The sequence below is a fragment of the Pleurocapsa sp. PCC 7319 genome, assembly GCF_000332195.1.
GTDB lineage: Bacteria > Cyanobacteriota > Cyanobacteriia > Cyanobacteriales > Xenococcaceae > Waterburya.
In genome coordinates this window covers 6,044,190-6,388,442 of sequence record NZ_KB235922.1, presented here as the reverse complement: position 1 = coordinate 6,388,442, position 344,253 = coordinate 6,044,190, and the positions used below count along the sequence as shown (strand labels likewise).

Here is a 344,253-nt window from a genome sequence, read left to right as displayed (position 1 = left end):
TGAATGCGGATACGTTCAGAACAGGGATGTGGCAGCAGCAGAAGTAGTGAGAAATAGAGGTTTAGAAAATATCGCGGTAGGAACTACCGTAATTAAACAGCCCAGTGATGGCGTTCTGGCGGGTGCTTCGGCATAGTCGTGAGTCTATATGGGAATCCCTCGCGTCCCGCGATGGGAGGTTCAACTATCAGCCATCGGCTATTAGCTATCAGCCTTTTATGATTAGTCCGTACGTCAGACAAAATACTTCAATTAGCTAGATAGCTCTTTAAAAAGTGGATATACTCCACTACATTTATATATGTTTTCAATACCTCTAAGTTTTGATCAAAAATATTCTCCGCATTACAAATTCACACTAGGTGTAATTAATATTTTTGGGTAGAGATTTCGGTATATTATTATGAGTCACTGTTGTGGGTGTAATTACCACTAATGGTATAGTCCTAGATTGATCCCTTACTCCTAAAAATTGCCAATTATCCTGAATGAGTACTTCTTCGATCCAAGAACAACTAAAAGAATTAAATACCGCCGCCGTCAGTGCGATCGCAGCAACAGATAACCTAGATGAATTAGAACAGCTAAGAGTTAAGTATCTGGGCAAAAAAGGTCAACTATCCCAAATTTTGAGGGGGATGGGGAAATTAACCCCTGAAGAGCGACCGGCGGTTGGTTCCCAAGCTAATGTGGTCAAAGAGGAAGTTCAAACAAGTCTAGAACAGCGTAAACAAGCCTTGCAAACAGCCCAAATTGAGGCGCAAATTAAAGCGGAAACTTTAGATGTAACTATGCCTGGGGTATATCGTCCCTTGGGTCGAGTACATCCTCTAAATGGAGTAATTGATCGTGCATTAAATATTTTTGTTGGTTTGGGTTATACCGTCGCTACTGGTCCTCAAATAGAAACAGACTATTATAACTTTGAGGCACTGAACACTCCTCCAGATCATCCCGCTAGAGATATGCAGGATACTTTTTATTTGCCAGGGGGAAAATTACTACGTACTCACACTTCCCCAGTACAAATTCGCTATATGGAAAGCCATGAACCACCGATTAGAATTATTGCTCCTGGTCGAAATTACCGTCGGGATACCGTAGATGCTACACACTCAGCAGTGTTTCATCAAATAGAAATATTAGCTGTTGATAAAGGCATAAAATTTACTGACCTCAAAGGCACAATCAAAGAATTCTTACAGCGGATGTTTGGCGATGAACTTCCCGTCCAATTTCGCACTAGTTACTTTCCCTTCACCGAGCCTTCTGCCGAAGTAGATGTTCAATGGAAAGGTAAATGGTTAGAGGTCATGGGTTGTGGCATGGTCGATCCCAATGTTCTGAAAGCCGTTGGTTACGATCCTGAGATCTATACGGGTTTTGCAGCTGGTTTTGGGGTAGAAAGATTTGCTATGGTATTACACCAAATTGATGATATTCGCCGTTTATACAATAGCGATCTACGCTTTTTAAATCAGTTTTAGGCAGGGGCATTTCACGAAATGCCCTTACGAAAATCACCCTACTTGATTTGAAATGACTGCATTAATTATGTTGTATAAACAAGCACAGGTACTCGCTTAAAAGCTGGAGTTCCACAACGGGACTCCACAGGAGCATTAAATATCACATTGACTTCTGGATAAAACATTAATGCAGCCCCTGGACGTACTTCTCCATAAATAATCTCAATGTTGTCTAAATGGCTGGCATTTCCTTTGACAGTTACAAGTTGATGTTCCTGTAAGCCTGCACGTTCGGCATCGAAACGATTCATTAATATACATTGGCGATGAGACAGTCCACGGTATTTATCTTCAGTCCGATATACAACTGTGTTGTGTTGAGCATAACCACGCCCCGTCATTAGTGCCAAGACTATACCGTGAGTATAGTCAACATCAAAGTCTTGGGGTTCAGGAAGTATTAACCGAGGTAATGGAGTAATAAACATGGTTGCCTTACCAGAAGGTGTAGGGAAATGGGGCTGATTAAAAATCCGTCCGCCAATGGTAAACTCTTCTTTTGTTTCATCAATCTCGCCAATCTTTTCGTAGCCAGGAATAGTCTGGGAGATTAACTGTCTAACATACTTAGTATCTTGAAGTTTACGCCAGTTAACAGGATGTTCTCCATGAAGGCGATCGGCAAGTTCAGTCAGGAAATCTACTTCAGCAATCAAGTCGGCATTTTTGAGATGAGTATGACCTTCGTCGTTGAGACGCACAAAATTATTACCAGACTCGGTAGTTGTTTTATGAGGATTTTCAAAACGATTGAGAACAGGAATAATAATTGTTTGATGTTGTGCTAAACCATGAAAATGTCCTAAATTAGGCTTTGTTGCTAGATAAATGATCGTTTTAATTTTGCCTAAAGCTCGCTTAACTTTGTGGGAGTTAGGATTTGCTCCATATAAGTTGCCACCGAGACAAATAAGCGTGTCTACTTTTTTTGCATCTGCTGCTTCGATTAAGGCTTGGGTATCGTATCCTGGTATCCGACTGAGGGAGCGACCTAAAAGTTTTTCTAGAGACTGTTGAATTTCTTTTTTGAGTCTAACGGTAACTCCCATCGAACCAAAACCTTGAACATTGGAATGTCCTCGTACAGGCATTAACCCAGTGCCAAAGCGACCAACATTTCCAGTGATCAAAGCAGTATTGCTAATACTGCTCACATTATCCACGCCATTTTGTTGTTGGGTAATACCCATCGCCCAAGCAAAAACAACTTTAGGAGATGATCCAATTATCTGAGCCGCAGCTTCAATTTCTGCTTGGGAAACACCACAAGTTTCTGTAATTGTTGACCAAGAAGTAGAGCGAGCATGAGAAATTACTTCCGACCAATTTTCGGTATGAGCTTGCAAAAAATCTAGATCAATTTTGTCCTGCTCGATTAAAGACTTTTGAATACCGATAAAAAGAGCAACATCACTACCAGGAATCGGCTGAAGATAAATAGAAGCAATATCGGAGCCAGTCAGCAGAGATTTGACAAAAGCGGGAGAAGCAAATTTAACCAACCCTCTTTCTTTAAATGGATTGATCACAATTACTTTGCCACCGCGATCGCGCAGCTTAATCAACTCATTCATTAGACGAGGATGATTATAAGAAGCATTGGAACCCGCTAGCACGACACAATCAGTTTCTTTTAAACTTTGTAAACTGACCATTGATGTGCCAGTGCCAAATGTCCGTTTGAGTCCAAAAGTTGAAGGGGCATGACAGAGGTCGGAACAATCGGCAAGATTATTAGAGTCCAAAGCCCGCATCATTAATTGCAACAAAAAAGCCGCTTCATTAGAAGAACGCCCCGAACTATAAGAGGCTACTCGTTCTGGAGTTGTCTTAAAAGCCGTTTCTGCAAGTTGATAAATCTCATCCCAACTAATTCTTTGATAGTGGCTACTTCCTTCGGCTAAAATCACAGGGAAACTCCACCTGCCTAATCTATCTGCTTCTTGGGATGTAAGTTGCTGAAGTTGCTGGATGCTTTGCTGCTCAAAAAAATTAGTCTTAATTGCTGGTTGAATTTCCGCCGAGATCGCCTCAACACTTTTCATACAGCGTTGCAGCTTTTCTCCCTCCTCATTGGTAAATCCTCCTAACTGCCCTCCAGTTCCCCAAGAACAGGATAAACAAGCACTTTTATGGAATAGGGTTTTCCAAAGTTTGAAGCCTTGGGGAGAGAGGGTATTTTCCGCCCAGTATTGCAGTACTGGCAAGCCTCCTCCTGCCTTTGGGATATCTTCTTGCTCGTAATCGAATGCTGAAGTGGGTTGAATCTGCTTCTCATCCACATTGCTACCTCTCTTTACTAGTTAAAGTGAGCCCGACAAAAATTTCTATTCGCTTACATTAAGTTTAACTAGACTTCTTGCACAAACAATAAATAATAATGCATTTTCAAAGTCTTACTAAACGGCGATCGCCATGCTTATAGTCAGATTGTGAAGCAGTTTCAAGATTTGGCAATGGCTTATGCTTACTCGATACTTTTGATTAAAAAAGTTATTCAGTTTTTTGGGTGTTGTCTAATTGTTCTGTTGGTTCTGTTGGTTCTGCTGGCTGACTAGCTTGTTGCTGTTTAATTATTTGTAAAATGCCAGCGTATTCTTTTTGTTCTGGATAATATTCAACTAGTTTTTCTAGGGTGGGTATGGCTTTTTCCGGATTACCTGTTTGGAGATATATTTCAGCTAATCCTTGAAGAGCAGTGATATTTTTCGGTTCCCTTTCTAATACTTTCTGATATCCGTTAACCTGCATCTGAATTTGTTCTTCTGCTGAAGGACCATCACTAGAGTTTTCAGCATTGGTTGCACTATAGTTGTTGCGACTAAAAACACTGCTTAAAGCGATCGCCAGCGTGGAACCAGCAAATCCCAATCCCATAACTAAAGTTGCGATACGCAGTAAAGTTTTATTTTTCTTTCCTTTCTTTTTGGCCATATTTTTTGAATATCATAGATATTGATACTATAATTTGGATTTTTTAAAGTCCCCAATTATAAAAAGCTAGTGTACCTCCTGTAAATCCTAACCAACAGAAGAGCATTAAAATTAGAGAACAAAGCCAACGATTACAACCAACTAATTGCAAGTCCAATTTAACTAATAAAGCAGCCGCAGCTAAAACGAGAAATCGGACAAAATAATCTACTCTTTGTACAATTATCGTAAATGTAAAAGCTCCAATAAAAATTGATAGAAAAGCTCTACCGTCAGATTTTAGCCAACCATCAAGACTAATGGCAATTAGGGAAATAGGAGCAGTAAAAATAATTACAAAAAATAAAATAATGGCAACGGCAATGCCGTACAAAATACTGAAACGAGTTAGTTCAGTAAGCTGGGAAAATATTTCTTCTTGTTCTAATAACCTAGTTGCCCAAGAACCATATATCCACCCTTCAACACCATAGGTTAATAACAATATTATAAGAGAAAGCCCAGGAATTTTTTTTAGCCAAGCCATGAAAATAATTATAGGTAAGTGACAATCGATAAACAGCAGATAACTATTTTATAGCGATCGCTTGAATACCAATTATCAATTACCTATTTGAAGTCAGTTAATATTGGGTTTGAATAATCCAACTACGCCATAGTTTGGATAATATAGTCAAAGTATAGACCCGCCTCTTTAGCATCTTCTTTGCCCAGGAGGTCAACTGCTGCATTCTTCAAACAACGTATGGCATCAATCATTCCAGGCACAGGAACTTCGAGGGAATTATACATTTCTTTGACCCCAATCAAACCCGACTGTTCGATTGGTCCTTTGTCTCCTGCCATCACACCATAGGTAACTAGGCGGAGATACCAGCCAAAATCTCGTATACATTGATTGTACTGTTTTTGTCCATAGGCATTACCACCCTGAGAACGATACTCAGGATGTAGTTTAAAAAGTTCTTTGCCAGCTTGATCGACAATTTTCTTTTCGTTGTCTGCTAGGGTTTCAGCGATGCGGACACGCCTTTCCCCTGTAGTTAAAAAGTTTTTAATGCCTTGTAGTTCACCGCTACTAGGGTAGCGTAGTTCGTCATCTGCTTTGAGGATGACTTGACTAACTATGCTCATAATATCTGGATAGGTTTAATTAGCTTTAATATGACTAGTATCTCAGTAAAGAGAATTCACTGGCAATATATTGCCATTCCTCAGTAGATAAAGGTTGTTCTACTATATCAATCTTAAAAGTTGCTCTGGCAGCTTGAGTTAAGTTTTGTATTATTTTTGACCAATTATAATCAGATTGACTACTAAATTGACCACAATCGCGATCCCAACTAATTGTTGTTGATAAATTTTCTTTTAAAGAAGTGTTAAAAACTTGTCTGTAAAGCTTTTGATCTGTGTTGACGATCATTGAGCCGTGCTGTAAAATTGCTTTCCCACGTCGCAACTGCGCACTACCAATAACTTTATTGCCTGCTTCTGTTACCAAATCCGAACCCGTGGCAGTAGCAAAACAATTATGATATTTGATATATTCTTTAGTTGCTCTTCCGTAGTCTAAGTTGACACCTAGCGATCGCCAGCCAGAAATTAAAAATTGACAAATTTGTTTATATGCTTCTAAACGTTTTCCTGGAATAAGAGAAGTTACTACCATATAAGTTAAATCCCCTTGGTGTAGCACAGCTCTACCTCCTGTAGGACGGTACACAATATCTATATGTTGTCCTTGGAAACTTAAATTGTTCCAATCAGAAGGGTATTCTTGTTGGTGATAACCTAAGGAAATAGCAGGGGGATTCCAAGTATAAAATCTGATTGTAGGGGGATGTTTTCCTTGACGGAGTTGTTCAAGTAAATAGTGGTCGATCGCCATCTGCATGGCTCCCGATGTCTCAAGAGGTGGGATAAAACGCCAACAAGGATTCATTAAATGAATTAAGTTAGATATGAAGTTTAAAGACTAAGCAATAGGGTGTGAATTATACTCATTGCCTAGCCTCAAAATTGAGATTTTGGTAGAAAATTAGGCGAAGATTATGAACCACCAAATTCTTCTATTAAAAGTTCATCATTATCATCAGCAATATTAGCTACTAGAGTAACTAGTCGAGAAATTTCTCCTGGGTACATATCAGCAACCGTACGTTGTGAGGAAATCATGACTTTACCATCATGAATACTAAAGCAAGTTTCAAAAGTACCTGTCCAATTCATTTCTAACAAGCGACGCATCAACCCAGATTCATCACGGGCGGGTAACTGGAGCAAGCTAGACCACACTGTTAAAAGATCTTCATCACTTTCTCCCGTAAGCTGGACAAAAACTTCCACACTGCCGTACTGAAATTTCCAAAGACTTCCCTCATCGGAATGACTCACCATCGCCGTATTGTCTTGGTCGAGGCTGGAAATCACAGTTTCAATAACTTCTTGATGACTGGAACTTTCTTCAACAAACTCTTCAACAGCCTGTGCAGTATCTGCTTCTGAACTGGAAAATTGGCTAGTCATAATAGCATTCCTTATAGTTGAATTAATGTTGACACAGTGAATTTAGCATCAAGTAATGATAACTGTTAACCTTAGATCTACTAATTTTAACTTTTGACTTTATCTGATAACCAACAGCTATAGCCGTACAAAGTTGTGTTAGGACAATCAAAGTTACTGGTTCGTAAGTAGCAAGTAGCAAGTAACAAGTAGCAAGTATTAGTTTCAAAAAGTGTTCTAACCTAAATACGTAATGCTATAACAGCTAACTATCGTTTCAAACATATTTATTTAATTGCACTATAGGGACTTATATGGCTAAGATTCTTTTAGCTTTAATCATAATTTTGTGTGGATGTTGGATGAGTAGCGAATCTCAAATACCACAATCACAACCGATCTCAGCTACCACCGAGAATAGTAAACTTGCCCAAGTCCTTAAAGTTGAAACAACTGGAGAACCAAATAATTATACTTTTTCTGTTACCGTGAGTAGTCCTGATACTGGTTGCGATCGCTATGCTGACTGGTGGGAAGTAATTAGCCCCGAAGGAGAACTGTTGTATCGACGAGTTCTCTTGCATAGTCATGTAGAAGAACAACCCTTCCAACGTACAGGAGGCATTGTAGCAATTAACCCCCATCAGACGGTCATTGTCAGGGTTCATATGTCTTCTAATGGTTATAGTCCAATGGCTCAACAGGGAACAGTTAGAGATGGTTTTTCTCCAGTTAATTTACCCGAACATTTCGCAGCTATTTTGGCTTCTGTCGAACCACTGCCGAAGAATTGTGCTTTTTAAATTATGAGGATTAACCAATGACTGATGACACTCCCGAAAGCTGTTATTTACGAGATATCCTGCAGGAAATTGCTACTCTAAAACGCCAATGCACCATTACATACCGAAATAAATCAAATAAGTTTACCGAAGTTAGAGGACAGATTGTAGATATATATGCTGCAGAAGGTGTTGACTGGTGTAAATTAGACAATGGTCCGGTAATCCGTCTCGATAAAATTGAAGAATTTCAGTAAGCTCATTTTCACTAAATTAAACATCGAAGTTAATTTATTACATGTGTTTTGAAGTTTGATTTCTCTGCTAATTTTTCCATTAGCCATTAGCCATTAGCCATTAGCCATTAGCCATTAGCCATTAGCCATTAGCCATTAGCCATTAGCCATTAGCCATTAGCCATTAGCCATTAGCCATTAGCCATTAGCAAGTGACTCATCGCTTTGTAATAAACCATTGCATTATTAAGAAATATCGCTTTATTTAAATGATTTTTCGCGATCGGGGCAATAATAAGGTACAAAATGGATAGTTTTATAGAAAGGAAACAATAAAGTCCTTATTCTTAACATTACTGCCAGGGAGTATCTAAAATGTATGTTGTTACCAACAGAAATTTACAACCGTCTCAATCTCCTGAAAAACGTTTTGGTAAAAGATTTAATGAAGTCGATCCCAGCGAGCTAAGATTAGCAGAAGTAAACAAAGTAGACGGTTCATGGCGAGTAGAAATATTGCCAGATCGAGATATCTACGAGGGAGAAGAAATGGTGGCTAGTGAAGCCGCATTTCTCAAAACCCAAAAGCGAATGTGCGATCGCTCAACTAATTGTCTTGTCTTTTGTCATGGTTTTAATACCAATTTTGAAGGAGCTTTAGAGATAGCTTTTAGAATACAAGAGATTTACCAAGATTTAGAAGTAGTGCTGTTTACTTGGCCATCAGATGGTGATGGTCCAACAAGTTATCGGAGCGATAAACGAGAAGCTTCCCAGTCAGTTTATGCCCTTGATCGCTTTTTTGAGAAACTTGCCGACTATCTCAAAAAATATAGAGACAGAGACTGTGGGCAAAAAATTAGCTTTGCTATGCACAGTATGGGAGCTTATTTACTGGAGCATTTACTAGAATCCCCTATTTATGAAGGAGAAACATTATTATTCGATAACATCGTCATGATCGCTGCGGATGTCAACAATCCAGATCATGTAACCTGGGTAGATCGAATCAAGTTTCGCAATCGTCTGTTCATCACTATCAATGAAGATGATTTTGCCTTAGCTTTTTCAGAGTTGAAAGGAGGCGATGAACAAGAGTCCCGATTGGGAAACAGCGTACGCAATCTTAATTCCAGAAATGCTACTTATCTAGATTTCACAGACGCGAAATCTATTCGCAATGCTCATAATTATTTCACCAAAGATGAACCTCTAGAGAATGCTAAGGTGAAGGAAATTTTTCAAACTGCTTTCAGTGGTGGGAGAGCCGAGCAAGGATTGAGTTTTGATATAGGGACTGGTGCATATCGGGTAACATGACTTTTTTGAACTCCGAATTCCGAATTCCAATTAACCTATAATTCCGAACTCCGAACTCCGAACTCCGAACTCCGAACTCCGAACTCCGAACTCCGAACTCCGAACTCCGAACTCCGAACTCCGAATTCCAAACTCCGAACTCCAAATTCCGAACTCAAATAGATTGCCAACTTGGGCATCGTTATTTTTTACTATTCGGAATATCTTTAATCGTGCTGCCAATTCCTTGAATAATACCTTTCCCAATTAAACCCAAACTTTTGCCAATTACCTGAGTCAAAACAAATACCACTGCATTACCAGCGAGGGCGACAAACCTCCGTACCAGTGGTGCGATCGCATCTCGAATTTCAATCACAATCGTGACCAACCAAGATATCCCTGTTAACTGCTCTAATTCTTCTTTACGAGGCGCATAAATAAACATTGTTCTAATTTTGCCATCATTGAAGACAAACAGACGATGACGACTTTCGAAAATGTCTTGGGGATGGGTGAAATATATTTCTTGACGATATCTCCAGGACAATTGATTACGAAAGCGAGCTAACTCACGATCGCTTTTATAGTTAGATCGATAAAGTTGATATTTAAAAATTTCCCAATCATAAAAATTATTTAAAATTACCTGCATGACAGCATTGGCAAGGTGAATAATAAAATTATGTAACAAAAATTCAATACGGGCGATCGCCTCTGGAGCATCAGATTGATAAATAACATTATCGACCTTCAAACCTGGTTTTCCTGACAAGTAGGCAAATAACTCCGGAATACCATAGATATAGTTGAAAATCTGACTTTTAACTGGGTTCAATTCTTGTTCTACTAAAGTGATTAATTTTTGTTCTTCTTCTACAGTTAGTTGACCATAATATTGACTTAAAAAAGAACCAGTACTCCATTGCCAAAGAGTAGTTAAGTAATCATGATAATTATCCTCTAAGTTATTGGAAAGTGGAGCGTTGTTAACAGTATCACTCAGGCGTTTCAAAATTAGATAGCATAAGTCTTTCTGTACTTGTGGCTGAAGAATATCAATTTCCAAAGGTACTTTAGTTTTATTAAATAAACCCAATTGAATATTCATAACTGCCTGCTCAAAGATGGTTTTATTGACAGAATCTTCAAAAACTGGAAGTGGGGCTAATTCCGTAGGAGTGACAGGAGCCAACTCTCCTGCATCAGATGGATTATCAACTGGTGATGAGTTCTCAATTAAGTCGATTTCTGCGGTAACAAAACGATTAGATATCCAACGGGCAGCCAATAATTCACGCTTACGACCCACTAAGAATACTTTTTCCCAATCGGATAAATCGGGATTATTTAATTGCGTCTCAATTTCTCTAAGACTCTCTTCAATCTGCAATCTACCAGGCTTACTAATCCGAGCTAAAACATTTTGCCAGAGCTGAGGACGCAAATTTTCCACCTGCCAATAAGTATCGCCGTAGGCAACGGAATATAAGCCTTCAATAATCGTTGTAATACTAGAATTACGCTCACAATAACCTCGCACACCCCAAGATTGAATCTTGGTCAGTTTTCTCAGAGAAAAATTAGGCGTTAGGAGAAATAACGGCAGCTGAGGATATAACAGTCTTAATTGCTGACAAAATTTAAGACTGGAAATTTCTGAGGCAGATGTATGAGAACTAACACCAAGAACCAAAACATTGAGAATCAAACCTTGAGTAAGTTCTCGCAAAGTGTCATTACTAATGTTTCCTTCACCGACAATTTCAAAATCGGCATATTGTGCGATCGCCGTACACAAACCCAGACGAAAGATGGAATCGCGATCAACAATGAACAGTTTAATCTTGTCTTTGGTCATTTCTAGCCGATAACCTGGCAATAACAATCAATTATATTGCTCAACTGATTATCAAACTAAAAGTACAAGGTATAATAATTTTTTCCTGCTTCAATGTTAATTAAAGTAATTACCTAATTCTGAAAGTTGAAATCCATTACAGTCGTTTGCCTTTAACCTGTTGCTAACTTGCCCTATGTTAAAGAATAGGGTACTCATCCCAGTGCAAACTGCTATCTTGTTGCTCACTCATAAAAGATAAACATTGTGTCTCAATCTTTAAGCGATCGCTATTTTGCCATCATCGACCAAATTGTTGAGCTGACTCTCCAAGGAAAAATTAGTTCCTTTGAGCGAGTCTATAGAATGCTGGTAGAACAAGTAGAGGCTGGCACCGGAGAAATATTTGAACGCTGTCTGAATCAACGGATCGAGACAACTAAAATGCAGTTGGATACGAAATTAAAAGCGACTCGAGTGCTTAGAGCCTTACAAACTATTGAAAAACAATGGTTACGTTGGCAGGAAGAAAACCAAGTTAATGCTGATATTGATAGAGTTGCCGAAGATATTTTAGCTGTCGCTCCTAAAGACTATTTCCTAGCGATAGTCAAAGTAATTGATCCTAATCAAGATAATTTTCTCAGCATCGATCAGTTGGGTAAATTGGCTGAGAGTTTAAAAACTGCCGCCGATAGTCAAACAGATCCTAATCTAGCTCAAGATTGGCAACAATTAGCTGCCGGTATTACTGAAGGCGTAAAATCCTGCACTGCTTTAGAAGGTGATTTGGTTAGCTGGATGTACTCTTCAGAGAGTAATTTTTCGGGTTTTGGCGCTGAAAAACCTAATCCCTGGCGTATTTGGGGGCAGAAAGTATCTAGCACTTTGCCCAAACAGTTATTTCAAACTTTAGCTCAACAACAATCAGCGATCGCTTTTGCCAGAATTGCCAATAATCTCGAATTAAGAGCTTGGGTAGAATTGGCTATTTTGCTGCACTATCTTCAACAAGGTTTAGTTACCTGGTACGATCAACAGCCATATAATTCTAAGTTTGGCAAAGAACTTTCTTATAGCACTTTGCTTACCTTTGCCTTTATTTGGTCTGAGCTATGGCAAGCATTTGCTAACAGTAAGCCAGAATTAGCTGATGGTTGTTTTTTAATGATGCTGCAAATTTTGCGGACTTTTGCTCAACGGGAAGACTTTCCTCTCTATAGCGGTGTCTTTGCCTCCTTTTCGGGGGAATATTTACAGGATACTCTCGATTATCTGAATGAACCTCTTAAGCAAGTGGAAGGAACAGAAGAAAAAGCTCGTATCTTGACTTTATTAGGCTATTCTCAACGGACAATTGGAGCCTATGACAAAGCTGTCATCTTTCATCAAGAAGCCTTAGAAATCGCTATACAAGCCGATGATTACCCTTGCGAAATTGCCAACCTTAACCACCTCAGCCGTACCAAAGTTAACCTAAAAAACTACAGCGAGGCAATTAACTATAGCCAAAGGGCTTTAATTGCAGCCCGCCAGGTAGGAGACAAATTAGGCGAAGCTAACGCTTTAGTTAACTTAGGTTATGCTCAGGTCTTGGGCGCACTTCAGCGAGAAAGTATGGCAGCTGAGAATTATAGTGAGGCAATTCGTTACTTGGAACAAGGAGTAGCATTAGCTCAGAAACAAGGAGACTTACAAAGTCAATCTTTTGGTCAGAGTAGTTTGGGAATCGCCTATGTCACCTTAGGGCAACCCACTGCTGCGATCGCCTCTTTAACGAGAGGGGCAGAATTAGCTCAGAATTCGAGGGATGTATATCTCCAAGGATTAAGCTTTTCCTATCTTGCTGAAGCCTACTATAGTATCGAAGATCGAGAAGCAGCAATCACCTATGGCAGTTTGGGTATGTATCTCCTTAATCAAATTAACTCTGTAGAGTGGCGACAAATAGCAGGATTATTGTCAATTTTGCAAGGGCAAGTCGGACCAGAAGAGTTTTCACAAGTCTTGAGTCAAAGGCGATCGCAAATTATTACTCTGATTGGCGTAGATGGCTACGATTATGTCCCAAAATTGCTAGAAGAATACAAACAAAATTAATCTGGGGCTAAATGAGGCTGTGAAACTCAATAATTTCAATTAGTTCTAAGCTCTAAGCTCTAGGCTTTAAGCGATATTTAGTAATTAGTAAAATAAGTGGTGATCCTAAATCCGCTTGGTGAAATTAGTGTTTAGTTTCTCTAACAAAGTTGTTTCTACTCAAACTCATTATTAGCGCATTGTCACAAACTCTTCGGCTGAACTGGGATGGATACCGACGGTGGCATCAAAATCAGCTTTAGTTGCACCCATCTTAACTGCGATCGCTACTCCCTGTATGATTTCGGCTGCACTATCTCCTACCATGTGCGCACCAACTACCTTATTGGTACTAGTATCTACAATTAACTTCATCAGAGTTTTTTCCTGTTTATCGGGCAGAGTATAGTACATGGGACGGAACTTACTGCGGTAGACTTTGACTGCATCACCATATTTTTCTCGAGCTTCGGCTTCAGTTAAACCTACTGTAGCTGCTTCGGGCGTTGAAAATACAGCAGTGGGAATATTTTCATAGCTCATCTGTCGAGATTGTCCGCCAAAATGAGTATCGGCAAAGGCTCGACCTTCGTTAATTGCTACAGGAGTTAAATTGATTTTATCGGTACAGTCTCCTACCGCATAAATATGCTCTTCAGCAGTTTGATTATATTCATCTACCGCTACTGCACCATTAACTACTTCGACTTTGGTATTCTCTAAACCTAGATTAGCTAAGTTAGGCTCTCTTCCTGTGGCAGCAAGACTGGCAGCATCGGCAACAATAATTTCTTCTCGACCATCGTTTCCTGGTATGGTTATCTCTAAACCATGATCCTTCTTGGCAATAGATATTTTAGGTTTGCAGGTAATAATCCGAATACCATGCTTTTCCATAGCTTCTTGAATTTCGCTACGTAGATCGTCGTCAAAACCATTCAAGATTTTATCTCGACGAATTACCATAGTTACTTCAGTTCCCAACCCATTAAGAATACAGGCAAACTCCACGCCAATGTAACCACCGCCAATGATTACAATCCGTTTGGGTTGTTCTTTGACATGAAAAATTTCTCTGGAGGTAATAGCATGTTCCACACCAGGAATCTCATCAGGTTTTACTGGTTTGCCACCTACTGCAATTAGGATTTTTTCTGCGGTAACTTTCTGATCACCAATCTCAATGGTATGGGAGTCGACGAACTTCCCGTGACCCCGATAAAGCTTTACTTCAGAGTTATCTAACATCCTTCCATAGATGCCATTGAGACGATCGACTTCATTATTGACGGCAACGATCATCTTCTCCCAATCAAAGCTGCTTTCACCTACAGTCCAGCCGTAGCCCGCAGATTCTTCAAAGGCAGCAGGAAAATGAGAGGCATAGACCATTAACTTTTTGGGTACACAACCTCGATTGACACAAGTTCCTCCTAGGCGATCGCTCTCAACAATTCCTACTTTGGCACCGTACTGGGCAGCACGTCTAGCAGTAGCGATTCCCCCTGAACCCGCACCAATCACAAATAGATCGAAATCATAACTCATTTTGAAATATGCTCCTTGTTAAATAGCTTTAAGCTCTAAGCTTTGGCTTTTAGATGATTTTTCCCCCTGACTTAGAGAGGGGGGATTTAATCTTTTATTTACCGCCGTAATAAAAAGCGATTTCTTTATCTTTCAAAGGAGGAAACTCCGCATCTAATAACATTTGATTGAGTTCGGCTTGAGCCAAATGTTTTGCACCAATCCTAACAATACGAGAGCGCATCGTATTGGTAACACCACTTCTTTGTCTTCCTGCTTCAAACCCCATAACCTTGTTATATAGTTCTAACTTGTTTGCTGGAATGGGAGAACCATCTAAATCTAGACCTTGAGCGATCGCCTTATCTACCGCGTCTGCACCTTTGGTGTCAGTCATGATATTCTCTTTTAGTTTAATAAAATAAATAAATGCTTGCCTTACAGATTCTAAGCAGATTGCAAATCATAGGTTTGATGCATATCCGCTTGGTACTGAAGGTAAGCCATAATGCAACCCAATAGCTAATAGAAAGTCATTACTTAAGAATAAGCAACGATGTCTAGATTACTTAACTAAATGAGCTTCTAAGAACCAAAGACGCATATCAATTGTACGAGAGATTTCAGTATAGAGATCTGCCGTATCAGCATCACCAAGTTCCTCAGTTGTGTCGATCGCCTCACGGACATGTTTAGCATAAGTACCAAAGCGATCTGCTAAAGCAGTTACGTGTTCTTCTCCAGTCACTGCATCTAGGTTATATTCAGACAAAATAGACTCAGCAGCAGCGATACGGGCTGTTCCCATTGCCACACCACCTAAAGCTGTAACACGTTCAGCAACCATATCAACATATCCTTCTAGTTCGGTTGCTATTTCATCAAACAGTTCATGTAACTGATAAAAATCCATTCCCTTAACATTCCAATGTGCCTGTTTAGCCTGAGTTTTTAGATCTAGGGTGGCTGCTAGGGTTTGATTTAAAATCTCAATTGCTTTAACTCTGATATTTTCTGCTAAGTCGTTACGGGTTGCGTAAATCTTGTTTTTAGAAACGGTAGAAACCATAGTTTAATTCTCCTTAGTATCTATTAAGTTTAAAAGATTCTAGATTTAATTAGCCAAAGGCAATATCCAAAAACATCATGGCAACAAATCCAGTCATAATTCCCAAAGTTCCTTCTTGGGCAGTACTTTCTCGGTCGATTTCAGGAATAATTTCGTCCACAATCACAAATAACATCGAGCCTGCTGCGATCGCCATTCCCCAAGGTAAGAAAGATTGACCAAAATTAACAATACTCGCGCCCAAAAAACCACCAATCGGTTCGACTAAGCCAGTTAGTAAGGAAATCCCCAAAGCATATTTAATGGAATAGTCTAACTCTCTTAATGCTAATGCCACTATTAAACCTTCAGGCATATTCTGTAAACCAATACCCAAAGCTAAGGGCAATCCATGACTAATGTTGCCATCGCCAAAACCGACACCCACTGCTAAACCTTCGGGAAAATTATGAATCGTGATCGCAATGACAAATAACCAGATTCGTTGAAAGTTTTCAGTAATTTTACCTTCTTTACCTTGATGAAAATGCTCATGAGGAAAATAATTGTGCATCAACCACAGTAAACTTGCACCCAAAATCACGCCGATACTGACAACTAAAGCTGAATTCGTTTGGGAATAACCTAAATCTACTGCAGCCTCTTTGCCTGGAATAATTAAGGAAAATGCTGTGGCTGCTAACATTACTCCACCACCCAAACCCAGAAGAATACCTTGCCATTTTTTATCTAAATTAGCAGTAAACAAAATTGGTAATGCACCTACTGCTGTGGCTAAACCAGCTCCTAAACTAGCTATAGTCCCAAGATAAATTGTTCCCATGATTTTTTCTGGGTAGGAACATTTTTTATAATGCTCCTACATAATGAAGTGTTTATTTGGCTTCTTTGAGATATGCCAACATGGTATCGGCATCGGATACTTCAAAAGGATCGGTAGGACAGTTATCACCAAAATCTGGTTCGACAAACATTTTTTCGATCTTCATGTCGTTGACAAACATCGAATAACGCCAGGAACGCATCCCAAATCCTAAATTATTTTTGTCTACTAACATTCCCATCTTGCGCGTAAATTCACCATTACCATCAGGAAGCAAGAATACGTTTTCGACTCCTTGCTGCTTACCCCACTGGAACATGACAAAAGCATCGTTAACTGATAAACAAACAATTTCATCTACACCTAGAGACTTAAATTCTTCGTAGTGTTTCTCATATCCGGGTAAATGAGTGGAAGAACAAGTAGGAGTGAATGCACCAGGAAGAGAAAATAAGACTACTTTTTTACCTTTAAAAATATCTTCTGTAGTCATATCCTGCCAACGAAAAGGATTGGGTCCTTCAACAGATTCGTCACGCACTCTGGTTTTGAATACTACGCTTGGTACTGTATCAATCATTTTTGAGCTTACTCCTTACTTAATTTTTTCGTACTCATCATGAGCCGTATTAGATAAATCATACTCATAACGACTATGAGTTGTCAAGCAGCAAAAAAAAGTTGTATTGAGGATATTTCATTCTTTCAATATGCAACATTTATCATTACATCTTTAGTATTACTCATGAATTAACGGACAGAACCACTAGTCCCCAATCAACTTAAAATATGCGTTAAAGCAATTATTAATAGAGATTGAGTATAAAAAGTAGTTTATAAAGCTTCTAGAAAGATGGAAAAAGTTATTGTAATTACAGGTGCGAGTCGTGGCATTGGTGCCGCTACTGCTTATCTTGCCGCCGACAAAGGTTATGCTGTTTGTGTCAATTATCTTCGTAATCAAGAGGCTGCCAAGAAAGTTGTTGATGGGATCAAAAAATTGGGAAACAAAGCGATCGCTCTTTCTGCTGATGTTGCTTCTGAGACTGATGTAATCGCTCTTTTTAATTCAGTAGACAGACAACTAGGAACGGTAACAGCACTAGTCAACAATGCCGGAATCTTAGAGCAGCAAATGCGGGTTGAAAATATGGATGCTAACCGTCTGCAACGAATCTTGGCTACCAATATTATTGGCAGCTTTCTATGTGCCAGAGAAGCTGTAAAACGTATGTCTACCAAACACGGTGGTACAGGAGGAGCTATTGTTAATGTTTCATCCGGTGCTTCTCGCCTTGGTTCTCCTGGTGAATATGTAGATTATGCTGCTTCAAAAGGAGCGATCGACACCATGACGATTGGCTTGGCAAAAGAAGTTGCTGAAGAAGGGATTCGTGTCAATGCTGTGCGCCCTGGTTTTATTGACACTGAAATTCATGCTAGTGGTGGTGAACCAGATCGTATTGAGAGAGTCAAAGAATTTATCCCTATGAAAAGAGGTGGTCAAGCAATTGAAGTGGCAACAGCAATTTTGTGGTTATTATCTGCTGAAGCTTCATACACTACAGGTTCTTTTATAGATATCACGGGAGGGAAGTAGCAGTCTAGGTTAACTTGTTGATAGCTAGTAGTAGTTGCTGTTGGCAATCCCTGTCGAGTAGTTAAAACAATTGATACATTACTTCCGCCTAGGTAATTTATATCCGTGTTAGTTTTATGGATAAAATTAGACAATAGTCAGAAATTATATCGCCAAAGTTTAATCGTCTGATCCGCACTACCACTTATTAGAGTTTGATTATCAGAGGCGATTGGCTTTGCCAGTGCGCTCCGCGCAATCGCCATAGCATGAATTTTATTAGTATGTCCGGTAACACTAGCTATTTTTTTTCCTGTTACTAGATTCCATAACTTGATGGTTTTATCCCAACTACCACTGATGAGAGTTTTGCCATCACTACTGAAGTTGACTGCTGATACACGATCTGAATGTCCTTGAAGAGTATAAATTTCTTTTCCTGTAGTTATATCCCACAATTTAAGACAACGATTGAAACCTCCTGTAGCGAGCAAATTGCCGTCGGGACTAAAAGCTAAAGATAGTACGCCACCGTCATTATTAATTGAACGAATTACCTGCCCATTTTTAATTTCTCTAATTCTCAATTGTGGCTCCAAACCACCACTACAAAATATTTGACCATTAGGAGAAAATGCAATGCAAGTCATGGCAGCAGAAAAAGAAATGTTGTGAGTTTCTCTACCTCTATTTACATCCCAAATCTTGAGGGATTTATCGGCACTACAACTTAGTAAAGTTTGATTATCGGGGCTAATAGCAAGAGCCACTATTGTATTTAGATGACCATTAAAATATCCTCCTAAAGTGCGAATTATTTTTTTTTCTTTTAGATCCCAAAATCGAATAGTTTTATCTTGGCTACCACTAACTAAAGTTTGACCACTATTACTCATTGTTAAACAGGTGACTGCATCTGTATGCCCACGAAGAGTAGTAATTCTCTGCCCATTATTTAACTGCCAAAGTTTTATTTCTGGGTCATTATTGGCACTGGCGAAAGCTTGGCTATTTTTGCCGATAGCTATACATCTAATAGCTTGATTCGCTGCTAAAATAGTGTGATAGCATTTTAATTGGTTATTACTTTGAGTATTTTTTGTAGCCTTAGTTGAATATTGCTGATAAGTATAAGCTTGAGATTGATATTGATTAGCAGGAGTATATTTGCTCTTATTTTTTACTTTAATACGGTGTGCTTTTTTAAATTCGGCATCGGCTCGATATTCATAACCTAACTTAGATAAAATATAACCTCGATACTGATATGCTTCTAGATAATCAGGATTTAGTTTAATAGCTTGAGTAAAATTAGTTAAAGCATCTTCATAATTTTTTGCTTCAGCATATTCAACTCCTTGCTGATAGTAAAATTCTGGAGTATTTTTAGTTTTGACAACTTTTGAAGTAGATTTATAATTATTTTTTTGTGTAACAGTTTTTTTGATATTTAAATTGTGGCTATTTTCTGTTTGATAAGCCTTGATTACTGCGTAGGCTTGATTGATTTTTTTGATTTCTATTTCAGCCTTTTCTTTAAGTAAGGGATTATTAAGATAACGATCTGGATGCCAGATTTTAGCTAAATTTCGATAAGCTTTTTTTGTTGCCTCTGGAGAGGCTGTATGTTTAATTCCCAGAATGGCATAATATTGGGCAATATCGTTCATATTTGATGATTAATATAATATTTTTATGAGTAATTATATTGATTATTAATATCTAGACTGAGGATAGTGGACATCTCTCAATCTGACTGCGATCGCAGTCAGATCATGTTCAATCTATGTAGTATACTCGAAAAATTTCAAATATAATTAATTTGATTTTCTAAAGATTAGATCGTACATCTCAATAGACTTGAAACGCCAAATATTTGCTAACAATCAGTTATCAACACTTGACAATATAACTTCAATCAAACTCTTGAAAATATATGACCTGTCTTTGAGATCTATTTTTCTTAATTACTGCTTAGTCATTTATTTTTAGTTATTTATCAAGATTTTCTTGCCTTTTCATCTTATTTTTTCAGAAACAATAAATAGATTTAACTCAATTGCTAGCCTTGAATTACTATTTTGAGTTATTTTAGCTGGATATTTATATGGAATGGTAATTTTAAAAAGCCATTGATGCTCTTTCTTTAAAAAGCTAATTTTTATGATTACATCAGAAAGTTATCAAAAATAATTTGCTATAATGTGATCAAATAAAACTAATACTTGATACATAAGTGTTACTAAAGATACCTATATTTTCTAGTAACAAACTTACAAGTTTTCTATTAGCTCAGAAGACAACTTTGAACTCTCTAGAACAACATCGAACACCTATCTACTAATAGTGATGAGCACTTACTCAGAGAAACTTGTATCAATGAATGGCTAGCAATGGCTGTGTTCTTACGAAATTTATCTAGTTGAAAATCTTTAGCTGGTTGAGTTTTTTGAATAATTAATGTTTTTTTGATTACTCAGCCGATTCTGCTTCCAGATTTTACTCCTTGATCGTCTGAAACAGTCATTGAATAGAAGCGAAACAATCTTGGACTAAATTTAAGGAGTCGAATCATGGATAACAAAGATAAGAACAACAACAAAAATAACAACACAATTGGACAACTCAGCTTGGAGCAACAATTTCAGTTGCAAGTTTTAGAAAGAGAAATTGAGCACCTAACTTTGGATCAGGCTAAAGAATATTTGCGGGAAGCATTTCGACAGATCATGGTTAAAGAAAATGTCTGCAAAGAAATGTTTAAGGAATGCTACTTGTAAAATTCAGCATTAGTAAATGCTATACGAACAAGAGTAGCTAGGATGATTGCAAAGCTTACGCCAATATAACTTAGTTTGGAGTAACTACAAAAGCGTAGACCTATGAAGGGCGGCTTCTCGTCAAAGTTCAGCAAGCTATGAAGTTGTGATTATGACACCTGTATGCTGGGTGTTTGTATTAAGCAAAAAGAAGATAGAAAGTTAATATTTTCTGTCTTTCTTCTTGCTGTGAAAATATATCTTCTGGATTACACCGTTTAAATGAGCAGCTGCTAGCCAAAATCCTGAAAGGATAGCCACTGAAAAAAATAGAGGCAATTATGGTTACTGTAACTTCTTTAAAACAACCACTAAAAATTAGTGCGACCCAACTCTTAATTAATAATGAATGGGTTGATAGTATTTCTGGTCAAAAGTTTGCCACAGTTAACCCTGCTAACGAGGAGGTAATCTGTGAGGTGGCTTTGGCAGGTGCTGCTGATTTGGAATTGGCAGTGCAGGCAGCAAGAAAAGCTTTTTCCGAAGGAGAATGGTCAAGAGTATCAGGAAGCGATCGCGCAGTTTTACTTTATAAGTTAGCCAATTTAATTGAAGAACATCAAGCAGAATTAGCACAATTAGAAACTCTAGATAATGGTAAGCCACTGAGGGAATCAAGCAAGATTGATCTTCCGTTAGCAATTCAATGCTATCGTTACTTTGCAGGGTGGGCTGATAAGATTCAAGGTAAAACCATACCCTTGGCCAAAGATTTTCTTTGCTACACCAGACACGAACCGATTGGCGTTATTGGTCAGATTATTCCCTGGAACTTCCCTTTATTAATGCAAGCGTGGAAGTTAGCCCCAGCATTGGCAACGGGCAATACAGTAGTGTTGAAACCTTCGAGCTACACGCCCTTAACTGCTCTTAAAGTTGGAGAATTAATTATCGAAGCAGGCTTTCCCCCAGGAGTAGTGAACATTCTCCCTGGTTTTGGCAATACACTAGGAATAGCGATCGCTCGTCATCAAGACATCGATAAATTAGCCTTTACTGGTTCAACAGATGTAGGTCATCTAATCATGACTGCTGCTGCTCAAAGTAACCTCAAACAAGTAACTTTAGAATTAGGTAGTAAGAATCCCAATATCGTTTTTGCCGATACCGACCTAGATGCAGCTATCGAAGGAGCGCATTTGGGCTTATTCCTTAATCAAGGACAATGTTGTACTGCTGGTTCGAGGATATTTGTGGAAGAAAAATGCTACCCAGAGTTCGTTGCTCGCAGTATTGAACGAGCTAAAAAGAGAATTGTCGGCGATCCCTTGGATCCCAGGACAGAACAAGGGCCCCAAATCAGTCAGATTCAGTTTGACCGTGTCATGCACTATATCGAAGCAGGCATGAGGGAAGGAGCTAATTTGCAATTTGGTGGAAGTAGAGTGGGCAATCGGGGTTTCTTTATTGAACCTACGGTCTTCACTGAAGTACAAGACCAGATGACAATTGCTCAAGAGGAAATTTTTGGTCCTGTAATGAGTATTACCAAGTTTCGAGATATTGACGAGGTAATTCGTCGAGCCAATAATACCAAATATGGTTTAGCTGCTGCCATCTGGACGCAAGATATTACAAAGGCCCATAAAATTGCCCATCATCTGCGCGTGGGTACAGTGTGGATTAATTGTTACGATGTATTCAACTCCGCTGCTCCATTTGGTGGCTTTAAGCAATCTGGTATTGGTCGTGAACTAGGAGAATACGGTTTGCGTGAATATACACAAGTCAAAACAGTAACGGTCAAAATTAATCAATAATTATCCACTGTTAACAACTACCAGCCACTAAGGTCAAGAGGGAGTTCACTAACAGACCATTGCTCTGCTCCTACGTGTAATTGAGCAGCGGCTTGTTCACCAGGCTCTTCTAAATTTAATGTCAAAGCAGCTCCAGCCTGAAAACGAAAGTCTATGCCATCCTCCTCTGACTGCGAGACTTGGAACTCAAAATCAATCCTCAATGGGTCAGCCGTGTTGACCACATCTGCCTCCTCTAGCTGAACTGTCTGCACATCTATAGCCGCTTGATCCGAAACAATTGAGCCCACATAGCGACTTCCTAACTCACCTCCTGTCATTCGCAAATGCCAGAAGTCCTGCTCATCCAACCACAAAAATATTCCTTTGTCTTCCGCTGGGTTGTATTCTGGTCGACCGTAAGGGGTTGCTAAGGGAAGTTGATAGCTGTTTGGTAATCCTAACAGATCGTCCTCCAAAGGATTAACTAGATCGGGTTGGAATAAACCGTCTTGCTCATAAGTCACTCCAATTTTGGTTGGTTGTGTTGTAGTAATGTTCAGACCATCATGTCCTGTACCGACTTGCCCCTCAATTTCAATTCCATTAGTAAAGTTGGTGATTTTATCATTTGGTCCCAGTAAGACGGGTGAGAAGCTAGAAGTTTGATCTGCCGTCAGAACTGAAAGCTTTGTATCATGGACATCTCCATCACCACTCCAACGAAACTCTAACAGGTTGTCACTCGCACCTTTTCCCCAGAATAATCCTAAGTCATTCCCCGAACTGAATTCTGGTCGATCTGGAAGATCGTCTGTGGAAACAATCCAACCAGCGGGGGATAGTCTAGCTCCTTGCTGACCAACGTTGACTTGTTGGGGATTAGCAACCCCATCTTGAGTGACCGAAAAGATTGCTTCTGCACCGAGACGAAGGTGAAAATCAACTCCATCCTGCCACTTACCGAGCCTGGAAGTTAAAGAAAAGCTGGATTCGTTTATCTCCAAGTCATCTTTAGTTTCCAGTGCAACTGGAGTCACGTCCAGAAGGTTATCGTTGGCAATTAAATTAACTTCAAATTGGGTTGGGTCGCCAGCACCAACCGTACGCAGGTGATAGGGACCATCGAACGAGTCTTTCCACAGAAAGACTCCTGCTTCGTCACTGTTGCTAAAGTTAGACTGGTTAGGGAGAGTATAATCTGGCTTACCTGGTAAGAAGGAATCCTTTAAGACCCAGCGACCAATTTCACCCGAAAATAGGTTCGAGAAATAAAGATTTGAATCTGGACCCGCAGAGATTTGAGTCACAGCAGGTTCCTCTGTGAAAGGCGTAGCTGAATCTACATTCCCTTGATCATCGAAAAGCAACGCATTAACCTCAGCACTATTACCAAAATCACTGAAGAATAATGCTCCTTGATAGACTTCAGGATAGGTTGTGCCAGTATAAAAATCACCCAGAGTAATCGATCTGGCACCATCGCTATGGTTACGAGCATAGATTGGAGCCGTCACGTCTGATGTACTAGCATAAAGCTCTTGAAATTCGGGTTCGTCAGCAAGAGCTGTAGTTCTTAGATTTACACTATTTCCTCCTTCATACAGCGGCCAACCGAAATTTACTCCCCGACCTTTATTAATTTCTTCCCAATTTGTCCAGCCTACATCGCCAATGAAGGGTTCCCCAGTATCTGGATGAATGGTATACCGCCAGGGATTGCGCAAACCATAGTTGTATACCTTAGATTGAATGCTAGTGGGATCTCCGTCGTAAAAAGGATTGTCTGGGTAGCCTTCCCCAGTAATTGGATCGAGGCGAAACAGTTTGCCAAAAGGATAATCAATACTTTGAAGTAATTCGGTCTCTTCAGGAGTAGGAGAATCACTAACCTGAGAACCATCTCCATGGCTGAAAAAAAGCGAACCATCATTGCCGAAGTGAATGGCACCAGCAGCATGGAAGTTATTGACCGGGGGTGTTTCTAGCAGGATAACTTCACTTCCAGGCACAGCCGTTGTGTAGTTAGAATTGGGGTCGGCTTCAACGCGAATTAACCGAGTTACACGTCCAACCTTGTCTAGATCTGGCTCTTCTTCAGGGGGATCGTAAGAGAAAGCGAGGTAAACATAAGGATTTTCGGGAAATTCTGGATGTACGGCTAAACCAAGCAGCCCCCGCTGACCACCGGTATTCACTTGTTCCGAAATATCAATAAATGGCTGTTCCAACAGTTCACCATCGTCGGAGACCCTTACAATGCCATCTAGTTTGGCGATTAACATTTTGCCATCTGGAGTCCAATCAAAAGCAGTTGGTCCAGATAATCTTTTGGTATCTCTATTTCCTTCTGCTAATCCGGAAACAACTACCTCCCGTTCGAAAACGAAGGGAGATTCGTCATTATCTTCGACAATCAATCTAGCAGTATTCTGTACACCCAGATCGATTCCCACTGGATTACTCAGGGTCAAGTTCAGAGATTCATTTAACTCTGGTAGGTTGTCATCCAGAAGTGGAACGATAAAAGTCTTGCTCGTCTCACCGGAGCCAAAGGTCAGCGTACCCGAAACAGTTGTGTAATCAGTCCCAGATCGTGCGTAATCATCTTCAGTAGTATAGTCCACTGAAACTGTCTGGTTAGTGTCGCCAGTTCGGGTTAGCGAAATACTCGCTTCACCTTGTTCTTCTCCGAAGTTATATTCTCCTTGACTGAAAGAAATGGTATCTAGATCGGTCTCATCATTATCTTCAATAGTTATGATCGCAGTTCTAATTCCTCCCAGTTCTGCTCCTACAGAATTTCCGATCGCAATATTAAAAGTCTCATCTGTTTCAGGGATTGTATCATTCAGAATGGGAACTACTATTTCCTTACTTGTCTCTCCAGGCGCAAAGGTTAGAGTTTCAGAAGTGGCTGCAAAGTCATTCTCTCCTGTAGCGGTGCCATCATTGATTGAATAATCTACTAGGACTGTTCCATCACTACCTTCGGTTCGGATAATAGGGATAATAGCTTCTTGTGCTGCCTCATTAATGCGTAATGCTTCTAAATCTATGGAAATAATCCCAGGATTGACCATTGGTTTTCTCTCTCTGACCATTTTGCCGCCTCAAGAGTAACCTTCAAAATTAGAATGTGTCGAGTAAAAGCCTACTCGTTATAAGATTAGCGATCGCCATAACTCAGCAAATTATTAGGGAATTGCTCCATAAAGCGATCGTTCGCCAATAATCACGATATTTTATTTCTCTAAAGTAATATGTAAATTTAAGCAGGTTGAAGGGATTGAGCTAAATTAGAGAAAATAGTTAGCTGAGTTGTTAACAAAGCGAGTAATTATAGATCCACGTTAAGCTATGGGTAGGATAAGTTTCTTACTGTAAAGATTCTTATAATAGAAATCTTATATAGTATAAGCTCACTAAGTTTAATAGCTCAAATGGATATGGGGTTCTCGATGCTGCGAATAATTGATCGGCAAACTGAGGCACAAATTGAATTAAAGCGGATCGGCGATCGCAATAATGGTGATGATATTCTACCCATGGAAGCCATGGTCAGAAAAATTGTCACTAATGTCAAGCAAAATGGCGATCGCGCTTTACTGGAATATACAGAAAAATTTGATCGGCAAGTATTTACCGCCGAGCAATTGCTAGTTAGCGGTTCAGAACTGGATGCTGCTTATCAGCAGATATCGAAAGACCTACTGCGTGCTATCCAAGCAGCCTGCCACAAAATAGAAGCCTTTCATCGTCAGCGAGTTCCCAAGTCTTGGGTTCAGTTTGAAGAAGATGATGTCGTCTTGGGTAAACGTTACACTCCTGTGGATCGAGCAGGTTTGTATATTCCTGGGGGGCGAGCTGCTTATCCCAGTACCGTATTGATGAATGCTATCCCCGCCAAAGTAGCCGATGTACCACGAATCGTGATGGTTACTCCCCCTGATCAAGATGGCAAAATTAATCCGGCAGTGTTAGTAGCAGCACAAGAAGCTGGTATTGAAGAGATTTATCGAGTTGGAGGAGCCCAAGCCATAGGATCACTGGCTTATGGTACCGAAACTATTCCTAAAGTGGATGTAATTACAGGCCCTGGTAATATTTACGTCACCTTAGCCAAAAAGATAGTTTACGGTACAGTGGGTATTGATTCCCTAGCTGGTCCTTCAGAAGTATTAATCATTGCTGACGAACAAGCTAATCCCATTTACGTTGCCGCAGATTTACTGGCACAGGCAGAGCACGATCCAATGGCGGCAGCGATCCTGTTAACTACTGATGCCAATTTAGCACAGCAGGTCCAGCAGGAAGTTAGCAGACAGCTGGCAAACCATCCCCGTAAAACTCTTACAGAAAAAGCGATCGCTCACTACGGTTTGATTGTGGTGGTAGATTCGTTGGAGGATGCAGCAGAACTTTCCAATTTATTTGCACCAGAACATCTAGAGTTAGAAATAGCAGACCCTTGGGATTTAATTGCACAAATTCGTCACGCTGGGGCTATTTTTATTGGTAATTCTACACCAGAGGCTACAGGAGACTATCTAGCAGGACCTAATCATACTTTACCGACGTCAGGAGCTGCTCGCTATGCTTCTGCATTAGGAGTAGAAACCTTTATGAAACACTCAAGCCTAATTCAGTACTCGGCAACAGCCCTGAAAAAGATGTCTAGCACTATTCAAATTTTGGCTCAAGCTGAAGGTTTACCTTCTCACGCTGATTCTGTGAAATTTAGAACCGAATAGTTGGTAGTAGTTGACTGTCAATAGTTAATATTTGATTGATACACAAAAATAATGTCTTTAATTATTTTTACTAATCTTGATATACTACTACCGCCACTGGAAGAGCAAAATTATGAGTCAGTTATCTCAGTGATTCAAGAATTGAAGCACAAAAATATTCCTTTAATTCTTATAACTGATAACACTCGTGCAGAAATAACCAGCTTATCGCAGAAAATTGGTTTAAATGACCCTTTAATAGTAGAGCAAGGTAGCGGTATTTTTATTCCTCAAGATAACCATCTTCTTATAACTTCAGAAACTACTAAAGTAGATGATTATCATCTTTATCAGCTGGGATGCACCTATACTGAAGCCAGGGCAGCTTTGAAAGCTGTACAGGAAGAAATAGGCAAAATCTTGCGTGGTTTTGGCGATCTGGATGAAGAGGATATTCAACCATTAATTGGCTCATCATTAGCTATGGCCCGTCGAGCTAAAGCTAGAGAATTTAGTGAGTATTTTTTAACCCCCAATCGAATTGCAATTCAAGAACTACGACAAGTAGCCACTGAATATGGTTTCAAAATAATATTTGGCGACAGATTATCCTTAATCATGGGTCAAGGGGCAGACCCCAAAAAAGCAGTACAGTGGTTAATCCAGAATTATCAAACCGTCTCCCAGGATAAACTCACTCCCGTTGGTTTAGGTCAGATAGATGGAAATGTAGCAGAGGCTTTAGATACGCTAACTTTAGTCGATGTTCCGAAAAACCAAGACTGGCAAACTGATTTTATTTCAGCTTGGGTCAAATCAATCAGACAAATTTGTCAAGACTATCATGATTAAACGAGTAAAGCTCGCAGCTGTTTGCGGATTTAATCAAAAATTATCTCCCCAGCCCAAATAAATCTGTTATAATGCTAAATCGGTAAGCCTAAGGAGAGGTGGCTGAGCGGTTGAAAGCGGCTCCCTGCTAAGGAGTTATGGGGTGTAAACTTCATCGGGGGTTCGAATCCCCCCCTCTCCGTGTTAATACAAGATACATATTTTCTTAAGCTTATAGAGCTGATACTTTACAAGATATCGAGTACAATTCCAGTCTATTAAACGAGCAATTAGTCATTAGTCATTAGCTATTAGCCATCACAAAAAAGAATTCAAACCTTTCTCGTTGTAGAAGCTAAGAGCTAGAAGCTAAAAGCTAAAAGCTATTATTAAAACTAGATTGATGTCTTAAATATGAAATATCTTAAAAGCGATCGCCCCTTGCTCAATAATAAAGCTAATCGTCTTTCTTCTAGCATTATATTGACCATAGCTTGTTTAAGTACAAGTTTATTTCTAGTAGCTTGTCAAGGTGGAGATCCTTCAGGAGAGCAAACTGGAGGTAATGAACAATCAAATGCAGGTTCAGGAAAAGGACTTAAATTAGGTACTTTAGCTCCAACCACAGGTGATCTTTCTTCAATTGGTCAAAATTGGCCTGCCGCTGTTAAGCTTGCCGTAGATACGATTAATGAATGTGGTGGCGTTAATGAAGCTCCTGTCAGCCTGATTAGCGAAGATAGCCAGACTGAACCCAGTGCAGGTAGTAGTGCGATGACTAAACTAGCAGAAGTGGATCGAGTTGCAGGGGTAGTAGGAGCTTTTGCCAGTAGTGTTTCTGGGGCTGCCGTAGACGTAGCAGTACGTAACAAAGTGATGATGGTGTCTCCTGGTAGCACTAGCCCAGTATTTACCGAACGAGCGCAAAATGATGAATTTAATGGTTATTGGGCGCGTACTGCGCCACCAGATACCTATCAATCTCAGGCATTAGCAACCCTGGCAAAAAAGCAAGGATTTAACAAAGTCTCTACTGTAGCGATCAACAACGATTATGGGGTGGGATTTGAAAAACAGTTCGTAACAGCATTTAAAGATCAAGGGGGAAATATTGTTGGTAAACCAGTCCGTCACGATCCCAAAGCAGCAACTCTAGATAGTGAGGCTAAAGCAGCTTTTGGTAGTAAGCCCGATGCAGTGGCAGCGGTTTTATATGCGGAGACTGGTAGTGTTCTGTTAAAATCTGCCTTTGAGCAAGGACTAACCGATAACGTGACCGTTTTATTAACGGACGGCGTTTACTCCGATGATTTTGTGAGACAAGTAGGCAAAACTGCTGATGGTAAATCAATTATTGCCGGAGCCTTGGGGACTGTTCCTGGAGCAAACGGAAAGGCATTAGCAGATTTTACGGCTCTGTGGAACGAAAAGGTTAAGAAGGAATTAACTGCCTATGTTCCTCACAATTGGGATGCCACAGTATTAATGATGTTGGCGGCAGAAGCTAGCGATGCCAATACAGGAGAAGGGATTAAAAGTAAAATTTTAGAAGTAGCAAATGCTCCAGGTACAGAAGTCACTGACGCTTGTCAGGCAATGGAGCTAGTCCGTAAGGGAGAGGATATTAATTTTCAGGGAGCGAGTGGGAATGTAGATATTGATGAAAATGGCGATGTTGTCGGTAGTTATGATGTATGGCAAGTAGGCGAAGATGGTACTTTAAGCGTGATTGATAACGTCAGTCCTACAGGTGCAAATTAAGCTTCAATAATAATCAAGACTATTTGAGCTAGCTGTTGCTTTGTCTCATTAGCTGTACTTCAATATCCAAAGCTGACAAAATGATTACTTTGAGGGAAACAAAAGCTCAAAAGTTCTATTGGTTGCAAACTGACCATAAATCAAACTAAGCTAAACAAAGATCGGGAATCTAAGGATAGAGAATAGTGATATATAATCACGTTCTATCAATAATTTGCCTACATCTTGTGTGCATTTTGCGACCCCAATCTAAAACTTAATCTAAAATTATTGCTGTTTTTAGTAACTCTCATCTTGTTTTAATTTCCCCATATCCCCTTGGAGTTAAGCATTCTAGAAAACGAAAACCATAAATTATGATGCTGAAACAAATTATTACCCAGATCAAAAATTTCTTTCCTGCACCAAAAGTTCATGCACATTGTGATGGTCCTTGCGGTGTTTACGATCCCTCTTCGGCTCGTATTGCTGCTGAAGCTGTAGTTTCGATGACTAAAAAGATTCTTGAACTAGAGCATCCAGACATTGGCAACAAGTCAGCGATGATTGGATATCATAATACTTTATCTCGCTTTGTCGCTATTAAAGAAGAGCAAGCGCAAATCACTAAAGATGAGCTTTTAATTCTATGGACAGACTATTTTAAACCTGTCCATCTTGAACAATATCCCGATCTTCACGATACTTTTTGGAAAGCGGCTAAACTTTGTTCTGCCTGTAAAGTAGAAGTTAGTTCTCAACACGCAAATGAATTAATGGATGCAGTACAAAAAATTCATGAAATGTTCTGGGCAACTAAAGGACGTGATGTTAACTGGTACAAAGCTAGCTAACTGAAAAAAATTTAACGCCAATGATTTTTAAGGTGAGTTGGTTGAGGTTAGCTCACCTTTTTTTATTGGTCAATTGAAAAAATATTAAAAATTATGGGAATTTATAATTAATTGATGCAACAAGTTTCAATTACTTTACTACATTTTATAAATTGAAACTTTTGTACCAATCGATTTTTAGCAATGTCAAAATAGCAAAAGATTCATAGGATAATAGTAATCTATATATTGGTGTGAGTGAGGATTGTGAATAATGCCCAAAATTTTGGGGAAATTCAAGCAAATAATGCCTGTATTTGCTATACATTTCTGTTTAATGTCAAGCTTAGAAGCGATCGCATTACCAGCAGTCAAGACCCATAATTTTAATCGGCAAGATAAATCCCCACCATATGTTTTGCAGAGACAAGAAATTTTTGGTAACAGTTTTCTGCTTCAAACAACGCCCATAAAATATTTTTTGTCTCAGATAAATAGTGTTCAAGAATTGCAAGACGTAAAGCCAACCGATTGGTCTTATGACGCATTACAAGTTTTGATTGAACGTTATGGTTGCATTAGTGGGTTTCCCGATCAATCTTTTCGCGGGGAACAAACAATTTCTCGCGCAGAATTTGTTGCCGGTTTAAATGCTTGTCTCAATACAATTGAAGCTATTATTGCCAATTCCGATCGTATTCCGCAAACAGATATTGATACTATTATACGATTATCGCAGGAGTTTCAGTCAGATTTGGCTATACTCCAAGGGAGAACAGATGGCTCGCAAGCACGATTAGAAGACTTAGAAGCAACTCAATTTTCTACTACCAGCAAGCTTCAAGGGGAAGTTATCTTTGGTTTAGGCAGTGTTTTATCTAGTAAGTCAGAAAGTAACACTGTTTTGGGCAGCAGATTAAGACTGGAGCTGGAAACGAGCTTTAGTGGTCAAGATTTACTATTTACCAGGTTATCTCGCTCTGATTTTTCAGGTTTTTCCGAAGAGCTAGGAACTTTACAGGGTAATTTGGCGTTTGCAGAACCGGAAAACAACGATCTGCAGCTAGAAGTGTTGCAGTATATTTTTAATGTGGGCAGTAAGGTCGATTTCATTGTCGGGGCAACAGGAACAACTGCTGATGATATTGCTGAAACCATAAGCGTTCTGGATGGAGAAGGAGGCTCAGGATCTATTTCACTTTTTGGTACCCGTAACCCGATTTACTATCCTCCAGGGGATGCAGGGTTAGGAATTATCCATCGTCCCGTAGACCAAATTAAGATTAGTGCTGGTTATTTGGCTTCTAATGCTAATGAATCAAGTTTGGGAAGTGGTCTATTTGATGGTCCTTACAGTGCGTTAGGGCAAATTACGATTAGTCCCAGAGAAAACTTTAGTTTGGCTGCTACCTATATTCATAGTTACAATCAAAGCGATCTCGAAACCGGAACTAATCGCGCAAATTTACAGTCGCTAACCGCCGAGTTATTTGATGAAGAGGTATCTACCGTTAGTAATTCCTATGGCTTGGAAATGTCTTGGGCAATCAGCGATCGCATCGTACTAGGCGGTTGGGGTGGATTAAGTAAGGTCAGTAATTTGTCTACTCTCAATCAGCAGATTGATCGTGGTACCCAAGATATCTGGAATTGGGCAGCAACCTTAGCACTACCTGATTTAGGCAAAGAAGGAAGCCTAGGAGGAATAGTTGTGGGCATGGAACCCACTGTGACTAATTCCACGATCAATACAGAGAATCTAGATGAAGACAGCGATCGCTCTTTACATCTAGAGGCATTTTATCAATATCAAGTCAATGACAATATTGCCGTTACTCCTGGGGTAGTTTGGATTACGAAACCTGATAGTGATCCGCAAAATTCTGATGATCTAGTGATCGGTACTATTCGCACTACTTTTAGTTTTTAGTGGTAAATTTATATTTAATTTATATTTATTGTTTATGGTTATAGGTTTTTGCTGATTGCACCAGGGATACTTTTGTTTGAGTTGGACTCGGTGACTTGGGCTTTAGCTGTAGCAAAAGCCAATTAATAACTCCCGATAACATGGGTAGAATAAAACAAATAATTACAGCGATCGCTGCCCAGCGAAATATAGCAGGTCTTTTTCTTCCTTGAGTAGGATAGCCACAGCTAAGACAAATTTCGGTTTCCGCCGCGTTAAGAGTTCCGCAAACTTTACAAGGTTCTAAGGACATATGATTGAATTAGTCTTGAACACAAACATGGATTAAGTTAGTCAGCGATATCATAAATATTGTTCAGAGAAATAATTTTCGATCTTAAACTGTTTATTGTCATTTTGCTTATTTACTGATAATATCTGCGATTCAGGAAATTAATCATGTTGCAATTCTACTATTCTCGTCTTTCGATTAATGCGCGTCGTGTGTGGGTAACTCTTTTAGAAAAAAAATTAGAGTTTGAGCCAATCCTGCTAAAACTTAATGGCGATCAATTTCAACCAGATTTTTTAAAGTTAAACCCTTTTCATCATATTCCTGTCTTAGTAGACGAAGACTTTAAAATCTTTGAATCCTTGGCGATTCTCGATTACCTTGAGGCTAAATATCCCAGTCCTTCTTTTATGCCTACCGCTGCTCAAGATATTGCCAAAGTTCGCATGATTGAATTAGTAACCGTAAATGAATTTCCCCCTGCTTCTATTGTGCTGATGAAAGAGATGCTAGATGTAACCGTTGAAGATAAAAAGATTGAGCAAGCCAAGCAAACTATGGCAACAGTATTAAAATATTTTGATAATAACTTAACTGAGAATAGTCTCTATTTTCTGGGCGAACAATTAACCTATGCTGATATTGTTGCTGGAACAGCGGTTGATGCCCTTCCTAACCTGGGAATCAGCCTAGAACCATATCCCCAAGTGACTAAATGGGTCGAAAATCTCAGACAACGTCCTAGTTGGCAACAAACTGTACCTTCTCCAGAAGAGATTGAAAAATCTAAAGCCGTTATGAAAGCAATTTTACAAAAGCGGTAAGTTATAGACAATCGATCTTCAATTAATCAAGCCGAAGTAGATAGCTAGGGGAAGAACAATAAAACCAACTGCAATCAAAATGCCTAAGATAAGAGCGATCGCATATACTAAGGGACTAATTTTAGAATTAAGTAGTCCAATTGATTGCCAGGCACTCCAGATACCGTGACGCAGATGAAACCCCAGCATAATCATTACTCCTGCATAACCAAAAGCATAGATTGGATGCTGAAATTTTTCGATAACTAATTTGGATAGATCTCGCATCTCTACCCCATTAATTACGGTGGAATAATATATGCCAAATTTAAAAGTTGCCAGATGCCAGACTAAAAACCCTAGCAATACCAATCCTGTAAAAATCATCGTGCGGGAACTAATCGATTGCTTGCTAGGTTCCCCAACACTTTTGATTTGACTGTAGTTGATCGGTCTAGCTTGCATAGTATTAAGTTTAATCGAGATGCCGATCGCCGCATGAAACATAACCAATATTAATAGAGTCAACTCCACCGCATAGAGTAAAATGCCCCAACTATTAATAGAATGCGCTAGCTGATTGTATGCTGTGGAACCAGCAAATAAGGTCAAGTTATCAATCATGTGGACTAAGACAAATAAAGATAAGCCCAATCCTGTAACACCTGAAATTATTTTTTTACCGATAGGAGAGGTATAAAAGCTAATTAGTTTCGGGCGATCGCTACTTATCGTCATGACAACAAAATAATCCGTATGATTTATCTTTTTTGTGAGAGAAGACTCTCGCTTTCAACGATGGGACGGGGCTGTGGGCGCAATACGATTACGACCACAGCCCCTCATGAATCGAAACGGACGGCTTAAATTTCTGAAGAAGCTTCAGAAATCGCGTCCTCCTCAACAAAGAAGGATTGAGAGTTAACACTTTAGACATACAATTTTCATGTACCAATACTTTCAGCCGTTGTATAATTGTCTTAAGAACGAAAACAAAGTTCTTAATCAGTACCTCGACAAGTGAATATATAAGGTTCTGCTCACAAGAGTTTGAGCAGGTAAAATATTCAAACCACGAAGTTAAGTTGCGCGAAAGTGCGGTCTTGGCGGTTCCCGTTGAGGAGCAACTTTCGTAAGATGATTTCGATCTAATGGCGTACCGAGGGACAATCGGGAACGGACTACCTGTAACGGTAGTAAAAAGCTTGAGGATCAAGCTCTGACGGAGATGTGTCTGCACCACTGGTGTTCTCATCTAGTTAACTTGGGATGATACAAGAATCCCTCGCTTTTAGCGATGGGAGTGTCAATGTATCCAATTACGCGATCACCCTACCTTCCAATCATAAGGAGTTTTTTGGTAACTGCCACAAGTCACGTAATATTATTTTAATTTTTGGGGAAGACAGATTATTTGTAAGGACGAACAGCTGTTCTCCCTTACGAAATATTTATTCTCCTTTTCCCTTTAACCTTTACCCCTTTCCCTATTAGCACAGATATATTACGTAGTAGATGCAAGCTCTAAGTTATACCGCTACAGTTTCGTGCTTCAGGTCTTTAAATTTATCTAAAAGACGATCTGCCCAATACTTGACATCATAGGTAGTTACGGTTTTGTACATTTTCGACATCCGTTCTTTTTGTTCCTCTGGAGACATCACTAAAGCTCTTTCAATGGCTCGATCCATACCATCAAGAGAATAAGGATTAGTTAAAATTGCCTCGGGTAATTCCACGGCAGCACCGACAAATTCAGACAAGACTAAAACACCGTCTTCTCCACCGTGAGCCACAATATATTCCTTGGCTACTAGGTTTAGACCATCCCTTAGGGGAGTTGTCCAACAGATATCAGCAGCTTTGTAGTAAGCAATCAAATGAGGTATTGGTATGGGCTGAGTAAAAAGACGAATTGGCATCCAGTCTAATTTACCGTAACGTCCGTTAATTTGACCAACTAGCTGTTCGATTGTACTTTGAGCCGTTTTATAAACTCGCATTCCTGGAGCAGATTGCACACAAGTCATCACAAAGCTAACTTTGCCGTGTAAGTCGGGACGACGTTCCAACAAACGACCATAAGCAGCTAATTTTTCTTCATTGCCTTTAACATAATCGACTCGACCTGCGGCAATAATTAGTTTTTTGCCTCCGAGTTCTTCTTTAATCTGATAAAGTCGATTCTTAGTTTCTGTCTTTTCTAAAACTGATTCAATATGCTGAGGATTTGTCCCTACAGGGAAAGCATCAATGTTAACTATTTGTCCCTTATAGCTTAACTGGGTTGTCATTTCAGGTTCTGCCAAAGCCATACCTACAGGAGTCATGTGTCCATCTACAGCCTCCTGCTTTGTTACTTGCACTGGCTTCAAGCTGCGGGCAACGTTAACAAAGTTTTCTGAATAGCGAGGGACATGAAAACCAACGATATCACAGCAGAGGAGACTTTCAACGATCTCATTACGCCAAGGCAAAATGTTGAATACATCCACTGAAGGGAAAGGAGTGTGATGGAAAAAAGCAATTCGAGCATCAGGTTTTAGTTCCCGAATATATTGTGGTGCCAGCCACAGATTATAGTCATGAATCCAAATTAGAGCGTCTTCGGCAGCTTCTTCACAAGCAGCCTCGGCAAATAGACGATTAATATTCTTAAAATTTTCCCATTCTGCAGTTTCCGAGGTGAAATGATAGGGAAAAGAATGAAGAATTGGCCAAAAAGCTTCTTTTGAAGTGATGTGATAAAACTGCTTAACTTGTTCGTCATCTAGAGGAATACGTCGCACATTATAGTTAGCTTCTCCCTCAATGTTAACTCTTTCTTCAAAGCTATCTTTCTGCTCTGGGCTCACTTGTTTCCAAGCAATCCACGTACCTTGATTAACGTCAGCAAAGAAACTTTTGAGGGTAGGAACAATTCCATTGGGACTTTTTTTCGGTACATAATGAATCTTGCCATCTTTGATTATTTCGTCGTGAGGTTCGCGATGATAGAGGATAACTAAAGATGATTTCATAATTTTTGTTATTGATTAACTATTAAATAAAGGAATCTTCAAGCACTAATGGAGTAATACCAATCAAATGAAATTTGCTTCTAGAGATAAAATAGCTATGGTTTAATTGACTAATCGATTTTTTCGTGAAATGTCAAACTAAAAAAAATTAAAGGTTTTTGGGTTATTCTTGGAGCTTTCTGGTCTCTATACTAGAAGATACAGTTGTTATTTACCGTATAATAAAATTTTTGTTCATTTTTCTGCTTTTTCTACAATATTATTTGTTTTAACTAAACTTTTATGATTGACAAACGCTGTAAAATTAGTATCAATTGTTTGACTACTATCATTGCTGGTTATAACTTGTGTAAACTAGCTATTTTTATTTTACCTAACTAAAATTTCATCTCTAACTTTGGTTGTGACTACCTAACTGAGTCAAAAAATGACAACAATTTCTAAATATACATTGGGCATTAGGCTGCTAACTTAAAATTTTTTTCAGCTAACAAAAAACAGTCCAATATATTTGAATCCTACACTAATTGCTGTACTGAACCCAAATCTAGAATTGTTTAGATTGCTTAAATCCCATAATTAGCTTGTATTTGAACAACTCTAGTTTAAAGAACTTTAAAAACTTAAAGTAAAGAGTTGCCGTGTTGTCTTTCATACATCAGAATGAGTTAAGGGAATAATTCAAACTATCCATAGACCAGAGAAAATTGCGTGAAAGTAGAAGTAAATACATCAATTAGGTTAGTTCCCGAGGCTACAGGAAAATTGTTGGCTTGGGCATCAGGATTAGAAAGTTCGACCAATACTTACTTAGAACAGACTAAGGCTTTAGCCCGTAAATTAGGTGCTTATTACCGACCTGATGGACTGACAGAAATTGGTTTCTGGGTACCAGGACTAATTAGAGATGTGTTGCATGAGAGGGAAATTTATTTAGAAGTTTTTACTCCTGTCGAACCAATTGACTGGCAAGAAAAAGAACAAACTATTAAATTTAGACGTGATCGCGTCCATCTAGAGCAGCAAGGTGAGTATATCTGGGGTGTAGTAGCAGGAATGCAGCCAGGAAATCGTCTCCAAGCAGGTTCTTTTTACTGGTTACGCTACATCGACCGTGCCGAAAAACTGCGGACAATTCGCGACTTAGTACCCCATTCTCTTCCCTACGGTATTTTCGCTCCCGCAGAACTATACGATATAGATAGCCTCCAGGCTAACAGGGCAGATTTAAAATATTTTCGGCGTACAGCCAAATCTCTTGACCCCAAAGTTAAAATTCCCCGCGTGGGCAATCCCAAAAATATTTTGCAGATTCATGTGGGTACTGCTTCTCCTGAAGGAACCATTGAAGGCTTAACTCGTATATACCAAGATATTGCCGCCAAGATCATCGCCAGACAACCCTTAACCCCCAGCGAACAGAACTATAGTGGTTATGATGCGATCGAACTGCTGCCTACTGAACCAACAATTGAATATCGCGATGAGTATAGTCCAGAAAGCGAATTTTTTGCTTTTGTTAGTGAGGAAGAAGATCTGGTCGAGGTTGAATTATTCAAACCTAATACCCAAGATTGGGGTTATGATGTACCAATTTTAGGTTCTAGCACTACTAACCCTGCCTTACTTAGTACTTTACGACCCGATGAAGTAATAGACTTTATTGCGACACTGCATAACTTTCCTACCCATCCCATCCAACTAATCTATGACTTAGTTTACGGACACGCTGATAACCAAAGCGAATTATTGATTGCCCGCGAATTTCTTAAAGGACCGAATATGTATGGTCAGGATCTTAACCACCAGTTACCAATGGTGAGGTCAATTCTCTTAGAAATGCAACGGCGTAAAATTAATACGGGAGCTGATGGAATCCGAATTGATGGCGGTCAGGATTTTCGTTTTTTCAATCCTCTTTCTGGCAGAGTAGAGCAAGATGACGCTTATCTTTTGGAGATGAGCAATATTGTCCAAGAAGTTAACGAACATAAGCGACTTTTATTTACCATTTTTGAGGATGGTCGTCCGTGGCCTGAAGAAGGCTGGGAGGAAAAGTCTACTTATCGTGAATTAATCGAACTTAAACCAGAGTCATATCAATGGGGTTCTTTGATTTTTGCTCATAATACCCCCAGTGTTAAAGGGTTTTGGGAGAAGAAATGGTCGCGAGTTATGGAAGTTATGACCATGGGCGATCATTGGATTACTGGCTGCGGGAACCACGATACGGTCAGACGGGGGAATCAGATTAATCCTCAGGAACAAATCAATTGGAATCTGGGCAAGACGCTTCCCGAAGTAATACGAAATGCTTACGATAATCCTGGAGTTACTCTTTGGGTAAATTGCTTTAGTCCTGGTTTGCCAATGGATTTTATTAATGCCACCATGCACGCTCCTTGGTTATTCTTTAGGAACACGGATGAACAGTATGGAGTCAAGGTGGTTTCTGAAGAGGTGGGGTTTTTGGACTGGCAAATTAGTCCTAATTTATATCGTCGGTCTCATTGTTTTCCTCGTCTCAAGTCTCTGGGATTTAAGCAACTCAAACAATTAAAGCAGTTTGGTAAAGCATTACACCATGCTATGATCCAGCAGGATTATAACCTGGCTGAAGTAGTAGAAGTCTTACGCGCTTGTACCGCTCCTGATACCCACTGCATTGAGGAATTGTCTCCTCTGGTGGAATTAATGCGGGGAGGTATGGTTCGTTTTCTGAAAAAATTAGACGAAGATCGTTTAAAAAGCTTTGCTCTAATGTTTATGGAAGATTGCTATCAAGTTTGCAATATTTCCAATTATGAATCGCAGGTTGATCCTCTACGAGTTAAATTTAATTTGACTACCAGAGAGTTTCGCCATCTCAACCCTTGGTTAGCTCACAACATCCTAGAAAAAGATACTTTTGATAAAATTAACGAGGAAGCAAGAACTGTGATCTATGGCATACGCCATAATCTTGATTGTGAACAGGCAGTAGCGATTATTGCTAATTTTGAAGGAGAACCGATTAAGCTAAATGTCGCCGAGATCTTGAAACTTGATTTAGCAGAATGGCAAGTTGCGATCGCGACTCCCGATCTTAATGTTGAAGATTTAGAAGATCTGACTGAGCTTACCCTGAGTAATAGTCAAGGTATATTATTAACAAGGTCTTCAAAGCCTAGCAGCAGTAATGAGTAATAATTGGGAACCGTCGCGGGTTGAAAGCAAAATTGGCATCAATTTTAAACACGACCAAACCCTTCGCCTAGCATTAATCCATCCTTCCTATGCGAAACAAATTCACGAACCAGAAATAGATAATCAGCGTTTAGAATTTCTCGGGAAAGCAATACTTGAATTGGTAGTAGTTGATTATCTATTTAAGCATTTTTCTCACTTTCAAATTGGCAAGCTTAAAGCATTGCGAGACAAAATAACCGAGACGGATAGACTAACTAAGCTTTGGTACGATCTTCAACTAGGAGAAGCTTATCCTTTTCTCGGCTTGAAAGAAGAGCGACATCGCCTCCGAGTCAAGCCCAGCAATCCTTTTGAGAAAGCATTTAAGGCTTTAGTTGGTGCAATTTATCTCGATCGGGGTTTTTCCCAGACACGTAACTGGTTGGACAAACATTTGATTGTGCCCTTGCTCAAACGCTATTTAAAACCTGATTTAGAACATTCAGCCTCAGATAAACAGCTACAATTCTTAGGGGAGAATTTATTAGATGGAATAGTAGCAGATTATTTATATCGTCAGATTCTGCAAGCAAATCCCAGCAAATTAAAACCTTTAGTCAGAAAGTTAACTGCTAAGGATAGCCAAAGTAAGTATTTAAAACAGTTATCAAAAGAAAAATGTCTGGAAATTGCTGACCTAGAAAGTAAGCCGAAATCTTTTACCATTCTGTTGGCACAAGTATATCTCCAGTTTGATCGCGACAATAGTAAGAGTAGTTTTCGCCAAACCAGCAGCTTTTTTGCCGAACAATTTATTGATGATGATGCGATTATGCAACAGGCGATCGCTTTATTACTCAAAGACGGTAAACCCCAAAAATGGATCATCCACAAGGTTATGGGTTATCCAAGCAATAAATACAATCAAGGACGAGAAAAATACTATGAGCTGATGGGGAAACCAGAATAGACTTTGGCACAGTAAATTGTTGACAATTAGTCACAGCTACAAAAATCAACAATTGATGATGCCGATCTTACTATCTAATTTGGGTAACTTAAGGTTATTAATATTTCCTATTCACACATTACTACATCTACTCCATTGATCTACAGCATTGTATTCTGTGGTCAATAGTCAATTATGCCCCGGCATTCAAATCAATTATTACCCTCTGATAGATGAATTAGTAAACAAGTGAATCATTTTAAAATATAAAAATAGACATGATGTCTCAAATAAAGAATAGTTCTGACTCTGATGATAATATTCAAGCAGCAATGTTTGCCGATTGTCTTGCCAATAGCAAAGAAATTTTTCAGTTAATTGATGCAGTTTTTCCTTTAGATTTATGTCATCAATACCAAGTGTTACCATTAAAGTTGTCAGGGAATGATTTGACCCTGGGTTTGATAGATCCAAATAACCAAGAATCTTTAAAGTTGATCGACTCGATCGCCAAAGCATTTAAATACAATGTAGAGCTCAAATTAATTGATACTCAAACGCATCAAATAATACTTGCTAGTTATCCTCAGAATAAGCAGCAGCCTAATCGACAAAAAGGAGATTATGACAAAACTATATACGATAAGACTATAATTGATGATAGTTTGAATCCTGATGCATCATTAACTCCTAAAAATTCTCAAACAAGAAACCTGGCAGATTCCGCCCCAACAATTATTTCCCAACCAGAGTCACCATCCCTTCAAGCTCAACTCAATAGCTTGGAAGTATTACAAGATTTACCTTCAGATTTAGACTTGTTCCAAGATTGGGATTTGAGAGAGCAACCTCAACCCCGTCAAAATAAACCAACAGATAGTTTAGCAACTCTTTCTGAAAATTCTGCTGCATTGAGGGAAAAACAGCAGTCAAATAATCCAGATGATCGGCTAACGATTATTGATCATACTGACTTATCCGAGCTTTCAGCCCCAGAACAATCTTTTCCAGAACCGCAAATCTCGAACTTAGTCGCCGAAACTCCGGTTAATTCTCAGGAAATTCTAGAAGTATCTACAGCAGCAGTAGTTAATTTTTTGGCGGAGTTACAGCCTCAGTTGTCATGGCACAAGTTATTAGAACAAGCTCTTAAACATCGAATTGATCGACTTAATTTAATTCAATATAGCGATTATGGAAGTATTATTGCGAGCCAAAATGATGTAATTCAATCTGCTCTCGATCAAGTGCCTTTAACAGTTTTCTGTTCTGTGATTGATGAAATTAAAGGTATGGCAAGACTTCCTCGCGATTCTAAGACCCATCCCAGAAAAGTAGTATTTGAAAAACTATATGACCATGAGCGAATCTTGCTCCGTTTGGAGTTTATGCTTCAAGACACAATAGAAGATATAGAACAGAAGGACATGATAATAGTTCAAATCTTAAGAGATGAGGCTGTTAAGATCTATGAACAAAGACAAATGGATAAAATCAGTGAACAGGCTTTGAGCTTGGCGCAGGAACTAGAAAAAACTCTGAGAAAAATCCAGACTTGTTTTGATTCTGCTGATTTTACTAACCTGAATGAATTACAAACTGTTCAAAGTAGAATTAACCATCAAATAGAAATACTATCCCAATAAAAATCCCCAGAATTTAGCTCCTGGGGATTTTTAGAATTGAGCCAACAAGATTAACTTAGCTCACAAGTTTTTAGTTATCTTTACCAACAACCTGGGTTTTGAGGGATTCAAACTCCTGAACTAATTCTTGACGAGAAGATTTAGTTAGTAGATAACGATAGACAAACCAGCCAGTATAACCTAAGCCTACCAGCTCAAACATAGGTGCGAGTAGAGGGATATCGTTGATTGCTGCAATAATCGCCAACGTAAGTTTGACTGCAACTATAGCCAAGAAAAATAGCAGCAAATTAACTAGGAGTTTTTGATTATCGTCAACAAATTCTTTGATATAGTCAAAGATTTTAGATAGGAAGTTTGTACCAATATTCAAATATTCTTGAACTTGGTTATCTGCTGGTGATGATTTGGGTGCTGTTATCTGACCAGGATAATCGCTACTTAAACCTGTAGTGGTTGCTTGGGTTTCGGTTACTTCTGGAGTGTTAGATTCCATATTTTATGCTCTCCTATGGTTTAAATGAGTATTAGTCTGCTATTACTCTGATTTACTATGATGACTATACTTTTGCTCATAGTACCAAACACTTTCTGGTGTTGATCTAATTACTACAGCAACTTTTAACAGTCCTGAATATCCTCTCACAGTATAATGCCCCATATAAGACAAATTGTCAGCATTATTGCAGTATATTCCTGCTTTTAACCAGAATTTGCCCATTATTTGCCTTTAATTGACTTAGGCAGCTCTGTTAATCTTAATTTTCGCTTTATATTAAACTTATAATTACTTAGCCATTACCATTTTTTGGGACTTCACTAAAATAGGATACTTTACTGATGAAAAGCAAAACATCCTATCAACTTGGCGATTAAATTAGTCATAAAAGCAGATTTAGAAGATTTTCAACAAAACTACGCCATACTGTTACTGAGAAATCGCCGCAGGCTCTTGTAATGTAGCTTTTTGATTAGCCGATTGAGTGGAACGGCAATTGATTTCGCAGGAGTTGTTAGGACTTTCGATTAATTTTACTTTGTCTAGTTCTCCACCTAATTCTCTAATTGGCGATCGCAATAAATCAGCTATCCGAACCGCAATATTCTCGGCAGTGGGAACAACCTCAGCAAAATAAGCAATATCTTTATTCAAAAATGTATGATCGAAAGGTTCAACGACATATTCGTCAATCACATTTTGCAGTGCGCCTAGATCTACCAACATACCTGTACGCTTATCTATAGTTCCCGCCACCGTAACTTCTAGATGATAATTGTGTCCGTGACCATTAGGGCGAGCGCATTTACCGTAAATTTCTTGATTTTTCTCAAAACTCAGACTAGGAATGGCTAAGCGATGAGCCGCACTAAAGTGAGTTTTGACAGTTAGAGTTGCTTCCATGTTATTTCCTTGATAATCTGCCCAAAGTTCGGGATGTTCAAATAATTTAATGTTAACCAAGGGTAAATGAGGTGCTAGTTTATCCCAAATTACCCTAGCAATATTTTCTGTAGTAGGTAGAGTCTGCTGAAATTCTGACCAAGTATCGTTGAGATGAGAATAGTTTAGTTGGCTAGTGACTTGTTGTTTGATTACTTGTTTGACTACAGACAAGTTTTCTACCATTCCATATTGATCTAAATCGCCTTCTAGAGATACATACAAGACATAATTATGTCCGTGTCCAGGGAAACGACTACAAGCGCCAAAAAGGCGTTGGTTTTCTGCTGCGTCTAATTCTGGCAACCAGTAGCGATGACTCGCGGAAAACTGAGCGCGACGATTAATAGTGCATTTCATATATTGGGCTTATTTAAGTTGATACTTTGGATATGTAAAGTTAAGTAAACTACTTTCTTTTACTAGGATAAACTAATTTTGAAAGCAATTTGAGAAAAACTTGAGAATCTAAAGAACAAAGGCAACTTTTTCTTGAGCTTGATCGTGTAACTTGGTCGCAATTCTAAATATTTCTTGCCCAGTATGGAGATAGTGATCGTTGTAGTTCAGAGTAAACCACTCCAATTCTTTGATCCCATCCCCGATGTGATTTAGACAATAATAAAGATTGACTGCAACCCCGGCTAATTGAGCTGGATTAGGCTGAGATGATAGTTTTTGTTGTGCATTTTGCCAGTATTCGTTACAGGTATCCAAATAATCCTGAAAATTTTCCATTAAACTATCATCAAAAGGATCTGCCGCTAAGCGATCAATTTCTGTCTCTATAGGATCAATGATTTTAGCAATCAAAGAATCAATTGGCAGATAAACTTCCTGTAGCCACTTAAGATAATTAATTTCGGAGCAGGCAGCCTCTCGTTGTTGCTTGTAATGTCTCTGGGCAGCTGAGTTTCTTGCTTGTCTGCAAGCATAAAAATCGTTACTATAACCTAGTTGTTCTCGGTCATATAAGCGTCTGCTGTGGCTATTTTTTAACACCTCATAAGCGGCATTAAGAGCAATAATCTGGCTACAGCCTTGAGCTTCTGTTTGGCTATCTGGATGAAATTGCTTAGCTAATCGCCGATAGGCCTGTTTGATCTCTTTTTGGGTAGCTTTAGGATTGACTTGGAGAGTTTGATAGTGATTCACGGCTCTTGATGATCATGGGTAGGTTTTGCTAGAGAAAGTTAAGCGGTTAAGGAAGTAAGGAGAATGTAGCTAAGAGTTAATAGCTAATAACTAATAACTAATAACTAATAGCTAAGAATTAATAGCTCAATTAAATACAGGCTGTTCTAAATCAGCGAACAAAGGTGTGCTCAGATAGCGCTCACCAAAGCTAGGCTGAATCATGACAATTAGCTTGTCTTTATTTTCTGCCTTTTTTGCCAGCTTTATTGCTGCTGCTAGGGCAGCGCCAGTAGAAATACCGGACAACAGACCTTCTTCGCGAGCTAAACGGCGACCAAAATCGATCGCTTCCTCGTCAGTCACAGTAACAACCTCGTCAATCAAATCTACCTTTAATACTTCTGGGATAAAACCTGCTCCAATTCCTTGAATTTTGTGCGATCCTGGTGTTCCCCCTGAAAGTACTGGGCTACCTGTTGGCTCAACGGCGATCGCTTTTAATTCTGGTTTATATCTTTTTAAGACTTCAGCCGTCCCTGTAATGGTTCCTCCGGTACCAACTCCTGCCACAATCATATCTACCTTACCTTCTGTATCTGCCCAAATTTCTTCAGCAGTAGTACTTTTATGGACTTCGGGATTGGCAGGATTATTAAATTGTTGCAACATATAGGCATTAGGAATATTCTCAGTTATTTCCTGAGCTTTTCTGATGCAGCCTCCCATCCCTTCGCTACCAGGAGTTAGTTCTAATTGAGCGCCATAAGCTTTTAACATTGCCCGCCGTTCTTTACTCATAGTTTCAGGCATGGTTAAAATCAACTTATAACCTTTTGCTGCTGCTGCCATTGCTAAAGCAATTCCTGTGTTTCCTGATGTTGGCTCAACGAGGAGCGTTTTGCCAGGTGTAATTGTACCTGCCGCTTCAGCAGCATTAATCATATTGACCCCAATACGATCTTTTACTGATGCAGCTGGGTTCATTCCTTCTAGTTTGACAACTATTTGAGCAACACATCCTTCTTGTTGGGGGATACGATTAAGCTCCACAAGGGGAGTCTTTCCGACCAGTTCCGTAACGTTTTTGGCAATTTTCATAAGATACAACAGGTTAATAACTAGTTCTTTAATTTTGCTTGTTTATTAACTACTCTATCTATCTATATTTTCAATAGTTTATATTTCTCAGCTTTAATTCCGTTTGTAGAGTTTAAGGAAAGAGCAATCTTGTCTGTTTTGGTCTAAAAACTATCCGCCCCCACGAGTAGACAGCATCCAACAACGGCTATTGTTGCTGTAGCTATTACTCATGGGGGCGGTCTAGAGGGTCTCTAAGTTGAAACCTAACTGCTGGAAGGAACTCCAACAATGTCTACCTAGCTACTTCCGAAGAAGATTTGAGATGACTGTTTAGAGAACAGCCCCAGCACACAGCTGGCTATCATCAACTAGGAGACCCATCATAGTACTGTGTTCTGTCATGGGCATCACCTCCTATATCCCTAAATGGTTATTTAATAATTTTCTATCTGAAGTTAATATAGCTAAATTTGATAATTTCGGCAATGTCGGATAAATCTTTGGGCTAAAAATTGCGATGCTCCCCAATGAAGATGTAAATAAGAAGCGTGTAATTTGGCGATTCGCCATCCCTCTGTTAATGGAGAACTAAATTGATGAAAACCCTGTAATTGCCACTGTGGAGTGGAGGGAAGGGCAGTGAGTTGGGAGCGGTGAAATTCGTGTCCCCTGACAGTTTGCCGGGCTTGAATAAGTGGACTATCTTGGAGAGCCTCAGCCTGTCTATAACCCAAGGTTAATTTAGTTTGCATAGTGACAGTGCTAGGAATCACCCCCACCATTGACCAAGTTTTTTGCTCAAGATCCGTTAGCTGTTTACATAAATACATTAGACCACCGCATTCGGCATAGGTAGGGATGCCAGTTTGAATTAGTTGCTTGAGCTGTTGCCGTACCGATTTATTTACTGCGAGTTGTTCGGCAAAAATCTCGGGGAAACCACCACCGAAATATAATCCCTGAATATCTTTAGGAATATTCTGAGCTGTAAGCGGACTCCAAAAAACTAATTCAGCCCCATGTTTTTCCAGAATATCGAAATTATCTTGATAGTAGAAATTGAAAGCTAAATCTTGAGCGATCGCAATTCTAATTGGAGACTGAGGATTGGAGACTTGGGAATTAGGGACTTGGGGATTGGGGACTGGGGATTGAGAATGCCGAAGAAGGGGGAAGAGTTTGTCCCAGTTAAATGATATTTTTGCCAGATGGGCTAGTTGCTGAAAAATACTATTAATCTGAGTCAGTTCTGCTGAGGGAATCAATCCTAAGTGGCGATCGGGAATAGTTACTGTAGCATTACGTTTTAAAACTCCCAATATAGGCATCCCAATTGTATTTAATGCTGTTTCTAATAATTCTAAATGGCGATCGCTGGCTACTTTATTCAAAATTACGCCAGCGATTTTGACTTGAGGATCGAGGTTGGCATAACCAAAAGCGATCGCGGCGATGGAGCTAGACAAGCTAGAACAGTCTAAAACCAAGGCTACAGGTAAGTCTAATAATCTGGCAATGTGGGCAGTACTACCATAGTCATTCAAAGATTGTTGGTCATCGACATTTAGATTACGAATACCGTCAAATAGTCCCATCACTCCTTCTACTACTACCCAGTCAGCATATTGAGCATGATACCGAAAACAAGATTGAACATAACTGGCAGAAGTTAAAACTGGATCTAAATTACGACAGGGTCTATCTGTCACTGCCCCATGGAACATCGGATCGATATAATCCGGTCCTACTTTGAATGACTGTACTTTATTACTTTGCTTCGAGAGGTAGGCAAGTATGGCAAGGGTGATAGTTGTTTTGCCTACTCCAGAGCGATCGCCCGCAATGATTAAAGCCATGTAAAATTTCTGGTTGAGGAATGCAAATAATTTAAACATGAATTTCCAGGCTATTTCTGGGAACTATAGATATATCGAAAGTTAAAGAGTTAAATTCTTAGGTCCACAGCATTTCTCAGCAATATCATGAACAACAGTCTTCAGAATCCTTCCCAGGTTCTCAAAGCCAAATCTCAAGAAGCTTGGTCTGGTTGTATAGAATTTTCAGAGCCTCAAGATGCCTCTATCAGTTGGCATGTATATTTGCTGCAGGGAAAAATACAGTACGTTAGCACTACGGTTGGTCAACAAATACGATTAAACTATCTCTGGCAGCGGTTTAAGTTAGGTTCTGGTTGTCCTGAGTTAGAAAAGCAAAAAATTTCAGAATATACGCAATTATGTCAAAGTCTATCTAATAAGCAGCTAACAGATAAAGAAATCAAAAAGCATTTGTTTAGCTTTATTAAAGAGGGTTTAACTCATGTCTTAAGTATTCAAAAAACTAGCATCAAGTTAATTCCGACAAAAAGAATCACCAAATCAATTATTAGTTTTAAACTAGAACAACTAGAGTTACAAGAGCAAATACATGCTTGGAAGCAGATCAGAAGCTATTTTGGTTCTCCTTTTAGTCGTTTATATTTAGAACAAAAAAATGCTTTGCAATTTTATAAAATCTGGAAAAATCTTTACACTTATCCCGAATTAGCTTCCTTGGCAAATGAGCAAAGACTATCTTCATTTGTCAGCTTATTTGTTGCTAAAAGCTCTTTGTATGAGTTAGCCATAAAAGCCAGAGTAAATACATATCTTTTGGCAAAAAATCTTAAACAATCGATAGAAGAAAATGTTGTCGATCTCTTACCATATAACGAAGAAATAGCAAGTAAACTAGATAAAAGTATTACTAGTCAAGTCAATAACCAAAATAAAAACACAAGTAATACTTATAGTAAGCTACCATCAAAACCAGCATCTAAATCTGTTGATGGTACCCAAACTTTGATTGTTTGTATTGATGATAGTAAGACAGTACAAAAACAAGTAAAAATGACTTTAGAAGCTGCTGGATACCAAGTCATGAGTATTACTGAACCCACTACCGCTTTAAAGCAATTGTCAAGGCAAAAACCAGCAGTAATTCTGATGGATATTAATATGCCCAATATTAATGGTTATGAATTATGTGGTGTTCTCAGGAAATCAATAAAATTCAAAGAAGTTCCGATTGTCATGCTAACTGGCAGGGACGGTATGATTGATCGAGTTAGAGCTAAATTGGCTGGTGCAACTGACTATTTAACTAAACCTTGCGATCCCAATAAGTTAATTGCATTAACCAAATCATTAGAAACATTGGTCGTAAATGCCCATTAGTATCGATGGTTTCTAATAAATTAATGATACTTAGACTAAATTTTTGGGAATTATAGTATTAACCAAAATTATTTGCTTTTAAGATACATCACCAAAAGAAGTAATTAATTATTATGAAAACAATATTGATTGTTGAAGATACTCATGCTGAAAGGCAAATGAGTTCTGCTTTACTGTCTCATGCTGGTTTTAATGTTGCTGTCACTGAAAATGCAGAATCGGCTTGGGAGTGGCTTAACACCAATCCAACACCTAATTTAATTTTGTTAGATATTGTTATGCCAGGGGAAAGTGGTTTAGATCTTTGTCGTAAGATTCGTGAGCATAGCTCCTGGAAAGATATTCCCATTTTATTCTGTAGTTCCAAAGCTGAAGAATTTGATCGTTTTTGGGCCATGCGTCAGGGGGGTAATGCATACATTACCAAACCTTATGCACCCCAAAATTTAGTAGATAAGGTTATTCAATTTGCTAACTAAATAAAAGTTCAATAATTAGAGACTAGAAATTAAAAGGCTATTTATCTTATGTCTTTCTTCTCAATTAGTAAATTCAAATTTACTTTATTTTTATGGTTTCAGAATATTTTAGCGTTGAACTATCGCCAGAAATAAACTTGGGAATACCTCTATCGGATATGGGAACAGTAGTTCAATTTGAAACTAATCATATCTGCACGGTTCCAGGAGTAGCTGATTTCTGGTACGGGGTAGTTAACTATAAAGGTTCTCTGCTCTGGGTTTTAGATAGCGATCGCTTCTTTAATCTGGTACACAAGCGCTCGCCCCTGAGCAAAAAGCTGACTGCCGTAATCTTAAAACATCAGCTAGGGGAAAGCCAAAGACAGATAGGATTAGTGACGCCAAAACTGGTGGGAATTATATCTCCAGAAACTAATCATCTGCAACAGCTAACGGATACCGCGCCGTCTGGGTTACGAGATTGTTGTACTGCCTTTGTCGAAATAGAAACTAGAAGTACTTATATTTTAAACTCTGCTAATTTACTACAGCTACTACATCAGAAATCAACTCTGGTATCTGTCTAAATTAAATTGCCTATATTGAATTATTAGGAAAAATTTTATGTCTGATAACACAGGTGATATCGTCAATAAAATCGTCCAGGCAAACGCCTTAGAAAGCGCTGGAGAAGTTGAACAAGCGATCGCTCTTTACCAAGAAATTATCCAAGTAGATCCAGATGGTAATTACGGTAATGTCGCCAAAGAAGCTCTTGCCAATTTAAATCAATCTGAGCCTACTCCCATCTCTGCCCCCCCTCAGATCACCGAACCTAAACCTATTTCTCAGGGTTTATTGGTGGAGCATCCTAGTCTAAAATTTAAAGTCACTCTTATAGCGATCGCCTTAACTATTATTCCCATTACAATAGTTGGCTCAACAACATATTATGTTGCCAACAAGGCACTCACCCAGGAAATATTAGAGGTAAAAAAATCCCAGGTACAACAAAAATTAGTGTTAACTTTAGCTCTAGTTAGTGCTGTGTCAACAATTTTAGTCGCGGGAATTGTTTCTATATTAGTAGACAAGTTAATTCAACCAATTGTGCAAGCTACTGGCGCTATCAAAAGATTAGGAAGTGGAAAGTTCGACATTCATATACCCATTTTAGGACAAGATGAATTAGCCGATTTGGGTTCTAGCATCAACAACATGGCAGAACAAATTCAAGGCCTACTCCTGACTCAAGAGGCAGAAGCTCAACGTCAACAAAAAGAAAAAGAGACCTTACAACAAGGTGTAATGAACCTACTCTTAGACGTTGAAGATGCTAAACAAGGAGACTTAACTGTTAGAGCTGCGATGACTGATGGTGCGGTGGGCTCAATTGCCGATGCCTTTAACGCCACTATGAATAAATTACAGGGATTATTACAGGAGGTACAAGTTGTTTCTACTGAAGTAGGTCAACTGTCTTTCGCAGGAGAAAATTCGGTAAGTCAACTTTCGGAATCGGCTTTAAGTCAGGCGGAAGAAATTAATCAGACCTTAAGCAATATTGATGACATTAATAAGTCCATAGCAACGGTTGCTAACTACGCTCAAGAAGCTGCCCAAATTGCCCGCCAAGGTTCAATTCAAGCCAAAGAAGGTGATTTGGCTATGGAAGAGACGGTTAACAGCATGGAAAAAATTCGGACTACTGTTGCTAGCACATCCAAAAAAGTCAAACAATTAGCGGAATCTTCGCAAGAAATTGCTCAAATTGTGGAAATTATTTCCGGTATCTCTGAAAAAACCAACCTATTGGCGTTTAACGCTTCTGTAGAGGCTGCTCGTGCAGGAGAACATGGGGAAGGTTTTAGAATCGTTGCCGAAGAGGTTCGTCGTCTGGCGGATCGGATTACAGAAGCAACGAAAGACATTCAACAGTTAGTAACAAAAATTCGCCAAGATACCACCTCGGTATTACAAGGAATGGAAATCAGTACAGCTGATGTAGTTAATGGTAGTGAACTGGTACGCATGACCAAAATTAACCTGCGGAGTTTAGCCGAAACCAGTAAACAGATTGATGAATATCTGAAATATATCTCCGAAAATACCAGCGATCAAACAAATACTTCTAAAGAAGTAAACGAAAAAATCAATGGGATTGCGACCATTGCTAAAACCAACTCCACTGAAGCACAAAACGTAGTCCAATCTCTACGTACTCTGGTAAGTGAAGCCGAAAACCTCCAGTCATCAGTATCACAATTTAAACTTCAGCAATAGTTTAAGAACTTTAACTGAATGATCGGTAAGATCTATGATTTATTTTTTTCTCCTTGAACTACTAGCTAACTAACTATTACCAAGACACAGTCTTATCCAAAATGAGTTCCCAGTTAGATCCTGAAATTCTCGCTGCTATTACCGCTGAAGCACGTCAATGCTTTTTAGACGAAGATGCCCCAGAGTATCTTCAAATGCTAGAAGAGGGCATCAAAGATCCTGACAGTCCTGATTTTACAGCCTTATTGCGAGCAGCCCATTCTCTTAAGGGTGGGGCAGGTTTAGCATCTCTAACTAGTCTGCAACATCTGGCTCATCGGCTTGAAGATGTGCTGGTGGGTATTCAGGGAGAACAAATTGCTGAACGAGAATTAGCCTGGGCTTTGATTGAAAAAGGAATTGATGAAGTAGGATTTGTTTTAAGTCAGGCTCGTACTGTGGATGATGCGATCGCCAATCCAGAATTAATTACTGCTTTAGAAGCTTTGGTTGGAACTAGTTCAGAAACTGAAGAGTGTTCTACAACCGATGATGATGGCGGCACTAGCCAAAACAATCATTTAGTCTGGAACACTCTAACAGTAGAGCTAGAAAATAGCTTTATTGTCATTGAAGAATTAGAGTTAGATGCCCCAGATGAGGTAATTCAACCTTTGTTAGCGGATTTTGCCGATGAATGTATTTTTATGGCAGAAACTCTCGATTTACCTTGGTTAGGTGAAGCTATGGAGCCTATTACTGAGGCTTTAGAAAATTCTGAGACAGTAGAGGTATTACTATTAACTAAGGAAATTATTCATCATCTCCGTGATGAGATTCAAAACTATCTCAGTCACCTAGCCTCGGATGAATCCGAAGAAGAACAGGAAGGTCAACCGGAAGGAATTAATGTTTTAGTTGTTAATACTTTAAACGAAGATTTAGAGGCTATTTTGCAGGCGATCGCTGATTTGGCTTTAGACACCCCAGAAGAAGTGATCACTGAAGCTTTAACTGGCTTTGCCGATGAATGTACTTTTATGGGTGAAACCTTGGAGTTACCCTGGCTAGCAGAAGCAGTAGCTCCAATTGAAACTATTTTAACTGAAGCCGATCCTATAGAAGCTTTGTTAGTAAGTCAGGAATTAGTTCAGGAAATTCGTCAGCGCCGCAACCTTTATTTGGAAAATCTCCAATCAGAGAATATCAATTTAGAAGATACTAATTTAGAAGATGCTTCAGATTCTGAGGCTTTTGCTATCAGTGAGCTAGATAACGAGTATGAGGAATTAGGGGAAGTAGAAGATGTCGAAGGATTTTTCGATTTTCCTGATGATGATGAGGGAGAAGAGCTATCAACAGTTATGTTTGCTCCTCCTGTGGTATCCAAATCGGAATCTAAAATAATAGCTACAGTAGCCGAAAAATCCAAAAAACCAGCTGTTAATCAGTTAAAAATTCCTCTCAAAAGACTAGAGGAAATGACTAATAATGTAGAAGAGCTAATCTTAAGTCAATCTCGTATAAGTCGCCAACAACAAATATTAAATCAAGCTAATCATCGTCTACGTTCTTTAACTCGCCAATTTGAACCTATTCGCGAGCAGATCCAAAATTTATACGATCAACTAGCTGTCCGGTCTACAGATATGTCTCAACCAGGAGATACAGCAGCTAATACCACTGGTGATGATCGTGTCTTATCTAACGATAGTTTTGATACTTTGGAAATGGATCGTTACACCGACTTGCATACCAGTCTGCAATCTTTCCAAGAATTGATGTTACAAATTCAAGAAACCCGCACCGACATAGATTTTGTTGAGCGAGAGTTAGTCGATGATCTAGAACTAAATCAAAAAAATCTCGATACCTTATATTCTAAGATTACTGACTCCCGATTAGTTACTTTTGATACGTTAGCTAAACGATTTGTCCCCCAAATTAAAGGTTTAAGCCAGCGTTTTGATAAACCAGTCAACTTAGAGATTGAGGGCAAAAATACCCTAGTCGATCAAATATTACTCGAACAACTCCAAACTCCTCTAACTCATCTACTTAATAATGCTTTCGATCATGGAATCGAAGCGAAATATGACCGGATTGCGGCTGGTAAATCGGAAACAGCGACTATTTTGTTAACTGCAAAACTCCAAAACAATCAGCTAGTTATTACGATTCAAGATGATGGTTCGGGGATAAACATTGAAAAAGTTTACAATCGAGCAGTGCAAAGAGGAATTTGCCCTGCTAACAAATCAATTAAGGATTTTAAGCCCGAGACAATTCTCAACTGGATTTTTGAGCCTGATTTTTCTACCGCAGCCCAAGTTAGTGACATCTCAGGTCGAGGAATGGGACTAGATATTGTTCTCAACTTAATTAGACAATTAAAAGGACAACTACGGGTACAAACTGATGCTGGTCTTGGTTCAATCTTTACGATCAACCTACCTTTAAACCTCAGTTTACAATCATTGTTATTGGTTCAGTTGCACGATCGCCTGGTGGCTTTTCCTCACACTAGCATCCTGGAAATGTTACCTGAACGAGAATTAGATTTTACCGATAAACACAAACAGCATCTTAATTGGCAGGGTCAGGTAATTGCCCTTGCTTCCGTATCCAGTTTATTTCCTTGTCCGAGAAAAACTCTTAAATTGAGTCAAGGTAAAGTTGCTATGGTGCTGAAAACTGCTTTTGAACCTTTAGTAATTTTAGTTGATGACATAGTAAAAGAAGAAAAGTTAATTATTAAGCCATTTGATGAAACTATTCCCGTTCCACCTTATATAGCAGGCTGTACTGTCTTGGGTACAGGGGAGGTAATTCCTGTAATTCTTCCTCAAGGTCTAGAACAGGATGCTGTTGCAGAAGTATCAGCTAAAGATTCTGCCGTTACTATTGTTAGCGGCACTTCTACCGTTCTCATCGCTGAAGATTCTGTTGCCACCAGAAGAATGCTCGAAAAAATCCTAATTGCTTCAGGCTATCAGGTTATTGTTTGTCGTGATGGACAAGAAGCTTTAGAGCAGATCGATCAATATAAGGGTAGAATCGATCTCATTGTTTCTGATATTGAAATGCCTAGACTTAATGGTTTTGAGCTGCTAGAGCAAGTTAGAGTCAAACCTGCATTTAAAAATACACCCATAGTTATGGCAACTTCTCGCACAGGCGATCGCCATAAACAAGAAGCTAAACGATTAGGAGCTACAGACTATCTCGGTAAACCAGTTCAACCACAAGAATTAGTTGATGTTGTCGCAGCTTTATTAGCTAAAAAATAATGTTGATTATAATTAAAATTATCCTCTAAAGCTGATAGCTAGGAGCAAAGCTCCTTTATAATAAATTACGAGCTTTTAGTTGCAGATAGCGATCAACTAATTCTTCGCTAATGCGATCGCAGGGAGCATCCAGTACTAAAACACCTCGTTGTCTTAATTGGGCAAAGGCTACCTGACGTTGGGCGAGTAAATCTAATGCCACTGCACGAGAATAAGTATCTCTGGTATTATCCGTCGGGGAATGGGCAATCCGATCTACCAGAGGATCGCGCAGGGTGACGCAGAAGGGAAGATAACGTGGTGTTAGACGGATCATCGCACCTAGTAACTCACTAGAGGCAGTCGCGTCTACGATATCTGTGATTACCATTACTAAAGCGCGACGAGTTTGTTGCGTAATTACTTTGGTTACTGCTCCGAGGTAGTCTGGTTCTAATAATATGGGCTGGATTGGTGTTAGGCGATCAACTAATTTTGATAGGTGATGATTGCCTCTTTCTGGAGATATCCAGGTGGTAACATCGCGATCGAATACTGCTACGCCAACTTTATCTCCACGACTCAATCCCGCCAATGCCAGAGATAAAGTGGCGTTTAAACCCCAATCAAATCGTTTTAACCCACTAACTCTTGCCGTCATCAAACGTCCTCGGTCTAGCAAGATCAACAAAGTTTGTTCCTGTTCTGGTTCCAATACCCTGACAACAGGGCGATCGCGGCGAGCCGTAGCTTTCCAATCAATCAAACGGATATCTTCTCCTGTTCGATATTCTCGCAATTCAGCAAATTCTGTACCGTTACCTAATCTTCTCGCCTGACGCATGGCACCAGCATTTTCCAGGGTTAAACGAATCGAAAGTTCCTTTAAGCTAATCAAATCGGGATAGATTGTTACTTTTTGGCTAGCTGGGATTTTCCAATCTCGCCAAGCCAAACCAAACTTACCTAACTGACGTACTTGGATATCACCCCATTGATATTCTCCACGACTATCAGGATTTATCGTGTAAGTTAATTCTTTAGAGCTGTTAGGAGGTAAATTCACTTCTAAGGAATCGATATTAACTGCAAACTGCTGAGGAAAAGAATCACGAATAAGAGCGATCGCCCTTGCCTTACCTGATTTAATCTTTAATTCAATCAGGTTCTCCCGACCTACGGAGATGCGTTCTATTTTCTGGCGTGTTACTTCAATAGCACTTTCTTTAACCTGAGATGCATCCACAATAGTTCCAACTAACAGGGTAAAATCATAAATTCGCAAAAAATTGAGACTTACCTGACGATCAATCAGGATATCTAAAAGCGCAGCACCCAAACCACCTATGGCTAAAAGAACGTAACATCTTCGGGATGGAATCATGATGTAGAAAGATAAGGGATAATGGAAAGGATGGAAAAAATATAGCGATACTGACTTATATTAGAAAACTGATTACTGATTACTGATTACTGATTACTGATTACTTTCGAGCAGTTAATTAAAGTTGTCCTAACCAATAACGTACTGCGATATTAACCAGTGGCAATAGCACGATAGATAGTAACTGAAACTGCGCCATTGTCACGCTCAGGAATGCTCCGAAACCAGTTCAAGCCAGCGTTAAGCCTTTGAGGATCTTTGCCCAATCTGGCGATCGCCAAATTGATCGTTGGTGCTAACCAAGAGTCTACATATTCAATAAAGTCTTGTAATTCTTGGCTATTTAAACTGTTAGCATAATGGAAAGAAATTGGTTGATTACTTATCTCATTAAACCCAGTCTGATTCAGCAACGTTCCCAAAGATTGCCCGATATAGGGGTTTCCCTGAGCTTGTAGTAATAATTCACAGAGAGTATCCATAAGATAGCGATAATCGGCAGATTCTGGTGAAATCAAGATTGTACGGTAATCAGTTTCCGTTAGAGTAATTGTTCCTCCTGGTCGAAGAACTCTTTTTGCCTCTGCTAATACTTGCTGAGGATTATTGAGATGTTCCATAAACCAAATTGCATAAACGTAATTAAACTGGTTGTCTTGCCAAGGTAAATTTGCGGCATCACCTATTCGTAGATCGACATTTGCGAAATTGAGAGTTTTTAAATGGTTAGTCGCATATTCTATTTGCTTCTCTTCTAAATCAATGCCCGCCAGCTTTAAACTAGGAAAAGCTTGTCCTAAAATGCCTAATACCGCTCCCGCCCCACAGCCAATCTCTAATAAACTTTCTCCTGCTTGGTAATCAAGATCCTTCAAGATTAACTTTTCTCTCAAGTATTCCGCCTGTTGAAGTAATCTTTCTTGTTCTTGATGGGAATAACCGTGAATATAATCCATAACTTTTAAAGGATATTGGAGCTAATAGCTAGTAGCTAATAACTAATAACTAATAACTAACAGGCAAAGCCCTTTATCTGGGAACTGATATCTGCTTCAGCAATGACTCAATCACTTCGTCTATTTTGACATTATCAAGTTGTGCCTCAGGTTTAAGTATTAGTCGATGACGTAATAGAGGTTTAGCTATTTCTTTAACATCATCGGGGGTGACAAAATCTCTCCCTGACAAACAAGCATTTGCTTTAGTGGCATTTAGCCAAGCTACAGCAGCTCGTGGTGATGCTCCTAAAAACAAATCGGGATGCTGGCGGGTACGTTCAACTAAATTAAGTACATAATCCAGAATGTTATCTGCTACCTGAATAGTTTGCGCCTGTTGTCTCAATGCCAAAATATCATCTACAGTGGCGATCGCTTTAATCAAATCTAGATCTAGTTTTTTCGCCTTGAATCCTGACTGGGCATTGAGCAGCATTTTCTTTTCGGCATCCTTGGTTGGATAATCTACTAATAGCTGAAACAAAAAGCGATCGAGTTGTGCTTCAGGTAGGGGATATGTACCTTCAAACTCTAGAGAGTTCTGGGTAGCAACGACCCAAAACAAAGGAGGTAAAAGCATAGTTTCCCCGTCGAGGGTGATCTGTTGTTCCTCCATAGATTCGAGTAACGCTGCTTGAGTTTTAGGGGGGGTGCGATTAATTTCGTCAGCTAGCAGGATTTCTGTAAAAACAGGTCCTTTTTTAAGGATAAATTCACGACTGTTGAGGTCAAAAATATTGGTTCCTAAGATATCTGAGGGAAGGATATCGGGGGTTAACTGTATACGGCGAAAATCCGCTGAGATCAGCCGAGATAAAACCTTCACTAATAAAGTTTTTCCTGTTCCTGGTACCCCCTGAATAATGACATGACCACCAGTGAGCAATGCTACTAATAGCTGTTTTACCAGATCTGACTGACCAATAACGATTTCATCTATCTTCTGACTAAGATTATCAAGCAAAGAATTATTCTGCATTGGGTATTGCAATTACCACTTAACTTATTTGATTTTGACGATTTAACAACAAAGTGAGTTCGACAAAGCTAAAAACTCAGAAATTGAGTAGAATTTATCAGTTTTTAGACATCTGAATTTCTGATTATTTTCCTAAAAAAATAACTCCAAACTTCGTTGGGTAGCTTCTCGCGCTCACTCGACGTTTCCGAAGAAAATAGCGAGTATTTTTAACTCCAAACTTAAGTATTACAATAGTGGTTTTAACTCTTTCCCAGGATGATGTAAAGCGACATTAGAACGACTTAATGGTTAATTGAAATTATTGATTACCCTGAGTTGATTCTTCGGAGTTTGCCGACGATGCCTCTTTGTTCGGTGGTATTCCTTCGATATTAATAATTCCTTGAATCACTGAGCCGACTATTGGTGCGGCAACAGTAGAGCCATAGGTATGCATTCCTTGGGGTTCATCTACTACTGCTAACACAGCATAACGAGGTGCTTCGACAGGGAACAAGCCGACAAAACTAGTAATCTTAGCTGTTTCATCGTACCCTCCTTTATTGATCGCTTTTTGTGAAGTTCCTGTTTTTCCCGCGATCCTGTAACCAGGAATTTTGGCTGCATAACCGCTCCCATCTTCCACCACTTTTTCCATCATTTTGAGAACAGTACGGGCAGTTTCAGGCGAGAAAACTTGCTTACTAGTGGGTGGCAGAGAGTAGTGTAAATAGCCTTCATAGTCTGATAAACCCCTAACTACATGGGGGGTGATTAACTTACCTTCGTTAGCCAATGCTGCATGAATTTGAATTAATTTTAAAGGAGTTAGAGAAAAACCCTGACCAAAAGCGGTGGTAGCGGGTTCAATTTCTCTAACAGTAAATTCTACCTCATTCTTTAATCTTCCAGTAGTGTATCCAGGAATATCAAATTCCACTTCGTCCTCAATTCCCAATTCCTGTAAATCTTGATAGTAATCAATCGGTTTCATCCGTTGCATCACCTTGATCATGCCCACATTACTGGAATACTGAAGAATTTCTGGCAGGGTTACTTTGCCTCGCGCACCTTTTTTATCGTAGTCGTGGTTGCGTATTAGAGCGTCCTTGATTTGAATTTTTCCCGTATCGTCAAAAGTATCTTGGGGAGAAATAACCCCAGCGTCTAGGGCAAGAGCAATATTTATTGGTTTAAAGGTCGAGCCTGGTTCATAGAGATCGGTAATTGCCCAGTTTTTAAATAGTCCAATGTCGTATTTATAGTAGGCGTTGGGATCGTAAGTTGGTTCGGATACCAATGCTGAAATGGCACCATCTCTCACATCCATGACAATTACTGTACCCCGTTTTGCCTTGTATTTCTTCATCTGCTGGTTTAAGGCATTGCGGGCTATTTGTTGCAAACGGAGATCGATGGTTAACTGTAGTCGCAGATCGTCGAAATTAAACATCTGTTGCGATCGCTCTAAATCTCCTGGATGAAATATAGCTTCGTTGTTGCTAAAGCTACGTCTCATTTTCCAGCTAATCGGCTGACGTTCTAATAATTTGTTTTGAGTATACTCCACACCAGCTTGGGGAGCACGGCTGCTATCTTGATTAACATAACCTGTAACTTCGGCTGCCATTTCCTGATGAGGATAAAAACGAGAATAGTTTTGTCTTAAATCTAAACCATCAATTTGTAGAGCGAGAATTTTTTCCTTGACAGATTCTGGTAAATTTCCCGCTAAACGAATTCCCCAATCTTGCTGATTAAAAATCGCTAGTAATTCATCAGGAGTTTTGTCGCCTAGAATCTCTGCTAAGCTTTCGGCAATTTCTTCTGCCGGTACTGATTGTGAATTTCTCTTAAATAAGTAGGGATGGACATAAAGGGTATAGATTATGTGATCGGTTGCCAGAACATTTTGTTGACGGTCTACAATTTGACGACGAGGAATATAAAAACGCAGTTGTGTAGTTTGCTGATCTTGGGCGATCTGAGTCAATCTTTTCCCCTTGGGTGCTTGTTCATATTTAATAACAGGATCGACAATCTGTAGATGGTAAAGTCTGGCTGTTAAACCAATTGACCCTGTGATCAATACTCCCCACACTAGAAACAATCGCAATACATATTGATTGGATGAATATAACCTATTTTGATTTGATGCTTGAGAATGAATTCGAGAGAATGAATGGTTAGTTTTTTGTCTGACTTGAGAATTGGAATTTTTGGATAATCTTAGAGGCAGTTTAAACTTAGATTTAGTCATAATCAAGCAATTAATGTAGTCGGGCAATAAAATGAATTTATCAATAATTGAGTATAAAAACCAATAATTCTTGATTGCCAACTACTATTTTGATTATTAATTATATAAAAAAACTTTTACCTAGATTGCCAATAATTTTATGCAGTAACTATACTCGATTTTTCAATCACTTTTTCCAGAATTTTTTTAGATAAATTAAGATTAATATCCTAAATTATTATATTTTAGCTCAACTCTTTTTTGCTGATTTCTGGTTTGCTCAGGCATAGTTTTAATACTTACTTGGGCTGGAGAAATAAATAAAGCTGACTCTGGTGTAGATACTGTCAAGTTACTATTTTTTCCAGCTTCTTGGGCAATCTGATATTTAATAGTTTCGTTAATTGCTATTAATTGTCGCTCTTGACGTTGAAGGTTTTCAAGATTTTGATATTCTTGACTCCAAAGTTTGGGAATTTGAACAGTCGATATATAGAGACTAATACTTGTAGCCATTGAAACTAAGGCTAACCCAAAAGAACCTTTTTGTAGTAATGACAAAACTTGTAGGTGACGAGGAAGATTATTTGTCTGGGGAAAAGTAGTAGAATGTAATGTTTTAGACGACCTTGGAGAGGAATTTACAACTACTGCTTGCTTTAGATTGCTTGCCTTCTTAATGGAGTGACTTAAGGCATAGTATTCATTAGGAAAATCAGGTTGACGAAGGGCAGACATTGAGTAAACTCCGATATTTTTGAGAAGTCGTTGGGCGAATTTTAACTCAATTTTTAGAATTTGATAAGAGGAGCAGAAAAAATATTAATATTAAATTACAAAAATAACCGAATTAGAAGCTAATTGAGTTTAACTGATTCAGTAATAATTAAACGAAATATCTAAACTAATTTAGATCCACTTATTCGATCAGGACAAATAAAACTAGGCTGCTAAAATTGACTGGAGTTAGGACAAAATTTCCCCTAAGCTGAAAGCATTAAAACTGGCGACATATCAAATCAGTTGACCAAAGAGGCGACTCCCAACTTCAGAAACACTCTATTCGTAGAGATGTTTTGGCTGAAAATCAGAACAATCAATAGCTTGTTCTGAGTTAGCAATATTTGGATTCACCGTACATTTGAGACGGTAATCTCCAGTAAAAAAACGACATTTTGTACAAGGTATTTGATGCATTTTTTTCCCTCGTGCTACTGCATCTATAGCAAAACTAGCCAAACTCCAACCGCAAAGAACTAACAGGGAACAGGCACCAACAAAACGCAGTTGAAGTAAAACGGGTTTAAATACACCGACTGCATCAATCGCAAATTGAAACACAGCTAATTAATGATTAACGCACTTAAGTTTATAAGTATTTATTATGACATATATTAATCGACTTAATCTCAATACAGATGATGAAATGTTAACTATATACGGCTTTTAATAATCTGGAATATCTGAGAAATTTGTTGTTTGTTAAAAGTCTTAATCAGGGCTAATGCTGCTCCTTGAGGATCAGTGGGTATAGTCACAGTAGCACTAATAGCACCTGAAGTTTCGACCGCAGTTGCCGCAAGTTGCTGTAGATTTCTACTGGGAACCAGCTTATCTATTTGTCCAGAATTTAAATAATCACCAGCTTGTTTGATCTCTTGAATAACTACTTTGGCAATAGTTCCATAGGGATATTTTTTGTTAGTGATTGCCTTTTGGGTAGTAGTTACTAATTGTTGCCAATTGGTTTCTTCTGGAGCTATCTCACTGAGATGTTGACAGGAAATATGCAATTTTTGACGACTTTCTGGACTGTCAGGCTGCTTAAATAATTGCAGCATTTGTTTCAGGATTGTTGTTACTTGCTGGCTAATACTGACGCTATCTGAGCCCCCCCCTGACAATAGCTGCTGTAGATATTGATCTAATAGAGCAAAGTTAGATTCTGCTTGCTGTAGGATTTCTACAGCATCATTATCACTAAAATCGGCAGAACTTTCTAAGCGTTCAATTAAATCTTGGAGGTGATCGTATCCGTTGAGAAACAGTGTCTCTAATTTGTGATCGACATCAACTGGATTATCCTTAAGAATCTTAAATGAATCTTCCAAACGGTGAGCAGTTTTTTGGATGCTAGTGTAACCTAACATTGCTGCCCCACCCTTGACCGAATGAGCCGCTCGGAACATTTCATTGACAGTTTCTGCATCACGAACAGCTGTAGATAGCTGCAAGATACCTTGCTCAAGAGTTTGGAGATGCTCTTTCGCTTCTTCTATAAAATATCCCAGTATTCTTTGCTGATTAGCTGTATCCAAAGCCCGTATCCCCCCATTTTTTAGTTTGTAAAAGTATATCTATAAAGCAATATATAAACACAAGTTTATCCCAGACTACTTAAATTGGGTAGCTGATTTTCGTTCTTCCGTGAAGATAAAGAACGGTTTAACCAAAATGCTCTAATCCCCACGTTTTTTGCTCCTTGATAATCTTCAATAAGACTGTCTCCAATATGCCATGCTTGTTGAGGAATTAACTGATGTTTTTTTAAAGCAATATTAAAAATTTTTTGGTCAGGTTTAGCAAATCCCTCCATCGAAGAAATTGTAATAGTAGTAAAGAAATGTTCTAAATTTAAGACTGTTAGTACCTCATGTAAGCGGCTATCAAAGTTAGAAATAACTCCTAATTGAACTTTTTGATATTTCCATTTTTGAAGCATAGGAAATACATCAGGAAAAACATACCACGGGTCTTCTGTAGCAAAATAAGTATAAATTTCCCTAAAAAAATCAGTAAAATCACTGAATTGTTTTAGAAGACCAAGTTGGAAAAAAGTTGTTTGAACAACATTTTTCCACCAGTCAAACTCTTGCTCTTCGATTGGCTTTTGTTTAGTTGCAGTAAATGCTAGTTTCGGAGCAGATTTAAAGCTATTGATAAAAGCATTATTAAGTAATTGAGCATCTGCTTTTACACCATATTTAAGCGCATATTGTTGATATATTTCGCCAACACTGCTTTTAAGATCAAATAACGTACCCATAGCATCTAAAAAAATAACTTTGGGTAAAGTATTAGCTGATGATTGAGGTGTCATTATTAATGGTATGTATTATTGTCAATTAAAGAGACTTGAACTTCCTGTTGTAGGGCTTGAGTAATAGTATCAATTATCGGTCTTTGATCAAGTTGCTGAACGCAATTGCGATTATCCTGATGGTTGGCAAAGCGATTGGACTCCGTCCAGGCTCCGCGATTGGGCTCCGCCCACCGCCAGAGGCTATCGCTTTGATAGTCTGACCAATATTCTTTGAGATTAATGGGCGTACCTATTTTGACTACGACTCTTCGTTGCCCTTTAAATTTGGGTCGATCAATTTGAAATACTTCTCGCTCCAGTCTATCTAAAGTAGCAAAAAACCTTTCTGGCGTTGGTTTAGCAGCAACGTAACCATCATAAATGGCATCAAAATTAAGTAGGCGAACCGTAGTTTGATAAATATGCTCATAATCTATTTCTCCTTGTTTAGCTGATTCTGGAATGGCAGCTAAAACTGATTGAATTTTGTAGACTCTTTCTCGATCTGGATATTCGGTAACAGGAACTATTTGTAGTTTTTCTTCGCAATAATTCAACAGGTGCTTTCTCAGAAAACGAATTCGCTGATTCCAGTCTGCTTCTACCACGGGAGTTAGATGATATTCAGTTTCGATATTGGTTAATACCCTAGCTGATATGGCTCGCAACCGTAAATATAAATCATCTTCCGTAGTCTTCAGTGCCAAAGCAACTTCTAAACGACTTAGAGCCCGATCTATTTGATCATCTGTGGCATCAGGGTATTGGTATTTTAAGCTGACAGGGACTAGATAAAAATCGGGGATCTTACTTTCATGTTGGTATAGTTTCTTGAGCGCTTTAAAAGATAGCTCTACCGCTCCTGACCTAAAAGGCATCACTGTATCATTTTGATAGGAACAACCTCCTTCGGGAAAAATGACCAGCTTACATTGGGGTTGTTGAAGTATTTTTAAGGTTTGCATAATGCTTTGGCGATCGCCAACTCCTCGCCGAATTGAGTAGGCTCCTACCGTTTGCATTAATTTTCCAACTAAACCCTGAAAAGCTTCGTAAGCTACAACATAATGAAAGAGTTGACCTAGACGTGCTGACAAGAGAAATACCACTAGTCCATCATCCAACGTGGAATGATTAGGCAGATAAACTACTCGCTGATCGGCGATCGCCTTTAACTTGGCAACATCGCGATCATCAACGACGATCCTAATTCGATAAACAAAGTATACGACTATATAGAAAATACTTTGAATCAAACGAGTAAGCAAAGGATTTTGCTGTGGTGGTAAAAATTTGGCATCAGACTGATAAACGTGGGACATAAAATATCTGTGCAAATTTAATGTATTTTTGAGATTAAGGATTAGAGAGGTAAAACACTATTCCCGTCAACAAAGTATACTACTAATCGAAGTAATTGTAATATAAAATACTTTTATTTCTGTCTTAGTCAACTCAAAGACTCCACCTAAGACGACAACAACTCAACTATGGGTTGTGTAATCCAGTTTAGTCCTACCGTGAGCTGATGTTTCAAAGTTGGCAGACGATAGAGATAAATTAATCGACGAGCGACATAGGCGAAGGGTCCATCTAATTTGAGACCTAAACCATTAATAGTGGCATTGTCTATTCCCAAAGTCATCATTTCTCCCAAAGGCTGATAACGAAAGGATAATAAAGGGCGATTAGTCGCATCTGCCCAGAGGTTCCAGGCACAATAGTCAGACTGCTGAAAAGCTACTTGTGCCGTAGCGGGAAGTAATTTTCCGTCAGTATCGTAACAGTCTGCCACATCTCCAAGGGCATAGATATCCTCCCGACCTTTTACTTGTAGGGTAGGCTCAATTTCGAGTAATCCCCGGTCATTCTGCTCTAGAGGAAGCTTTGTGATCAACTCTGGTACTTGATTACCCACTGTCCACAACACCAAATCAACAGGGATTGTATCGGTTTGTCCTTTGTAGACGAGGGAAATACTATCAGCATCAACTTGGGCGACTTCTGTTTCTAAATCCTGCCAAATGTGATTTTTCTCTAAAGCTTTGATCGCGGTTTCCCGATTAAAATCCGAACTATCTTTCAGAATTTGATCGCCACGGTCTATAATTCGAATTCTGCCCTTTTCACCCAAACGATCTGCTAGTTTGCAGGCTAACTCTACTCCACTATAGCCCCCACCAACTACTGCCACCCTAATCTTATCTGGGTTTGCCTCTTCTAGTAGTCTTAATTCCTCCTGAAGACGATAGGCATCATCAAGAGAACGAAAAGGAATAGCATATTCTTTGGCTCCAGTCACAATGTCTACAGGAGTTTTACCTCCCGTTGAGAGAACTAATTTATCGTACTCAATTATTCCCTTGTCCTTTACGGTGACTTGTTTGGCTTCAATATTAATATCAGTAACGCAGCCTTGATGAAAAATAATACCTGTATTTGTCAATAGTTCAGCAAACGGGGGAGCGATTTCCCAACTTTGCATCTCTTCGGTAACTAGTTCATATAGCAAGGGCGAAAACAAAAAGCGATCGCTTTTATCAATTAAAGTTATTTCTGGTTTTTGTTCGCTTTCCCAAGGAAATTCGCTAAGACGCAAAGCAGTATACAACCCACCAAAGCCTCCGCCAATGATACAAATACGGGATTTTTCGCTCATAAGAATGTAGAGCTCGCACCAACGAGCCGACTATTTTGATTAACTTATGTTAATTCTAGCTAAGTCTGAATTTTAAAACCGCTTCGCGGTCAGCTATTAGCTAAGAGCTAACGGCTAATAGCTAATAGCTAGTTAAAGGTGAGACAAAAAAAGGATTAAAGCCGAGCTTGAATATACTCAGTCTTTAACCCTCAAATTATTTTTCGTTTGATTATTGCCCTACCAAACGGTTTCGCAAATTCTAGAAAGTAAATGTAGTTCTCAAAGCACCGATAAAGATATCATCATTGTTGCTATCTTGGTTGGGAGTAGCAAGCCAAATAAGACCAGGAGTGATCGAAATGTTATCGTTTAGCTGATACTTATATAAAGCTTCAAGGTGAATAGGAACATCATTAGTAATAGTTTCATCGTTACCATCACCATCAGCATCAATTGATGTTAAATAGGGTTCAGCACCAACAATTAAGGCTGCCATACTACCTTCTTTGATCAGGTCTGATACTACCAATGCACCAGCGTAGTTCCAAATATCGGCATCGCCATTATCATCATTACCACCGCTATTGATAATGTTGGCATCAGTAAAGCCACCCCAGCCACGAACACTAATTGTTGGGGTAATATCAAACTGGAATTGCGCACCAAAAGAGTTTGTTGCTATCGGTTCATTCGTAACACCTACGCCTCGGAAATTGGCAAAGTTAGTACCAGTAGCACCCCATAAGAAAGAACCGCGAAATCCAGCAGGATCTCCGGCATCATCCAGTCCCGCTTGCTCGTTATCATAACCTCGAACATAGGTAAAACCAATTTTCAGAGGTTCAATGGGAGTAACAGCGATTTGACCCAGAGCAGAGAAACTACCGTTAAAAAGACCGTTAGCATCATTAGGATCGGATGCAGTAGGAGAGATGTATCCCCCAGAAACTTCTACAAAGTCTCCAAAGGAATAAGTCGCACCAATACCAGCGGATGAATTGGCAATTCCCTGACGATATATAGGGTTACGCTCACCAAAACGAGTTAACGCACCATTAGCACCACCACCAACGTCTAAACCGGAGTTGAAGGTTTCAGCATAGAAGTGATGAGCAGCCAAGCCTGCCATGGCAGTGACCTTCAGATTGTCATTAAGTAATGGAAAATTGTAGTGGAGACGGTCAATAGTAATACTATTATCGCCAGGACCATCAAAGGCAAAGCGACCTTCCCGCGTACCTGTTTCATCCTGGAAAGAATTGCCAATATTTCCGGTAGTTAAACGAGTAAATAGCTTATCTTTACCTGTAAAACTACTAACTAGCTGGAGACGGACTCTTTCGCTGAAAGTTGTTTCTGAGTCTATGTCATCCCCAAAAGCTTCTGCCAAGTTGAACACCACTTCTCCTTGAAGTTGGGTAGTTGTCGAAAACTGATTATCTTCGAGAAAAGCTGTTCGGCTTTCCAGCTCGTCAACTTTCCCCCCTAGAGTAGCTAATTCTGCCTCAAATTCCTGAGTCAATCGTTGTATAGCATCTAAATCTTCCTGACTCACAGATTCGCTGGAGGCTATCAGACGCTCGATTTGATTCAAACAGCTATTCAAACCTGCTGCAAATTCATATCGTGTTAGGGCTTGACTACCTCGATAGGTTTGGTTGGGAAAACCAGCAATACAGCCATAACGATCTACTAAACTCCTTAAAGCCTCATAAGCCCAATCTGTGGGAGCAACATCTCGTAATTGATTTACGTTAGTAACCTGACCCAGAGAATTGTCAGCTGAACTCTCGACATTGGCATCACTCTGTAGGGGATCGGCTAAATCTGCATAATTGGCGATCGCATCTGGATTAGATAGATCAACCTCTTGAGCCGAGACGGTAGAATTACCAGAAAACAAAACTGTGTGCAATAATGCTACGGTACCGATCAAAGCGGGGTGCTTGATCTTAATCATGTTAAATTTTCCTCACACCTAAAATAAAACTCAAATACAGATTAAATTAGCTCTGTAGTCAAATTATTCTTGTACTTAAGGAAAATTTTTTTTGTCAATTTAAATACCAAGTCAACGGTTACTATGCAGTTTAAGAATTTATTAAATGCTTAAACTGCAATTAAATTTATACACTTAAGAAATTGAGATAGCAGGGGAATCAATTTTTTGCTGCTCTTCTAATGAATGCCAAATTTGACCATCTAATGCCATTTGCTCAACTAAGCTGGCCAAACGCAGTGCCTTGAGGGCTTGTTCTCCACCAACAGAAGGGCGTTCCCCACCACTAATACAGCTCACAAAATGCTCAATTTCAGCATATATTGGTTCGACATTGCTGGTATAAACCTTTTCTGTAATACCATCTTGTCTATATAGCATTGGCTTTTGTTCCGGCTGCAAGTTTTGCTGTTGATGACGATGAATTAAAATTTCATTTTTGAGAAAATCAGTCTCAATTAAGGAATTTTGGCAATGTGCCGCCAGACAACGAATCTTACGATGAGTAACTTTGGAAGCAGTGAGAGTTGCTACTACTCCGCTGGCAAAACCCAGAGTAGCAGTCACATAATCCAAATTGCCCGAATCACTGGACGTACTACCACTAGCAGTTAGCTTAACTACTGGTGAAGCAGACAACTCCAACAACAAATCGATGTCGTGAATCATTAAATCTAAGACGACTGAAACATCATTAGCTCGATTAGAGTAGGGACTTTGACGACGTGCTTCCAGGGCGAGGATATTTTCGGTCTGGATAACTTTGCTTAATTCCTGAAATGCAGGATTAAATCTTTCAATATGACCTACCTGCAAAATACAACCAGTTTCGGCAGCTAAATTGACCAATGATTCTGCTTCAGCAATGGAAGCAGCTATCGGTTTTTCAATTAAAGTATGAACGCCAGCTTTAAGGCAATCAACTCCTACCTGATGATGAATTTTTGTGGGAACAGCAATACAGACTGCATCTATATGAGGTAATAATTCTTGGTAATTTTCATAGAAATGAGTTTGATATTGGCTGGCGATTTCGATACCTCTTGCCAAATTGGCATCAGATACTCCTACCAACTCAATATCTTTAAGCAAACTGAGAATACGAGCATGATGTTGTCCCATATTCCCTACCCCAATCACCCCAATCTTCAGAGGTTTAGAAAGGTTCCTAGCTCCGCCATTTTGCTGTTGCTGAGAAAAATTTGATTGCACTATACTAGATAAACTCCTCCACCAATAAAATTGATACAGTAGGTCTGAATTTTTACATTCCTGCTGAATCACCCAGATACTATCACAGAGATATCGATTGTAAATAAATTTAAAATTGGGCTACCAATTATTCAATATTCCTGATAAACATCTATACTCTGGTATATTAATATATCTTCACATTTTGCCGGAGAAATTAGCCAAAAAAAATACTATTGTGGCAATTTTTAACCTGTCATCAATTTTTTTTGAGATCACCATAATTTATGGCTGTTTTTTTCATTACAAAACTTTGCAAGTCTTGTAATGCTAATGGTTCTTGTCTTAATCTGACTGTTATTACCTAATTGCAATAATAAATTTTTTTTATATATGACTGTTTCTTCCCACAAGAAAGCTAAGGCATTAAAAGCTGGCAGCCGTCGCCCGGCTAAAGAATTGTGCAGTGAATGTGGACTTTGCGACACTTACTATATTCACTATGTCAAAGAGGCTTGCGCTTTTCTCAATCAACAAATAGCTGAATTAGAAACAGTCGCTCATGGTCGTAGCCGTAACTTAGACAATGAAGATGATTGGTATTTTGGTGTCAGTCAAGAAATGATGGCTGCCCGTAAGAAAAAGCCGATTGAAGGTGCGCAGTGGACCGGAATTGTCAGTACGATCGCCTGTGAAATGCTAGAACAAGGTTTGGTAGAAGGAGTAGTATGCGTCCAAAACACGGCTGAAGATCGTTTTCAGCCTATGCCAGTAATTGCTAGAACACCCGAAGAAGTATTGGCTGCGAAGGTGAATAAACCTACTCTTTCTCCTAACTTAAATGTCTTAGAACAGATTGAACAGTCGGGGATGAAACGCCTGTTAGTAATTGGTGTGGGCTGCCAAATACAAGCATTGCGAGCTGTAGAACAGGAATTAGGCTTAGAAAAGCTCTATGTATTGGGTACACCCTGCGTCGATAACGTTAGTCGTGAAGGGTTACAGAAGTTTCTGGAAACTACTAGTAGATCTCCTGAAACTGTGGTGCATTACGAATTTATGCAGGACTTTCGGATTCACTTTAAACATGAAGATGGCTCTATCGAAAAAGTTCCTTTCTTTGGCTTAAAAACCAATCAGTTAAAAGATGTGTTTGCTCCTTCCTGTATGAGTTGCTTTGATTACGTTAATTCTCTCGCTGATTTAGTAGTTGGCTACATGGGTGCACCTTTTGGTTGGCAGTGGATTGTAGTCCGCAACGAAACTGGTAAAGAAATGCTGGATTTGGTAAGAGACCAATTAAACACTCAACCAGTAGCGTCTCAAGGCGATCGCCAACAGGCAGTACAGCAGAGTATTCCTGCTTACGACAAGGGCGTGACCTTACCCATGTGGGCAGCCAAAATGATGGGAGTAGTCATCGAGCGTATTGGTCCCAAAGGATTAGAATATGCACGTTTTTCTATTGATTCTCACTTTACCCGCAACTATCTTTACTTAAAACGTAACTATCCCCAGAAGCTAGAGCAGCACGTACCTGAATATGCTCAAAAAATTGTCGGACAATATAAACTACCTGAATAGCTCTAGTTGAATGAGTCAAAAAACCACACTAGCAAAACAAGTAATTTTAATTACAGGTGCTTCTAGTGGCATCGGCGCAGCCTTAGCCGAAACTTTAGCGATTCAATATACTGGTATTCGCCTCATTTTAGCTTCTCGTAATCAATCGCAATTGGAGGCAGTGGCAACTAAATGCCTTAAACATGATGCTGATGTTTTAGTAATCCCCACCGACTTAGCTCAAGTGGAACAGGTAAAATCTTTAGCCGAGAAAAGCATCGCCCATTATGGACGAGTTGATGTTTTGGTTAACAATGCCGGTTATGGGCTAATGGGACCCGTTGAACTTATTCCTTCCGCAGCAGCCAAAGAACAGCTAGCCGTTAACTTTCATGCTCCTTTCGTTTTAACTCAAGCTCTAATTCCTGTAATGCGATCGCAGGGTGGCGGTAAAATTATTAACGTTAGTTCTTTGGCGGGCAGAATGCCCTTCCCCGCAGCAGGGATGTATAGCTGTTCTAAATGTGCTTTAGAAGCTCTTAGCGATGTACTGCGGATGGAACTCAAAGCTTTTAAGATTCAGGTTAGTATTATCGAGCCAGGACCAGTTATTACAGACTTTTTTCGCGTAGCTTGGCAAAAAGTACAAGAAACTATCCCTAACTACGACCAAACTCCTTATGCTCCGATATTTAAAAATATTGAAGCCATTGATGCTCAACTCGATTTACTAGGCTGGAGTGCAGCAAAAACAGCTAAAGCGATCGCTAAAGTAATTTCTAAACCTCACCCCAAACCTCGCTATATTTTAGCCACAGGAGGCAACATTTTAGTCTTCCTCATGAACAAAGTTCTCCCAACTTGGATAAGAGACGAATTCTGGAAACGGTTCTATGGTGTTCACAAGATTAAGTGGTCAGGAACAGAATCTAACTCTGAAAAACAGTAGATAATTTTAGTTCGGAGTTCAAAGTTCGGAGTTCGGAGTTACATGATCACTTCTGCCTTAGATAAAGTCTATTGAGTCATCATTTGGGCTTAAATTCAACTCGTCTTGAGCAATAAGAATATCAGCTTGTTCTAAAGGACTACTATCAATTTCAGAGAATTCAAGATTAGGGATTGTTGCTGAAATATCATTGCCACTTAACTCTGTGTCAACAGCTTCAAAATCACTACCAACAACCGCACTAGTTGCAATGGCAGGTTCTAGATTTACTATATTTTCCGCAGCGAGAAATTCTAATGTTGCTGGGTCATTAAGTGCTGAGTATACATAGACCGATCCATAACCTGATAAGGCAGAAATAATAACCTCAGTATCTATAAATTGACTAGCAACTCCCACGACAACAGGAGTTCCCAAATCCGAGGCAACAAGCAACGGACCGCCACTATCACCTTGACCAGTTCCTCCTTCTAAAGGAATGGGAATTGGTGAAGAATCGGGGACGGGTATCAATTCTGGCGTAGAGCCATCCAAATTAGGATGATTTATTCCCGTATCCAAATCTTGTTGATACTCATAAGGACTATCATAATCAAAGCGAATTAATCCGTTTTCAACACTATCAATAATGTTCTCCGCAGCACGGCGCGAACCGTCACCAGCAGAATTTGCCGAGGTACTGCCAAATTTTCCATAGCCAACAATAGTTCCTTTTTTTCCTAATAAAGAAGCACTATCTGCTAGTTCAACTATATTTGGCGCAATAGGAATAGGGGGAACATCAGTAACATTAGTTTCTAAAGTCAATACAGCTAAATCGTATTGAGAATTAATAACCTCTTTGCCATCGATTTCCTGAACTCTATTAGTTTCCGAGGCAACCCAAGATGGATGTAAACTAACCTGAGAAATTTGCAGATTCTGTTCAGCACCTTCTCCAAAATCGTCTAAATCGTCACCTAGCAAAAATGAATATTCTGAGGGATCTTCAACATCAATCTGACCATCTAAATCGGGATCTATTATATGAGCCGCAGTAAGAATTTTATTGGGGCTGACTAAAGTAGCCGTACCAGTGTTATATCTAACAAAAAAAGCTGATCGAGAAGTTACTATATCTAGCCTGCCAACTGCATCTATTGGTTCTGCTAATTCAAGGGAAATTGACTCCTCAACATCATTATTTATCGCTACCATGGTGTTTACCACTCCATAAAATATGGCTTAAAAATTTAGTTTTGATACCTCTCAGCTCTCAGAATTCAAGTTATATAATGATTTTATGTATAAGAATTGATGTAATAACTGTACAATAAAGCGTTTAACTTAAGAAGTTATTTAGTTAACATCATTGATCACAAGTTAAGGCTGTGTATTGTTTGTCAATCGGTTTTTAGCTAATAGCTTTTAGCTTTTGGGACATTTTCAAGTTAACCTTCTTTATTTAAAGCGATCGCTAAATAAATGTGCTTGGTAAAAAAAGTACTACTCGTAGGGCACAGAGGTTAAAGTTAAATTTTTGGACAATCACAATTTTCTCAAATAAAGTCTGTTGAGCTATCGTGATTTGGACTTAAATTCAACTCGTCTTGAGAAATAAGAAGATCAGCTTGTTCTAAAGGACTACTATCAATTTCAGAGAATTCAAGATTAGGGATTGTTGCTGAAATATCATTGCCACTTAACTCTGTGTCAACAGCTTCAAAATCACTACCAACAACCGCACTAGTCGCAATGGCGGGTTCTGGATTTACTATATTTTCCGCAGCGAGAAATTCTAATGTTGCTGGGTCATTAAGTGCTGAGTATACATAGACCGATCCATAACCTGAAGAAGCAAAACCACCTATAGCTTCCGTATCAATAAATTGACTGGCAACCCCTACGACAACAGGATTCCCCAAATCTGACTCAACGAGCAATGGACCACCACTGTCACCTTGACCAACTCCTCCTTCCAAAGGAATCGGAATCGGCGAAGAATCTGGTACGGATATCAATTCTGGTGAAGAGCCATCCAAATTAGGATGATTTATTCCCGTATTTTCCTGTTGTTGAAACTCAAAAGTACTGTCGTAGTCAAACCGAATTAATCCATTATCAATACTATCAATAATATTTTCGGCTGCACGGCGCAAACCATCACCATTAGTAGTTGCGGAGGGACTACCAAATTGTCCATAGCCAATTAAGGTCCCTTTTTGCCCTAACAAAGATGCACTATCTGTTAATTCAGCAATATTAGGCGAGACAGGGATCGGAGCAATATTCTCAACGTTGCTCTCTAAAGTCAATACAGCTAAATCATATCGAGAATTAAAGCTAACTCCATTATTAACATCATTGATTCTATTAGCTTCCGAAGCAACCCAAGATGGATGCAAATTAACCTGAGAAATTTTTAGTTCTTGCTCAGAGCCTGTTTCTAGATTGTCACCTAGCAAAAATGAATATTCTGAGAGGTCTGTAATATCGATTTGACCATCTAAATCAGGATCAACTACATGGGCCGCTGTAAGAATTTTGTTGGGGCTAACTAAAGTGGCTGTACCAAAGTTAAATTGAATTGAAAGAGCTGTTCTAGAAGTTACAATATCCAGTCTGCCTACTGGATCTATTGGTTCTGCCAGTTCAATGGACAACGACTCCTCAGTATTATTATTAATCGCTACCATTTTGTCTCACTCCCCTGACATGGATTGAATATTTAGTTCATTGGTAAATATTCAAGTTAGGAGTAACCTACCATATCTCCTAATGCCTTATGGTTAAAGGCTGAGAGAATTTACACGCTTCTTTACATTCACAAGCCAGGAGAATTTCAGCCCAAAAAACTAGATAGATTGTTAAGGCAGATTTTCCAGGTCAGTGCATAACTTATTCCCACTCAATCGTTCCCGGAGGCTTAGAAGTAACGTCATAAACTACACGATTGACTCCCTTAACCTCATTTACAATTCGGTTAGAAATAATTTCCAATAAATCGTAGGGAACTCTTGCCCAATCTGCCGTCATGCCGTCTTCACTGGTGATAAAGCGCAGCACAATTGGATGAGCATAAGTGCGCTTGTCTCCCATTACTCCAACACTCCGAATTGGCAACAATACGGCAAAAGCTTGCCAATAGTCGTGGTATAATCCTTGCTTGCTAATTTCATCACGAACTATAAAATCAGCATCTCGCAAAATATTCAATCTTTCTGCAGTAACTTCCCCGACAATACGAATAGCTAAACCAGGACCAGGAAAGGGATGGCGACGGACAATTTCTTCGGGTAAACCAATGGCGCGAGCAACGTTACGCACCTCGTCTTTGAATAATTTCCGTAGAGGTTCAACCAATTTAAAACGCAGATCTTTGGGTAAACCACCCACGTTATGATGGCTTTTAATTTTGACGGCAACTCTTTCTCCAGTTTTGGGGTCAACATTGCTGTCCGCAGACTCAATCACATCTGGATATAGAGTTCCTTGTGCCAGGTAATCAAACGGTCCTAGCTTCTTAGATTCTTCTTCAAAGACTTTAATAAATTCGTGTCCAATACGACGACGTTTAAGTTCAGGATCGGTCACTCCTTCTACTTGTTTCAAGAAGCGATCGCGAGCCATAACATATTCTACTGGAATATGAAATTGATGCTTAAAAATTTCTACCAGTCTTTCTGGTTCACCCTTGCGCATGAATCCTTGATCGATAAACATACAAGTTAGCTGTTCGCCAATTGCCCGATGTAAAAGAAAAGCTAAAGTAGAAGAGTCTACTCCCCCAGAAAGAGCCAATAATACTCGTTTATTACCAACTTTTGCTTTAATTTCTCGAATCGATTCCTCGACAAAAGCTTCAGTTGTCCATGTTGGCTCACATTCACAGACATGGTAAACAAAGTTACGAATGAGAGCAATACCTCCCTCAGAATGAACTACTTCAGGGTGAAACTGTACCCCAAATAATTTTTTCTCGGGGTTGGAAATTGCGGCACAGGGAGTATTTTTGGTGTAGGCTAAAACTGAAAATCCCTCAGGTAAATTAATACAGGAGTCGCCATGACTCATCCACATGGTCGATCCATGTTCGACGTTGGTGAGTAAGTCTGTCGGGTCTTCAATAAATAGTTGCGCTTTACCGTATTCCCCCAACTTAACTTTTTCTACTGTTCCCCCCAACTGCTTGACCATGAGCTGCATACCGTAACACACACCCAAGACGGGAATACCTAAACTCCAAATTTCTGGATCGCATTTAGGCGCGTTGTCATCATATACAGAATTTGGTCCCCCAGAGAGAATAATACCTTGGGGATTAAGTTTACGCAGCTCTTCAACACTAGTTCGGTAAGATAAAACTTCTGAGTACACTTGCGTTTCTCGAATTCTACGAGCAATTAACTCGGAGTATTGAGAACCAAAATCGATGATAATAATTTTTTGGCGGTTAATGCTATCTATTAAAGACTTGGAGGATAAAGTCTGTTTACTGGGAGAGATTGATTCAGTCTGAATAGTCACTATCTTCTAGAAAGTCTGTGTAAGTAATTAAGTAACAAAATGTGAAGAAGCTTGAGCTTTTGTACCAACTTTGTAGCTAACAGGTTATGATTCTGATGGAATTCTTGCTCTACAATGGGTATCTTATAAATATTCTTAATACATTAACATAATTCAGATAGTAAAAGAGTCGCATTGCTGCTTTTTTTGATGATTCTTCGACTACGATCAAATAATACTGACCCGACACAAATTTTTTCTTCAGTATATTTGCTGATATATTCCTGTGATTTGAGGTCGATCGCTTCAGCAATTTGTCCATAGACCAGCTCTACCCAGCTTAAATTACCCTTATTATTAATATCTAGCTCACGCAACAGGTTGAGAGCAGATTCTGTAGTAGAACAGTTAAAAATTTTCTCAACTTCAGTTCTGGGGAAACCTAGCTTGGCACAGTAGGCAGTCAATATTTCCAGTCTGCCATCGGCAAGGTGATTGTGAGTATGAAAAATACCCCCTGCCAGTTTAATCAGTTTGCCGTGATAGCCAAATAGCAAAATTGATTTGACTTGGGCTAATCCCGCCGTTACTAACATAGAGCCTAACCAGTTAGCTGTTTTGACAATTCTTGAGGGGTCGATACCTGATTTTTGTGCCAGGTCGATACCGTTTTCGCCAATGCAAAATACTAAAGTGTCAAACAACTTGGCTTTGGCTTTAATCTGGGCTTGGTATGCTTCTAATTGACTGGGTGCGATTAGGGGTTGGACAATTCCGGTTGTTCCTAATAAAGAAAGTCCTTCAACTACGCCAAAAGCTTCGTTAGAGGTACGTTTGGCTAGTCTGATTCCTTCAGGCAAAATAATAGTTACGACAATGCTTTCATGAGGATACAATAGGGGCTGCAGATTTTCTCTGATTACTTCCTGAGCATAGCTATAGATAGCTGCTTGATTTTCTTCCTTGACTTGCCGACCAATTCCTTCACCACCCTCAATAGAAATTTGGTTACTTGAGCGGGAATTAGTAAGACTTACCTTTGCCCAAACGGGAGTATTGCGAGTTAGATCGAGATGGTCTCCAGGATCGCTACGGGTAATGGCGATCGCCGAAAATTCATCTATTTTAGCTACTTGTTCTACTGTGATGTCTGCTTGCTGATTGGGGTTGATTAGATTGACCGTTACCGTGTTTTGGGTTAAATCTTGATGTAAATGACGTAAGGCAGCGATCGCACTGGCGCAAGCAAAAATAGGTAAAGTATATCCAGCGTTCAGGCTCAAATTATTCTGACTCAACTAACGATATTTGAGTAGTTTTCGGATTCAGATTCAGATTTAGGCTTAGCGAAGATCATTCTCCCCGCCGAGGTTTGTAGAGAAGAGGTAACAACTACTTGTATCTCTCCCCCAACGCGATCGCTTCCTTCCTCTACTACAACCATGGTACCGTCCTCTAGATAGCCAATACCTTGTTCTGGTTCCTTACCTTGTTTGAGGATTTTAAGCTCAAGATGATCTCCAGGGAGGTAGATAGGACGTAATGACCTGGCAAGATCATTAATATTGAGAATTTGTACCTTTTGCAAGTTTGCTACTTTACTTAGGTTGTAATCATTAGTCAGTAAGGTTGCGCTGATTTCTTGCGCCAGACGGACTAATTTGGCATCAACAGTTTCAATATCTTCATAGTCAGCTTTATTAATCACAATGCGGTCAGGAAAATTTTCCTGCATTTGATTGAGAATATCCAAACCTCTTCTACCACGAATCCGTTTTTGGGAATTACTGGCATCAGCTAGGTTTTGTAATTCTTGGAGTACAAATTTAGGAATCAAGATCTGACCTTCCAAAAATCCAGTTTTGAGTAGCTCTTCAACCCGACCATCAATAATACAGCTAGTATCGATGATCTTAGTAGACATAGCTTCTAGAGTTCCTTCTGCCACCAGCATAGATTCAATACTATTGGGATTAATTAGCCGCAGAAAGGTACGTCCATGAGTATCTGCTAAACCAATACCCAAATAAGAAAACATTACGCTACCCAATACCGCTAAGGCAGGTTTTATAAAGCTTAACTCTGTAGGTATGGGTAGCAGAAACATCGGTGCCAGCATGAGATTAGCGACTAATAAGCCCATAACCAATCCGATCGCCCTAGTGATGATAATCTCAATTTTAGTTTGGCGTATTTGCTGTTCTAAGCGACGATAAGTGGTTTGTACAGCAACCCCAATTCCCAGACCAATAATAGTCGCAAACCCAGCAATCACGAAGCGCAAAGCTGAGATATTAGATACTCCTTCCAAGATGTCGGGAGGAAGCAACTGTAATCCATCAAATCCGATGTTTACGGCTGCGATAATGCAAATGATAATTATGATGGCATCAACCATTTTTTTTAGTTGAATAAAATAATAATGGATATATTCACTCTTTACTGTAATAAATTCTTGGCAAGAGTGTAGTCAAAAAGAGGGAGTTCTTAATATTGCTCCGAAATATTAATTTTAAAATAAAATCTGTCTCATAAATCTAGAATTACTATTATAGATACATTTGCGCTATAGATTAGCTCCTAAAAATATCGTTGAAAAATCATACTCAACACAATTATTCAGGTGTTGAAATATTTAGTAATGACCAACAATATATCTTCAACTAAAACTAATCATTATTCTAAATTAGTAGCTGAATCTTCTATCAAGGTAATTCCCACTGCTGCTTACATTCATATTCCTTTTTGTCGTCGTCGTTGTTATTATTGTGATTTTCCCATCTCTGTGGTGGGAGATAAAGGGGTCAATTCTGCTAAAAGTATGGTTGAAGATTATATTGCTGCCCTGATTAAAGATATTCAGCTAACAACATCAACTATACATCCTCTAAAAACCGTGTTTTTTGGTGGTGGTACCCCTTCTTTATTATCTTCTCAACAATTAGGCAAAATTCTCCAAGCGATCGCCTTACATTTTGGTCTTGCTACCGATGCTGAAATCTCGATGGAAATCGATCCTGGTACTTTTGATCGCGACAAGCTACTTGGATACATAGATATAGGAATTAATCGCTTTAGCCTGGGGGTGCAAACCTTTGACGAAGAATTGCTTCAAGTTTGTGGACGTTCCCATACTCTGGCAGATGTCATGGAAGCAGTTTCGATTATCAAACAACTTAATGTTGAAAATTTTAGCTTAGATTTAATTTCTGGCTTACCCCATCAAACCATCGAACATTGTCGATCATCTTTAGCTCAGGCGATCGCGATCGCTCCTAAGCATCTCTCTTGCTACGACCTAGTCCTTGAACCAGTCACTGCCTTTGGTAAACAATATCAGCCAGGAGAAACTCCCCTTCCTAACGATGATGATACTGCTGAAATGTATCGACTGACCCAAAAAACCTTAACTGCTGCTGGATATGAACATTATGAAATATCTAATTACGCTCAACCAGGTTATCAATGTCTTCATAACCGAGTGTATTGGGAGAACAAACCCTATTACGGCTTTGGCATGGGTGCAGCTAGTTACGTAAACGGAAAAAGATTTATTTGTCCTCGCACTCGTCGAGAATATTATGCCTGGCTAGAAGCTGGTGCAATTGTAGATGCACCTCAAGTATCATCTACTGACTATTTGTTGGAAACGTTGATGTTGGGTTTACGGCTAACAGAAGGAATAGATTTGGCTCAATTTAATCTAGACACCAAAGAGAAAATTTGGTCTTGTTTACAACCCTATTATCGTCAGGGTTGGGTAGAAGTAATTAGCCAAGATGGAAAACTCTTTCATCTAACAGAACGAGAGGAACCATTAAAATCAATAGCAAGATTACGTCTTCAAGACCCAGAGGGTTTTCTCTTTTCTAACACTATATTATCTAGGTTATTTCAGGCATTTGAGTAAATAAATTTTTATTGTGCTATTTGGGAGCATTTAACCTAGTCTCAAAATTAACTAAGATGCTTTACAATTCCCGCTTATTATCTGTTGAAGGAAGAATAATGACTACATTAGATGAACGAATAAGTTCTCTTGATACCACTCTTTTTGCTGCCATACCATCCCAAACTTCAGAGGAGGACAGAAAGTCTTTACTCTTGCTTCAGGACTGTATCAGAGAGCGTAATGAATATGTATATTTAGAGATAGGTTCTCACCTAGGTGGCACTATTCAGCCTTACTTTGTAGATCACCATTGCAAGCTAATCTATTCCATTGATAAACGTCCCGAATTGCAACCTGATGAGCGAGGCAAATTGTATCGCTATGACAATAACTCCACCGAAAGGATGTTAAGCAATTTAGCTCAAGCTTTCCCCTCAATTGCCCAGCAGAAGATTACTAATTTTGACAGTGATGCCAGGGATTTAAGTCCCAGTGAGATAGTCGAGAAGCCAAACCTTTGCTTTATTGACGGAGAGCATACCAATACAGCGGTAATTTCCGACTTCATGTTTTGTCTTAAGGTTAGTCATCCCAACGCAATTATAGCTTTTCACGACTCTGGTTTCGTTTTCCAGGGGATCAACAAGATAAAGCAATACTTATCCCAAAATTCAGTTCAATTTCAAAGCATCAAGCTTGGCGGAAGTGTTTATGCCATTTTACTTAACGAAGCTATTAGTTTTTATGCTGAAAAGCTCAAAACTTTATCTATAGACGAAAGTGAGTATTTTAGAACAGCGAGCAAAAAGCTTTGGATAACAAGATGGAAAAATAGAATCAAAAAATATCCAAAATTTCATCAATTTCTGTTAAATAGTAAGAAATTTCTCAAGGTTTAAATTTACATATCATCACTTAATAACCCCATAGACATAAGCAATATCCTTTCTAAAGTCACAGGGAGCAATATATCCAATATCGATGGTTTAATTAGTGCTAATGGCAGTGCTAATTTATTTTGTTAGTTAACCCCGCAGGAATTCTTTTTGGCAACAATGCCAGGTTAGATATTGGGGGGTCTTTTTTCGATACTACTGCTGGCAGTATTTTGTTTGAAGATAGAGCATGACGGTCAATGTTCGTGATAACGTTGAGATTCAGGGTTTTGAGGCTCCAAAAGTCAACCCTCTCCTAAGAAACTCAACTTTTTAAGTTCATATATATCAATAATCTGGCGAGTTTCTTGAAAGAAGGATATATCTATAAAATTGGCAAATCTATTTGGGTTTACAAGGTAATATTTTCCGAGTTTTGTAAAGGATAATTATATGAAGAGAAATACAGATGTTCCCTATAAATTAATTGCTTATGCTGGTTTAGGTTTCTTACTATTTATGACGCTGGGTATTCTCAAACCTTTCACTATCGTTAAAGCAGGCGAAAGAGGAGTTGTGATGCGTTTTGGTAAGGTACAGGATACTATTCTGGACGAAGGATTACATGCCATTATTCCAGTGGTTACTTCAGTAAAAACCCTTAGTGTCAGAGTGCAAAAGAATGACATCAGTTCGGAGGCATCTTCTAAAGATTTACAAGATATCAAAACTGAGGTTGCTCTTAATTGGCACATCGATCCAGAAAAAGTAAATAATATCTATCAGCGCATTGGTGATGAAGAACAAATCATTTTTCGGATCATTACCCCCGCAGTTTCCGAAATTGTCAAAGCAGCGACCGCTCAAAAGAATGCGGAAGAAATTATTACTAAGCGTACAGAGGTCAAAAAACAGATTGATGTTGAGCTCAAGGAAAGACTGAGCAACTATGGAATTTTAGTTGACGATGTTTCTTTGGTTAACGTTTCTTTCTCCCCAGAATTTGCCAAGGCGATCGAAGCTAAACAAATTGCCGAACAACAAGCTAAACAAGCAGATTTTGAGGCTTTAAAAGCTGAAAAAACCGCTCAAGCAGAAATTAATCGGGCTAAGGGACAAGCAGAAGCTCAAAGATTACAAAAGCTGACTTTAACCCCTGCACTGTTGCAGAAAGAAGCGATTAATAAATGGGATGGCAAATTTCCTACGGTCATGGGTGGCGATGGTGCATTACCCTTTATTAACATCGATCCGCAAAAAATTAATCAGTAAGTTGAACAAAAATTTCAATCTATTTTGAAATTTGGTCATGACGTTCTCAGTATTTCTGGCTATATTGTGGATGATAATTATTACATGAACAATTAGATGGCTACTAAAATCTCAAATACGTGGTGGGAAAGTTATCGTGAAGTTGTACAAGTTAGTAAGCGTTATCGTCAATTGGTCAGGCTGGTAGATAACTGCGAAGAAGTTGCTCAAAGTATGATCAACTTGGAAAAAAACAAAAATCCAGGCAAAGCTGAAAGCTGGTATTTAAATAAAATAATTGATGAGCTTAAGCAGCAAAGTTTGGTTAGCACCTTGTATTAGTTTTAATACCAACTAAAACAGGTTCAGAATATTATTGAGAGGTATTGTCCCAGGTGTCATCACCTGGGTTTTGATTTATGCCTACATTAGCAGTTATTAATAATAATATTTCGAGAATTTCCCCAAAAATAAAATATTAAGTCATTAGTACTATCTATGAATCCTCAAATTGAAGCTATTTCTGCCATGCCAAATAACGGCAAGCCAACCTATTTACTAGTTGTACTCCATGGCTGGGGAGCTAACTACCAAGATTTTGTTCCTTTTGCCAAAGTCCTGAACTTTCCTGGTTTTGGTTATATATTTCCTAATGCCCCTTTTGAACACTTTCAAGTACCCGGAGGTAGGGCCTGGTATGCTCTAGAAACTAATGAATTTGATGGTTTATCCACCAGCAGACAAATATTGCTTGATTGGCTAGTCTCCTTAGAATCTTCTACAGGTGTACCTCTCAACAAAACTGTTCTGGCAGGTTTTTCTCAGGGTGGGGCAATGACCCTGGATGTGGGGTTGACTTTACCCTTCGCTGCTTTGTGTAGCTTAAGCGGCTATCTTCATTACCAACCACAATTTCAAGAAGATAAAATCTATCCACCAACTATAATTATTCATGGTAGACAAGATCCAGTTGTTCCTCTAAAAGCTGCTATCAAAGCCAGGGACGAGTTAAGCAAAGTTGGTGTTTCAGTTAAGTATCAAGAATTTGATATGGGACACGAAGTTCAAGAACCAGCGATCGCCTTATTTAAACAATTTATCACCGAAAATATTTTAGAGTAAATTTTTTATTACTCGTACAAAATTTGTTCAAAACAAACTTGTCCCACCTCAACTAAAGCAGTCTCTGCCTGTTCATCTGTAGCGGAAGCTGCCGTTAACTGTTTGAATTCTGACAAACTATATTGTTGTTGAAATTCATTAATGGTGCAGTCACATAATTTCTGAGCTTCTGCTTCATCTAACCCCTCTCCCATAGAAGTTTGGATACATTCCTGGGCATAGTCCTGCATAAATTCCGCAGGGTATTGGTTATTCTTTTTGGTGCTAATTGAACTTTCTGCAACTGCCATACTGCTCGTAGCTAATAAAGTTAAAGTTAATAAACCAAAGTAAATATATTTCATAGTAATCAAGATATGATTTGGTTAAGCTGCGATTAAAAGGGCAAAGCCCTGAGCTATAAGCTGTTCAATTTTTTAACAGCTAATTGTAGAGTTCTAGATGTTTCTTGCTTACAGTATGTTCCTCATCCTTCAACTTTGAATATGCTTTTAAATAGCTCTCAAGTTAAAGCGGCGGCGATGGACATCGGCTTTCATTTAGTGGGTATTGCAGGGATAGATAACCACCAAGATCGCGCCGTAGATCATCTAAAAAACTGGCTGGCTTCGGGATATCAAGCTGAAATGAACTGGATGGCAAGCCCCAAAAGAGAAGATATCCGTACCTGTATGCCAGAAGTGCGATCGCTGATTTCTGTAGCCCTTAATTACTATACTCCCCATCAACATTCCGATGACCCCGAGATAGCCAAAATTTCTCGTTATGGTTGGGGCAGAGACTACCACAAAGTTATGGGCAAGAAACTTAAACAGCTCAGTAATTGGTTGCGATCGCAAGATGAAGGGATTCTGACTCGTTACTATGTAGATACTGCTCCTGTGCAGGATAAGGTCTGGGCAGAAAGGGCGGGAATTGGCTGGATTGCTAAAAATGGTAACGTAATTACCAGAAAATACGGTAGTTGGGTATTTATTGGTGAGATTTTAACAAATTTAACCTTGACTCCAGATGCCCCCCATACTAGCCATTGTGGAACTTGTACTCGTTGTTTAGAAGCTTGCCCAACCGATGCTATTGTTAAACCTTATGTAGTTGATGCTAATCGATGTATTGCCTATCATACGATTGAAAATCGCAGCCCAAAATTACCTGAAGCAATTGCCAATCAATTATCAGGTTGGGTAGCAGGATGTGATATTTGTCAGGATGTTTGTCCCTGGAATCAACGTTTTGCTCAAGAAACCGATGTCAGTGATTTTCAACCCTATCCTGTCAATATTCAGCCTCAACTAGAAGAGCTAGCCAGTATTTCTCAAGCAGAATGGGATCGAAGATTTCGAGCCTCTGCACTAAGAAGAATCAAGCCCAGTATGTGGCAACGTAATGCCCATGCTAATCTAAACAGAGAGAAGTAATTGTTTTTCCCCGGCAGATATTAAAGTTTTTGCTGACTATAATTGCTTTATTAATCACCTAATATAATATATCGAGAATTTGATGACTGCTAGGGTAATTTTATTTGACTTTGATGGCACGATTGCTGATACTTATCAAGCGATCGCTAACATCACTAATCAATTATCTGATGAATTTGGTTACAAGGCTTTAACTCAAGATGAGTTATTATTTTTAAAAAATTTAAGTTCTCGTGAAATAGTTAAACGTTCGGAAATATCTATATTTAAATTGCCTTTTTTGGTTCGAAGAGTTCGAGCTGAATTGAGTAAAGAGATTGCTGAATTACCACCCATAAACGATCTACACCAGGTATTATTTGAATTAAAAAATAGAGGCTATATTTTAGGGATTGTCACCTCAAATATCAAAAAAAATGTCGAAATATTTTTGGCTAATAATTGCCTAAGTTCTTTATTCAGTTTTATTTACTCTAGTACAGCTATCTTTGGTAAGCATCGCGTAATTAATCAAGTAATCAAAGAAAACAATTTACATAAATCCTATGTGACTTATATCGGCGATGAAACTAGAGATATCAGATCGGCTAGGAAAAGTAAAATAGGGGTTATTGCCGTAAGTTGGGGATTTAATTCAGCGGATATCTTACAGAAATATCAACCAGATTTGTTGGTAAATCAACCCCAAGAATTGTTGCAGGCGATCGCTCTTTTACAACCTCAGCGAGCAAAAACTACTGCTAATTAGCTTATTATTTGAAGTTTGTCTTATAAATAAGCTACAACTGGAGTGTTGAGTATAATTTCCCTGATTTTCATGGCAGTAGATGATAATGATCCCAAATTCTTATTATTTGCTCAGCATGGCTGGGCAGATACGGCTAGTGATATCAGTAAATTGGCGAAAGCTGCTGCCGATCCTCAGACGGTAATCACTGCCCCTAATTTGGGGTTAATCAATACTTTCATCAGAATTGAACCTCTAGTTCAGCGATTAGAACAGATTGCGACTCAGGTAATTAATAGCTATCCCGATACCCCAATCAAAATTATGGGACATTCTATGGGTGGTTTAATCTGCTTAGAACTGCTTAATCGCAATCCTCAATGGTGGCAGAAAGTACACTCATTAATCTTATTAGGTTCTCCAGTTGGTGGTTCCAACATCGCTCGGATCATCGATCCTTTGGGTATCGGTATCGGTATGGCTAGGGATTTAGGCAAAAATCGCCGTGGCATAGCAGAGAAGATTGCTCAAAAGATTCCAACTCTCTCAGTTGCTAGTGATATCAATCTGGGTAGTGATGGTTTGGTAACTGTCGAAAATACAAAGTTTGCTCATGCTAACTGGACTCTGATATCAGGCATCCCCCATGCAGCGATGAAATGCCATCCTGAAATGATTCCTCTAATTCAAAATTTTTGGTCACATCCTCAACTAGGAGCGTCTCCCCAAGAAGACTCTGCTAGTGAAGTTATTGGTCGATTACGTTCAGTACCTGGAATGACTGATGCAGATCGTCGTCATCTGGAGCGATCGCAAATTGTCGTCAGTTTAGCTGATGGAACCACGATCAATACTTGGAATAGCCCTCTGGGGATAAATCATGTTTATGTCTTAAGCAGAGACAAGATGCAGTGTCTTTATTCGGGATACGTGGGTTTAATACACACTTCGGGGTTACGTAAAGCGCTCCAAGAAATTCGGCAATATGCCTCTTAGAGATTAAGCAGAATTTTTTTTACGAAAATTGCTTGACAAACTGAGGTAAAAACTTGCTATGATGTCTATGTCGAAAATCAATGGGGTGTCGCCAAGCGGTAAGGCAGCGGTTTTTGGTATCGCCATTCCTAGGTTCGAATCCTAGCACCCCAGTTAAAAATTAAAGCCTGTCTTAACTTCTCAACCTTAAGGTCGCTTCGCTTTAGTTCGGAGTTTTTAGTTCAATATCTTGTTTGTGTAATTTATAGCAATACGAACTTTTATTAGGATACTCATTACTCGTTACTCGTTACTCACCCTTCGGGAGGTGCCCTAAAGGACTTCCTTCGGTCGCGCATTCCCTTGCCCAGATAACGCTCCTGGGTAAACGCCTTACGTCGACGCGGTGAAGCAGTGCGGTCTTGGGGGTTTCCCCCATGAGCAACTGCTGAATCCTTTAGGGGGTCGCACCTTCACTTACGAGCAATCAAATAAACTTGTCCTAACGTAACTTTGTACGGCTATACTTTTCCGAACTCTACTAGTCATCAGCAATAATATTTGAACCAAATAATTAAATCTACTTAAAAATGATTGTCAACAAGTTATAATCACGCTATATCTATTTAAGAACAACTAAATAAAAATTAGTATCAATAAAATTTTGAATGCTCATGACCCATGCCATAGATCTCAAGCACAAACAATCAAAAGGGATTAAACAGTTTCAAGAATTTATCTTTATTGGTACTAGTTCTACAAAATCATCAGCGGATTTAGTAGAACAGTTGCATTTACCTCCCAATAGTAAGCTTTTGAGTCAAACCCCTACAGGAAATTTTCTGATGATTACTCAGATTCTTACTGCCAAGAGCATCACTCGCCAGCTACAAAATTTACACCTAAAGCCAGGAAGAAAAGTGCAATTAGTCAGTAGAACTAGTAATGGCTCGGTAGTAGTTCGCTGGGAAGAAAAGTTGATTGGTATGGGAGCGGAAATTGCTCAAAAAATCATCGTAACTTTGGCTAGTTAATAGAGATAATGAAAATAACAACCAGTATTCGAGAACTATCTTTAGGTTCCGTAGCAATTGTTGCTGGCTATAGCCTAGTTTATGGCGGTTATGTAGGAAGATTAATGTCGAAAGGGCTGATACCTGGTACTCCCTTTATCCTGCTGAATTTATCTTTGGCTGAGGGGGCAGTACAAATTATGCTGCAAGAAAAAATTATTACCCTATCTAAGCCAGAGGCTAATGCTCTATGTATCGAAGACTTAGCTGAAGATGATTAATCAGTCAATTTTTCCTCGCTCCATTTTTCTGCTAGCAAATCTTAATTTAGCCGATCGCGATCGCGGATTTTCTCGTTGCTCGTCTCTTTGAGCAGTAATTGGTTTCTTGGTAATGACTTCTAATAACTCATTGTCGCGGAAACGATGTTTAACAATGCGATCTTCCAAGCTATGAAAACTTATAATACCAATTTTGCCCCCGGGTTTAAGCCAAGTGGGAGCATTAGCAATAAATTTTTCTAAAGAAATTAATTCCTGATTAACTTCGATGCGTAAGGCCTGAAAAGTGCGAGTAGCAGGATGAATTCTACCGTGACGATATTTTCCTGGTACGGCGGAGGCGATCGCATTTGCTAAATCTATCGTGGTGAGGAAAGGACGTTGTTGGACAATTTTTTTAGCAATACGCCGAGAAAATCTTTCTTCTCCATATTCATAGATCAAATCAGCTAAGGAAACTTCTTTCCAGTGGTTGACAATCTCTGCTGCTGTAATTCCTTTAGAGCGATCCATTCGCATATCTAGAGGAGCAGTATGACGAAAACTAAAGCCTCGTTCGGGAATGTCTAGTTGCGGAGAACTAACCCCCAGATCGGCAATAATGCCGTCAAATAACAAATCGCCTGGTTGATAGTCAGCAAAGTTACCTTGCCAAAAATCTATTTGCTGGGGATAGTAATCGGCTAATCTACTTTTAGCTGCGGCGATCGCAATTTGATCTCGATCTATTGCCAGTAACTTAATATTTTTCCCTTGATTTAAAATCAATTCACTATGCCCGCCACCGCCAACAGTAGCATCAAGATATTGTCCTTCTGCCAAGATCTCCAACCCGACAATCAATTCTCGACTTAGCACAGAATAATGATTAAATGATGTTGCTTCCTGTGCTTTCAATAATTTACTCCTTCCCCAAAATCTTAATTAAGATTTTATAACCTAAGTTAGATAAGATACCAATTTAATGGGATGTTGTAGTTACAATTGTAATGTAGTTAGAAAAAGAAAGTTATAATATTGGCTTTATTTCTCTAATTGCACCGTCTGTTGATCGAGATAAAGCTGAATTTATCATATCCATATATGGAAGTTAGCAAACACCCAGGAAAAGCAGAAGACTCTCCTGGTCATAGGTGGGCAGGAATTTTAGGAACAGGAGTTGCGGTAGTAACCTTGATTCTTCCTCTAATAATGATTGCTTCATACACACCATTTAGTAGCAATGCACAATCAGTGCCAGAAACAATTTATCAGCTTCAAGAAACTGAACTAAACCCAATGAAATAAATTAGTATCTCGTTACAGGTTTAATTAAAGCGTTGGGCAGTATCTGCTTAAGACTTATTTTAGGCTGTCAGCTTTTCGATAAACGAGCAAAACTCGTGGCTATAAGCCATAAGCCAGTTAGAAGCATTGTTGACAAGTTAAGGGTCTACGTCGTTTGTCAAATTGTTTTTGAGTAACGAGTAATGAGTAACAAGTAACAAGTACTGTTATTACTTTTTTTGCTCAAGAGTTAAATATCAAACCGCCGTGCGCACTAAATATCTAAATCCATATATTGTGTATTTGTTTTAATTAAACACCATATATGGTGGTTGACACTCAATCTTTTTTCTTAACTTGTCACAGTTGAGTTAGAAGCGGACGCATGCGGTCTTGAGCGGGGCTTACAAGCTTGTGGATAATAAGCTGTTTCTCTATTCCCTGTTCCCTATTTCCTTGCCCTAGGCATTTTATATTTAATTACACCCACCTACTATTCTGTCTATTAAAAAATTATTACTCATTACTCATTACTTCCGAACCAACCACTTTTAATGTCCTAACATAATTTTGTACGACCATACTGCATTATTAAAGATAATTGATATTAGAAGATGACGTTCTGACGATCTTTATTTAAGATTGAATAATAATCTTAAAAATATGATTAATAGATGTTTTGAAAAATAAATTAAGTACTGAAGCTCTTATAATTACTAGCTTTTGTTATATTTTTAACTCCAGTTACTTATACCACTATCACAATTTACCTTTATCTATAAGATTACCAAGAAAAAGAAAAAATGCTGAATTATAGTATGGTCATTCAATGGTCTCATAAAGATAACTGCTTTGTAGTTACTCTTCCAGAGTGGGGAGAGTTATGTCATACTTACGGAGATACCTACGAAGAAGCCCTACAAAATGCTAAAGAAGTTTTACAGTTAATGGTTAGTTCCTCTATTGCTGAAGGCTCTTCTTTACCAGAAGCAAATACTTTTACGGGATTATTACAAAAAGCATGATTCTTATGTTTATGTAATTACTAATAAATTGTCACCTCAAAAGTAGCTCAAGCGTTTAGTTAGTATAATTCTCTTAAGCAAAATATCAATAAGCTATAAGCAACGATTCCGCTTAAATTGATTAGTTTAAGTGGCTGGCAAATGTATATTAACATAAGTTCATTAACTAAAATTTTTGAACAGCTTGAAAATTAGTACTTCTTTCTTTTGGCTTTTTACTTGCGTGAAGGGGTACTAGATGGAATCAAATAAAAATGTTGCCTAAGATGGCAACAAAATCAGGCCTAGAAATAATAGCTAATTACTATGCTTATAGTTTGAATCACTCTTTAATTAAGATGAATTTTAGTAATTGTAGCTCGTTTAAATACAAAATCTAGTTTTATCATTGCGGTCATACAATCTGTTTTTCAAGAATATTAGTCTCTTTTTAAGCTCACTAAAGCTAGATTTGATTTAGCAATTGCTTGAGGTCCCAAAATCAATTATTTGGCGAAGAAAGCAACATCTAGAAACGTTAATAGAAGCTTGAAATCAGGGCTTTACTATATTTTATTTGTTATTAGCTAAAATAAGGCTTGTCCATAAAATTCAATAGTAATAAAGCCTACTAATAGACTTCATAATTCAAATTGTACTAATGAAAAAAATTGTTTTGTTGACTTTGTTGACCGGATTATTTTTGTCAGCTTGTCAACCTAAATCTCTTGAAACTAAATCTCAAGAGATTCAATCTGCTGAACCTAGTCAAACTAAGCCGAATATCAGAACTTCTGTAGGGAAAGAGTTCATGATCTCATCAGAAGGCATTGGCCGAGCTAAATTAGGAATGACACTGGGTAAGCTTAAACAAATATCCGATCACAAAACTGAGTTCAAACTAATATCACCTTTTATGGTTGATGTGAATGCGATCGCTGTTAGTCAGGGTAGTATTGTCCAGTATTATATTCTTTATCCCGCGGGAACCACGTCTCATCCTGATCGAGTAACTCCCACCGACGAAGATCTCATTACCACCTTAATGACGGATAATTTTAATTATCAAACCAAAGAAGGCGTTAAAGTCGGCACTAGAATTGAAGAAGCTGAGAAAATTTATGGGAACGCTACTTTATCTTATAATGTCGAAAATGAATCGAGAGAATACATCACCTTTAGTAACTATATGCCGCCAAATATGCGCTTTAGAGCGTCATATTTTAAATCAAGTTCCAATGGATTGAGCTTTTCCGGTATTTATCCAGAATATCCTCAAGTATCCTATAAAACTGATAAATATCGTGAAGATGCTGTGATTGCAGCTATTGAGGTTTCTTGTCCCTCAGATAATTGTGTCCCCAGATAATTTTGGTCATCAGAAGTTGATTGCAGGATAGCCTTTCTGGTTACTTAAATTTTTGGCGGAGGTACAAGACCGGGTTTGTACAAGAAAGCATCAATATATTTTAATGTTTTTAAGTCAGCATCAGGAAAGCGAGCGATATTTTTAGCATTCGGTTCTAAAAAGGTGAATGCTTGACGAAATTCTTGGGGAGTAGCGTGGATTGGAGCATCGAAATGACAAGGAATAATACGATTGAAGTTCCAACGAGTAATCGTATCTGCCCATTGTAAAGTCTCTTGGGGAGCGCGATTGAGAATTAAAGTCTGGAGAATTGGTGCCACTAATAAACGACCATCACTGCGTAACGTATCAAAGCACTCTTCCCAGTTGATTTTCCATTCAAAAGGATACAAGCCCCAGTAAGCTTTTGCTGACTTGTTCGGCGATCGCCAGGCATCGATTATAGTCTTTCTAATACTAGGTGTTTCTAAGACACTGGCTTTAAAATATAGGGCAAATAAACAGATTCTTTGCCATCCTCGGATGCGATTGCCTTGAGTATCGACGATCGCTTCTGTAGCACTATCTCTAGCATGAAACAGCAAAGGATAAAGATCTTGCTCAATAATCTCAGGCGGTTTAGTGGGAATCGAGATAATTGAATCAGTGACCAGTAATGTTTGCGATCGCTTGTGTAAGAAAGCTACTTCCTCAAATTGACCTAACCTGAGATTGATATCTCCTAAAATAGCGTAATCAAATTCATCGGCAAAAGGAGTTTGAGTGCTATCGGCGGGCAAAACTTGAGTTCGTTTGGCAGGAAAACCCAGCCAACTCAAAGGTAAATTAACGGGGAAACTCCATTGTTTAGGAGCAACGAATACAATAGCCTGGGGAAACTTGCGTGCAAAAGGACCAACACAATGTTTATGCTCTAACCCGGAAATTGTGGGCAAAATGATATACTTAACATCCCCATGTTGGTCAACTAATTCTTTAACTAGATGGATACATTGCTTAGTAGGAGCAACAGGAGCGTACACCAGCAATCCACCAGATTCTAACCTAATTACAGTCATCCGAATTGGTACAACCACATAAAAAATCCCCTGTAGTTGATCGAAAGTCCAAATTGTATCTTTCAGTACCTCTTTGCGGATCGTGCGCCGCTTGCTATAGGGATAAATGGGTACCGTTGGCCAAAATCGCCAATGATAATCTTGAGAATCTATCTGATTATTATTTAGCTCTTTTGTTTCTGGTTGGCTCACTCGAAATCTTCTCCCCTCAACATGGCGATCGGCTTAATCTGTTCACATATTGTCTCTAAAAGTTGGTTTTAAGTAAATTATTGGCTGGAAAACTATCTGTGTCATTTCCTAATTGTTGGCGATATATAGCAATACGAACTTTTATTAGGAGACTCATTACTCGTTACTCGTTACTCATTACTCATTACTTACGAGCAATCAAATAAACTTGTCCTAACGTAACTTTGTACGGCTATATATGGGCAAATACAGGAAAGTTGCTATATTGTTAACTTTAAAATCAACTTAGATTAATCGAATCTTAATGAGAAGGAAGCTATTGACTTGGATTAAGAGTAACTCGACTAAGCGGGTACTATTCACTACGCTGTTCTTAAATAGTCTTTGTGTTACGTTGGCAGTCGTCGGAGCAGTTACTGTTGATCGATCTCCAGATTTTCATTTCCAAGAAGGAAGATTTATTACTATCGTATCTTGCATACAATTATTGATTGCTGCTAGCTTATCTTGGAAAATTTATCAGCTAGCTAAAGGTTCTCAGTTAGAAAAACTCAGCCAAAGTAGCTTATTTTGGCTGATTGTTAGCTGGGGATTATTTTTTTTGACTTTGGATGATGCGATCGGTATCCACGAACAAATAGATTTTTGGTTACATGACTTATTTCGTATTGAGGAGACAGACATTACCGATTTAGCCGATGATTTAATTGTCGGGGGCTATTTACTGCTGTTCTTAATTTATATCGTCATCAAATGGCAGATAATTCAAATTTATAAACGCTCATTTATCTTTTTTAAGATTGGTTTTCTCCTATCTTTGATGATGGTTGTGTTAGACATAGTAACGAATAACGAATATTTTATATCTATGATGATTGATAATGAAATCCAAGCTCGAATGCTCAGGAAATGGCTGAGTGCGTTAGAAGATTCAGTTAAAATATTTGCCGAAGGGATATTTATTGTAGGAATTTATCAATGTTGGCAAATAGCACAGTCGCTCTATTCTAGTAAAGACCAAAATCTATTGAAATCTACACATGAAAAGTAATAATTAATTGCTACGGAGCCTATTTGTCAACGCGATGGGAGAATGTCAAGATCTGCCGAGAGAACTCAAGTTAAAATGGGCGATACAGTTATTTTTTTGTTTAATTTTGGATAGTTATTTATCATGAATCCTGTTCTATCTCAATTTGGTTCTCAGATGTCGCAACTAACTGGAGTTAGAGCAATTATGAAAGACATTATTGAAACCTTGAACAATAGTGCAGGAAAAGAGTTTATCAATCTCAGTGCGGGAAATCCTGTCATTTTGCCAGAGGTTGAGCAGTTGTGGCGAGATTGTACTCAAAAGTTGTTAGACAGCAACGAATACGGTGAAGTTGTTTGTCGTTATGGTTCTTCTCAAGGTTATACTCCTCTGATTGAAGCCATAATTAATGACTTTAATACTCGTTATAATTTGAATTTGAGCGATCGCCATGTTCTGATCACAGGTGGTTCTCAGGCATTGTATCTTTATGCTGCGAATGCCTTTGGTGGCTACACTGAGTCTGGAGACCTGAGACAAATTGTCTTGCCTCTTAGTCCGGACTACACAGGCTATGGCGGTGTTAGCCTTACTCCAGAAGCTTTAGTAGCATATAAACCAACTTTAGAAATCGACCAAAAACAACATCGTTTCAAATATCGTCCTGATTTTAGTCAACTGCAAATTAATCAGCAAACTGGTTGTGTAATTTTTTCTCGTCCTTGTAACCCTACAGGAAATGTTTTGACCGATGATGAAGTAATTAAGATAGCGGCTTTAGCTGCTAATTATGATGTTCCTGTATTAATTGATTCTGCCTATGCTCCCCCCTATCCGTCGTTGAACTTTACAGAGATGACCCCGCAGTTTGGTAATAATATCATTCACTGCATGAGTTTATCGAAAGCAGGATTACCAGGAGAGAGAATTGGCATTGCTATCGGCGAGCCGGAATTGATTCAGGTATTAGAATCTTTTCAAACTAACGCTTGTATTCATTCTTCCCGCTATGGACAGGCGATTGCAGCAAAGGCGATCTCCTCAGGTAAACTAGCAGATATTGCAACTAATATTATTCGTCCCCATTACCAACGTAAAATTGAGATTTTAGAAAGCACTCTCGATCAATCTATGCCCGATGATATTCCCTGGTTTCTCCATCAAGGTGAAGGCGCAATCTTTGCTTGGCTATGGCTCAAGGATTTACCAATGACAGACTGGGAATTTTATCAGGAATTAAAACAAGTTGGGGTAATTGCTGTACCTGGAAGTACTTTTTTTCCCGGGTTGCGAGAAAATTGGCAGCACAAACAACAATGTTTACGGATTAGTCTAACTGCTACCGAAACTGAAATAGCAGAAGCAATGCAGCGCTTAGCTCAAGTAGCTAAAAAAGTTTATCAAGCTGTAGCAGTTTAGTTGGAATTAATAATCAATAATTTGACCTTCAACAATGAATGATGAACAATCGACTTCTAAGCAACAAATAGAATGGTTAGAAGTAGGAAAAATCACTTCTCCTCAGGGTTTAAAAGGTGAATTAAGGGTGTATCCTGACTCTGATTTTCCTGAAAGGTTTACCCAAGCAGGGACTCGTTGGCTACAGCACCCTCATACTTCAGCTATTACAGAAGTGCAGTTGTTGAGTGGAAGATATCTGACGGGCAAAAATTTGTATGTAATTAAACTAGAAGGAATCGAAGATCGCAATCAAGCTGAGGAATTACGTGATTATAAATTACTCGTTAGTAAAAGCGATCGCCCTAAACTTCAAGAAGATGAGTATCATGTTTCAGATCTAGTCGGCTTAGAAGTTTACGATCAAGAAACGGGGGAAAATATTGGAGTAGTTATAGATTTATACTCTGCGGGCAACGATTTACTAGAGATTAAACTGCACCAACAACCAGAAACAACAACTAAAAGCGATCGCGCAGCGGAGGCAAAGTCTCATCGCGATCTTTCTCAAATAAGCCGTCGCAGTAAACGCAAAAAATATCGCCCCCAAAAAAATAAGCCACTGACGATATTTGTTCCTTTTGTCAAAGAAATTGTTCCCATAGTGGATATTGCTAATCATCGATTAGAGGTATCACCTCCTGACGGATTAATCAATATCCATGAATAGAAAGGCGATTGGCGATCGCCGATACCGTTTTAGAGGTTAACTTTCAAGGGGAGAGAATTCTAGCAATTCACTAACTAAAGCTACTTTTCCATATCGAGAATCTATTGTTAAAGCCCTTATTTCCATAACGCGATCGCTATCGGGGATAAGGTAAGTAACCGTTTCATCCGGATGAAGATGCAAACATTGAGCGAAAATCTCTTGTCGATATTTCCGGGGAATAAATTGTTCTTCTCCCATCTCCAGCACAATTTGATTAAAAAAAGAAAGTTCTCCAGTGTTAGTAATAATGCCTGCGGGCGTTGAAAGATTATCACACCATCTTAATGTCAAAAACCATTTAGCGTCACTTAATCTATTGTAAATTTTATCTTCTTTGGGATGGGGGAAAACCTTATACCCAGACTCTACAGCAATAATCGTTCCACCTAAAAAACCACATATCATCCCGAGCCGATCGCTCATCCAGTCTTGCTCCTAGAAAACACTTATCATTAACTATAAACGTTTGATGTGAAATGGCTTCGTTCAGATTAAACTGTTTTTAGCTATTAGCTTTTAGCCTTGGTTTAACTGCTAAAAGCGTTATTGGGTATAAGACCCCATTGCCTATGCAATGTCTACTGCCCAGGTATGGTTTAAGACCATATTTGATTGAAGCTAATAGCTAATGGCTAATAGTTATTAAGTAAGTAGGCATAATAATTTATAAAACCCAGGTAGTTAATCTTTTCCCTATCACCTATCCCCTAACCCCTAACCCCGGCAAAAACCGTTTTATATTTAATTTCACCCACCTACTTAGCTGGGGCGTAGCCCCTTTATTGACGATCGTGACTAGACAAAAATCATGCTACTTTTAGCGGGCAAAGTAATTTCTAGTTTTCGTGATTCTGTGGTGTCGTGCCACTCTAATCTTCCGGAGCCGTATACTAGCTTCTGGGGTTGGGACTCTAATTCTGTAACCGAGAAATTAGCATTAGCTTGTTGGCTATCAGTATTAACCGCAATTACTAGCTCCTCATCATTCAATATCCTGGCAAAGACATAGATATTCTGCTCAGCATACAAAGTTTTGTAAGTTCCTGTGCGTAAACTAGGATATTGGTGACGTAAAGCAATTAATTCTTTATGAGCTTTTAATAGTTCTACATTCCAGTTTTCGGGTTGTGGGAAAGTGCGACGACAATCAGGATCTTTGCCTCCAGGTAAACCCACTTCATCGCCATAAAAAATACTGGGCGCACCAGGAAAAGTCATTAATAAAACTGTAGCTAACAAAAAGCTGTTGTAATCCTCACCTACGGTAGTCAACATTCTGGGGGTATCGTGACTATCTAAAAGGTTGAGTTGAGTTAGCTGTATTTCCCAATCGTATTGTTCTAGTAGGGCTTTAATTCTGACAGCATATTCGACTCCAGAAATTGGTGGATAAGGTTGCAGTTCATGTTGACAGTATTCGGGAAGATAATTTTCTCCCCCAGCAAAGGCAATAGTTGCCTCAGTAAAGCGGTAATTCATTACGCCATCAAACTGAGTACCGTCTAGCCAGGGACTGGCATCCCCCCAGATTTCACCAACAATATAAGCTTCAGGGTTTACGGCTTTAACGCGATCGCGAAATTCTTGCCAAAACCCAGGGGTATCAACTTCATTGGGTACATCTAATCGCCAGCCATCTATCCCTTTATGCAGCCAATATTCAGCAATTTGCATAATATATTCTTTAACCTGAGGATTGTCGTGGTTGAATTCAGGCAAAGCACGATTCCCTACCCAGCCTTCGTAGTTAGCAGGCTTATCCCCGTCATAGGCAGATAATGGCCAATCCTTAATTTTAAACCAGTCTAACCACGGGGAATGAGGACCGTTTTCTAAAATATCGTTAAAGAAGAAGAACCCGCGACTGGCATGATTAAATACTCCATCCAGCACTACCTTCATATCTTTGCTATGGGCTGCTTTAATTAAGGCATCAAAAGCGACATTTCCTCCCAAAATAGGATCTACCTCATAGTAATCATGAGTATGGTAGCGATGATTAGAAGCAGACTGGAATATAGGTGTAAAGTAGATCGCATTAATTCCCAAGTCTTGGAGATAGTCTAGCTTATCTATTACTCCCCAAAGATTTCCACCTTTATAACCTTGCATTGTGGGAGTCGCATCCCAACCTTCATAAGTAGAAGCTTGCCACTGTCCCTTAATTGTGGCGGGGCTTTTGGCAAAGCGATCAGGGAATATTTGATAGAAAACAGCGTTTTTGACCCAATCTGGCGTTTTAATCATGGTTAAAAGTTAATGGTTAATGGTTAATAGTGCAAACTCGGTGATTTTTATTACACCAGACAATTTCAGCTTTTTTCTTTTGTTTCTACTAACTATTATTTAGGAATATTGCTCGTCCATCATCAACTGTAAAAAGATGGATTTTGTTAATGTCTACAGCTAACCAAAGAGAGTCACCGACCCCAACTGGTTTATCTGGAGGTAAAGATACCGTCATTGTGTTGTTGGCATCTGCTGTTAAATGGGCAGAAATAAAAGTTTCACTTCCTAATGCCTCTACTAAATCTACCGTAACTTGAATACTTGATTTGCTGGCTGAGTCGAGGACTAAATGTTGAGGACGAATACCTAGAATCAGAGATTTTGCTTGACTTTCTTGTAGTGGTTTTGCCCAAGTTTCTGGTAAATCAAGCTCAAAGCATTTATGTACTAATTTGACAGGTAAAACGAGAGCTACAGATAAAAAGTTCATCGGTGGCGAACCAATGAACTCTGCTACAAAGCGGTTAGCAGGTTGCTCGTATATTTCTAAAGGTGGCGCAATTTGTTGAATTTGTCCGTTGTTCATTACCGCAATGCGATCGCCCATAGTCATTGCTTCAGTTTGATCATGAGTAACATAGATCGTAGTAGTATCTAGCTGTCGTTGCAATTTAACAATTTGGGCGCGGGTTTGAGTTCGTAGTTTAGCATCCAAATTAGATAGTGGTTCATCCATCAAAAATACCTGGGGGTTACGAGCGATCGCTCTACCTAAAGCGACCCGTTGTTTTTGCCCTCCCGAAAGTTCTTTCGGCAATCTGCCAAGTAAGGATTCTATTTGCAACAAGCTGGCTACGTACCTCACCCTATCCCTGACAAGTTTTTCTTTTGTCGATACATAACGCAAACTTCGGGGTAAATGACGAGTTACGGCTGTCAATATATCTTCTAGTAAATTAGGGTCAACTGGATCTTTTCTATCAGTCTCACTGTCTCCTAGTCTTCCAGTCTCCGGATTGCGTCGTAAGCCGAAAGCCAGATTGTCGTAAATATTTAGATGGGGATAAAGAGCATAATTTTGAAATACCATGGCAATGTCTCGAACTTTGGGAGGTAAATCATTGACCAGGCGATCGCCAATTTTGATATTCCCCCCCGTCAATTCTTCTAATCCTGCTAGCAGTCGTAATAAAGTACTTTTACCACAACCAGAGGGTCCAACTAAAACTAAAAATTCTCCATCTTCAACGGTAAAATTTATATCCCGCAAAACATTTACTTGTTTAGATTTAGTTTTGGTGGAAGAAAGAGCTGTTTCGTACCTCGCTTCTGATTCGGATAAATTACTATTGTCCGCCTTGACGCGAGAGTAGCTTTTATAGACGTTTTCGACTACGACTTTTGCCACTATTAAACCTAATTAAGTTGATATTTTGAGCTTTGCTTAGTAATACTATCATTTAGTATTAGGTGATGGCTTTTGGGTGTTGGCGATGAGACATAACAAAGTCACTTGAATCTAAAAGAGGTCAGAAGTCAAAATGTAGGTGGTATTAGAAAATCTGATACTTCATCAAATAATTCAAGTAGCAGAGTTATCTAAAAGAATAATCTAAATTGCCTTTAAAAAACTTATTAGTAATCTTTTATACTTAATTTTTGTCAACTTTAAAGTAACAAGGAAAAAAAAATTGAGTAATTTGGGAGAAATTACTCTTCGATCAGAAAGTTATAAAAGAATAGCTCTTAGAGCATATTAGAGTGTGATTTATTAGATGGAGATAACCATGAAAATAATGCATAAAAAAGGTTGTAAGCCTATGGTTGTCAATAATTTATTGCTTATCGCTTCATTTAAACTATATACTTAGTATTTCTTTTATATTAAGCAAATAATTTCTTTTTTAAAGTGTCTTTGTCAAGTAAAATTAGTATTAAATTCAAAATAAGCTTGGCTGTAAATTGTATTTTGAGTCTAATGTGAATAGAAAAGCCAGAGATAATTGTAGAAGCAACTGGTTAGATGTTAGCTATTTTTAGTTGCAGAGTAATAGTTTGACCTGTTGTTACTTCCAATAACTATTTGAGTCAGGATTTTACACTCTTCTGTTAGCTAACTTGGTCAAAAAAGTTGAATCAGTGAAGCAGACATTAAAACTATTTACATTAGGCACAATTTGATCCTTATTTTTAATTTTAGAGAAGTATAATTATGTCATTTTGGAACAGTTTACGCTTTAGAATGCCTGCGATAGTTTTGTTTGGAGTCATTCCACCAATGCTGGGGGCTATTTTTTACGCTAGTTATTGTGCTGATGTGCGATTTCGCGAGGATGCTAAAGAGAATATTGCTTCTCAAGCAGAATTGTTGGCAAACACCATCTTTTGGTGGAATCAATCAAATGTTTTGAATTTACAGCAATTGAGTCAGCAACCCGATATAGTTCGTATGGATGCCAAGCGACAAAAGCTAATACTAGATAATGTAGTCGCCACAAATCCTAATATCTATTTGGCTAGCACAGTTAATCTTGATGGGTGGAATATAGCCCGCAGTGATAGTAGCAAACCCCTTTATTATGGAGATCGACCCTGGTTTCTAAGAGCTAAAGCAGGTCAGGAAATAAGTTACCAAACTTTGATCGGTCGTACTATTTTGAAGCCAGCGATCTGTATGGGGAAAGCAATCCGTCAAGAACCATCGGAAATTGAGGGAGTGGTGATGCTTTGCAGTGAACTCTCAGATTTAGCCGAGCAAATCGGTCAACTTCAATTTGGCGAAACTGGTTATGTTATTTTGGTAGATCAAACTGGTAAGGTACTGGCTCATCCCAACTCAGCCTTAATCTCTGGTACTCAATTACACAATTTAAATCGATATCCCCCTGTTAAAAATATTTTGGAAGGTCGCGATGGTTTCTTTTCTTTCGTTGACTATAAAGATATTAGGTGGATTTCCTACGGTACTAATCTAGATAATGGCTGGAAAATTACTATTGTCCAACGAGAAGCTGAATTTTTTAAAAATGAACAAGAATTTAACAGATTAGCATATCTAGTGGGTTTGGTTGCTGTGATAACTGTCTGTATTCTGACTTGGTTATTGGCAAATTATCTAATTCAACCAATTGGCAAGCTAACTAAAGCTGCAACAGAACTTTCTAAAGGTAAGTTAGACGGAGAAGTAGAAATAAATCGTCAAGATGAGCTGGGAATTCTGGCTGGGGCTTTTAATCTGATGGCGAGCCGTTTGAAAACTTCATTTAAGGAGCTAGAACATCGAGTTAGACAAAGAACTGCCGAACTTAACAAAGCTAAAAAAGCAGCTGAAAAAGCAAATCAAACTAAAGATAGATTTTTAGCTCGAATAAGTCATGAATTACGCTCTCCACTGAACACCATAATTAGCTATGCAGATATATTGCAGAAAAATCCTAGTTCGAACGGTTATTACCCGTCAAGTAAGCTTGAGGATCAGGTTAAAAGCACTCAGGAATTAAAAGTTATCCGCGAAAGTGGAATTTATCTCTTAAATTTAATTGAAGATATTTTAGATTTTTCCAAAGCTAAGGCCAATAAAATTGAACTTAATCCTACATATTTGAAATGGCATTCTTTCTTAGATGCGACATTAGCTATGGTTCAGTTAGGCGCGCAAGAAAAGCAAATTCTCTTGGAATATGAAACTGTAGATAACTTAACTACAGGTGCTTGGGTAGATCAAAAAAGGCTACAACAGGTGCTGATTAATTTGCTCAACAATGCGATTAAATTTACCGATCAAGGGCAAGTAACTCTCAAAGTCAGTGTTCTCCAGACAACAGAAGTGTTGGATGTCAACGACTCGCGTCCTCAACAGAAACTTCGCTTTGAAGTTATTGATACTGGGGTGGGAATCAGTTCAAAACATTTGGAGAAAATTTTTCAGCCTTTTGAACAAGTTAGTACTCCTGAACAGCAAATAAATGGAACAGGGCTTGGTTTATCGATCAGCAAGCAAATAGTGGAACTGATGGGTGGTCAACTAAATGTCAAGAGTCAATTGGGTGTAGGGTCAATTTTTTGGTTTGACATCAGCTTACCTGTGGTAGGCAATAGCTTAAGAACTTTAGACAAAGAAAAAGTTGTGGATATTATTGCAGAAACTGAGCACAATGGATCTTCAAAAGCATTGCCTGCTAATCTTTGGAAATCAAAGATTTTGATTATCGATGACAAAGAAGAAAATTATTTTTTTGTATCTAGCATACTTACCCCTTTAGGCGTTGAAGTGTTCTCTGCCATTAATGGAAAACAAGGACTAGATATGGCAGCTATGGTTAAACCAGACTTAATCTTACTCGATTTATTCATGCCGGTTAAAACTGGATTTACATTAATTCGAGACCTACAAAAAACACCACAATTCAAGACTATTCCTGTTATTCTCATTTCATCCTGTAATTATGAATCATTGAAAAAAGCTAGTAAAACTTATGATTGTCAAGGTTTCCTGACTAAACCCATTGATGAGAAAAAGCTACTAGTTTTATTAGAAAAGCATGGAATATTTTCTAAGCATGAGATGGTATCTAAAAATTGACACACTCTCATCAAAATCTAGAACATACTTTTAAAATTCTGTTTTGCCGAAAATCAGCAAAATGTAAAGAAAAATAAGCTAATTTCGGTTAACTTTATCAGACTTTGCCACACTATAAATTAGTCTACTGGGTGCGCAACTGAATTTCTTGGGTTTGACGAAATGAAACTAGCAGCAAGAGTAAATCAAGTATCGACCTCTCTTACCTTGGCAATTTCCGCTAAAGCTAAAGCAATGAAAGCTGAGGGAATTGATGTCTGTAGCTTTAGTGCCGGAGAACCAGATTTTCCCACCCCTAAGCATATCTGTGAAGCTGCCAAAACCGCCTTGGATGAGGGCAAGACCCGTTATGGTGCTGCAGTAGGAGAGCTGAAGCTGAGACAGGCGATCGCCAACAAGCTAAAAACTGATAATAATCTCAACTACCAAGCAGAAAATATCATTGTGACCAATGGTGGCAAGTTTTCTCTGTTTAACCTGATGCAAGCCTTGATTGAACCAGGAGATGAAGTCATTATTCCCGCTCCCTATTGGTTAAGCTATCCAGAAATGGTTAAGCTGGCTAGCGGTACTCCTGTAATTGTGAATACCCTGGCAGAGAATGACTATAAAATTACCCCAGAACAATTAGAACAAGCTATTACACCCAATAGCAAACTTTTTGTTTTTAATTCCCCTTCTAACCCAACGGGAACTGTTTATAGTCCTGATGAAGTTCGTGCACTAGCCAAGATCATTGTGGAACGAGATATTTTAGTGGTTTCTGACGAAATCTACGAAAAGATTCTCTACGATGATGCTCAGCATCTCAGTATTGGCTCGATAAATGATGAAATTTTGGCTCGTACTATTGTCAGTAGTGGTTTTGCCAAAAGTCACTCCATGACTGGTTGGCGGGTAGGCTATGCTGCTGCTCCCTTAGAACTTTTGCAGGCAATGGCGAAAATCCAAAGTCACAGTACCTCGAATGTTTGTACTTTTGCTCAGTATGGCGCGATCGCTGCTTTAGAATCTTCTCAGGAATGTGTGCAAGAAATGGTTCAGGCTTTTGCTCAACGCAGAATTTATATGTATGAAGCAATCAATGCCATTCCCAAATTAAGCTGTCCTAAACCCTACGGCGCTTTTTATCTCTTTGTGGATATTTCCCAGACAGGAAAGAAATCTCTTGACTTCTGTAATGAGTTACTAGAATCTAAACAAGTTGCTGCCATTCCAGGTATTGCTTTTGGCATGGATGACTGTGTTCGTTTTTCTTACGCAACCGATTTAAACACTATTAAAGAGGGTCTTAAACGATTAACGGAATTTGTGGAGCAATGATAATAATAATCTAACTCGATGCTAAATTTCACCTACTCTAGTTTAATTAATGCTTCTGTAGAGACAGTATGGCAGTTTCATGAGCGACCAGATATTCTTGATCTCTTGACTCCTCCCTGGCAACCCGTCACGGTAATTCGCCGCGAAGGAGGTTTAGGAGTTGGGGCAATTAGTGAATTTCGCTTGTCCCTAGCTGGAATTCCAGTACGCTGGATTGCCACACACATTGAGTGTCAGCCCAACCGTCTTTTTGTCGACGAACAAACCACAGGACCAATGAAGTCTTGGATCCATCGTCATGAATTTATTGACGAAAATGGTCGGACTAGATTAACCGATGCGATCGCCTACGAAATTCCTGGTGGTTGGTTGGCAGAATTTTTCTTAGGCTGGTGGGTAGATGCTCGGCTCAAAGATATGTTTCGTTATCGTCATGATGTAACTAAAACTGAATGTGAAAAATTTTAGTACAGATATATCGTAAGCGAACATTTGTTCGCCCCTACAAAAGATGACTTGTAATGTCTTTAATTTAAATTGACATAACACTTTTGTTAAAACAATAAGAATAAGTGGAAATATCTCCGCCCAAAAGAATAGACTAAAAAGTAACGATCAAATAGTTTGTTAGCAAGTTACTATGCCTACAGTAGATGTTCGCGGGGTAAATCATCATTATGAGTGGATTCGTCACTCAGAAACTAAATCCCATAAGCCAGTGATGGTATTTCTTCATGGTTGGGGAGGCTCGGCAAGATATTGGCGTAGTACTGCCGAAGCTTTAGCTAATGATTTTGATTGCCTACTCTACGATATGCGTGGCTTTGGTCGTTCTAAATTACTCCATGATTCTGGTAACTTGGGTTACGAAATGGAAGATTACGCAGAGGATCTAGCGGGATTATTAGATGCTTTAAATCTGACTCAAGTTTATCTTAATGCTCATTCCATGGGAGCATCGATCGCCACTTTATTTCTTAATCGTTATGGCGAGAGGGTGCAGCAAGCAATTCTAACCTGTAATGGCATTTTTGAGTACGATGCTAAAGCATTTGCTGCTTTTCATAAATTTGGTGAGTATGTTGTTAGATTTCGCTATAACTGGTTTTTAAAAGTTCCCTTCGCCGACAGAATGTTTATGGCAAGATTTCTGCATCGCCCAATTAGCAAAAGCGATCGCCTGGCATTTTTAGAAGATTTTTTGATGGCTGACTATAATGCGGCAGCAGAAACAATCTATACTTCTGTTAGCAAAAAAGCTGTAGAAACTATGCCTCAGGAGTTTTCTAAACTTACTGTGCCAACTCTAATGGTATCTGGTGAAAAAGATATCATTATTCCAGCAGCAATGGGCAAACAAGCCGCAGCCTTAAATAATAAGATTCACTATGTAGAACTACCCCAAACCTCTCATTTTCCGATGCTTGAAGATCCAACTGCTTATTTGAATGCAGTCAGAGAATTTTTGCAAGTTGGTAGTGCGGTTGTTTAAATATTGTCCAACACTATCAGGATTTGTTTTCCTGCAAGTAATTTTGCACCATAGTCTTTAGGCGATTGCGCTCCGCGCACTGGCAAAGCCAATTGCCCTCAAAAATATAGTTATCAATTAAATCTCGCATTATAAACATCAATTGAACTTATTTACCCTAATTTAACTCTATTCACAACTTCCTCAAATTTTTGCCTTATATATTTAGAAGTGGTTATAAAAAGATGCCGTGGTAAATATTAACTCTTTATCTTACCAAAATCTTCTAGATGAAACTCTTACTATTTCCCAGCAAGTATTAGATAACTACAACCCTCAGTTACAGATTGAAGAAGTGGGAACTGTAACTTATTTGGGTGGCGGGATTGCCCGTGCTGTTGGTTTGCCCGGAGTACAAGCAGAAGAATTAGTAAGGTTTCCCGGAAATCGCTTTGGGATAGCTTACAATCTCGATCGCAATGAAGTAGGAATTATTCTCTTAGATAATAGTGAAGATTTAAAAGCGGGTTGTGAGGTATTGCGAACGGGAAGAGTCTTAGATGCACCTGTAGGAGAAGAACTATTAGGGAGAGTGATTGATGCGACTGGCCGTCCATTAGATAATAAAGGTGCAATCTCGACAGCTAATAGGCTACCGGTAGAAAGAGAAGCACCAGGGATAATGCAACGCGCACCGGTTACTGTACCGCTTCAAACGGGGATCAAAGTTATCGATGCCTTAATTCCCATTGGTAAGGGACAGAGGGAATTAATTTTAGGCGATCGCACTACGGGCAAAACAGCGATCGCGTTGGATACGATTGTTAATCAAAAAGACAAAAATGTTATCTGCATTTACTGTGCGATCGGACAAAGAAGTTCTGCGGTAGCCAAATTAATTGCTGAGTTAAGACAAAGAAAAGCAATGGAATACTGCATAGTTGTAGTCGCAGGAGGAGAAAAATCCCCAGGGTTACAATACATTACCCCCTATGCAGCAACGACTATGGCAGAATATTTTATGGAACGAGGTCAGGATGTTCTGATAGTTTATGATGACCTAATTCAACACGCTAGAGCATATCGAGCATTATCTCTGCTGTTGCGTCGTCCCCCTGGAAGAGAAGCCTTTCCTGGAGATATCTTTTACATTCATTCTCGTTTGTTAGAACGTGCTACCCATCTGTGTCCAGAATTTGGAGGAGGTTCGTTAACAGCTTTACCCATAGTAGAAACCGAAGCTCAAAACATTTCAGCATACATCCCCACTAATCTAGTTTCCATTACTGACGGTCAAATTTATCTCACTCCAGACTTATTTCATAAAGGCATTTTACCTGCCGTTGATGTGGGAAAATCGGTATCTCGTGTTGGGGGAAAAACTCAGTTACCCTCGTATCGATCTGTAGCTGGAGATTTACGCTTATCTTATTCTCAATTTGAAGAATTAGAGGCATTTTCTCGTTTTGGGACACAACTGGATGACGCCACCCGAAAAAGTATCGAACGGGGTCAGAGAGTGCGAGAAGTTCTCAAACAAACTCAATATCAATCGATTCCCGTCGCGGAACAAATCGCCGTTTTATTGGCTGTTACTCAAGGAATTTTCGATATTGTGCCATTGGATAAGATTAGCTTAGTAGAAAAGTCTTTACGTCAGGCTGTTAGAGAACAAGCAACTGATACCTGTCAGACAATTGAATCTGGAGCAAAATTAAGTAATAACTCTCTCATGACTTTGTTAAATATTGCCAAAAATACTGTTAAGTATTCAATAACCTAAACTGTCGGGCAAAATTCACGCCACTTCTAAAGAACATCATTAAAGGTTTAACAATTATGACTAAGAGAACCGTTGCAACCTTAGATGCCAATAAAGCCGTAGCTAGAGTGGCTTATAAGCTAAACGAAGCGATCGCGATCTATCCCATAACCCCCGCTTCACCGATGGGAGAATGGGCAGATGCTTGGTCATCCCAAGGAATGACTAATCTTTGGGGGACAGTACCGAGTGTAGTTGAAATGCAATCAGAAGGTGGAGCAGCAGGAGCAATACACGGGGCATTACAAGCTGGCGCGATAACTACTACTTTTACTGCTTCTCAGGGCTTACTGTTGATGATTCCTAATTTGTATAAAATTGCGGGAGAACTTACCAGTGCAGTAATTCATGTTGCTGCTCGCTCTTTAGCAGCCCAAGCACTCTCGATTTTTGGCGATCACAGTGATGTGATGGCAGCCCGCGCCACAGGCTTTGCCTTCCTTTGTTCGGCTTCAGTTCAAGAAGCCCATGACTTTGCTTTAATTGCCCAAGCAGCTACCTTGCGATCGCGAGTCCCCTTTATTCACTTTTTTGATGGCTTTCGGACTTCCCATGAAATTCAAAAGATCGAATTACTAGAAGAGAGCGATTTGCGATCGCTGATTGACGACGAGTTAGTTTTGGCTCATCGTGCTAGAGGACTAACTCCAGATCGTCCTGTTTTAAGGGGAACAGCCCAAAATCCAGATGTTTACTTCCAAGCCCGTGAGAGCGTTAATCCTTACTATGATGCCTGTCCCGCAATTGTTCAACAGTTAATGGATAAATTTGGCAAACTGACAGGAAGACACTATCGCTTATATGAATATCACGGTGCGGCAGATGCCGAAAGGATAATTGTGCTCATGGGTTCGGGATGCGAAGCTGTTCACGAAACTGTAGATTATCTCAATCGACAAGGCGAGAAAGTCGGTGTACTGAAAGTCCGTTTATACAGACCCTTAGATGCTCAAAGTTTGGTTGCTAGCCTACCGAAAACTGTTAAGAAAATTGCGGTACTGGATCGTACTAAAGAACCAGGCTCTAGTGGCGAACCCTTGTATCTAGATGTGGTAACAGCAATTTGTGAATGCTGGCAAGCAGAAGTAGGGGCGCAGGGCTTGCGCCCAGCAGAGGAAGCTTTCCCAAAAATAGTAGGTGGACGCTACGGTCTTTCCTCGAAAGAATTTAATCCTGCCATGATTAAGGGGATTTTTGAGAATTTAAAGCAAGATAAGCCCAAAAACCATTTTACTGTGGGAATTAATGACGACCTGAGCCAAACTTCTCTAGCTTACGATCCTGAATTTTCCACCGAACCCGATAGCGTAGTCAGAGCCATGTTTTATGGTTTGGGTTCTGATGGTACGGTAGGGGCAAATAAAAACTCAATTAAGATTATTGGCGAAGAAACTGAAAATTACGCTCAAGGCTACTTCGTTTACGACTCCAAAAAATCTGGTGCCGTTACCGTTTCCCATCTAAGGTTTGGGGATCGACCCATTCGTTCTTCCTATCTCATAGATCGGGCTAATTTTATCGGTTGTCATCAGTGGAATTTCTTAGAAAAACTCGATGTCCTGAAAGCTGCCGTACCTGGAGCTACTTTTCTCCTTAATTGTCCTTACAGTGTCGATGAAGTTTGGTCGAAGTTACCAGTAGAAATTCAGGAGCAAATTATTGCTAAAGAATTGAAATTTTATGTCATCAATGCCAATAAAGTTGCCCGAGAAAGCGGTATGGGTGGCAGAATTAATACAGTGATGCAGACTTGCTTCTTTGCTCTAGCCGGAGTATTACCCCAAGAACAGGCGATCGCCCAAATCAAGCAAGCAATTAAAAAAACATATGGCAAAAAAGGAGCAAAAATTGTCCAGATGAATCTACAAGCGGTGGATAATACTTTGGATAATCTCTTTGAAGTTCCAGTTCCCACCCAAGTTACCAGTCAGATTCATCAGCGATCGCCTATTCCCGACACTGCCCCCGAATTCGTGCGACAAGTACTGGGCAAGATGGTCGCTAGAGAAGGAGATGATCTTCCCGTCAGTGCTTTGCCTTGTGATGGCAGCTATCCTACTGGTACGTCTAAATGGGAAAAACGAAATGTTGCTCAATTTATCCCAGTTTGGGATCCAGATGTATGCGTTCAGTGTGGCAAGTGTGTCATGGTATGTCCTCACGGGGTGATTCGAGGTAAATCCTACGATCCTGCTCAATTAGCTAATGCCCCTAACAGCTTTAAATCTACTGAAGTGAGAGATAAAGATTTTGCTGGTCAAAAATTTACGATTCAAGTCGCACCTGAAGACTGCACTGGTTGTGGCATTTGTGTAGATGTATGTCCTGCTAAAAACAAATCTCAGCCTTCTCTTAAAGCAATTAATATGGAAGCCCAACCACCCCTACGGGAGCAAGAGCGAGCTAATTGGGATTTCTTCCTCAATTTGCCCAATCCCGATCGCCGTCAGCTAAAACTGAATCAGATTCGGCAACAGCAATTGCAAGAACCTTTATTTGAATTCTCAGGTGCTTGTGCTGGTTGCGGGGAAACCCCTTACATTAAATTAATGACCCAACTATTTGGCGATCGCGCTGTCGTTGCTAACGCTACAGGTTGTTCCTCGATCTACGGTGGTAACTTACCGACCACTCCCTGGGCACAAAATGCTGAAGGCAGAGGACCAGCCTGGTCTAATAGTTTGTTTGAAGATAATGCCGAATTTGGCTTGGGTTTTCGAATTGCGATCGATAAACACGCTCAGTTTGCTGCTGAGTTACTCAGATCTTTAGCAAGTGAGGTAGGAGAAGAATTAGCTAGCAGTATCTTAACTGCCGAACAAAAAGACGAAGCCGATATCTACGAACAGCGCGATCTCGTAACACAATTAAAAAACAAACTCCAAACCCTTGTACGGGCGAACGGCGGTTCGCCCCCAACAACCCAAATAAAACAACTTTTGAGTCTTGCCGACTATCTCGTGAAAAAAAGCGTCTGGATTGTTGGTGGTGATGGTTGGGCTTACGATATTGGTTTTGGGGGGCTAGACCACGTAATTGCTAGTGGTCGCAACGTCAACATTTTAGTAATGGATACGGAGGTATATTCCAACACTGGGGGGCAATCTTCTAAAGCAACTCCTAGGGCTGCGGTAGCTAAATTTGCTGCGGGAGGCAAACCAGCACCTAAAAAAGACTTGGGTTTAATTGCTATGACTTATGGCAACGTTTATGTAGGTAGTGTGGCTATGGGGGCGCGAGACGAGCATACCTTAAGAACGTTTATCGAAGCCGAAGCATACGAAGGTCCTTCTTTAATCATTGCCTACAGTCACTGTATCGCTCATGGTATTAACATGACCACCGCTATGAGCCATCAAAAAGAGCTGGTTGATAGCGGACGTTGGCTACTCTATCGTTACAATCCCAATCTGAAACAAGAAGGGAAAAATCCACTCCAGTTAGATATGCGATCGCCTAAGAAGCCCGTCAGCCAGTCTATGTACGCCGAAAATCGCTTTAAAATGCTGACCAAGAGTAAACCTGCTGATGCCAAACGGCTGCTCCAAAAGGCACAACAAGATGTCAATACTCGCTGGCAGATGTATCAATACCTCGCTGCACAGCAAATGAACTCAGATTCTTAATTAATATCACGACAAATTCCGAATTCTGAACTCCGAACTCCGAACTTATTATGAACCTTTCCACTACCTATCTAGGATTACAATTGCGATCGCCTTTAGTCGTTGGAGCTGCTGCCCCACTGACAGAAGATCTTGACAATATTAAACGCATCGAAGATGCAGGAGCGGCAGCTGTCGTCTTACACTCTTTGTTTGAAGAGCAGCTAACCCAAGAGCAGTACGAACTACACCATCATACAACTGCCTACAATGAAAGCTTTGCCGAAGCTTTGACTTACTTTCCAGAGCCAGAAGTCTTTCACGTGGGACCAGAAGAATATCTTAACCATATTCGTCAAGCCAAAGAAGTGGTAAATATTCCTATTATTGCTAGTCTCAATGGTTCGACTTTGGGCGGTTGGACTGATTACGCTCGGCAAATCGAACAGGCGGGAGCAGATGCGCTGGAATTAAATATATATTATGTACCAACCGATTTTGACCTGACAGCAAGCCAAATCGAGTCCAATTATCTCAATATTCTCCGCTCAGTTAAATCAGCAGTAAATATTCCTGTAGCGATTAAGCTCAGTCCTTTCTTTAATAACATGGCAAATATGTCAAAACAGTTAACCGAAGCTGGAGCAGATGGACTAGTGCTATTCAATCGTTTTTACCAGCCTGATATCAATATCGAAGCTTTGGAAGTACAACCCAATGTACTGTTAAGTACACCCCAAGCAATGCGTTTGCCAATGCGTTGGATTGCAATTCTCTATGGGCGGCTAAAGGTTGACTTAGCAGCAACTAGCGGTATCCATAAACCTGAAGATGTCCTCAAAATGTTAATGGCTGGGGCAAATGTCACTATGTTGGTAAGCGTATTATTGCGTCATGGCATCGAACATATCCGGGTCATTGAAGAGGAAATGCATCAATGGATGGAAGAATACGAATACGAGTCAGTTAAGCAAATGCAGGGTAGCATGAGTCAAATTAATTGTCCTGACGAAAGTGCTTTTGAAAGAGTGCAGTACATGAAAGCAATCCAATCTTATCGACCAGAGCAAATGCAAGTATAGTAATTTAAGTTGAATATTGACAACTTTTTCAGGACAGCGATTTTGACAATTAACAGAGGAAATTTAAATGCAACTTTATGTCCTACTTGGTTGCGTGTCTGTTCTTTTTGATCTGGGGATTATATTGGGGTGAATTATCAGAATTCAGCCAGGTTAGTCTTTGGGGTAAATTAATAATGCCAGCTCTTTGTAATTCACTGCCTATTTATTTGTATAACTACTAAAGTTATGGTGCAATTTTCTCTTCAAGCTTGGAAGAATATTGAAACTATCTATCAGGCTATTCTCAAGATGTCTTTTGTTAAAGAACTTGAATTGGGTTCTCTAGACAGACAAATATTTCAACACTACATAATTCAAGATAGTATTTATCTTGGTGAATTTGCTCGCGTTTTGGCTATTATCTCGGCTAAAGCACCACAACCAGATATACAGTTACAGTTTGCTAATAGTGTCAAAGAAGCTATTGTCGTCGAACGTGGTTTGCACGAAAATTTTTTCGCCGAATTTGGAATCACACCCGAAGAGGCTCTAGCAACAGAACCTTCTCCCACTTGTTTAAACTACACTAATTTTTTGATTGCTACTGCCTATCAATATAATTTTGCTGTGATAGTGGCTGCGGTTTTACCCTGTTTTTGGATTTATTTGGAAGTAGGAAAACATATTTACAAACAAGCAAGCACTATAGCCAATCCCTATCAAAAATGGATTGACACCTACATTGATGCAGATTTTGAGGCTTCAGTGAATTATGTTATTCAAATAGCAGATAAAGCTTCAGTTGAAGAACTAGAATTGATGAATAAAGTTTTTTATCGTGCGTCACAATTTGAATGGATGTTTTGGGATAGCGCGTATCGGCTAGAGAAATGGGAAATCTAATTTAATAGTACTTTGATAATACTTGTAAGATTATTTTTAATGGCGATCGCAGTTCAAAGATCGACAATAGACAATTGATAAAAAAATGTGCATTTTAATTAACATAAAACCCACGATTTTAAACAATTCCAAGACCAATCCATATTTTTCTGATAGAAACGCAATTCCCAACTTACATCTGCTTTAAGATCAATTATTTCTGTAGCTAAATTTTGTAATTTATTGCTATCTTCAGGATCAAAATCGTAAGCTAAACTGAGATGCAACCAATCTTTTAACCTTAATTGTTCCAGTCGATTTGAATAGTTTGTTAATAAAGTAAAATTACGAATTAATTGTTTTAGACCATTAGCTTGTAATTCTAAACCGTGCCATTTCTCATTAAAAGTCAGTTTGATAATTTCTATATCCAATGATAAATTCTGATATTTTGCTTCTATGTATGTCTGATTCAAAGCTTCAATATAGAGAGTAACTGATTGAAAGTCAGCGTTAAAAAATCCTGTTAAAGTACAGTGAGGCATATACTTATGTGCCGTATTTTCTCCACACAATTGACAACTTTTTGCCAAGTAAGTTTCTAGGAAACGATTCAACTTACCTACTGGACAAGCATAAATAATAAATTTTCTAGTATCACTTGGATATCTACTTATCATCATTAATTATTAATTACTAATTCACTTAAGCGACTCTGATACCATTTTTTAAGACTTCTAAAATTCTGGGAACTACACCATCATCATGGACAGTTATAAAGTCTGCTTTTTTTCCTATTTCTAAACTGCCAATTTCACTATCTAAATTAATTGCCTTAGCAGAATTAAGGGTAATTAATTTAATTGCTTCATATAGTGCTTTGTGGGTTTGTTGACTGATGACAAACACAGACTGGAGTAAACTTCTGGGGACATAATCGGAAGAAATAATATCAACTACATCCTGTTCAATTAGTTCCATAGCCGAAACATTACCAGAATGAGAACCACCTAAAACTAGATTGGGCGCACCCATTAGTACCTGTAAACCATTGCTGTGTGCTTCTTGGGCAGCATCAACGGTAGTTGGAAATTCTGCTAAGACAACTCCTTCAGCGATCGCTTCTTGGACATGGTCTACCGTAGCATCATCATGACTAGCAAGAGAGATTCCTTTTTCTTGAGTTATTTTGACTAATGCTTGACGATTTTTAACCGCATGTTGTCGTTGACTTTCGAGGCGCATATTAATAAACTCTTCCATCTTGGCTTCTGGAACGCCATGTTTGCCGATATAGTATTGCTTATACTTATCAATATTGACGAATTGACGCTGACCAGGAGTGTGATCCATCAAGGAGATTAGAGCCAACAAGGGATGCTGTGAGTATGGTTCAACAATATCGTAGAGATGTTCATAACCAAGTTCACAACGCAAATGTAGCCAGTGATCGACATTAAACCTTCCTGCTGTTTTGCCCTCAGCAATGACATCTATCATCGGTGCATAATGATGATTACGTAATGAATCTTCTCTGGGGGTAACATCCCCAATCGCGATCGCATCACAGACTGTAGTGATCCCAGAACTAATCAAATCGCGATCGTGATTAACTGCTGCTGCATCTAAGTTCCACCTTACCCCTGGTCGAGGAGAAATACATTTTTCGAGGTTATCCGTATGGAGTTCAATTAATCCAGGTAATAGATAATTGCCATGACCATTTTGTCCTTGGTCAACTATTCCTGGTTGAATATCGGCAATAAGGCGATCTCGAATTACTAAAGTTCCTAATACTTCTTCAGTGGGTAAGAGCAAGCGATAATTAGTATAGATTTGTTCCTGCATCTTGTGTGGATCTGTTTATATTACTTCGCAGTTTAGGGCATCTATCAGAGAATATAAATTAAGGAAAGTTTAGCAAAGGGTTAATGATTTAGTAAAATATCGATTTTCCTAATAATGAACTACTACCTGCTACTTCGTTGAGCAGGTAGTTTCTAGCTTCGCTGGGTGCTGCACTACCTTGGTCTTGCGACCCCGATCTTGTCTTACGCTCCCTCCACTAGCAGAGACGGCTGCACCATCCGCCTGTAGTATTCTGATTCCTTCTGCCCTAATGTTTTTGCTTGCTGCTTCATCTCTATCGTGATGAGCATTGCACGCACTGTTGATACAAATCCATTCTCTAACAGATAAATCCATCTTTGGCTGTTGAGTTAGGCATTCAGGGCAGATATGAGAACTGGGAAAAAATCTATCAATCTCAACGAGCTTTTTATCTTCTCTACGAAGTTTATAACTGAGGAAGTTTACAAACATTCCCCAGCCTACATCAGATATTGCTTTAGCGAGCTTTAGGTTACGCACTAATCCCCTCACATTGAGGTTTTCTACCACAATGACTTGGCTATCGTTTGTCAGTTTTCTACTCAGTTTGTGCAGAAAATCTTGACGGGAATTGCTAATACGTGTGTGAACCTTAGCTACTAATTTCTTGGCTTTTTGTCTGGTTCTACTCCCTAGTTGCTTACGAGCTAGCTTCTTTTGTTTTCTAGCTAGGTTTTTCTCATGCTTTTTAATGTGTCTTGGATTGGCATATTTACTGGTTTTAGTTCCATCGTGGACTATGGCAAAATCTTTAATTCCAAGGTCGATTCCTAAAATTTTGTCACTATTACCAGATCTAAAACAAGCCTCAACTTCATAGATAATAGAAGCAAAATATCTATCATCACTATCAAGCGTGACAGTAACAGTCTTTATCTTACCTACATACCTACGGTCAAATATAGCTTTTACTAACTTGATTTTTGGCAGATAAATATAGTCGCCCTCTATTCTGACTGATTGAGGAAAACCTACAGACTGCTTTTTGTGTTTTGATTTGAATTTAGGATACTTAGCTCTTTTCTCAAAAAAGTTGATAAAAGCACGAGATAGATTGAGAGTTGTTTGCTGCAAAGATTGAGAATAAACATCGGTTTTTAGCCATTCGTACTCTTTCTTTAGCTTAGGCAACAAAGCATTTAAGCCACTACGAGATATTCCTTTGCCAGTCTCTTTATAAGTTTGATTACAAACATTTAGAGCATAATTCCACCACCACCGACAACAGCCCATAGCTTTTGCTAATTGTTGCTGTTGCCCAAAAGTTGGGTAAATTCGTATCTTTTGGGCTACTCTAATCATGTCTATCATCATATAGAAAAGACTAATGTTCGTGCTGCCTCTGTGCTGGGAATTGTTGGTGCAGGGGGAATTGGTGTTTCACTTTATCTTAAAGCTTTTAGCCTTTAGCCTTTAGCTTTTAGCCTTGGTTTGACTGCTAAAAGCGTAATTGAGTTTAAGACTCCGACCTCTTAGGTCGTCGACAATCAGGTAGAGTTTAAGACTCTATTTGATTGAAGCTAAGAGCTAAGAGCTAATAGCTAATAGCTAGGGCGTAGCCGTTTCTTTATCAAAGCTTTCAATCTTTCGACTATGGTAAAGTTTGCGCTATCTTGATTATTTTAATTTTAGCCACCAGTATCATTGATACGATTTCATCTAAGTTAAGAAACTGGCTAATTTAATAGCAGTTGAGTTTGTTTGAGCTTTACCCTTGAAGGCAGAGAGCAGAGAGAGCAAATTGTTTTTTCCTTTTGCTCCCTGTCTTTTTTTCTAGGAGTAATACCTGGATTTATGAAAGAAATTCCTGATTATGCAAAATCAGATATATTCAAGGAAGTAACATCTTTTAAGTTGATTGCCATATCTGCTACTCCTTGGGTTGAGGAATCTACATACAAGACAGATTCGGATGCAGAAAATGCAACTTGAATAGATGAACCGTCAAAATAGGCATTGGCTTCGTTGATGTTGTAGACTGAACCTATTGCTGTAGGTGCAAAAGAATCAAAATCTAACAATAGTTTATCGGAGCCAACAGTAAAATCGGTAATTATATCTGGCTGCTCAACTGATGAATCATCAGCCGAAGTGTAAGCAAAAACATCGTTACCGAAGCCACTTTCTAGGGTATCTTTCCCTCTCCCCCCAGAGAGTAGGTTATCACCTCCTTCGCCCCGGACTAAATCATTGCCGTTCCCGCCGTAAGCAGTATCATTGCCTATTCCCCCATAGATGGAGTCATCGCCAGCACCTCCATCCAAAACGTCATTATCCCAGCCACCAAAGAGACGATCGCTATCCTCATTGCCTTCGAGAGTATCTCTCCCTCTCCCACCGGCGAGCAAGTCGTCACCCTCTTCTCCTTTAATCAAATCATTGCCATTACCACCCGCAGCAGTATCATTACCTATTCCACTAAAAAGGCGATCGTTATCCTGGTTGCCTTCGAGGGTATCTTTCCCTCTCCCACCGGAGAGCAAGTCGTCACCCTCTTCTCCTTTAATCAAATCATTGCCATTACCACCCGCAGCAGTATCATTGCCTATTCCACCAACAAGGTGATCGCTATCTTGGTTACCGTCTAGGGCATCATCCCCTGCTCCACCAGAGAGCAAGTCATCACCTCCTTCGCCCCGGACTAAATCATTACCATTACCACCCGCAGCAGTATCATTACCCTTACCCATGGTGATTTCGTCATGTCCTCCCTCTCCGAATGCTAGCTGAGGATCGTCATAGAATGTGATAGAGTCATCCCTAGGGCGAACGCATCTAAATCTGGAGAAAAAAGGAGTTACGATGAAATTATTAAAATCAACTTATCAGATAAGTTGAAACAAGCCAAAATAACCTTGATATAAAAGAAACAAAGGTATATAAAGCAAATTTTGGCAGCTCAAAATTCTGTTTGATTCTCGTTACTCAGAGAACAAACATTTCCAAGAAAGAGTGAGAGCTGATTGTAGGTTATTGAAGACCTAAAACTTTAGCCAGATATTGATTATCCCAAGCAGCTTTGAGTCGTTTATTAGCTACACCAACCTTGGCGGTCTTCTCGCTTGATAAAAGATTCAAAGATATCTTTCTCAATTGAGCTAGATTCTCAGGAGCATGGTCGGAGTGAACGGGACAATCATCTTCTTTAAATGCCACATCCAAAATCCAATGAACATTATTTTCCACTTCCCAATGCTTGCGTACAGCATTAGCTAGTACTTGAGCATTACTTCTAAAACTGTTGAGATAATAACGTTTATTAGTGGTTGTTTCGCCGTCGATTTTTCTGACAGATTCCACTAAGCCAATACTTTGAAGCCCCGCCCATTTCGACTCATCAAAGAACAATCTCCTCACTGCCATCGTCCAATGACGACGTATTTCCGTTCTACCATGACCCTTATTAATAGTGCGATGGAAATCATGTTCTACTTCCGACCAATCAATCTCTTCTGCTTGGTCAAATAGATTAACTACCTGTTGGAAAAGATTCGGCTGATTTTCTTTCAATGCTAGACAATAATCAGCACCGTTATCTTGAATTAACTGAGCTATCTTCGTCTGAGTCCCGATCGCATCTATGGTTACTAAACACCCAGATAGTTCCAAAACTTTGATTAATTCTGGGATTGCTGTAATCTCATTTGATTTGTTCTTGACCTTGACTTGACCCAAAACTAATCTTTGCTCTGTTGCCCAAGCATTTACGATATGAATCGCTTTTTTTCCTTTGCTCTTGGAGCCAGAATGTTTAGCCGTTTTGCCATCAATGCTAATTATCTCCCCAGGAATTAGTTCCGATATTGTTTTTACCCAGTCTCGAAAACATTGTTCAAATTCTTTTGGGTCTATCCTGGCAAACACCCTAGAAATGGTGTCATGAGATGGTATGCCATTAGGTAGTTCTAAGAACTGCTGTAACCATTCTTGTTTGGCGTTCCCGTACTGTTCCATAGCTACCCAATTATCGGCACCGCACAGCATTCCACAGATCGCAATGGCTATAATATCTATGAGTTTATGATCTTTGGTTCTGTCTATTCTAGGGTCGGTCAAATTGCTAAAATGATCTAACAGAGTAACCTTCGGCTTCAGCTTCATTTTCTCTCAGTTATGCCTTAGTTTTGCTACCAAATTAATCTATCATTTTCACTCAATTTAAGATGCGTTCGCCCTACCTAATACTATCGAGAGGATATAAATCAAAAAACCTTTGCGGAACAACCCACTCTGTGTGGGGTTTTATCAAACCCACTGACATGAATAATGGGTTATTGGGATCTGAAGTATAGTTTTGTAAAAAATCTACAACAAAATCTGCTCGAATTTCATCTGCTAGAGGCTCTGTACCATTATAGACACCGACTGGCTTACCATCTAAATTAACTCTTGTGTTGTCCCCCCCTCCAAAAAAATAGCTATCGAACATCATATTCTGAGCCGGAGAAAACCTATGTCCATGGAGAAGCTTTCCTGTACCTACGCTCTGATAACCATTAGCTTTCATTACACCAAAAAGGGTTTCTGATGGATCGACCGTTTTTTCCCAATCTTCTCCGTTTGAAAAAACTTGTGTTTGTAGGGGACTTTTACCGGACAGAATTGAAATACGAGAAGGATTACAAAGTGCGACTTGAGAATATGCGTTATTAAATGTGACACCAGAGGCCATCAACGCATCCAAATTTGGTGTGTGAACTACTCCTGAGTAACCACCTAAATCATTTGTCCAATCGTTGAGATCGTCTATGGAGATAAATAAAAAGTTTCGCATATCAAAATGATGTTAGGTTTTCAGAATAATTGAAAAACTGTAAAATTGAATAAATATGAAATCAATTATTTTCTATTAATAACTATTACTTTTTATTTACTTTAAAAATTAGAATTAAATTTCTATAATTGCTTTTATTACTAGAATTTTAAAAAATAATAGATGTTTTTGAGGATTGGTTTTAAAAAATACAACTATCTACTGTATTCAAATTTCATTAAATTACTTCAAGTGAATTGCTTAAAACACCATTTTATTGACAGAAGAATTCCATGAGCAGTAATCGCCGGGAATATCTAACAGAAACAGTTTTGTTTCTTGAAAGGTTAACTATATATACCGGATACCATCCTATGAAACTAAAACATTGTTCGTCTACTGTGGAAAACACTGTTTTTTTTGATACTTACTTATGTAAATTTCTGTAGGTATGACTTGTTTAAGAAGTGTATCAACTAGGAAACATAGCTATATATTTTTTGCCATATTATTTATTTAAAGATTTTATAGACATAATAATTCTGTACTTTTCTAATTTTTTAGATAGTAATTTAAAATAGAAATTAGACAATTTTCTTCTACTGTAATCAACATTAATAACTCTAGGAGTAGTACTAAAGATGTAATGAAACTTGTAGTAATGAACAAAATATCAGATAGCAACTATATGATTTTCTAAGGATTTGGAGAAAGGTATAGTTTTAAGTACTAAACGAGATATTCTTGGTCTCAATGTATTTTTTAATAGACCTATCTGGAAAATAGACAAATAAGTAGAGTTGAAAAACTCAGGAAATGGGAGTCATTACGACGTTAAAATTAGGTGTGGTTATAAGAGGAAACAGATTACACCAGAAGAAGAAAAAAAGCTAACAGAACACCTTGAGGCGATTGCGCAAAGCGCACCAGCGAAGCTGATCGCCAAAATCCTCTATAGAACCCATTTGGGTTCTTTTTAAGCAGTAGCGAGTCTTGTGAACTTGATTTAATTTTTTTTTCAATTGCGATCGCATAATTGGTTGACAGTTTCTCGCCAAGAAACACCGATTTGTTCTGCTTGCTTAATCATTATGTTGCAGACTTACTACTTAAGTAATCTGACTAAAAGCTTGATAGCAAGTAAAGCATTAACTAAACGGGTAGTTAAGGTTGGAAATGGTTGAGTTGAGGTAGCTTTCATGACCAACTGTTCTCAAGTTTAAAAATGATAAAAATATCATAATCTAGAGATACATCTACAAAAATAATTGATTGTATTTTGTTTTCGCTCTTGGTACCACCTTCTGTTCATTGTTTAATTTGAGAAGTTTATGACATTGCCTAATGGTCCGAAGACTCCAGGAATTCTCGAAATTTTTCGGCGGTTTAAGCTAATTTTTCGTCCCTTAGAATACTTGGAAGATTATGCTCAAAAGTATGGAGATATTTTTAAAATAGGAGGGGAAAAGTCACCTCCATTTGTTTATATCGGCAATCCAGAAGGGATTAAACAAATTTTAACTGCCGATCCAGAATTATTTGAAGTAGGTAGAGGAAGTAGAATTATCAGATTTTTGTTGGGGGACAACTCCCTAATTTTAAAGGACGGGGATACCCATCAAAGGCAACGAAAACTGATTATGCCTCCGTTTCATGGAGAGCTTCTCCGTAACTATAGCCAGTTAATCTGGGATATTACTGATAAAGTAACCGATCAATGGGAAATGGGTAAGCCGTTTCCCATTCGTTGCACAACACAAGAGATTACCCTGCGAGTCATTTTGCAAGTAGTGTTTGGGATAGAGCAAAAAGAGCGATCGCAACAATTGAGGCAACTAATTACTGCTCTACTCGATTCCTTTGACACTCCCCTTAGTTCCAGTTTAATCTTTTTTCCCTTTCTCCAGAAAGATTGGGGCGCACGGAGTCCGTGGGGACGCTTTTTACGCCTCAAGCAGCAAATCAAACAACTCATTCATGCAGAAATTCGCGAAAGGCGTGCCAAGATGGAAAATGAGGAGTCTTTTTCATCAGATTATACGGATATCTTTAGTTTGTTGCTGTTGGCAAAAGATGAAGATGGTCAGGGAATGACCGATGAAGAGTTACACGATAATCTAATGAGTTTACTCCTTGCTGGTCACGAAACTACTGCTTCAGCTTTAGTATGGGCGTTATATTGGGTGACTCATCTCACAGAAGTACGCACCAAGTTGCTTGACGAACTCGATCGCCTGGGGGAAAATTCTCATCCCCTTGACATTGCTAAACTTCCCTATCTTAGTGCTGTGTGTGATGAAACTCTACGTATTTATCCAGTTCTTCCTGCTGCTTTTCTGAGAATGCCCAAATCATCAATAGAAATAATGGGATATCAGTTTCCAGAGGGTTCCGCATTGGCTCTTTCTATTTATTTACTCCATCAGCGAGAAGATTTATATCCTCAACCAAAACAATTTAAACCAGAGCGTTTTATCGAGAGGCAATATTCTCCCTACGAGTACTTGCCCTTTGGTGGTAGCAATCGTCGCTGTATTGGCTCAGCATTAGCATTATTAGAGATGAAACTGGTACTGGCTAATATTATTTCCCGTTTTGAGCTGAAATTGCTCAATAATCGTCCTGTTAAACCCATACGTCGCGGTTTGACTTTTGCACCACCAGCAAAGATGCAGATGGTTGCTAATACTTCACATCATAATTAATTATGTTGTTTGTGTATGGGACATATCTTTATTGCAGATTAGATAATGGCTCCCTTTCCTTGTAAAGGATCGCCTTCTATCTCCTTATTCCTATTATTCTGACAATTACAAAAATATTTTAGTAGGTAGGCATAATAATTTATAAAACCCAAGTAATTAATCTTTTCCCTATCACCCATCCCCTAACCCCTAACCCCGGCAAAAACCGTTTTATATTTAATTTCACCCACCTACTTTTAAGCAGGGCTATTTCATTCTAAAAAGAGAAGCAATCTGTTTTAAACTGAATTGGCATTTACGTTGTGCCTGAGCCATATTGTCAAATCCAGAATCTCGATATAAATTGAGAGCTAAGTTACGTGCGATCGCTAAAATCTGAGGTAATGGTAAGGTACGAATTCTAGATTTGTCTTCTCCTTGAGTAACATCGCGAACATAGTGAACTTTATTTTCTACACCCCAATAACCACGAATTCTTTGATAAAACTCGAAGGCTGATTCGGTCAAATCAGAGATATAGTATCTGGTACTAAACTCCGTTTTATACTTGAGTTGGCGTTCTGATTCTACTTTAATGAGCGTTTTAATACTCGACCATTTAGGCAACTTCAAATCTAAGTAAGCAGTACTAACTCTGCGTTTTTCGATTCTTCCGTGACCTTTAAAAATATTGTAAAAACTGTCATGTTCGACAAATTTCGTTTTTACAGCTTGATCTAGTTTGGGTTGATTTCCTTTGACAGCAGCAAGATAGTGATTTCCGCTATTGATAATTGTTTCAATAGTTTTTTTGTGTATTGATTGCATCAAATGCAAAAACTACCCCTTCAACGGCTAAAGCCTCAATAAATTTGGGTATTGCGGTAATTTCATTACTCTTGTTTTTAACTTTTTCTGGTCTTAGGATTAGTCCTCTTTCAACTAGGTAAGCCGTAACTAATGTGATTGCCTTGTGTGGCTCACAATGAGGGTTGTCTGACGAAAGTAAGTATGAGCCTTTTAACACTTTTCCGTCCAATGCCAAAGTCTCACCTGCTAACGGTTTGATTTCAAAAAAACTTGCTAATCTAGCTGAATACTCCTCGTAATCCAAATTTAATAATGCTCTCCTAATTGTGCTGTAAGAAGGGATTCTTCTGACTTCAAATAACTCTTTTAATTCTTCACTGTACGATTTTAGCCAATCTCCGAGCGCAAGAAAGCCTTGGTTGCCTGCTGTCACCCCCAGTGTAAACAGAGCCAAACATAATTGTAATGAATGCCTTGTTCCCTGTTTTCTTCTACGATCTGGCATTCGAGAGAATGCTTCTATTATCGCTATTTCACTCACTTTTCTAGTTTATTTACACTACCACAATTACAATATCACCTAGAATGAAATAGCCCTGACTTTTAAGCCTTGTAAAACTCAACCCTTCTGCCAGCTAAATCTGCAACTTTATCAATTAAATCTTGACGCTGTTGTTCATCCATAGCTACAAAAGAATGAGCCAGATCGATTTTCTCCTGCATCTGTTGGGGGTTGTCAAACCCTGTAATCAAGACACTCACAGGCATAGACCAAGCGAAATTTATCGCTTCAGCAACAGTAACTCGATCCGGTACAATTTTTGGATTGTTTCCATGTCTTCCATGAGAAGAACCACCAAAAAAGCCACCATTGGCTAAAGACTTCATAGCTAACACACCAATATTTCGCTCAACTAATTTAGGTAGTACTTGTTGAATAAAACTGGAATAACTAGGATCGGCAATATTAATTGGTAGTTGGCAAGTATCAAAAATATCTGACTTTTCCAATACTTGCAGATGCGCTTCTGGTTGACGATGACCAGTAAAGCCTATATGACGAACTTTACCTGATGCTTTTGCTTCCGCCATCACCTCAAACACCCCATTAGCAATGCGTTCATCGACATTTTGGGGACTCTCTACTGTATGAACTTGCCACAAGTCAAGATAGTCGGTATTCAATCTACGTAGAGATTCTTCTAAATCACGACGGGCACCTTTGGCATCATGAGCAACCGTTTTGGTCATCAGATAAATAACATCCCGATATTTAGGAGTTAATAATTTGCCCATCCGAGTTTCGCTACCCCCGGACTGGTACATCTTAGCCGTATCGAAAAAACGCACCCCTCCCTGTAAGGCAATTTCAATAGTTTCTTGCGCATCTCTTTCGCTCAATCCTCCTAAATGCCAACCTCCTACACCCAGCATGGTTACTGCTTCACCGGTTCTACCTAAAGTTCTTAATGGCAATAATTTACCTAAGCGATCTCTTCCGCCACGGGAAGAATCACTTGGTTGATTTTTATTTTGGGCATTAGTTTTAGCCGAAAGTATAATACCTGCGGTAAAGCCTGCTAGCCATTTGAGTAAAGAGCGACGTTCCATAATATTTTGAAGACCTCAAAATTTTCCAACTATCTCTAAAATAACTATTTGAGTTAATTTTTAACTCCGAACTCCGAACTTCTAACTCCTGACTCACCTTGAGAAAGATATTTTTTAGCTATCTGAGGTCGTCCCCAGATGACCGTCTCCTTTTTATAGATTGCCATTCCAGGTTTAGCACCTTTGGGTTTGTAGACATTTTTCGGTTTGGTGTAAACTACTGGCACCTGTTCACTTTCGCGAGCTTGACTATAGAAAGCTGCCAGATCGGCTGCAAATTGAAGGTCTTGCTCCTGTGGGACAGCTCCAGGATCTAAACGTAGCAAAACATGGCTACCGGGTATCTCTTGGGTATGAAACCAAAGATCGTATTCAACAGCAGTACGAAAAGTCAACAAATCGTTTTGACGGTTATTGCGACCGATCCAGAGTTCAAATCCCGATGGTACTTGATAGCGATAAGGTTGAGATTCCTGAGCTGGTTTTCCTTTATTACCCTCACGTTCCGCAGCAAAATATTTTTGCTGAATTAATTCCTCTCTAATTTCTTCTAGGGCTTGTAAATCCTCTGAATTGCCTTGAGTATTAGACTCATCTTTTAACTGATTAAGAGAGGTTTGGACTTGGGATAGATAATTAATTTCGGCATTTACCTCTGCTAATAAAGGCGCAACCGCCTTTTTCGCTCGTTTGAGTTTTTGGCTATTTTTATACAACGACTGGGCATTCTGAACGGCGTTTTTTTCAGGATTAAGTTTGATTTTGACTGCTTTACCTGTTTCAAAATCTGACAAGCTGATGGATGTCATCCCTGGTTGCCATTGGTGGAGATTAGCCATCAATAAATCTGCCTTTTGGCGATCGCTATCAGCATTATCTGACTGTTGTAAGCGTTGCCTAAAGGTATTGGCTTTGATATTGAGTTTTTTGAGGAGATTGGTTAGCTTTTGGTTTAATTGATGATGCAGTTGTTTAAACTGTTGCCGATTGACTTGATCGGTATAGTAACGATTAAGTAAAGCTTGTACTTGCTCTACAGATTGAGTTTTGTTCCAGCCCAAAACAGTATAGCCATTACTTAACCAACCAGGGTCAAATTGATGATCTTCTAGGACTTTTAACCACTTTTGCCAATAATGAAATAATTCCTGCCAGTGTTCGGGTCGTAAGGAATCGGTATTCTGTTGAGGAGATAAATTGGCAGCAAGAATAATTTCTGCTGCTACTCTAGGACTTAAACCTCGATAGGATTTAAGTAACTGACGTTGAAGATTTCCGGGAATTAAACTCACTCTTTCCTGCCACCGCTCAAATGATTCCTCTAGTTTGGGGATAGTACCAGCAAGGGCAGGGGGGGGTTCATAAGATTGACCAGTTTGGATGGGGCGAACACTCGATTGGGTAGGACTAATTTGACGAGCTGGGGTAACAATCTGTTGTTCAGCATCAGTGAGAATAACGTTACTATATTTGCCCATAATCTCTACGAATAAATGCCATAGCGGTTTTTCTCCTGGACGTTGAGCAAATTGTAAATCTAATACTCTTTCCCAAGGAGCGATCGCCTTAATGTTAATCAAAGCCAAACCATTAAGTTGGTGACGTAGTTGATCGCTAAAGGTAAAAGTATCCTTGATCCGGGGTGGTGGATCGCCGAGATTAATTCGGGCGGCTTCAGGATGCCAACAAATAGTTAACCAGGGTCTAGCATTGAAAGTTCGTAGAGCTAGAGAAATAGTAAAGCGATCGCGCTGATATACCTGTTCTATTTTTGAAGGGATCCAATCGCGATTTAATTCGGCACAACTTGCCATCAAGGTAGTGTAATCAACAGCCTGCATAGTAGTAAAACAGAATAAAAGTTTAAATTAGTAATTGAATCAATGTAATCTGGAATACAAATTTTTTAGATTGTCAGCAATTATCGATGGTAAAACCTAAAATTTCTTAAAATAACGTCATCTATATCTCTTTTTCCTTGTTAATCGGAATTTTTAACTATAGTATTAGAATTAGATTTTCTAACTTGGCGATAAATTACCGTAACATTGGCAATTAACAACACAATATGGATATTCAATTAATTAACATTGGTTTTGGTAATATTGTTTCAGCTAATCGCATTATTGCTATAGTTAGTCCTGAATCTGCACCTATCAAAAGAATTATCACTGAAGCAAGAGAAAAAAGCCTACTTATAGATGCAACCTATGGTCGTCGTACCCGTGCCGTGATTATTACAGATTCTTCTCATGTAGTATTGTCCGCAATACAACCTGAAACTGTAGCCCATCGCTTTGTGGTTAACAAAGACTCTTAGCTTAATCAGATTATCATTAAATGCCAGCCGAACAGCCAGGTAAACTCATTGTTATTACAGGACCCAGTGGCGTAGGGAAAGGGACGATTGTTAGTTTACTATTGCAACGTTACCCTCAACTGCGCGTTTCTGTTTCCGCTACCACCAGGCAACCCCGACCTGGTGAAATAGAGGGAGTAGATTATTACTTTCTCAGTAAAAAAGATTTTGAGACAGCAATTCTGAATCAAGAACTTTTGGAGTGGGCAGAATACGCAGGCAACTATTATGGTACACCTAAAGCTCAAGTTGTTAAGCAGATAGAAGATGGTAACTACATTATTTTAGAAATAGAGTTGGCGGGAGCTAGAGCGATCGCCAATATTTTTCCCGAGGCACGGCGTATTTTTATTTTGCCTCCCTCCATCGAGGAATTAGAGCAAAGGATTAGAATCAGGGGCAAGAATTCGGAAGAATCGATTGCTCAACGCTTAGAAATTGCTAAGCAAGAAATTGCTGCTAGTGATGAATTTGATTTCCAAATTGTTAACGATGATTTAGAGTCAGCGATCGCGCAGCTAGAGACTGCTATTTTTTCCCTTATTGATACTTCTTAGTTGACCAGTGCCATCTGAAGAATTGATTTAGCAACTGCTTCATCTGTAATTAATCCATTAATTAGCTTGCCTCTTAGCGCAGCGAACAAAGCTTCTTTTTTGTGTAAACCCCCTGCAACTCCAATCGTCAGTCGCTGAACTGGCTGTTCAAGGGGAACGCCCGCGATTCTGGTGTTTGTACCCTTTTTCAATAAAGTACCATGCTGATCGTATGCCCATCCTGCCACTTCTCCCACAGCACCTAATTCCATGAGTTCAGTAATTTCTTGATCGTTGATAAAGCCACTTTCATGAAGTGGGGCATTCCAGCCGATATCACCAATGCCGACAAAGGTAACTTTTGCCTGATTTACTAAAGATTTGATGGTGATAAAAGATTGTTGTGTTTGCAGTAGTTTACGTTCTTTAATACTACTAGCTATTACTGGAGTTGGTACTGGATAAGCTTCAGCACCCGTACGTTCGCTTAGGTGGATGACTACTTCATGGCGACCTGCCCGACCATAGTGAGCCATATTGCCGATTATCGAAACAATTTTATGCTGAGGCTGATTCATAGAGGGAATTTGCTCGACCATCGCTCGCAATGTTTTACCAGAGGAAAATGCGACAATAGTAGGCGTTTTTGCCAAAAGATATGTCTCTAAGTGAGCAGCAGCAGAAACAGCTATACCATTACGCGAGCCGTCCGCACTGCTCGGCACTACTTCACAAGTAGATAGTTCAAACTTATCCCGTAGGGCTTCAGCTAAAGCAATACAATCGCTAAGGGGGTGGTCTAGTCGAAATTTGATCAGCTTTTCACTGACTGCCAAAGCAACTAATCGCTGAGCTGCCTGCCGCGATACATCTAGTTTGGTAGCAATTTCTTCTTGGGTATTGTCGGCGATGTAATAGAGCCAAGCTGCGCGGGCTGCCAAATCGAGTTTACTACTGCGCTGCTTGGAACGAGTTGTTGCCATATTTTCTGCTATTCAATACCTATATATTGTATGCGATCTCGTCTCTATCTGAATATATGCTCAACAAAGTAAGTTGTGCTCGATTTGAGAAAGAAATTTGGTTAAAGCGATCTCGCTTTGGAAAGTACTGGTGTTGTTCTTGACCGAGATTTGACTGGTTATATGGTGGAAATGCTGACAACTTCACTTATCTTAGCTTCGTTAATATTTAGCAACATTATTCCCCCTCCATTCTCAGCAAAACGATGAGCTGTGGCTTTGCCAATGTCTCCCGCACCACCTGTAATAAGAATGGTTTTGCTCTGAAAACTATAACTGGCAATCGCTGACATGGATTTATCTCAAAATTACTAATTGTTTCAAATAGTAACGTTATTCTCATAATTTTTAAGAAAAAAAGTATAATTTCAATTATAAAAAGAGCATTTGAACAAGTCATGAGCAAAAGCTCAAAATATTTTTTAATTTATTCAAAATAATAGAAGTAAAACAGTACATATGTTTTTTTCTTCATAACTTGCTCATATTCTTTTTTTAATCTCGATCGTTAACTAGGTTTCAACGCCTTAGGAGACAAATTAATATGAACAAAATAACGACATTCTTCTGTAGCGTCATGCTGATACCGTTATTGTCAGCCTGTGGAGGTCAATCGGAGGCAAAGGAGAAAACGCGATTGACCATTGCCACAGTCAATAACGGTGACATGGTGGTCATGCAGGATTTATCGCGCCAGTTTGAAGACGAGAATCCCGATATCGAGCTGCGCTGGGTAGTTTTAGAAGAAAATATTTTACGTCAACGCACTACCACCGATGTTGCCAGTCAGGGCGGTCAATTTGATGTTTTAACGATTGGTTCTTATGAAACACCGATTTGGGCAAAACGTGGTTGGTTAAAGCCCCTCGACGATCTACCTGCTGAATATGAGGTTGAGGATCTGCTCGATCCCGTCCGCACTGGTCTTTCCCATGAAGGTTCACTTTATGCTTTACCTTTCTATGCGGAGAGTTCGATGCTGTACTACCGTCAAGATCTGTTTGAGAAAGCAGGTATCACGATGGCAAAAAATCCCACTTACGATCAGGTAGAAGAATGGGCGAGTAAAGTACACGATCCAGCCAATGGTGTTTACGGTATGTGCCTACGGGGTAAGCCTGGTTGGGGTGAAAACATGGCGTTTTTAACCACGCTGGTCAATACTAATGGCGGACGCTGGTTCGATATGGACTGGCAGCCTCAACTCGACACCCCAGAATGGAAAAGTGCCGTCGGTTTTTATGTAGATGTGTTGAACGAATATGGTCCACCTGGAGCTAGTTCTAATGGCTTTAATGAGAATCTAGCATTATTCTCAACGGGTAAATGCGGGATGTGGATTGATGCCACGGTTGCAGCAGGGCTGTTATCTAATCCTGAAGGTTCGCAAGTTGCCGACAAAGTTGGTTTTGCCCCTGCACCAGTCGCGTCTTATCCCAATGGTTCAAACTGGTTGTGGGCTTGGGCTTTAGCAATTCCTGAAACATCGCGATCGCCCGAAGAAGCACAGCGATTTATTACTTGGGCAACCTCTAAAGAATACATCAAACTGGTGGCGGACGAATCGGGTTGGGTTGGAGTACCACCAGGTACACGCACCTCGACTTACGAAAATTCTAACTATCAAGAAGTTGCTCCCTTTGCCAAAACCGTACTGAATTCAATTGAGTCTGCCGATATCGAGCAGCCTTCTCCCTTACCCACACCTTATAAGGGAATTCAATATGTAGACATTCCCGAATTTCAGGCGATCGGAACTCAGGTAGGTCAGCGTATGGCAGAAGCTTTGGCGGATAAGGTTTCGGTCGAAAAGGCGATTTCTCAATCGCAAAATGTAGCCGAACGGTTTATGCGTCACACGGGCTATATCGAAGAAAGCCAGAACAACGAGCAAGCTAAGACAGAGGTAAATCGATGACTTCAGTAGCAACAAGACCGCAAAAACCACCTTCTAAACCTGTAAAGCGATCGTCAGGAAAGATTCCTACTTTAGGGTTGGTCGCTCCCTCAGTAATCGTGCTGATTCTCTGGATGGTAGTGCCGTTGGCAATGGCAATTTGGTTTGCTTTCCAACGATATAACCTCTTAATTCCCGATAACCGCGAGTTTATTGGTTTAGGAAACTTTATCTTTATTCTGACCGATCCTGCATTGTGGATCTCGATTGGTACTACCTTGATTCTAGTCGCGTCCGTACTGCTGATTACAATTGGCTTAGGCACTCTCTTGGCAGTACTGTTTAACCAGGAATTTCCAGGTCAGGGTATTGCCCGCGTCCTAGCAATTTCACCGTTTTTCGTTATGCCAACGGTGAGTGCCTTGATTTGGAAAAATATGTTGATGCACCCAGTTAACGGGCTGTTTGCTCAAATTACTCAGGGTCTGGGTTTAGGTGTGATCGACTGGTTTACCGATTTTCCCCTGTTGTCAATTATCATCATTGTTTCTTGGGAATGGCTGCCCTTTGCCTTACTTATTTTATTAACGGCGATTCAGTCCCTTAGTACCGACCAGCTTGAAGCTGCGCGCATGGATGGGGCTAAACCCTTTGCACTGTTTCGATTTGTAGTGCTGCCTCATTTAAGTCGGGCGATCGCAGTAGTAGCAATGATCGAGACGATCTTCTTTCTAGCTATCTTTGGCGAAATTTTCGTTACCACTGGTGGTGGACCAGGACTGGCAACCACTAACTTAGCTTACTACATCTATCTAAAAGCATTACTAGAGTTTGACGTTGGTGGAGCTTCTGCTGGCGGTTTGATTGCTGTAGTGCTAGCTAATATCGTCGCGATTTTCTTAGTCCGTAGCGTTGCGAGTAATTTAGATACTTAAAAAGTCTAGCCTTTAGCCTTTAGCTTTTAGCTTCTGAAAAAATTCGTAAATTTGAATTTATCAGTTAGACAAAGAAAATTTTATCTCCATAAAACGTATTCAAAGGATTTCAAAATTTCTTAATTCACATTAGACGTACTTAAAATAAAATGACTACCAATAAATCTAAATCTAATAAGTGGCTCATCGGCTTGCTAGGTTGGCTAGTCGCCTGTATTCTGTTCTTCCCGATCTTCTGGATGTTTATCACCAGCTTTAAAACCGAAGTAGTCGCAGTAGCAACACCACCTCAGCTATTCTTTACCCCAACCATAGAAAACTATGTTGCCGTTCAAGAACGGGCTGCTTATTTTAACTTCGCCTGGAACAGTATCATTATCTCCGTCGGTGCAACCATCTTGGCACTACTCTTAGCAGTTCCCGCAGCCTACGCTATGTCTTTCTTCCCGACCAAACGCACTAAAAGCACTTTGCTGTGGATGCTTTCAACCAAAATGCTGCCCTCAGTTGGTGTATTAGTACCAATTTATATACTCGGTCGCGAAACAGGATTGTTAGATACTCGTATCGGTTTGATTATCATCTATACCCTGATTAACTTGCCGATTGTGGTCTGGATGATCTATAGCTTTTTCAAAGAAGTGCCAAAAGAAATTCTCGAAGCCGATCGCATGGATGGCGCAACCACCTATCAAGAAGTGGCATATGTACTGCTACCTCTAGCCCTGCCTGGAATTGCCTCCACCGCACTGCTTTCAATTATCCTCTCCTGGAATGAAGCCTTTTGGAGTCTCAATCTAACTACCTTCGATGCAGCCCCCTTAACCGCGTTTATCGCCTCTTTCTCCAGTCCCCAAGGACTATTTTGGGCAAAACTATCAGCAGCTTCCACAATGGCGATCGCGCCAATTCTAATCTTTGGTTGGATTAGTCAAAAGCAACTGGTTCGAGGTCTTACATTTGGAGCAGTCAAGTAAGCTTTGCTTCCAGCCATTAGCTGTAAGCCATTAGCCATTAGCTTGATTTAATTTCAAGTTGTTTATGTAAATAACAATCAGAGTATTTGTTTAAAGCCATTAGCTATTAGCCATTAGCTTTATCTTTAAAGAGTTTAGCATCCTTGATACTTCATCAACCTTTACTTCTAGAAAATCTGATTGTGTTGCTGAAATAAAGTTTAAGTCTCTAGCAATTAATATCTGGCTTTTAACTTCAACAACGTGATTAGATTTGCGCCGTAAAACGACGCATCTCTCACGTTCAAAACAGCTACCCATTGCCATAGATATAAATCTGCCAAAATCTTTGTCGCTGCCTCTACCTCTTCCCTCAGCTATGTTTGACTCAATACTAACTGCTGCTCTTCTTAATTGGCTAGTTAAACCAAATTTTTCTTCGCTAGGAAAGTTAGCTGTAGCTTTGTAGATTAGCAGGGTGAATTCATGAGCTCTTTGCCAGACTTTGAGATCGGTAAAGCTTTGCATCTAAACAATAGTAATTATTAATACCCATATTGTACTACAAGCAGCTAAAAGCTAAAAGCTAAAGGCTAAAGGCTAAAAGCTAAAGGCTAAAGGCTAAAGGCTAAAGGCTAAAGGCTAAGAGCTAAAGGCTAAAGGCTAAAGGCTAAAGGCTAAGAGCTAAAGGCTAAAGGCTAAAGGCTAAAAGCTAAAAGCTAAAAGCCAAAACCATTCATAGTTCATTAAAAAAATTAAAATCATGTCAACTGTAACTTTAAGAAACATCCGCAAAACCTACACCGATACAGAGATTATTAAAGGCATAGATCTAGATATTGAAGACCGCGAATTTGTAGTCTTCGTCGGACCCTCTGGCTGCGGTAAATCTACCCTCCTCAGAATGATCGCGGGACTAGAGGAAATTACCTCTGGAGATCTATTAATCGATGGCGAACGGATGAACCACGTTCCCCCAGACCAACGAGGGCTGGCAATGGTGTTTCAAACCTATGCCCTCTATCCTCACATGACGGTAGCCGAAAATATGTCCTTTAGTTTGCGACTAGCAGGGATGTCCAAAGCCAAACGACTCGCCAGGGCAAAAGAAGTCGCTGGGGTTTTACAGCTAGAACCACTGTTACAACGTAAGCCTGGTGCGCTTTCTGGGGGACAGCGACAGAGGGTAGCTATCGGTCGTGCATTAGTCCGAAATCCTAAAGTATTTTTGTTTGATGAGCCATTATCTAACCTGGATGCAGCTTTGCGGGGACAGATGCGATTAGAGCTTGCCAGTCTGCATAACAGCTTAGAGTCTACGATGATCTATGTCACCCACGATCAGATTGAAGCAATGACCTTAGCTACCAAAATTGTGGTTCTCCAAGGTGGCATTATCGAACAAATCGGTACGCCGATGGAACTATACCATCATCCCCGCAATCGCTTTGTCGCGGGATTTATTGGTTCTCCGAAGATGAATTTCCTATCGGTCATGACTACTAGCGTTCAAGATTCAGGCACTACCTTAAGACTGCCTGGTGATGGGACTGTAACCGTGCCAGTACAGCCAAAAACTTTAATAGTAGGCGATCGCTCTACTCTGGGCATCCGCCCCGAACATCTACGCATCGATGCCAATAATCCTACTCTAATGGGTGAAGTCCTTGTAGTGGAACGTCTTGGTGATGCTACTTCTCTCTATGTTAGAGCGCCAGGTGGCGATACCCTGATCGTCCAAGCCGAAGGTGATATCAGAGCGACAGTTGGCGATCGCGTACCTATTTATATCGACGGCAACCTATGCCACATATTCGACTCCAACGATCTAGCTATTCCTAAAGCCCAACAACATAACTTTACAGCAGAACAATCCCATGAGCAGCTTCGCCCCATCCAACCATTCCCCAACTCAATCGAACAAACAATCGACAAAGACCGCTATTCCTCTTAATCAGAGCAATCTCTCGCAACTGTCTGAGCAGGCTCGCATCCCTCAGTACGATCGTAATGCGGTGACAAATGGCATTGTTCATATCGGCGTAGGCGGTTTTCATCGCGCCCACCAAGCTCTCTATTTAGACGAATATATCGAACACGAGCAACGAGGGAACGACAACCAGGGAAGCACCTGGGGTATCTGTGGTGTTGGTTTGTCAAACGATAAGAACAAGCGAGATATTTTGCAGACTCAAGACTGTCTGTACACTTTGATCGAACGTTCTCCAGAGCAAGACACTGCCCGAATTATCGGCTCGATTACCCGATATTTAATGGCACCAGAAAACCCCCAGGCTGTGATAGATGTCCTAGCAGGGGAGGAGTGCAAAATTGTTACTCTAACTATTACCGAAGGAGGTTACTTTGTAATTGAAGGTACTGGCGAGTTCGATGCCCAACATCCCACTATCCAGCATGACTTACAGCATCCCGATCGCCCGAAAGGGGTGTATGGCTTCCTAACCGCTGCCCTGAAACAACGACGACAAAATGGCTTGCCGCCTTTCACCGTCTTATCCTGCGATAATGTCCAGGGCAACGGCAGGGTTCTCGGTAAAATGCTGACCGCCTTTGCCAAGCTGCAAAATCCAGATTTGGGAGAGTGGATCGAGCGTAACGTGGCATTTCCTAACAGCATGGTCGATCGCATTACCCCTGCCACTACTCCCGCCGAGATCCAATTGGTGCGCGATCGCTTTGGCATTGACGATGCTTGGCCCGTGGTAGCCGAACCCTTTAATCAGTGGGTGATTGAGGATAAATTCTGTGCGGGACGACCCAACTGGGAAGCTGTCGGCATACAAATGACCGATGATGTTCATCCCTACGAACTGGCGAAGCTGCGATTGCTCAATGCGGGTCATTCGTTATTAGGCTATTTAGGTTCGCTGCTGGGCTATACCTATACCTCAGAAGCCATGAACTACGAACCGATCCGACGGGCTATTGCAGGCTTAATGGATGAGGTAACACCCACTCTCTCACCCCTGCCAGGTGTGGACATTAAGGAATACAAACAAACCCTAATCGAGCGATTTGCCAATCCTAAAGTTAGCGATCGCCTATCCCGTCTTTGTCTCAATAGCTCTGACAAACTGCCTAAGTTTATCTTTGGTAGCCTACGCGATCAGCTAGAACAAGATGGTTCGATAGATTACTTAAGCTTTACCATCGCCCTTTGGTTTCGCTGCCTAAAAGGTACTGATGAGCAAGGTCAGCCTCTAACTATCGAAGATTCTAGAGCAGATCTTCTTACAGAACGCGCTCGTGTAGCTGGCTCAAATCCCCAACCCTTACTGGATATAGAGGAAGTGTTTGGCGACCTCACTCAATCCCCGCGTTTTGTTCGGGCTGTAACCGAATACAGGAGCGAAATCGATCGCTTGGGAACAAACGTAGCCCTATTGCAATTCTTAGAAAAGTCCCTCAAATTATCAATATTGGAGGATAAATAAATGAAATAATGCGATCGAGACTAAAGCTCTGACAATTTCACGAGCGATTGCACAGATGTCCGAAATCTGATATGAACTTCGCCTACAGCTAAAAGCTAAAAGTAAGGGCGACCCCGCGTTATGCGAAGCGGTATCCTTGTTTGACGGCGTAAGACGCAAGGGAACGCGCCCGCTCCCGAAGGGCTAAAAGCTAACGGCTACCGCGAAGCGGTCAACAAATGGAAATTACTCTTAGCGAAACCTGGAAACTTTGGTTATCCGATAACCTACCTGCCGATGCAATACTTTGGGGCATAAGTATCTTTTGGTGGGAGAGAATTGGCAAGGTGATGCAGTTTTTAGGAGCAACTACTATCGTTGCCGATATTATTGGACCCGAGAAAATTCGCAAATTTGGTACATCTCTACAAAGCACAAATTCGCCCAAGACCCTGATTCAGTTTCTCAAACGCTGTTTTGCTTGGTACGTCGTAATCTTTCGTCAAACAATTATGAAAGACTATACGAGAGATTCTACCAATAAAGAATCGAAAAATAAATTTTTTCAATTGAATATTCTCAATTATGCGATCTGTTTTTTGTTAACTGTATTTACTGTATTCTTAGCAGAATTACATATTTTTAATTGGTTCTTCTTAGTTGAAGCTATATTTATCTTTGGATGTTTATTAGTATCTATCGCTCCTTTATTTACCGTTTTAGCAATTGTCACAGTAGCTTTGCTAGGTCTTACAATTAATTCTATTTTGCTTCGACCCCTGGCACATCTCCTCGAACATCCTTCTCTTGATCGCTTATTAAAGATAGCTAGTTTATTGCTTTTATTACTGGGATTCTTTGGAGAGTTACTAGGTTCTTAAAAAAGCCTTTAGCTATTAGCTGTTAGCCATTAGCTAATAAACCCGTAAATTTTGAGGGCGGAAGAGCGGGGGCTTGTTTCAAATGTTGACCGCCCGAACTACTAATTAATTGAGACTCTTTATTACTACGTAATAGAAGAGAGGACACGAAATCCAAAGCTAAAGGCTAAAGGCTAAAGGCTAAGAAAAAACTCAAGTTTATTTAGCAAATGTTTAATCAATTTGCTTCTATTTTCTATTGCAAATAAATAACAAAATCTATCTATTTTTGGAGAATAAAATCATGACTATTTATCAAGAACATCAGTCACGCCATTCAAATAATTTAATCTTGAAAAGTCTGTTATCCAGTTCTTTTATGGTTCTATTACTTCCCTCAGTAGCCTTGGCAGCACCATCGGAAGATTCTTTTCTACTAAAAGATAAAGATAGTTCTTTAGGGCAAGTTCCCTCCGTCAGACAGCTATCGGACGTAAAGCCGACTGACTGGGCTTATGAAGCATTACAATCGCTGGTGCAGCGTTATGGTTGCATATCAGGTTATCCCGATAATACCTTTCGTGGCGATCGCCCTTTGACTCGTTACGAGTTTGCTGCCAGTTTGAATGCCTGTCTGAATCAAATTAGTCAATTGGTTGCTGACAATATCAATCGGATCGACCCAGAAGACTTGAGCATGTTACAAAGATTGGAGGCAGACTTTAGCACCGAGCTAGCTACTTTACAAGGACGAGTAGATAACATAGAGGCACGTACTGCAGTCTTGGAAGACAATCAGTTTTCGACTACGACCAGACTTGTGGCTGAGGTTATCACTGCCGTTACCGATAGCTTTGGTAATGGAGTTGGTGGTGACGAAGATCCAACCGAAACCTTCTTCGCCTATCGTGGTCGTCTTAATTTTGAAAGCAGCTTTACAGGAGAAGACTTACTGCGAGTACGCATGCAATTTGGTAACTTTTTTGATGAAGATAACAATAGTAAAATTGGTTTAGCCACGGGTACGGGAATGACCCGTCTCAATTTCGATGATAATAAAGTTAATGAGCTTAGTGTTCCCCATATCCGTTACTATTTTCCCGTCAGTGATTCCCTATCCTTTGCTGTAGGTCCAGTTGGTATCGGCTATACCGATATTACAACTACTGTGACTCCTGCCGTAATTGCCGATGACGGCAACGGTGTTCCTTCGTTGTTTGGTGCTTACGATCCGATTTTCCGCCGAGGTGGTGGTGGTGTAGGTGCTAATTGGAAGTTTTCTGATGAGTTGACCTTAACCATTGGTTATTTGGCAGACAACCCCGATTCTCCCTTACAGGAAAACGGTTTATTCAACGGCGGTTACAATGCCCTGGCACATTTAGTATATTTAGGCGATCGCGCAGGCGCGGGTTTGGCATATTCTCATGGTTATACTCCTGACGGGGGAGTCAATCTTACTGGGGGAACGGGTAGCGCTCTATCAGCATCTCCCTTCGGAAATAGTATTGCCACTTCCAACAATATCGTCGCTGGGCAGGGATTCTATCGCTTCTCTGATAATTTCCAAATCCACGGCTGGGGTGGCTATATCTGGGCAAATGCGAAGGACTCTGGCTTAAGTGACATTTCTGATGGTTTGGGTGGAACAGACGCTCTTTTAGTTAACGCGGGTGATAGTGCTAATGCTTGGTATGGAGCGGTCGGTCTTTCTTTCCCCGATCTTGGAGGCGAGGGCAATCTACCAGGAATCATCTTCGGCGTGCCACCCCACGTTACCTCCAGCGACGTTCGTGAAGAGAATGACAATGCCTACCACGTTGAAGCATTTTATCGCTTGCGAGTTAACGACAATATCTCAGTAACTCCAGGTGTTTGGGCAATTTTTAATCCAGAGAATAATAGTGATAACGATACGCAGTATGTGGGAGTATTGCGTACCACCTTTAATTTCTAATTTAAATACTCGTAGTAAAACGGAACTAAGATTTATGATGGCAACAGCAAATCGCCCGATAAAAGTTATTTGTCTTGGGGAAATATTGTTCGATTGTCTTGCTGACCAAGCTGGCAAAACAATATCGGAAGTTACATCTTGGACTGATTATCCAGGAGGCGCACCAGCAAATGTTGCTTGTGCCTTAGCAAAGTTGGGAACTCCTTCAGCGTTTATTGGTCGTGTGGGCAAAGACCCGCAGGGAGAACAATTGGTTCAACTCCTAGAATCAATTGGAGTAGATATTTCGGGTATTCAATATGACGAACAAGCACCTACCAGAAAAGTATACGTTACCCGTTCTAAGCAAGGCGATCGCACTTTTGCTGGTTTCGGCGAGCGACAAGCCGATCGATTTGCTGATGCTTATTTAAACAAAGATTTGTTACCGACTGAACTATTTCAAGAAGCGGAATATTTGGTTTTAGGGACTCTAGAGTTAGCCTATCATCAAGCTAAAGCTGCAATATTTCGTGCCTTAGAGTTAGCTGTAGAAAACAATTTAAAGATTGTTTTAGACGTTAACTGGCGACCAATGTTTTGGCTCGATCCAGATCGAGCTTTACCATTGATTCAAGAGCTTTGGCAGTATGTTGATTTTCTCAAGCTAGCGCAAGAAGAAGCTCGGTGGTTGTTTAATACTGCCGATGCTGGAGAGATTTGCGATCGTCTTGCTTCAATTGAAGGTGTTTTAGTCAGCAACGGTGATGCTCAGGTTAGTTATTGTTTGAGAAAGAATGAAGGAGTAGTCGAGCCAATTAAAGTTATTGTCAAAGATACTACTGGTGCAGGAGACGCTTTTCTGGCAGGCTTTATTCATCAGTTGTGTTGCTATGGCATCGAGCAACTGTCAAATTCTCAAACAGCAGAAGATATCGTTAAATACGCCTGTACTGTAGGTAGTTTAACTACGACTAAATTGGGAGCGATCGCTGCTCAACCCGATCCAGATGAAATTAATGCTTTATACTAAATTGAATAGCTTTGACTACACATTGATCGTAAGGGCGCATTGCCATGCGCCCCTACACAAACGATCTGTTGTCTTTTAAATTTAAAACGGTATTGCTTAACTGAAGGGCACTGGTCAATTAAGCTAACTATCGATAGCTGATAACTGATGACTTGACATTGGTGATTTCCCCCCTTGTTTCAGCCCTCATCAGAACTCCTTGATCCTTTAAAATAGCTACAATCAGATAAACATAAATAAGGCATAGCTGCATGATTCCTACAGTTATTGAAAGTTCAGGTCGCGGCGATCGCGCCTTTGATATCTATTCCCGTTTATTGCGAGAAAGAATTGTCTTCCTAGGACAACAAGTCACCGATGAAATTGCTAACTTAGTTGTTGCTCAACTACTATTTCTAGAAGCAGAAGACCCAGAAAAAGATATTTATCTTTATATCAACTCCCCTGGTGGTTCAGTATCCGCAGGCATGGGTATGTTTGATACCATGAATCAAATTCGCCCTGATGTCTGTACAATCTGTATCGGGTTGGCAGCTAGTATGGGAGCTTTCTTGCTCAGTGCTGGGGAAAAAGGCAAGCGCATGAGTCTTCCTAACTCGCGTATCATGATTCACCAACCTCTAGGTGGAGCACAGGGACAAGCAACAGATATCGAAATTCAAGCCAAAGAAATTCTCTATCTCAAACAAAAACTCAATCAACATTTAGCCGATCATACGGGACAACCCCTATCTAAAATTGAGGAAGATACCGAAAGAGATTTCTTTATGTCTGCGGAAGAATCCAAAGAATATGGCTTGATAGATCAGGTGATTGCCCGTCGTCCTTCTGCCAGTAACCCTCCCCAACCCGTTAGTTAATATTTATCTAGCAATTCAAGATCAAGTAAACTGATTTATTGTGTAACATCCAAGTAAAGCATAATGTAATTAACGTCAGTTGATACCCGAAAGGTAATGATACCTCGGGTATTTTACTTATTAGACTTGCGACCAAGAATTAATATAAAAGCAAAAGCAAGATTAGGAAATTGAGCTTGATATTTGGAGATGATTCAAGATTTACACGATCGCGATTTTAACTTATGGCTTGAGCAACAGGCGATCGCCCTTAAAAACAAAGACACTGAGACTTTAGATTGGGCAAATTTGCTAGAAGAAATCGAAGATATGGGCAGAAGCGACAAAAGGGCATTAAGAAGTAACTTAGGAAGGCTTCTAGAGCATCTGCTTAAATTGCGTTATTGGGAAACGGAAAAAGAAAGATGTGCCAATGGGTGGAAAATCGAGATTCGTGCTTTCCGTAAGAAAATACGAGAGTTGTTAGAAGAAAGCCCTAGCCTTAAGAATTATTTAGCTTCAATTTTTGAGAAGGAATTGGTTGATGCTAAAGAAACAGTCAGTGGATACTTTTTACTTCCAGAAGATGCGATTATTACTTTAGAACAGGCTTTAAATCGAGAATATTTTGGTTAATTATGCTGCTCTCTAAGCTATTACCCAGTAAACAAAAGCATAATATTCAAGTTAAATTTTGCTGGATTAGATACCCTAATCAATAACCGTAAATTGCAATTATCTAATTAATTTATGTCTCACTTATATTTTGATGTCGAGGAAAGCGATCGCAAATCTTTTGAACTTCCAGGGGCGAAACCTCACTACAATCCAGACCGCCCGGGACAAGTCAATCATATTTTGCTCGATTTAATATTAGATATCTCTAATCAAAGTTTTAAAGGGACTTGTACTACTACTCTTACTCCTGTACGTTCTGGCATCCAGCAACTAACTATGGATGCCGTAGATCTAGCTATTGAGTCAGTATTAGTTGATGGCATAAGTCAACCCTTTGATTATGATGGGGAACAAATAAAGATTTATCTACAGCAACCCACCACTTCAGCAGTGCTCAAAGTAGCGATCGCCTATTCGGTAGATCATCCTCAAAGAGGACTTTACTTTATTGGTCCGAATGAAGATTATCCTGACAAACCCACTCAGGTTTGGACTCAAGGAGAAGATGAAGATTCCCGTTTTTGGTTTCCCTGTTTTGACTATCCTGGTCAATTGGCTACCTCAGAAATTAGAGTACAAGTATCAGCAGGAATGCGGGCAATTTCTAATGGAGAGTTAATTAATAAAGAGGAAATAGACGGAGGCGTAATTTACCATTGGTCACAAAAGCAGGTTCATCCTACCTACTTGATGACTTTAGCAGTAGGAGATTTTGCTGAAATTGCCGATCAGTGGCAAGGTATTCCCGTAACGTATTACGTGGAAAAAGGACGGGAAGCCGATGGCAAACGCAGTATGGGTAAAACCCCTCGCATGGTGGAGTATCTTTCAGCCAAATATGGTTATGCTTATCCCTATCCTAAATATGCTCAGGTATGTGTAGATGATTTTATCTTTGGTGGGATGGAAAATACTTCCACTACCCTGTTAACAGATCGATGTTTGTTAGATGAACGGGCAGCGATCGACAATATGCGTACAGAGAGTTTAGTACTGCATGAATTAGCTCATCAGTGGTTTGGTGATTTAGTAGTTATTAAGCACTGGTCCCACGCTTGGATCAAAGAGGGGATGGCTTCCTATGCCGAAGTCTTGTGGACAGAAGAAGAATATGGTCGGGATGATGCTGCCTATTATCTCCTTAACGAAGCTCGTAGCTATATCAGCGAAGATAGTTCCCGCTATCGCCGTCCCATTGTTACTAATGTTTATCGTGAAGCGATCGAGCTTTATGACCGACACCTCTATGAAAAAGGAGCTTGTGTTTATCACATGATTCGGGCAATTTTGGGAGATGAGTTATTTGATCGCGCAATTCAGACCTTTGTTCAGGACAATGCCCATAAAACAGTAGAAACGATTGATTTGTTAAGAGCGATCGATAAAGCTACTGGTTATAATTTGATGTTTTTGTTCGATCAGTATGTTTTTCGTGGTGGTCATCCCGATTATCAAGTGGCTTATTCCTGGGATGGGGATAGTAATCTGGCGAAATTAACTGTTACTCAAAAACAAGCAAAAAAAGATAGTGACAGCAAAGATTTGTTTGATTTGAAACTACCTGTAGCCTTTGGCTATATCTCTAAAGATAATTCTGATACCAAACTCAAAACATTTCCTCTACGTATTCATCAAGCAGAACAAAGCTTTTACTTCCCTCTAGAAAACAAACCTGATTTTGTTAGTTTTGATGTTGGTAATAGTTTTCTGAAAACCGTTACTCTTAAGTATTCTGTGGCTGAGTTAAAAAATCAGCTCAAATACGACCCCGATCCCATTTCTCGGATTTATGCGGCGGCGGCGTTGTCCAAGAAAGGCGGATTAGAAGCAGTCAAAGCCCTATCTGAATCTTTAGTCAATGATTCATTCTGGGGAGTTCGGGTAGAAGTAGCCAAAAAACTGGGCAAAATCAAACTTAACCAAGCTGTGGATGCTTTAAAAAAAGGTTTAAAAGATCAAGATGCCAGAGTACGCCGAGCTGTGATTGATGCCTTAAGCAACTTTAAAACTGCTGTCAGTTTTGACATAATTGCAGACTGTCTAAATCAGGGAGATCCTAGTTACTACGCCGAAGCTACTGCTGCTCGGAGTTTAGGAGGAATGGTTGCAGGAAATCTAAAAGCGAAACAACCAGAGGCGATCGCTTTACTCAAAACTATTTTGGAACAACGGGCTGGCTGGAATGAAGTAGTCCGCAGTGGTGCGATCGCAGGGTTGAGTAAAATGAAAACCTCTCCTGATGCAGTTGATATGATCCTCGAATATACTAAGCCCGGTATTCCTCAGGCTTTAAGGCTAGCAGCTATAAGGTGTTTAGGAACTGTTTCCACTGGTCAAACTCCCGAAAAATTAGGAGAAATTTTAGAACAATTAGAAGCGATCGCTGGGGAGTCTTTTTTCTTAACCCAAGTAGCAGTAGTTGGAGCATTAGGACAGATGCAAACTGCCCAGGCTATTAGCATTCTCAATGATTTGGCAGCACAAACTCCCGACGGTAGAGTACGTCGCCGTGCAGAGGAAGCTGTAACTAAAGTCCAAAAAAACTTGGGATCGGATAAAGCCGTCAAAGAGTTGCGACAAGAACTTGATCGCCTTAAGCAAGCTAACCAAGACCTTACCAGTCGGCTAGCTAAGTTAGAGGCGAAAAGCAATGATTGAAAAGCGATTTGTTATTAACTGAAGTGGTTGTTAGACCAGAAGTATAAAGTCAATAGCTAACAATTTAAAGATACCAACAAGATCGCTTGGAACTATTGCAACTACTATAGTAATTCTAGTTAGAATGGTTGAAAGCTCCAAGCTGGGCAAGCCAAACTGAATGGCAAGGGCGCGAAGGAAATCGGTTGGAGCAACTAACTGATTTAATTAACAAAATAATCATGCCCACACACAAAAACCGAGAAATCCTCGTCTTAGGTACAACCTTTGTAGTTACAGGTTCTCTTCTCCTCGGAGGAGCATGGCTTGCCCATAAATTAGGAATTCTTGACAATCAAACAACTTTAGGCGATCGCACATCTACAACCAATCCCCAATCTAAAACAACTTTAAACACTTTAGGTGATACATTTAGCGGTTATTCAACTTTACGAAGTAGTGCTTTTCAGGGTTCTCTACTAGAACGAGGAATTGAACTAAAGTATGCTGATGAATTCGATCAAAAAGCACGAACATCAGCTCTTAATCAAGGAAAAGCCGATCTAATTGTTACCTCCTTAGATCAATATTTAATCCATCAACCTAAGGGGACAATTGTTGCCCTACTTGATCGCACTGTCGGTGCTGATGCTGTAGTTCTCAATAGTCAATATTACCCGCAACTAAAGTCTCTAATCGATTTAGAAAAGTTAATCCAAGAACAAGCTGGCAAAGGAAAAAGGCTAAAAATAGTCTATGCTGGCGATACTCCCAGTGAATTTTTAGCAACCGTTTTAGATACCAAATTTGATAACTTTAATCTTGCTGATTTAGACATTGTTAAAGTCGAAGATGCCAGTGTTGCTTGGTCACAAATGCAGAAGGATAAAGAGATCGCCTTAGCGGTATTATGGGAACCCTATGTCACAGAAGCTAAACAACAAGGAAATACCGTAGTAATTAGCAGCAGTGACGCTCCTAAAACAATTGTTGACGTAGCAGTTGCGCGCGATCGCATACTACAAACTCATCCAGAGGTAGTTAAACATTTTGTCGAAGCATATTATCGGCGACTGGATAGCTCCTTACAAGATAAAGGACTGCTAGTAAGGCAAATTGCTACTGATGGCAATTTAAACATCTCCGAAGCTCAAACCATTAAAGATGGCATTAAGTTTTTTACCTCAGTCGAAGCTCAAGACTGGATGAATAATGGAACCCTTGAAAAGAGAATTAAGGCGATCTCCGGAATTCTTACCCTATCGGGACGTATTAACAACATCCCTGATAATCCCCAAGCTTTATATGATTCTCAGTATCTTGCCCCCATAGCTGAACAAACAGCAACTATCATTGATTCAATTGCAGCAGATAACCCCGAACTAGCCTCCCTGCTCAAGGGAAAATCAGATAGTTCCACAAAACAAATTTCTTCTTCCCAAGTTCAACAAGCCGCCCCAATCGGTAATCTAAAAGTTCGTGGAGAGGTTCAATTCCAAACTGGTTCAGCACAGTTGACTGCTTCAGGCAAACAGACCCTAGATCAATTGGTTGCTGAAATTGATGAATTTAGTGCTGCCAATATTGCTGTTAAAGTTCAAGGTCATACCAGCCGTACTGGTAGTGCTGCCCTAAATAAAACCCTTTCCCAGCAAAGAGCTCAAGTGGTTCAGAATTATCTAAAAAGTAAAAGCCTTCCCCATAATTTTGTCTCTGAAGGATTGGGTTCTTCCCAACCTTTACCAGGAGTCAGCCCTGAATCTTCTCTCAATCAACGGACTGTAATTCGCTTGGTTCGCATTCGTTCGTAGTTTGATGAGGAATAGCATTGGCAGGAAAAGCAATATGGCGATTGCCCTTCGGGCAGTGGCAAAGCCAATCGCTTTTAATTTTGCTACACCCCATTTAAGTAGTTTTACTCTGGGGTATATATACTCAAACAGATAAAATCAAGGCAATGATTATAAACCGTTATTTAAGCCTCTAATATAAATGTCTTTAACTGTTAGTCGATCCCGCCAACTTATATGGCTTATCGAGCATCCTTCTGAAAGCCTTTGGCTACTTCAATTGCTCCTAGAAAATTGGGGTCATGAAGTTGTTAGATTTAACTATGTTGAAGCTTTAGCATTTGAAATTCACTGTCAGATCGTCAAGCCTCAGTTAGTAATCTTAAGTATCGCCCCAAGTGTAAAAAACTCTTTAGAAATTATTCAAGGCTTTCGTCAAGACTCAGTTCTATATGATGTTCCGTTGATCTGTTTGTGTATTTCCCACAATATTTCTAAGTTTCAAATTTTGGTAGCAGGTGCCAATGATGTACTCGATCAACCTTTTGAATTTGAAGAATTATACTGTAAGCTACAACGATTGTTAGAGCCAGAAATAAACTATCAACAGTCAAAATTGACTGGGGGAATGACGATATTAGTTTCTAAAACTGAATCAAGTTCTCTAATGCAACAACAACAATACTGGTTAAAAATTACTCAACAACACCCTCAGCCAAGTGTTTGGAAAATGCTTGCGGAGGCAGGCGATGAAGTGAAAGCATCGCGAAATGGATAAAGGAGCAAAGTTTCTCGCTGTTAGTTAATATCTTTCACGAGTAATGAGTAAAAAGTAATGAGTAATGAGTAGCACTTTTACTGATTACTTCCTACTTCCGTGGAGAGGATCTAGTTAATTAGATTTTTGGCATAACAATAAACCAAACCATTGTTGAGGGTCGGTATAGGATTGAATTAGCTTTAAATGGCGATCGCCTAAATATGACCCCATTTGCTCCAGATTAAATTTACGAGAAATCTCAGTTAAAATAGCCTCTCCTTCAGCTAAATCGATAGTTAAATTAAGTTTTTCTAAGGTCACAGATTGAGTTTGCTGACTGATCAAATACATTTCAATTTGATTGTCAATTTGGTTATAAATAGCCTGATGTTTAAATAATGACAAATCAAAGTTTCCTTGAAAACGATGATTAAGATGTTGCAACATATTAAGATTAAAAGCAGCAGTCACCCCTTGGGCATCGTTATAAGCTGCATTTAGTATTTCCAAAGGTTTTTGGAGATCAATACCTAGTAGAAAATAATCTCCAGGATTTAAAGCTGCGGTAACTTGCTCAATCAGGCGATCGCATTCTGAGTTATCAAAATTACCAATACTACTACCTAAAAAAATAATCATTCTTGTGCCAAGAAACGAATTCTGCAACTGTTGCAGTGCTTGACTATAAGTAGCAACTTTTCCATCTATTTTTAAATTTTCATAATCAGCTAGTAAATTGTAAGCACTTGCTTTTAAAATACTGTCACTAACATCAACAGGAGTATAATATAAAATCCTATTTAAACGTTGGTAGGCATCTAACAAAATGCGGGTTTTACTTGAACTTCCACTGCCCAATTCAATCAGTTCTTCTGCCTTAGTCTGATTTACAATTTCGACAGCATATTGTTCTAAAATACCAGCCTCAGTACGAGTAGGATAATATTCTGGCAACTGACAAATTTGCTCAAATAGCTGGGAACCTTTACTATCATAAAAATAACGTGCAGGAAGTGTTTTTGGTATTCGCTGTAAACCGTTAATTACTTCTTGCCTATCCTCTATTTCTATCGTTTTATTATCTAATAAATAATCAATTTGTAATCTTGCTTCAAGATTATTGGCGTTATTCTTAGGTGACTGGGAAAAAGTTGACATCAGTTTATTGTAATTAGATAATTTCAACGATTTTGCCGGAAATTCGGCAACTAAAATAAATTATTACTTACTATTTATTTACACGCTGCAAAGTTTAGGAAAAACTCGCAATACTGACTCGATCTCTAATAAGCTAAAATTTCCTTAACTATAGTTAACAAGTTGAGTAGCAAATGGGCATGGATGTTAAAGCAGCAGTAGCTTTTGGCTCAGGTAAACCTCTTAGTATCGAAACAGTGCAATTAGAAGCACCGAACAAAGGGGAAGTTTTAGTAGAAATCAAAGCTACAGGAGTTTGCCATACTGATGCTTACACTCTTTCAGGTGCGGACCCCGAGGGTTTATTTCCTACTATTCTAGGACACGAGGGAGCAGGAATTGTTACCGAGGTAGGAGAAGGAGTTACTAGTGTTAAACCAGGAGATAAAGTTATTCCTCTCTATACCCCTGAATGTAGGCAATGTAAGTACTGTTTAAGCCAAAAAACTAATCTCTGTCAGGCAATTCGAGCTACCCAAGGAAAAGGACTGATGCCCAATGGTACAAGTCGTTTCTCCCTCAATGGAGAGCAGCTTTATCACTATATGGGAACATCCACTTTCGCCAACTATACGGTATTACCAGAAATTGCTGTAGCCAAGATTCGTGATGATGCTCCTTTAGATAAAGTATGTTTGATTGGATGCGGGGTAACTACCGGCTTAGGTGCGGTAATTAATACAGCTAAGGTTGAGCCAGGAGCCAATGTAGTCGTATTTGGTTTGGGTGGTATCGGCTTGAACGTGATCCAAGGAGCAAAAATGGTTGGTGCTAGTAAAATTGTCGGTGTAGATATTAACCCCGATAAACGTCAACTAGCAGAGCATTATGGGATGACGGATTTCGTCAACCCAAAAGAGATTGATGGAGATTTAGTTGCCTATTTAGTGGAATTAACTGATGGTGGTGCTGACTATAGCTTTGAATGTATTGGAAATGTGCAGGTGATGCGACAAGCTCTAGAATGTTGTCACAAAGGTTGGGGTGTAAGTACAGTAATCGGGGTCGCTGGCGCAGGAGAAGAAATTAGTACTCGTCCATTTCAACTAGTTACAGGAAGAGTCTGGCAAGGGAGTGCTTTTGGTGGTGCCAGAGGTCGTACAGATGTACCTAAAATTGTTGATTGGTATATGGAAGGAAAAATTAATATTGATGATTTAGTTACCCATACAATGCCCTTAGAGCAAATTAATGATGCTTTTGATTTAATGCATAAAGGCGAGTCTATTAGGAGTGTAGTGACCTTTTAGAAGGTTCTGAAGCATACACAATAGAATATTAAAGCTAGTTGCTAGTTAATAAAAATTAGTAGTTGTTTTATTGGGCTAGTAATATCTAAATATTGATAAAGTACTTACTTGGTTCTTCGATTTAACAGCATCAAAATACTTTAGTCCGATAATACCAAAGCAAATAAAAACAAAGATGGCTGAAAAAATAGCGGCTCGCTCAAACATCGTATAAATAAGTTAAAAGTACAACTCAATTTTGAGCTAGAGTTTAAAGTTTGCCATTAGTTTTTTTACAGAAATATTTGCATCTGGAAGTTCTTATTTGTCAGTGTTTATATGGATTTAATGGTTATTTGTTCGTAGTTAAATCAAGCATATTAATACTATTGATTGAGAAAAATATAGATATCCCCATAGATATTCATAGCTCTTAACTTCGGATATAGGGAATGAAACCTGATTTATTAACGCAATTAAAAAAATCTACTCAAAGAAACTGGTTAGAAAACTATGACGAACAAGTAGATAAGAGCAATCTACTGATTCAAAATAATAGTAGTCAAGAGTTATATAAGCTAACTCAAACTAGATTAAAGCAGATACAATCATTAACGACTAAGCATCAAAGAAAGTTAAAAGTTGTAATTGTTGAATCACATCCAATTAAATTTTTAGCGACTTTTTTAGCAGCAGTAATAGCGGATATAGATTTATTTCTCTGCGATCGCCATTGGCAACAGCAGGAATGGCAACAAGTATTAAGTTTAGTCTCACCTGATTTAGTATTTGCTGATCGAGTAACCAAAGATTTAATTATCAAAACAAAAGCATCAGTTAATAGTTTAGCCAGCCAAAAATATGATTTACCCGAGCAATCTTGTATTATGATTCCCACTGGAGGAACTTCAGGTAAAATTCGATTTACCATGCATACTTGGTCAACTTTAACTGCCTCTGTAACTGGGTTTCAGAATTATTTTGGTTGTCACACAATTAATTCTTGCTGCATCTTACCTCTCTATCATGTCAGTGGTTTAATGCAGTTTATGCGTTCATTTTCAACTCAAGGCAATTTAATTATCTGCCCCTATAAAGTGATTAAAACTGAACCAATTACTTTACATAAACAAGAATATTTTATTTCTTTAGTTCCTACTCAACTGCAATTTCTACTGAAAACTATCCCTGAATGGCTAAAGCAATTTAAAACAGTTTTGCTGGGTGGCGCGCCAGCATCGCGATCGCTATTAGAACTCGCTAGAAGATCTCAAATTCCTCTCGCGCCGACTTATGGAATGACGGAAACTGCTTCTGGGGTAGTGACACTTAAACCCAACGAATTTTTAGCAGGTAATAACAGTAGTGGTCAAATTTTACCTCACGCCCGAGTTGAAATTCAGTCTGGAACCAACTCCTTTCCAGATAACAAGACAGGTTTAATTAGAATTAGTTCGACCTCTCTTTGCCTGGGATATTATCCCCGGCTATTAAATCAATCTCAATCTTTGGTGACTGATGATTTGGGTTATTTAGACGAAAATGGCTATTTATATCTGGTAGGTAGAGATAGCCAGAAAATTATTACAGGAGGCGAAAATGTTTTTCCCACAGAAGTCGAAGCTGCTATTTGGTCAACCCAACTAATTAGAGATGTTTGTGTAATTGGTTTACCCGATCGACAATGGGGACAGGTAGTTACAGCTATCTATGTTCCACTGAACTCAGAGCATGATTTAGATCTAATCAAGCAAAAAATACAGTTGCAATTAGCTAAATATAAGCAACCCAAAAAATGGATTAAGGTAAACAGTCTACCACGCAATGATCGAGGCAAAATAAATTACCAACTAGTTAAAGCGATCGCAGTAATCAGCCCCGTCAAGCGCGATAAGCCCTAAGGCATAGCTTCAGGGCAGGGCAAACACATCTCAAATTGAGCGAAAATAATAAATTAATTTGGGAGTAAAAGAAAAACCAAACAAGGGAGAATAAAGTTAACTAAAAATTAAAGGTGGTACGCAATATTCCTACATACTACGTATCATTATCACTATTATTCTCTGGATTAAATCCGAGTTGACGCAGCACGGTGCATTCCGCACTCTCTTTTTTGTGCCTTTGTTCTTAGTAAATCATCAAACTTTTTGCACCATCTATCGAAACAGGGAGGCATAGCTGTGGGAGTAGTTTCTTTCATCGCCGGCGATCAGCTTTGCTGGTGCGCGGAGCGCAATCGCTATATAGAGTAATGCTCAACTTACTTAGTAAAAGCATTTTATCTTATTTTGACTGTCAAAATTGTTCACCCCTCTTTTGTCACTCTCCGAAAACTTTTGTCATTTCTAAATTCTGTAACCCTTGTCTGTTCAACGATCGCTTAGTTATTTCTTAGTACAAATTTGTTCGGGCGACCAAATGACGAAAATGTAATTACAAACGGCTCAACGAATTGATATCGTTGCTTTTGAGAATTTTTTATTAATAGGAAATCTCGGAAAGTGACAAAAGAGGGATAGCTTTCAAATATTTCAGACGGGAGAGCGATCGCTGAGTTTTGGGAAAGATTTAGACTTCATTCCCTAATATGTCAGATTGTTTTATTCGCTTGTCATTTTCCTATGTTTAGCTTACGCTGCGACCTGTATAGATTAACCTCAAGTAAGATAAAAAGCGTAAGCGTAGCTTAAATGAGCGAACATAAATTTCTTAGCCAAATTACAGATATTAGTAAAGTAATAACACCTATAGACAGTACAATTCGATTTCCAGAAGTTCTTCAAGTGTTAACAGACAAATATGGTAATGCTATAGATATTTTTTGTACTCTAATAAAGGATTCTCAATCAAGCGCAGAAGTTCTTGAGCGTATTCGCTCTTCAAAGCGTCCAGCTCAAGAGAGAATGGCTCTTTTGAAGATGTATCGACGCTGTGTTTCTCCAGTGTTAGATACTGAGACAACGAAGAAAATAAAGAAGATTAAGACCGAGACGCTAATTGAGACCTATGGAAATACTTTTAAACCGATCGCGAAACTAAAAAATCAATTCTCTGACTTACCAATGGAATATAAGTATGCTTTAGCTGCTTTAGTAGGAGAATACGACACAAGGGGACAACTAGGATATCAACTTACTGAATCTTTCTTCGACTGGTTTGAGGAGCATTTTCGTGATCGCTATAGCATCGAAGGACCACGAGGGGCAGGGCGCGATATCGAACTTTCTGAGCTTTATCCAGATTTTAAACAATCATATCCTTGCGACTTTGTTATTAAGCGCATTACGGATGAAGAAATTTTAGCAGTCGGATTTGCTCGATATGATTCTACTCGTGGAGGTGCTCAGTCAGATGATCGAACTGGAGGTAATGCAAACAAGGTTGAAAAAGCTAAACAATTTGACGGCTTTACTTCGACACAACTGAAACTTGTCTTTCTTTCAGATGGTCCAGGTCTCATGCATTCCGATACCTGGAAAGAAGCTTGTGATTTAGACGGACAATGGAATGGACGTGTCCGTGTAGTTACTCTCAAGCTTGCAGAGAAGCGTATAACATCCCAATGGCTAGAGTCCTATAAGTAGCTAGGCGGAATTAAATATAAAACGTTCCAAGTGATAATTACCTCTTTCACTTCGTTTTTTCATTCCTTGTATAATTGTCATGGCGAGAACGTAATTTTTTCAATTTCATTTTGATATTCTTCCCAAAGTTTACTATCAACTATAAAAAGACATTCTTCATTATTGTGATTAGAATACTCAAGAGGTAACTGCGTAGCCTTAGATTTTTTCTTTTTATTTACATAGTCTCCCATAGGTTTAAGACCATACCTCATACGATGTAAGGTGGCTTTTGCAGCACTAAATGAAGCATCAATTCCAATATACTTTCGTCCAAGTTCCCTAGCTGCGTGTATTGTTGTACCTGAACCACAGAAAGGATCGATAACTAAATCTCCTGGATCGGAACTAGCACTAACTATCATTTTGAGCATTTCAAAATTTTTTTCTGTTGGATAACCTGTAATTTTAATACTCTGATGATGTGCATCACGGTATTGCTCCCAATAGTCAGTTAGGGGTCTTTTTTTGTCAGAATTCCAGTACACTTTACGTCGAGGATTTCCATTACGAGACCAATGAATATCTCCTTCTCGATCTAATTCATCTAGTTTAGATGGTGTATATTGCCAATGTTTTCCTGGGGGGGGCAGCTTTCCACGCCATGCTTTACCAGTTTCACCATTGCGAGTTCCTGGTGCATGTACTGGCACAAGCTTAAACCTTCTTCCAAATTCATCTTTTTTTGGATATTCTTTTTCAATCCATTCTTTTTCTGGCACTACTCCTGGCTGATTCCACACATAGGAACTCGTTTTTGTATAGAAAAGAATATAGTCATTGAGATTTGCATACTGATTACGAGTAAAGTTTTTACTACTACACTTTCTTCTTGTGATTAGATTACGGAAATTATTACCTCCAAATATTTCATCCATCACGACTTTTAAATGAGCTAGCATTTGATGACCAATGTGGACATATATTGAGCCATTGTCTTTCAAACATTCGCGCATAAGAATTAAACGTCGTCGCATGAATTCAAGATATTCAGCTTGCCCCATATTATCTTTGTATGCGTGCTTTAACTTTCTACATTGGAAATCATGACCAGTTCCATATGGAGGATCGAGATAGAAAAGCGTAGTTTTTTTATTAAGTCTTATTAGCTCATTAAGAACAAAAATATTATCATCTAAAACAAACGAATTTGTGGGAATAGTCTCAAGCTTTGTATTTAAGGACGATTCAATTCTTAAAAATTTACGTGGAACATCACAAAAAATCTCATCTAAAGAAGATTTTCCTGAATAGGTTAGTGTAGCTATTTCGTTTTTTTTCGGAAGTGGAATTGGCTCCTCATAAAAATCTGATGCTGAGATCGCATCTTCTGAAAGCTGCTCATGTTTTGTAATGCCTGTAGCCATTTTCTTGTTTTTGGTAACCAGATTGCTATATTATAGTTTAATAATTGTCGTTTTATAGCCAGATTAGAACTAAAGCTATTATTATATATATAAAAATACGCTTTGGTAAACGTAACATAAACGGTAACCAAAAGCTACCCACGCATTTAATAATGCGGAACTTTTGCCGAAGCACATCCCGATGCCTATAACGAAACCAAAGAACTTAAAGGCTTTTACGCTCCTCGAAACAGAGAAATAAGGAAAAAAAATCAGGTTGGCGATCGCCAATAATCCTATATACAGATCTAAATATTCTAAAGCAATTAGCTTTTGATGCCGAACCAGGTGTAAAATAAGCAGTAGCTTTGCGCCACGATTTGCCAATGGAATTAATCAAAGAAATGGCAAAAGACCGCCAAATAGCTCGCAAAGGCTTTCTCATTCGCTCGATAGTGATGTACTAGATACGCTAGCTCAAGATTCGATTCTCATCCGAAGATACAGCAGTTAGCAGCACTTCATCCAATAGTTCTGAGAAAATCCTTGTCAGATTGGCTAAAAACCCTGCGATCGCTAGTTTGGTGTTGCAAAACCCTAACTTAACAGCAGAAATATTCGAGCAATTGGCATCTATTGATAATCCAAAACTATATCTTGCTGTGGCAGAATCCATCTTTCAGATGGTCTAGATGGCGTTGCTACGAGATAATCAGTAATTCCTTTAAAATAAAAGACACTGTCCATTACTGACTTTACAGCCTCTTTTATGCATATATGGCAAGCTGATTTTTATCATCTTCCCTCTCAATCAGAAGACCAACAGAGACAATGGGAATTGATTATTTGTGAGTCTCCTACCTTGGCATCAGACAATCACCCAGAAAAACTAGTTTATACAGCACAATGTTCTTCAGCAAATGCCAATCCCCAATGGTTAGAACAACAAATATTGTCAGTAGCAAAAGGACAATTACCCGACAAAATTCAAATTTTTCGTCCTCAATCACTGGGCTTATTAACTGTTGTCGCCGAAAAGTTAGGTATTGAAGTTGAAGCTACCAGAAATACCGAAGTTTTAAAACAAGTATTAACTGAGAAATATAACCAACAGTTTCCTAACCATAATCCCCTCGCCTTAGATCAGCCACCACCACAGGCTTTACCTGAGAATATTTGGGGAGATCAATGGCAAATTGCCAATATAGCTGCGGGACAAATTGTTGATTTGTTTCGCGATCGCCCGATTCCTATTTGTCATTTACCTGAATCATTTTTGCCCCTTAATTTAGGTATCGCTCATAATATTATGATTCCGGGCATAGTAGTTTATGGTGGTCGTAAAACAATGCAGATTGCTCGTTGGATTGAGCAAGAGAACCCGGCATATATTAACTATATTCCTACTGAAGTCGGAAAATCTGGAGGCTTTATTTTAGAAACTGGCTTAGTAGATCGTTGGGTATTTAATACCTTTGAATCAGAACAAGCTACTAGAGTAGCTCAAGATTATGAACAGAAAAAACAAGTAGCCAAGGGATTACATTTTTTGTTAATTCAACCAGATGATTCTGGAATGACCTACACAGCTTTTTGGTTATTAAAAGCTTAAAAGTGTTTCGCCCTTTCTAACTAATTTTATCTAGCTAAGTAGCTCCACCTAATAAAACGTCTAATAGAACAGTAAAGCGGCAAAGCCGCAGCTATAAGCTATAAGCTATAAGCTATAAGCTATAAGCTATAAGCTATAAGCTATAAGCCAATTAGAAGGGGCTTTAACCCCTCCTAATTGAAGACCACCAAACTTTGTTTGCTGGGGGCATTAAACCCAATAGCTATAAGCCCTTCGGGTTCGACAGTTTCTTTAAGCGGGACAAAGGCCAGGCGTATGGCCGCATCGTACCCCCTAAAGGGTTCAGCAGTGGCTTCAAGCGGGGGAACCCCGCCAACGCCCTGCTTCACCGCCAACGAACTGTCTCACTGTTAGCCGTTTACAAAGCGTAAACTTTAGAGCTTAGAGCTATTGGCTTAGAGCTTAGAGCTTTTTGGTAAAAAAATTGAAGATGATTCTCCCTAATCCCTAACCCCTATCACCTAACCCCGATCTTAACCATTCCATGTTTAATAAAGTGGATCTACTTATTTCACATCAAGCGTCTATTAGGAGAGGGATTGCTGATCGGTCTTATTGTTGGGATTGGAGTTAATAACAAATTCGGGAACTAAATCAGGCATGATATTTGCTTCAATTAAGGCACCTGAGCTATGAAGTGGAGCTTCGGCAGGAGCCAACTCGTTGACTGCTTCCTCTTGGGGATCTCCTGCGGGCAACCAGCCTAAAAAGGGTAAGGGAAGCAGAGTAGAAAGATTGGTAATAGTTACCAATAACCACAGCTTATCAAAATTATTTTCAGTAACCCCCAGCCAAGAAGTGAGTAATGCTCCCAATTCATGAGATAGCAAGCCTGATAAATTCCAAATAGACATCAATAAAGCAAACAACGTCGCTTCAACTCCCTTGGGGCAAAGTCGAGCCGATAATACCAACACAGGCATCCAAGTAATTTGTCCTACAACGGTGAGGATCAGACTATCTCCTAAACTAAACCAATGATCGTCAATACCTAAAGCTCTATTGGTATGAGTAACCAATAGTAGAGTTGTCATTCCTAGAGCCGCCGCAATTACCGTACTCCAGCCTAAAATTTGCCGAAACGGAACAGTTTTTAAATAACGTTGAAACAGGTAAATACCAATTAAAGACGCCAAGCTAGTAACCAGTCTGACTCTACCGAGAAATTCGGGTTCAAACCCTAGTTCATTGGTGCTAAAGAAGAAAAATGCTGAATCGGCTGTGGGAGTAGCTTGCCAGGTAAACAAAAAAGCGATCGGTAGCCACACTTGTTTCTGCTTGACTGCCGCCCACAATTGTTTGATTTGTCCTTTAACAGAAGAGCTTTGAGACTTAGAGTCATTAGAGTCACAGATTACCCCGCCGTGAGACGACGGGGCCTGCTGTGACCGTTGGTCAGTAGTAGTAATTTTTTCTTCGGTAATTAGCCAAGCTACTGCTGAAACAATTAATGGAAAAGTAGCAGTGATTTCAAATACTTGATTGCTGCTTAAATGCTCTAATAATAAACCACTAAAATAAGCAGTTATCAATCCGCCTAAAGCAGAAAATCCCCAAGACAAAGACTGTAATGAACCTGCTTGAGCCAGGGACTCCTCTCTAGCTCTCTCCACAATTAAAGAATCGACAATTACGTCACTAATGGCAACAGAAAGAGAAGTTATCAGAATTACTAGCGTGGCTGTCCAGGCACTATTAACCAAAGTAGCCAGTGCCAGCCAAGATACACTACCCAGTAATCCCGACAAGATTAGATATGGTCGTCGTCGATAGCCCAAAATAGGCAATCCATCGGACATAAAGCCAAATAATGGTTTAATGATCCAAGGTAGGGAAGAAATACCAGTCAAAGCCGCTACTTCGGCTGGAGTTAAACCGAGACTATCTTTGAGGAAAAAGCTGACTGCCAAGCGAGCTAAACCCAAGATTCCCTGAACGAAATATACAGTAAGGATGGCAAATAATTCGGGGGTTGGTTGATTACCAAAGAGAATTTTGTCTTGTATGAATTTTTTTAAGCCTTTAAACTCAAAAGAATGAGCAATCATGTATTTTGTTTAAGTTTTATAACTATATTAAATAATAAGCAATCTTTATTACAAAAATCTTCTGCTTTGAGACTGAACTTTGATATGAATCTGAAAATTAATCGAAAATATCTAATTGGCGCATCACTTTCCATAATGGCGATCGCCCTAATCTGCATCAACTTTACTTATACTCCTGTTGTCCTAGCCCAAGATAACCTAAAACCCTATTACCGTGAAAAAGCGATTCATAACCCCGACGGTATTGGTAAGTACTATATGAATCGAGAAATTGCCCAGGTAATGGGACATCAGGCAATGATGTGGCTCGAAAGACCAAGTAGAGAAACCGAAGAACAACCAGCTACAACAGTAGAGAAGTTAGACTTAAAACCCGATGATGTGGTGGCAGATATTGGCGCGGGGACTGGCTATTTTAGTTTTCGGATGGCTACCAAAGTACCTGAGGGCAAAGTTTATGCTGTCGATATTCAACCAGAAATGTTAGATGCGATCGCTTTCCTAAAAGAAGACAATAACATCCCTAATGTTGAAACTGTTTTAGGCGAGAAAGATAATCCCAACTTACCCGCAGATAGTATCGATTTAGCTTTTATGGCAGATGCCTATCATGAATTTGCTTATCCCAGAGAAATGATGGAGGGGATCTTCCAAGCTCTCAAACCTGGAGGAAGAGTAGTTTTGTTGGAATATCGTAAGGAAAACCCCATGATTATGATCAAACCTCTTCATAAAATGACGCAAAAGCAAGTCAAAAAAGAGCTAAAAGCAGTGGGGTTAAAGTGGCAAGAAACTAAAGAATTTTTACCAGAACAACATTTTTTAGTGTTTAGAAAATAGGGCGTGTCATCTTCTGCCATCTTCAGAGGGAATACTAGATTTAAGACCTCTAATTTCTCATATTTTTATGACTCTGCAAACGCTATTTCTCTTTTTGCTTAAACACCGAGCAATAGTCGTGGGACTGATAGTGATAGCTCCTTGGCTTAGTTGGCTTATTTGTGTGGCTGTTCCTGGACGAAGGGAAGAACCTTTTGTGCTCAATTTCAATTTGGGATTAGCTTTAGTAAGCTTGCTGGGAGAAATCGGATATCTATTGTATGCGACTAATACGGGTGGTTGGTCGCAAGTGGTTCAGGAAGGTGACATTTTATTATTGTTAGCTCCTCTATATTATGTGGGAGTATCTTTATGGCTTGCTCGACAAAGGTTGCCTTTAAGTCAACTACCTGTTTATCGAGTTGCTCAGGGATTAGGAATGATAGCAGTTGCTTACCTCCTCTTATCAGGAATTTTGAGCAAAATACGCTTAATTTTCTTTTCTTTCCTGCCATTTGGGTATTTTATTATCTTGATCGCCAGTGTATTTGGTTTGGCTTATCTCGGCTACTTGCGGATTATTGGTCGTGAAACTTCATCCGATAAATCTGGACTTAAGACAACTCAGTCAACCACCAAAAATAAGCAACTTCATAATAATGAGGTTGAAGACGAATTGGAGAGACTTCGGCGAAAAACGCGAAGAAGAAAAAAACCCTAAATCAAAGATCAAAGAGGAATTGCCGTAACGCGATCGCGTCCCTGATCCTTTGACTGATAAAGTGCTTGATCCGCTTTAGCAATTAAGGTTTCAGCTAACTTTTTCTGAGCGGGTATGCAGTTACTTACTCCCAAGCTCAAGGTAACAAACTCGCAGACAACAGAGGACTGATGAGGAATTTTGAGCTGTTTAACTTCTTGTCGAATGTTTTCTGCCACATGAATCGCTCCTTCTAGATTAGTACGAGGCAAAACAATCGCAAACTCTTCGCCACCATATCGAGCGACAAGATCTGAAGGTCGATTGACGGCAGAATCTATGGCTTTTGCTACTTGTTTCAGACAATGGTCTCCTGCTTGATGACCGTAGGTATCATTATAAAATTTAAAATAATCAATATCACAGAGAATCAGCGATAGTGATTGCTGATCTCGGCTTAACTGGTTCCAAGTAAATTTGAGGTATTCATCTAGGTGTCGGCGATTAGCAACTTGTGTGAGGTCATCAATCCTGACAAAATGCTCTAATTCCTGATTAGCCTGTTCGAGTTCTTTGGTTCGATCTGCTACTCGCTGTTCTAACTCAGCATTAGTTTGAGCAAGATTGTTAAAAGAAAGCTCTAAATGCTGAGCCATATGATTAAATGCCTGGGCTAATACTCCTAATTCTCTAATACTTTGGTTTTCTCCTTCTTGCACCAGTTTACTGTCGACAAGTCCTGCTATTGCTGCTTGTTTGGCTAAAGATTCAGAGGCTTGGCTCAGGCTAAGTATTGGTTGTGCGATCCACTGTGCTGTCGCAATTCCAAATGTAGCAGCTACTGCTAGAGCAATTAAGCACAACAGCATCGTCGTGTAGTTATTAGCCTGAAGATGTTCTGCATAATCGGCTTCAGGAATCACTACAACCATCAGCCAATCAATACCTGGCTCAATGTTAAAAGGAACTACTTGAATAAAATTACGCTGACCTTCGCTCTTAAAAGCAAACTGCTTGTTAGTATCAATCTGCTCGAAACTACCAAATTTTGCCAGTAAATTTTGGGCGGTCTCTCTAATTAAAGCTTCACTACTTTGGATCGCAGCCAGTCTCTCTTCTCCTGACTCAGTCTGGCGATATGGTAGTTCTTCCGCGGAACTAGCAACAATTTCCCCAGAGCGTTCCATAATAAAGACATGACCAGAGTCACTAACTTTTATTTGTCGCAGAAAATCACTAATGTTAGCCAGAGTTAAATCTGCTCCTAGCACTCCCAACAGGGATTTTGATTGATCGTAAATCGGAATAACTCGGGTAATACCAAGAGATTCAGGCAAGGCAAATACGTAAATAGAAGACCAAGTAGGTTTACCTGCTTTAATTGCAGTTTTGTACCAAGGTCGCTGCCGTGTTCGAAACACTTTATTACTAATTAATTTAATTGGTTCTCCTTGATCATCAAGCTTATAAATTGCTCGTTTAGGCGCATTAAGTCGATTTCTAATTCTTAAGGTAGTCCGATTTTCGCTCTCTTTCCAAACACCGACAAAGTCCCCTTGTTCATTGCCGAAGTATATATAAGGCATAGCATCGGAAATTTTTGTCTGTTCCCAAAAGTACCTAGCCATTTTCTTGTGGTCTGAAAGTTCAATATTCTTAGCCTTAATCGCTGCTTCGTTAATTTTGAGAAAAAGTGATGGTGTATTGGTGTACTTGCGAACATGTTTTTCGATATGAGCTGTGACTTCCTGACTCAAGCGGATGGCTAGAGATTCGACAGTTTTTTGACCATTACGCCAGGAAAAATAACCTGTTAATCCTACGGCAGCAGCAATCTGAAGCAGAAAGGGAACAATCAGAACAAAGCGTAGTGACAATTGGTGGGATTTGGAGGGGCGTTTGGGCATTGCCAATCGCCGAAAATTTTTGACTCTCAAAATAGATTTGAGGTTGCGCTTATTGGAACTGTCCTCTTTCATTAAAGTTAGGGCTGCAAAATAGCATTTTCCATGGGGCAATAATAAAAGTATGCCCAATCAATTTTTAAAAATTGACATTAGCTTTTTACAGTCGTTTAAGCATATGTTTTCCAGAAATCCTTTAGCTGAGACACAAAATAAATAAATTAAAAGCAATTAAAACAAGATTAAATTAATTAAATTAGCTGCCAAGTACATCAAAATTTGTGATGTTTTTACTTCAAATAAACCCGGTAATTTAGCTTCTATTCAGTCTTAAAATCAAGACCGAAATCGGGACATCTGGTTTTGGCAAATATATTTGTTCGATAGAAGATAAATCCAAGGTTATATTGTCCAACACATTATGTTTCTTCTAAAATAAGATTTTCCCAATACTATTCTCCATATTTAGCAAGAAAAATACGGTGCATTTGGGCGATCGCCAAATATAGTTATATAGTTATACGGACTATTTAGAGATACACACCCTATTAACTATGAGCCATTAACAATTAATAACAAAGATATTAACCGTACCTTATTTAAGCAGCGCTATATTAGTCAATTTCAGTTAGAAGTAATTGTATCTGGTTATTTGTTAATAGTGATTACCTTTATTATACCTACAGATGCTATCGCTTTTAAGCCTAAAAAAAATAATGTGCAACACAAAAAAGTGTCATCTTTCAAGAAAATGCTTGATGCTTTTTATAAGAATATATAAGCAATAAATATTCTTATAAATTTGTATGATAATGCGTATTCTGACTGCAATTATTGTTTTGCTAATTTGGCTAAAACCTTCAGCAGCGTTGGCAGTGCAGCCAAGTTATTTAAGTTTAGAAAAAGTACAGGTAGAAAAAATACAACAAATAAATTGTATCTGGAAAACAACTGAAGAATTATTATCTAAAAATTTAATTTCAGATGCGGAAGGTTCAAAAATCAAGGCGAGTTATGCTACTAAATTAAGTACTATTATTCCCGAGCTAGATATTTCTAATTTAGACTTGTCAGAATTAATAGAACATCAGAATAATACTAATAATTTTGAGCAACGTTTGGAGGGGTTATTTTCCTTTACTAATATTGTGGCAACTGTTTCCAGCTTTATCTTAGCGATCGCCATTGGTTGGTTAATGAGACTATATTTTCTGCCTTTACTACAACTTATTCCTCCGATCGTATATGAATCGGCATTATATGCTTTTATTGTTGGTGTGACCGCCCCAGGATACTGGCTATACCCAGAAGAGATTTATCAGTATGTCTTGCTATCGGGATGTTTGAGTTTGGTGGGGATGTTAAGTTTTTCTTACTGGCAACATAAAACTAGTTGGCGGAAATTTTGTCAAAAAATTAGTTTAGACCCTTTTTCCCTTTGTGCATTAATTTTGTTTTTCATTTGGTCAGCAGTAGCTATTGCCGATCAAAATATAGCGATCGCTTTTTTAGCGGTAATTGCTCTTGAGGCATTTTGGGGATTTACTGTTGCTGTGATGCCTTTAACTTATATGATTGGGTTTCGTCATCGTGCAGTAATTCCTAGAACGATGATATTTTCGTTATTTTTATTAATTATTTACGTTATAGCCGAAATTACCAATATTAAACTTTCATTATTAGATGTTTTTACTCCAGGAATTAAGTATATGACCAGTTTTGTGTATTTTCTGGGATTACTAATTGTGTCCAGCAAATGGTATTTTCGAAAAAATCATAATCTGTATTGGTCAATGCAAGGATTAACTATTATTTCTGGAGTAACCGCTCTATATGTTAGTTCTATATGGCAAATTTCCATCTTAAAAGGAGTTAGTGGTACTCTTTTCATATTCTACTTGGTCGAAAAATATTTGGAGTTACCGTGGACTCGCAAAACTTGGGCGTGGTCCATGTTAGGGTTATCGCTGATCCTATACGTTTGTGTAGGGCTAATTCGTACTTATCCAGCATTTTTCTTGATTGGTTAACTAATAATAACTGCCCTACCTACTAACTATAAGACTTCAAAGATAGCAAATCTCAGGATTGAAGATGAAAAAATACTTATCAGTCTCAATAGCATTGGCGATCGCCCAATTAGTTGCTTTTGCTGCTCAGGGTTCAGAAGTGAAGATTACACCACTTGGAAGTCACGATAGTGAGTTTTGTCGATTTGACCGCGCAATGATATTTGAAGATCCTAATGGAACTCGTCTGATTTACGATGTCGGACGAACCGTTGCTGGTGGAGAAGATGAACGTTTAGGTGATATTGACGTGGTTTTGCTAAGTCACGTTCACGGAGATCATTTAGGCGATCGCCGCATATCTCAAGTAAATGAAGGAGAATGTGGTGAACCAGAAGTGAATAATAATGTTACGCCCAAGTCCAATACCATTGACATCGCGTTGGCTAAAGAAGCAAAAATTGTGGTTGGCAGTGAGATGAACAGTTTCCTGGCAAACAAGATAGAAGCAAATGGTGGCAACCCTGAATTAGTAGAGCTAGTGCGCTTCGGGGCATCGGTTAATGTTGGTGGTGTCAAGATTACAACTGTACCAGCAGTTCACTCTAATGGATTGAGTGGTGATTTTATCGAAGGTGAATTGGGAGAACATCTAGAAACTGCTGGTCTTACTGCTTATGTTGGTCCTCCCACTGGTTACATTCTCACTTTCACTAATGGATTAGTAGTATATTTGTCAGGCGATACTGGTGTAACCGCAGAGCAAGAAACCATAGTGGGTGATCAATATGATGCTCAATTAGTAGTAATTAACATCGGAGATACTTTCACAACGGGACCACAAGAAGCAGCATATGTGGTCAACGAATTAATTCAACCCAAATCGGTAATAGCCTCACACGCTAATGAAGAAGCTACAAAAGAGGGGAAAGTTATTCTGGGCACTAAGACAGATCAATTTATTAAAGCAACTAATATGCCAGTGCATATTCCTTTAAGCGGGCAAACAATGGAGTTCGATAGTTTAGGACAATGTGTTGATGGCTGTTAGGATTTAGGGATTAAGTAAAAAATTTAGGAAGCATCTAATACTTTGCAACTGGCAGATATAGATTTAGCTTCGATAAAAATATTTTTTACCTCTGCATGTTGTTTACGAATGGAAGTTTCCAGGCGTTCCACAGCGATCGCCAATTTTCCTGTTTCTAAATCTTCTTTAAACTCTATTTCCAAATTAAGTAATACTTCTTGAGGACCAAAATGTAGAGTTAAAACCTTAACCACCTCAGCTACGGCAGGATCTTCACTGGTAATTTTTCTGATGCTTGCTACCGTTTCAGCATTAGCACCTTCGCCAATTAATAACCCCTTGCTTTCAGCAGCCAATAAAAGTGCCACTCCACAGAGAATAATGCCAATAATAATCGATGCTACCCCATCTAAATAAACATTACCCAGTAAATGTCCGCTAAACACACCAATAAAAGCGACGATTAAACCGACTAAGGCTGCTGTATCTTCAAATAAAATCGTAAAGATTGTGGGATCTTTACTAGCACGGATCGCCTCCCAAAAGCTGTCTTCATTTTTGCTAGCCAAAAATTCTTGCAAAGCCACATTCCAAGAATAGCCTTCAAAAATTACTGCTAATCCCAAGACTACGTAATTCCAAAAAGGATCGGTCAATGGTTCAGGATGTCGAACATGATTGATTCCCTCATAAATAGACATACCGCCACCAATGGCAAAAATAAATAGAGCGACAATTAGCGTCCAAAAATAAAGCTCCTGTCCATAACCAAAAGGATGGCTATCGTCGGCAGGCTTTTTACTGAGGCGTATTCCCAATAGCAATAGCAATTCATTCCCCGTGTCCACTACAGAATGAATACCTTCTGAAAGCATCGCTGAACTTCCCGTAATCGAGGCGGCGATAAATTTAATAATGGCGATCGCAAAATTGGCAGCCATCGCGGCATAGATAGTTTTTTTAGCAGAACCAGACATAGGATTAGTTTAAATACTTAGATAATAAGACATAGAGCTTGCAACTATATTAAGCCGACCTATGAGATAAACGCAAAATATGACTTCTGCTTTAAATCACCAACGTCATTAAATTGTTATGTTTCGTAAGAATTTATAGCTAAGGAGGTTTGATAAACTTGACTATGAAGTTTAATGGCTAATTTTTTACATAGCCAAAAACCGACAACTAAGAAAGCTACCTCTGGTATTTTCTTAATCAAATCAAAATAAAATTTATTTTCAGGAGATTAATCAATCATGGTTCAACGAGGTTCTAAAGTCAGAATTCTTCGTCCAGAATCCTATTGGTATAATGAAGTTGGGTCAGTCGCATCGGTAGATACAAGTGGTATTCGTTACCCTGTAGTCGTGCGCTTCAACAAAGTTAACTATGCTGGCGTGAATACTAACAACTTTGCCGAATCTGAGGTAAAGGAAGTAAAGTAAGTTCTTTCAAATAAGCTGCTAAAACTAGAGGGAGTCAACCAAAGGATGAGGGATAATTTATAATTCATCCCTTAAAGGCGAAAGCCCTGGTAATTCCCCTCTTGAATCGCAATATTAGAAAATAGGTAGACTTCTGGGAATATTTTTTCCCGAAGTTAACCTTAATTTAATTAAGCGTAGTTTTTATATGCTTTAGTAATCTAGACCCTCAGAATTTGACTAACCCTGAGGGATTTTTTGGCTCAAGATTCCGAACTCATATTTACCAAGTTGGATCGTCGTAGATATTTACGGTTAATTCTGGTTGGTCTCCCGGTATAGAACTAATACAAGCGCAAATAGTTTCCTCATTATCTAGTTCTACTTCGCAAGCATGACAAGAACCCATTAAACATCCTGTGGCAATAAATACACCCGCACGTTCTGCAACTTGCAATATTGGTTCTCCTGGTTCTGCTTCAATAGTTACATTGTCTGGCAGAAAACAAACCTTGATACTCATAAACTCCTTTCAATTAACAACAATCAATAATGTTTATTGGACAGAATAACGCTCAAATCTAAATTTTTCTCCACAATATCTGCCAGAATATTTAAGGTGGTTTCTCTTTGATCTCGATAATTAGAAATACCAGTTGCCAAAGAAGACATTCCTCTCTGTTTGCGCAATTGATTAATCCATGAACGCCGCCAAGCACCATTGTCAAACAAACCATGGACATAGCAACCCCAAATAGATTGACTCTTATCTACTAATCCTAGTCCTGGATCGTCAAAAATAGGCTGATAGTCGTTTTCGTCCTCCCTATGACGGCGGTTGATACGGCTTCGCCCTTGATGAATTTCATAACCATCTACAGGAAGACCTGCCTGAGGGAATAGGGAAATAACTTGTCTTTGTCGCGCAATTTTATTGGCGGAGAGAATTGTGCTAATGGGCAGTAAATTAAGCGCCGTGAATTCTCCGGGCTCTCCTTCAAATCCTTCTGGATCGATAATGCGTTGTCCTAAAATTTGAAATCCTCCACAGATACCTAATACTGTTCCCCCCGCAGCGGCATATTTTCTGATTTGTTCTGCCATACCGCTCTTTTCGAGCGCCAAGAGATCGGAAATAGTAGTTTTGGTGCCAGGAATGATTACTGCATCGGGATGCCCTAAAGAGTCGTGAATATCTATATAATTTACCGACACAGACGTTTCTGCTTCTAGGGGATCAAAATCGGTAAAGTTGGCAATTCTAGGTAATCTAATTACATGAATATTAATGTCTTTACTGCTTTGACGACGATTTCTTTCTAATAGATTGAGGGAATCTTCTGAGGGGAACATATGATGACTCCAGGGAATAACCCCTAAAACAGGTATTTTAGTTTTTTCTTCTAGCCATTCAATACCTGAATCCAATAATTTTTTCTCCCCTCGAAATTTATTAATGACGACTCCTTTAATCAGCGATCGCTCTTGAGGATCTAATAATTCCAAAGTACCAACAACATGGGCAAAAGCACCTCCACGTTCGATATCGACCACTAAAATAGTTGGCGCATTTAAATGTTTTGCTACTCGCATATTCGTCAAGTCACGGTGTTTGAGGTTGATTTCTGCAGGACTTCCCGCCCCTTCACAGACAACGAGATCAAATTCTAGAGACAAACGATATAGCGATTCTTGAATTACTTCCCAACCCAAATCAAAAAACTTTTCGTAATATTCAGTGGCTCTGACCGTACCCGCTGCTTTTCCCTTAATTATGATCTGAGAAGTCATATTTCCCTGAGGTTTCAGCAAGATCGGATTCATTTCCACTCTAGGAGCAACTCCCGCTGCCCAGGCTTGAACTGCTTGAGCATGACCTATTTCTCCACCTGTAGATGTTACATAGGCATTTAATGCCATGTTCTGACCTTTAAAAGGGGCAACTCGCCAACCATGTCTAGCTAAAATACGGCATAAAGCAGCAGTCAGGAAAGATTTTCCTGCATGAGATGTTGTCCCAACTACCATAATCGCTTTCATCGATCGCTCCTCTGCTGGAATATATACACAGTTATAACAGCAGATCACTAATTTAGAGCTATCATTATAGCCAATGATTGAGCCGATTATAAATTCTATCGATTAGAGAAGCAGGAGGGATTTCCTCTCTTTCCTGTTCCCACTCAGCGACAATATTTCTGCCTAAAGGAGTTAGACGAAAACTATCAGTTAAGCCTTGTCCATCTACTTCTCGACGTAGTAAACCGACATTAATTAACCAAACTAATTTATCTTCCGTTTTTGGTTCACTTAAAGCTAAGGTAGCATAACCTAATTTCAGACCTGTTGCCCCCGCAATTTGCTGAATAGGTACACTTTGATTCCGCATTTCCTGGAACAGTTTTAAACAAAACGGAGAACAAGATAATGCTCTTTTTGCTCTCTTAATTGTGCGTGGATCATACTCAATGGCTTGATTACTGAAATTAGTGGTCATTCTAACTTTGGATATTTCTTTGGATATTTAACTGATAGTTGATGCCTTCTGTTTGCTAAACTAATAAACAAAAATTTCATTTCAAGAAAACTTGATGCAAGTTTCTGACTCGCAAGACACTACTATTATTATGGCAGGGTTTCACGCCCTCTCTGACTCGTTGCGTCTCCAGATTATTCAACTATTACAGGAGCAAGAATTATGTGTCTGTGATTTATGCGATCACCTTAATGTTAATCAATCTAAGCTTTCTTTTCATCTTAAAACCCTCAAAGAAGCGGGTTTAATTCGCCCCCGCCAGTCGGGACGCTGGATTTATTACAGTCTGAGCTTATCTCAGTTCGCTCTATTTGAACAGTATTTAACTGATATACGTCGAAGTGCGGTGATTGCTCCTCGTCAGAATTGCGATTAAAAAAATCCCTCTGATGACAATATTAGTAATCGCTAAATATTGTTACTGTTAACCTTTTCTTAATCGTCATATCAACTTTTTTTGATATGTTAACTCTCAGGGGGTGACAACAGTGCTGAACTTTAGATGGGGTGTTGGGTGTCGGGTGTCCTAAAGGATACCGCTTCGCATATCGGGTGTTGGGGAAAATTTATCTAAGGAATTCGAGTAGCACAGCCATTATGGAACAAAAAACTCAATATTATCGTTCTAATTGCTCCTGTTCGACCCCGACATCTTCCCTAGCCCCTACCCCCTAAAACCCAACCCCTACAACACTTTCAATTAGCTTGTCACCCCGTGAGATGTTAACTATAAGGATTTTTTCAAATGCTGTAATTGGAGCAATAAGAAGATGAAAGCAGGAAAAATCGGCTTTCAACCTCACTATCGGTGAACTATTACGTAAACAAGCAACATTTTAAACAAGTTATTTTAGTTAATGAGTAATTCTCCAATTAATTCCCAAGCGGTAAAAGCAGGAAGTCAGCTTAATTATTTTGAAAAATATCTGACTCTTTGGGTTCTGGCTTGCATTATGGGAGGGATCATTTTGGGAAAACTGTTTCCTGGAATCGCCCAAACTTTAGATTCTATGAGCATTTATAATGTTTCTCTCCCTATTGCTGTCTGTCTTTTTTTCATGATGTATCCCATCATGGTTAAGATCGACTTTTCTCAGGCAATACAGGCAGCAAAAACCCCCAAGCCAGTCGTTCTCACCTTGGTGATTAATTGGTTGATCAAACCCTTTACGATGGTAGTATTTGCTCAGTTTTTTCTCGGTTGGTTATTTCGTCCGTTGCTAAGTGCCACGGAAATAATCAGAGGTACTGAGATCGCTTTAGCGGATTCCTATATTGCTGGAGCAATTTTACTAGGCATTGCTCCCTGTACGGCAATGGTGTTGATGTGGGGTTATCTTTCTTATAGCAATCAAGGACATACTTTGGTAATGGTGGCAGTTAACTCGCTGGCAATGCTGATTTTGTATGCACCCTTGGGCAAATGGCTACTTTCGGCAAATAACTTAACTGTTCCCTGGCAAACTATTGTATTGTCAGTTCTAATTTATGTGGGATTACCTTTATTAGCGGGAGTATTGAGCCGCCATCTAATTTTTAAATACAAGGGAAAAAATTGGTTTGAACAAGAGTTTTTACACTATCTTTCTCCTGTGGCGATCGCCGCTATGTTAATTACCTTAGTACTGCTCTTCGCTTTTAAAGGAGACTTGATTTCGAGTAATCCTCTACATATTCTGTTAATTGCTATTCCTCTATTTTTGCAGACTAACTTTATCTTTTTCATTACTTATATTGCCGGACTAAAACTGGGATTGGATTACGAAGATGCTGCCCCTGCGGCTTTGATAGGTGCCAGTAATCATTTTGAAGTAGCGATCGCCACTGCTGTAATTTTATTTGGTTTAAATTCTGGTGCCGCTTTAGCTACCGTTGTGGGAGTTTTGATCGAAGTGCCAGTAATGTTGATGTTGGTGGAGTTTTGTAAACATACTGCTTCTTGGTTTCCTCGGCATCCAGAGAAGGCTACTTTATTAGATCCTCGTTGTTGCAAATAATCGCGATCGCGTCATTGATGTAATGGAAGAACTCAATAAATTTACTCTCTTGTTACGAGACAAGGTTGATTATCTTACAGATCGCTACAGCGAATGCAAAGCCAAAATTACTAACAACGCTTGATCTAGATTAATAATGCTTAATTATGAACTATTTTTTTGGTAATTTATCCTTCAAAACTAGATTTATTTCTGGGGGAACTTTCCCCCAGACCCCCAGTTGGGGAAGTGACGGCTTCCCCAAGCCCCTTCGTAACTGAAGTTTAGTCAGGATATTTATTTTGCTAGCTAATTTTTACTTGAAATTGTGAGTTTGATTCACATAAGACGTACTAACAACAAATCGTTAACAAAAAAATGAAAAAAGTAATGTTTGTCTGTCGCCGAAATTCCTGTAGATCGCAAATGGCAGAAGGATTTGCTAGAAAATTAGGTGCGGGAAAAATAGAAGTTAGTTCTTCAGGTCTAGAAGCTAGTCGGGTTCATCCCACAGCGATCAGAGTAATGTCCGAAGTTGGTATTGATCTTAATAATCAAACTTCTGATGCTTTAAGTGATTTCCAGGCTGATGATTATGATGCGGTGATTTCTATGTGTGGCTGTGGCACAACTTTACCAACTGAATGGTTAACACAAGAAGTTTTTGAAGATTGGGATTTAGACGATCCTGATGGACAACCGATCGCTACTTTTCACCACGTTAGAGATGAAATAAAGCAACGAGTATCAAAACTAATTGATTCGCTAGGATAAATATTTTCAGTCCTCAAATAAATTGAGCAAATTAAGGGAAAATAAAATAGCCTAATTTAGGAAATAAATTTTTTAGGTAAGTTAAACAATTTGTTCTACCTTCAAATTTGTTCTAAATGTAAATTAAATAGAGATAGGAGAAGGATCATGAATATTTTTACTGTTGACAACACCAACGATAGTGGTTCAGGTTCTCTCAGACAAGCAATTGAAGACGCAAATACAACTCATGGAGTCGATAGAATTGAATTTGCTCCAGAATTAAGTGGTCAACAAATCACTCTTACTGGTGGCGAACTACAAATTAGTGACAGTGTCAAGATTGATGGATTGCTGAGTGCTGACGACATTACCATTAGTGGGAATAATAACTCTCGCATCTTTTTGATTGATGATCTTGATGAAACTAATCAAATAGAAGTAGTACTAGATAAATTAACCTTAACTGAAGGTAGCTCTGATCAAGGTGGTGGCGCGATCGCCAATGCCGAAAACCTTACAATTTCTCAAAGCCAAATTGTCGACAATACCAATACCAGTTTAGAGCCAACTGATGGTGGTGGAGCAATTAGAAATAGTGATACTGGAGTTTTAAACATAGACCAGACCTTTATTGCCGAAAATCAATCAACTGCTTTTGGGGGCGGTATCACTAACTTTGGTGAGTTGGATATTAACTCTAGCGTTATTTCTGATAATGAGGTAACAGGCGGTGGCGGAGCTGGGATCGATAATCGTGGCAGTAGAGCTGATATCACAGGTAGTTATATAGCCAATAATGTTAATACAGCGGGACCTGCTGGTGGTTTCGGCAATGGTACTCCTGACACCACAACTGTGGTTAGAAATACTGCCATTGTTAATAATCAAGCTTTGAATGGTGCTGGATTTTTTGTCAATGCGGGTCATGTCGAAATTATCGATAGCTTTGTCGGTAATAATCAAGCACAAAATGATGGTGGGGGTGCTGGGATAGCTGCCGATGGCAATCTAACTGTCCGCAAGAGTCTCTTTGCTGAAAATAGTGCGGGTTTAAATGGTGGTGGTATTGCTAATTTAGGCGGTAGCGCAACCTTGAATAGAAGTAATGTTTTCGATAATGAAGCGATCGCCGGAGATGGAGGCGGAATTTTCAATCAAGGCGGTCTGCTGGACTTAAATGCTAGTTCTGTTATTGCCAATACTCCTAATGACGTGATTGAAGTTTAATATTCTTGCCACAGTCGCTTCGCTCTAGTTCGGAATTCGGAATTCGTAGTTAGGTTACAAGCCTCCTTCCAAACAATTTCAACTTCGAACTCCGAACTTTGAACTCCGAACTCTACTCGTCAATTTCGTTATTGTTCTTAAAGATTTGATCGCCGATATTGGTAATTGAAGTATGGTTAAAGTAAATGGTTAAAGTAAAACTAATTTTGCTTTTACACGGACGTAATGAAGACCGAGATTTTGGTTTTAGCATCTAATCCCCAAGGAACAGTAAAACTAGAACTTGAGAGAGAAATTCGCGCCATTGAAGATGCTCTAGATCGAGGCAAAAAAAGAGAGTATTTTGGTTTACGCTCTAAAGTCGCAGTTCGGATTCAAGATTTACAAACAACGATTCTGGAAGAAAAACCCAGGATCGTTCATTTCTCTGGACACGGGATGGGTAGCCCAGGATTAGTTTTAGAAACTGAATTTGGACAAAAGCGGCAAGTAAATACTCAAGCGATCGCCGATTTATGCAAATTATTTGCTACTCAGATAGAGGTCGTGGTGTTGAGTGCTTGTTATTCAGAGATTCAAGCATCTGAAATTAACCAGCATATAAATTATGTGATTGGCACCAAGAAGGAAATTAGAGACGATGCAGCGATCGCTTTTACTAAAGGCTTTTATCTGGCATTATTTAACGGCGAGTCAATCGATTTTGCTTTTGAATTAGGCTGCAACCGCATTCAACTAGAAATTTACAAAAATGAAAATCCTGAGCGAAAATTAGTTCCCGTATATTCAGAAGAAGAGAATAAAGCGATCGCACTTTCCCAGCATGAAGTTCTGGCGTTACTAAAAAAAGATCCCCTTAATAAAATTATTACCAGCGATCGGGTTTCATCTGTAGTTAACAATCTCCCTAATCCCTTCAATCATTTGGCAGGAAGAATTGAAGACTCTAGCTTAGTATTTGGTCGAGAAACAGAAATTAAGCGCATCTTTGAGTTATTAAATGATAACAATAGCGTGGCGATTATTGGTGAACCAGAAATCGGCAAGTCTTCTTTGCTGAAAGTGATTGAAGAACAATCAGCTACCAAGTTACAACATCGTAAGCCAATTTATCTTAATTTAGGTGATGTTTACGATGAGGAAGATTTTTATTTTGCCTTATGCGAACTCATTGGTATTCCTGAGCTAAAAGGTTTTAAATTATCTCGCGAACTTAAAAAACACAAACTATTGCTAATTTTAGATAACGTAGAAAAAATGGCTTGGGATGGGTTTACTAATCAAATTAGAAGTCAAATTCGTGCTTTAGCTGAAGGAGTCAATGCACCACTACGTTTAGTAATTGCAGCAAATAAGCCTTTAAACTGTTTGTTTCCTGATAGTGGTATGGTATCGCCCTTTGAAAATGTTTGTTTAGAGGAACCAATCAATAAATGGTGTGAACAAACTGTTGGTAATTTTATTGCTAGTCGTTTAAAAGCCACTCCTATTAGTTTTACGCAACCAGAAATTGCCAGAATTATCCAGGATAGTCATGGTCATCCCAAGGTTGTCATGCGGTTGTGTTATGACATCTATCAGCTATACCGAGAAAAGATGCTATGAGGAAAGATAACCCTGTCCCAAAATTAGATTTAGCACCCAAGCTCAAACGCCCTTTATCTTTATGGAATCCTTCTGATTATTTACGTTTGCTGTATTGGGTGTTTTATTTTCCTCAAGCATTGCGTTGGTATGTCGATACTTTTGGCGGTGGATATATTCCGCCTACTATTCTGAATTTAGGCAAGAGGTGGAAGTTACGTCTTCAGAATCCTGTCCAAAGAAAATTATTAATACAAGAATTATTATTAATAGTACTTATTCCCTTATTTATAGTATCTATTCTCTGGATTTTTAATGGATTATTTATCAATAGATTCTTTAATGGAAGTTTTACTGCAAGTGCCATCTTTGTAATTCTGGGAAGTATTATATTTGGTTTATTGTTAACTACTGTCTGGGACATCGGATTAGGGATCGCGGGAAGCGTGGCATATGGCGTGGCATATGGCGTGGCATCAGGCGTGGCATTAGGCGTGGCATTTAGCATGGCATTAGGCGTGGCATTTAGCATGGCATATGGCGTGGCATTAGGCGTGGCATTAGGCGTGGCAGATGGCGTGGTATTAGGCGTGGCATTTGGCGTGGCATTTGGCGTGGCATATGGCGTGGCAGATGGCGTGGCAGATGGCGTGGCATTTGGCGTGGCAGAGGGCGTGGCAGATGGCGTGGCAGATGGCGTGGCAGAGGGCGTGGTATTTGGCGTGGCATTAGGCGTGGTATTTGGCGTGGCATTAGGCGTGGCAGAGGGCGTGGCAAGAGTGAGATGGCGAGGAATAACAAATGGAATATTATTTAGTGCGACATTAGGCGTGGCATATGGCGTGGCATTAGGCGTGGTATTAGGCGTGGCATATGGCGTGGCATATGGCGTGGCATATGGCGTGGCATATGGCGTAGTGTTTTGCATCATATCTTTTCGTCCAGATAATTGGTTATTCAGCTTGACTTTCAAGTCAACAAAACATAAATACGATGCATTGCAATTTCCTCATGTCACCTTACTGAAGAATTATGATCTTATTTCCCAACTACAAAAATCTCTACAACAGGATTGGGTAATAGGACTGCATAATGTCAATCAAATTCTTAAATTTACCCTTCAATTGACTCATGTATTACCACCAATCAAGAAAGTATTGCTAAAATTGCCTGATGAGCAAGTTATTTATCGTGTCAATCAGTTAGTCGATCATACAAATAACTGGAATTTAGTTCGTTCATTAGTAAAATTTCGTTCCCAAATCCCCTGTTTTGCTACTACCAATGGATTTTGGTATCTCCACAAAAAACAACCAGATAAGGCAACTGAAGAATTTACTCTAGTTCGCTCTTTACTCTATGGAGAGGAAATATTTACCTTGGCACAAACTCTGGCAATGTTCCAACAAACACAAGAAATAAACAACATTGCCAGTTTAGAAATTCCCAGTATCTCTACAGAAAAACTCTTACGCCCGAATACTTGGCAAACAATGAATAGTCTAAGAAGAGTAGTAGAAGATATTAAATTAATTCAGCACAGTGCTTCTCGCAACACAAAATCTTTTGCTTATAGTCGCGCTATCGGAGAATTAACAGAAGTTATCGATAATCAAGCCAATATTCCCGAAGCAGAAAGAGAATTAATCGTCGATATTGCCCAAACTTGGAAACAATCTCTAGAAAGAATTGGTAAGGATATTGGCAACGTTACTATTACTCAACCAGTTCGCAATCCCTATGTGATTGGCAATCCTGTAACAGGAAGTTTATTCGTTGGCAGAGAAGATATTCTACGACAGTTAGAAGAATTGTGGATTACAGGCAATCAACTGCAATCGGTGGTGTTGTTTGGACATCGGCGCATGGGTAAAAGTTCGATTTTGATTAATGCTTCTAATTCTACAGGAGCGGAAATTAAAGTTATTTATGTTAATTTGCAGCGTTTAGGTGTAGTCTCCCAAGGTGTAGCGGAAGTGCTGATGGCAATTAGCGATGAGATTGCCACTGCTTTTCAGATCGATCCACCTGATGATGATGCTTTTCTCAAGCTACCTCAACGTACTTTTGAACGTTATCTAAAGCAAGTATTAGCGAGTATGGAATATCGGGGTTTAATTATTGCCCTAGATGAATTTGAAACCATCGAAGAATTAATTCAAAAAGGACAAATCGATCCTGATTTTATGGGCTTCCTGCGAGGTTTAGTGCAAATGAATCCAGAAAAAATCGCTTTTGCTTTCGCTGGATTGCACACTTTAGAAGAAATGACAGCAGATTACTTTCAACCCTTCTTTGCCAGCGTCATTCCCATTCGTGTTAGTTTTCTCAAACCTGGGTCTACCAAAACTATTCTTGCCAACCCCACTTCAAACATTCCCCCTTTTCTAAGGGGGGCTAGGGGGGATCGAACTCCTTTTCTAAGGGGGGATAGGGGGGATCGAACTCCTTTTCTAAGGGGGGATAGGGGGGATCAAACTCCCATTAATGACGAAGCAGCCCATGAATTCCTCCTCGACTATACAGGCGAAGCACTAGACTTAATCTACTCTCTTACTTCAGGACAACCTTATCTAGTCCAACTAATCGGCTTTCAATTAGTCCGCAACTACAATGATCAAGTATTTGAACAAGGAAGTTCTCGCGATAACACTTTTACAGTAGAAGATATAGAAGCAGTAATTAATCAAAAATTCTTCCAACAAGGACGTTACTATTTTGAGGGAGTCTGGGGGCAAGCAGAGCAAGACGCAGCGGGACAACAGGAGATAATTACAGCTTTAGCACCTCATCCTCAGGGATTAAATTCAGACGCTCTTGTCACTGCTACAAATTTGCGCAATCGCACTTTACCAGAAGCATTAGAAACTTTAATCCGTCATGATGTCATCGAGAAAAAAGATTCTAACTATCGCATTATTGTCGAACTATTCCGCCAGTGGGTTCTCACTATAAATAGAATGGAGTCTCATTTCTAATTGCTTTCTTAGCTTGACACTTCTACAGCTAGAAGCAGGGGGAGTGTTAAAATCGGGAATTTCCAGTATGCCAATCCTCTCGCTCTAAGCAATAAACAAAGCAGTCATCATTACCAAATCTTCGCTGTTCAATAAATTGAAAGCCAAGACGTTCATAAAAGTTATGGGCACGGATATTATTAGCGAGTGGGTCGACTAGTACAGCCTTAACCTGCGAGTCAGTAAAACATCGGGAAAGGGCTAGCTGCATCATTTTGGTTCCATAACCTTTGCCCAAATCAGTTTCTTCCCCAATCCAGATATCAATAGCACGAAGATTCTCTGGGACATTTCCCCAATAATGGCTTTCTTCCTTTGCTGGATCGATAATCTGTATAAATCCGATAGGACGACCATCAATTTCAGCAATTAATTGCTCGCGACCTTCGGGGTCACGCTCAAGTTCTATTTCCCAAGCCCAGTCATCATTAGGATCGGAGGCAATTACATGAGGTTGTTTATCCCAGTGTTGCAGCAGAGTCAAATCAGCTGAGGTAGCGGAGCGTAAATTGAGCGTGACTTCTGGAATGTCTGACATTAACTAATAATTGATTTGAGCTTAACCTATCTTTTGTTGGCAAAGGTAATAGTAACCTATCAAGGATATCTACAAGGAGCGATCGCTTTTGTTGATCGTCAAGGAAAGTGGCTGCAATATTATTTTTTTCGCTTTGGAGATATGATACTACATTTAGATTTACCAATTTATTCTCTATGGAAAAAGCAGAAAGACTTGAGTTCCGAGTTCCTATCCTCCTGCTTTATCGATAAAGTAACTCCAAAAAGGATTAGCAAAAATCAAAATCAAAGTAATCACAAAGCAATAAATAGCAGTTGATTCCACTAAAGCCATTCCGACAAACAAGGTGCGAGTAATATTTTTAGCTTCATCTGGTTGTTGAGCGATCGCATTTAAGGCTTGTGCCAGGGCTTTCCCTTCTCCTAATGCTGGGGCAATTGAACCGAGAGCAATTGTCAATCCTGCGGTTACGATTGATGCCATACCGATTAATGCGAGATTATCCATAATTTTAGTTAGTCCTGTCAAACGGGATCGAGATGGTTAGTGGTTAGTAGCAGAGGCAAACAGCCGTTCGCTCTCACAGATGCTAGTTGCTTGTAGTGGCTGCGGCGATAAAAACCATGGCTAAGATGGCAAAAATGTAAGCTTGAATCAATCCGGTTAATAATCCCATCGCTTGCATAATGATGGGGAAAAATAACGGTGCGATCGATAGTAAAATAGCGACAATCATAGTGCCACTCATGACATTGCCAAATAGACGCACTGATAAGGAAATTGTGTTCGAGAATCTACCAATGATATTAAAAGGCAGCATAAAAGGAGTGGGCTGGAGATAGTACTTCTTAAAATAGCCGACAAATCCTTGCTTTTTAATGCCATACAGAGGAACAGCAAAAAAGACACATATTGCTAATGCAGCAGTCGTAGAAAGGGAGCCTGTAGGCGGCTGATAGCCAGGAATAATACTGAGAAGATTGGAAACAGCAATAAAAATAAATAGAGTTCCAATAAAAGGAATATAAGGTTCTGGTTCTTGTTGGCTAACTTCTTCAATTTGATTGCCAATTCCCTGTACCAAAACTTCTAACAGATTTTGTCCTGGTGAAATATTAGTAGATGCAGATAATTTACGAGTAATCAGCCAAGAACTAATAACAAGTAAAACCATTACTAACCAAGTAAAGATTAAGGTTGCATTGAGTGTAATTATTCCTCTCTGCCAGAAAATTATTTGATCTGGAGTTAAATTCATAAATTGTCAACCAATCACTAACTGTTGATTTTTGATAAATCTTCTCAGGAAGTTCCGTTACGCTATGGTATTGCTTTGCTACGGGACTGAATAAACAAGATCATAATTGTTCTAACCGCTAAAAATCCCAAACAACAGGTCAACAAGGGAATTACATTATATATGTTGTTACCACTGAGGATGAGAGACAAAATAAACAGAGTAATTCCGAGCCTAAATATAAAACTGAAGAAGATTAATCTGTAAGGATGCTTAGTAACTGGTAGTTGTTGCACCGTTAACCACAAACCACCGAAATAAAATAATCCCAAAGCAGAACCAATGATCAAAGCAATTATTGGCATCAATGTTTTATCCCATTCTTAATTACTTATAAATTATCCTAAAAACGAAATTTGAGAAACTTGTGATGATGAACTACTCATTCTGAGTCCCAAGACTCAGAATGAGTTTCTGTCGTTTCCTTGCCCCAAATTGCCTCATGCTTCCGCAGTTGATTAGCTTCCACATCACCATTTAAAACGGGTATCATCGCAAAAAATAAAGACATTAAGGCGATCGCCGCAATATCATCCATTTCGGCAATGTCTATTAATAGTTCGCCATTATCAGTATTTAAAGCCTGAGCTTCCTGCCAAACATTAACTGAGATACCAACACTAGTAGCCATCAAAGCAATACTGATGAAAAGACTGGGAATAAGGTCCAGTTGAAGCAGTTTTGAGGCAGCAAAAAATCCTAATATGCCACTAAAAGAAAGGTTCCCCAGTAAAATAAAACAAGCGTGAGGTAATTGGCGAATTAATCCTGCTAAATTACTTTCTAAACCAACTCTAAACAACAGAGAAATAATGCCTAACTCAGCAAGAAAAGCATATACTTCTCTAACTGATGGTGATAAAAAATATATTTGATTATTGATAAATCCTACAGTTACACCCAAGAGTAAATAGCCTACCAAAGCTGGAATACCAATTCTTTCCAAACCAGCCTTGATTAAAATACTAAGAATAATCGTGATTCCCACCAGTAAAACCAAAAATAAGAGTAAAGTTTCCCCTTCAATCACTTTGACTCTCCTTGCTGATCCAATACCAGGCATTGAAACAACCCAAGGCTACGCCGATTACTAAAAACATTAGAGTCCAAGAATATTTACTCTGAATATGAGTGTCGATCCATACCCCTAAGCCAATACCTAACAAGGAGGGAATGGCGACTGACCATCCCACCATGCCAAACATCCCTAAACCAAACCAAATATTTTTAGCTTCTTTTTTAGCTTTAATTTTGCGATCGCTTTTGGTTCCGATCTGACGTTGAAAATTTCGCCATCTCGACTTATTTTTATCCATGACCTAACTCCTTAAAATGACGCATCATACTTGCTTCAAACTGGGCTAAAGCCGAACGGGTTAACTTTTCTTTTTCATCTAACATTTGAAACTGTTCAGCGACAGTTTGTTTCAGAGTTTCTAAATTATTGCCTTCAATAGCATTAAGGGTAGATACTAGAACTTCTTGACCACATTTAACTAAAATTCCTTCATCTACAGCAACAAATATTTCTGAGCCTTTATCGCTTGTAAAACTAAGTATTCCAGGGACTAATGCTGTAACAAAATCAATGTGATTTGGTAAAAGGCAAAAATGACCGTTTTCTGCTTCAGCGATGACTTTGGTAACTTGGCGATCAATTAATACTTCTGTGGGGATTAAAACTTTCAACTTCATAGTTGCAATCTCGCCAAATCAAAGGAAGGAGTAACGCGAACTGAGAAAATTCGTCTGAATACATTTAGGCTATAAGATTTTCCTAATTATTAGATATTTTTTCAGCAATTTGTGAGTAGAATGTGATGCTTAAAATCTTTGTTCTACAATAGCCTGATAAATTCTTCTACAGTCATTTCTGCATCTCGCAGTATTTTACGCAACAAACCTTTACCAATAGTTTTTCCTTTATGAATAGGAACAGTCACAACACGACTATCTTTGTGCTTCATCCTTACATGACTTCCTTTTTGCCTTACGACTTGAAAACCAATTTCCTCTAAAGCCTTAATAACTTCGCTTGCTGTAACTACTGGAAGTTTTGGCATTAAATGACAATTTTTTGGATTCCGACAAATTCCGAGCTTGATTCTTCGCTTGATTCTTCTATGCAAAGTTCGATTACTTCTTTCATATTCTCTATTAATTCATCAATTGTTTCTCCTTGACTGTAACAAGCTTTTAGCTGGGGTACTTCTCCAACGTAGTATCCGTCTTCATCCCGTTCGATCAGAACGTAAAACTCTTTTTTGGTTATGGTCATAAAATACTTGTGAAAAATTATATTTGGTATTATTTTGACACATGGCTTTGGTAAGAGTAGAAATTAAAGATGCAATAGAATCAATATGCGATCACGCCAGAAACAGAATTTCTGATTAATTTAAGCGTGTATCGGTTGCCTTTTAATTGCAAAGCAGCCAATCAGATGTGGATGGAGGAAAAAGTAAAGCCAATAGTGATTCAGAAAAAGCTTCAGAAATTATGCAATCGTTCTTTATTAGTCAAAACTGACGATAATAAGTTTCAGTTATCAGAAGCTAAAACAGCTTATGAAAATGCTAGAAAACTCTATCAAGCAATGGGATTAGATAAAGATGTAGAGGATTGCGATAAAGCGATTCAAGATTTAGAAAATGATGATATGGATTCAGACTAAAAAACTATCTTTAACTCACTGCATATTCAGTATATTTTCGCAAACGCTGAGGATGAAAAGCTAACACAATAAATGAAATGGATACTTTAACCCTCGACTTCCAATCAATCGAACTAACTGACGAACAATTCTATCAGCTGTGTATCAATAACCGCGATTTACGTATTGAAAGAAATGCTAATGGAGATCTGATAATTATGCCCCCAACTGGAGGAGCAACAGGAAATCGTAACGGTAGATTAATACAACAATTATTCAATTGGTCAGATCGCTATAGTACTGGTATTGCTTTTGATTCCTCGACTGGGTTTATCTTACCCAACGGTGCAAATAGATCTCCCGATGCTTCTTGGATACCTATTGCTAAATGGAATGCACTGACTGATGAACAAAAACAAAGATTTTTGCCTTTATGTCCCGATTTTGCCATTGAATTACTTTCTCCGAGCGATAATTTAGCTAAAACTCAAGCAAAGATGCAAGAATATCTGGATAATGGCATGGTTTTAGGCTGGTTAATTAATCCTTCGCAACAGCAGGTAGAAATCTATCGTCAGGGAAAACAGATTGAAGTTGTAGATGCACCCATTAGTTTATCGGGAGAAGATGTTTTATCTGGGTTTGTTCTCGATCTACAACCTATTTGGTAAGATCGAGTCTCTCGAAGATAAAATTATTGTTATAAAAGTTGTTTAGATTATTTGATCTCACCTACACTACCAATCATATATAAAGACTGTTCGGGACGATCGGAAAACTCATCATTCAAAATACGATCGCATCCATCTAAAGCATCTTCTAAATTAACCATCTTCCCTTCCAATCCTGTAAACTGTTCGGTGGTAAAAAATGGTTGAGTCAGGAATCTTTCTAATCTGCGAGCACGATATACTATTTGGCGTTCGCTTTGGGCTAATTCTTCTAAACCCAACATAGCAATGATATCTTTTAAATCTTCGTAGTTGGCTAGGGTTTGCCTTACTGCTTGAGCAATTTTGTAATGGCGATCGCCTACTATTTGAGATGAGAGCATCTTAGAATCTGACTGTAGGGGATCGATCGCGGGATATAATCCTTCACTAACCCGTTTACGAGATAAAACAATCGAAGCAGAAAGATGAGAGAAAGTATGAACCGCAGCAGGATCGGTAAAGTCGTCAGCGGGGACGTATACGGCTTGAATCGAGGTGATCGATCCCGATGTAGTATTGCAAATTCGTTCTTCTAATTCCGCCAACTCCGAGGCTAGGGTTGGCTGATAACCAACTCGTGAAGGCAACTGTCCCATTAAACCCGATACTTCTGACCCCGCTTGAATGAAACGAAAAATGTTATCAATGGTTAACAGGACATCTTTATGTAACTCATCGCGGAAATATTCTGCCATAGTCAAAGCAGCGTGTCCGACACGGAAACGTACTCCAGGCGATTCGTTCATCTGTCCGAATACCATTACAGTATTATTTAACACTCCCGCATCTTTCATCTCACGATATAGTTCTTCCCCTTCTCGCGATCGCTCGCCAATACCGCAGAAGATGCTAACTCCCTCATAGCGACTCACAACATTATTAATCAGTTCGGTAATTAAAACCGTTTTACCCACCCCCGCACCTCCAAACAATCCAGCTTTACCCCCTTTTTCCAAAGGTGCGAGAATATCTATCGCTTTGATTCCTGTTAGAAAAATATCTGTAGTCGTAGTACGATCACATAGAGGAATAGGGGCGGCATGAAGCGATCGCCATTGACTTGCTGTTAGTTGTTTTTGACCGTCGATTGTTTTACCAAAGACATTAAACATCCTGCCTAATAAAGCTTCTCCCACAGGAACTTGCAGGGGACGATCTGTATCGTTAACCGTTGAGCCTCTGGCTAGTCCTTGAGTTGGAGTAAGAGCGATCGTTCTGACTATTTCCGAACTAAGATATGTCATTACTTCTAAGGCTAATCGATTACTTGCTCCTGCTATTAATAAACTATGAGGTTTGGGTAATGAATCAGGAAATAAAACATCAACTACACTACCTCTGATTGCAATGACTTTACCTTGATTTACTACCATACTTAGTCTTCCCCGACTCTTACTTTTTTAACAAATTCACTTTCTTTTTTAAATTAGAATTATGTAATAACTGAGTAAATTTGCCATAGATTCGACAGAAGCTTTTTGCTAATCTGATGCCATGAATTTTGCCCTAATTAGTTTCTCTTCAATCAAATTCAAATCATAGTTATAGATGTTGAAGAACCTGTGAAGAATTTGAAAAACATATTAAATAGTTTTTTGGTTAAGATAAATGGCAACTATTGAAGAACTCAAGCATAAAATTGCTACAGCAAAAGATTTAAATTCAGTAGTCAAAACAATGAAAGCAGTTGCGGCTGTGAGTATCCGACAGTACGAAAAAGCAGTGGAATCTTTAACAGAATACGATCGCACGCTAGAAATAGGATTACAGATTCTACTTCGTAATCAACCAGAAATACTATTAAAACAATCATCTACAGTGGATGGTCGTATTGGAATAATAGTTTTTGGTTCTGATTGGGGAATGTGCGGTCAATTCAATGAACGAGTTGTTGAGTATATTCAAGAAAACCAAGAAAATTGGTCTATTAATGCTGATGATTGTTTTATTTTAGCCCTTGGCTCGAGAGTCTGCGATCGCTTAGAAGCAACAGGGCATAAATGCGAAGCTTGCTTTACCTTACCTAGTTCTATTGGGAAGATTACATCAACCATTCAGGAAATGGTTTTAATATTGGAAACATGGCGGCAACAAAATCAGGTAAATCGAATTATAGTTATTTATAACCGTATTTTAAATGGTGCTACTTATAATTCAACTGGCTTACAAATTTTTCCTCTTAATTTCCAGTGGCTCAAAAAATTACATCAACAGCAATGGAGATCTAACAGTTTGCCAACTTTTACGATGAATAAAGATAAGTTGGCAGCAGCTTTATTCCGTCAGTATTTCTTTGTCTCTCTTTATCGTGCTTGTGCTGAATCTTTAAAGAGTGAACATAGTAGTCGTCTTGCTGCGATGCAGATGGCAGAAAAAAATATTGCCGAACGTCTAACCAAACTAAATATGGAGTTCAATCATCAACGTCAAACTATTATTACTGAAGAATTATTTGATATTGTTTCTGGTTTTGAAGCCTTGACCGATTGACACCCCCAAATCAGGTCCGATCTTACCCTTGATACTAGATCTTTTTCACTCCTCAAAACAAACTTGATGAGCTACTAGTCTAAACTTTCTTGCCTATCGGTAGGGGACAAAGAGAGTGGATTTTAGGCGATCTCACTACAGAAAACAGCGCTCGCATGATTGCAGTAGGCTCTGCCTAATTACCATCGTTCTGGGTTTAAAGCCTCTTTCTTCTAGGAAGACTTCTTTTAGTAATTAGTAATTAGTAATTAGTAGTCAATTTGAACTAAAAACTAAAAACTAAAAACCAGAATCACCGACTCTTTAGGGCGGTGAGGAGTCAATCTCGATATGATTATTAATCCAATACTTCTTGGGGGGCAAAACCAGTTAAAACTTAAGTGATATCAACTTCAGTTACTCACAAATTCCTCAAAAGAATTTACTAATCTGAAAAGTAAGTCAGAGAGGTAAACAAATGGTTGATTTATCTACCACATATTTGGGGTTGGAATTGCGATCGCCTTTGGTCGTTGGAGCAGCTGCCCCCCTAACCGAAAACATAGATAATATTAAACGCATTGAAGATGCAGGAGCATCAGCAGTAGTCCTCCACTCTCTATTTGAAGAGCAACTATTAGAAGAACGCCACGCCTTATATCATCATATTACACACGGTAAGGAAAGCAACTCCAAAGCAACTCCCTACTTCCCCAAACAGGAAATTTTCCATGTTGGTTCCGAAGCGTACCTGAATCAGATTCGCTATGCCAAAGAAACTGTCGGTATTCCCATTATTGCTAGTCTCAATAGCTCTACTATCGGTGGATGGAGTGATTACGCTAACAAGTTAGAACAAGCTGGTGCAGATGCCCTAGAACTAAACATTTATTATGTTCCTACAGATATAGAAATAACTGGAGAACAAGTAGAACAAACCTATGTTGATATAGTTCGTACCGTCACCTCAGCAGTAAACTTACCCGTAGCAGTGAAACTGAGTCCTTTTTTTAGTAGCATGGCAAATATGGCAAAACGACTGAGCAACGCAGGGGCAAGAGGCTTAGTATTATTTAATCGTTTTTATCAACCAGATATTGATTTAATGACTTTAGAAGCAGAACCCAACTTACTTCTCAGTACATCTAGAGAAATACGTTTACCCATGCGTTGGATTGCGATTTTATATCGAACTCTCCCTCTTGATTTCGCAGCCACCAGTGGTATTAGTACCGCCCATGATGTCGTCAAAATGATCATGGTCGGGGCAAATGTCACTATGTTAGTCAGCGTTCTATTGAGTCATGGCATCCAACAGCTACATAAGATCGAAAAAGATTTAATTGAGTGGCTAGATATCAAAGAATACGATTCAATCACTCAGTTAAGGGGTTGCATGAGCCAAATAAATTGTCCCGATCCTAGTATTTTTGAACGAGTGCAATATCTTAGAGCAGTACAAACCTATCAGCCTCATCAAGGATTGGTTCATCGTCAATAATTATCAATTAAGCTAACTATGAATAAGAGAATCGGAATTCTTACTAGTGGTGGAGACTGTCCTGGATTAAACGCAATTATACGCGCTGTAGTCAAATGTTCGAGCCAGAAAGGATGGGAAGTATATGGCATTCCCTACGGTACAGATGGTTTTCTGCGGCTAGAACAACACAAGTGCCACTCAAATGATTTGAAACTAAAAGAGCATGGTTACGATATTCCTGGGTTGCTACACGGCATAGATATCCTACAATTTCTGAGCGGTAGTATTTTAGGCTCCTTGAGTAAAGGTAATACGGAAGATCAAGCGATCGCCAAAACTATTATTCAAGGTTATCAGGATCTTGAACTCGATGCTTTGATAGCGGTAGGAGGAGACGGCAGTTTAGATATCATTTACGACTTAGCACAACAGGGACAGTGGAATTTGGTCGCAATTCCTAAGACAATAGATAATGATGTTCCATTTACCGAAAGATCTGTCGGATTCGATACGGCGGTAGACAAAGTAACTTCTGCTCTCTACGATCTTACCTTTACTGCTGCTAGTCACGACCGTACTATGATTGTTCAGGTTATGGGACGTAATGCTGGTCATTTGGCACTTTCTTCTGGTATTGCTGGTGGTGCGGATATTATATTAATTCCTGAATTAACACCGAAAATAGATCTAGATTTAGTAACTAATATTTGTATTCACATTGCTAAGTTGAGGTCTTTAGGCAGAAAATTTGCTTTAATTACTATTGCCGAAGGGGTCAAAAATATTCAAGGAGAAAAAGAGAAATATATAGGTGACTATTTAGCGCAACAAATCGACAACATAAGTCACCAACTCTGTCTGACTGATAAGGCTGAATTTTGTGATTTAGATACTATTGAAACTAGAGCTACAGTTTTGGGTCATATTCAACGTAGCGGTACACCATCTTCTTATGATCGTTTGTTAGCCGCTGCTTTTGCTAAGAAAGCTATAGACTTGATTGCGGAAGAGAAATATAACCAGCTTGTAGTTTGGCAAAATGGCGAAGTACAAATTCAGCCTTTAGATAAGGTTGTCAGTCACATTAAACAACGTCATCAATTAGGTATTTGCCCTAGTCCAGTTAATGCCGATGGTTTTCTGGTTCAAACAGCGCGATCGCTCGGAATCTATTTGGGATAATACTGAGTTGACGCTCCTCCTACTTTAGATGGAAGAGCGTTCAGTTAAGCAATTAGTTTCAGCAAAACTTCGCCCATTTCCTGGCAACCGACTGCTTTCATTCCCAGAGACATAATATCCCCGGTGCGGTAGCCCTGGTCTAATACCTGATTAACTGCGGTTTCAATCTCGGTGGCAGCAGTAGGCTGATTTAACCCGTAACGCAACATCATAGCGGCACTCAGTACTTGTGCCAAAGGGTTGGCTTTATCTTGACCAGCAATATCTGGTGCAGAACCATGTACAGGCTCAAATACTCCAGGTGTACCAGCAACTCCCAAACTTGCAGAGGGTAACATGCCAATACTTCCCGTCAGCATCGCTGCTGCATCAGAAAGAATATCACCGAACAAATTACCTGTAACGACCGTATCAAACTGTTTGGGAGCGCGAACTAACTGCATTGCTGCGTTATCTACATATAGATGACTTAATTCCACATTGCTGTAGTCTTTTGCCATTGCCGTAATGCGATCGCGCCATAGTTGGGACACATCCAGCACATTAGCTTTGTCTACGGAGCATAATTTACCGCTACGTTTTTGGGCGGTTTCAAATCCAACTTTGGCAATGCGGTCTATTTCGCTAACACTATAAGCCATAGTGTTTACACCACGCTGTTCTCCTGTTTCCGTCTCAAATATACCTTTGGGTTGTCCAAAGTAAATTCCTCCAGTTAGTTCCCGCACTACCATAATATCTACTCCCTCAATTATCTCTCGTTTAAGGGAAGAAGCGTCAATTAACTGGGGCAAGATAGTTGCAGGTCGCAGGTTAGCAAATAGTTCTAGTCCGGCACGCATTTTTAATAATCCAGTTTCAGGACGTTGCTGACGGGGTAAATTATCCCATTTATAACCACCAATAGCTGCTAGCAACACGGCATCACTCTGACGACAGGCTGACAAAGTTTCAGCGGGTAAAGGGTCTCCTGTCTCATCGATCGCCGCACCACCAATCAAGGCTTCAGTAAAGGTAAATTCCAGATCATGTTTACTGGCGATCGCTTTTAGCACTTCTACTGCCACTGACATAATTTCTGGACCAATGCCATCTCCGGGAAGTAAAGTAATATGCTGCTGTTGAGTCATGGTAGCTACTTGAATGATTATTAGTGCAAAAAACAATAGCTACTAATTTAACATTTAGCAGTAACTCTTATAAAAGTATTGTGTTTATCTTCTTTGGATCGGACAAAAGGGTATGATAACTAGGTCATCAGTTTTCGTACTTTGGCGATCCCTACTCTCTTTTTGTCTAAACTTAACCTAAACTACAAAAAGCTGTTGATGACATTTATCTCAAATATTCTGAATGAAGAATAGCCATCAGAAAATTGCTTACACTACATATATCTTAATTGCTCTTAATCTTGTGGTATATGTCTTGGAAATTAAATTAGGCGGAAGTCAAAATTTTATCGCTCTAGAACGTTTAGGTGCTTTAATTCCCGAAAAAGTTTGGGCAGGAGAATGGTGGCGACTAGTGGGTGCGAACTTTCTGCACTACGGCTCACTTCATCTTGCGACCAATATGTTATCTCTCTTTTTTATTGGACGCTTAATTGAGTTGAGTTTAGGGGCGAAATCTTACCTGACTATCTATTTGGTTAGTGGTATTGGCTCCATGCTATCTTTTTCTCTATTAGCTTATAAGTTAGGAATGGGCAATGTTTTTCTGGTGGGAGCTTCGGCGGCGATCATGGGTTTGATCGGTGCTATTTTAGCAATCTCACTTCAAATTTGGCTGCGTAAAAGATATTGTGTTATTGCTAGACGTCGGTTGCAACAAGTGATATTCATTGTTGTCATCCAATTTATCTTTGATAATTTAATTCCCCAAGTTAGTTTTCACAGCCATCTTTTTGGCTTTATTATTGGATTTCTGATTAGTAGCGTCTTAGTATTTATTAAGTTTAATTTTAAGCAACCTTACAATGATCGATAATTTTTAGGGTTGTTTTTTCATCCAACTGATACATTGCTGTAATTGTCGTTTAATAGCTTCTCCATCACCATGGTAACGGCGACCGTGACCAGGCAAAACCCATTCAAAGTTATAATTAGCCAATTTTTCCATCGATTTAATTTGTTCGGACCAGGAATACGAGCAATAACGATAAAAAGCATAAAGATGCTTAAAATAAGGGGACCAAGCTAAATGATCTCCTGTGAATAAAAATTTGTTTTGATAAAGTAAAACCGTGTGCCCTTTGCTATGTCCAGGTACGGGAATAATTACAATATCAGAGGTCAACTCTACTGTCTCTTGACCAGATAATTGAATTTCAACTCCTTGGGTAGACTCTTCAATGTCATCTGAATGTAAAATGCGATCGCATTGAAAGTGTTGCTGAAATTTCTGATGATCGGCAACATCATCACGATGAGTCAGATATAGATATTTAATGCCACCTAATTTTTCTAAACGCTTAACTAAAGGTGGCGTAAACCGAGGTGAGTCAATTAAAACATTTCCCTCAGATCTTTGGATGAAGTAACTAGTTGCACCAAAAGATGCCTCGGAATGATAGCCACAATGGTATACATTATCTTCGACCACTATGGGAAATGTTGGTTGAACTTCCTTAATATCGGTTGGTTTATCTACTGTACCAATAGAAGCGGTAGGACAAGATAAAAGAGCTTGCATTGCCAATAGTCTCTCCGCTGTATTTTGCGGTTGATGATACACTGCAGATTGAGAGTCTTGACGATTAAAAACATCTGGAGCCATCCAGCGACAAGTATCACAATCAATACAGCTAGAGTCAACGTAAAAATCACCACTAACGTTTTCTGCTCGTTTAAGCTCTAGTCTAGCCATGATTTTATGTCCTCAATCTTAACTTAATTCTATCAAAAAGCTATCAGCTGTAGGCTTTTAGCTCTAAGCTTTGATTTGACTGTTACCACAGGGGCACAATGTAAAAGCGCTATTGGGTTTCAAACCCTATTTGATTGAATCTTATAGCTTACAGCTTATGGCTTATAGCTTAAAGCTAGGGCGAAGCCCTTTATTGTCTAACTAAATTATTGAAAAATTGCCAAATTTTTCGGAATTGTTCTTCGATCCACCAAATAGCGTGATCAAGTAATTCTAGGAGAATATCTGCAATACTTTTGACATAGCCATCGTCAGTGGCTTTCGCTTCCCATAAGTTTAGATCTATATCTAGTTTGCTATTGGAATTACTAGAATTTGTCAGCTTACCCCCAGCTGGCAAATTTTCGGTTTGGATTGGAGCTGGCTGAAAAGTTTCAGTTAAATTCTCACTTTGGGAGTCAGAAGAAAGATTAATAAATTGGGGTGCTTGAGGTATTATCTGCGGACGAGGCTCATCGGAAGCAGCATTTTCTTCTGGCTGCTGACTGAATAATAATTGCTGATTGTGACCAAAAAAGTGTCCAATTGTTCGCTGAAATAAATTACGAATTGTCAAAGGACTAGGAACTGATGAAGAACTAGGAGATGGTGAAACATTAGTTGGCACTAAGGACGGATTTGTTGGCTGATTTATGGTGCTTACTTGCAATTTACCCTGATTGTATGAGCCCAAACGTCGAATCAAGCTCAACAAAAAAGACTTATTTTTTAGTCCGTTAGCTTCTTGATTTTGAGAAATTAGTAATTTTGGTTTCTCTGAAGCTGGAGCAGCGATCGATTTAATTGAAGGAAATGAACTTTCACAATATCCCAGGGGTTCAATTTCTTCAATCTGTCTAAGAGATTTAATTTCTTCACAATATCCCAGAGGTTTAATTTGATCTCTATGACCAAGAGATTTGATTTTGGGAATGATCGGATGAGTTTGTAGCCAATTAAGTATTGCCCAGCCAAATCTTTTTGGTATTGAGGTCAAAGAGTTTTGTATAGATATATTTTGAGATAGTCTAAATTCTTCTTCTTTAACTCCTACAGGAATCAAAACATCTTTTCGAGCTACCTCAACGTCTCGGTTATTGTCTTGAGCTACTGGACTTAAACGTCTCGGATTTGTTGTGCTGATTGGGGGAGAGACAATCTTAGTTGAGGAAGACTTGGTTTTTGCAGGATCGCTGGGAGCAAGTAGTAGAAATGCTTTGATTTTTTGCTTTAGTTGTCGCCTAACAGAAAAACCTTGGTTGAACATCTGAAACAGGGGAAATATCCATCCTTTTATCCCTATCTCTGTAGTTAATTGTAAATTTCTAATGGTTATTCCTAATCGATCATTAAGACGAATTCTTTGACGATTGATAAAGGTAAATAATCGGCTTTTATACAAACCTTTAGGTGAAGACATTAAACTATACTCAAGAGCCATTGCAATAGTTTAAATATTATCTTGATCTGGTGAATAAATCGATATCATAAGTTTCTTCAGTTCACATAGATTAATTTTAATCCTCAATATTTTAAAAAAACTTATTAGTTAAAATACAAATTAATACTGTATGTAATATTCAAGATGTCTGACTTCAACACTTATTTAGATGGTTAATAATGACAACGATTTCATCAATTGCTTGTCTTATTTCTCGATTAGAAATCTCAGAGTTATTCAATAGAATACTAAAAGCTATAGTGGGATATTGAGATGGGTATATATACCCTGACAAAGTGACAACTCCTGTTAAAGTACCTGTTTTACCCCAAAGCTTTCGGCTTACAGATGTATTTCTAAAACGATTTTTCAAAGTACCATTAACTCCAGCAATAGCTAGGGACTCACGATAATATTCTGCTTCAGGCGATCGCGACATTATTTTCAAGGTTTTGACTAAAGTTTGAGGCGTAATTAAATTTTGACGAGACAAGCCAGAAGCATCAATTAAAATATATTCTTCTGGATCAATACCCAGTTTAGTTAAGCTTTGATTAATCGCTTCTATGGGAGTTTTAGTATTTAACTTTTTAGCTAAAATTTTAGCGATCGCTTCAGCAAATAAATTGTTACTTTCTTGATTAATTTGCTGGAGAATCTTTGGCAGTGGTGGGGAAGTAATAGCTGTTAATTCTGTTTCTAATTCATTTTTATGGGTTTGGTTGAATGTAAATCCTTTATTTACTGCTATGCCAGCTTGGGCTAAATGTAATCGTAAAGATTCTAAAAAATAATGAGCCGGATCGACGATCGCTAAATCCCAAATATCAGGAGGTTCGTTTTGAGCTAATTCTCCACGAATTAATAACGTAGGTTTACCTAGATCTCCATCAATTTCTACGTTATAGGGAAGATCTGATTCTCCAGTAATAGCCTTGTTAATTACTTGCCATTGTCTAGCGGCGATCGCATCACTCCAACGGAATTTTACAGGCTGTCCTAACTGTTGCGGTAGTAAAGTTAAAGTGACGGTATTTTGATTGAGAATAGTGCTGTTGACTGCCGTAGCAAAGTAACTATGAACATCTAACCATTCCCAAGTAGGGTTGATTGTCGGTGAGTCAAAATAACTATCATCAACTATTAATTCTTCAATCTCTTTAATGCCTTGTCTCTGCAACTGATGTACTAGATTTTTTAGCTCCTTAGTTGAGATGGTCGGATCTCCCTGTCCTTTGATTCTTAAAGAAGTTAGGTGAGGTGGATTTCCAACGGCATAGATAGGAGTAGTAATGCGATAATCTGCACCTAGTTCAGATAACGCAGCAGCAGTAGTTAGCAGTTTGGCACTAGAAGCAGGAGTAAAAAATTTATCTCCGTTCAGACTGTATAAACTATCCCCACTCCCTAAAGTTTGAATCTCAATTCCCCAAAGCGATCGCTTAAACTGAGGACGGTTAACAATCTTTTCAATCGCCCTAGGTAAATCCTCAGGACAAATCCGTGGAATTTGATCCTCAAAATATTGAATCGATGCTTCAGAGTCTTTTCTCGCTCCTAAAACCTTCTGATTAGCTAATAAAGTTAAAAGTATTAAGCCAATCAAACTAAAGCTTCTCAACCGACCAAAAACTAGTCTCATTTAAGGCAGTACATCCAAAATACAAATTGTGAAAATAAAACAAAATTGTGCTAGTGACAACAGGTATTTAATACTAGATAATCTATGAAATAGATAGTAAGTGCTATCTAAAAGACAGCACTATATTCTAATCAAGTTCTATCAATTCCCCATACTGATATGCCATCTCAATCCTTGGAAGATCTAAGTTTATCTTCAGTTTTAGAGTCTCCTCAACTAGATTTATCTGTAGTTGTACCTATATATAACGAAGCTAAAAGTATTGGGACTTTGGTACAGGCGATCGCTGATGCCGTGAGAGAAACACAACTTAGCTACGAAATCATTTGTGTAGACGACGGTTCTAAAGATGGTTCAACTCAAGTATTAATTGATTTGGCTCGCCGAAGAGTCGATCTCAAAGCGGTAATTCTACGGCGAAATTATGGTCAAACTCCAGCAATGGCAGCAGGATTTGAGTCAGCTGTGGGTAAAGTTATTGTGACTCTCGACGGCGATTTACAAAACGATCCTGCTGATATTCCGATGCTGCTTGCCAAGTTAAACGAAGGTTATGATTTAGTCAGTGGATGGCGTAAAAATAGGCAGGATGCAGCATTGACAAGGCTTTTCCCTTCTAAAATTGCCAATATTATTATCGCTAGGGTAACGGGAGTTAGACTACACGACTATGGATGCTCTCTTAAAGCCTATCGCTCGGAACTAATTGCGGACATGAATCTTTACGGCGAGTTACACCGCTTTTTACCAGCATTAGCCTATATTGAAGGTGCGAGAATTACGGAAGTACCAGTACGCCATCACGCCAGACGGTTTGGAGAAAGTAAATATGGCTTGGGTAGAACAATTCGAGTTGTCATGGACTTGATGACTGTTTTCTTTATGAAGAAATTTCTGACTCGTCCGATGCACGTTTTCGGTTTGGGTGGAGTGATTTCCCTAGCTGCGGGTATTGCTATGGGTTCCTATTTAACGATTATTAAATTATTCTTCAATCAGAATATCGGCGATCGCCCTTTGCTGATTTTAGCTGTATTGCTAATACTTACTGGAGTACAGTTATTTTGTTTTGGTTTAGTTACTGAGCTTCTGATGCGTACTTATCATGAATCCCAAAGAAGACCTATTTATCGTATTAGAGATATTGTAGGAAAAAAATAAAATATGATTACCAAGATATTTAGAGTTACTGTTCCATTAAACCTTTTTTAATGATGTTCATAAAATGTTCAATATATAATTATGAATCAATTTCATTTTCCAGAGAAAATTCGTTCACTACCAATTTTTCAAGGAAGATTTGATGCCAATAAGTTAACTACAGAAGATGTGGATATATATTTTGCTAGTTATCCTGAGAAAACAGTTATCGAACCACATCAACATGATACTGATAATTACGGAGTAGTTACCCAAGGTGAATTGATTTTAATTATTGATGGTGAAGAAAAATATTTTTATCCTGGAGACTGGTATCACGTCGAACCTAATCATGTTCATGCTGCTAGGTTTGAGAAAGACACTTCGGAAATAGAATTTTGGTTTAAAGAAGAATAAATATTAATATTCAGAATAACTACCACAAGGAAATAATTTTTTTGTTTGAATATAATAATTATTGATATTACTTTTTTAAGGGAAAACTAAATTCAACTCTAAGATAGCATTGTAGAGAGTTGCAAACCGAGTGTGGAGTTCTCTTGGGAGCCATTTATATGATCTCGCCTCTAATTAATTCTATTCTGTCGTTTTCGGTGAAAAAACCCAGAGCTACAAGTTTGTGGTATTCATCTATAGTAAATTTTCTACGAGTTGCAACAACCATTCTGTAAAGAAAGAGCGACTTTCTCTATTTTACTCAAGACTTAGGTTTTAACTTGTTTCTCTGGCATAGTTCAGAGGGCTTGCTTGAATAGACTTAACTCTGATTATCTCAGCTAACTCATAGTTTTTATGCAACCACATCCAATCGTCTAAATATCTTCAGCCAGCCATGTATAGTTAATTGCCCTTGAGCCATTGGGTAGATTAGATAAGTATACATAGTCAACATCCAAATGTTTCAGCATAGAACATGGTGTGCGATAAACTTGTTAACAACAATAACTCTGACTGGCATTCATCCCAAGCTGAATCTGATGATTGCAGACGCATTGCTTCTGTTAGATTAGCTAACTCTAGTTTAATTTTCTTGATTATATCGATATTTATGCTGTTTGCTCCTAAGGCAATTGGAGCAGAAAGACTTTCGTTTAATTTTTCTCCTTTTGGTCAATTTTATATCAAGGTTGATGATCTTGAAGCCTTTGCTACTGAGGGAGAAATCTCTTCAGAACTTGCTTACTATCTTAACCGGATGCCACCGAAGCAAGTGGCTCGATTACCAGAGTTGTTATCCACCCCCTTAGAATTACATCCCTTAAGCATCGCTAAATTTAGTAATTCAACTATTGGAAAAGCCGTAATTAAAAACTTTGGTAAGGGTATCAGAGTCGATAATAATCGAAATGGATTCTTTGCTTTGAGAGGAGCAATAATTGCTGCTGTATTTGAGCGTGAGGGTTTAACAGTAATGAACTTTTTGCATCAATTTCCCTCGAAAACTATTTATGTTGATTTACAAGTTTTGGAACAATATGTCGAACATGGAAATATACTATTTGAAGACCGTGAAGCTATTGATCAAGCATTTTTTTTATTAAAAACAAAAACTTTTAATCACACCTATGAATCTGAATCTACTGAGCTAAGTAAGCCACAAACTCAGGGTAAATTTATCTGGAATCAGCTTACTCTAACCTATAAAAATCCTCGTCGCCGTAAAGTAGGTCATTTTGATTTATACTTGCCAGAAGTTGAGCAGCCTACACCATTAATTGTTATTTCTCATGGTTTAGCCTCAAATCGTCAAACTTTTGCTTATTTGGGTAAACATTTGGCTTCTCATGGCTTTGCTGTTGCCGTAATTGAGCATGATGATATCAGCTTAAATAAGTTTGATGGTTTTTTATCAGGATTGGAGAGATTTCCGGAACCAAATAATTTAATCGATCAACCTTTGGATGTTAAATATGTCCTCGATAAATTAGAACAGGAGTCTAAGACTAATCCTCTACTATTAGACAAAATTAATTTTCAACAAGTGGGATTAATAGGTCAGTCTTTTGGTGGTTATGCATCTTTGGCCTTAGCAGGAGGGCGATTAATTGCAGATGAAATTCCCACGAAGTGCCAAAAAGATAATTATCAAGATGTACTCCTTGATTTATCTTCTCTAGCACAATGTACTGTTTCGGAAATAGCAAGTCATCAAGATCAATTGAGAGATCCTAGAATCAAAGCGGTTATTGCGATCAATCCTTTGGGGAAAATTTTTGGTAAAGCGGGAATCAGTAAGATCAAAATACCCACAATGCTAGTTTCTGGTACCCATGATTTGATTACTCCCCCTGTAGCGGAACAAATACAGCCTTTTACGTGGTTAGAAGAAATTGATAAATATTTGGTATTGGTCAAACCAGGAACACACTTCAGTTTTTTACAAGAAGGTTTAGGTGTTCTGCCTGTACCTAAGAATGTGGTGGGACCAAGTCCTACTTCAGCTTATCCCGCCTTAAAAGGTTTAAGTACAGCTTTTTTTAAAACTCATATTGCACAACAGCCAGAATATCAAATTTACCTGCAAGGCGATCGCTGGAGTGAGCTGATTAATAATGATTTTCAATTATCGATAATTCGTTCTCTGACTCAAAATCAGCTAGAAGAAATAATTAAGAGACAGCTAGCAGATTAAGAACAGGAAATTGATTGTGTGTCGATTGAGGATTTAAATAGCTACTCCTGGTTTTTGGCACCAAGCACTGTTAAATCCGGTTTATTGCGACCCTCTGACTCTGACCAAAATCTTTGTAATTTAAATAAATCTCGGGTATTTATTTGTAGATCGTCAGTAGGAAACTGGTGCATAGCTTCTATAATTGTCCAACCATCAGAATTATCCGGTATATCTGCAGCTTCAATGAGTGCAGAACGAATAGCGTAAAAACCGTTGCGCTCGGGATGGGTTTTAATTACAGTACCTAATTCCTGAAGAAATTTTTCTCCCTCGGATGTATTAGTATATTTATAAAGTTCAACTCGATCGCTATTAAAACGATATCCTAGCCAATAACGTAATTTAGCCAATGTTTTTCGGTCTAAAAACTTAGAATAAAGGCGAAATTCACGAGTCATCTCTCCAGTATCGGCATATTTTTTTAAAGATTCAACCGAAATTCTGCCATTAAAAGGACCATAAATTAGTTTTATTTTTTCTGCTGCGATCGCTGGTTGGGACTTAACGGCTAAGGCAGATAAAATTATGCTGATAGTAATAAAAGTATAAGAAATATAGACTGGAGTAATAAAGTATTTTATTTTCATTCTTATTATTAATATATCTATCTCCCAAAATTTTAGATTTAGATTGTCAGGATAGTATGTGATCTAAATGTGTTAATTACTATTCTTAATAGTTCCCAGTAACGATAAAAAATATACAAGTTGATCTTCTCTCTTAATAAACATGACAAATGAACCTAATCAATCCCACCGTACTCTAGCTGTAGATATCGGTGGCAGTGGTATCAAAGTAATGGTATTGGACACTGAAGGTAGTCCCCTTAGCGATCGCCAAAGACTCAAAACTCCCCAACCAGCCAAACCCAAAGACGTAATCGATACCATTCTTACTTTGGCAAAACAACAGGAATATGACCGAGTATCTGTGGGGTTCCCAGGAGTCGTCCAAAATGGCGTGATTAAAACTGCTGTCAACTTGGATTCAGATTGGCTGGAGTATGACTTAGCCTCAAGTTTGACTCAGTTATTATCAAAGCCTGTCAAAGTGGCAAATGATGCTGATATTCAAGGGTTTGGAGCAATTTCGGGTAAAGGTGTAGAACTTGTCATTACCTTGGGAACGGGATTTGGTTCAGCTTTATTTGTTGATGGAAAATTAGTTCCCAATTTAGAAATGGGACATCATCCTTTTCGCAAAGGAGAAACCTACGAAGAACAACTGGGTCGAGCAGCCCTAGAAAAAGAAGGCAAAAAGAAATGGAACAATCGTTTGGGAAAAGCGATCGCCAACTTAGATCGTCTTCTCAGCTACGATTTTCTCTATATTGGTGGAGGAGAGACGAAAAATATCAATTTTGATTTACCTAGCAATGCCAAAATTGTGCCCAACGTATCGGGATTATTGGGAGGGATTAAACTCTGGGCTAGCTAAATTAGTAATCAGTAATCAGTAATCAGTAATCAGTAATCAGTAATTATTGATTACTGCTCCAATTAATTGGCAAGGTAGTATCTTGAGGATCATCGATGTGATTAAGAAATTCTGTCTCTCGATCTAACACGGCTACCACTCGATCATATATTGCTTGAGCTTCTTCTAGAGAATTGCCAATGCTGGTCAAACCTAATTTGCCAAATTCCGATAATGCACCCATGAGATGAAATACTGTCCCAGTACGACTACTACTATCAAAATGCAATCTTTCTTGGGCAATAATGTCCATTAAGTCGTTGGGCAATAACCCTTTATATTGTTCTTTTTGTAAATTATCGGTGGCAATATAATGTTTTTCTTGCCCTTGTTGACTGAGAAATCGCCCCGTATCATAATCAAATCTACCGTTAGTCAATAATCTTAAGGTCATAAACGGGTGTGTTGTTCCCCCTTTGCGTAGATTAATTTCGATCGCCTGAATATCCCACTGTTTAGTTTCTGGTTGTTGCACCGCAATAAAATCCACCCCATAACGCTCTATTGCTCCTTTCGCTGCCAAAGCTTCCCCTACTTTTAGTCCTAATTCCTGTAACTCTAATCGATAAGCTGAATCAGCAGGAAAATAGCAACCTTCGTAAACCTGGCCATCCTGACCACCTAAAATCTGGTCATGGGTCGAAACAATTTCTACCTCTCCTGATGGTCTAATATAGCCTTGAACACTGGGCGATCGCTTGATTTCTCCTTCGATAAAAGCTTCTACAATTGCTCCTAATTCAGGAATACGAGCAGCAAAAGTAGACCAGTTTTCACCAGCCCCCTGAAAACTCATATTTTCCAGTTGTTTAGTAATGGCATTGAGAGTTTTTTCCTGTTCGCATTGATTGGGCAGATAGTCTTGAATTGGTTTTAAATATAATAAAGCATTGCCTTCCCCGGAAAAGCCTTCATTGAGTTTAACGACAATTCGCTTTAAATCTGGATGTCTTTGCCATAAATTAAATATTTCTCGGACTAAATCGGCAATATTTTTCACCGTATAGCTACCTGGAGGATGGGGAATTCCTGCCTCAGCAAAGATTTCGCGACTACCACTTTTGGAACCCCAATAAAGTACTTCAGGAGAAGCGGCGAGCATAGGAATACCTAATTTCAAAGATAGTTGTTGTTCTAAATCTGTGGAATTATAACAAACCATATAAGACTTATTAGGACGTAAAGCGCGGCGAATTTTTTCTACTAGACGAGGACGCTCTAAGATTTTTTGGGTTAAGGGCTTGAGCGAACCATCATAGGTACTAATTAATAACAAGCGATCGCGGGCATGGGAAAAGGGAATTCCTGGAAGTAATTGCAGATAGTAATCAATTACAATCGGACACAGGGGAAGAGCCGTAATGTAAATAACCCTGGTCAGAGGATTACGTAAGCGAATTAGGGAAAACAGTAATCTCTCTTCGTAATGCAAAAAACCTGACACTTTACTTCCTACTTGCTGATCGATACTAAAGGAAGGAATAACTAAAATATCGTAGTCATCCTGGTCAAAAATATCTACACTTTGCCAAAGTTCTCCCTCAACAGAAGATTTTGTCCATTCTCGTAGCTGATTTTGGAGATTTCTAAAACGTTCTGCTGCTTCAGGATGAAATGTGTCCACTATGCTCATTAAAAGATTGATACTTTCAGAGAAATTACCAGCATTATGTTAACCCGCCCGGAATCTCGATACTTGAGATAAGTTTTTAAGAATTATTAAATCTGTGAAGGGCTTCGCCCTAGCTATCAGCTATCAGCCCTTCGGGTACTCTTCAAGAAGGCTCCGCCAACGACACTTTCTTTAACGAGGGGAACCCTCGCAACGAAGTGTCTCACTATCAGCTATCAGCCAATCAGATAGCGCGACAACGCGGTCTTGCCAGACAGTCCGTTGGCGGGGAAAGCCCCCGTGAGCGATTGTCGCAATACGGGCTTTAAACTGCGGAATGCAGCGGGCAGCGGACAGCGGGCAGAGGACAGCGGGCACGGGATATCAAGGAATCAAATACGCGATCGCCTAATTCATGCCAGAGGTCTGTTGAATTAGCAATATTTAACTATTAATTGTATTCATGTCTTCCATGTATACAATGTTTTGTTACTCACAATCCCAATAGCTAAAGTTTATTTATGACTAGTAACAATACTTCTTGTACAAATAAATAGGAGTAAATTATGAAAATTCTCTTGCAGCGAGAAGCCCAAACAATAAGCGATCGCGAATTAAAAAATAATCAACAATATTTAATCGATTTGTTTGAAAAAATACTTGATATACCTAGTACTGTGAGTTCAAATTTACGTCGTTTTTTTCTAATCAATCATCAAAATAGTTGCAAATAACAAGCTGATTAAACTCGAAAAAGAAAATCTACCAGGAATCAGTGGGTGTGAAAAATCTACGACTGACCAAGTTCTAAGGAAATGAGAATCTACCTGTTCAAGCGTAAGCTAGCTGGTGGATTCGTCTAACTAGACAAATGCAGAAGTAGTTTATTTGCTGGTGTAAGAACTGCTAAGAACTCTTAACAATTATTGATAAAACAATTCTTTAAAGTTAGTAGACTATAGAACAAAAAATGGTTAATTTCGTCACTATACTATTCAGGAAAGGATTATTTAACCAGTAATACTTATTTTTCCTGAGTTAAAGAGTCATTTTGTCATTAGACATCACACAATTACGCGACTACACTTTCATTTTTTAGCCTAGCTTATTTTTGGAGAGGGATTTTCTTAGTATGCACAACTGCGGAGCAACATTAAACATCTATAAATCACCAGTTCTTCCCTTCATTAGTCCACCTGTTCAGAAAAAACTGCACAAAATCACTCCTCTGCCTATTGGCTTGAAAATTAAATCTTTTAAGATTGAGGACGTTAATTACTCGAGATCAACTTCGCTGATGAACGGAGCGCAATCGCGACGACAATCACCGACAGACGAAGCTATCAAGCTGGAGGCAACTGTTAGGCTACCCAGTTTTGTTCATTCATCACCAATTCCACTCAACATTTTTTCCAACCAAGTAGTTACTAAATCTCGTGATTTTGTTTCTTATAGCGATTCCCAACCCGATCAGATAATTCAATCTAAACCTGTCTATTCTGGAGCAAATCATAGATTTTGGTGGCGTTGGTTGTTAATAGTAGGCTGTAGCATATTAATGTTGCCCCTTTTATTCCAGACCTCTTCTCAAGCTAGTAACTTGTTGGAGAAAGTAAAAATGCACCTGCAATTAAATTCTCACCAAGCAAGAAGTTTTCCTAATAGTGGCAGGATTCATTTACAAGATAATCAAGCTTCCTCGTTTAATCGAGCAATTAGAAAAGCTAGAGCTATTGAACCAGATTCTCCTTTTTACCATCAGGCACAAGTTGATATCAATCGTTGGAGTGAAGTAATTTTAGACATTGCTCAGGGAAGAGCTGATGAAGAAGACTTTGCTGGTGCGATCGCTGCTGCCCAGCTTATCCCTCAAGATGAATCTTCTGCTGAATTTGTTGCTCAGGAAGCAACAGATGCAATTCTTCATTGGCAATTAAAAGCGCAAAGACAAAATCTTTATCAAAATTACTTAGCAGGAGCCAAAAAAATAATCAATCCCAATCAAGCTTCATCTTACAATCAAGCAATTAGGATTTTACGGCAAATATCCCCAGGAGTTGAGGAATATGATGAAGCTCAAAGTTTAATTAGGCAATGGAGTAAGCAGATCTATTTGATAGCCAACGATCGCGCTGCCAAGGGAGAATATCAGCAAGCAATTGAGGCAGCAGCGTTAATTCCTCAAGATTTTCCGTACTATCAACAGGCTAAAAATTCAATACTCAGGTGGCAAGAATTTAGCTCAATTGGACATGTCTTGCACAGTCCTCCAATTTTGGAAAATTAAAGAATTGAAAAAACGCATTGTCAAATGCTCAAGGCTGATTAACCTCAAATAGACCTATCGGTTAAAGAGCATAAACACTGATGTTTAATTCAGCGCAAAATGATAAATATCTGTATATTGCTCAATAATCTGTTTGATATCATAATCAGCTATTTTTTCTTGACCTTTTTGCGCCATTAGTTTCGCACTTTCTGGCTCATCGACTATTTGTGCCATAGCTTGGGCAAGTTCGTCTACATTCCCCAAATTTACTAGCAAGCCACAGCCATCTTCTAGTAAATCTTGGATACCACGAATCTTGGTGCCAATCACAGGAGTTCCCAAGCACATCGCTTCCATAATACTGCGGGGTAAACCTTCTCTTTGAGAAGTTAAAAGAACCGCAGCACTTGAGCAAATTAAAGCAGGAATATCCTGTCTAAAACCCAAAAAATGAACTTGTTGTTGTAAACTCAGCTTAGCGGTCAATTGTTCTAGTTCAGGGCGCGTGGCACCATCTCCAGCAAATGCTAAATGAATGTTAGAACGATTGAGTTTTTTGAAGGCTATTATCTGATCTCGATGACGTTTATTGGGGGTAAACTCAGCTACGCAGAGTAACAAAGAATCTGAAGAACTAAGCCCCAATTCTTGACGAACGGCAATAATTTCTGACTCAGAAACTTGATTGGGATTATACTCATTGAGATCTAACCCAATCCCAGATGTGTAAAAAATTCTTTCGGATGGCAAGAGGCGATTTTGTTTGGCAGCAGTTTCATCTTCACGATTAATAGTGATCAAATAGTCTGTCCAATTACCAGCCAGCTTTTCTAAGTTTAAGAAAACAAAATTTGTCAGAGGATTACCTTGTTGATGAAAATGAAATCCGTGCGCTGTATAAATAACTCGAGGTTTTTGTTTGATATTTAATTTGCTGATCGCATATCTGGTAGCAAAAGCCGCTACAGGAGTATGAACATGAACCAAATCATAATTTCCCTGAGCAATTATTTCTTGGATTCGAGGGACAGCAACCATTAGATTTCTGGGGTCGAGAGGGTTTCGTGACCATTGAATATCCCAGACGCGATCGCAAGCCGCAACGCATTTTGAATCAGCAGAAAGTCCTTGAGCCATGCCATCAACCTGCCAACCCAAACTCTTAAAGTGCTTAATAAATGGCAGCAAAAATCCATGGATTGTCACGGAGACAGTTGTAACAACTAATAATTTATGAGTCATGATATTTACTTGAAGTCTAGCCCAAAAGCTTTTAATACAATTGTTGAGAAAGTTAATTAAGTATTTTGTTGAGTTTAAACTTTTGATAACTTCCCCAAAAATCTTACAATATTTGCAAGTTGGTTATGTGTATCTAAAATAAACGGATTGACCAACATTGTTAGGAAAAAAAGTATAAATCAGTGTCTTGGATTACACTAAAAACGACTAAAGGTCGCTGGGAGGCAGAGTTAATGCAGCAAATATTAACTGCTTACGATATTCCTTGTCGTGTGCTTAATATTGGTGCAGGGGTTTACTGTGGACAGGGAAGTCAAGCCGCTTTGCAGGTAAGATCTAAAGACCAGTGGACAGCTTTGTTGCTTTTGAGTCCTCCAGAAGATAATCAAGAAATAAGATAAAACCCTATAAAAAAAATTTAGTTTAATTATGTCTTCCTTATTTGATTGGTTTGCTAATATCAGAAAAACCGAAGCACCGATGCAAAAACAGCAAGAAAGAGAAATTGCTGATGGATTATGGACAAAATGTAGTTCTTGTGGCTCTGTTACCTATACTAAGGATTTACAGGCTAACCAATTGGTTTGTGCTGAATGTGACTATCATCACCGAGTTGATAGTGACGAAAGAATTAAACAATTGATTGACGCTAAGACCTGGAAACCTTTGGACGAAAATATACGCCCTATCGATCCTCTGAAATTTCGCGATCGCAAAGACTATCAAGCAAGATTGCAAGATTATCAAGCCAAAACAGGCTTAACTGATGCCGTGAAAACAGGAACAGGTTTAATTGATGGTCTACCCCTTGCCCTAGGAGTAATGGATTTTCGCTTTATGGGTGGCAGTATGGGATCTGTGGTCGGTGAAAAACTATGTCGTTTAATAGAATGCGCTACAGCAGAACGTTTCCCCGTGGTAATAGTTTGTGCCTCTGGAGGAGCTAGGATGCAAGAAGGTATGTTCAGCCTGATGCAGATGGCAAAAATTTCCGGGGCTTTGCAACGCCATCAAGCGGCAAAACTATTGTACATACCCGTATTAGCTCATCCCACTATGGGAGGGGTCACTGCTAGTTTTGCTATGCTAGGAGATATTATTTTAGCTGAACCCAAGGCAACAATTGGCTTCGCAGGAAGAAGAGTTATTGAACAAACCCTCAGAGAAAAATTACCAGAAGGATTCCAAACTTCGGAATATTTATTAGAACATGGTTTTGTTGATTCAATTGTGCCGCGTACTCAACTCAAAAAGACCTTGGCTCAGTTAATTAGTTTGCACCAGCCTTTTTACACTCTGATGTCACCCTTGGAGCAAAATAATCATTATCACCATCCTGAAATTAGTGAGACAGTTTAAGACACTATTAATAAGTTATTTATATTGACAACGAAACGATGTTCTCAGTTTTAAAGCAGCCGTTACCTAAAGTATTGCTTTTGGTTATGGCAACGATTTTTTGTTTTTTATCTCAACCCCTTAATGCAGATTCAATGCCCTTAACTCAAACTGAAATTGATCAAAAAATTCAAACCATTCCCCAATGGCAGCAGGAAGACCAAAACTTGACTCGAACCTTTGAGTTTAAAAACTTTGTTGAGGCGATCGCTTTTGTTAATCAGCTGGTTGAACCGGCAGAAGCAGCAGGACATCACCCAGATCTAGCTATTTCCTACAATAAAGTCGAAGTTTCGCTGACCTCTCACGATGCGGGGGGATTAACCCAAAAAGACTTTGATTTAGCCCAAACTATATCTCAACTAGCCGAATAAAAGTTTTTTCCGAAATAGTTAATATTTGACCAGACAAAGGAGAGGATACTTTTAATACCCTCTCCCTCCCAAAAACTAATTACTACAAGTCATACTTGTTGAAGTACTGGTGCTTCGAGATACCGCTGTACCAGAGCTATTGCTGCTGGTAGTTGAATGACCAGAAGAACGGCGATCGCAGTTCATATTTGAGCCAACAGAAGACGAAGAAGAACGACCATTAAATATTCTCAGGTTACTCAGACGATTTAACCAAGAAGAGTTTTTAGCGGCATTAGAACCAGAATTAACTTGAACTTTACCGTTTTGTACAGACACCTGCATGTTACCAGTTTTTACTTCAATGTCATTGGCGTAAGCCAATCCTGTAGACAAGGCAAACACAGCAGGTATAACAGCTAGGGAAACTAATTGCTTAAACATAATTTGAACAACTCCACTATAAAATAACTCAGTTTGTTGTCTTATGAATCACAAGTAAAAAATCATTGAAGATTTAAGCCTTGCTCTCAAATAATCTGACTTATTGTAGAAATTTATTGTTTGTTGATAAGGTTGATAAAGTGTAATGCGGTAAAGATTACGTTGGTATCGCTGACTTACAAAATACATACTGTATTGTATGTCTGTTTTAGAAAGTCAAAATATTAGGTTGACTTTACCGTAATGTCTTAATACGTCTGCTCCTTTTTTTTTATGCAGCAGTTTTTGCCTTCAAATCCTAAAATTATGGCTCACTTATTTAAAAAGCTAGGCATAAGCTTATGTTTAGTGGGCTTTTACTCCCATCAAGTTTTAGCTAGCACCGTCATTAAACAAGCTAAAATTTATAAAATCCGTAATCAGGTTGATATAAATTACAAAAGTAGACCAAATTGGAACCCAGCTAAACTTGGCGATTCAATTACCCCCAAAGATTCTGTTCGTACTGGTGCAAATTCTCGTGCTGATATTTTGTTTAATGAAGGCACACTAGTTAGAACAGGTGCCGGAACGACTTTTCGTTTTCCTCAAGGTAAACGCCGTTTTGAGCTAACTAGTGGTGCTGCCCTAATTATGATTCGTCCCGACCAGGGACAAAGTACCATCAATACTCCTCAAGCTAAAGTAGTATCCCAAGGAACAGCTTTATTCGTTCAGCATACTCCTAAAAATAATGCTTCTTTAATCGGAGTTTTAACTGATAGTCCCGCAGGTCTAGTTAAAGTCTCCAGTACAAATGGTGATGTCACACTCCAATTACAAGCTGGTCAATTTGTCTCAATTGTTCAGGGAGTAGTAGGTCTAGTGGAACATTTTGTACTGCCAATGTTTTATGAAACTGTAGAACTATCAACCGGTTTAGGCGCCAGACCTGAAGAAATGGAGGCCATGATTGCTAATGAACCTCCTGAAGCACAAACTACTATTAGAGCAGTACAAGCAGAAGCAATCGACCCTTTACAAAATCAAATTGCTTGGCTTCAGGGTTTTTGTAAACTCAATGTCGAAACTGCAAATATATCACCTTTACTACAATTATTAGGAGTTGAAGCTTCTGGAGCTCGAGTTAATCTCGAAATACCAGAAACAGATTTATCGGTCATTCCTTTTCGTTCTTTAAGCGGTGTAACTTGGTTAGGTAATTATTGCAAGCAAAATCAAGCTTTTCCCGGATTAGAAAGAAATCGTAAACCGGTCAAAAATTAAGATAGATTAAGCAATGAAAATATTTTTTTCATTAAACCAAAGATTATTGAACTGTGAGGTTTTCTGGTGTTAATACAATGCCGATGTCTGAGCCAATATCTGAGTAATTTACAGAAAGTGTAACAAGATTTACTTAAACATTACAGATTATTACTTTGTTTTTGATAAAAGAGACTATAGTGCGGGAAATCTTTTATCTTCAATATCGATGGGTGAACTTGATGCATCTGTCAGATTAAATAAAAATTAAATTTGTTGTCACAATTAAGGAGAGCTCAATGCTTGACGCTTTTTCCAGAGCTGTAGTAAGTGCAGATAGCAAAACTGCTTGTATCGGTGGTGAAGAACTACAATCTCTAAAAAACTTTATTTCAGACGGAAACAAACGCTTAGACGCTGTTAATGTTGTTGCTAGTAACGCTAGTTGCATCGTATCTGACGCTATTGCTGGTATGATTTGCGAAAACCAGGGCTTAATTCAAGCTGGTGGTAATTGCTATCCTAACCGTCGTATGGCTGCTTGCTTGCGTGATGGTGAAATCGTTCTTCGTTATATCACTTACGCTCTATTATCTGGTGACGCTTCCGTACTAGAAGATCGCTGCTTGAATGGCTTGAAAGAAACTTACACTGCTCTTGGTGTACCTCTTCAGTCCACTGGTCGTGCAGTTGGTATTATGAAAGCTTCTTCTCTAGCTCATATCAACGGTAACAATACCGAAGCTCAGGCTGGAAACAGATACAAGAAAAATGAAATGATCGACGGTGACTGTTCTGCAATCACTTCTGAAGCAGCTAGCTATTTTGACCGTGTAATTTCTGCCCTTAGCTAGAAAATCCCTTTTAATCTAGCCAATAACCTTAACAAATTGGCATAAAGTGGTCATGTTGTCACTTTTATAACAAGCAATTCAGGAGATATCCAAAACTATGAAATCTGTTGTAACTACAGTTGTTACTGCTGCCGACGCTGCAGGACGCTTCCCTTCTACTTCTGACCTAGAGTCAGTTCAAGGTAGTCTTCAACGTGCTAATGCTCGTATGGAAGCTGCTGAAAAACTAGCTAGCAACATCGATAACGTTGCTCAAGAAGCTTATGATGCTTGCATCAAGAAGTATTCTTACTTGAACAACGATGGCGAAGCTAACTCTACTGATACTTTCAAAAGCAAATGTCTTCGTGACGTCAAGCACTATATGCGCCTAATCAACTACTGTCTAGTTGTTGGTGGTACTGGTCCTTTAGACGAGTGGGGTATTGCTGGACAACGTGAAGTATATCGCGCTTTAAACTTGCCTACTGCACCTTACGTAGAAGCTTTGACTTTTGCACGTAATCGCGGTTGTGCTCCTCGTGATATGTCTTCTCAAGCTTTAGTTGAGTATAACGCTCTGTTAGACTACGTAATCAACTCCCTTTCCTAAAAGGCTGATTAGTAGTCCAATTTTATAACTAAATAGATAATATCTCTGTTTGGTAGATGGGGGCTTTAGGTCTGTTGCTTTGACTTCAATTAGTTTGAGTATCAGTCTTAAAGCTCCTATTGTTTGTATGGCTAGAGTAATTCTCTACTTTAAAATATTTAGAAATATAGCAATTACTACTTTGTACGGCTATAAAATAGAACTATAAAACCTGATGACTACAGACGCAATATTCGAGAAACTTAAACATCCAAACCCAAATTTGCGTAGGAAAGCAATGCTGGAATTAGCTGAGGCAAGAGATGAAAATACTATTCCTCGCTTAATGAGTATTCTCAACCAAGAAGATGTAACCTATAGGAGAGCAGCAGTAAAAGCATTAGGGATAATTGGTGCCGATGTTGTTCCCTCTGTGGTTGACTCTTTGCTCAATAGTGATAATGCTACAGTGCGCTCAAGCTGTGCTAAAGCTTTGGCTCAGGTAGTAGTTAATCATCCAGAGGTACAAATGCCAGAGGAAGGTATCCAAGGATTAAAACAGGCACTGAATGATCCTAATCCGGTGGTCAATATTCCTGCGGTGATGACCTTAGGTGAAATCGGCCCCCCTGTATTCGATCTTTTGGTAGAGACCCTAAACACTAGTGAAAACCTAGCAGTTGGAGTAGCAATTTTAAATGCTCTTGGTTCAATGGGGGATCCTAGAGGAGTAGAAGTATTAACTAATTTGAGTAATGATGAATCTGCTGATCCTTACATTCAAGAATCAGCAACTAGTGCTTTATCTCGTTTGGAGATGGTCATGAAGTATAACAGTTAGTATGATTTTAACTTTGTAAGTCCTATTTACGAACCTTGTTTTATCGATTTCAGATCTTAAATCAGTAAAGCCAATTTTTCTTAGTGATTCTGGGAAAACTAGGGATATGTTGAAGCAACTTATCTCGGTATTTCTGGAATCTCGTTGTCTATTTTGTAGTCGTACTACTTCAGAATCTCTTTGCCAATATTGTCAACAAAAATTATTGAGTCATCAGTTAAAGGATCGTAATATTTCTTGGAATAATCTATCTGTATTTGCCTGGGGTAGATATGATGGACAATTAAAAAGAGCGATCGCTTTAATGAAGTATCAAAATCAACCAGATATAGGTGGACTTTTAGGGAAATTATTGGGTGATGTTTGGTTACATAGTGGTTTGATTAAACCCCTAGCAAAAATAACTGTTGTGCCGATTCCGCTACATAGTAAAAAGTTAAAGAAGAGAGGATTTAATCAAGCAGAAATTATAGCTAGAAGTTTTTGTCAAATTACAGGATATGGTTTAAATTCTCAGGCTTTAATTCGAGTGCGAGATACACAAGCGATGTTTAACTTAAGTTTAGAGGAGAGAACGAAAAACTTAGAGAATGCTTTTCAGATCGGTCATAAATTACCTAAACATCCTGTGTTACTCTTAGATGATATTTATACTGTGGGAACTACGATCAAGGAGTCAGCGAAGATTTTACGACAACAAAGGATCGAAGTGATTGGAGCAGTAGTAGTTGCTAAATCAATAATCAGTAATCAGTAAATCTACTGTTGATCGACTAATTTCTCTTATGTTAATACTCAATCCCAATGTTGGTTGGTATGCTCGGCTAAAATCATATTTTCGTCAGAAATATCCCGTCCAAGCCAAAAATTTGGAAGAATTTTGGAATAGTCAGAGTGGTGACTGGCATTGGTTAGCAGAAAAACCGATCCCAGTAGCCAGTCTTAATCGACATCTTTGGCGGGCTTCTGTTCCCTCTTTAAGTTTTTATTTTTTACTGGGTTTATCTGGGGTAATTGCCACATTAGGATTATTAGCCAATAGCGTAGCTATTATTATTGGTGCCATGATTATCGCGCCTCTGATTGGACCCATTACAGGTATTGCCTACTCGACAACAGTTGCCAATCGACGCTTGTTGCGACGCTCTTTTCTAACTTTGTTAACTGGAGTTATTTTTACAGTCATCATCTCTTATTTAACTGTCCAATTAGTTGGTTTAAAGACTGTAAACTCAGAAATTTTATCTCGTACAAATCCTACTTTACTTGATTTGATTATTGCCTTGGCAGCAGGGGCAGCAGGGGCTTTTGCCAATACTCGACGCAGAATTGCCGATGCCTTACCTGGGGTAGCGATCGCTGTTGCTCTAGTTCCGCCTCTTAGCGTTGTAGGTATTGGTTTTGCTTTAGGCGAAAGTTCTCTTGCAGTGGGAGCATTGTTATTATTTTTAACTAACCTGACAGGAATTATTTTTAGTGGCGTAATTATTCTGTTACTTCAATCTTATGGCAGTATTGCCAGAGCCAAACAAGGACTGATTTTCTCCATTAGTGTTCTGCTAATTCTCGGTTTACCTTTGAGTTTGTCATTGAGAGGTTTAATTTTACAAAACAATGTCCGCTACAACGTCAATGAAATAATTCGCAATCAGATAGCTACTTTTTCTAACAGTGATATTCGTTCAATAGAAGTTAGACGACAACAAGATAATATTTTCATAGACATGGAAGTTATGGCTCCTCCTAATTCAATTAATCGCGATCGCTTGAAAGTTGTCAGAAATCTACTAGCTCAGAAACTAGACAAAAAAGTAGAGCTGAACGTTAAAGTAGTACCAATTGAAAATATTTATCTTCCTCTCGATTAGCCTTAGCTTTCCTATTTAGAATTTATACTAAATCCGATTTCCAAACTCGCGCGTTCCTTCGATGAGGAAACCTCATCAGGGTCGCTCGTCAAAACATACTTTTAATCAATTATCATCAGGTTTGATCAAATCTAAAGCATCATTAAGGATCTGTTGTTTGTTAATTTTTTCCAGTATTTGTAATTCGCTATAAGCACCACCAAAAGCTTCTAGAGATGCTTCTCTTAAGGCTTCCTCAAAAGCTTCCTCAAGAGTTTCTGCCAGCTCTTGAATTTGTAAATAATAGCCATCTGCTTTTCTTCTTTTATTAGTTTTTTTAATTCTAAAAACAGAGTTTTTAATAGAATTTTCCCAGGAGCGTGTTGTCTTTTGTTCTGCACTTTGCTTAATTAGATGGATTAGCAATATTACCCCGTAGCTGTAAATTCTGCTGATTTTATCTTCCAGGGACATTGCTTCTAATTCATCAATAATTGTCAAAGCCTTACTGTAGTCTTTTGTTTCTATACTGTGGCGTAATTCTGTTAACTCATACATTGCCTTAATTTTCTCTTTGTTCTGTTATCCAGCAGTCAAAGCTTGTTTTTTCGAGCCTAACTTTCTCGCAGCGGTACTAAAATAATGTTGAAATCTTTATTACTAAGTTCAGTAATCTTAATCGCTCAATCCTCTGATCTTAATTTTAATCCAGAATTTATCCAGCTAAAAAATCAGCTAGAAAGCTATGGATTCAAGGTGAACATAGCTCTTCCACCAGACTTTAATTTAGCCAGCCAGAAACCAGATTTTAATCGTCGCCGAGTCAGAAAACCTTATGGCGTATTAAATGCTACTAGTAAATCTATTTGGATTAATCCAATTGTATTTGAATTAGGTATTAGTAATCCTGTCTTAATCCATGAAACCGTTCATGCTGCTCAATTTTGTGCCGGAAAGGGCACAGTTAAAACTTTAGGTTTAGATATCGAGCCGATTAAACAAGCTCAACCTTTTTTTAAACGATATATTGATACTCATAGCCAAGCAATAGAGAGAGAAGCTTATGCTGTTCAAACTCAATCAAATAGTTTTGAATTAGCTTTATCTTTGTTAACTGAAAACTGTGAATAAGCTATTATAGCGTTTCTCGTATTAATGAGATACACCTTGTTGGAGTCAGGGAATAGGGAATAGAGAATAGGGGTTTTCAGGTTTTTGACTAAGTTTATATTTGTACCTCACTTATTTGAGAAACGCTATACTTGGTATTTTTGCCAAGAGTAATTTCTTAGAGCGCGACTCATTAATTTGAAAAACTATCAGCTGATAGCTAATAGCTAGGAGCGTAGCTCCTTTAATTACAATACTCTCAGAATACTGGGAATACTGTCGATCGCCTCTAGGTTTTTAATTTCTTCTAAAGCTTGACGGAAGTTGCCTTCTTGAACATCGTGGGTAACAACCACGATCTCGGCTAAATGGTCGCGAAAGCCAATTTGGACTACCGATTCTAGACTAACATCATGGTTGCCAAAGCTAGTTCCTAAATGACCAATGACCCCAGACACATCCTGACAGAGAAAACGAGCATAAAAACGAGTTTTGATGTTGGCAATGGGAGTCAGCTCACTGAAATGTTCATGGGAGCAGCGTAATAAAGGATCGAGCTTTTGATTAGTATTGCTTGTTTGCAGAATAGCAACTATATTGGCGATATCTGACACTACCGCACTAGCTGTAGCCCCTTTACCTGCACCAGGACCAAAAAACATTACTTGACCCAGTGGTTCCCCTTCAACCAGAATAGCGTTGTAGACATCGTTAACGTTGGCTAAGGGATGTTCTCTAGGTACAAAAGTGGGATGAACTCTTACTTGGAGCGAGTCATCATCTGGATTAGATTTAGCGATCGCCAATAATTTAATTACAAAACCTAAGTCGTCAGCATAGCTAATATCGGTAGCAGTGATCTGACGAATACCTTCACAGGGAATATCTTCGCGCTTAATTCTCCCACCAAAGGCGATCGCCGCCAAAATAGCAATTTTATCTGCCGCATCATAACCATCCACATCAGCCGTGGGATCGGCTTCAGCATAACCAAGCTTTTGAGCTTCAGCTAAAACATCGGCAAAGTCTGCCCCCTCTTGAGTCATCTGAGTCAAGATATAGTTGGTTGTTCCGTTAACAATACCGATTACAGTTTGGATTCGGTTAACCCCCAAAGACTGTTTTAAAGGCTTGATGACAGGAATACCACCTCCTACAGCCCCTTCTAAGAGAACATATACTCCTGCTTGATTGGCAGCAGTGTAAATTTCTGCCCCATGACGGGCAATTACGGCTTTATTAGCGGTAACAATGTGTTTGCCATGATCTATAGCTTTCAGGATTAGTGATCGCGACGGTTCTAATCCGCCCAACAATTCCACCACAATATCAATTTCAGGATCGGTGACAATAGCCTCTAAATCCGTAGTCAAAACTCCCTGGGGGAGTTCAGGCGATCGCTGTTTATCCAGTGAACGCACCCCCACCTTGGCTATCTCTATTTTTCCTAGCAGACTATTCCTTCCTGATGGATCGAGAATTATTTCTGCCGTTCCTGTGCCGACTGTACCGTATCCTAATAAACCAATCTTGAAAGCCACAACTTTTGTCCTGACTGTAACTTACTTTATCTAGATTAACGGTAATGGGGTCTGTTGGCTAAATTTTTTCGTTGCTGGGTTATTTTTTTCCCGTAATTTTGAGGCGATAGTTGTTATTAGAATTAGCTTGATAGGAACCGATCCAGACTTTATACTCTCCAGGTTGCCATTCTCCTTCAATCATAGGATTGGCATCGTGAGAATCATCATTACACCAAACACCACCAGGACCCTGTACCAAAATAGTTGTATCCGCTGGACTCTCTACTTCTACCCTCAGGAATTCAAAAAAAGAGTTTAATTTGAAAATATGATTGGGTAGACGACTAACAAAACCATCACAATAACCTGTAGCTGTATTCTCAGTATTAGTTATTTCCAAAGCAGTCATTATACCACCACTCATTCCTTCAACAGTTAATGATTGAGTAATAGTATTTTGATCAATTACAATGCTGCTAATGCTAGATTGAGCCAATACAGGTAAACTACTGAAAATCAAATTTGTCTCCAGTAATAATAACCAATAAATCTTTTTAGATATTAAATTACGTTGATAATTACGTCTAAGTACTGATGAATTCACTCTTTTGAGCGCAGCTTGGAACACTTAATTTACTGCCTAATTATTAATTAAATTATATCTCCTTGTAGACGCTATATTAGTTATCTTGTTCCATCTATAGGCAGAATTAATTTAAGTAAACTAAGCTGAATTACATATTCAAATTCACGTACAATATCTACCGCCAATTTGACAGCGATCGCTATAATATAGCCGTACAAAGTTGTATTAGGACAAGTTTATTGATTGCTCGTAAATAATGAGTAATGAATAATAAGTGCCCTAATGTAAGTCCGTATTGCCATAGTACAATTTAGTTCAGCTTCCTGTAGTTTTTATTGATACTGATTGAGCACAGAGCGAATTTTGCTGTTTGTCATTTTTTTAGTCGCAGCTTTAGAAAGCGATTACGCTCCGCGCGATGGCGAAGCCGAGTCCTTTAGGGTAGCCTTCGGAACGCTACATTCGCATTTCTACGAATTAACTCTAGTAAATTATGGTTTTTTAGTCTAAAAATTTTTATAAACTTGGATAAATAAGACTTATCGATAGTATTGTTTATAACAAGCCATTATAGTTTTTATAGCAACTATTATTTAAAATAAAACTTAAAAAATGTATTTTATATTGCATACTTTTGATCGCTAAATTATCTTTAGATTAGTAATTTCAGCAGTTAACAACCAAGTTCAAAAAAATGTTATCAATAATTAAAAAAGTGGAAAGGTTACGGTAAAAGTTGTTCCTTGCTCTAAGTTGCTCTTTGCGGTAATTTTTCCTTGATGATTTTCCACTATCGCTTTGGCGATCGCTAGTCCTAAACCAGCCCCTGTGGGGGTATTAATTCGCCGTTGAGGAGAACGAGCAGGATCAGCACGATAAAAGCGATCAAATATATGGGGTAAGTCAGATTCAGCTATGCCTTGTCCATTGTCTGTTACCTTTACTTGCAATTCAAATTGACGCTGAGTTTCCCTAACACGCATTGTTTTGGGAGTAAATTTAATTAGTTTCAATTCTACCTCTACCGAGGCATCGCTAGGTTCTGCCGAAGTGTCAGTATGTTCGATCGCATTAGCAATCAGATTGGTGAATAGTCGGGAGAGATGATTCCAATCCCCCTGAATGGTAAAAATATCCTCTTCATTAAAATTTTTGGCATCAATTTCTGGTTCAACAATATGCAAAGAAAGAAATAAACCCTTTTGGTTCGCAGCAGTTCTCTGTTCTTCAATGACATCAATTAACAGCGCATCTAACGGAACGGGTTGCCATTCTTGCTGTGCTATCCCACTATCGGTGCGGGCGAGAAATAAAAGATCATTTACTAAACGTCCCAATTTTTGGGTTAACCGTTCAATGATTTGTAACTGTCTTTTTTGCAGTTGAGGTTCAGCTTCGGGATAGGCTAATGCCATCTGGACATTAGTTTGGATCGTGGCAATGGGATTACGCAACTCATGGGAAGCATCGGCAGTAAACTGTTTTAAACTCGAATATGAAATTTGGACAGGTTTAATAGCAATACCCGATAAAAACCAGCCTATTCCACCGACTGAAATTACCATTAGGGTAATACCAATAATCAAATCTTTAGTTAACTGGTTAATTGGTTTGGTGACTTCAAACCAAGGATGGCTGACCCGCAGATAACCTAAGACACGATGTTCTAATTCTACTTGCTGTACAATCTGCCGGAAAATGCGATCGCTACTTAAATATACAGTTTCTCCACTACGATGAGGATGAAGAGGATAATCTATCGGTTGTTCAAAGGTAGACCACAGCAATTCCCTTTGAGGATTAAACCATTCGAGATCAATATGATCATCTTCTAAGTCATTAACATTCTGGTTGAAACTAGCATCAACATTAACTCCATATCTTCCTTGAGTTGCTGCTAGGGGTTGAATTACTAAGGACCGATCTACTACTTCTACGACGTGCTTGAGGGTGTCATCAATGCGATCCACAAGGGTATTACGAACGTAAAAATATACCCCGATAGCAAAGAGTAACAACAGAACTGCCGTAACTGCTGTATACCATAAAGCTAGACGACGACGAGTTGCTTGAAATAGTAAGTTCATTTACAGAAAGTTGTCTGTTGATTGTTCAATGTTGAATAATGAATGAAAGTTAACATCCTCAACTTAAGAAGTTAAAATTAATGCAAGATTTTTTTCAAAACGTTTCTCGCTATCCTCGCTATCTAATTAGCCTTATTGCGGGGATTTTTTGGTTTTTCTTTGAGCAACTCAAGCCCTTTCTCAAAAATCCTGTGACGGCGATCGCTTTAGTCGGTTTTTTGGTTGGTGGTTTTGCCCTACTATATCTCACTTTAGAAGCAATGTTGGGCATTAGCTAACCCCCAGATTTTAACTATTATGATTCCAATTAGAGATGAAAACCCTACCTATAGCACTCCAGTCATAGTTTATATCTTGATTGCGATTAATGTAGTGGTTTTCTTACACCAAATGACTTTAGGTTCGGGAATAGAAGGTTTTTTTCAGCTTTATGCAGTTATTCCCCAAGAACTAAGTGCTAGCTTAAATGGAACTCCCCCAAATCAACCAGTACCAGAACTTGCTACTCTAATCACTTCTCAATTTTTACATGGTGGCTTGATGCATATTGGGGGTAATATGCTTTTTTTGTGGACTTTTGGCGACAATATCGAACACGATCTGGGACACATTAAATTTCTTTTATTTTATCTGGTTTGTGGTGTTTTAGCCGGGTTAAGTCATTGGTTCTTTGGAATGCAGTCTGCAGTTCCCACCGTAGGTGCAAGTGGCGCGATCGCCGGGGTAATGGGTGCATACTTGATCAAATATCCGCAAGCCAAAATTGTCACTCTACTACCTTTATTTATCATCTGGACTACGGTGCGCATCCCTGCCGTTTTCTTTCTCGGTTTTTGGTTTCTTCAACAGGCTATAAGTAGCGTTGCCTCTCTGGGAATGCCCGAATCTGCTGGAGTAGCATATTGGGCGCACGCAGGAGGCTTTATTTTTGGAGCTATCCTAGGTCCTATGTTGGGTTTAATGAGCGATCGTCGGTAGTAAATAAATACCACAATGCCCCCCCGTTTTTAGGTGATTTTTGGGTAAAATCCAAATTTGTCCAGCCAAATTGAACTCAACCAAATTATTGAAGAATCTTGAAACATATACCCTGTATGTATTATGGGCGAAGAGAGACTCGAACTCTCACGATTTCTCGCCACATTTTGAGTGTGGTGCGTCTACCAATTCCGCCACTCGCCCATGACTTAACTTCCATAAGTATAGTCTATGTAGAGTAATTGATACAAGGTATGTTGAAGAAATGTCGTCATTAAAATATGAGTTACTGAAAATTGACCATAGGGCATGGGGAAGAAACTCAGTATGAAGCTTAAAAACAAAATTTTATTGGGTTATAGCTTATCGTTAGCTTTAGTTGTTCTAGTCGGTATTTGGGGTATTAACAATCTACGTCGTTTGGGTAAAGCCAGCGAAGCAATTCTAAAAGAAAACTACAATAGCATCCTCGCAGCAGAGAATACCATTGATTCTATTGAGCGACAAGATAGCGCCATCTTATTGTTTCTCTTGGAAAATCGCGATCGCGGTAGCCAACAATTTCGCAGCAATCAGATTGAATTTCTCAAGTGGTTGGGACGTGCTGAGGGGAACATTACCATTTCAGGAGAAGAAGAAATTATTGCTAGTATTGAAGAATCTTATCAAGATTATCTGACGGCTTTTTTTCAGTTACAGCAGCAAGAAAATCCTACTACCGAAGACTACTACCAAACTATATTACCGATATTTGAGCAGATACGCGCTCGCTGCGTTGAACTGCGAATTATCAACCAAGAAACGATGGAAGCAGCTTCAGAAAATGCTCAACAGATATCGAGCCAGGCAATTTGGTCTATGGCGATCGCGGGAGCTACCGCAGCAGGGATCGGATTAGGATTTAGCTTGTTGTTAACCCGTCGTATTGTTCAGCCACTGTCAGAAATGACTAATGCAACCGAAAAGATTGCTAGGGGTGAATATGATATTGCGCTCCAAGTTAAATCGAAAGATGAATTAGGTTTGTTGGCGCGAGAAATAACTACCATGAGTCAAAAACTTAAGGCGTTTCGCGATCTTAACGTGGGCAAAGTTATAGTTGAAAAACAGCGCAGCGAAGCGATTGTTCAAAGTATTGGTGATGGAATTATTGTGGTCGATAGCGATCTCAAGATTATTGCGATTAATCCCATTGCAGCTAATATAGCTAATGTTAAATCTATGTTAGCAACCAACAATCATTTTCTGGATGTATTTAGTGATCGCACTCTCTATCAACATCTTAAACATACTGCGGAAACGGGTAAATCTCCCCAACTAGAAGATGATATTTTGACTGTTGAACGAGAACAGCATACCCAATATTATAAGTTTGCGATCACCCCTGTAGTTACCGAAGCAGAAAAAGTAATTGGCGCAATTTTACTATTGCAGGATGTCACTAAACTCAAAGAATTAGATAATCTTAAAAGTGAATTTGTGGCTACAGCCTCCCATGAGTTACGGACTCCCCTAACAGGAATGGCAATGAGCCTGAATTTGTTGGCAGAAACTACTGAAGACAAACTATCTGAATCCGAATCAGAATTGTTAGACACTGCCGTTGAAGATGTGGAAAGGTTAAAGGGTTTAGTTAACGATCTTCTCGATCTATCTAAAATTGAGTCGGGTAAGATTGAGCTAGATTTTGTAGATGTTGAAGTAAACTTTTTGCTAGATAAAGCAGTTTCTGCTTTGAACATTCAAGCAGAACAAAATGACGTTACCTTGGTTATACAAGCTCTATCGGAAGATATAAAGACTAAGGTAGATGCCAATAAAATCATTTGGGTATTAACTAATTTAATAGCAAATGCTTTACGCTATAGCGATCCTGGAGGAGAAATCAAAATTGGTGCCACGTCAAGAAATAGCTGGGTAGAAATATTTGTTGTCGATCGCGGTGCAGGAATTCCTTTGGAGTATCAGGGAAAAATATTTGATAAATTTGTTCAGGTAGAGACAGAAAAAGATGTTGGCGGCAGTGGCTTAGGTTTAGCTATCTGCAAAGAAATGGTTCAAGCTCACGGAGGTAGAATATGGGTAGATTCTACTGTTGGTCGAGGAAGTACTTTTACATTTACAGTACCCAAAAGTCATAGTGAATCAAATTAGGAGAAATACAACTAATGTCCCAAGCAAAAATATTAGTAGTTGATGATGACAAGAACATTAGACGCACTGTAAGTATGGCTTTGGAGTCTCTCGATTATTTTGTGCATACTGCATTTGATGGTAAGGATGCGATGGTGCAGTTAACTAATGATCGCTACGACTTAATTATTACCGATCTAAAAATGCCTGGGATGAACGGGATGGAGCTTTTACAAGAGGCGATCTCTAAATATCCTGAGATTAAAATTGTCTTGATCTCCGCTCACGGCACAGTGGACAATGCGGTAGAAGCAATGAAACTTGGTGCTGTTGATTTCTTGCAAAAACCCTTCACACCCAAAGAATTAAGAAATCTAGTTCACAATGTTTTAGAAACAGAAGACTCAGTCGAGTCAGCATCAGAATATAAATCCAGCTTAAAATCTGCTAAAAACTCCGCTAGACAACGAGATTTTAATAATGCGGTCGCTCAAGCGAAAAAGGCGATCGGCTCAGATCCTTCTAAACCGGAAGCTTTCGACTTTTTAGGCAGGCTACAAGAAACTTTAGGTGATTTTGATAGTGCAATTAAGAATTACCGCGTTGCTATTAGCTTAGATCCTACTTATAAACCAGCTAAAAACAATCTTGATCGCGCTACGAGAAATTCTGATAGTGCTAGACCAAGCCTTTAGTAAGGGATGAGGGATGAGGGATGAAGTATGAGGAACTAAACAATAAACATTAGTTAATCTGTTGAGAAGATATCGGAGAAATCCATAGTTAATCCTGGTAGTATGTCTTCACTCGATAAGCTACTAGGATTGATAACTACTTGCTTGTCTTTTTCAAGGCGATAAATTTCTACTTGTTTTTCATCGGGATTGATTAACCAGCCAAGCTTGACCCCACAGTTAATGTATTCTGACATTTTATTTTGGGTTGTTGCCAAATCATCCGTAGGGGACATTAGTTCAATGACAAAATCAGGATCTATCGGTGCAAAGCCTCTTTTTTGCTTGTCGCTTAAACTATCCCAGCGTTCAATCGCAATCCAACTAACATCAGGCGACCGCGTCGCACCATTAGACAATTTGAAGCCTGTAGAAGAATCAAAGACTACACCTAACTTAGATTGACGATTCCAATACCAAACTTGCGCAACTAAACTGGAATTTCTTTTACCACTTTCACTTCCTATAGGGGACATAATAATCAATTTTCCCTTGGCATCAGTTTCAAATCTCAGATCGGGGTTTTCTCGACATAGTTGTTCCAAGGCGCGATCGCTGATTTTCTCGGTGAAAGCTTTAACATTAATGGTGTAAGTCATTTTCAATAATCTAGAAAATATCAGATAGATCTACAGTCAATTCCGGTAAGACATCTTCACCAGACAAATTACTAGGATTGATAGCTACTTGCTTTTCTTTACCAAGGCGATAAATTTCTACTTGTTTTTCATCGGGATTGATTAACCAGCCAAGCTTGACCCCACAGTTGATGTATTCTGACATTTTATTTTGGGTTATTGCCAAATCATCCGTAGGGGACATTAGTTCAATGACAAAATCAGGATCTATCGGTGCAAAGCCTCTTTTTTGCTTGTCGCTTAAACTATCCCAGCGTTCAATCGCAATCCAACTAACATCAGGCGACCGCGTCGCACCATTAGACAATTTGAAGCCTGTAGAAGAATCAAAGACCACTCCAAGTTTAGTGCGACGATTCCAAATTCCTACTTGAATCAATAAATCTCCATTGCGCTTTCCGCTTTCACTTGCTGTAGGGGACATAATAATTAGTTTTCCCTTGGCATCAGTTTCAAATCTCAAATCGGGGTTTTCTCGACATAGTTGCTCTAAGGTGCGATCGCTAATTGAATCAGTAAAGGCTTTAACACTAATGGTATAAGTCATTTCATTTATCCTCCTTTGACAAAGGGCTTACACGCATATACGTAGTCATTTGTAATTTATCAAAATATTATAAGTTGGGTTTTTGATTTGCTACTAGAGGACTTGTAGCTGCTTTTCGATCGCGTCGCACCCCATCCTAACTCCATCTTCCTGTTTGATGATTTCTCCAATGCTGGCTGCTCTAGCTGCATAGTTAGGATTTTCTAACAGTTCGCCCAACAAATTAGCTACTCGTGTTGCCGAATATTGCTTACGAGAGATAGTAAGTGAAGTTCCCAGGCGTTCGACTCGTGCGGCATTATCAGGCTGGTCGTGACTGTAAGGCATAATTAATGTTGGACGACTAGCTTTTAGTGCTTGAGCCGTTGTACCGATACCTCCTTGATGTACAATCGCACAAGCACGAGGAAAAATTTGTGAATAGGGGGCATAGTTCACTGCAATGATATCTTGAGTAAGATTGTCTGGCGGAATGTTTTTGCCGATTAACAGCACAGCACGACGGTTTAATATTTTGCTCGCTCTAATACTTTCCTGATAAAAATTACCTGGAGTTATTACTGCTGCTGAACCAAGAGTAAAAACAAGAGGTGATTCACCCGCATCTAAAAATTGATTGAGTTCTGGTGTAAGTTCTACTCCAGCTTGTGTATCATCATAAAATGCAAACCCTGTAATAACAGTGTTTTTAGCCCAATCAGGTTGTGGTTTGGCTAGGATTGGAGAAAACATAGCCAGTACGAGATAGGGAGAGTATTTATCATCTATAAAGGGATTGCCTACAAGGGCGGGTAATTTAAGCTCTCGTCGCAGTTGATGAACAGGTTTTACCCAAGATCTAGTCATTATTTTGGATAGTTCAATAATACCTTTACTAGCGATGTAACCTAATCCACGTTGCCTAGATAAAAATGGAAATACAGGGATAACAGGGGGATCGTAAGGAGAAAAAAAAGAAATAGGCTGTAGGACAACCGAAACCCAAGGAATTTCCAATTTTTCTGCAACCAATCTTGCTGCTAAAACCCCTTCTCCAGCAATGATCAAGTCTGCATCTTTGGCACTATTCTTTAAATCAATATAAGTGTCTCGTAAGCTGGCGCAGATCCAGTTGCGGGCTGTATACTCAATACCCGTTTTAAGATCCATCATTCGCGCCATTTCTTGTGGATCGCTAAGAGCATTATTATCAGGACGCATCGGATTAAACTCAAATCCTAAAGCTTCGATTTTATTTCGATACTCTTTATGAGTTGTAAATACCAGATCGTGTCCGCGCTTTCTTAGTTCGAGAGCGATCGCAATCTTGGGATGAAGATCGCCTAAAGAACCAATTGTAGTTATAACAATTCGACTCATGTTTCTAATCTCAAAGATTATCGATTAATTATTGGGAAAATGAATCACTAAAACAGAAGTAGTAGCCTGAGAACGGGCAACTGATTCTGCTAGCTTACCAACTGCCGATTTACTATTAGTTCTTTGGTTGGATGTATTGGTGGCTAAAATCACTAAATCGTTGCGATGAATATTACCACATACTTGTTTAACAAAATTACCTTGTAATTGAGCGATAAATACATCTTTACCTAGTTCTCCCAATTCAACAGTAGAAAGTTGAGCTTGTTTTTTGCTAATTACAATCGAAACTTGTAAGCTTGCTTTTAACTCTGAGGCTAAAACTTTAGCCATATCTAGGGTAGAGTTGAATTCGGCTGATAAAGCTTGTCTTTTAGTGACAGCCAAAAAAATACGCGCGGTATTAGCTATTGGTTGCGTAAAACGAGCAATTAATACAGGAACAATCGCTTTAGCTGCTACATTATCGAGTACGCCACCAAAAAAGTTTTCTTGGTAAGTAGAAAAGCCTTTCCAACCACAGATAATTAAACTGGCTTTACGTTCTACTGCCGTACGAACAATACCACGATCTATTTCATCATCTACTCTACCAACGGTTTCTACCTCAGCATTGGCACTATGAGCTATTTTTTCTGCTGCTGCCAATAATTGAATCTGTTGACTAATAGCTTCTGCATTGACGGGTTGAAGGCGATCGCACAATACATGGAGGGGTAATAGTATACCATCAACAGCTTTAGAGAGAATTAGAGCTAAATTTAAGAGATTATTTTCATTACTAGGGTTGGCTACAGGAACTAATACCCGCTGGGCTAATAGACAAGCGGTATCTGGTATAGTATTTTGATTGTCGGTCGTGGAATTGACGTTTTGTCCCCATTTTTCCGTAATTAGAGGGGAAACTACACAGGTGAAAAGAATCAATGCTACTATTCCGTTTACCGTAGTGCGATCGATTAATTCAATTTCATAAGCAACGGTAGCAGCAGCTAAGGTAGATGCAGCTTGGGCAATGCTTAAGCCAAACATCACCATTACGCTAGGAAATTTGTATCCTAACCATTTTCCCGTTCCCCATGCAGCAACAAACTTACTTACTAATTCAGCAATAATCATTACCGCAGCAATTAATAAGGATTTGGGTTCGTGAATCAAAATCAGAGGATCGATCAGCATCCCGACTGAAATCAGAAAAAACGGCACAAACAAAGTATTGCCAATAAACTGAATCCGATTCATCAAAGGACTCAATTGAGGAATTAGAGGTGTTAAGGCAATTCCTGCTAAAAACGCACCAATAATTGGCTCTACTTCAATTAAGCTGGCGACGTAAGAAACGACAAATAAAGTCGCCAAGACAAAAATAAATTCTGCACTCTCATCATGTCCAAATTTACGGAAAAACCACCGTCCAATGATAGGTATACCCCACAAGGTAGCGAAGGTATAAATAGTCAGAGCCGGAATCAGAAATAACCAAAAGCCTAGAGTTAAATTACCACCATGGGCTTTGACAACTACTGCTAGCACCAACAAGGCGATAACATTAGTAATTAGAGTCGCACCTAAGGTAATATTTACTGCAGGAATGCGCATAATACCCAGTTTATTTAACACGGGTAAAGCTAATAGAGTATGGGAAGCAAAACAAGAAGCTACCAACACCGCAGCTAAAAAACCATAGCCCAACGCCATCATCGCTGCCGTACCCAGGATCATTGGGGCAATAAAAGTAGCCAAACCAAAGATAATTGCCTTATCCCCGTTTTTTTTAAAGTCATCCAGGCTAGTTTCTAATCCTGCCATAAACATTAAAAACAGCAGACCTACCGTACCCAGAAGAATAATATTCTCATCTCTTTCTAACAATCCCAATCCTTCAGGACCAACGATAACACCAGCTAAAATTAAGCCTACAATACCAGGAAGATTTAATCGCTCGAACAGTAGAGGAGCAACCAGCATAATTGCCAAAATCAGCAAAAATACTGCTACTGGGTCGTTAATTGGCTTAAACGACAACAAGGCAAAGATTGGCATGATGATTTTGGGATGAAATTATTCCATTTATCTTAACCATCCAGGATACTGATGACAGAATCTAAACTTCGAGTATGTATTAGAAAACCAACTATGGAAGATTGCCAGGAATTGCACTCGCTCATTTTTAGAAGCAAACAATTCCATTTTCCTTGGGTTATTCATGCTGAATCTAGCGAGCATGAGTGTAAAAAGTATATTAATCGGTGTCAAAATAATGATGTTGAAGGATTAGTGGTTTGTCATTTAGATACAAGTAAAATTATTGGAGTAGTTAACCTTAGTCAAATTTTCTATGGAAATTTTCAAAATGCCTATCTTAGTTATTACGTTGATGTAGATTTCGCAGGTCAAGCATTAATGTCAGAGGGAGTGCACTTGGTAATTGACTATGCTTTTAATACTCTTAAACTACATAGAGTTGAAGCCAACATTCAGCCAGAAAATAAGAGATCGATTAACTTAGTAAAACGATTGGGTTTTCGAAAAGAAGGTTTTTCTCAACGATATTTGAAAATTAATGGAGAATGGCGAGATCATGAACGGTGGGCTTTAACAGTTGAAAATTGGTGACTAATAGAATCTACAAAAGTTTATATTTTCATTAACACTATTGGTAAGCATTGACTAAAGTTAATTTAATCGAGATCGAGAAAAACTTGTGTCAATGCCGTATCAAAGAAGAAGCTAGACAGGTACAGTATGGCTACATCGAAGACTTGATTGCAGGAAAAGCGATGAAAATTAGCGTGAAGATAAAACGTTCTTTGCCAATAAAGCTTACGATTAGGCAATAGGAAGAGCTTCTTTAATAATTTCCAGAATTACTATTTCCTCAGGATTTAGTCCGTTGGCTGCTGATTTAAAGTTTTCTGTCTGAGACATTAAATCTAATAAGGATTTGTTATTGTAAGCTGCAATAATAGCTGGATGAACATAATATTTACGGCAGGTTGCAGGGCGATTTCCTAATTGTTGTGCCACATTTTTAATTGCTTGAGTTACGTTTTTTTGTGCTTGTGGTTCAGAATCATATCCACCCAAATCATTTAACTCGATCGCTGCCAGTAAAGTTCCTGCCCAGGTGCGAAAATCTTTGGCAGTAAAATCTTTAGTTGTTATGGTTTGTAGATATTCGTTAACGTCCTCCGAATCAACAAATTGGCGATCGCCAGACTCATCGTAATATTTAAAAACTTCATAGCCAGGAATTTCCTGGCATTGCTTGATAACATTGGCTAGCCTACGGTCATTTAGTTCTATTTCATGGTCGACACCACTTTTGCCCCGAAATTCAAATTTCACCTTGCTGTCTTTGATTTCTACGTGGCGATCTCGTAAGGTAGTTAAGCCAAAAGAACTATTTTTCTTGGCATAGCGATTGTTACCCACCCTAATCAAAGTAGTTTCTAATAGCTGTACTACTGCTGCTAAAACTTTTTCTCTAGGTAAGCCATGCTTGCGTAAATGTTGGTCAGTAGTTTCTCTAATCGCAGGCAAATGGGCACCGAATAATAACATTCGATTAAACTTATGCTGGGAGCGAATCTTACGCCATTGAGGATGATAAAAGTACTGTTTGCGTCTTTTAGCATCTCTTCCCGTAGCTTGGAGATGTCCGTCGGGTAAATGACAAAGTCTAACATCAGTTAGAGCCGGTGGTATGGTTAAAGACTTGAGACGGTCTAATTCTGCTTCATCAGCAATGCGATCGCCATTGGCATCAATATAACTAAAACCACGACCAACTTTTTTTCTGACTATGAGCAAATCATCCGCTCTGACATAACATAAACCAGCAACTTTAGCCGACTCTTGTGGCTCTAAATCTAATATTTCTTCAAACTTGCGCTCAACGATCTTTTCTACCGCTAACATCTCTTGAAAATTACTGAATCTTAGTTGATTATGGACTGGAAACTAACTCTTCAAGCTCTAGGCTTTCAATTTTAATTGATAGGTTTTCACTGCCTACTGTTTATAGGATTGTGTTCTAATTAATCTAGATTTTCTATTGTTTATTAGTTTTGTGCCTCTTCTTTAAGACTGATTTTAAAAAGCGATCGCCGAGTGCTAAATTCCCAATTTTCTATATTTTCATCTACTTGAGATATTTTCATTAGGGTACAATCAAAGCAATCCCAAGTCTTGTAAACACAGTTTAGTAACTTCTAACCTCGCTGCGATGGCATCTTCAGAATTAGGATCGACATTTGTAGCGAAGAAATAGACATTATCATTTTGTTCTAAGTAGCCTACGTACCAACCTATTTCTGATGTTAATCCCGTTTTTCCCCGAAGTATGTAATTAGGTGTCTGTTCGGCGATCGCAATATCTTTTACTAAATCGATAGTTCGTTGAGAAAAAGGCAGATCGTTTTGATAGAGACGACGAAGAAAAGTAATTTGCTGTTTGGGGGTAATTCTTAATTCTCCTTCCAGCCAAAAGCGATCAATATCTTCTTTGTTTCCAATGTTTTGATTGCCATATTCAATTTGAGCTACAAAATCCTGCATTCTTTGATGACCAATTCTACGAGCAAGTACCTGATAAAACCAAACTGCTGAATATTTAAAAGCTAGACGGAGATTTAGATCTTGATTCCATTTAGCAATGGGAGAACCATTAAAACTTCTTTCAATTCCATCCCAAGTTAGAACATCGACATCATCTTTGATTACTTTAGTTTCCAAAGCTATCAAAGAGTTAGGAATTTTGTAAGTTGAAGCAGGAAGAAAAGCAGTATTATTGCGACTGGGATTGTGTTGATAAAAATTATCGAGATCGAGAGCGTAAATGATAATCGAACCATTGACCCCCAAATCATCAAAATGCTGTTTAAAATTTACTGTTTGCTCTATCTGTGGTGTAGTTTGTGAATAAACATGGTGTTCTAGTGTAAACCAGCTAGAGAATACCATTAAAATCACTAGCAGTAATAAATTCAGGTTTTTTTTCATGATATGGCTTAATAAATAAAATGCTTGCCAGTATTGAGACAAGCTGTCAATGATATTCGCTTTGCCTTTAATTCAAATATATATCTCTAAGCCGATCTATTTTTTAGTCGCTACTGCTAACATTTGATAAATTATTTAAGCTTTGGCTGTAATCTTTTTTTTTAACCAGTTTATTTTCAATGACATCTCAATACATAGTGGTAGTAGGGTGTGGGCGTTTGGGGTCAATTTTAGCTTCTCGCCTCAGCAGTCAGGGTAATAGCGTAGTGGTAATCGATCCTTATGAGAATTCGTTTAATAATTTGAGTGGTGATTTTAGCGGATTTCAGATTACTGGTGATGCTTCCGAAATCGAAATATTACGCAGTGCCAAAGCGGATCAAGCAGACTGTTTACTTGCCGTTACTGACAAAGACAATATTAATTTGATGGTGGCACAGGTAGCAAAAAATATCTTTCAAATTTCTACTGTCTTAGCGCGAGTTTTTGACCCTGCTAGAGAAAAGATTTATCGTGACTTTGGAATTGCTACCATCAGCCCAACAAAACTTTCTGCTGATGCTTTTATGGCTAATCTTCCTAGCTAATCGCCTATTTTTCGTTAGCGATAATATGGAGGTCAACATCCTGTAGGTGTTCCATTAAAGCTTGAACGGGAGAGTTATTGAGAAATAACTGCCAGCGAAATTTTTGAGAATGTCCTCAAACAATTCGGGTAATAAAGTGATCGCGATCTAGGCAATCTAAATTTATACAAAATCAAAAATTTGTTTTGGAGTAAGTTGTAATTCTGGAAAAGTAGGAGATACGAGAAGCTTACTATCTCGAAATAAGTGTCTTTGATATTCCTCATTCTCTAAAGTACAAATAGTGATAGTAGGTTGTTTAGGTTTACCGAGATACTCTCTACCTCCAACACCTAAATAATCTACGATCCAATATTCAGGAATATCTAGTACAGCATAATCTTCAAACTTACGAGCATAATCGTTCTGCCAATTAGTACTAACTACTTCTATAACTAGCTTAATCGAACTACCAAAAGTAATTATTGGTTCTTGTTGCCACAAAGGTTCGTTTTCTAACTGAGTTCGCTCTAAAACAATAATGTCGGGACGGAATGCAGTTTCTGTTCCTAATAGTTTTATTAGACAACGATGAGGAATAAAATAATCGAGACTGGAGCGATCAATTTCGACGTTCAACTTGCGACTGATAAAAGCAGCAACCTGTTCGTGTAGTCCAGTCGGTTCCATCTCAATTAATTCTCCGTCAATTAACTCATAGCGACTATCGTCTCCATAGCGAAGATTAAATTCATCAAAACTCAGGGTTTGTCTGACTAATTGAACCATAGCGATCGCATTGTACTTTTAAAAAAAATATTTTTAGTAAATATTTACCTTAAAAAGCTTTAAGCTCTAAGCCTTAAGCTTTAAGCTCTAAAGTTTACGCTTTGTAAACGGCTAACAGCTTATAGCTATCGGGTTTAATGCCCCCAGCAAACGAAGTTTGGTGGTCTACAATTAGGAGAGGTTAAAGCCTCTTCTAATTGGCTTACAGCTTACAGCTTATAGCTTATAGCTGCGGCTCTGCCGCTTTACTAATGATTGAACCTCAGGATGATCGTGAGGGGCAATACAACCATCGGGAAGCAGAGCAATAGTCAGGCTTCATTCTTTTTTGACTAATGGTACTAGGTGCATCATATAATCTCGTTTTCCAATTGGTATGCCAATCATGCGAAGAATGTCGTAAGCCGTGACCATATGGAAGTAAAAGTTGGGAATTAAAAATTCGTTCACATAATCGCTACCAGATAGCTCGACGTAAAGACTCTCGCCTAAGTCAATGCGCGTGACCTCAGCTAGCTTTTCATCTTTGATATTAATGCCCAAAAGAAGTTCATTGGTGTTTGCTATGTGCTCGTATGCTTGTGCGAGAGATATAACCTCTGGATCTAGATTATTTGCAGGTTGGCCATCACACCAGAGAGCGAAGTTACGTGGTTGATTGCAAGTGAAAGCAATCTGTGTACCGAAAGGAAACATATCAGTTGCAATACGCTTTTGAAGGAATGACTCATCATCAACAAAATGAGTCTGAGCTAACTTCAAAAGATGCTCGAGAGTTGCTAAACGACTTTGGAAGAGGGTTCGGAGCGAATCTATATTCTGATTTTGCATTTTGCATTCCCTCAAGACTTAATTCTAAGTTATTAGTCTTGTTTCATATAACGTTTCAAGTTTTAGAATGCCCATAAACACTCTTAAATTAACGCAAGTTTCCTAAGAAGAATTACTTTATTGGATATAAATTTACATATGCGATCGTACTTCGGCAGCAATTATAGCCAGAGAAAAAAACTGCTCGGTCACTAATATTCAATAGAATAGTTAACATTACTAAGAAATATCCCAAGATGAAAATTATTCTCATTGGTGGCAGCAAGCTAGCTTATTTTTTAGCTAAACAATTTGCCAGTAAGAATTACTACACGACAATTATTAATGAAAACTATCAAGAGGCGAAGAGTTTATCGCGATCGCTAAAGGCAACAGTAATTCACGGACAAGGTAGTGACCCTGCTACTCTATCTGAGGCCGGAGCATATCAAGCTGATGTGGTTTTATCTCTGACTACTGAGGATGAGGATAACCTGATTGCCTGTCAAATAGCCCAAAAAGAGTATGGTGTACCTCGCACAATTGCTTTAGTCAATGATCCTGAAAATCAGCAAATCTTTGAAAAGCTTGGTATTACTGTAGCTTTTTCCGCTACCCAAATTATCGCTAGCCTCATCGAACAGCAAACTGCTTCCAGTGACATACAAAACTTATTACCCATAGCAGAAGGGAAAGTTAACGTTACCGAAATTGCTTTAGAACAAGATAATCCAGTGGTAGGTAAAACTATAGATGAGTTGCAGCTACCAAACGGGACTTTAATTGCCTGTATTTTGCGACAGGGGGAGGTGATTGTTCCAAGTGGCGAAAACAGCTTACAAAGTCTCGATCGCTTAGTTGTTATTGGTCAACCAGAGAGTTACGGACAGTTGATGCGTTTGCTTTGTAATGAATAATCAGTAATCAGTAATCAGTAATCAGTAATCAAGATGCTACTCGAAAGGAAAAAAACAAATCGCTACAGTCAGTTTTTACGTCAGCGTTATCGAGCAATTTTGGGCTATACGGGTTTAATCTGTGCGATCGCAGGAGTAGTTATGCTTTCTCCTTTATTAGCACTAATTTTCTATCCTGAAGAGATTGGTTTAGCTTGGGGGTTTGCTTTACCAGGAATTTTTTTGACTGTCGTGGGTGGCCTATTGTGGCGGTTTCTGGTACCGAAAAAAGTAATTAGTCTTTCATTGTCAGAAGGTTCGGTAATTGTAGTCTTAGCCTGGTTATTGGCGATCGCTTTTGGCACAATTCCTTTTATGCTAATTCAAGGGTTAAACTTTCCCCAAGCAGCCTTTGAATCCACTAGCGGTTGGACAACTACGGGATTATCGGTAGTAGATGTTACTCAAGCTTCTCGTCTTATTTTGCTTTATCGCAGTAATATCGAACTTGCTGGGGGTGGTGGATTTGCTATTATTGCTCTCAGTGCCATTTCTGGGCTTTCGGGGGCAGGATTAACCTCAGCAGAAGGTCGAAGCGAACAACTTGCACCTAACGTCAGGCGCTCGGCTAAATTAGTTTTAAGTATTTATTCGGGTTATGCCGTAGTCGGAATTTTGGCACTGTGGCTTGCGGGCATGGGATGGTTTGATGCGGTCAATCATTCGTTTGCTGCTTTATCTACAGGTGGTTTTTCTACCCGTACTGATTCTATTGGCTATTGGGATTCCCCTGCCGTTGAAGCCGTCACTATTGTATTAATGATTCTGGGTACGCTTAATTTTCTAACTAGCTATTTCTTATTAAGAGGCAAATTTAAACCTGTAGTCCGTAATGGCGAAGTAAGATTGATGGCTTTAGTGATACCGTTATGCGCTGTAATCGTATTTTTCGGTGTTGCAGTTAATCTTTATGAAACTATGGGGAAAAGCGTCAGAGTAGCTATTTTTGAGATGATTACGGCTCTTTCTACCACAGGTTTTTCCACTGTTGGTTATGGCGATTGGAATAGTTTGGGCTGGACTATTTTAATTATTTTAATGCTAATTGGTGGTGGTACGGGGGCAACCGCAGGAGGAATCAAACAGTTTCGTATCTATGCGCTGTATAGAGCTTTGTTGTGGGAGGTGAAACGAATGTTACAGCCTAAAAATACCGTTACCGAACCCGATTATTGGCAGGGCGATCGCCGTAGTTTTCTGGATGACAGTCAAATTCGCACTATTGCTCTGTTCGTCTTCTTATATTTTTTGGTATTTTTCGTCGGTGTGATAATTACCGCAGCTTATGGTAACTCTCTTCCCGATAGCTTATTTGAATATGCCAGCAGTCTTAGCACTGTGGGACTTTCGATTGGCGTAACTTCATCTGATGCACCTGTAGGGTTAATCTGGACACAAATCGTCGGTATGTTTTTAGGGCGTTTGGAGTTTTTTACTGTTTTTGTAGGTATTATTCGTTTGTTTAAAGATTTGCCTGCTGTTTTCTTTGGCAAGTAGAGTTAAAAAGAATTTGACTATACGAATAAACATTATCTTGTTCTGAAATTAGTATTAAATTTATTCCAACTTCAAGCACAAATGAGCCATTAATCTTGTTGGCAGATGAACCAACAGGAGCATTAGATTCCCATACCACGAGAGAGATATTAGATATTTTTGCTGAATTACACGACAGTGGAATAACCGTGGTGATGGTGACTCACGAACCAGAAGTAGCTAAATTAACCTAAAGAATCGTCTGGTTTAAAGACGGCTAAATAGTTCATTCTCATCTCACTCCCGAAGAAATGCTAACTGTGGCGATAGCCTACTAGTTGTCGTTTTAAATTATCCGTTCCACAATGTCAGTTAGTAAAATTTTAGCTATTTACGACAAATCTTAAAGTAAAAGATAATTTTAAATTAAAATAATTGTAGTTTTGTATACTAATATTATTAATAAAGTTAGAACATTATCTTAATTAGCGAAAAATTTATCAGCGAGGAATGTCAACTAATCTCCTGAGTCGCCAGCAACAAGGTATTTCCCAGAGTGAAACCGGTTTATTTGAACGCTCTGTCGTTCAGCAACAAAAAATGAATTATACCCAGCTAGAATCTAGTTCTTCTCTACACTACGATCCCCAGGTAATCGCCTCTCAGTATCGCTTCAGACCTTGGCAGGTAATTTGGCGATCGCTTGCTGTTATCTGGTTATTTGGGAATTTTATTTTGCACCTTTTCTGGGATAAATGGACAAATCGAGAAGAGATTAATCAACCAAAGCGGGCTCGAGAATTACGTCAAATTCTGACCAAGCTGGGACCTACATATATCAAAGTCGGACAGGCACTTTCTACCAGACCAGATCTAATTCGTAAAGATTTTCTAGATGAGCTGATTAAGCTTCAGGATCAGTTACCACCATTTGATAACCAAATTGCTTTTAACATTATTGAATCAGAGTTAGGTCGTTCCATCGACGAAGTTTATCATAAATTTTCGCCTAATCCCATCGCCGCAGCTAGTCTGGGTCAAGTATATAAAGCGGTTTTACATACTGGAGAAGATGTCGCGGTGAAAGTCCAGCGACCTAATTTACGACCAAAGCTCTCCCTCGACCTGTATCTGATGAGAATCCTAGCTGGCTGGATAGAACCTTGGCTACCATTAAATTTAGGTCATGACTTAACCTTAATCGTCGATGAGTTTGGTACCAAACTATTTGAAGAGATAGATTATCTCAACGAAGCTAGGAATGCGGAAAAATTTGCCCTCAATTTTGACGGTGATCCAGAAGTAAAAGTCCCAGTTATCTACAATCAGTATAGCGGTAATCGAATTTTAACTCTAGAGTGGATTGACGGTATTAAGTTGACCGATCTAGATAAATTAGCCGCAGCAGGTTTAGATGCCGACAATCTGATTAGAATTGGTGTTACTTCAGGCTTACGTCAATTGTTAGAATATGGTTTTTTTCATGCCGATCCTCATCCTGGTAATCTGTTTGCCACTTTAGATGGTCGAATGGCCTATATTGACTTTGGGATGATGGATCAGCTCAATGAGTCGATGAAGGAAACGATCGCCAGTGCTGTAGTTCAATTAATTAATCGTGATTACCAAGGTTTAGCCGAAGATTTTGTCAATCTGGGTTTTTTGACTCCCGACACCAATATTCAACCGATTATTCCTGCATTAGAAAAAGTATTAGGTAATGCCTTAGGTGCAAGCGTTGGTGATTTTAATTTCAGAACCATCACCGATGAGTTTTCCGAATTAATGTATGAATATCCCTTCCGCCTACCGGCAAAATTTGCTTTAATTATTCGTTCTTTAATTACCCAAGAAGGATTAGCCCTAAGTCTTAATCCTAACTTTAAAATTGTAGAAGTCTCCTATCCATATGTGTCTCAAAGATTATTGACAGGGGAATCACCACAATTGAGAAGACGCTTACTAGATGTTTTAATTCAAGATGGTAAATTCCAGTGGTCAAGATTAGAAAACATGATCGCGATCGCCAGCTCCGATGATAGCTTTGATCTATTACCCACTGCCCGCTTGGGATTGCAGTATCTTCTCTCAGAAGAAGGTAAGTATTTGCGTCAACAGTTACTAATTGCTTTGACTGAAGGCGATCGTTTACATACTGACGAAGTACAGCGGCTTTGGAGTTTAATTCAAGATGATATCAAACCGAAAAAAATATTGGATCTGGCTTTTAATACCTTTCGTCAAATTTCTGTAGATAGTGTAGCGGCAATAGTTCCCTCTGCTACTAGTTCAAGATAAAGTAATAAAGCCATTAATTTAAACTAGAAAGTTTGGAATTTCATGTCTTATATACCCCAACCCCCTTTTTTAGTAGCTTTATTAGGAATCTTTGTCTCTATCACCTGTGGCTTGGCATTTAAAAACCTGATTGAAAATAAGTTAGCAGAGTCCTACAAAAATCCCCGAGGGGCAAGCTCTTTTAAGTTGGACAGAGTAAAAGATGTCGCTCTAACCATGACTTATTGGGGAATTTGTTTAGGGATCTGGGTATTTCTTGGTGGCGGTCTCTTAATACTTGGTTTTGGAATAATTCCCTCTTATGGAGTTGGTCTTTTCATAACCCTGTTTACTGCTTCACTGTTTTGGCAGCAAATAGATGAGGTTTTATTACAGCTCAAAGAGGGTGGTTCAAAAGCTCTAGAATTGGATTAATTCTGATTAATTCTCATAAGCTTAAACAACAATAATTGTTGGTCAAGCTTATCTCTAATTGACCAACAATTATGGGGTACCTTGCCGTAATATTACGGAGTAATCCGTGATTTACTCTTGTCGCCAAATCCATAGAATGTCAAAATAAGGAGAGTTATTAAAAAAAAATAAAAGTAATAAATAATTAGTAACTTAAACCATCAACTTATCAAATCAAGTTCAGGAGAAAATCCTAATGACTGAAGAAAGTAAGACTAACAGTACTCAAGCAAAAACCACTAAATCTAAATCTACTGCAACTACGAGTACGACTAAAAGTCAAACCGAAACTAAAGCTAAAACCGAGTCACAACCTAAGGAAGAGAAAGCTTTAGCTCTTTCAGTACAATCAAAAACTCTACTCCCTCAAAATCGACCTATTGAACCTAGTAGCTTGGAAGTAGTTAATACTTATTCTTCTGTAGGCTCAAATCGCCCAGTTACCAAAGGAACTGTTGAATTTATCAGTTCTTTAGCCATCTCTGGCAATCGACCGATTGCTGCTAGTACTCTTCAAGTTAGTGATTCTTATGTAATTATGGGGAATCGACCTGTTGCATCCAACGAGTCAGATGAAACTGCTACTCTTATGGGATATATTGACTAAGTATTTCTTCAGTTATTAGTTGTAAAGACGAGGAGTCACAGAGCATTGTGCCATTCTCAGGGCAAGTAATCTGTCTGCGCTTTCTAATTTTTAAAATTTTTTGGGGGAGACGCATGGATTTTAAAATCACTCCTGGTCTTTTTAAGCACTTAAAATATTTATATTTTAGACTTAGTCTTCGGCAAATATATAGCGATGTAAATCTTGGGGACTAGGTTCGGGACTGCTTTCAGCAAATTTCACCGCTTCGTCAATTATTGCGGCAACCCGATCATCAATTTTTTTTAATTCTGCTGCTGAAGCTAAATTATTTTTGATCATATAATCAGCAAATTTTTTGATTGGATCGCGCTGTCCCCAAAATTCTTTTTCTGTAGGGTCACGCAATTCATCTGGATCGGCTAGAGAATGTCCACGGTAGCGATAGGTTAAAGCTTCAATTAAAGTTGGTCCTTCTCCTGCACGAGCACGTTTTACAGCTTCTTTGGCTAAAGTGTTGACTGCCAAGACATCCATGCCATCGACTTCATAACCTGCCATATTAAATACACTGGCTTTTTTGTAGATTTCTGGTTGAGAAGTAGCGCGATCATGAGCCATACCAATTGCCCATTTATTGTTTTCTACTACATAGATAATTGGTAATTTCCAGAGAGCTGCCATATTCAAGCATTCAAAAAACTGGCCGTTATTACTAGCACCGTCACCAAAAAAGCAAACCGTAACAGCATCAGAATTTTCATCTCCCATTGCTTCACGGCGATATTTACTCTGAAAAGCTGCACCAGTAGCAACCGGAATGCCTTCAGCGACAAAAGCATAACCCCCCAAAAGTCCATGTTCAGAGGAAAACATATGCATCGAACCACCACGACCTTTGCTACATCCTGTCTCTTTACCAAATAGCTCTGCCATAACTTCTTTGGCAGGAACACCAGAACTGAGGGCATGAACATGATCGCGGTAAGTGCTACTGACAAAATCACCTTGAGGACGTAGAGCTTTGACTATACCGGTCGAAACCGCTTCCTGACCATTATAGAGGTGGACAAAACCGAACATTTTGCCTCGATAATACATTTCAGCACACTTATCTTCAAATAAGCGTCCTAAAACCATATCCTCATAAAGGATAAATCCTTCTTCTTTCGTAATCTTGACAGAAGTAGCATCAAATTTAGGTAAGGTTCTTTCAGCACACATAGACTAGTTTTTCCATAAAGGCGCAGATATCTATTGAATCATAAAACTAAAACTGAAGAAAGAGATAACTGTCATGTTGATCGCTATCGCCTGTTTCAACATTGTCTCTAAGTTGGTATTTTTATTCTTCGCCTTTATCGATACGGAATCTTTCTACAGAAGACAGAAGACCACGAGCAATGCCAACCAGACTTTGTAAGGCTCCACCAACCCTCTGTGATTCCTGGGAAGTAGCTTGCGCGGTTAATTCCACTGATTGCATTACCTGTGCTACAGCACGAGAATTTTCTCTTTGTTCAACGGTATCAGCAGTAATAGAGCGTACTAGAGTATCAATGCGGTTAGATACCTGAATAATATCTTCTAAAGCTGTTTTCGCCTGTTCAGCTCTATCTGTTACGTCAATTACCTCTTGAATGCCTTCTTCCATAGCAGTCATCACCGATCCAGTTTCGCTTTGAATTTGGAGTACGATCTGCTCAATCTCTTTCAAAGATTTAGCCGATCTATCGGCTAACTGTCTAACCTCGTCGGCAACCACTGCAAAACCTCGACCTGCTTCACCAGCTTTCGCTGCTTGAATTGACGCATTAAGAGCTAATTGATTGGTTCTTTCTGCAATTTGCGAGATCAGGAGAACAATTTTGGAGATTTCTTGGGATGCTTCCGCTAACCGCTTAACTTTGCGGGCTGTTTCTGATACGGTTTCTCTAATTTGGAAAATCCCTGATACAGTACGTTCTACTGCTTTACCGCCCTTGAGAGCAGTTACTGATGACGAACGAGCTACTTCTTCTGCTTCACGAGCATTTTCTGCCACACGCTCAATTGATTCAGTCATCATTTGGACTGAATTTAGGGTAACAGCCAATTCTTCAGCCATACGTAATGCTTCACTTGACTGATTGCGGGCAAATAATTCACTATCCGTAGAACCTTTGTTTACCTGTTCGGCAGCCTCTTTTACCTGACGCACAATTTCTCGCAGACTTTGAATAGTCAAGTTAAAGGCATCTGCAACGGCTCCTAATACGTCAGCAGTTACTGTTGCCTGTACAGTTAAATCTCCTCTAGCTGCACCTTCTACATCATCTAGTAGTCGAATCACCTGACGTTGCAGATCCTCTTTTGCCTGTTCGGTTTCTTCGGCTCTTCTTTGAGCTTCTTGGGTAGTCGTTAAAATTACTCTGGTCATACGATTAAAACCATTAGCTAGCTGACCAAACTCATCTTGAGCATAAACGGTAGCCTGAGCATTCAGATTACCCTGATAAACATCATCAAACTGAGTTTGTAAATCTTGACTAGCTTTGGCTACGTGTTTAGCCGTTATATTACCTAATACTGCTGCTGTGCCTAGGCTGCTGGCGCCAGCTACTAATGCCAAAACAAGGTTGTTGGGTATACCTTTAAAGGGTTTAGCAGAATCAGATTTGAGTACTGTAGAACCAATAGTACCAATTACTAAAACTGCGATCGCCGAAACTAATCCTGTTACTCCAGCCGTAAGCAATTGTTTCTTGCTCATAGGAGCATTAATAAAACTGGCTAAAGCTCCTTGATTGACATCTACTTGTGGTTCTTCTGGCAAGGCTGAGAATGCTGTAGTGGTAGGTGAAACTGGGTCACTGATAGCAATTTCTTCTGGATTAAGTTCACTAGATTCCGCAGCTAAGTCATTGGCAAGACTTAGACTAGGATTGTTAGCATCTTCAGGAACATTAAACAAGCCCGTATCAGGTAATCCTTGTTCAAGCTCTTCGAGGTCAAAGAAACTGCTGTCAATCTCATCAAATTCCAGTTCATCTTGATAGTCTAATCCTTCTTGTTCTGGAACATCTACCAGACCATAATCTTCATTTGCCTCCATTGAAAAAGGTTCAGTCAAAACTGTATCAATCTCTAACTCAGAACTATCGTCATAGTCGCTTTGATATTCAGTCTGATTGACTGCCAATTCCTCATCATCATACTCAGGGAGAAAGTCGTCTTCATCCTCTGAATCCACCATAAAAGTAGAGCTATTATGAACTTCTAATTGCTCCATAGCGGGCAAATCTTCGGAAGCCGAAGATGACTCCTGCTCAAATTGAGCAAACGGATCTTGAGCATCGCTATCTTCATCAGTTGATGCCAAGTCTTCAGAGTTTGGTTCTTGCTCACCAGCAAAAGGATTGCCAAATGAATCCTCAACTGAAGGAATAAAACTATGGTTTATATCTGAGTCTATAGCTGCATCGTTGAACTCTGAGTCAAGATTATGACTCAGATCAAAATCTTCACTAACAAAATTTTCTTCAATCTTGTTATCGTCGGCAAAATCAATTTCAATTGAATTTTCAGCTTCCTCAATTGCTTCCTCATCAAGTAATTCTGTCAGTTCAAAATTACTTTCATCAAAAGAATCTTCTGATTGCTGCTGTAATTGCTCTACCTGTTCGATACCACTACTCGCAAAATCTAGTAAATCTTGCTCTTCACTTAATTTCAATACACTCTCGTATTGCTTTCTGGCTAACTCATAGTTTTGAAATCCATAACAATAGATATGACCCCGCAGCAACAAAACGTTAGGATCATTGGGAAATTCCTCAGCTAAATGATCGATGATTTTTGCTGCTTGAGAAAAATCACTTTCTAAATAAGCTTTTTCTGCCTGTCCGTATTCTTGTGAATAATTAGTACCTGATGCCATATGCTTCTTGCCAAATTAATCTAAGTTTTCGTTGCTGACGTTGTTCTTGATAGTTAGTTACTTTATGTATGTATGTTTTGACTCTACAATGGCTGTTAAATTTAATAAGAAATTAGAAAACTCTCATGAGTAAATGATGTTTTCTCTATATCGGTCAATAAGTATAAGCTTTAACTTATGTGTTAATTATTCGCCATTTAATATAGATTTAAGTAGCCCATCGTGCAGATCTAAGAATCTTACCCGGGTCTAATAAATTAATAATTTGATTACTTGAATCTTCTACTTGCCATTGCGCTTGAACGAAAGGAGCCATAGTATCTGATGGAGGATGGTAGATTTCTAGTTGCTCTACATCCAACCAATCCATATCTCCAATGCTATTGATTGCTAAACCTAATATCTGCTCTTGATCTTCGATCGCAATGACAGGAATTGTGGGACGATCCGTTTTGAGAACTCCACTATCTCCTAGAAATTGCCCTAAATCTGCCACCCAGATCACCTTTCCTCTCAAATTAATGGTTCCCAATAACAGGGGAGAAGCATTGGGAATTGGGGCAATCTGATCTGGTGTTTGTTGCATTACTTCAGCAATACCAGTTGCGGGAAAGGCACAGGCTTCACCCGAAGCTAAGTAGAAACGAAGATGAAGTTCTCCTTCCGGATTTTCTAATGGCTGTATATCTAAAGATAAATCAAGACCACTCTCGGTATACAGTTCTGGGTTGCTAACCATAGTGTTTTTTCTATAAATATGCTAGTTGCTCATGATCCTAGTCAATAAACAATTTTGATTTAGGCTCTAAGCAACTGTTTGACAGTACCAATTAATTCTACTGGTTGAAAAGGTTTAGCAATATAGGCATCTGCACCTTGTTTCATGCCCCAATAACGATCAAATTCTTCTCCCTTGGAAGAACACATAACCACGGGAACATTTTGAGTTTTAGGATCTGATTTCAAGCGACGACATAGTTCATAGCCATTCATTCTGGGCATCACAATATCCATTACGACAATGTCAGGGTTAAATGTCTCCAGATGCTCTAAGGCTTCTACTCCATCGCAAGCAACGGTTACTTTAAGTCCGCTACCTTTCAAAAGATCGGAAATCATTTGTCTTTGTGCCAAACTATCTTCTACGATTAGAACTTTGCTCATAACACGCTATATATGAAAAGTCATACTTTAATTAAAGTCTACTTAGGAATCAATTTAGTTGAATGGCAAATAATTCACTAATAATTATTTGCTTGCTGACAATCAATATCAAGGAGCAAGATTTTCTGCTAACTACTCTGAATTTATAGCCAAACTAGTAGCTTTTATTGCCGTGATGTTTTCAATTAAAATTAACAATACCAAACACAATGCTGACTTTAATACGAATACCATAATTCCTGTCAGCTAAAACCAGGAAAACTCCAGTTTATCAACAGAATTAGAAATATTGTGGTAAGTTACATATTTAACCTCCATTTAATTCCGAAAAATTAGCTTAAAACCGATTAAATTAGGTTTGATTTCCGAGATTTTACTGATTACTGAGATATAATCTGTAAAATATAGTCAATAACACCTCTACGCTTCAGAATATACTCTACTTTTTGACCAATCGCCACGTCATTATCAACACTTAGTGTCATGTTAAAAAAATCTGATTGTCATCAAAAGTTAGGCAACAAAAAACCTTGGCAACCAATTCTGATGATGGTTATGCTGGGGATATTAAAATCAATAAATTTTAATAGTAATGACTTGAAATCCAATTTTTAGCTGGATGTTTTAATAAATCAACAGTAAACTGGAAAAGCTTAATTTTTCTGAGTTTCAGCACAGAAAAAATCAAGGGGACGGCAAGAGTGCTATATCTGGCAGAAATACAAAAACAAAGTAAAGGTTTTATGGGCGGCGTCGAGACAAAGCTTAAGCTCATAGCCTGTCAGCGCAATGATCAGAGTTGGAGCATTATTAGCAATGAATCAATTACTCTTGAAGAGACTAATGATTTTTATGATGGAGCTTTGATTGTCGTTAACTTAGGTGCTAATCGTCAGATACAAGGGCAAATAGAATTAGCCTCGCAAAAAATTATTGGTGTTTTAAAAAATTTCTCTCGTTTACTAGAAAAAACTAAAGATCAAGAGCAAGAGATTAGTCAGTGGAAAGAGTCCTTGGCAATTCAAAGTGAGGAATTGAGTCGGCGGCAAATCGAAATGGAAACTCGCCTCGAACAAGTTGAGCAAATGGAGGAGGAGTTTAAGCAGTTTGAACAGCAAAGACAGGAAATTGCAGCGGCCAAAGCAGACACAGATCAGATCAGAGCCGAATTTGAAGCTAAAAGTGCTGAACTACAAGGTGCTTGGGAGCAGTTAAGAGGAGAACAACGAAATCTAGAAGAGCAAGTTAGTCAGTCTAAAATTTTGGATGATGAGCAAGCCAATATTATTAAACAACAATTGGCGATTTTAACTACTGCTAGCGACACTAGTAATTTATTGTCAGATAAATTAAACTTAACGGCTGAAGCGATCGCCAAACAACAAGAACTTCTCCAACCTCACTGGCAAAATTTGCAGCAAAATTCTGAGGCTATTTTAACTAAACGTCAAGACTTGGAGCGTATCGCAGCGGAATTAGCCGCTAAACAACAACAAGTATCGTCTCTTGTCGCATCTATTGCTGCCGCAGAGCAACAGTTAGGGATTGAACTCAAGTCTTTAGAAGTTAAGCAGGAATTAACTCGATTTCTTAATTTACAGTCAGAAGCTCAAGACAATATGTTACAAATGCTGGCTGGTTCTGAATCTGACTCTGGTAATGGGCAAAAGTTAGATATCCAAGAGTTAGAAAATATGCCGTTGCCCAATTTAGAAACTATTGTCGAAAGTCTCAAAAAAGACTTGGAAAAAGTAGCCAGATTTGTCAACGATCAAGAAGAAGAATTAGGTTGGCAATGTAAAGCTGTTGAAGAATTAGAAGCGAAAATTGCCCAAGTGGGAGAATTTGAGCGCCTAACTTTAGAGCAAGAATTGGCTGATGAAAAGGAAGCAAAAAAGATGTTGGATCAAACCTTAGTCGGACAGCGTCGTTCTCTCAAAGAAAGGCACCAAGTTTTATTACAACATTCTCGAGTTTTGAAACGTCGTCAAGGGATAATTGATTTTGACTTTGACTCGGAGATTCAAGATATTGATTTAGAACCTATTAAGCAAGGTTTGGAAGAACAACATCAAAAGCTGCAACAACAACAGCAAGAGTTAGCCGAAGAAGTAGCTCAGATAGAGCAAAGTATTCAGAGGTTAGAAGCTAATCTCGAGCAACAGAAGCATCAAAAAAGTCAATTGGAGTCAGAAATCGCTCAGCAACAAGATAGCTGGAACGAGTTAAATCTCAGTATTGTTAAACAGCAGTCTCAAATAGATTTTTACGAACAACAATTACAACCATTACAAGACGCTTTGGATCGGATTAACCATGAGGTTTCAGAAATGCAACAATTGATGGGGACTTATCTGGACAGCAACCCTAGCAATGCTGTAACAAAAATTGAGGATATTATAACCGATTTAACAGCTACTTAAATTCTGGGGAAAATTAACCAGCAAATAGTCTTGGTGATGATCTGCAAACAAAATTTTTTTCATGGGGATAACTTCTACCACGCAATTGGAGTATGAGATCCCTTGGAGTGTTCTCACAAATTCAGATGTCCAAATATTTTCCTCCACCGGAGTTCCCTGGTTCTGAAGTAAATTAAGCAATCGCGATCGCGCTATACCTGGGAGAATTCCTGAACCCAATTTGGGAGTATACCAACAACCATCTCGCCAACCCCAAAGATTGCCAGTACTAGTTTCTAACCAATTACCTTGGCGATCTATTAAAATTGCTTCCTGAGCGTGAAAGTTTTTCGCTCGATTACGGGCTAAGTAAGCAGCCAAATAATTACCCGTTTTGTGTTGAGCTACTTCCCGTTTAAAGATAGGTTCTGTAGCAACCCAGGCGATTATTCCCTTTCTCTGACGTTGTTTTAAGTCAGATGGCAGATTACGACCTGCTATTAATTCTTTGCCGTCGGGAAATACCATCATTCTCAAGACAGGGAAACTAGCTAAAATTAATTCTGCACCTTGTTGCAATGTTTGCCAATTAGGTTGCTGCCAATTAAAGATCTCAATACTGTGACTAAGGCGATCGCAGTGAGCTTGCCAATATGTTAACGGATGTTGCAAAGATTTTTCATATACTCGTATGGTAGTAAACACCGATGCTCCATAGAGCAATCCTGGCTGATTAATATTTATCTGAAGGTAGTTGTGACTGATTAATTGACCATCGTACCAAAACATACTGAGCCTACCCACATACCGCTCTATTACTATTGATCTGATCGATCTGATTGATTTGGTTCAGTTAATTCTAATTCTTGAGTATCTGTAGTAGGATTGGATTTATCTTGTTTTTGAATAGTTTGTTGCACCAAGAAAAGTGTAACTAACCCTGCCACCAGAGAAACAATTAAAAGTAGAATCAGCGGTTTTAACCATGTTGGTTGTCTTTTGACTGTTAACGATTCTCCAATCAATGGTTCTCCAATCGGTTGTTCTGGTATCTCGGTTTCTGCTGGGGAATTTTCTTCAGTAGGGGTAGAGTCAGTCACAATCGCATTCGTCAGATTAGTATCAGACCATAAACTAGATTCGCTAATTGCAAATTCGACATCTGACCAAGCAAGTTTTATCTGAGAAGCATCAGCTAGAGGTTCTAACTGACAATGAACTAAAGCTACGGTAACATTATCATGTCCATTTTGTTGATTAGCAATGCTAATTAGTTCTTTGACTGCACTCGGTAGATCTTGATTACCATCTAAGACTGGTAAGATCTTACTCCGCCAATTTTGTTCCACACGATCAAAATCACTTAGACCATCTGTGCAAAGCAAGAAAATACAGTCACCATCAATCAGATAACGCTGTAAATTGGGATGAAGTGCCGCTGAATCTCGCATACCTATAGCTTGAATCAAAGCTCCAGCGGAGGGGTATTGTAAAGAATCTCGATAGACAGCATAACCTAGGCGCACTTCTCGCGATGCCAAGTCATCATCAATGGTTATTTGGTGACAGCTGTTGGGAGTAATCCAATAAATACGAGAATCCCCTACATGAGCAATATACATTTCATGAGCACAGGAGAGAGTCATAACCAGAGTAGTTCCCATGCGCTGTCTTTCCTGACGTTGTTCAGTATCATTGCGCTGACTAATGATATCGTTTGACCCATTAATGTATTTGGTCAATTTTCCCAATACTTTTCCTGGGCGATGATTTTGGTCTTGAAGAGCTAGTTTTGATATTTTGCTACGTAGATACTTAATCGTCTCTTGAGAGGCTATTTCTCCACCATCATGTCCGCCCACTCCATCGCAGACAATAGCTAAAGAATTCTCCGAGCTAGGAATGTTATCTAGTTGACTATGAACTGGATAAGCAGCATCTTCATTGTTACTACGGCTCGGGCCGGAGTCGCTCAGAGCATAGATTTGATATGAGTATTTTCTGGCTTTTCTAGTTTGATTAGCAGCTTGATCTAAAATGGCGATCGCCTGACTAACTTGATCAATCAGCCCTGCCTTGAGACGAGCGGCAAGCTGTTCGAGCACTTCTCTAATGCTAGGATGAGCATCTTCTGCCCACTGCGACCATAAACCACCTAACTCTCTCAAACTGGGCTGATGATCTTGGTCAGGATGTAATTGCAGTATTTGCACTAGCTGACCGTTAACTCTAATTAAATCTGGATTGAGTAAAGTAGAAGCTACTTTCTTAGCAAATAATGGTTTCCATAATTTTGCTAATTGCCATAGCCAGTTCAGTTGCTGAAGAGCCGTAGCACTTGACCATAAAAATTTCAGTTTGGGAAGAAGCTGTTGAGGATAATCTAGTTTTCCAGGAATACTGCTGGGTACTGTCCCATAATCTAAAAGCCAAGCATCTGTACCATCTAATTGACCATAAACTTGTGGAATATGAGGATAATAAGGAAATAATTGCAGATAAGCAACAATTTCCTGAGGAACTTCTTCAGGAGTTACTGGAGGACTACTTGGTTGAGTGTCCAAGAAAATTTGCGGTCCCAAAGCCAAATATCTGCCATTAATTAAGGTTTGCTCTTGCCCATCGGAAATTGTTATTTTATTGCTCCAAAGATAGCGTCTGATTATTGGCGTACTACATCGATGGCAAACAAGAGCTTCTAGTTTATTAGACGCTCCACATTGATGATTCGAGCATTGAATTCTAGGCTCAGAGTATGGCATAGACGGTTTAAGCTATTGAGCGTACTCCTTGTAACAGAAGTTGAGGTTACGTTTTTTTGCAGACAGCCACCGGGGGCTTTGTGACACAAAGAGACCAAATAATTTTGACATTCAATCGACTCTTAAGCCGATATTATAAACTTATCAGTCTGTTTATTATGTCAAATCTCATAGACTTTAAAGTATTCCTATACTAAATTAGAAATTTTATTTACGTTGGTTTTAGTCTGAACTATTATTAAGATCTTTATTTTCATAAAGTTTCTGCAAACTTTCCTGTAAAGCTATAGTTAGCTTTTGCGAGCTTTTTCTTGATGAATTGCTCAGGTATTCGGCTACTGTTATCGGTGTCCCAATATCCACCTTGACTTCTGTTCCCCAACTGGGACAAGGCTTACTATAGCGAATCCCCACAGGTAATATTTTAACTCTTCTCTCTGATTTGTCTGTTTCTGCTTGCAAGGCAATTAAAGCAACTCCTCTCTTGAGGGGATGTATTTGGTAATCATGGAAAATTCCCCCTTCAGGAAAGATTACCAACATTTCCTGAGCTTGCTGCAATAATTTAATGCTGTGGCGAATACTATTAATTTGAGGTCGTTCTGTATTTACGGTAAATCCTCCCATACGACGAATAAACCAACCCTGCACTCCTTTAACCTCATTAGCAGAAACCATAAAGCGCAAATCTCTGCCGCTAACCAATCTTCCTAGGGCATAAGGAACAATAAAAGCATCCCAGCGAGAGCGATGTGTCGGTGCAATAATTACTGGTTCTTGTAGAGGAATATTTTCTTGTCCAGTGATTTGTATTTTGCCAAAGAAAAGAGGTAAAACAAAATAACATCCTAAAGGATAAAGTATTTTGGCTAGCCAGGGAGATATGCGAGAATTTAATTCATCCGAGTCCTCTGTATTAAAATCTGTTGAATTGTGCTGTGTTTTTGTCTGCGTCATTAAATGAACTAAAGTTTACTCCATTCTATTTACTACCTTAATTTTTCTTTATCTAAATGTCTGTTGAATACTGGACACTTACTGAGTTGTCATCTGTTGGATGGGATTTGGATCTTGGTCGAAAATTTTTGGTAATTTAGATCAATTACTTAATGAATATCTAAATCAAGTAGTGCAACCAGATTTATCAGCAGACTCTTTACTCAAAGCTACAGAATTATCCAAAAGCTTTGGAGGTATCAAAGCAGTAGACAATGCCCGAATAGAAGTTAATCGCGGGAGTATTACAGGATTGATTGGTCCCAATGGAGCTGGCAAAACAACTTTATTTAATTTGCTCTCTAATTTTATTCCGCCCGATCAGGGCAAGATCTTATTTGATCGACAGCCAATTCATAATTTACCGCCCCACAAAATTGCTACTCAGGGATTTATTCGTACGTTCCAGGTAGCCAGAGTGCTTTCTCGTCTGTCAGTTTTAGAAAATATGCTTTTGGCAACACCACATCAAACTGGAGAAAATTTTTTTAAGGTTTGGTTTCAGCAGTCAAAATTGAGAGCAGAGGAAAGAAAAAATAAGGAACGAGCCATGGATATTTTGGAGTCGGTAGGGTTAGCAGCTAAGGCTCAGGATTATGCTGGGGCATTATCAGGAGGACAAAGAAAGCTCTTGGAAATAGCTCGTACTTTGATGACTAATCCCAAATTGATCTTGTTGGATGAACCAGCAGCAGGAGTCAACCCTACTTTAATTAACCAAATCTGCGAACATATCGTTAACTGGAATCAACAGGGAATTTCTTTTTTGGTGATTGAACATAACATGGATGTAATTATGAGCTTGTGCGATCGCGTTTGGGTCATGGCAGAAGGAACAAACTTAGCAGAGGGGACACCAGAAGAAATTCAAAATAATAAATCAGTATTAGAAGCCTATTTAGGACAATAAATCAGTAATCAGTAATGACGATTATCTTAACTAACGATGATGGGATTGATGCGCCTGGAATTCGCGCCTTGCAACAGGCTGTAACTGGAGAAAGCATTATTGTTGCCCCTAATAAACAGTACTCCGGCTGCGGACACCAAGTTACTACTCATCAAGGAATCAAGCTAGAGCAAAAAACAACCAGCGAATATTCTTTAGATGGTACCCCTACAGATTGTACTCGCATGGCAATTACCCAGATTGCTAAAAATACGCAACTAGTTCTTTCAGGAATTAATGCGGGGGGAAATCTAGGTACGGATGTCTATATTTCTGGTACAGTCGCCGCAGTCAGAGAGGCTGCTATTCATGGTATTCCTGGAATTGCTATTTCTCATTGGATTAAACGACCATTAGTGATTGATTGGCAGCAAGCGACTCGTTGGACAAGTAGAGTATTACAGAATTTGTCAGCTCGTCCTTTACCTCATGGTAGCTTTTGGAATGTTAATTTACCTCATCTCGAACCCCATCAGCCTGAACCCAAAATTATTTTCTGTGAACCGAGTACCGATCCTTTACCAGTAGATTTCCGTGTCGAAGGAGATACCTATTATTATCAAGGTGAGTATGCTAAACGCGATCGCACTCCAGGGACAGATGTGGATATCTGTTTTGGAGGTAATATCTCTGTAACTTTAATTAGTTTATAAAGTTTATAAATTAGGTCATGGCGTGTTTAAGCAGAGCATCTTGAATACTGGGAGGCAATTGACGCATAATTTTGCCTTTCTCGCGATCAACTCCCACAAGAACTACTTTGCCGGTAACAAATAGTTCCTGCCCGTCATAGGACTGGATCTGATAATCCCAGTTGATACGGACTCCTTTAGTTTCTATCAAGCGGGTTTTAACTATAGCCGAGACTCCCAAGCGAATTGGTAGATGATAACGTAGGGATAAGTCAACTACGGGCAAATCACAACCTAAAGCAACTAAATCGGCAAACTCAATCCCAATGGAACGTAAATACTCAATTCTCGCTTCTTCCATCCAGGTTACATAAGTGCCATGCCAGACAATTCCTGCATAATCTGTGTGGTGTGGCTGAGCTTTGACTGGATACTCAAACCATCGCTGGGTTTGAGCTTGTAAGCCAGGCTCTGATTCAATAGCCGAGGTGGGTAATTTGGGTAACTGAGGAGGTTGTTTTGCTTGATCTGTCAATTTCTTTATATTCCTAATGATTTATCTACTAAGAATTAGTCACTTTAATTATTTTAAGCTCAATTGAATTTTGCACAGGTACTTATTTCAAAGAGGTTGCTTATCAGGAATACCGACTGCACGGGGGAATTTTTGAGGAGTTGCGGAAAGTTTGCGTAAATAAACACAGTTACGTACTCCTTTACTGACTGGGGTTTCCCAAGGATAAAGCAATTCGATTTCGCCACCTAACTGAGCTACTGCCGACTTCAAACTATCCGTATCTTCATCATTCCAATGACCTCGATAGAGAACAGCCATCCCTCCTACTTTGACAAAGGGAAGACTATATTCGGCACATACCGAAGCCTTACTAACTGCTCTAATTAAAGCCAGATCGTAAGTTTCACGATCGCCGGGAATTCTGCCTAAAGCTTCGGCGCGGGCAACAACTCCTGTGGCATTATTCAACTTGAGTTTGGTAATCAGACTATTAACAAAAGCAATTTTTTTACGGGTAGAATCTAGTAGTGTAATCTGCCAATTAGGAAAAGCGATCGTCAGAGGAATACCTGGAAAACCTGCCCCTGTACCAATATCAATCACTTGCAATTCTTGAGTCAAATAATTGTTATCCAAGCCAATTATCCCGGATAGTGAGTCCCACAAATGTTTTTCCCAAAAATCCTCTGGAGTAGTAATCCGAGTCAAATTTTGCTGACGATTGCCCGCTAAGATCTCTTGATAAACTTGTTGAAACAATTGCTCTTGAATGGTGTTGGGTTGCCAATGAAGAGTTTGTTGCCACATTTGGTTCATCTGAGGCAGCTTATTAGTTCTAATTTGACTCATAGGCTCATAGTTGATTATTTGTTCAAGGCAACTGGCTCAATAGGTTTTAACTCTCCTTGGTTAATTGTCCAACAGCGATCGGCTATTTCAATTAATTCACCAGGATCGTGAGTAACAACTAATAGCGTCCAATGCTGTTTTAATTTGGCTAATAATCTAGCTAGCTGAATTCGCATTGACCAATCTAATCCTGCGGTGGGTTCGTCTAACATTAATACATTAGGTTGACGAATTAGCTGCACTGCTAAAGCCAAGCGACGTTGCTGACCTCCGCTCAAATCATGAGGAGATACATTAAGTGATATCTGGTCTAATCCTACCTCGCTTAAGGCATCTTTCACCCTTTTGATGTCTAATTCTGGATGACCTAAACGTAATTCTTCTAGCACTGTGCCACCACAAAAATGCCGTTCAGGAAACTGAAATACCAATCCTGCTAACTGTTGTAATTCAATATCTGATAGTTGTTTGGTACGCCAATAAATCTGTCCTTTAGTGGGCTCTGCTAATCCCGCTAAAATTTCGAGGATAGTAGTTTTTCCTGAGCCACTCGCACCAACAATTAGACCTAGTTTCTGTGCTGGGAGTTCTAGGTTAATATTTTTAAGAATAGGTTGAGGGGTAGCAGGAGGATGATAAATTAAATTTTGCAGTCGGAGCATTATCTAGTATCTCGAAATTTAATATCCCAATTATACGATTTTTAATTTAGCTAAGTTTAGTTTGTTATTGACGATAATTAATAATAATATTATTTAAAATTTCTGGAACTAGATTTTTGATGATTACGTCGATATTTGTGAAGTTAACCAATAGTCATAATGAAGAGAAAAACTAATCTTACTGGTTTTAAAATTAAGTTAAAACAATTGGTTTGGGCTTTACCCTTGAGTATTACTATGACTATTGGCTTAAGCAATAGCGCGGCTCTGGGGAAAGATCCTTTTCGCTCCGAAAATCCCCGTGAAATTGGGAAGTATACGGAAGAAGCGTTTAAAACTGTATTTTTGGAAGGAGATTACAAAACAGTCAATGAAAAGCTAGCATTAGCCGAATCCGAAGAGGCAAATGAACCTTTAACTTATGCTTTACTTGCTTCTTTAGCCTATACTGAAAAAGACTGGGAAAGTATTAAAAAATATGCTGCCAAAACTTTAGAATCGGCACAGTTTTTAAGTGTGGAAGATCCAGTACGGGGTAATCTTTATTTGGCAGTAGGACATTTTTTAGATGGGGCTTATATTTACGAGAAACAAGGCGCTCTTGATGCTATTAATAAGTTACAATTGGTTTTTAAATACTTCGATGAAGCAGAGGCAAGCGATCCCAATGACCCGGAATTAAACTTAATCAAAGGCTATATAGATTTGTTATTAGCCGTAAATCTGCCTTTTTCTAGTCCCGAACAGGCGATCGCTCGTTTTGAGACTTACGCTGCTCCCAATTATTTAGTCGAGAGGGGTTTAGCTGTAGCTTATCGTGATTTGAAACAATATAATCAGGCTTTGCAATATGCCGAACAGGCTCTAAAAACTGCTCCTGAGAATCCAGAACATTATTATTTAAAAGGACAAATCCTCAGACAAATTGGTAAGAAAGAAAACGATATTAAAGTCCTAGAAGATGCCATCAAAAACTTTGAGCAAGCTCTGGAAAAATCTGCACAACTCCCTGATTTTGTTTTAGAAACCCTTGAAAGAGAGAATCGTTTAACCAAAGAAAAAATTGCTGAAATTGAATCGGAAACAGCGGCTAAAGGTTTTGTTAACTTTAAAAATTAAAATATTTAAAAATCATCAAGATTAATACTTTTTACTTCGTTAAAATCGATATTAACCAGTCCTATTTCTCTCGGCTAGCTTTTCTTGGATAGTTACCGTAATCAGAGTGATTGCAGTTAGAGGTAGGGCAAAAAAGAGCATAATAGTAGTATAAACTGGGAGGCTTTCGTGGTTAATTGCATCCAAAATTAGATAGCCATTGTATGCCAAATAGTAGAACAAAAATAGTAACCCTTCCCAACGCTCAATCCGTTTACCAGAATAAAAAATTGGCAGACAAGCAAAAGCCACAGCGATCGCCACAGGCGCATTAAACTGAATTACAGCTTCACTGACTTGAATTCCATTGGGTGACAATATTCCTGCCACACCTAATACTGTCAGAATATTAAAAATATTGCTGCCTAAAACATTCCCCACTGCGATATCTCTTTCACCGCGAAGACTGGCAATAACAGATGTTGCCAGTTCTGGTAAAGATGTGCCAATTGCCACAATAGTTAAACCAATTAATAATTCACTGACTCCTAGTGCTTGGGCAATAGCCACTGCTGACACGACTAGCCAACGAGACCCCAGAATAAGTAAACCTGACCCACCAAGAATAAAAACTATATTTTTTAACCATAAAGCTAGAGAACTTTGACCGGAAAAACTATATTCTTCAGAAAACTCGTCTTGTTCCACTCCCTGCTGACGACCTTGATAAATTAAAGAAATTGTATAGACTATACCGCCAATAAATAAAATTAGACCGTCTACTCTGCTTAGTTTGCCATCTAAGCTAAACATCAACAATAGCAATGAGACCCCAATCATAATGGGCACATCGGAGCGAATAATTTGTTTGGTGACGACTAGGGGGGCAACAAGTGACGACAAACCCAAAACTAATAAGATATTACAGATATTACTACCAATAGCATTGCCAATTGCAATATCACCCTGTCCAGAAAAGCTGGACATAATACCGACAGACATTTCTGGTGCACTGGTACCATAGGCGACAATAGTTAGTCCAATAATTAAGGGAGGAATTTGCAAAATCGCGGCCACGTTAGATGCACCCTTAACCAAAAATTCAGCACCCACCACTAGTAAGACTAGTCCTACTACTAAGGTAAAAAAAGTTATTGGGTTCATAAAGTCAGAAATGATAAGTTTAGTTTATTCAATCTTGCTCAGTATTGATTAGATTAATTGAAATCAGAATATACTTAACCAATAACTCATAACTTGTAACTATCTTGCTGGTACAAATTGAATCTCGAAATTGCGCTCATCTAGAATCTTCAAGGTTTTAAGACTAGAAATTATACTTCAGCACATAAACATAAGTTAATACATTCAAGCTACTCAGTTGAGGGAAACTTGGTTGCTATCTAGTAAATAGTAAATAGGCAAAATATTTTATCTATTATCCTTTAAATAATCCTTGAGGACGTACTAACAAAATAATTACCATAATTGCTAAAGCTACTCCCAGCTTATATTCTGGACCCAAAATGGGAACACTTAATTCTTGGGCAATGCCAATAATAAAAGCACCAACAATGGCTCCATAAGGATTGCCGATGCCGCCTAAAATTACCGCAGCAAACATGGGTAAAATGAGAAACCACCCCATATTGGGACGTACTACCGCAATCAAGCCATACATTCCACCAGCAAAGGCAGTTAACACTCCCGTAATTATCCAAGTCCAGAGGACAACCCGTTCGACATTAATTCCAGACACCCTAGCTAAATCAATATTGTCAGCAACAGCTCGCATTGCCTTACCGATTTTAGTATTTTGCAGAATCAAATGTAAAATAACTATAGCAGCGATTGCTAATCCGATGACTATGAGACGATAATAAGCAATACGCAGGTCGCCGAATTGTAATGCTGCGACTACAGGTAATTCATAAAGCTGATTACTACCGCCAAAGAGCAATAAAATACCATTACGGATAAATAAAGCTAGTCCAATAGAAATAATAATTAAAGTAGTATCATTGGCGCGGCGATCGCGCATCGGCTTCCAAAGTAAATATTCCGCAATTAGCATGGCAATAATTGTCCCCACTGCTCCCAAGCTCATTGCTAACCAGATATTTAAGCCACTAGTATTAGCCAGCCAAGTTAGATAGGCTCCCAGAGTCATAAAGTCTCCATGAGCAAAGTTAGAAAGATTGAGGATGCCGTAGGTAAGGGTTAAACCAATGGCAGCTAAAGCTAAAATACTACCGATGGCGATGCCATTAAAGATAAGTTGAGGATCGAAATCGAAATTTAATTGAGAGATTAATAACCACATTCTATTGTGAAGTAATTCCACTTTATTAAACAGTAAATAGAGCCAATATAACAGTAGTGGCAAGTAAACAACTGGCAATCTCAATTATCTATTAGTTACTGCTAGTTACTGCTCAATCTGGTGGTATTTTTCAACATCTAGCTGGAGCTAATTATTTGTTGATTAAGGGAATTAAGTTTTAGGTAGATGTTTTTCATAATGGGGACATTCATCACAAGGTCCGCTGGGGTTGATTGCGCAGCGGAGATAGGGAGAATGAGCGTTGTTAATACAGGTAGTATCTCCAATATAATATTTAGTTACTGGTCGACGATAACTGCCCAAAGAAGAATCATCTCGAACGCGATGGACAAAGCCACTGCCCAGTGAGCTTTCCCTGTATCGGTCGTTGTGCAAGAGGTCTCTCTGGTGCAAAGTAGTTAAAATTTGAGCGCGTCTTAACCTCATTTGCCAACGAGCTTTAGCTTGGCGAAAAATAAGTAAATAAACTAAAGAAGGCAAACTACTCAATAAGAGGATAAGAGCTAGCTTGATGACAAAATCAGACAAAAAGTTAGTCATATTTAGCTAGATAAAGAGGAATAGGTGAGGGGCTTATTATTAGCAATGTTAGCAATCTAGCACTTATTATCTCTGCAAAACCAGCTTTAAAATAATTAATTATTTTTCATGTTAGCTTCTGTCAATGCGGTACGAATATTAATTTGTTTTGCCTTTTGATGCTTTCTGCTCATCCTCAATTGCAGCTAAAGCAGCTTTAATTAGTTGAAAATAGGGGGGTTGAGTCACATTGACTTGTTTAGCTTCTTCTCTAGTTTTACCTAATAAGCCAAGGCGATCGCCCTGGTTAACGGCTAAGACATGACCGCGATCGTTTCTGATTCTCAGTTCTTGGAGAGATTGTTGCAGACTACAGACATAAATTCTGCCGCTATGGGTAAATACCGCTTTTTGACTCTTGGTATCGTTGTGAGGCATTCTTTTATTTAAGGAGGCAATATTACGATTGCCTTTTGCTGGAGTCAGACGGACTCCCACTAGTTCTAGTTCGATGCTAGTATTTCCCTGCCAATGATTTTCTTTTAATTTGTAAGCAATATCTAAATGTTCTGGCAAACGGAAATATTCTCCCCACCGCCAAGCCAGAGCTTTAATCTGACACTGGGAATTGTCATCCTGTAAAGTCAGTTTTAAATGGTTTTTGCCAATGATTTTTTGCTCAATTACCCGTACATTAGGTGTCCAAAAAACAGGTGTGCTATTGCCAATTCCCCAAGGTTGTAGACTTTCTAGTTGTTCATATAATTGGAAATTGATTTGTTTTAAACTTGCCTGAGCATCAATTTTAACTAGAGGTTTTAAATGTTCTACTTCGAGACATTGATAAGCAAACTCACTCAATCTTTGTTTTACTTGTGGCAAATTTTGAGCAGGAAAACTAAAGCCCCCTGCTGCCCGATGACCACCATATTTACCTAATAAATCGCGGCAATAGTTGAGGGCATCAAAGACATTAAATTCATCAATACTTCTAGCAGAGCCGCGAATTGTACTGGCTGAATGACCATCCTCTGATTCATAAGTCCCGATAAACACGGGAACACCATAACGCTCGACTAATCGTGATGCCACAATTCCAATTACTCCATGATGCCACCCCGCTGCTACCACTACTAAAACTCGCTCTTGTTGCCAAGGAATGGGAGTGGATTCCACCAGAGCGATCGCCTCTTGTTCAATTTGTTCACATAGTTGACGACGTTGTTGATTAATTTGCTCGCACTGCATTGCTCTTTCTAAAGCTATCCCTGGTTCATCAGTAGTCAATAATTCAATGACCATTTGTGGATCGCCAATGCGCCCTACGGCATTGATTCTGGGACCTAACCTAAAGCCAATATCGTCAGGCTTGAGTTGTTTTTGTGCTTCATCAATTCCTGCTACCTGCATCAAAGCTTGAATGCCTACTAATTGAGAATTAGGCAATGCCCGTAAACCCCTCTTGAGCCAACGACGATTTACTCCCACCAATGGAGCAAGATCGGCTATAGTACCTAGGGTAAATAGTTCCAAGATGGGATTGGTTAAACCTTTTAATTTTCCCAGACTTTTAGCTGTGGCGATCGCCAGAATATAGGCCACTCCAACTCCAGCAAGTCCCTTATAGGGAGAACTATCGGGTAATAACTTAGGATTAAGTATGGCATCTGCTGGAGGTAAATTTTCCGGTAAGTCGTGGTGATCGGTAATAATGACGCTCAAGCCTAATTCTACAGCTCTGGCAATGGGATCGTAAGCAGAAATACCGTTATCTACCGTAAGAATTAAACCTACTCCATTGGCGGCAAATTCTTCCACAATGCGCTTATTGATGCCATAGCCATCTTTCATGCGACTAGGGATGGCATAGTCTACCTTGGCTCCTAAATGCTTTAAGGCACGTAATAATAAAGCTGTACTCGTCATGCCGTCAGCATCATAATCGCCACAGATGGCAATCTGTTCAGAATCAGCGATCGCCTGCTTGAGTAACTCTACGCTATCTTCTAGGTCTGGAAACTCTTCTAGAGGAGAGGGTAATTCTTCGGTTTCTGGTTCAATGTAAATCTGGGCTAGATCTGAAGTAGCGATGCCACGATTAATCATGACCTGATTAACCAACGGTAAAAATCCAGTAGAGGCACTTAACTCCGATGCTGCTTGAGGTTGGGCGGTGGCAATTTGCCATCTTTGATTGGGAAAGCGTTTGCGTACAGGGCGATTACTCTCTAAGTGGGTTTGGCGATCGCTCATTATTGAATCTGATTTGCTTTACTTAACCTAAAAAGTCTAACCTAAGTTAGTTAAAAATCCTTGGGAAAGCAAATTTCGCCAGAAAAATAACGATCAATTGTAAAAATTGCCTTCCAATTCTGATTCGAACTCATTTGATAGAGATTCAGATTCGATTAGCTGCTGAATTTGCTGTTCCCAATCTCGACCAATTTGTACCGTAATATCAGAATTTAGCACTCCAGTACTTTCTACCAGAACTTCGCCTACACCTAAAACTGAACGTACTTCCTCGGCAGCGTCATCATCTCCAGACTGAGCAATTATTCTGGTGGTAGATAAAGGATCTTGCCAATTTTTGCTCGCCACAACTCTTCGATAACCAGCTTCTCTTAAGGCATCCAAAGCTGACTGCAGGACTTGTTGATCTCCTGTACTGTCTTGCACCGAAATTCTCAGACGAGGAGATTGAACCGAAGATTGACCTTCTAAAGTTGGAGATTGACTACTAGCGATCGCATACTGCTCTAGAGATTGAGGTCGATTAAAATGTTTGCTCATTAACTTATTAATGGCATCATAATTGGGGAGCCAATAGCTAATCGGTTCATCGCCACTATTAAAGTCACCTGGTAGCATTGTCATTTTGACCTGAGAACGGTCAATCTTAGAGGCAAAATTAGACAAAGCCATTAGTTCTCTCACAGTTAAATTAGTATCCAAGTGAGATTGAATCACCGAAAGTATCTTGGGAATTCTAACTACCGTAGCTGGTTTAAGAGTTTGTTCTACGGCAGACCGCATTAACATTTGTTGACGCTGTACTCTACCAATATCACCTAGGTTATCGTAGCGAAAACGTAGAAATTGCATGGCTTTATCACCATCAAGATGCTGAACTCCTTTCTTGAGATCGACATAAAGATGTTGACTAAAATCGTTATACTTCATGTCTTTCGGGACGTTTACCGTCACACCTCCCAAAGCATCAATGAGTTTTTCCACTCCTTGAACATTGACTCGAACATAGCGATCAATGTTAATGCCCCCCAATAACTCGCTAGTTGCAGCAGCAGTTAAGGCCGGACCACCATATTCATTGGCACGGTTGATTTTTTCGACTCCATACCCTTCAAGGTAAACACGGGTATCTCGAGGAATGGAAAGTACCGACAGTTTTTCTCTTTTAGGATCGAACCTTAAGAGCAACATACTGTCACTCAAGCCTTCAAAAGAGTTTACTAAGTGATGATAACCAACATCCTGTTTTTTATATTCAATTCCCCTGCGTTCGAGATCGGAGCTAATTACTTTGATGCCTAAAACTAGAATATTTACGGGGCGGGATAATTCTGGTAAATTCAAATTTTTAGCAGTGACAGTGTCTTCTTTATTGAAGACTTTTTGTTCTTCAGTACTTAATTCTGCTTGCTGTAAAGGTGAAGCATTGGACAGAGCTACGGCCAAGAATGCTCCTACACCTGCTGACATCAGAGAAACAGTCGCTAAAGCCAGTCCCACTAGAATTGCTCTTCCTTTATTCAATTTCTTCCTGTGATTATTGCTGCGATAGGTGACGCTAGAGTTAACTTTGATGGTCGGTTGTCTACCCGAAGGATTCGATTGATAAGCTTTTCTCAGTGACACTGGATACCCTCACGCTAAATAAATATAAATTATCTTTCTTAAACAAATATTTAAGATATTTATATACAAAAATGTAATTCGATCAATATTAACAGTTATTTGCTAGAAAAAATACTTAGATGAAAATTACTCAAAAGCACATTATTAACTAAGTACTAACTCACAAGGTTTGATTGATAGCTTATTTTAGTTATTCATACTCAAAATTCGCTTTTCAATTTTAGCTTTTCGATTTTAGCTTCTCCATTAGAGTAATGGCAGTTAGAGTAAATGACGAACAAAAATTATAGATGTTCAACTATTTATCGTTCTATCGTGTTGCTCAGTCTTTATCTGCTGGAAATAGATTTCTTTTGTGCAAATTAAACATTAAAACTGTACAGGTGACAAAATATCCTGTAGTTAAGATGGCATTAGTATAAAGTAAACGGAAAGCGATTATCCCAGAAGTGTTTGCTGCTCCCAGAGAAAGTAAGCAATAGGAACTTAACCAAACCAAAATTAGCGTTACGGACCAGCGACTTACTTTTTGCCGTTCATAATTAGCTTGGTTACTAAGTTGTGTTAAGTGCCTTTTTTCTGAGTCAGTCTTTCTAGTTTCTCTATCTTTCTGAGATAGATAGAGAGTCCAGATTGCCGGAATTACCCCAACAATTGGTAGTAAATAAATCCAGAGCATAAGATATTTCTCTGTTTGATTTGAGTAATTATATTGATTGTGCATAATCATTTTATTGGTTAAGTTATAAATTAAGAACTGATGACAAAATCAATTAAAGAGAAGATTTCAGCTATTGTCTTAGCTGGGGGCAAAAGTTCTCGCATGGGACAAGATAAAGCCTTACTAACTATAGGTAAAAATACGTTACTAGCGCGAACTAGTCTTATTGCCCGTGATTGTGCAGATCGTGTTTATGTAGTTACACCTTGGACTGGAAAATATCAGACTATTTTGCCCCCAGGATGTCAACTAGTTAAAGAACAGCTAGTCTTAGATGCCCAGTCTAATACGCCTTTGATCGGATTTACTCAGGGATTACAATTAGTTGAGACCGAGTGGGTATTATTACTTGCTTGCGATCTACCTCGATTATCCTCGTCTCAAGTAAAACAGTGGTCATTAGCTTTGGCAACAGTATTACCCACAGAAATAGCCTTGTTACCCCGTCAGACTAAAGGTTGGGAGCCTTTATGTGGTTTTTACCGTCGAGACTGTTTACCCCTACTAGAAGCATATCTAGCTCAAGGGGGACAATCTTTTCAATCTTGGTTAGCGAACTATTCTGTCCGAGAATTGTCAGTAAACGATCGCAGTTGTCTATTTAACTGCAACACCCCCGAAGACTGGGAAGTAATAAAAATTCAAAACATGAAAGATGAAGAAGGAAGTAACTAATAATTTTCTATTGCCCTCTTTCGTTTAAGGCTTGGTTAATAATTTCGGTTTTTAGCTGTTTGAGTTGCTGTCGATCAAATCCTCTACTTCTTAAGTTTTGATATCAGCTTGAGGTTATTTATTTAAATAACCATGGTGAATTGATTTTGTTTGAGCGGAAACGTCAGTCGAGACAGTCGAACTTGCCAAACTTAAAATAGTCGATAGAATCAGGAGTAATATTTTTTTCTCATGGGACAACTATTTAATTAAATATTTCTATATTTACCACTGTTATCCACATGAATTATGAACGCAATATATTTATTTTTCTCTTTAATACCTTTAATAATAAAGTGGTCAAATCTCGTTCCCAATCTAGAAGACATACTAGACCTAAGTTTCAGCTAAAATTTTTGGGACAGTATATACTATTTTTTCTTGCTTCATGGAAGCAGCTAGACTGGATTTTACTCTTATTAGTAATCGGGTTGACAACTTTTGGCGGTTTTACCATCTACAGCACCGAATTGGCTGAAAGGCACAGCTATAGTTATCAACATTGGACAATTGGTGTACTGGGTCTAATAATAGTACTCATCATATCTCGTTGGCGTTATCAGTCATTGTTGCGATGGCATTGGCTTATTTATGCTTTAACTAATCTTTCTTTAATTGCCGTAACTTTTACAGGAGTATCAGCCAAAGGAGCGCAGCGATGGATTACGGTAGCCGGGTTTAATATTCAGCCTTCAGAGTTCGCTAAAATCGGCATAGTAATTACTTTGGCAGCACTGCTACACAATCAAGATGGGGCTAATTTGAAGACAGTGGTTAGAACCCTAGTAATTACAATTGTTCCCTGGATGTTGGTGTTTTTGCAGCCAGATTTAGGTACTTCGTTAGTGTTTGGGGTGATAGTTATAACGATGCTTTATTGGGCAAATGCGAAAGCTGGCTGGTTGGTTTTGATGATTTCGCCCTTATTTTCCGCTATCTTGTATCATTTATATCTTCCTGGTTGGCTTTTTTGGGTTTTACTTATAGCTGGGATTGCCTGGCTTACTTTGCCTGTCAAGATAGTTTCTACTCTAAGTGCGATCGCACTCAACCTGGGTGCAGTAGAATTGGGCAACTTTTTTTGGGGACTGCTTAAGGATTATCAAAAAGCACGGTTAATTATGTTTCTCGACCCCGAACAAGATCCTTTAGGCGGTGGATATCATCTTATTCAATCGCGAATAGCGATCGGTGCCGGCAAACTTTGGGGACAAGGATGGCATCAGGGAACACAAACTCAACTTAATTTTATTCCAGAGCAGCATACTGATTTTATTTTTTCTGCTGTGGGAGAAGAGTTTGGTTTCATTGGCAGTATTTTACTGTTGGCAGTATTTTGGTTGATATGTATGCGCTTAATTTGGGTTGCTTCTACGGCTAAAGATAACTTTGGCTCATTGTTGGCGATCGGAATTTTAGCAATTATTGCTTTTCAAACCATAATTAATATTAGTATGACTATTGGGCTAGCACCAATTACTGGCATTCCTTTACCTTGGATGAGTTACGGACGCTCTTCGTTACTATCTTGTTTTATTGGGATTGGTTTAGTAGAGTCGGTAGCTAATCACCGAGAAAACAAGAAAAGAAAATCATATTAAAAGAAAAATTTCTTTTTTACCAATTATTACTAATTTCATGATTTAGCCTAATTAAAATGTCACCAACCAATTCTTTAAATTGCCGTTTGTGACGAATGCGCTGCGACATACTACTCAAGGTCGACATTTAGTAGATTGGGAAAGAAAGGTAGGATATTAATATGAAGAGTTTAAATAACCTCTGAATGGATATCCCAGTCAAAAACTTAGACCATGTAGATATAGTAGCGGGAATTCTTGACCAGATAGGATTAGTTGAAGAAATAGATAAATAAAAAATAAAACAACATTCCTAATAAATAGACTCGTTGCGAATTAAGCTTAAAAAATGCTTCAAACCCTTATCAATCAAAGCATCCAACGGTTTTTGACCACCAATATCTTTAAGCCTTATCTGGTAAGCTTTTCAGCAGTTTTAAACTTTATTTCACAACAAGTCTAATAATTAGCACAGGTCAAGTAGTAAAAGCCATGATTCTTACTGGATTGGGCTTTGTTAGCGCACCTCTGTACCTGTTCGGAGAATTCTTTATCGGCAAAGCAACCGTACATTTTCTGGGAGAAATGATTAAACCAGAACATTTGAACGATGACCGAATCGGAAGAGCTTTGGATAGTTTATCAAATCAAGGACTAATCACTCTAGAATCGGGAAAAAATGAGAAACAAGAGCATAGATATAGCAAGAGCCGCATTGATGTTTTATATCGTTACCATTATACATGGTGTATTTTGGCTAGACATTATACCGCACTCATATGGTTCACTATTGCTCTTCGAAATGCCTTTAATTTTTGTTATTTCAGGTTATGCCTACGGACTATTTGAAAAAAAATCGGGATTCGTTTTGAATACTAAGAATTACATTTTATTTGTGATTAGCAGAAGCTCTAGAATCCTAATACCATACTTGACTTATGCTACATTTTGCTTGTTTATAGTTGTGCTGCAAGATATTAAAGAATCTTCGGCTGATATAACGGCAATCATTCTAGCCTGGCTCACTCCCCCCTTTGGAGAAGGGTATTCATTTGGAATGTTAAATATGCATTTATGGTTCATTGGACCCTTTTTGAAGGTCACATTTCTTCTCCCGATTGTAACGAAATTCTATCCCTTAAAGACACCTCTATGGCTTACGAGTATGGGATTATGCATTATTATCTCAACCATGTCACTAATTCCAGAAACCGCAAGTGGATTGATTACAACAATTTTTTATTTATTTTGGGCTTATTTGGGTTATATTTTGACAAATCATCTCAAAATCAAACGTAGTCAATGTATAGTATTGGGTATATCAGGGATTTTTGTACTCGTATTAAGTAAATTTTTTTTGCCAGTTACACTAAATATGCAATCAAACAAATTCCCACCAAATTGGTTGTTTTTTGTATTTAGCTTTATTTGGCTGTCATTATTCCTACTTGTTTTTTCTTATCTAAATCCTAAAAAAATTGAATTTTTAGCTTCTTCTACTTGGTTTAAACCCTTTATTGTAAATGGCTATTCAATCTATTTATGGCAGGGGGTAGGATATACGACTGTGTATATAATTAGTTCAAAAATCAACCTGTCAATATATTTTTTGTGGTTCTTAGCAATAGTAATAACTGTATTATTAGGAATATTTTTTGGTCCCTTGGAAAGGATTAGATTGAAGCTAAATTAGAAAGCGGGGTACTACGGATATGTAATTATGGAAATTACGAGATCGCATTGAAAAATTTATCCAATGCAATCTCATGAGTCTAACCATAAGACTCAATTTTTTCTTTGCCATTGGGCAAAGTTGGTACAAATTTTCTTAATCCTAAATATTGTTGAAAAATATGCCAAAGATAAAGAGGATTAAGAATGGTATATCGTTGCCATAGTCTCTTAGGTTCTTGAACAAAGCGAAATACCCACTCTAACCCTAGATCTTGCATCCATTTTGGTGCTTGAGGTAAAGTCCCAGCATGGAAGTCGAAAGCCGCACCAACGGCTAAAATAGGTATGTTGAGCAAATCGCGATACTCATAAGCCCATGTTTCTTGTCTGGGACAACCTAAACCTAGAAAGACTGCATTAGCACCTGAAGCTTTAATACGCTTCACTAATTGCGATCGCTCTTGCTCTGAGAGCTTTCTAAACTTAGAAGCTTCCATCCCAGCAATCTTTAGCTCAGGGTAAGATTGTGCTAAGTTACGAGCAAATTTTTCGAGGGTTTCTGTCGTACTGCCATAAAGATAAATACTTAAACCCTCTTTAGTCAGAGATTCGGCTACTTTAAGAGTCAGATTAGGACCATACACACGATCTGGCAGACGTTTTTTGTATAACCAAGACAATGCCCAACGTACGGGTTGCCCATCAGGAACTACCAAGTCTAAACCATTCAAGCGCCTGGCATGAACTGAGTCGAAAAATCCAGTCATCACACCGTGTACTGCTAAGGCACTCACAGAGCAGGCTCTTTTACTTCTGGCGGCATCGGTAATTTTTGATACTGCAAAATCATAATCTACCGCATTGATATTAATTCCTAAAATAGAATATTTTCCTTGGTTAATCATTTCTCACTCCACCTTGTGACACCACTTTCGTAAATCTCAGACAATATCTGTTGGATGTTGTATTTGAGTGACCAATCTGGATAATGAGATTTGAACTTAGTGAGATCACTGATATACCAAATATGATCTCCACTGCGATTATCGTCTGTGTAAGAGTAATCCAGCTTTCTACCTGAGAGTTCTTGTGCTATTTCGATCGCTTCTAGCATGGAACAGTTACTCTCTCGTCCACCACCAATGTTGTACACTTCGGCGATACGGGGATTTTTGTAAAACTCGTAAAAAGCAGCAATCAAATCTGAAGAATGAATGTTATCGCGGACTTGCTTTCCTTTGTAGCCATAAATCGTATATGGTTTGCCAGTGGCTGTACATTTGACAAGATAGGCAAGAAAACCGTGAAGCTCAGTTCCAGAGTGATTTGGACCGGTCAGGCAACCACCTCTAAACGAGCCAGTTCTGATGCCAAAATAGCGTCCATACTCTTGAACTAAGACATCAGCAGCAACTTTAGAAGCACCAAAAAGGGAGTGTTTACACTGGTCGATACTCATATCCTCGGCTATTCCACCGTAGTATTGGTGGCTAGAATCTATTTCCCAGCGTTTCTCTAACTCAATTAAAGGCAGAAAATTTGGTAAGTCACCATATACCTTATTTGTAGATGTAAAAATAAACACTGCATCGGGACAATACTCACGAGTTGCTTGTAAAAGATTGAGTGTCCCGTTAGCATTAACAGTAAAGTCAGAAAAAGGATCGCTAGCCGCCCAATCATGAGAAGGTTGAGCAGCAGTATGAATTATTAAGGAAATATCCTTGCCGTAATGCTGAAAAATATCCTTAATTTTCTCGTAGTCTCTTATATCTACTTCGCGGTGTTGATAATTATCAACTTCTTTTTCTAATCTTTGGCGATTCCACTTGGTTGAGGCTTCCTCTCCAAAAAAAAACTTCCGCATATCGTTGTCAATACCAACAACTTCCATACCTAGGCTACTGAAAAACCTCACTGCTTCCGAGCCAATCAAACCAGCCGAACCAGTGATAATTGCTATACCCATACTTGACTTTCTTCTAACTTTTTATCTAATGTGTTTCCAAGATTAATTGCACGAATTCAGCCTAAAAATTCTCAGTTGAGAACATTTTAGTTAAATTTCTCTGTATTTTTTACTAAGTATATTCACTACATAATGGATGACATATTACTATGAAACTCGTCAAGATGTCGATAGTCAATCAATGAACTTCATGATAAAAATATCAATAATCAGAAAAATATAAAGATGATATAATCTCTAAGTTTGAAGTTACCAGCTCGTCACTTTAGAAAAGAGATAAGTCCAACTAAGTCCTGATCTCTTTTGCCCGTGATTGTTCTAGAAATAGACTTTTGGAAACCTTTGTGTTTATACTATCTTGCGATCTGCTCTATCGTAGAAAAGTCTTTTTAGCACAACTATTGAGAATGCTTTTTCTCTTCTTATCTCGTTAAAATGGCTTAAAAAATCATCTTTCTCTCCAATTGATGACATATTTTAATTATTTACTCGTTAAATATAAATTGTTCTACATTAAGGGAAGAGGTACATTTCGAAAATTTATTTATTGTCCAGATTTTGGACGAGTAAGATAAACTAGAATATTTTTTTATATTACACAGACATTTAGTTAAAATTTTATTATTATGCTTATTGGAATATTTGAAGTTAGTGAACCTAACCATTACTCAGCAGTTAACGGTCTTATCAAAACTTATGCTAGCGATCCCAATAACGAAATCATTGTTTATACCTTACCTTCAATTGAAAAGGCTTTGAATGAAAACGGGTTGCCGAAAAACGCCAGTTTAATAGTTCTAGAAGAAGGTCAGTCGTTAAAAAAACTACTCAATGAGGCCGAAAATGTAGCTTTTGATCGTATACATATTTGTACTATTTTTGATAACTATCTTGAGTTCGCTCAGTTCAAACCGCAAACTAAAGACGTTTTTTTTCACGTACATCAGGTTGAAGAATGGTATAACGACGATTTTAAAAGAGCTATCAACACGTTAATTCCTAGTCTGAAAAACAAGGATCAAAATCGTCAGTACTCACGCATCATTGCCCGTGCATTTGTTGATTATCTGATCTATCGACCCATGAGGAAGAAAATGTTAGCAAAGTTTGATCAAAACTATAATCTAAAGCTCATAGTTCATAGTGAAGGGCAAAAAGAAGCATTAGAAGAGTATTCCTGTAAATCGCCGATAACAGTATTTCCTTTTGCTATTTACGAAGGAATGGAAGATACTTCTCAATCAAACCAGGTTTTGAGAATTTGTATACCAGGGGTGATCACCCAGGCTAAACGCGATTACTTGGGATTTTTTCAAGCCTTGCAACAAAATTCTGAGGTCTTACGCGATCGCATAGATGTTTATTTACTAGGCTATGTTACCGAGCGTGAGCAAAAGGAAATGGGGGCTGCAATATCGAGTCTAATCGATTCAGGTTATCAAGTTATTTATCATGATTCATTTGTCTACGGTGAAGAATTTGACAAGGCGATCGCCAATTGCGATTTATTGCTCAATAATCAATTTATTAGCAAGAATAGCACTGAAGTTTATGGCAAAACCAAAGAGTCCGGCATGATCTTTAATATGTTGAGAGCAGCTAAACCAGGATTATTACCTCGAGAATATAATGTTTCTTCGGAATTTCAGGAATGTACATTATTTTTTGAGGATTATCCCCATCTAATTAAACTTATTCAACAAGTTTTAGACGAACCTCAGCTACTAAAACAATTAAAAGCATCTGCCCAAGAGTTATCCCTTCGTTATTCGCCGACAAGCCTGTATCCAAGATTAGTATAAGTTTAAGTTTTAGTTGTCTATTTTTATAACCTACTCCAGCAGAATTCGGTATTGGCTCTCTTACTTTTTAGAGTCTACAAGTTCAACAAGTTGCGCGATTTCTTGCTGGACTAGGGAATTCCATCGGCTACGACATGAAGCCAAATCTAATGTTTTCGGTGTTAACGATCTAATAGCCTTGACAATTGATTCAGAAGAATTTTCCACTAATACTGCCCACTCACCGAATAGTTTCTCAGTCAGAGATGTTTTGCTAATAATTAATTGTGTATTAGAAGATAAAGCTTCGCAGGCACCGCTGGGCTGGGTAGCCTCACTAGTTGTTAATACAAGAGATGCCAGACTAGAGCATAATACCTGATGATACTCTTCTGTTGCTAAAAAACCAGTGAGTTGAACATTGTCTAATTCTTTGAGAACTGTAGCTGTTTCAGGAGCAAGTTTGTTGATGTCAGCAGTCACAATAAAATTGTACTCTGCTAACTCTTTCATAATCTCAATTAATAAATCCACAGGTTCATCCCAGGGATCGAAGGAAGCAATAACTAAAATCTGTTTTTCTGAACGTTTCTGTAATTTAATCGGTTCAATAAACTCAATGGGATCAGAAATGGTAAACAATGGAACTGAGGGATAAATATTTTTAACCGACTGAAACATTTCTGTATTATGTACAATTATTGCCTGAGCATTTTGAAGTAGGGTTTTGCTCAAAGGCAAACTTTGCCACATTTTTACCTGAAACAGAGGATTATGAGCATCAATTACATAGGGAGTTTTCGTTAACCAAGGAGGCAAAGCACTAAAGGTAGGTGGACACTGAGCAACTACAAAATCAGGCTTTATTTGCCTAATATCTTTGATACTAACTACCAATTTAATTAGATAATCTAACGGTCGCAGATATTTACTTCTAAATAGATGAGGAATAAATTTTAGTTGACAATTAATTAGAGAAGCGAGAACTTCTGGTCGTCGTTGATAGTTTTTCCAGACTAAAAATAAACCAGAGGATTTCTTGGCTTGTGTATTGTTAAGCATTCTTCAATATATTGAGTTGAAATTGTCAGTTACTCTAAGCGTTAAAAATGAGATAGTAAAATTGACCTTACAAGCATGCGATTGCAAGCCATCTTGTCTTGAACTTGTAATTTTACGGATAGCTAATTTTCAGGTTTTTAATATTTGTATGTTACCATTTTTATTAGTGATTTAATAAGTTCAAAATACTGAAGCTTTAACTTTAATTATTAGGCTAAATATAAGTTTAATATTAGTTTGACAATCAAGATGATTAAGCAAAGTATAATTTTAAATGCATTACATTATTTATTTTGTATTAATAATGTAATGCAAATTATTATACTTTTATCTACTCATCTATTTTATGAGTCTGTTTTTTTGGTCCGACAATCGGAAATCTATAATAACCGGTGAAAATCTATACTTTCAATGCACCTGATAATACTCGCGTCGAACTCTTATGGTCACTTAGACCAAAAAATAGGGATAAAATATTTGATAAATTCATAACTCAAACAAACTATACAGAGGTCAACTCGATTCAAAATTGCCACATAGCTATTTATCCCCAAAAAGCTTTTAATCCAGAAACTTTAGTTTTTGATAATTCAGTGTTTGATGCTGCTATGGAAGCGGATAAATATAATAGACCTTTAGTTATTGATGGAACAAGCGACTCAGATGTTTTGTTGGATATACCAACAGCTAGTATATTGCGTTGTGGTTTATATAAAAGTTTAAAAAAAACATTTGAAACTGAATGTCCTTTTTGGAGTAATTATCGCACTAAAATTAGGCTGGATACTCTCAAGATACTTCCTAAAGGAAAAAAACCAGCTGTTGGTTTTTGTGGAACTATATCTTCTATTGGTAAATTATCTAGTTTGGGTAAAATTTTTTTGCCTAATAAGATATCTAAATTAGTTTTATCTCAAGGGAAAATAGCACGTCAAATCGATATTAGACTTCGAGAAGGAATGAGTCTTCAACTAAGAGATACTGCAATTGCATTACTATCATCAGATAGTCGAATAGATAGTCATTTTAATATTAGTGATCCTCATAAAAGTTATTACTTTGAAGATGATTCCAATCGAATTTTTTTAGAAAATTTATTTGTAGATAATATGAATAAATGTGACTATACTCTATGTATTAGAGGTACTGGTAATTATTCAGGACGCTTATATATGACTTTGAATGCTGGGCGTATACCAGTAATAATTGATACCGATGTTGTAATTCCTTATGAAGAAAAACTACACATATTAAAAGTTCCAGTTAACTCTCTGGAAAAAATAGGAGATTTAATCCTGGAGCATTTTGAACAAACAACTGAGCAAGAGTTGCTAGAAATGAAAATGGGAAATCGTGCTGCTTATAATCAGTTTCTGGCTCCTGAAAAATTTTTACCCAACTTTTTACAGACTGTTAGCCAGTAGATTTTATAGCCAGAGCAAATGCTGGAATGGAAAATTGCTATTTGTACTTAGGAGTCTGAATATTTTTTTTTTTTGGTCGGTGAAAAGATAAGGAAAAGTGTAATTCTGTTAATTGAGATTGAATATAGGTTAGTAACCCATGAATAAAAATTACTATACCGAACATTTCTAGTAATTCTTCAAGAGTAGTGGCAATTCCATACACTGTATTGTATCCTGAACTATCAGCGAGATATCCTCCCACTAGCTCCATACCCAAGGCACCAGTAACATAAATAGCACCAGCCGATATAAATATGATTTTTATTTTCATAGGCAAACTTTGGATAAATTTTCTAAATGTGATTAGAAAAAGTACTACTAAGAAAAATCCTGGTATTACCCAAGTGAAATAAAATATCCCTTTAGCATTGATAGCGTTTCGTAAAATTGGGATTGATAGCTCATGAATACTACAAGCCTCATCTATCGCTAAAAATAAAAATATCCAAGATAATGCTTTCCAATGTTTCGCATAGATCGCCTGGCTACTTTTTTTGAACACAGCAATCAGAGCCAAGAGATAGCTACAAAATCCTAGAGTTAAGGCTGAATACAAAGAAGGAAAGTTTGATTCTTGATCAAAATTAAAATAGTGAGAAATAAACTGATTGTCATAGTTAGCATTTAACCAATAAACAATTACTCTTTCTCCCAGATTAAAAAATATTAAGAAAAAGATAATCAAAAGTAAAAATTTAGTAACTTTTGATGGTGATAAATTATATGTAGGCACCAAAAATTGGCGTGAAAAATCATTAGATCGCTTAGATCTCATAGATATTTGGTTGTTCTGATACTTGAGAATATTATATTATTTTTTTAATCTTTACTTAACCCTCCAATAACTTTATCAAACTTTACTTAATTTTTTGATAACTTTATTAAGACTAAATCTTAACTTTATATAATTTACATTTAAATACCTATGCAAAACCTCGTTCGATAGAGCTTTTGACTTGTGATACTAAATACTTTTTGTATAGGTGATTCCTCTGTTTTTTAGGTCACAAAGGCGATTTATGCGAAGCGGTATACCACAAGGGCACAATGTCCTTTAGGGCGGTTTCCCCATTCGAGGACAAGCGCCGCATGTAGTCAGAAAAATAATTGTTACCTTGATCAATCTGATTTAGTATGACTTTAGTGTAAAGACATTTAGTCCCGAGCCTCTAAACATCAATTATTTTGCTGAGTTTAGGTTCTACTAGGAGCCTCTTTCAAAGCTTTTGCTACTGCTTTCCAAGCTGGTTTGCGTAAATATCTCTTATCTAACAATAATGGACGTACCTCAGCTCCATCTAGTCTGGGAGCAAAATCACTTAACCAAGTATAGCGATCGCTCAGACCCCAGTTAATCACAGTCTTAACTGCCGGTTCATCAAGTACTACGGAGAGGTAGTCGTAATATGCTTCTGCCACCAGGCGATCGCGAGTAACAATATCTAGTGGAAGTTGTTCGTCACTGACATCTAATTCAGAAATAATAATTTCTAACCCCATACTGGCAACATCACTGAGGAATTTTCTGAACTTTTGTCGATCAAATTCTCGATTACGATGACCATCTAAATGACTTTGAATGCCTAGGGCATGAATTGGAGTTCCTTTTGCCAAGAGTTTTTCTAACAAATTCAATACTGCTCTTCTACGTTTCTCCTCATAACTATTGCCATATGGGTTACTATACACTAGCCCATTATCGTTATAGGTTAAGATGGCGTGAGAATCGGCTTCAGCAGCAATACGAAAAGCTCTTTCAATATAGTTTGGACCCAAAAAGTTAAGCCAAGTAGGGTATTTTTCGCCTCTAACACCACTTATAGTAGGGTCTTTCAGCTTGTCACTGCGACCATCTTCAACTTTAATCGCTTCATTCACTACATCCCAGGAATGTACCTTTCCCGCATGGCGTTGAGCAAGTGTCGTAATATGAGTAACAAAAATTTTGTCAATTTCGGCAGAGGTAGTATCAGACGCTTTAAATTTATCGATTAACCAAGGTGAATTAAATTCATTCCAAATTAGAGGATGACCGCGAAAAACTAAGTCATTTTCCCTAGCAAAATTGAAATAAGCATCAGTTTGTTGAAAATCATAACTATTATTTTCAAAGGGACCAACTGTCACCCCGAAAAAACCACCGACTACAAGTCCATATTCTCTAACAAAAATTCTCTGAAACTTTTCGTCTATAGGCAATTCTGCAGAATCTCTCTGGGTAAATCCACCATATATAAGCCCTTTAGATTCTGCTAGATTACGTAAACTAGTGACCCTTCCGTTTTTAATTTCTGGGGTTAAACTACTGAAATCTTGATGGGATTCTCGTTTTGGCATTGACGAAGATTTAAATCTATTAGCGCAAGATATAGCACTAAAACCGCCCAATCCCAGTAAAAATGAACGTCTTCCCCTTCTATTGTGTTTTTTGCTCATACAATTATTCTATTTTTAAGCTCAATAAGTGCATGTAAAAGTATGATGTTAAGCAGATTGTTTAGAATATTTATAAACTGCGCCCCACAAAAAAACCATCAAGAGGAATTCAGAAGTAATTGTTGCCCAAATCGCTCCATGCCAGGCAAAAGTAGGAATTAACAAAAAGTTTAATAAACCATTAATAATTGCTACCAATACTTGAGTCACACTTCTGACGCTTTGATAATTTGCTCCAGTCAGAGTATCTGCTGCAAAACCATGCATAGTCCGGAAAAAAATTGTCGGCGAAAGCCACATTAGGGCGAGCGCTGAATCTCCATACTCAGAGCCTAATATTTTGGGTAATAAAGGAGCAAATATTACTATTCCTAAGATTGCCAACAAAGAATAAGCTAAAGACATAGGTAGCAATTTTTTACATAGTTCAAAACTGCCTTTTATTCCGGAAGCGCCTTTTTGAAAGAAATTTCTAAAGGATGCTAACATTAATGACTGAATCGGAGTCAAGGTTACATTTAATACATGATATGCTGCTCCGTAGATTCCCGTCGCCTCTAATGTAGATAACTTGGCCAGCATTGATTTATCTAAGTCGTTATAAATATTTTGTGCGGAAATACCGACAGCAAAAGAAAAACCTAGTAGTAAATCTTGCTTTACTTTTGAGAGCTCAAATTTAGGATAACTTACCTGCTTGACGAGTATTATTGTAGATATTATGGCAGAAGCAAATGTTGCCAAAAAGTATAGTATCGACCAAGTGAGTATACTCGGATTGTCAAAGAAAGCTATGAATGACAGAGATGCCATAAACCTATTCAGAGAAACTAAAAGAATAGTTTTTGCAGTGTAGTTTAAAAGTCCAACTGCAATAAAACTATCTCTAACTGCATCATTTAGCCTGAGAAAAATTAAATTTGCTAAGGCTATAAAAAACACAACATAAATAGAAATATTGGGGATTGAAATAAAGCTATATATTATTAGAATTATGCTAGTAAATATCGAGCCGAAAATAAGTGTTTTGAGAATTGCAGCTCCCCAGTATTCCTGAAATAACCTTCTATTGCGTGAGACATTTTGGATTAAGACTTTTTCACTACCCCAACTAGCAAAGGGTATAAAAATTGAAACTATGGCAACTATTCCCACGTAAGCTCCATATTTTTCTGGAGCGAAAGTGCGGGCCAATATTACAAAGTATATTCCTTGGATAACTAACCTTAGAATAAAAGATTGAAAAATTGTCAAAGAGTTTCTTAGTATTTTATTCTTGGATAAATTACCAAAAATTGAATTAAACCTTTTTTTGGTCATGAATTAACTGGTAGATTTTACTACTTGTGTTTTTATTTTCCTAGTTTTTATTTTCATTGAATATATTGAAACTAAGGATAGAATCCAGATAATACTGTTGGAACCAAAAAAAGATACTTCCGTTAAATTCAGGAAAACAGTATAAAGTAAAAATAAAAATCCCCAGAGCATTTTAGGCTCTTTAAATACTAAATATTGAAATAGTGAATTAAATAAACACCCCATATATCCAATAGTAAATGCGGATAATCCGACTATTCCAAATTGTAACCAGAGTTGAATGTACCCATTGTGGGCATGTACTGGAGACCAGTCATGTTCTTGCCATAATAAATTTGCTTCTCTGCTTAAACCAGAAAAAAAAGTGCCATAACCATAACCCAACCATGGTTTTTGTTGAATGAAATGCCACAATGAATCCCACAAAATAGTTCTTCCTGACAATGTAGTATCTTTGTCATTGGCTATTAAAAATGCATTAAAATTGATCATAATCAGGAAGATTAGTAGAGCAGTAAGGATTAAAAACAGCAAAATAAACAAGACATTTTTTTTAGATCTTAATGATAGTGGCTTTAATCCCTGAGCTGTCAAAAAAATAAATACAGCACTTATTAAAGCTGTAGCAGATTCCCCGAAAAAAATTAAGATTACCGACAGTAGAGAGCAGATTTGAAACAATAACTGATGCTTTTTGTTGGAAGTGGAAATAGATAATAAGTAAAAAGATAGAAAGCTGGCAAACATACTTTCACCCAAACCATTCTTGTGGGGATAAATTCCACGCCAAGCGCCCACAATAGCTTCTGTGTTCATTATGCCGTATTCTGGTAGAGCTATGGCAAATACAAAGCTAAAAAATATAGATATACCAAAAGTCCAACCATATATTTTCAACTGTTGTTCAAAATTAAAACCAGAAGCTAAATATAATCCAAATAAAGTTGTACCAATTAAAGCAATGACCTTTCTTAAGGTAACATCTGGAATAGAAGACCACGTAATTGAAGCAATTGCTAACCCAACTAAAAATAATAGCCATACATTGGTTCCCAGAAAAGCTAATGTTCTCTGCCAACGAAGAATTATTAAACAAAAAGTCAGAAAATAGATTAATAAAAAGGCAACACGAAGTATTATGCTGTCTATATCTTCTCCCGACTGAAAACTTTCAGCACCTATAATTACGGTATAAAAGCCTTGTGAAAAAAGTATTAATGATATTACTGCAAATATATATTCAAAAGGGCGAATTGCTAATTTCATAAGACTAAATTAATCAAAAAATACGTTTTAATCATTGGTTTACGAGGAGTTGTTAAAAAAGCTCAACCTTCGCGACGAAAACCGCTGATGTTTTTTTGATTTTCGATGTAAATACTATTCAACAGTAAATAAGCTTTTCTACTATCCTATTATTAAATTATTGGTAAATTACGCTGATAGAAGATATCTAAAAACGAACAATTATAAACTAATTTTTATTAAAAAACTATTTCTGATAATTACTTTTAATACATAAAATCTAATCAGTTTGGAATTTTAGAATTTAGGTTTAATTTTAGATTATTAACTGCTAACAGAGATGAATAAAAAAGTAAGAAGGTATATCCTAAATAACATAGTGCTACGACTAAAACTCAGCAGCTTTTAATTAGCTGTTTCAAGATTATCTTTGGCATAATAATAACTGTTGTAATAGTATGGCTCTCTATTCATATCTGCTCCATTAACAATTACCCCTAATACTTTTTGTCCAGTGCTATCCAACATTTTCTTCGCTGCTGTTGCACTGCCATAATCGGCAACTCCAGGACGTACTACAAACAGAAAGCCATCTACCAGTCTGCCGATCATTTTAGTATCTGCAATACCAATTATAGGGGGGGTATCAAAAATCACTTGGTCGTAATGCTTTGATACATTATCGATAAATGCTTTTATGAAGGAGGAATCCAGCAAAGCAATGGGATTATCTGAGATTGAACCAGCAGTTAAAACATCCAGATTCGGCATTACATTTTGAATACTATCTTCCCATTTAATTTTTTGATTGAGAACGTTACTTAAACCTACTTGATTGGGAATTTCCCAAATATTATGTTGAGTCGGTCGCCGCATATCTGCGTCAATCAGCAAAATTTTCTGACCACATTGAGCCCTTGATATAGCTAAATTAGCTGATACGGAAGATTTACCTTCTTGAGGAACTGAACTTGTAATGGCAATAACTTGTTTTTTGGCATCAGCATCTAAAAGCTTCAGATTGACCTGGATATTCTGATATGCTTCTTTCAAAGGAATCATTGATACATCGGAAATTATTTGCTCCGGTAAGTTTGCTGTGCCACTTCCAGGAAGCCGCATCTGTTTACTATCGCCAGTTAAATTCAGATTAGGCACTATACCGTGTAGAGGATAGGCAAACATGCTTTCCACTTCTTGAGTGTTCTTGATAGTATTGTCCTTGAGGTCAAGTATAAAAGCCAATGCCATCCCAAATAAGGCTCCCATCATAGCTCCTGCTGCCACGATTACCTTTCCATCAGGATTAACGGGATCTTCTGCTATGGCAGCATCAGATACGATACGAACTTTCCCCACGTTTCTCTGTTCGGCGATTTCTGCTTCTCTCAACTTGCCTAACAATGTCTCATAAGTTGATTGTGCCGCATCAACTTGACGCTGTAGCTCTCTTTGCTGCTCCTGTAATTGTGGTAAATTATCAGATTTTTCCTGATACGCAGCATAGGTATTTTTGAGAGATGCTAATTTTTCCTCTAATCCTTCTTTGCGTAGTCCTAAGTCAGCAAAGTCAGCTAGTTGGGAGCGCTCTAATTCTCCCAAACTCAATATGTTTACCTTGTTAGCTAAATTTCGACCCCGTTCGCCCAAAGTATTGGCGATCTGTTCTTCTAGAAGAGCAGTTAAATCTGCCTGTTCTTGTTTTAGCCTCACAATTTGAGGCGCATTATCAGACAAATAACCTCTTTTTTGTGCGATCGCTACATTAACATCCTGAAGCTGGGAAAATACTCGTTGTACCCCTAGAGATTGACTAAGAGAACTAACTGCCGAAGCTTCTTGCCAGGTCATGCCTAATTGACTTGTTAACTTACTGTATCGAGCATTAACAGCCTTCAATTCGGCTTCAGTTTGATCGATTTGATTGGCAACTGTAGCGATCGAATCAATTGTTGTCGTGGTCTCTTCGACTAAATTAGCAGTACGATTCCGATTTTTAAACTGACGCAAATTAGCTTCAGCCTCTTTGACAGTAGCTTCTGCTTTAGGCAGCTGCTTAGAAATAAAATTTCGTGCAGCTACAGTCTCACTACGACTATAGAGAGTATTTCCCTCTGAATACAGTTCTAAAGCTCGTTTGACAAAAGATACAGCCACCTCTGGATCGGGGTCGCTAAAAGTAATCTGTAATAAATCTGTACCTATAATTGGCTCGGCATTGAGATGTTTAGCTACATCCTTATATGTAAGGGGTTCGCCATCATCATCCTTAAGACCTAGTTCTCTAATTAACTTGACGACGGTTGAGCGGGACTGAAGAATTTTCGCTTCTGTTTCCACAGGATCTTTGTCTTGCGTTAACCCCTTGATTTCTTCGGAGCCATTTTCCAGACCAATTAGCTTGGAAGTTCGATCTGGTTTAATTAATAACTGAGCCTCGGCCTGATAAACATCCTCAGAAGCTAAAGCGGCAACTAATGACAGGGCAAGTATACCGGCAAAAGTTGCTGTAGCTGGTATCCAACGCCGTCTTAAAACTTGCCAATATCTTCCAAAGTCTATATATTCTTCTAAGTGCAAGTTAGAATCCATAAATTTTAATAATATATTTGAAATATTTAATTATTTATCCTGAATTTTGATTGTTATGTATTTAGCTTAGTAGGCTCCTTTGGCACCAAAAACGACTTGAACCGTTTGCAGCAGAATCTTGAAATCAAGTGTTAAAGACCAATTCTTGATATATTCAAAATCTAAATTAAAAACACCATCTGAACCCGTATCAGAACGACCGCTAACCTGCCACAAGCCAGTAATACCTGGTAATACTTCTTGACGGAAAAAATGGTTGTCATCAAACTTAGCCACATCTCTTACCGGTAGAGGACGAGGTCCAACCAAGCTCATTTCACCTCGCAAAACATTGAATAATTGAGGCAGTTCATCAAGACTATAACGGCGTAGATACTTGCCAACCTTAGTAATACGAGGGTCTTCCTTGATTTTGAAGAGGATCCCCCCCTGAATCTCGTTTTGTTCTTCTAACTGTTTTTGCAATTCACTGGCATTTTCGACCATAGTACGAAACTTACAGATTTCAAAGTAGTTCCCATTGAGACCAACTCGAGTTTGTTTATATAAAATGGGTCCTGGAGAATCCAGTTTAATTAGAACTGCGATTATCAGCATTGGTATACCAATAACCATCAATAAAATTAGAGAAACAAACACATCAAAAATACGCTTGCTGAAAAAATCCATACCGACGATTGCCGAATTGCTAAATCTAATCGTCGGTACTCCCAAGATAGTGGCCATTTCAACTTGTCTTTCTGGCAGTTGAATGTTTATTGGTATAATTCGCCAATTAACACCTATAGTTCTAAGTTTCCAGTATAAGCTGGCTGCTCCTTGAACTGCTTCCCAGGAGCAGATAAAAACTTCATCTAATTCTTTATGGTTAATCCTATCTAAAGCTAAATTCAAAGATTCATCATCTTCAAAGTCAGATAAGTTGAGCTGACCAGCAATTTGAAAAACTTCACTGCTTTCTAAAAGACATTTAGATCTTTCTAATTCTTTTTGATTACCAATCAAAAGTATTTTTTGTCTTAAGGGGAAATGTTTTTGACGTATGTAAGCCCAAATCCAGTTTAAGGTTAGACGTTGTAAAGAAATCAACACCATTGTCACCAAAGTTACAATAGCAAGTTGATAGAGAATATCAACTTCATAAAATCTCAGCACTATCGGGACAATAGCTAAATGGGCTAGAAATACTGCCTTAACGGAACTGTAAATACTTCTACTTTTATCTCCTCTGCGATATAAATCGCTAACCGAAAAAAGAAAGATCATGAAAATCAGTACAGTTAGAAACAAACTGTTGATTCCCAGTCCTAGTTCAACTGCATCTACACTCAACATCCGCGAATTGAAAACATCGGCGTTAGACCAACTAAACCAAAGTGCTAGGCTGTCTAGCATCAGCAAAATAACTACTTTCAGTCTGTAAGACAACTCTTTTTCGGCCAACTTCAGCTGACCTGGAGATCTGAGGTCTCTACCTTTAGCTATCTCATTAGATAAATAACCTTTATCTACTGTATAGTCCGGAGGACTGGAAAACTTGTCTAACATAACTTGCCTTTTGATTTAGTTTTTGAGTTCAGAATTGAGAATGCTTGAATCCAAGGATTATCACTCACCACTCTTGACAATTAACCGAGCTGGTAAAAAACTTGATAGTAATTATTTCTCGGCTTTAAAAAATATTAATAAATATCTAGTTAATAATAACTAAGTATTGTTATTTACGTAATATCACTTAAGGTATAAATTAATGTATAACCTAGGTTTACCAAACTGTCAATCTCTTCATGTGAACTTCATTGAATATACAGAAAAAGGTAAAAAACTTTAGTAGAAAATATGTAAGGTGCAACAAAGAATACGTAGTAGATTTTTCGGCAAAAGAGAACTTACTAGGAGTATTAAATTTTGGTTAAATCCAGCAGAAATACTGAAGTTGGTTTTTTCATTCTCATAAACTTAGTGCAATCAAGAACTATTGCAAGAAACAAATTCAAGCAACTTTCAATAATTATTTTCTTGCAGGTCTAATTAAAAAATATCTTTTCGACGCTGTACAATCAGCGCAATAACTAAGTAGATTAAGGTATGAGCAATTAAGATGCCCCAATTTAGACCTAGATTTTCCCAGGTTGCCTCATATACTGGGGTAGCTTGAAAAATTTCGTTGAGTATTTCTGCACTTAAACCTGAATTGGAAGGTGGAGCCATAGCATTTACATCTGCTAATGAACCATAAGCACCAATTGACCAGCGACTAAGCATTAGCCAAGAAAGTTTTCCCGACCACCCTTCTAGAGTAAACAAAACTCCGGAAAATATAATTTGTGGAATCATTACTAAGGGAAGGATGCCGTTGCCTTCATTTTCAGTTTTGACAAATGCTGAGAGCATTAAACTGAGACTAGTACTAGCTAAAAGAGTTAAAAAAGTTGTAATGGCAAAACCTAGAAACCAAGGAATCAATTGGGACTCTGGAGCTTTAAACACTAGTAATACTACCGCAGTAATCAGAATTGTTTGAGCAAGAGCTAAACCCCCTCGAATCAATAATTTTGAGGTAAGATAAGGCAATAATCCTAGATTGAGCAACCTTTCACGAAAATAGATAGCTGATTCTTTAACGATTTCACGAATCGCATTGGATAGTCCAATCCAAATTGCCACACAGCTAAAGACAAATAGTAAACTTAGAGCTAATGATGCCTGAGTGAAGCTGGGGGTATCTGCTATGCTCAAGGGTTGTTGATCTCGGAGAGGTAGACCAGTTAAAGCGATAGTAATTGGACCAGATAGTAGTGTCAATACTAAACTAGTAGTATCTCGGCTAACTAATTTCCAGTAACGCTTACAGAGCAAAGATAGTTGTGCCCAGGGAGAAATTCCTGTTTTGGAATTGTTAGATTTGGCAACTTGCTGGTTTTCTTTGCCTGGACTCAGGGAATTTTGGATGTAAGATTTATACTCAGGAGAGCTAGCAAATTTATTAGACCAATAGCTGACTCTTTCGGCGATCGCAATTTTATTTTTGCCTTTATTCAATTCGATATAAATATCAGCAAAATCACTAAATTTTTCGTCAGCGAAATAACCAGTATATCGTTGGAAAAAAGGTAGGGCTTCTTCCGGCGGTCCATAGTAACAGAGATTGCCCCCCAATCCCATAAAAGCGATGCGATCGCAAATGCCAATATTATCTGTAGCATGAGTCACTAAAGCAATAGTTCTACCGCGGTCAGCCTGCTCTCGTAGCAGCAGCATCATCTCTTTATCAAGACCAGGATCGAGACCTGAAGTTGGTTCATCCAAAAAGAATAATTTAGGATCGGCTAGTAACTCAACTCCAATACTAACCCGCTTGCGTTGTCCGCCACTAAGCTTGGACACTAAGGTATTACGGACATGAGAAAGCTTGATTTGTTCTAAGGTATTAACAATTACTTGGTTGATATCAGTATCGGGGGGAAGACGCAATTGGCAAGCACAACGCAAAACCTCTTCTACTGTCAGGTCACGGTGGATAATATCATCTTGAGGAACGTAACCCACTTGAGAACGATAAATTGGCCAATTTTTGCGAAGATTATCGCCGTTGAGATAAACTGCCCCAGAGGAGATGGGCGCAATTCCCAATAAAGACTTCATTAAAGTTGACTTTCCGGCACCACTACCGCCAACAAATGCCACTAATTGTCCTGGTTCCAGCACTAAAAAGACATTGTTGAGAATGGTAAACTGTTCTCCTTTCTTGTCTTTAACCATAAAGGTCAATTCATGAGCATCAAGACGAATCTGATTGTTAGCGTTGGTTAACTCTAGGGATTCTCCAGTGTAGAGCAAGACATATGGCCCAATTTGAACAGTATCGCCTTTGTTGAGCAAATATGGCTTTTCAATTCGATTACCGTTAACAAAAGTACCATTACTACTGCGATCATGAATGATATGACGACCTTTACTATCCGGATTGATTGTGGCATGAAGACGAGATACAGTCGGCGCATCCAATTCCATAGAGGCAGTGCTGTGGGGGTTAGGAGATCTTCCTAGCTCCACGGGCCAATTTTGTAATCCCTTGAGGTTGAGCCGACGAATGCTAGGCATAGTCATCTCTCCCCGTTTGGGATTATAGTAGGTTAAAATGATTTGCTGGCGGGGATCTTGACCGATATGAAGTTGTTCACCGTTTTTGAGAATATGCCCTTCTGTCAAATTAATTCGTGACTGATTGAGAAAAATACCGTTGCCACTGGGTTTTTGATGATGGCGATCGCCATCATAGATGCGAAAATTGTTACCTTCTTTTTCAATAATTGCTTGTTTGCGAGAAATGATGTTCCATTCTTTGGGAGCTTGCATATTGGCCCATTGAGGATCTCGTCCCAAATAGTTAATGTCTTTGCTAAGAAAGAGAGTCTTTTTTTGACCTTGATTATCTAATTCGATATAGGGTTCTGTATTAACAACTGTTTCTTTGGAATAATTGCCAGTCATCGTATTGCAAATAATTTTTTATTTTAAAGATTAAATAAAGGCTCGATTAGATTCGCTGTCTCTATAAACCTACTTAAATATTGTTGGTAAAAACTTCTCAGTTTAAACTAAAATGTATCACATATTAACTACAGTAATTGATGACAATTTATTGATAAATTCGAAATTACAACCTTTTAAAATCCTAAATTTACCTTCTTAGCATAGAGGTAACTTGTATAAACTAACAAGCAACATTAAACCTTAAGGCAAGTTCAGAAAATAGCAAAGATAGCTTTCTTTTAGATCGAGAAAAATAAGACTATCTCTGAATCAGCATTGTGTAGTATTTTGGTTAAGTGATTGGAAAATTCGTTATGTTCTCTGTTTCTGCAATTAAATGCTACATAACTATAATTATTGACTATGGGCAGAAATTGTAGAGTGGGGTTTAAAATAACGACAGAGTAACTTTCTGTTAATATCCAAGATTACTACATCTATTATTTGGTCGATTAATGCTCCCTCGCCAAAACACAATTGAAATATTTTCTACTTTTATCCAGTTTGATTATGATCGCTTTAGTACCTGGGCGACGGACACAAGATTGCGTCGCAGTATGAAGCAATCATTAAACAAGATATCTACTGAGAGTTCGGACAACTTTTGGGCGTTATATTGGCATCAAATTTGGCAAAAGCAACCTCAAAGCCTGGCAAGAGAACATTTAGCAGCTTATTTGCAAGAAGTATGTTTTTGGTCATCAACCAAAACCATTAGCGGCTTTAGTAGCAATCAGTATACAGTACCTGATTGTTTTCAAGTGGCGATCGCTGGAATTGATAAAGTTCTCAAAGGATTTGATCGCGAACGAGGATTTAACCTTAAAAGCTATGCCAGTATTACCTTTGGTAATCTAATTCGGGAGCTATTAAGACAAAAACGAGAAATTGATATCTGCTCTGATTGGTCGCTGCTACGTAAACTAAGTCAGAAAAGAATGACCGAAGCACTTGCTAGTGCCGGACTAGACCAGGAAGTAGTTGAGCAATACATCTTAGCCTGGAATTGTCTGAAGACGATTTATGTACCAGAGCGAGCTAGTTCTACTCGTAAGCTACCTAAACCAGAACGGGAAACTTGGGTAGCGATCGCGAATTTCTATAATCAAGAACGTCGAACTCAACTCAAGCAGGCTGGTAAAGCTGCAACTCCAGAAAATATAGAAAAGTGGATGCTAGTTTGCGTCAAAGCGGTCCGTTCCTACTTGTTTCCCAGTGTCACATCAATTAATAGACCTAAACCAGGTTATGATTCTGGAGAAATAGTCGATTCCATCGTCGGCGAAGTTGACGATTCCCTGTTAACAGATATGATTGCGGATGAAGAGGCAGAACAACGTAGTCAACAGCAGACAGATATTAATCAGTTTTTAACTGCCTGCATTCAAAAATTAAAACCCGAAGAGCGAAAATTATTAGAACTTTATTATTCCCTAGGACTTAAACAAGCTGAAATTGCCCAGGAGTTAAATACCCAACAATATACAATTTCTCGCAAATTATCTCGGGCCAGAAAAGTGCTGCTCAAAGCTTTGGCAAAATGGACCCAAGAAACTATGCATATTTCTTTGACATCGGACGTACTCGACAACATAAGCTCACTATTAGAAGAATGGTTAGCTGGTTATTACGACAGCGACCAATAACTAAGAAAAAATATATTAAACAGGAGTACTCCGATGACTACCGTAAACCAAAGTTTATTTAACCCCACTCAATTAGTTCTCGAACTAAACGAAACTATTATTAATCAAGCTTGGTCACAAAGCTCAAATGTGGTCAACGACCATAGTCGTTGGCAAAACTATCTCAACCAAGTAACATTAAATGCTTTTTTACCTTGGTTACAAACAGAAGAAGATAGTTCAGCTCAAGCAAGTTTCGATCTAGCTACTAATAATGACATTTGGGAGGTAGTCAACGGTACTGCAATTAGTCTCAAAGATGCCAAACTAGTCTTAATTCCCTCTGAAGCTGAAGACTTAAGTGAATTACGAGTTCCTCAAGAATGGATTGACATTCCTGAATGGTCAGCAGACTACTATTTAGCAGTTCAGGTGAATGTTGATGCTGGCTACATCCGCGTTTGGGGCTATGCTACTCACCAACAGTTAAAAACTAGCGCTAACTTTAGTCATAATGACCGTACCTATACTTTGACTGATGACGAATTAATCTCCGATATTGATGTCTTGTGGGTAGCTAGAGAATTATGCCCCGAGGAAGTAACTCAAGTGGAGGTTGAACCTGTGACAGCGATCGCTCCTACTCAAGCTGAGAACTTAATCAAGCGTTTAGGCGATCGCTCCATACTATTACCTCGGTTAGCTGTTCCCTTCCGTACCTGGGCAGCCTTAGTGCAAAATAAAAACTGGTGTCGTCGCTTGGCAGCAACTCGCCGTGGTGTAACATACAAAACTCCAGTATTGCAGTGGTTACAGCAGGGTATGACTAACTTAACTACAGATTTGGGTTGGAGACCAATCGAAATGACTCCTAGCGCGATTGGTGCTAGAGGTGTTGCTACTCCAGAACCAACTACTAGCAGTGCAGTTCCCTCGTTTGGCTTGGCTAAACAAGTTGCGATCGCCAATCAGTCTTATGAATTAAAAATTCTTCCTCTGCCTGATCTAAGTTCATGGCGTTTTGAATTGCGCAGTCTTACACCTGGTGGTATGATCCCCGCTGGCTTTAAGCTCAGATTACTCACCGAAGATTTACAGGCTTTTGAAGGTAACGAAGATCTAGCAACTGAACCAGTAGAGCAGCTCTGCTTGGAAGTAGATTTAGATGCTGGAGAATCCCTAGTTTGGCAAATAGAACCTACGCCCGACAACTATCAGCCAGAAGTATTGCAGTTTTAAACACTTAATTTAAGTCAGTTCAACACACATTGCAGCGGTAAAACACCGTGTAATATTATGACTCAAAAAAAATGACCTGTTCCACCTAATTATCTTGGTGTGAACAGGTTTTGATTATTATAGGTAGTGTTGTAGAAACTGTATCTGAACAGGATTTCGTATGAGATGGAGAAATATGAATTCTTTTCAAAAAGGAAAATTGCTGCCGCGTCGACTCTGATCCACTTGGTCTACAAAACTCGATATGCCTCGGGATTTTGTAACAAATTTGAGATATTGGGCATTTTAGAAATATTTTCCCCTGTTCGATGCTTAAGCAGCTTCTTGTGAAAAGATCCTTTAGGACGGGATAAGAGGCGAGATCTGAAGTTTAGATGATCGAAACCGAACCATAAATAGAGAGAACCGAGCATTTGCCTCACGAAGAAGTATTGTAAAATTTTAGTTTCATATTCACCCCAATTAATATTCAGAAAGTGCAAATCACTCCAATCATACTGCTCCTCTTGCGGTTGAGTTGATACTTCTGCCTTGCTTGCTGACTCGATCTGGTGCTGAATCAATTGGCGAATCCCATCTGGAGATTCATTCTCAAAGCATTGAATCATATAATCATGTTCGGGACTAGTGTTGGTATACAATAGCGTTCCTTTTCGGGCATTTTGAGTAAGAAATCGAAGACCAGTAACTTTGTCACCGAAGGAGAATTTACCTCCTAAACGCCAAGCTCGCATGAGCCAGTCCCGCAAAGAGGGTCGCCATAAACTGTTTGACGGTTTCCAGTTACCAATTGCTCTAGCATAGGATGTTCGTATTAGCCAAAAGCTGCTCGGCTCGAACAGCATGGCATTCGACAAAATTAGATAATTTAAATCTCTCGATTCAGGAAGAAGCTCGGTAAACTCGGGGATTATAGTACCATTATCCTCGAATTTTACTTTAGTGGCATTGGCACATTGACCAATATGGAAATCACTACCTTGTGCGATCATCTGCTCCAGGGAGTAACCTAAGTGATCCCTGAGTAAAAGGTCGTCATGATTTAGAAAACTAACAAACTCGCCTTGAACTAATTGTAAACCAAAATTATTGGGACCAGATTGCTCGCCAAATCGTTCAGGAAAATTGTAGTACTTAATACGAGACTCTCCTAAAGAGTGGATCATCTCTGCCGTTTCATCGCTACAGCAGTCGCCAACAACAATTGCAGTCCAGTCCTGGTATTGTTGTAGAATGAGGGATTTGAGTACACATCTCAGGGTGTCAACACGTTTGTAGGTTGCAATTACTAACGTTATATGTTTTGAAATCATATTCAAATTTTATATATATGCTATCAGCATAGAAATCAAGCTTCTGGCCTCATTGGAAAAAAAGCCTTGACGATTGGCAAAGAACTCAATCTGCTGCATAGTCATCCACGACAGATTTTCCCCAAGGTCAATCGCCTCATCCTTGTCTAAAAGGTAAATACTATATCTAGAAATGCACTTATAAAAGCGACCACCCTCATCGGAGTGCAAATTGGATACCAAAAGCTTTGCTCGACTCAGATAATTTTTGAGTTCGTTTTCCTTGGCTTCAAAAGCAGACAAAATAAAAGACTCATTATTCAGGTTCTGAATTGTCGGACCATACTGGCAACATTCGCGAAAACCTATTTCTGCCCGACAGTTGAACAAAAAGTGAAGTACGCCATTTTTTTCTTGAGCGTAAAGAATAACCTCTCCTTCTTCTTCAGAGACCACGAGGGGCTGATCCCATTGAGCAACCTCACGCTCCGTTGTTTTGACTTGAAACTGTCGGACTTCAAAGCTATCTTCATTTGTCGACCTGATGACGTTTTCAGTCATCTCCCAGTGTTTTAGGTCACTTATACTGACTATCTTAGTCGTAAATTTAGCCGTGTTGCGGCAGTGCTCCAATCTATCAATAATATCTCGGCTTGAGAGAGCATAATCTTGCTCTTGAGCTTCGTACGAATTGAGTAAAGCTTCTCCTATTCCTTCCAGCTCTCGCCAACGCGAAAATGGTTGCTGGTTTGGAGTTATGGTCGACCAAGAACTACAAACTAAAACAGACCTAGCGTCAGTATTGATTTTAAAATCCTGAATTAACAGGGAACACAAATTTTCGATCCGAGTCCATTTATAAGGTGAACTCTCTGAGAAAGCTACATCTTCAGCAATCTCAATAATCATGTTGCGATTATACTTGCCAAGAAATCTTGTTCCCTGCTCTGACTGAAGACTATCTGCTAGAATAGTCGCCTTTGGCGATCCCAAGAAATACTCGAGAAATGGAGTTTCCTTACCATGATGCCTTCTTTTGTAGTTACTTTCGGTTGCCTGAACTGAAGGCGCAGCTTGTATTAATCCAATATTTCCTGGTTCTGGTTTGGCTTGAACCAAGATTTCTAGTTGACTGCCATTCTTTCGGACCATGAAACCAAGAATGCCGATTTCTGGCTGATTAATTAAGGGCTGCTCTAGATGAGTTTGTTCTTGGTCATTGAGGTAGACTGTTGCTCCCACAATAGAGAAAAATCCCCCGGATAAATGTCGCAGCTCGCGATCCTCAAACTTCCATTCTTTTGATCTTTGCCAGCTAATTTCCTCCGCTTCCATGTCACAAAACTGACGGTGCTCTTCTAACCATCTTTCGAGTTCGCTAGTGGGTGAAAAAATCGCATTTTTGGATAACAGTTGATTCCGGCTCATTAATCTCTTATAAAAAATTTGCTGTGAAAATTCTCATACGCCTGATGTGAATTAACAGTAAGAATCGGCGTAGCTGTCAGGCGCAAGACTAATTGGCTAGTCCCCATGTATGCTCAACAAAAAACGTTAATATCAAAAGTTTCTGAGCCCCAAGCTTTTCTAAGCACTAGGCTTTTCTGGACAAGCTAATCACAGATTGCTCCACCGTAAAACGACGGAGTGTTATGTGACCGTTGGTCAACTTGACCATCTCTTATACTTAAGATCAACTACATAAAGCAAAAAAACACTACTGTGTCTTTAGGGTCAGCTAATACCATCTATCTACGTAGTCAATGAAAAACTACTAAGATAATCAAAAGGTTTATAGCTGATTAATCATGTCCTTCAGACACTATCACCACACGACTTGGTATTTTTGGATTATTTTGAGAAACCAAGTAACAAAATTTGGTAATTTGAATTTTTTATTATGACCTTTACAATTACTAATTTTCAGTAATTGCCTTTAGTAACTACCAAATCGTGTCTCTAAATTTTCTAATTCACATTAGACATCTTATAGAAAATCCACGGATCTAGAATATAGGTAAAATGTCAATTTCCTGCTTAGCGAGATTAAACTAAAAATTTACCAGTTAATGATTTCTAGTCATTACTAACATTAAAGCTGTTAAAAAAATTAATCCCATTACCCCGGCGATGGGATTTCCATTAATTCCTGTAACCCAGACAGGAACTTGATTTGTATATTGAATTAGCTCACCAACATTAACAATGTAGTAACTCCAAACTAAACCAGCGTGGATGCCGATCGAGGTGCCCAGGCGATCGCTATGTTGGTATTTAGCTAAGGTGAGAATTAATCCCAGCATTACTAAAGCCGGAAAAGTAACCCCCGTGCGAATTATCTCTGCAACTGGTTTGATAAAATGAGCCAAAGCAAACATTATTGCCCCGATCCAGAGGCACTGCTTCTTGTTGTAGCCTTGTTGTAACTCATCGAGCAACCAACCACGAAATAACAATTCTTCTGCCAAACTAATTCCACAGGCACTAAGCAACCCTTCAGCAATGATTTTAAGCAAGTTAGCCGAAGGGGTTTTGACTTCAATCCATCCTAGCAGTGCTTCCACAATGAATAGGCCCAAACAAACCCAAAAACCAATGGCTAGACCGCTCAAGAATTCTCTGCTGTTTCTGCCGCTTTTTTCTAAACCATATCGGGCAAAAATATTCGTTTCACCATAGACTAATTTGCCCCACAATTGCCACAAACATAGTAGTTCTAGGAACAGCACAGCCATGGTAACAATGGTGGCAAGGTTACTGTCATGGCGCAGTAACCAATTAATTGGAATCGCTAACGGTAGCCATAAAATAGACAAAACACCAATGAAGATTAACAACCTCAATGATGTTGGCAATTTTGATATTTTTTTTAAATAGAGGGCAATTGACAATTAAAGATCAACCATTAATAACCGGCAGAATTCACCATAACATCCCTCAGCCTCGTCCATTACTCATCGGGTTCAATAGTACTAGTCAACCCATGATTACCAAGAGTTTCACAATAAAATTCTGCAGGTTCTAATGCACAAGTAATAACTAAGCCGATACCATTGTTATGAGTTTCCATCATAATGTTGACTGCTTGCGGTTGAGTCATACCACCAATAGTCTGCATCAAAACCTGTACGACATACTCCATTGAGTTGAAATCATCGTTGTGGAGTAGAACTTTATAGCGAGGTGCGTGTTTACGCACAGTTGAAGTTGAACTTTTATCAATTACAGAAGTTCCCGCGGACACAGTTATATCTCCTTTAAAACTTTTTGTATTTAGCTGAATTACAAATTATTTTCAATGTCATGATTTGTCTGGTAAGTAAATACTAATTACTACCACCTATTAAGCATAATCAGTTGTAATACTAAGTAATATGCGGTTTGAAAGTAGCCATAATCAATACAAATCATCCTTTTATATTTACAGATTTTACTGCGATCTAAAAAGAACTGAAACCATATATTAGTCAAATTTATTAATGACATCATAAATTGTGATGTCTAGTTCCAATCGAAGCAGTAATTAGAATCGCCCATTGATAATATAACTTCAGCTAAAGTCAAATGGACAATAAAAAAGTTAAGATAACTTAATAATTATTAAATAGTGGTCTCCGATGCCCTTAACTTCTTCACCGATAATGCAATCTAGTCCGGGCACATACTGGCAGTGGCGGGGCAATCCGATCTATTACGTTTGTGCCGGAGAACAGCAGCCCCAAAAACCACCTTTACTTCTCGTACATGGTTTTGGGGCCTCTACCGATCATTGGCGCAAAAATATTGCTCAGCTACAAAAACAGTTTCAAGTTTGGGCGATTGATCTTTTAGGTTTTGGACGCTCTGCCAAACCTAACCTAGAATACAGTGGCAATCTTTGGCGAGAACAGCTACATGACTTTATTGATGAGGTAATTTGTCAGCCCACAATCTTAGCGGGAAACTCTTTGGGGGGGTATGCTTCTCTTACTGTGGCGGCAGAATATCCTCAATCTACAGTTGGTTTAATTTTGCTCAATAGTGCAGGTCCTTTTACGGATACTCAAGCCCAATCAACTCAAAAATCCCAACCTAATTTTATCGGTAAGTTGATGCGCTCAATTCTTTTGCAGCCTTGGGCCAGCTTTCTTTTATTCCAGTATCTTCGTCGTCCCTCTGTAATCCGCAAAACGCTGAATAAAGTTTATCTGGATCGTAGTGCTGTTACCGAGCAGCTAGTGGATGATATTTATCGTCCCTCCTGCGATCGAGGAGCAGCAGCTGTTTTTAATTCAGTATTTAAAACTCCTCAGGGTGAAAAAGTTGATGTACTGCTTAGTCAAATGCAATGTCCTTTACTACTTTTATGGGGTGAAAATGATCCCTGGATCAATGCTAGAGAAAGAAGCAATAAATTTAGTCAGCATTATGCTCAATTAACAGAGTATTATCTTAAGGCGGGTCATTGCCCTCATGATGAAATACCAGAACAAGTAAATACCCTAATCACAAACTGGGTTTTATCCATAATTGGGCTGCAATCTTGATTGCTGACTTCTTAATAATTTGTTACAAGGTAAGAGTAACTCAATCTATAGCTTTATGTTTGGTGGATTTGTTGGTTTTGGTAATAATAAAGGCGGAGATTGGGGAGAGTCCCTAATTAACACTGTCGCAAGCAACACAATCCGTCACTTATTTACTCATAGCGAGGCAGTAGAAGTAGCGGTGAAATGTAATCCGTCTAGTAAGCTGCTACAGGGTACCATCGATAGCTTTAAAATGAGTGGACGTGGGTTGGTAATACGTAGGCAATTTCGTACAGAGGAAATGTCTTTTGAGACGGATGCTGTTTCTTTGGATTTTGGTTCGGCAGTAAAAGGGAAAATCTCTCTCAAGCAGCCTACTCAGGCGATCGCCAAGGTCAAATTATCGGAAGCTGATATTAATAAATCTTTTGAGGCAGATTTAGTTAGAAAGCGCTTAGAAAATTTGACTCCCGATGTTTTGACGGCAATATCTGGAGGTAAGCCAGTTTCCTTCAACAATATTGAAGTAAAACTTTTGCCGGGAAATAAGGTCAAGCTAACAGCTCAAGCCAGCTGGAATGATACCACAGTTCCAGTAAATCTCAACTGTGTTTTAGGCATTTCTAAACGGAGAAGAGTTCTCTTTGAAAATATTCAGTTTGAGCCGCAAGATATCTCTCCCAAGTTACAGGATACCTCTGAAAAATTAACTAACGCTTTGGGAGAAATTCTCAATGAAATGGTAGATTTAGACCGTTTTAATCTTGATGGAGTTAAACTACGTCTCAATCGGTTAGAAACTGAAGGAAAAATGCTTTTATTTAGTGGCTATGCTCAAATAGAAAGAGTTCCTCAGGCAGGCTAGTTTTATCAAGGAGTAAGAAGTAATGAGTAATGAGTAATGAGTAAGAGGTAACAGCAATTATAGTTTTTGTCTCATCGCAATATGAATTACTCCTGTGGTAGCGGAAGGAAATTCATTACCAAAGGTCTGAAATCCGAACTTTTGATAAAATCCTACTGCGGAAAGTCGAGAATTAAGAGTAAGTGCGATCGCACCTTGATGTTTAGCTAGGTCAATTAAAGTCAAGACTATTTGTCTGCCCAAGTTTTGCCTTTGGTAGTTGGGTTCCACTACCATTTGACCAAGGCGATAAACTAGATTTTTGTGGGGAGTTAATTTACCATAAGCAGCTACACACCCTTGAATTATAACGGCAGCATGGAAACTATCGGCATCGCGATCGTCAAAGACAATCTCCCAAGGCAAATTATGTTCAGCGAAAAATAGTCGATATCGCAGTTGACAGGCTTGATGATATTCTGGACTGTCGTATCTAATAAGTTTAATTAAAATCTGATTCTGATTCATAATTTTGGCTCTCAAGTTCTAAGACAGAGGTTTGATTGTCTATATAGTTCAGTTATTTGGTTGAGATTGATTTACCAAAGAAAGATAAACTTGAGGTTATGTTAAATCTTATTTGATGCGGAACATATGATTGTTTCCGTTTGTCGGTCAAGCTATTTAAAAAAAATTTATCTTCAGAATGATTTTAATTAAGTTACTAAAATCCCTAATTGCTAAATATAAGAATCGCTTGAGTTTTCTATTGGGGAATCGCCAACATTTAAATCAATTTATAACTCAAGTAGCTTTTATAAGCTTCATTATCTTCTTAACCAGTTTTTCTGCCTGGTGGACTTCTCCTGCCATGGCTACCATTAATGACGATCGCTATGAGGGTAATATTTTTATCTTATTCGGGGGGAATGGTTCATTAGTTCCGCCTCGCATGGATTTACCAACCTCTTTAAAACGAGAAAAACCAGCTATTTTAGTATTTTATGTCGATGATAGTAGTGACTGTAAACAATTTTCTGGTTTAGTCAATCGGATTCAGGAGTTTTATGGACGGGCAGCGAGTATTATTCCGGTAACTGTTGATTCCTTTGTAGAAAAAGATCAATATAGTCCTGAAGAACCGGCCTATTATTACAGTGGTGTTGTTCCAGAAACTGTAATTCTCGATCAAAAAGGCAAGGTGGTTTACGACGGTAAAGGACAAGTCCCCTACGAAGAAATAGATGATGTACTACGGGAAGTTTTTGATTTGCTACCGCGTTCTGAATCTCAGGTTTTAAAACGCCGTTCCTTTAACGAATTTAATTCAGGAATGAGCGAGTAGATTAAGATGGCAATCGAGATACTTACTGAGAAATTTACTTATTTCTCTGCATAATATTACTAAATCAACATAATACTCCTCAACACAACTGTACTATTTAGGTTTAGTTTGTCCAATGAAAGTATCAACTTTAAAATATCAGTTTGGTATTGCAGCTCTAGCGATCGCTGGTTTGGTAACGGCAATTGTCCCTGCTAGTTCAGTTCAGGCTCAGACTCAACAGGGTTTTACGTGCGACACAAGTTCTAATGTTCCAACAACTGTATATCACAATGCGCAAGGGGAGAAAGAAGAATGGATTAAGTGGGTTTCAGACCATTTTGCGGGTTCGGAATGGAATCCTTTATTTCGCTGCAAAACAGTAAGTAAACGTTTGGAAGTATATAGAAGCAATGGGCAACTTAAATATGTCACTTTAGGCATGCAAAATAACCAGCAGGTAATTTGTGTAGCTAGCCGTGACAATGGTCCTTGTGAGGGGATTATATATACTCTGCGACCAGGACAGGATGGTATTGCTGCTTTGAATAATTTATTTGCTTGGGGAAGCGGACAACAGAATTTGGAGCCTAGTTATGAGGCTTCTACCTCAATTCCCTATATTAATGTCCAAGATAGGTTGAACTAACATGAGAACAATAAGAACAATTAATTGTCTGAAGCTATTATCTTCCTTAGATTACCGACTTACATCAAAGTCTTGACAATGAAAGACCGCAATTTGGGTTGGAAACTAATATTTAAACTGGGCATAGGTTCTCTTAGTGTCATTAGTGCGGTAATTGCTCTGAATAAGATTGAACTCGGTTCCCGATTTGCCAGGAATCTTTGGTCTGGAGAAATTAACTGGCATAGACTTACCACAGCAATAGCCCAAGAGTTAGCAAGTTCTGAGATTTCAACAGAAGTGAGTAGTAGCAGTGAAATTTATCAACTGTTGAAATCGTCAACGGTTCGAGTGGTCAAAACTGACTCTGCTGGTTCGGGAGTAATCATCAATCGCGAGGGTAGCACATACTCGGTTTTAACTAATTGGCACGTAGTTGATTCCAATAATCCGCTGATCTTAACTGTCGATGATCAACAACATCAGCTAGTAGAGCCTCCCCAGCAGATAAAAAATGCAGATCTAGCTTTGCTGAGATTTCATAGCGAAGTAGACTATTCTACCGCCAAAATTGAGACGCAATTACCTCAAATTGGAGATACAGTATATGCTGCAGGATTTCCTCTGGCTATTGACGAAATCGAAAATAGTTTGGAATTGGGTAACGAAGCGTTTCGCTTAATTCAGGGAGAAGTGTCAATAGTTCCTGCTAAATCTTTGCCCCAGGGTTATCAGTTGGGTTATACCAACGAGACGGAAGTAGGTATGAGTGGTAGTCCTATTTTTAATGCTGAAGGATCGCTAGTCGGTATTCATGGTAGAGGTAAATATCGCGATCCTAATTTTGGGGTCTATATTTTTGAAGATGGTAGTGAACCTCCTCAAGAAGAGCTAGAGCAAATGATTAAGTCTAGCTGGGGTATTCCCATTAGTGTTTATTCCGAACTAGCCAATTAAAAGTTTTTCTCAAAGTTTCTCTAAAATGTTTTTTAATCATCAACTTTTAAATTCTTATCTTGCCACTGCGATTACGGGTACAGCGGCATTCACTTTAGTTAGTTTTGCTCCTTCAATAGCGATCGCCAAAAGCCCTACAGAAATAGCGGCGATCGCGGAAGTCGTGACCGTTAAAATTGACAACAATCTTGGTGTTCCTGGAGGGTCGGGAGTTATTATTGCCCAGGAAAATAATACCTATACTGTTCTCACCGCTAATCATGTAGTTAAAAACGTTAATATCGGTTACATAGTTAAAACTCCTGATCATCAGCAGTATCAAGTAACTGAGGTTAGAAATCTCGAGCAGGATGGCTTAGATTTGGCTTACGTCAAATTTAATAGTAATCAAGAGTATTCAGTAGCAACTATTGGTAGTTCTGAATATGCAACTCCTGGAGCTTCAATTTTTGTATCTGGCTATCCCTTAGCTGCTGAAATTGACCAAGAACGCAATTGGGAGTTTACAACAGGTACAATTACCAGTATTCGTGACAGCGCCTCTGAAGGTTATTCAATGCGTTATCAGGCTTTAACTCGTCGGGGGATGAGTGGCGGTGGAGTGTTTGACACTAGCGGAAATCTAGTAGGAATTCATGGTCAAGGTGACGTAATTGGCAGTGTTAAAAATGAATCTTCCAGTATTCCTGAACCCCTAAAAACAGGCTTTAATGCAGCAATTCCGATTCAGAACTTTACAAAATCTTTGGCAGATGTGGGGTTGAGTGATTCTGCTCTAACTATCGATCAAGCTAAGCCCGATCAAGAGGATACCGATATAGATGTAGAAGCAACCAAACAATATGCAGAAGGACTGGAATTACTGGCTCAGGGAGATACTGCTCGGGCAAATGAATATCTGATTGAGGCAGAGAAAAAAAATCCTAATAATGTAGTCGCGATATATTATCGAGGTCTGATTGATTATACGAAGCGAGATTTGACAGCGGCGATCGCCAATTATGATCGAGCAATTGAGAATAATCCTAACTTTTCTTTAGCTTATTTCAGCCGTGGGTTAGCTCACTACCATCAAGGAAGCACACAAAAAGCTCTAGAAGACTACAATAAGGCGATTCAAATTAATCCCACCGATCCTTGGTCATATCTTAACCGAGGCACTGTAAAAGAAGATTTAGGCGATGTCGATGGTGCATTAGCAGATTACAATCGCGCCATTCGTATTGCTCCTGACTACGGCAAGTCTTACCATAACCGCGGCGCAATCTTGTATTCTCGTCGAGATTTTAAAGGGGCTACTGCCGATTTTAAAAAAGCCTCGGAAATATTTTTCCGAGAGGGAGACACTAATAGCTATAATGTGGCAATCGATAGTCTAAATAAAGCCCAAAAAGCTCTGAGAAATTCCCCTTCTCGATAAAGGAGGTTCAGGAGCTATCAAAGAACATATATATAGCCGTACAAAGTTACATTAGGACAATTATTAGATTGCTCGTAAGTAACGAGTAATCAGTAATCAGTAATCAGTAATCAGTATGCCAATCAGGAACTTCTTTTTGGCGCGATCGCGCAATGACTAAAGCATTATCATTGACATCCTGAGTAACCACCGAACCTGCTGCTACGGTAACGTTTTCTCCCAGAGTAACCGGAGCGACTAAAACGCTATTGGAGCCAGTTTTAGTACCTTGTTTAATGGTTGTGGGATGTTTGTGTTTGCCGTCGTAGTTAGCAGTAATCGTACCTGCTCCGACATTCACGCGATCGCCCAAAGTAGCGTTTCCTAGGTAAGACAAGTGAGCCACATTGGTATTAGAGCCAACAGAGGTTTTCTTGATCTCGACAAAGTTACCCACACGACAACTTTCACCCAATTTAACGTCACCTCGCAGATGGGAATAAGGACCAATTCTAGTATTAGCGGCTACTTCGGAATCGATCACCACGGAATATAGAACGGTGACATTAGTACTAATTTTGCTGTTTTCGATCAGAGTTCCAGGACCAATTCTACTGCCAGTAGCAATGGTAGTATTGCCTCGAAGATGGGTTTGAGATTCTAGAATTACATCTGGTTCTAGTTGCACGCTTTCATCTATAGTGATGCTATCGGGATTCAGCATCGTCACACCTGCTTTCATCCAATCATCTTTAATTCTGGCTTGTAGAATGTCATAAGCTGCTGAAAGCTGTCGGCGATCATTGATACCACTAGTTTCACGGTAGTCTTCGGCATCATAAGCCATTACAGGAGAAAGATAATCTACTACTTCAGTTAAATAATATTCTCGCTGATCATTATCAGTTGAAAGTTTAGGTAAAGATTCAGCTAATTTCTGCCAATTAAAGCAATATATTCCCGCATTTACCCGTCGATTTTGCTTTTGAGCGCTGGTACAGTCCCGATCTTCAATAATATGACTAACTAAATCATCTCCATGACAAAAAACTCTGCCATAACCTTGAGGATTTGGTAAGTTAGCTGTCAACAGAGTCGCCGCGTTTTGATTATTTTGATGAGTTTCTACCAATTGTTGCAGAGTTTCTGGGCGTAGTAGAGGCGCATCGCCATTGAGAACTAATAAGTCTCCACCATAACCTTGGAGGTAAGGCATCAATTGTTGTACCGCATGACCAGTTCCTAGTTGTTGTATTTGTTCGACAAACTCAAGATCTTGACGATGACTTAAAGCCTGTCTAACTTTTTCTCCCTGATAACCAACAATAACGATCTGTTTATCAAGATTAAGTAAGCTACAACTATCAAGTACCCGTTCGACGAGCGATCGCCCTGCCAATGAATGCAAGACTTTGGGTAAATCGGACTTCATGCGAGTGCCTCGTCCTGCTGCTAAGATTGCTACCGCTACCATGCTTTTCGAGATTAGTTAATTTAAATAAATCCGTTTGGAGTATAGCTCTAATAGGCATACTAGTGCAAAAAAATATAATTTTTAATTTACGTGTAAAGCTTGGCAATATCTGCCAATGTAGCTACCTTAAACCCATTACCAACAGCAGCCATTTTCCATTCATCATTATGGCGATAGACCTCTGCCAAAATCATTCCAGTCATACCACGATATTCAGCTCCAGATAGATTGTAGCGGGCTAATTCTTTATTATTAGTACGATTGACTAAACGGACAAAAGCATTATCCACCATACTAAAATCTTGTCGGCGATTATTGCATTTATAAATATTAATGGCAAATACTAAATAAATAATACTGGGTGGGATTAACGGCAAGTCGATATTAATCACTTCATCGTCTCCTTCTCCGGCACCAGTTAGATTATCTCCCTGGTGAGCGATCGCACTAGAACTATGCCTTAAATTGCCAAAGTAAATTATATTTTTAACATCGGTTAATTTCTTATCCCCATCTAAACAGATTACCGAAGAATCTAGATCGAATTGCTTGGCACCACCAAAGAAACCGCCTGTTTTAGGGGCAACATCCCAACCCAGTCCACACATGATTTGTTTGAGGTTTGGTTCTTCTTTAGTTAGAGAAATACGCTGTCCTTTTTTGAGGTTGATTGCCATTGATTTTGGGTCTCTAGATTACTTTAATTAATTGATTATGATTGTCAGTTGTCAGTTGTCAGTTGTCAGTTGTCAGTTGTCAGTTGTCAGTAGTTATATTAGTTATTAATTTTGAGCCTACCAGATAATATTGAAGCAAAATAAATAGGGAGTCAGAGAGACGAAATTATTTATCTTTATCTTTCATCCCTCATCCTTCATCCCTCATCTTTTATAGAAGGTGAAAACCCACGTCATTTATGCGTGGAAGTGTCAATGATATCGATCGACTAAAGCCTGTAATCCGCCTTCGTAGCCTGCTCCTACTGCATTCATGCGCCACTCACCATCTTTGCGATAGAGTTCTGCCATAATCAGGGCAGTTTCAATGGAAAAGTCTTCGGTCAAGTCATAGCGAATGATTTCTTGTTCGTCTTCAGCATTAACAACGCGGACAAAGGCATTTTGTACTTGACCAAAGTTCTGGCTACGTTGTTCTGCTTCGTGAATAGTCACAGTGATTGCTATTTTAGCTACTTCAGCAGGAACGGTTTTAAGATTAATATCAATGATTTCGTCATCTCCTTCACCAGCACCAGTTCGATTATCGCCTAACTGTTTAACTGATTGATCGGGGTCAGGACTAACCTGATTATTATAAAAAATGAAGTGTTGATCGGAAATTAACTTTTCATTACTGTCTAGGAGAAAAACTGATGCATCGATATCAAAATCGCCACCAGTATCGGTCACATTAATATCCCACCCTAAACCAACGAAGATTTGTACTAGCCCAGGTGCTACTTTTTCTAAAGAGATTCTTTGCCCTTTGCTTAGATTGATTGTCATTATTTACTTAATCCTAATCGGCTTTAATTTATTTACAACTAATAAATAATCTGATTCAAATCAATCCTATGATAACTATTTTAGATTCCCAATTTTTTTTTAGATTCCCAATTTTTCTTAATGGTGTTAGCGGAATCTTCTCTCGTTTGGGAATTAATTACCGATTCGTGCCGTAAAGCCCCTGGCTTCAGACATGGGGATATAAGGCACGGCTAGCACTTACTGGGTTAGTTTATGCTTATATGATAGCATAAGAATATGTTAGTTCTAGAGATGAAGATACAAGCCAAGCCAACTCAATACGATGCGATGGATGAAGCCATCAGAACGGCACAATTCATACGCAACAAAGCATTGCGATATTGGATGGACAATAAAGGAGTAGGAAAATACCAGCTATCGGCATACTGTAAAGTACTAGCTGCTGAATTCCCCTTTGCTCACAAGCTAAATTCAATGGCCAGACAAAGCAGTGCAGATCGAGCCTGGGCTGCAATATCTCGTTTCTATCAAAACTGTAAACATAAAACTCCTGGAAAAAAGGGATTTCCTAAGTTCAAGAAGCATTCTCGCTCGGTCGAGTATAAGACTACAGGTTGGAAGCTTTCTGAAAACAGAAAACAGATAACCTTCACCGATCAGAATAATATCGGTCGGGTCAAGCTCAAAGGTACAAGAGATTTGAATTGGTACGATATCAAACAATTCAAACGAGTACGAATAGTTAGACGTGCTGATGGTTATTATGGTCAGTTTTTAGTCGATGCCGACAACCGAGAAAGAGTAGAACCATCTTATTCTGAAATTGGTTTAGACGTTGGCTTGAACTATTTCTATACCGACGACAAAGGGAATCAGATTGAGAATCCTCGGTTTTATCGAAGAGGTGAAAAAGCACTCAATCGCTTAAACCGAAGCAAGTCTAAAAAGTACGTCAAAAGTAAAAAACCACAGTCTAAGAACTATCACCAAGCGAGAAAAAGATACGCCCTAAAGCATCTTAAGATAAGTAGGCAACGTAAAGACCATGCCGTGAAATTGGCACGGTGCGTAATCACATCTAACGATGTAGTCGCTTATGAAGACTTAAGAATTGGCAAGATGGTAAAAAATCACAATCTTGCCAAGTCGATAACCGACGCTGGCTGGTATCAATTTAGAGTGTGGTTAGAGTACTTTGGCTATAAGTTTGGCAAAGTAACAGTTGCCGTACCACCGCAGTATACTTCTGTTAACTGCTCTGGTTGCGGAGCTAAAGTAACTAAAACTCTCAGCACCAGAACTCATAAGTGTAAGTGTGGCTGTGTTCTCGACCGAGATGAAAATGCAGCCAGAAACATCCTCTCTTTAGGATTAAGTACCGTGGGACACACGGGATCTAAAGCTTGGGGAGACGAAACCTCTATCTTGGCTGATGAGAATTTGTCAGGGTAAGTTTTTTCTACGAACCAAGAATCTCCCGCATTCATGCGTGGGGAATGTCAACAGATTGGGTTCGACGATAAACAGCGGTGAGAGCAGCAGATATCAATAGACCCCAAGCAGGAGCGATCGCAATAATCCAGCCTCCATTGAGAAACAATAGCCAACAGCAGCCTAAAAGAACTGTCAAAGCAAGATAAATACTGACAGCTATTTTGATAATCGAACGTCGTAGCAAAATGATGATGATACTACCAACCGCAGACCAAAGAGCAACCCAAATTAATTCGACTTTATCTGAGAACCACCATAGTAGTTTTTGTTCTCCTAATACCGCACTAATTATTTGACTAGTCATTTGGGCATGGATTACCACTCCGGGAAGACTTTCTGTATGTTTTCCTTTGCTCAAGGGAGTGAGATGTAGATCGTGATTGTGTCCCACTACTCCCAAAAAAACAATTTTGTCTTGGACTAGTTTTGCTAGAGATTGCTCCGGAATAGTAAAAATTTCTCTTAGGGCAATAGTTTGAGGTGAAGTATGGCGATAGTTCAATAAAACTTGATAACCTTGAGCCTCGGGTAAATGATATCCTCCACTTGAAGCACTTAGTTTAGGAAATACAGTCTCGCCAATTTGTAATAAACCCTGTTGATTTAGTTTGGCAGGGGGATGATCCAAATATTTAAGAGCAAGGCGTAAACCAAATGAGAAGCCACTTTGGCATACTTGATCTGGAGACATACCTAAAATTTGGCGGCGAATTGTTTTATCATCATCTACCGCCCAATTACTAAAGCCCACTTGCTCAGGGGGGAGTTGGGATGGGGGAGCAATACTAACTAGTTGAGCTTGGTCAATTTTGACACGACAAATAGCGAAAAAATCATCAGTTTGGGCGATAATATCTGCTAATTTGGGAGAGAAAGGAAAATCATGAATTATATCTGAGGCGATCGCTTTAGGTTGCCCAGGTTGCAACCTAGTTATTAGTTGGGCTAAGGCTTCATCACTAAGAGAGCCACGCATATTTGTTGCCAGATTTTGCTCTCTTTGATACTGGATATCTTGATCATCGATAGTAATGATCAAGATTCGTTCATCTGCAGGGGGAGTAGTCCGCCAACCTATAAAGCGATCGTAAGCATTTAATTCTCCTGCTTGTAACCAGCTCCCAGTTTGCATCAGCCAAACTAACATAGTAGCGACAGCACTAATTATTGAGATCGAGGCTAATAATTGTGGTTGCCAGCGTAGTTGAGCCTTAGAAGTATTTTTTTGCTGATTTCCTCGTAAATCTGCCCATTTGGGCGGGATAATTGCTGGATTCTGATAAATTATCGGGAGCCAGGCAGCACAGGGAAACTGTTTTTCCCAACCTTGCAATTGCTCTCTGGCCATTCTGGTAGAGATGTAGAGAGAGTTCCCTCCGGCATAAGCTTGCAGCAAATATTTAACAAACTGTTGCGCCATAATATCTGGTATGGGCCAACGCATTACAATCGACTGAGGTAAGGATAATTGCCCTAACTCTTCAGCTATACCCAATCCATCACAAGAATTAAAAATTGCTAACTGAAGTCCTGAAGCGATCGCTTGTTTAAAACCAGGTCTTAATTCTTCAATGGTTAATTGATCCTCAGCGTTAAGTGAGAGCAATCCTTGTCTAGCTATAGTCTGACTATGTCCCGCGAAAAAAATAATATCCCAGGAATCTTGCCAGAGATGAGCGTATAGTTCCTGGCGAGTTGGCTCAATCAAAAAGATGACTTCTCCCTCTGCTAAAGAATTCAGAAAAGCCCGATCAGCCTCTAAATTCAAACCTCGGCCATCTCCCAAAATTGCCAAAATCTTGACTTTACCAGTTTTAAATGGCTTATGGATAGTTGGCACCCGCTCGAAATTAAAATTACTGATGGCAATTTCTAACTTTGGGTAGTTATCTACTAGATCCCAACAACACCAAGGTAGCTGATATATTTCGAGGCAATTACTACAAATCAGCATTCTAATTACTTCTTGTCGATTCAACTCTTCTCGCAGATGTTTATCAACTGAATTAAAACTAGGATAATTAAGCCAATTTTGTAATTCTTGGTGTAACTTGGCAGCTGATTTGACTAACTGTTTATGAGGATTGATCGAGCCATCATAGATAATTTGCTGAGGCTTGATACGACAATTTTGGCTCTGCTGTCGGTATAGGTCTTGCAACTGAGCTAGACATCGTCTCAATTCAGTTGCAGGGGGTAAGAATCCTGAAAAGCCGCAGTCAGCCGACTTTCCTTCTAGTCCAATTTCGAGGCTAATTTGAAACCCTGACTCAAAATCACCACTTAGCTTCAAAATTACTAACTTGGTCATCAATCAACAATTAACAACTAATCTGCCAACCATCAAATAATAAAGCTTTCTACCTTGATATTCTCATCTAAAGATAATTCAACACTAAAACTTTCTCTCAATTTGCCACTAAAACAGAATTCAATAGTCTCTGTCTGATTAGCTTGAGCAATCATTACGGGACGCATAACTTCGTCTAAGATGACTAATTCTAAACCTTCTGGTAGGTATTGATGTTCTTCCCTATGGCAAACTGTAACCGAAATATTAAATTCATCATTTCTCTCCGGCTGGATGTTCAATACCAAAGCAATATCGTGACTAATATTTTCCAACCTGACTAACTTAACTCGACTAACTTGTGTGGATAAGTTTTTCAGGTGCTGGTTAGCTACTTTTGGTGGACTCCTAAAGTTGAGAGCTATAGGGGGCAACAATAGTTCTTCTAATTTATACCAGCCGCAATCTAATGCTCCAGATAACCATCTACTAAGGCTAACAGATTGAACTGATGCCATTGATTTTTGCTGGTTTAGGTAAGCAGGAAATTGTGCTAATGATTCTAGTTGATTAAGAGGTAATTCAACTTGTTTGATCTCAGGAATGAATCCTAGCAACGTCCCTTGGCTTAAAGATTCGTCTAGCCTAATTACTAAGTAACCAATTCTCTTATACCAGACTTCAGGCGGAATAGTAACCGTATCTTGGTGATTTAAAACAACTCGACATTCCAATTTGCCACAATTAGGAATTTGCAGATCGGCAACGTCCATCATGGTTTGAAATATAGGATTCCAGCTATCACTGCTCTCCAAATTAGTCGCCCAACCTAATGAATTGAGATAATAATTAGCTATAAATACAGCTAAAGTGTTGAGATAAACTTGTTTTGCTTTTGTTCCTTGAGACTGATAGCGACGAAATTGTTCCGCCTTTATGCGAGCTTTGGCAGGAATAGTAATTTGTTGAAATATCTCTGATTGAAGATTCATTTTTAATATATTTTCTCCTAGTTATGTAGCTAAAGATACTTTTTTAATTCTGTTTTTAATATGGGTGCGAATCGACGGCACCATCGATTGTAAAAACTACTTAGGGTTGAGACTGGGATATCTAGTTGCAGCGATATTTCTATCCAACTTTGACCAGAAAATTTAGCTAGAGCAATCTGACGAAAGTTGGCATTTGGTCTATTTCTAATATAAGCTTCGCGAAAAATATTATCTGGATCTTGACTCAGATATTGTCTGAGTAATTTGCTTAAATCTTGATGCTCAAAGGGTTGCTTAATTTGCTCTAAGTCTTGAAAAGAAGAAAGCTCATATTTACTATACTTATTATATCTTTCATAACATTTAAGTAAAAGTTTGTCTAAATTGAAATTAACCCAATTCATGAATTTTTTTTGTCCACGTTCAGGATCGTATAAGTCGATATTCAAACATATATATATATAGGTTTCACTTAGAGCTTCTTGATAGAGAAGATTATATAAATTAGGAGGGAATTTATTCATATGGGGACGGCATAATTTACCAGATAGTTTGATTGCCTTAATTAATTCGGTTAGAGCATAAGTTCTCAGTTCACTATTGACCAAAAAATTTTGTGCATTTAAACACAGTTTTTTCAATTGATTATCATTGAGTATTCTTTGAAAAATTTCTGTTTGTATTGAGTATAAATAATCCGGCGTGAGCTGTTGGTAATTTGAGAAATGATTACCGTTTGTTAACAGACTTGATTTTGCTGAATGTTGCTGAATAAGAGCGACTAATTGTTCTTTAGCTTGGTCATAAATTTCTTGATAAACTCCAGTTAGGGGCTTACCATTAAATCGACGACATAATGGACGCGATCGCAAAATTTTCACCGCAATTTGGTTAATGACTAATTCTTGCAGTTGAAAGTTGTTTGTAGCTTGAACTTGTTGTAAAAGTTGTTGCACTTGTTCATATTTTTCTTGCTCAAACTTATTGATGCTCGTCATTTATTAGAGTCCAATCAAAATAAAAGATCGAAAGATCTTCAACTATTGATTACTTCTCTTACCCAGATTATATTTATGCGTTTTGTAACAAAACTTGACAAATCATCTTTTGTTTTCCATCTTGAAAGTCGAGTTTCAATTAAGAATTAAAAATGAATTCAGAATTACCATCATTTAAAAATCTGGAATTGTTTAATTTAGCTCTAACCCATCGCTCTTACGTCAACGAACATCCTGGAGCGGGAGAAGATAATGAACGCTTAGAATTTCTTGGTGATGCGGTTCTCGGTTTTGTGATCGCCGAGATGCTCTACGTAATGTATCCTTCGATCAACGAAGCTCAATTAACTCACCTGCGATCGCGATTAGTCGACGAAACGCAATTAGGCAAATTAGGAGCGGAATTAGGTCTCGGAAAATTAATGCGCTTAGGAAAAGGAGCTGACAAGGACGGAGGTAGAGACAACCCATCCTTACTTAACGATACTTTTGAAGCTACGTTGGGTGCTTATTTTCTCGATACCGGAATTGAAGCAGTTAGGGAATATATTTTAAAAATTTTTCGACCTTTAGCAGAGAAATTAGTCAACGATTCTTTAGGCTCTAATTTAGATGTCAACCAAAATTTAGTTCAACCTCAAGAAACATTTATTGATAGCAAAAATCGTTTCCAACAATGGGCACTAGCTGAATATCAAACTAGACCAACTTATCAAATTATTGACGAATCAGGACCCGATCACGCTAAACAATTTACAGCTCAAGTACTAATAAATGGCAAGGTATATGGAGTTGGGACAGGTCGTCGTAAACAAGAAGCTGAAAAAAAAGCTGCCGAAGCAGCAATAAAAACAGTTAAATTAAATCTAAATTAATTCAAACTCGATCATGTCTAAAACTTTTCGCTAATGCGTTTCATCGCCTCGTTAACATTGTCGCGACTATTAAAGGCAGAAATACGGAAATAGCCTTCCCCTGCGGCACCAAAACCAGATCCTGGTGTCCCAACTACGTTACAGTTGAGCAGCAGTTTATCAAAGAAATCCCAGCTTGATAAGCCGTTAGGAGTTTTGACCCAGACATAAGGAGCATTGACCCCTCCATATACCTGAATTCCCGCTGCTGTAAGCTGTTCGCGGATAATTTTAGCGTTTTCTAAATAGAAGCTAATCAATTTTTTTATCTGTGCTTGTCCAGCTTCAGAATAAACTGCTTCTGCTCCTCGTTGTACGATGTATGATACACCATTAAATTTAGTTGATTGACGACGATTCCAAAGTTGCCATAGTTTCACGTCTGAACCATCAGTAGCTTGACCTGTTAGGTTTTGCGGAACTACAGTTAAGGCGCAACGAGTACCTGTAAAGCCAGCATTTTTGGAAAATGAACGAAACTCGATCGCGCAGTCCTTTGCTCCATCTATTTCGTAAATGGAGTGGGGTAAATTAGGATCGGTAATATAAGCTTCATAGGCGGCATCAAAGAGAATTAATGAACCATGCTGTCTAGCGTAGTCTACCCAAGCTTTTAGGTGTTCTTTAGTAGCAGTTGCCCCCGTGGGGTTATTGGGGAAGCAAAGATAAATTAAGTCTACTTTTTCCGTAGGAATTTCTGCTGTAAAGTCGTTGTCGGCACTGATGGGGAGATAAACTAAACCTTCATATTTACCAGTTTCATCTGCTTCTCCTGTATGACCTGCCATGACGTTAGTATCAACATATACAGGATACACAGGATCGGTAACAGCAATCTTATTGTCTTTACCAAAAATATCTAGGATATTCCCACAATCACATTTAGACCCATCTGAGATAAAGATTTCTGAGGCATCGATGTCACAATCGCGAGCCTGAAAGTCTTGTTGCGCAATTTTGTCTCTTAACCAAAGATAACCTTGTTCGGGACCATACCCTTTAAAAGTAGCGCGATCGCCCATCTCATGGGTAGCCTTAATAATTGCCTCACGACAAGCTGCGGGTAAAGGTTCGGTAACATCCCCAATTCCTAGCTTGATAATCGGTGCATCGGGATTTTCTGTTGCAAAAGCGTTGACTCTTCTTGCAATTTCGGGAAACAGATATCCTGCTTTGAGTTTGAGATAGTTATCGTTAATCGTTGCCATAAATTTTTTCTACAAACGCCACTTATAAAGCTTACCTTTTGTAGCTGTACAAAATTATATTTAGGAAATTAAAAGTGACTACTTTGCAATTAATGAGTAATGAGTTTTTGATTGATATTTCAGCAAAATGTCCGAACTTTTTGCTGTGATACTGAAATAAGCAATCAGTAATCAGTAATCAGTAATCAGTAATCAGTAATCAGTAATCAGTAATTAATTGATCTAATCCCTCTTGCATGGTGTTAACCACTAATTCATAACATTGATCGACATAAGCGCGATCGCGTGCTGCTTGTTGACCATTTTGGGGGAAGACAATTGGTGGCAAGACACGAGTGTGAATTTGTACTGGTAAGGGAATATTAGGAAGAGGACCAATGCCAATTCCCCAAGGTAAACCAAGGTAGATAGGAAATACTTCGGGGTCTGTATCAAATAACCAAGGCATTCCCCACTGATGAAGTTGTTTAACTAGCTCATAAATATCTCCTAAGACAAATATCGTATCGTGTGCGCCGTGAGAAATAATCGGCACAATTGGTACTTTTTCTCGCAATGCTAATTTGATAAAACCTTTTCTCCCAGCTAGATTTATTTGGTTCCGCTGAGTATAGGGACGAAATACATCTTGTGCGCCTCCTGGATAAACTAAGACACTAGCCCCGCTTTTCAAGGCGGCGATCGCCATTTTGGGGTGAGCGGCGATCGCTCCTGTTTGCTCTCCCAGTCTAGCTAATCGAGGATTCACTGACCAAACACTACTATGCATTAAGCCATAGATTGGTCTTTGGGTACCGAAACGACGAAACCAATCGTACATACTCATTACCATGTCAGGAGTTGCCAATCCACCGTTGTGTGAACCGACTAGTAACACCTGACCCTGATTGGGAATATGATGCCAGCCATCAGTTTTTACACGAAAATAATAGCGATAAAACCACTCCCACAATGGCATAAAAGACTCAATCAATTCCGGATTTCTGGCGTCTAACGACCGCCCATTGATATCGGTGAATTTACTTTTTTGACTCATTTAATCGGTGAAAAATTCCCTAAATTTACTTTTCCAAACGCACCACATACCACTGGAGATATTTATCTGCACCGATATCTAATTCAAAATAATGATCTAGTAAATGTTGCGCCTGTAACTCAGCTGATTCAAACTGCTCTAATTCCTTGGGAATAGTTACTTCTTCCAGTAATAAAAAACTGACTAGCTTCGCTTTTAATTCTTCAGCGGACATAAATTCTTCGACTTGGTCTGATTCGAGGACAATATAGCCATCCTCTTGATACATGATGGAATCTGGCATGGGAGAAAAAGTAAGCAAGCAAGAGTAATTTCTTATACATTAATTCTAAAGCTAGTTTCTTGTCTAATTTTGTAACTGCGATGAAACCCAATCTCAATCCTTTCTTGAATCTTGAATACGAACCAGTGATGGAGAAATTGGGAGATGATTATTACGATGTAGTAGCTGCTGCCGAGTTTCCGGCACATTTTTTACGTTATCGCAACGACTTACTATTGCCATTGATAGGTTTAGAGGCAACTTCAATCAGTGATGCCGATTTTATCGAAGCATTTGGTAAGTTTCAGGGAGTACGTCCTTATTTAGCTTTACGCTATCACGGCTATCAATTTGGCGCTTATAATCCCTTCCTCGGGGATGGCAGAGGTTTTCTATACGGACAGGTTAGAGATGTAAATGGAAATCTTGTCGATCTGGGAACCAAAGGTTCGGGGAGAACACCCTATTCCCGAAGTGCAGATGGTAGATTAACCCTCAAAGGGGGAGTCAGAGAAGTTTTAGCTGCTGAAGCTTTGCACCAATTAGGAGTCAAGACTTCTCGCTGTTTAAGTTTAATTGAAACGGGAGAATCTCTCTGGCGGGGCGATGAGCCTTCCCCGACTCGTTCTTCAGTGATGGTCAGATTTAGTAGTTCTCATATCCGCTTTGGTACTTTTGAGCGATTACACTACATTCAGCGTCCAGATTATATTACTAAGCTTTTAGATAGTGTTATTGCTGTTTATTATCCCGATATTCCTGAGACAGAAGATAAATATAGTCAATTTTATGCAGCATTAGTTAACAGAACTGCTGAGCTGGCAGCGCAGTGGATGGCGGCTGGTTTTTGTCATGGTGTATTGAATACTGATAATATGTCGATTACAGGGGAGAGTTTTGATTATGGTCCCTATGCCTTTATTCCGACTTATAATCCTCGGTTTACCGCAGCAAGTTTTGATTATGGTGGGCGGTATAGTTATGGCAATCAACCACATATCTGTAAATTTAATTTAGAGATGCTGCAATTACCTCTGGCAATGGTTACTGAGCAATCAAATTTAGAGGCTGGCTTAGCACAATACGATGACTGTTATCAGAAGTATTACCAAAAATTGATGCTGCAAAAATTAGGATTTGAGGCATCTGAACCATTATTTACCATTGAATTACTTGCTCAAACTATCGAGCTATTAAGAGATACAGAAATTAGTTATCATGGCTTTTTTGCCGAACTAGCCCAAGGATTTAATTATGGTTGGCGAGAAGATAGTAATTTAATTTTAGAAAATGCGACGTTTAATCATCAAATTAACTCTATATGGCGTGATTTATATCATAAGTGTCTCAATCAACTGCCAGCAGCAGAAATGGAAAAAATAGGCGATCGCCTTACATTTAATAATCCTCAGACTGCCCTTCTTAGAACAGTTATTGAATCTGTTTGGCAATCAATTTCCGAGGATAACAACTGGCAACCATTTTATGATTTGATTAGTAAATTACAAACTAAAGAATAATTACTGATTACTGATTACTTAACAGTCAGGTAACTCCATTGGAACCATCTTGACTAACAGGAAGAAAGTTAGCAAAAACATTAGTAAAACCTTTGCGCCCTCTAAGTAGACAAAAACTACAAATTAACAATACTTGAAAATTAAAAATTAACGATAAATCACGGCTATTAACAGCTAAAATACCTATTAATAATATGTAGATTAATAGGCAAAAGAAATATCTAGGGAAATCCATCGGCCAACTGCTTTCTTGACCTCCCAAATAACGATATAAAATATATTGAATAGAACGAGTCAAAATACAACTTACTAGTAACATTAATCCTACCGTATTGGTAGTAATTATTATTAGAAAACCACAGTAGCGAAAGGTTTGTAATAATAAATAGAACCAAACTCTACTCTGTTTATTGATATTATTATAAACATAAAAGATTCCTCTCAAAGCTAGTAAAAAAAATCCCCAATAAATCAACTTTGCTGAGATATCTGAAAAAATATGTTCATATCCATGGAAAGTAAAAACATCAAGTGAAGAGATTTCAAAAATTTTGTTATTTTCGAGAGCAATAATGCCTAAAATAGATAGTCCTAAAGACCAAAGCCAAGGTTGCCAGAGACCAAATGAATATTCACCAGATTTATAATTATGAGAAAGAACTGCTTTGTCCTCATACTTATCACCAATAATGTCATTTTCAATATAACCTAGCTCATATATGCACCAAAATGCGATTAATAATAAGAATATGCTAATACTACTAAGCAAAAGATGGGAGCTAGTGTAGGCAAAAGATAACCATAAAATAATAAAATCTTCTCCTATAATATTATTTAAGAAGTATCTTTTACCAGGTCTCTTTATTTTTTCCGAATAAAGAAGTGGAATATAAATTTTCACTTTAAATTTAAAAATATCTAACTTTAATGAATCTGAAATATGATTGTTCACTTTGTATTCAACAAGATATAATCGTTTATTATACTAGTTTTTAGTATTAAACTATGTTGTTTGCTTGAGTGCTTGACAAATATATGCCAACTCAAGCAATTTTATAAGAATCTAATTGCTTGAGTCAGGGATATTAATGCCTTGAAATGATTGACCAACTGTCAGAGCAAGGGCTTTTCGCGCTACGCGTCAAAAACTTTGTAAGAAGGCGCCGTCATTTCATTTATCCTCGAATGAGGACGGCGGGGTAATCTGTGACTTGTTCTTTGAACGGTTCGCAATCGCTTAAGTAAAAATGCCTCTTGAGCAGGAAAAATAAAGTTTATACATCGCAAAACTTGACAGTGATTATTTCAAGCAGTCAGGTTATTAGTTTCCCTAATGACCTTTTATCTGCTTTCCATCTCCAATCTTTTCAGTTTTCTAACCAGACACAATATGAAAATATAAATCCACCTTGATACCTTCTCTATACTTTAAATTAACTCTACGAACTAGAAATTTCATTAATTAATTGACCATTGGTTTAGTATTTCATAATATTGAACATAAACCAAACTATTAATCATGAGCATAAATTATAATTGTAAAAATCATAACAATATTAAGCTCAAATACAGTGTGAATCGACTGGTCAATAAACTTGTATTGACTTATTTCACTATGTGAATTTGACATATTTGTATTGTCATACAATACTATTTTTTGGATACCAAAAATCTAACAATAGTATATTCAAGCTGATTAACTTAGCTCCTCTTGTAACATATTTTGATAGATTTGAGGTAAGTAGTTGCTCATCGAGTTAGTTTCAATTCCATATCCTAAGCTAGTCCACGTACCAGAAAGTAGCTTCAGTACCTGAGTTATTTCTCCTTGTCGTAATTGCTGAGGAATACTAGTTCCCCAAGCATTTGAATCACTTAACCAGTCATGAACTACTACATCTTGATATTCTGCCTCAAAACTATAGGTTTTCCATCGCCAGAAGCCCGAAGGATTAGGATGATATCTTTGTGCTTGTTCGCTCCAGGTAAAATCTAGCATCTGGTAACGTCCTGCCGCAGTAGTACATTTTCCCTTGTTTGGACCAGCCACGATTGAAACACATACTTCAGGATGGCGGCTGAGATCTTCAATGTGTTGACCACCATAAATTACGTTATAAGGACGTTTGACATTAGCTTCGCTGGCAGTAATAGTTCGCATCAAAGCTCTGATATAAGGATCTCCACCGCTCATTACTAATGGTTGGGTACGATGAAGACTAGGAATAAAATTTGTATTTGGTACTGAAGAGGAGTGTCTTTGGTGCCAATGTTGAGAAAGTTTGCTCAACAATTGCCGAGAGCTTTGTATATAAACTAGTGTTTGAGATTTACTGATATGCCCTCCCAATTTTGACAGGATTAAGATTAGACATCCGAGATAGATAATTTTACTAGCTTGATTAATTAGTTGCATTGTAGGCAGCCCGATAAGAAGACTTTATTGTCAACAAAAAATACTAAATCCCTCGATATTGTTGCGCTATAGTCGATAGATTAGGGTACTTGGCTAAATAACTTTTCCCAAGTTTTGCTTTCTGCTTCAGAATTGGTAACTATCTCGACAATTTTTGATTTTGCTTCTGGCTGAAATATTGCTTCTACACATACTTGAGCAACTTTAGGGCGAGGAATACTACCATCAAAAAGAGTATCAGCACCGGACATCACAATTGGCTCAGAATTTGATTCGTTTTTCAAACCTCCTGGTCTGACTATCGTATAGGGAATACCACTAGATTGAATGTAGGATTCGGCTTGTTTTTTCCAGTACAAAATTAACCAAAATAAATTTAGAGGATGAAAAAACTTGGAGACACAGAGGGAAGAAACCAAAATAAAATGCTCTAAGTTTTTGGCTTGAGCTGCATTGACTAAATTTTTGGTGCCTTGATAATCAACTTGATAAGGACCTGTGGGATCTAAACTCGGGCTAGCACCAGTGGCACAGATCAAAACGTTACAATCAGCAAGGTGATCTTCAAAGGTGGTTGGTTTTAGTACGTCGCCGACGATTAATTCTGTTGTAGGAGGCAATATAGCCTTAGCTGCTTCTGTATCTCTGACCAAAGCTTTGACGGGAACGTTTCTTTCTATCAACTGTCTGACAATATGTTTGCCCGTTTGCCCTGTAGCTCCTGCAACAAATATTTTCATAAAAATCCTAATCACACCTATTTAAATTAAAAGGTGTTTTGCTGATAATTAACTCCTTTATTGTAATTATCTTAACAGTAGGGAGAAGTTCTAAAACCGTAATTTAAATTTCAATATGCACTCAAAATTGATCGCTCGCCCACAAAATACATTCTTAGAAATTTCTACACCTGATGCTATGCAACTTACTTATATTGCAGAACAACAAAGAACATTTGTCTTTGAGGTTAGCTTCAATGGACGAATGGATATGTATAGCGATTCAGATACAGTTGCTGAATATTTAAATGCCCATGAAGGCTGGTTTTGTCGTTGTGCCCAACCGATGAAAGTTGAATCTTTGGGAGATAATGGATATGTTTTAACTGTAGGTAAATATGGTTCTTTTGGTTACGAGGTGGAACCTAAGATCGGAGTGGTTTTGAATCCACCTGTAGGCAAAGTTTACCAGATGCACACTATTCCTCTTTCTGACTACGAAGCTCCAGGATATAAGGTAAACTACCAGGCATCAATGGAGTTAAATGAGATGCCTGTAGATAATCAAGAAATAGCAACAAATAAGTTTTTCTCGAAAAAACAGGTTTTGCCTAGAACTATTACTCAAGTAAATTGGAAGTTAGATTTAGCGGTAGAAGTGGAATTTCCTAAATTTATTCACAAGCTATCTTCTTCTTTAATTCAATCTACTGGCGATCGCGTATTGGGGCAAATAGTCCGTCAAATCTCCCCTCGCCTGACATATAAAGTACAGCAAGATTTTCATGAAAGTCATAACTTACCTATACCACCAAAAAATAGTAGACAACTGAATAAAGTTATTAAATCCGATCAACATGCTGCTTGAAATTACTCAAGGAAATGAGAGTTTAGATAGAGCTCAGTTCAATCTGACTCTCATATTGAGCGCAATTTTCTTCAAACTAGCTATATCGGTCACTAATTCCCCAAGATTCATACTTTCGATATCGTGAATGTAAAATAAAAAATAGACGCAAAATAGTTTTTACGTCTTGAAAAAGAGTTATATTAAGCCGTTTTATTTAAGACATCATACGATCAACGATTTTTTGTAATATTTGCATTCCACTTACTGCTTGCCAACCAAACAATCCCAAAAGCAAAACATTCAGAGAAACATGAGTGTTGCGAGCCAGGCTATTACCTTTTTGCATATAGGGGACTAAAGACGCTGATACGGCAATTAAACCAACCATGCTCAATCCTGCCAAAAGATGTGGACCTACGAAAAGTTTGCCATTATTGATATAGGTTATAGCCATCCCGCCTATATTACCCAACACCATTAAGGCTAAAAGCAGTGAACCCATTTTGTGGTGTCTTTGAGTAAAATTTTTCTTAACTAATTCTTTTCTGGTTTCTTTATCGGCACTACGAATTTTAGAACTTTGAATTCCTAAGTATAGGGCGTAAACAGTAATACCTAACAACACCCACATTAATAAAGGATGACCGAACTGTGACCAGGTTTTGATCGCATCGGGAATTTCTATTGCCATGTTGCTCTCCTCTCTAAATCCAATAAGCTTAAAACTTTATGAAATTTAACTTAACATATAGTAACTTTATAAAGCGAATCAATTACTGTGGAAATGCTATTTTGATAAGTGAGTAAAAAAGCTAGTTATTCTAAGATTTTCTTCCTGAAATGACATGGTTGGAATTGTTATTGTCTCCCATAGTGCTAAGTTAGCAGCAGGGGTCAAAGAATTAGCTCAACAAATGATTCCAACTGATGTCCCTTTGGCGATCGCTGCCGGAATAGATGATCCAGTTAATCCCTTGGGCACTGATGCACTCCAAATTCAGGCTGCCATCGAATCCGTGAGCGATCCGTCAGGAGTAATTGTTTTAATGGATTTAGGAAGTGCTATTCTAAGTGCGGAAATGGCTTTGGAGTTGCTCCCAGTAGAAGAGCGAAAAAAAGTTAGATTATGTGAAGCTCCACTGGTAGAAGGGGCGATCGCAGCAGTCATAGAAGCAGCATCTGGTGCATCCTTAGATCGAGTCATGGCATCCGCGAGGGCTTCATTAAGTGTCAAGATATCCCAGTTAACAGGGAATAAGATCTCATTGGAGGAAGAAAACAGTCTGGAAAATGAAACTGCTGTCGCCTCTGCCGAACAAACAATTAAACTGACGATTATTAATCATTACGGGCTTCATGCTCGTCCCGCAGCTAAGTTCGTAAATACAGCATCTAGTTTTTCAGCCGCAATCAAGCTACAAAATCTCACTACCCAAAGTCAAATTGTAAGTGCCAAAAGTATTAATCAGGTTATGCTTCTGGGAGTGCGCCAGGGACACGAAATAGCTGTTACCGCAACAGGAGAAGACTCGACTGAAGCTTTAGCAGCTTTGCAGAAATTAGTTGAAGAAGGATTTGGTGAATCAAATGATCCTTCCTCATCTCCCCAACTTTCCTCATCTCCTCAACTTTCATCATCTTCGCTATCAGGCATCCCTGCCTCACCTGGAAGTGCGATCGCGCCAGTATTTTTTTATCAACCTACTATCCCAGAAGTTATTAACGAAACAACAGATAATCCCGATGCAGAATGGCAAAAACTACAACAAGCCATTGATCGGGGTATAGAAGAACTAAAACAACTTATTAGAAAAGAATCAGCAGAATCAGCCACTATCTTTGAGGCTCATTTACTCTATTTAAAAGACCCAGAATTAATTAATCAAACTCGTCAAATAGTTTTCGACCAATCCTTAACTGCTGCCACTGCTTGGGCAAAAGCGATCGCGAAACTGTCAGCATCTTATCAAGCTCTAGAAGACTCATATTTACGAGCTCGTGCTGCTGATATAGAAGATGTGGGACTGAGAATACTGCGTCTTTTATTAGGAGTAACCCACCAGTCAATTAATATTCCCCAAGGTGTAATTCTAGTTGCTAACGATCTTACAGTTTCAGAAGTAGCAGAAATCCAATCAGGTCAAGTATTAGGAATTTGTCTTGCTAGTGGTAGTGCCACCGCCCATAGTGCCTTAGTTGTCAGTCAACTGGGGATACCAATGATAGTCGACGTGGGTCAAGAATTATTTTCCTTCGCGCCTCATACAGAAATAGCGATCAATGGGTCAACTGGTCAAATTTGGCTTGACCCCAGTAGCGAACTACGGCGACAAATACAAGCTCAAGAAAATCGCCAAGACGCAATTATTTCAGAAGCAGTTACCCTAGATGGTCATAAAATCTCTGTACTCGCCAATATTATGAGCGTACATAACGCTACCTACGCTCTTAAATGTAGTGCGGATGGGGTGGGTTTATTGCGAACTGAATTACTATATCTAAATCGCTCCACATCTCCAACCGAAGCTGAACAACTTAACATAATTAATGAGATAGGTTCAATTCTGGGAGAACGTCCCCTAATTATTCGCACTCTAGATATTGGTGCAGATAAACCCGTTGACTATCTCAATCTCCCCGCAGAAACTAATCCTGGTATGGGTTGGCGCGGTATTCGTCAGAGTTTAGATTGTCCTGATCTTTTTAAAACTCAGTTAAGAGCAATACTGCGAGCATCAGCAAAGCATAAGATCAAGCTAATGTTTCCGATGGTGACATCTGTAAAAGAAGTAAAAGCAGCTAAACAGCTAGTTTCTAAAGTGCAAGCAGAATTAAAAGAAAGTAGTATTGATTTCGATTCAGAAATTGCCATTGGCATCATGGTCGAAACACCTGCTGCTGTCACTATGGCTAACTTATTAGCAAAGGAAGTAGACTTTTTCAGCATCGGCACTAACGATCTCAGTCAATATATCATGGCAAGCGATCGCACTAACCCGAAAGTTGCAGCTTTAGCCGATGCCTACGAACCTGCGGTACTGAGAATGATTCGTCAAACCGTTGATGCAGCTCACAACTCAGGAATTACCGTCAGCGTTTGTGGTCAATTAGCCAGCGATCCTAAAGCCGTGCCGATTTTATTGGGATTAGGGGTAGATGAATTAAGTGTTAATCCTCCCGCTATACCTGAAATTAAAGCCAAGATTGCTGGTTTGAGTAAGTCGGAGGTAAAGGCGATCGCATCTACTGTCTTACAGTTAGATTCAGCAATAGCAGTGAGAGAATACATTTCTAGTGTTGCTTTGTAGAAATAATAATTGAGAATAAGTAGCTTTACTCAACTCGGCGAGCTAAGCATTGGGCAGTTTGAAATATTTTTAAGTGTTCTTGCAATTCATCGAAAAAAATTTGACGCCACTTAATTCTAAAATTACCAATTACCCGATGATTCATTTTCACTTTCGATTGGGAAGTAATAAGCGTATAGAAGAGAAATGCAATCACCACATTCAATAGTCAATCAATGTCAATTACCACCCTTTCTCAAGCCTGGTGATCTAGTTATGGCGATCGCACCTAGTGGGGCGTTAAAGGAAAAAAAAGCTTTAGAAAAAGGGATAGAGATTTGGAGAGAACGGGGTTATCAAGTTGAATTTGGTAGTAATTATCAATCTAGTTGTGGTTACTTAGCAGGAAGCGATCGCCAGCGTCGAGAAGATTTAGCGTCAGCTTGGCATAATCCCAGATGTAGAGCAATTATTGCCGTCAGAGGTGGTTACGGCGGAGCAAGGCTATTAGAAGATTGGAGTTGGCAACAAAAGTCCTCGGAACAAGATAATTCATCTGCTCAAAAATCCCCGATCCCCGATCCGAAATGGCTAATTGGGTTCTCTGATGTGACCAGCCTTCTGTGGAGCTTGGCGACTCAAGGAATTTCTGGTCTTCATGCTCCAGTAATGACGACTTTGGCAGCCGAACCAGATTGGGCGATCGCCAGAATGTTTGATTATCTAGAAACAGGAAAAATTAAACCTTTACTAGGAAAGCCAGGAGGAGGGGGTAGTGCTTACGGTAGATTAATGCCAGCTAATTTAACAGTAGCTACTCATTTACTAAATACCTCTGCACAGCCCAATTTCTCAGGAGCAATTCTAGCTTTAGAGGATGTTACGGAATATCCCTACCGAATTGATCGAATGTTAACTCAGTGGCGCATGATGGGCGTATTAAGACAAATTAAAGGGATTGCTTTGGGTCGTTTTAGTCGTTGTGAACCCTATCCTGGGAGTAATAGCTGGACAATAGAAAAAGTATTGAGCGATCGCTTAGGAGATTTAAATATTCCAATAGTTTATGACTTGCCTTTTGGACATGATGGAGTCAATGCTAGCTTGCCAGTTGGACAAGTAGTTCAGTTAGATGGTGATACAGGAGTCTTAAGCTGGCAGGTAAATTCTGCTAGAATTTCAAACACAGGCTAACCCATAAAAAACTTCAAGGAGAGAACTGTTTTGCCCCATACTATTGTCACTGAAATCTGTGAAGGAGTAGCTGATTGTGTTGACGCTTGCCCCGTAGCCTGTATCCATGATGGTCCCGGTAAAAATACGAAGGGAACAGACTGGTATTGGATAGATTTTGCCACCTGTATTGACTGTGGTATTTGTTTACAGGTATGCCCCGTAGAAGGTGCAATTCTACCTGATGAACGACCAGATTTACAAAAAACTCCTCAGTAATTAGAGCGTACTGAAAAACCGAGATTTACGAATGCAATTATTTAACCTAGTGTAAGAAAATTCTCCCTCAAAGTACCAAGGATGTAGTGCTTAGTGGGAGATGAATCGAACTTGGCTATCAAGGGTTGAGAATCTTGTGCTTGAGTATTTTATCATCAACATTTATAGTGATAGACATGATTAGACAAGCACAAAAAGTACGAATTTATCCCACTGATGAACAAAAGCAGCAATTGGCAGGTGCTATGGGTTGCTGTCGTTGGTGGTGGAATTATGCTTTGAACAAAAGTATTGAAACCTATAAAGAGACTGGTAAAAGCTTGTCTCGTAGTGGGCTAAATGCTTTGTTGCCTAATCTCAAACAAGAACATAAGTGGTTAAAAACAGAGGTTTATTCTCAATCTCTGCAACAAACATCACTCAATTTGTCTCGTGCATTTATCAACTTTTTTGAAAAGAGCTTGTTAAATTCAGCTTAATTCAGCTCCAACTGTTGATTTTGCCAATTTAAATCAACAACGCTCATGAAAAAAGCCCTGTCACAAACAGGACTTGAATAAACAGGTAATAATTACCAATGGCAATTTTAGCGAACAGTCCCAGCCAAGTTATCTACACGAATTGGCTTGATGAAGTACATTTTGATTAGCTCTACACCGTTAGATACATAGTGAGGTAGCTTTTGTAAGAATTTAACGGGTGCGGGCGCATTCGAATTAGCGATCGCAGTTAATTTCTCGTTGTTGGTTACACATTTTTCTAAGCAGTTGTAGAAATCAGGATGGTCTACATCCAAAATAACTGGAAAAACCCTTCCTGCGGTTTCGTTAGTTTTATCAATGACGTGTTTATCATATTCTCTGGCATCTAAACCTAAAGAGGCGTAGAAACCAGAGCGCTGAACGTCATTAAGGTACATAGTCGCAAATACTGACAGCAAGAAGAAGCGACTCCACAATCTAGCTTTCCAATCATTGAGGAATTGGGGTTGAGACTTCATAATGGCATCGAAGAAGTCACCGTGACGGTTTTCGTCTTGGCACCAATTTTCAAAGAAACTGAAAATAGGATAAATTTCGTTTTCAGGATGCTGTTCTAAATGGCGGAAAATAGTGATATAACGCCAGTAACCAATCTTCTCTGATAGGTAAGTGGCGTAGAAGATAAATTTAGGCTTAAAGAAAGTATATTTGCGACTTTTAGTTAAAAATCCTAAATCGAGAGAAAGATTGAAATCTGATAGTGCTTTGTTGAGAAAACCTGCATGACGAGCTTCATCTCGTGACATGAGAGTGAAAATTTCAGCTAATACAGGGCTTTTGCCTTTTAAACGTCTACCTAATTCTTTATAGAGGAGAAAGCCAGAAAACTCAGCGGTACAAGAACGTTCGAGGAATTCAATAAAGAGCTTGCGTGTCTCGCCGCTAATGCTATCCCAAGATTTTTGAAACTGCTCATCTCGAACGAAATGATGACGATTATAGTCAACGCGGAACTCTTCTAAAATCGCTCTCAATTCATCTTCATTGACAGAGATGTCCATCTTAGCCATCTCCTCGAAATCGGTTGTATAGAAGCGAGGAGTAAGAATTGTTTCTTCCGCAGGAGATTTAACTCCAGGGCGTACTTCCTCAAACTGTGGTTTCTTAAGGCTATCTACCATTATTTTTAATACTTAACTTTTTTTATCTAGACAAGCTGGCTCTAATTGCCATCATCAGAGGTTACTCAGATCATATTCTCTAATAGTTGGGATGTCTTTCAACTGTTTGTTAATGAATATTAACCACAAACATTAACTCATCCCACGCTCTACATCCTTGGAGCTTGGAACGAGAATGCACGACGGTTATTGTTCAATATTATGTTCTGAATTATTTAGGAATTTTCCTCAAACCTAAAGACCTGAGCAACTGTTAGCGAAAATTCAGGAAGAACGGTAGAAGTTATTATTTGTTCATCTTCAAATACAGTCTCTTCATACAGACCATCTATCAAGGATAATACCGTCACTTTAGAAAATTCAGGATCGACAATCCAATATTCAATAATTCCTCTTGCAGCGTATTCAGATCTTTTGTATCTATAATCTCTGTCTCTATTAGCTTTGCCAGGAGAAACTACTTCTACAGCCAAAATAGGAGATGGCATATCAGAGGTAATTGTAGCTCGCCTACCACCAATTGCTACCAATAATTCCTCAGTTAAGATTAGCAAGTCAGGCATTCTTACTCTAGCGCGATTGCCTGTAACTACAATTTCAGTGTCTTTATGGCGAATCAGCTTAATTGGAACAAGCTTGAGAAACTCTGACAGTAGATAGAGAGCAATTATATTATTGCGATCGCTTTCAGGTGGCATTTTAACCAATTTTCCATCTACTAATTCATAATGATTATCAGTACCGTCGTCATAAGTAAGGTATTCTTCCAAAGTCAATATAGGTGTTGTAGCGGTCATTATTTGAGAAAATTAAACCTACTGTCAAGATATAACCATTGTAAGTAATATCTTATGTCTACAGAAGAAAACGAACAAAAATCTGATTCACGCTATGGAGATCTTAGTAAAACTAATGTTCAGACTTATAAAGCTTGTTTGTTTGATGACCATCTTCTAAACTAAAGTTTATTTACTAGATCTACTCTGAGTCTAAAGACAGAGTTATTTACTTAAAGTTATTACAGCATTTTGACCACCAAAGCCAAAGCAGAAACACATTGCATAGTTTATTTCTGCTTTTCTCGCTTGAGTTACAACATCGAGATCGAATTCCAAATTGTTTAACCCCACACAGGGAGGTAAGTAACCGTGATGGAGTGCCATTAGAGTCAGAGCAGTGCCGATCGCTCCTGATGCTCCTAGAGTATGTCCTATTGCTCCTTTAGTTGAACTTGTGGCAACTGTTTGAGGAAATACGTGTTGAATTAATTGAGCTTCATGGCGATCATTTAAAGCAGTACTCGTGCCGTGAGTATGAAGATAGTCGATCGCCTGCGGTTCCAAATTACTTCGCTCTAAAGCTTGTTTAATAGCTCTAGCTGCACTCCCTTTTACAGTTTGAGGTGCACTGATGTGATGGGCATCGCAGGTTAATCCAAATCCTAATATTCTGCCGTAAACTTTAGCTTGACGACGGGCAGCTAATTCGTCTGTTTCAAGGATAAACATTGCTCCCCCCTCTCCCAAAACCAACCCTTCTCGAGCAAAATCAAAAGGGTAACAACCTGTAGTAGCTAATGCACCCATTCGCTCAAAAGCTGCCAAAGTAAGAGGCGTAATCGGAGCTTCTACTGCACCCACGATCGCTCTTTGACATTGACCAGTTTTAATTAACTCATAACCCCTGGCTAAGCTCCAAATTCCTGTCGCACAAGCTGCCATTGGTGCTAGGACTGGTGCTTTAGTTCTAAGATAGCGAGCAGTAGTGATCGCTGGTTGATCGGGGAGGGTAGATAACCAGTTAGAAATTGAGTTACTTGAGTGATTAGAGTTATATCTTTGAGTCGCTAACTCTTCCCAGCTAGCCTGACACCCTCTACTAGAACCAATTACTACCCCACATTTATCTAAGGGAGTTTGTAATCCTCCATCTTGGAGAGTAGCCAACAGCAACTGTTGAGTTATTTTGTCTATTTTGCTTGCTTGAGGATTAATTAAACCTAGAGGATAAGCAGAAAGTTCAGGAAAAAGATGATAGAGCTTAATCCCGGATTTCCCTCGTAAGATACTAGTCCAAGTTGTTTGGAGTGAACCGAGACAGGACATTAATCCTATCCCAGTAACAACTACATTCATATACGTGAGTTCGGAGTTCTAAGTTTGGAGTTTGGAGTTATAGTTTTTCTGATTAAATAATGAGGCATTCAAAAATCTCAACAGTTATGAATTTATCAATTAAAAAGCTTGTAACTTCGTCAAACTGATGTAGATAAAGTTTTTGAATTACTTTAAAATTCTAAATTTTAAGTCTAGGGTAATTGAATCAGTAACTCTCCATCTAAACTGAAAACTCTCCTATTTCTTAAGGTTTTCTGCGCCTTCAACTACTGTGGCGGTAGTAATGCGATCTCCTTGCTTAATGCTATCTACTACATCCATTCCTTCTAGAACTTTACCAAAGACAGCATAATCTCCATCCAAAGAGGGTAAGTCTTCTAAAGCGATATAAAATTGGGAAGAAGCCGAATCAGGCATCGTTGAACGTGCCATTGCAATTACACCGCGATCGTGTTTAAGTACCACAGACTGGGAAGGTAATTTAGCTTTGCTATAGATAGGTTTCTCTTTACCATCAAGCTTTATTTCCAGAGGAATACGACGTTCTTGACCAGTCTGAGGATCTATAAAACCACCTGTACCTAATTGTCCAGAAAAATTAGGATCTTTTCCTTGAGGATCTCCACCCTGAGCAACAAAACCAGGAATGACTCGGTGAAATACTAATCCATCATAAATACCTTGATCGACTAAATCGACAAAATTGCCAGCAGTTAATGGAGCTTCTGTACCATTAACTTGAATGGTTATAGGAGAACCATTAACCTGCAATTCGACAGTCGCCATCCCTTCCAGTTGAGGCAAATTATTACTCATTGTTTTATTACTATTTTTATTTTCGGCGATCGCCAATTGTGATTGATTATTTGCCAGATTATCAGATGATGCAGATGATTGGGAAACATCTGTCGCTGATGTAGAGCAGCCTCCCAAAACTAAACCACTAACTAGCAGTAACGAAAACATCTTGATTAGCCACATATTTGTTTTCTTAATCATCGTTATAGTTTTGACTGTTTAACCCCTTACATTAATGACCTTTTTAGCCTAAATTTTGCCGGACTGGGAATATTCAGTTGACATTTTTCACAGCTTAGAGTCCTTCTAGGGGGACTGCTAAAAATCTTGCTAATTCTGCACCCTGATTTTCCAGAGTTGAGAGAGCTATTGGTTCGCCCACACGAGTAAGGGGAATATCTCTTCTCTTTTTTGAACGTAAATATAGAGTACGCTTGGGGCTAAGTCCGTCTCGAATTTCAGCTCTAACAGATTGAACATCAGTGAGGGGAATATCTACTTCTACTCGTCGATTTTTGCCTGGATAACCCCAACGAGAAATCACGACTTTTCCTGTTTTCTTATTAAATTCGTTGTATCCGCCACCGACATTCCAAGTCACCAATAGCCAAAGATATGCTGCTAGTAGTAAGCCAGCTACGCCATAGAAAGTCAAAGCAACTCCCTGGGGAATAAACTGTAACTGACTGGTATCAGAAACAATTAGTAAATTGGTTTTTAGGTAACTTGACAATCCTGCTAGTAAAAATCCTGTACCACCAATAGTGACTATGGTAGCCCACAGGTAGTTACTGAACCTGCGTGAGCCTAAAATATCTTGTCGAAGAGTTTGTTTTGTAGTTTGATTAGTGGTCATCGCTATACTATCGTAATTTAATTATTGTTCTTTGACTAATATTCTTTGCCTAGTATTGGGGAATTCCAGGAAAATCTATAACTAAATTTTATTTTTCCATTAAGTGCTGATCCCACATAAATTCCACTTTGCTTAATTGCTAGTAGCCAACTAAAAGCTTAAAGATTTTTCTCAATTTAATTGTTTTTGTGTCATTTTGTAAAAATTTTGCTAATAATTATCTAAGGGCTATTGTGGGACTTGAGTAACTTGTATTTTCCATCTGGAAATCGCTCTCTTCCCTATAGCGGGCTACTTTCATGTTAATTTAATGTCTGTTACCTGAATCCTCTTTTAGAGAATAAGTTGTAACGGTATATTAATGGCGATCCCAGCCAATAACTGAGAATATTACCTGGAAATCTGGTAAAGTTTTATAAAACTTGGCACTTCTCAACAATTTGTTGAAGTAGTTGCCTAAGGCATGATAGAAAAGTAAATTTTGAGAAATCTTGCGCTCTATTTATTCAAGCAAGAGGATTAGAAAATATGACAATAGCAGTAGGACGCGCCCCAGCTAAACGCGGCATCTTTGATGCGGTAGATGACTGGCTCAAGCGCGATCGATTTGTATTCGTAGGATGGTCGGGTATTCTGCTTTTCCCCTGTGCCTACTTGTCCATTGGTGGTTGGCTCACCTGCACTACCTTTGTGACTTCCTGGTATACTCACGGTCTAGCAAGTTCTTACCTCGAAGGATGTAACTTTTTGACCGTAGCCGCTTCCACTCCCGCAGATAGCATGGGTCATTCCCTGCTATTTCTCTGGGGTCCTGAAGCTGCTTGGAGTTTTACCCGTTGGTGTCAAATCGGTGGTTTGTGGGCTTTCATCGCTCTCCACGGTGCCTTTGCATTGATTGGCTTTATGCTCCGTCAGTTTGAGATTGCTCGTCTCGTAGGAATTCGTCCTTACAACGCGATCGCTTTCTCCGCCCCCATCGCCGTATTTGTTTCGGTATTTTTGCTTTATCCTTTAGGGCAGCACAGTTGGTTCTTCGCACCTAGCTTAGGTGTGGCGGGAATCTTCCGTTTCATCCTGTTTGTACAAGGATTCCACAACTTCACCTTGAATCCCTTCCACATGATGGGAGTAGCAGGTGTTCTCGGTGGAGCATTATTGTGTGCGATTCACGGAGCAACAGTAGAAAATACCTTATTTGATGACGGTGGCGAAGCGAACACCTTTAGAGCGTTTGAACCAACTCAAGCAGAAGAAACATATAGTATGGTGACAGCAAACCGTTTCTGGTCACAGATTTTCGGGATTGCTTTCTCCAACAAACGTTGGTTACACTTCTTTATGTTGTTCGTCCCCGTAACCGGACTATGGATGGCAAGTATCGGGATTATCGGCATTGCGTTGAACTTACGAGCATATGACTTCGTATCTCAAGAGTTGAGAGCAGCAGAAGATCCTGAGTTTGAAACTTTCTACACCAAAAATATTTTGCTCAACGAAGGTCTGAGAGCCTGGATGGCAACTCAAGACCAACCACATCAAAACTTTGAATTCCCAGAGGAGGTTCTACCACGTGGTAACGCTCTCTAATCCTGCCGGTGGCGCAGGTCGCGACATTAACTCCACAGGCTTTGCCTGGTGGGCAGGAAATGCTCGTTTGATTAATCTTTCTGGTAAGCTACTGGGCGCGCACGTTGCTCACGCTGGCTTAATTGTGTTCTGGACTGGTGCAATGACTATCTTTGAAGTTGCACACTATGTTCCAGAAAAGCCCATGTATGAACAGGGCATGATTCTTATTCCTCACCTAGCAACTTTGGGCTGGGGTGTAGGACCTGGTGGTGAAGTCATTAGTACTTACCCCTACTTTGTTGTTGGTGTTTTACACTTAATTTCATCCGCTGTTCTTGGTTTAGGCGGTATTTATCACGCTCTTCGTGGACCAGAAACGTTAGAAGATTACTCCAACTTCTTTAGTCAAGATTGGAAAGACAAGAACCAAATGACTAACATCATTGGTTATCACCTGATTCTTCTTGGACTAGGTGCATTTCTACTAGTGTTCAAAGCGATGTTCTTTGGTGGCGTTTATGACACCTGGGCTCCTGGTGGTGGAGATGTGCGGGTAATTACCAATCCTACCCTTGATCCTGGTACAATCTTCGGCTATCTAACTGCAGCACCATTTGGTGGTGAAGGTTGGATTATTGGTGTCAATAACATGGAAGACATCATTGGTGGTCATATTTGGATTGGTTTGATTTGTATTAGTGGTGGTATTTGGCATATTCTGACCAAGCCTTTTGCATGGGCACGCCGTGCATTGATTTGGAATGGAGAAGCTTACCTTTCCTATAGTATTGGTGCAGTCTCCTTAATGTCCTTTATTGCTGCTTGTTTCGTATGGTTCAATAACACCGCTTATCCTAGTGAGTTTTATGGTCCAACAAACGCAGAAGCTTCTCAAGCTCAAGCTTTTACTTTCTTAGCTCGTGACCAACAAATGGGCGCGAACGTTGGTACTTCTCAAGGACCTACTGGACTTGGTAAATATCTCATGCGCTCTCCTACTGGTGAAATTATTCTTGGTGGAGAAACCATGCGTTTTTGGGATTTCCGTGGTCCTTGGTTAGAGCCTATGCGTGGTCCTAACGGTATCGACCTCGACAAAATCAGAAATGACATTCAGCCCTGGCAATTACGTCGCGCTGCTGAGTACATGACTCATGCTCCTAATGCTTCTATCAACTCTGTTGGTGGTATTATCACTGAGTCCAACTCCTTCAACTTCGTAAACATCCGTCAATGGTTGGCTGCATTCCAGTTCATCTTAGCTTTCTTCTTCCTAGTAGGTCACTTATGGCATGCTGGTAGAGCTAGAGCTGCTGCTGGTGGTTTTGAAAAAGGTATTGACCGCGAAACAGAACCTACATTGGCTATGCCCGATCTAGACTAATTAGCTATTGAAGTTATTTTTAGTCTAATTAAGGTTTAAAAATATGAAGCCTCTGCTGATTAGCAGGGGCTTATTTTTTATCAAAAAGCTTTTAGCTCTTAGCTCTTAGCTTTTAGCTAGGATTTAACTGCTAAAAGACTAATCAACCCAAGATAACCAATAGTTATTTTCCACGGTTTAGTCAACATCTAAAATCCAAAAAAAGTCAAATAAAAATTGAGTCTGATCGAGTTCTCTAATACGTTATAATTCGATCTGTTTGTTAAAAATAGAAAGTGCATTACTCTTCAATCAAGCTAGCGAAAGTGTAACTAATTTCGTTACCTTTTAGAGAGCGATTTGTGAGCTACGTCAAGGACGTAATCACAATTGGCAAACTGAATTATTGATTCAATCTTGACACATAATATAAATTTTAGTAGTAATGGCAGCAGAGAATTCCCAGAAAAAGCCTCAAAGTGGTTCTAACTTAGAAGAAATTCGCGCTACCAGAATTGAGAAGGTAGCCCAAATTAAGGAATTGGGATTAAATCCCTATGCTTATAAGTGGGAATTAAGCCACCATGCTGCTGAGTTACAGGAAAAATATACTGATTTAGCCAGTGGTGAAGAAGTAGAAGATCAAGTTGCGATCGCAGGTAGAATTGTGGCCCGTCGTGTCTTTGGTAAACTGGCATTTTTTGAACTACAAGACGAAACGGGAAAAATTCAACTTTATCTAGAAAAGAAAAAAATCAACAACACCATGTCTGACTTGGTGGGACCATTTAACCATCTTAAAAGACTATCGGACACAGGTGACATTTTAGGTGTCAAAGGTACAATCAAAAGAACGGAAAAAGGCGAACTTTCCGTCTATGTCAGTGAGTTTCAAATTCTGACTAAATCTTTATTACCTCTCCCTGATAAATGGCATGGTTTAACCGACACTGAAAAGCGTTATCGTCAGCGTTATGTAGATTTAATAGTCAATCCACAGGTAAGACAAACATTTCGTCTGCGAGCCAAAGTTACTGCGGCAATTCGTCGTTATTTGGAAACTAGGGACTTTTTGGAAATCGAAACTCCTGTCCTGCAAAGTGAAGCTGGTGGAGCAGAAGCCCGTCCATTTATTACTTATCACAACACTTTGGAGATGGATTTATATCTCCGCATCGCCACCGAATTACACCTCAAAAGGTTAATTGTCGGTGGGTTTGAAAAGGTATTTGAGTTGGGCAGAATTTTCCGTAACGAAGGGGTGTCTACCCGCCATAATCCTGAATTTACCTCCATTGAAGTGTATCAAGCCTATGCTGACTATCACGACATGATGGAGTTAACCGAAAATCTAATTACGACCGTTGCTCAAGAAGTTCTCGGTACAACTAAAGTTACCTATCAAGGAGACGAAATTGATCTCACACCTCCTTGGCGTAGAGTTACCATGCACGAAATTGTTCAAGATGCCACGGGGGTTGACTTTGCTCAGTTTACTGACTTTAATTCTGCCAAAACAGCGGCTAAAGATGCAGGTATTGAGGTACCAGCCGAATGTCAAACTATCGGCAAATTACTCAATGAAGCCTTTGAACAAAAAGTAGAAACAACTTTAATTCAGCCTACTTTTATCATTGACTATCCTCTAGAAATTTCTCCCTTAGCCAAACCCCATCGAGATAAACCAGGTTTAGTCGAAAGGTTTGAACTGTTTATGGTCGGGAGAGAAACTGCCAACAGTTTTTCAGAGTTAACTGATCCCCAAGATCAACGGCAGAGATTAGAAGCTCAAGCAGCTAAGAAAGCAGCAGGAGACTTAGAAGCTCAAGATATTGATGAAGACTTTTTAGCGGCCTTAGAATATGGTATGCCTCCTACCGGTGGCTTAGGGATTGGTATAGATCGCCTGGTAATGCTCTTAAGCGACTCTCCTAGTATTCGAGATGTGATTGCTTTTCCTCTACTCAAAAATCAAAGTACGGCCATTAAATCCTTTGACTATGATGCAGAGCATCAAACTCTCCGTATCGTTTTTGGTAACGGTAGCATCTATAAATATTCCGATGTCCCCGAATCAATTTACAAAGAGCTAAAAGAAACTAGCTCTGTCGGTCAATATTTTAACTCTCAAATTAGAGACAAGTTTGGCTTTGATCGAGAAGTCTAAATTGTTGATTATAGAGTTGAGAATGCGTAATGTTTTCGAATGAAACTGTTGTATCTTCCGTGGAACATTAGTTATAGGTAATAATTCAAGTCTTCTCTGGGGGAACTTTCCCCCATATGCGAAGCGGTGAAGCAATTCGTTGGCGGGGTACGATGCGGCCATACGCTTGGCCTTTGTCCCGCTTAAAACAAAGGCGATTCGGTTCGCCGCATGTACTGCTGAACCCTTTAGGGTATCCTTGTATCCCACATTTCGCGAGTTGCATTATACTTCTAATGAATTTCATTCAAATCCATTGCCAAGAGATGGTTTTGGCGATCTAAGTCCCAATCATGTCATCGCGAGAAATCAAAAACATTTCAAGATGTGACAATCAAAATCTGACAAAATTAGCAATTTTTCCGATAATCTATCATACTTCATTAGTAACGTGCGAAATATAGGTTGTATCTTGAAATTAAACTATCAAATCCTGGTAGTTTAGAGAAAGTAGTAGACCGTGGTATCCTCGGTTGCTCAAAACCGCCCTAAAGCTGGGTCACTGCTAATTCTCTCTCCTCAGATAAACTCAAACAATCGCCAGGTATAAATAAAAACCGTATTTTTGCAAGGAAGAGTCAGATGAGCGAGAGTCACAACCATAAAAAATATCACGAAAGAGAAGAAAACTCATGAGTGAAAAACAGTGGGTAGGAATAGATGTTTGTCAAAAAAGTTTGGATGTTTATATCCGTCCATCAGAAAAGCTGTTCCAAGTAACTAACAATGAAATAGGTATAAAGAAACTAGCTAAAACTTTAAAAAATATTCAACCAGAGTTAATTGTCTTGGAAGCAACGGGGGGTATGGAAATTGATGCAGCAATCCAACTGACTCAAGCAGAATTAGCTGTAGCAGTAATCAATCCTAGACAAGCAAGAGATTTTGCCAAAGCAACAGGACAGTTAGCTAAAACAGATGTTATTGATGCTCGTGTATTAGCCCATTTAGAGAAATGCGATTCGCCCCGAAGTCAGACCAATAAGTGATGAATCTTCTCGTCAACTAGAGGATTTAGTTGCCCGTCGTCGTCAAATCAGCGACATGATTACTGCCGAGAAAAATCGTCGCCGTGGCAAAACTAATTCAGTTCAGACCGATATTGACGAACACATCGAATGGTTGAAAAAAAGACTTAAAGATATCGAATCTCAAATTTCCTCGGCGATTGGCTTTGCCACTGCGCGGAGCGCAATCGCAATTAATGAAGACTGGAAACAGAAAATGGATTTGTTGACCAGTGTTCCTGGAATTGGGGAAGTCGTAGCCGTCACTTTGATTTCCTCTTTACCAGAATTAGGCACAATCTCTCACAAGTCAATCTCTTACTTAGTTGGTGTCGCACCTCTTAATCGCGACAGCGGTAAGTTTCGAGGTAAACGAAAAATTTGGGGTGGGCGAGCTAAAATTCGTTGTGTTTTGTATATGGCGACTTTAGTTGCCGTAAGATTTAATCCTGTAATTAAAGCTTTTTATGAGCGTCTAGTTAATAAAGGCAAACTCAAAAAAATTGCACTGACGGCTTGTATGCATAAGCTTTTGATTATTTTGAATGCCATGATGAAAAACAATTCATTCTGGAAACCTCAAATTACTGATTAAATTTAACTACTATTTATAAGCAAATAGCATCGCAGTCAACGATTGGTGTGATGACCAATTATCCTGGCTTAATTTTGTTCGTAGCGATTGGCTCTGCCAGTGCGCTTGGCGCAATCGCCTGAAAAAGACAAATTTAACTTGACATTCAAGACAATCGCTTTAGGAAACCCCTTCGTAACTAAAGTTTAGTCAAAATATCTGCTTTGCTAGCTAAAAAGACTGAAGTCACTGCTTCGACTTTAGAAGAATGTCATCTTGGTGACATCTTTTATATTTCAGTTTTTAGATGAAACAGTTTATTTTTATCTTCTTAGCTATCCTTGGTTTAACTTCCAATACAGTCTCTTATGCTGAAGAGCAATCCAAGAGTATCAGTTCAGCTTGTGATGATAATTTATTTGGTACGTGGACTCTTGTATCTGAATCAACTTCCCTCGATCACAATAAAATTGCGTCACCATTACCGATGACGCATCAATTTAATCGTGCAGGAATGACAAATTTGATAATTGATCCATTTCTGGATGTTACTACTCCGTATGTTTGTAATGGCAGTAAATTAATCATTCAAAAAACTGTACCTTCCTACCTCAATATCATTAGACTTGATGCCACGGAAATGGTTTATTTAGAAGAAGGAACGGAACAATATTTTTATTTTGAAAAATAAACGGAATTAACTTATAGGGGGTTTGGGGGATAGCTAAGTCCCACGCTCTATCACCAAGGATGTCCTAAAGGATACCGCTTCGCATATAGTGATGAGTGTTGGGATACAGCTATCCCCAAACTAATTGTAACGGCATCGAACCGTTACAATTAGTAATTTACCATAACTAAAAAGTGTAGTAGAATAATTTGTATGATACTTAACTACACCTATAGATTTTATCCTGATGCTGCGCAGCAAGAGCGACTACTAGAGTGGTTAGAAACTTGCCGTATCTGCTATAACTATGCACTCAGAGAAATCAAAGATTACATTGGTTCTCGTAAGTGTGCAGTTGATAGGTGTAGTCTGGAATCAGAATATATCATGCCTCCTAATTATCCGTTTCCTGGATATGGGCAACAGCAAAACAATCTACCAGCAGCTAAAAAGAAGTTTCCTCGGCTCAAAGAAGTCCCTTCACAAGTATTGCAAACGAATATTAGAAGACTGCATGATGCTTGGGATTTCTTCAGAGACAGAGGTTATGGTTTTCCAAGGTGGAAAAAATATGGACAATTAAAATCTATATTATTTCCTCAGTTCAAAACTAATCCTGTTACTGGATACCATGTAAAACTACCCAAACTTGGTTTAGTGTTAATCAACTTGCATCGACCGATACCAGATGGCTTTGTAGTCAAGCAAGTAAGAGTACTGAAAAAAGCTAAGGGTTGGTATGCTGTTATCGCCATTGGTTCGGATATTGAGATACCTGACCCAGTGTTTCATGGTCACTGTATCGGGGTTGATGTAGGCTTGTTATCTTATTGTGCTACTTCTGATGGTTTTGTCGAGCCAGGACGTAAGTTTTTCAAGACGCTATACAGTCGGCTGAAAGTGCTACAACATAGACTGTCTAAGAAACAAAGAGGTTCTAGTAACTACGAAAAAGCCAGAAATAAAGTAGAAGCAATGCACAATCATATTGCTTTTGTTCGTAAGAACTACCAGTTCAATCTTGCCCATAAATTATGTAATATGGCAGATACTATCTTCCTCGAAGATATTGACTTCCGTATCATGGCAAAAGGATTTTTAGGTAAGCATACGCTAGATGCTGCTTTTGGTCAGTTCAGACAAATACTCAAGTATGTTGGCAAAAGACGAAATGTCTTTGTTGATGAAATAGATCATCGTGGCAGCAGTCAAACTTGTCCTAATTGCCGTATTGAAGTCAAAAAGGAACTAGAGGATAGAATGCATTCTTGTCCTGAGTGTCTGTACGAAACTGATAGAGATATAGCATCAGCTCAAGAATTGTGTAACCGAGGCATAGAAAAACATAGTACCCAAGGACTTTGGGGGAAAGAAATAGACTGTCAAGTCGGGCTGTCGGGGGCATTTTGCCTAGATAAGTGGCGCAAATCAGATGAGCGACCCCGCGGAGGTTTCCTCCGCTTGGGAACGCGCGAAGTCTGACAGGGCAGTAAGCTCCTTACCGCGAGGTGAGGAAGCCCACGCTATAATCTGAGTGAAGCGTTAGCTGAAGCGTTGGGAAAAGTCACGGAGCGTATAAGACAATAAACTTGTCTTCAGGAACAAGGCTTCGATATTCACCATGATCGGCAAAAATACCTAGTATTTCTAAAGGATAATCAGGTTCAATGTGTAAATCAGCCCAAGGGACGGCAATTTCTAAACACTGATCGAATACTGCCTCAGCTCGACAGGCGCGAATATGCCATTGACAATGGGCTTGGGCTTCTTGTAACCAAACTGAATCTGTAATCAAGTTGATGCCTAAATGATGGTGAAAATAATAGTTTAACGGTGGTTCATCGGGTAGACTAGCGATTGGTGCGGGACTGTTATGGTTGGTGACATTGGGATAGTACCACAGTAAATGCAATTCCCCTGGAATATCTTTTCCTGGCTGAACTCCAGCCTTAAAATCTAAACGAAGATAAAAATTCAGATGATCTAAACCATAAAATAATCGCTGCACTACACTACTGCGGTGCATTGTGCCTCTGGCACCACCGACCTCGATTCTGCCTGCACGATCCCAATCCTGTTCGTCACCAATACCGTTAATAATTGGGTGAATAAAGCCTTGGGGAGCCCGATCGCCTTTGACTTCATGTTTGTCTACTGACTGATAGATTTTTTCGGGAATTGGCTCATCTAAGGCTTGATAGATAGCACAAATATGTTCCCGAAATAGTTGATCAAACATTTCATCCTGATTAGAAGAATGACCTTCTCCAAACCACCAAAACCAGTCTGACCCCTCTGCTGCATATAATGCTTCCCACACTTCAGGATTGGTTTCTTCAGTTGCTTCAGGATGTCTGGCTAAAGTTTCTCTGGCTTCGGTTAGTAATTCCCAAGCCCGATTTTTCACAGGATCGCCAATCCAAGTTGTAAAGTTGCCGTCTACCCAAGAACCACTGTGTAATTGTTCGGCATGAAGGGTCTCTGTAGGTGGAAACTGCTCAATAAATTCTCTTACCGTTACCAGTTTAATATCCTCATCACGACTCAAACGTTCGTACAGAGCTTCTAAAAAGGGTGCACCATCACGATGATAGTATTCCCAGCAGTTTTCTCCATCTAAGGCAATTGTTACTAGCCAAGGTTTTTGTAAAGCAGCATCGGGGTTATCTTGATGAGATTTGAGAGAACGAGCGATCGCTTCTAAATGTCCAATTAAATCTGCTGCTGCATGACGAGGAGTCATACCGCTATAGGTAAAGCCAATTAAATCTGACAGACGGTGATCACGGAAAACAATAGCTAAGTCTCCATGTTCAGTTTCCAGCCTGTAGGGACGATATAAATACTCTGGTTCGTAGACATTTCCAGCTTCATCACGATGGAAAAAATGTTTAATGCTCCAGCCTAAAACTGCTTCATCGGAACAGATCCACTTGAAACCTTGCTTCGTAATGTAGGGCAAAATCGTCGGGCTAACAGACTGTTCCGAGGGCCATAAACCATAAGGCTCTTGACCAAATCGATCTAGATACATCTCCCAGGCAATACTCAAATGGCGGGGAATGTCTTCTGACCATTGAAAACGACTATGGGGCAAAATCATTTTGGGGACAGCTACTTGACCAGCGTTAGTATCTGCCAGTAAAGGTAAGATTGGATGAGTGTAAGGAGTTGTTGTTACTTCTAACTGCCCCTGATCCTGCATCTTTTTATGCTGAGGAATGATGCGGCTAATAATTTCTCTCTGTTTAGAATAAATTCTCTGGCGATCGCTGAGAGTAAAATTCTTACCCTGTTTGAGCCATGCTGCAATCTCGGCATCATCCCAAAATAAAGGATCAATCCAGGCAAGATTATGCCACGCCAGTAAATCACTATAATCCTGATCAGTCCAATTTTCTAAACACCAAGCACCACCTTTATTCTGACGCTGATGGTACAGTTGGTCATAACGAGGATGGGGTTCAACCAAAGTGTGATAGTGCCCATCAAAGAAATGCTTAATAATATACTGTTTATCTTTAGGCTTTAATTGAGCTGCAGGAGTTAATGCCAGTGCCAAATAAGGGTCCATCGCCTCACCTTCAGCATAATCTTCTAGCTGCAACATTAATGAAGGTACTAAATTTACCGTTTGATGCAATTTAGGATAACGTTCTAGCATCAAAACTAAATCCAGATAATCTTTGGTACCGTGCAGACGAACCCAAGGAAGACGATACTGCCCCCAGGCATCGGAATCTGCTTCTCTTGACTTATATAGGGGTTGATGTTGATGCCAAACAAAAGCGACGTAGAGAGGATGAGACATATATTTATCAACAGGTAGCAGTTAGCAAGATACTAAATCAATATAGATCTTAATCCTTAACTAAAATTCTTAAAACAAAAGAAAGGACTAAGGCGATCGCCTTAGTCCGATAAAAATAATTGAGGGTATTTTTAGGTTCTTCGTAACTCGATCTATGATTTATCTGGGTTTTTCGACTTGGTTAATTCTCCTTGAACTTAATTTTATTAGTGCCGTGATCAAACCTTATGTTCTCGGCAACAAACAGATTAGATTTCTTCCTACCTAATTAATTAAATGTCGATAAGAAAATTTGCTATCGTAACATGAAATACTATGCGACATTATCAGAGGTAATGAATATCTCTTGGTAATCAACGCCAGCACCATTGAGGCTATTATTCAATTCATTACTTTCATCAACGTCTTGGTAAGGATCGGCTGCAACACCAAGATTAAGACCTCCAGAAGCGTTGAGATAACCATCCCACTCTTGAGGTAAAGTTAGCTCAGTAGTAACCATACCAGTACTTTCGCCAGCCTCCAGACTGATTAAAGAAGAAGCTTGATCGCCTTGTAAGAAGAATACCTCTGGTACATCATCAATACTTAATTCTTCATTACTAGTTGCATACTCGTCATCAAAGAGATAGAAACCAGCCGCAAAATCTTCTGCTGCTCCTGTACCTTCGTTCATGATCTCGTATTGAACTTCGATAGTATCTCCAGCACTGAAGGTATCAGTATCGCCAACAATCTCCAAACTCTTAGACATTAAGTCGGCAACTTTAGGAGTAGAAGCGAAGTCTAAACCTTCACCGAAATTACTATTGTTAGTTTCATCGGTTTCGGCAACAAGATTCTCAGGATCGATGATCATTCCTGCATAATAAGGAGCATCGCCACCTTGCCAGAAAGGATCTCCAGCTTCTGGTGCGTGGTAAGTAAAGCTCTTCACTCCAGTATCAGTCTGACCTATAATGCCGTCTACGATAGTGTAGGTACCAAGATAATAATCTTCATCGGCGGAGATATTTTCATCGTGAGAGAGATAGAGATCAATATCAAAAGTTCCAACATGTCCAATATCTTTATTGGCAACTTCAAAACTTAAATCAACTTCTCCTCCGGCTTCAATCTCGTCAGTACCAAGTTCAAAATAAGAGCCTTCTAAATCTACTGCTCCAGTGTTATCAGGAGCTGCGATAGAGACAGTTTGATAATCTTGATCGGCAATATTGTTACTGTTATTGTTCTCATCGCCTTCAGTAACATCATCAAATACGTCAGCAATGGCACCGATCACGTACTCACCGTCACCAGAAAAACCACCCCATCCTTCAGGGATAGTCAAATCAGTGGTCATTATACCAGTACTGGCACCCGCTGCAACGTCAAATAGCGAAGAATCGAGATCGCCTTGCAAGAATAGAATTCCGGGAACATCATCAACACCAACAGGCTCTCCAGAAGCAAGATAATCTGTTGTAGTGATATAAAAACCAGCAGCCAAGGACTCAGCGTCTAAACCACCGATGTTGGCAATCTCATAATCAACTGAAATAGTATCTCCAGCATTAAAGCTATCAGGAGCCGAAAAATGAGATACGACTAAATCAGGAGCATCATTGATTCCCGAAACGTCAAATGAAACAGAATCAAACCCTAAACCTTGACCACTGTTGTTGCCGTCATCGAATTCTTCAACTTCATTAGTTGGGTCAACATCGAGATGGATGTAATGGGTACCATCACCGATAGCATCCCAAACTGCATCATCTACTCCAGGTAAAGTATAGGTATAGCTTTTAGTGACACCAGTTCCAGGATCTAAGACCTCTCTGATATCATAAAACCCAAGTTTGAGATCGCTATCTGGGTCAAATGAGCCTTGAGTTGAATTTAGATATATGTCGATGGAAAAAGGATGGGCAGGATTAGTTTGATCGAGATTCTCAACTGTAAAAGTCAGCGGAACGTGATCGCCTGGCTGAAGACCGCTTCCGCCAACATCTATGCTACTAGCAGCGAGATCTGACGGTCCATAGTCTACAACTTCATATGAGTCGTAAAAAACCTGGAAATCTGCGGATGACCCACCTGTGTAATTATTGAAGAGATCAGTTTCATCAATTTCAAAATCGGGGTCGATAAATAAACCTGCATAGTAAGTTCCTTCTCCTACCCAAAAGGGATTATCAGCAGCAGGGGTTGAGTATTTGAAGGTTTTAGTAACTTCTTCTCCAGCTTTAAGTCCAGTTACAATGTCATAAGTACCAAGCTGATAAGATTCATCATTGAGATCGCCAATGTTCGTATTGGGTCTTAAGAAAATGTCAAGGGAAAATGGATCTACGTCCATATCACCATCATTTTTGACAGTAAACTCAACGTTTATAGCCTGTCCGAAATCTGTCTGCTCTTGAACTATATTGAAAAATGTACTAGTTAGATCTATTGCCATAAGTTTATTATTTAAAAATACTCCGCGCAACATTAACCGTTCAATGTTATTCAGTATTTATTGATTTTGAAACTAGTAATTATGCTATTCTTTTTATATTTTTTATATGAAGCTTATTTAATGATTTCAGTACTATTTCGGTCTAATAACTGAGTAAAATATTGCTTTATTTTAAGTAGAGCATGGAAATCAGTATTTAACAGTAAGAAAAAACATATAGACAGATGTTAGTTGGTGCAATATTACTTAGTAACGAATGCTTGTTTCATTAGTAATATTCAGTGAAAATAGTGATAATACTTGGCAATCTGTTTGATGTGTATATGCACGGATTTTTTGAATGATAAATATAATTAATTCAGTGTTGTTGACTATATTTTTTGTAAATTTAATTTGTGTTTTTTCACATTCAAGATTTATGCAGAATTTTACTAATAAAGTCCCCCTTGTTAAGGGCGATTTAGGGGGATCCTGGATTGATGTTGATGGTTGGGATCCCCCCTTGCCCCCCTTATAAAGGGGGGAAAAGAAGGCGTTGAGTAGAAAGTATTAAAACTCGACAAAATCCTCGTAAGCTTTCTAACTGTTTGAGGGAATCCTAGGAGTGTCAGCTGCTTCATAAATAAATAATTATGCGCGATCGCAACTTGAATAGTTTTCATCTTCCCTATAATTCTAATTTGGTAGAAAAAGCTAGAAAATTGCGGAAGAATATGACCCCAGCAGAGAGAAAACTTTGGTATGGCTATCTGAGAAGTTTTAAGTTTAGGGTGTTGAGACAAAGACCGATCGCATATTTTATTGTGGATTTTTATTGTGCTGCGTTGAAGTTGGTGATTGAAGTTGATGGAGCTTCTCATTTTACCGAAGCGGGACAGTTTTATGATGCAAAAAGAACTAATATTCTTGAAGGTTATGGTTTGATGGTGATTCGCTTTACTAATGATGAGGTCTTACATAATTTTGATGTAGTTTGCGATCGCATTGAAGGTTTAAGTTCCTTAAAGTGATTAGACTAAAATTAAAATTAAATTTATGGATCTAAATACGAAAATCAAAGGACAAGGGTTTCCCATTCTCTGCTTACATGGTCATCCTGGTTCTGCTGCTAGTATGTCTGTATTTACTAATTATCTTTCCCAGAAATATCAGACTATTGCTCCCGATTTGCGTGGCTATGGAAAAAGTCAATGTCAGCAAAATTTTGAAATGCGGGAACATATAAATGATCTCACAACTTTACTAGATAAACATCAAATTGATCGTTGTTTGCTGTTGGGTTGGTCATTAGGGGGTATTATCGCGATGGAATTAGCCCTGGCAGACTCAAAAAGGTTCAGTGGAATGGTTTTAATCGCCACTGCTGCCCATCCCCTTAGTAGTCATCCTAGGCCGACTAGACAGGATTTATTGTTTACTGGTATCGGGGGCATAATTAATTATCTAAAACCTGGTTGGCAGTGGAATATTAATACTTTTGGTAAGCGATCGCTTTTCCGTTATTTAGTTAGTCATCATAGTCCTGAGTCCTATCATTATTTAGCTAAAGAAGGAACTCCTGCTTATTGGCAAACTTCCAAGGCAGCAAATACAGCTTTATCAACAGCAATTAGACAGGGTTATAATCGCCTAGATGATTTACATCGAATAAATATTCCTTGTTTAATGTTATCGGCAGAATGCGATCGCCATATCACTGCTTACTCTAGTCAAAAAACTGCCCAACATCTTAAAAATTGTCAATATAAAAATTATCCCCAAGTCGCCCATCTCTTCCCTTGGGAAATTCCTGACTTAGTTTTAGCAGATATCCAAAAATGGCTCGATCAATTTAGGTTTGGGAAAGAATAAAGATCAGTAATCAGTAATCAAAATTGTCTTTGCCGAAATACTTCATAAAGTGCGATCGCAGTGGCGACGGAAGCATTAAGACTGGGGGTTTTCCCCACTAAAGGAATTGCTACTAGCTGATCGCAATTTTTCTCGGTTAACTGGCTTAAACCTTTGCCTTCTGAACCGACTACTAAACCTACCGCACCACTGAAATTAGTTTCGTGTAGAAGCTTATCGGTATCGGCAGTAGTGCCATAAATCCAAAAACCTGCTTCTTTAAGCTTAGTAATTGCTTGGTTTAAATTAATCACTCTGGCGATCGCCATATTTTCTAATGCACCTGCGGCTACTTTCATGACTGTTGAAGTAACACCAACTGCTCTACGTTGGGGAATAACTAATCCTTGAACTCCTAAAGCTTCCGCCGTACGTATAATTGCCCCTAAGTTGTGAGGATCTTCGATTCCGTCAGCAATGACGATCACAGGATCAGGTGTTTGTTTGGCTCGATTAATTAAGTCGGTTAAATCCCAGTAAGAGTAAGGAGCAACTTGAATCGCAATTCCTTGATGGTTGCCTCCTTGAGTTAACTGGGAGAGACGGCGAGAATCCACCTCATCAATAATTGTGCCGTTAGCCTTAGCTTCTTTAATTAAGGGATAAAATTGCCCATGACCAAGTAATTTTCCTGTCACCCAAATCCGATTAATTTGGCGATCGCTTTTTAGTGCAGCTAAAACTGGATGACGACCGTAAGTTAAATCAATTTCTGCTTTATTTTGGGGAGAAGTCTCCCCGGGAGGAGACTTACTTTTCTGTATGATTTTTTTGGGCTGCCGATTATATGAATACTTAGGTTTCATTAATTTTAAGCTTGATACTGGAAGGAAAGCTCATTGTCTATTTTCCCCGATCAATTGTCAATCAAGCCAAAATCCAATTTGGCTAACAACTCTTGTAAACGCTCTGGATTGGTTAGATGAAGATAGCCAATTAAGGCTTCTAAGCCAGTTGCTTGCTGATAAGTGTGGCGTGACAAACGACTGGGCTTGCTGACACAAGCATTACGCCCACGACGTAAAATTTCTTTTTCCGAATCGGTTAAATAAGGTAATAAAAACGATAAATGAACCGCCTGACTCTCGGCTCGAACTTGGGTCACAACTTGACTGTGGTAATCAGCCATTCTCTTCGGAGGCATTAAAAGGTTAGTGCGAACAAATAGTTCATATACTGCATCTCCAATATATGCTAAGGCGATCGGCGATAACCTTTCAATTTGAGATAACTGATTGGTCATAGTCAAATCTACCAGAACTCTGAAGTTTGAATAAGTTCGAGCCGTGTCTGTTGGCGCATGATAATTTTTATCTTGCTCTGATAAATTCACATCCAAGTAGGACGTTATTGTTTAAGATTTTCTAGTGCAACTTCAACAGAAGGCTGGAGAGAAAGAAACTTCTCTAGACGAACTAGCTTTACGGTTTGTGTAACTCGCGGGTTGGTGACAACCTGCAAACTACCACCTCCAGTTTGTGCCTTTTTCACAAGTTGCACCAAAGCTCCCAAACCAGAACTGTCGATAAAATCAATTTGTGCAAGAACCAAAATTAGGTTTTTTGGTCCCTCGTCAATACAATTACCAATGACTTTACGAAATGCTGGTTCAGAAAAGGCATCTAGTAATCCAGTAAGACGAAATATTTGATAGTTTTCCCTGACTTCTCGAGTGCCTCTTAAGCTCACTGTCAGGTTTAGCTGTTCAGGAATAACCCCCTCCTCAACTTTTCAACCTTATGGTTGCTAACAGTAAATATGCTGCAAAAACACAACAAGCCACTGTTAACTTTGTCAATGGTAAAGTATAGCCCATTTTTAAGGGTAATGTTAATTTTGCGGTTTACTAACTTGTATACTTCTGTTTACAACACCCTAACAATAAAGTGGAAATTTTAATCTCAACAAAAAACCCCACTCTGTTTTTGGGAAGTGGGGTTATAGAGCAAGAGGAATTAATTTAGAGAACTGCGATATAGTTATTAAAATAAGAGGTAGCCTTTTTTTCACTATCAAATCTTACTTCTTTAGCATTTTCGATGCATTCGTGTAAATACTGAATTTTAGTAATTGCCAGAAAATATTTTATAGTTGTATACACTTAAGTCTTCCGTAGATTAAGCCTTAATTATATTTATTAGAAATCTTAATGTAGAGTAAGCAAAAGGATTAAATTCTTAATTTCTACATAACTGTTAATCAGTTGACTTGCTTAATATAAATAATGTTTATCTTTCCTCTAGTTAAAAAACTACTCAAAAGTAGCTTCAACTTTGTCAAAATTAATCGCTTGTTAATCGTCTTGGCGACTATTATCGGTCTAACGTTTCAGCTCGCTATCTTGCCAGCTTTGACTCAACAGCCAATTACAATCAAAACTTTGATCCGAGCTGATGAAGCTCAGCAGTTACAACCTTTAGTTACTAAATTTAATCAACAACACTCAGATATTAAATTTCAAATTGTCGAAGCTCCCAGCGACAGTAACCAAGTTGAAGATTTGTATACTTCCTCATTTTTATTGGGTAATTCTCCTTACGATTTGGTTTACATGGATATAGTGTGGACTCCCAAATTTGCCGCAGCAGGCTGGTTGAAAGATGTCTCTGAACGTTTATCGGAAGATGAATTAACACAGTATCTGGAGGGGGATATAGCAGGAGGGATGTATCAAGATAAGCTATATCGTATTCCTTTTCGTTCTGATGCGGGAATGCTCTACTATCGCCAAGATTTACTTACTCAAGCTGGATATGAACCACCAGAAACCTTTAGCGATTTACTTACAATTTCTCAGGATTTGCAACAGCAGGGTTTGGCAGATTGGGGTTATGTTTGGCAAGGAAAGCAGTATGAAGGATTAGCCGCAATGTTTGTGGAAATCTTGGCAGGTAATGGTGCTTTTTGGGTCAATCCAGATACCTTGGAAGTTGGACTAGATGAGCCAAAGGCAGTTCAAGCAGTTGATTTTCTGCGTACTACCATCACCAAAAATATTTCTCCACCTGGAGTAACTACCTACGCTGAAGATGAAACTCGTCTGTTGTTTCAAAATGGCAAAACAGTTTTTCTCAGGAATTGGCCCTATGTATATAGCTTGGCTTTACAATCTCCCATCGCCGGAAAATATAATATTAAGCCGATGGTTCATGCAGTAGGGAATAACAGTGGGGCTTGCCTTGGAGGATGGGGCTTAGGAATATCTCAGAGCAGTAAACATCCCGACGCAGCTTGGCAGGTCATTAAGTTTCTTAGCAGTGAAGATTCTCAACGAGAATTTATTTTAGAAACTGGTTTTGTCCCTAGTCGAACCAATTTATTTAATGATCCCGAAATTGTTGCCAAATATAGTTACTATCCCAAGCTCTTGAAGGTTGTACAAAGTTCGGCACTACGCCCACCAATTGCTCAATATGCGCAAGCTTCAGATATTTTACAGCGTTACTTAAGTGCTGCGATAACTGGCAAAATGACTTCGGAAAAAGCGATGCAAGCTGCTGCTAAAGAAACTCGCAGCTTATTGACAAGATAAGTATAATTTCAGACTAAGTAATTAGTTTTATCTAATGTGAATTTATGAATTTTAAAGAGTCATATTAAATGGTTATTAATAAACAAGAAAAATTAACAGGCTGGCTATTATTATTCCCAGCTTTATTAATTTTAGGTTTAGTATTCATTTATCCCATTGCCAGAGCATTCTGGCTGAGTTGGTTTACGGAAAACTTGGGGACGCAACTAAAACCAGAGTTGGCTTATCTTGGTAATTATCAAAGAATGCTGGGAGACGGCAGATTTTGGCAAAGTTTGTTTAATACTTCTGTCTTTACGGCGATTAGCGTTGGTTTAGAGCTGGTATTTGGTTTGGGTATTGCTTTAGTCTTGAATAAATCATTTTTTGGTCGAGGCGTTGTACGGACAATTGCCATTATCCCCTGGGCTTTACCTACTGCCATTATGGGCTTAGCCTGGGCTTGGATCTTTAACGATCAATACGGCGTAGTTAATGATTTATTGAGTCGTCTGGGATTAATTGATACAGGGATTAATTGGTTGGGAACACCTGCTTTAGCGATGACTGCTTTAATAGTTGCTGATGTTTGGAAAACAACCCCCTTTATCAGTATTATTTTGCTAGCTGGTTTGCAATCGATCTCACAGGACTTATACGAAGCTCATGCTATGGATGGAGCGAGTCCCTGGCAGAGTTTTAGTCAGATTACTTTACCCTTATTGATGCCTCAAATATTAATCGCTTTATTATTTAGGTTTGCTCAATCATTTGGCGTTTTTGATTTGGTACAGGTAATGACTGGAGGTGGTCCCGCCGGTTCAACAGAAACGGTGTCAATTTATATTTACTCAACAGTAATGCGCTATTTAGACTTTGGTTATGGGGCAGCTTTAGTAGTAGTAACTTTTCTGCTGTTAATCTTGGCTGTCGGTATTACCTCATTACTGTTGAAAAAAGTTCGTGCCTGAATGATCGGTATTAAGTCTCTTCTTTTCTTGAGGGAAGCATTAGCCAAGCTTGGGCGATTAACTCACTTAACCACTTGCGTCGGTCAAGATCTAGAACACGATCGTCTTGCAGAATACCCTCAGTTAATTCATCTAATGATTGCCCTTGTTGACGGGCTATTTGAACGACACCAGCGATCGCCGTAGCAATAATTTCTTCATTGACGGAGTTTTTTCTTAGTGCCAATATTTCTTCTGTGTTAGCGGGAATGGGATAATCCATGGATAGAGTTATGTGTGTGGAGGGTTACTGATACTTCTGTACCGAACTCTACTTGAAGTTAGAAGCAAAGTCCAATTGCCTCGACAGTGTAGCTTATTGCCAATCAATTTAACTTACTTTTTAGACTTCTTAAGAATAAATTAATAATTTCCTACATGAAAGAAATACTTTATACAGAAATACCGACACCGGATATACACAAGGTAGAAGCTTGGTTACACGACAAGTGGCAACCTCAACTAGGAACAAAAAGTATTACCCCTAATGGAATTCGTCTTCAATTTGATTTCCCAACTAAAAGTGAATTATCGATTTTTGTCTGGCAGTTACAGCGCACTACCTATTTAAAAATTTTCCAATGGGGAGATAAGCCAATTGCCCAAGCCGATCAAATTAAGCAACAGTTAATTACAGAGATTCGCCAGGCATTTCCTCAAGAATATCCGGTTCCTCCGGCTATTGATTTATCCCA

Annotated in this window: 304 protein-coding genes, 3 tRNA genes and 10 pseudogenes (1 of these 317 cut by a window edge); 161 read left to right on the top strand and 156 right to left on the bottom strand. The window is 38.9% G+C overall.

Features of this window, described 5'->3' with window-relative positions; translation table 11 throughout:
- Both PLEUR7319_RS43775 and pheS read left to right on the top strand, forming a co-directional pair.
- Positions 1-136: pseudogene (locus PLEUR7319_RS43775) on the top strand (RNA-guided endonuclease TnpB family protein); the annotation flags it as partial.
- A gap of 352 nt (positions 137-488) precedes the next feature.
- Positions 489-1,487: a phenylalanine--tRNA ligase subunit alpha gene (pheS, locus tag PLEUR7319_RS0133000; RefSeq protein ID WP_019509526.1), complete on the top strand. Its 999-nt coding sequence runs from the start codon at positions 489-491 to the stop codon at positions 1,485-1,487.
- A 65-nt stretch (positions 1,488-1,552) separates the two neighbouring features.
- Here pheS and PLEUR7319_RS0132995 read toward each other — a convergent pair whose 3' ends face one another.
- The 6 genes from PLEUR7319_RS0132995 to PLEUR7319_RS0132970 all read right to left on the bottom strand — a co-directional run bounded on the left by PLEUR7319_RS0132995 (position 1,553) and on the right by PLEUR7319_RS0132970 (position 6,989).
- Complete coding sequence (locus PLEUR7319_RS0132995) at positions 1,553-3,811, bottom strand: FdhF/YdeP family oxidoreductase (RefSeq protein ID WP_019509525.1); 2,259 nt, start codon at positions 3,809-3,811, stop codon at positions 1,553-1,555.
- Between the two features lie 211 nt (positions 3,812-4,022).
- The gene (locus tag PLEUR7319_RS37475; protein WP_019509524.1) at positions 4,023-4,463 is read right to left on the bottom strand and encodes a lipopolysaccharide assembly protein LapB; all 441 of its coding nucleotides are present in this window, start codon (positions 4,461-4,463) and stop codon (positions 4,023-4,025) included.
- A 43-nt stretch (positions 4,464-4,506) separates the two neighbouring features.
- Positions 4,507-4,989, bottom strand: coding sequence for a hypothetical protein (locus PLEUR7319_RS0132985; protein WP_019509523.1), 483 nt, complete (start codon positions 4,987-4,989; stop codon positions 4,507-4,509).
- 122 nt (positions 4,990-5,111) lie between these two features.
- Entirely contained in the window at positions 5,112-5,597 is a 486-nt protein-coding gene (locus PLEUR7319_RS0132980) for an allophycocyanin subunit alpha-B (RefSeq protein WP_019509522.1), read from the bottom strand.
- Between the two features lie 34 nt (positions 5,598-5,631).
- Positions 5,632-6,405: a biotin/lipoate A/B protein ligase family protein gene (locus PLEUR7319_RS0132975; RefSeq protein ID WP_019509521.1), complete on the bottom strand. Its 774-nt coding sequence runs from the start codon at positions 6,403-6,405 to the stop codon at positions 5,632-5,634.
- Positions 6,406-6,512: 107 nt separating this feature from the next.
- Positions 6,513-6,989, bottom strand: coding sequence for a YbjN domain-containing protein (locus PLEUR7319_RS0132970; RefSeq protein WP_019509520.1), 477 nt, complete (start codon positions 6,987-6,989; stop codon positions 6,513-6,515).
- Positions 6,990-7,282: 293 nt separating this feature from the next.
- Between PLEUR7319_RS0132970 and PLEUR7319_RS0132965 the strand changes: the two genes are divergently transcribed.
- The 3 genes from PLEUR7319_RS0132965 to PLEUR7319_RS0132955 all read left to right on the top strand — a co-directional run bounded on the left by PLEUR7319_RS0132965 (position 7,283) and on the right by PLEUR7319_RS0132955 (position 9,306).
- Positions 7,283-7,771, top strand: a complete 489-nt coding sequence (locus PLEUR7319_RS0132965; RefSeq protein ID WP_019509519.1) for a hypothetical protein — start codon at positions 7,283-7,285, stop codon at positions 7,769-7,771.
- A gap of 17 nt (positions 7,772-7,788) precedes the next feature.
- Complete coding sequence (locus tag PLEUR7319_RS0132960) at positions 7,789-8,007, top strand: hypothetical protein (RefSeq protein WP_019509518.1); 219 nt, start codon at positions 7,789-7,791, stop codon at positions 8,005-8,007.
- Positions 8,008-8,361: 354 nt separating this feature from the next.
- Entirely contained in the window at positions 8,362-9,306 is a 945-nt protein-coding gene (locus PLEUR7319_RS0132955) for an alpha/beta hydrolase (RefSeq protein WP_019509517.1), read from the top strand.
- A gap of 181 nt (positions 9,307-9,487) precedes the next feature.
- On the opposite strand, the gene PLEUR7319_RS38755 is transcribed toward PLEUR7319_RS0132955, so the two are convergent.
- Positions 9,488-11,146: a DUF3685 domain-containing protein gene (locus tag PLEUR7319_RS38755; RefSeq protein WP_144054415.1), complete on the bottom strand. Its 1,659-nt coding sequence runs from the start codon at positions 11,144-11,146 to the stop codon at positions 9,488-9,490.
- 246 nt (positions 11,147-11,392) lie between these two features.
- Between PLEUR7319_RS38755 and PLEUR7319_RS0132945 the strand changes: the two genes are divergently transcribed.
- On the top strand, positions 11,393-13,225 hold the full coding sequence (locus PLEUR7319_RS0132945; protein WP_019509515.1) for a tetratricopeptide repeat protein: 1,833 nt from the start codon (positions 11,393-11,395) through the stop codon (positions 13,223-13,225).
- A 171-nt stretch (positions 13,226-13,396) separates the two neighbouring features.
- Here PLEUR7319_RS0132945 and gor read toward each other — a convergent pair whose 3' ends face one another.
- The 5 genes from gor to PLEUR7319_RS0132920 all read right to left on the bottom strand — a co-directional run bounded on the left by gor (position 13,397) and on the right by PLEUR7319_RS0132920 (position 17,203).
- The gene (gor, locus tag PLEUR7319_RS0132940; RefSeq protein WP_019509514.1) at positions 13,397-14,752 is read right to left on the bottom strand and encodes a glutathione-disulfide reductase; all 1,356 of its coding nucleotides are present in this window, start codon (positions 14,750-14,752) and stop codon (positions 13,397-13,399) included.
- Positions 14,753-14,846: 94 nt separating this feature from the next.
- On the bottom strand, positions 14,847-15,128 hold the full coding sequence (locus PLEUR7319_RS0132935; RefSeq protein ID WP_019509513.1) for a DUF4090 family protein: 282 nt from the start codon (positions 15,126-15,128) through the stop codon (positions 14,847-14,849).
- Between the two features lie 168 nt (positions 15,129-15,296).
- Positions 15,297-15,800 (bottom strand): DNA starvation/stationary phase protection protein Dps, encoded by a 504-nt coding sequence (gene dps / locus PLEUR7319_RS0132930; RefSeq protein ID WP_019509512.1) that lies wholly within the window; start codon positions 15,798-15,800, stop codon positions 15,297-15,299.
- Positions 15,801-15,849: 49 nt separating this feature from the next.
- Positions 15,850-16,623 (bottom strand): ZIP family metal transporter, encoded by a 774-nt coding sequence (locus PLEUR7319_RS0132925; RefSeq protein ID WP_019509511.1) that lies wholly within the window; start codon positions 16,621-16,623, stop codon positions 15,850-15,852.
- Positions 16,624-16,675: 52 nt separating this feature from the next.
- Complete coding sequence (locus PLEUR7319_RS0132920) at positions 16,676-17,203, bottom strand: peroxiredoxin (protein WP_019509510.1); 528 nt, start codon at positions 17,201-17,203, stop codon at positions 16,676-16,678.
- A gap of 273 nt (positions 17,204-17,476) precedes the next feature.
- On the opposite strand from PLEUR7319_RS0132920, the gene PLEUR7319_RS0132915 reads away from it, so the two are divergent.
- Entirely contained in the window at positions 17,477-18,223 is a 747-nt protein-coding gene (locus tag PLEUR7319_RS0132915; protein WP_019509509.1) for an SDR family oxidoreductase, read from the top strand.
- Positions 18,224-18,360: 137 nt separating this feature from the next.
- Here PLEUR7319_RS0132915 and PLEUR7319_RS0132910 read toward each other — a convergent pair whose 3' ends face one another.
- A complete protein-coding gene (locus PLEUR7319_RS0132910; protein ID WP_019509508.1) occupies positions 18,361-19,872 on the bottom strand; it encodes a DnaJ domain-containing protein in 1,512 nt (503 codons plus the stop codon).
- Positions 19,873-20,775: 903 nt separating this feature from the next.
- Here PLEUR7319_RS0132910 and PLEUR7319_RS0132905 point away from each other — a divergent pair.
- A complete protein-coding gene (locus tag PLEUR7319_RS0132905) occupies positions 20,776-20,982 on the top strand; it encodes an NblA/ycf18 family protein (RefSeq protein WP_019509507.1) in 207 nt (68 codons plus the stop codon).
- 320 nt (positions 20,983-21,302) lie between these two features.
- The gene (locus PLEUR7319_RS0132900; protein ID WP_019509506.1) at positions 21,303-22,781 is read left to right on the top strand and encodes an aldehyde dehydrogenase family protein; all 1,479 of its coding nucleotides are present in this window, start codon (positions 21,303-21,305) and stop codon (positions 22,779-22,781) included.
- Between the two features lie 17 nt (positions 22,782-22,798).
- On the opposite strand, the gene PLEUR7319_RS0132895 is transcribed toward PLEUR7319_RS0132900, so the two are convergent.
- A complete protein-coding gene (locus PLEUR7319_RS0132895; RefSeq protein ID WP_019509505.1) occupies positions 22,799-25,864 on the bottom strand; it encodes a Calx-beta domain-containing protein in 3,066 nt (1,021 codons plus the stop codon).
- Positions 25,865-26,221: 357 nt separating this feature from the next.
- Between PLEUR7319_RS0132895 and hisD the strand changes: the two genes are divergently transcribed.
- The 6 genes from hisD (at position 26,222) to PLEUR7319_RS0132865 (ending at position 32,827) form a co-directional block, all read left to right on the top strand.
- Positions 26,222-27,514, top strand: coding sequence for a histidinol dehydrogenase (gene hisD, locus PLEUR7319_RS0132890; protein WP_019509504.1), 1,293 nt, complete (start codon positions 26,222-26,224; stop codon positions 27,512-27,514).
- A 51-nt stretch (positions 27,515-27,565) separates the two neighbouring features.
- Positions 27,566-28,345 carry a mannosyl-3-phosphoglycerate phosphatase gene (locus PLEUR7319_RS37465; protein WP_019509503.1) on the top strand — a complete coding sequence of 260 codons (780 nt, stop codon included), beginning with the start codon at positions 27,566-27,568 and terminating at the stop codon, positions 28,343-28,345.
- Between the two features lie 92 nt (positions 28,346-28,437).
- Positions 28,438-28,526 (top strand) — tRNA-Ser (locus PLEUR7319_RS0132880).
- A gap of 212 nt (positions 28,527-28,738) precedes the next feature.
- Complete coding sequence (locus PLEUR7319_RS0132875) at positions 28,739-30,085, top strand: ABC transporter substrate-binding protein (RefSeq protein WP_019509502.1); 1,347 nt, start codon at positions 28,739-28,741, stop codon at positions 30,083-30,085.
- A 359-nt stretch (positions 30,086-30,444) separates the two neighbouring features.
- Positions 30,445-30,918, top strand: coding sequence for a superoxide dismutase, Ni (gene sodN / locus PLEUR7319_RS0132870; protein ID WP_019509501.1), 474 nt, complete (start codon positions 30,445-30,447; stop codon positions 30,916-30,918).
- Positions 30,919-31,171: 253 nt separating this feature from the next.
- Complete coding sequence (locus PLEUR7319_RS0132865; RefSeq protein WP_237743655.1) at positions 31,172-32,827, top strand: iron uptake porin; 1,656 nt, start codon at positions 31,172-31,174, stop codon at positions 32,825-32,827.
- A gap of 25 nt (positions 32,828-32,852) precedes the next feature.
- Here the strand turns inward: PLEUR7319_RS0132865 and PLEUR7319_RS0132860 are convergent, their stop codons facing one another.
- Complete coding sequence (locus PLEUR7319_RS0132860) at positions 32,853-33,119, bottom strand: hypothetical protein (protein WP_019509499.1); 267 nt, start codon at positions 33,117-33,119, stop codon at positions 32,853-32,855.
- Between the two features lie 146 nt (positions 33,120-33,265).
- Between PLEUR7319_RS0132860 and PLEUR7319_RS0132855 the strand changes: the two genes are divergently transcribed.
- Positions 33,266-33,922, top strand: coding sequence for a glutathione S-transferase family protein (locus tag PLEUR7319_RS0132855; protein WP_019509498.1), 657 nt, complete (start codon positions 33,266-33,268; stop codon positions 33,920-33,922).
- Between the two features lie 18 nt (positions 33,923-33,940).
- Here the strand turns inward: PLEUR7319_RS0132855 and PLEUR7319_RS0132850 are convergent, their stop codons facing one another.
- Together PLEUR7319_RS0132850 and ggpS are read right to left on the bottom strand one after the other, a co-directional pair.
- The gene (locus PLEUR7319_RS0132850; RefSeq protein ID WP_019509497.1) at positions 33,941-34,639 is read right to left on the bottom strand and encodes a succinate dehydrogenase cytochrome b subunit; all 699 of its coding nucleotides are present in this window, start codon (positions 34,637-34,639) and stop codon (positions 33,941-33,943) included.
- 791 nt (positions 34,640-35,430) lie between these two features.
- Positions 35,431-36,921: a glucosylglycerol-phosphate synthase gene (ggpS, locus tag PLEUR7319_RS0132845; RefSeq protein WP_019509496.1), complete on the bottom strand. Its 1,491-nt coding sequence runs from the start codon at positions 36,919-36,921 to the stop codon at positions 35,431-35,433.
- A 711-nt stretch (positions 36,922-37,632) separates the two neighbouring features.
- On the opposite strand from ggpS, the gene gghA reads away from it, so the two are divergent.
- The 3 genes from gghA to PLEUR7319_RS0132830 all read left to right on the top strand — a co-directional run bounded on the left by gghA (position 37,633) and on the right by PLEUR7319_RS0132830 (position 42,684).
- Complete coding sequence (gghA, locus tag PLEUR7319_RS0132840) at positions 37,633-40,107, top strand: glucosylglycerol hydrolase (RefSeq protein ID WP_019509495.1); 2,475 nt, start codon at positions 37,633-37,635, stop codon at positions 40,105-40,107.
- Positions 40,100-41,059 (top strand): ribonuclease III domain-containing protein, encoded by a 960-nt coding sequence (locus PLEUR7319_RS0132835; RefSeq protein WP_019509494.1) that lies wholly within the window; start codon positions 40,100-40,102, stop codon positions 41,057-41,059. The genes gghA and PLEUR7319_RS0132835 overlap by 8 nt, the downstream gene beginning before the upstream one ends.
- Positions 41,060-41,316: 257 nt before the next feature.
- Entirely contained in the window at positions 41,317-42,684 is a 1,368-nt protein-coding gene (locus PLEUR7319_RS0132830; protein WP_019509493.1) for a hypothetical protein, read from the top strand.
- Between the two features lie 70 nt (positions 42,685-42,754).
- Here PLEUR7319_RS0132830 and PLEUR7319_RS0132825 read toward each other — a convergent pair whose 3' ends face one another.
- The 5 genes from PLEUR7319_RS0132825 to PLEUR7319_RS0132805 form a co-directional block, all read right to left on the bottom strand.
- Positions 42,755-43,180, bottom strand: coding sequence for a CAAD domain-containing protein (locus PLEUR7319_RS0132825; protein ID WP_019509492.1), 426 nt, complete (start codon positions 43,178-43,180; stop codon positions 42,755-42,757).
- Between the two features lie 432 nt (positions 43,181-43,612).
- Entirely contained in the window at positions 43,613-44,485 is an 873-nt protein-coding gene (locus PLEUR7319_RS0132820) for a 6-carboxytetrahydropterin synthase (protein ID WP_019509491.1), read from the bottom strand.
- 108 nt (positions 44,486-44,593) lie between these two features.
- Entirely contained in the window at positions 44,594-45,280 is a 687-nt protein-coding gene (locus PLEUR7319_RS0132815; protein WP_019509490.1) for a J domain-containing protein, read from the bottom strand.
- A 126-nt stretch (positions 45,281-45,406) separates the two neighbouring features.
- Positions 45,407-46,360, bottom strand: coding sequence for a cysteine synthase A (gene cysK / locus PLEUR7319_RS0132810; protein WP_019509489.1), 954 nt, complete (start codon positions 46,358-46,360; stop codon positions 45,407-45,409).
- Between the two features lie 446 nt (positions 46,361-46,806).
- Entirely contained in the window at positions 46,807-48,198 is a 1,392-nt protein-coding gene (locus PLEUR7319_RS0132805) for a cobyrinate a,c-diamide synthase (RefSeq protein ID WP_019509488.1), read from the bottom strand.
- 126 nt (positions 48,199-48,324) lie between these two features.
- Here PLEUR7319_RS0132805 and PLEUR7319_RS38750 point away from each other — a divergent pair, with 126 nt between their 5' ends.
- From PLEUR7319_RS38750 to PLEUR7319_RS0132780, 5 genes are all read left to right on the top strand, one after another.
- Positions 48,325-49,557 (top strand): response regulator, encoded by a 1,233-nt coding sequence (locus tag PLEUR7319_RS38750; RefSeq protein WP_019509487.1) that lies wholly within the window; start codon positions 48,325-48,327, stop codon positions 49,555-49,557.
- Between the two features lie 113 nt (positions 49,558-49,670).
- A complete protein-coding gene (locus PLEUR7319_RS0132795; RefSeq protein WP_019509486.1) occupies positions 49,671-50,036 on the top strand; it encodes a response regulator transcription factor in 366 nt (121 codons plus the stop codon).
- A gap of 92 nt (positions 50,037-50,128) precedes the next feature.
- Entirely contained in the window at positions 50,129-50,605 is a 477-nt protein-coding gene (locus tag PLEUR7319_RS37455; RefSeq protein WP_019509485.1) for a chemotaxis protein CheW, read from the top strand.
- Positions 50,606-50,642: 37 nt separating this feature from the next.
- The gene (locus PLEUR7319_RS37450) at positions 50,643-52,301 is read left to right on the top strand and encodes a HAMP domain-containing methyl-accepting chemotaxis protein (protein ID WP_019509484.1); all 1,659 of its coding nucleotides are present in this window, start codon (positions 50,643-50,645) and stop codon (positions 52,299-52,301) included.
- Between the two features lie 101 nt (positions 52,302-52,402).
- A complete protein-coding gene (locus PLEUR7319_RS0132780; protein WP_019509483.1) occupies positions 52,403-55,570 on the top strand; it encodes a response regulator in 3,168 nt (1,055 codons plus the stop codon).
- Between the two features lie 55 nt (positions 55,571-55,625).
- On the opposite strand, the gene PLEUR7319_RS0132775 is transcribed toward PLEUR7319_RS0132780, so the two are convergent.
- The 12 genes from PLEUR7319_RS0132775 to PLEUR7319_RS0132720 form a co-directional block, all read right to left on the bottom strand.
- Positions 55,626-56,933 (bottom strand): DUF58 domain-containing protein, encoded by a 1,308-nt coding sequence (locus tag PLEUR7319_RS0132775; protein ID WP_026102931.1) that lies wholly within the window; start codon positions 56,931-56,933, stop codon positions 55,626-55,628.
- Between the two features lie 152 nt (positions 56,934-57,085).
- Complete coding sequence (locus tag PLEUR7319_RS0132770; protein ID WP_019509481.1) at positions 57,086-57,889, bottom strand: methyltransferase domain-containing protein; 804 nt, start codon at positions 57,887-57,889, stop codon at positions 57,086-57,088.
- A gap of 73 nt (positions 57,890-57,962) precedes the next feature.
- Complete coding sequence (locus PLEUR7319_RS0132765; RefSeq protein WP_019509480.1) at positions 57,963-58,910, bottom strand: MoxR family ATPase; 948 nt, start codon at positions 58,908-58,910, stop codon at positions 57,963-57,965.
- A 301-nt stretch (positions 58,911-59,211) separates the two neighbouring features.
- Positions 59,212-61,152, bottom strand: coding sequence for a penicillin-binding protein 2 (locus PLEUR7319_RS0132760; protein ID WP_036801288.1), 1,941 nt, complete (start codon positions 61,150-61,152; stop codon positions 59,212-59,214).
- A 201-nt stretch (positions 61,153-61,353) separates the two neighbouring features.
- The gene (locus PLEUR7319_RS38745) at positions 61,354-61,869 is read right to left on the bottom strand and encodes a hypothetical protein (protein WP_019509478.1); all 516 of its coding nucleotides are present in this window, start codon (positions 61,867-61,869) and stop codon (positions 61,354-61,356) included.
- A 321-nt stretch (positions 61,870-62,190) separates the two neighbouring features.
- Entirely contained in the window at positions 62,191-62,472 is a 282-nt protein-coding gene (locus PLEUR7319_RS0132750; RefSeq protein ID WP_019509477.1) for a hypothetical protein, read from the bottom strand.
- 92 nt (positions 62,473-62,564) lie between these two features.
- Complete coding sequence (locus tag PLEUR7319_RS0132745) at positions 62,565-63,449, bottom strand: Hpt domain-containing protein (protein WP_019509476.1); 885 nt, start codon at positions 63,447-63,449, stop codon at positions 62,565-62,567.
- Between the two features lie 65 nt (positions 63,450-63,514).
- The gene (locus PLEUR7319_RS0132740) at positions 63,515-64,231 is read right to left on the bottom strand and encodes an HAD-IA family hydrolase (RefSeq protein WP_019509475.1); all 717 of its coding nucleotides are present in this window, start codon (positions 64,229-64,231) and stop codon (positions 63,515-63,517) included.
- A gap of 2 nt (positions 64,232-64,233) precedes the next feature.
- Positions 64,234-65,535: a 1-acyl-sn-glycerol-3-phosphate acyltransferase gene (locus tag PLEUR7319_RS0132735; RefSeq protein WP_019509474.1), complete on the bottom strand. Its 1,302-nt coding sequence runs from the start codon at positions 65,533-65,535 to the stop codon at positions 64,234-64,236.
- Positions 65,536-65,681: 146 nt separating this feature from the next.
- On the bottom strand, positions 65,682-66,872 hold the full coding sequence (locus tag PLEUR7319_RS0132730; RefSeq protein WP_019509473.1) for an NAD(P)/FAD-dependent oxidoreductase: 1,191 nt from the start codon (positions 66,870-66,872) through the stop codon (positions 65,682-65,684).
- A gap of 241 nt (positions 66,873-67,113) precedes the next feature.
- Positions 67,114-68,814, bottom strand: coding sequence for an iron uptake porin (locus PLEUR7319_RS0132725; protein WP_019509472.1), 1,701 nt, complete (start codon positions 68,812-68,814; stop codon positions 67,114-67,116).
- A 174-nt stretch (positions 68,815-68,988) separates the two neighbouring features.
- On the bottom strand, positions 68,989-70,065 hold the full coding sequence (locus PLEUR7319_RS0132720; RefSeq protein WP_019509471.1) for a Gfo/Idh/MocA family protein: 1,077 nt from the start codon (positions 70,063-70,065) through the stop codon (positions 68,989-68,991).
- A 372-nt stretch (positions 70,066-70,437) separates the two neighbouring features.
- Here PLEUR7319_RS0132720 and PLEUR7319_RS0132715 point away from each other — a divergent pair, with 372 nt between their 5' ends.
- Positions 70,438-71,628 (top strand): Coenzyme F420 hydrogenase/dehydrogenase, beta subunit C-terminal domain, encoded by a 1,191-nt coding sequence (locus PLEUR7319_RS0132715; RefSeq protein ID WP_019509470.1) that lies wholly within the window; start codon positions 70,438-70,440, stop codon positions 71,626-71,628.
- A 10-nt stretch (positions 71,629-71,638) separates the two neighbouring features.
- The gene (locus PLEUR7319_RS0132710) at positions 71,639-72,556 is read left to right on the top strand and encodes an SDR family oxidoreductase (protein ID WP_019509469.1); all 918 of its coding nucleotides are present in this window, start codon (positions 71,639-71,641) and stop codon (positions 72,554-72,556) included.
- 57 nt (positions 72,557-72,613) lie between these two features.
- Here the strand turns inward: PLEUR7319_RS0132710 and PLEUR7319_RS0132705 are convergent, their stop codons facing one another.
- From PLEUR7319_RS0132705 to PLEUR7319_RS0132685, 5 genes are all read right to left on the bottom strand, one after another.
- Positions 72,614-73,753, bottom strand: coding sequence for a trypsin-like serine protease (locus PLEUR7319_RS0132705; protein WP_019509468.1), 1,140 nt, complete (start codon positions 73,751-73,753; stop codon positions 72,614-72,616).
- Between the two features lie 341 nt (positions 73,754-74,094).
- Positions 74,095-75,231 (bottom strand): trypsin-like serine protease, encoded by a 1,137-nt coding sequence (locus tag PLEUR7319_RS0132700; RefSeq protein WP_019509467.1) that lies wholly within the window; start codon positions 75,229-75,231, stop codon positions 74,095-74,097.
- Between the two features lie 202 nt (positions 75,232-75,433).
- Entirely contained in the window at positions 75,434-77,041 is a 1,608-nt protein-coding gene (gene guaA / locus PLEUR7319_RS0132695) for a glutamine-hydrolyzing GMP synthase (protein WP_371265408.1), read from the bottom strand.
- Positions 77,042-77,205: 164 nt separating this feature from the next.
- On the bottom strand, positions 77,206-78,339 hold the full coding sequence (gene cbiD / locus PLEUR7319_RS0132690) for a cobalt-precorrin-5B (C(1))-methyltransferase CbiD (protein WP_019509465.1): 1,134 nt from the start codon (positions 78,337-78,339) through the stop codon (positions 77,206-77,208).
- Positions 78,336-79,439, bottom strand: a complete 1,104-nt coding sequence (locus PLEUR7319_RS0132685) for a PIN/TRAM domain-containing protein (protein ID WP_019509464.1) — start codon at positions 79,437-79,439, stop codon at positions 78,336-78,338. Before PLEUR7319_RS0132685 ends, cbiD begins: the two co-directional genes overlap by 4 nt.
- A gap of 243 nt (positions 79,440-79,682) precedes the next feature.
- Here PLEUR7319_RS0132685 and hemW point away from each other — a divergent pair, with 243 nt between their 5' ends.
- The 6 genes and pseudogenes from hemW (at position 79,683) to PLEUR7319_RS0132655 (ending at position 84,181) form a co-directional block, all read left to right on the top strand.
- Positions 79,683-80,951: a radical SAM family heme chaperone HemW gene (hemW, locus tag PLEUR7319_RS0132680; protein WP_019509463.1), complete on the top strand. Its 1,269-nt coding sequence runs from the start codon at positions 79,683-79,685 to the stop codon at positions 80,949-80,951.
- A 98-nt stretch (positions 80,952-81,049) separates the two neighbouring features.
- Positions 81,050-81,832, top strand: a complete 783-nt coding sequence (locus PLEUR7319_RS0132675) for a class I SAM-dependent methyltransferase (protein WP_019509462.1) — start codon at positions 81,050-81,052, stop codon at positions 81,830-81,832.
- Between the two features lie 18 nt (positions 81,833-81,850).
- Positions 81,851-82,053 (top strand): annotated as a pseudogene (locus PLEUR7319_RS43770) (filamentous hemagglutinin N-terminal domain-containing protein); the annotation flags it as partial.
- A gap of 208 nt (positions 82,054-82,261) precedes the next feature.
- A complete protein-coding gene (locus tag PLEUR7319_RS0132665) occupies positions 82,262-83,080 on the top strand; it encodes a prohibitin family protein (protein WP_019509460.1) in 819 nt (272 codons plus the stop codon).
- 96 nt (positions 83,081-83,176) lie between these two features.
- Positions 83,177-83,401 (top strand): hypothetical protein, encoded by a 225-nt coding sequence (locus tag PLEUR7319_RS0132660; RefSeq protein WP_019509459.1) that lies wholly within the window; start codon positions 83,177-83,179, stop codon positions 83,399-83,401.
- Positions 83,402-83,557: 156 nt separating this feature from the next.
- Positions 83,558-84,181, top strand: coding sequence for an alpha/beta hydrolase (locus PLEUR7319_RS0132655; protein WP_019509458.1), 624 nt, complete (start codon positions 83,558-83,560; stop codon positions 84,179-84,181).
- Positions 84,182-84,189: 8 nt separating this feature from the next.
- Here the strand turns inward: PLEUR7319_RS0132655 and PLEUR7319_RS0132650 are convergent, their stop codons facing one another.
- Positions 84,190-84,525, bottom strand: coding sequence for a hypothetical protein (locus tag PLEUR7319_RS0132650; protein WP_019509457.1), 336 nt, complete (start codon positions 84,523-84,525; stop codon positions 84,190-84,192).
- A 141-nt stretch (positions 84,526-84,666) separates the two neighbouring features.
- Here PLEUR7319_RS0132650 and queG point away from each other — a divergent pair, with 141 nt between their 5' ends.
- The 6 genes from queG (at position 84,667) to PLEUR7319_RS0132620 (ending at position 88,595) form a co-directional block, all read left to right on the top strand.
- Entirely contained in the window at positions 84,667-85,599 is a 933-nt protein-coding gene (queG, locus tag PLEUR7319_RS0132645; protein WP_019509456.1) for a tRNA epoxyqueuosine(34) reductase QueG, read from the top strand.
- An 82-nt stretch (positions 85,600-85,681) separates the two neighbouring features.
- Positions 85,682-86,347: an HAD hydrolase-like protein gene (locus PLEUR7319_RS0132640; protein WP_019509455.1), complete on the top strand. Its 666-nt coding sequence runs from the start codon at positions 85,682-85,684 to the stop codon at positions 86,345-86,347.
- Positions 86,348-86,416: 69 nt separating this feature from the next.
- Positions 86,417-87,322: an alpha/beta fold hydrolase gene (locus PLEUR7319_RS0132635; RefSeq protein ID WP_019509454.1), complete on the top strand. Its 906-nt coding sequence runs from the start codon at positions 86,417-86,419 to the stop codon at positions 87,320-87,322.
- A gap of 81 nt (positions 87,323-87,403) precedes the next feature.
- A tRNA-Gln gene (locus PLEUR7319_RS0132630) sits at positions 87,404-87,475 on the top strand.
- 500 nt (positions 87,476-87,975) lie between these two features.
- On the top strand, positions 87,976-88,335 hold the full coding sequence (locus tag PLEUR7319_RS0132625) for a FeoA family protein (protein ID WP_019509453.1): 360 nt from the start codon (positions 87,976-87,978) through the stop codon (positions 88,333-88,335).
- 8 nt (positions 88,336-88,343) lie between these two features.
- A complete protein-coding gene (locus tag PLEUR7319_RS0132620; RefSeq protein WP_019509452.1) occupies positions 88,344-88,595 on the top strand; it encodes a FeoA family protein in 252 nt (83 codons plus the stop codon).
- On the opposite strand, the gene rsmH is transcribed toward PLEUR7319_RS0132620, so the two are convergent.
- Entirely contained in the window at positions 88,596-89,492 is an 897-nt protein-coding gene (rsmH, locus tag PLEUR7319_RS0132615; RefSeq protein ID WP_026102929.1) for a 16S rRNA (cytosine(1402)-N(4))-methyltransferase RsmH, read from the bottom strand.
- Between the two features lie 186 nt (positions 89,493-89,678).
- Between rsmH and PLEUR7319_RS0132610 the strand changes: the two genes are divergently transcribed.
- The 3 genes from PLEUR7319_RS0132610 to PLEUR7319_RS0132600 all read left to right on the top strand — a co-directional run bounded on the left by PLEUR7319_RS0132610 (position 89,679) and on the right by PLEUR7319_RS0132600 (position 92,234).
- Positions 89,679-89,882 (top strand): hypothetical protein, encoded by a 204-nt coding sequence (locus PLEUR7319_RS0132610; RefSeq protein ID WP_019509450.1) that lies wholly within the window; start codon positions 89,679-89,681, stop codon positions 89,880-89,882.
- 782 nt (positions 89,883-90,664) lie between these two features.
- Positions 90,665-90,886, top strand: coding sequence for a type II toxin-antitoxin system HicB family antitoxin (locus tag PLEUR7319_RS0132605; protein WP_019509449.1), 222 nt, complete (start codon positions 90,665-90,667; stop codon positions 90,884-90,886).
- Between the two features lie 640 nt (positions 90,887-91,526).
- Positions 91,527-92,234, top strand: coding sequence for a hypothetical protein (locus PLEUR7319_RS0132600; RefSeq protein ID WP_019509448.1), 708 nt, complete (start codon positions 91,527-91,529; stop codon positions 92,232-92,234).
- Between the two features lie 44 nt (positions 92,235-92,278).
- Here PLEUR7319_RS0132600 and PLEUR7319_RS0132595 read toward each other — a convergent pair whose 3' ends face one another.
- Positions 92,279-93,484, bottom strand: coding sequence for a DUF4336 domain-containing protein (locus PLEUR7319_RS0132595; RefSeq protein WP_019509447.1), 1,206 nt, complete (start codon positions 93,482-93,484; stop codon positions 92,279-92,281).
- 319 nt (positions 93,485-93,803) lie between these two features.
- Between PLEUR7319_RS0132595 and PLEUR7319_RS0132590 the strand changes: the two genes are divergently transcribed.
- From PLEUR7319_RS0132590 to rimM, 3 genes are all read left to right on the top strand, one after another.
- Positions 93,804-94,535, top strand: coding sequence for a hypothetical protein (locus PLEUR7319_RS0132590; protein ID WP_144054412.1), 732 nt, complete (start codon positions 93,804-93,806; stop codon positions 94,533-94,535).
- A gap of 123 nt (positions 94,536-94,658) precedes the next feature.
- Positions 94,659-95,936 (top strand): valine--pyruvate transaminase, encoded by a 1,278-nt coding sequence (locus tag PLEUR7319_RS0132585; RefSeq protein WP_019509443.1) that lies wholly within the window; start codon positions 94,659-94,661, stop codon positions 95,934-95,936.
- Between the two features lie 34 nt (positions 95,937-95,970).
- A complete protein-coding gene (rimM, locus tag PLEUR7319_RS0132580) occupies positions 95,971-96,645 on the top strand; it encodes a ribosome maturation factor RimM (RefSeq protein ID WP_019509442.1) in 675 nt (224 codons plus the stop codon).
- Between the two features lie 36 nt (positions 96,646-96,681).
- On the opposite strand, the gene PLEUR7319_RS0132575 is transcribed toward rimM, so the two are convergent.
- From PLEUR7319_RS0132575 to PLEUR7319_RS0132565, 3 genes are all read right to left on the bottom strand, one after another.
- Positions 96,682-97,110 (bottom strand): hypothetical protein, encoded by a 429-nt coding sequence (locus PLEUR7319_RS0132575; protein WP_019509441.1) that lies wholly within the window; start codon positions 97,108-97,110, stop codon positions 96,682-96,684.
- A 372-nt stretch (positions 97,111-97,482) separates the two neighbouring features.
- Positions 97,483-98,934 (bottom strand): glycoside hydrolase family 13 protein, encoded by a 1,452-nt coding sequence (locus PLEUR7319_RS0132570; RefSeq protein ID WP_019509440.1) that lies wholly within the window; start codon positions 98,932-98,934, stop codon positions 97,483-97,485.
- Positions 98,935-99,022: 88 nt separating this feature from the next.
- Positions 99,023-100,324 (bottom strand): ABC transporter ATP-binding protein, encoded by a 1,302-nt coding sequence (locus PLEUR7319_RS0132565; protein WP_019509439.1) that lies wholly within the window; start codon positions 100,322-100,324, stop codon positions 99,023-99,025.
- Between the two features lie 804 nt (positions 100,325-101,128).
- Here PLEUR7319_RS0132565 and PLEUR7319_RS38740 point away from each other — a divergent pair.
- The 8 genes from PLEUR7319_RS38740 to tenA all read left to right on the top strand — a co-directional run bounded on the left by PLEUR7319_RS38740 (position 101,129) and on the right by tenA (position 113,686).
- Positions 101,129-103,498 (top strand): hybrid sensor histidine kinase/response regulator, encoded by a 2,370-nt coding sequence (locus tag PLEUR7319_RS38740; protein ID WP_019509438.1) that lies wholly within the window; start codon positions 101,129-101,131, stop codon positions 103,496-103,498.
- A gap of 162 nt (positions 103,499-103,660) precedes the next feature.
- Positions 103,661-104,821 (top strand): pyridoxal phosphate-dependent aminotransferase, encoded by a 1,161-nt coding sequence (locus PLEUR7319_RS0132555; RefSeq protein WP_019509437.1) that lies wholly within the window; start codon positions 103,661-103,663, stop codon positions 104,819-104,821.
- An 18-nt stretch (positions 104,822-104,839) separates the two neighbouring features.
- A complete protein-coding gene (locus PLEUR7319_RS0132550) occupies positions 104,840-105,289 on the top strand; it encodes an SRPBCC family protein (protein ID WP_019509436.1) in 450 nt (149 codons plus the stop codon).
- A 172-nt stretch (positions 105,290-105,461) separates the two neighbouring features.
- On the top strand, positions 105,462-106,313 hold the full coding sequence (locus PLEUR7319_RS0132545; protein WP_019509435.1) for an alpha/beta fold hydrolase: 852 nt from the start codon (positions 105,462-105,464) through the stop codon (positions 106,311-106,313).
- A 283-nt stretch (positions 106,314-106,596) separates the two neighbouring features.
- Positions 106,597-108,075, top strand: coding sequence for an alternate F1F0 ATPase, F1 subunit alpha (locus PLEUR7319_RS0132540; protein ID WP_051044581.1), 1,479 nt, complete (start codon positions 106,597-106,599; stop codon positions 108,073-108,075).
- A gap of 56 nt (positions 108,076-108,131) precedes the next feature.
- The gene (gene nifJ, locus PLEUR7319_RS0132535) at positions 108,132-111,740 is read left to right on the top strand and encodes a pyruvate:ferredoxin (flavodoxin) oxidoreductase (protein WP_019509433.1); all 3,609 of its coding nucleotides are present in this window, start codon (positions 108,132-108,134) and stop codon (positions 111,738-111,740) included.
- A 50-nt stretch (positions 111,741-111,790) separates the two neighbouring features.
- Complete coding sequence (locus tag PLEUR7319_RS0132530) at positions 111,791-112,801, top strand: dihydroorotate dehydrogenase-like protein (RefSeq protein WP_019509432.1); 1,011 nt, start codon at positions 111,791-111,793, stop codon at positions 112,799-112,801.
- A 228-nt stretch (positions 112,802-113,029) separates the two neighbouring features.
- Positions 113,030-113,686, top strand: a complete 657-nt coding sequence (gene tenA / locus PLEUR7319_RS0132525) for a thiaminase II (protein ID WP_019509431.1) — start codon at positions 113,030-113,032, stop codon at positions 113,684-113,686.
- A 98-nt stretch (positions 113,687-113,784) separates the two neighbouring features.
- Here the strand turns inward: tenA and PLEUR7319_RS0132520 are convergent, their stop codons facing one another.
- The 3 genes from PLEUR7319_RS0132520 to PLEUR7319_RS0132510 all read right to left on the bottom strand — a co-directional run bounded on the left by PLEUR7319_RS0132520 (position 113,785) and on the right by PLEUR7319_RS0132510 (position 116,857).
- A complete protein-coding gene (locus PLEUR7319_RS0132520; RefSeq protein WP_019509430.1) occupies positions 113,785-114,348 on the bottom strand; it encodes a hypothetical protein in 564 nt (187 codons plus the stop codon).
- A gap of 22 nt (positions 114,349-114,370) precedes the next feature.
- Positions 114,371-115,513 (bottom strand): phosphonate metabolism protein PhnM, encoded by a 1,143-nt coding sequence (gene phnM, locus PLEUR7319_RS0132515; RefSeq protein ID WP_019509429.1) that lies wholly within the window; start codon positions 115,511-115,513, stop codon positions 114,371-114,373.
- A gap of 129 nt (positions 115,514-115,642) precedes the next feature.
- Positions 115,643-116,857, bottom strand: a complete 1,215-nt coding sequence (locus tag PLEUR7319_RS0132510; protein WP_036801271.1) for an RNA-guided endonuclease TnpB family protein — start codon at positions 116,855-116,857, stop codon at positions 115,643-115,645.
- Between PLEUR7319_RS0132510 and PLEUR7319_RS43270 the strand changes: the two genes are divergently transcribed.
- The gene (locus tag PLEUR7319_RS43270) at positions 116,840-116,965 is read left to right on the top strand and encodes a hypothetical protein (RefSeq protein ID WP_256380655.1); all 126 of its coding nucleotides are present in this window, start codon (positions 116,840-116,842) and stop codon (positions 116,963-116,965) included. The genes PLEUR7319_RS0132510 and PLEUR7319_RS43270 overlap by 18 nt on opposite strands.
- Positions 116,966-117,366: 401 nt before the next feature.
- Here PLEUR7319_RS43270 and PLEUR7319_RS37435 read toward each other — a convergent pair whose 3' ends face one another.
- From PLEUR7319_RS37435 to PLEUR7319_RS41085, 4 genes and pseudogenes are all read right to left on the bottom strand, one after another.
- Positions 117,367-118,245 carry a calcium-binding protein gene (locus PLEUR7319_RS37435; protein WP_019509427.1) on the bottom strand — a complete coding sequence of 293 codons (879 nt, stop codon included), beginning with the start codon at positions 118,243-118,245 and terminating at the stop codon, positions 117,367-117,369.
- Between the two features lie 280 nt (positions 118,246-118,525).
- Positions 118,526-119,656 (bottom strand): ISAs1 family transposase, encoded by a 1,131-nt coding sequence (locus PLEUR7319_RS0132500; RefSeq protein ID WP_019503374.1) that lies wholly within the window; start codon positions 119,654-119,656, stop codon positions 118,526-118,528.
- A gap of 73 nt (positions 119,657-119,729) precedes the next feature.
- Positions 119,730-120,329, bottom strand: coding sequence for a sulfatase-like hydrolase/transferase (locus tag PLEUR7319_RS0132495; protein ID WP_019509426.1), 600 nt, complete (start codon positions 120,327-120,329; stop codon positions 119,730-119,732).
- A gap of 652 nt (positions 120,330-120,981) precedes the next feature.
- Positions 120,982-121,074: pseudogene (locus PLEUR7319_RS41085) on the bottom strand (IS1 family transposase); the annotation flags it as partial.
- A 565-nt stretch (positions 121,075-121,639) separates the two neighbouring features.
- On the opposite strand from PLEUR7319_RS41085, the gene PLEUR7319_RS0132485 reads away from it, so the two are divergent.
- Entirely contained in the window at positions 121,640-123,013 is a 1,374-nt protein-coding gene (locus PLEUR7319_RS0132485; protein WP_019509424.1) for a cytochrome P450, read from the top strand.
- A 246-nt stretch (positions 123,014-123,259) separates the two neighbouring features.
- Here PLEUR7319_RS0132485 and PLEUR7319_RS43765 read toward each other — a convergent pair.
- The 3 genes and pseudogenes from PLEUR7319_RS43765 to PLEUR7319_RS0132465 all read right to left on the bottom strand — a co-directional run bounded on the left by PLEUR7319_RS43765 (position 123,260) and on the right by PLEUR7319_RS0132465 (position 127,254).
- Positions 123,260-124,307: pseudogene (locus PLEUR7319_RS43765) on the bottom strand (ISAs1 family transposase).
- A 98-nt stretch (positions 124,308-124,405) separates the two neighbouring features.
- Entirely contained in the window at positions 124,406-125,413 is a 1,008-nt protein-coding gene (locus PLEUR7319_RS0132470; protein ID WP_019509423.1) for an aldo/keto reductase, read from the bottom strand.
- Positions 125,414-125,466: 53 nt separating this feature from the next.
- The gene (locus PLEUR7319_RS0132465) at positions 125,467-127,254 is read right to left on the bottom strand and encodes an NFACT family protein (RefSeq protein WP_019509422.1); all 1,788 of its coding nucleotides are present in this window, start codon (positions 127,252-127,254) and stop codon (positions 125,467-125,469) included.
- A gap of 227 nt (positions 127,255-127,481) precedes the next feature.
- On the opposite strand from PLEUR7319_RS0132465, the gene remA reads away from it, so the two are divergent.
- Together remA and gmk are read left to right on the top strand one after the other, a co-directional pair.
- Entirely contained in the window at positions 127,482-127,733 is a 252-nt protein-coding gene (remA, locus tag PLEUR7319_RS0132460) for an extracellular matrix/biofilm regulator RemA (protein ID WP_019509421.1), read from the top strand.
- 20 nt (positions 127,734-127,753) lie between these two features.
- Positions 127,754-128,329: a guanylate kinase gene (gmk, locus tag PLEUR7319_RS0132455; RefSeq protein WP_019509420.1), complete on the top strand. Its 576-nt coding sequence runs from the start codon at positions 127,754-127,756 to the stop codon at positions 128,327-128,329.
- Here gmk and PLEUR7319_RS0132450 read toward each other — a convergent pair.
- Positions 128,326-129,291: a sugar-binding transcriptional regulator gene (locus PLEUR7319_RS0132450; protein ID WP_019509419.1), complete on the bottom strand. Its 966-nt coding sequence runs from the start codon at positions 129,289-129,291 to the stop codon at positions 128,326-128,328. The two genes, gmk and PLEUR7319_RS0132450, sit on opposite strands and share 4 nt — an antisense overlap.
- A gap of 158 nt (positions 129,292-129,449) precedes the next feature.
- Entirely contained in the window at positions 129,450-129,623 is a 174-nt protein-coding gene (locus tag PLEUR7319_RS41075; RefSeq protein ID WP_019509418.1) for an SDR family NAD(P)-dependent oxidoreductase, read from the bottom strand.
- Positions 129,624-129,874: 251 nt separating this feature from the next.
- Between PLEUR7319_RS41075 and PLEUR7319_RS0132440 the strand changes: the two genes are divergently transcribed.
- The 3 genes from PLEUR7319_RS0132440 to PLEUR7319_RS0132430 all read left to right on the top strand — a co-directional run bounded on the left by PLEUR7319_RS0132440 (position 129,875) and on the right by PLEUR7319_RS0132430 (position 133,139).
- Positions 129,875-131,248 carry a sugar ABC transporter substrate-binding protein gene (locus PLEUR7319_RS0132440; protein WP_083892542.1) on the top strand — a complete coding sequence of 458 codons (1,374 nt, stop codon included), beginning with the start codon at positions 129,875-129,877 and terminating at the stop codon, positions 131,246-131,248.
- Positions 131,245-132,162 carry a carbohydrate ABC transporter permease gene (locus PLEUR7319_RS0132435; protein ID WP_019509416.1) on the top strand — a complete coding sequence of 306 codons (918 nt, stop codon included), beginning with the start codon at positions 131,245-131,247 and terminating at the stop codon, positions 132,160-132,162. Before PLEUR7319_RS0132440 ends, PLEUR7319_RS0132435 begins: the two co-directional genes overlap by 4 nt.
- 149 nt (positions 132,163-132,311) lie before the next feature.
- Entirely contained in the window at positions 132,312-133,139 is an 828-nt protein-coding gene (locus PLEUR7319_RS0132430) for a carbohydrate ABC transporter permease (RefSeq protein WP_019509415.1), read from the top strand.
- Between the two features lie 99 nt (positions 133,140-133,238).
- Here PLEUR7319_RS0132430 and PLEUR7319_RS0132425 read toward each other — a convergent pair whose 3' ends face one another.
- Positions 133,239-133,646 carry a four helix bundle protein gene (locus tag PLEUR7319_RS0132425; protein WP_019509414.1) on the bottom strand — a complete coding sequence of 136 codons (408 nt, stop codon included), beginning with the start codon at positions 133,644-133,646 and terminating at the stop codon, positions 133,239-133,241.
- Between the two features lie 235 nt (positions 133,647-133,881).
- Here PLEUR7319_RS0132425 and PLEUR7319_RS0132420 point away from each other — a divergent pair, with 235 nt between their 5' ends.
- The 10 genes from PLEUR7319_RS0132420 to PLEUR7319_RS0132375 all read left to right on the top strand — a co-directional run bounded on the left by PLEUR7319_RS0132420 (position 133,882) and on the right by PLEUR7319_RS0132375 (position 147,103).
- Positions 133,882-135,072, top strand: a complete 1,191-nt coding sequence (locus PLEUR7319_RS0132420) for an ABC transporter ATP-binding protein (RefSeq protein ID WP_019509413.1) — start codon at positions 133,882-133,884, stop codon at positions 135,070-135,072.
- Positions 134,996-136,573 (top strand): mannitol dehydrogenase family protein, encoded by a 1,578-nt coding sequence (locus tag PLEUR7319_RS0132415; RefSeq protein ID WP_051044487.1) that lies wholly within the window; start codon positions 134,996-134,998, stop codon positions 136,571-136,573. The genes PLEUR7319_RS0132420 and PLEUR7319_RS0132415 overlap by 77 nt, the downstream gene beginning before the upstream one ends.
- 218 nt (positions 136,574-136,791) lie before the next feature.
- Positions 136,792-137,433 carry a hypothetical protein gene (locus tag PLEUR7319_RS0132410; RefSeq protein WP_019509411.1) on the top strand — a complete coding sequence of 214 codons (642 nt, stop codon included), beginning with the start codon at positions 136,792-136,794 and terminating at the stop codon, positions 137,431-137,433.
- 283 nt (positions 137,434-137,716) lie between these two features.
- Positions 137,717-139,369, top strand: coding sequence for an iron uptake porin (locus PLEUR7319_RS0132405; protein ID WP_019509410.1), 1,653 nt, complete (start codon positions 137,717-137,719; stop codon positions 139,367-139,369).
- Positions 139,370-139,406: 37 nt separating this feature from the next.
- On the top strand, positions 139,407-140,381 hold the full coding sequence (locus tag PLEUR7319_RS0132400; protein WP_019509409.1) for a carbohydrate kinase: 975 nt from the start codon (positions 139,407-139,409) through the stop codon (positions 140,379-140,381).
- A 251-nt stretch (positions 140,382-140,632) separates the two neighbouring features.
- The gene (clpP, locus tag PLEUR7319_RS0132395; protein WP_019509408.1) at positions 140,633-141,241 is read left to right on the top strand and encodes an ATP-dependent Clp endopeptidase proteolytic subunit ClpP; all 609 of its coding nucleotides are present in this window, start codon (positions 140,633-140,635) and stop codon (positions 141,239-141,241) included.
- Between the two features lie 189 nt (positions 141,242-141,430).
- Positions 141,431-141,856, top strand: a complete 426-nt coding sequence (locus PLEUR7319_RS0132390) for a DUF29 domain-containing protein (RefSeq protein WP_019509407.1) — start codon at positions 141,431-141,433, stop codon at positions 141,854-141,856.
- Positions 141,857-141,970: 114 nt separating this feature from the next.
- A complete protein-coding gene (locus PLEUR7319_RS0132385; RefSeq protein ID WP_019509406.1) occupies positions 141,971-144,556 on the top strand; it encodes a M1 family metallopeptidase in 2,586 nt (861 codons plus the stop codon).
- Between the two features lie 128 nt (positions 144,557-144,684).
- Entirely contained in the window at positions 144,685-146,346 is a 1,662-nt protein-coding gene (locus PLEUR7319_RS0132380) for an OmpA family protein (RefSeq protein ID WP_019509405.1), read from the top strand.
- 181 nt (positions 146,347-146,527) lie between these two features.
- Positions 146,528-147,103 (top strand): hypothetical protein, encoded by a 576-nt coding sequence (locus tag PLEUR7319_RS0132375; protein ID WP_019509404.1) that lies wholly within the window; start codon positions 146,528-146,530, stop codon positions 147,101-147,103.
- A 114-nt stretch (positions 147,104-147,217) separates the two neighbouring features.
- On the opposite strand, the gene egtD is transcribed toward PLEUR7319_RS0132375, so the two are convergent.
- Entirely contained in the window at positions 147,218-148,243 is a 1,026-nt protein-coding gene (gene egtD / locus PLEUR7319_RS0132370; RefSeq protein ID WP_019509403.1) for an L-histidine N(alpha)-methyltransferase, read from the bottom strand.
- A 179-nt stretch (positions 148,244-148,422) separates the two neighbouring features.
- Here egtD and PLEUR7319_RS0132365 point away from each other — a divergent pair, with 179 nt between their 5' ends.
- Both PLEUR7319_RS0132365 and PLEUR7319_RS0132360 read left to right on the top strand, forming a co-directional pair.
- A complete protein-coding gene (locus tag PLEUR7319_RS0132365) occupies positions 148,423-149,532 on the top strand; it encodes an S-(hydroxymethyl)glutathione dehydrogenase/class III alcohol dehydrogenase (protein ID WP_019509402.1) in 1,110 nt (369 codons plus the stop codon).
- A gap of 431 nt (positions 149,533-149,963) precedes the next feature.
- Positions 149,964-151,412: a 2-succinylbenzoate--CoA ligase gene (locus PLEUR7319_RS0132360; RefSeq protein ID WP_019509401.1), complete on the top strand. Its 1,449-nt coding sequence runs from the start codon at positions 149,964-149,966 to the stop codon at positions 151,410-151,412.
- Positions 151,413-151,579: 167 nt separating this feature from the next.
- Here the strand turns inward: PLEUR7319_RS0132360 and PLEUR7319_RS43265 are convergent, their stop codons facing one another.
- Positions 151,580-151,711: a hypothetical protein gene (locus tag PLEUR7319_RS43265; RefSeq protein WP_256380654.1), complete on the bottom strand. Its 132-nt coding sequence runs from the start codon at positions 151,709-151,711 to the stop codon at positions 151,580-151,582.
- Positions 151,712-152,201: 490 nt separating this feature from the next.
- Here PLEUR7319_RS43265 and PLEUR7319_RS0132355 point away from each other — a divergent pair, with 490 nt between their 5' ends.
- Positions 152,202-153,095, top strand: a complete 894-nt coding sequence (locus tag PLEUR7319_RS0132355; RefSeq protein ID WP_019509400.1) for a hypothetical protein — start codon at positions 152,202-152,204, stop codon at positions 153,093-153,095.
- Positions 153,096-153,172: 77 nt separating this feature from the next.
- Here the strand turns inward: PLEUR7319_RS0132355 and PLEUR7319_RS0132350 are convergent, their stop codons facing one another.
- Together PLEUR7319_RS0132350 and PLEUR7319_RS0132345 are read right to left on the bottom strand one after the other, a co-directional pair.
- Positions 153,173-154,501, bottom strand: coding sequence for a site-specific DNA-methyltransferase (locus PLEUR7319_RS0132350; protein ID WP_019509399.1), 1,329 nt, complete (start codon positions 154,499-154,501; stop codon positions 153,173-153,175).
- A gap of 205 nt (positions 154,502-154,706) precedes the next feature.
- Complete coding sequence (locus PLEUR7319_RS0132345; RefSeq protein ID WP_019509398.1) at positions 154,707-154,925, bottom strand: hypothetical protein; 219 nt, start codon at positions 154,923-154,925, stop codon at positions 154,707-154,709.
- Between the two features lie 109 nt (positions 154,926-155,034).
- Between PLEUR7319_RS0132345 and PLEUR7319_RS41540 the strand changes: the two genes are divergently transcribed.
- Complete coding sequence (locus PLEUR7319_RS41540) at positions 155,035-155,172, top strand: hypothetical protein (protein ID WP_158441903.1); 138 nt, start codon at positions 155,035-155,037, stop codon at positions 155,170-155,172.
- Between the two features lie 77 nt (positions 155,173-155,249).
- A complete protein-coding gene (locus PLEUR7319_RS0132335; protein WP_019509396.1) occupies positions 155,250-156,092 on the top strand; it encodes a Tab2/Atab2 family RNA-binding protein in 843 nt (280 codons plus the stop codon).
- Positions 156,093-156,265: 173 nt separating this feature from the next.
- Here PLEUR7319_RS0132335 and PLEUR7319_RS43760 read toward each other — a convergent pair whose 3' ends face one another.
- Both PLEUR7319_RS43760 and PLEUR7319_RS0132325 read right to left on the bottom strand, forming a co-directional pair.
- Entirely contained in the window at positions 156,266-156,448 is a 183-nt protein-coding gene (locus PLEUR7319_RS43760; protein WP_019507211.1) for a hypothetical protein, read from the bottom strand.
- A 192-nt stretch (positions 156,449-156,640) separates the two neighbouring features.
- Positions 156,641-158,161 carry a folate/biopterin family MFS transporter gene (locus PLEUR7319_RS0132325; protein ID WP_019509395.1) on the bottom strand — a complete coding sequence of 507 codons (1,521 nt, stop codon included), beginning with the start codon at positions 158,159-158,161 and terminating at the stop codon, positions 156,641-156,643.
- An 84-nt stretch (positions 158,162-158,245) separates the two neighbouring features.
- Here PLEUR7319_RS0132325 and PLEUR7319_RS0132320 point away from each other — a divergent pair, with 84 nt between their 5' ends.
- Together PLEUR7319_RS0132320 and PLEUR7319_RS37430 are read left to right on the top strand one after the other, a co-directional pair.
- Complete coding sequence (locus tag PLEUR7319_RS0132320; protein WP_036801257.1) at positions 158,246-159,001, top strand: class I SAM-dependent methyltransferase; 756 nt, start codon at positions 158,246-158,248, stop codon at positions 158,999-159,001.
- Between the two features lie 67 nt (positions 159,002-159,068).
- Entirely contained in the window at positions 159,069-159,701 is a 633-nt protein-coding gene (locus PLEUR7319_RS37430) for a hypothetical protein (protein ID WP_051044485.1), read from the top strand.
- Positions 159,702-159,709: 8 nt separating this feature from the next.
- Here the strand turns inward: PLEUR7319_RS37430 and PLEUR7319_RS37425 are convergent, their stop codons facing one another.
- The gene (locus PLEUR7319_RS37425; RefSeq protein WP_051044483.1) at positions 159,710-161,659 is read right to left on the bottom strand and encodes a diguanylate cyclase domain-containing protein; all 1,950 of its coding nucleotides are present in this window, start codon (positions 161,657-161,659) and stop codon (positions 159,710-159,712) included.
- A gap of 737 nt (positions 161,660-162,396) precedes the next feature.
- Between PLEUR7319_RS37425 and PLEUR7319_RS0132305 the strand changes: the two genes are divergently transcribed.
- Positions 162,397-163,614 (top strand): hypothetical protein, encoded by a 1,218-nt coding sequence (locus PLEUR7319_RS0132305; RefSeq protein ID WP_019509391.1) that lies wholly within the window; start codon positions 162,397-162,399, stop codon positions 163,612-163,614.
- A gap of 64 nt (positions 163,615-163,678) precedes the next feature.
- A complete protein-coding gene (locus tag PLEUR7319_RS0132300) occupies positions 163,679-164,644 on the top strand; it encodes an MBL fold metallo-hydrolase (protein ID WP_019509390.1) in 966 nt (321 codons plus the stop codon).
- A gap of 23 nt (positions 164,645-164,667) precedes the next feature.
- Here the strand turns inward: PLEUR7319_RS0132300 and PLEUR7319_RS0132295 are convergent, their stop codons facing one another.
- A complete protein-coding gene (locus tag PLEUR7319_RS0132295; protein ID WP_019509389.1) occupies positions 164,668-165,600 on the bottom strand; it encodes a cation diffusion facilitator family transporter in 933 nt (310 codons plus the stop codon).
- A 279-nt stretch (positions 165,601-165,879) separates the two neighbouring features.
- Between PLEUR7319_RS0132295 and PLEUR7319_RS0132290 the strand changes: the two genes are divergently transcribed.
- The gene (locus PLEUR7319_RS0132290) at positions 165,880-166,068 is read left to right on the top strand and encodes a photosystem I reaction center subunit IV (RefSeq protein ID WP_019509388.1); all 189 of its coding nucleotides are present in this window, start codon (positions 165,880-165,882) and stop codon (positions 166,066-166,068) included.
- Positions 166,069-166,330: 262 nt separating this feature from the next.
- Here PLEUR7319_RS0132290 and PLEUR7319_RS0132285 read toward each other — a convergent pair whose 3' ends face one another.
- The 3 genes from PLEUR7319_RS0132285 to PLEUR7319_RS0132275 form a co-directional block, all read right to left on the bottom strand.
- On the bottom strand, positions 166,331-166,570 hold the full coding sequence (locus PLEUR7319_RS0132285) for a 2Fe-2S iron-sulfur cluster binding domain-containing protein (protein ID WP_019509387.1): 240 nt from the start codon (positions 166,568-166,570) through the stop codon (positions 166,331-166,333).
- A gap of 23 nt (positions 166,571-166,593) precedes the next feature.
- Positions 166,594-168,087 carry a cobyric acid synthase CobQ gene (cobQ, locus tag PLEUR7319_RS0132280; protein WP_019509386.1) on the bottom strand — a complete coding sequence of 498 codons (1,494 nt, stop codon included), beginning with the start codon at positions 168,085-168,087 and terminating at the stop codon, positions 166,594-166,596.
- A gap of 64 nt (positions 168,088-168,151) precedes the next feature.
- Positions 168,152-168,544 (bottom strand): Npun_F0494 family protein, encoded by a 393-nt coding sequence (locus tag PLEUR7319_RS0132275; RefSeq protein WP_019509385.1) that lies wholly within the window; start codon positions 168,542-168,544, stop codon positions 168,152-168,154.
- Between the two features lie 94 nt (positions 168,545-168,638).
- On the opposite strand from PLEUR7319_RS0132275, the gene PLEUR7319_RS0132270 reads away from it, so the two are divergent.
- The 7 genes and pseudogenes from PLEUR7319_RS0132270 (at position 168,639) to PLEUR7319_RS41535 (ending at position 177,104) form a co-directional block, all read left to right on the top strand.
- The gene (locus tag PLEUR7319_RS0132270; RefSeq protein ID WP_019509384.1) at positions 168,639-168,959 is read left to right on the top strand and encodes a helix-turn-helix transcriptional regulator; all 321 of its coding nucleotides are present in this window, start codon (positions 168,639-168,641) and stop codon (positions 168,957-168,959) included.
- Between the two features lie 481 nt (positions 168,960-169,440).
- Positions 169,441-170,580 carry an ACR3 family arsenite efflux transporter gene (gene arsB, locus PLEUR7319_RS0132265; protein ID WP_019509383.1) on the top strand — a complete coding sequence of 380 codons (1,140 nt, stop codon included), beginning with the start codon at positions 169,441-169,443 and terminating at the stop codon, positions 170,578-170,580.
- Between the two features lies 1 nt (position 170,581).
- Positions 170,582-170,704: pseudogene (locus PLEUR7319_RS43755) on the top strand (arsenical resistance protein ArsH); the annotation flags it as partial.
- A 233-nt stretch (positions 170,705-170,937) separates the two neighbouring features.
- On the top strand, positions 170,938-171,333 hold the full coding sequence (gene arsC, locus PLEUR7319_RS0132255; RefSeq protein ID WP_026102922.1) for an arsenate reductase, glutathione/glutaredoxin type: 396 nt from the start codon (positions 170,938-170,940) through the stop codon (positions 171,331-171,333).
- Positions 171,334-171,480: 147 nt separating this feature from the next.
- On the top strand, positions 171,481-172,542 hold the full coding sequence (locus PLEUR7319_RS0132250) for a hypothetical protein (RefSeq protein ID WP_019509381.1): 1,062 nt from the start codon (positions 171,481-171,483) through the stop codon (positions 172,540-172,542).
- A gap of 225 nt (positions 172,543-172,767) precedes the next feature.
- Complete coding sequence (locus PLEUR7319_RS39020; protein ID WP_019509380.1) at positions 172,768-174,147, top strand: CHAT domain-containing protein; 1,380 nt, start codon at positions 172,768-172,770, stop codon at positions 174,145-174,147.
- A complete protein-coding gene (locus PLEUR7319_RS41535) occupies positions 174,144-177,104 on the top strand; it encodes an ATP-binding protein (RefSeq protein ID WP_019509379.1) in 2,961 nt (986 codons plus the stop codon). The genes PLEUR7319_RS39020 and PLEUR7319_RS41535 overlap by 4 nt, the downstream gene beginning before the upstream one ends.
- Positions 177,105-177,150: 46 nt before the next feature.
- Here PLEUR7319_RS41535 and PLEUR7319_RS0132235 read toward each other — a convergent pair whose 3' ends face one another.
- From PLEUR7319_RS0132235 to PLEUR7319_RS0132195, 9 genes are all read right to left on the bottom strand, one after another.
- On the bottom strand, positions 177,151-177,681 hold the full coding sequence (locus PLEUR7319_RS0132235; protein WP_019509378.1) for a GNAT family N-acetyltransferase: 531 nt from the start codon (positions 177,679-177,681) through the stop codon (positions 177,151-177,153).
- Between the two features lie 210 nt (positions 177,682-177,891).
- Positions 177,892-178,170, bottom strand: coding sequence for a F0F1 ATP synthase subunit C (locus PLEUR7319_RS0132230; RefSeq protein WP_019509377.1), 279 nt, complete (start codon positions 178,168-178,170; stop codon positions 177,892-177,894).
- Positions 178,171-178,252: 82 nt separating this feature from the next.
- Positions 178,253-178,921, bottom strand: a complete 669-nt coding sequence (locus tag PLEUR7319_RS0132225; protein WP_019509376.1) for a F0F1 ATP synthase subunit A — start codon at positions 178,919-178,921, stop codon at positions 178,253-178,255.
- A 62-nt stretch (positions 178,922-178,983) separates the two neighbouring features.
- Positions 178,984-179,265 carry an ATP synthase subunit I gene (locus PLEUR7319_RS37420; protein ID WP_019509375.1) on the bottom strand — a complete coding sequence of 94 codons (282 nt, stop codon included), beginning with the start codon at positions 179,263-179,265 and terminating at the stop codon, positions 178,984-178,986.
- A gap of 77 nt (positions 179,266-179,342) precedes the next feature.
- The gene (locus tag PLEUR7319_RS37415; RefSeq protein ID WP_019509374.1) at positions 179,343-179,990 is read right to left on the bottom strand and encodes a cation:proton antiporter; all 648 of its coding nucleotides are present in this window, start codon (positions 179,988-179,990) and stop codon (positions 179,343-179,345) included.
- A complete protein-coding gene (locus PLEUR7319_RS0132210; RefSeq protein WP_019509373.1) occupies positions 179,983-180,276 on the bottom strand; it encodes an AtpZ/AtpI family protein in 294 nt (97 codons plus the stop codon). Before PLEUR7319_RS0132210 ends, PLEUR7319_RS37415 begins: the two co-directional genes overlap by 8 nt.
- Positions 180,269-180,655, bottom strand: a complete 387-nt coding sequence (locus tag PLEUR7319_RS0132205; RefSeq protein WP_019509372.1) for a F0F1 ATP synthase subunit epsilon — start codon at positions 180,653-180,655, stop codon at positions 180,269-180,271. The genes PLEUR7319_RS0132210 and PLEUR7319_RS0132205 overlap by 8 nt, the downstream gene beginning before the upstream one ends.
- Before the next feature lie 143 nt (positions 180,656-180,798).
- On the bottom strand, positions 180,799-181,023 hold the full coding sequence (locus tag PLEUR7319_RS0132200; RefSeq protein ID WP_019509371.1) for a type II toxin-antitoxin system HicA family toxin: 225 nt from the start codon (positions 181,021-181,023) through the stop codon (positions 180,799-180,801).
- The gene (locus PLEUR7319_RS0132195; RefSeq protein ID WP_026102921.1) at positions 181,023-181,232 is read right to left on the bottom strand and encodes a type II toxin-antitoxin system HicB family antitoxin; all 210 of its coding nucleotides are present in this window, start codon (positions 181,230-181,232) and stop codon (positions 181,023-181,025) included. The genes PLEUR7319_RS0132200 and PLEUR7319_RS0132195 overlap by 1 nt, the downstream gene beginning before the upstream one ends.
- Positions 181,233-181,373: 141 nt before the next feature.
- Between PLEUR7319_RS0132195 and PLEUR7319_RS0132190 the strand changes: the two genes are divergently transcribed.
- Both PLEUR7319_RS0132190 and PLEUR7319_RS0132185 read left to right on the top strand, forming a co-directional pair.
- Complete coding sequence (locus PLEUR7319_RS0132190) at positions 181,374-181,634, top strand: hypothetical protein (protein WP_144054411.1); 261 nt, start codon at positions 181,374-181,376, stop codon at positions 181,632-181,634.
- Positions 181,635-181,711: 77 nt separating this feature from the next.
- A complete protein-coding gene (locus PLEUR7319_RS0132185) occupies positions 181,712-182,284 on the top strand; it encodes a Uma2 family endonuclease (RefSeq protein ID WP_019509368.1) in 573 nt (190 codons plus the stop codon).
- Between the two features lie 47 nt (positions 182,285-182,331).
- Here the strand turns inward: PLEUR7319_RS0132185 and atpD are convergent, their stop codons facing one another.
- A complete protein-coding gene (gene atpD, locus PLEUR7319_RS0132180) occupies positions 182,332-183,699 on the bottom strand; it encodes a F0F1 ATP synthase subunit beta (RefSeq protein WP_019509367.1) in 1,368 nt (455 codons plus the stop codon).
- Positions 183,700-183,934: 235 nt separating this feature from the next.
- Here atpD and PLEUR7319_RS0132175 point away from each other — a divergent pair, with 235 nt between their 5' ends.
- From PLEUR7319_RS0132175 to PLEUR7319_RS0132165, 3 genes are all read left to right on the top strand, one after another.
- On the top strand, positions 183,935-184,816 hold the full coding sequence (locus PLEUR7319_RS0132175; protein ID WP_019509366.1) for a F0F1 ATP synthase subunit gamma: 882 nt from the start codon (positions 183,935-183,937) through the stop codon (positions 184,814-184,816).
- A gap of 457 nt (positions 184,817-185,273) precedes the next feature.
- Positions 185,274-186,296 (top strand): dihydroorotate dehydrogenase-like protein, encoded by a 1,023-nt coding sequence (locus PLEUR7319_RS0132170; RefSeq protein ID WP_019509365.1) that lies wholly within the window; start codon positions 185,274-185,276, stop codon positions 186,294-186,296.
- 18 nt (positions 186,297-186,314) lie between these two features.
- Positions 186,315-187,460 carry an ATP-dependent 6-phosphofructokinase gene (locus PLEUR7319_RS0132165; protein ID WP_019509364.1) on the top strand — a complete coding sequence of 382 codons (1,146 nt, stop codon included), beginning with the start codon at positions 186,315-186,317 and terminating at the stop codon, positions 187,458-187,460.
- A 44-nt stretch (positions 187,461-187,504) separates the two neighbouring features.
- Here PLEUR7319_RS0132165 and leuB read toward each other — a convergent pair whose 3' ends face one another.
- On the bottom strand, positions 187,505-188,590 hold the full coding sequence (gene leuB, locus PLEUR7319_RS0132160) for a 3-isopropylmalate dehydrogenase (protein ID WP_019509363.1): 1,086 nt from the start codon (positions 188,588-188,590) through the stop codon (positions 187,505-187,507).
- A 223-nt stretch (positions 188,591-188,813) separates the two neighbouring features.
- Between leuB and PLEUR7319_RS0132155 the strand changes: the two genes are divergently transcribed.
- Entirely contained in the window at positions 188,814-189,446 is a 633-nt protein-coding gene (locus PLEUR7319_RS0132155; protein WP_019509362.1) for a rhomboid family intramembrane serine protease, read from the top strand.
- 3 nt (positions 189,447-189,449) lie between these two features.
- Here the strand turns inward: PLEUR7319_RS0132155 and PLEUR7319_RS0132150 are convergent, their stop codons facing one another.
- The 3 genes from PLEUR7319_RS0132150 to dacB form a co-directional block, all read right to left on the bottom strand.
- Positions 189,450-190,325: an MBL fold metallo-hydrolase gene (locus tag PLEUR7319_RS0132150; protein ID WP_019509361.1), complete on the bottom strand. Its 876-nt coding sequence runs from the start codon at positions 190,323-190,325 to the stop codon at positions 189,450-189,452.
- Between the two features lie 190 nt (positions 190,326-190,515).
- Positions 190,516-191,784 carry a hypothetical protein gene (locus PLEUR7319_RS0132145; protein WP_144054410.1) on the bottom strand — a complete coding sequence of 423 codons (1,269 nt, stop codon included), beginning with the start codon at positions 191,782-191,784 and terminating at the stop codon, positions 190,516-190,518.
- Positions 191,785-191,959: 175 nt separating this feature from the next.
- Positions 191,960-193,447, bottom strand: a complete 1,488-nt coding sequence (gene dacB, locus PLEUR7319_RS0132140; protein ID WP_019509359.1) for a D-alanyl-D-alanine carboxypeptidase/D-alanyl-D-alanine-endopeptidase — start codon at positions 193,445-193,447, stop codon at positions 191,960-191,962.
- Between the two features lie 159 nt (positions 193,448-193,606).
- Between dacB and PLEUR7319_RS0132135 the strand changes: the two genes are divergently transcribed.
- Both PLEUR7319_RS0132135 and PLEUR7319_RS0132130 read left to right on the top strand, forming a co-directional pair.
- Positions 193,607-194,608: a glycosyltransferase family 2 protein gene (locus tag PLEUR7319_RS0132135; RefSeq protein WP_019509358.1), complete on the top strand. Its 1,002-nt coding sequence runs from the start codon at positions 193,607-193,609 to the stop codon at positions 194,606-194,608.
- A gap of 81 nt (positions 194,609-194,689) precedes the next feature.
- Positions 194,690-195,004 carry a cupin domain-containing protein gene (locus PLEUR7319_RS0132130; RefSeq protein ID WP_019509357.1) on the top strand — a complete coding sequence of 105 codons (315 nt, stop codon included), beginning with the start codon at positions 194,690-194,692 and terminating at the stop codon, positions 195,002-195,004.
- A 157-nt stretch (positions 195,005-195,161) separates the two neighbouring features.
- Here PLEUR7319_RS0132130 and PLEUR7319_RS43750 read toward each other — a convergent pair.
- Positions 195,162-195,272, bottom strand: a pseudogene (locus PLEUR7319_RS43750) (Uma2 family endonuclease); the annotation flags it as partial.
- A gap of 249 nt (positions 195,273-195,521) precedes the next feature.
- On the opposite strand from PLEUR7319_RS43750, the gene PLEUR7319_RS37410 reads away from it, so the two are divergent.
- A complete protein-coding gene (locus tag PLEUR7319_RS37410) occupies positions 195,522-197,240 on the top strand; it encodes an alpha/beta hydrolase (protein WP_019509356.1) in 1,719 nt (572 codons plus the stop codon).
- A 41-nt stretch (positions 197,241-197,281) separates the two neighbouring features.
- Here the strand turns inward: PLEUR7319_RS37410 and PLEUR7319_RS37405 are convergent, their stop codons facing one another.
- Positions 197,282-197,869: an alpha/beta hydrolase gene (locus PLEUR7319_RS37405; protein ID WP_019509355.1), complete on the bottom strand. Its 588-nt coding sequence runs from the start codon at positions 197,867-197,869 to the stop codon at positions 197,282-197,284.
- Between the two features lie 142 nt (positions 197,870-198,011).
- On the opposite strand from PLEUR7319_RS37405, the gene PLEUR7319_RS0132115 reads away from it, so the two are divergent.
- Positions 198,012-198,719 carry an ROK family protein gene (locus PLEUR7319_RS0132115; RefSeq protein WP_019509354.1) on the top strand — a complete coding sequence of 236 codons (708 nt, stop codon included), beginning with the start codon at positions 198,012-198,014 and terminating at the stop codon, positions 198,717-198,719.
- Positions 198,720-198,762: 43 nt separating this feature from the next.
- Here PLEUR7319_RS0132115 and PLEUR7319_RS0132110 read toward each other — a convergent pair whose 3' ends face one another.
- Entirely contained in the window at positions 198,763-200,391 is a 1,629-nt protein-coding gene (locus PLEUR7319_RS0132110) for a peptide ligase PGM1-related protein (RefSeq protein ID WP_019509353.1), read from the bottom strand.
- Between the two features lie 246 nt (positions 200,392-200,637).
- Here PLEUR7319_RS0132110 and PLEUR7319_RS41530 point away from each other — a divergent pair, with 246 nt between their 5' ends.
- From PLEUR7319_RS41530 to PLEUR7319_RS38730, 3 genes are all read left to right on the top strand, one after another.
- Positions 200,638-200,808 (top strand): hypothetical protein, encoded by a 171-nt coding sequence (locus PLEUR7319_RS41530; RefSeq protein WP_158441902.1) that lies wholly within the window; start codon positions 200,638-200,640, stop codon positions 200,806-200,808.
- Positions 200,809-200,936: 128 nt separating this feature from the next.
- Positions 200,937-201,104, top strand: coding sequence for a hypothetical protein (locus PLEUR7319_RS41525; protein WP_019509352.1), 168 nt, complete (start codon positions 200,937-200,939; stop codon positions 201,102-201,104).
- 398 nt (positions 201,105-201,502) lie between these two features.
- The gene (locus PLEUR7319_RS38730; RefSeq protein WP_026102920.1) at positions 201,503-202,657 is read left to right on the top strand and encodes a hypothetical protein; all 1,155 of its coding nucleotides are present in this window, start codon (positions 201,503-201,505) and stop codon (positions 202,655-202,657) included.
- Positions 202,658-202,741: 84 nt separating this feature from the next.
- Here the strand turns inward: PLEUR7319_RS38730 and PLEUR7319_RS0132095 are convergent, their stop codons facing one another.
- Positions 202,742-203,881 carry a glycosyltransferase family 4 protein gene (locus tag PLEUR7319_RS0132095; RefSeq protein ID WP_019509350.1) on the bottom strand — a complete coding sequence of 380 codons (1,140 nt, stop codon included), beginning with the start codon at positions 203,879-203,881 and terminating at the stop codon, positions 202,742-202,744.
- 182 nt (positions 203,882-204,063) lie between these two features.
- On the opposite strand from PLEUR7319_RS0132095, the gene PLEUR7319_RS0132090 reads away from it, so the two are divergent.
- Genes PLEUR7319_RS0132090 through PLEUR7319_RS0132080 form a run of 3 tightly spaced genes read left to right on the top strand, consistent with a single transcriptional unit; the run spans position 204,064 to position 205,653 of the window.
- On the top strand, positions 204,064-204,282 hold the full coding sequence (locus tag PLEUR7319_RS0132090; RefSeq protein WP_019509349.1) for a hypothetical protein: 219 nt from the start codon (positions 204,064-204,066) through the stop codon (positions 204,280-204,282).
- A 28-nt stretch (positions 204,283-204,310) separates the two neighbouring features.
- Positions 204,311-205,240 (top strand): acetyl-CoA carboxylase, carboxyltransferase subunit beta, encoded by a 930-nt coding sequence (gene accD / locus PLEUR7319_RS0132085; RefSeq protein WP_019509348.1) that lies wholly within the window; start codon positions 204,311-204,313, stop codon positions 205,238-205,240.
- A gap of 38 nt (positions 205,241-205,278) precedes the next feature.
- On the top strand, positions 205,279-205,653 hold the full coding sequence (locus PLEUR7319_RS0132080) for a 4a-hydroxytetrahydrobiopterin dehydratase (RefSeq protein ID WP_202804272.1): 375 nt from the start codon (positions 205,279-205,281) through the stop codon (positions 205,651-205,653).
- A gap of 75 nt (positions 205,654-205,728) precedes the next feature.
- On the opposite strand, the gene PLEUR7319_RS0132075 is transcribed toward PLEUR7319_RS0132080, so the two are convergent.
- Positions 205,729-206,076 carry a hypothetical protein gene (locus PLEUR7319_RS0132075; protein ID WP_019509346.1) on the bottom strand — a complete coding sequence of 116 codons (348 nt, stop codon included), beginning with the start codon at positions 206,074-206,076 and terminating at the stop codon, positions 205,729-205,731.
- Positions 206,077-206,382: 306 nt separating this feature from the next.
- Here PLEUR7319_RS0132075 and PLEUR7319_RS0132070 point away from each other — a divergent pair, with 306 nt between their 5' ends.
- The 6 genes from PLEUR7319_RS0132070 to PLEUR7319_RS0132045 all read left to right on the top strand — a co-directional run bounded on the left by PLEUR7319_RS0132070 (position 206,383) and on the right by PLEUR7319_RS0132045 (position 211,455).
- A complete protein-coding gene (locus PLEUR7319_RS0132070) occupies positions 206,383-207,342 on the top strand; it encodes a FecR family protein (protein ID WP_237743653.1) in 960 nt (319 codons plus the stop codon).
- 278 nt (positions 207,343-207,620) lie between these two features.
- A complete protein-coding gene (locus PLEUR7319_RS0132065; protein WP_019509344.1) occupies positions 207,621-208,175 on the top strand; it encodes a bleomycin hydrolase in 555 nt (184 codons plus the stop codon).
- A gap of 97 nt (positions 208,176-208,272) precedes the next feature.
- Positions 208,273-208,767, top strand: a complete 495-nt coding sequence (locus PLEUR7319_RS0132060) for a bleomycin hydrolase (RefSeq protein ID WP_019509343.1) — start codon at positions 208,273-208,275, stop codon at positions 208,765-208,767.
- Between the two features lie 214 nt (positions 208,768-208,981).
- Positions 208,982-209,587 (top strand): HEAT repeat domain-containing protein, encoded by a 606-nt coding sequence (locus tag PLEUR7319_RS0132055; protein ID WP_026102918.1) that lies wholly within the window; start codon positions 208,982-208,984, stop codon positions 209,585-209,587.
- Between the two features lie 106 nt (positions 209,588-209,693).
- Entirely contained in the window at positions 209,694-210,344 is a 651-nt protein-coding gene (locus PLEUR7319_RS0132050) for a ComF family protein (protein ID WP_019509341.1), read from the top strand.
- A 28-nt stretch (positions 210,345-210,372) separates the two neighbouring features.
- Positions 210,373-211,455, top strand: a complete 1,083-nt coding sequence (locus PLEUR7319_RS0132045) for a TIGR00341 family protein (protein WP_019509340.1) — start codon at positions 210,373-210,375, stop codon at positions 211,453-211,455.
- Positions 211,456-211,560: 105 nt separating this feature from the next.
- Here the strand turns inward: PLEUR7319_RS0132045 and PLEUR7319_RS0132040 are convergent, their stop codons facing one another.
- Positions 211,561-211,992, bottom strand: a complete 432-nt coding sequence (locus PLEUR7319_RS0132040) for a DUF29 family protein (protein WP_019509339.1) — start codon at positions 211,990-211,992, stop codon at positions 211,561-211,563.
- 84 nt (positions 211,993-212,076) lie between these two features.
- On the opposite strand from PLEUR7319_RS0132040, the gene PLEUR7319_RS0132035 reads away from it, so the two are divergent.
- Entirely contained in the window at positions 212,077-212,565 is a 489-nt protein-coding gene (locus tag PLEUR7319_RS0132035; RefSeq protein WP_019509338.1) for a hypothetical protein, read from the top strand.
- A gap of 227 nt (positions 212,566-212,792) precedes the next feature.
- On the opposite strand, the gene PLEUR7319_RS0132030 is transcribed toward PLEUR7319_RS0132035, so the two are convergent.
- The 3 genes from PLEUR7319_RS0132030 to PLEUR7319_RS0132020 all read right to left on the bottom strand — a co-directional run bounded on the left by PLEUR7319_RS0132030 (position 212,793) and on the right by PLEUR7319_RS0132020 (position 216,740).
- Entirely contained in the window at positions 212,793-214,085 is a 1,293-nt protein-coding gene (locus PLEUR7319_RS0132030) for a homoserine dehydrogenase (RefSeq protein ID WP_019509337.1), read from the bottom strand.
- Between the two features lie 79 nt (positions 214,086-214,164).
- On the bottom strand, positions 214,165-214,671 hold the full coding sequence (locus tag PLEUR7319_RS0132025; RefSeq protein ID WP_144054409.1) for a hypothetical protein: 507 nt from the start codon (positions 214,669-214,671) through the stop codon (positions 214,165-214,167).
- Positions 214,672-215,360: 689 nt separating this feature from the next.
- Positions 215,361-216,740, bottom strand: coding sequence for a cell wall metabolism sensor histidine kinase WalK (locus PLEUR7319_RS0132020; RefSeq protein ID WP_019509335.1), 1,380 nt, complete (start codon positions 216,738-216,740; stop codon positions 215,361-215,363).
- 80 nt (positions 216,741-216,820) lie between these two features.
- Here PLEUR7319_RS0132020 and PLEUR7319_RS0132015 point away from each other — a divergent pair, with 80 nt between their 5' ends.
- Together PLEUR7319_RS0132015 and PLEUR7319_RS0132010 are read left to right on the top strand one after the other, a co-directional pair.
- The gene (locus PLEUR7319_RS0132015; RefSeq protein WP_019509334.1) at positions 216,821-217,018 is read left to right on the top strand and encodes a DUF751 family protein; all 198 of its coding nucleotides are present in this window, start codon (positions 216,821-216,823) and stop codon (positions 217,016-217,018) included.
- A gap of 19 nt (positions 217,019-217,037) precedes the next feature.
- Positions 217,038-217,718, top strand: a complete 681-nt coding sequence (locus PLEUR7319_RS0132010) for a rhomboid family intramembrane serine protease (protein WP_019509333.1) — start codon at positions 217,038-217,040, stop codon at positions 217,716-217,718.
- A gap of 124 nt (positions 217,719-217,842) precedes the next feature.
- Here PLEUR7319_RS0132010 and PLEUR7319_RS0132005 read toward each other — a convergent pair.
- Positions 217,843-217,922: transfer RNA gene (locus PLEUR7319_RS0132005), tRNA-Leu, on the bottom strand.
- 123 nt (positions 217,923-218,045) lie between these two features.
- Between PLEUR7319_RS0132005 and PLEUR7319_RS0132000 the strand changes: the two genes are divergently transcribed.
- Both PLEUR7319_RS0132000 and PLEUR7319_RS0131995 read left to right on the top strand, forming a co-directional pair.
- Positions 218,046-219,872, top strand: a complete 1,827-nt coding sequence (locus PLEUR7319_RS0132000; protein WP_019509332.1) for a HAMP domain-containing histidine kinase — start codon at positions 218,046-218,048, stop codon at positions 219,870-219,872.
- A gap of 14 nt (positions 219,873-219,886) precedes the next feature.
- Entirely contained in the window at positions 219,887-220,546 is a 660-nt protein-coding gene (locus PLEUR7319_RS0131995; RefSeq protein ID WP_019509331.1) for a response regulator, read from the top strand.
- Positions 220,547-220,599: 53 nt separating this feature from the next.
- Here the strand turns inward: PLEUR7319_RS0131995 and PLEUR7319_RS0131990 are convergent, their stop codons facing one another.
- The 4 genes from PLEUR7319_RS0131990 to PLEUR7319_RS0131975 all read right to left on the bottom strand — a co-directional run bounded on the left by PLEUR7319_RS0131990 (position 220,600) and on the right by PLEUR7319_RS0131975 (position 225,172).
- On the bottom strand, positions 220,600-221,184 hold the full coding sequence (locus PLEUR7319_RS0131990) for a Uma2 family endonuclease (RefSeq protein ID WP_019509330.1): 585 nt from the start codon (positions 221,182-221,184) through the stop codon (positions 220,600-220,602).
- Between the two features lie 10 nt (positions 221,185-221,194).
- Positions 221,195-221,770 carry a Uma2 family endonuclease gene (locus tag PLEUR7319_RS0131985; protein ID WP_019509329.1) on the bottom strand — a complete coding sequence of 192 codons (576 nt, stop codon included), beginning with the start codon at positions 221,768-221,770 and terminating at the stop codon, positions 221,195-221,197.
- Between the two features lie 93 nt (positions 221,771-221,863).
- Positions 221,864-223,129 carry a glycosyltransferase gene (locus PLEUR7319_RS0131980; protein ID WP_019509328.1) on the bottom strand — a complete coding sequence of 422 codons (1,266 nt, stop codon included), beginning with the start codon at positions 223,127-223,129 and terminating at the stop codon, positions 221,864-221,866.
- 24 nt (positions 223,130-223,153) lie between these two features.
- Positions 223,154-225,172 carry a cation:proton antiporter gene (locus tag PLEUR7319_RS0131975; protein WP_019509327.1) on the bottom strand — a complete coding sequence of 673 codons (2,019 nt, stop codon included), beginning with the start codon at positions 225,170-225,172 and terminating at the stop codon, positions 223,154-223,156.
- Between the two features lie 51 nt (positions 225,173-225,223).
- Between PLEUR7319_RS0131975 and PLEUR7319_RS0131970 the strand changes: the two genes are divergently transcribed.
- Both PLEUR7319_RS0131970 and PLEUR7319_RS41060 read left to right on the top strand, forming a co-directional pair.
- Entirely contained in the window at positions 225,224-225,745 is a 522-nt protein-coding gene (locus tag PLEUR7319_RS0131970; RefSeq protein ID WP_019509326.1) for a GNAT family N-acetyltransferase, read from the top strand.
- A gap of 50 nt (positions 225,746-225,795) precedes the next feature.
- Positions 225,796-225,969, top strand: coding sequence for a DUF1816 domain-containing protein (locus PLEUR7319_RS41060; RefSeq protein WP_144054408.1), 174 nt, complete (start codon positions 225,796-225,798; stop codon positions 225,967-225,969).
- Here the strand turns inward: PLEUR7319_RS41060 and PLEUR7319_RS0131965 are convergent.
- A complete protein-coding gene (locus PLEUR7319_RS0131965; RefSeq protein WP_019509325.1) occupies positions 225,959-227,050 on the bottom strand; it encodes a DNA topoisomerase IB in 1,092 nt (363 codons plus the stop codon). The genes PLEUR7319_RS41060 and PLEUR7319_RS0131965 overlap by 11 nt on opposite strands.
- A gap of 252 nt (positions 227,051-227,302) precedes the next feature.
- Positions 227,303-228,133, bottom strand: a complete 831-nt coding sequence (gene blaOXA, locus PLEUR7319_RS0131960; RefSeq protein ID WP_019509324.1) for a class D beta-lactamase — start codon at positions 228,131-228,133, stop codon at positions 227,303-227,305.
- Between the two features lie 179 nt (positions 228,134-228,312).
- Between blaOXA and PLEUR7319_RS0131955 the strand changes: the two genes are divergently transcribed.
- Positions 228,313-228,720, top strand: coding sequence for a TrkA family potassium uptake protein (locus tag PLEUR7319_RS0131955; protein WP_019509323.1), 408 nt, complete (start codon positions 228,313-228,315; stop codon positions 228,718-228,720).
- 162 nt (positions 228,721-228,882) lie between these two features.
- On the opposite strand, the gene PLEUR7319_RS0131950 is transcribed toward PLEUR7319_RS0131955, so the two are convergent.
- Both PLEUR7319_RS0131950 and PLEUR7319_RS0131940 read right to left on the bottom strand, forming a co-directional pair.
- A complete protein-coding gene (locus tag PLEUR7319_RS0131950) occupies positions 228,883-229,488 on the bottom strand; it encodes a Uma2 family endonuclease (protein WP_019509322.1) in 606 nt (201 codons plus the stop codon).
- A 318-nt stretch (positions 229,489-229,806) separates the two neighbouring features.
- Entirely contained in the window at positions 229,807-230,319 is a 513-nt protein-coding gene (locus tag PLEUR7319_RS0131940) for a DUF1993 domain-containing protein (RefSeq protein ID WP_019509321.1), read from the bottom strand.
- Between the two features lie 236 nt (positions 230,320-230,555).
- Here PLEUR7319_RS0131940 and PLEUR7319_RS0131935 point away from each other — a divergent pair, with 236 nt between their 5' ends.
- The 6 genes and pseudogenes from PLEUR7319_RS0131935 to PLEUR7319_RS0131910 all read left to right on the top strand — a co-directional run bounded on the left by PLEUR7319_RS0131935 (position 230,556) and on the right by PLEUR7319_RS0131910 (position 236,088).
- Positions 230,556-231,215 (top strand): NAD-binding protein, encoded by a 660-nt coding sequence (locus PLEUR7319_RS0131935; protein WP_019509320.1) that lies wholly within the window; start codon positions 230,556-230,558, stop codon positions 231,213-231,215.
- Between the two features lie 33 nt (positions 231,216-231,248).
- Complete coding sequence (locus tag PLEUR7319_RS0131930; RefSeq protein WP_019509319.1) at positions 231,249-232,751, top strand: TrkH family potassium uptake protein; 1,503 nt, start codon at positions 231,249-231,251, stop codon at positions 232,749-232,751.
- Positions 232,752-232,828: 77 nt separating this feature from the next.
- Positions 232,829-233,011: pseudogene (locus PLEUR7319_RS43260) on the top strand (ABC transporter ATP-binding protein); the annotation flags it as partial.
- Between the two features lie 319 nt (positions 233,012-233,330).
- On the top strand, positions 233,331-235,028 hold the full coding sequence (locus tag PLEUR7319_RS0131920) for an AarF/ABC1/UbiB kinase family protein (protein WP_026102916.1): 1,698 nt from the start codon (positions 233,331-233,333) through the stop codon (positions 235,026-235,028).
- 42 nt (positions 235,029-235,070) lie between these two features.
- A complete protein-coding gene (locus PLEUR7319_RS0131915) occupies positions 235,071-235,442 on the top strand; it encodes a hypothetical protein (protein ID WP_019509316.1) in 372 nt (123 codons plus the stop codon).
- Between the two features lie 235 nt (positions 235,443-235,677).
- Positions 235,678-236,088 carry a hypothetical protein gene (locus PLEUR7319_RS0131910; protein WP_019509315.1) on the top strand — a complete coding sequence of 137 codons (411 nt, stop codon included), beginning with the start codon at positions 235,678-235,680 and terminating at the stop codon, positions 236,086-236,088.
- A gap of 171 nt (positions 236,089-236,259) precedes the next feature.
- On the opposite strand, the gene pdhA is transcribed toward PLEUR7319_RS0131910, so the two are convergent.
- The 4 genes from pdhA to PLEUR7319_RS0131890 form a co-directional block, all read right to left on the bottom strand.
- Positions 236,260-237,291 carry a pyruvate dehydrogenase (acetyl-transferring) E1 component subunit alpha gene (gene pdhA, locus PLEUR7319_RS0131905; protein ID WP_019509314.1) on the bottom strand — a complete coding sequence of 344 codons (1,032 nt, stop codon included), beginning with the start codon at positions 237,289-237,291 and terminating at the stop codon, positions 236,260-236,262.
- 121 nt (positions 237,292-237,412) lie between these two features.
- Positions 237,413-239,986, bottom strand: coding sequence for a methyl-accepting chemotaxis protein (locus PLEUR7319_RS0131900; protein ID WP_019509313.1), 2,574 nt, complete (start codon positions 239,984-239,986; stop codon positions 237,413-237,415).
- Positions 239,987-240,194: 208 nt separating this feature from the next.
- Positions 240,195-240,725: a chemotaxis protein CheW gene (locus PLEUR7319_RS0131895; RefSeq protein WP_019509312.1), complete on the bottom strand. Its 531-nt coding sequence runs from the start codon at positions 240,723-240,725 to the stop codon at positions 240,195-240,197.
- Between the two features lie 59 nt (positions 240,726-240,784).
- Positions 240,785-241,150, bottom strand: coding sequence for a response regulator transcription factor (locus tag PLEUR7319_RS0131890; protein WP_019509311.1), 366 nt, complete (start codon positions 241,148-241,150; stop codon positions 240,785-240,787).
- Positions 241,151-241,238: 88 nt separating this feature from the next.
- Here PLEUR7319_RS0131890 and PLEUR7319_RS43005 point away from each other — a divergent pair, with 88 nt between their 5' ends.
- Together PLEUR7319_RS43005 and hmpF are read left to right on the top strand one after the other, a co-directional pair.
- Complete coding sequence (locus PLEUR7319_RS43005; protein WP_019509310.1) at positions 241,239-241,400, top strand: hypothetical protein; 162 nt, start codon at positions 241,239-241,241, stop codon at positions 241,398-241,400.
- Between the two features lie 451 nt (positions 241,401-241,851).
- Entirely contained in the window at positions 241,852-243,573 is a 1,722-nt protein-coding gene (hmpF, locus tag PLEUR7319_RS0131880) for a pilus motility taxis protein HmpF (protein WP_019509307.1), read from the top strand.
- Here the strand turns inward: hmpF and PLEUR7319_RS0131875 are convergent.
- From PLEUR7319_RS0131875 to PLEUR7319_RS0131865, 3 genes are all read right to left on the bottom strand, one after another.
- Complete coding sequence (locus tag PLEUR7319_RS0131875) at positions 243,559-244,341, bottom strand: aminotransferase class IV (protein ID WP_019509306.1); 783 nt, start codon at positions 244,339-244,341, stop codon at positions 243,559-243,561. The genes hmpF and PLEUR7319_RS0131875 overlap by 15 nt on opposite strands.
- Positions 244,342-244,370: 29 nt before the next feature.
- On the bottom strand, positions 244,371-246,314 hold the full coding sequence (locus PLEUR7319_RS37395; RefSeq protein WP_019509305.1) for a PP2C family serine/threonine-protein phosphatase: 1,944 nt from the start codon (positions 246,312-246,314) through the stop codon (positions 244,371-244,373).
- A 222-nt stretch (positions 246,315-246,536) separates the two neighbouring features.
- Positions 246,537-247,271 (bottom strand): 1-acyl-sn-glycerol-3-phosphate acyltransferase, encoded by a 735-nt coding sequence (locus PLEUR7319_RS0131865; RefSeq protein ID WP_019509304.1) that lies wholly within the window; start codon positions 247,269-247,271, stop codon positions 246,537-246,539.
- A 100-nt stretch (positions 247,272-247,371) separates the two neighbouring features.
- Here PLEUR7319_RS0131865 and PLEUR7319_RS0131860 point away from each other — a divergent pair, with 100 nt between their 5' ends.
- Positions 247,372-248,220, top strand: a complete 849-nt coding sequence (locus PLEUR7319_RS0131860; RefSeq protein ID WP_019509303.1) for an ABC transporter ATP-binding protein — start codon at positions 247,372-247,374, stop codon at positions 248,218-248,220.
- Positions 248,221-248,234: 14 nt separating this feature from the next.
- The gene (gene surE / locus PLEUR7319_RS0131855; RefSeq protein WP_019509302.1) at positions 248,235-248,912 is read left to right on the top strand and encodes a 5'/3'-nucleotidase SurE; all 678 of its coding nucleotides are present in this window, start codon (positions 248,235-248,237) and stop codon (positions 248,910-248,912) included.
- 10 nt (positions 248,913-248,922) lie between these two features.
- On the opposite strand, the gene PLEUR7319_RS0131850 is transcribed toward surE, so the two are convergent.
- The 3 genes from PLEUR7319_RS0131850 to PLEUR7319_RS0131840 all read right to left on the bottom strand — a co-directional run bounded on the left by PLEUR7319_RS0131850 (position 248,923) and on the right by PLEUR7319_RS0131840 (position 250,919).
- The gene (locus tag PLEUR7319_RS0131850) at positions 248,923-249,426 is read right to left on the bottom strand and encodes a thioesterase family protein (RefSeq protein WP_019509301.1); all 504 of its coding nucleotides are present in this window, start codon (positions 249,424-249,426) and stop codon (positions 248,923-248,925) included.
- An 87-nt stretch (positions 249,427-249,513) separates the two neighbouring features.
- A complete protein-coding gene (rsmG, locus tag PLEUR7319_RS0131845) occupies positions 249,514-250,257 on the bottom strand; it encodes a 16S rRNA (guanine(527)-N(7))-methyltransferase RsmG (RefSeq protein WP_019509300.1) in 744 nt (247 codons plus the stop codon).
- A 14-nt stretch (positions 250,258-250,271) separates the two neighbouring features.
- Positions 250,272-250,919 carry an ABC transporter ATP-binding protein gene (locus tag PLEUR7319_RS0131840; RefSeq protein ID WP_019509299.1) on the bottom strand — a complete coding sequence of 216 codons (648 nt, stop codon included), beginning with the start codon at positions 250,917-250,919 and terminating at the stop codon, positions 250,272-250,274.
- Positions 250,920-251,078: 159 nt separating this feature from the next.
- Between PLEUR7319_RS0131840 and PLEUR7319_RS0131835 the strand changes: the two genes are divergently transcribed.
- Complete coding sequence (locus PLEUR7319_RS0131835; protein WP_019509298.1) at positions 251,079-252,038, top strand: Sll0314/Alr1548 family TPR repeat-containing protein; 960 nt, start codon at positions 251,079-251,081, stop codon at positions 252,036-252,038.
- 51 nt (positions 252,039-252,089) lie between these two features.
- Here the strand turns inward: PLEUR7319_RS0131835 and PLEUR7319_RS0131830 are convergent, their stop codons facing one another.
- The 6 genes from PLEUR7319_RS0131830 to PLEUR7319_RS37390 all read right to left on the bottom strand — a co-directional run bounded on the left by PLEUR7319_RS0131830 (position 252,090) and on the right by PLEUR7319_RS37390 (position 259,438).
- Entirely contained in the window at positions 252,090-253,181 is a 1,092-nt protein-coding gene (locus tag PLEUR7319_RS0131830; protein WP_019509297.1) for a calcium/sodium antiporter, read from the bottom strand.
- 274 nt (positions 253,182-253,455) lie between these two features.
- Positions 253,456-254,340: a branched-chain amino acid ABC transporter permease gene (locus tag PLEUR7319_RS0131825; RefSeq protein ID WP_019509296.1), complete on the bottom strand. Its 885-nt coding sequence runs from the start codon at positions 254,338-254,340 to the stop codon at positions 253,456-253,458.
- Positions 254,341-254,511: 171 nt separating this feature from the next.
- Complete coding sequence (locus tag PLEUR7319_RS0131820; RefSeq protein ID WP_019509295.1) at positions 254,512-254,901, bottom strand: DUF6464 family protein; 390 nt, start codon at positions 254,899-254,901, stop codon at positions 254,512-254,514.
- A gap of 138 nt (positions 254,902-255,039) precedes the next feature.
- Positions 255,040-257,133, bottom strand: a complete 2,094-nt coding sequence (gene recJ, locus PLEUR7319_RS0131815) for a single-stranded-DNA-specific exonuclease RecJ (RefSeq protein ID WP_019509294.1) — start codon at positions 257,131-257,133, stop codon at positions 255,040-255,042.
- Positions 257,134-257,226: 93 nt separating this feature from the next.
- Entirely contained in the window at positions 257,227-258,759 is a 1,533-nt protein-coding gene (locus PLEUR7319_RS0131810; RefSeq protein WP_026102913.1) for an LCP family protein, read from the bottom strand.
- 322 nt (positions 258,760-259,081) lie between these two features.
- Entirely contained in the window at positions 259,082-259,438 is a 357-nt protein-coding gene (locus tag PLEUR7319_RS37390; protein ID WP_202804271.1) for a hypothetical protein, read from the bottom strand.
- A gap of 81 nt (positions 259,439-259,519) precedes the next feature.
- Between PLEUR7319_RS37390 and PLEUR7319_RS0131800 the strand changes: the two genes are divergently transcribed.
- The 5 genes and pseudogenes from PLEUR7319_RS0131800 (at position 259,520) to PLEUR7319_RS37380 (ending at position 263,467) form a co-directional block, all read left to right on the top strand.
- Entirely contained in the window at positions 259,520-260,155 is a 636-nt protein-coding gene (locus tag PLEUR7319_RS0131800; protein WP_019509291.1) for a molybdenum cofactor guanylyltransferase, read from the top strand.
- A gap of 281 nt (positions 260,156-260,436) precedes the next feature.
- The gene (gene rodA / locus PLEUR7319_RS0131795) at positions 260,437-261,795 is read left to right on the top strand and encodes a rod shape-determining protein RodA (protein WP_019509290.1); all 1,359 of its coding nucleotides are present in this window, start codon (positions 260,437-260,439) and stop codon (positions 261,793-261,795) included.
- A gap of 185 nt (positions 261,796-261,980) precedes the next feature.
- The gene (locus PLEUR7319_RS43000; protein WP_237743651.1) at positions 261,981-262,070 is read left to right on the top strand and encodes a DUF4277 domain-containing protein; all 90 of its coding nucleotides are present in this window, start codon (positions 261,981-261,983) and stop codon (positions 262,068-262,070) included.
- A gap of 166 nt (positions 262,071-262,236) precedes the next feature.
- Positions 262,237-262,428 (top strand): annotated as a pseudogene (locus PLEUR7319_RS39785) (DUF4277 domain-containing protein); the annotation flags it as partial.
- 25 nt (positions 262,429-262,453) lie between these two features.
- The gene (locus tag PLEUR7319_RS37380) at positions 262,454-263,467 is read left to right on the top strand and encodes an acyltransferase family protein (RefSeq protein ID WP_019509289.1); all 1,014 of its coding nucleotides are present in this window, start codon (positions 262,454-262,456) and stop codon (positions 263,465-263,467) included.
- Between the two features lie 79 nt (positions 263,468-263,546).
- Here the strand turns inward: PLEUR7319_RS37380 and PLEUR7319_RS0131785 are convergent, their stop codons facing one another.
- Together PLEUR7319_RS0131785 and PLEUR7319_RS0131780 are read right to left on the bottom strand one after the other, a co-directional pair.
- A complete protein-coding gene (locus tag PLEUR7319_RS0131785; RefSeq protein ID WP_019509288.1) occupies positions 263,547-264,353 on the bottom strand; it encodes a WecB/TagA/CpsF family glycosyltransferase in 807 nt (268 codons plus the stop codon).
- Positions 264,350-265,417 carry an NAD-dependent epimerase/dehydratase family protein gene (locus PLEUR7319_RS0131780; protein WP_019509287.1) on the bottom strand — a complete coding sequence of 356 codons (1,068 nt, stop codon included), beginning with the start codon at positions 265,415-265,417 and terminating at the stop codon, positions 264,350-264,352. Before PLEUR7319_RS0131780 ends, PLEUR7319_RS0131785 begins: the two co-directional genes overlap by 4 nt.
- 626 nt (positions 265,418-266,043) lie before the next feature.
- On the opposite strand from PLEUR7319_RS0131780, the gene PLEUR7319_RS0131775 reads away from it, so the two are divergent.
- Positions 266,044-267,219: a hypothetical protein gene (locus tag PLEUR7319_RS0131775; RefSeq protein WP_019509286.1), complete on the top strand. Its 1,176-nt coding sequence runs from the start codon at positions 266,044-266,046 to the stop codon at positions 267,217-267,219.
- 60 nt (positions 267,220-267,279) lie between these two features.
- On the opposite strand, the gene PLEUR7319_RS0131770 is transcribed toward PLEUR7319_RS0131775, so the two are convergent.
- Positions 267,280-268,260: a glycosyltransferase gene (locus PLEUR7319_RS0131770; protein WP_019509285.1), complete on the bottom strand. Its 981-nt coding sequence runs from the start codon at positions 268,258-268,260 to the stop codon at positions 267,280-267,282.
- Between the two features lie 392 nt (positions 268,261-268,652).
- Here PLEUR7319_RS0131770 and PLEUR7319_RS0131765 point away from each other — a divergent pair, with 392 nt between their 5' ends.
- On the top strand, positions 268,653-269,684 hold the full coding sequence (locus PLEUR7319_RS0131765) for a hypothetical protein (RefSeq protein ID WP_019509284.1): 1,032 nt from the start codon (positions 268,653-268,655) through the stop codon (positions 269,682-269,684).
- A 37-nt stretch (positions 269,685-269,721) separates the two neighbouring features.
- On the opposite strand, the gene PLEUR7319_RS37375 is transcribed toward PLEUR7319_RS0131765, so the two are convergent.
- The 7 genes from PLEUR7319_RS37375 to PLEUR7319_RS0131730 all read right to left on the bottom strand — a co-directional run bounded on the left by PLEUR7319_RS37375 (position 269,722) and on the right by PLEUR7319_RS0131730 (position 281,813).
- On the bottom strand, positions 269,722-270,501 hold the full coding sequence (locus PLEUR7319_RS37375) for a hypothetical protein (RefSeq protein WP_019509283.1): 780 nt from the start codon (positions 270,499-270,501) through the stop codon (positions 269,722-269,724).
- A 419-nt stretch (positions 270,502-270,920) separates the two neighbouring features.
- On the bottom strand, positions 270,921-272,162 hold the full coding sequence (locus PLEUR7319_RS0131755; RefSeq protein WP_026102911.1) for an endo-1,4-beta-xylanase: 1,242 nt from the start codon (positions 272,160-272,162) through the stop codon (positions 270,921-270,923).
- Between the two features lie 48 nt (positions 272,163-272,210).
- Positions 272,211-273,416: an oligosaccharide flippase family protein gene (locus tag PLEUR7319_RS0131750; RefSeq protein ID WP_158441901.1), complete on the bottom strand. Its 1,206-nt coding sequence runs from the start codon at positions 273,414-273,416 to the stop codon at positions 272,211-272,213.
- A gap of 69 nt (positions 273,417-273,485) precedes the next feature.
- The gene (locus PLEUR7319_RS37370; protein WP_019509280.1) at positions 273,486-274,748 is read right to left on the bottom strand and encodes an O-antigen ligase; all 1,263 of its coding nucleotides are present in this window, start codon (positions 274,746-274,748) and stop codon (positions 273,486-273,488) included.
- A 384-nt stretch (positions 274,749-275,132) separates the two neighbouring features.
- Positions 275,133-277,319, bottom strand: coding sequence for a polysaccharide biosynthesis tyrosine autokinase (locus PLEUR7319_RS0131740; RefSeq protein ID WP_019509279.1), 2,187 nt, complete (start codon positions 277,317-277,319; stop codon positions 275,133-275,135).
- Between the two features lie 66 nt (positions 277,320-277,385).
- Positions 277,386-278,867 (bottom strand): sugar transferase, encoded by a 1,482-nt coding sequence (locus tag PLEUR7319_RS0131735; protein WP_019509278.1) that lies wholly within the window; start codon positions 278,865-278,867, stop codon positions 277,386-277,388.
- Positions 278,868-279,350: 483 nt separating this feature from the next.
- Positions 279,351-281,813 (bottom strand): ATP-binding cassette domain-containing protein, encoded by a 2,463-nt coding sequence (locus tag PLEUR7319_RS0131730; protein ID WP_019509277.1) that lies wholly within the window; start codon positions 281,811-281,813, stop codon positions 279,351-279,353.
- Between the two features lie 497 nt (positions 281,814-282,310).
- On the opposite strand from PLEUR7319_RS0131730, the gene PLEUR7319_RS0131725 reads away from it, so the two are divergent.
- Positions 282,311-283,501, top strand: coding sequence for a sigma-70 family RNA polymerase sigma factor (locus PLEUR7319_RS0131725; RefSeq protein ID WP_019509276.1), 1,191 nt, complete (start codon positions 282,311-282,313; stop codon positions 283,499-283,501).
- 33 nt (positions 283,502-283,534) lie between these two features.
- Positions 283,535-284,719, top strand: a complete 1,185-nt coding sequence (locus PLEUR7319_RS0131720) for a DUF1822 family protein (RefSeq protein ID WP_019509275.1) — start codon at positions 283,535-283,537, stop codon at positions 284,717-284,719.
- A gap of 230 nt (positions 284,720-284,949) precedes the next feature.
- On the opposite strand, the gene PLEUR7319_RS38725 is transcribed toward PLEUR7319_RS0131720, so the two are convergent.
- The 4 genes from PLEUR7319_RS38725 to clpS form a co-directional block, all read right to left on the bottom strand.
- A complete protein-coding gene (locus tag PLEUR7319_RS38725) occupies positions 284,950-286,032 on the bottom strand; it encodes a glycosyltransferase family 2 protein (protein ID WP_019509274.1) in 1,083 nt (360 codons plus the stop codon).
- A 9-nt stretch (positions 286,033-286,041) separates the two neighbouring features.
- On the bottom strand, positions 286,042-287,439 hold the full coding sequence (locus PLEUR7319_RS0131710) for an NDP-hexose 2,3-dehydratase family protein (protein WP_019509273.1): 1,398 nt from the start codon (positions 287,437-287,439) through the stop codon (positions 286,042-286,044).
- 638 nt (positions 287,440-288,077) lie between these two features.
- Complete coding sequence (locus tag PLEUR7319_RS0131705; RefSeq protein ID WP_036801206.1) at positions 288,078-288,875, bottom strand: type II CAAX endopeptidase family protein; 798 nt, start codon at positions 288,873-288,875, stop codon at positions 288,078-288,080.
- A gap of 86 nt (positions 288,876-288,961) precedes the next feature.
- A complete protein-coding gene (gene clpS, locus PLEUR7319_RS0131700) occupies positions 288,962-289,255 on the bottom strand; it encodes an ATP-dependent Clp protease adapter ClpS (protein ID WP_019509270.1) in 294 nt (97 codons plus the stop codon).
- Between the two features lie 373 nt (positions 289,256-289,628).
- On the opposite strand from clpS, the gene PLEUR7319_RS0131695 reads away from it, so the two are divergent.
- Positions 289,629-290,537 (top strand): alpha/beta fold hydrolase, encoded by a 909-nt coding sequence (locus PLEUR7319_RS0131695; RefSeq protein WP_019509269.1) that lies wholly within the window; start codon positions 289,629-289,631, stop codon positions 290,535-290,537.
- A 55-nt stretch (positions 290,538-290,592) separates the two neighbouring features.
- Positions 290,593-291,384, top strand: a complete 792-nt coding sequence (locus PLEUR7319_RS0131690) for a DUF2993 domain-containing protein (protein ID WP_019509268.1) — start codon at positions 290,593-290,595, stop codon at positions 291,382-291,384.
- A gap of 57 nt (positions 291,385-291,441) precedes the next feature.
- Here PLEUR7319_RS0131690 and PLEUR7319_RS0131685 read toward each other — a convergent pair whose 3' ends face one another.
- Positions 291,442-291,891, bottom strand: a complete 450-nt coding sequence (locus PLEUR7319_RS0131685; protein ID WP_019509267.1) for a GNAT family N-acetyltransferase — start codon at positions 291,889-291,891, stop codon at positions 291,442-291,444.
- Between the two features lie 178 nt (positions 291,892-292,069).
- Between PLEUR7319_RS0131685 and PLEUR7319_RS0131680 the strand changes: the two genes are divergently transcribed.
- The 4 genes from PLEUR7319_RS0131680 to PLEUR7319_RS37355 all read left to right on the top strand — a co-directional run bounded on the left by PLEUR7319_RS0131680 (position 292,070) and on the right by PLEUR7319_RS37355 (position 295,692).
- A complete protein-coding gene (locus PLEUR7319_RS0131680; RefSeq protein WP_019509266.1) occupies positions 292,070-292,708 on the top strand; it encodes a thylakoid membrane photosystem I accumulation factor in 639 nt (212 codons plus the stop codon).
- Positions 292,709-292,823: 115 nt separating this feature from the next.
- Positions 292,824-293,336, top strand: coding sequence for a COP23 domain-containing protein (locus PLEUR7319_RS37360; protein ID WP_019509265.1), 513 nt, complete (start codon positions 292,824-292,826; stop codon positions 293,334-293,336).
- Between the two features lie 78 nt (positions 293,337-293,414).
- Entirely contained in the window at positions 293,415-294,272 is an 858-nt protein-coding gene (locus PLEUR7319_RS0131670) for a serine protease (RefSeq protein ID WP_019509264.1), read from the top strand.
- Between the two features lie 25 nt (positions 294,273-294,297).
- Positions 294,298-295,692 (top strand): tetratricopeptide repeat-containing serine protease family protein, encoded by a 1,395-nt coding sequence (locus PLEUR7319_RS37355; RefSeq protein WP_019509263.1) that lies wholly within the window; start codon positions 294,298-294,300, stop codon positions 295,690-295,692.
- Between the two features lie 103 nt (positions 295,693-295,795).
- Here PLEUR7319_RS37355 and glmU read toward each other — a convergent pair whose 3' ends face one another.
- From glmU to PLEUR7319_RS0131650, 3 genes are all read right to left on the bottom strand, one after another.
- The gene (gene glmU, locus PLEUR7319_RS0131660) at positions 295,796-297,145 is read right to left on the bottom strand and encodes a bifunctional UDP-N-acetylglucosamine diphosphorylase/glucosamine-1-phosphate N-acetyltransferase GlmU (protein WP_019509262.1); all 1,350 of its coding nucleotides are present in this window, start codon (positions 297,143-297,145) and stop codon (positions 295,796-295,798) included.
- An 86-nt stretch (positions 297,146-297,231) separates the two neighbouring features.
- Positions 297,232-297,822: a TerD family protein gene (locus tag PLEUR7319_RS0131655; protein WP_019509261.1), complete on the bottom strand. Its 591-nt coding sequence runs from the start codon at positions 297,820-297,822 to the stop codon at positions 297,232-297,234.
- Between the two features lie 252 nt (positions 297,823-298,074).
- A complete protein-coding gene (locus tag PLEUR7319_RS0131650) occupies positions 298,075-298,650 on the bottom strand; it encodes a TerD family protein (RefSeq protein ID WP_019509260.1) in 576 nt (191 codons plus the stop codon).
- Positions 298,651-298,908: 258 nt separating this feature from the next.
- Here PLEUR7319_RS0131650 and PLEUR7319_RS0131645 point away from each other — a divergent pair, with 258 nt between their 5' ends.
- Positions 298,909-300,084, top strand: a complete 1,176-nt coding sequence (locus PLEUR7319_RS0131645) for an RNA-guided endonuclease TnpB family protein (protein ID WP_019507171.1) — start codon at positions 298,909-298,911, stop codon at positions 300,082-300,084.
- A gap of 31 nt (positions 300,085-300,115) precedes the next feature.
- On the opposite strand, the gene PLEUR7319_RS0131640 is transcribed toward PLEUR7319_RS0131645, so the two are convergent.
- The 3 genes from PLEUR7319_RS0131640 to PLEUR7319_RS0131630 are packed head-to-tail and all read right to left on the bottom strand — an operon-like array spanning position 300,116 to position 304,406.
- Positions 300,116-302,437: a CHASE2 domain-containing protein gene (locus tag PLEUR7319_RS0131640; protein ID WP_019509259.1), complete on the bottom strand. Its 2,322-nt coding sequence runs from the start codon at positions 302,435-302,437 to the stop codon at positions 300,116-300,118.
- 32 nt (positions 302,438-302,469) lie between these two features.
- Entirely contained in the window at positions 302,470-303,408 is a 939-nt protein-coding gene (locus PLEUR7319_RS0131635; protein ID WP_019509258.1) for a DUF1822 family protein, read from the bottom strand.
- Positions 303,409-303,437: 29 nt separating this feature from the next.
- On the bottom strand, positions 303,438-304,406 hold the full coding sequence (locus tag PLEUR7319_RS0131630; protein ID WP_019509257.1) for a hypothetical protein: 969 nt from the start codon (positions 304,404-304,406) through the stop codon (positions 303,438-303,440).
- A gap of 152 nt (positions 304,407-304,558) precedes the next feature.
- Here PLEUR7319_RS0131630 and rnc point away from each other — a divergent pair, with 152 nt between their 5' ends.
- Complete coding sequence (gene rnc / locus PLEUR7319_RS0131625) at positions 304,559-305,281, top strand: ribonuclease III (RefSeq protein ID WP_019509256.1); 723 nt, start codon at positions 304,559-304,561, stop codon at positions 305,279-305,281.
- A gap of 17 nt (positions 305,282-305,298) precedes the next feature.
- Here the strand turns inward: rnc and PLEUR7319_RS0131620 are convergent, their stop codons facing one another.
- From PLEUR7319_RS0131620 to PLEUR7319_RS0131610, 3 genes are all read right to left on the bottom strand, one after another.
- Positions 305,299-306,528, bottom strand: a complete 1,230-nt coding sequence (locus PLEUR7319_RS0131620) for an LL-diaminopimelate aminotransferase (RefSeq protein ID WP_019509255.1) — start codon at positions 306,526-306,528, stop codon at positions 305,299-305,301.
- 199 nt (positions 306,529-306,727) lie between these two features.
- Entirely contained in the window at positions 306,728-307,564 is an 837-nt protein-coding gene (locus PLEUR7319_RS0131615) for a lysophospholipid acyltransferase family protein (protein WP_019509254.1), read from the bottom strand.
- A 25-nt stretch (positions 307,565-307,589) separates the two neighbouring features.
- On the bottom strand, positions 307,590-307,847 hold the full coding sequence (locus PLEUR7319_RS0131610; protein WP_019509253.1) for a chlororespiratory reduction protein 7: 258 nt from the start codon (positions 307,845-307,847) through the stop codon (positions 307,590-307,592).
- 80 nt (positions 307,848-307,927) lie between these two features.
- Here PLEUR7319_RS0131610 and PLEUR7319_RS0131605 point away from each other — a divergent pair, with 80 nt between their 5' ends.
- Entirely contained in the window at positions 307,928-309,346 is a 1,419-nt protein-coding gene (locus PLEUR7319_RS0131605; RefSeq protein ID WP_019509252.1) for a YdiU family protein, read from the top strand.
- A gap of 25 nt (positions 309,347-309,371) precedes the next feature.
- Here the strand turns inward: PLEUR7319_RS0131605 and PLEUR7319_RS0131600 are convergent, their stop codons facing one another.
- From PLEUR7319_RS0131600 to PLEUR7319_RS0131590, 3 genes are all read right to left on the bottom strand, one after another.
- Positions 309,372-310,298, bottom strand: coding sequence for a hypothetical protein (locus tag PLEUR7319_RS0131600; RefSeq protein WP_019509251.1), 927 nt, complete (start codon positions 310,296-310,298; stop codon positions 309,372-309,374).
- A gap of 744 nt (positions 310,299-311,042) precedes the next feature.
- Positions 311,043-311,762, bottom strand: coding sequence for a glycoside hydrolase family protein (locus tag PLEUR7319_RS0131595; RefSeq protein WP_019509250.1), 720 nt, complete (start codon positions 311,760-311,762; stop codon positions 311,043-311,045).
- A gap of 80 nt (positions 311,763-311,842) precedes the next feature.
- Positions 311,843-312,502, bottom strand: a complete 660-nt coding sequence (locus tag PLEUR7319_RS0131590) for an SDR family oxidoreductase (protein ID WP_019509249.1) — start codon at positions 312,500-312,502, stop codon at positions 311,843-311,845.
- 115 nt (positions 312,503-312,617) lie between these two features.
- On the opposite strand from PLEUR7319_RS0131590, the gene PLEUR7319_RS0131585 reads away from it, so the two are divergent.
- Positions 312,618-313,349 carry a DUF1997 domain-containing protein gene (locus PLEUR7319_RS0131585; protein ID WP_019509248.1) on the top strand — a complete coding sequence of 244 codons (732 nt, stop codon included), beginning with the start codon at positions 312,618-312,620 and terminating at the stop codon, positions 313,347-313,349.
- Between the two features lie 196 nt (positions 313,350-313,545).
- On the opposite strand, the gene PLEUR7319_RS0131580 is transcribed toward PLEUR7319_RS0131585, so the two are convergent.
- Positions 313,546-314,022 (bottom strand): DUF4079 domain-containing protein, encoded by a 477-nt coding sequence (locus tag PLEUR7319_RS0131580; RefSeq protein WP_019509247.1) that lies wholly within the window; start codon positions 314,020-314,022, stop codon positions 313,546-313,548.
- Between the two features lie 154 nt (positions 314,023-314,176).
- Here PLEUR7319_RS0131580 and ptsP point away from each other — a divergent pair, with 154 nt between their 5' ends.
- From ptsP to PLEUR7319_RS0131555, 4 genes and pseudogenes are all read left to right on the top strand, one after another.
- Positions 314,177-316,639, top strand: coding sequence for a phosphoenolpyruvate--protein phosphotransferase (gene ptsP / locus PLEUR7319_RS0131575; RefSeq protein ID WP_019509246.1), 2,463 nt, complete (start codon positions 314,177-314,179; stop codon positions 316,637-316,639).
- Between the two features lie 186 nt (positions 316,640-316,825).
- Complete coding sequence (locus PLEUR7319_RS0131565) at positions 316,826-317,812, top strand: LD-carboxypeptidase (RefSeq protein WP_019509244.1); 987 nt, start codon at positions 316,826-316,828, stop codon at positions 317,810-317,812.
- Between the two features lie 30 nt (positions 317,813-317,842).
- Positions 317,843-318,070 (top strand): ferredoxin family protein, encoded by a 228-nt coding sequence (locus PLEUR7319_RS0131560; protein ID WP_019509243.1) that lies wholly within the window; start codon positions 317,843-317,845, stop codon positions 318,068-318,070.
- A 176-nt stretch (positions 318,071-318,246) separates the two neighbouring features.
- A pseudogene (locus tag PLEUR7319_RS0131555) lies at positions 318,247-318,528 on the top strand (helix-turn-helix domain-containing protein); the annotation flags it as partial.
- 128 nt (positions 318,529-318,656) lie between these two features.
- Here the strand turns inward: PLEUR7319_RS0131555 and acsF are convergent.
- From acsF to PLEUR7319_RS0131525, 5 genes are all read right to left on the bottom strand, one after another.
- The gene (acsF, locus tag PLEUR7319_RS0131550; protein WP_019509241.1) at positions 318,657-319,733 is read right to left on the bottom strand and encodes a magnesium-protoporphyrin IX monomethyl ester (oxidative) cyclase; all 1,077 of its coding nucleotides are present in this window, start codon (positions 319,731-319,733) and stop codon (positions 318,657-318,659) included.
- A 215-nt stretch (positions 319,734-319,948) separates the two neighbouring features.
- A complete protein-coding gene (locus PLEUR7319_RS0131545) occupies positions 319,949-320,530 on the bottom strand; it encodes a Uma2 family endonuclease (RefSeq protein ID WP_019509240.1) in 582 nt (193 codons plus the stop codon).
- A 204-nt stretch (positions 320,531-320,734) separates the two neighbouring features.
- Positions 320,735-321,868, bottom strand: a complete 1,134-nt coding sequence (locus PLEUR7319_RS0131535; protein ID WP_026102904.1) for a beta-ketoacyl-ACP synthase — start codon at positions 321,866-321,868, stop codon at positions 320,735-320,737.
- Between the two features lie 219 nt (positions 321,869-322,087).
- Positions 322,088-322,849 (bottom strand): peptidylprolyl isomerase, encoded by a 762-nt coding sequence (locus PLEUR7319_RS0131530; RefSeq protein WP_026102903.1) that lies wholly within the window; start codon positions 322,847-322,849, stop codon positions 322,088-322,090.
- A 94-nt stretch (positions 322,850-322,943) separates the two neighbouring features.
- The gene (locus tag PLEUR7319_RS0131525; protein ID WP_019509236.1) at positions 322,944-323,504 is read right to left on the bottom strand and encodes a photosystem I assembly protein Ycf4; all 561 of its coding nucleotides are present in this window, start codon (positions 323,502-323,504) and stop codon (positions 322,944-322,946) included.
- A gap of 528 nt (positions 323,505-324,032) precedes the next feature.
- On the opposite strand from PLEUR7319_RS0131525, the gene psbD reads away from it, so the two are divergent.
- The 6 genes and pseudogenes from psbD to PLEUR7319_RS0131495 all read left to right on the top strand — a co-directional run bounded on the left by psbD (position 324,033) and on the right by PLEUR7319_RS0131495 (position 332,375).
- Positions 324,033-325,091, top strand: coding sequence for a photosystem II D2 protein (photosystem q(a) protein) (gene psbD / locus PLEUR7319_RS0131520; RefSeq protein ID WP_019509235.1), 1,059 nt, complete (start codon positions 324,033-324,035; stop codon positions 325,089-325,091).
- Positions 325,075-326,457 (top strand): photosystem II reaction center protein CP43, encoded by a 1,383-nt coding sequence (psbC, locus tag PLEUR7319_RS0131515; RefSeq protein ID WP_019509234.1) that lies wholly within the window; start codon positions 325,075-325,077, stop codon positions 326,455-326,457. Before psbD ends, psbC begins: the two co-directional genes overlap by 17 nt.
- 424 nt (positions 326,458-326,881) lie before the next feature.
- A complete protein-coding gene (gene lysS, locus PLEUR7319_RS0131510) occupies positions 326,882-328,603 on the top strand; it encodes a lysine--tRNA ligase (protein ID WP_019509233.1) in 1,722 nt (573 codons plus the stop codon).
- A 671-nt stretch (positions 328,604-329,274) separates the two neighbouring features.
- Positions 329,275-330,244, top strand: a pseudogene (locus PLEUR7319_RS41745) (IS110 family transposase).
- Positions 330,245-330,530: 286 nt separating this feature from the next.
- Positions 330,531-330,914 (top strand): hypothetical protein, encoded by a 384-nt coding sequence (locus tag PLEUR7319_RS0131500; protein WP_019509232.1) that lies wholly within the window; start codon positions 330,531-330,533, stop codon positions 330,912-330,914.
- Between the two features lie 192 nt (positions 330,915-331,106).
- Positions 331,107-332,375 carry an RNA-guided endonuclease TnpB family protein gene (locus PLEUR7319_RS0131495; protein WP_019509231.1) on the top strand — a complete coding sequence of 423 codons (1,269 nt, stop codon included), beginning with the start codon at positions 331,107-331,109 and terminating at the stop codon, positions 332,373-332,375.
- Positions 332,376-332,457: 82 nt separating this feature from the next.
- Here PLEUR7319_RS0131495 and PLEUR7319_RS0131490 read toward each other — a convergent pair whose 3' ends face one another.
- On the bottom strand, positions 332,458-334,704 hold the full coding sequence (locus PLEUR7319_RS0131490) for a hypothetical protein (RefSeq protein WP_019509230.1): 2,247 nt from the start codon (positions 334,702-334,704) through the stop codon (positions 332,458-332,460).
- Between the two features lie 313 nt (positions 334,705-335,017).
- Complete coding sequence (locus PLEUR7319_RS0131485) at positions 335,018-337,147, bottom strand: CARDB domain-containing protein (RefSeq protein ID WP_158441900.1); 2,130 nt, start codon at positions 337,145-337,147, stop codon at positions 335,018-335,020.
- A 632-nt stretch (positions 337,148-337,779) separates the two neighbouring features.
- On the opposite strand from PLEUR7319_RS0131485, the gene PLEUR7319_RS0131475 reads away from it, so the two are divergent.
- Together PLEUR7319_RS0131475 and PLEUR7319_RS0131470 are read left to right on the top strand one after the other, a co-directional pair.
- A complete protein-coding gene (locus tag PLEUR7319_RS0131475; protein WP_019509227.1) occupies positions 337,780-338,157 on the top strand; it encodes an endonuclease domain-containing protein in 378 nt (125 codons plus the stop codon).
- A gap of 25 nt (positions 338,158-338,182) precedes the next feature.
- The gene (locus tag PLEUR7319_RS0131470; protein ID WP_019509226.1) at positions 338,183-338,998 is read left to right on the top strand and encodes an alpha/beta fold hydrolase; all 816 of its coding nucleotides are present in this window, start codon (positions 338,183-338,185) and stop codon (positions 338,996-338,998) included.
- 17 nt (positions 338,999-339,015) lie between these two features.
- Here PLEUR7319_RS0131470 and rlmB read toward each other — a convergent pair whose 3' ends face one another.
- From rlmB to PLEUR7319_RS0131455, 3 genes are all read right to left on the bottom strand, one after another.
- Complete coding sequence (gene rlmB, locus PLEUR7319_RS0131465) at positions 339,016-339,843, bottom strand: 23S rRNA (guanosine(2251)-2'-O)-methyltransferase RlmB (RefSeq protein WP_019509225.1); 828 nt, start codon at positions 339,841-339,843, stop codon at positions 339,016-339,018.
- Between the two features lie 50 nt (positions 339,844-339,893).
- Positions 339,894-340,280 (bottom strand): Mini-ribonuclease 3, encoded by a 387-nt coding sequence (locus PLEUR7319_RS0131460; protein ID WP_144054407.1) that lies wholly within the window; start codon positions 340,278-340,280, stop codon positions 339,894-339,896.
- 104 nt (positions 340,281-340,384) lie between these two features.
- Entirely contained in the window at positions 340,385-340,726 is a 342-nt protein-coding gene (locus PLEUR7319_RS0131455; protein WP_019509223.1) for an STAS domain-containing protein, read from the bottom strand.
- A 535-nt stretch (positions 340,727-341,261) separates the two neighbouring features.
- Here PLEUR7319_RS0131455 and PLEUR7319_RS0131450 point away from each other — a divergent pair.
- Together PLEUR7319_RS0131450 and PLEUR7319_RS0131445 are read left to right on the top strand one after the other, a co-directional pair.
- Positions 341,262-342,569: an ABC transporter substrate-binding protein gene (locus tag PLEUR7319_RS0131450; protein WP_019509222.1), complete on the top strand. Its 1,308-nt coding sequence runs from the start codon at positions 341,262-341,264 to the stop codon at positions 342,567-342,569.
- A 68-nt stretch (positions 342,570-342,637) separates the two neighbouring features.
- The gene (locus tag PLEUR7319_RS0131445) at positions 342,638-343,519 is read left to right on the top strand and encodes a carbohydrate ABC transporter permease (RefSeq protein WP_019509221.1); all 882 of its coding nucleotides are present in this window, start codon (positions 342,638-342,640) and stop codon (positions 343,517-343,519) included.
- A gap of 10 nt (positions 343,520-343,529) precedes the next feature.
- On the opposite strand, the gene PLEUR7319_RS0131440 is transcribed toward PLEUR7319_RS0131445, so the two are convergent.
- On the bottom strand, positions 343,530-343,781 hold the full coding sequence (locus PLEUR7319_RS0131440) for a hypothetical protein (protein WP_019509220.1): 252 nt from the start codon (positions 343,779-343,781) through the stop codon (positions 343,530-343,532).
- Between the two features lie 155 nt (positions 343,782-343,936).
- Here PLEUR7319_RS0131440 and PLEUR7319_RS0131435 point away from each other — a divergent pair, with 155 nt between their 5' ends.
- Positions 343,937-344,253: the start of an NAD(P)/FAD-dependent oxidoreductase gene (locus tag PLEUR7319_RS0131435; RefSeq protein WP_019509219.1), read on the top strand. 1,690 nt of this gene lie beyond the right edge of the window; only the first 317 of its 2,007 coding nucleotides appear in the window; the start codon lies at positions 343,937-343,939; the stop codon falls past the right edge of the window.

Coding starts and splice junctions, on each gene's coding strand:
- pheS (WP_019509526.1), top strand. CDS start 489: ATGAGTACTTCTTCGATCCAAGAACAACTAAAAGAATTAAATACCGCC.
- PLEUR7319_RS37475 (WP_019509524.1), bottom strand. CDS start 4,463: ATGGCCAAAAAGAAAGGAAAGAAAAATAAAACTTTACTGCGTATCGCA.
- PLEUR7319_RS0132985 (WP_019509523.1), bottom strand. CDS start 4,989: ATGGCTTGGCTAAAAAAAATTCCTGGGCTTTCTCTTATAATATTGTTA.
- PLEUR7319_RS0132980 (WP_019509522.1), bottom strand. CDS start 5,597: ATGAGCATAGTTAGTCAAGTCATCCTCAAAGCAGATGACGAACTACGC.
- PLEUR7319_RS0132975 (WP_019509521.1), bottom strand. CDS start 6,405: ATGAATCCTTGTTGGCGTTTTATCCCACCTCTTGAGACATCGGGAGCC.
- PLEUR7319_RS0132970 (WP_019509520.1), bottom strand. CDS start 6,989: ATGACTAGCCAATTTTCCAGTTCAGAAGCAGATACTGCACAGGCTGTT.
- PLEUR7319_RS0132965 (WP_019509519.1), top strand. CDS start 7,283: ATGGCTAAGATTCTTTTAGCTTTAATCATAATTTTGTGTGGATGTTGG.
- PLEUR7319_RS0132960 (WP_019509518.1), top strand. CDS start 7,789: ATGACTGATGACACTCCCGAAAGCTGTTATTTACGAGATATCCTGCAG.
- PLEUR7319_RS0132955 (WP_019509517.1), top strand. CDS start 8,362: ATGTATGTTGTTACCAACAGAAATTTACAACCGTCTCAATCTCCTGAA.
- PLEUR7319_RS38755 (WP_144054415.1), bottom strand. CDS start 11,146: ATGACCAAAGACAAGATTAAACTGTTCATTGTTGATCGCGATTCCATC.
- gor (WP_019509514.1), bottom strand. CDS start 14,752: ATGAGTTATGATTTCGATCTATTTGTGATTGGTGCGGGTTCAGGGGGA.
- PLEUR7319_RS0132935 (WP_019509513.1), bottom strand. CDS start 15,128: ATGACTGACACCAAAGGTGCAGACGCGGTAGATAAGGCGATCGCTCAA.
- dps (WP_019509512.1), bottom strand. CDS start 15,800: ATGGTTTCTACCGTTTCTAAAAACAAGATTTACGCAACCCGTAACGAC.
- PLEUR7319_RS0132925 (WP_019509511.1), bottom strand. CDS start 16,623: ATGGGAACAATTTATCTTGGGACTATAGCTAGTTTAGGAGCTGGTTTA.
- PLEUR7319_RS0132920 (WP_019509510.1), bottom strand. CDS start 17,203: ATGATTGATACAGTACCAAGCGTAGTATTCAAAACCAGAGTGCGTGAC.
- PLEUR7319_RS0132915 (WP_019509509.1), top strand. CDS start 17,477: ATGGAAAAAGTTATTGTAATTACAGGTGCGAGTCGTGGCATTGGTGCC.
- PLEUR7319_RS0132910 (WP_019509508.1), bottom strand. CDS start 19,872: ATGAACGATATTGCCCAATATTATGCCATTCTGGGAATTAAACATACA.
- PLEUR7319_RS0132905 (WP_019509507.1), top strand. CDS start 20,776: ATGGATAACAAAGATAAGAACAACAACAAAAATAACAACACAATTGGA.
- PLEUR7319_RS0132900 (WP_019509506.1), top strand. CDS start 21,303: ATGGTTACTGTAACTTCTTTAAAACAACCACTAAAAATTAGTGCGACC.
- PLEUR7319_RS0132895 (WP_019509505.1), bottom strand. CDS start 25,864: ATGGTCAGAGAGAGAAAACCAATGGTCAATCCTGGGATTATTTCCATA.
- hisD (WP_019509504.1), top strand. CDS start 26,222: ATGCTGCGAATAATTGATCGGCAAACTGAGGCACAAATTGAATTAAAG.
- PLEUR7319_RS37465 (WP_019509503.1), top strand. CDS start 27,566: ATGTCTTTAATTATTTTTACTAATCTTGATATACTACTACCGCCACTG.
- PLEUR7319_RS0132875 (WP_019509502.1), top strand. CDS start 28,739: ATGAAATATCTTAAAAGCGATCGCCCCTTGCTCAATAATAAAGCTAAT.
- sodN (WP_019509501.1), top strand. CDS start 30,445: ATGCTGAAACAAATTATTACCCAGATCAAAAATTTCTTTCCTGCACCA.
- PLEUR7319_RS0132865 (WP_237743655.1), top strand. CDS start 31,172: ATGCCCAAAATTTTGGGGAAATTCAAGCAAATAATGCCTGTATTTGCT.
- PLEUR7319_RS0132860 (WP_019509499.1), bottom strand. CDS start 33,119: ATGTCCTTAGAACCTTGTAAAGTTTGCGGAACTCTTAACGCGGCGGAA.
- PLEUR7319_RS0132855 (WP_019509498.1), top strand. CDS start 33,266: ATGTTGCAATTCTACTATTCTCGTCTTTCGATTAATGCGCGTCGTGTG.
- PLEUR7319_RS0132850 (WP_019509497.1), bottom strand. CDS start 34,639: ATGACGATAAGTAGCGATCGCCCGAAACTAATTAGCTTTTATACCTCT.
- ggpS (WP_019509496.1), bottom strand. CDS start 36,921: ATGAAATCATCTTTAGTTATCCTCTATCATCGCGAACCTCACGACGAA.
- PLEUR7319_RS0132835 (WP_019509494.1), top strand. CDS start 40,100: ATGAGTAATAATTGGGAACCGTCGCGGGTTGAAAGCAAAATTGGCATC.
- PLEUR7319_RS0132830 (WP_019509493.1), top strand. CDS start 41,317: ATGATGTCTCAAATAAAGAATAGTTCTGACTCTGATGATAATATTCAA.
- PLEUR7319_RS0132825 (WP_019509492.1), bottom strand. CDS start 43,180: ATGGAATCTAACACTCCAGAAGTAACCGAAACCCAAGCAACCACTACA.
- PLEUR7319_RS0132820 (WP_019509491.1), bottom strand. CDS start 44,485: ATGAAATGCACTATTAATCGTCGCGCTCAGTTTTCCGCGAGTCATCGC.
- cysK (WP_019509489.1), bottom strand. CDS start 46,360: ATGAAAATTGCCAAAAACGTTACGGAACTGGTCGGAAAGACTCCCCTT.
- PLEUR7319_RS0132805 (WP_019509488.1), bottom strand. CDS start 48,198: ATGGCTTTAATCATTGCGGGCGATCGCTCTGGAGTAGGCAAAACAACT.
- PLEUR7319_RS38750 (WP_019509487.1), top strand. CDS start 48,325: ATGAACAACAGTCTTCAGAATCCTTCCCAGGTTCTCAAAGCCAAATCT.
- PLEUR7319_RS0132795 (WP_019509486.1), top strand. CDS start 49,671: ATGAAAACAATATTGATTGTTGAAGATACTCATGCTGAAAGGCAAATG.
- PLEUR7319_RS37455 (WP_019509485.1), top strand. CDS start 50,129: ATGGTTTCAGAATATTTTAGCGTTGAACTATCGCCAGAAATAAACTTG.
- PLEUR7319_RS37450 (WP_019509484.1), top strand. CDS start 50,643: ATGTCTGATAACACAGGTGATATCGTCAATAAAATCGTCCAGGCAAAC.
- PLEUR7319_RS0132780 (WP_019509483.1), top strand. CDS start 52,403: ATGAGTTCCCAGTTAGATCCTGAAATTCTCGCTGCTATTACCGCTGAA.
- PLEUR7319_RS0132775 (WP_026102931.1), bottom strand. CDS start 56,933: ATGATTCCATCCCGAAGATGTTACGTTCTTTTAGCCATAGGTGGTTTG.
- PLEUR7319_RS0132770 (WP_019509481.1), bottom strand. CDS start 57,889: ATGGATTATATTCACGGTTATTCCCATCAAGAACAAGAAAGATTACTT.
- PLEUR7319_RS0132765 (WP_019509480.1), bottom strand. CDS start 58,910: ATGCAGAATAATTCTTTGCTTGATAATCTTAGTCAGAAGATAGATGAA.
- PLEUR7319_RS0132760 (WP_036801288.1), bottom strand. CDS start 61,152: ATGACTAAATCTAAGTTTAAACTGCCTCTAAGATTATCCAAAAATTCC.
- PLEUR7319_RS38745 (WP_019509478.1), bottom strand. CDS start 61,869: ATGTCTGCCCTTCGTCAACCTGATTTTCCTAATGAATACTATGCCTTA.
- PLEUR7319_RS0132740 (WP_019509475.1), bottom strand. CDS start 64,231: ATGACACCTCAATCATCAGCTAATACTTTACCCAAAGTTATTTTTTTA.
- PLEUR7319_RS0132735 (WP_019509474.1), bottom strand. CDS start 65,535: ATGTCCCACGTTTATCAGTCTGATGCCAAATTTTTACCACCACAGCAA.
- PLEUR7319_RS0132730 (WP_019509473.1), bottom strand. CDS start 66,872: ATGAGCGAAAAATCCCGTATTTGTATCATTGGCGGAGGCTTTGGTGGG.
- PLEUR7319_RS0132725 (WP_019509472.1), bottom strand. CDS start 68,814: ATGATTAAGATCAAGCACCCCGCTTTGATCGGTACCGTAGCATTATTG.
- PLEUR7319_RS0132715 (WP_019509470.1), top strand. CDS start 70,438: ATGACTGTTTCTTCCCACAAGAAAGCTAAGGCATTAAAAGCTGGCAGC.
- PLEUR7319_RS0132710 (WP_019509469.1), top strand. CDS start 71,639: ATGAGTCAAAAAACCACACTAGCAAAACAAGTAATTTTAATTACAGGT.
- PLEUR7319_RS0132705 (WP_019509468.1), bottom strand. CDS start 73,753: ATGGTAGCGATAAATAATGATGTTGAGGAGTCAATTTCCCTTGAATTA.
- PLEUR7319_RS0132700 (WP_019509467.1), bottom strand. CDS start 75,231: ATGGTAGCGATTAATAATAATACTGAGGAGTCGTTGTCCATTGAACTG.
- PLEUR7319_RS0132685 (WP_019509464.1), bottom strand. CDS start 79,439: ATGGTTGATGCCATCATAATTATCATTTGCATTATCGCAGCCGTAAAC.
- hemW (WP_019509463.1), top strand. CDS start 79,683: ATGACCAACAATATATCTTCAACTAAAACTAATCATTATTCTAAATTA.
- PLEUR7319_RS0132675 (WP_019509462.1), top strand. CDS start 81,050: ATGACTACATTAGATGAACGAATAAGTTCTCTTGATACCACTCTTTTT.
- PLEUR7319_RS0132665 (WP_019509460.1), top strand. CDS start 82,262: ATGAAGAGAAATACAGATGTTCCCTATAAATTAATTGCTTATGCTGGT.
- PLEUR7319_RS0132660 (WP_019509459.1), top strand. CDS start 83,177: ATGGCTACTAAAATCTCAAATACGTGGTGGGAAAGTTATCGTGAAGTT.
- PLEUR7319_RS0132655 (WP_019509458.1), top strand. CDS start 83,558: ATGAATCCTCAAATTGAAGCTATTTCTGCCATGCCAAATAACGGCAAG.
- PLEUR7319_RS0132650 (WP_019509457.1), bottom strand. CDS start 84,525: ATGAAATATATTTACTTTGGTTTATTAACTTTAACTTTATTAGCTACG.
- queG (WP_019509456.1), top strand. CDS start 84,667: ATGCTTTTAAATAGCTCTCAAGTTAAAGCGGCGGCGATGGACATCGGC.
- PLEUR7319_RS0132640 (WP_019509455.1), top strand. CDS start 85,682: ATGACTGCTAGGGTAATTTTATTTGACTTTGATGGCACGATTGCTGAT.
- PLEUR7319_RS0132635 (WP_019509454.1), top strand. CDS start 86,417: ATGGCAGTAGATGATAATGATCCCAAATTCTTATTATTTGCTCAGCAT.
- PLEUR7319_RS0132625 (WP_019509453.1), top strand. CDS start 87,976: ATGACCCATGCCATAGATCTCAAGCACAAACAATCAAAAGGGATTAAA.
- PLEUR7319_RS0132620 (WP_019509452.1), top strand. CDS start 88,344: ATGAAAATAACAACCAGTATTCGAGAACTATCTTTAGGTTCCGTAGCA.
- PLEUR7319_RS0132610 (WP_019509450.1), top strand. CDS start 89,679: ATGGAAGTTAGCAAACACCCAGGAAAAGCAGAAGACTCTCCTGGTCAT.
- PLEUR7319_RS0132605 (WP_019509449.1), top strand. CDS start 90,665: ATGCTGAATTATAGTATGGTCATTCAATGGTCTCATAAAGATAACTGC.
- PLEUR7319_RS0132600 (WP_019509448.1), top strand. CDS start 91,527: ATGAAAAAAATTGTTTTGTTGACTTTGTTGACCGGATTATTTTTGTCA.
- PLEUR7319_RS0132585 (WP_019509443.1), top strand. CDS start 94,659: ATGAATCCTGTTCTATCTCAATTTGGTTCTCAGATGTCGCAACTAACT.
- rimM (WP_019509442.1), top strand. CDS start 95,971: ATGAATGATGAACAATCGACTTCTAAGCAACAAATAGAATGGTTAGAA.
- PLEUR7319_RS0132575 (WP_019509441.1), bottom strand. CDS start 97,110: ATGAGCGATCGGCTCGGGATGATATGTGGTTTTTTAGGTGGAACGATT.
- PLEUR7319_RS0132570 (WP_019509440.1), bottom strand. CDS start 98,934: ATGATTAAAACGCCAGATTGGGTCAAAAACGCTGTTTTCTATCAAATA.
- PLEUR7319_RS38740 (WP_019509438.1), top strand. CDS start 101,129: ATGTCATTTTGGAACAGTTTACGCTTTAGAATGCCTGCGATAGTTTTG.
- PLEUR7319_RS0132555 (WP_019509437.1), top strand. CDS start 103,661: ATGAAACTAGCAGCAAGAGTAAATCAAGTATCGACCTCTCTTACCTTG.
- PLEUR7319_RS0132550 (WP_019509436.1), top strand. CDS start 104,840: ATGCTAAATTTCACCTACTCTAGTTTAATTAATGCTTCTGTAGAGACA.
- PLEUR7319_RS0132545 (WP_019509435.1), top strand. CDS start 105,462: ATGCCTACAGTAGATGTTCGCGGGGTAAATCATCATTATGAGTGGATT.
- nifJ (WP_019509433.1), top strand. CDS start 108,132: ATGACTAAGAGAACCGTTGCAACCTTAGATGCCAATAAAGCCGTAGCT.
- PLEUR7319_RS0132530 (WP_019509432.1), top strand. CDS start 111,791: ATGAACCTTTCCACTACCTATCTAGGATTACAATTGCGATCGCCTTTA.
- tenA (WP_019509431.1), top strand. CDS start 113,030: ATGGTGCAATTTTCTCTTCAAGCTTGGAAGAATATTGAAACTATCTAT.
- PLEUR7319_RS0132520 (WP_019509430.1), bottom strand. CDS start 114,348: ATGATGATAAGTAGATATCCAAGTGATACTAGAAAATTTATTATTTAT.
- phnM (WP_019509429.1), bottom strand. CDS start 115,513: ATGCAGGAACAAATCTATACTAATTATCGCTTGCTCTTACCCACTGAA.
- PLEUR7319_RS0132510 (WP_036801271.1), bottom strand. CDS start 116,857: ATGATTAGAGTAGCCCAAAAGATACGAATTTACCCAACTTTTGGGCAA.
- PLEUR7319_RS37435 (WP_019509427.1), bottom strand. CDS start 118,245: ATGGGTAAGGGTAATGATACTGCTGCGGGTGGTAATGGTAATGATTTA.
- PLEUR7319_RS0132500 (WP_019503374.1), bottom strand. CDS start 119,656: ATGAAGCTGAAGCCGAAGGTTACTCTGTTAGATCATTTTAGCAATTTG.
- PLEUR7319_RS0132495 (WP_019509426.1), bottom strand. CDS start 120,329: ATGCGAAACTTTTTATTTATCTCCATAGACGATCTCAACGATTGGACA.
- PLEUR7319_RS0132485 (WP_019509424.1), top strand. CDS start 121,640: ATGACATTGCCTAATGGTCCGAAGACTCCAGGAATTCTCGAAATTTTT.
- PLEUR7319_RS0132470 (WP_019509423.1), bottom strand. CDS start 125,413: ATGGAACGTCGCTCTTTACTCAAATGGCTAGCAGGCTTTACCGCAGGT.
- PLEUR7319_RS0132465 (WP_019509422.1), bottom strand. CDS start 127,254: ATGCAGGCTGTTGATTACACTACCTTGATGGCAAGTTGTGCCGAATTA.
- remA (WP_019509421.1), top strand. CDS start 127,482: ATGGATATTCAATTAATTAACATTGGTTTTGGTAATATTGTTTCAGCT.
- gmk (WP_019509420.1), top strand. CDS start 127,754: ATGCCAGCCGAACAGCCAGGTAAACTCATTGTTATTACAGGACCCAGT.
- PLEUR7319_RS0132450 (WP_019509419.1), bottom strand. CDS start 129,291: ATGGCAACAACTCGTTCCAAGCAGCGCAGTAGTAAACTCGATTTGGCA.
- PLEUR7319_RS41075 (WP_019509418.1), bottom strand. CDS start 129,623: ATGTCAGCGATTGCCAGTTATAGTTTTCAGAGCAAAACCATTCTTATT.
- PLEUR7319_RS0132440 (WP_083892542.1), top strand. CDS start 129,875: ATGAACAAAATAACGACATTCTTCTGTAGCGTCATGCTGATACCGTTA.
- PLEUR7319_RS0132435 (WP_019509416.1), top strand. CDS start 131,245: ATGACTTCAGTAGCAACAAGACCGCAAAAACCACCTTCTAAACCTGTA.
- PLEUR7319_RS0132430 (WP_019509415.1), top strand. CDS start 132,312: ATGACTACCAATAAATCTAAATCTAATAAGTGGCTCATCGGCTTGCTA.
- PLEUR7319_RS0132425 (WP_019509414.1), bottom strand. CDS start 133,646: ATGCAAAGCTTTACCGATCTCAAAGTCTGGCAAAGAGCTCATGAATTC.
- PLEUR7319_RS0132420 (WP_019509413.1), top strand. CDS start 133,882: ATGTCAACTGTAACTTTAAGAAACATCCGCAAAACCTACACCGATACA.
- PLEUR7319_RS0132415 (WP_051044487.1), top strand. CDS start 134,996: ATGAGCAGCTTCGCCCCATCCAACCATTCCCCAACTCAATCGAACAAA.
- PLEUR7319_RS0132410 (WP_019509411.1), top strand. CDS start 136,792: ATGGAAATTACTCTTAGCGAAACCTGGAAACTTTGGTTATCCGATAAC.
- PLEUR7319_RS0132405 (WP_019509410.1), top strand. CDS start 137,717: ATGACTATTTATCAAGAACATCAGTCACGCCATTCAAATAATTTAATC.
- PLEUR7319_RS0132400 (WP_019509409.1), top strand. CDS start 139,407: ATGGCAACAGCAAATCGCCCGATAAAAGTTATTTGTCTTGGGGAAATA.
- clpP (WP_019509408.1), top strand. CDS start 140,633: ATGATTCCTACAGTTATTGAAAGTTCAGGTCGCGGCGATCGCGCCTTT.
- PLEUR7319_RS0132390 (WP_019509407.1), top strand. CDS start 141,431: ATGATTCAAGATTTACACGATCGCGATTTTAACTTATGGCTTGAGCAA.
- PLEUR7319_RS0132385 (WP_019509406.1), top strand. CDS start 141,971: ATGTCTCACTTATATTTTGATGTCGAGGAAAGCGATCGCAAATCTTTT.
- PLEUR7319_RS0132375 (WP_019509404.1), top strand. CDS start 146,528: ATGTCTTTAACTGTTAGTCGATCCCGCCAACTTATATGGCTTATCGAG.
- egtD (WP_019509403.1), bottom strand. CDS start 148,243: ATGTCAACTTTTTCCCAGTCACCTAAGAATAACGCCAATAATCTTGAA.
- PLEUR7319_RS0132365 (WP_019509402.1), top strand. CDS start 148,423: ATGGATGTTAAAGCAGCAGTAGCTTTTGGCTCAGGTAAACCTCTTAGT.
- PLEUR7319_RS0132360 (WP_019509401.1), top strand. CDS start 149,964: ATGAAACCTGATTTATTAACGCAATTAAAAAAATCTACTCAAAGAAAC.
- PLEUR7319_RS43265 (WP_256380654.1), bottom strand. CDS start 151,711: ATGAAAGAAACTACTCCCACAGCTATGCCTCCCTGTTTCGATAGATGG.
- PLEUR7319_RS0132355 (WP_019509400.1), top strand. CDS start 152,202: ATGAGCGAACATAAATTTCTTAGCCAAATTACAGATATTAGTAAAGTA.
- PLEUR7319_RS0132350 (WP_019509399.1), bottom strand. CDS start 154,501: ATGGCTACAGGCATTACAAAACATGAGCAGCTTTCAGAAGATGCGATC.
- PLEUR7319_RS0132345 (WP_019509398.1), bottom strand. CDS start 154,925: ATGAGAAAGCCTTTGCGAGCTATTTGGCGGTCTTTTGCCATTTCTTTG.
- PLEUR7319_RS0132335 (WP_019509396.1), top strand. CDS start 155,250: ATGCATATATGGCAAGCTGATTTTTATCATCTTCCCTCTCAATCAGAA.
- PLEUR7319_RS0132325 (WP_019509395.1), bottom strand. CDS start 158,161: ATGATTGCTCATTCTTTTGAGTTTAAAGGCTTAAAAAAATTCATACAA.
- PLEUR7319_RS0132320 (WP_036801257.1), top strand. CDS start 158,246: ATGAATCTGAAAATTAATCGAAAATATCTAATTGGCGCATCACTTTCC.
- PLEUR7319_RS37430 (WP_051044485.1), top strand. CDS start 159,069: ATGACTCTGCAAACGCTATTTCTCTTTTTGCTTAAACACCGAGCAATA.
- PLEUR7319_RS37425 (WP_051044483.1), bottom strand. CDS start 161,659: ATGAAAGAGGACAGTTCCAATAAGCGCAACCTCAAATCTATTTTGAGA.
- PLEUR7319_RS0132305 (WP_019509391.1), top strand. CDS start 162,397: ATGCGTATTCTGACTGCAATTATTGTTTTGCTAATTTGGCTAAAACCT.
- PLEUR7319_RS0132300 (WP_019509390.1), top strand. CDS start 163,679: ATGAAAAAATACTTATCAGTCTCAATAGCATTGGCGATCGCCCAATTA.
- PLEUR7319_RS0132295 (WP_019509389.1), bottom strand. CDS start 165,600: ATGTCTGGTTCTGCTAAAAAAACTATCTATGCCGCGATGGCTGCCAAT.
- PLEUR7319_RS0132290 (WP_019509388.1), top strand. CDS start 165,880: ATGGTTCAACGAGGTTCTAAAGTCAGAATTCTTCGTCCAGAATCCTAT.
- PLEUR7319_RS0132285 (WP_019509387.1), bottom strand. CDS start 166,570: ATGAGTATCAAGGTTTGTTTTCTGCCAGACAATGTAACTATTGAAGCA.
- cobQ (WP_019509386.1), bottom strand. CDS start 168,087: ATGAAAGCGATTATGGTAGTTGGGACAACATCTCATGCAGGAAAATCT.
- PLEUR7319_RS0132275 (WP_019509385.1), bottom strand. CDS start 168,544: ATGACCACTAATTTCAGTAATCAAGCCATTGAGTATGATCCACGCACA.
- PLEUR7319_RS0132270 (WP_019509384.1), top strand. CDS start 168,639: ATGCAAGTTTCTGACTCGCAAGACACTACTATTATTATGGCAGGGTTT.
- arsB (WP_019509383.1), top strand. CDS start 169,441: ATGAGTAATTCTCCAATTAATTCCCAAGCGGTAAAAGCAGGAAGTCAG.
- arsC (WP_026102922.1), top strand. CDS start 170,938: ATGAAAAAAGTAATGTTTGTCTGTCGCCGAAATTCCTGTAGATCGCAA.
- PLEUR7319_RS0132250 (WP_019509381.1), top strand. CDS start 171,481: ATGAATATTTTTACTGTTGACAACACCAACGATAGTGGTTCAGGTTCT.
- PLEUR7319_RS39020 (WP_019509380.1), top strand. CDS start 172,768: ATGAAGACCGAGATTTTGGTTTTAGCATCTAATCCCCAAGGAACAGTA.
- PLEUR7319_RS41535 (WP_019509379.1), top strand. CDS start 174,144: ATGAGGAAAGATAACCCTGTCCCAAAATTAGATTTAGCACCCAAGCTC.
- PLEUR7319_RS0132235 (WP_019509378.1), bottom strand. CDS start 177,681: ATGTCAGACATTCCAGAAGTCACGCTCAATTTACGCTCCGCTACCTCA.
- PLEUR7319_RS0132230 (WP_019509377.1), bottom strand. CDS start 178,170: ATGGATAATCTCGCATTAATCGGTATGGCATCAATCGTAACCGCAGGA.
- PLEUR7319_RS0132225 (WP_019509376.1), bottom strand. CDS start 178,921: ATGAATTTAACTCCAGATCAAATAATTTTCTGGCAGAGAGGAATAATT.
- PLEUR7319_RS37420 (WP_019509375.1), bottom strand. CDS start 179,265: ATGCCAATAATTGCTTTGATCATTGGTTCTGCTTTGGGATTATTTTAT.
- PLEUR7319_RS0132210 (WP_019509373.1), bottom strand. CDS start 180,276: ATGGATAAAAATAAGTCGAGATGGCGAAATTTTCAACGTCAGATCGGA.
- PLEUR7319_RS0132205 (WP_019509372.1), bottom strand. CDS start 180,655: ATGAAGTTGAAAGTTTTAATCCCCACAGAAGTATTAATTGATCGCCAA.
- PLEUR7319_RS0132200 (WP_019509371.1), bottom strand. CDS start 181,023: ATGCCAAAACTTCCAGTAGTTACAGCAAGCGAAGTTATTAAGGCTTTA.
- PLEUR7319_RS0132185 (WP_019509368.1), top strand. CDS start 181,712: ATGGATACTTTAACCCTCGACTTCCAATCAATCGAACTAACTGACGAA.
- atpD (WP_019509367.1), bottom strand. CDS start 183,699: ATGGTAGTAAATCAAGGTAAAGTCATTGCAATCAGAGGTAGTGTAGTT.
- PLEUR7319_RS0132175 (WP_019509366.1), top strand. CDS start 183,935: ATGGCAACTATTGAAGAACTCAAGCATAAAATTGCTACAGCAAAAGAT.
- PLEUR7319_RS0132170 (WP_019509365.1), top strand. CDS start 185,274: ATGGTTGATTTATCTACCACATATTTGGGGTTGGAATTGCGATCGCCT.
- PLEUR7319_RS0132165 (WP_019509364.1), top strand. CDS start 186,315: ATGAATAAGAGAATCGGAATTCTTACTAGTGGTGGAGACTGTCCTGGA.
- leuB (WP_019509363.1), bottom strand. CDS start 188,590: ATGACTCAACAGCAGCATATTACTTTACTTCCCGGAGATGGCATTGGT.
- PLEUR7319_RS0132155 (WP_019509362.1), top strand. CDS start 188,814: ATGAAGAATAGCCATCAGAAAATTGCTTACACTACATATATCTTAATT.
- PLEUR7319_RS0132150 (WP_019509361.1), bottom strand. CDS start 190,325: ATGGCTAGACTAGAGCTTAAACGAGCAGAAAACGTTAGTGGTGATTTT.
- PLEUR7319_RS0132145 (WP_144054410.1), bottom strand. CDS start 191,784: ATGTCTTCACCTAAAGGTTTGTATAAAAGCCGATTATTTACCTTTATC.
- dacB (WP_019509359.1), bottom strand. CDS start 193,447: ATGAGACTAGTTTTTGGTCGGTTGAGAAGCTTTAGTTTGATTGGCTTA.
- PLEUR7319_RS0132135 (WP_019509358.1), top strand. CDS start 193,607: ATGCCATCTCAATCCTTGGAAGATCTAAGTTTATCTTCAGTTTTAGAG.
- PLEUR7319_RS0132130 (WP_019509357.1), top strand. CDS start 194,690: ATGAATCAATTTCATTTTCCAGAGAAAATTCGTTCACTACCAATTTTT.
- PLEUR7319_RS37410 (WP_019509356.1), top strand. CDS start 195,522: ATGGTGTGCGATAAACTTGTTAACAACAATAACTCTGACTGGCATTCA.
- PLEUR7319_RS37405 (WP_019509355.1), bottom strand. CDS start 197,869: ATGAAAATAAAATACTTTATTACTCCAGTCTATATTTCTTATACTTTT.
- PLEUR7319_RS0132115 (WP_019509354.1), top strand. CDS start 198,012: ATGACAAATGAACCTAATCAATCCCACCGTACTCTAGCTGTAGATATC.
- PLEUR7319_RS0132110 (WP_019509353.1), bottom strand. CDS start 200,391: ATGAGCATAGTGGACACATTTCATCCTGAAGCAGCAGAACGTTTTAGA.
- PLEUR7319_RS41525 (WP_019509352.1), top strand. CDS start 200,937: ATGAAAATTCTCTTGCAGCGAGAAGCCCAAACAATAAGCGATCGCGAA.
- PLEUR7319_RS38730 (WP_026102920.1), top strand. CDS start 201,503: ATGCACAACTGCGGAGCAACATTAAACATCTATAAATCACCAGTTCTT.
- PLEUR7319_RS0132095 (WP_019509350.1), bottom strand. CDS start 203,881: ATGACTCATAAATTATTAGTTGTTACAACTGTCTCCGTGACAATCCAT.
- accD (WP_019509348.1), top strand. CDS start 204,311: ATGTCTTCCTTATTTGATTGGTTTGCTAATATCAGAAAAACCGAAGCA.
- PLEUR7319_RS0132080 (WP_202804272.1), top strand. CDS start 205,279: ATGTTCTCAGTTTTAAAGCAGCCGTTACCTAAAGTATTGCTTTTGGTT.
- PLEUR7319_RS0132075 (WP_019509346.1), bottom strand. CDS start 206,076: ATGTTTAAGCAATTAGTTTCCCTAGCTGTTATACCTGCTGTGTTTGCC.
- PLEUR7319_RS0132070 (WP_237743653.1), top strand. CDS start 206,383: ATGGCTCACTTATTTAAAAAGCTAGGCATAAGCTTATGTTTAGTGGGC.
- PLEUR7319_RS0132065 (WP_019509344.1), top strand. CDS start 207,621: ATGCTTGACGCTTTTTCCAGAGCTGTAGTAAGTGCAGATAGCAAAACT.
- PLEUR7319_RS0132060 (WP_019509343.1), top strand. CDS start 208,273: ATGAAATCTGTTGTAACTACAGTTGTTACTGCTGCCGACGCTGCAGGA.
- PLEUR7319_RS0132055 (WP_026102918.1), top strand. CDS start 208,982: ATGACTACAGACGCAATATTCGAGAAACTTAAACATCCAAACCCAAAT.
- PLEUR7319_RS0132050 (WP_019509341.1), top strand. CDS start 209,694: ATGTTGAAGCAACTTATCTCGGTATTTCTGGAATCTCGTTGTCTATTT.
- PLEUR7319_RS0132045 (WP_019509340.1), top strand. CDS start 210,373: ATGTTAATACTCAATCCCAATGTTGGTTGGTATGCTCGGCTAAAATCA.
- PLEUR7319_RS0132040 (WP_019509339.1), bottom strand. CDS start 211,992: ATGTATGAGTTAACAGAATTACGCCACAGTATAGAAACAAAAGACTAC.
- PLEUR7319_RS0132035 (WP_019509338.1), top strand. CDS start 212,077: ATGTTGAAATCTTTATTACTAAGTTCAGTAATCTTAATCGCTCAATCC.
- PLEUR7319_RS0132020 (WP_019509335.1), bottom strand. CDS start 216,740: ATGAACTTACTATTTCAAGCAACTCGTCGTCGTCTAGCTTTATGGTAT.
- PLEUR7319_RS0132015 (WP_019509334.1), top strand. CDS start 216,821: ATGCAAGATTTTTTTCAAAACGTTTCTCGCTATCCTCGCTATCTAATT.
- PLEUR7319_RS0132010 (WP_019509333.1), top strand. CDS start 217,038: ATGATTCCAATTAGAGATGAAAACCCTACCTATAGCACTCCAGTCATA.
- PLEUR7319_RS0132000 (WP_019509332.1), top strand. CDS start 218,046: ATGAAGCTTAAAAACAAAATTTTATTGGGTTATAGCTTATCGTTAGCT.
- PLEUR7319_RS0131995 (WP_019509331.1), top strand. CDS start 219,887: ATGTCCCAAGCAAAAATATTAGTAGTTGATGATGACAAGAACATTAGA.
- PLEUR7319_RS0131990 (WP_019509330.1), bottom strand. CDS start 221,184: ATGACTTACACCATTAATGTTAAAGCTTTCACCGAGAAAATCAGCGAT.
- PLEUR7319_RS0131985 (WP_019509329.1), bottom strand. CDS start 221,770: ATGACTTATACCATTAGTGTTAAAGCCTTTACTGATTCAATTAGCGAT.
- PLEUR7319_RS0131980 (WP_019509328.1), bottom strand. CDS start 223,129: ATGAGTCGAATTGTTATAACTACAATTGGTTCTTTAGGCGATCTTCAT.
- PLEUR7319_RS0131975 (WP_019509327.1), bottom strand. CDS start 225,172: ATGCCAATCTTTGCCTTGTTGTCGTTTAAGCCAATTAACGACCCAGTA.
- PLEUR7319_RS0131970 (WP_019509326.1), top strand. CDS start 225,224: ATGACAGAATCTAAACTTCGAGTATGTATTAGAAAACCAACTATGGAA.
- PLEUR7319_RS0131965 (WP_019509325.1), bottom strand. CDS start 227,050: ATGTTAGCGGTAGAAAAGATCGTTGAGCGCAAGTTTGAAGAAATATTA.
- blaOXA (WP_019509324.1), bottom strand. CDS start 228,133: ATGAAAAAAAACCTGAATTTATTACTGCTAGTGATTTTAATGGTATTC.
- PLEUR7319_RS0131955 (WP_019509323.1), top strand. CDS start 228,313: ATGACATCTCAATACATAGTGGTAGTAGGGTGTGGGCGTTTGGGGTCA.
- PLEUR7319_RS0131950 (WP_019509322.1), bottom strand. CDS start 229,488: ATGGTTCAATTAGTCAGACAAACCCTGAGTTTTGATGAATTTAATCTT.
- PLEUR7319_RS0131940 (WP_019509321.1), bottom strand. CDS start 230,319: ATGCAAAATCAGAATATAGATTCGCTCCGAACCCTCTTCCAAAGTCGT.
- PLEUR7319_RS0131935 (WP_019509320.1), top strand. CDS start 230,556: ATGAAAATTATTCTCATTGGTGGCAGCAAGCTAGCTTATTTTTTAGCT.
- PLEUR7319_RS0131930 (WP_019509319.1), top strand. CDS start 231,249: ATGCTACTCGAAAGGAAAAAAACAAATCGCTACAGTCAGTTTTTACGT.
- PLEUR7319_RS0131920 (WP_026102916.1), top strand. CDS start 233,331: ATGAATTATACCCAGCTAGAATCTAGTTCTTCTCTACACTACGATCCC.
- PLEUR7319_RS0131915 (WP_019509316.1), top strand. CDS start 235,071: ATGTCTTATATACCCCAACCCCCTTTTTTAGTAGCTTTATTAGGAATC.
- PLEUR7319_RS0131910 (WP_019509315.1), top strand. CDS start 235,678: ATGACTGAAGAAAGTAAGACTAACAGTACTCAAGCAAAAACCACTAAA.
- pdhA (WP_019509314.1), bottom strand. CDS start 237,291: ATGTGTGCTGAAAGAACCTTACCTAAATTTGATGCTACTTCTGTCAAG.
- PLEUR7319_RS0131900 (WP_019509313.1), bottom strand. CDS start 239,986: ATGGCATCAGGTACTAATTATTCACAAGAATACGGACAGGCAGAAAAA.
- PLEUR7319_RS0131895 (WP_019509312.1), bottom strand. CDS start 240,725: ATGGTTAGCAACCCAGAACTGTATACCGAGAGTGGTCTTGATTTATCT.
- PLEUR7319_RS0131890 (WP_019509311.1), bottom strand. CDS start 241,150: ATGAGCAAAGTTCTAATCGTAGAAGATAGTTTGGCACAAAGACAAATG.
- PLEUR7319_RS0131875 (WP_019509306.1), bottom strand. CDS start 244,341: ATGTTTTGGTACGATGGTCAATTAATCAGTCACAACTACCTTCAGATA.
- PLEUR7319_RS37395 (WP_019509305.1), bottom strand. CDS start 246,314: ATGCCATACTCTGAGCCTAGAATTCAATGCTCGAATCATCAATGTGGA.
- PLEUR7319_RS0131865 (WP_019509304.1), bottom strand. CDS start 247,271: ATGACGCAGACAAAAACACAGCACAATTCAACAGATTTTAATACAGAG.
- PLEUR7319_RS0131860 (WP_019509303.1), top strand. CDS start 247,372: ATGGGATTTGGATCTTGGTCGAAAATTTTTGGTAATTTAGATCAATTA.
- surE (WP_019509302.1), top strand. CDS start 248,235: ATGACGATTATCTTAACTAACGATGATGGGATTGATGCGCCTGGAATT.
- rsmG (WP_019509300.1), bottom strand. CDS start 250,257: ATGAGTCAAATTAGAACTAATAAGCTGCCTCAGATGAACCAAATGTGG.
- PLEUR7319_RS0131840 (WP_019509299.1), bottom strand. CDS start 250,919: ATGCTCCGACTGCAAAATTTAATTTATCATCCTCCTGCTACCCCTCAA.
- PLEUR7319_RS0131835 (WP_019509298.1), top strand. CDS start 251,079: ATGAAGAGAAAAACTAATCTTACTGGTTTTAAAATTAAGTTAAAACAA.
- PLEUR7319_RS0131830 (WP_019509297.1), bottom strand. CDS start 253,181: ATGAACCCAATAACTTTTTTTACCTTAGTAGTAGGACTAGTCTTACTA.
- PLEUR7319_RS0131825 (WP_019509296.1), bottom strand. CDS start 254,340: ATGTGGTTATTAATCTCTCAATTAAATTTCGATTTCGATCCTCAACTT.
- PLEUR7319_RS0131820 (WP_019509295.1), bottom strand. CDS start 254,901: ATGACTAACTTTTTGTCTGATTTTGTCATCAAGCTAGCTCTTATCCTC.
- recJ (WP_019509294.1), bottom strand. CDS start 257,133: ATGAGCGATCGCCAAACCCACTTAGAGAGTAATCGCCCTGTACGCAAA.
- PLEUR7319_RS37390 (WP_202804271.1), bottom strand. CDS start 259,438: ATGCTCTGGATTTATTTACTACCAATTGTTGGGGTAATTCCGGCAATC.
- PLEUR7319_RS0131800 (WP_019509291.1), top strand. CDS start 259,520: ATGACAAAATCAATTAAAGAGAAGATTTCAGCTATTGTCTTAGCTGGG.
- rodA (WP_019509290.1), top strand. CDS start 260,437: ATGAATTATGAACGCAATATATTTATTTTTCTCTTTAATACCTTTAAT.
- PLEUR7319_RS43000 (WP_237743651.1), top strand. CDS start 261,981: ATGGATATCCCAGTCAAAAACTTAGACCATGTAGATATAGTAGCGGGA.
- PLEUR7319_RS37380 (WP_019509289.1), top strand. CDS start 262,454: ATGAGAAACAAGAGCATAGATATAGCAAGAGCCGCATTGATGTTTTAT.
- PLEUR7319_RS0131785 (WP_019509288.1), bottom strand. CDS start 264,353: ATGATTAACCAAGGAAAATATTCTATTTTAGGAATTAATATCAATGCG.
- PLEUR7319_RS0131780 (WP_019509287.1), bottom strand. CDS start 265,417: ATGGGTATAGCAATTATCACTGGTTCGGCTGGTTTGATTGGCTCGGAA.
- PLEUR7319_RS0131775 (WP_019509286.1), top strand. CDS start 266,044: ATGCTTATTGGAATATTTGAAGTTAGTGAACCTAACCATTACTCAGCA.
- PLEUR7319_RS0131770 (WP_019509285.1), bottom strand. CDS start 268,260: ATGCTTAACAATACACAAGCCAAGAAATCCTCTGGTTTATTTTTAGTC.
- PLEUR7319_RS37375 (WP_019509283.1), bottom strand. CDS start 270,501: ATGAGATCTAAGCGATCTAATGATTTTTCACGCCAATTTTTGGTGCCT.
- PLEUR7319_RS0131755 (WP_026102911.1), bottom strand. CDS start 272,162: ATGAGCAAAAAACACAATAGAAGGGGAAGACGTTCATTTTTACTGGGA.
- PLEUR7319_RS37370 (WP_019509280.1), bottom strand. CDS start 274,748: ATGAAATTAGCAATTCGCCCTTTTGAATATATATTTGCAGTAATATCA.
- PLEUR7319_RS0131740 (WP_019509279.1), bottom strand. CDS start 277,319: ATGGATTCTAACTTGCACTTAGAAGAATATATAGACTTTGGAAGATAT.
- PLEUR7319_RS0131735 (WP_019509278.1), bottom strand. CDS start 278,867: ATGTTAGACAAGTTTTCCAGTCCTCCGGACTATACAGTAGATAAAGGT.
- PLEUR7319_RS0131730 (WP_019509277.1), bottom strand. CDS start 281,813: ATGACTGGCAATTATTCCAAAGAAACAGTTGTTAATACAGAACCCTAT.
- PLEUR7319_RS0131725 (WP_019509276.1), top strand. CDS start 282,311: ATGCTCCCTCGCCAAAACACAATTGAAATATTTTCTACTTTTATCCAG.
- PLEUR7319_RS0131720 (WP_019509275.1), top strand. CDS start 283,535: ATGACTACCGTAAACCAAAGTTTATTTAACCCCACTCAATTAGTTCTC.
- PLEUR7319_RS38725 (WP_019509274.1), bottom strand. CDS start 286,032: ATGATTTCAAAACATATAACGTTAGTAATTGCAACCTACAAACGTGTT.
- PLEUR7319_RS0131710 (WP_019509273.1), bottom strand. CDS start 287,439: ATGAGCCGGAATCAACTGTTATCCAAAAATGCGATTTTTTCACCCACT.
- PLEUR7319_RS0131695 (WP_019509269.1), top strand. CDS start 289,629: ATGCCCTTAACTTCTTCACCGATAATGCAATCTAGTCCGGGCACATAC.
- PLEUR7319_RS0131690 (WP_019509268.1), top strand. CDS start 290,593: ATGTTTGGTGGATTTGTTGGTTTTGGTAATAATAAAGGCGGAGATTGG.
- PLEUR7319_RS0131685 (WP_019509267.1), bottom strand. CDS start 291,891: ATGAATCAGAATCAGATTTTAATTAAACTTATTAGATACGACAGTCCA.
- PLEUR7319_RS0131680 (WP_019509266.1), top strand. CDS start 292,070: ATGATTTTAATTAAGTTACTAAAATCCCTAATTGCTAAATATAAGAAT.
- PLEUR7319_RS37360 (WP_019509265.1), top strand. CDS start 292,824: ATGAAAGTATCAACTTTAAAATATCAGTTTGGTATTGCAGCTCTAGCG.
- PLEUR7319_RS0131670 (WP_019509264.1), top strand. CDS start 293,415: ATGAAAGACCGCAATTTGGGTTGGAAACTAATATTTAAACTGGGCATA.
- PLEUR7319_RS37355 (WP_019509263.1), top strand. CDS start 294,298: ATGTTTTTTAATCATCAACTTTTAAATTCTTATCTTGCCACTGCGATT.
- glmU (WP_019509262.1), bottom strand. CDS start 297,145: ATGGTAGCGGTAGCAATCTTAGCAGCAGGACGAGGCACTCGCATGAAG.
- PLEUR7319_RS0131655 (WP_019509261.1), bottom strand. CDS start 297,822: ATGGCAATCAACCTCAAAAAAGGACAGCGTATTTCTCTAACTAAAGAA.
- PLEUR7319_RS0131650 (WP_019509260.1), bottom strand. CDS start 298,650: ATGACAATCAATCTAAGCAAAGGGCAAAGAATCTCTTTAGAAAAAGTA.
- PLEUR7319_RS0131645 (WP_019507171.1), top strand. CDS start 298,909: ATGTTAGTTCTAGAGATGAAGATACAAGCCAAGCCAACTCAATACGAT.
- PLEUR7319_RS0131640 (WP_019509259.1), bottom strand. CDS start 302,437: ATGACCAAGTTAGTAATTTTGAAGCTAAGTGGTGATTTTGAGTCAGGG.
- PLEUR7319_RS0131635 (WP_019509258.1), bottom strand. CDS start 303,408: ATGAATCTTCAATCAGAGATATTTCAACAAATTACTATTCCTGCCAAA.
- PLEUR7319_RS0131630 (WP_019509257.1), bottom strand. CDS start 304,406: ATGACGAGCATCAATAAGTTTGAGCAAGAAAAATATGAACAAGTGCAA.
- rnc (WP_019509256.1), top strand. CDS start 304,559: ATGAATTCAGAATTACCATCATTTAAAAATCTGGAATTGTTTAATTTA.
- PLEUR7319_RS0131620 (WP_019509255.1), bottom strand. CDS start 306,528: ATGGCAACGATTAACGATAACTATCTCAAACTCAAAGCAGGATATCTG.
- PLEUR7319_RS0131615 (WP_019509254.1), bottom strand. CDS start 307,564: ATGAGTCAAAAAAGTAAATTCACCGATATCAATGGGCGGTCGTTAGAC.
- PLEUR7319_RS0131610 (WP_019509253.1), bottom strand. CDS start 307,847: ATGCCAGATTCCATCATGTATCAAGAGGATGGCTATATTGTCCTCGAA.
- PLEUR7319_RS0131605 (WP_019509252.1), top strand. CDS start 307,928: ATGAAACCCAATCTCAATCCTTTCTTGAATCTTGAATACGAACCAGTG.
- PLEUR7319_RS0131595 (WP_019509250.1), bottom strand. CDS start 311,762: ATGCAACTAATTAATCAAGCTAGTAAAATTATCTATCTCGGATGTCTA.
- PLEUR7319_RS0131590 (WP_019509249.1), bottom strand. CDS start 312,502: ATGAAAATATTTGTTGCAGGAGCTACAGGGCAAACGGGCAAACATATT.
- PLEUR7319_RS0131585 (WP_019509248.1), top strand. CDS start 312,618: ATGCACTCAAAATTGATCGCTCGCCCACAAAATACATTCTTAGAAATT.
- PLEUR7319_RS0131580 (WP_019509247.1), bottom strand. CDS start 314,022: ATGGCAATAGAAATTCCCGATGCGATCAAAACCTGGTCACAGTTCGGT.
- ptsP (WP_019509246.1), top strand. CDS start 314,177: ATGGTTGGAATTGTTATTGTCTCCCATAGTGCTAAGTTAGCAGCAGGG.
- PLEUR7319_RS0131565 (WP_019509244.1), top strand. CDS start 316,826: ATGCAATCACCACATTCAATAGTCAATCAATGTCAATTACCACCCTTT.
- acsF (WP_019509241.1), bottom strand. CDS start 319,733: ATGGTAGATAGCCTTAAGAAACCACAGTTTGAGGAAGTACGCCCTGGA.
- PLEUR7319_RS0131545 (WP_019509240.1), bottom strand. CDS start 320,530: ATGACCGCTACAACACCTATATTGACTTTGGAAGAATACCTTACTTAT.
- PLEUR7319_RS0131535 (WP_026102904.1), bottom strand. CDS start 321,868: ATGAATGTAGTTGTTACTGGGATAGGATTAATGTCCTGTCTCGGTTCA.
- PLEUR7319_RS0131530 (WP_026102903.1), bottom strand. CDS start 322,849: ATGATTAAGAAAACAAATATGTGGCTAATCAAGATGTTTTCGTTACTG.
- PLEUR7319_RS0131525 (WP_019509236.1), bottom strand. CDS start 323,504: ATGACCACTAATCAAACTACAAAACAAACTCTTCGACAAGATATTTTA.
- psbD (WP_019509235.1), top strand. CDS start 324,033: ATGACAATAGCAGTAGGACGCGCCCCAGCTAAACGCGGCATCTTTGAT.
- lysS (WP_019509233.1), top strand. CDS start 326,882: ATGGCAGCAGAGAATTCCCAGAAAAAGCCTCAAAGTGGTTCTAACTTA.
- PLEUR7319_RS0131500 (WP_019509232.1), top strand. CDS start 330,531: ATGAAACAGTTTATTTTTATCTTCTTAGCTATCCTTGGTTTAACTTCC.
- PLEUR7319_RS0131495 (WP_019509231.1), top strand. CDS start 331,107: ATGATACTTAACTACACCTATAGATTTTATCCTGATGCTGCGCAGCAA.
- PLEUR7319_RS0131490 (WP_019509230.1), bottom strand. CDS start 334,704: ATGTCTCATCCTCTCTACGTCGCTTTTGTTTGGCATCAACATCAACCC.
- PLEUR7319_RS0131485 (WP_158441900.1), bottom strand. CDS start 337,147: ATGGCAATAGATCTAACTAGTACATTTTTCAATATAGTTCAAGAGCAG.
- PLEUR7319_RS0131475 (WP_019509227.1), top strand. CDS start 337,780: ATGCGCGATCGCAACTTGAATAGTTTTCATCTTCCCTATAATTCTAAT.
- PLEUR7319_RS0131470 (WP_019509226.1), top strand. CDS start 338,183: ATGGATCTAAATACGAAAATCAAAGGACAAGGGTTTCCCATTCTCTGC.
- rlmB (WP_019509225.1), bottom strand. CDS start 339,843: ATGAAACCTAAGTATTCATATAATCGGCAGCCCAAAAAAATCATACAG.
- PLEUR7319_RS0131460 (WP_144054407.1), bottom strand. CDS start 340,280: ATGACCAATCAGTTATCTCAAATTGAAAGGTTATCGCCGATCGCCTTA.
- PLEUR7319_RS0131450 (WP_019509222.1), top strand. CDS start 341,262: ATGTTTATCTTTCCTCTAGTTAAAAAACTACTCAAAAGTAGCTTCAAC.
- PLEUR7319_RS0131445 (WP_019509221.1), top strand. CDS start 342,638: ATGGTTATTAATAAACAAGAAAAATTAACAGGCTGGCTATTATTATTC.
- PLEUR7319_RS0131440 (WP_019509220.1), bottom strand. CDS start 343,781: ATGGATTATCCCATTCCCGCTAACACAGAAGAAATATTGGCACTAAGA.